We start from the raw sequence: 457,234 nt of genomic DNA, 5'->3' as shown, positions 1-457,234 counted from the left end.
CGTCGACGTCTCCGCCCTGCCCGACTCGGTCGACACGGAGCTGGCTCGGTGGGGCGTACCGCTGATGCCCGTCATCGGGCTCGCGGAGGGTGACCGGCGGCTGGTCGCGCATGGCACCGCGGCCCGGGCGTACGCGCGGCGGGCCCTGATCCGGCTGCGCGTCGCGCACGACCGGGCGGGGCCGGACGCGGACACGACAGCCGTCGAGCGGATCTGGCGGTTCACAGGCCTCGCGCCGGAGGAGTGCGACCTGCTGGTGGACGCGGGCGACGTCTGCTGCCCGGCGGACGTGCGGGTGGCCGAGCCGCGGGTACGCCGACTGCTGGACTGGGCCCGTCGCCACGCCTGGCGCTCGGCGACGGTGGCGGCCGGTGGCATGCCGCCGACGCTGTCCCGGCTGCCCACCGACGAGCCGATCCGGCTGGAGCGCTGGGACTGGCAGCTCTGGCGGCGGCTTACCGACATCGGGGTGGACTACGGCGACTACGGCGTCGGGCCGGCGCTGGCCGACTCCGGCGATCCGGGCGACCGGATGCCCACCGTGCGGTACACCGCCGACGACGGCTGGTGGGTGTACCGCTGGTCGCGCCGTGGCGGTCGGGGCGAGGACCGCTTCGCCGACCTGTGCCGCACGCTGGTGGCGGCGCCGCACTGGTCGAGCGCCGGGGCGGCCTTCTCCTGGGGCGACCACGAGTTGCTGCGCCGCGCCCGTCGGGGCGCCGGCGCCGGGTCGACCGCCATCTGGACGGCGTGGAGCACGTCGCACCACCTGGCGCACGTGCTCGCCGCGCTGGTGCCGCCCGACGACGGCACCGGGGCCGGATGGGACCCCCCGTCGGGCCCGCCGCAGCGAGGGCGATCGCTGCGGTGAGAACCGCCCGGGAAGCGCTGCGGTGAGAACCGCCCGGGAAGCGCTGCGGTGAGAACCGCGGCTACTGCTTCTCGGTGAAACCGAACTGGATGATCCCCTCGTCGTCGACCGTGGCGTCCACCGAGGCGTCGCCGAGCAGTTCGGCGGCGTCCGGGTCGAGGAAGATCCGGGCGCCCTGGTTGTCGACGACGTGGTCGCCCTGCTCCGGCTCGGGCACCAGTTCCACGGTGAGGGATCCGGCGTCGGCGTCGGCGGCGATCCGCACACCGCCGTCCTCGGCCACGTCCTGCTGGTTGGCGAGGTCACGGATGACGAGCACGGCATTGTCGGTCATGGTGAGCATGTGCGGAACTCCTCGTGGATTCTCGGCTCGCGGTCGGTTGTCACGCAGACCGGACAGATGGTCCGCGTACGAGCACGCGTGGGAGGCGACAGGAGGGACGGACGGTCATCGCCGTCGCATCGCATCGGGGCAGCTGAAGGGCCCCGTCCCTGCCCACGGTGCCCGCTGCCAGGCGATCCGTCAAATAGAGCCGGATCAGTCGAGTACGGGGTGGGTGTGTGGGTGCGAGCCACGAACGATCTCGGTTCGCCGGGCACACCCGATTCCCCCACCGTTTTGCCCGAATCATCCTTACGCTGGGGAAATGGATGACGTCCGTCGTGCCGCGGCCGAGTTCCTCGGCACCCTGCTGCTCGTCTTCTTCGGCGTGGGTGCGGCCGTCGCCGCGCGAATCCAGGGCGGCGTGGTGGTCGTCGCGCTGGCCTTCGGGTTCGTCATGCTGGCCCTCGTCTACACGATCGGCCCGCTCTCCGGCAGTCACGTCAACCCGGCGGTGACGCTCGGCGTGCTGCTGTCCGGCAAGATCTCGGTGATCGGCGCGGTGGCCTACTGGATCGCCCAGTTCGTCGGGGCGACAGTGGCCGGCTTCCTGCTCTGGGCGTTGACCCGCTGGGGTGACGTGGCGGACCAGACCGGGGCGCTGGGCTCGAACGGGTACGGCGCGCACATCAACCGGGGCGGCGCCGCCGTGCTGGAGATCGTACTGACGTTCCTCTTCGTCCTGGTCATCCTGGTCGTGACGAGCCGCAGCGAGAACCCGGGCGTCGCGGGCGTCGCCATCGGGCTGGCCCTGGCCGCGACCCAACTGGTCGGCGTGACGCTGACCGGCGCAGCGGTCAACCCGGCCCGCGCCTTCGGTCCGGCGGTCTTCGAGGGGGGCACCGCACTCCGCCAGCTCTGGGTGTTCATCGTCTTCCCGCTGCTCGGCGGCGCTCTCGCCGCGCTGGTGGCGCCACTGGTCATGGGCGCGCAGCGGCACTACTGGGGTGGGCACGACAGGTCGGTCGGCGGACCGAAGTAGACGCTGGCGGCAATAACCTTCGACCGAGGCTCTTCTCTGGCGATTACCTTCGTGACAGCATCGGCGCATGCATCGTCGTCTCTTCCCGCGCGCTGTCGCGCTGCTCGCGCTCGCCGCCACCGCGGCCACCGTCGGCGCGTCCGGCGCCACCGCCGAGTCGCCCACCGCCGCGACGACCCGACTGCGCGCCACAATCGACACGATCCTCGCCGACAGTCGGCTGGCCGGCGCCCAGACGTCGGTGGTCGTCGTCGACACCAGCACCGGGCAGACCCTCTACGACCGCAACGGCGACCGGCGGCTGGTCCCGGCCTCCAACACCAAGTTGCTGACCTCGACCGCCGCCCTGGAGCTGCTCGGCCCGGGTCACCACTTCAGCACCGACGTCCACACCACGGGCAGGCGCCGCGCCGGGCTGCTCTCCGGCAATCTGTACCTGCGGGGCGGCGGTGACCCGACCATGCTCGCGGCCGACTACGACGCCCTGGCCGCACAGGTCGCCGCCGACGGCGTCCGGGTCGTGACCGGCAACCTGGTCGCCGACGACACCCGCTACGACCGCACCCGGCTGGGCCCCGACTGGACGTGGGACGACGAGCCCTACTACTACGCGGCACAGGTCTCCGCGCTCACCGTCGCGCCGGACACCGACTACGACGCGGGCACCGTGATCGTGCACGCCGCGCCGGCCGGCCGGGCCGGCGCGAGGCCGGTGGTCAGCACCACGCCGCCCACCGGCTACGTCCACGTCGACAACCGCGCCGAGACCGTCAGCGAGGGCGAGACCTCGATCTCCATCGAGCGCGAACACGGCGGCAACACGATCGTGGTGACCGGGCAGATCGCCGTCGGCAGCGAGCCGGCAAGCGACTGGGTGACCGTCTGGGAACCCACCGGCTACGCGGCCGAGGTGTTCCGGGCGGCGCTGCGCCGGCACGGCGTACGGGTGCTCGGCCGGACGGTACTCGGCGAACCCACTCCGGAGGCGGCCCAGCCGGTGGCGCGACACGACTCGATGAGCCTGGCCGAGCTGATGACGCCGTTTCTCAAGCTCTCCAACAACGGGCACGCCGAGGTCCTGACCAAGGAGATCGGCCGGGTGCTCTCCGGCGCGGGCACCTGGTCCGCGGGCCTCACGGCGATCAGCGAGTACGTCGCCGACACCGGCATGGACACCGGAACCCTGCGCCAGCGCGACGGCTCGGGACTGTCCCGCCGCAACCTGGTGCCCGCGACGGAGTTCGTCGACCTCCTGGCCGCCGTGCGGGCCGAGCCCTGGTTCCCCACCTGGTACGCGGCGCTGCCCATCGCCGGGCAGCCGGAACGGTTCGTCGGCGGCACGCTGCGCAGCCGCATGGCCGACACCCCGGCGGCGGGCAACGTGCATGCCAAGACCGGCAGCCTCACCGGCGTCTCCGCGCTGTCCGGCTACGTCACCAGCGCCGACGGGCACCTACTGGCGTTCTCCATCCTGTTGAACAACTACCTGACGGCGTCGGTCAAGCCGCTGGAGGACCAGATCGCCGTGGCGCTGGCCGGCCACCGAGACGACGGCGCGAGCGCGGCACGGGTCGCGCCGCCCGCAGTGCCGGAGACGCCGCGTACACCGGAGGGCGTGGAGTGTTCCTGGGTCAAGCCGATCACCTGCTGACCGGGGGGTCAGGCGGGGCGGTCCGGTGTGGGGGGCACCGCCGTCGGGTCGCCGCGCTCGATGAGCGCGGCGATCTCGGCGGCCCGCAGCCCGCGCAGCGCCAGCACCCGGGTGCCCCAACGGTGCAGCCGGCACGGGTGTGGGCTGGCGTCGTTGCGGCAAACGACACCGCCGGACCAGCGCCGGGGCGCGTGCACCACCACCGCGCGCACCGCGAACTGGGCGTCCTCGCCCGTCACGTACGGCGGCAGCGGAATGTCGCGGAGCACCTCGCCGGGCAGTTCGTCGGCGCCGGAGGGAACGACGGGACGGACGCGGTGGGCGGTACTGCTGCTCATCTGCGCTTCCTCCACAAGGGAAGGTGGGACGGGGACAGCAGAAAGTTACGTCGCGCTCGACCGAGGGCGACGGACAAACTGTCCCGCCGGCTGGCCGGTTCAGCGCAGCGCGAGGGCCTGGAGGCCGACGTTGCCGCAGTGCGGGGTGAAGACCTTCTCAACTGTCCAGGTCAGCACCAGCCGGGCGTCCTTCGGCAGCTCGAACCGGATGGTGAACTGGGCGCTCTGGCTGGTGTACGGATCCTCCAGGCGTAGCGTGCTGACCGGCCCGCCGGTGGACAGCCGCACGTCCAGCCGACCTCGTGCCATCCAGATCCCGGCGTAGAGCTGGACGGTGCGCGGCGCCCCGCTGCCGGCGACCGCCAGCGTGAACCCGTTGCCCACGCCACAGGTGTAGACGCCGTTGGAGCTGCCCCGGTCCGACCGCTCGGGTGCGCCGTCGGACCAGCGGACGACCTCCTGGTTGCCGTCCCAGCCGATCCGGGCGCCCTTCCCACCCCCGTCGACGATCTCACCGGAGCCGGAGCGCTTGCGCACTGTCGAGTTGCCGCCGCGCAGCCCCCAGTGCATCCAGTCGCGGGTGCCCACGGCGGTGAGGTCGACCTCGGCGGGCACCTCGGCGCGGCTCACCGACAGCAGCGACGTCCCCGGCTTCTTCGGTGGCGGGGCGGGCGCGCTCGTCGACGGAGGCGGCTCGGGCGAGGGTGGCCGCTCCCGGGGGCGCAGACCGGGCTGCGCCGGCCCGGTATCTGTGGCGTGCCCGTCGGCGGCCGGAAGAGCCGTCGGGCGGATGGCTCCGGCGGGCACACCACCCGATCCGCCGGCCGGGCCGTCGCCCGACTCCGGGCCGGACCGCGTACCGAGATACGCGACGAGCACCACCAGGCAGACGAGTGCGCCGAGCCCTTCCAGCGCCCAGCGCCGCCGCTGTCGGGCGCGGGCGAGCCGGCGCAGCGTCCGGTGGCTCAGGCCGGCGGCGAGGGTCCGCGGCCGGTGCGACGCCTGTCGGCCGGTCGGCTCGTCCCCGGCCCGCGCATCCGAGCGCGTACGGTCCTCGTCCGCCACCGACCCCTCCAGTCCGCCGCCCGGCCACCACCGCACGCGACGGATCGACCATCCACAGTGGGTCGCTTCACGTTTGCACAGGCGTGGTCGACACGCTAAATCGGGACAGGCTGGCGTGTCCAGTCCGGATCGGGACGGTATGGGACGGCTGGCGTTCCCACGGTCGATCGACCGGGAGCGACCCCGCGTCAGCCGATCCGGAAGCCGAGCGCCTGCGCGATGACGAGCGCCTGCTCCACGTCCACGAGGGCGCCGGCCCGTTCGACAGACGTCGGATCCAGTGCGGTGAGGTCGCTGCGCCGCAGGTCGGCGCCGCCGAGACGGCAGTTGTGCAGCTGCGCGCCGGAGAGGTCCACGCCTGTCACCGTGGCGCCGGTCAGGTTGGCCCCGGTCAGGTCGGCCTCGCGCATCCGTACGCCGCTCAGCCAGACGGCACGCAGGTCCGCGCCGGGCAGCGCGACGAACGACCAGTCGCCGCCGTCGACCCGCAACGGACGAAGCTCGCACTGCACGAAGGTGCTGCCGACCAGCTTGCAGCCGGTGAACTCGGCCTCGAAGAAGTTGCAGCGCCGGAAGACGCAGCGGGTGAACGCCGAGTCGAGGTGCCGGGAAGCGTTGAACTGCACGTTGCCGAACGTGCAGCCGGTGAAGACCGCGCCGCGGGTGACCGCCTCGGTCAGGTCCACGTCGAAGAACTCGCACGCCACGAACTGGCGGTCGGTCAGCTCCTCGGCGTACCAGTCCTCGTGGCGGAACGTCGTGTCCTCGGTCAACTCCGGCATCCGGTCAGGCTAGTGCCGCCCCCCGACGCTACGGGACGGCCCGGTGGGGCGGCCCCTTCCGGTGGCGGCGTACCGGCGAGTAGGTTCGGCGACGTGAGTGTGGCGCGGAGCATGGACCCCGATCAGATCGGCTTCGACCCGGCGCGGCTGGCGCGGATCGACGACCACTTCGGCAGGTACGTCGACGACGGCCGGCTGGCCGGCTGGCAGGTGGTGGTCACCCGGGGCGGCGAGGTGGCGCACTCCTCCACGTACGGCCTGGCCGACCGCGAGTCGGGCGCCCCGGTCGAGGCCGACACGCTCTGGCGGATCTACTCGATGACCAAGCCGGTCACCTCGGTCGCCGCGATGATGCTGTGGGAGGAGGGCCGCTTCGAGCTGACCGACGAGATCAGCCGCTGGCTGCCCGAGTTCGCCGACCTGCGGGTCTACTCGAAGGGCTCGGCGCTCAAGCCGTACACAGTGCCGGCGACCGAGCCGATCCGGGTCTGGCACCTGCTCACCCACACCGCCGGCCTGACGTACGGCTTCATGCAGACCTCGGTGGTCGACGGGCTGTACCGGGCGGCCGGCTACGACCTGTACCCACCGGCGGACGTCGACCTGGCAGGCGCGTGCGCGGCCTTCGGCGAGCTGCCCCTGCTCTTCCAGCCCGGCACGGCCTGGGGCTACTCGGTCGCCACAGACGTCCTGGGCCGGCTGGTCGAGGTGGTCTCCGGGCAGAGCCTGGACGCCTTCTTCGCCGACCGGATCTTCGGCCCGCTCGGCATGACTGACACCCGCTGGTGGGTCGAGGGCGACGAGGCCGAGCGGCTGGCCGCGCTCTACGTACCGGATCCGAGCAGCGGGCGGGCGGTCCGCTACGACCTGCTCGGCGCGCTCGCACACCACAAGCCCGGCCTGCTCTCCGGTGGCGGTGGCCTGATCTCCAGCGCCGCCGACTACCACCGGTTCACGTCCATGCTGCTGCGCGGCGGCGAGCTGGACGGCGTACGGCTGCTCGGGCCGCGCACGGTGCGTTTCATGACCCGCAACCACCTGCCCGGCGGGCAGGATCTGGGCACCCTGTCCACCGGCGGCTTCGCCGAGACCACCCTCGACGGGATCGGCTTCGGTCTCGGCTTCGCGGTGGTCGAGGACCCGATCCCGAGCCGGGTGCCGAGCAGCGTCGGCGAGTACTACTGGGGTGGGATCGCCAGCACGGCGTTCTGGGTGGACCCGGCGGAGGAGATCACCGCGCTGCTGTTCACGCAGCTCAAGCCGTCGAGCACCTATCCGCTGCGTTCCCAGCTGCGCCAGCTCGTCTACGCAGCCCTCGTCGAGTGACCGGGATCGCCGTTCCGGCGACGGGCGGGCGGACCGGTCCCTAGCCTGGGCTGGTGAGCACCATCGTCGTGTTTGGGGCGGGCGGCACCGCCGGGTCGAGGGTCACCGCCGAGGCGGCCGACCGTGGGCACCGCGTGATCGCCGCGGTCCGCCGCCCGGAGGCCACCTCGTACCTGCCGGACGGGGTGCGGACTGTCACCGGCGATGCCACAAGCGAGCGCAGTGTCCGGGAGCTGGCGCCGGACGCCGACGCGCTCGTGGTGGCGATCGGTGGCGGCGAGCGCGGGCTGTGGCGCGACGCCGCGGAGACCCTGGTGACCACCCTGCGGTCGATGCCGGCCGCGCCGCGGATCATCCACCTGGGTGGCGGGTCGACCCTGCTCACCCCGCGTGGCACCCGCATCCTCGACGAGCCGGACTTCCCGGAGCAGTACCGGGACGCGGCACTGGGCCAGGCCGACGCGCTCGACTACTACCGCACCGCCGCCGACGGTGTGAGCTGGACGTACGTCTCGCCGCCGCCGCTGGAGTTCCACCCCGGCGACCGCACCGGGCACTACCGCACGGGCACCGACGAGCCGGTCACCGACGACCAGGGCCGGTCGGTGCTCACCTACGAGGACCTGGCGGTCGCGATCGTGGACGAGATCGAGCAGCCCCGGTACGTCAACGCCCGCTTCACGGCCGCGTACTGAGAAGGGGCGGTCAGTCGGCGAGGCGGGCCGGGAAGCCGCCGGTGGCGATGGGGCCCCAGGCGTCGATGGTGACCCGGATCAGCGACTTGCCCTGGCGCACCATCGCCGCCCGGTAGTCGTCCCAGTCCGGGTGCTCGCCGGAGATGCTGCGGAAGTACTCGACAAACGGCTCCAGCGCCTCGGGCAGGTCCAGCACCTCGGCGGTGCCGTCGAGCTGCACCCAGGGGCCGTTCCAGTCGTCGGAGAGCACGCAGGCCGAAACTCGGGGTTCACGGCGGATGTTGGTCACCTTCGCCCGCTCGGGGTAGGTGGACACGACGAGTCGGCCCTGGCCGTCGATGCCGGCGGAGACCGGGGAGGACTGCGGGCGGCCGTCGGCCCGGGTGGTCATCAGCACGACCCGGTGCCGAGGCCTGAGGAAGTCGAGCAGGGTGTCCCGGTCGACCCGGGTGTTCTTCGCGATGCTGCGTGCCATCCCCCGTTCCTACCAGGGCCCGAGAGCTGCGGAACACCGGGGCACTACCGCCAGCTGTACCTCTTTTCCGGTGGCGTGCGGTATCGGCCAGGGCCGCCGCCGTTCTTAGCATCGGACGGCATGAGACCAAACAGGGAGCCGTCGGAACGGCGCGTCCCACCCGCGGAGACCGCCGCGGTCGGCTCCCTGCAGACCCGTGCGGCGCCGGCAGCGGTGTGCCTGGAGTCGGTGTCGAAGGAGTACGGGTCGGGGAGGAACGCGGTACGGGCCCTCGACGCGGTGACAGCCGCATTCGCGCGCGGCACCTTCACCGCCGTCATGGGCCCGTCCGGGTCGGGCAAGAGCACATTTCTGAACTGTGCGGCAGGCCTGGACCGGCCGACGTCGGGTCGGGTGATGCTTGGTGACACGGAGCTGTCCGGCCGGTCGGAGCGCGAGTTGACCGAGCTACGACGCGACCGGGTCGGGTTCGTCTTCCAGGCGTACAACCTGCTGGGGGCGCTTACCGTCGAGGAGAACGTCACGCTGCCGCTGCGGCTGGCGGACCGGAAGACCGATCAGGCGTTCCTGCGCGACGTGCTGACCGCGGTCGGCCTCGGCGAGCAGGTCAAGCGCCGGCCGAACGAGCTTTCCGGCGGTCAGCAGCAGCGGGTCGCGGTGGCCCGCGCGCTGATCACCCACCCGGATGTGGTGGTCGCGGACGAGCCGACCGGTGCGCTGGACACCCGGTCCAGCAAGCAGGTTCTAAGGTTGCTGCGACACATCGTCGACGACATGGGGCAGACGGTGCTCATGGTCACCCACGACCCGGTTGCCGCCTCCTTCGCCGACTCGGTCGTGTTCCTCGCCGACGGCAGGATCGCGGGCCAGCTGACCCGACCCACCACGGAGCAGATCGCGTCGCGTATGACGCACCTGGGCGAGTGGTGATCCGCCGCATCCGGCGGCTGGTCCGCCTCGTGGTGCCGTACCGCAGAGATCTGTCCCTGGCGTGGAGCACGATCAAGGGCCGCAAGGGCGGTATCGTCGGCTCCTTCGTCGCGATCGCCGCGGGCTCGGCGGTCATCACCGCCTGCGGGACCCTGCTGGTGTCCGGGCTCGGCACCGGCGTGGCCCCCGAGCGCTACTCCGGGACGGCTGTGGTTCTCGGCGGTCAGCAGTCGTTCCGGCTGGACGAGACCTCCGAGGTCCGCTACAGCGAGCGCGTCACGCTGCCCGCCGACACGGTGGCGGCCGTCACCGCGGTGCCAGGTGTCCGGTCGGCCATCGCAGACGTCAACGTCGAGGTCAGCGTGCTGACCCCGAACGGCGACACGGTGCCCGGCCCGGACGGCTTCCCGGTGTTCGGGCACGGCTGGTCCGCCGCGGCGCTCGCGCCGTTCCGGGTCCGCGACGGCCGGGCGCCCGCCGCGCCCGACGAAGTCGTGCTCGACACCGACCTCGCCGCGCGCGGCGGCGTGTCGCTCGACGAGACCGTGCGCCTCGTGGTCGGCTCGATCCCATCGTCCTATCGCGTGGTGGGCCTCGCCACCGCGCCGGGGGACGGGTTGGACCGGCAGTCCGCCGTGTTCGTCACCGACGACCAGGCGACCAGGCTGTCCGGCCGTCCGGACCGGGTGGACGCCGTCGGCGTGCTCGCCGCGCCCGGCGTCACGCCGGAGCAGTTGGCCGCACGCATCACGGCCGCCGTACCGGGCGTGCTGGCGCACACCGGCACGGGACGCGGCGACGTGGAGTTCCTGGACGTGGGCGCCGCCCGCAGTCTGGTGGTGGAGACGGCGGCGTCGTTCGGCGGCACCATGGTCCTGATCGTGGTGTTCGTGGTGGCGAGCACCCTCGCCCTGTCGGTGCGGCAGCGCAGACGAGAACTGGCCCTGCTCCGTGCCATCGGCGCGACACCTCAGCAGATCCACTGGATGATCGGCGCCGAGATGACACTCGTGGCGTCGGCGGGCGCCGTGGTCGGCGCAGTGCCCGGCGTGGCGCTCGCATTCGTCATGCGCGGCGTGTTCGTCCTCGCGGGCGCGATGCCCCCGGACTTCCGGATGCGTGTGGGGTTGCTGCCCGTCCTGGCCTCGCTGGTGTTGTGCATGACAAGCGCCCGGCTTGCCGGCTGGCTGGTCGCCCGCCGGGTGGCCAAGGTCAGCCCGGTCGAGGCTCTCGGCGACGCCACGGTCGAGCCCACGAAGATCGGCTGGGTCCGGTTGACCATCGGCGTCCTCCTCGTCCCGCTCGGACTGCTGCTGACCTTCGGCGATGTCGCGGCACCTGGCGACTCGGCCGCCGACACGGCCGGGAGCGCGGTCCTGTTGTTCGTCGTGGCGCTCGGATGTCTCGGACCCCAGCTGCTTCGGGGCGCCATCGTGCTGTTCGGCTCGCGCCTCAACAGGCAGTCCACGGCCAGCGGGTTCCTCGCCCAGGCCAACGCACGGACCAACTCGCAGCGGATCAGTTCGGCGACCATACCGCTGGCCATGGGCGTGACCCTGGCCGCCGTGCAGGTGTTCGGCGCCTCCACGGCGATCGCGGGGGCGCAGCACCAGCTCGAGGACGGCCTGCGGGCCGACCACGTGCTGACCGCCTCGTCCGGTGCCGGGGTGTCCCCCGGAGTCGTGGACGCCGTGCGCGGCGTGCCCGGCGTCACCGTGGCGACGCCGGTGGCCCGGATGCAGGTGCTGTTGACCTTCCCGTCCGAGGACAGCACCGCGACCAAGGTCTTCGCCGCCCAGGGCATGGAGCCCGAACGGCTCTCCGAAACCATGGATCTCGCGGTGGAGCAGGGCGACATAGCGGAACTGCGTGGCGAGGCGGTGGCGCTGAGCAGAGTCGCCGCGCGGACCGTCCGAGCGAGAGTCGGCGGAACTGTCGACCTCCGGCTCGGCGACGGCACGCTTGTCGAGCCACGGGTGGTGGCGATCTACGAGAACGGCCTGGGTTTCGGGGATGTCGCGCTGCCCAACGACCTCGTCGTCGCCCACACCACCGCGCGGGTGGACGCCGCGGTGCTGATCCGATCGGCGGACGGGACCGACCCGGAGGCGCTCGCCGGCGCGCTGCGTGCCGCCGTCGCACGCTACCCGACGGTCCAGGTCGGCGACCGGCAGACGTTCCTGGCCGCCCCGGGGCCCGGTGGCTCGGGTGACTGGGCGCTGAACCTGCTGTTCCAGACGGTACTGCTCGGCTACATCGCCATCGCCGTGGTGAACACCCTCGTGATGGCCACGACGGCGCGGGTTCGCGAGTTCGCGATGCTGCGACTCATCGGCGCCAGCCGGGACCAGCTCCGCGCGATGATGAACGGCGAGGCCAGAATCGTGGTCTTCGCGGCGCTGCTGTTCGGTTCGTTGGCAACGATCCCACCGCTTGTCGGCATCAGCCTCGGACTGACGACGTCGCCCGTTCCGAGCATCTCCCTCACCGGGCTCATCGCGATCGTGACGCTCACCATCGCGCTCTCCTGGGGTGCGATCAGAGTGGCCACCCGGTACGCGTTGCGACAGGCGCCTGTCGACGCGATCGGCGGTCGTGAGTGATCAACGACCGCTCGCCCGGCCCGCGGCGTTGAGGTAGGCAAGGACGGCGAGGACGCGGCGATGGCCGCTGTCGGTCACGGCGAGGCCGAGCTTGGCGAAGATGTTGCCGATGTGCTTGTGGACAGCGTTGTCGGTGATGACCAACTGCGTACCGATGGCGTCGTTGTCGTGGCCCTGTGCCATCAGTGCGAGTACCTCGCGTTCCCGGGGAGTGAGGGCGGCGATCGGGTCGCCCGCGCGTTGCACGAGCTGCGCGATGACCTCGGGGTCCATCGCGGTACCACCGGCGGCGACGCGGCGCAGCGCGTCGACGAACGCGTCCACCCGGCTGACCCGGTCCTTCAGGAGATAGCCGACGCCGCCGCCGGTGGTGGAGAGCAGTTCGGCGGCGTACTGCTGCTCGACGTACTGCGACAGCACCAGGACCGGCAGGCCGGGGCGCTCCCGCCGGGCCTGCAGGGCAGCGCGGATTCCTTCGTCGCGAAACGACGGCGGCAGCCGGACGTCGACGATGGTGACGTCGGGCCGGTGCTCCCGCACGGCCGCGAGGAAACCCGCCGCGTCGTCGGCGATGGCGACGATCTGGAAGCCCGCGCGCCCGAGCAGCAGTTCCAGTCCGGTGGACAGCAACACGTTGTCTTCGGCGATCACGACCCGCACGGCAGCTCCACGGTGAGGGCCGTCGGCCCGCCGGCCGGGCTGTCGACCTCGACGGTGCCGTCCAGCGCCAGCACCCGGCGACGGATGCCCGCTATGCCGGTGCCCCGTCGATCGTCGACGCCGCCGGTGCCGTTGTCGGTGACCAGCACCGACAAGCGGTCCCCCGTGCGGCTGACCCGTACGCCGGCCGCTGTGGCTCGGCTGTGTCTGGTGACGTTTGTGAGTGCCTCGGCGACGGCGAAGTAGACGACGGCCTCCACGGCCGGCGTCACCCGTTCGAGGTCGCCGATGTCCAGCCGGGTCGGCACCCCGCAGCCGGTGGTCACGGCCGTCAGGGCGCCATGCAGGCCCCGGTCGGCGAGGATCGGCGGATAGACGGACCGGATCACCTCGCGCAGTTCGGTCATCGCCTCCTCGGTTCCTTCGTGTGCGTCCCGAAGAAGTCCTTCCACGAACTGCTCGTCCCGCGGGTTGTCGGCGAACGCCTGCCGGGCCACGGCCAGCCGCATCGCGATGGCCACCAGCCGAGCCTGGGTGCCGTCGTGCAGATCGCGCTCGATCCGGCGCAACTCCGCGCCGTGCGCGTCGAGCACGTCCGCGCGGGTGCGGGTCAACACGGCAACCCTCTCGGCGAGCTGTTCGTCAGTCGAGCCGGACAGCACCACCAGGCAGATCCGTGCGTGCGCGCGGGCGATCGGCGGGAAGCCCACGTACGCGAGTGTGGTGAGCAGGAGGATCTGCAGCGGACCGAGGGTGAGAGCTGTCGCCCAGCCCGTCACCGCAACGTCGACGAACAGCCGTGGCCGACCCTCCGGCGTGAAGGCCCACCACAGCGGCGTGGCGATCACCGCGAGTACGACGTTACCCACGCACAGCAGCGCGGGCAGGCCGAACACCACTCCGGTCAGCGCGTTCACCGGTAGCCAGAGCAGCGCGCGAGAGGTGCGGCCCGTGACGGGATCGGTCCATGCCCGGCGTCCCGTCGCCTGCCGTACGGGAGGCGACGCCAACGGCGCACCGAGCAGCCCGCCGGCGCGCTCACGGTGCCAGTTCGCCCAGAGTCCGGCGAGCCGCGGGATGCACAGCAGCGGCAGCACGAGCACCGTGGCGACCCCGGAGACCAGTGAGCCCAGCAGGTAGACCCCGCTATGCCGCACCTGCGCCCACCGCCGCCCCGACGTCACCGGATCCCGTTCCCTCCATCCGCCGAGGAAGCTCGCCCTGCCGGTACGGCGTCGAGTCTGCCCGACCTCCGCGGCTCCTGCCATGAGCGGCGACCAGGTGTTCTTCGCGATGTTGCCGGTCATCACTCGTTCCTGCCGGGTAGCGACGGCCGCGGGTCAGCGGGGGCCGGCGGCGGCGCGGTGCACCGCCTGGGTGGGCACGCGGGGCCGGCCGACCGGGCGCCAGGCCCGGCCGTTGGCATAGATCACCCGAAAGCCGAGGTACGAGGCCAGCGGCGCCCAGTGCGCGGATCCCATCCGCAGTTCGGCGGCATTGTGCCGCTGCCCGTTCGCCAGCACGTCGAGCAGAACGGTTTCGAAGGCGGCCGATTCGACCCAGTCGACGTCGCGGGTGAAACCGCAGATCAGGGCGGCCCCGGTGACCTCCAGGAACTCGCGCAGCACGGCATCCGACGCGCGGAGGACGGAACAGCTGCCGAAATAGAGCCGGCGTCCCTCGCAGCGGCCGGCCATCAGCTCGGCCACCTCGTTCAGCTCCACGGACTGCCAGTCGGTGAGGCAGAGTCGGCTCGGCTCGCCGTGCATGGCGAAGAAGCCGACGCGGTGGTCGGCGTACTGCTTGAGCAGCCAGCGATCCAGGAAGTAGAACAGCTCGTCGCGGGTGGCCGCGTCCTTGTGGATGAAGCGGATCTTGCCCAGCCGCTCCAACAACTCGAGGGTGGGCAGCACGGAACCGCGTTCGTTGAGGTCACGGTGCCACTGACCCTCGACACAGAAGACGCCACCGCGTGCCACGTGCACCTCCGCCAGTCCGCCGCCCGGGGCTGACGTTACCGGCCCCCGATGGACGAGGAACATCACCCTGGGTGTGACCGATTGCGACGTTCGGTGGGGTTCTCCCACCACAGGGTCAATCGGGGGGAAATGGCTGTTTCACAAATCAGTCGATTTCACAGTCGATGCCCAGGAACAACGAATCGTGAGGACAATTCTCGTTAATTGCCGCCTAGCGCACTCATCAGTGCGAGGGTGGAAATCACGGGACGTCCCGGTCGATGTCCCGAAGCAACCCCATTCGCTCTCCTATCGGGAGGACTTCTGTGCGCGTAAACACCTTGAAGCGAGTTGCTGTCGCTTTCGCCCTGGCGCTGCCCGGAGCAGCGATCGCCTCGGTGGTCGCCGCGCCGGCAGCGTACGCGGACGGCTGCTACACCTGGAACCGTAACCTGTACCAGGGGCGCTCCGGCGACGACGTTCGTCAGCTGCAGATCCGGGTCGCCGGCTGGGCCGGCTACCGGGACATCGTGGAGAACGACGGCCGCTACGGACCGAAGACCGCCGCCGCGGTCAAGCGTTTCCAGCAGGCGTACGGGCTGCGCGCCGACGGCATCGCGGGCCCGCAGACCTACGCCAAGCTGTACCAGCTCCAGGACAACGACTGCACGCCCGCGCACTTCAGCTACAACGAGCTTGACAACGGATGCGGCGGCAGCGGGTGGAGCGGTGGCCCGGTCTCCGCGAGCGAGACGAAGCAGAACGCGCTGCGCACCATGTGGAAGCTGGAGGCGCTGCGCAAGGGCCTCGGCGACAAGCCGCTGAACGTGTCGAGCGGCTTCCGCAGCCGCGCCTGCAACAACCAGGTCGGCGGCGCGTCGGACAGTCAGCACCTGTACGGCAACGCCGCCGACGTCACCTCGCGGACGTCCTCGCTGTGCACGGTGGCCAAGAACGCCCGCAACAACGGCTTCAGCGGCATCTACGGGCCGGGCTACCCCGACCACGACGACCACGTGCACGTCGACTCGCGGCGCGAGAACAACAGCGACCACAGCTCGAACACGACGAGCTGGTCCGCGCCGGACTGCGGCATCGGCGCCGGCAACGACTGAGCGAGCCGACAGTGTGACGTCGGCCCGGCGCGGGTGGGGATCTCCGCGTCGGGCCGACGTCGTGTCGCCCCGGACAGGGCGTGGGATGGCGCCGCTCAGCTCGCCCGGGGCCAGCGCGGCGCGGTGACGGGGGGAGTCACCGGCCGGCCGGCTGGGGCCTGTCGTACCGCCGCGGGGGCGACCCGCGCGGCCTGGTGCCGCCCCGGCAGCCCCGCGCGGCCGGGGGGCGGCGCCGGGTAGCCGGCTGTCGTCGCCGGCCGGACGCCTGTGGGGCGCGCGGACGACGGCCCGGTCGCGGTGAACGGGAAGGGCACGTGCACGAAGGGGTTGCCGTGCTGGATCAACGCCTCGATCTGGCGCTCGTTGAGCCCGTGTGTCTCCAGAACCCGACGCCCCCACCTGTGCAGTCGGCACGGGTAGGAGGCGCCGTCGTTGCGGCAAAGCGGTCCGGTCGGCCACTCCTCGGCGGTGTGCACGACCACCGCCCGGACCGCGAGCCGGACATCCTCGGGGGTCAGTGGTGCCGGCACCGGCACCTCACCCAGCACCAGGTCGATGGGATCCGTCGACTGCTCACCAACACGCACGGCAGGCCTCCCGCAGTTCGGCAGCGGTACGGCGGACTCACCGCACCGACATCCTCGGGCAGTGGTACGGCCGGCATCTGACGAAAGTTCAATCCCTGACCCCCTAACCGTTCCCCTAACGGAGCGCTCAGACGAGGTCGGCGTCGTGCACCAACAGGGCCACCTGGACCCGGTTGTTGAGATCGAGCCGGGTCAGCAGCCGGGAGACGTACGCCTTCACCGTCGCCACACTCATGAACAACTCCCCCGCGATCTCCGCGTTGGTGCGGCCCCGCCCCAGCGCGACCGCCACCTGACGCTCCCGCTCGCTGAGCCCGCCGAGCAGCCGCAGCGCCCGCTCGCGACGCGGATCCGGGCCGGCCAGGGCCGGGGCGGCGGCGGTCACGTGGTCGATGAGCGTGCGGGTCACCGTCGGGGAGAGCGTCGCCTCGCCCGCGGCCACCCGGCGTACCGCGTGCACGATGTTCGCCGGAGGGGTGTCCTTGAGCAGGAAACCGGCCGCGCCGGCGCGCAGCGCCCGCAGCACCTGCTCGTCGGCGTCGAAGGTGGTCAGCACCAGCACCTCAGGCGGGTGCGGCTGGGCACGTAGCGCCTCGGTGGCGGTGAGTCCGTCCACCCGGGGCATCCGGATGTCCATCAGGACCACGTCCGGGGCGTACGCGGCGATCGCCGCCGGAACCTCGCCGCCGTCGGCCGCCTCGCCCACCACCAGCAGGTCCGGCAGGCCGCCGAGGATCATCGAGAGCCCCGCCCGGACCAGCGCGTCGTCGTCCACGATCAGCACCCGTACCGGCGGCGTGTCCGACCCGGTCCCGGCCCCGTCGGACGGGCCGGTCACGCCGGCCACGGCAGCCAGGCGGCCAGGCGGAAGTCCCCCGCGTCGTCCCGGCCGTAGGCCAGCCGACCGCCGGCCAGCGTGACGCGTTCGCTGATGCCCACCAGGCCGGTGCCGGCGCCCGGCAGCGTTCCGCCGACCGGCGTGCCGACCGGCCACCGGTTGCCGATCGCCACGGTCAGGCCGGCGCCCGGCCCGCCGGCGACGTCAACGGCGACAGCCGCGCCGGCCGCGTGCTTACGGGCGTTGGTCAGCCCCTCCTGCACGATCCGGTACGCGGCCCGGCCCAGCGCCGCCGGCACCTCCCCCGACCGGTCCACGGTGTCGCTGACATTCACCCGTACCCCGGCCGACCGCGACTCGGCGATCAGAGCCGGCAGGTCGGCGAGGGTGGGCTGCGGCGGCTCCGGGGAGGCTCCGCCGGTGTCGTCCTCGGCCCGGAGCACGCCGATGACCTCCCGCAGGTCCTGTAGGGCGGCGTGCGCGCTGCCCCGGATCACCCCGGCGGCCCGGGCGACCTCGTCGGCGGGGGCGTCGGGGCGGAACTCAAGCGCGCCGGCGTGCAGGCTGAGCAGCGAGATCCGGTGGGCCAGCACGTCGTGCATCTCCCGGGCTATTCGGGTGCGTTCGAGGTGGCGGGCCTGGGCGACCCGGAGCTGCTGCTCCTCCTCGGCACGCTCGGCCCGATCGCGCAGCGACACGATCAACTGCCGCCGGGCCCGGACGAACATCCCCCAGGCCAGCACGACGAGGCTGAACACCACACCCCACGCCGCGGTTTCCCAGTACGTCAGATTCGGGTCCGGACGCAGCCAACTGAAGCCCAGGTTGGTGATCAGGCCGGCGCCCGTGACCCCGATCGCGACGGCGGTGCGTCGGTGCACCACAACGGTGAAGTAGAAGATCAACAGCGGGACGGCGGCGGCCAACGAGAACAGGGTCAGCGGTACCGTCGCCACCACCAGCCCCAGCGGCCACCGGCGGCGCACCCAGAGCAGCCCGCAGCAGACAAGCCCGATCAGCGCGTCGACGCCGACCATCCAGTCGTGCGGGAGCGCGGTGGAGATCGTCGGGTCGGGCGACAGGGCGTCGGCCGTGGCGAACAACACCCAGATCAGGGAGACCAGGAACGCCAGGCTGTCCACGACCCAGTCGCGGGTGGTGCGGCGCGGGCGCCTCCGCCCACGGTCAGCAGGCACGACCAGCTCCCCTGGCAACAGCCAGGGGTGTTCCGGCACGGCGAGGCTGGTCACGGCACCCATGCTAGGCAGCCGACGGGCACCACGACCAGCTACCAAAGTCGAGACCCGTCGGTCGACCAAGGTCGGTACGGCATCGACAGGCGGCCGCAGCGGATAGCCGGGCGGCGCGGGCACGCTTCTCGGCATGATCACGGTAGAGAACCTCACCAAGCGATACGGGCCACACCCGGCCGTGGACGACGTCTCGTTCCAGTGCGAGCCGGGCACCGTCACCGGCTTCCTCGGCCCCAACGGCGCCGGCAAGTCCACCACCATGCGCATGATCTGCGGGCTCACCGCACCAACCGCCGGTCGCGCCACCGTCGCCGGACGCCCGTACCGGGAGCTGCCCAACCCGGGGCGGGAGGTCGGGGTGCTGCTGGACGCCTCCGCCCAGCACGCCGGGCGCACCGGCCGCGAGGCGTTGACGCTGTCCGCGTACACCATGGGTCTCGACAGGCGCGAGGTCGCCGCGAAGCTCGACCTGGTCGGGTTGAACGCGGTGGCGGCGAAGCGTCGGGTACGGGCGTACTCGTTGGGCATGCGCCAACGGCTCGGGCTGGCGCACGCGCTGCTCGGCGACCCCCGCGTGCTGATCCTCGACGAGCCGGCCAACGGCCTGGACCCGGAGGGGATCTTCTGGATGCGCGGCCTGCTGCGCGACTTCGCCGACCGGGGCGGCACGGTGCTGCTCTCCTCCCACCTGCTGCGCGAGGTGGAGGCGGTAGCGGACCGGCTGGTGGTGATCGGGGGCGGCCGGATCGTGGCCCAGGGCGACAAGAACGAGCTGCTGGCGGGCGGCGGCACCGTGGTCCGGGCCCGCGACGGCGCGGCGCTGCGCCGGGCGCTGGAACTGGCCGGGTTGAGCGCCACCGACAGCTCGGAGGGACTGCTCGTGCAATCCGACGCCGAGGCGGTCGGCCAGGCCGCCGCCGATGCCGGCGTCGCGCTTGCCGAGCTGCGCCCCGCCACCGGCGGTGGCCTCGAACAGCTCTTCCTCACCCTGACCGCCGGCGAATCCACCAAGGAGGCCGTCCGATGACCACCACCACCGCGCCCGCCGCCGGCGCCGTCGCGCCCCGGCAGCACACTCCGGTACGCCGCCCGTCGCTGCTCCGGCTCACCGTCGCGGAGCTGCGCAAGCTCGTCGACACCCGGGCCGGTCGCTGGCTGGTGATCACCATCGGGCTGATCACCGCCGCGATCGTCACCCTGCAACTGATCTACGCGAAGGACGTCGACCAGACCTTCCTCAACTTCTTCGTCCCCGCGCTGCTGCCGGTGTCGGTGCTGCTCCCGGTGCTCGGCATCCTGTCGATCACCAGCGAGTGGTCGCAACGGACGGCCCTCACCACGTACGCGCTGGTGCCCCGCCGGGAGCGGGTGGTGGCCGCGAAGCTGATCGCCGTGGCGCTGACCGCGCTCGCCTCGGTGCTGACCAGCCTCGCCGTCGCCGCCGTCGGGACGCTCGTGGCCTCCGCCACCGGCGGCGCGGGCACCTGGCAGTTCGACTGGTCGCTGCTGCTGAACGCGGCGATCATCCAGGTCACAAGCGTGCTGATGGGCGCGGCCTTCGGTCTGCTGCTGCTCAATCCGCCGCTGGCCATCGTCGGCTACCTGCTGCTGCCCACCCTGTGGGGGGTGCTCGGCGAGATGGTCAAGCCCCTGCGTGGCCCGTCCGAGTGGCTGGACACCAGCAAGACCATGGAACCGTTGTTCAGCAGCGACGCCGTCACCGGCGGGCAGTGGGGGCGGATAGCGGTGTCCCTGCTGGTCTGGATGGTTCTGCCGCTGGCCGCCGGCCTGTTCCGGACGCTGCGCCGCGAGGTGTCCTGACCATGGACGTCGCCGACTATCGGCCTCGCACCGTGGTCAGCGGCGGCCCGGTCGAGCTGGCCGTCATGTGGGGTGGCTTTCCGCTTGTCGGCGCGGGCGTCGGGTGGCTCCTCGCGGCGGCAACCGGCTGGCTCGCCCGGCTGCCCTGGGTGCCGTTCAGCGACCTGATCGAGTGGCTGGACCGGCTGCCCGAGCCGCAGGCCACCGCCGGCACCATCGCGGCGGGCGTCCTGGCCGGCCTGGTTCTCGCCGGGATGGGCACCGCCGAACGGCTGATCGTCACAGTCGACGCGGCGCAGGTCCGGCTGCGCCGCTCCGACCAGGACCGGGCCGTCGCGCGGGCCGACACCCGGGTGGTCTTCCTCGCCGACAAGCACCTGGTGCTGCTCGACACCGACGGGGCGGAACTGGTCCGGGAGTCGACGGACCTGCCGGCCGCGCGGCTCGCCGCCGCGTTCAGGGAGCACGGCTGGGCCTGGACGGACGGCGACCCGCACCGGTCGGCGTACCGGCTGTGGGTGCCCGACCTGCCCGGTCTGCCCACCGGCGCGGACGCGCTGCTGCGCGCCCGCCAGCGCGCCCTCGAGCGGGACCGTCGCGACGACGCCCGGGAGCTGCGGCGGGAGCTGGGCCGGATCGGCGTGGTGCTGCGCGACGAGAGCAAACGCCAGTACTGGCGGGCCGTCGTCCCCGGTGCGGGACGACCGACTTCGGCCGAGCGGGAGCCGGAGGGGCGGTAGCGTCTGTCCCAGGAGATCCTGGGAGCGCGCGATGACCGAGCAGCAGCCGTACCGGGTGGTGTCCCGACACCCTGGCTTCGAGCTGCGCCGATACCCGGCTCACCTGGTGGCCGAGATGCAGATCCAGGCGTCGTTCACCCGGGCGCCGATCGAGGCGTTCCGGCCGCTGGCCGCCTACATCGGGGGCGCCAACCGGGCCCGGCACCCGATCGGGTCCGCCGCGCCGGCGAGGTCGGCGGCAAGCGACTCGGAGAAGATCGCCATGACCGTGCCGGTGGTCCAGATCGAGGGCGAGTGGCCCGGCGCGTACCTGATCCAGTTCGTCATGCCCGCCACCTTCACCACTGCCACCCTGCCCGAGCCGGTGGACGCCCGGGTGCGCATCCACGAGGTCCCGGCACGCCTGGCGGCGGCGATCCGCTTCTCCGGCAGGTGGACGGAGCGGGAGTTCAGCCAACGGGCCACAATGCTCGGCCGGTCGGTGACCGCGGCCGGGCTGCAACCCACGGGCGCGATCAGGTACGCGCGCTTCGACCCGCCGTGGAAGCCGTGGTTCCTGCGGCGCAACGAGGTCGTGCTGCCGGTGGTGGAGTAGCTAGCGCGCGGGGCGGCGACGCAGTGACCGCCACGTCGGCACCGCGCTCGCCAGCATCGCGAGCAGCAGGCACAGCCCCACCACACCGGCGACCACCGACCACGGCACCACCAGGTCGACGGGAGCGCCGACCTGCTCGGCGAGGCCGGCGCGGATGCTATGCAGACCGACGAACGCGACAGCCCCACCGAGCAGCGCACCGATCATCACCACCAGGGCGGACTCGGCCGTGACCAGCCAGATGACCTGCCGCCGGGTCGCCCCGGCCAGCCGGATCAGCCGCAGGTCGGCGGCTCTACCGGCGGCGGCCAGCAGCAACGTGTTGGCCACGGCGATGGCACCGTAGCCGGCCGACACACCGATCAGCAGCAGCGTGAAGAGCCAGACGAGGCGGTCCTCGGCGGCGTCGGTCTCGGCCGCCCAGGTGACGACGTCGACGACCCTCGCGCCGACCGGAGGCTCGATCCGATCCCGGACGTACACAGTGGACGTGAGCGCCGACGGGTCGTGCGCCCGCACCACGGCCCGGGGCAGGAGCAGGTCGCCGGGCAGCGAGGTGTCGGAGACCACGGCGACGACACGCAGCGGCACCGACGTCCCGTCCGCGAAGACCACCACGTACGGCTCGGACGGCCGCAGGTTCGCCCCGGCGGTCACCACCACCGTGTCGTCGCCGCGCAGGTCGTCGAGCGTGCCTGCGACGACGGTGAGCGCCCGGTTCGCGGCGGCGAAGCCGGCCGGGTCGACACCGAGCGCGGTCAGTGGTCGGTCCACCGGCCCCGTCGCGGGGTCGGTGCGGAAGACAGTGGTCGGCAGGAGAGCGGTGCCGCCGGTCGCGGCGACGGCCTGGTCCGACAGTCCCGGCGCCCGATCGGGTACGACGATCCAGCCGGCGTTCAGGTTGTCCGCTCGACCCGCCGCGTACGCGGCGGTGGTGGTTCGCACCATCCCGGACACCAGCACCGCGAAGGCGACCGTGAGCAGCACCGGGGCGGCCGTGGACGCCGTCCGCCGGGTCGCGGTGAGCGCCGCGCCCCGGACCAGCATCCCGATCGCGCCGCCGGAGCGCCGCACCGGAGACCGCAGCAGTCGCACCACCGGCCCGACCACCGCCGGGGAGAGCACTGTGGCGCCGGCCACCAGCGCCATCACCGCGTAGAGGGCGTACTGCGCCGCGACGCGGGCCTCGCCGGCGGTCGCCGTCCCGACGCTGAGCGCGACCCCCGCCGCGACGAGCAACGCCCCGGTGACGACGCGGGGCCGTCCCATCGGCCGCTGTTCCACGGCCGCCTCGCGCAACGCCTCCAGGGGACGAACCCGCGCAGCCCGGCGCGACGCCGACCAGACGGCCAGCAGCGCGATCACCGGCCCGGCGGCGAGCGAGACCGCAACCGGCCAGGGCGCGTACCGGACCCGGAAGGTCGTCGGCTCGAACCCGACGTCGACGAGGAGCCGACCCAGCAGCGGGGCGAGCGCCGCGCCGAGCAGGAGGCCGACGAGCCCGGCCGAAGCGCCGACGACGAGCGCCTCGACGTGGACCATGCGACGAATCTGGCGTCCGGTGGCGCCGACCGCACGCAGCAGACCCAGCTCACGGCGGCGCTGGGCGATGGTGAACGCGAAGGTGGAGGCGACGACGAACACCGTGACGAAGCCGGCCAGAGCGGCAGTACCTGTGAGCACCTGCATGCCGATCCAGCGGGTGCGGGCGTCGTTGCGCGGCTCCAGTGCGCTGCGCGCGTCGCCGGTCAGCACCCGGCCGTCAGCGCCGACGACGCCGCGAGCCGCCGTGGCGACCCGCTCCGGGTCCGCACCCGCCGTGAGCACCAGCCCGATCGCCCGGACGCCGGGCGCGAGCGCGGCGGCGACCTCGTCCGTGACATGGACGCCGGGCCCGTCGACCAGACCGCTGACGATGTACGTCTGGGCGCCCGCAGCCGTCAGCAGGGTGACCCGCGCGCCGGTCCGCAGCCCGAGCGCGCGGTCGACGACCACCTCACCGGGCCGGCGGGGTGGCTCGCCGGCAGTGCGGCGCAGTCCTCCCAGCTGGGCGCTGGACCAGCCGTGCCCCTGGAGGGCGTCCTCCCGCCGGCTGTCGGCGGCCGAGGGCCGACCGTCGACGAGCGGCTGGGCGTAGAAGGTCCGGTCCGGCACGGCCGCCGCGACGCCGGGCAGGGCGGCGAGCCGGGAGACGAGTTCCGCAGTCGCCGTGGCGGACCAGGGCCGGGTCGGCGCGAACGAGTCGGCCGACGCGCCCGCCTCGGGGCTCTGCACCACGACCGCTGCCCGCGCCAACCGGTCCGGCACCTGCGGACGTCCCGAGGCGAGCAGCAGGGTGGCAGCCGACACCAGCGTGACTCCGACGGCCACGGCCACGAACGCGCTGGCCTGCCGCCGGACGCTCACCACGACGGCCTCGCGGTCGTCCGCGTCGGGACGGTTTCCCGTTCGGCGATCCGTGCGGCGACGGCGGCAGCGGTTATCCCGCTGGTCACCTCGTCCACGACGCGACCGTCGGCGAGCAGCAGGACCCGGTCGGCGTACGCGGCGGCGGCGGGATCGTGGGTCACCATCACGACGGTCTGCCCGTGGTCGTCCACGAGCGCCCGCAGCAGCCGGAGCACCTGCCGGGACGACGCGCTGTCCAACGCCCCGGTCGGCTCGTCGGCGAATACCACCACCGGACGGGTGATCAACGCGCGGGCCACGGCGACGCGCTGCTGCTCGCCGCCGGACAGCTCACTCGGCCGATGCCCGGCCCGGTCGGCCAGGCCCACCGCGTCGAGCGCGGCGGCGACGTCCCCGGCCGGTGGGCGACGGCCGGCCAGACGCAACGGCAACTCGACGTTCTGCGCGGCGGTCAACGTGGACACCAGGTTGAACGCCTGGAACACGAAGCCCACGCGGTCGCGCCGCAGCCGGGTCAGCTCGTCCTCGCCGAGGTCGTCGAGGCGGGTGCCGTCGATCGTGACGGTCCCCTCGGTCGGGCTGTCCAGACCCGCCGCGCAGTGCAGCAGGGTGGACTTTCCCGAGCCCGAGGGGCCCATCACCGCAGTGAACGTGCCGCTCGCGAAGCTGGTGGTCACGCCGTCGAGCGCCGTCACCCGCCGGGTTCCGGTGCCGTACACCGCGCGCAGCCCCGTCAGGGTCACCGTGGATGTGGTCATGACCGTTACGGTGCCGGTCGGGGCGGGTGCCGCGCGTCGTGCCTGCGCGGGCACTTTCCGGCCCACCCCCGGGCGGAGTCGAAGCCCGCAGGCGCGGTCGGATCGTCCTCGGGGATGACCGCCCACGGGTGGACGCGGCCGGATCGGCCGGCCGATACGGTCTGACGGGTGACCGCTCTCCTGCTGACCCGGCGGCTGCGTCCGGTGGACCTGTACGTCGTGGATGCCGTGCTCGCCGTGGCGGTCGGCGGCCTGCTCTGCCCGTACGCGGCGCTGGAGTCACCGCTGCGCGGAGGCGTGCACGAGCCGCTCTGGGTGTCGGTGCTCGTCGGGATGGCCATCGGGCTGCCGCTGGCCGCCCGGCGACGGTGGCCGATCCCGGTCGCCGTCGTGATCAGCGCCGTCACCACGGTCGCCCTGATCACCGGCGTGATCCCCAACTTCGCCGCCGCCGCGCCGGCCCTCGCCATCGGCCTGTCCTTCTACACGGTGGCCGTGTCGACCACCACGCGCCGGTCGCTGCTGAGCGCCGCGGGTTGTCTCGCTCTGGTGAGCGTCGCCCTGGTCCTGACCGCGGGCGACCTCTGGTCGCGCACCGGCGCGGTCGTCTACGCCGCCGTCATGATCGCGCCGGCCTGGGTGATCGGTTGGCTGCTCCGCGAGCGACGTGCCCTCGCTGCCCGGCAGGGCGAGCACCTGGTCCGGCAGGCCGCCGCCGAGGAGCGGTTACGGGTGGCGCGGGAGCTGCACGACGTGGTCGCGCACACGCTGAGCCTCATCGTGGTGAAGGCGGCCGTCGCGAACCATGTCGCCGAGGCCGATCCCCGTGAGGCGGGGGCCGCGCTGCGGGTGATCGAGGAGACCGGCCGCACCGCGCTTACCGACGTCCGGCGCGTGCTGGGCGTCCTGCGCGAGGGCACCCCGTACGCCCCGACGCCGGGCCTGGACGAGTTGCAGGTGCTCGCCCGGCAGGCGGCGATCGGCGGTGTCGTCGTCCGGCTCGACGTCCGTCGGGAGGAGCCGGTCGGCGCGGTGCCGGAGTCGGTGGGCCTCGCGGTGTACCGGATCGTGCAGGAGGCGGTGACGAACGTGGTGAAGCACGCGGCGCCGGCCGCCTGCCGGGCCACGGTGACAGTCACGCCCGACGAGGTACGGGTGGAGGTGACCGACGACGGCCAACGTCCGGTCCTCACCGCCGGGGAGGGGCACGGGCTGATCGGCATGCGGGAACGGGTGGCGTTGCACGGTGGTGAGTTCCGCGCCGGGCCGCGCTCCGACGGCGGCTTCGCGGTGACGGCCAGCCTGCCCTACCGGGTGGCCGCGTGATCCGGGTGTTGATCGCCGACGACCAGGCGCTGCTGCGCGGCAGTTTCCGGCTGCTTGTCGATCTCGCCGGGGACTGCACGACTGTTGGCGAGGCGGGCACCGGCGTCGAGGCCGTCGCGTTGGCCGGACAGCACCGGCCGGACGTGGTGCTGATGGACGTGCGGATGCCGGAGATGGACGGCATCGAGGCGACCCGGCGGATCTGCGCCGACCCGGCGACGGCCGGCACCCGGGTCATCATCCTGACCACGTTCGACCTGGACGAGTACGTCTACGGGGCGCTGCGCGCGGGTGCCAGCGGGTTCCTGCTCAAGGACACCCCACCGGCGGACCTGCTGGCCGGGATCCGGGTGGTCGCCGCCGGTGAGGGCCTGCTCGCGCCGACGGTGACCCGCCGCCTGATCGACGAGTTCGCCCGACAGCCGGAGCCGACCCGGCCGCTGCCCCGACAGCTCGACGGGGTGACCGACCGGGAACGGGAGGTGCTGGCGCTGATCGCCCGCGGCCTGTCCAACGCGGAGTTGGCCACGCACCTCAACCTCAGCCAGGCCACCGTCAAGACGCACGTCGGACGGCTGCTGACCAAGCTCGCGGTCCGCGATAGGGCGCAGTTGGTCATCGTGGCGTACGAGACGGGCCTGGTGGGGCCGGGCGGCCTACGCTGAGCCGGTCGACCGCGCATTTCAGGAGGAGCCCATGACCCGCTACGTCGCCCTGCTGCGCGGGGTCAACGTCGGCACCACCCGGCTCGCGATGGCCGACCTGCGCCGGATCGTCGCCGACCTGGGCCACGACGACGCGAAGACGTATTTGCAGAGCGGAAATGTGGCCTTCGGAAGCGCGGTGCGCGATGCGGAGAAGCTGGCCGCCGGGATCGAGCGGGCGCTCGCCGACGAGCTGGGGCTGAGGGTGCCGGTGCTGGTGCGCGGCGGCCGGGAGTTGGCGGCGGTGGCGGGTGGCAACCCGTACGCCGAGGTCGAGGACGACCCCACGCGCCTGCTGGTGGCCTTCCTGGCGACGCCTCCGAAGAAGTCCATGGTGGACGCGCTCACCGTGCCCGGCGGCGAGAACGTGTCGTTCACGGTGACCGGCCGGGAGGTGTTCCTGCACTTCCCCGACGGCGGTTACGGCCGGACGAAGTTCACAAACGCCTACCTGGAGAAGAAGCTCGGCGTGGTGGCCACCACCCGCAACTGGAAGTCGGTGCGCGCCCTGGCGGAGATGGCCGCCGGCTGACCGGGCGGGCGCGGACGCCCGCCCGGACCCGGTCAGAAGTGGTACGCGGTCTCGTACTCGGGCACCAGCACGCGGCTGCGCGGCGAGATCCGACGCACCGCCGCGATCATGTCGTCGAGCCGGGCGCGGTCGGCAGGCGCCACGGCCGGCGGGTTCTGCAACGGCGTCTCGAAGTTGTCCCAGTGCACCGGCACCACGACCTTCGGGTAGTCCAGACCGGCCAGCAGCCGGGGCAGGTAGTCGCCCGTGGCGGTGGCGCTCTGCATGGCCACCATGGCCACGTCCGGCGACAGGCCGGTGAGGTTGCGCTCGGCCACGTCGCTGGCCCCGGTGAAGTAGACCGACGGGCCGCGCTCGACGCGCAGCAGGTACCCCAGCGTGTCGCCCTCCGGGAGGTCCGCGATTGTCGCCGGCCGCGCCGGCTGGCTCACCCGCACCCCGGGGAAGGCGACTGAGTACGACGCGTTGCGGCTGTGCAGCGAGCCGACCACCTCGATGCTGTGGTCGCCGAAGTCGAGCACCTCCCCGCCCTTCACGGCGCTGAGCTGCGTCGCCGGCACCCCGTAGGCCAACCCCAGGTGGTACGCGGTGAGCGTGCCGAACACCCGCGCGCCGGTGCGCCCCGCGATGTACGGGACGTCCATGAAGTGGTCCCAGTGGGTGTGCGTGACCAGGACCGTCGTGGCCCGGTCGACGCGCGTGTCGATCACGTCGGTGCGCACGGTCAACGGGGCGTCCGTCCGGAACGCGCCGGCGAACAGCCCGGTGTCGATGCGGCTGAGGAACGGGTCGACCAGGACGGTCCGGTCGGCGATGTCGATGCGCCAGCCGGCCGTACCCCACCAGCGGAAGCTGACCGCGCCGGTCCGGCGGCCGGCGGGTGTCGGCGCGGCGACCGGCGGCGCGGCCCGGGCCGGGGTGGTGGAGGTGGCGGCGAGGCCACCGGCCGAGACCAGGGCGGTGGTGGCTGCGGCGTCGCGGAGGAAGCGACGACGGTCGAGGTGGGACATGCTGATCTGCTCCCCGTGTTCGGGTGATCGGTCGACACGAGCCAACCAGCGGCACCGCGCCCCGGTCCAAGATCGAACGCTGTCCCCTCCCATACGTTCCGGCATATCGCGCCTGCTCAGCGACTGCGCTTCGGCGCTCGAACGGGCGGAAAACTCATCCGCCGCGCAGCGCCTCGACTGCCGTGCGGGCGGCCTCCCCCATCGCCAGGTCCACGTCGATCCGGCGCGGGGTCAGCTCGTCGGCGCGGGCGAAGACGGCGATGGCGTACCGGCCGCCGTCGGGGTATTCGGCGACGCCGGCCTCCAGGTGCAGGCCGGGCAGGGTGCCGGTCTTGCCGGACACCCGGACGCCGGGCGGGAAGCCTGCCGCGAGCCGGGTCCAGAAGATCTGCCGGGCCATCCAGGCGCGGACCATCGCGCAGGCCGCCGCAGGGCCGGCCTCGTCCCGCCAGATCAGGGTGAGCAGCCGGGTGATCTCCCGGGCGGTGCTGCTGGTGGTGTGCGCGGGGTCGAAGACCCGCATCGCCCGGACCCGCTCCGGCGGCAGCGTCGGGAAGATCCGCGCGAACTCCGCCTCGGTCCGCGCGCCCACGTCGGCGAGCATCAGTTCGACCAGCTCCCGGGGGCCGCCGAGGACGCGGGTCCGGGTCAGCCCCAGCTCGGCCGCGAGCATCGGCAGCAGGTCCGGGCCGACCCGACGCAGCAGCAGGTCGGCGGCCGTGTTGTCGGTGACCGACATGGCGAAGTACGCGAGGTCGCGCAGCGACACCTCGGCGTCGTCGGCGCAGCCGGCCAGCCCCCACCCGCCGAGCCGGTCGGCGGCGGTGACCAGGACCCGTTCGGTGGGGTCGAGCTGGCCGGCGTCGACCTGCCGGGCGAACTCCAGCACCAGCAGGATCTTGAAGATCGACGCGATCACCACCTGCTCGTCGGCACGCACCCCGACCTGCCGGTCCACCCCGTCCGAGTCCACCCCGTCCGAGTCCACCGCGTCCACGTCCACGGCGTCCAGGTCGACGACGTGCAGGCTGGCAGTCACCCCGACGCCCGCGAAGATCGCCTCGATCCGCTCCCCCACATCCACCCGGGCACGGTATCCAGTGGCGGTGTCCCGCCGCTGGCGTAGGGTCCGGCCGTGGACCTGCTCCGACACCTGCGGCACTTCGTGGTGGTCGCCCACGAGCTGCACTTCGGGCGGGCGGCCGACCTGCTCGGGATGGCCCAGCCGCCGTTGAGTCAGTCGATCCAGCGGCTGGAACGGGAGCTCGCGGTCGAGCTGTTCGACAGGTCCCGCCGCCAGGTACGGCTCACCACCGCCGGCGGCCTGCTGCTCGCCGAGGCGGAGGAGCTGCTCGCCGGCGAGGGTCGGCTGCGCAACCTCATGGGGCAGGTCCGCGCGGGCGAGCTGGGCGTCCTGCGTGCCGGTGTGCCGCCGGAGACCCCGGCGGTGACGCTGCGCGCGCTGCTGGACCAGCTCACCTGCCGGGCGCCCGGCCTGGACGTGGAACTGCACGAGCTGACCACCGCCGAGCAGGTGCGGATGCTCACCGAGCGGAGGTTGGACGTGGGGCTCGTGCACCATCCCGTCGAGGCGGACGGGCTGCGCTTCGGCGCCCCGGTGGACGTACCCCTGGGGGTGTTGCTGCCGCGGACCTCGCCGCTGGCCCGCGGCCGGGAGGTGCCGCTCGCGGCGCTCGCCGGCCTGGACCTGGTGGCCGCGCCCCGGGCCACCGCGCCGGGTTGGCACGACCACCTGCTCGCGGTGTGCCGGCGGCATGGGTGGCGGCCGGCGCGGGTGCGGCCGGCGCGCAACCCGGAGTTCCTGTTCGGGCTGGTGCTTGCCGGTGGCGGGGTGGCCGTGGAGCCGGCGACGCTGGCACGGCGGGAACCCCGGATCGCGTGGCGGCCGATCGCCGACACCTCGCTCGCGAAGCGCACCTCGGCGGCCTGGCCGCAACGGTCGGCGCACCCGGCGGCCCCGATGGTCGGGCAGCTCGCCGCCGAGGTGCTGGCCGTCGCCGAGCCGTCGCCGCCCACGCCATCCACGCCGCCCTCGGTGCCGGCGGAACGACCCTGGCCGGTGTTGTTCGACACGACCGGGTGAACCAGGCCGACGTTGCGCTCGTCACCCCGCGTTGGGCGGTGGATCGTCCACCCGCCCGGGTATGGATGACGGATACCGAAGACGCGAAGGAGCCGCAATGGCGAACACGATTCCTGACATCAGCCTGAACGACGGCACCACCATCCCGCAGCTCGGCTTCGGGGTGTTCCAGATCGAGCCGAAGGACACCGTCGCGGCGGTGACCACGGCCCTCAAGACGGGCTACCGGCACATCGACACCGCCGAGATGTACGGCAACGAGGCCGAGGTCGGCGAGGCGGTCCGGGTGTCCGGCCTCGACCGGGGCGACGTCTACGTGACAAGCAAGCTGAACAACGGCTTCCACAGCCCGGACGACGCCCGCAAGGCGTTCGACTCGACGCTTGCCGCGTTGAAGATGGACCACATCGACCTGTTCCTGATCCACTGGCCGCTGCCGACGCTGTACGACGGCGACTACGTCTCGACCTGGAAGGTGCTCGAGGAGTTCCAGCGCGACGGTCGGGCCCGCTCGATCGGCGTGTCGAACTTCCAGGTGGCGCACCTGCGGCGGCTGGCCGACGAGGCGAGCGTGGTGCCGGCGGTCAACCAGATCGAGGCGCACCCGTACTTCGGCAACGACGAGGTCCGCGCCTACGGCCGCGAGCACAACATCCTCACCGAGGCGTGGTCGCCGATCGCCCAGGGCAAGGTGCTGGACGACCCGACGGTTGTCGACATCGCCGAGCAGCTCGGTCGCACCCCGGCGCAGGTGGTGCTGCGGTGGCACGTGCAGCGCGGCGACATCATCTTCCCGAAGTCGACAACGCCGAAGCGGATCGAGGAGAACACCCGGATCTTCGACTTCGAGCTCGACGACGCGGCAATGGAGCGGATCACCGGGCTGGACAAGGGTGAGGCCGGGCGGACCGGCCCGAACCCGGACACGTTCGCCTACGTACCCCGCTGACGCTCTCCTGACGGTGCTGCCGCTCAGTCCGCACGCTGGCTGAGCGGCAGCACGCTCGCCCTCGGGTTCAGGAGCCGACGCGCTCGGCCAACCGGCGGAACACCGCCTGGGTCGGCGAGCCCGGGTCGGCGACGTAGACGATCAGCCGCTGCTCGGTCTCCGGCACGAGCAGCACACGGCACTCGAACTCCAGCGGCCCCAGCTCGGGATGCGCCACCCGCTTCACGATGGGACGGCGTTCCTCGACGTCGTGCTCGGCCCACAGCCGAGCGAACCGGGGCGAGGTGCCGAGCAGTTCGGTGACCAGCTCGCGGATCGCCGGGTCCGCCGGGTAGCGGCCGTAGGCGGCGCGCAGGTCCGCAACCGTGCTGTGCACGAAACGGCGTGCGTCGGCGTCGGTCCAGTGGGCGTCGGTCATCGGCTGCCGGAACGTCCAGCGGATCATGTTGCGCTCCGCGTCCGGCACGGCCGCGAGATCCCCCACGAAGTACGTGGCCAGGCGGTTCCAGGCGAGCACGTGGTACGCGGCGTCGACGAGGTACGCCGGCGACTCGGTCATGGCGTCGAGCAGGTGCCGCAGCCCGGGGGTCACCTCGCGGCTCGGGCCGACGGTCGAGGGCGGGTGCTCCCCGGCGACCCGGAACAGGTACTCCCGCTCGTCGCGGCTCAGCAGCAGCGCCCGGGCCATCGCGGCGAGCACCTGCCGGGACGGATGTGGACCACGGCCCTGCTCCAACCGGATGTAGTAGTCGATCGACATCCCGGCGAGCTGGGCGACCTCCTGCCGACGCAGCCCTGGGGTGCGCCGACGCGTCCCGTCGGGGAGGCCGACCTCGGCGGGGCTCAGGCGGGCGCGGCGGGTGCGCAGGAACGCCGCCAGTTCGTCACGTCGCAGGCCGCTGCTCGTCATCCCACAAGCATGCCCCGGGCGAGGTCGGCCAGGGTGGTACCGCCGGTCCCAGCCTCGGCCCGTCCCTGTCCACCTGCCGCCGCCGGGGTGAGGCTCGACGCATGACGAACATGGTCGCCCTGATCACCGGGGCCAACAAGGGAATCGGCTTCGCCACCGCACGACAGCTCGGCGGCCTCGGGATGACAGTCCTGGTGGGCGCACGCGACGCCGAGCGGGGACGGGCCGCGCAGCGGGAACTGCGCGACGGCGGCGCGGACGCGGTGTTCGTGCCGCTTGACGTCACCGACGCCGGGTCGGTGGCCGCCGCCGCGAAGCTTGTGGAGGCTGAGTACGGCCGGCTGGACGTGCTTGTCAACAACGCGGGCATCGTCCTCGCCGACGGCGCGCGAGGGCTGCCCAGCGAGACGACCGTGGCCACGCTGCGCCGACTGTACGAGACGAACGTCTTCGGGGTGGTGACTGTGACAAACGCGCTGCTGCCGCTGCTGCGCCGGGCGCCGGCCGCCCGGATCGTCAACGTCTCCAGCGAGGTCGGCTCGATCGCGGTGATGACCGACCCGGACGGCGCGCTGTTCGAGTTGACCTCCGTGCCGTACCCGTCGTCGAAGGCGGCGCTGAACATGCTCACCGCCATGTACGCCAAGGAGCTGCGCGACACCCCGATCAAGGTGAACGCGGCGAACCCCGGCTACTGCGCCACCGACCTCAACGGCAACAGCGGCTTCCGCACCCCGGAACAGGGCGCCGAGGTGAGCGTGCGCCTGGCGACGCTGCCGGCCGACGGGCCGAGCGGGCTGCTCTGGGGCTTCCAGATGGACGCCGGCGGCGGATACGGCGTACTCCCCTGGTGACACGGACGGCGGCCGCCCCGCCGACCTCAGTGGTCGGTCGGCGGGGCGGTCAGGTCGAGCTGCCAGTCGTTGGCACGCATCAGGTGCCCGGGCGGGTACTCGAAATTCGTCTCTCCGAGCAGCGTGAAGCCCGCCTTGCGGCAGACCGCGTTCGAGGCGGGGTTGTCGACCGACGGGTACGCGTGCGCGTAGCGCCGGTCCCGTCGGGCGCGGGCCACGTCGAGAGCCGCGCGCACCGCGGTGCTGGCCAGCCCCTGCCCCCGGTACGCGGGCAGCACCGCCCAGCCCAGCTCGTACACCTGTTGGTCGCGCCACTCGCGGGCCCAGTAGCCGACGCTGCCCGCCCGCGCGCCGTCCGGCAGCACAAGTGTGAACATGCACCCCTGCCCGCCCTCGGCGAAGTGCACGTACCGGTCGTGCCGGGCGAGCACCTGCTCGTCGGTCTCCGGGCCGCCGGTGTGTCGGCGGGTGTCCGGTGAGTTGAGTTGCCGCAGCAGGTCGAGATCATCCTCGTGCCACGGCTCGATGCGTACCTGCGCCATTCCGTCCCCCTCGTCGACCCCAGTCAAGCCGATCTCACCGACATTCCGTCCCGAAACAGCGCCCGCTAGATCCGATCTAGCGGATGGTCGGCAGTCACCTCGCGCCTTGTGGTGGGCGGCGTCGTTGAGCTGACCAACCACGACGCTGCGCGTCTGTGCACACGTCGGACGAGAGGTACGAATAATGAACAGACGTTCCACCGGACTGGCCATCGAGGCCGAGGGGCTCACCCGCTCGTTCGGGGAGACCCGGGCTCTGGCCGGCATGGACCTGCGGGTGCCCGCCGGGACTGTCTACGGCCTGCTCGGCCCGAACGGGGCTGGCAAGACCACCGCGGTCCGGGTGCTGGCGACGCTGCTGCGCCCCGACGGCGGCACCGCGCGGGTGTTCGGGCACGACGTGGTCACCGAGGCCGACAAGGTCCGCAGCCGGGTCAGCCTCACCGGCCAGTACGCCTCCGTCGACGAGGATCTGACGGGTACGGAGAACCTGGTGCTCCTCGCCCGCCTGCTCGGCCTGCGCAAGCCGGCCGCCCGGGAACGCGCGGCGGCGCTGCTCGCCGCGTTCGGGCTGACCGACGCGAGCGACCGCCAGGTGAAGAAGTACTCGGGTGGGATGCGGCGGCGCATCGACATCGCCGCGAGCATCGTCAACACGCCTGACCTGCTCTTCCTCGACGAGCCGACGACGGGTCTCGACCCGCGCAGCCGCAACCAGGTGTGGGAGATCGTCCGGGCCGTGGTGTCGCACGGGACGACAGTGTTGCTGACCACCCAGTACCTCGACGAGGCCGACCAGCTCGCCGGGCGGATCGCTGTCGTCGACCAGGGCCGGGTGATCGCCGAGGGCACCCCGGGCGAGCTGAAGTCGTCGGTCGGCTCCGGCACCGTCCACCTGCGACTGCGGGATCCCGGTCAGCGGCCGCAGGCCGAACTGGTGCTCCGGGAGGCGCTCAACGTGCCGGTGCAGCTCGCCGCGGATCCGGTCGCGTTGACCGCCCGGGTCGGGGAGGCCGGCAGCGACCTCGACGCCAGCGCGCAGGCCGCCCGCGCGCTCGGTGACCTGGCCCGCGCCGGGATCGTCGTCGACGACTTCTCCCTCGGCCAGCCGAGCCTGGACGAGGTCTTCCTGGCCCTGACCGACCATCCGGCCGTGTCGGCCGACGAGCGTGACGACGAGCTGGAGGCAGCCCGATGAGCGACACCACCACCACTACCGAACGGGCGCCCTCGGTCTACGTACCGTCCGCCGAGGCGCTGGCGACAGTCCTCGCGCCGGGCGCGCGACCGCCCCGACCCAGCGCGCTGGGGGCGTCGCTCACCTTCGGCTGGCGGGCCCTGCTGAAGATCAAGCACGTGCCGGAGCAGCTCTTCGACGTGACCGCGTTCCCGATCATCATGGTGCTGATGTTCACGTACCTGTTCGGTGGCGCCCTCGCCGACAGCCCGCGCGACTACCTGCAGTTCTTCCTGCCCGGGATCATGGTGACAAGCGTCGTGATGATCACCATGTACACCGGCATCGGTCTCAACACCGACATCGAGAAGGGCATCTTCGACCGCTTCCGGACGCTGCCCGTCTGGCGGCCGGCCGCGCTGGTCGGCATGATCTTCGGCGACGTGCTGCGCTACATCCTCGCGGCCCTCGTCATCCTCGGCGTCGGGTTGGCGCTCGGCTTCCGACCCGCCGGCGGCGTCGCCGGGGTGGCCGCCGGGATCGGACTGCTTGTGGTCTTCTCGTTCGCGTTCTCGTGGGTGTGGACGTTCTTCGGGCTGATCCTGCGCAGCGAGAAGTCGGTGATGGGGGTCAGCATGATGGTGCTGTTCCCGCTGACGTTCCTCAGCAACGTCTTCGTCGAGCCGAGCACCATGCCCGGCTGGCTCCAGGCGTTCGTGAAGGTCAACCCGGTGACGCAGCTCGTGGCGTCGGTGCGCGCGGTGATGTCCGGCGAGTCGGACCCGTCCGCCACGATGTGGCTGCTGGCGTGGAGCGTCGGCTTCGTGCTCGTCTTCGGCACGTTGACCATGTACAAGTACAACCGCCGCTGACCGCGCCCTCGGATCGGCTCAGAGCCGCCAGGGCAGCCGGTCGGGGGGTAGGTAGCGGCAGGTGGTGCCGGTGGAGACGGAGTCGCGCAGGTGGCCTGCCAGCGCAGGGTGTCGGTCGTCGAGCTTGCGGAGCGTGTCGCGGATGCGGGCGGTCACCGTCTTGCGGGCCCGCTCGACCTCGTCGCCCAGGCGGCGGCTCCGGCCGGCCAGCCCCGCCGCGGCGCGCAGCTCGTCGAGCAGCGCGCCGCGCTCGGCGTCCAGGGCGACCGCCCTGCGCTCGTCGCCGCGTGCGGCGGCCCGGTCGATCTCGTCGTCGAGGCGTGTCAGGTGCCGCCGGAAGCGGGCCTTCGCCTCGTCGTCGAGGACCGGATCGGCCCCCATTCGGCGGGCGGCCACCAGCTCCGGCCCGGCCGCCGGGTCGAGCATCTCCACCGCCGGCACGTCGCTGCCCGGCCGGCTCAGCAGCAGGTGCAGGTCGTGCAGGCCCTTGGCGTCGGGCAGGTGCGCCACATCCCCGGCGTACGCGAGCTGCCAGACCGGGCCGTCGCGCCGAAAGGCGTACCCCTCGACCGGCGGGTCGGGCGGCCTCACCCGGCGCCGCCCGACGGCCTGGCCTGCCTCGGCGGCCCCGCCCGGAAGGGCGCCCTGGTCGGGCCCGGCGGCCCGGCCCGGAACGGCGACCCAGCCTGCCTCGGCGGCCTGGCGCGGGAGTGCGACTCGGCCTGGTCCGGCGTCTTCGGCACGGGCGGTGGCGTGGCCCGGCCCGGCGCGGGCCGTTTCCGGGCCGGCGAGCCTGAGGAGCACCTGTCGCATGCCGAGGGCTGTGGCGCCGCCGGCGGTGGTGGCGCGCAGCTCGGCAAGCGTCGCGGCGTCGCCCGGGTGGTCGCGGCCCGCCAGGGCGTCCACCAGCCCGACGGCGGCGATGAGCGACCAGGGCCGGGAGCCCATCCGGCCGGCGGCCTCGCGGGCCGCCGTGAATCCGGCGATCGCGTCGTCCCAGCGGCCCTCTGCGGCGTCCACCACGGCGAGCCAGTGGTCGACGGGTCCACTGATGTCACAGCCGAAGAGCCCCACCGTCCACTGCCCCCGGTACGGGGTCAGCGCGGCCCGCACGTCGGCGCAGCGTCGCGGGTCGCGAGAAGCGGCGGCGGCCTGCGCGCGCAGGCGCAGCCACAGCGGTGACACCGGGCGTGGGTAGTGGATGTCGGCGGCCTCGATGGCGGCGGTCAGCCGCACCGCCGTCTCGTCGTCACCACGCTCGGCCGCCGTGATCGCCGACAGCAACTCCCGGTAGGGGTAGTCGGTCGGCGCCCACTCGCGCAGCAGCGCGTCGATCTCGTCGAACCGCCCCTGTAACAGCAGCCGGGCCCAGCGCAGGTGATGGCCCATGAAGGCGAACTCGGCATGCCCCGGGTCGGACAGGTCCGTGATGACTGTGAACCGCTCGTCAGCCTCGGCGAAGTCACCCCGGAACGCGGCGATGATCCCGCCGTCCACGGCCGCCGCCATCCGGGGACGGGCCAGGTCACCCTGCCGACCCACTGTGACGAAGGCGGTGAACTCCTCGACGAAGCGCGGGTCGCCCAGTTCCAGCAACGCCACCCAGCGCAGCGAGGTGGCCCACAGCTCGGTCTCCCGGTCGCCCGAGCGGCGGGCCACGTCCCGGATCTCGGCGGTGAGCGCGGCTCTCGCCGCCGCGGTGCCCAGTCCCCAGGTGGTGTCGTGGCGGGCCCACAGGCTGAAGGTGAGCGCCTCGTCGTCGTGACCCCGACGGGCGATGGTCTCCGTCGCGGTGATCAGATCCGCCACCAGCGTGCCGACCGAGGCGGTGGCGGACGGCTCGCCGATCAACCGCTGGTACGCCTCCCGCACCAGGTCCGCGCTGTCGACCGAGCGGGTGGTGGCCGCCTGGCGGGAGCGGTGCACGGTGAGCGCGACCCGGGCCAGCAGCACCGGGTCGTCGAGTGTGCGGGCCAGCGTCGCGGCCTCGGCGAGCAGGCGTACGGCCTCGTCCCGACCGGTGTGGTGATATTGCACCTCGCCGAAGTCGACGAGCAGCCGGACCCGCTGCGCCCGGTCCTCGACGACCTCCAACGCTCGACGGAAGTGCACCCCGGCCTCGTCCGCGGCGAGCCGGGCGAACGCGTCCCGCCCGGCGGCGACAAGCAGCTCGACGACGCGGGCCCGGTCGAGCGCGGGGCCGGCCAGGTAGGCGTGGCGGGCCAGGTCGGCCGGGATCAGGCGGTGGGTCAGCGCCGTCGGCGGGTCCACCGCACGGACCACCGCGGCGTGGCGAGCCTGCCGGTCGTCGGCGGTGAGCCCGTCGTAGAGGGTCTCCCGGACCAGGTCGTGGGCGAAGGCGAACCGGCCGCCGCTCCGGGCGACCACCAGCCGGGCGGTCACCGCCTGGTCGAGCAGGCGGTCGAGCTGCGCCGGCGGAGCCGCCACGCCGGCGGCCAGGACCTCCCGGTGGAACTCGCGGCCCAGCACGGCGGCGACGGTGAGCGCCTCGACCACCGCCGCGGGCAACTGGTCGAGCCGCTGGCGCACCGCCTCCCGTACGCCGGGCGGGATGGTGCCGGTCGTGCCGTCGGCATGCCACAGCCGGGCGGTCTGTTCGACGAAGAACGGGTTTCCGCCGGTACGCCTGTGCACCTCGTCGGCCAGGTCGGCGTCGGGCTCCCGCCCGGCGGTACGCGCCATCAACGCGGCCACCTCGTCGCGGGCGAGGCCGGTGAGGGTGATCGTGGTGGCCTTGGCGACAAGCGGCATCAGCAGCGGGCGCAACGGGTGCTCGCTCGCCTCGACCTCGGCGTCGCGGTACGTGCCGATCAGCAGCAGCCGCTCGAACCAGGTGTGCTGGGCGGCGAACGCCAGCAGCCGCAGCGAGGCCGGGTCGGCCCAGTGCAGGTCGTCGAGGACGACCACCACCGGCCGGTGCTGGGAGACGGCGACCAGGGCGGCGGTCACCGCGTCGTACAGGGCGAACGCCTCCTGGTCGGCGAGGTCCCGACCGTCGTCGCGGCCGGGCCAGGTGGCGGCGTCCCTTGCGTCGGCCCGGGCGGGCCAGGCGGCGGCGAGGTTGGGCACGTCGCCGGTGCTGCTCTCGCCGAGCAGGGCGGCGAGGGCCGGCTCGGCGTCCGGCCGGGCGAGCGCCCAGTCGTCGGCGGAGCGCCGTAGGGCGCGCAGCACCTGCACCCACGGCCAGTAGCCGGGGGCGCTGTCGGAATCCCAGCAGGCCGCGCCGAGCACGAGCGCTCCGCGCCGGCGGGCCTCCCGCGCGACGGTGGTGACGAGGGTGGTCTTGCCGATGCCCGGCTCGCCGGTGACCAGGACGAGACCGCCGTGGCTGGTGGCGGCCCGGTCCAGCTCGGCGCGCAGCAGACCCGCGGGATGATCCCGCCCGATGATGGCGTCGCCCACCCGCGCGTCCATGGTTCCCAGACCGTACTGGAACCGTGCGACGCCGAGCGTCGAGATTTGACAGTGCCATGGCTAGCGGTTATCTATTAGCGATCTATTCGAGGGGCGTGCCGGAGTGCAGGACGTGGTGCTGGCCATGCTGGCCAAGGAGCCGGCGCACGGGTACGAGCTGCGCAGCCGGATGCGCGGTGCGCTCGGTCCCCTCGGCGCGGCGATGAACGCGGGGCAGGTCTACGTGACCCTGGCCCGGTTGGCGAAGGCCGGCCTGGTGACCTCCGAGCGGGCCGACGGCCTACCGGATCGACCGGATCGGCGGGTCTACGCGTTGACCCCCGCCGGGCAGCAGCGTGTCGCCGGCTGGCTGACCGAGGTGAGCTGGCCAAAACCGGACCTCGCGGAATTTCACCTGAAGCTGGTGGCCGCCGCGGCAGCCCGGTTGGCCGATCCGGTCGCCTTGGTGGACGCCCAGCGGCGCGAGGTGCTGCGCAGGCTGCGTGACGCCCAACGGGCGGCGTTGGAGCGGTCGGTGGATCCGGTCGCCGGATTGCTGGTGGAGGGCGTCGTGTTGCGGCTGCGGGCCGACCTGGAGTGGCTGGAGGCGTGCGAGCGCCTGTGGACCGAGCGCGGTCGAGCGGGACGGAGGGCGGGGGCATGAACGAGTCGATGGCCGTGCGGGCACGCGGGCTGAGCAGGTGGTACGGCTGGGACAACGCGCTGGTCCGCGCGGTCGACGACGTGGACCTGGACGTGCCCACCGGGCAGGCGGTAGCGATCATGGGTCCCAGTGGGTGCGGCAAGTCCACCCTGCTGCACCTGCTCGGCGGCCTACAGCGCCCCACCGACGGCGAGGTGTGGCTGGGCGACCGTCGGATCGACACGATGAGCGAGCGCGCGCTGGCCCGGTTGCGACGCGACACCATCGGCCTCGTCTTCCAGTCCTTCCACCTCCTGGACGAACTCACCGCCGTGGAGAACGTCGAGATGGCCGCGCTGCTGGCCGGTCGGTCACCCGGTCGGGCCCGCCGACGTGCCCTGCACCTGCTCGACCAGGTCGGGCTGGCCGATCGCGCCACGCACCTCCCCTCGGCCCTGTCCGGCGGCCAGCGTCAACGCGTGGCCATCGCCCGAGCGCTGAGCAACGAACCGCATGTCGTGTTGGCCGACGAACCCACCGGCAACCTCGACAGCGCCGCCACCCTGGAGGTGCTCCGGCTCTTCGAGGACCTGCGCAGCGCCGGGCAGACCCTCGTCGTGGTCACGCACGACGCCCGCATCGCGGCGGTCGCCGACCGGGTCATCTCCATGCGTGACGGGGCGTTCGCCGACGACAGCATGCTCGCCGGCGCCTTCGTTGACGACGGGACGCGTTGACGTGGCCGGTCGTCTGCTGCTCGTGTGTCGGCTGCTGATGCGGGACCTGCTTCGGAACCGGACCGAGACGGTACTGCTGCTGGTGGCCATCACCGCGGCGACCGCGACGTTGACACTCGGCCTCACCCTCAACGAGCTCGTCACCCGCCCGTACGAGCGGACCCGGGCCGCCACGGCGGGCCCCGACCTGGTGGTGGAGACGGGTTTCCCCGGCCCGGGGGCCCTGGACGCGCTCGCACCGCTGACCACGCTGCCCGGCGTCACCGACCACAGTGGCCCGTATCCGTTGGCCTTCCTGGCGTTGACCGCCCGTGACACGACCGTCCGGGTCATCGTCGAGGGCCGCGACGGTACGCCGGCCGCCGTCAACCGGCCGGCCGTGACCGACGGCACCTGGGTACGTCCCGACGGCGTGGTCGTCGAGCGCACGTTCGCCGACGCCCTCGGCATGCACCTCGGCGACACGGTCCGCGTCGGCGGTCACCCGCTGCACGTGATCGGATTCGCGGTGACCGCCGCCAGGCCGGTGTACCCGCAGGTCCACTGGCACCTGCCGAGCTCGAACCTGGTGGAGAAGGGCGGCCTGGTCTGGGTCGACGGTCGGGACATCGCCACCCTCGCCGGGGACCAACCGCTGTCGTACACGCTGAACCTCAGGCTGACCGACCCGGAGGCCGGCTCTCGCGCCGTGGACCCCTCGGGCAGCAATCCCCGCTTCCGCGGCTGGAGCTTCCGCTCAGCGCGGGACATCGCCAACAGCAGTGGTCGGCAGAACGGGCAGGCCGAGACGGCCCTGGTGGTCGGCAGTTGGCTGCTGACCGGCCTCGCGGTGGTCGGCGTCGCGGGTATCGTCGCGGGCCGTGTCATCGCCCGGCGCCGCCGGGTGGGACTGCTCAAGGCCGTCGGCGCGGGACCGGCCATGATCGCCGCCGTCCACCTTGCCGAGTACCTCGTGATCGCGCTGGCCGCCGCCGGAGCCGGCCTGGCAACCGGCTGGCTGGCAGCGCCCCTGCTGTTCCGCCCCAGCGCCGGATTCGTCGGCTCCGCCGGTCTGGACCCGCCGCTGCGCGTGGTGCTCACCGCCACCGCGTTCGCCCTCGCGATCGCCGTCGCGGCGACCCTGGGACCGGTGATCCGCGCCGCCGCCACCAGCACCACCCACGCGTTGGCCGACGCCCCCACCCCACCGCGCCGTCGACGCTGGGCCGTCGGGCTGTCGCGCCGGCTGCCCACCGCCCTCCTGATCGGTGTACGCGTCAACGCGCGCCGGCCGCACCGCGCCCGGCTCGTCACCGTGAACACCCTGATCACCACGGCCGCGCTGGCCGCCGTCCTCACGATCCTGGCGCAGGACGACGATCCCCTGAATCTGGGCTACTCGGAACTTCCCGACCCCCGCAACGAGCGAACCCTCCACGCCATGGTCATCGTCGCCGGAGTGGCGTGTTTCCTCGCACTGCTCAACACCATCGTGAGCACCTGGACCGCGGTCCTCGACACCCGGCACCCGCTGGCGGTCGCCCGCGCGCTCGGCGCGACCCCCGCCCAGGCCGGCGTGGGCCTTGCCGTGGCGCAGCTTCTCCCCGCCGTACCCGGCGTCGCCGCCGGGATCCCCTTCGGCATCGGCCTGTACCTGTTCTTCGACGGCGAGCAGTACCCACCCGCCGCCTGGACGCTCACCGCGGCGTTCGGAGTCCTGCTCGCGGTCGCCCTGGTCACCGCCGTACCCGCTGCCGCCGCGGCTCGCCGCCCGGTTGCGGACACCCTCCGGTCCGCGGCGACCTGACCACGGCTGATCGCCCGGTCATCACTGGCGCTGACTCCCTTTGGAGCTGATGCCGCCGACGAATCACCCCCCCCCTCATCGTTCCCTAACATTCCCTATTCGAATATGATGGGGAACGATGACGGAAGACATGTACTCGGTGGAACAGGTTGCCGACCGGCTCGGCCTGCACGTACGGACTGTGCGCGGCTACATCCGCTCCGGCCGGCTGCGCGCCGTACGGATCGGCAAGCAGTACCGGATCGCCGCCAGCGCTCTCGACGCGCTCACCGGACGGCCGCCCACCACCAGCGTGGCCGGGCACGCCGAGGTGTCGAGCATCGTGCAGATCGACGGCGTCGACCGGGCCGCCGCCGACCGGCTCGGCACGCTCGTGCTGGCCGCCGTCAACACCGGGCACGACCCCGACCACCCGCTGCGGGTGCAGACCGTGCACGACGAGGAGCGGCGCCGCATGAAGATCATCATCCTCGGCGATCCCGCAGGCACCGCCGAGGTGCTGCACCTGCTCGACGCCGTCCTCAACGCCGACAACGGCCTGCTCGACGCCGTTCCCGCCGCCGACAACGGCCTGCTCGACCGGGAGGTCAACGATGCCTGACGAGATGCAGGAGCGCGCCGGAGTGCCGGTGCTTGTGTGCGATCCGGCCGGCCCGCCTGTCGCCACCGAGCAGGACGCGCTGGACCTCATCGGCGCGGCCTTCCTCGGCGCCCAGGTGGTGGCCGTGCCGGCCAGCCGCTTCGACGAGCGCTTCTTCTCGCTGGGCACCCGCTTCGCCGGCGACGTGATGCAGAAGTTCGTCAACTACCGGATGCGGCTCGCCGTGGTCGGTGACATCTCGACGCAGCTCGCCCAGAGCTCGGCGCTGCGCGCTCTGGTGCACGAGTCGAACCGGGGCGGGCACGTCTGGTTCGTGCCCGACCTCGACGCCCTCGACGAGCGGCTGCGCGCGGCGTCCTGACGCCGTCACCGACCCTGGAAGACCGCCAACTCCACCTCGTCGGGCTCGATGCCCCTGCTCCGGGCCTGGTCGGCAGCCCAGCGCAGATAGGCCAGCCACTCCTCCGACGACCAACCGTTGCGGCGGGTGATGCCGGCCTCGGCGGGGAGGCGACCGGCCACGACGCGATCGAGAATCAGGGGCTGCACGCCGCCCGCACCGGGGCGGTAGCCGACGAAGTAGAGAACCTTCGTGAAGAAGGCCGGCCCCAACCAGGGCAGACGAGCCTGACCAGGGTCGCGGAACCGGCGGTACGCCGTGCGCAGCACCGCCTCGTCCGACGGCGACGTCGACACCTCGTCGAGGGCCGCCGCCAGGCGTTGGCCCGTCGGGTCACCGCCGAGCGACGTGGCAGCGCGCCACGGCCCGTACCCGATGGGCCCGTAACCCCAGATGAGCACGGCGGCCAGCAGTTGCCGCGCGCTCGCCGACCCGCCCCGGTACGCGTCGGCGACCGCGAACACGTCCCGTCGCCAGACATCGCCGCTGGTCGGGAAGCCGTCGGGCCAGGCGTCGGCCGGCAGCCCTGCCCGCCACCTGTCCACGTGGACGGTGATCGGGCGCTCCCCCGGTAGTGCGTGTCGCATGACCGCCTCCCTCAGGTCGCGGAGCAGCCCGTCGTGCTCGGGTGCCTCCGTCGCCTGCACGCTATGGCCGCGACCATCGGCCCGACCGCCCGAGAACGCCATATCGGGGTATCGACAGTTCCAGACCCGACGACGTGGCCGCCCCGAAACGCTCGGGGCGGCCACGCCGGACAGCGGCCGGTCAGGCGGTGGCGCAGATGGCGTACGCCGTGTCGGACCAGTTGCCGGCGAACGCGTCCTCCTCGTACGCGCCCGAGTCGACTGTCGTCGGCGCGGTCGCCGCGCTGCCGTTGGGGCGGAAGTCGTCGACGACGCCCTCACCGGTGACCCCGTTCAGCTCGTAGCCGGCGCCGGTCAGCACCTTCCCGACCGGACAACCCGCGACGACGCTGCGGAAGTCGAGCGAGTTGCTGGCACCCGCGGTGGACGTCCGGACCAGGCCCGCCAGCGGGTTGGCGCAGATGGCGTACGCGGTCGCGGACCAGTTCAGGGCTGTCGCGTCCGACTCGTAGGCACCCACGGTGACGGCGGTGGGCGCGGTGGCGACGCCGCCGTTGGGGCGGAAGTCGTCGACGGCACCCTCACCGGTGACCCCGTTGAGTTCGTACCCCGTGCCGGTGAGGACCTTGCCAACCGGGCAGGTGGCGGTGGCCGAGTGGAAGTCGGCGGAGTCGGTGACGCTTACCGCCGACACCCGCACGAGCCCGGGCACCGGGTTGGCGCAGATCGCGTACGCGGTCACCGACCAGACGCCGGCGTACGCCTCGGCCTCGTAAGCGCCCACCGTGACGGCCGTCGGCGCGGTCGCCGGGCCTCCGTTGGGGCGCAGATCGTCGAGGATGGCCTCGCCTGTCGCGCCGTTGAGCTCGTAGCCCGTACCGGTCAGGACCTTGCCGGCAGGGCAGGTGGCGGTGGTCGAGTGGAAGTCGGCGGAGTCGGCGACGCTTGTCGCGGAGACCCGCACCAGGCCGGGGACCGCGGCGGACGCCGGGCTCGCCGGGGCGAGCACCGTCGCGGCAACGACGAGACCGAGCACGAGTACGGATGCTGGGGCGCCGAACCGCCGAGTCTGGTTCTGAGCACGCATGGTGTTTCTCCCGTCTGAGACCTCGACGGCCCCGTTACAGGCCGGCATCGAGGTCGGTGGTGATGACGGAGTTGACGCTAAGTAGTCGTACGACCTGGTGTTATCTCCAAACCGACTACGTCGCGTAACGGACGGTCGGCCCCGGCCTCAGGACTAGCCGCCCGGCGACCGGGTACGCGTGCCGCATGGGTAGCCACAAGGAGAACAAACACGACAGTGGTGGCGAGTCGGCCCGAGGTCGGCGGCATCCGGGCAGCGGTGCTCGGGGTCGCCAGGGTTCGACAGTGGAGCACTCGGCCGACCAACGGCACCGCCGTACCGCGACCGGCGCCGCTGGCACTGAGCGCGACCTCGGTCGGGCCAAGGTCTCCGGTGACGGACGGGTACAACGCCAGGGCGGCTCGTGAGCTGACCAGCAAGAAGGGTGTCGCGTAACCCCTTGGGGCGGCGTCACTCGGTGCGGGCGGAAGGCGGGCGGGCCCGCAGCAGGTCGGCGAGGTTCGTCATCGCGGCCTGGAAGTCGACCCGGTCGGCGGCATGGAACCGGCGGAAGAACCAGTCGGGCACGCGGGCCTGCCCCCGCCGACTCTGGAAGATCAGATCCTGGGTCTGCCGGGCGAGGGTGAGCAGGGTCGGATCGGTGCGGGTCTCGTCGCCGTGGACGGCGGCGGCGATCCGTCGCTGCAGGATCACAAGGGCGCGGTCCCGTTCGGCGGCGACGTCGCGCTGACCCCGGTAGATCTCGACGCCCAGCAGGAGCGCGCCGAGGGACGGGACGAACCACTGGGTCAGCAGGTCGGCCACGGTCAGGTCGGCGGTCACCGCGAAGACGACGCCGACCGCCGTCCAGAGCGCCACCCCGGCGAGCACCGTGTACGCGTAGCGCCTGCGCACCCGGGCGCCCCACCCGAGGTTCTGGTGCTGGCAGGCGAGCACGTCGTACGGGCGGGGCAGTGGCGGCACCTCGTAGTAGTCGCGGAGGTATCGCTCGTCGCCCCGGTAGGCGCGGTCGAGTCGGCTCACCTCCTCCGGACCGACGGGCTCGCCCGCCGCGACCGCGTTCCAGGGCAGCTCGAAGAGGCGTACGTCGAACATCTCCTGGAGGGTGGCCGCGCGGCGGATCTGGCCGGCGGACCAGGAGCCGAGCCCGATCGCGTTGACGACTGCCCACAGCGCGCCCACGGCGGTGACGGCGAGGGCCGACACGCTTGTGAAGGCGACCACCGCCCCGGCGACGCCGATGGCGACGGAGAGCGCCATGCGGAGGTTGTCGAGCCGTTGCGCCCGGCCGTGGCAGACCGACATGGCGTGCAGCAGCGCCATCATCTCGGGTCGGCGCTGCCGCTGGAGCAGGGATTGCGTGCTTTCTGTCACCGACACCTCCCTTTCCGTGACGATCCTATATCCACCTTTCTAGATGTCACGGATTGCGCTCTTCCGAAAGCGGAAGGTAAGCATTTATTACTTTTAGGTAGATGCGGGGGCGGCTGCGAATTACTGACGCGTTCGCCCGAAAGTTTGCGGTACCTTGAGGCTCGCGCCCACCCGCGCATCCTCACTCGGACGTGCCACCCCCGCCCGTCCGCGTCCACTTTCACCACATCGTGGAAGGTCCAACGGCGGACATGGGCGACGGCCTCGTTGACGAGTTCGAACGGTACATACAGGATGCGACGGTTTCGGCCGCGCTGCGGGACTGGGCGGCCGGGCGTGACGCCACAGTCCGCCCGCCGTGCCATGGCACCCGACTGCGGGGGCACAGCGGCGCGCAGCTGATCCCGGTGATCGTGCAGCAGAGCGACGGCCAGGATCCCGAGCAGCTCTACGTCAAGGTGCTGTCGGCCACGCAGGCGCGCGAGGAGACCGCCCGGCACGCGAAGGCGGTCCGGCTCGACGCGGCCTTCACCGAGCGCCACCTGGTCCCCCAGCCGTACCCGCGATATCCGGTCGGCGACGGCCGGTTCCTGATGTTCCAGGACATCGCGCACGGGGCCGAGCAGGTCGTTCCGCTCGCCGAGGTGGGCGACGACCAGCTCAGGGACGCCCATCGCACACTGCTCGACGGGGTGTGGGGGTGGCACCCCAGGGGGCGGCGGATCACCCGGACCACCGTCGGCCGGTTCGTACGACGCGAGCTGACCGACGCCGACGCCGAGACCGAGGTGTACGCGGCCGCCACGGCGATCGGCCTCGACGACCTCGACGCGGACTGGCTGCACGACCCCGTGAGCGGCGTGGTGCTGCCGAACCCGCTGCGGTTCGCCGCGGCCGGGTCGCTCTTCCACGACCTCCAACTCGACCAGCTCTGCGGGGCATCGCACGGAGACCTGCACGGGCGCAACGCCCTCTTCCCCTGCTCCCGGCCGGGCCACGTGCAGGTCAAGAAGTTCTGCCTGGTGGACCTGGACCGGTTCGCCGTCGACGCGCCGCTCACCCGCGACCTGGGCACCCTGCTCCTGGACTTCGTCCTCCCCGAGGTGGGCGAGGCCCCGCGCACCGTCCGGGCCGACGCCCTGCGCGCCCTGCTGATCGACCCGGCCGGTAGTGCCTCGGGCCGGCTGCCGGCGTTGACGGTCAAGGTGGTCAGGGCAAGCTACGCGGTCGGGCAGGCCCTCGCCGAGAAGGGCAGCTGGGTGAGAACCTGGCGGGCGCAGTACCTGCTCTCCCTGCTGAGCCAGGCGTTGATCTGCTGCACGTACGACGATGCCGGGCCCGCCGGACGCGCCTGGTATCTCCGACTGGCCGCCCACGCGGCGCTCGCCTACCAGCGAGAGTTCCGCCCCGAGATCACCCCGCCCGCGGCGACCGGCCTGCCCACACTGCCGGGTACCGCCCCGCAGCCCGCGTTCCCGTCCAACGACCGGTCGGCCCGGTTCGACGCGGTGGGGCCGCTGCCGAGCCAGCAGAACCGCAGCGCGCCACTGGACCGGACGCCGACGGACCAGGTTCGACCGTCCGCCGACCCGGAGGCACCCCCGTGGCCCTGGGGAATGATCCCGATCCAGCAGCGACCGACGCCCGGCGGCTGGCACGGCATGTCCCGGCACCCGGCGGCGCTCCCGACCGCCCGCTCCGGCGACGAGAACGGGCCATCACAGCGCCCGGTCGCCCCGACGCCCGCCGGCAATCCGCCGGCCGGGAACGCCCCCGCCGGCAACACGCCCGCCGGGATCGCGCCGGCCGGGAATCGCCCGGGACCGGCCGCGACCGGCAACGCGCCCGCCGGCAGCCGACCGGGCGCGACGCCCACGGGGAACGTGGCCAGCGTCATCCGTGCCGGTGTGCCGGGCCGACCGACCCTGCGCGACGGCGGACGGCGCGTCAACCGGCCGGCCCCGCGGCATGCCGTCTCCGCCCGGACGAACGCGATCCCGCGACCCCGCCGTGCCACGGGCGGGGGCTCCAGGGTCGCGCCGACAGGCTCGAGCCGGATCGGCCGGGTGCCCCCGAAGCTGCGGGCAGTCCTGGCGATCCTGCTCGGCAGCGTGTCGTTGACCTCGCTTGTGGCGGTCGGCACCTCCGCGAACCGGGGGCGCGGGGAGACCCGGGTCGCCCCGACCGAGGCCCTACCGGGCGGCCTGTCGTCGGGCAGTGCCACCCCTGCGTACACCGGCAGTGCCCGTCGTCTCGCGGAGCTCGCGCTGGCGGTCGCCGGGATGACGCCGACGATCCACAACGGGTCGTACACAGTTGCCTGTCGGCGGATCTGGGCGCCGGCGGACCTCGCGCCGGGAGTCGATCGGAAGAGCTACCGGGATGAGCAACTGTGGTGGGCGCCTGCCCTGTCCGGCCGCCGGACCGTCACCCTGATCGCGGGCGGTCGCCCGTCCGGCGAGCCCACGTCTGCGTCGTACGGTCCGGGTGACCTGACCGAGATCCCGCCGGCGCCCTCGGCGGACCCGGTGGAGCTGCGCGGACAACTCGCCGCCCAGTTGGGTGAGCTGCCCGAGGAGCTGCGCACCGCCGCCGGGATGATCACCGTGCTCAGCCGCATCTTCCGCTACCACCTGCTGAGCCCGGCACAGATCTCGGCGCTGTTGTTGGAGTTGGCGGCGATGCCGGGCATCCAGGACCGGGGCGCGTACCCGGACTGGAACGACAGGACCGGGTACGCCTTCAGCGCCGACGACACAGTGGGTCGCCGGGAGACGGTGCAGTTCGACCCGCACACCGGCGAGCTGCTCAGCCACGAGACGACAACGGTGCGCGACAACCAGATCCTCGACTACGTGCTCAACCTGAGCAAGGCGCGGACCGACCGGACCGTCGGCCCCGGCTGCGCCTGACCGATCGGCGCGGGTCAGCAGCGACGCTGTACGTAGTTCGGCCAGTTCCGGAAGGGCGACGCGTCGCTGCGGACCCGGCTGGACGCGCCGATGTCGAAGAGCCGGGTGTCGTAGTAGTAGAACGACACCGTGCCGCTGCCGAGGTTGTAGTGCGCCGACTCGACCCGGAACTGCCAGTTCCAGGTGGCGAGGCTCTGCCGACCGCAGTCGGAGAGCCGACCCCGGGGGTAGCCGTAGTTGGGCCACTCGTAGAAGCAGTACCAGCCCGAGGGGCAGTCGGCGGCGACGAGCGTGCCGATCGGCCGCCGCAGGGTCACGACGAAAGCCCCACCGTCGTAGCTGATCTCGTTGTCGCTTATCGCCTTCCCACCCGGGTGGGCGGCCAGATAGGCAGCCATTTCCGGACCGTCGGTCGCCGCCGCGCGGGCGCGGCCGGGCGCCGGCACGACGATCAGGAGACAACTGAGTACGGCGGTGAGCAGCGTACGTAAAGGACGGGAAATGGCCATTCGACACCTCGCGATGTGGGCGCGCAGGGACGGACAGACGACAGCACCGGCCAGGTGTGACGACCGGTGCCAGCGCGGCGAATTTCTGCGGTACGCCGCCACGCCAGCGTATGGACAAGCCGCGATTGATCGCCAGATCGAGGCGGTGCGGCATTTTGACAATGCACTATGGAGGCAAGATTGCGGGCTTCCCATTTTGCCGAAATACGCGCCGGTGGAAGTTGCGGGCAGGGATCCGCCAGCCAGTGGGAAGCGACATTGATACTTGTCCATGGTGAATACGATTCGGGCCATGCGTGCCCGCCGTGTCACCACAGCCGTCGTCCTCGCCGCGCTGGCGAGCCTGCTTGCCACCGCCCCCGCCCGAGCCGACGACACCCCGGCGCTGACCACCCCCGGCAGCCCGATGGTGCTGGTCAACGAGCCACACCAGGTCACCCTGAGTTGGGCGCCCGCCACCTGGGCGGGCGAGCCGACCGGCGACGGCCCGATCAGCTACGAGGTGCAGGCGCCGCTGGGCCCCTACACGTACCGCCTCCTGGGCACCACCACCGCCACCACCCTCACGCTTACCGACCTCGCGCCCGGCACGACGTACCGGATCGCAATCGCCGCCCGCGCGCCCGGCGGCTACTCCGACACCTCGACCGCGACTGCCGTCCGCACCGCCGCCGGCCGCGCCACCGTCGGCTACCGCAACCTGGACTGGTCGGCCACGAACAACCAGATCCAGTACGTCCTCGAGGTCACCAACACCGGCAGCGGGCCGCTCGATTTGGCGACGGTGCGGGTGCGCTACCACCTGCGCTTCGAGGGCGGCAACACCTCGCTGGTGACCAATTGCGACTGGGCCGCGCTGGGCTGCGACCGCATCCGGCAGACCGTCGGCTTCTACGTGCCGCCGGGCACGCCGCCCGGCTATCCGGTCCCCGGCACCACGATCCCCGGCTGGGCCGAGCTGACCTTCACCGACGGGACGCTCGCGCCGGGGGCGTCGACCGGGCCGATCCAGCTACGCCACCACAGGCACAGTTGGAGCGACATCGACGAACGCGACGACCCGAGCTGGCTCGCCACCACGGGCCAGTGGACCGAGAACGACCGGATCACGCTTGACGTCGACGGGGTACGCGAATTCGGCGACACGTTCGGCTGATGCGCTCAGCCGACGCGCCAGTGCGTCAGCGGACTACCCGCTTGACTACTTCGCTCCGGTGGCGAGCCAACGCCTCCTTGTCGGGTCGGTCATTCACCGGCGGAAGTGAGAGCCGCCGGCCCTCCAGTTCGGCGTAGTGATCGAGGCCGGTCGCCATCCGCACCCGATAGGACCCGTCGATCCACAGATAGCCTCGGTCGAAGAGATTGTGCAGGTCGGCGCGAAGCAGAAGGCCGTTGGTGACTCGGTTGGTGGCGGGCCCGTCGTATGGAGAGATGTGAGCCGCCTGGAGCACAGCCTCCACGTCGCAGCCGGTGATGGCGCAACGCCCTCCGTACGCCGTGAGAAGCCGCTGACGGAAGTCCGCCTGGCCCTGCCGCGCGGTGACCTCGGCAAGCCTTCGACGCCGCCCCTCAGGCAGGCTCTCGGGCTCCGGGGCCTGTCGGTCGGCCAGGGCCTTCGCCAGGTTGTCGGATTCCCCCGGCTGAAGTGCTCGCACCCGCTGCACCCCTACCTGAAGGACGTCAGACGCAGCCACGACGCTCGACAGCAGTGTGCGGGTCAGCGGAACATCCCAGCGGATCTCAAGCGACCAGTGGACGGCGCCCTCGTCGACACGTTGGCACGGGTCCGACCAGGCGATGCCGGCGCCCACCAGGCGTTGGTGAGGTGCGGTGGCGTAGATCCATATCCGGTCGCCAGCCCTGATCTGGTGGAAGCAGGAGGACAAGCTCCACTCGGCCACATCACCCTCGCGAATACCTCGGAAGGTCTCCAGGACCCCCGGATCATCTCCCCATGCCTCACTCCGCTCGTTGGCCGGGTAGATCCATTCGGCGGGGCGAGGAGCGCGATTCAGCACGTGGTCCACAAGCGAGTAGCTATGGCCGGCACCCTGCATCGTCCGTACGGCAAGCAGCGGCGCAACCAACTCGCGCACCGCAGCGGCAAAGCGCTCATCCCCGAGGGCGGCGACCAACTCGTCGTGCCGGCCAAGCACCCGAACCTGGTCCGGCCCCGGGTCTTCGTAGTCGCACTCCTCCAAGGTCAGTCCGGGAAACGCCTTTTCGAAGGCCCGGCGTCTGGGCCAGTACCGGTCCAGGACCGACTCCCGGACGATCACGAAGCCCTCGGCCAGACCGTCGTTCGCCGGCCCCGTGGGCTCGTGCAGGACGAAGGTCTCCATTCGTTTCATGGAGACGGCCGAGAGCCGACGCGGGTTCGACGTTGTATTCGGCAGGCAGGAGAGCGTCCAATACTCGCGCTCCGTCGCCGACGCGTCCGGCACGGCCACCCTGAGGTAGGCCCGGTTCGCCGCCACCACCGCGGAGTAGTAAGGGCCGGCCATCAACCGCTCGAACTGACCCTTGCCACCGTGTGCGTCAGACATCCCGACTCCTCATCCCCACCAGCGCTGGACGGCTCGCTCTGCCACGCAACCGAGAAAGCGAGATGTTAATGAATGTCCATGCCCCACACCGCCCCTTGAGTTCCGGCTCGTCAGGATCGGTCCAATCGTCCGACAGGTGTCGGCCGCAATGGCCAATCACGACCGACCAGCAGGTCGCGCTGCCGACCGAACGCATCCAAAGACACGCATCAACCGGTGAACGGCGCGGGCGTGTGAATGCGGGTGGCGGGGATGCCGAGGGCCAGCAGCCGTGACCGGGCGCCGGCAAGCATTCCGGGCGGGCCGCACACGTAGATGTCCTGGTCGGGGCGTTGGTGGTTCAGGGCGATGGTGAGGGCTTCGCCCTGCTCGGCGGGCTCCGCGCCTGGGTCGTCGGAGAACGCCGGCACGAGCGTCAGCCAGTCGTGGGCGCACTGCAGCTTGTCGAGGGTTATCGCGTCGTACAGGTCGACGAAGGCGCGGGCACCGACGACAAGCGTCACCCGCCGGTCGGCCGGTGCGGCGGCGACCTGTTCGACCAGGGCGCGCAGCGGCGCGAGGCCGGTCCCACCGGCGACGAGCAGCAGGTCGTTCGTGCTGCGCGGGTCGCGGCTCAACCCGGTGTCAGCGGGTGGGCCGAGCCAGATCAGCTCGCCGGGGCGTACCTCCTGGACCAGGCGGTGGGAGACGGTGCCGGCGGCTACCGCGCGGACGTGCAGCTCGACGCTGCCGTCGGGGCGTGGGGCGTTGGCCGGGGAGAGCCAGCGCCAGCGGCCCGGCAGGCGTGGTGTGCACACCGGGACGGCCTGGCCTGGCCGGTAGGGCAGGCGCCGCCAGGGACGTACCGTCAGGATGGCGATGCCCGGCGACGGCCGTTCGTGGCCGATCACCTGGGCGGGCCACCAGGCCGGGCCGTCACCGACGCGGGCGGCCGCGCGGCGGACGGCGTGCGTGGCGCGGTCCACGGCCGTCTTCCACTGTGGATGCGTCCCGTGGCGGCCGACGATGGCGAGCAGCGCTTCGCCGACGGTGGTGGCGTGTGGGAGCAGGTGGTAGCGACGGTACGCGCGGCCGAGCACCAGGAGCAGCGCCGCCCGACCTGCAGGGTCGTCGTCGCCGGCCAGGAGACTGCCCAGCGTGGCGAAGAACAGCGACGCCTCGCTGTTGGGCAGCAGGCCGGGGCGGCGATCTTCGAGAGTGCACCAGAAGTCGGCGGCTGCCCGGTCGTCGATCGACGCCCAGGCGGTGGCGAGGCTCACGCGCTCACCTCGGCGGCCTGATCGTCCGGCAGGTAGTCGACGATCCGCCGATGCTGCACGTCCGACAAGCCCAGGCCGCGCCATTGGATCGCCTCGCCGTCGAGCCCGTGCGCCAGGCTCGCGGTGAGGTGCCTGACGAGCCGATCAAGGTCAACCCCGATGAGGTACGGCGACAGCTCCGCTTCCGCCAGGACCGGCCGCAGCCAACGGGCGACGTTTCCAGCCGCGGTCGTGGCACTTTCCGGGTTTTGCGGGGTGGTCATGGCGGCTCCGAGTGTGGTGACGGATCGGGGTGGCGCCGGGGCGGGCGGGTGCGGAGCTGCGCCGTTGAGGGCCGGCGCAGCTCCGGAGCCAGCACCCGCCCCGGGCCATGCATCGACCCTCACGGCTGACCAGGCACAACGGCATGTCAACGTGATCATCGAGAGCATGCACGGCAGGTATGTGGTCGACTACGCGCCGGCCAAGTCGGGCAGACTGCGGGCATGACGGAACGTCCGGTGCTGTATCTGGTCGTCTGCGCCGCTGGTCCTGCGGAACACATCGACGAGTTGGTCGACCTGCTGATCGCCGACGGATGGCGAGTGTGCATGATCGTCAGCCCGACGGCCGCAGCGTGGCTCGATCGGGCGGCGCTCCAGGACAGGACCGGCTATCTCGTACGGGTGGAGTGGCGGATGCCCGGCGACCCCGAGCCCCACCCGCCGGCCGACGTGGTGGTGGCCGCGCCGGTCACGTTCAACACGGTGACGAAGTGGGCGCTGGGCATCAATGACACGCTGGCGCTCGGCGTTCTCAACGAGTCACTGGGCGCGGGCTTGCCGATCCTCGCCTTTCCGCACGTCAAGACGGAGCTGGCCGCCCATCCGGCGTACGCGGGTCACGTGGCGGTGCTGCGCGCCGCAGGCGTGGTCGTGGCTCACGGGAAGGTGCTCAACCCGGCGCACGGGCCGAGCCGTTGGAGTGCGGTCATCGAGGCGGCGCGGTCGGCTCGACGGTCCTGACGTCCCGCAGTGCGGGCGTTATCGAGCCGCGCGATCGTCGTGGCCGACGTCGGTACGCAGACCACCGCTGGGCCGCGCCAAGCAGCGGACCGTGATGGGGTGCCGGGGCCACGAGGTGCTTGCGTTGCCACAGTCGCACCAGCCCGTCAGCGAACCCGGTTACGGACTTCCCGGGCGCGACGGCATACGCGGGGATCTGTGCCGCCCAGGCTTCGGCGGCGGCTGGCGTGTGACCGGCACGAACGAGCCGGAGCAGGAGAAGCGCGGCGTCAATCCAGTCGGCACCACGGGCGGGAGATGACCAGTCGACGAGCCGGACCTCTGCCGCTGCTCCGGGTCGCTGCCTCGCCAGGAAATTTCGTGGCGTCATGTCGGTGTGCAGGAGGGTGTCGCCGTCGACCACTTCCGGGTCGATGAGGGTTTGCCAGCGATCGGCGAAGGGTCGCAGCGCCACCGGCGGGCACGGCGTGAGCTGGCTGTTCAGCTCGGTAAGGAGCGTCGCCAGCAGCGGCAGGTCAGGTGATCCGGGTGTCAGGTCGGGATGCCGCCCCGCGACATGCTCGAAGCCGAGGAGTTCCCAGCCGTCGCGTTCGACGACCCACAACAGGCGAGGGGCCACCTCCGGCAGCCAAGGGTTGACTCGGGCCTCGTTGCGGTAAAGCCACGCAATCGGGCTGCTCGTCTCCCCACCCTTGCAGAAGAACCTCCCGCTGGCGGTGTCGAGGGTGAGCGCCACGTCGCAGGAGGCGCCGGTGGGGATCGTCTCGGCCGAACAGATCGGGCCGGTGTGCCGCGCGACATCCGCCCGTACCTGCTCGGGTAGCTCGTGCCATTGGCGACGAGTTGACATACGGCGGCCCTCCGGACGGCGAGCGGTCCCGGGCAGTGTAAGCCCGGGACCGCTGGTCAGCCGCCCTATCCGGTCGGGCTGTCGGTGCATCCGGCATGGCACTGCGTGCACTCGGCCGCGCCCACATTTGTCCAGAGCGCGGCATCCACCGTGAAGCCAGCGGCTCGGATCGCGTCGACCGTCCGCGAGATCGGGGCACCGATCGGGTGTGGGACGTCATCGTCGGGTGTGGGCTCGGGCTCGTGATGGATAAAGCGGCCGGCGATGCGGTCACAAAACTCCGCGTAGTCGTACGTGTGCAGGATGAACGTGTGCCAGCCGATGTCGACCAGAGCGCTCGGGCCGATCGGCTGGGCGGTGACGGCGCAGGTGCCGAGGAAGGCGAGCCCCTGGTCCAGGATCCTGGGCGGCAGGTCGGGGGCCAACTCGGGATGGTCGTGGGCGATACGGGCGGACAACCGAGCGAAGAGCTCGTCGGAGACGAGGGCCCTTCCGGTGCTCCTTCGGGACGTGGTCAGCAGCATGACGCTCCTTTCGGTGGCTTTTACCGACCGTGCGGCCCGGCAGCCTCCTGACGCATACCGACGCGAACATCATCGATATGCGCGCTGCGTATACCGCGACGCCACACAGCGGGTTCAATGGTTAGGCTCGATGAGGTGACATGGACGGAGCCGTCGGTGACCCACTCGAACTGCCCCCGGTGCGGCGGACGGCTGGCCCGGGACAACAACACCGGCCGGTGTACGCCGTGCCAGGCCGCCGAACGTGATCGACTGAGCGCGCCGCCGGTGGTGCCGGCGAGCTTCTGGGACCACCAGCCGATGCGCCTTGCCCTCTCAGAGCGGCATCTCGGTCGGGTGATCCGGGCGTACCGCTGCCATCCGTACCACGGGCGGGTCGCCTTGCCGCAGAGCGTCGTCGCGGGGTGGCTGGGGATAACACAGGCGCAGCTCAGCCGAGTGGAGAACGGACCCCCGCTCGTACACCTGGACAGGCTGTCGCACTGGGCACAGCTCCTTCGGGTGCCGCCGGAGAGCCTTTGGTTCCGCCTTCCTGGTCAGCCCCAATGGGCCGGGGCACGCGCCGCGAATAACGCCCATGGCGACGAGCAGCGCGGGCATGCAGTCATGGCGGTTAACGTGGGGGAGGCACCAAAGCAAGGGGGTGGCGCTACGGACCGCCGACGCTTCAACGTCTTGGCTGCACTCGCGGGGCTCGCTGCGGGCGGCCACACGTACCTGCTCGCGGGACCCGGTGAGGTGCCCGGCAACATCAGCCTGGAGCAGGTACGGCTGGCGGGTTCCCTCGTCGATGACCTTCGGCAAGCAGATGCGGCAGCGGGCGCCGACCTGCTCTGCGACGTGGCAATTCACGCGCACGCCCGGCTGTCCGCCTGGGCGGCGCGGGCGAGCTACAGCAGGGAGGTCGGTGACGCGCTCCAAAGCGCCCTGGCTGATCTCTCCATCGAGGCAGCCTGGCTCGCAATCGACGCCGATCGCCGGCCTGAGGCGAGGCCCTACCTGCACGAAGCCATCACTCGGGCACGAATCGCGGACGACCCACAGGTGGAAGTCCGTGCCCTCACTCACCTGTCCCTGCTGATCCGCGAGAGTCAGCCTGGCGAGTCGCTGCACTGCGCCGAAGCGGCCCTTCGCATCTCCGCCGGGTGGGCCACACCTCGACTCACCACGTTGCTGCACCTGCGAAGGGCACCTGCCTACGCGGTCCTTGGGGATGCCAGTGGGTTCGGTCGCGAGATGGCCAAGGCCCGCCGGGAGTTGGACCGCGGCACTCACGAGGATGACCAGGGGTTCGTTCACTTCGTGAACGAACAAGAGCTGAACGGAATCGAAGGGCTCTCGTTTCTGGCCCTCGGCAGAGCCGAACGGGCTGTTCAGTCGTTGCGCGCCATCATCGCCAACCCCTCACCAAATCACCGGCGGAACCAGGTCTACTACACTGTGCACCTGGCTGAGGCGGCGTACCAGCAGGGCGACGTCAACGAGGCGGCACGTATCGCTCTGGACGTTCTGCCCGCCGTCAGCCAGATGAACTCGAAGCGAATCAGCCAACATCTCGCGCAGGTGCGCCGACGTTTGGCGGCACCACGCCAGACAACCACCACAACCCGGCAGTTCGTCGACGCATACGACGAGGCGGTGCGTCCGTGACCGACGGCTTAATTCTTCGTCGTTACAGTGCCGACGAGGCCAAGGGGCTTCTCGATCAGCTTGTTGACCTCTACCTGGAGGTATACGTAGGTAGCGGCGAGTTTTACAGTGAAGATCGATACCGGCGCCAACTCGACCTACACATGCAGAGATCGGGGTGGGAGTTGGTTACTGCCACGATCGGCGGCGCCATAGTTGGCTACATCTATGGTTTTCCACTACCTCCAGAGACGCAGTGGTGGGAAGGCATCCACGAGCCTGTGCCGCCCGGGTTCACCGAGGAGGACGGGACACGCACCTTTGCGCTCAGCGAGCTGCTGGTTCACCGGGCCTGGCGGCGTCAGGGCATCGCCGCGGCGCTGCACAATGTGCTGGTCACCAGCCGGACCGAGGCGCGAACCACGCTCTTGGTCCACCCCGACAATGCCACCGCTCAAACCGCATATCGCTCGTGGGGCTGGCGCAAGGTCACAGAGCTGCAGCCGCAGTGGAAGGGGGCGCCAACCTTCGCCGTCTTAGTCCACATCTCTGGCGGCGACCCGCCTGGACCTCCCGGTTAGCACGCTGACCACGATCGTCGGCCTTTACCGTCTAGAAGCGCAGCGTGGCCCGTCGACATGCAGTCATTGGTTGCGGACGCGTACGTCCGAGGCGCTGCGCGGCGACGAGTCGGGGTGTTGCGCATTGGCGTTGCGGAGCCTGGGGTCGCCGAGGCCGCCAGAGCCAACACGCCCTGCAATCGAAGGTTCACTCTATGTACCCATAGCACCTCAACTTGTCGAACTCCTGCCAGACAGGGTCAAATAGCGGTTGCCGCACTGACCGGCGCGGCAACCGCCCCGGTGCTCTCGCGTGAAGCAGGATCTACCTGCAGCCGTCCTCAAAGCACGCTGCGATCACGGCCCAAAGGAGGTCCCGTGGCCAAGCCGCTGGAACTGCCATTGTTCGAACTCGAGGACTTGAACATCGATGCCCCGAGCGACTTCACCATCGGAGAACCACTTCGGGTGTTCGATCTCTTTGCGGGGGCTGGAGGGCTTTCCCAAGGGTTCCTTCAAGCCGGTTTCACAGTCGTTGGCGCATCTGACATCGATCCCGATGCGTCTGCCACTTACGCCTTGAATTTCCAAACAGCACAGGCCATTTGTGGTGACATTCGGTCCCCAGAGATACGGGAGAAGATACTTGAGGCCAGCAAGGGCGTTGATGTTGTAGTAGGTGGCCCACCATGCCAGGCATTTTCCCAGGTGCGCAACCACTCCAGGATTATCGACGACCCAAGGAACTCCCTATACCGCGAGTTCGTCAAGGCTGTCGCTGAGATCAAGCCTGCTGCGTTCTTAATGGAGAACGTTCCAGGAATGGCGCAGATGGGCGTCCTTCAGCAGGTGAGAGAGGATCTGGAGCTAGATGGCGCCTATCGAGTGATGGCACGCGTTGTAGATGCCACAGACTTCGGCGTGCCCCAGACGCGGGAGCGACTCGTTTTCGTCGGGCTTCGCGACGACCTGAAGGTACCCTTTCCGACCTTAACTGGCAAGGAAGCAACTGCGTATCTGACGTTGTCTCGACGAGGGAAAGGCAAATATGTCATTGAAGGTCGCCGGGACGAAGCCAAGGCAGCCTCTCTTCTCGGAGCCTTGGCCGATGCCGACGACCTGAGCTTAGTCTCAACCGAGCAAGCAATATCCGATCTACGCATTTTGCATGCCGGTCGGCGACAAGACGAGATCGATGTCGCGGACCTAGGGGAAGCCGAGTCGGCCTACCAGCGCTTGATGCGCAAAGAGCTGGGCGAGGTGCTTACTAACGTAAGTGTCCCTCGGATAAATCCGGACACCGTCACCCGGCTTCAAGGAATTCCGGCTGGGGGCAATCACCGCGACCTGTCCGAAGAATTGACTGCCAGGTATATAAGTGGCCAAAAATGGGGGCCGAGCACTGGCAGTGGAAGGCTCGCGCGAGCACATTTCTACGCTTACCGCCGCCTGCACCCCGGCATGTGGGCATGGACTTTGAACACAAAGGCGGACAGCGCTTACCACTACAGTTCAACAAGGGCGCTCAGTGTCCGCGAGTTCGCACGACTACAGTCCTTCCCTGATCATTTTACATTCACAACGAACCCAATGGGAGGTAAACTGCCTGGGCGCATCGATGGCGGACCGGCCCATTCTAGATACAGACAAGTGGGTAACGCAGTTCCTCCGCTTCTAGCCGAGGCGCTCGCTCGACGGGTTCGAGCCCTTGTATGGAAGGCTCGCAACGAGGCCTAGATAGCCTCGCCACAGGACCCCTGTCGCAGAAGTGTTCCTTAGTTGGGTGATAACCAATATCCTTCTATGCCCACTCATCTCGTGATTTGCCACATTCCAATCTCGGAGCTTGCTTCAGACGAAGCTGACTAACATATAGTCCTGGGCGGGTGGCCATCCCGCCCATCCGCAATGGTGCAGCCTAGATGGCTCCACTCTGGCTGGCCTAATCGGTGTCCAGCGGCAGGTCGCTGGTCACCTCGCGACCCGGCTGGCAGGCGACTTCCACCCTCGCCCATCTCGACAACGCTGATGCAGCGCATAACTTTGCCTCAGACCCTGCCGTCAGCATGCGCGACTTCCTGGCGATAAATCAATAGGGCCTCGGACTACTCGCCATGTTGGCCGAATGCCCGAGAGAACTGCTCGGCGATCATTCGGCGTGCGCCCGCGAGCGACTCCGACCGAGTCGAGGACTACACGCTGCACCTCCCCGGCAAGCGTCGGCGGCAGGGCATGCACCTTAGGCAGACTCTGGGCTCGGCTCCCCAAGCCCTCTCCCCAGGGACCACACCCATCAGTCCTACACACATCACCTACGAAGCTTGACAGGTCGAGGCCACTTCGACCCTAACAAGGGCGGAAGAATGGTTGAATGGGGGCTTCTAAAACAAACTGAATAAAAGCCACAAACCACAAAAAGATCGCATTTTTATCGATGCGATCTCATGGGTCCCACACGTGAGGCTGTCTCTAGTAGTCTCGCCTGGATGGACCGCGATCAAGTGCTCTTTCCAATGCCGCCCACCGACGGATCGGAGCAAGTTCAGACTGAGGCGCGATTCGTTTTCGGCGAGCAAAACCGGATACGGCTACTCAACGAATATTTCAGTAGCACCGGCAGGGTCGAGCCAGGATCCGCCTGGATGCACGTCTATCGGCTATTGCTTTGGATTGACCGAACTACCGGCCTAGCCCACTGCTACGAAAGCGATAAGTGCCAGCCGGGTCGGCCATGGTATTCAAGAAGTCTTGCATTCCATGTGTGGATTGCCGAGGAAATGGGGGTAGAGCCCGACGGACTCGATGAACACATTGATTACATGTTCCGGAGTGTAACCTCAGACCTCGCGAATGCGACGCTCCTGAAGCGGGCACAGATGAGGTCGGCAGCAGCTTCCCAGCGACGACCATATGGAGGCCTTCGCCTTCCAGAACCAGGTGAAGACTCGGCCTTGGAGTCGATAGTCACTCAACTGCTAGAGCCATACCTATCGCAGAGGCCATCGCGAGCAGCGTTGAGGAGCCTCACTGAAGAGATACAAGCTCATCTGCGACTTGAGAATAAGCGCAAGAACCTCTTAGGCGAGGGTTTCGAAGACACAGTTACCAAGATTCTTCGGCTGAGTCCCACAGTCGTCCATGAGTACGATATTCATGTCCGACCCAATCTGGACAGCCTTCCGGGGTTCCGACCGGCAATGAACGGGAGCAAGACCCGACAGGTCGATTTGGCACTCGTTCACCGCGCATCGGGAAGGCGGAAGATGATTTCATGCAAATGGAGCGTGCGGAGTGATCGCGAAGAACAGTTCGTCAGCGACTTCCAGGATTACAGCGAGCTTGACAGATCGAAGCACGGCTTCGATTATATTCTAGTCACAAATGAATTCGATCCGGCCCGACTTGCCGCCGCTTGTGAAGTGCAACGCCACGGAAAACCATTATTCAATACGGTCGTCCACGTCAACCCGAAAGGCCCTCAGGTTGCGCAGAACGCATTCATGCCCCAGCCCGGGAAACGCGCCGCCGGCAACCTTCGCATGAATCGACATATTGAGACAGGAAGACTCTCTAGTCTCGACGCTTGGATTGACGAGCTTTAGGCCACACATTGAAGAACCTCCCGCCGACGTCTGGGCAACCGCTCCGACGACCGCCGCGTGGCCCTGTCCGCTCAGGCGCCGTCCTCGCAATGTGTTGACGACGGTTTCCCTGGACGAGTACGTCGACGAGCCTCGACGCTAGGTCACGTGACGCTGACCGATGACACGGCGATCTACCGGTGGCTCCGCTCCCGGCCAGATGAGGCGGCGCAACAGTCGTCGGAACGCCGTCACGTCAATGGGCGGTATACCTGTGAGTCATAGATATGACTCACAGGTATACCACTCACAACGACAGGATCGCTCGGGCGCGCCGCTTCCCCCGCGCCGCACGGCTAACGCGACGCCCCCGCCTTCTCCGACTACGGCTTCGCGCCGACACCGGGTCGGGCCGACGATCTACAAACGCGGACGGAGGCGCCCGGGAGCGCTCGGCTGGTTTTCTGACCTACGGCTGGTTACGGGCTTGCGCAGGTTGGTGACGTGGCCGCTGGCGTCCCCGAGCTGAGGAAGCCGAAGGTCGTCGTGGCCCCGGCGGCCAGCGAGCCGTTGTAGGAGACGTTGCGGACCGTCGCGGTCGACCCGCTGGTGCTCAGGGTGCCGTTCCAGACCTGGCTGATGCTCTGGCCGTTGTTCGACTCCCACCTGACGGTCCACCCGTTGAGGGCGGCAGCACCGGCGGTCACGGTGACCTCACCCTGGAAGCCGCCGGACCACGAGTTGACGGTGCGGTACGTCGCGGTGCAGGTAGCGCCGGAGGGTGGCGGCGTGGTCGGCGCACTAGTGGTGGGCGGGGCGGACGTGGGCGGGGTGGTCGTGGGTGGTGACGTCGGCCCGTCCGGTGGCACCAGGGGGCAGGTGGCGTTGTACCGCGAGACGCCGGTGCTGTTCGCCAGGGGGCAGAGGAACTGGGTGTAGCGGGTGTCGTTGTCCAGGAACGTCTTGAGCCAGGGGATCAGGAGTCGCATCTCGGTGGGGTTCGACCTGGTGAACGAGAGGTGGTCGTTGCCGGCCAGCTCCGCCCAGGCATGTTCCACGCCTGCGGGGAGCGTGTTGTAGATGCCCTGCACGTAGGTGGGCGTGACAGTGCCGTCGTTCTGTCCCGACAGGAGCATGGTGGGGACCTGGGTGGTGGACATGTTCAGGTTGTTGCCGGGAGTGCCTGGTGCGAGGCCGACCGCCGTCTTCAGGGTCGGCCGACGGAGGGCGGCCAGGAGGGTTCCGGCGCCGCCCGCCGAGTGGCCCATGACGCCCAGCCGGTTGGCATCGACGCGGTCGCGGATCGGGCTGGTTCGGGTGAGGTAGTCAAGTGCGGCGAGCAGCTGGGTGGCGCGGGCGTCGGCGCCGTCGGTGCGGCTGTTGGTCTCGATGCCGATCACCACGAACCCGAAGGACGCCAGCCAGGGGCCCATCCAGGCTTCCTCGTTGGCGAACAGGGCGGAGTAGCCGGGGACGATCGCCACCGCACCCCAGGTGCCCTGGCTGGTGTCGGTCGGGTAGTAGACGTACCCGCCGTTGAAGCCGTTGCCCGCGGGCACTGTCGCCTGCGTCGTGGCGAACGGGCCGCGGGTGGCGGCGACGCTGGCCGGGGTCGGATCCGGACCCCGTTGGTACGGGCTGTCGGCGGCGGCCGCGTCGCGTGTCGTTGTCGCCATCGCCAGGCCGGCGACCACCGCGAGCGCGGTCGCCAGCCATCGTGTGGGCTGCCTCATCTGCGGCTCCACTGCTGGTTGGCCTGGCCGGTGCAGGTCCAGAGGACGAGCTTCGTGCCGTTGCCGGTGCCCTGGTTGTACGGGTCGAGGCAGAGGCCGGACTGCACTCCGGTGATGGTGCCGTTCGCGTTGACGTTCCACTGCTGGTTCGTCCCGCCGTGGCAGTCGTAGATGGTGACCTGGGTGCCCGGGGTGGTGCCGTAGCCGGCGGCGTCGAGGCACTTGTTGCCGTAGACGGTGAGCGTCTTGCTGGACGTGTAGGTCCACTGCTGGTTGGTGCCGCCGTGGCAGTCCCACAGCGCTACCTGGACGCCGTTGGTGGTGGAGTTGCCGGGGACGTCGACGCACCTGCCGGACAGGGTGCCCACGATCGTGGTGGTCTGTCCGCCGCCGCTGCCCGGGTTGCCGATGCTTCCGGGCACCGACTGCAACGCGCTGTACCAGCGGGCTGCCATCTTGTCGTAGCCGCCGGCGGTGGGGTGGACGCCGTCGATCAGGTCGGCGGTGGTGAGGGCGCTGTGCATGTCGACCACGTGCACCCGCTTGCCGGCGTTGACCTTGCTCTGCACGATGCCGGGGATCGCCGCGTTGAAGGTGCGAGCGGCAGCGTCCTGGCCGCTGTTGGAGATCGGGATGATCTGGGCTACGAACACCTCGGCGGTGGGCACGGTGGCGGTGATCTTGTCGATCAGCGTGGAGAGGCGGTTCGGGGCGGTGCTCACGTTGTAGTTCTGCAGGATGTCGTTGGTGCCGATGTGCAGCAGGACGGTCTGCGGTCGTTGGGTGTTCAGCCAGCCGACGATGTTCGCGTCGATCTGGTCGATGCGCCAGCCGGGATGCCCCTGGTGGTCGTGGTCACCAAGGCTGGCCGGCCCGTTGAACTGCGATCCGACCAAGTCCACCGTGTACCTGTTGGTGGCGAGACGCTGCCAGAGTCCGATCCGGTACCCGCCGGGCACCTGTGTGCCCTCGGTGATGGAGTCGCCGAGCGGCATCACCCGGACCCCGCCGTTGGATTCCGCGTTGGCCGGCCCGGTGGGTGTCACCACTCCGGCGATGACGACGCCGATCGCGGCGAGCGTCGCGAGCCATCGTGCCCTCGTGCGCATAGCTTTCTCCCCTGGTTGGTCGAGCTGGCCGAGGGCATGGGCCGGCCGGTGGGGCCACCACGGGCAGCCGGCGACCGTCTGGGAGCGGGGCCGGCCGGACCGAGCAGCCGCCGGCTGCCGGGGGTTTCCCCGGCGTACGCCGATCGTCACATCGGCATGGCGTTACTGCCTCAGCACTGGGACGAGTGTGAGCGCTAACAGAGAAGAGTGTAGATTCGTTGGGTTGATCTGGTCTACCTCTACGCCGGTGCCATGGCCTACGCCTCGGCCATTTCCCAGAACCTCGCCACCGGCTCCAACTCGGTGTCACGCTGCAGGAGCGCGATCGGAAGCGTCTGGAACCGCACCCGGAACTTGCGCTGACCGCCGGCCTGGATCTGCGCGAGGGTGGCGGCACCCGATCGATCGAGGAGCTTGACGAACTCCGGCCACAACCCGTACTTCCTCGTCCATGGCGCATGGCCGTCCGCGACCGTGTGATCCCGCTCCACGACGAGCGTGTCACCGCGATCCACGATCTTGCCGAGGTAGTAGGACGCCGCCTCGGCCATGACGCTTGGCTCGCCCTTCTCCGGTTGGCTCGGCAGGTCGACGCCGAGCAGCCGGAGCGCCGCGGACACCTCGCGCGGAATGTCGCTGAGCACGCCGGCCGTCACGATCTGGGCGAAGGTCGACGCCACGACATCTCGCATGCCGCTGAGGTCCGCGCTGCGGGTGCGAACCTCAAGGGTGTCCACCTCGCAGTCCTTCAGGCTGATCTCCCAGGTGGAGGCCGGTGGCATCGACAACTTCTGGAACTGACAGCCCTGGAAACGGACGAACTGACAGTTCGTCCCGACCAGATCGAGCGATTCGAACGTGGCGTCCTGGATCGTCTCGTTACCCAGCCGGCCCGACTGTTCGACGAGGGCGCTCCAGAGGGCGCCGACGTTGGCCCGGAACGCGACGCCTCGCTGCTCACTGAGCATCCCGGCCTGGCCGTTGGCGGCTCGGAGGACTTCCAACGTCGCGTCCGACGCGCGGCGGACGATCCGCTTGACTGTCGCGGTCCGCCACTCGGAGAGGCCGAGAGCGCCCACCACCTGCCGGATCTTGCCGTCGGTCATCGAGGCGAGCATGGCGTCCGCGAGGAAGTAGTCGTAGAACAGCTCGTGGGAGAAGGCGAAGCGTCGCTCGTTGCCGGCCGTGGTGACAGCCATGCCGCACAGCGCGGTCAACCGGCGCCGCAGTCCGCGCCGCTGGTCGAGGTCCTCGTTGTCGATGGCAACTGTCGCTGCCAGCTCCAGCTCGGCAACTGTCACCAACCGCTCGTGCTCGACGGCCATCAGCTCGGCGACGACCTGGAACAGGTTCCGCAGCTCGTCGACGGATATCAACGGCGGCTGGTCCGCGCCGACAGTCAGCTTCATTGCCTCACGGCTGATGTACTGGTCGAGGACGAGGTCGGGCAACTCGTCGCTGATTCGCTTGCCCGGGTGGGCGGCCGGTGCGGCCTGCGGCCGGTACGCCTCGACGTAGACCTTGGCGAAGAACGGCAGCCGCAGCAGGTCGCGGTCCTCGGCCGGTATCTCGTCCAGCGCCTGTGGATCGACGCCACACTGCTCAAGGAAATCGTGCAGTTGGTCGTCGGTCCACCTGTGCACCAACGCCACCCGGTGGGCCACCGAGAGATCGATGTTCTGGGCGTTGTTCTGCAGGTCGGAGCGGTACTGGCTGAGGTAGTAGGAGGAGCGGGCGGACACCACGATGACGCCGCGGCCGCCGAGGTCAGCGATCCAGGTGCGCAGCGAGCTGAGCGCGTCCCCGTAGCCGACGCCACCCCGCAACTCGTCGAAACCGTCGATGAACACGGCCATCAGCCCGTTACGGCACAGCGTCCGCACCGCGTCGTCGTTGACGTTTGGCACGTCGACCACTGCGGATCCGATCGCCTTCTGCAGGTCGTCGAGCCCGGTCGAGCGGACGTACAGGAACAGTGGCGCCTGATCGGTCGTGTGGAGATCGTCCGTCTCTTCCTCGACAGTTCGCGCACGGTTCAGAGTGGTCTTGAGGAGTGCCCGCGTCTTGCCGATCCCGGCCTCACCTGCGACGAAGTACACCTGGGTCTGGGGTCCCCGGATCTCCAGTCGACGGTCGATGTCGCGCATGAGGTCCGTGAACGGCATCGGGTTGCCGACGCGCTGCGACCCGCCGAGGTCGGTCATCTGGACGGTCGGCTCGATCTGCAGGTTGGTTGGCCGAGACCAGCCGAGCAGCGTCTGCTCCTCGTTGAGCATCTGCAGCTCGAGCCCCTGCAGGTACTGGCGGACGCGCCTGGCCACTATCGGCCAGTTGGTGATGTGTCGCAGGAACGACGCGTAGCGGAGCCATCTGTTGCCCTCCGCCAGCCACTGCCGTTCCTCGCCAGGACCGATCCGGAAGCTGTCGACGCGCTCCTCGGCGCCGGCCTCCCGCCTCTGCATCCAGAAGAAGGTGACCACGCCCCCTGCCTCGTAGTGATGCAGCTCGTAGTCGGGGTCCCGAAAACCGGCGAGGTCGGTCCGCAAGCCCTCCACGAACACGGCGAACTCGGCGTCCTCCGGCCGGGCCGTCCGCGCATCGTTCAGGGCAGCGACGAGATCCCCGTCCCTGCCCGGCACCCGCACGTCACTGCGCCCGGGGCGGATGTACACGGGTTGCTGGGACGTGTACTGCGCGTACAGACACCAACGGTCAAGGTCGTCGGCGCAGATGAACGGCCAGAGCGCCAACGACCGGTTGGGCCACCGGAGCGTGGGCCGACGGAACGACTGGTCGGTCGCCCCTGCCGTCAGGTCGACCGATGCGCCATCGAGAAAATCGTGGACGGCGGCGGTGATCCCGGACAGCGCTTCCTGGACCTGTTTGGCCAGCTCGTCCCTGGCCGGCCCGGCCGGTATGGGTCCCCCGTGGTTCGCGTGGTTGCGCAGCTTCTCCAGGGTGGCGAACTCGGGGCTGCCGCTGCGGTACGCGCGTACGACATTCAACGTCTGCTGGACCAACTCGATCACGTGCGCGTGCTGGGTGCCGGACGTGCTGCCGAGCATCGATCGAGCAGTCCTCAGATAGGCCAGATAACCGCCGAACCCTGGGGCCCGTCCGATGTTCACCTGCTGCGGATCCCTGTCGTACATGGCGGCGGCCGTGCACAGCATCGTGAAACGGAGCGAGAAGTCCAGCGCGGCCAGGTACTCGTAGAGCGTGATCCGGTCGTCGTCCAGGTAACTGGCGAGGAGCTCGTCGTACTGATCGGATGCACTTGTCACAGGCCCACCCCGGCGTCCGTTCGACAGCTGGACTTGCCCAGTGTGACGAGACCTCCACCGCGCGGTAATCAGCCAGACGGGCGGACGCGCCGCCACCTGGACCGAAACGGCCGACTGGACCGCCCGTCGACGCCTCCACTCCCGCCGGGCGATTGCGCGTTAAGTTACGAGGATGGAGCAGCGGATCAGCCTGATCACTCTCGGCGTCTCCGACCTGGCGCGGGCCAAAACCTTCTACGAGCAGCTCGGCTGGCGCGGCCAGGAGGTCGAGGAGACGGTCTTCCTCCAGGCCGGCGGCCTGGCCCTCGTTCTCTGGAGCCGCGACAAGCTCGCCGCCGACGCGGGCGTCCCCAACCCGGACACCGGCGGCTTCGGCGGAATCACCCTCGCCCAGAACGTCCGCTCACGCGCGGAGGTCGACGAGGTGATGGCCACCGCGGGCAAGGCCGGCGCCGAGGTGACCCAACCGGCGCGCGAGACGTTCTACGGCGGCTACGCCGGCTACTTCGCCGACCCGGACGGTCACGTCTGGGAGATCGCCTGGAACCCCGGCTTCACGCTCGGCCCGGACGGCTCCCTGACCCTCCCCGACTTCGGCGCTATGGGCTGACCTGAGGTGTGACGGTCACTGCCGGCTCGCTGGGTGACGGCGAGGGTGAGGGCGAAAGACTCGCCGTGGGCTGGTCCGTCAGGTCGGGCGTCGGCGTCGCGCTCACCGAAGGAGCCGGCGCGGTCGGCGGGACCGGCGCGGACGGGACCGGGGCAACGGACGCGACGGGATCGGCGGGGACGGCCGGACCGGCTGACCGGGCTCGCGGGGCAAGCGCTGCCGAACGGGCAGCCGGCACCCGCGCCGGGACCACCGGGTGGACGGCAGGAGCTGGGACGGGCGGCCCGACCGAGGCGTCATTCGCCGTCGCAGGCGTGCCCCGGTCCAGCATCACCAGCTCGCCGCTGAGGGTCGGGGCGCTGCTGTCCGCGCTGGGCGCGATGGTCGCCGCTTCCGCCCGTCGCACCGGGCCGACGTCCGGTGACCCCACCGCGCCGGGGCCCAGCGTCGCGAACACCACAGTCGCGACCGTGGCGACAGCGAGGGCTCGGCGGTCCGGGCGTACGGCCGTCAGGGGCGCGTCGACCGGGGCGACCGGCGACAGCGGCACCGGCGGGGTGGCCTGGTGCGCGGCAAGCAGGGCATCGACCTGCGCGGTCACGGCGGCGCGGTCCTCGGTGGCCGCGAGGGTGAGGTAGAACCGGAAGTTCACGGCCGTGCTGGCCGGGACCCGCAGTCCGCAGAGTCGAGCGCTGTCGTGCAGCAGGGTGACAGGCACGTCGGGGTGGTGGGCGGCGCCACGCAGGTCCGCGTACCGCCATTCGCGCCGGTGCTCGCGGCCGGCGAAGGCCACGCGGTGGCTGGTCACGACGGCCATGCCACTGTCGACGACACGCAGGCCCGCCGGCAGGGCCGCGTCGGCAGTCTCGGCGAGGGCACAACCGCCGGGCGTGGGCAGGCCGGCGACGTGCCGGGCCTCCGCCTCGACAAGCTCTGCGACGGGTACGACGCGAAAGACGAGTTCGTCGTCGTCGAGGTCGACGGGGAGGCCGGTGCGGGGCTGCGTACATCCGAGGAACCCGGCGGCCTCGATGCGGAGCCGGACCAGGTGGTCCTGGCGTCGACGCCAGGCTGCGGTGGCGTCGCGGTACGCGCGCCGACGCCTGTCGTTCTCGCGCTCGGCCCAGGCGAGCCGCCAGGAGGAAGGTGCCAGTGCGGTCACGGTCACGCGCGGTACAACCGCTCATGTACGTGACAGGGAACGCTGCGGGGATCGATGCTTCCCTTTGCTCCCGAAAGGAGAGAATTGACGGACGTCGGCGGCTGCTCCGGTGGAGACCGGAGCAGCCGCCGGGACAGCACTACGGCCGCAGCGAGGTGAAGAACTCCCTCAGCTCAGCGGCGAGCAGGTCCGGCTCCTCCAGGGGCATGAAGTGCCCGCCGCGATCCGGTTCGCTCCAGTGCCGGATGTCGGTGCAGGCCCGCTCGGCGATCTCCCGGGGGAAGTCGGCCTGCGAGGGTTCGCAGCTCACCGTGAACGCGGCCGGCACGGTGATCGGGGGACGTGGCGTGTTGTGGTCGAAGTCGGCGTACTGCCGGAACGACGAGCCGATCGTGCCGGTCACCCAGTAGAGCGTGATGACGGTGAGCAGGGTGTCGGTGTCGATGCTGTTGGCCAGGTCGCCGTCGTTGTCGCTCCAGTCCCGGTACTTGTCGACGAGCCAGGCGGCCAGCCCCGCCGGTGAGTCGACGAGCGCCGCCGCGAGGGTGTCCGGCCGGGTGCCCATGATGGCGCTGTAGCCACCGTCGGTCTCGTCGTACGCGGCCTCGGCGTCCAGGAACGCCTGCTCGGCGGCAGACAGCGGACGGGCGTCGAAGCTGGCCGGGAACGGTGGATGGATCATGTGGATGCCGGCGACCTGCTCCGGGTAGAGGGCGCCGAGCCAGCCCGTGACCACCCCGCCGACGTCGCCGCCGAACGCGCCGTACCGCTGGTAGCCGAGCACGTCTGTCATCAGCTCGTGCAACGTCCGGGCCAGCACCGCCCGGGTCAGCGGCCCGTCGGGCAGCTCCGACCAGCCGAAGCCGGGCAGCGAGGGCACCACCACGTCGAACGCGCCACCTGTGGGGCTGGTGAGCCGGTCGACCAGGGGCAGCATCTCGACGAAGCTGCTGGGCCAGCCGTGGCTCAGGAGCAACGGCGGCGGCGCGGGCGCGCCGGCCGGACGGGTCGCCCGGACGTGCAGGAAGTGCAGCTTCCGGCCGCCGACGAGCGCCAATTGCTGGGGGTACGCGTTGAGCGCGGCCTCGCGGGCACGCCAGTCGAACCCGTCGTGCCAGTAGGACACCAGGTCCCGCAGGTAGTCGGGATCGGTGCCGCCCTGCCACGGTCGGTCGCCGCTGCGGTCGGTGAAACGGGTACGGGCCAGTCGGGCCCGCAGGTCGTCGAGGACCGCATCGGGTACGTCGATGCGGAACGGGGAGACAGACATGGATCCTCCGATAAGGAGGGCGCACTCCCCGACGCGGAAGGTCAGCTGTGGGGGCCGGCGGAGAGGAGCGCCCAGGAATGACGATGGGTGGTCACCGGGCTCACCTCCTCTCGGGGCTGACGACGATCACCATACCCGTCGCGGGGCGGTGCGTGCACGCGCCGCCGCCCGGGGCGACCCGGACGGCGGCGCGGCGGAGGTCAGACCGGTTGACCGGGCTCGGGGGCCTCGTACACCCGGCGGATGTCCACCTCCACCTCACCGATCGTCGTGGCGAAGACGTCGACGAACCGTCGCCCCCACTCCACGGCCTCCTCGCGGGAGCGCACGTCCACGAGCGCGAACCCGGCGATCAGTTCCTTGGTCTCGGTGAACGGCCCGTCGGTGACCGTGGTCTTGCCGCCGCTGACGGTGATCCGGGTGGCGTCCGTGACGGTCGGGCAGAGCCCTTCGGCGGCGACCAGGATCCCTGCCTGCGCGACCTCCTTCATGAAACCCTCCATCCGGGCCATGAACTCCGGGCTCGGGTTGAATGCTCCCGGCAGGTTCTCGTCGAGCTTGTGCATCATCATGTAGCGCATGGGTCGGTCCTCTCCAGATCGATGAGTGATGGTCAGCGGTTGATCAGTCGAGCGCAGAGCGCGGTGAGCCAGCCGAAGGTGGGTACGCAGGCGAGCGCCATCCGGACGCTGAGGGTGTCCTGGTCGGGCCAGGCCAGGACGGCGACGACGGCGAGCGCGCAGCCGAGCGAGAACGCCGCCCACAGGCGCTCCCCGTCCCGCCACCAGGTGCGGGCGAAGACCAGGCAGGCGATGGGCAGTGAGCCGAAGGCCAGCCCCGCGCCGACGCCGTGACCGATGGCGTGCCAGCTCAGCGTGTCGGGCGTGCCCTCCGGCGCGCCTGCCGGCCAGCCCATGCTCGGGTCGGAAACCAACACCCCGGCGATGACCAGGCCGAGGCCGTGCACGGCGATCAGCGCAGGCCCCCACGTCCCGCCCGGCTCGCCGCTCAGCGTCCGGCGCAGCCCGACCGCGGCGGCGAGGGCGAGCAACCCGGTCAGCACGAAGTTGGCGGTCTGGATCCAGCCCAGGTCGCCGAGAGCGAGCAGGCTGAGCGGCTGCCGGCTCAGGTCGAACCCGTCGCGGGTGAGCACCTGGGCGGCCGCCACCACCCCGAACAGCGGCCCGGCGAGGACTCCGCCGGCCAGTAGCGCCCTGGTCGTCGTACGCCGGGGGTCGGCGCCTGCCACCGCGGACCGTGCTCTCGTCTCGTTCTCCGTCGTCGTCATGTCCCTCTCCTCGTCTGTGCCCGGCCGGTCGCCGGTCCCGCGCGCCGGTGCGAGCCGGCTTTCACTGACGCGTCGAGTGGAGGGCACGGGATACGACATGACAGTCGAAGAATTTCTCAGCGGGTCGGCGCGACGCCGCGGGCACAGTCGGCGGCACGGGCGAACAGCAGCGCCCGCTCACGTTCGTTGCCGGTGAGGTGGGCTGCCCGGTCGAACTCGACGCGCGCCTCGTCGTAGCGGCCCAGCTTCGCCAGCAGGTCCCCGAGCACGCTTGACAGCAGGTGGTAGCCGGCCAGCGCCGGCTCGTCGGCGAGCGCCCGCGCCAGGTCCAGGCCGGCGGCAGGGCCGTCGGCGAAGGAGACCGCGACGGCCCGGTTCAGCTCCACGACCGGCGACGGTACGACCCGGGCCAGCTCCGCGTAGCCGGCCGCGATCCGCGTCCAGTCCGTCTCCTGCGGGGTACGCGCCCGCGCGTGGCAGGCGGCGATCTCCGCCTGGAGGGTGTACGGACCGGCGGGGATGCCGGCTGCTCGGGCCTGGTCGAGGGCTGCCAGGCCCCGGCGGATCAGCAGGTGGTCCCACCGTCCGCGGTCCTGTTCCAGGAGCAGGATCGGCTCTCCCGCCGGGTCGACCCTCGCCGCGGTGCGGGACGCCTGGATTTCCAGCAGCGCGGCGAGCCCGTGCACCTCCGGTTCCGCGGGCATCAGCCCCTGGAGGACGCGGGCCAGGCGCAGCGCCTCCGCGCAGAGGGCCGGGCGCATCCAGTCGTCGCCGGCGGTCGCCGAGTAACCCTCGTTGAAGATCAGGTAGATCACCTCCAGCACGGAGGCGAGCCGTTCGCCGCGCTCCTCGATGCCTGGCACCTCGAACGGCACCTTCGCATCGGCGAGGGTCTTCTTGGCGCGGGTGATCCGCTGCGCGACAGTGGTCTCCGGCACCAGGAACGCGCGGGCGATCTCGTCGGTCTTCAGCCCGCCGAGCATCCGCAGGGTCAGTGCCGCCCGCGCCTGCGGCGACAGCACCGGATGGCAGGCCGTGAAGACCAGCCGCAGGAGGTCGTCGTCGATCCGTTCCTCGAAGGCGGCGTCGAAGTCGGGGAAGAACTGGTCGTCGCCGAGATCTCGCCAGAGGTCGGCGACCCGTCGTTCCAGCAGGGTCCGGCGGCGCAGCGCGTCGATCGCCCGTCGTTTGCCGACAGTGGTGAGCCAGGCACCCGGGTTGGCCGGTACCCCGTCGCGCGGCCACTGTTCCAGTGCGGCGACCAATGCGTCCTGGGCCAACTCCTCGGCCCAGCCCACGTCACGCACCACGGCGGCCAGGGCGGCGATCACCCGCCCGGCCTCGATCCGCCACACCGCCTCGACTGTGCGGTGCACCTGCTCGTCTCCCATGACCGCCCATCACAGCAGGCCCGTCCGGTGGGGACAAGGAACACCGCACCACCAGGCGTCAGCCGGCGCGCCTGTGGCGCGCGGCGGTATCAGCCGGCACGCCTGTGGCGCGGCAGTATCAGCCGGCGCGCCTGTGGCGCGGCAGTGGACCGTCCGCCGGAAAGCGCGACCGCGTTCGCGGTGGGTACGCCTCGCAGTGCCCGGCCCACTGGTCGGCGGCGGCGGCGAGGGCGTCCGCGGAGACGGTGAGGAGCAGCGGGTAGACGGCGGTGGCGGGTCGGCGAATCCACGGGGGCAGTGACTCGGCGGAGAACTCGACGGTCAGCTCCAGCCGGCGGCGGCGGATCGCCCGGGTACGCAGGACCAGGTTGGGCTCGGTGAAGCGGACCATCGCCGACGGCGGGGTCGGTCCGCTGGCCGCCGTCGCCTGGCCGTGCAGCCAACTGCCAAGCGCGCGGGCCTCCTCGACCAGCATGCTCGGGTAGTGGTGCGACCAGGTCTGGCCGTCGGCGGTGCGGGCGTCCACCTCGATGAGCAGCCAGTCCTGCCAGCCCGGCGCGGCCCGCTCGGGATCGTCGGGCGGGTCGATGCCGGGCTGGTAGCCGACCGGGCGGATCCGCACCCGGGCACCATCGTCGGACCGGATCTCCACACGATCATTCTCGCCGCCGAAGCGGACAATAACTCCCAAATGAGGTTACTGAGAGATGGTCCGCCGGACACCCCGATGGTCGGCGCACGCGCCCGCGCGGCCACCGGTCAGGCTGACCGCGCCGTCCCGACACTGCACCAGATAGCCCCGGCCCGCCCAGAACTGCGGCACGCACTCGAACCAGTCGCAGACCTCGGCGGCCGGCCGGCGGACCCGGGTTCCGCCACAGAAGTCGTACCCCAGGGGATTTTCCGGAGCGCCGCAGCGCGGCCCGGCGGTCGCGGTGGGCGACGGGCGCGGCGCGGACGTCCGCTTGGTCGCGGTGGTGCGCGCGGGCGCCGGGGCCGCCGGGCGCAGCAGCGCGGAAGGCGCGCTGGGCGTCGACGCCGGCGTGGCCGCCGCCGCGACCTCCGCGCCGCCGGTCGGGTCCGACGGGTTCGAGTCGAACAGCGCCGCCGGCACCAGCAGCGCGATGCCCGCCGCCACCGCGATGGTCCGGCGACCACCAGGAACCAGCGAGGACAGCCGGGCCTGCGCGGGCGTGGCCACCGCCGGCCGGAACGGCTTGAGCTGGTCGTGCTCCGCGATCAGCTCGTCGAGCTGGGCGAGCACCGCGGCGCGCTGCTCGATCGCGTCGGCGAAGGCAAGCGTCAGCTTGAACCGGAAGTCCGCAGCCGCGTCGGTGGGCAGCAACAACCCGGAGGCACGCCGCCGGTCCAGCACCTGGATCAGGGTCACCGGCGCCGCCGGGTCGTGGGCCAGGCCGGTCATCCGGCCGTACGCCCAGTCGCGCCGGCCACGTCCGCCGAGCAGGACCAGGCGACGGCTGGTGATGACTGCCATGCCGGCGTCGGTGACGCGTACGCCGTCGGGCCGGCGTGGGCGCAGCGGCGCGGCCGGCGCGGCGACCGTCAGGTCCGGCGCGGGCAGCACTGTCGTGTGTCGCACCTCGACCAGTTGCGCGGCGGGCAGGGCCCACAGCACGACCTCGTCGTCGACCAGCTCAAGTGGGAGGCCCGCGCCTGCCGCCACGGAGCCCTGGAAGTCGGCGGCCAGCGCGCGCAGCCGCCGTAACTCGTCGTCGCGTCGCCGCCAGGCCGTCTCGGCGCCGCGGAACGTGCTGACCCGCCGCACGTTCTGCCGCTGCGCCCAGCGGTACCGCCATGTGGAACCCGTCGAATCAGTCTTCGCCACGCCGACTCCTCCGCCGCGCAGACCACCAATCTGGGTGTCACTCGGATTAACAGTCGCGACGGTCGGCCGGGACACGCCAGGACGGGCGAACTATCCGAACGGTGGAGCAACCGGGACGATAGGTCGATACTGCTGCGTCGATTCACCTTCCGTCGTGTCGTGCGGGGCGGTCGCTGTCTCGGTAACGTCAGCCGCAGCCGGGTGGCGACGCCGCCGCACCGCCCGTACGGAGGGGGTGAGGGTCATGCCGCCAGACACCCTGCCCGGCGTGGTGGTCGGGGTCGACATCGGCACCACGAGCACCAAGGCCATGGCGTACGACACCGACGGCCGGCTGCTGGCCAGCCACTCCGCCGGCTACCCCCTCGACGACCCGCTTCCCGGGTACGCCGAGCAGGACCCGGAGCTGATCCTCACCGCCGTCGTCGAGTCGATCCGGGCCGTGGTGACCGAGCTGACCGTTCCGGTGTCCGGCCTGGCCTTCTGCTCCGCCATGCACAGCCTCATCGGGCTCGACGCGGCCGGCGACCCGCTCACGCCGTCGGTGACCTGGGCCGACTCCCGAGCCACCCGCCAGGCCGAACGGCTGCGGGCGGTGCCGTCCGGGCTGGCCCTGCACCGGCGCACCGGCACGCCCATGCACCCGATGTCGCCGCTGCCCAAGCTGCTCTGGTTCGCCGAGCAGGAGCCGAAGCTCTTCGAGCGCGTCGCGCACTGGGTAGGCATCAAGGACTGGGTGCTGCGGCGACTCTGCGAGGCGCTTGTCACCGACCACTCGATCGCCTCGGCCACCGGCCTGCTGGACATCCACACCCTCCAGTGGGACACCGAGGCGCTCACCATCGCCGGCATCACCGAGGAGCAGTTGCCCCAACTGGTCGCCACGACCGCCGTCCTGCCCGGCCTCACCCCGACGGCCGCCACCGCCCTCGGCCTGCCGCAGCGCACCCCCGTGGTGGTCGGCGCCGGTGACGGGCCGCTGGCCAACCTGGGCCTGGGCGCGGTGCACCCCGGCATGGTGGCCTGCTCGATCGGCACCAGCGGCGCCATGCGCGTCATGGTCGAACGCCCCGGTGTGGACCCGCTGGGCGGGGTGTTCTGCTACGCGCTGACCGAGGACCGGTGGGCCGTCGGTGGCGCCATCAACAACGGCGGCCTCGTCCTCAAGTGGGCGGGCGCGGCGCTCGCGCCGGAGCTGGGCGAGCACCCCGAGGAGGAGCTGGTGGCCCTCGCCGCCCGCGCGCCGGTCGGCTCGGGCGGGCTCATCATGCTGCCGTACCTGCACAGCGAACGCGCTCCACACTGGAGCGCCCTGCCCCGCGGCGCGTACGTCGGGCTGACCCACGGGCACCGCCGCGAACACCTCGTCCGGGCCGCGATGGAGGGGGTGTGCCAGCAGCTCGCGCTTGTGCTCAGCTCGGTGCGCGCCGCCGGCAACGAGGTCCGCGAGATCCGGGCCGGTGGCGGTTTCGCCCGCAGCGGCCTGTGGCGGCAGATGCTCGCCGACGTGCTCGGCACGCCGGTGAGCTTCCCGGCCGGCCGCGAGGGGTCGAGCTTCGGCGCCGCGCTGCTCGGCATGCAGGCGCTGGGCCTGATCCCCAGCATCGACGTGGCCGCCGACCTGGTCCGCATCGAGGAGGTCATCCGCCCCGACCCGGCTGCCGCCGCCACGTACGCGACGCTGCTGCCGCTCTTCGCCGAACTGTACGACGCGCTGGTGCCCACCTTCACGTCGATGCGTCGGCTGGCGCCCGGCCTGCCCGCCGAGCCCGAGACCCCCGCAGGACCACCGATGTAGGCCCTTCGGCCGGCCCCGCCCAGGGCCGACCCCCGTCCCGAAGGTCGTGATCGCCGTGCTCCCACCCCTCGCCCTCGCCGACCCGCTGACCTCCCTAGCCGACCCGCTGACCTCCCTCGCCGCGCCGGCCTCGATCTCCGCGCCGGGCTCGTTCGCGGCACCGGCCTGGCTCACCGCACCGGCTTCGTTCGCCGCGCCGGCCTGGCTCACCGCACCGGCGTCGTTCGCCGCGCCGGCCGAGCCGGTCACCACCGCTGGCGACGGCCAACTCGTCGTCGCCGCGCTGCTCGGCATCGTCGCCGTGGTGCTGCTGATCGCCTGGGCCAAGGTGCACCCGTTCCTGTCGCTGATCCTCGGCGCGGCGGTGCTCGGCGTGGTCGCCAGCGTCGCGCCCGACAAGATGATCACGTCGTTCACCGGTGGCGTCGGCACCACTGTCGGCGGCGTCGGGCTGCTGATCGCGCTGGGGGCCATGATCGGCGGTCTGCTCGCCGAGTCCGGTGGCGCGGACGGCATCGTCACCCGGGTCGTCGGCCGGGTGTCCGGCAGGGCGCTGCCCTGGGCGATGGCCGGGGTGGCGGCGCTGATCGGGTTGCCACTCTTCTTCGAGGTCGGCGTGGTGCTGCTGGTGCCGATCGTGCTGCTCGTCTCGATGCGGACCGACGTACCGCTGATGAAGCTCGGCATCCCGGCGCTGGCCGGCCTGTCGGTGCTGCACGGCCTCGTGCCACCGCACCCGGGGCCGCTGGTGGCGATCTCGTCACTCAACGCCGACCTGGGCCTGACGCTCGGGCTGGGCCTACTGGTGGCGATCCCCACGGTGATCATCTCGGGACCGGTCTTCGGCAACTTCATCGCCAGGTACGTCCCGGCGACCGCACCGGCAGCGCTGCTGCCCACCCGCCGCCAGCCCGCCGCAACGGCGGGCAGCACCCGGGCGACGGGTTCGGCCGGGACGCCCGACCGCCGCGATGTGGACGGTGACCTGCTCACCGACGACGACCTGGTCAACCCGGGCGGTGGTCGACCGGGCGAACCGGTGGACGACAGCGGCACGGAGACCGCCAGGCGTACCCCGGCGTTCTGGCCCGCGGTGATCACCGTCCTGCTGCCGGTGGTGCTGATGCTGCTGCGCGCGATCGGCGAGCTGGCGCTGGACGAGGGCACGGCGGGCCGCAAGACGCTTGACATCGTCGGCACGCCCATCGTGGCGCTGCTCGCCGGAGTGATCCTGGCGATGTTCACCCTCGGCTACCAGGCCGGGTTCAGCCGGTCCCAGGTCTCCTCGGTGCTCGGCGGTTCGCTGCCCCCGATCGCCGGCATCCTGCTGATCGTGGCGGCCGGCGGCGGGTTCAAGCAGGTGCTGGTGGACGCCGGGGTCGGCAACCTGGTCGCCGACGCCGCCAAGGACGCGAACCTGTCCCCGCTGCTGCTGGGCTGGCTGGTCGCGGTAGGCATCCGGGTGGCCACCGGCTCAGCGACGGTCGCCACCATCACGGCGGCGGGCATCGTGGCACCACTCGCCGCGACCCTGGACCGACCGGGGGTGGCCCTGCTGGCGCTGGCCATCGGCTGCGGGTCGCTGTTCTTCTCGCACGTCAACGACGCCGGGTTCTGGCTGGTCAAGGAGTACTTCGGCCTGACCGTCGGGCAGACCATCAAGAGCTGGTCGGTGATGGAGACGCTCATCTCCGTGATCGGCTTCGCCGGCGTGCTCCTGCTCGACCTGGTGGTGTAGCGGGCCCGGGTCAGGCCGCCTCGACGCCGGAGATCAGATAGCGGTGCACGTCGGCGTCGAGGATGGCCACCGTCTGGGCGTCGCTCGGCCCGGCGCCGCGGAACGCCGCCAACTGCTCCGGCGACTCCCACCGTTCGAAGATGTGGATGCGATCCGGGTCGAGCGGGTCCGCCGCGAGCAGGAAGTCGAGGCAGCCGGCCGCCGCTCGCGCCTGTTCGATTGTCTCTCGGCAGCCGGAGAGGTAGTCGTCGCGGGCGCCCGGCTCCACGCACAGACTGCCGGCAATGATCAACAAAGGTGCCTCCCCCGGGGCCGGTACCGCTGATGCGCGGGATACCACAGAGTCATAGTTATACCTCTGAGGTATGGCGCTCGCGGGGACATCGGCTCCCGGACGGGTGACGGCGGTCCCGCCAGCCCCATCCGCCTCCTCCGCTTCTTATCGTGCAAACGTGAGAAAAAGCGACAAGAAGCGCTCATCTTCCCTGTTCGCGCCGCACCCCCACGTACTCCTCAGGTGGCTGGCGGCGGCGGTCGCGCTTGCCGTGGTCGCGACGACGGGGCCGGCCACCGCCGACGGCCCCGGCCCGGCCGCCGGACCGGACCACCAGACCACCCCGGGGTACGGCGCCGAGCCTGCAGCGGGCGACGGGCCGGCAGGGAACGACGGTCCGGCAGACGACGGGCCGGTGAACGACGGGCCGGTAGACGACGGGCCCACAGACGACGGGCCGGCGGACGGGGACGGGCCGGCGGACGCGGGTGGGCGCAGCGACGAGCCGGGCGTGGAGCCCGCGCCGGAGCGGGCGCCGACAAGCGAGGTGTCCTGGCTGTCGTTTCCCGGCGGGGCGTTCGCTGTGGACTCGCTCGGGCACACGGTGCGGTACCGGGCCTGCGACGGCGACACCGGCCGGGTCGCCGACCCGGACATGCTGGTCGCCGCCGGGGTGGCCAGCGGTGAGGTGACCGTCGAGGGCAGGAGCTTCCGCTACCGGGTGCCCCTGGTCGGGCGCAGCGACGGCACGCTCGTGGTGTCCGGGCCGCGGGCCCAACCGGTGCGGCTGACCGGCGTGGTGGTCACCAGCCCGCAACCGCCCACCGATCCGGTCGAGGGCGCCCGGCTGTTCCCCCTCAGCGGGCAGCTCGCCCGGGTGGTCGCCGACGCGAGCCTCAACCCGTCGGGAGCCACCGTCCGCGACCTGTCCGGTCGGTACGGCGACCAGCAGATCTCGGTCAACGGCGCCCTGCGCCCCAAGGCCGCCAGCGTCATCAAGCTCTGGATCCTGGTGGAGCTGCTGCGCCGGGTGGACTGTGGACAGGTCTCGCTCGACGACGGCGTGCTTGTCACCCCGGCCGACGTGGTCGGCGGCACGGGTCAGCTCCAGTTCGAGACGTTCCCGCAGGTGGTCACGCTGTACCGGCTCGCCCGGTACCTGATCAGGTTCAGCGACAACGTGGCGGCCAACGTGCTGATCACCTACCTGGGCGGGTTCACCCCGGTCAACGCGCTCATCGACTCGATGAACCAGCGGTCCACCATCCTGGCCCGCCGGATGCTTGACAGCGCGGCGGCGCAGCGCGGCGAGGAGAACTACACCAGCCCGGACGACGTGGTGTCGCTGCTCGGCGCGGTCTGGGACGGCGAGATCCTCACCCCGACCTCCCGCGACCTGATGATCGGCTTCATGCGGGAACAGACCCTGAACACCAAGATCCCGGCGGCGCTGCCACCCGGCGTTCCGGTGGCCCACAAGACCGGTGACCTGCCGGACGCCTCCCACGACGTCGGCTACTACCTGATCCCCGGCACCGAGACCGCCGTCGCGTTCCTCACCGCCGGTCCGATGGCGACCGGCGACGAGACCGTGCGCCGGATGGCCCGGACCGTCTACGACTTCCTGGTCACCCCGACCGGCGGGGCGGTCGAGGAGTGAACCGGCGTCAGGCGCCGGGGATGTTCGCCGGCGGGTCCTCCCCCACCAGGTCGGCCGCCGGCGGGTCGGCCGCCACCGACAGCCCGAAATCCGAGTACGTCAGGTCGAGCTGGGCCGTCTTCGCCTGCTCCGTGGCCAACTCGATCCGGTAGCGGACCAGCCGCCCCTGCTCGTCCACACTGGCGGTGAACGGCACCTTGGCGGCCCGGTCGCCGAGCACCCCGCCGATCCCGCCGCCCAGCACGTTGGCGCTGTCGCGCAGGTCGAGCGTGCCCGCGTACTCCCGGGTGCCGGTCTGGCGCACACCTGCCGACGTGGTCAGCGTGCTGGCCAGCCGGGTGTTGTCCAGGCCCTTGTTGCTGACCGGACTGCCCGGCGCGCCGACGTGCCACCAGGTCTTGCCGTCCCAGACCGGGACCCGGCGGTCCGGGGCGCTGACCCGCACGTAGACGTGCGGACCTGTGGTCAGCCGCTCGATCCTCACCTCGCCGTTGGGGACCTTGAGCGAGGTGGTCTCCGTGCCGCGCCGCGCCTTCGGGTCCCACACCACGACCGTGGTGTCCCCCTCGGCGGTCCCGCCGCTGCCCACGGTCAGCCGGTACGGCTGCTCGTCGACCTTCGCGGCGGCGGCGACAAGCACAGCGGCCGGATCTGTCGGGGCCGGCGCCGCGCCGGTGGGGGCGGTCGACGTGGCGGCTGCCGGGCGGTCCGCGTCCGGCTCGTCAGCGGCGGCGACCACTGCCCACACGCCTGCCGCCACCGCCACGACGAGGACAGCGCCGACGGCGACCAGCTTGGGCTTCTGCACTGTCATCTCCCCTGGGCGGTGCGGTCCGGCCAGAGTAGCCGGACCGCACCGGGTCACGCGCGGCTGATCGCGTTGGCGTGGATCGCCTCGTTCAGGTACGCCGCCAGGCCGGGGGCGATGTTCTCGTAGTAGGCGGTGAACCGCTCGTCGGCCAGGTACATGTCGGCCAACCCGGTGTGCCCCTCGTACGAGCACTCGTAGAACCAGCGGCTGATGAGCAGCCGGTGCTCCTCGGCCAGGTCCATCGCCTCCGGGCTGTCCGCCGGCACGCCCGCGGCGAGCACCGCGACGATCCGCCGACCCCAGTCCTCGTTCTCCGCCCGGTGCCGCAGCCAGTCGTCCTTGGTGTAGCGGGCGACCCGCCGGTTCGACTCCCGGTACGCGTCGGTGTCACCCCACCGTCGCTCCGCCTCGGCCCGGTGCTCCTCCGGGTCGACGTCACCGAAGACCTCGAACCGCTCCTCCGGCGTGAGTTGGATGTTCATCTTGCTCGCCTCCATCGCGAACTCGATCGCCGTGACCATCTCCTGCAACCGCTTCAGCCGTACCGTCAGCAGCTCGTGCTGTCGGCGCAGGTGCGCGGCCGGGTCGGCCGCCGGGTCGTCGATGATCGCGGTGATCTCCTCAAGTGGGAAACCCAGCTCGCGGTAGTACAGGACGAGCTGCAGCCGTTGCAGGTCCTTGTCGTCGTAGCGGCGGTAGCCGGTAGGCGTCCGTCCGCTCGGCGAGAGCAGGCCGATCTCGTCGTAGTGGTGCAGCGTCCGTACCGTCACGCCGGCGGTCTTCGCCACCTGACCCACCGTGTACGCCATGGTTCCCCTCCCTTCCGGGAACCAGGCTCCCGCCTGCCGTTACGTCAGGGTCAAGCCCGATTCTGACCCACCGTGGCGGGGCTGTCCGGGCGCCCGTAGAGATAGCCCTGGCCGCGTGGGCAGCCGATCGCCGTGACCGCCTCGTGCTGGCGTTCGGTCTCCACGCCCTCGGCGATCACCGCCAGGTCGAACGCGCCGGCCAGCCGGGTGACCATCTCCACGGTCGCGTACGCCCGGTCGTCCGTGCCCAGCCGCGCCACGAACGACCTGTCGATCTTCAGCTCGGTGGCCGGGATGCGGTGCAGGTAGCTCAACGACGAGTAGCCCGTACCGAAGTCGTCGATGGCGATCTGGATGCCCAGCTCCCGCAGCTGGTGCAGCCGTTCCAGCACCGCGTCGGTCCCCTCGATCAACGCCGACTCGGTCAGCTCCAACGTCAATGCGCGCGGCGCCAGCCCGGCGCTGGCGGTGGCCGCCGTGACAGTGGCGATCAGGTCGGGCCGGCGCAGGTGCGCCGCGGCGATGTTCACCGCGACCGTCGCCTCCGGCGCGCGGGCCCGCCAGGTCGCCGCCGCCCGACACGCCTCATGGATCACCCAGCGATCGATCGGGATGATCAGCCCGGTCTCCTCGGCCAGCGGCAGGAACTTCGCCGGCGGCAGCATCCCCAGCCGCGGGTGCCGCCAGCGCACCAGCGCCTCGGCGCTGCGGACCGCTCCGCTGGCCAGGTCGACGATGGGCTGGAACTCCAGGTGCAGTTCCTCCTCGTCGACGGCCCGGCGCAGGTCGGCGATCAACTCCGCCCGGGACACGGCCGACTCACGCAGACCCGGGGTGCACGTCCGGTACGCGGACTTGCCGGCCGCCTTCGCCGCGTACATGGCGATGTCGGCGTCGCGCAGGAGGTCGCTGTGCGAGGCGTGCTGCGGCCCGTACTCGGCGATGCCGATGCTCGCCGACGGGTGCACGCCCACGTCCTCCTCGCCGTCGGAGGGCCGCAGGGCGTCCAGCAACCGTTCGGCCAGCCGCTCCGGTGACACCGGCCCGTCCCGCTCGACCAGCACCGCGAACTCGTCCCCGCCGAGCCGGGCGATGGTGCCGTCGCCGGCCACCGCCGTCCGCATCCGGGCCGCCAACCCGGTCAGCAGGGTGTCGCCCGTGGCGTGCCCGAACCGGTCGTTGACCTGCTTGAACCCGTCGAGGTCGAGCAGCAGGACCGCCACCGGACGACCGTCGCGCAGCGCCAGGCGCAGCAACCTGTTGAACAGCAGCCGATTCGGCAGTCCGGTGAGCTGGTCGCCGTACGCGAGCCGGCGCAGTCGCGCCACCAGGCGCAGGTTCTCGTTGGCGGCCAGCCCCTGGCGCACGGCGAGTGCGGCGAGCAGCGCCATCATGGTCACGAAGACCAGCTGCGGGGTCTGGCCGGTGGGTTGGCGGGCCAGCAGCACCGCGATGATCGCCCCGCCGACCGGCAGGTACGGCAGCGCCACCCGCCACCACGGCGGCATCGGCGACTCCGCGGTCTCGTCGGTGCCGTCGCAGTCCGGCGGCGGCGAGTTTCCGGAGGCCACGCCGATCAGCAGGTAACTCAGCGGCCAGCACAGGTCGATGGGGTGACCGGCAGCGTAGTCGGCGCGGGCGACAAGCGAGACGTAGACGACGTCGGCGACCACCCGGATGGTGAGGCTCACCGCGAGAACACTCATCGGCCGCCACAGTGGACGCGCCGGCCCGGCCACCGCCACCAGGATGGTGAGCTGCATGAGGTCGAACATCGGGTAGAGCAGCCCCAGCGTGCGCGCCGGGTCGGCCAGGTCGGCTGCGGCGACCCCCCGGAACACGAGCACCCAGCCGATCGGCACCAGCGCCAGCGCGACGATCACGCCGTCGAGCAGCGTCCGTGCGCGCCCCACCCCGGACCGGGGCCCCGACGGCGAGCTGAGCAGCGCGGCGGTGCCGGTGAGGATGCCTGCGGTGAAGACCACGCCCACCAGCGGGGTGTGCGGCAGGTCGTCGCCGACCAGCCGCTGCGCCGTCCAGATCGCCCGGCCCAGCGCGGCGAGCGCCATGGTCACGGCGAGCAGCGTCCAGAACCGGCGCAACGGGGCCGGATGTCGGCGGGCCACGCGAGCGCAGGCCACGGTCGCCCAGCCGGCCACCAGCAGCGCGCCCACGTCGCTGACCAGCGCGGCACCGGGCAGCGCGGCGAACAGCCAGAACGCCTCCACGACGAGGACCACGCCGACGACTAACAGCCCGACCCGACCCCACCCGGCCCAGGCCCCACCACTCGGGCAACCGACGATCGGCACCACGGCGGTCGGCTCGACGGGGTTCGGCTCCCCCGAAGCCTGCTTCACGTCCTGTCGCGACACGGTCGCTCCGGCTCTTCGTCGTTTGTGCACCCACACGCGGACCGGTCCACGGCAAACTTCGAAAGCCTAGCCAGCACCCGGTTATGCCGCCAGGCCGCCAGCGGTGGAGCGGTCCCGCCGCCGACGCTGTCGGGCCTCGCTCCCTTTGGCGGCCCACTGTGAACCGCGCCCCACTTCCGGGGCAGCTCGACAGCGACCCAGGTGAGCGTCTGAGGTCGCCGGGGAGCCGAGGCGACCGGAGAGCCGGGGGATCAACGGCCAGCGGACCGGTTCCAGGGCGAGCGGGGAAGTGTGGTGCCGGCCAGCGGCCGACGCGCGCGTCGGCGTTTCCGCCGGCCGGGGGTGCAGGGCGGGCGGCGAACGGTGTGCACCGCGGGGCCGGCGGACGGGGGCTGCCGGCCGATCAGCCAGCACAGGAAGCGGGCCATCTGCGGCTCAGCCGACCGGGAGGCGCTTGGCGTCGGACGTGGCGATCTCGTACTGCGCCCCGCAGAACGTGCACTGCTGCGCGTACCGGGTGCGGACCGGGATGAGCGGAATGAAGAAGAGGGTGAACGTGGTCGACCGGCGGGTGATGACCTGCGCGGCGTGGTTGCCGCAGTGGCGGCAGACCTGCTGCACCACACCGGACCGGTCGACCTTGGTACGCAGACCAAAGATGAAGAACATCGCCCGCCAGTACCCACTTGACCCCGAAAAGTCACCGAATCCAGCGAGCGGATCGGTAAATTCCGAGCTTCCCCGCCATGATCGTGCTCGATCCAGGATGTAGTGGCCTCGCCGCGCGAACGAGGCCACTACATCCGTGATCGAGCACGATCAAGCGAGAACGCCGAGCACGGTCATGGCGAAACCGTCAGCTTGCCGCTCCGGAGGGCTCGGGCTCCAGGCCGGGCACCTCGGTCGAGATCCAGATCGGCTGCCAGTCCGGCACCTCGTGGAATCGGCGCAGCTCGGCCAGGCCGGACACCGACCCGGTCCAGGCCGCGTACGGGGGGTTGGTCTCGTCGAAGCCGCTCTGCACGAAGGTGAGCGTGGTCCGGCCGTCGGACTCGGCCAGCTCCCAGTTCGTGACGCCGGTCGGGCCCCAGTCCACTGACATCTTCCGGCCGGGCTCCAGGTCGACGATCTTGGCCGCGAAGCCGTTCTCGAAGCCGCCCATCGCGTACCGGCCGCCGACCCACGGCTCGATCCCGATGGGGTAGCCGAACCAGGCGCTGGCCTGCTCGGAATCGGCAAGCGACTCCCACACCTTGTCGATGGGGGCGGCGATGACCAGCTCGCCGCGCAGGTCGGCGGAGGTGAAGTCGGTGCGGGGCAGCAGCGGCCGACCCTCCAGGTGTGCGGCCAGGTTGGCGATGGACAGCGCCCAGTACGTCTGCAGCACGCCACGGATGCTGGAGCCGGTCATCGCCTCGTTGAAGTCGAAGTGGCTCTGCGTCAGCGTGAGCACAGTGCTGTCGGTGCCCTCTGCGGTCAACTGCAGCTCGGTGGTGGTCTCCACCCCGTCGAGCAGCCAGCCGAAGCGCAACGTGTCGTCGTCGGCGTGCAGCAGGCGCTGGTGCGGGGCGTCACCCTCGGGCGTGTAGCGGCCCCAGAACTCGTACCGCTGGGGCAGCTCGACCTCGGCGTGCTCGGCCAGCCAGAGCCGCAGCTCGGCCGGGTCGGTCAGTGCCTCACGGACGCGCCCGACGGGCGCGGAGAGGCGGGCCTGGACCTTCAACGGGTCACTCATGTGTCGTTCCCTTTCGGATAGCAGGCGACGGCGAGCTTGAAGGCATCTCCTTCACTGCCGCCGTAACGGGCGAACAGGTCCTGAAGTGCGGTTTGCAGGTCGTGCAGGAACTGCGGGCGCTGCTCGGCGGGCACCCGGATCTCGCCGGAGACCCCGATCGAGGGCAGCTCGGGGGCGGCACGGTCCAGGGCCGCGACGTCGGCCTGGACCTCCTCCATCAGGTCGAGCAGGTAGCCCAGGCTCAGCTCGTCGCGGGCCCGGCGCAGCCCGATCCGGCCGACCAGCCGGGGGGACAGCCAGTAGGACCGGGCGGCGGCCTGGTAGATGCCTTCGGTGATGCCCCGGACCTTGCGCTCGTTTACCAGCTCGACGAGGCCGGCCGCGACGAGCTGCTTGACGTGGTAGTAGACGCGCTGCGGCGTCTGATCGAGTCGGGCCGCGACCTCGGTGCAGGTGCGCGGTTCGGCGAGTTGCCGCAGCACCTCGACACGCTGCGGCTTGAGCAGGACTTCGGCCTGCTCGATCTGCTCCAGGTACAGGACGTCTCTCATGGCAAAATCAGTTTGTACGTACAAAACTTGTTTGTCAATCGCTTCGCGAGAAGCCGCGCCGACTTTCTCGACGCGGCTTCAGGCAACGGTCAGCAGGTGGTCAGGGCAACCAGTCCGGTCGCAGCGGGTAGCCGTTCACACCGTCCGGGCCGTTGTGGGTGGCCAGTACCTGGTGCAGCTGGATGCCGTTGCGTTCGAACGCCATCCGCGACCCGGCCATGTAGAGCCCCCACACCCGGGCCGTGCCCGCGCCCACCTCCGAGACGCAGAAGTCCCAGTGCTCCACCAGGTTGCGGCACCACGCGGCAAGCGTCAGCGCGTAGTGCTGGCGCAGGTTCTCCTCGTGGTGCACCTCCAGCCCGGCGTCGTGCACCTCGCTGATCAGCCGCCCCGGGCCGGCCAGCTCGCCGTCCGGGAAGACGTACCTGTCGATGAACGCGCCCGAGCGGTGCGGCGCGCGGTTGTCCGCGCGCGTGATGGTGTGGTTGAGGAGCCGACCCCCGGTCCGCAGTCGGGACCGCAGCGCCCCGAAGTAGGCCGGATAGTTGCGCACCCCGATGTGCTCGGTCAGCCCGATCGAGGAGATGGCGTCGAACTGCTCCGCCGGCGCGTCCCGGTAGTCCAGGTGCCGCACCTCGGCCAGCTCGCTCAGCCCCTCCCGCTCGATCGCCGCCTGCGCCCACTGCGCCTGCGCCTTCGACAGGGTCACCCCGAGCGCCTTGACGCCGTACTCGCGGGCCGCGTGGCGGACCATCCCACCCCAGCCGCAGCCCACGTCGAGCAGCCGCATCCCCTTCTTCAGCGCCAGCTTGCCGGCGACCAGGTCGTACTTCGCCGCCTGGGCCTGCTCCAGCGTGTCGTCCGGAGAGCGGTAGACCGCGCAGGTGTACGTCATCGACGGGCCGAGCACCTTCTCGTAGAAGGCGTTCGAGACGTCGTAGTGGTGCGAGATCGCCGTGCTGTCGCGCACCCGCGAGTGCCGCAGCCCGTTCACCACCCGCTTCCAGCGCGGCTGGGCCTCCTGCGGCGGGGCGGGCGGCGGCATCAGCCGCTCCCAGCCCAGCCCGCGCACCAGCGCCAGCCCGTCGGCGAGCGACGGTGGGCGCAGCCGCAACTCGTCCTTGAGCACCCGCAGCGCCTCGTACGGGTCACCCGGGTGCACCCCCTGCAACGCCAGGTCACCGCTGACGTACGCCCGGGCCATGCCCAGGTCACCGGGGGCGGTGAGCAGGTACGACAGTCCCCGCTCGGAACGGATCGACAGGGTGATGCCGGCGTCGGCCGGGCCGACGGCGCTGCCGTCGTACCCGATGATCCGCACTGGCAGCGGCCCGGCGGTGACCGCGCGGACGACGTCCGCCACGGTCGGACCGGTGGGCCGGCCCCCCGCCGGCGGGGTGGCGGGGACGCTCGCCGCCCCCTGGTCTCGATCGGTCAGGCTCATGCTCGTGCTACCGCCTTTTCGTACAGTCCCGTCAGCCGGTGGTCCGGGTCGTAGCGGTCCTTCACCGCGCGCCAGGTCTCGCCGCCGTAGAGGCGATCGAAGGCGTCCCGGTCGTAGTACGCGTCCGAGTAGAGCGACTTGTGCCCGCCCGACTCCGACACCCTGCGTTCGATCGTGCGGTTGACGTCGCCGTCGGCGGCGCCGGGCGCGATCGACACGCTCCCCCAGAAACCAATGTTGACGTAGTCCTGCCCCCCGTGGAGCGGATACAGCGGCCAGGACCGCGCCGAACCGGGACCGGCCGGCTCGCGCAACCGCAACGGGCAGAGCCACACCGGGGTCATCCCCACGCTGCCCGCGAACCAGCGCAGGAAGTCGGCCGTACGGTCCAGCGGGATCTCCACGTCCTGCACGACCCGCTCGCGGGCCGGCTGGCCGCGCAGCCGGTCGAGCCGCGCCGCCACCTGGTGCCGGTGCTCGAGGCGGACCAGTCGGTGGTAGACGTCGCTGCGTCGGTAACGCGCCGGCCAGAGCCTGCGCACGACCGGGTGCTGCGCGCCGAACGCCGCCGAACACCAGAACCAGTCGGTGTCCCAGCGCCACAGATAGTCGTACGCGGTGAGCACGTCGCGGGTGCGCCGACGCAGCGACCGGTAGTAGATCGCCTGGCCGGTGTAGTCGCTGGGCGGGTCGGCCGTGTCGGTGAACGTGCCCAGGATCAGGTACGCCTCGCCGGGGCTGAACATCACGCCGTCCATCACGTCGACCGGCTCGCCGGCCCAGGACCGGGTGGCGGTCACCTCGGCGATCGCGTCGGTGAGCGCCTCCAGTTGGGTGAACCGGATGTTGCGCAACGCCACGTACCGGCCGATCGGTTGCAGCTCGATCCGCAGCCGGGTCGCGTACCCGAGGCTGCCAAGCGAGTTGGGGAACGCGGTGAACAGGTCGGCGTGCTCCCCGTCCGGCCGGGCGGTGACGATCTCGCCCGAGCCGGTGAGGATGTCCATCTCGCGTACCGACTCGTGGGGCAGGCCGTTGCGGAAGGAGGTCGACTCGATCCCCAGGCCGGTCACCGCCCCGCCGAGGGTGATGGTGCGTAGTTGCGGCACCACCAGGGGCATCAGCCCGTGCGGCAGCGTCGCGTCGACCAGGTCCTCGTACGTGCACATGCCCTGCACGTCGGCGGTGCGCGCGCTCGCGTCCACCGCGAGCACCCGGTTGAGGCCACTTACGTCGAGGCCCGGGGTCCGGGGCGCGGACCGGGGGCGGAACAGGTTGGAGGTGCGTTTGGCCAGCCGGACAGGCTCGCCCGTGGGCACCGCGGCGTACGACCGCCGCAGCGTGTCCACCGCTTCATCATGGTCAATGGGGTGATCCACACGCTCAGCGCGCATGTGATCACCTTACGCCCGGACCTCGGAAACGGTGGGATGTCAACGCCTGCCGTTTCCCGTCCGGCGCCAGGTTCGACGGTTACCGTGGCGGGCATGCCATCGCCCGCCATCACCGCCCTGGACGCCGCCGGACTGCCGTATCGGCTGGTCAGCCACGGTGCGGTCGACAGCCTCGCGGAGGCCGCGGCGGCCCGTGGCGTGGCCGTACCGGACGTGGTCAAGACGATTGTCGTCCGCCGGAGTGCCGACGATCACCTCTTCGTGCTCACCCCCGGGGACCGGGTCGTCTCCTGGCCCAAGCTGCGCGCCCTGCTCAGTGTGCAGCGCATCTCCATGCCGGACGCGGCGGGCGCCCTGGCCGCCACCGGGTACGAACGGGGCACCATCACCCCGTTCGGCGCGAGCACCGCGTGGCCGGTGATCGCCGACGAGCGACTGCGCGGCCGGGAGATCACCCTCGGCGCGGGCGAGCGTGGTCTCGCCGTCGCTGTCGACGCGGACGCCGCGATCACCGCCCTCGGCGCGACTGTGGCCGACGTCACCGACCCGCAGCCCACCCGCTGATCCCACCGGGCCGACGACCGCCGTCGGCTGGCCCCGGCCCGCAGTGGTGGGTGAGGATGGCCCGTATGCCAGTGCCCGAGGAGCGACCCGACCCCGCCGGCACCGTCTACGGCGGTCGGCGGAGAGCCCGTTCCGGGCCGCTGGCCGACCCGCTGCTGCGGTTGGCGTTGGCGGTCGGGCTGGTGGGCGTACTCCTCGGGGTGGTCTTCGCCACCGGCCTTCTCGACGGCGACGACGACGAGCCGGTGGTGCCCGCGACTGTCGCCGCGCCGCCCAGCGCGGCCGAGCCGACCACCGCGCCGGCCGAGCCGGGCCCGACCCCCTCGGTCGAGCCGTCGCCGACCCCGTCGGCCACCCCGGCCGTCCCGACCGCCGGGCCCCGCGTGCTGCGGTCGCCCTCCGGGCTCTGCCTCGGGCTCGACGGGAACGGCGAGAAGGCGCAGGCCGAGTTGGCCGCCTGCACCGGCGGCCCGGAGCAGCAGTGGGTCGTCAACCCGGCCGGCGCGGACGCGGTGACGTTGACGAACGCCGCCGACGGGCAGTGCCTCGACGTCGAGGGCGGCAGCGGTGACGACGGGGCGACGGTGCTGCAGTTTCCCTGTCACGGTGGGGCGAACCAGCAGTGGCGGCTGAGTCCGACAGGCACCGGCCCGGTGCTTGTCGTCGCGGTGCACAGCGGCAAGTGCGCGCAGGCCGACGACGACGGCGCCGAGGCCGGGGACGAGATCCGGCAGCGACCCTGCGACGGCCGGCCCGCCCAGCAGTGGACTCTGGGCTGACTCAGCCTCGGAAGCTCCACGCCCGGGGTGCGGTCGCGGCGACCAGGACTGCCTCCGGCACCGGCCGGCCCGGCCGTCGGCGCAGCAGCAACGACAGTCCGGCCGCGCCTATCGACAACGCGCCGGCCACGTACCAGGCCAGCGCGTAGTCGCCGAGCCGGTCGCGGACCAGTCCCGCGCCCGTCGCCGCGAGCGCCGCCCCGAACTGGTGGGCGGCGAACACCCAGCCGAACACGACCGCCCCGGCGCCGCCGAAGTACTCCCGGCACAGCGCCACCGTCGGCGGCACGGTGGCCACCCAGTCCAGGCCGTAGAAGACGATGAACACAAGCATGCTCGGCTTCGCGGTGCCCGCGAACAGGCTGGGCAGCACCAGCAGCGACAGCCCGCGCAGGGCGTAGTAGGCGCCGAGCAGCAGCCGGCTGTCCACCCGGTCGGTGAGCCAGCCGGAGGCGATCGTGCCGACGATGTCGAAGAGGCCCACCAGGGCGAGCAGCCCGGCCGCCGTGGTCTCGGCCATGCCGTGGTCGTGCGCGGCCGGCACGAAGTGCGTACCGACGAGGCCGTTGGTGGTGGCGCCGCAGATCGCGAACCCGCCGGCCAGCAGCCAGAACGGCCGGGTCCGGGCCGCGGCGGCAAGCGCGCCAAGCGCCCGGGTCGCCGCGCCGCCGGTCGGCGGCGGCGCCGCGACGACCTCGGTCGCGCCGTAGGCGGGCAGGTCGAGATCCGCCGGGTGTTCGCGCAGCAGCCACACCACCAGGGGTACGACCGCCAGGGCGGCTCCGGCCACGACGAGCGCCGCCGTGCGCCACCCGTGGTCGCGCACCAGCACGGCGATCAGTGGCAGGAAGATCAGTTGGCCGGCCGCCCCGCCCGCGGTCAGCACCCCGGTGACGAGGCCCCGCCGCCGGACGAACCAGCGCCCGGTGACTGTCGCCACGAACGCCAGCGCCATCGAGCCGGTGCCCAGGCCGACGAGGACGCCCCAGCACAGCAGCAACTGCCAGCTCGCGGTCATGAAGACCGTCAGGCCACTGCCCGCGGCGACCAGCAGCAGCGCCACCGACACCACCCGACGGATGCCGAAGCGGTCCATCAGCGCGGCGGCGAACGGCGCGGTGAGCCCGTAGAGGAGCAGGTTGACCGAGACGGCGGCGGAGATGGTGGCGAGCGGCCAGCCGAACTCCGCGTGCAACGGGTGCAGCAGCACCGACGGGGTGGCGCGGAAGCCGGCCGCGCCGACAAGCGCCACGAAGGCGACGGCGGCGACGAACCAGGCGGGATGCAGGCGACGGTTCTTGGTCACGTCGACAAGTCTGGGCGACGGGCGCGGCGGCGACGAGTGGCCGGAAAGCCATCATGCGCAATAATCGGGCCATGAGCACTGGCCCGCACCGGATCGCCGTCCTCGCCCTCGACCACGTCGTCGGCCTCGACCTGGGCACCCCGTCCCAGGTCTTCAGCACCGCCCGGGCCGCCGACGACACCCACTTCTACGACGTACAGGTGTGCACCCCAGGTGGGCGGCCGGTCCGCAGCACTGCCGGTTTCCAGGTGCTCCCCGACCATGGTCTGGAGCTGCTCGACACCGCCGACACGGTGATCGTCCCCGGCATCCACGACAGCGCCGTGCTGACCTCGAGCGCCATCGAGCCGGAGGTGGCCGGGGCGCTGCGGTCGGCGTACGAGCGGGGTGCCCGGATCATGTCGATCTGCACCGGGGCCTTCGTGCTGGCCGCCGCGGGCCTGCTCGACGGACGCCGGGCCACCACCCACTGGGCGTACGCCGAGCAGTTCCGCCGCCTGCACGACCGGGTGGACCTCGACCCGGACGTGCTCTTCATCGTCGACGACCGGGTGTTCACCTCGGCCGGAGTGGCCGCCGGCATCGACCTCTGCCTGCACGTCATCCGCCTCGACCACGGCAGCGAGGTCGCCAACCGGGCGGCGCGGCGCTGCGTGATGCCGCCGTGGCGCGACGGCGGTCAGGCGCAGTACATCGAGCAGCCGGTGCCGAGGGCCACCGACACCAGCACGGCGGGCGCCCGGGAGTGGGCGCGGCAGCGGCTGCACGAGCCGATCACCCTGCGCGACCTCGCCGAGCAGGTCCGGATGAGCGTCCGCACCTTCACCAGGCGCTTCCGCTCGGAGACCGGCCTGAGCCCGGCCCAGTGGCTGCTGCAACAGCGCACCGACCACGCGCGACTGCTGCTGGAGACGACCGACCTCACCGTCGACCAGATCGCCCACCGCTGCGGTTTCGGCACGACGGCCGCCCTGCGCCAGCAACTGCACCACCGCATCGGGGTGGCCCCGTCCACCTACCGCCGCACCTTCCACCCTCGCCCCGAGTTGGTCGAAAGCTGACCCACCCGCAGCGGCCCGGCGCCCGGCGCACACCCGGCCGATGCTGCCGACCACGCCGCCCTGCGAGGCGGGCACGGGCCGTGACAGTCCGGCCGGAGGTATACGGCTCAACAGACCAAGACACCGGGAAGCCGCCACGTCGGACTCGGGCAGCTCAGGTGCGGAGCAGGTGCAGTTGGGCCTGGTGTTTGGGCAGGTGTACCCGGGTGTGCAGGTCCAGGGTTCGGGACCAGGGCAGCGACTCGTCGACGATGAGGTCGAAGCCCTCGCGGAGGTGCGTCTCGACCGGGGTCTCCGCGGCCAGGCCGAGCTGGTCGACCAGCCCACACAGCCGGTCGCTGGTGCCGTGCAGCAGCGCGGTCAGGCCACGCAGACCACCCTGCTCGGCGGCGAGCGCGTCGAGCTGCGGACGGTGCATGTCCTCTTCCAACTCGTAGTAGGCGAACGGCGACCCGGCCAGCAACGCCTCGGTCGCCTGGATCATCAGCTCGTCGTTGGCGACCAGATGCGCGACGATCTGCTCGGCACTGAGCTGCCCCTCCGGAGCCGGACCGAACCCACCGGCGTCGACCTCCGCGAACAGGCCGTCGTAGGCCCGCCGCAATCCCCCGCTCTTCATCCCCCCAGTCAACCCGCCCCACCGGGCGTCAGCGGCGGGATTGGCGGGAGCGGAGGTAGTCGCTCACCACGTACTCGCCCAGGTCGTCGGTGTCCGGGGTGAACATGCGGCCCCGGCTGCGCCGGGCCACCGCGTCGACGAAGCGGCGCAGGCCCGGGTCGTCGCCGAGCATGAACAGGTTGAGCGTGGCGCCGTAGCGGCTGAGCTTGTCGACCTCGCGGACGGTCGCCTCGATCGTCTCCGGCAGCGGCGGCCAGTGGAACAGCGCCTCCCCGTCGTCCGGGTCCAGATGGGCGGTCGGCTCCCCGTCGGTGACCACCAGGACCACCGGCTCGGCGTCCGGATGCCGGCGCAGGTGCCGAGCGGCCAGCCGCAGCGCGTGCTGCAGGTTGGTGCCCTGCTCCATGTCCGGCTCCACAGCCGCCAGCTCCTGCTGGGTGAGGGTCATCGCCTCCCGACCGAAGCCCACGATCTGCAACGCGTCCTGCGGGAAACGGGTCTCCATCAGGTGCGCCAACGCCAGCGCCGTCTGCTTCATCGGCCCCCAACGACCCTGCGAGATCATCGAGTACGACAGGTCGACGCAGAGCACCACCGCCGCGGAAGCCCGCTTCTCGGTCTCCACCACCTCGAAGTCGTCAACGGCGAGTTGCAGTGGAACGGTCGGACCGGCCCGGCGGACCGCCCGGGTCAGCGTCCGGACCACGTCCAACGGCTGCTCGTCGCCGTACTCCCAGGGGCGGGAGGCGCCACTGACCTCGCCGGCGGCGCCCGCCGAGCGCAGGTCGTGCTGGCCGCGCGGCCCGGCGGTCAGCTCGGCGAACACCCGCCGCAGCGCGGTGCCGCCGAGTCGACGCAGCGCCTTCGGGCTCAGCGTGAGCCCGTCCGCGTCCCGGCTCACCCAGCCCTGGCGGCGCAGCTCCCGTTCCAACTCGCGCAGCCGGCGGACGTCGTCGGCCGCGTCCCGGCCCAGCGTCCGGGCCACCGCGTCGACGTCCACGTCGTCGAGCGTGGCCCCGGGGTGTTCCTGGTCGAGCTGGTCCAGCAGGTCGTCCAGCTCGCCGATCTCACCCAGCGCGCCGGCCGCGTCGGCGTAGTCCAGCGGCTGGTCGCCGCGGACCCGCTCGCCACGGCCCCACCGCAGATCCGGTCGCAGCGCCCGCAGGTTCGCGTCGAGCGCCGAGAGCTCCCCGGCGAGACGGTCGCCGAGTGACTGCTGCATGAGGCCGGCCAGTTCGGCGCGCTGCCGCTCGGAGAGCGAGTTCATCAGCCGCTCACCGGCCGCCGAGCGGCGGGCCAGCACGTCGATCAGCTCGTCGACCGTCTCCGGCCGCTCCGGGAAGAAGTCCCCGTGCCGGCGCATGAACTCGGCGAACGCGTCTGTGGTGTCCTCCGCGCGACCGTGCCGGGCCAGCAGGTCGTTCAGGTCCCGCATCATCTCGGCGAGCCGTTGCTGCGCCGCCGGGTCGGCGGACGCGCGCACCGCGTCGCGCAGCCCGGCGAAGCGCTGACCGAGCACGTCGTCGCGGAGCTGGTCGAGGATCTGCTGGTACGAGCGGCGGGCGTCGTCGCTGGCCCACTGGTAGCCGGACAACTCCTCGACCGCCCGGGCGGTGGAGCGGGGCAGATTGTCGAGCACCGCCTCGGCGAACCGCGCGCCGTCGTCGTCGCGGCCCCGCAGCTCGTCGCGCTCGGCGGCGAGGGCCTGGTCGAGCAGCGCCTGGGCTCGGGTCACCGCGCCGTCCAGGTCACCTCGGCGCAGCGCCTCCCGGCGCAGCCGTCGCGCCCGGGCGGCCAGGTCGTCCAGACCGCCACGCCCCTGCGGGCCCCGGCGCAGCAGGTCGCGCAGCGCCTCCCGCAGGCTGCCGCCGGCCAGCACCTCGGCGCCGACCGCGTCCACAGCCTCGCGTACGTCGTACGGGGGTGCGAGCGGGTCGGGCCCGCCGTTCCACTGCCCGTACCGGAACCGGTTGCCGGCCACGATCAGCCCCGGCCGCCGTAGACGGTGCGACCGGTGTCGGTCACGTCCTTGCCGAGCCGGCGGGTCAGGTGCAGCCCCTCCAGGACGAACTCGACGGCGGCGGCGGCCTCCTCCGGGGTGGGCGCGTCGCCCAGACCGAGCCGGTCCAGCACCTTGGCCAGGCCGGGCACCGTGCCCACCTGGCGCAGCAGCTCGGCGGAACCGACCAGCTCGCCGGTCTCGATGGCCGTCCCGTCCTCGACCAGGGCGGTGAACCCGGAGAGGTCCAGGCCGGCCAGGTGTGCCCGGAACGTCTCGGCGGTCGCGGTCCGCAGCAGGTGGGCGAGGACCTCGATCTCCCGCCCCTCCTCGCCGCTCTCGAACTCCACCTTGCCGCGCAGCGTGCTGGTCACCGACACCGCGTCGCCGACCCGGGCCACCGCGGCCTCGGGCCGACCGTCCGGGTTGGTGGAGGCGGCGAGCAGGCCGGCACGGCGCAGCGCGGCGCCCGCGACCGTCTCGGCGGCGGCGATCGCGAACCGGGCGGAGACCCCGGAGCGCGGGTCCACCGAAGGCGACTCCCGCACCGCGCGGGCGAAGCGGGCCAGCACCTCCAGCACGTGCTCCGGCACGGCGGCGACCAGGTCGGCCTCCTGGCGGATCAGCGCCAGCTCCAACTCCAGGTCGACCGGGTAGTGGGTACGGATCTCCGCACCGAACCGGTCCTTGAGCGGGGTGATGATCCGGCCCCGGTTGGTGTAGTCCTCCGGGTTGGCGCTGGCCACCAGCAACAGGTCAAGCGGCAGCCGCAGCTGGTAGCCGCGGACCTGGATGTCCCGCTCCTCCAACACGTTGAGCAGCGCCACCTGGATCCGCTCGGCCAGGTCGGGCAGCTCGTTGACGGCGAAGATGCCCCGGTTGGTGCGCGGCACCAACCCGAAGTGGATGGTCTCCGGGTCACCGAGGGTGCGGCCCTGGGCGATCCGGATCGGGTCGACGTCACCGATCAGGTCGCCGACGCTGGTGTCGGGGGTGGCGAGCTTCTCGCCGTAACGCATCGAGCGGTGCAGCCAGCCGATCGGCAGCTCGTCGCCGGCCTCGGCGACCTGGGCGACCGACGCCGGGGTGAGCGGGTGCATCGGGTGCTCGTTGAGCACCGAACCGGCGATGACGGGGGTCCACTCGTCGAGCAGCCCACCCAGCGCCCGGATCAGTCGGGTCTTGCCCTGGCCGCGCTCGCCGAGCAGCACCATGTCGTGTCCGGCGAGCAGCGCCCGCTCGACCTCGGGCAGCACGCTGTCGTCGTAGCCGACGATGCCGGGGAAACGGGTCTCGCCGGAGCGCATCCGGGCGAGGAGGTTGTCGCGGAGTTCCTGCTTGACGGTGCGGTACTGGTGACCGGCCGCCCGCAGCGCGCCGAGCGTGCCGGGCAGGTCGGCCGGTGGAACCGGGATTACCGGGTTAGGCGCAGTCACCCGACCCACGCTAGCTCACCATCGCAGGGGTGCCCCGATGATCGGGGGGCACCCCCACTGCCACCCTCAGCCCCGCCCGCAGCGCCGGCAGGCTCCCCGGCGGCGCAGGTGGTACGCGTAGCTGGCCGCGCCGAGCGCCGCACCCCACACCGGCCAGAGCAGCATCGGGGCTCCGGTGAGGCTGAACCCGCCGGTGAGCCGGTAGAACTGGGGGTTGCTGAGCAGCCCCAGGCTGGCCGCGGTCACCGCGATGGCGACCAGGGCGGCCGGCACCACGGCCAGCCGCACCGGCACCCGGCGACCGGCGAGGCCGACCATCCAACGCGGGAACCGCTCGCCCCAGCGCTGCACCAGGCCGAGGGTGAGGATCGCGCCGACGGTGGCGAACGTGGCCAGCCCGAGACCGGCCCAGACCACACCGGTGTTCTGCATCTCGGTGAGGAACTCCCGGGAGATGCCGAGCGGGATGCCGGCCGCCCAGGCGAACCGGGTCGACGCGTACGCCAGGGGAATGACCGCGGCGATGCCTGCGGCCCAGCGGCCCCAGCGCGCGGCGGCGGCCGGGGTGGTCCAGCCCCGGTCGGTGTCGCCGCGACCGCAGCCGACGCAGGCCCCGGCGGTGCGGCGCTGCCAGACGAGCACCGCCCCGGCCAGCAGCAGCCCACCGGCCAGCGCGGCGAACCGGCCGAACAGCGCCCAGTTGAGGACCTCGGAGTAGTCGATCGGCGGCCAGCCGAACGGCGCTCCGACGATCAGGATCGGCAGGTAGCCGAGCACGACGAGCACGCGCGCGTCCGGGACGACCACGGCGAGCAGGAACGCCACCGCCCAGCCGTAGCCGGCGAGCAGCGCCCGCAGCGGACCGGGTGGGCGGACCGCCGGGCGGCTCATGGCCAGCGCGGCCACGGCGGCGGTGAGCAGCACACCGGCGAAGAGCGGGGTGGCCAGGTCCACAGGCACCAGGCGCAGCAGGTTGACGTCGCCGCCGTGCGTGTCGTTCGCGCCGAACGGATAGCCGGCGCCGGTGAGCGTGCCCACCAGGGCGAGGACGCCCCACAGGCCGAGCCAACCGGCGGCCAGTGGGGCGAACCGGTCGGGCCACCGGGAGTCGGCTCGGGGTGGGGAGGAAGTGATCGTCGTCATGCTCTCAGCCTCGACCGACAGCCAGTCGAATCCCTCCCGGCCGGCGGTGAACCCGCTCCCCCGGGTGAGGGACCGCTCAGCCCGACGGGGTGACGAAGCCGGACTCGTAGGCGGCGATGACCGCCTGCGTACGGTCGCGGACGCCCAGCTTGGCAAGCACGTTGCCGACGTGCGTCTTGACCGTCTCCACGCCGACCACCAGGTGCGCGGCGATCTCCGGGTTGGATCGGCCGGTGGTCATCAGGCGCAGCACCTCGGCCTCCCGTTCGGTGAGCCGGGCGGCACGCAGCCGGTCGCCACCCGCCGGCCCGTACGCCCCGACGAGCTGGCGGATCGCGGCCGGGAAGAGCAGCGACTCCCCCGCCGCGACGACCCGGACCGCTTCGACCACCTCCGCCGGCCGGGCCCGTTTGAGCAGGAAGCCGGAGGCGCCGGCGCGCAGCGCCTCGTAGACGTACTCGTCGTTGGCGAACGTGGTGACCACAAGCACCCGGGGCGGGTCGGCGGAGGTGGCCAGCAGGTGCCGGGTGGCCTGGATGCCGTCGATGCCGGGCATCCGCACGTCCATCAGCACCACGTCCGGGCGGTGCCGGGCGACCAGGGGCGGCACCTCGGCGCCGTCGGCGGCCTCGGCGAGCACCCGCAGGTCGGGTTGGGCGTCGATGATGGCCCGCAGCCCGACCCGGATCAACTCGTCGTCGTCGACGATCAGCACACCTGTGGTCATCGGGCGTCCTCGTAGGGCAGGCGGGCGCGGATCAGCCAGCGGTCCCCGTCCGGCCCGACGGTGAGTCGACCGCCGAGCAGCAGTACGCGTTCGCGCATGCCGTCCAGGCCCCGACCGGACCGCCCCGTGTCGGCCCGGTCGGGGCGGCTCATCGTGTTGACCAGCTCCAGCTCAAGCGCGTCCGGCCGCAGGTCCAGGCGCAGTGTCACCGGGCCGTGGCCGTAGCGGGCGGCGTTTGTCAGTCCCTCCTGGACGATCCGGTAGCCCTCCCGGGAGACGATCGCGGGCAGTCGCGTCGGGTCGCCGACGCGCTGCGCGTGCACAGTCAGCCCGGCCGCGCGGGTGTCGGCGACCAGCCGGTCCAGGTCGGCGAGGGTACGCTGCGGCGCCGCGGAGGGCCTGTCGCCGCCGGTCTCGCGGAGCAGCCCGAGCACGTGGTCCAGCTCGTCCATCGCGGTGCGCCCGGCCTCCTCGATGGCGCCCAGCGCCCGCCGGACGAACTCCGGATCGGTGTCGAGCACCTCGCGGGCGGCGCCGGCCTGGAGGGTGGCCACGGTCAGCGCGTGACCGACCGAGTCGTGCAGTTCCCGGGCCAGCCGGTTGCGTTCGGCCAGCCGGGTGGCCCGCGCCTCCAACGCGGCGATCCGCTCGGCCTGGGCTGGGCCGAGCAGCACCGGCGCCATCGAGACGGCGAGCGCGCCGAGCCCGGCGACGGCGTAGCCGAGGCCGACGAGCAGCGCCACCCCGGTCAGCGTCAGCCAGCCGCTGTCCCGCCCGTCCAGCGGCCCGAACCGCTCCCCGCTGGTCAGTTCGTCGCCAACGCCGAACTGCTGGGCGATGAACGCCAGCGCCATCGGCAGGGCGCTGAACAGCGCGGCCATCACCGACGCGCCGACGATGAGGTGCGTGGCGATCCAGAGCGCGCTGCGCAGGCGGCTCTCCCGGTCGCCGCGGTGCCCCGGCGCCGGGTCGGGCAGGTCGACGCCGAGCAGCGCCCGGACGGCGGCGATCTCCAGGGCACGACTGCCGTCAAGCAGCAGCGGCACCACGGCGATCAGCGCCGCGACCACCAGGAGGGCGTACACAAGTGGGCGGGGGATCTCCGAGTCGGCGAGCATCTGCGCGAAGGTCACCGCGAGCACCCCGTACGGCAGCGCCAGCACACCGCCCAGCAGCAGGAACACGCCGCGTCGCCAGGTGCTGCCGGCGACAAGCGGGGCCAGTGCCGCGCGCAGGGTCATGCGGACATTCTGCTGCCGTCACCCGGCGGTGCGACTCCCCCGCACCGGGGAGATCTCAGCGGTGGTCGGCGACGTACCCCTGCGGGTCCTTGTCGCGGAACGGCAGGTCGCGGCCGTTCTTGTGCTCGCCGTAGAAGGTCAGCCAGCGCTGGCCCAGCTCGGCGCGCAGGTCGAAGCTGGCGTGCCGGCGGAAGTCGGGAAGCGCCTCGTCCTCCTCCTCGGCCAGGTGCTCGCTGTTCTCCCGGCGGGCCGTGCCGACGGCCTCCCACCAGGGCTTCGAGCCCACCGGGTGCAACTTGGACTCGGCGATGGCGTCCCGGATCTTGTTGTGGTCGCCGATCGCGTCGGCGGTCTCGTCCTCGCCGTCGTCACCGTGCTTGACCAGGTGCGGGTAGAGGATCGCCTCCTCCGCCTCGGCGTGGATGTCCAGGTGCAGGGCGAGCGCCTCCCAGATGGCCAGCAGCTCCTGCTCGTCGCGGGCGTCGTCGAGGCGGGCGAAGCCGCGCCGGAAGGCGGCGTGGTCGTCCAGGATCAGTGCGGTGATGTCGTCCACTGTGCTCATTTCTCCGTCGTGGCGGCGATCCGGGCGCGCAACATCCGGGCAGCGCGGCGAGCCCGGTGGTCGAGGGCGACGAACCGCATGGCCTCGAAACTACCCCGTTGTCCTGGTTTCCACGCCCGATCCCGTACACGACGGGCCGCGGCTAGGCTCATGATCGTGACTTACCTCGCCCCGGATGACCGCTACGACACCATGACCTACCGGCGCAGCGGACGCAGTGGCCTGCGACTGCCCGTCGTCTCCCTCGGGCTCTGGCACAACTTCGGCCCGGACCGCCCGTTCGACAGGCAGCGTGACATCGTCCGGCGTGCCTTCGACCTGGGGGTCACCCACTTCGACCTGGCGAACAACTACGGTCCCCCACCGGGCGCGGCGGAGGAGAACTTCGGCCGGATGCTCGCCACGGACCTCAGGCCGTACCGTGACGAGCTGGTCATCTCCAGCAAGGCCGGCTACCTGATGTGGCCCGGCCCGTACGGCGAGTGGGGCTCGCGCAAGAACCTGATCTCGTCGCTGGACCAGTCGCTGGGCCGGATGGGCCTGGACTACGTAGACATCTTCTATTCGCACCGCTTCGACCCGGACACTCCGCTCGAGGAGACGATGGGGGCGCTGGACGCGATCGTCCGCTCCGGCAAGGCGCTCTACGTGGGCATCTCGAACTACAACTCGGAGCAGACCACGCGGGCCGCCGCGATCCTGCGCGAGCTGGGCACGCCGCTGCTGATCAACCAGCCGTCGTACTCGATGTTGAACCGCTGGACCGAGTCCGACGGCCTGCTCGACACGTTGGAGCAGGTCGGGGCCGGTTGCATCGCGTACAGCCCGCTGGCTCAGGGTCTGCTCACCGACCGCTACCTGGGCGGCATCCCGGCCGACTCGCGGGTGCGCACAAGCGTCTTCCTCAACGAGAGCGACCTCAGCGACGAGAAGATGGCCACCATCCGGGGGCTCGGCGCGGTCGCCGAGCGGCGCGGCCAGTCCCTGGCCCAGCTCGCGCTGGCCTGGGCGCTGCGCGACAGGCGGATGACAAGCCTCATCATCGGTGCGAGCAGCGTCGCGCAGTTGGAGACCAACATCGCCGCCGTGGACAGCCTCGACTTCACCGCCGAGGAACTGGCCGAGATCGAGAGGCTGCTGGGCTGAGCGTCGCCGGGTCGGGCGGCGTCCCGGATCACCAGATCCGGCGCCGCCCGGCCCGGTGGTTGCGGACCTCGCACTGCCGTCCCACAGGCGCTGCCGGGCCGCGACGCCGCCGGCCCACGCCGACAAGCGCCAGGACCAGCACGACGGCGGCACCGGCCAGCACCTGCCATCGCGCGCCGAGGTCGGTCACCGACGCCACAGGCACGCCCGGGTCGGCCGCCGCCACCACCGCCGCCGGGTCGGTGGCAGCCGGCTTGCCCGCGGCGGTACGCGGAGCAGCCGGGGCCGCCTTCGTCGCGCTCTTCGTCGCGGCGCTTCGCGCCTTCGGGAACACGACATCCGAGCAGGAGTAGTAGGTGTCCGGGGTGTTCGAGTTCTGCCAGATCGTGTAGATCAGGTGCCTGCCGCTGCGGCCCACCGGCAGTCGGCCCGCCAACTGGTACGCCCCGCCGCGCACCGGCGGGTCGGTTCGGGTCAGAAACGGACGAGACTCCAGATCCGCCCAGGTCAGCCGCTTGCGGGGGTCGTAGTCGGGCTTGGTGACGTAGAGCCGGAAGGTGCCCCGGTGCTCGATCGTCGTCCGGTAGCGGAAGGTGAACGTCGCGCCCGGGGTCAACTCGGTGCTCGGCCAGTCGGTGCGGGGCAGGTCCAGACCCCGGTACGCCGACAGCCCACCGCTGCACAGTTCGCCGTCCGGGATGCGTTCCCGGTCCCGACCGTTGATGGCAGCGACGCGTACGTTGTCCCACTCCCGTACCGCCGCGCCCGCCGCCACCGCCGCCTTGCAGGCCGCACCGGCCGCGTGCCGGCCCTCGGGCCCGCAGGCCGCCGCCCGGCTGATCGGGTCGGTGGGGGCACCGTGCGCCCAGGCGGGCGCCGCGCCAAGCGGCGCGGCCGCCACGGCGACCAGCACAGCGGCGAGCACTCGACGCACGCTCATGGCTTGACCTCCCGCGCAGTGGTACGGACGCGGGACGCCAAAGGTTCGACACGCGGGCCCGGGAATCGCGCGGCGGGCGACGTTTCGATACCGGCTCACCGTCATCGAGCTTGCAGGAGTTGGTTCTTGTCCGGTTTGCCGCTGGGCGCGAGCGGGACCCGATCGATGACCGTGACGGTTCGCGGCACCGCGAGATCGTTGACCTGTGCGGCCACCAGCTTGCGCAACACGTCCGGGTCGGGCGTTCTCCCGGCCACCGGCACCACGTACGCGTGCACGGCCTCACCTGTCGTCTCGTCCGGACCCCCGACGACGTACGCCTCGGCGACCGCGGCATCGGCGGCGAGTGCCCGCTCCACCGGCCCGGCGTGGACGATCTGCGCGTTGACGATGATCACGTCCCGCACCCGCCCGCACAGCCGCAGGTATCCGTCGACGCCGAACTCCCCCAGGTCACGGGTACGCACCCAGCCGTCCACGAACACCTCGGCCGACTCGTCCGGGTCCTGCCAGTACGAGGATGCCTGCGCGGGTGTGCGGACATAGATCTCCCCGTCGCGAAGGGAGACGTCCACTGCCGGACGACCGACAGTGGCGAGTGTGGCCACGTCGGCAGTCATCTCGGCGGGGGTCACCATGGCGATCATCGACGTTTCGGTCTGCCCGTAACCGTGGAAGAGCACCGGGCCCAGCACGTCGAGCGCCTCCGCCAGGCGACCCGGCGCGAGTGGCGACCCGGAGACCATCAGCGCCCGCAGGTGAGGCAGGTCCACCGGGTTGGCGCGCTGGTCCCGGATCAGCTGGTGCAGCTTACCGACGGTGATCACGCTCGCCGTGGCCCGGTGTTCGGCCAGGGCAGCAGGGAAGACCGGCCGGGGCGCCACGACGAGGGTGCCGCCCGCCGCGAGGGCGAGGACGCCGTACTCAAGCATCACCTGACTGGCGAGCGAGCCGAAGACCAGGTAGCGCCGCAACCGGGTGGCCAGTTCGGCGACGGCCGGGGGCCACCGGTCCGGGTACGGGGCCCAGGCCGCCGACATTGCCGCGTAGGTCTGCACCGCGCCCTTCGGCGTCCCCGTGCTGCCACTGGTCCAGATGATCCGCGCGGGATCCTCGGCCCGTCCCGCTGCGACAAGTGCCAGCCCGTCGTCGGGATGCGCGGCGAGCGAGGCAAGCCGAGCCGAGTCGACCACGAGCGAGCCGGAGAGCTGTGCCGGGCTCAGGTCGGCACGCCACCCGGACACCCGCGCCCCGACGGCGAAGGCGGCCATCGTGGCGGCGAAGGCGGCGGCGGTGACCGGCAGGTCGAGCGTGACACCCACTCCGGGTCCCGCGCCCGACGAGCGCAGCCCGGCGGCGATGCGCCGGATCAGACCCGCCATCTCCGCGGCGGTCGTGACGATCGGTCCGTCCTCGAAGACCGGCCGGTCCCCGCCGGCTGCCAGGAGGTCGAGGACGGGCTGCGGCCAGACGTCAGCGGGCATCGGCGAGGACGCCCTTGACGAAGACCTCGAGGGGCTGCCGATGCACTGTCGGCAGGTCCCAGTTGTTCTCCAGGTTCTCCGCCAGGTGGTGCACGGCGACGATCTGCCCGTCGCGCAGCACCCGCACGACGGGGTGGAGGTAGCTGGCGTCGTGCGCGGCGTTCGCGTCGTTCTCGGCCGGACGCGGCACGCTGATGTCGAACGGGTCGACCTGGTCGTGGTCGGGGCCGTACTCCAGGGTGATCAGGAACGCGAACACGTCCGGCTCGGCGTCCCGCAGATGGGCGACAGGCACCTCCTCGCGGTAGCAGGCGGTTTCGCCCTCGACCGTGATGACATCGCCGAGCACCGCGAACTGCTGCCACAGCGCCGAGGTCACGGTGATCCGGGTGATGATCGAATCGGCGATCGCCTCCGGTGTCGGGGCGATCTGTCGGGACGGCCAGGGCTGCCCGTGGTGCCGCTCGCGGAGGATGTGGTGCAGGGCGCGGGTGGCATAGCGGAAGCCGTGGATGAAGCCGTTCGTGGACTTCTTGAAATCACGCTGCTGGCTGAGGGTGCCGGCGAAATAGAGACCGGGGACGTTCACCGACTCGAAGGCCGGCGTCTGTGCCGGGAACCGATCCTTGATGACCAGCTCCGGCCGGGCGGACTCGGCAAAGATGGACGCGTCGAAGCGGAATCCGGTGCAGAGGATGACCCGGTCGTACTCGAGTTCGCGCAGATTCTCGACAGTCCGGGCGTACCGGAAAAGCACCCGGAACCCGCCACCCTCCCGCTGGCTGATCTGCTCCACAGTGCCGTCCAGGACGGCGTTCTGTGACTTGAGCTGATAGGTGTCCAGGAAGTTGTTGTTCACCGCGCGCAGGTGCCCGACGTAATGGGATTGCCAGGCCAGCTTGATGGAGTGGGGCCCGGCGACGTGAATCGTGGCGGCGGTCTCGATGAGCGCGTCAGCGGTCTCGAAGGCCGAGTTGCCCTTACCGATGATCAACACGCGCTGATTGACGAAGTCGGCGGGTTCGACGCTGACTGTGTCGTACCGCTCGGCCAGGTGAGCACCCTCGATCGGCGGCACGTACAGGTCGGAGACGCCTGTGGCGACGACTACTCTCCGGGCCTCCCAACTCCTGTCGCCGGCCTGCACGGTGAACACGTCGTCGGCCTTCGACACAGAGGTCACCCGGGTGTCGTAAAGGACGTTCAGACCCCGCGCGAAGTCGGCGAGATAACGCACGAGATCGCCCGCGGCGGGGAAGTAGCGTGTGCTGTAGTTCTTGAAGAGCAGCGCCGGATCGTCGGTCAACAGCGAGTTCCAGTCCGACCGTAGATTGAATTCCGGGTCCTCCGACCCGGTCCACACCTTGTTGATCGAGATCAACTGGCGATGCCGTGGATAGGTCTCGAAGAATGTGCCAGCCCGTGGGCCGCCCTCCAGCACCACGTAGTCGTGACCGTCGCGCTTGAGCAGGGCCGCGAGCTGCAGGCCTGCCGGCCCGGCTCCGATGATCAGGCAATCGTGCGTCATGGCCGCAATTTACTGAGGCAATTTCAGAGCGCTCTGAGAAATTGCCTCTAGCATCCGCTCTCATGACGATTGAGGTGGATTTGGCAGCACCCCTGCGCCTCGCCGACCTGCGCGTCGCCGCAGGCCCGGTCACGGTCGTGGTCGGCGAGGAGGTGCGCGATCGGGTGGCCACCGGCCGCACATTTCTCGGCAAGGCGCTCGGCGACGACCGGGCGATCTACGGTGCCACCACCGGCTTCGGGGCGCTCGTCGGCTACGCGGGCCGAGCCGACCAGCGCGACCAGGCCGACAACACCCTCGCCCACCTCGGGGCGGGCCAGGGCCCGGACCTCGCCCCGGATGTCGTGCGCGCGACGCTGCTGGTCCGCGCCTGGTCCCTGGCCCGGGGCGCGTCGGGGGTCTCGCCGCACGTGATCGACGCGCTCGCGGCCATGCTTGGCACGACGTTCACGCCGGCGATGCCCAGGCTCGGCTCGGTGGGAGCCAGCGGTGACCTGATCCCGCTCGGTGCCGCCGCTCAGGCGTTGCGCGGTCGCGGGCACGCCTACCTGGACGGCGTCCGGATGCCCGCCGGGGATGCCCTGACGAAGGCCGGTCTGGAGCCGCTGCCGCTCGACGGCCGGGATGCGCTCGCGCTTGTCAACGGCACGTCGCTCACCACTGCGGCGCTGGCCCTCGCCCTGGGCCGGGTCCGCACCTCGCACCGCGTGGTGCAGACGTTGACCTGCCTGCTCGCGGACCTGCTCGGCTGCGATCCGCAGTTTCTCGATCCCGCCCTCCTCGACGCCTACGGTCACCCGGGCGCCGTCGGGGTCGGCGCCACGATGCGGGCGACCTCCGCCGGCCTGCGGAAGTCCGGCACGAGAGCGTTGCAGGAGCCCTACAGCATCCGCTGCGCGCCGCAGCTACTCGGAGCGGCCGAGGACGCCCTGCGCTATGTCGACGGCGTCGTGTCGGCGGACCTCGGCGGGGTGAGCGACAACCCCCTCTTCTTCCCCGCCGACGACAAGGTCGTGCACGGTGGCAACTTCTTCGGCCAACCCGCCGCGTTCGCCGCCGACGTCCTGTCCATGGTGATCGCCCAGGTCGGCAACCTCGCCGAGCGCCAACTCGACCTGCTCGTGGATCCGGTACGCAACGGCGGACTGCCGCCGATGCTCGCGGCGGGGCCAGGTCAGCAGCACGGGCTGCAGGGCGTACAGCTCGCGTCGACCGCGCTCATCACCGAGATCAGGCGCGACTGTGTGCCCGCAAGCCTGCAGAGCCTCCCCACCAACCTGCACAACCAGGACGTCATCCCGCTCGGCACGCAGGCTGCTCTGCGCGCCCTGGACCAGGCGGAGCTGCTGCGCCTGATCACCGGGTCGCTCGGGCTCGGGCTGCGCCAGGCGGTGCACGTGGGCGCGCGCCGGCCCACGGCGGCGGGCTGTGACCGCACCCTCCGAGCCCTGGAGGAGATCCCCCCGATCGACCCGGACCGACCTCTCGACTCCGACGTGCGAAGGGCTGCCGCGATTCTGGAAGAGCTTGAAATCTCTCTGATTTCCGGCTCGTACGGTGAGCGCCGTGACGCTTGATTACCTGATCATCGGAGCCGGTCCAGCCGGCCTTCAACTCGCCGCCCTGCTCGAGGCCGAGGGCAAGCGTGACTATGTGGTGCTGGAGGGCGCCGACGGGCCGGGGGCGTTCTTCGCCACCTATCCGCGGCACCGCCAACTCATCTCGATCAACAAGCCACACACGGGCACGGACGATCCCGAGCTGAATCTGCGGCTCGACTGGAACTCCCTGCTCACCGACGACCCGGCGCTGCTGTTCACCCAGTACACCGAGCGGTACTTCCCGGACGCCGACGTGATGGTGCGCTACCTCGCCGACTTCGCGGCGAAGACCGGCGTCAAGGTCAGTTACGACACCCGGGTGACGCGTGTGTCCAAGCACGACGACGTGTTCACGGTCGAGGCCGGCGATCGGCGCTGGGAGGCCCGCGCGGTGATCGTCGCCACCGGCGTGTCGAAGACCTACGAGCCGGACATCGCGGGGTTCGAACTGGCCGAGGGGTACGACGTGATGAGCGTCGAGCCACGGGACTACCTCGACCAGAAGGTGCTGATCATCGGCAAGGGCAACTCGGCCTTCGAGACCGCCGAGAACCTCATGGAGACCACGACACTGATCCACGTCGCGGGGCCCAGCTCGGTCCGGATGGCGTGGCGCACCCACTACGTCGGGCACCTGCGCGCGGTGAACAACAACTTCCTCGACACCTACCAGCTCAAGTCGGCAAACGCGATCCTCGACGGCACGATCAAGAGCATCGAGCGCGACGGCACGGGCTACAAGGTCGCGTTCAGCTTCTCGCGGGCGAACGAGGTCGTGAAGGAACTGCATTACGACCGGGTGCTGGCGTGTACGGGATTCCGTTTCGACGACTCGATCTTCGACTCCTCGGCGCGGCCGCAGCTCGCCATCTCAGACCGGTTCCCGGCACAGACCGAGGCATGGGAGTCGGTGAACGTCCCGGGGCTGTTCTTCGCCGGGACGATCTCCCAGCAGCGCGACTTCAAGAAGTCCACGAGCGGTTTCGTGCACGGTTTCCGCTACGCCGTGCGCGCACTGCACAGGATCCTGTCCCGCCGCTACGACGCCACGGCCTGGCCGTTCGACACGCTCGCCGTCGAGCCGGCGGCCATGACCGCGGCTGCCATCGAGCGGGTCAACCGCAGCTCGGCCCTGTGGCAGCAGTTCGGGTTCATCGCCGACGTGCTCACCGTCGCCGGACCCGAGGCCCGCTACCACGAGGAGGTACCGGTGGCCTACTTCGTGGCGACGGGCCTCCGCACCGCCGAACACGACCATGACCAGGCTTTCGTGATCACTCTCGAGTACGGGCCCGACCACGACCAGGTCGACCCGTTCGACATCACCGTGTCCCGCGTGGCCCAGGACGTCGTGGGGCAGGCGCACGACGCGGCGTACCTGCACCCGGTCGTCCGTTACCACCGCGACGGCCGGCTGATCAGCACGCACCACCTCGCCGAGAACCTGGAGAACCGGTGGGACCGGCCGGACGTCCACGTACGGCCGTTGCAGGAGTTCCTGGGTCGCTGCCTCGCCGGCGCCGAGGGCTGACATGGACCCGGTTCACCAGGACTTCTTCGAGGGTGGGGCCGGGCGGGAGCGCACCCTGGCCGCCAACGAGCGGGCCTTCGAGCGACGGTGGATCGTGCCACGGGTGCTGCGGGGGACCGGCGAGCGGGACCTGCGGGCCTCCGTGGCCGGCACGTCGCTGGCCGCGCCGGTCCTGGTCGCTCCGACGGCCTTCCATCGGCTCGCGCACCCGGACGGCGAGGCGGCCACCGCGCGGGGGGCCGCGGCGGCCGGCACCGCGCTGGTGGTCAGCATGGCCGCCACCCAGCCGGTCGAGGAGATCGCGGTGGCGGGCGGGACGCTGTGGTTCCAGCTGTACCCGCAGCCGGACCTCGACTTCACGGAGTACGTGGTCAAGCGCGCCGAGTCGGCGGGTTGCCGGGCGCTCGTGGTGACAGTGGACTCCCCGGTGTTCGGACGGCGCGAGCGTGACAGGCGCAACGGCTTCACGGACCTGCCGCCCGGCTACGCCTGCGAGAACATGCGCGACGCGACCGGCCGGGTGCGCTCGATCGCGATGGACGCGACTGTGGGCTGGGATCGGATCACGTGGCTGCGCGGTGTCACGCCACTACCGATCCTGCTCAAGGGCATCCTGCATCCCGCTGACGCCCGACTCGCCGTCGAGCACGGCGTCGCCGGTGTGATCGTGTCCAACCACGGTGGACGACAGCTCGACGGGACCATTCCCACGCTCGACGCGCTGCCCGCGGTCGTGGCGGCCGTGGGTGGGCGGATCCCGGTGCTGCTCGACGGGGGCGTGCGCTGCGGCACCGACGTGGTGATCGCGCTGGCGCTCGGGGCGGAGGCGGTGCTGGTGGGACGTCCGGTGGTGCGGGGGCTCGCGGCGGGCGGGGCGGTGGGCGTACGGGAAGCTCTTGAGCGACTCACCACCGAGCTGGATCAGGCCCTCGCCCTGGCCGGAGCGCGGCGGCCGGCCGATCTGACGCCCGACCAGGTGGCGACCCGGTGAAGGCAGTGGTCGACCTCCGGGAGTGGATCTTCCAGCGGGTCAACGGGGCCGAGGGAATTCCCGTTCCCGGGCCGCTTGTGGGGCCGGAGGACTTCCTTCGGGTCTACAGCGATCCGGCCGCTGACGGGCGCAGCCGCGGGGCCGGCCTGTCGGACCTCTTCTGGTACTGGCTCGCGCCCGGCCCGCAGATGCATCAGGAGCACCTGGAGCCCGGCGAGCGGTACAGGACTGTCGCCCGGACGACCAGGCAGGTGCTCGCCATGCCGCACCCGCGCACCGACGAGCTGGCGACGGCCGCGACCCGGCGGATCCTCGACGCGCTCCCGGCCGGCCGGATCAGCCACGTGCGGCTACGTGACCTGATGATGCCGATCTGGGCCGAGATCTCGTACAAGCTGGTGTTCGACGCACCCTGCCCGCGCGACGTCCGCGATCTCATCGTGGCGAACGCCGACGACGTGGCGACCGCCCTGAAGGGGATGAGTCTGCGGCACATGTCCCGGCGGGATCCTCTGACTCGCTACCTGCTGGACCGGATCACTGCCGGGACGTGCCCGGTCGTACTGCCGCCGCCCTTCACCGCCCTGGAGACCGCCTGGTACCTGCACGGCGCGTTCTTCACCACGGCTGTGGTGCAGATGTCGGAGGCCATGGCCCACATCCTGCTGTGCTCGCAGTCCGTCACGGACACGTCGGACGAGTCGCTCGACCGGCTGATCGACGAGACGCTCCGTGTGCATCCGCTCTTCGGCATCGCGCACCGGATCACCTCCGGACCCATCACCGTGGGCGATCACGTCCTCCCCACCGGATCGGTGCTCCTCTTCAACTACCGGGCCTATCAGCGCACCGGTCCCGCCGCTGACGACGCGTTCAACCCCGACCGCTGGCTGTCGTTACACAGGCAGCAGGCCCACTTCATCCCGTACGGCGTGAGTGCCAACCGGGCCTGCCCGGCGCGCGGCTCGGCCCCCGTCCAGCTACGCGCGGCCACCCGGGAGGTGCTGCGGCGCTTCTCGGTCAGCTCGTCGGTAGCGCACACCCGCTCGCTGCCGAGTCGCGGTCCGGCGTACCTGACGCCCCGGGGTCTCCCCGGTCCCGGCCGCAACCGGCTCACCCTCATGCGGCAGCGCGACCGAATCTTCGACGTGGGGCGCTCGGTCAAGCAGTTGGTCTGCGGTACCTGGATGGTCGTCGACGCCCGACGACAGAAGTTGTGCACCCGTTTCTTCGAGGAGGCCAGCGCGTGACCCCCAGCGAACTCGCCCCGCGGTTCTTCATCGCGGTCGCGGTCATTCTGCTCTTCTGCAAGCTGGTCGCCTGGCTCCTCGGCAGGGTGGGCCAACCTCCCGTCGTGAGCGAGATGCTCGCCGGGGTGCTGCTCGGCCCCTCGCTGCTCGGCCTGCTCTGGCCGGGCGCGCAGGCCGTGCTCTTCCCCGCGCCGCTGCTGCCGATCCTGTACGTGGTCGGCCAGGTCGGCCTGGTGCTGTTCATGTTCCAGGCCGGGTACGCCTTCACCTCCCACCGGGTGACCGGGCTCGCGGGCACGGCGGGCGCGGTGTCGCTCGCGGGTGTCACCGCTCCGCTTGCGCTGGGGACCCTGCTGGTCCTCGGCACGGCGGGCTTCGTCCCGATCCGCACGGACGGTGTGTCGCTCGGTGTGTCCGCGGCGTTCGTCGGCGTGGCGCTGGCGATCACGGCCTTCCCGATGCTCGCCCGGATCATCACCGAGCGCGGCCAGACCGGCACCCGCCACGGGTTGCTCGCCCTGGCCAGCGGCGCGATCGACGACATGGTCGCGTGGATCATGCTGGCGGCGGTGCTGGCGTTCGCCTCGGGCTCCGTCGGCCCGGCAGTGGTCTGCGCGGGTGGCGCGCTGCTGTTCGGGGTGGCGCTGTGGCTGGGTGGGCGGCGGGTGACCGGCTACGTCATCAGGCTCAAGGGCGATCGCGCGCGGCTGCTCGGCACTGTGGCGCTGCTCTTCCTGGTCGCCTGGTACACCGACGAGATCGGGCTCTACGCGGTCTTCGGCGCCTTCGCGATCGGCGTGGTGATGCCACGCTCCGCGCAGACCGACAAGGTGGTCGACACGCTGACACCGATCGCCGCGACGGTGTTCCTGCCGCTGTTCTTCACGTACTCCGGGCTGCGCACCGAGTTCGCGCTGCTGGGCAACCTGGCCGTGCTCGGCTTCGCCGCCGCGTGCGTGGCAGTGGCGATCGCCGGCAAGTTCGGCGCCTGCTGGGCCGCGGCCCGGATGCGCGGCGAGCCGAACAGGGTCGCGCTGCGCGTCGGCGCCCTCATGAACGCCCGGGGCCTGATGCAGCTGATCGCCCTGAACGTGGGACTGGAGGCGGGCATCGTGAACCCGTCGCTCTTCACGGTGCTGGTGGTGGTCGCGCTCGTCACGACACTCATGACGACGCCGCTGCTCACCTGGATCGAGCGACGCGAGGCACGCGTTCCCGCTCCTGCACGGTCGCTCGTGCCCGCCGGAACCCCATAAAATTATTGTTTGCGGAGACAACTTCTACAGACGGCGATGGTTATCTATGTAACCATCACGGTATGACTCGACTCCTGCTCGTCGAGGACGACTCGGAGCTGCGCGGGATGGTGGCCGAGACGCTCACCGGCGAGGGATACGTCGTCGACCAGGCCCCCGACGGCCAGCGCGGCCTGCACCTGGGGCTCACCCGGCCGTACGACGTGATGGTGATCGACAGGCGCCTACCCGCCCTCGACGGGCTGGACCTGGTCGTCCGGCTGCGTTCCCGTGCGGTGGCCGCCCGGGCACTGCTGCTGACCGCGCTCGGCACCGTCGAGGACCGGATCGCCGGCCTCGACGCGGGCGCCGACGACTACCTGACGAAGCCCTTCGACCTGGACGAGTTGAGCGCCCGCATCCGAGCCCTCTGCCGCCGGACCAGCGAGTCCACCGAGGTGCTGCGGCTCGGGTCGGGCCAGCTCGACCTCTCCGTACGCGACGCCGTCCTCCCCGACGGCACCCGGATCGCCCTGTCCGCGCGCGAGTTCGAGCTGCTGCGGGTCCTCGCGGCCCGGCCGCACACAGTCCACTCCCGCTCCGAGCTACGCAGCCGGGTCTTCGACGAGGCGGCCGCGGCGTCCCTTGTCGACACGTACGTCTACTACCTGCGCCGCAAGCTCGGCCGCTCAGTGATCAGGACCGTGCACGGCCTCGGCTACCGGCTGGGCACCCTGTGAGCTTCGAGGACACCATCCTGCGCCGGGCCAGGGCCCGGGTCAGTCTGCTCGTCGGACTCGCCATGACGGCGCTGCTCGCCCTGGGCGCCGCCATCTCCTATGCCGCCCTGCTGCGCAACCAGCACGAGCAGATCGATCGAGAGCTCAACTACGGCGCGGTCCACGGCACCATCGCCGGGCCGCCGGGCTGCAGCTGGATCATCCTGTACGACGACGGCCGCATCGACTCGGGCCGGAACCCGCCCCCTGCGGGCTTCCCGCTGCGGTCCGCCATCGACGCGGTGGCCCTCGACCATCAGGTCCGCAGCGACAAGGTCGAGCGCAACGGCACGACCTACTACGTCCGTACCCAGCCCCGTGGGACCGGCGTCGTGCAAGCGGTGTTCGACGCCCGTTTCCAGCTCTCCGACAGACGTCACCTGCTCGCCGCCTTCCTCCTCGCCGCGATGGTCGGCCTCGCCGCGGCAGTGCTCACTGGCATCACCGTGGGCCGCCGAGCCGTGGCGCCGCTCGCCGAGGCGCTCGCCCGGCAACGCCGCTTCGTCGCCGACGCCAGCCACGAGTTGCGCACCCCCATCGCCCAGGTCCACACCCGCGCCCAGATCCTGGCCCGCCGCGCCGGTGCCGACCACGCCGACTACGACCGCCTGATCGAGACCACCCGCCGGCTCGGTGAGATCGTCGACGAACTCCTGCTCTCCGCCCGCCTCGCCGCCACCCCGGCCGACCGGCACCCCTCCGAGCCCGTCAACCTGGCCCTCCTCGCCGCCCAGGCCGTCGACTGTGAGGCCGACCGCGCCGCGGAGCAGGGCGTCCAGCTACACCTGACCGTCCCGGACACTCCGGTCCTCGTCCCCGGCATCGCCTCGGCCCTGCGCCGCATGGTCGGCGAACTGCTCGCCAACGCCCTCACCCACACTCCGACCGGCGGCCGTATCGACGTCGCCCTGCGTACCTCCCGCCGTGGCGCGGACCTGGTGGTCACGGACAGCGGAGCCGGCTTCGACCCGGCCGACGCGGCACACCTCTTCGACCGTTTCCATCGTGGCGCCGGGGCCAAGGAACGGCGCTTCGGTCTGGGCCTGGCTCTTCTGCGCGAGGTGGTGACCAGCCACGGAGGGACGATCTCCACCGACAGCCGGCCTGGCGCCGGGGCGACCTTCACGGTCCGTCTACCGACGATCCCGTCACGAGCCCCTGCGGCGGGTGCGACCCCCGTCGGATGACTCCCGCGACGGGCCGGCGCTCCCGCCCGCAAGCGTCGCCCGATCCGCGCGACCGCCGCGGCCCCTTGCCGCGGGAATCCCCGGGGTCGGTACGGCGTTTCGATACTCGGAACCGCTGATACCGAGGAGGCAGACATGAAGGTACGTAGCTCGTTGCGTGCGCTGAAGCAGAAGCCGGGTTCGGTGGTGGTCCGCCGTCGTGGCCGGGTGGTCGTGGTGAACCGCGCGAACCCGCAGTGGAAGAGCCGCCAGGGCTGATCAGCCCCTCCCGGACATAACTTGACAAACGCCCCGATCGGAGTGATCCGGTCGGGGCGTTTTCGCGTGGCAAGGTTGCGCTGTTTCCTCGGCCTGACCGGCGAGCGGTGCGGCCTGGTCGATGGCATCATGCCCTGGACTGAGCATGTTCATCGATCCAGGGGGCGGCGGTGCGCGGAGAAGACAGGTCAGCGGTGGGACGGCGTACGCGGAGGTTCGTGGCCGGCACGATCGGCGCGTTGGCGGTGCTGGCCACCGTTCCGACGCCCGCCCGGGCCGCCACGTGGACGCCCGAGCAGGTGGTCTCCGAGGCCGGCTGGAGCGGGCAGGACCAACCCTTCGTCGCGGTCGACCGCGACGGTGACTCGCTGCTCGCCTGGGCAGGTTGCGACAGCAGCGCGAGCGGCTGCTACGACCAGGTCAAGACGCAGACGGTCTCCGCCGACGGCGTGTGGGGCCCGATCCAGACCCTCTCACCGCTCGGCGCCTCGGCGTCCTGGCCCAAGGTCGCCTCCGACGACGACGGCGACTCCGCAGTCGTCTGGAGGCAGGACAGCCTCGTGGTGGGCCGCCGGGTGTCCGCCACGGGCGAGCTGGGCCCGCTCCAGACGATCGCCACCTGGACCGGGATCAGTCCGGCTGTCGCGGTGGACCCCACGGGTCAGGCGCTTGTCACCTGGACGGAGATCCGCGACGACAGGTTCACCACCAAGGCCCGCTACTTCGGCGCGGACAGCTCGCTCGGCCCGGAGCTGACCCTCGGCGTCGGCGAGGATCCCGTCCTGGCGGTCGACCGCAACGGAACCGCCCTCGTCGTCTGGTCGGAGGACTACCAGCGGGTCGTCGCGCGGCGGGTCCGCCCGGACCAGGTCTCGCCCCTGCGCACCATCGCCGGGGCCGCCACCGACGTCAGGTACGGCGGCGCGTCGGTCGCCCTCGACCGGGACGGGGACGCGGTGATCAGCTACCGGTGGTCGAAGGCGGGGGCACCGTCTCGCCTGCGGGTGCGGCAGTACAGCCACACCGACACGCTGGGCAGCGTCATCGCCGTGTCGCCGGCCGCCCACGAGCTGACCCTGTTCGACGAACTCGCCGGTGACCTCGACGGCGACGCGGTGCTGACCTGGGGCCGCTGGACCCCGGAGGGCACCCAGGTGTTCGGTCGTACGCTCTCCAGCGCCGGCACCCTCGGCACTGTCACCAGGCTCGGCGTCGGCGACTGGCCGAAGGTCACCCTCGACGACGACGGCGACGGTCTGGTCACGTGGAACAATCCCAGCCCGGACTTCTCGACCACCCGGGTACAGGCCAGGACGATCGGGCCGGACGGCGCGTTCGGGGCGGCCGAGATCCTCTCCCCGGACGGGCGCTACGCGCAGCCCGCGTCCAGCCCGACGGGCCGCTTCGCGGTGATCTGGCAGAAGACCTCCTACCCGTCCGACATCCGGGTGCGCTTCGGCCAGTAGGGGCGACGAAAAGGCGAACGCCCTGGCCGGATGATCCCGGCCAGGGCGTTCGTCGCAAGGTGGAGCCGAGGGGACTCGAACCCCTGACCCCCACACTGCCAGTGTGGTGCGCTACCAGCTGCGCCACGGCCCCTTGCTGTCGTCCCGGTCGCCCGGGCACTGGGAAACTATACACAGACCGGCCGGCATGGTCATCTCGCGGGGGTCACCGCCCAGCCGGGTCAGTTGAGGGCCACGTCCGGCGGGAAGTGGGCGACGGCGGCCATCATGCCGCCCTGCCGGCGCAGCACCATCGGCCACAGGTCGTCCGGGCGGTCGACGAAGGCGTCGCCGGGCAGGGCGTCCAGCAGGAACCAGGAACCGTCGGCGATCTCCTGCTCCAACTGCCCGCTACCCCAGCCGGAGTAGCCGGCGAAGACCCGGATCCCGCCGACGCTCTCCCGCAGCTTCTCCGGGTCGACGGAGAGGTCGATCGTGCCTACCGCGCCGGAGACCTGGTGGAAGCCCTTGAAACGGCGCATCGGTTGCCGCATCCGCGCCAGGCAGATCGCCGAGTCGGGCTGCACCGGGCCGCCCTCGAAGAGCACCGCCGGGTGGCGGGCCAGGTCACTCCAGTCACCGAGCACCTCGGCGACAGGCACCTCGGTCGCGCGGTTCAGGACCACGCCGAGCGCGCCACCCGGCTCGTGGGCGACAAGCAGCACCACCGTACGGTCGAAGTTCGGGTCCTTGAGCGCCGGAGTCGCGACCAGCAGCCGCCCGGTCATCGACTCCATCGCTCGTCCGCCGATCGCCTGGCCCTCTCCCTGCATCCCACCTACCCGTCAACCGTGAGCCCGCACCGGGGATCCGTCAAACGCCCGATCCGAACGGTGCATCGGGATCAGCCGCGCTGTCAACGCCATGCCTGGCACCATAGCCTGCGTCCCCGGCGCTGGCTAAGGTCTGACCGGCGGGTGATCGGACAGTTGCGACGGAGGGCTCCATGACACCGACTGCGGACCTCGCGGTGATCGGCGGGTCGGGCCTGTACGCCCTCCTCGATGGCACCCCTCATGAGCTGGGCACCCCTTACGGTCCACCGTCGGACGCGGTGACCATCGCGGAGGTGGCCGGACGGCGTGTCGCGTTCCTGCCCCGGCACGGTTCCGACCATCGGTACCCGCCGCACCGGATCCCGTACCGGGCCAACATGTGGGCACTGCGGTCCCTCGGCGTACGCCAGGTGCTGGCCCCGTGTGCGGTCGGTGGGCTGCGCCCGGAGCTGGGGCCGGGCACGTTCGTGGTGCCGGATCAGCTCGTCGACCGCACCAGCGGGCGGACGCAGACCTACTACGACGAGGGCGCGGTGCACGTGCCGTTCGCCGACCCGTACTGCCCGCGGGGCCGGCGGGCCCTGCTCGCCGCGGCGGCCTCCCGGGACGTCGCGGCGGTGGACGGCGGGACGGTGGTGGTGGTCGAGGGCCCGCGGTTCTCCACCCGTGCGGAATCGCGCTGGTTCGCGTCGATCGGCGGAACTGTCGTGAACATGACCGGCCACCCGGAGGCGGTGCTCGCCCGGGAGATGGCGCTCTGCTACTCGTCGATCGCGTTGATCACGGACCTGGACGCGGGGGTGCAGGCCGGCGAGTCGGTGACCCAGGACGAGGTGTTCCGGGTCTTCGCGGCCAACACCGAGCGCCTGCGCGACGTGCTGCTGGACGCGGTGGCCGCGCTGCCCGTCGAGCAGGACTGTGCGTGCGGCCGGGCTTTGGACGGAATAACGCTGCCCTTCACACTGCCCTGACCTGGGCCACGAGCGACCCGGTGGGTGGGTCGGCGCCTCGACGGCCGGGAAACGCCCGAAAGGTCTGTCACATCCCGATAGATTCGGCTGATCGGGAGGGCGACCACTGTCGCCGCTGCGCGCGACACGGAGGCAGGTGGCGATGGCAACGGTCCGGGACGCGACGTACGACGTGCTTCGCACCCTCGGCATGACCACCGTCTTCGGCAACCCGGGTTCCACCGAGGAACCGTTCCTGCGGGACTTTCCGACCGACTTCCACTACGTCCACGCGCTGCACGAGGCCACGGCGGTGGCGATGGCCGACGGATACGCCCAGGCGGCCGGCAGGCCCGCGCACGTCAACCTGCACACCGCCCCGGGAATGGGCAACGGCATGGGCAACCTGGTCACCGCCTGGCACAACAAGACCCCCCTGATCGTCACCGCCGGTCAGCAGACCCGGGAGATGCTGCTGCTGGAGCCCCGGCTGACCAGCCGCCGAGCCGTCGAGCTGCCCGAGCCGTACGTCAAGTGGAGCTACGAGCCGGTCCGCGCGCAGGACATTCCGGCGGCGCTGCTGCGGGCGTACGCGACAGCCGTGCAGCCGCCCGTCGGGCCGGTGTTCCTCTCCCTGCCGATGGACGACTGGGCCCAGCCCGCCGAGGCGCCGCCAGCGCCGCGCTCGGTGGCGACCCGCTTCGGGCCGGATCCGCAGCGGTTGGAGATGTTCGCCCGGGTGCTGGCCGACAGTCGCAATCCGGTGCTGGTGTTCGGCCCGGGCGTCGACCGCTCGGGCAGTTGGCAGGCGGCCGTCGCGCTTGCCGAGCGGCTGGCCGCACCTGTCTGGTCGGCCCCGGCGCCGGAACGGGCCGTGTTCCCCGAGGACCACCCGCAGTTCCGCGGGGTCCTGCCGTTCGCCATCGGGCCGCTGGCCGAGGCGCTGCGGGGCCACGACACAGTTCTGGTCGTCGGCGCCCCGGTGTTCCGCTACTACCCGCACGTGCCGGGCGACCACCTGCCCGAGGGCGCCCGCCTGCTGCACGTCACGGACGATCCGGACGAGGCCGCCCGAGCCCCGGTCGGGGACAGCCTGCTCGGGGACCCCGGGCTGACGCTCGCCGCGCTTCTCGACCTGGTTCCGACCGCCGACCGACAGCCGCCAGCGCCCCGGGCCGTTCCGGCGCCGCCGGAGGTCACCGTGCCGCTGAGCGCCGACGCGATGTTCGCCGCCCTGGCCGCGCACTGGCCGGCCGACGGCGTACTGGTCCAGGAGTCACCGTCCAACCTGTCCGCGCTGCGCCGCCACCTGCGCATCACCCGGCCGGCGTCGTACTTCACGATGGCCAGCGGCGGCCTCGGCTACGGCCTGCCGGCCGCGGTCGGGGTGGCGCTTGCCGAGCGGGACACCGGACGTGGCCGGCCGGTGGTGGCGGTGATCGGCGACGGCTCGTTCCACTACTCCGTGCAGGCGCTGTGGACGGCCGCGCGCCTGGCGCTGCCCGTGGTGGTCGTCGTCCCGGTCAATCAGCAGTACGCGATCCTCAAGGCGTTCGCCGAGCTGAAGGACACTCCGGGGGTGCCGGGGCTGGATCTGCCGGGGCTGGACATCACGGCTATCGCGGCCGGCTACGGCTGCGCCACCGAGGTGGTGCAGACCCCCGACCAACTCGGCGCAGCCCTCGCCACCGGCCTGCGCGCCGAGGGGCCCACAGTCCTGCCGGTGCCGATCAGCACCGACGTGCCCAGGATCCTCTGAAGTCGCGGGCCTGGTCGGGGGGTCAGCGCGGGGCGATCGTCAGCGGGGCGCCGGTGAAGACGTCCAACACCGGCCGCGCCCCAAGCGGTGTGGCCAGGGTGACGGTGACCGGCTCCAGCTTGAGCTGGTCGGTACACACCCCGGTCGATCGGGTGACCTGCCCGCCGACCACCACCACGTCGGGCAGTTCCCGCACCACCGGGGTGATCCCGGTGTCGCAGGCGCCGACGCCGAGCCGGAGGGTCAGCCGTGCGCCGTCCACCGCCACGATGTCCTGGGCGGCCACCAGACCCTCAGGCAGTGGCTGGGTCGGCGTGGGTGCCGACGGGACCGGCGTGACTGCCGACGGCGCGACGGCGAGCTGGGCCACCGGGGTGGCCAGCTCCTCCACCGTGAACAACCAGGCCGGGACCTGCGCCTCACCTCGACTCGTACGGACCGGCACGGCTCCGAGGGTCACCCCGGTGACGGTCAGCGGGAGGCAGGCCGCCTCCGTCGTGCTGGTGGCCCAACCGTCCGGCCCTGGTTCGACGCTGGGACCGCCGGGAGTCGGCCGCCCGAGCCGCTTCGGCCGCCCCGGACAGGGCAGCGGGTCGCCCCGGTCGAGCTGCCGGTACGCCTCGGCCGCGCTGACCAGCGGCAGGGTCAACCGGCCGTCCGGGAACCGGATCTCGGCGCCGACGCGGGTGGGCGGGATGGCGACCTGGGCCCGGTACCAGCCGGACCGGAAGGCCGTCTCGGTGTCGGGCGTGAAGCGCGGGTCGCCGGTGAGCACAGTAGGCCCCTGCAACGGGACGTACCCGTCACGCCAGCCGGGACCGGGCTGCCACGCCGCGGCGACGGCGGCGGCCCGCCCGTCGAACGCGCGATGCGCCGTCGCGGTGGGCGGGGCGGCGGGCTCTCCGCTGGTCGCGGCACAGCCCACAATGGACAGCAGCGGCAGTACGAGCAACAGAACTCCTCGACGCATGCCAGGTTCGACGATGCCGTCGACGGGCGGGTTCCCGCCCCGGCTCAGGTCTCGCCGCCGAGATCCGTCTGGTACGCCTGCCAGAGCAGGTTGGCGCCACGCCGCCGATGCCGGGCCAGCACCCGCAGCAGATGCCCCGCCCTGCGCCGCAGCTCGTCGGGGCTGGCCTCGGACCGCTCGGCGACCCGCTGGGCAGCCAGGATCGCGGCGACGATCGCGGCGTGCTCCCGGGTGAGCAGCCGGATCCCGTGGTCGAGGCGGGGCGAGTGGGTGAGCAGCTCCCGATAGAGGCCGGCCGGCCCCTCGGTGAGCCGGACGTGCTCGGCGAATCCCTGGCCGACCGGACGTAGGCGGAGCAGCACGATCTCGCGCCAGCGCGGCTCGGTCGTCGCGACCGCGACGGCACGGGCCAGGGCGTGCAGGTCGCCGGCGAGCCCGGCGGCCCTCGGCTCACCGGGGAGCCCGGCCGGGTACGTGCGGGCGGCGGACGGCCGGTCGGTGACTGACGGCTGCTGGACTCCACCGGTGACCATGGCACCTCCCGCGCGCGGGCTGCTATCCCATACCGTGATGGTGAACCCGCCGGTTCCTCCTGTCCAGAGGCGTTTTCTGCTCATCCCTCCCAGTGGTAACAGCCGTTGACTCCGGCCCCACCGGCACGGCGGATGACGGCCGCCGACGGGCGGTTCAGGCGTCCGCCAGGCGTCGCAGATCGGCGGCGAGCGTGCGGGCATCGTCGCTGGGCTCCCCGCCGGGTCGACCCGCCGCGAACGCGTCGGCGAGCGCGCGCAGCTCCGACGGCGGCAGGACGGGCAGACCCATCCCCCGCAGCGGGATGGTGACCCGGTGCCCGCTGGCCCGGTCGGTGACGACGACGGCCGGCGACCGACCCGCAGCAGCCGACGGGTCGACGCCCATCTCACGGTGGGGCCGGGAGTCGATGGATGCGATGGCGAGATCGACAGTTCGACTGCGGATGGCGCCCCGCACCCGCACCCGGCTGCCGTCCAGCCACGCGGCAGTACGGAGCACCCGCAGCACCAGGTAGACACCGAGCAGGACGAACGGCAGCCCGCACAGCCCGAGGAGCGGTCCAGGCCCTCCCGAGGCGCTTCCGGAGTCCCTCAGCGCGGGCGGCAGCATTCCCGGCGGCAGGTCGCGGGCCTCCTCGTAGGAGGCGAACCCGTCTCCCGGGCCGGTGAGGCGGCGCAAAAGCCCGCCGGCGAGCAGGGGCGCCAGCACGAACGCCGCACCGACAGCGGCGACGAGGACCCCCGTCACCACCGCGACCGTGCGCTGGCCGGCCGACGCGCCGACCGACAGGCGCAGCTGCTGGTTCGTCACAGCGGCAGCGTAGGCGTCGGCGACCCACCCGCGCCCCCGGGCGTCGGTGGCGGTCCATGTCTCCCGCTGATCCGCCCTGGCTTCCTCGGTCGCCGGTCGGATACGACGAAGCGCCCCGGCCGCTGGCCGGGGCGCTTCGCTTCGAGGTGGTGGAGGTGCCGGGAATCGAACCCGGGTCCTTCGCCGGTTTGTCAGGGCTTCTCCGAGCGCAGCTCGCTGTGCCTCTACTCGGCCCCACCGCTCACGCGAGCAAGTTGGTGTGACGGGCCCAGTCGCTGATTGATCTCGCCGCACGGACCCCGCGACCGGGTCCGGTTGGCCAGCCTTCTAGCTGATGCCGGCTATTGGGACGAAGGCGTTCCCAGGCCGACAGACTTAGCTACTCGCCTCAGGCGGCGAGAGCGAAGTCAGCGCGTTGGTTCTTGGCGCTTATAAGTTTCCGACGACCGATTCTCGAGACGACGTCGGCTTCCTCGGCTCGCTTCCCCTGTCGCTGCGTACGAAGTCGAAACCAGTCACCCCCTCGACAGGCCACCGATGTGGTGGCACTGACAAGACTAACGCCTGCCGCAACGGCTTTCATCCCGAGCCCCGGGCCGACGCACCGACCCGGACAAAAGAGACGGATTAGTCGTCCATACCCTTGCCGCGTCGACCGGACACCCGGGCGATCTCCCGGTCCGCGTCGCGCTTGGCGAGGTCCTGACGCTTGTCGTACGACTTCTTGCCCTTGGCCAGGGCGATCTCGACCTTGGCCCAGCCGTCGGAGAAGTAGACCTGCAACGGGACGATTGTCAGACCGCCCTCGCGGGTCTTGCCGAGAAGCTTGTCCAGCTCACCCCGGTTGAGCAGCAGCTTGCGCGTACGCCGGGGCTCGTGGTTGGTCCAGGTGCCCTGCGTGTACTCGGGGATGTGCATGGAGTGCAGGAACAACTCGTTGTCGCGCTCCTGGGCGAACGCGTCGACGAGCGACGCCCGCCCGGCCCGCAGCGACTTGACCTCGGTGCCGGTCAACGCCATGCCCGCCTCGTACGTGTCGAGGATCGCGTAGTCGTGGCGTGCCTTCTTATTGGAGGCGACCACCTTGCGCCCCTTCTCCCGTGGCATCGGCGCCACCCCCTCTCCCAGAAGACGTCCGTCGCCGGGCTCACCCCGGCCGGACAACCGATCATGCTACCCGAATGAGGCTTATTCGGGCTCTCGCCGCCGGGCCGGCCGGGCCATCGTCAGGGCCGCCCGAATGAGCCTCATTGACAAGGACCCTCCCGCGCCGTTTATTCCGGCCGCGGGAGGGTCCCGAAGTGTCGACGGGACGACCCGTACGCTGCCTAGACCCGCAGGTAGAAGCGCAGGGTGATCCAGGCGGTGCCGGCGCTGACCAGGCCACCGACGCCGGCCATCAGCGGGAAGATGAACAGGATGTCACCCCAGCTGATCGGCGACAGCAGGCCCTGCAACGCCTTGAGCGATCCGTCGAAGAGCAGATACTTCGCCGCGACCAGGGCCACCAGGCCGAGCAGTGAACCGATCAGGCCGGCCACCACGGCCTCCAGCACGAACGGCGCCTGGATGAACCAGTTGGACGCGCCCACCAGCTTCATGACCGCCACCTCACGCCGCTTGCTGTACGCGGCGACCTGGATGGTGTTGGCCACCAGGAGCAGTGCGGCGATGGCCATCACGATCGCGGCGGCCAGGGCGATGTTCTGGATCGCGGTGAGGACGTCGAAGATCTTGTCCAGCAGTCGACTCTGGTCGACGATCTCGTCGACACCCTCGGTGTCCTTGTACTGGTCGTAGATGTTCTTGTACTGCTCCGGGTTGTTCAGCTTGAGCCGGAACGACTCGGGCAGCTGGTCCGGCTTGACGGCGTTGACCAGGTCCGGCGCGTCCTGGTACATCTCCTGGAACTTCTTGTACGCCTCGTCCTTGTTGACGTAGATGACTTCCTTGACCAGGGGGTTGGTCTTCAGCTTGGCGTCCAGGTCGGTGCGCTGCTGCTCGCTCACCTCCTGGCTCAGGAAGATCGAGACCTCGATGTTCTTGTAGTAGAGGTCCTTCATGTCGTCAACCTGGCGGTACATGAGACCGCTGGCGCCGAGCATGGTCAGCGAGACCGCCATCGTGATGATCATCGCGATGGTCATGGTCACGTTGCGCCACAGTCCGACCAGTACCTCGGACAGGACGTATTTCACGCGCATCGGGATTTCCTCCGGGTCTCCGGCATGAAGTGTTCGTCGTCAGGCTGCGCAGGGGTGGAGCGCCGGCTCACCCGTAGACACCGCGGGCCTGGTCACGCACGATGCGACCGCTCTCGATCTCGATGACGCGGCGGCGCATCTGGTTCACGATGTTGGAGTCGTGGGTGACCATCACGACGGTCGTGCCGGTGCGGTTGATCCGGTCCAGCAGGCGCATGATCTCGATCGAGGTATCCGGGTCCAGGTTTCCGGTGGGCTCGTCCGCCAGCAGGATCAGCGGACGGTTCACGAACGCCCGGGCGACGGCGACCCGCTGCTGCTCACCACCGGAGAGCTCGTGCGGGTAGCGGTGCTCCTTGCCACCGAGACCGACCAGCTCCAGAACCTCGGGCACGACCCGGCGGGCAACCGCCTTGGTCTTGCCGATCACCTCGAGGGCGAACGCCACGTTCTCGTACGCGGTGCGGTTCGGCAGCAGCCGGAAGTCCTGGAAGACGCAGCCGATCGAACGCCGGAAGTGGGGTCGCTTCCAGGAGCGCATCGACGTGACGTCCTTGCTGTTGACGATGACCCGCCCCTTGTTGGGGGTGACCTCGTGCAGCAGCATCTTGATGATTGTGGACTTGCCGGAGCCGGATGGACCGATGAAGAAGACGAACTCGCCCTTCTCGATCGAGACGGACACGTTGTCGAGCGAAGGCCGGGACGCCTTCGGGTACGTCTTCGTCACTTGCTCAAGCTGAATCACGGGTCGTGAGTCTACGCGGTGTAACAACTGAGCCAAGCCCCACGCCCCGCAGATGCGGCGCGCGTCGTCGAATCAGGCCCTCACCTGGAGATCGACGACGCGCTCCGCCCGCGAGCCGTCACGCACCGTTGCCGGCGAGCTGCCGCTGCTTACGCCAACGGATACCAGCCTCGATGAAACCGTCCAACTCGCCGTCGAAGACCGCGCTCGGATTGCCGGTCTCCTGCTCGGTTCGGAGATCCTTCACCATCTGATACGGGTGCAGGACGTAGGAGCGCATCTGGTCGCCCCACGAACCTGCCGCGTTCTCCTTGAGGCCCTCCAGCTTGGCCTGCTCCTCCTGGCGCTTGCGCTCCAGCAGCCGGGCCTGGAGCACCCGCAGCGCGGAGGCCTTGTTCTGCAGTTGGGACTTCTCGTTCTGGCAGGTCACCACGATGCCGGTCGGGATGTGGGTCAGCCGGACCGCCGAGTCGGTGGTGTTGACGCTCTGCCCACCCGGCCCGGAGGAGCGGTACACGTCGACGCGTACCTCGTTCTCCGGGATGTCGATGTGGTCGGTCTGCTCGGTCACCGGCAGCACCTCCACGCCCGCGAAGCTGGTCTGCCGGCGGCCCTGATTGTCGAACGGGCTGATCCGGACCAGCCGGTGGGTGCCCGACTCGACGCTGAGCGTGCCGTACGCGTAGGGCACCTTCACCGCGAAGGTGGCCGACTTCAGGCCCGCCTCCTCGGCGTACGAGGTCTCGTAGACCTCGGTCGGGTAGCCGTGCCGCTCGGCCCAGCGCAGGTACATCCGCAGCAGCATCTCGGCGAAGTCCGCCGCGTCCACGCCACCGGCGCCGGCCCGGATGGCGACAAGCGCCTCCCGGGAGTCGTACTCGCCGGAGAGCAGGGTGCGGACCTCCATCTCCTGGATGGACTTGGTCAGGCTGGTGATCTCCGCCTCGACCTCGGTCAGCACGCCCGGGTCGGCCTCGGCCTCGGCCAACTCCAGCAGCACCCGCGCGTCGTCGAGCTGGGCGCGCAGACTGCCCAGCTTGCTGATCTCGCCGTTGACGTACGACAGCTGCGAGGTCACCTGCTGCGCCTTGGCCTGGTCGTCCCACAGGTCGGGGGCGGACGCCTCCTGCTCCAGGCGGGCCTTGTCCTCGTGCAGCCGGTCCAGATTGAGGACGGCCTCGATGTTGCGCAGGGTCGCGTCGAGTTCCTTGAGCTGTTCGGCGTAATCGGCAGCGGTCACGACAGACAAGCGTACTGTGCCGGGAGCAGCACAGCTCGTTCCGTGTCGGCGAACCTGCCGGAGATCACCCGGCGGGGGCGGATTTCAGCCACGACAGGGCCGCCCGGTGGTAGGCGACGGCGAACTCCAGCGCGCTGGCGTCGTACGTCTCGCCGTCCCGTTTGGCGTTCTTGACCTGTTCGCGTACCTGAGCGAGGGCCTCGGTGTGGTACTCGTTCGCCGAGGCGTACAGGCTCTTGAGCTGGCTGGACGAGTGCAGGTTGCCGAAGGCCATCCGCAGCGCGATCGGGTTACGGATGGTGTCCCGCCCCGGGTTCTCCGCCAGCCAGCGGGAAAATGTCCGTTTCCCGCTCGCGGTGAGCGCGTAGGGCTGACTCATGCGGGGGCCCGGCTTGCCGAGCCGCACGTAACCCCGCTCGGCCAGCACCGGCAACTCGCGGTAGACCTGACTGCGGGTCATCGACCAGTACGGCGCCAGACGGCGCTCAGCGGCGGCCATCAACTGACCGCCTGTCATCGGGCCCTCGTGGAGGAGCCCGAGAAGGGCCGCCGCCGTAGGGTTGACTCCGGATTCCGCCATGCCCGTTACGCTGCCACTTTGCGCTCCCGGCGTCCAGGATTTGGCAGTTTGCCACCCGACAGGACTTCCTATGTGCACTGTCGGCGGCAGACTGTCCGTTGAGGACTATCGATGGATCGCGTCCCTCGGCCGGCCGCCGGCGGCGCGGTACACGCCGCCGGCGGGTCGCCGCAGGTCAGCCCATGTGGGGGTACGTGTGGTCGGTCGGCGGCACGAAGGTCTCCTTGATCGTCCGCGGCGACACCCAGCGGACCAGGTTGAGCCAGGAGCCCGCCTTGTCGTTGGTGCCGCTGGCCCGGGCACCGCCGAACGGCTGCTGCCCGACCACCGCGCCGGTCGGCTTGTCGTTGATGTAGAAGTTGCCGGCCGCGTACCGCATGCGCTCGCCGACCGCGTCGATCACCCGGCGGTCGGTGGCGAACACCGACCCCGTCAGCGCGTACGGGGCGATCGACTCGGCCTGCGCCACCACCTCGTCGAAGCGCGCGTCGTCGAACACGTGCACGCCCAGGATCGGCCCGAAGTACTCGGTGGTGAACGTCTCGTGGGCGGCGTCTCCGCACTCGAAGAGCGTCGGCCGGACGAAGTATCCGACCGAGTCGTCGGCCGTCCCGCCGGCGAGGACCCGGCAGCTGTCGTCACCGGCGATCAGCTCCAGCGCCGCGGTGTGCCGGGCGAACGCCTTGTCGTCGATCACCGCGCCACCGAAGTTGCCGAAGTCGGCCACGTCGCCGTAGGTGAGCGAGTCCGCGGTGGCGGCCAGACGGTCGCGCAGGCCACCCTCCCAGAGCGAGCGCGGCACGTACGCCCGCGAGGCCGCCGAGCACTTCTGGCCCTGGTACTCGTACGCGCCCCGGATCAGCGCGGTGTGCAGGGCGTCCACGTCGGCGCTTGTGTGCGCGACCACGAAGTCCTTGCCGCCGGTCTCGCCGACCAGACGCGGGTAGCCCCGGTAGCGGGCGATGTTGTCGCCGACGGTCCGCCACAACTGCTGGAAGACCTTTGTCGAGCCGGTGAAGTGGATGCCGGCCAGGTCCGGGTCGGCGAGCACCACGTCGGAGACCTCCTCGCCCCGACCGGTGACCATGTTGATCACGCCGGGCGGCAGGCCGGCCGCCTCGAAGAGCCGCATGGTGAAGTGCGCGGAGAACTGCTGGGTCGGGCCCGGCTTCCAGATCACCGTGTTGCCGAGCAGCGCCGGCGCCGACGGCAGGTTGCCGGCGATGGCAGTGAAGTTGAACGGGGTGACCGCGTAGACGAAGCCCTCCAGCGGGCGGTGGTCGAAGCGGTTCCAGACGCCCGGCGAGGACGCGGGCTGCTCTTCCAACAGGCGGCGGGCGAAGTGCACGTTGAACCGCAGGAAGTCGATGAACTCACAGGCGGCGTCGATCTCCGCCTGGATCGCGGTCTTCGACTGGCCGAGCATCGTGGCGGCGTTGAGAGTGTCCCGCCAGGGGCCGGCGAGCAGCTCGGCGGCACGCAGGAAGATCGCGGCGCGCTCCTCGAACGGCAGCGCCCGCCACATCGGAGCGGCGTCCTTGGCTGCCTTGATCGCGGCGCGGGCGTCGTCGTGGGTGGCGTGCGCGGTCACGCCGAGCACGTGGGCGTGCTTGTGCGGCTGCACCACGTTGATCGGGTCGCCGCCCGCCATCCGCTGCTCGCCGCCGATGGTCATCGGCAGGTCGATGCGCTCGGCGGCCAGCTCGGTCAGCCGCCGCTGGAGCCGCTCCCGGTCTCCGCTGCCCGGCTCGTAGTTGCGAACCGGCTCGTTGCGCGGCTCGGGAACGGAGAACACGGCATCCATCAAGGCTCCTGGCGATCTCGACAGCAGTGGCGAAACCGGACCCGCGGGCACCGACCGGACGGCCGGACACCGGACGCCGCGCGGGGGGCCGAGCAGCGGCGGGACCTCCCACGATTCTTTCATGCGGGGGTGCTCGGCTCACCTGCGCCACCACCCGGTTGCTCAGGACCGGCTGCCCTTTCTCTCCTTACCGCTCGCCGGGGTGGGGCTGGGGCGAGCGTCCCCGGCCCCGGGACATGGTTGCGGTGGTGGGGCTGGGGCGACCGTGCCCCGGCTCCGGGCGGTCAGGCTTGATCCCTCCGCCGGGGACGCTCGCCCCAGCCCCTGACGTCGGTCGCCGTCCGTGGGCCCGTTGCGACCCCCTTGACGTACGCCGGCGGAGGCGCGTACTACGCGGGGTGTGGCTCGTTCGGTGGGGGTCGCGGCGGTCCGCGTACCCTGAATGGTCGGTGACCTGGCGCCTCGAAGGGGAGACGATGACCAAGCAGCCCGGCCGCGTCCCAGCCGCGGAGTCGGACCAGCCGGCGGTCGACGCGGCCACCCCCAGCGGGGGGCCGGCGCCCGCGCCCGGCGCGGCCGTGCTCGCGCTGCTGGCGCTCGGCTGGCTGGCCGCCATGCTCTGGTCGACCCGGGAGGCCATCACCTCGGCGGCGGCCGGCATCACCGCGATCAGTCTCTCCGCGTTCGCCCTGCCCGGCGTGATCTCGGCCGCGCTGGTGGCCGGGGCCGCCACCGCCCTGGCCGGCGGCAACCTGCTGACCCGGCGGTACGGCGACAGGTCGACCCTGCGCTTCGTCGGCGCGATCGGCGCGGGGATGGTGGTCGGGCTGGCCGCCGCGCTGGCGATCAACCTCACCTACTTCGACACCTCGACCACAAACGTGATCGCCGGCACCGCGGCGGCCGCCGCGATCATCGGCGGAGCAATCGCCGGCGCGCGAACGGCCCCCGCGGTCGGCGCGGTGGTGACCGCCGCGCTGGGCGCACTGATCTTCGTGGTGGCGTTCAGCCGTGCCCGGGACCCGCTGTTCGACCTCTTCGGCGCGGGCGACAGCCAGCAGTCGCTCGTCGACGCGGCCAAGTGGGTGTCGCGCACCGAGTCGCTCATCGCCGGGCTGCTCGCCGGGCTGCTCGCCTTCGGCTACCTCACCTGGGCGCGGCGGCGAGCCCTGCGGCGCGATCCGCAGACGCCCGCGCTGCGCTGGCCGGCCTACCTGCTCGCCGGCGCCGGGCCGGGCCTGCTCCTGCTGCTCGCCGAGGTGATCATCCGGATCGGCGGCCGGTCACTGCTGGACCTGGCCAGCGCGCTCAGCGAGGCGGACGCCGTGGCGCAGACCTCGCTGGGCACCTCGCGGGTGGACAACGGCATCTGGATGCTCTTCGTGGGGGCGCTGACCGCGCTCATCGCGTTCGGCCGCACGCTCGGACCGGCGCGCACCGACGACGACCCCGCCGTGACCGAGGATCCCGGCGCCGCACCGCCGGCAGCCGGTGCCGGCGAGGACGAAGCGGACACGACCGCTCACGACGCCGCCGATGTCGACCCGGCTCGGGCCGATCCGGCTCGCTGACCGCGGCAACCTTGCCCGGCCACTGGCGGCTACCCGGCCACTACCGGCTCGCCTGGCCGGTGTGGGCCTCTTGACGGGTGCCGGCTCGCCTGGCCGGTGACGGCCTGCGGGCCGTCAGCGACTCAGTCGGTGGCGCGCAGCAGCAGGTCCAGCTCCGTCACGTCGTACCACTCCAGCTCGTGATCCTCGGCGCCGTCGACTGTGAACTGCGCATCCGGGTCACCGGCGGCGGCCTCTGCCACCACGTCGGCGGCGGCGGCGACCTCCTCGACGGCGTCCGCGCCGTCCACGTGGATCGCCGCGACGGCGCTTACCGGGACGGTGTCGGCCAACGTCACAGTGCTGGAACCCAGCTCACCGTCGCCACGGCCGAGCGCGGCGGGCGGCAGGTCGACCGAGACGACCACGCGGCGGCGGGGCGCCGACGGGTCGGCCCTGAGCAGGTGCAGCGCGTCCTGGGCGGCCCGGGTGAACGCGACGTACTCCAGCTCCTCCTCGTCGCCCTCGGCGTACCACTCGCGCAACGCGGGCGTCACCGCGTGCGCCCGGTCGGCGGTCAGCCCCTGCTCGCGCAGGCGGGCCAGCATGGGCACGGTCGCCGGCACGTACACCCGGACAAGCTCGTCGGTCACCTGTCGTCTCCCCGCTCGGTCCTGTGTCGGCGGCAGCCGGCACGGGCGCAGATCATGCCGCACGCCGTGACCGTCATACACCCCGGCTCCGGCCGGTGGAAGTTTCCCGCCGGTGTGTCCGGCCACTGCTTGGCCCGCCGTCGCGCCGGGTGGGTGCTGGGCGGTGAGCCCCGTCGATGGCAAACTGAGGCAAACGACGTCAACCCCTGGAGTTTCCCGTGGAGCCGAGGTTCCTGCTGCTCTCCGACGTGGCCACCGAGCTGAACGTGTCGGACTCGCAGGTCTACCACATGGTCCGCAGCGGGGAACTGCCCGCGATCAAGATCGGCGGGCGCGGTCAGTGGCGTGTCGAGCGCGCCCGGCTGGAGGAGTACATCGCGCAGAAGTACGCCGAGACCGCCGACTGGGTACGTGACAACCCCCTCGTCGACCGCGACCCGGAGTAGGCCCCGGCCGGCCCGCCCAACGGGTGTGCCGGCCGGGGCGATCCACTCCGGATCGCCGAAGTGGGGCTGTCCGGCCTAGCGGGATACCGCGATGTCGGCGAACCGGAGTGGATCTTTCCTGAGGGTGGCGCGCTCGTCACCGAAGGCATTGACCGAGGCCACTTTGCCGCGCACAATCGAAGCAGTCGGAGGCAAACGAAAGCAAACGCAAGATCAAAGGGAGCAGCGATGAGCGAGCGGCGACCCGGTCCCTTCCGGCCACCTGTGCGGCTGCGTCCCGTCCCGCCCATCGATCCGCCGTATCCGGACGAGACGTACTGGCCGGGGCCTACCCACGGCCAGCTCGCCCTCGACCTGTTCGCCTCGACACGACCGGATCCGGTCCGGCCGGCGGAGCGCCGCACCGCCCCACGCCGAACGCCCACGCGACCCGCCAGCCACCCGGGTGCGCCGCTGCCACCGGCGACCGCCCCCGAGGCGACCCGAGCCGCGCACCGCTTCGTCGGCACCTGCCTGGAGGTGGTCAACGGCTACCGCTCGCCGGCCCAGGTGCGCCCACTGCTCGACCCGGGCCGGGCCGTCGAACTGCTCACCGAGTTGGCCCGGGCGACCGGGCGGGCCGGGCCGGCTCGCCGTCGAGCAGCACGGCCGGCTCTGCGGCTGCTCCGGCTGCGGGTGTGCGAGCCTCGGGAAGCCGCGGTGGAAGCGGCCGCCGTGATCAGCGGCGCCGGCGGTCGGAGCTGGGCCATGGCGCTACGTCTGGAACACCGGCGAGGCCGCTGGCTGTGCACGGCCCTGCACGTCCTCTGACCACCCGCCCGAGGGCCCGCCCGCACGGCCACCGTCCCGCCGCCGGGCGCCGCGCTGCCCGGCGTTGATCGACTCGACTTTCAAGAAAGCGCGGCATCAACCTCGCGCTGACACCCCGACTTCCCGCAAACCGGGATGATCTTCACCCGACCACGGGCGGCCCGGACCACGGGCGACCCGGACCACGGGCGACCCGGACCACGGGCGACCCGGACCACGGGCGACCCGGACCACGGGCAACCCGGACCACGGGCGACCCGGACCACGGGCGGCCCGGACCACGGGCGACCCGGACCACGGGCAGTCCGGCGCCGGCCGCCCGAGCGCCGGGCGTGGCCGGGGATGCGGGGGTGGAGACGCCGATGGGCCCCGGCCTCGTCGGCCAGGGCCCATCGGGACGTGCGATCGGTCAGTTGCCGCCGTTGGGGGCACCGTGGCAGCGCTTGTACTTGCGGCCCGAGCCACACGGGCACGGCGCGTTGCGGGACGGGCCGTTGCCGGCGTCGGCCTGGTTGGGAACCGGACGTCGGGACCCGGCGCTCGGGAGCGTCGGGCCACGCAGCCCGGAGGCCGGCCGCTGTGGGGCCGACGGCGCGCTCCGGCCGGGTGCTGCCGGCGTGCCCTGGGGCGGCCGGCCCACACCGAGCGCCGGCGCCTGCTGCTGCTCCTGCTCGATGCTGACGGCACCGGGGCTGGCTTCACCGTCGATCGTCGGCGCCGAATACTGCAGGCCCTGCCGCTGCGGCGAGCGGTTGAGACCCTTGGCACGGATCTCCACCGGCTTGTCGAGCAGCGTGACCTCCTCCGAGTCGGCGGCCGGCTCCGGCTCGGTGACCTGGACGTCCACGTTGTAGAGGAAGCCGACGGTCTCCTCCTTGATGCCTTCCATCATCGTGGCGAACATGTCGAAGCCCTCGCGCTGGTACTCGACCACCGGGTCGCGCTGGGCGTACGCCCGGAGGTTGATGCCCTCCTGGAGGTAGTCCATCTCGTAGAGGTGCTCGCGCCACTTGCGGTCGATGACCTGGAGCAGCACCATCCGCTCGAGCTGGCGTACGCCCTCCTCGCCGAGCTGCTCCTCGCGCTTGTCGTACGCGGCGTTCGCGTCCTCCTTGAGGCGGGCGACCAGGAAGTCCGCGTCCATGCCGGCCCGGGAACCGCCGGCCTCCTCCTCCAGCTCCTCGATCGTCACGCCGACCGGGTAGAGCTGCTTGAGGCTGGACCAGAGCTGCTCCAGGTCCCAGTCCTCGCCGTAGCCGTCGGAGGTGGCACCCCGCACGTACGCCTCGACGGTGTCGTCGATCATGTTGCGGACCTGGTCCGACAGGTCCTCACCGTTGAGCACCCGCAGCCGCTCGGCGTAGACGACCTGGCGCTGCTTGTTGAGCACCTCGTCGTACTTCAGAACGTTCTTGCGGATCTCGGCGTTCTGGCCCTCGATCTGGGCCTGGGCGCTCTTGATCTGGCGGGTGACCATCTTCGACTCGATGGGCACGTCCTCGGGGATGTTGAAGCGCTCCATCACCGCCTCGACCGCGCCGGCCCGGAAGCGCCGCATCAGCTCGTCCTGCAGGGACAGGTAGAAGCGGGACTCGCCCGGGTCGCCCTGCCGGCCGGCACGACCGCGCAGCTGGTTGTCGATCCGCCGGGACTCGTGCCGCTCGGTGCCCAGCACGTACAGGCCACCGGCGCCGGAGACCTCGTCCGCCTCGGCGTCGCAGGCCTGCTTCCAGGTGGGCAGGACCTCCTCCATCGCCTTGGCGTACTCCTCCTCGTTCTCCAGCGGGTCGAGACCGCGCTGGCGCAGCTCGTTGGCCGCGAGGAACTCGGGGTTGCCGCCGAGCAGGATGTCCGTGCCGCGGCCGGCCATGTTGGTGGCCACGGTGACCGCGCCCTTACGCCCGGCCTGGGCGACGATCTCGGCCTCCCGGGCGTGGAACTTGGCGTTCAGCACGTTGTGCGGGATGCCACGGCGACGCAGCAACTGGGAGAGGATCTCCGAGTTCTCCACCGAGACGGTGCCGACCAGCACCGGCTGGCCCAGCTGGTGCCGCTCGGCGATGTCCTCGATGACGGCGTTGAACTTGGCCTTCTCGGTCTTGTAGATGACGTCCGGCCGGTCCTCGCGGACCATCGGGCGGTGCGTCGGGATGCTCACGACGCCGACCTTGTAGACCTTGTTGAACTCGCTCGCCTCGGTCTGCGCCGTACCGGTCATCCCGGACAGCTTGTTGTAGAGGCGGAAGTAGTTCTGGAGGGTGATGGTGGCCAGGGTCTGGTTCTCCTGCTTGATCTCCACCCCCTCCTTGGCCTCGATCGCCTGGTGCATGCCCTCGTTGTAGCGACGGCCGTGCAGGATGCGACCGGTGAACTCGTCGACGATCAGGACCTCACCGTCGCTGACGATGTAGTCCTTGTCGCGCTTGTAGAGCTCCTTGGCCTTGATGGCGTTGTTGAGGTAGCCGACCAGCGGGGTGTTCACCGACTCGTACAGGTTGTCGATGCCGAGCCGGTCCTCGACCTTGGCGACGCCGCGCTCGGTGACCGCGATGGTGCGCTTGGAGTGGTCGACCTCGTAGTCGCCCTCGCCGTCGGTGCCGGGCTGCAGCCGGGCCACGACGCCTGCGAACTCGCCGTACCAGCGGGCCGAGTGCTCGGCCGGGCCGGAGATGATCAGCGGGGTGCGTGCCTCGTCGATCAGGATGGAGTCGACCTCGTCGACCACCGCGAAGTTGTGCCCGCGCTGCACCAGCTCGTCCTTCGACCAGGCCATGTTGTCGCGCAGGTAGTCGAAGCCGAACTCGTTGTTGGTGCCGTAGGTGATGTCGCACTCGTAGGCGGCCTTGTGCTCGGTGGCCGGCCGGTTGGGCAGCACCACGCCGACGGTCAGCCCGAGGAACTCGTGCACGCGACCCATCCAGGCAGCGTCGCGCTGGGCGAGGTAGTCGTTGACGGTGACCACGTGCACGCCGTCGCCGGAGAGCGCGTTGAGGTAGACGGCCATGACCGAGGTCAGCGTCTTGCCCTCACCGGTCTTCATCTCGGCGATGTTGCCGAAGTGCAGCGCGGCGCCGCCCATCACCTGGACGTCGTACGGCCGCTGGCCGAGCACCCGGGCGGCCGCCTCGCGGGCCACCGCGAACGCCTCCGGCAGCAGGTCGTCGAGGGTCTCGCCGTCGGCGAGCCGCTCCCGGAACTGCTCGGTCATGCCGCGCAGCTCCTCGTCGGTGAGGTTGACGTAGTCGTCCTCGATCGAGCTGACGGCGGCGGCGATGGCCTTGAGCCGGCGCACCATGCGGCCCTCGCCCGCATTAAGGACCTTTTCCAGAATCGACACGGATCAACGCTCCCCTAGACAGTCTCGAACCATCGTAGGCGCAACATCGGCGCGATGGTCACTGGTGGCGGCGGTCCACCTCGCCGAACCCGACATAACTCGCGCACGGGATGCGCCCGGGACGTTATCCGGTTACGCCCTCGGCGAACGTTCCGGCACGATGCACGGGTGGAGCCTGCGGAGATCATCGAGGACGGCGTGCTGCTGCGACCCTGGCGGGAGGCCGACGCCGACGGCGTACACCGTGCCTGCCAGGATCGGGACATTCAGCGTTGGACCACCGTACCGCGCCCATACCTTCGCGAACACGCCCACGGTTTCGTCACCGAGGTGAGCGCGCGGGCCTGGGCGGACGGCACCGGGGCGCCGTTCGCGGTCTGCGACGCGGCCACCGGCGACCTCCTCGGCTCGTGCGGGCTGGTCTCCATCGAGCGTTCCGGCACCGGTGAGATCGGCTACTGGACGGCCCCCTGGGCGCGCGGGCGGGGCGTGACCGTCCGGGCCGCCCGGGCGGTCGCCCGCTGGTCCTTCGAGAAGCTGGCGCTGCGCCGACTGATCTGGCAGGCCGAGGTGGGTAATCACGCCTCCCGGCTGGTCGCGCTCCGGGCCGGGTTCCGGATCGACGGCCGGGTCCGGTCGGCCGAGGTGGAGCCGCACAACGGGGCGGACACCTGGATCGGCTCGCTGCTGCCCGGCGAGGTGCCCGAACCCGGATCGACCGGGCCGGCCGGCCCCGGCACCCTGGCCGCCCGCCGGGCCGCCGTCTTCGGCCGCCCACAGCCGACCCTGTTCGCCACCTCGGCGACCGGTGAGCTGCTGCTGCGGCCGATGGAGGAGCGGGATCTGGATGCCGTGGTGCAGACCTGTCGGGACCCGGAATCGATCCGGTGGACCACAGTTCCAGATCCGTACGACCGCTCCGACGCACAGGGGTACCGGGCCTTCGGCCAGGACGCCTGGGCCCGGGGGGACGCCGCCTGCTTCGTGGTCGCCGACCCGGACGACAGGTACGTCGCCTCGCTTGACCTGCGGCTCTCCCCCGCCGACCCGCTGCTCGCGGACGTGGGCTTCATGACCGCCCCGGCGGCCCGCGGCCGGGGATACCTGCCGGCCGCCCTGATCGCGGTGAGCGCCTGGGGTTTCACCACGCTGGGCCTGGCCCGGATCGAGTGGAAGGCGAACGTGGGCAACACCGCCTCCCGGCGGGCCGCCGAGAAGGCGGGCTTCACGTTCGAGGGGACCGCCCGGGGTGGGGTTCAGCACCGGGGTGAGCGGGTCGACGCCTGGGTGGCCGCGCTGCTCGCCGGGGACCTGGCATGAGCCCGCAGCAGGTCGTCGAGGCGCACGGGGTGCGGCTGCGGCCGTTTCAGGCCGGCGACATCGCGGACCTGGTCGAGGGCTGCGCGGACCCGCTCAGCCAGCGGTTCGTGTCCAGCATGCCGGCCCCGTACACCGAGGTCGACGCCCACTGGTGGGTCGAGGCCGGCGCACCTGCGGTCTGGGCCGGCGGCGGCGCCGCGTACGCCATCGCGGACCCGGCCACCGACCGACTGCTCGGCGGGGCCGGGTTGAGCAACCCGGTGCCCGGCCGGAGCCAGGCGGAGATCGGCTACTGGCTGCGGCCGGCGGCGCGGGGACGCGGGGTGGCCACGGCCGCGACCCGCGCGTTGAGCGAGCACGCCTTCGGCGCCGGGACACTCCGGCTGGAGCTGCTCACCGAGGGAGAGAACGCGGCGAGTCAGCGGGTCGCGCTTGCCGCCGGCTTCCGGCACGAGGGCCTGCGTCGGTCGGCCGGGCAGCGCCGGGACGGCGGCCGGCACGATCTGCTGACCTGGGTACGCCTCGCCGACGATCCACCCGGCCCGACTCCCCGGCTGCTGCCCGACCTGCCCGACGGGGTGCTCACCGATCAGGTGGTGGCGCTGCGGCGCCTCGGGCCGGACGACGCGGAGATGATGTACGGGCTGCACAGCCGGCCGGAGGTGGTCGCCAACCAGGCCCCGCCGGTGCCACCGACGCGGGAGTCGATCGAGCGGCGCTGCCGGCTGGCGGAGAGCGCGTGGCTGACCGGCGACATCGCCCGGCTACTGATCGTCGACGTGGCCACCGGCGAGCCGGCGGGCAGTTGCGGCCTCTCGTACACGGAGGTGAGCAGCGGTGAGGGCTCGATCGGCTACGCGCTGCTGCCCGACTGGCGTGGGCGCGGGTACGCCACACGCGCGGTGCGGCTGCTCGCCGACTGGGCGTTCGGCCCGGCCGGTTTCGCCCGGCTGACCGCAGGCACCGTGCCGGAGAACACCGCCTCGCACCGCGTGCTGGAGCGGGTCGGCTTCCAGCGTGAGGCCCTGCAACGCGGTCGCCTGCCCGGCCTGGCGGGCGCTCGCCTCGACGACCTGACGTTCGCCCTGCTGCCGGCCGAGCGGCGCTGACGAGGCACGGGGTTGCGGCGGTCGCCCGCCACAACCCCGTGCTCGACGCGGTCAGGGACCTGTCACGTGTCGAGGGAGATGATGCCGTAGTCGTAGGCGTGGCGTCGGTAGACGACGCTCGGGCGGCCGGTTTCCTTGTCCTGGAACAGGTAGAAGTCGTGGCCGACCAGCTCCATCTGGAACAGGGCGTCGTCGATCGTCATGGGCTCCGCCGGGTGCACCTTCTCCCGGGCGATGTGCCACGGCTGGTCGTGCTCCTCCTCGACCCGCTCCGCGACGGCGGTGCCGGCGCGTGCGCCGGCACCCGACGCGGACAGCGGGGCGGCCACCAGGTCCGTGACCGGCAGGTCGGCGGTGGCGGCGGCGACGGAGATCGGCGCGTGCCGACCACGGTGTACGCGGCGGCGGTCCGCCGCGCGGCGCAGCCGGGTGTCGAGCTTCGCGATTGCGGCGTCGAGCGCGCTGTAGAAATCGTTCGTGCAGGCCTCGGCCCTAATCACGGGACCTCGGGAAACGCAGGTGATCTCCACCCGCTGGCAGTGGTCGGCCTGGCGCGGATTGCGCTCGTGAAACAGCTCGACATCGATGCGGATAATCTTGTGGTCGTAACGTTCGACCTTTGCGAGTTTCTCGGCTACGTGTACCCGGTAATGGTCCGGCACTTCGACGTTGCGGCCCTTGACCACGATGTCCACGTGACCTCCTTTGTTCGGACGTCTTCGATCCGGTTTTCCCGGTCGCGCGCCGTGGGGAGACCCGCTGGCGTCGACCGGTCAGTACGGCTACGCCTCCTCTCACCGCCGGGGGCGGGATGGAAAGACCTCCTACCCCTGACAGCGAAACGCTAACTCCTGTTCGCCCGGCAGTCACCCCATGTCGCCAAGACCGCCCGGGATTTTTCGCACCTCATACACCAACGGGTGAAACGGAAACACGGTCTGTTACAAGTGGTGTCTTTTCTCGGTCGCGGCGAGCACCGCGGCGACACCGGGTGGCCATCCGCTCGCGGTCAGCACCCGGGTTGCCGCGGCCAGGGTCACGCCTGTGGTGACGATGTCGTCAAGCAGCACCACGAATGGTGCGTCGCCTGTTCGGCGAGGCCCACCCGATGCGCTCGACCGGTGTCGGAACGCCGCCTCGGCCGCCGCGGCGCGGCCCGCGCTGTCAAGCGTCACCGAGTCCGGTCGGGGCAGCGCGCGCAGCGGACGACGCACCCGTGCCGGCCAGCCGCCCCGGCGCAGCCGGCCCGCGCAGTGCCGGGCCAACCGGTCCAGGTGGTCGCCGTAGCGGGCTCGGGCCGCCGCGGCGGTGTCGGGCACGGGCACCAGGTCCACCGGGCGGACCTCGCCGACCGCCGCCACGACCACCTCGGCCAGCAGCGCGCCCAGCGGGCGGGCCAGACCGTGCCGGCCGTGCTCCTTGTACGCCAGCAGGGCCTCACGCAGCGGGCCGGCGTACGGGCCGAGGGCGACGCAGGGCGGGAGCCCCGGTGGGGCGGGCGTGGGACGGACCGCCCGGGGACGCAGCACGCCAAGCGCCGTCACGCAGGCGGGGCAGAACCCGTGCCGCAGGACCGCGTGACGCTCCCGGCAGCCGGCGCAGTCCGCGGGGAGGACCAGGTCGGCGAGGTCCGCCCAGAGCCCGCGCACGGCGTCAGTAGAGGAAGAACGGGGCCGACGGATTGCTCGGCCGGACCCCGGCCGGCGGCGCGGGGACGTCGCGCACACTCCCCGGCTCGATCCGTTCGAACGGGCTGCTGCGGTACGCCACCTTGTTCGCCTCGTACATGTAGGCCCCGCTGGGCACCCGCACGCTGCGGTTGGTGGGGTACGCCGTCAGGTGGTTGACCTTGGCGCCCACGTCGGTGCGCAGCGGGGTCTCCAGAGCGGCGTCCACGCTGATCTCGTAGATCGCCGGCTGGCCCGCAGACCCGGCCACCACCAGCCGATCCTCCCCGATCCAGTCCACCGCGGTCAGACTGGTCAACGAGGTGACCAGGGCCCGGGGCGGGCCGACTGACATCCCGCTCCCGGTGCCGTCCAGGTTGATCGCCGCGACGTAGAGCCGCCCGCCGGCGATCAACGCGACCCGCTGACCGTCAAGCGCGGCGGCCACCGCGGTGACCTGCGGCGAGGGCAGGTTCAGCGGCACCTCCGACATGCGGCCGGCCTCGTCGAAGCGGTAGAGGCGGCCGTCGGCCACCACCAGCCCCTGCGCCGGGCGCGAGTCGACGGTACGCAGCCACACCGGGCGGCTGATCGAGGCGTACTCCGTGCCGCTGCGGTTGAGCACGGCCACCGTGTCCGCGCCGGTGCCCACCGCGAGTCGCTGCCGGTCCCTGCCGCTGGTCACCACCATCGCGGCGAGGACCCGCCTGGCGCCCCGCGCGAAGCCGGCCGACACGATGTTGCGGTTGACCTCGGCCGTCAGGGGCACCACGCCGCTGGGCTCGCCGACGAAGTCGAGCGGGCGGATCGCGCCCTCGTAGACGCCGAACCGCTGCGGGCTCTCCCGGACCGGGTAGAGCGGCTGGGCCAGCCGGCGCTCGTCGAGATCCTGGACGGGCTGCGAGTTGTTGCGGATCTTCAGCTCCAGCTCGCCCGGCAGGTCGCCCAGCGACCAGGCGAGCTGCGTGATCACCTGGTCGACCCGGTTCTGGTCGTCGCCGGACATGTCCAGGTTGACCTCCCACCGGTTGTTCGCGCCGGTGGCGTTGTTGATCAGCTCGGTGCCGTCGGGCAGGCCGACGACGCCCGGCCGCAGCCAGTCGGACGGGCCACCGACCAGCCAGCGCACGACCTCGTTGACGCGGCGCTCGTCAGGCACGGCGGACGGCAGGTACCGCTGGTCGGGCACCAGCCGTGTCCGGTCGGAGCTCCAGAAGTAGATCGACTCGTCCTGGTAGTACTGCTGAAGGGCGACGTCACTGAGCAGCAGCACGTTCGGCGGGTCGAGCACGAACTGGCCGGCGCGCTCGTCGTTGGCGGTGCCGCCGAGCGAGGCGCTGCGCAGCCGGAACTCGTACTCCGTCTCGGTCGCCACCGGCGGCGCCAGGGTGCCGTTGGTCCGCAGCACGCCGATCTGCTGCACCGAGATCTTGACGGTGGTCGTCGAGTCGCTGTTGAAGGTGAAGACAGTCTCCCGCAGCCGGACCACTGTCAGCGCGACCTCGCTGCCCTTCTTGTCCTGTAGGCGGGGCTTGTGCTCCGGGGCGATGAACGCCTTCACCCGCTCGTACGCCCGGTCCGGCTCACCGGCGGCGGCGGACAGGAAGTTACGCACGAACGCTTCGTTGTCGCTGCCGCTGGCCGTCCGCGACGGTGGTTCGCTGCGGCGACCGTTGTCCGACCCGGCCTCGGTCGCCGTGCCGGCCTTGCCGTCCACCCGCACGTCGGACGATGCCGGGATGCCGCAGCCGGCGCTGAGGAGCAGTGCCGTGCCGACGGCGCACAACAGTGGTCGAGCCCTCATGAGCGCACCTCCGCCCGCTCGCCGTCCCCGGCCGGCGCGGGGCCGATCGCCAGCGCTCCGCCGGTGCCCGGACCGATGGCCAGTGGGCCGCCGTCGCGGGGGCCGCCGAACGGCAGCGCCGCGTCGGCGGGCACCAGCCGCAGCGGCGACGTGGTGAGCCGGTCACCGGCGCGAGCCGGCAGGGTGAGCCGGAACTGGGCGCCCTGGCCGGGCGCTCCCCAGGCTTCCAGCCAGCCACCGTGCAGGCGGGCGTCCTCCAGGCTGATCGACAGTCCGAGCCCGGTGCCGCCGGTCTGCCGGGCCCGGGACGGGTCCGCCCGCCAGAACCGGTTGAACACCAGCTTCTCCTCGCCCACCTTCAGCCCCACCCCGTGGTCGCGGACGGTGATCGCCACGGCGGTGTCGTCGATGCCGAGGGTGATCAGCACCGGCCGGGCCTCGCCGTGCTCGACCGCGTTGCCGACCAGGTTGCGCAGCACCCGCTCGACGCGGCGGGGGTCGACCTCGGCGATCACAGGAGTGCTCGGCAGGTCCAACTCGATCGGAACTCCCACCCGCTCGGCCAGGCCGGCCAACCGGTCGACGACCCGGTGCACCACAGGCACCAGGTCGGTCGGCTCGGCGTCGAGCATGGCGAAGCCCGCGTCGAACCGGCTGATCTCCAACAGGTCGGTGAGCAGCTCCTCGAAACGGTCCAGCTCGGCCTGGAGCAGCTCGGCGCTGCGGGCCACCGCCGGGTCGAACTCGTCGCGCTCGGCGAAGATCAGGTCGGCGGCCATCCGGACCGTGGTCAACGGGGTCCGCAGCTCGTGCGACACGTCGGAGGTGAACCGGCGCTGCAACCGGGACATCTCCTCCAGGCGCAGGATCTGCCGTTGCAGGTTGGTCGCCATCTGGTTGAACGAGGCTGCCAGCAGCGCGAGGTCGTCCTCGCCGTTGACCACCATGCGCTGGTCGAGAAGGCCGGCGGAGAGCCGCTGGGCGGTCCGCGCGGCGACCCGTACCGGTTTGACCACCAGCCGGGTGACCAGGGCGGCGAGCAGCCCCAGCAGGACCACCAGGGCGATGCCGGTGGCGACGACCGTGGCACGGGCGTCCGCGGCGGTGGCGTCCTGCCGGGTCAGCGGCACCAGATAGTAGAGCTCGATCTGCCCGAAGCGGGTCGGCACCGGCGAGCCGTAGACCAGGTATTTCGTCGGCTCGCCGGTGAGCCGACCGGTCTGGATCTGGCTGGCCACCTTGCCGCTGGCGACCGCGGCCCGCAGCTCCTTGCTGATCAGGGGCTGGACGTTGGCCGCCGGCGCGGTGCGGGTCTGGATCATGGTCGGGTAGTCGGCGGCGGTGATGGCCACCACCACGCCACTTGTCTGCTGGGGGTCGCCGCCGGCCAGGTAGTTGACAGTGCCCTCGATGGTCTCCTGGAGCTGCGCCTCCTGCGGCTGGCCGTAGAGGGAGACCTGCTTGGCCGCATACCCCGCGCCGCCCTTGACCCGCAACTGGACGTCGGTGCGGGCGTTGTCGAGCAGGATCGTCGTGATCTTGTCAGCGATCAGGTACGCGAAGCCGCCCACCAGCAGGCTGGAGGCGACGAGCGTGATGGTGACCACCCGGACCTGGAGCGAGCGGCGCCAGGTCTGGTGCGCCCGGGCCACCAGCCGCGCGGCCCGACCACTCAGCGCGCGCCACAGGTCCCGGCCGGCGTTGAGCCGGCGGGCTGCAGTGGTCCGGGGGTGCGGGGGCGGCGAGGTCGACACAGTGTGACCAGGCTATCCGGTGCCCGCCTTGTAGCCCACGCCCCGCACGGTGAGGATGATTTCCGGCCGCTCCGGATCTGGCTCGATCTTGGCGCGCAGCCGCTGCACGTGCACGTTGACCAGGCGGGTGTCGGCCGCGTGCCGGTAGCCCCAGACCTGCTCCAGCAGCACCTCGCGGGTGAAGACCTGACGCGGCTTGCGGGCGAGCGCGACAAGCAGGTCGAACTCCAACGGCGTCAGCTTCACCTCCTCGTCGTTGCGGCTCACGGTGTGGGCCGGCACGTCGATGGTGATCTGGTTACCGGGCGGGCCGATGGTCAGCATCTCCGGCGCCACGTCCTCGCCACGGCGCAACCGGGCCCGCATCCGGGCCACCAGCTCCTTGGGCTTGAACGGCTTGACCACGTAGTCGTCGGCGCCGGACTCCAGGCCGAGGACGACGTCCACGGTGTCGCTCTTGGCGGTCAGCATGACGATGGGCACGCCGGACTCGGCACGGATCGACCGCGCCACGTCGATACCACTCATTCCGGGCAACATGAGGTCGAGCAGGACGATGTCCGGTCGACTGTCACGAAACGCGGCCAACGCCCGCTCACCATCGGCCACGAACGAGGGCAGGAAGCCCTCACTACGCAGCACGATGCCGAGCATCTCGGCGAGTGCGGGGTCGTCGTCGACCACCAGTACCCGGGCTCTCATGGGATTAATATTGCATCCCCGTTCAGTTCGGTGGGACCGGCGTCACCCGGCACGGATAGCGCCGCCGGCAAAACCAGTCACCGCGACCCGCGGCGGCGGCGCCACACGGTGCGAGCGCCGGCACAGGGATCGGCCGGCTGCCACCATGATCCCCCCTCGGCGCCGTCCTGCGCCACCGCAGCCCCGACCGGCCACGCTGTCGCGATCCGGACGACGGTCCCCCGCCACGACCGTGGGGCGACGGGCTGCCCGCCGCGGTCCGGCGGCCGGTCAGCCGAAGAGCGCCCGACCCCAGTGGTCTCCACCGTCGCGAACGCCGGGAGGGCAGGCGAACAGACCGCTGGAGACATGCCGTAGATATTCGTTCATCACGTCGTGGCGGGCCAACTGGGTCTGGATCGGCACGAACTGCCGGCGCGGATCCCGCTGGTAGGCGATGAAGAACAGGCCGGCGTCCAGCCGACCCAGACCGTCCGAGCCGTCGACGAAGTTGTAGCCCCGCCGCAGCAGGTGCGCGCCGTTGTTCCTGCTCGGGTGGGCCAGGGCGACGTGGGCGTGCTCGGGGATCAGCGGCTTGCCGTCGTCACCGCGCGCCGCGAAGTCCGGCTCGTCGAACTCCTTGCTGCGACCGAGCGGGGCGCCGCTGCCCTTGGTCCGGCCGACGATCTCCTCCTGCTCGGCCAGCGAGGTCCGGTCCCAGGTCTCCACGAGCATCCGGATCTTGCGGGTGACCAGGTACGACCCGCCGGTCATCCAGTCCGGCCCGTCGCCCGGCTGCACCCACAACTGGTCGCGGAGCCTGTCGGTCTCCTCGGCCTTGAGGTTGGCCGTGCCGTCCTTGAAGCCGAACAGGTTGCGGGCGGTCGCCTGGTCCCGGGACGTCGACGACGTACGGCCGAAGCCGAGCTGCGACCAGCGGACGCTGACCACCCCCATGCCGATCCGCGCCAGGTTGCGGATCGCGTGCACCGCCACCTGGGGGTCGTTGGCGCACGCCTGCACGCACAGGTCGCCGCCGGAGATCGGGGCCTGCAACGCGTCGCCGGGGAACTTGGGCAGCTCGGCAAGGGCGGCCGGGCGGCGGTCGGCGATGCCGAACCGGTCCCGTCCGTCGGCGTCGCGGAACAGCGTCGGGCCGAAGCCGACGGTCAGGGTGAGCTGCGACGGCGGAAGGCCGAGCGCCTCACCTGTGTCGTCCGGCGGGGCCTCCGGCATGCCACCGACCGCGCCGAGCACCCCGGCGTCGCGGCCTGCCGTCATGCGGGCGGCGGCGGCCGACCACTCCTCGAGCATCTCGACCAGGCGGGCCCGGTCCTTGGTGATCACGTCGAAGGCGACGAAGTGCAGCCGGTCCTGCGCCGGGGTGACGATTCCGGCCTGGTGCTCGCCGAAGAACGGCACCGCGCCCGCCGGATGGTCACTGGCGGCCGCCGGGCCACGGGAGTCGCCGACAAGCGCGCCCGCGCCGGCGGCCACACCGGCGACTCCGGCCACCCCCGCACCGGCGAGCGTGATGGCCCGCCGGCGCGTCAACCTGCTTGCGCTCATCGACTCGACTCCCCCTGCGTCCCGGTCACTTGGCGACGACTGCGGCGACCTTGCTGATCGGCTCGGCCAGCGCGTTGATGCCGTCGGAGAGCTCCTTGAGCTCGGCCTTGCTCAACGCGGTGTGCAGCTTCCACCCGTCGCCGTCGCGGTGCTTGCCGAGCTGCGCCTCGACGTTCGCGAACTCGGTGACGAGCTGCTTGACCAGCTCCGGCGAGCGCTGCTCGAGCGCGGGCCGCAGAGCGGACAGCGCCGCCTTGGAACCTTCCAGGTTCGCGGCGAAGTCCCACAGGTCGGTGTGCGAGTAGCGATCCTCCTCGCCGGTGATCTTGCCGCTGGCGACCTCGTCGAGCAGCTCCTTCGCGCCGTTGGCGAGCTGGAGCGGAGAGAGCTTCTCGGCGTTGGCCTTCGCCACGATCTCCTTGACGTCGACAAGCAGCCGGTCCGCGATCGGACCGTCCTTGCTGACGTCGCCGGACTGCCAGAGGTCCTTCTCGATGCGGTGGAAGCCGGTGAACTCCATCCCCTCCTCGATGACCTCCTCGCGGCCGTCGATCTTGGGGTCGAGGTCGCCGAAGATCTCGGCCACCGGCTCGATCCGCTCCCAGTAGGTGCGCGCGACCGGGTAGAGCGTCTTGGCCTTCGCCACGTCGCCGGCCTTCACGGCGCCGACGAACTCCTCGGTCTTCTCCAGCAGCGCGTCGGTCTGGCTCTTGACGTAGCGCTGGTAGTTGTCGGTCGCCCCGGCCAGGGCGGCGTCGGCGGTCAGCGGCTGCGCCGACCCGCTGACCTTGAGCGCGCCCCGGATGCCCTTGCCGCTCATCCCCGGCTTGCAGGCGGTCTCGTACGTGCCCGCCGGCAGCTCGACGTGCAGCTCACGGCTCAGCCCGGGGGCGATGTTCTCCACCTCGCCCATCACCCGGTCGCCGGAGGCGTACACGTAGAACTCGGTGACCTTCGCGCCCGAGTTGGTGATCTTGAAGTTGGCGGTTCCGGCGCCGAGGTCGGTCGTGCCGACCTCGCAGGCGGTGTCGGTGGCCTTGACCACGATCGGGCCCCCGGCCGCGCCCGCCTCATCCTTCGTGGAATCGGAGCACGCGGTGACGCCGGCCGTCGCCAGCACGCCGGCAGCGGCCAGCGCGAAGAATCGGGTGGTACGCATCTGAGCTGTCTCTCCTCGTGGGGTCAGGCACGCTGCGGCGCGGATGCCGCCTCGGCCTCGGCCTCGGCGCCGGTGTCGGCCCCGCGCTCGGTGACGGTGGTGGTGGTCGTGGAGTCCGGCGACGTCGACCCGGCCGGTGCCGCCGTGACGGCGGGCGCCGGGGCCGCGGTCGGTGCCGGCGCGGGGGGCGCGACCGGCGCCGCGGTGGCTGCGGCAGGCGCGGGGGTACGCCGGGCCGGGCGCAGGAAGAGCAGGAGAACCGGCACGGCGTACCCGATCCAGGCGATCGTCTCGAGCACTGTGGGCGCGGGGGTCACGTTGAACATCCCGGCCAGCAGCGCCGCGTACCAGGTGGTCGGGTCGAGCGCGCCGGTGATGTCGAAGGCCAGGTCGTTGAGGCCGGGCAGGACACCGGACTCCTGGAAGTCGTGCACGCCGTACTTGAGGATGCCGGCGGCGACCAGGATCAGCAGGGCGCCGGTCCAGGTGAAGAACTTGCCGAGGTTGATCCGCAGGGCGCTGGCGTACAGCAGCACGCCGAGCACCACGGCGGTCACGATGCCGCCGACGAGCGCGAGCAGCGGTCCGCTGTCGCCTGCCGCGCCCTGTGCGGCGGAGTAGAAGATCAGGGCGGTCTCCAGGCCCTCCCGGACCACCGCGAGGAAGGCCATCCCGGCCACGGCGAGCGACCCGACGGCCAGCGCCTCGGTGAGTCTTCCGCGCAGCTCGCCCGCGATGGTCCGGGCCGCCTTGCGCATCCAGAAGATCATCCAGGTGACGAACACCACTGCCGCGACGGAGGTGACGGCCTCGAACAGCTCGCGGTCCTCGGAACGGGACAGCAGCGAGGTCGAGGTGTACTCGATGAGCCAGCCGAAGAGCACGGAGAGCACCACGGCAAGGCCGACGCCCGCCCACACCTGCGGCAACCGGTCCCGGCGCTGCGACTTCACCAGGAAGGCGACCAGGATGCTGACCACCAGGGTCGCTTCCAGGCCCTCCCGCAGGCCGATCAGGTAGGTGGCGAACATCAGGGCTCCGTGTTCATTAGGCACGCCTCAGCTAACTTAGGGCAGCCATACCTTCCTCCAGTTCAGGGGCCTCGTCAAGTCGTTCATGACAAGCTCACTCTTGCTGTGACCTGGCCTTCGACGGCCGCCACGAGCCGGTCACCGGCCGAGCGTGGGAGGATCCCTGCCGTGAAGGCTTTCCTGCCGTGGCTGGCGGTGCTCGCCGTGGTGATGCTGCTCAGCGTGCTGCGCCTGCGGGCACTGGCCACAGTCGTGTCCCTGGGTTGGCTGGCCTGGTGCGCGTGGACGTGGTTCCGCCCCAGCCGCCGCGGCTCCCGCTCCGGCTGACCCGGCCCCGTCCCGCCACTGCGGGAACGACGAACCGGGCCGGCTGCGAGCAGCCGACCCGGTTCGCAGGGACGTCGATCAGTAGCGGTAGTGGTCCGGCTTGAACGGCCCCTCCGGGGAGACGCCCAGGTACGAGGCCTGCTCCTTGGTGAGCGTGCTCAGCTTGGCGCCGAGCGCGCCCAGGTGCAGGCGGGCCACCTTCTCGTCCAGGTGCTTGGGCAGCACGTAGACACCGACCGGGTACTCCTCGGTCTTGGTGAACAGCTCGATCTGGGCGATCGTCTGGTTGGCGAACGAGTTCGACATCACGAAGCTCGGGTGCCCGGTCGCGTTGCCCAGGTTCAGCAGGCGGCCCTCGGACAGCACGATGATCGCGTGCCCGTCGGCGAAGCGCCACAGGTCGACCTGCGGCTTGATGTTGATCCGCTCGACGTCGGAGCGCTTGGCCAGGCCGGCCATGTCGATCTCGTTGTCGAAGTGGCCGATGTTGCCCACGATGGCCTGGTGCTTCATCCGGGCCATGTGCTCGTTGGTGATGACGTCGAAGCAGCCGGTGGCGGTGATGAAGATGTCCGCCTGCTCGACGACGTCGTCCAGGGTCGCGACCTGGTAGCCGTCCATCGCGGCCTGCAACGCGCAGATCGGGTCGACCTCGGTCACCACGACGCGGGCGCCCTGGCCGCGCAGCGACTCGGCGCAGCCCTTGCCCACGTCGCCGTAGCCCATCACGACCGCCATCTTGCCGCCGATCAGCACGTCGGTGGCCCGGTTGATGCCGTCGATCAGGGAGTGGCGGCAGCCGTACTTGTTGTCGAACTTGCTCTTCGTCACCGAGTCGTTGACGTTGATCGCCGGGAAGAGCAGGGTGCCGGCGCGGTGCATCTCGTAGAGACGGTGCACGCCTGTGGTGGTCTCCTCGGTGACGCCCTTGATGCCTGCGGAGATCCGGGTCCAGCGCTGACCGTCCTCGGCGAGCGAGCGGTGCAGCAGTTCGAGGATGACCCCGTACTCCTCGGAGTCGGCGGACTCGACAGGCGGCACGACGCCTGCCTTCTCGAACTCGGCGCCCCTGTGGACCAGCAGTGTGGCGTCGCCGCCGTCGTCGAGGATCATGTTCGGGCCCTGCCCGTCAGGCCAGGCGAGCACCTGCTCGGTGCACCACCAGTACTCCGGCAGCGTCTCGCCCTTCCAGGCGTACACGGGGACGCCGGCGGGGGCGTCGGGGGTGCCGTTCGGGCCGACGACGATCGCGGCGGCGGCGTGGTCCTGGGTGGAGAAGATGTTGCAGGACGCCCAGCGGACCTGCGCGCCGAGGGCCACAAGCGTCTCGATCAGGACGGCGGTCTGGATGGTCATGTGCAGCGAGCCGGTGACCCGCGCGCCGGCGAGCGGCTGCGATGCGGCGAACTCCCGCCGGATCGCCATCAGGCCGGGCATCTCGTGCTCGGCGAGCTGGATCTCCTTGCGCCCGAACTCGGCGAGCGACAGATCCGCCACCTTGAAGTCGCCTTCGGCGAGCGTGCTCGGCCGGGCCTCGGACGGCGTGCCGCTGGCGGCCGCCGGGAGGGTGCTGGTCATGAAAGCTCCTGTCGAACGATGTCTGCGCCGATCCTCCACCTTACGCGCGCGGGCCACCGGCGGCGGGGGACGGGCCACGGACAGCGCACGGGGCGGTCGGTGGTGGACAGACCCGCTGCCCACTTCCGCCCGCCCCGTGCATCCCCCCGGTTTGGTTCCCCGCACGTTGCCGGACCGTCGTCGCGATAACGCTGCGTACTCACAGAGTCACACTCAGCCAGGGTCGCGTCAAGCCATTCCGGGAAAGTCGGACTTGTGGCGGCTCAGCGCAGCCCCGACGTCGCCACGTACGCCTCACCGTCGCCGCCGACCCGCAGCGGCTCGCCTGCCGCCGTGCCGATCGCCGCCTGGCCGGACGCCAGCGTCAACGCGCCCGCACCGTCGTCGACGGTGACCGAGCCCGCACCGCAGAGCACCACCCGGGGGCCGGGCAGCGGCAGGGTGACCTCCGGCACGGCGGCGCCGACCCGCACCCGGTGCAGCGCGAAGTCGTCCACCGGCACCGGCCAGCAGTCCACCCCGGGGCCGACCGGCTGCGCGGCACGAATCGGATCGTCGAGCACCTCGAAACGCAGGACCCGCAGCAGCTCGTCCACGTCCACCCGCTTCGGGGTCAGACCCCCGCGCAGCACGTTGTCGCTGGCCGCCATGATCTCCACGCCGCACCCGCTCAGATAGGCGTGCAGGTTGCCCGCGGGCATCCAGATCGCCTCTCCCGGGGCCAGCCGCAGGTGGTGCAGCAGCAGCGCCACCAGCACCCCCGGGTCGCCCGGATAGAACGCCGCCAGCCGGTGGGCCAGGTCCGCGTCCGAGCCGTCGGCAGTCGACGCCAGGACGGCACGCAGCAGCCCGTCGCGCTCGGCGACCGGCCAGCCGAGCAGTGTCCGCACCGCCGTGGCCAACCCCGTCGGCCCCGCCCGCAGCGCGTCGACCACAGGCGCCAACGCCGGTACGCCGAACGCGGCGAGCGCCTCGGCCGACTCCGCCGGGTCCCGAAAGCCGCACAGCGCCTCGAACGGGGTGAGCGCGACAAGCAACTCCGGCTTGTGGTGCGGATCGGAGTAGTTGCGCTCCCCCACGGGGCGACCCGCCTCCGCCGCGAAACCCACCCGGGCCTGCTCGGCGTCCGGGTGCGCCTGCAGGCTCAGCGGCGCGTCCGCGGCGAGGACCTTGAGCAGGAACGGCAGCCGAGTGCCGAACCGGTCGGCCACCCGCTGGCCCAGCCATTGCCCCGGCTCGTCGCGCACCAGGTCACAGAGGCTCACCCGCAGGCCGGCGCGCTCCACGCTGGCCGGGGCGCCCGGGTGGGCGCCCAGCCACAGCTCCGCCTCCGGACCGGTGCTCGGCACCTGTCGACCCTGCAACGTGGCGATGGCTGAACGGGACCCCCACGCGTAGTCCCGGATCGGTCCGTACAGCGGTTCCACAGGTCAGCCCCTGGGCCGCCCGACCGCCTCGCCCGACGCGTCCTCGGGCTGCGGTACGGCGGTGTCGGCGGCGGCGCCGGTGCCAGCCGCCGCGGCGGCGGCGCTGTAGATGTCCGGCTCCAGGTAGATCACCCGGGCGATCGGCACGGCGGTGCGGATCCGCGCCTCCACGGCGTTGATGCCACGGGCCAGCTCGTGGGCGCTCTCGCAGGCCGGCACGCCGATCTTCGCGGCCACCATCAGCTCTTCCGGGCCCAGGTAGAGCGTCTTCATGTGGATGATCCGCTCCACCTCGGGGCCCTCGGTGATGGCCCGCTCGATGGCGTCCAGGTCCTGCTGCTCGGCACCCTCACCGAGCAGCAGGCTCTTGGTCTCGATGGCCAGCACGATGGCGATGACCACAAGCAGGACGCCGATCATCGCGGTGCCGGCCGCGTCCCACCTGCCGTTGCCGGTGATCAGCGTCATGCCGACGCCGAACAGCGCGAAGACCAGACCGACGAGCGCGCCGAAGTCCTCCAGGAGCACCACCGGCAGCTCCGGCGCCTTGGCCCGCCTGATGAAGCGCACCCAGGACTGCGTGCCCCGGGTGTGGTTGGACTCCTTGATGGCCGTCCGGAAGGAGAACGACTCCATGGCGATCGCCGCCACCAGCACCGCCACCGGAAGCCACTGCCACTCGGTGATTCCGTGCGGATCCGACCACTTGTGGTACGCCTCGTAGAGGGCGAACAGTCCGCCGATGCTGAACAGCACGATCGACACGATGAACGCGTAGATGTAGCGCTCCCGGCCGTACCCGAACGGGTGTTCCGGGGTGGCCGCGCGCTTCGCCCGCTTGCCGCCGAGCAGCAGCAGACCCTGGTTGCCGGAGTCGGCGACCGAGTGGACCGCCTCGGCCAGCATCGACGAGGACCCGGAGAGCAGGAACGCGATGAACTTGGTGACGGCGATGCCGACGTTGGCCAGCAGGGCGGCGACGATCGCCTTCGTCCCGCCGTTCGCGCTCACGCTGCCACTCCGCTTCGCGTCGTGGTGACGTCCGTGACGCGCCGCCCCCTGCGTTCGTTCACTGGTTCGACAGCTCCTTCATCTCGGTGATGGCCGGGACGGCCATCGGGTCCAAACCGTGTGCCAGAGCAAGGTAGATCGAGGCGAAGTCCGGTACGGCGATCAGTGAGGCCAGCCGCTCCAGAGCCGACCCACCCTCGGCGGTCACCACGTCGCAGCGCACACCACGGCGCTCGGCGAGGGTCTGCACCGCGTCCGCGCGGCGCTCCTCGACCGCGAGCGGCTCGTCCGTGTCGTCCTCGGCGTTGAGCCCACCGTCGCGCAGCAGGACCAGCCGCAGCCGGGTGCCCTCGCCGTCGTCCTCCTCCGCCGGGTCGGCGAAGATGTCCCGCTCTCCCTCGGCCAGGCCACCGAAGACGCCGTCGAGCAGCCCGACCCGGCCCCGCCCGGCCTCGCCCAGCGCCCCGGTGACCACCGGGTAGCGGGCGTTTGCGGAGAGGGTGTCGCCGAACCGGCGAGCCGCCACGGTGGCCAGTGGGGACGAGCCCCACACGATCGGGATCGAGCCGGCCAGGCCCAGCGCCAGCGACTTGGCGGGGTTGACGAACGACTCGGCTGCGGAGCGGCAGCGGTCGGCGTCCGCGTCGAGTCGGGCCGCCGTCTCCGCCAGATCCGCCTCGTTGACCTTCACCAGCCCGAGCGAGCGCGCGGCAAGCAGGACCGGCACCGTGAGCGCCCACAGGCTGGCCCGGGCCGGCGCGCGTCGCGGCACCGGGATGAACGGCGCGCGGGCCCGCTCGGCGACCGACTGCAACTGCGAGTCCGGGGCGCCCACCGCGACCAGCCGGGCACCGCGACGGTGCGCAGCCTCGGCGGCGCCCAACGCCTCCGGGCTCCGACCTGACGCGCTCACCGCGATCACCACGTCGGCGGCCCCCACCCAACCGGGCACGCCCGCGCTGCGGTGCCCGATGATCGGGACCGGGCAGCGGGGCCCGGCGACAGTGGCCAGCACGTCACCGGTACGCCCGGCGGTGCCGATGCCGGCGATCACCACAGCCCGGGGACGCCCGTCGTCAGCGAGCACCGCCAGGTTCGCCTCGGCGGCCAACGCCGCGCTCTCGCGCACCTGGGCGCCGCCCGAGGCGGTGTGCCGCAGCATGCCGCCCGGGTCGTGCTCGGCAAGCGCGTCCGGGTTGTCGAGGAGGGCCTCGTCGGCGTCGCGACGCCCACTGACCCCGGCCGTACCGTCGATCATGACTGCTGTCCGGGGCCGCCACGCGCCTCGTCGAGCAGCAGCACCGGCACGTCGTCGCGGACCTCGAAGATCCGACCGCACTCCGTGCAGGTCAACGTCTGCGCCTCCGCGTCGTAGGTGAGCGGGGCGTGGTGCGTGTCCGGGCAGGCAAGGATCTCGAGCAACTGCGGATCCAGGGCCATGGCGCGGCTCCTTCCACGAGTGCGGGGTCACCGGCGGCGGTGCCGTCCGGCGCAGGCGATCTTATCGGCGAACGCGGTCGAGCACCTCGTCACGCAGCGAGACCATCCGCTCGCGGGTGGGCGCCTCGACGTTGAGCCGCAGCAACGGCTCTGTGTTGGAGGCGCGCAGGTTGAACCAGGCGCCGTCGGAGAAGCGCAGCGTGAGCCCGTCCATCTCGTCGGCCGTCGCGTCCGGGTACGCGGCACGCACCTCGGCCACCGCCGCGGCCTGGTCGGCGACCGTCGAGTTGATCTCGCCGGAGGCGATGTAGCGCTCGTACTCGCCGGCCAGCACGGACAGCGGCAGCGACTGTTCGCCCAGGGCGGCGAGGGTGTGCATCGCGGCGAGCATCCCGGTGTCGGCGAACCAGAAGTCCCGGAAGTAGTAGTGCGCGGAGTGCTCGCCACCGAAGACGGCGTTGGTACGGGCCATCTCGGCCTTGATGAAGGAGTGCCCGACGCGGGCGACCACCGGTTTCCCACCGTGCTCACGGATGATCTCCGCGACCGCGTTGGAGGTGATCAGACCGTGGATCACCGTGGAGCCCGGGTGCTTGGCCAGCTCACGCGCCGCGACCAGCGCGGTGATCGCCGACGGCGAGACCGGCTCGCCACGCTCGTCCACCACGAAGCACCTGTCGGCGTCCCCGTCGAAGGCCAACCCGATGTCGGCCCCGTGCTCGACCACGGCACGCTGGAGGTCGACCAGGTTCGCCGGGTCCAGCGGGTTCGCCTCGTGGTTGGGGAAGGTGCCGTCCAGCTCGAAGTAGAGCGGCACGATCTCCAGCGGCAGTGCCGACAGGGCGGCGTCGCCGAGCACTGTGGGGACGGTGAAGCCACCCATCCCGTTGCCGGCGTCGACCACCACCTTCAACGGCCGGATGCCGGAGAGGTCAACAAGCTTGCGCAGGTACGCGGCGTAGTCGGGAAGCAGGTCCCGCCGCTCGGCCGGCCGGGTCGGCTCGCCCGCCGGGCGGGACGCCCCCGAGTCCAGCAGGGCCTGCGCCCGCTCCCGGATCTCCGCCAGCCCGCTGTCCTGGCCGATCGGCCGGGCGCCGGAGCGGCACATCTTGATGCCGTTGTACTGAGCCGGATTGTGACTCGCCGTGAACATCGCGCCGGGCAGGTCGAGCGAACCGGAGGCGAAGTAGAGCAGGTCGGTGGAGGCGAGCCCGATCTCGATCACCGAGCGACCCTCGGCCCGCACCCCGGCGGCGAAGGCGGCGGCCAGGCCGGGTGAGGTGGCCCGCATGTCGTACCCGACGACCACCGCGTCACCGGGCTCGTCGGTGGTGTTGAGCAGCTGGGTGAATGCGGCCCCGAGCGCCTCGGCGACCCGCTCGTCCCACTGGTCCGGCACCGTCCCTCGGACGTCGTACGCCTTGACGATCTGGGACAGATCAGACACTAGTTCCGCTCCTTGGCCGCAGGTTGACAACAAACCTGAGCGTATCGGAGCGTCCCGGCCCGGCCCCGCTCAGCCGGGGAGCCGGGGCATGAACACGGTGTGATCGCCGCCGTCGGGCGGCTGGGGCGGGTCACCGGGCAGCGGTCGGGCACCCGGACCAGCCGGCGCACCCGGCATCGGTTGCGTGGCGTCCGGGCTCGGCGTCACGGGTCGCGCCCCGTAGACGCCACCGGCGGCGGGGCGGGGCGGGGGCACCTGGCCGGCGGTCGGGGGCTGCTGGCCGTACACCGGGCCGGGTTGACCGGGCACGGCCGGCGACCCACCGCCGGAGCGGTAGGTGGTGCCACCGGGGTTGCCCGGCAGCGGGCCGGGCGCGTCGGCAGGCGTGCGGTCCTGCCGGGAGCGGCGCACCAGCAGCACGATGAGCAGCAGGCCGACCGCCACCATCGCGATGCCGAAGAACATGATCGTCCCACCACCGCCGCCGGACTCGGCGGCCACCGCTGTCGCGCTGGGCGCGGCGGACGTCGGGTCTGCCGCAGCCGGGTTCACCACCTCGCTGGCCGCCGCGACCTCGGTCGGACTGGGGGTCGGGGTCGGCTTCTTCGACGGCGTCGGGGTGGGCGACGGGGAGAGCCGCGCGGTGACCTTCGCCGTGTCGGAGCCATGCCCCAACTGCTGGCCGGTAGCGGTGACACCCACACCGGTCACGGAGAGCCGGCCGCCCGGCGCGTCGGCCGCGAACGCCACCCGGTACCGCACGGTGATGCCCTTGCCCTTGCACAGGGTCGGCTTCGCCGGCGAGGTCTGCCCGGTCTGCACCGTGCCACCACCGCCGCCGACGGCCACCGGGAACCAGCGCCCGCCCGCGTTCACCTGCACCGCCACCTGGCTCGGCTGGAGACCCTCGAGGCGCAGACCCAGGGCGGTACGCAGCAGGACGCAGCCGCCGGAGCGCTTGCGCACCGCGACGTTCACCGCCTGGGCCGAACCTCCGGCGGCGAAGCTGCTGGCAGCCCCGACACGGACCGAGTCGTCGTCGGCAAGCGCGGGTGACGCACCGAGCAGCACCATGCCGACCAGCAGGCCGCAGACCGTCGCGAGCCGTGCCGCGCGTCGACGCACCGTCATGATCACCTCGCCGTTCCTCCCCGGGTGGGGTCCGCGGGCCAGGCTACTACCGGGCCACCCCCACCACTTGTCATAGAGCGGCCCGCATGTGTGCGGCGTTACGGTTTGGCGTGGGTCTTGATCCACTCGGTATCGGTGATGTCGGGGTGTCCGTTGGCCTCGGACACCACGATTTCGCCGAAGTCGAGTCGATCACGCGCGACGAGGTTCGCCGGATGCCTCATCCGATCCGTCCCGGTCGGACGGTGCCGCCCGGGCGAGGGCGTCCCGGCAGAGACGGTCGGCCGTCCGGGTCGTCTCGGGAAGTCGGTAGCGCGGGGTCAGCGCCAGCACCTGCGCTGTCGCGTTGTCCAGGCTCATCCGGTGCCCGACGCTCACGAAGACCGGCTTCACCCCGGCCTGGGTGCGCACCACCCGGCCCACGACCTCGTCCCCGTCCCGCAGCGCCGACCAGGCACCCCGGTCGGCAGGCGGCGGCGCCCATGCGCCGACAAGCGGCGTCTTGCCCACTCCGATCGTGGGCAGTCCGGTGACCACCCCCAGGTGACAGGCGAGCCCGAACCGACGCGGGTGCGCCACGCCGTGCCCGTCGCAGACAAGCAGGTCCGGGATGGCCGTCAGCGTGTTCAGCGCGGCGAGCAGGGCAGGCAGCTCACGGAACGCGAACAGCCCCGGCACGTAGCCGAACGCGGGCCGGCCCACGCTGACTGCGGAATCGACAACCGCCAACGTCCGGGCGTCCAGCACGGTCACGGCCGCCGCGAGAAGGTCGCCGCTCTCGGCGTACGCGACGTCCAGGCCGGCCACCGTCGCGGGCGCGGTCGGACCCGGCCCGACCAGGTCGACGAGCGGCCGCAACTCCTCCTGTACGGCCACCGCCTCCGCCACGCTACGTGGCACGTACCCCGGGTCCGATGGTGCTCCACCGGTCATGAGCGCCCACCTTGATCCACTCGACTTCGGCGATGTCGCGGTATCCCATGGCCTCGGACACCCCGATGTCGGCGATGTCGAGTCGATCACGCTCGGCGACGCCATTGCGCGGCCGCTCGACCGTGATCAGGCGAGTTTCAGCTCGTCGCGAGCCTCTTCGACCCACCGGGCGACGCCGTGCGCGCCGCTGCCGGTGGCCAGGGAGGCAGCCTCGTCGAGCAGACCACGGGCGGCGTCCCGGTCACCGTCGGTCGCCGCCAGGTCAGCCAGACCGATCAGGTTCGCCGCGACTCCCGGGGTGAAGGACAGCTCCCGGCGCAACCGCGTCGACTCCTCCAGCAGCTCCCGCGCCGCCTCGACCCGACCGGCGGCCTGCTCACCGAAGCAGAGGTGCCGCAGCACGTACGACAGGGTCAGGTCGTCCCCCGCCTCGGTCGCCAGCTCACGGGCCCGCGCGAAGGCCGGATCGGCCGCCGCCTGGTCCTGACGGATCACCTGGTGGACCGTGCCCACCCAGAACAGCGACTCCCCCTCGCCACGAGCGTCACCCAGCTCGCGGTAGAGCTGCGCCGCCCGCTCGAAGAGCCGCAGCTCGGCCGCGTCCTCCGCACCGGCCTCCAGGAAGCGGGCGTGCAGAAGCCGACCGCGGGCCAGAGCCGCGTCCGCCTCCAACGCCACGAGATCCCGCTCCGCCTCGTCCAACGACTTCGCGTCGCCACCGAAGACCGCCTGCTCGTAGCGCTCCTGCGCCCGCGTCAACCGGACGTCGAACCCTTCGGCCATCACTGACCCACCCTTCCGTCGATACGCTCGCGTAGGAGATCGGCGTGGCCATTGTGCCGCGCGTACTCCTCGATCATGTGCACCAGCAGCCTGCGCAGCACGATGACGTTGCCGTCCCGCTGCAGCCCCCGCACTCCCAGATCCGCCGCCTCGGAGACGAACCGCTCGGAGAACTCCACCTCCGTACGCCAGGCCCGGTACGCCTCGTCCACCACCGCCGGATCGGCCACCGCCCCGTCGAAGTCGCCGTCGGGATCGTCGTCCGAGCAGTACAGCTTGGGCGCCACCTGGCCGGCCATCGTCCTACGGAACCAGCCACGCTCCACTTCGGCCAGGTGTCGGATCAACCCGAGCAGCGACATCGTCGACGGCGGCACCGCCCGGCGTGCCAACTGCTCGGCGTCCAGACCGTCACACTTGAGTTCGAACGTGAGGCGCTGGTCGCGCAGGTACTCGACGAGGACGCTCCGCTCGTCGGCGAAGTTGCCATCCGAGCGCGGGTCGTCGTCCGGATGCACGAACAGGTACGACCAACCGAAGGCCCGCGTGGGCTCGGGGTCCGTCGCCTCGGTGTACGAGTAAGCCATACGGCGACTCTCGTCGATGCCCACCCACCTCGGCAACCGGCCGCGCGCCTCGGCCACGGGAAGTTGCGAGAGGTCCAGCCCGCGCCTCGGTGCCGGCCTGGTCACCCCTCGTGGCCCGCCGCCACCTCGGGATCGGCACCCGGGTCGCCGGCCGCCCGCAACTGTTCCTCGAACATCACGAAGGTCCGCTGGCGGATCCCCCGGATGAGAGCCTGCTCCTTCGGCGACAAGGGTCGCCCCTGAGCTTCTGCCGCGTCCCTGAGCGCCTGCACGGTCTCGTAGAGGGCGAAGATGGGCCCTTCACCGACCAGGTAGTGAGCACGGAAACGCTCAACCTCCTGCACGAAGTCCTCGGGACTCTGTCGGAAGACGTCTCCTCCGATGTCGAAGACGATCTCTGTGAAGAGGTCGTTCTCTTCCTGCCACCCGCCGGTATCGATGGATACCCGCCACACCTGGGCTCCACCGTCGGACGTCTCCACGATCTTCACCGGGGATGAGTAATAGAGGTAGTAGGACGGGAGCACCAGACCGGGCATCTGCACCATCAGGCGTTCCCCTCGTAGGTCGACTGCAGCGCCTCCCAGAACAACTGTTGCTCACGCCGGAGAATGCCGTCGGTAATCGCGCTCTCGCGACTGTTCATTGCTCGACCCTCGGCTCGGGCCACGGCATCCACGTCACGGCGCACCTCATACAGCGCATGCTCCCAGACCGCCACGGTGTCGAGCGCCGCCAGGTGTAGGCGAAACTCGGCGAGATGCCCGTTCCCGGTCCGCAGTACGAGTTGTACGTCCCGGTAGCCGCTGTCCTCGGGAGATATGAACCGGTCCTGACAACGGATGATCATCACGTCGGGACGGTCGCGCATCCGCTGGAGCGTGTCGTAGAGGTCGTCGAGACGTCGAAATTCGATCTTGGCGGCGGCAAGATCGAGCAACTTCGAGGGGTCACCGCCGTACTTGTTGACCTTGTCTTCGGCTCGGCGGCGGTTCTTGGGCTCAGTGCGCCAGCCAGGCTCACCGACACGACGATCACCAACCTGTGCAAGAGAAGTAGCCAACTGATTCAGCTGCAGCTGAGCGAGAGCAGCCGCGGAGTAGAGGTCGTCAAGGTAGCGCTTGCGATAAGACAGATTGCCGCGTTGACGACTGTCGAAGCCTGGCTGGGTCGGCGGATCATCCGGCACCTGGATGCTCGCGCTGATCCGGCGCTGCTCGTCGGTGAGCGGTGTCGGCTGCGGCTGAGACGCCCGCCGGTCGGTCGCCCCCGGCCCTGCCGTCTCCTGCTGGGTGATGTCGTCGAGCACGTCAGCGAGGGCGTCGATCGCCTGTTGATGGCTTGCCAGGTGATGCAGCGTCAGTGGGCGGGCCGTCAGTGACGCCGCCAGTTCGGGGGTGCCGAGGATGATCCGCGCCAGGTCGGGCGCCTGTGCCAGTTGCAGGGCCAGGTGTACGGCCAGATTCGGCTCGTTCGGGGGTGGCTCCCGCAGGGCGGTGTCCAGCATGTCGCGGACACGGGCGTCGGCGAAGAGTCGCGACACGTCCCGTGCGTCGGCGTCGTCGAGGTTGGGAACCAGCCGCCGGAGGGTCGGTGGGTCCGCGGCTCTCGCGAACTCGCTCGGGCTCACCCCTGCCGAGAAGACCTCGTCCAGGCCGTTGGCCAGCGCGAGCACCCGGGCCGGGTCGCGGTGTCCCGTCGGTTCCTCGCCAACCGGGCCGGATGAACTCCCGCCGGGGTCGTCCACCGAGCCCGGGCCGTCGAGCAGGAGGTACATGCGGTTGATGTACGGGTCGCCGTGGCCGCCGTCGTCCTGCGCGGGAGGGTGATAGGGCAGGTCGGGACGTTCGCTGAACCGACCCCGGGGCAGCCCACCGAGCGGCATGGGCCGGCCGTCCCCGCCCAGCACGAGTGCGTCGATGCCGACCACGTCGGGATAGAGCGGCCGGTCCCGGACGAGGCCGGTCTGCGGGTCGACGTAGAGCACCGTGCCGTTCTGGTTGAGCGCCACCCAGGCGTGCGAGCCACCGCCCGCCCACTCGGTGATCAGGAACGCGTAGCTGCCGTGGCCGCCCAGCAGAAGTTGGTCGTGCAGGTTGGCGTACCCCCGGTCGGCGGCCTGCCGCGCCTGCGCCGGGTGTGACTGTTGGATCGCTGGCGGGGTGAGGACGCGCTGGAAACGTCCGCCGGTCACATCTTCCACCCGGCCCGGACCACCGGCCTCACCGCGGATCGGGCGTCGGGTGTCGCCGTCCAGGTAGCCGTCGAAGGTGCGCGGCGCGGACACCCGCGGCCGGCCGTGCACCCAGGTCTCGAACAGCGACAGCGTGCAGTCCAGGCAGTTGATGCCCCGGGTGGCGTCCGCCTGGGGTCCGCCGTCGTTCAACAGGCGGAACCAGCCGCCCCGGCGGGGATCGGCGGTACGCAGGACAGCGCCGTCGCGTTCGCGGGGCATCTGCCGTTCGACATCGACCTGGTGCAGGGCGAGCGGTGGGCGCAGCCCACCCGGCTGCCCGTACGGCCTGGAGTCATCGATCGGCGGGGGCACGTCGTCGCCGGTGAGCCGGGACGGGCCGGTGGTCTCCACCGCGCCGAGGGCGAGCGCGCCCACATCGCTGTTCGCGTGCGCGAAGGCGCCGTCCGCGATGTCCACGACCGCCGGCGCCGTGATGCCCGCCAGTACGCAGTCGGCCAGGTCACGCCACTGGGCGTACGCGCGTGTCTCGTCGTTCGCCGCCCGCTGCCAGCCGTCGGCCCACTGCCGGTGTCCCGTCTGGTGCAACTGTCGGGCGTAGTCGGCGTACTCGACAGCCCTGCGGTCGTGCTCCGCGGCGCGGGCCCGCAGGCGAGCGGCCTCGGCCTGTCGGCGATTGCTCTCGAACCCGGACCGTTGCGACTCGTAGTGGCCCTGGTAGCGCCGCCGCTCGGCGGCCTCCGCCTCGGCCACCCACCGGGCGGCGTACCTGTCGCGCTCGCTCATGGACACCGACGGATCGCCGAACGCCACCACGTCGACGGGAACGGGGGCTCGGCCGCGGGCGGCCCGTTGACGGGGTACACGAGCCGGCGCGAGCGCCTCCCCGGTGGAGAACCGCTCGGGTGCGGAGTGCCGCCCCGTCGGCGCTCCGGTGACCACGCCGCGGCTCGTCTCGGTCATGACCCCACCGGGCCTGCCGACGGCGTCGGATGGCGTGCCGGCCACCGGGCCGAAGGGTGTGGACGGGGATGCCGACGACGGGCCGGTCGACGGGGACCAACCGGCAGCCGACGAGAAGGTGGGAGTTGGCCCTGTCGACGGGGACCCGGCGAGCGAGCCGTTCGCGCCTGGGGCGACCGCACCCGAGGCGACCCCCTGCGACGCGCCGACCGCCGGCCCGGTGCCGGCCGGCCCGGCGTTCGGGTCGACGGCGACGGCCACGGGCGCGGTGACCGCCGAGAGCGTGGGATCCGCCGCGACGGCAGGGAGCCCCGGAACGGCCGAGAGCGTGGGATCCGCCGCGACGGCAGGGAGCCCCGGGGCCGTGACCGCCGAGAGCGTGGGATCCGCCGCGACGGCAGGGAGCTGTGCGGGGCCTGCGGCGGCCGAGAGCGTGGGATCCCCGCCGACCGTCGGACCCGTGCCGTGCCCGACGCCCGACGATGTTGCGTCGGGTGCTCCCGGTGGCGGCGAGCCGACACGGTCCACCCCCGCCTGCTGCGCAACCTCCGCCACCGGAGACCCCGCGTGTGGCGACGCCGCAGACGGAGACTCCGGCGCTGAGGACGCTGCAAGGGGAGGCGCTGGAGAGAGAGCCGCAGGCGACGACGCCGCGGCGTCCGGGGTCGGGACATCCACCGCAGGCGCGGTGGGGTTCGGCAGCGACGGACCGGTGAAGGACGCCCCGGCGAGGGCGTTGGCCTGCGCGTGCAGCCGGGCCTGCAGGGCGTGGTCGGTCTGCCCGGTCGCCGATCCGGTGGCGCCGGAGGCGGCGGCGCGTACGACATCCTCCGCCGACGTCAGGCCCTGCCCGGTGGCGATGCTGGCGGCGCTCTCGGCGAACATCTCGCCGGTCATCTCCCGACCCAGGTGCTCGCCGATGCGCGCGGCGCGGCCGGTCGCGCGGCGGCCCAGGCCGGCCAGCGGCGCGACAGCTCCCCCGGCGAGCCCGCCGACCGCTGACGCGCCCAGGTCGGTCAGGTCCATGCCGTGCGCCCGGCCCGTCGAGTTCTGGTACGCCTGGGTGGCCAGGCTGACCCCGGACTCCTCGGCGGCCTCCTCCAGCCCTTCGCGGGTGGCGCGCTTGGCGAGGCCGCGCACGCCACCCTTGGCGATCTCCTTGGCCGCGCGTTCGCCTGCCTCCTTGAGGCCGCGCCGGAGAGCCTTGGAGGCCAGTTGTCCCATCAGGCGCTTGAAGATCTGCTGGATCACCAGCCGGGTGGCGGTGATCGCCGCGCCGGCCGCCGGGGAGGCCGCACCGGCGGTGAGCACCGCCGCCACCGCCACCGAGAGCAGCTCGACGACCAGGATGCCCAGCTCGATCCAGACTTCGAGCTTGGCGCCCTCGATGTCGCAGCCGCACTCCTCGACCAGGCGACCCAGGTCGGCGGTGACCGCGAGGAGCACCGGCAGGGGTGCGTCGTCGCCCTCGGCGATCCCTCGCCAGGCCGCCTCGAACGCGGTGTCGACAGCGCCGACGCCGCCGTATCCGCTGCGGACCTCGGTGGCGGCCGCGGCGGCGTCGGCGTGCGGGCCGGCGAGGACGGCGGCGACCGCGTACCACCTGTCGGCGAGGTCCCAGACGGCCCGCTCGTTCCCCTCGGGCCACTGCACGCCGACCGCCCAGTCGAGGGCCTCGTAGATCCACCCGGGAACGTCCCAGGGCGCGTAGTCGAGTGGGTGCGGGATCGGGCTGGGCAGCACGCTCATCCGGATCGCCCGCCGTCAGCGCTTGTCGGCGACCCGGTCGAGCCGGGCGGCGCTGCTCTGGTCGGTCTGCACGCTCGCGTCGACCGCGGTGACCACGTCGGCGCCCAGCTCGGTGAGCCGCTGCCCGACACCCGCCCAGGCGCGCAGCACGGTCTGCTCGATGCCGCGGTAGCTCCGCTCGAAGGCGGCGCCGATGTCGTCGCGCCCCCAGGGGCGGACGCCGCTGGCGGCCTCGATCTCGCCGCCCTCCGCTGCCCGGCGGGCCGTCACCGCCTCGCCGGACAGGGCCAGGTCGGCGCCGCCGTGCCGGGCCCGGGAGGCGTCGAGCCAGAGCTGCTCGTCGGTCATGCCGGCCCCTCGCCGCGGCCGAGCACGGCGTCGGCACGGCCGAGCAGAGAGCCGAAATCGCCGGTACGCAGGAACTCCGCCGAGCCGGCGCCGGCCGGCATGGTCTCGGCGACCAGGTCCTGGGTGGCCTGGGTGGCAGCGGCCACGGCGGCGTGGACCGTCTCGGTGACCTTCCGGCTCAGCGCCTCGGTGTCGCGGTCCTGGTAGATCGCCGGGGCCAGGTCGACCGCGATCAGCTTGCCCTGCGCGCCGACGGTCGCCGTGACGTGGCCGTCCGGCGAGCGTCGGGTCACCCGCAGTTGGGCGAGCCGCGCTTGCAGATTGTCCAAACCGGACCTGAGCTGCTGGTATTGGCCGTACACGTCGTCGAATCGGGCCCGTAGCTCGCGATTGGCGTCCCGGTCCACGCGTTCGCTCACCGCCGCTCCTCCCGTCACCGTCGGTAGGGAAGACCATACCGGCCGCCATCGATCCGTGTAGTCCGGTAGTTTCGATGTGTGATCGACCGTCAGCAGGCCGAGCAGCTCGCGTCCGCCTGGGCGCGGCGCGATTCGCAGCGTCTCGGCCACGAGTGCACCCCGGTGGTCGACGAGTTCGATCTCGGCTTCGTCGTCACCTCGATCGTTTCCAGCGGAGTGCGGGCGATCCCGGGCGATCTGCCGACGACAGTCATCGACAGGCGGACCGGAAAGGTCACCACCTGGCCCCGGGTGCCGAGCGAGGTGGTGGCGGACCTGTACCGGCGGAGTCAGCCCAGTGGGCCGACAGCGCCCCGCACCGTCGACGCGTCGAGCCTGCTGATCCGGGAGATCAGTCGGGCGCCGACGCCGAACACGGTGGCGCATTTGACCCTGGACGGTCGCATCTGGACGGCCCAGGGCACGAAGGGCGCCGTCGCACTGAACCACCACCCGCTCGTCCGCAACTACCTGGACGAGCGACCTCCGGGTGAGCTGGTCCGCGGCGCCGAGTGCCACGCCGAGTTGATCGTGGTCTCCGACGTGCTGCACGAGTACGACCATCGCCGGGCCGCCGAGGGCATCGAGCCGATGGGTCGGGCCGAGGCGGGAGCACTGCTGGAGGCGGCGCGCTTCGAGATCTTCCGGATCCGCGAGCCGGGTGACCCGGCCGGTGGGGCCGCGGATCGGCCCTGCGACTCGTGCATCGACTTTCTGGTACGCGCAAGCGTTCTGCCGGAGTCGGCGCGGGCGTACTCCGAGACGTGGCTCGCGCCGGCGGAGCCCGACCCGGATCCGGGTCGTTTTCCGCCCGAGGTGGCCAACGCGCTGGTGGCGGCGGGCTGGCGGCCGCACATCGGTGACCAGATCATGGCCGCCGCCGGCGTACGGGATGTCAGTGCCGTGCCGGGGCGAACCCACCGGCACGAGGTCTTTCCCGCCGCCGTGGAGGCGCTGACCGCGTTCCCCAGCCTGGTCGGCGCTCGGCGGGGCCCGGGCGCCCAGGTGTGGATCTCCCGCTTCGACATCCGCCCGCACACCATCGCGCACACCGCCGACACGCTCGCCGACTTCGGCGCGGTGCTCGGCGTGCGGCTCTTCCCGATCGGCACCGAGCAGCAGGACAGCATCCTCGCCGTCGACGAGCGCGGCCGGGTGTTCGCTCTCGACCAGGCCGGCGAGTGGTTCCTCGGCGACACCATCGACGCCGCGCTCACCACGTTGCTGCTCGGCCGCGCCCCCGCCCGGGTCGGCGACGACGGCACCTGGCAGGCCGACTAGCGCGGCGCGCGGGCGGCGGCGAAGGCCGGCGGTGGTGGTGGTGTTCGACCACGCCCACCCCCGGCCGGCCTCCGACTGTCAGCGCAGCACCTCGACGACGTTGCGGCGGACGAGGTTCTTGCCCGGCTCGCGGATCTGGTCCATCGCAGCGGTGTTGAGCAGCACGCAACTGCCCGACGGGCCGGTCACCGTCACAGTGGTGGCCCGGTTGTTGTCCAGGTTGGTCACCCGCAGCCGCGTGCCGACCGGGAACTGCCCGCTCGTCGCCGCCGGCCCGGCCGCCTCTTCGAAGAACGTGATCGCGCCGGAGCAGGCCGAGCGGGGCGCCGGGCCCTGGGCACCGGGCGACGCGGCACCGGGACGTACCGTGCCTGGGTCGACGGGCTGCGCGGCGCCGCCGTCCAGCCGTTCCACCACGTTGCGGCGGATCACGTTCTTGCCCGGCTCGCGGACCAACTCCATGGCGGCGGAGTTGAGCAGCACGCAACTGCCCGACGGGCCGGTCACCGTCACCGTGGCCGTACGGTTGTTGTCCAGGTTCGTCACCCGCAGGCGCGTGCCCACCGGGAACCGGTCGCTTGTCGCTGCCGGCGCTCCGGCCTCCGCCGAGAACGTGACCGAGCCGGAGCAGACGGAGTGCCGTGCCGGGGCGGTGTCGGCGAACCCGAACCCGGTCCCGACCGCCACGCCCGCCGCGGCGAGCACCGCCACGGTCGCCGCCAGCACGTGCCTGCGCTGCACCCTCATCGCCGTCACTCCCGTCCTCGGTGGTGTCCTTCACCGCCTGGTACGGATGACAGCGCCCGACCGTTCAGCTTGCACGGGCACCTGTCGTTCCGGAGCCACGTGACGCCGACTGACCGCACGCGCCGCGCCCGGTCAGTCGCAGCCGTAGCCGTCGTTGTCGCGGTCCAGGTCGTAGATGTCGTCGCCGATGACCGTGACCACTCCGCTGACGTAAGCCGGGCCGTTGCCGGAGCCGCCCGCGCAGTCCACGTCACTGGCGATCGGGACGCAGGGGCTGTAGTTCGGGTCGCAGTTCGACTTCTTCTTGGTGCCGACGGCCACGACCTCGGTCACCGGCTGCTTCGTCACCGTGGACGTGACCAGCTTCTTACCGGTCTGCACGCCGTCGGTGGTGGTCACCCGGTAGGTGAGCGTCCGCACGCCGTCGATGCCCCTGGTGCGGACCACCCGCTTGCCCTCGGCCAGGGACGCGTCCTTGACAGTGCGCTCACCGTGCCGGATCGCGGCGCGCTCCGTCACCGTCGACACCCGCACCACAGGCGAGGGTGCGGCACTTGAAGGGGTCGGCGCCGAGGTTGCGGTGGGCGGGGCCTCCGGCGACTGCGCCTGAGCAGGCGCCTCCTGGGTCGGCTCGGCGGGGGCCGCCACGATGGGTTGCTGCGCCTGTTCGGCCGCAGTGCCCGTGCGCTTGGGTTCCGGCTCGCCGGTCAGCGCGCCGACGATGGCGGTGCCGGCGCAGCAGAGCAGCAGCACGGAGAGCGCCACCGAGCCGAGGATCACGGCTACGCGGCGGCCTGGGCTGGCGCGGCGGAACCAGTTCGGGGCGGCGGCTGGCTGAGGTCCGGGGCCGTACGGCTGTGGATGCGCAGGCCCGGGCGGTGGTTGCATCGTCACGGCGATGAGTGTCGTCGCAAACACTGCCGGCAATATCCACCGTCATGTCGGTCACCTGAGCCGTTCGCTCCGCAGGGGATGATCGAGGGGGCCCGATCGACACCGCCGACCGGGCAGGGAGCGTGACGAGCCGGCGGATCGGATGACCTCTCGGGCGGGGAGGTCAGAGCCGATCGTGCGGCCCCCTATGCGGACAGACCGCCGCATTGGACAAATATCGCACCGGGACCCGCAGGCGCGCCAAACGATGAACTGCGTTCCGCCCCCGACGTGTCGGGAAGCCGTCAGCGCAGCGAAGCGCGGCGAGCACGTGCCCCACTCAGCGAGCCGAGGCCGACCAGCAGCAGCGCGACGGCGAACATCGCGGTGCCGATGACGTTCACCTGCGGAGGGATGCCCCGCTGGGCGGCGCCCCAGACGTACATCGGGAACGTGACTGTCGTGCCTGCGTTGAAGTTCGTGACGATGAAGTCGTCGAAGCTCAACGAGAACGCCAGCAGCGCGGCGGCGACGATGCCGGGCAGCACCAGCGGCAGGGTGATCCGCCGGAAGGTCTGCCACTCGTTGGCGTAGAGGTCCATGGCGGCCTCCTCCAGCCGCCGGTCCATCCCGGCGAGCCGCGCCTTGACGGTGACCACCACGAACGACAGGCAGAACATCACGTGCGCGACGACGATGGTCCAGAAGCCCTGCGGCACCCCGGCCGAGACGAACAGGGCCAGCAGCGACGTGCCCATCACCAGCTCCGGGGTGGCCATCGGCAGGAAGACCAGCACGTGGACGCCGGAGCGGCCAGGGAAGCGGTGCCGGACCAGCGCGAACGCCATCAGGGTGCCGAGCACTGTGGCGACCACCGTGGCGATAAAGCCGATCTGCGCGCTGCGCACGACGGCGTCGCACATGTCGGAGGTGGCGCAGGGCTGACGCCAGTTGTCGAGTGTGAACTCGTTGAAGTCGTACGACAGGCGGCTCGACGGACGGTTGAACGACAACCCGGCCACCACCAGGATCGGCAGCGCCAGGTACCCGAGCACCAGCAGCGCCACGATCATCACCAAGCGGTCGGCCAGCCAACGGGACAGTCTCATGAGAGGACGTCCTCCGTGCCGGCCCGCCGCAGATAGCCGAAGACCACCGCGAGGATCGCCGCCATCAGCAGGAACGACAGCGCGGCGCCCCGCGGATAGTCCAGCCGGACCAGGAACGCCGAGTCGATGACGTTGCCGATCATGTATTCGTTCGGGGTGCCGAGCAGTTCGGCGTTGACGTAGTCGCCGCTGGCCGGGATGAAGAACAGCAGCGTGCCGGCGACCAGGCCGGGCATCGACAGCGGCAGGGTCACCCGGCGGAACGCCTGGGCTCCGCCGGCGTACAGGTCGCTGGCCGCCTCCAGCAGCCGGGGGTCCAGCCGCTCCAGGCTCGCGTACAGCGGCAGCACCAGAAACGGCAGGAAGTTGTACGTCAGCCCGAGCACCACAGCGAACGGGGTGGCCAGCAGCCGACCGTCCGGTGCGAGCAGGTGCACGTCGCGCAGCAGGCCCACGAGCACGCCGTTGTCGGACAGGACGGTCTTCCAGGCGAGGGTGCGCACCAGGAAGCTTGTGAACATCGGCGCGACCACGCACACCAGCAGCAGGTTCCTCCACCGGCCGGCCTTCTGCGCGATGACGTACGCCAGTGGGTAGCCCAGCAGCAGCGCCAGCACCAGTGCCAGTCCGGCGTAACCGAACGAACGCAGGAGCTGCGGCCAGTACGCCTGCACGACGTCCGGGTAGTTACCGACCGCCCACGTCATCGCGTACCCGGTGGAGAGCGAGCCGCTGGGGTCGTAGAGGCTCGCGGCGGCGAGTTGCAGCAGCGGCACGCCGAAGAACACCAGCAGCCAGGCCACGCCGGGCAGCAGCAGAAGGTACGGCAGCAGCCGGTACCGCCCGGACCGGGCTGCCGGTGGCGCGGACGGCGGCTGCCCCGCTCCGGTGGGCGTCGGGAGGGTCACGACGACGCAGCCACCGGCTCGTCGAGCGCCGGGGCGGGCCGGTCGGTGTCGGCGTCGCGGGGCAGCACGAAGGCGTGCCGCGGATCCCAGTACGCCACGGCCGCACTGCCGACCTGCACAGGCGTGGACGTCCCGCTGTTGGCGGCGAAGACCGACAGCTCGGCGCCCCAGCCGGTGCGCAGCAGGTACTGGGTGCTGACCCCCACGTAGGAGGCGTCGGTGACCATCCCGGTGACGTGTTGGTGTCCTTGGGGGACCTGGTCGGCGGAGCCGACCAGTTGCAGCTTCTCCGGGCGTACTCCCAGGTGGACCGCACCCCGGTCGGCCCGCGACCGGCCGGCGGGCACCGAGAAGCGCGCGCCGTGCGCCGTCACCGCGACCTCGCCGCCGCTCGTGCCGGCGGCCTCGCCGGCGAGCAGGTTGGACTGGCCCAGGAAGTTCGCGACGAACGCGGTGGCCGGGAACTCGTAGAGGTCGGCAGGGGCGCCCTGCTGCTCGATGCGGCCGGCGTTCAGCACCGCGACGGTGTCGGCCATGCTCATGGCCTCCTCCTGGTCGTGGGTGACGTGCACGAAGGTGATGCCTACCTCGGTCTGGATGCGCTTCAGCTCGATCTGCATCTGCCGGCGCAGCTTCAGGTCGAGCGCGCCGAGCGGCTCGTCGAGCAGCAGCACCTGCGGCTCGTTGATGAGCGCGCGGGCCAGCGCGACCCGCTGCTGCTGACCTCCGGAGAGCTGGGCCGGGCGGCGAGGGCCGAACCCGTCGAGCCGCACAAGCGACAGCATCCGGCGGACCCGGTCGTCGACCGCGCGGATGCCACGCCGCCGCAGCCCGAAGGCCACGTTCTCGAAGATGGTGAGGTGCGGAAAGAGCGCGTAGCTCTGGAAGACGGTGTTGACAGGTCGCCGGTACGGTCGCAGCCGGGTGATGTCGGTGTCGCCGAGCAGCACCCGGCCGCCTGTCGGCGCCTCCAGCCCGGCGATCATCCGCAGGGTGGTGGTCTTGCCGCAGCCGGACGCGCCGAGCAGCGCGAAGAACGATCCCTGGCCGATCGTCAGGCTGAGGTCGTCGACGGCCGTGAAGCTGCCGAACCGCTTGGTGAGGTCGACAAGGCGCAGATCGCCTGCGGGTGTGTCGCGCGCCATCCCCGTCACGCCCCGATGACCTGCTGGAACTTGCCCTCGTACTCCCGCTCCTGCTTCTCGTCCAGGGCCATGAAGACCGTGGACTTCGCCAGCAGCGCGTCGTCGGGGAAGATCAGCGGGTTGTCGGCCAGCTCCGGGTCGATCTTCTCCATCTCGGCCTGGGCGCCCTTGACCGGGCAGATGTAGTTGACGTACGCGGCGAGCTTCGCGGCGACCGCCGGCTCGTAGTAGTAGTTGATCAGCGCCTCGGCGTTGCCCCTGTGCGTGGCCTTGTTCGGGACCACCATGTCGTCGCTGTAGAGCATCGCGCCGGAGTCCGGCGCGACGAACCGCACCTTGTCGTTCTCACTGGAGAGCTGGATGACGTCCCCGGACCAGCCGATGCACGCGGCGATGTCGCCCTTGGCCAGGTCGGGCGCGTAGTCGTTGCCGGTGAACGTGCGGATCTGCCCGGAGTCGACTGCCTTCTTGAGCCTGTGGAGCGCGTCGTCGAACTGGGCGGCGGTGAAGTTCGACGGGTCGTGGCCGTTCGCGCCGAGCAGCAGACCCATGGTGTCGCGCATCTCGCTGAGCGCCGTCACCCTGCCCTTGAGGTCGGGGCGGGTCAGCAGCTCGTCGACTGTCCGCAGTTCCCTGGTGACGCTGCCGTTGTACGCCAATCCGGCCAGGCCGGACTGCCACGGGATCGAGATGCGGTTCTCGGCGTCGAACGAGCGGTTGACAAGCGATGGCAACAGGTTCGCCTGGACGTTCGGAATCTTCGTGGGGTCGAGCTTCTGGATCCAGCCGAGCCGGATCATCCGCGCCGCCATCCAGTCGCTCAGCACGATGATGTCCCGGTCGGTGCTCTGGCAGCCGGCCAACTGGTTCTGCACCTTGCCGAAGAACTCGTTGTTGTCGTTGATGTCCTCGGTGTAGGTGACCTGGATGCCGCTCTTCGCGACGAACTCGTCCAGGCTCGGTCGCTTGGACTCGTCCTTCTCGTCGACGTCCAGGTACTGCGGCCAGTTGGAGAAGGCGAGCTTCTTCTCGGTGCCGGACAGGTCTTCGCTGACACAGCCGGCCTCGGTCTGCTGGGCGCCCTTGGTGCCGCAGCCGGCGAGGCTGCCGCCCGCTGCGAGCAGGGCGGCCGATCCGAGAGTGCCGGTGAGCAGTCCACGCCGGGAGAGGGGCCGGAGGGGAGTACGCATGACGACTCCTAGAGGGGTCATCGTCGGCGGGCGAGAGGGTGTGGACGCGCGCCGGCGGGAATGTCGGGAGGATCAGGTGCCAGGGACGACTGATCTTGACATTGGCGAGCGCGCGATGAGGAACCGGCAGGACGAAGTCGACCACCCGGCCTGGCCCTCGCTTGATCGACTCGACGTCGCCGATGTCGGGGTATCAACCCCGCCCTGATACCGCGACATCGGCGAAATGGACCGCACTTCAGACGCTCGCTAGTTTCGTCGCATCCAGCCCGTCATGCCCCGCCGCTGATCGCCGAGCAGCGGCACTCCGACGAGATCGAGCAGATTCTGCGCACGGTGCTGACCGAGACGTGGTCGCGGCTCTGACTCAGTGGTTCGGGGGGATCACCCGGAGGTGGCCTCGGCGACCGGTCTGGTGCGGGTTGTCGTGGTGGCCCTGGTCGGGCTCCGGCGGGCGGGGGGCCGGGCGGGCGGCCTCGCGGACCGCCTCGGCCAGCGCCACCAGGTCGTCGGTGGTGGGCGGGGGCGGCTCGAACTCGCCCTCGTGCCGCACCACGTCCCAGCCGCGCGGCGCGGTGAGGCTGCGGGCGTGCTGCTCACAGAGATCGTACGTGTGTGGCTCGGCGAACGCCGCCAGCGGGCCCACCACGGCTGTCGACTCGTTGTAGACATAGGTCAATGTGGCGACCGCTTGCCGGGGGCAGCCGTTACGGGAGCAGCGCCGTGGTGACCTCACGTGCGGCAGGGTATCTCCATTACCGGGTCCGGCGCATCGCTTCGCGTTGCGACACGCCCGTCGCGGTGATCACAATTCGCGGTTCTGGTCGCGCCGCGCCACGGGAGCGCCGGTGCCGCTGGCCGGCCCGGCGCGGGGGCTACCCTTTGCCTCATGACGAGCCCGGAACACCGCCGCCCCGGCCCGGGCCGGCGTGCGCACCGCGACAGGCACGGGCGTGGCCTGCGCGGGCGTCTGGTGCCGGCTACCGTGCCGCTGGCGCGGACGAAGGCCGAGGTCTTCGACGACCTCGTGCTGGACACCGTCGAGACGCTGGAGCGACGGTTCGCCAAGGAGTTGGCAGGTGTCGAGTTCGCCGTCGAGGACGTCCCACCGGATTTGAACGTCTACGACTCCGACGTGCTGGAGGACGGCGAGGTGCCGCTGGCCCGGCTGCTGCCCGGCCGCCCCGGCCGCCAGGAGGTGCCGCCGCGCATCGTGTTGTACCGGCGACCGCTGGAGTTCCGCGCCATGGACCGCGAAGATCTCGCCGACCTCGTCCACGACGTGATCATCGAACAGGTGGCGAACCTGCTCGGGGTCGACCCCGACGAGTTGGCGTGAGCCGCACGCGCCTGTCGCGCCCGTACGACGGCTGAGTCGGGCGGCCCCCACCGCCCCGACCCTGCACCGCTCAGGCGGCCCGCCGCTTCAACTTGCGCCGCTCCCGCTCGGAGAGCCCACCCCAGATGCCGAACCGCTCGTCGTGGCCGAGAGCGTATTCGAGGCATTCGGTCTTGACCTCGCAACGCGAGCAGATTCGCTTCGCCTCGCGGGTCGAGCCGCCCTTCTCGGGAAAGAACGCCTCGGGGTCGGTCTGCGAGCACAAGGCCCGCTCCTGCCACTCCGGCGCGTTTCCGAGCAGGTCGGCCACCTCAAGCTGGCCGTCCATCAAATGCCTCCTTGTCGCGCACCGGCGTCATCGCCGCTGCAACCCCCCACGCGAAAGGCGTGCTTGTCCGTCCGGTCCCTTTTTGTTGCGTTCCGTGCGAACAACCCCATTCAAATTACACGCGTGTAATGCGTGCGCCGTCAAGCCAAACTTGATAATGGAGTCGCTCTCCCGACACCCCTGGTCGGCCACCAGGACCGTCCCAGCCTCGCAACCTGCCCTATCGATTCAGACCCCGGCCGAGTAACGCCCTCTCCGGCGAGTTGCCCGACTTTTCTGCCGTGGCGCTCCCCCCGACGGGCCACCACCCGGGAAGCGCCGACCCCCTCTCACAAAGCTGATCTTGGTGGGGGACAGGTTAACGCGGCGCGGCGCAGACCGCCCACCGAGGCGCGGACAGCACTCGCACCCCGTCCACAATGTGGACGGGGTGCGCGTGAAAGGTGGCGCGTCGGGTCAGCCGGCGGACCCGAAACCGCTGCTGGGCCACGCGAACTCGGCTATCCCTCCACCATGGACAGAAACCGTGCCGGCAGACGTGTTCTCGTCCCACCAGACGGTATAAAGCCCGGCGGCCAGATCGGGATAGACCGCACTGTGGAACGACCCGTCCCGCACCCGCCGCTCCCGTACCGCCGAGTGGACCCGCCGATCATCGCCGCGGCTGATCTCGATCTCCCGGCCGTGCAGATCCCCGCCGGTATAGACGATCAGGGCGCCGGTGTCACCACCCAGTTCGAGGACGACGCTCCCCGTCTCCGACGGCCCGTACGTGTGCTCGTGCATCCGCTGCTCCCCGCCGAAGCTCAGGACGACGCCGGCGGGTTGTTGAACCCGTCGTACGGCGTACCGAGGTAGGGGAAGTTCGCGAGGAACGGGGCGGTCACGTCGGCGGCGCTCAACCCCGGCGTGACCGCGCCGGCCGCCGCGTCCGGACGGAACGTCTTGTCCACAAGCGGGACGGTCACCCCGGCGATCGCCCGCAGCGCGATGCTCACCACGTCGTCGCCGACCCGCCGCCCGTTGGGGAAGCCGGCCAGGTCGCCGCCGAGCACCCCGAACCGGTCCGGCCGTTTGGTGGGCGCGATGGCCGTGTTCAGCCGCAGCATGTCGGCCTGCACGTCGCCCGTGGCGTTGGTGAAGCCGTCGATCAGCCCGGCCGGTACCCCGGTGAGCAGGATCGCCACCAGGTCGGCGCGGGCCTTCTTCGACTTGTTGAGCTTGTCCAGGTTGGGAAAGACGTCCGGGTAGAGCGCCGGTAGCAGCGCCGCCAACTCGGGCCGCTCGACGAACTGCGCGAACCGCTTGTCCTCCGACGGCGGCAGCGAGTTCCACAGGTCCTTCTTGGACATCGGCACGATGACCTCGTTGAACAGCGGATTGCCCAGCCGGGAGACCTGGGTGAACGGGCCGGTGGAGGTGTCCTTCGCGACCCGGTCGCCGAGCACCCGGACCTGCCGGCGCGACGCCGACGTCCACACCCCCAGCACCGACGCCGCGTCGGCAGCGCCGTACCGGCTGGCGCGACGGCGCACCTGCTTCAGCGGCACCTGCACGGCGAGGCTGTGCACGTTCATCCGGTCGGTGGCGTTGACCGGCTCCCCCTCGGCCTTGAAGATCTTCTTGCCGGCCACGTGCAGTTGCTGGAACGGCCGCAACGTGCCGAGGTCGAAGATCGCCCCGAGGTCGACGAAGAAGCCGTCCGCACGCTGCCCGGCGAAGACCCGCTCCCCCGTCGACAGGGTGTAGGTGGCCTGCCGGACGAGGTCGGCGTACTTCGGGGTGGACAGCGGGCCGACGTTGCACGGCGGGCAGGGCAGCTTGTGCGCGAGCCGGTGCTCCCGGCCGTCGGTGACCCGGGTCAGGCTGTAGAACTGCCTGCGGTTCCAGTTCTTGCTGTCGAGCGAGTCGATGGGCCCGGTGTTGTAGAGGAAGCTGTTCGGGTTGGTGATCTCCGTGGTGAACTCGAACCGGTAGGTGACGTCGGGCTGGCCGTCACCGTCGTTGTCGATGTGGATCTCGTAGCGCACGTCGTCGCCGAACTCGAAGAAGTTCGGCCCCCCGGACGGAAGCTGCAACGGCACGTAGTTGGCGATCAACGTGACCGTGTCGGGCTTGTCGGGGCTGACGAACGCGTAGAGATCGGAGCTGTCGGCGACCGGATCCTTGGCTATCTCCGGAGCCTCGCGGTGGGAAGACATGGCGGACCAACCTCACTGGGCGGGGACTGATGGCGGGGCGGAGCGTGCGGGTCAGCGCCGGGCTGCGCGCCGCAGCCGGTCCGCCAGGCCGCGGTCGCGTACCTCGATCCGGGATTCACCGACGAAGACGTCAATCGTTCCGGACGCGGCGTCGCGCAGGTGCACGATGATCGGTTCGTCGTCCCGGCCGGCCGTGCCCGGCGCGTTCTGCGCGGCCGACAGACCCGGCACGGTGAGCGCTGCGGCGCCGAGGGTGGCGCTGGCCGCGGCGGTCAACGTCTGCCGGCGGGTCAGTCGCGGCCAATGCCGCTTCCGCTGATCACTGGTCATGGGCAACCTTTCCGGCGGCGGCGCGGTGCGCGCCCGCGGTGACGGACGGGTCCGGTGCCGTCGACCGACGCCGGGCCCCTGAGGGGACACCGGCGGCGGTCCTCGCCGCGACCGCCGCCGGCACCGCTTGGTACGGCCGGCGGCGGGAAAAGGTTCGACCTCAGCGCGGAGCGTGACCGTACGCAGTGGAACGCTTGCGCGCCGGACGTCCCGCGGAGGTCGCGATGGCCCGCAACTGCTCCTCGGTACGCGCCGACCCGTTGTCCGAGCCAGCCATCCGGGAGATGGTCTCCTCCATCAGCGTGCCGCCCAGGTCGTTGCAGCCACCCTGGAGCATCGCCACCGTGCCCTCGTCGCCGAGCTTCACCCAGGAGCACTGGATGTTGTCGATCCGGCCGTGCAGCAGCAGCCGGGACATGGCGTGCACCACCCGGTTCTCCCGCCACGTCGGCCCCGGACGGGCGATGCCGGCCAGGTAGATCGGGGCGTTCGTGTGCACGAACGGCAGCGCCACGAACTCGGTGAACCCGCCGGTGCGGTCCTGCACGCCGGCCAGCACCCGGAAGTGCGCCAGCCACTGCCCCGGATGGTCGACATGGCCGTACATCATCGTGGAGCTGGACCGGATGCCCAGCTCGTGGGCCGTGCTGACCACGTCGACCCAGGCGGCGGCCGGCAGTTTGCCCTTGGTGAGCACCCACCGCACGTCGTCGTCGAGGATCTCGGCGGCGGTGCCCGGAATGGTGTCCAACCCGGCCTCGCGCAGTTGCACAAGCCAGTCGCGCACCGGCACGCCGGCCTTCGCGGCGGCGGTGACGATCTCCATCGGTGAGAACGCGTGCACGTGCATCTCCGGCACCCGGGCCTTGATCGCGCGCACGATGTCGGCGTACCCGGTGACAGGCATCTTCGGGTCGATGCCGCCCTGGAGGCACACCTCGCTCGCGCCCGCCGCCCACGCCTGCTCGGCCCGGTCGGCGACCTGGTCGACCGAGAGCCGGTACGCGTCCGCGTCCCGCTCACGCTGCGCGAACGCGCAGAACCGGCAACCCACGTAGCAGACGTTGCTGAAGTTGATGTTGCGGTTGACCACGTAGGTGACGTCGTCGCCGACCGTGTCGCGGCGCACGTCGTCGGCGAGGCGGCACACCTCGTCGAGCGCCGGCCCGTCCGCGCCGAACAGCGCCAGCGCCGCGTCTGTGTGCCGGGGATCGAGCAGCGCCGCCGGGTCGTCGGCGGCCAGCCGCAGCCCGGCCGCCAGGTCACGGTCCGCGCCGCTCCCGGCCGACGCCAGGGGTACGCCCGCACGCCGCGCCGTCGCCTCCGGGGTGACCTTGCCGGCCACCTCGGACCAGTCGCCGTAGACGCTGTCGAAGTCACCTCGCCGATCGTCGGTCCGACCGGTGGTGTCGATTGTGGCGTGCAGGTCGGTACGCCCGCCGAACATCTCCTCCGGCTCCTGCCACGGTCGTCCCTGCGGCATCGCCGACTCGACAGCCATCCCCGTCAACGGATCGGCCAGGGCGCTCACGTGCGGCAACAGCCGCGGGTCGAGCCACGGGTCACCGGCGCGCACGTACTCCGGGTAGATCGTCAGCCGCTCCCGCAGCGTGAACCCGGCCAGTTCGGTGTGCCGGGCAAGCTCCTCGATCTGCGGCCACGGGCGCTCCGGGTTGACGTGGTCGGGGGTGAGCGGGGAGACGCCGCCCCAGTCGTCGATGCCGGCGCGCAGCAGCAGGTCGTACTCGCCGGCGATGAGGTTCGGCGGGGCCTGGATGCGGGCCTTCGGGCCGAGCAGCAGGCGGGCCACCGCCACCGTGGCGGCCAGGTCGTGCAGTTCCGCGTCGGGCATGCCGCGCATCGCCGTGTCCGGCTTCGCGCGGAAGTTCTGCACGATCACCTCCTGGAGGTGCCCGTACTCCCGGTGGGCGCGGCGGATCGCGAAGAGCGCGTCGACCCGCTCGGCCGGGGTCTCCCCGATGCCGATGAGGATGCCTGTGGTGAACGGCACCCCGACCCGACCGGCGTCGTCGAGCACCCGCAGTCGGACCGCCGGCTCCTTGTCCGGCGAGCCGTAGTGCGGGCCGCCCGGCTCGGACCACAGGCGGGTCGCTGTGGTCTCCAGCATCATGCCCATGCTCGGGGCGACCGGCTTGAGCCGTTGCAGCTCCGACCAGGACAGCACGCCCGGGTTGAGGTGCGGCAGCAGGCCCGTCTCCTCCAGCACGGCCACCGCGCAGGCCCGCAGATAGTCCAGTGTGGAGTCGTAGCCGCGCTCGTCGAGCCAGCTCCGGGCCGCCGGCCAGCGATCCTCCGGCCGGTCACCGAGCGTGAACAGGGCCTCCTTGCAGCCCTGCGCGGCCCCCGCACGGGCGATGGCCAGCACCTCGTCCCGGTCGAGGAACGGCGCCGGCAGCCGGTGGGGCACGGTGGCGAACGTGCAGTAGTGGCAGCGGTCCCGGCAGAGCCGGGTCAGCGGAATGAAGACCTTCTTCGAGTACGTGACCACTCCCGGCCGCCCGGCGTCCCGCAGCCCGGCGTCGCGGACCCCACCTGCGGTCCGGAGCAGCTCGTCGAGCGCGTCGCCACGGGCGGCGAGTAGCGCGGTCGCCTCGTCGACGTCAAGCGCGCGCCCGGTCGCGGCCCGACCCAGTGCCCGCCGCACGCTCGCCTCGCTCGGACCGGAGTGGGTGCGATCAACCATCCGCTCAGCCTATGCGCAGCGCGAGCCCGTCCCACCAGTCCCAGCCCGCACCGTGGGAAACGGCACCCCACCCCCGTCCCCGCCCACCCCCGCCCGTGGAGCGGCGGTGGGGGGTGGGGTGGGATGGGGGTGGGGTGCTGGCGGGTCAGCGGGGCTGGTCGGGGTGCTCGCCCGGGTTGATGTGCTGGGTGCGATCGGTGTCCGCGTCCGCGGGGCGGCGGATCACTTCGGTCGGGTCGGCGGAAGCCGGGGCGGCGGACTGGCGCGGGATCGCCTGGGTCGGGTCGGCCGACGGCGGCTGCCCGAACGGCGGTGCGGGCGGCGCAGACTGGGGCGCGGGGGTGGCCGGCGGCGCGGACTGCGGGAACGGCGGCGCGGACTGCGGGGCGGCCTGGAACGGCGGCGCGGACTGCGGGGCGGCCTGGAACGGCGGCGCGGACTGCGGGTGCGGCGGCGCCGACTGCGGGGCGGCCTGGAACGGCGGCGACGGCTGGCCGTACTGGCCGGGGAACTGCGCCTGCGGGTAGCCGCCCGGCTGACCTGCCTGCGGGTAGCCGCCCGGCTGACCGGGAGCGGGCCAACCGCCCTGCGGCTGACCGCCGGGCTGACCCGGGACCGGCCAACCACCCTGCTGCTGCGGCCAGCCCGGCTGCGGCTGACCGTAGACGCCCGGCTGCGGCTTCGGCTTGGGCACGTAGTAGAACGCCCGCCAGATCGTGAAGACCACCCAGGCGGCCACCGCGAAGATCACCAGCCAGGCGAACCGGGTGAGGATGCCGAGCAACGCGTCGAGGATCTCGGCCTCGGCGAGCCGGCCCACAGTCCAGACGAGCATGGTGAGGGTGCCGAGCACCGCGCTGACGGCGTACTCGCCGAGCGCCACCTGCGTGATCAGTTTCGCCTTCGGCAGCACCGGCGCGACGTGGGTGGCCAGCAGGACGGCCAGCAGCGGCAGCGCCACCGCCTCCACCCCGATGAACGAGAAGAACTGGTCACCCGCTCGGTCGGTGAAACCGCGGTAGTCGTTCGGGCTGACCAACCGGAGCAGCCCCACGAAGAGGAACACGGCGTTGGCGCCGAGCAGGGCGAGCGCACCCAGTTCGCGCAGTGGCTTGGTCAGCTGGCGGGCCTGCGTCGCGTCGGCGGACGCGGGCTCGGCGGGGCTGGTCACGAGCTCCCCCTCGGGGCATGGACGGACAGGGCGCACGTGAGCCTAGTCTCTAAGGCCACCGACGGATCGGAGGCGTCACGTACGCGAGGATGGTCGACATGCGCATCGTGGTTCTGGCCGGCGGCATCGGCGGCGCCCGGTTCCTGCTCGGCGTCCGGGCGTACGCCCGCGAGGTCGGCGCCGAGGTGACCGCCGTCGTCAACGTCGGCGACGACCTGTGGTTGCACGGGTTGAAGATCTGTCCCGACCTGGACAGCGTCATGTACACCCTCGGCGGCGGCGCCGACCCCGAGCGGGGCTGGGGCCGGGTCGGCGAGAGCTGGACGGTCAAGGAGGAGCTGGCCGCGTACGGGGCGGAGCCGACCTGGTTCGGCCTCGGCGACAAGGACATCGCCACCCACCTCGTGCGCAGCACCATGCTCAACGGCGGCTACCCGCTGAGCGCGGTCACCGAGGCGCTGTCGACGCGGTGGCAGCCCGGCGTACGCCTGCTGCCGGCGACGGACGACCGGCTGGAGACGCACGCGGTGGTCGAGGACGACCAGGGCCAACGCGCGATCCACTTCCAGGAGTGGTGGGTGCGGTACCGGGCCGACATCCCCACCCACCGCTTCGTCTTCGTCGGCGCGGAGACGGCGAAGCCGGCGCCCGGGGTGCGGGAGGCGATCGGCGCGGCCGACCTGGTGTTGATCGCGCCGAGCAACCCGGTGGTGAGCATCGCGCCGGTGCTTGCCGTACCGGGGATGCGCGAGGCAGTGATCGACGGCCCGGCGCCGGTGGTGGGTGTCTCGCCGATCATCGGCGGCGCCCCGGTCCGGGGAATGGCCGACCGCTGTCTCGCGGTGCTCGGGGTCGAGTGCAGCGCGGCCGGGGTGGGTCGCCTCTACGGCGGTCGGGCGGCGGGTGGGCTGCTGGACGGCTGGCTGGTGGCCGAGGAGGACGCCGACACGCTGGTGCCGGAGGTGACGGTCCGCGCGATGCCGCTGCGGATGACCGACGAGGCGGCGACGGCGGCGATGGTCCGCGCCGCGGTGGAGTTGACGTGAGGCTGGAGATCCTGCCGGTGCTGGGCATCGGCCACGTGACCGAGGGTGACGACCTGGCGGCGGTGATCGCCACCGCCGCGCCCTGGCTGCGCGACGGCGACGTGCTGGTGGTGACCAGCAAGATCGTGTCCAAGGCGGAGGGGCGGCTTGTCGACGTCCCGGCGGACGGGCCGGAGCGGCTGGCCGCCCGCGACGAGGTGCTGGCCGACGAGACCGCCCGGGTGGTGGCCAGTCGGGGGCCGACCCGGATCGTGCAGACCCACCACGGCTTCGTGATGGCCTCCGCCGGGATCGACGCGTCGAACGTGGACAAGACCCGGCTGGTGCTGTTGCCGGTGGACCCGGACGCGTCGGCCCGGGAGCTGCGCGGCGCGCTGCGGGAACGGTACGACCTGGACGTCGCCGTCATCATCAGCGACACCATGGGCCGGCCCTGGCGCAACGGGCTGACCGACGTCGCGCTCGGGGTGGCCGGCATGCCTGCCATCCGCGACCATCGGGGCGAGGTGGACCCGTACGGCAACGAGCTGCAACTGACCCAGATGGCAGTGGTGGACGAGCTGGCCGGCGCCGGCGAACTGATCAAGGGCAAGTGTGACCAGGTGCCCGTGGCAGTGGTGCGCGGCTACCTCGCGGCCACCCGCCCGGACGACTCCGACGGCGCGCGGACGCTGATCCGCGATGCCGCGCAGGACCTGTTCTCGCTGGGCACCGCCGAGGCCCGGGCGGCCGGGCTGGCCGATGCCGCGACCCTCGCCGAGGCGGTCGGCCCCGAGCCGGCCGACCCGGCCGCTGTGCGACGGGCGCTCGACGCGGTCGCCGGGGTGGTCACCCCCGGCACTGTCTTCACCCTTGTCGACGAGGCGGAGGTACGCGCCGGCCTGGTCGCCGAGGTGCCGGGCTGGCCGGCCGACGCCAGCGCGCTGGTGCTCGGCACTGCGCCGGCGCCGCTCGACCCGATGGACCTGGTCCGCTTCGGCGCCGACCTGCACCGCCTGCGCGTCGCCCTGGCCGCCGAGGGTGTCCGGTCGACGCTGCTGCCCCCGCCTGCCGGAAGCCCGGCCAGCGCCGCCCTCGCCCTGTAACCATCCCCAACCCCGCCCGCCCTCCCGACCCGGCGTAGCCGCTCTCCGCGTCGATCATGAAGTTGTTGCCCTGACACGCCGAGGTGCCGGGCAACAACAACATGATCGACGGGCGGAGAGGGGGTCACGCGTCCAGTACGGCCCGGCCCAGCGGGGTCAGCGTGTGCAGCACGGTGTTGCGGTCGCGGTGACTGACGAGCAGGCCGGCGTTGCGCAGCACTGTGGCGTGCTGGCTGGCCGCCGCCGGTGAGATGTTGAGCCGGCGGGCCACCTCGCCGGTCGTGCAGCCGTCGTCGCTGGCCTCCAGCACCGCCGCCCTGGTCCGGCCGAGCAGCGCGGCCAGCGACTCGCGGCCCGCGCTCGACTCGGCCAGCGCCTCGCCGTCGGTCGTGGCGAGCCCGCCCAGCCGATCCACCGGGTAGACCAGCACCGGCGGCAGCGCCGGATCGAGCAGGGCGACAGGGGTGCCCGCGCAGAAGAACGACGGCACCAGGAGCAGCCCTCGGCCGTCCAGGTGCAGCTCCCGGCTGTGCGGATAGTCGCGCACCTCAAGCACCCCGCTGTCCCAGCGCAACCGTGGGCGGAGGCTCGCCAACAGCCCCTCGACGCCGCCGTCGAGCAGGGCCCGCGCGCGGCGGGTGCGGTCCGCCGCCACCGCCGACTGGATCCGGCTCCAGTACGGGCCGATCGCCAGCGACCGGTACTGCTCCATCGAATCGGCGAGGTGACGCAGCGTCGCCACGTCACCTCGGGCCAGCGCGGAGGCCGAGGCCGGCAGTTGGTTGTCGGCCGCCACCAGGGTCAGGTCCCGCTGGAGCAGCTCGATCGGCGTGCTGCGAACCGCCTCCAGCCCCGCCTCGAAACCGTCGACACTTGCGTACGGGGTGAGGAAGTCGGGGAAGTAGCCGCGCGGCGGGTTCAGGGCGAAGAGTAGTCGGAGCTGCTCGGAGGACACGTCCTGGCGCAGCCCGCGGGTCACGGTGCGCCGCCAGGTCGAGGTCAGCGGATCGCGGTTGCGGCCCTGCAACACGTGCAGGCTGAGGACCAGCTCCCAGACCGGGTCGGCCGCCGGCGCCACCCGGGTCCGGAGAATGTCCTCGCCGGAAAAGTGGATCTTCAGCATGGAGCGCTCCCGTGTCGCCGGCAGAGGGATGCCGGGCGACCGTTCGACTCTACCCGGCCGGCAGTTATCTCCATCTTTAAGCCTGGACTGAAAAACCTCGACGCCCCCGGGCCCAGTTAGGCATGCTTCCAGTGCCCGAGCACGGCACCCGACACGTCATGGACGCGTCCGGTGCCGGGGCACCGGGGACCGGGGAGGGACCGGTGATCGGGCGGCACCACGAGGGTCTGCGGCCCTTGCTCCGCAGAGGTGCCGTCCGGTCACCCCATCGCCATGGTGCGCCTACCCGCTCAGCCGACCCAGAGCGCGACCCGGTGGTCCTCGTCCGTGACGTAGAACGGCCGCCCGTCCAGCTCGGCCAGGCCCTCGACGTGGTGGAACGGCGCCAGGTCGGCCGCCAGCTCACCCTTCAGTCGGCACGAGTCGTCCGTCCGCCCCTCCGGGAGCCGGAACCGCACGTGCCGGGACGTGACCGCACCCCCTCCCGGATGGTCGTCGAGCAGCACCGACCCCTTGCCCAGCGCGTCGATCGAGCCGATCACGGCCGCGTACCCGCCGTCTGGCGTCGGCACCATCGCCCGGAAGCCGGTCAGCTCTCCCGGCGGGGTCACCCCGGTCACCGCGTACGCCCCCAGCGCCCGGGGCCACACCGGATCCGCGGCGAACATGCCCGGCACCCCGGACACCTCCACCAGGATCGGCTCGCCCGCCTCGGTGACCGGGAACCGCAACCCGAGCAGCACCGTGCCCTCCGGGGTGAAGGCCGCGGCCTCCACGTTCAACGGCAGGTCGTCCGGGGCCAGGCGACTCACCCAACTCTTCGCCCGGCTGGTCCCCCGGGCCAGGGTCTCCACGATGAACCGGTCGCGCACCCGCTCCCCCGCCGGCAGCAGGGTCAACGGCGACGCGGCGAGGGCGTCGTTCACCGCCCGGTGCAGCCGGAACCGGTTGCGCACCACGTGCACCGGCAGCGGGCCGGCCGCCGCGTCGTCCTCGCGGAAGCGGGCCACGAACGCCCGACGGGGGCGCAGCGGGCCGGCCTTCGAGCCGAAGTGGGAGCCGAAGACGTACACCCAGCCGTCGTGGTGGGCGAGCGCCTCACCGTCCTCGGTCCGGCCGTTCTCGGCCCCGGCGTCCGCCGTGACGTGCCGGGCCGTCCACGAACCGTCGTCCAACTCCAGCAGCAGGGCCAGGCAGCGCTCCACCGGGCCCTCGTCCAGCACCGTCCAGAAACCCCGCCGAGCACCGTACGACCGCAGCAGGGCCGACGACCGCACCGGCAGCAGATCGCTGGCCTCGTTGCCGGCCACCACGAATTCGACGAGTCGCAGGTTCACCGCGCCAGAGTACGGAGGGCGCGCTCGTACAGTGACGGGGTGCCTGACACCGCGCTCACCGGACCCGCCGTCGACCCCACCGATCCCGCGTCGTACGCGACGCTGCACGCCGACGCCGTCGCGCTGCTCGAAGGCTGGCAGCCGACCAGCCCCGCGGCGGCCGACACGCGGGACCAGACCCTCGCGCTGCTCGCCGCCGGGCCGGTCGCGATGACCCGGCAGCACCGCCCCGGCCACGTCACCGCCAGCACGCTGGTGCTGGACCCGACCGGCTCCCGGGTGCTGCTCTGCCTGCACGCCAAGTTCGGCCTCTGGGTGCAGCTCGGCGGGCACTGTGAGCCCGTCGACCAGACCCTGGTCGGGGCCGCGCTGCGCGAGGCCACCGAGGAGTCCGGCATCGCCGGCCTGCGCATCGACCCGGTGCCGATCGACATCGACGTGCACGAGGTGCTCTGCCAGGGCGGGTCACGCCACTACGACGTCCGGTTCGCCGTGGTAGCCCCGCCCGGCGCGGTGGAGCAGGTCAGCGACGAGGCCGAGGCGTTGGGGTGGTTCCCACCGGAGCGGCTGCCGGAACCGCTTGCCGGCGGGACGGCACAACTGGTCACGCCCGCCCTCGCGGCCCTCAGACGTAGCCCTCTTCGCCCCGCTCCTTCAGCTCGTCGACCAGGAGCTTGACGTCCTGGGCCCGGTCGCGCGGGCAGACCAGCACCGCATCGGGAGTGTCCACCACGATCAGGTCGCGCACACCGAGGACGGCCACCAAACGACCCGACTGCGGCACCACCACCAGGTTGGCGGTGTCCCGCAGGAGCACGCCCGGCTTGGCGTCGGTGCCGAGCACCACGTTGCCCGCGTCGTCGGCCGGCAGCACGTCACCCAGGGTGTGGAAGTCACCGACGTCGTTCCAGCCGAAGTCGCCCGGCACGGTGGCGACCCGACCCGCTGTGGCCGCGCCCTCCATCACCGCGTAGTCGACGGAGATCTTCGGCAGCGTCGGCCAGACCGTGCCGAGCACGTCGTCCTGCTCCGGGGTGCCCCAGGCGGCGGCGATCGCCGTGACGCCCGCGTGCAGCGCCGGCTGCTGGCGGGCCAACTCGGCGAGGAACACGTCCACCCGCCACACGAACATGCTCGCGTTCCACAGGTGCCGGCCCGAACGGACGTACGCCTCGGCGACCTCTGCGGCCGGCTTCTCCTTGAACTCGGCCACCGTGCGCCACGGCGTGCCCTCGGTCTCGTCGCCGGTCTCCAGGTAGCCGTAGCCGGTCTCCGGCCTGGTCGGGGTGATGCCGACAGTCATCAGCATGCCGTGCTCGGCCCCCCGGACCGCCTCCTGCACCGTGCGCACCCAGCTGTCGGGGTCGCGGATCAGGTGGTCGGCCGCGAAGCTGCCCATCACCGCGTCCGGGTCACGCTGCGCGATCACCGCCGCGGCCAGCGCGATCGCCGCACAGGAATCCCGAGGGGACGGCTCGACCAGGATGTTCTCCTCCGGCAGCCCGGTCAGCTGCCGGGCGACCGCCGCGACGTGCGCGGCGCCGGTGACCACAAGGGTCCGATCCGGCGTGGTGAGCGGCGCGAGCCGTTCCACGGTCGCCTGGAGCAGCGAGGCGCTGGTGCCGGTCAGCGGGTGGAGGAACTTGGGGTGGCCGGCGCGGGACAACGGCCACAACCTTGTGCCGCTGCCACCTGCCGGGATGACCGCATAAAGCATCCGCACATCATGCCCGACGCATCCCCGCGCAGTGGCACGGGTCACCACGAGAGGGCCCGAACGGTCACGATCGGGCGCGACTCCACGCGGCGATGTGCACCTCGGCGCTGGACTCCCAGGTGAACTCCTTGGCCCGGTCGAAGCCGGCCTTGGCCAGCGACAACCGACGCTGCTCGTCGTCGAGCAGGGCCGCCAGGTCGGTGCCGATCTGCTCGGCGTCCTCCGACGTGTACGCCACCGCGTCGCCGCCCACCTCCGGCAGCGACAGCCGGGGGGTGGTCAGCACCGGAGCGGCGCACGCCATCGCCTCCAGGATCGGCAGCCCGAAACCCTCGCCGTAGGAGGGATAGGCAGCCACCAGAGCGCCGCCGAGGAAGCCGGGCAGGTCGGCGTAGCGCAGGTAGCCGGGGCGCAGCAGCCGCAGGTGGGACGGGACCTCGGCCACCGCCCGGTCGATGTCGTCGTCGTGCCCCTGCCCACCGGCGATCACCAGGGCCGGCGGATCGACCCGGTCGGCCACCGCACGGGCCCAGCCGCGGATCAGGTTGGGCACGTTCTTGCGCGGCTCCTTGGCGCCCAGGAAGGCGACGTAGGTGCTGTTGCCCAGCCCCAGCCGGGCGCGCACGCGGGCCTTCTCCTCCTCGCTGGGCGCGTGGAAGGCGTCGTGGTCGACACCGTGGTAGGCCACGTCGATGCGGGTCGGGTCGGCGTCGAGCAGCCGGATCAGCTCGTCCCGGGTGGCCTTGCTGGGCACGATCACCCGGTTGGCGCGACGCATTGAGGTCTTGATGGCGCTACGGAAGAACGTGCGACGGGACTTGTCGTAGTGCTCCGGCTCGGTGAAGAACGTCGCGTCGTGCACGGTGACCGTGACCGGGCACCCGGCCCGCAGTGGGCAGGTGTAGAAGGGCGAGTGCAGCACGTGCGCGCCGACCTGCTGAGCGAGCAACGGCAGGCCGGTCTGCTCCCAGGCGAGCCGGGCCGGGCGGTGCGCCACTGCGGCCGGGGCGGGGATGACCTCCGCACCGGGCAGCATCCGGGTGTAGCGCTCCAGGTCGGTGCGCAGACTCACCACTGCCAATTCCACCCCCGACCCGCACACCTTGCCGAGGGCACCGAGCAGACCGTCGACGTATCGACCGACGCCACCACGGTCGGCGGGGACACTCGTGGCGTCGATGAGCACGCGGGGCGGGCGACCGGCGGTCACGGGGCGACTCCTTGAAGGTGGGTCTGTGGGGAACAACACTCCGGGGTAAAGCCTACGCCGGAGTGCGGGGCCGACGCTGACTGCGACCCGACGGTACGCCGACTTGTCATCGTCATCGAGTACGGGCGGCGGAGGCGTATCGTTCGCGCCGATGGCCGACAACATTGCCCGGGTGTTCGCCGACGCGATCGCGTCCGACCCGACCCGACCGCTGCTGACCTGGTACGACGACTCCACCGGCGACCGCACCGAACTCTCCGGCGCCACAGTCGCGAACTGGGTGTCGAAGACCGCCAACCTCCTCGTCGACGAGGTCGGCCTCGCGCCGGGCACACCGGCAGGCGTGCTGCTCCCTCCGCACTGGCAGACCGCCGCCGTGCTGCTTGGATGCTGGTCGGCCAAGGTGACAGTCGTCGACACACCGGGCGCGGTGGACGTTCTCTTCGCCGCCGCCGACCGGCTCGACGAGGCACAGTCCTGGTCCGCCGACGAGCGGTACGCCCTGGGCCTCGCCCCGCTCGCCGCCCCGCTGCGACAGGTGCCGCCCGGCTTCGCCGACTACGTGGTCGAGGTGCGCGGGCACGGCGACCACTTCACCCCGCAGTCAGGTCCCGGCCCCGCCGACGCGCAACTGCTGGCCCGCGCCGAGACCCGCGCCACGGAGCTGGGCATCGAACCCGGCGCACGGGTGCTCGTCGACGCCGCCCGCTATCCCGACCCGGTCGACTGGCTGCTGGCTCCCCTGACCCGGGCTGCCACCGTTGTCCTCTGCGCCAACCTCGACCCAGCCCGCCTGGCGGGCCGCCGGACCACGGAGAAGGTCACCCACACCCTCCCGTGAGCTGCCCCGCCGGAACCTTCAGGCGGGCCGCCGGACTGCGGTTCGGCGTTCGGCGAAGGTGGCGAAGGACGCCAGGGACTCGGGGTTCACCAGCGCGCCCCTCGCGGCGGCCTGGTCGACCGGGGTGCCGGTGAGGATCTTCTTGACCGGCACCTCAAGCTTCTTCGCCGAGAGGGTCCGGGGCACGGCGCGTACCTGGTGGATCTCGTCGGGCACGTGCCGGGGTGAGAGAGCGGTACGCAGCTCGCGGCAGATCTTCTTCCGCAGCGCGTCGTCAAGTGTCAGCCCGTCGGCAAGCACCACGAAGAGCAGCAGCTCGCCGGCACCGCCCTCGTCGTCCTCCAGGTGCACCACCACCGAGTCGACGACCTCGTCGAGGCCCTCGACCACCGAATAGAACTCGGCGGTGCCGAGACGCACCCCGCCGCGGTTGAGGGTGGCGTCGGAGCGCCCGGTGATCACGCAGCCGCCCCGGGAGTTGATGGTGATCCAGTCGCCGTGCCGCCAGACGCCCGGGTAGACGGAGAAGTACGCCTCGGCGTAGCGGCTGCCGTCCAGGTCGTTCCAGAAGCCCACCGGCATGCTCGGCATCGGCTCGGTGATCACCAGCTCGCCCAGCTCGCCGATCACCGGGGTGCCGTCGGCCGAGCGGGCCTCCACCTTGGCGCCCAACGCGCGGCAGGCGATCTCACCGGCGTACACCGGCAGCAGCGGCACCCCGCCGACGAAGCCCGTGCACACGTCGGTGCCGCCCGACAGCGACTGGAGCTGCACCTGGTCGCCGACGGTGTCGTACACCCAGTGAAAGCCCTCGGCGGGCAGCGGCGCGCCTGTGGAGCCGACGCCGCGCAGCGCGGACAGGTCGGCGACCTCGCGGGGCACCAGGCCGGCCTTGCGGCAGGCCAGCAGGAAGGGGGCCGAGGTGCCGAAGTACGTGGTGCCGCTCTCCGCCGCCAGCCGCCACAGCGCGCCCAGGTCGGGCTCCGCCGGCCGGCCGGGCTCCGCCCGGACCCCCGGGTTGCCGTCGAAGAGCACGATGGCCGCGCCCACCGCCGGCCCGGAGACCAGGAAGTTCCACATCATCCAGCCGGTGGTGGTGAACCAGAAGAACCTGTCGGCCGGGCCGAGGTCGTGGTGCAGGGCGAGCATCTTCAGGTGTTCCAGCAGGATGCCGCCGTGCCCGTGCACGATCGGCTTCGGCAGGCCTGTGGTGCCCGAGGAGTAGAGCACGTACAGCGGGTGGTCGAACGGCACCGGCGTGAACGTCAACTGCTCGTCGGTGGGCGCGGCCAGCTCGGCCCAGCCCAGCGCGCCCTCAGGCGCGGTACCCGTCGGGTCGAGGTAGCCGATGCTCACTGTGTGACGCAGTGACGGCAGGGCGGCCCGGATCGCGGCGACCTCGGCGCGGCGGTCCACAGGCTTGTCGCCGTAGCGGTAGCCGTCCACGGCGACAAGCACCGTCGGCTCGATCTGCTGCCAGCGGTCGGTGACGCTGCGGGTGCCGAACTCCGGCGCGCAGGACGAGAAGATTGCGCCCAGGCTCGCAGTGGCCAGCAGCAGGACGTACGTCTCGGGAATGTTGGGGGCGTACGCCGCCACGCGGTCACCGGCGGTGACGCCGAGCCGGCGCAGACCTGCCGACACCCGGCGGACCTGCTCGCGCAGCTCTGCGGCGGTGAGGGTGACCGGCGGCCGGGTCTGGCCGTGCGCGATGACCACGGGATCGTCGTCGGCGCGGCCCGGCATCCGCAGCACGTTCTCGGCGTAGTTGAGGGTGGCGCCGGGGAACCAGCAGGCCCCGGGCATTCCCCGCTCGGCCAGCGTGGCGGTCGGCGGGGTGTGCGCGATCACCTCGAAGTGATCCCAGATCGAGCGCCAGAACGCGTCCAGGTCGGTGACCGACCACCGCCACAGCTCGTCGTAGTCGGCGAAGTCCAGCCCACGGTGCTCCCGCAGCCAGCGCAGGTAGTCGCCGATCCGGGACCGCTCGAGCACGTCCGCCGGCGGCGTCCACAGCACGTCACCCACTGCTCCACCCTCCCCTGGCCCCGCACGACACTGTGAATGGGCCGTGGCGCCATCTTGCCCTACCTCGAAGCGCCATTCTGCGCACCGGGTACGCCTATCGACGCGTGCCCGACCCACACTCCGGCCCACCCACCCATGTGGTTCAGCCCGCCCGGTGGGCCTGGATGGCGCGGCGGCGGGCGAGGCGGTGCTCTCGCCGGATCTCGGCCTCCCGATACCGGCGCTCGTCCTCCGGCGTCTCCGGCAGCACCGGACGGACGGTGCGCGGCGCGCCGCCGACGTCCACCCCGACGAAGACCAGGTACGCCGTGGCCACCCGCACCGGCGCGTCCTCGGCCGAGTCCCACCGCTCGGCTACCACCCGCACGCCCACCTCCATCGACGTCTGCCCGGTCCAGTTCACCTGGGCGTGCGCGTGCACCAGGTCACCGACCCGGACGGCCTCGGAGAAGACGATCTCGTCGATCGCCGCGGTGACAGCCGTTCCGCCGCTGTGCCGGGCCGCGGCGGCGCCCGCCACGTCGTCGACGAACTTCATCAGGACCCCGCCGTGGACGGTCCCGTAGAGGTTCACGTCCACCGCGGTCATGATCTTGCTGAGGGTGACGCGGGAGTACGACGTCGGCTTGCCGGTCGGAGCGGCGGAGAGGTGCTCGGTCATGCCGGAAACGGTACGGTGCGCGGATGCGACATCTCTGGAGCTTCCTCGCCGGGTTGGTGGTGGCACCCATCACGTGGGTGCTTGTCACACTCGGGCAGGACGGGTCGAGCCGGACGGTCGACCGCTGGGTGGAGATCGGCACCTTCAACACCGCCAACCTGATCGAGCCGGCGGTCTATGTCGGTGTCGGCGGTGTCCTGCTCGGGCTGCTCGGCACACTGCGCTTCTCGCCGGCGGGCCCGCTGGTGGCAGGGCTGCTGCTGGTCACCCCCTATGTCGGGATGTTCGTGGCGCCCTTCGAGGTGCGCGACGCGATCCCGCAGGGGTGGAAGGTGCTCGGTGACCCGCTGCCGCTGCGGCTGCCGGTGGAGAACGGCACGCTCTTCCTGCTCGGCCTGCTGCTGCTGATGGCGACGTTCAGCGGTCAACGCTGGCGGCAGTGGCCGCAGGTCGCGACCGCGCCGGCCCTGACGCCGGCGCCTGCGGACGGCCCGCGCGGCGACGACTTCACCCTCACCGACTGGCCGTCGCCCGAGCCCGCGGAGCGCGACAGCGCCCCGCTGACCCTTGGTTACCCGGCCGATCCGACCCCCACCGAACCGCTGCCCCGCCGGGTGGGCGGCGAATCGCCGTGGTCCGCCCCGCCGCGCGGCCAGTCGCGCCCGGAGGACACCACCGAGATCCGCTGATCGTCGGGCGGGCCGGGAGAACCGGCCCGCCCCCTCTACCAACGCATGGCGACGGTCAGGTCCGGGCTCTCCACTGCACGGCGACGGTCAGGTCCGGGGCTCTTTAATGCACCGCGACGGCCAGGTCCGGGTCGACCGCGCCGAGGGTGGCGCGGGGCACGACCAGGACCATGACCGCCAGCGCCGCGGCCATGCCGCCCGCGATGACGATCGCCATCGGTACGCTTCCCGTGCCGAACAGGCCAGCCAGGGGCGCCGACAACGCGCCGACGCCGAACTGCACGGCCCCGAGCAGCGCGGCAGCCGTGCCGGCGGCCTCGCTGTGCCGGCTCATGGCAAGCGCCGGAGCATTCGGCAGGGCCAGCCCCGCCGCGGCCAGCACGAGCCACAGCGACGCGAGCAGGGTGCCGAGGCCACCGAAGCCGGTGGCGGCGAACACGACCAGCAGCAGCCCGGCGGCCGTTCCGGCAACCAGGGCGCTGACCAGGATCTGCTGCGGGGTGTAGCGCCGCAGCAGCCGGACGTTGAACTGGGTGCCCCCGATCAGGCCGACTGCGCCGGCACCGAAGGCCAAGCCGAACTGCTGCTCGTCGAGGCCGTACTGGTCCTGCAGGACGAAGGACGACCCGGACACGTACGCGAACAGCGACGCCATCGCCAGCCCGGCGACAAGCACCAGACCGACGAACGCGCGGTCGTTGAGCAGCCCCCGGTAGTCACGCAGGGTCGCGGCCACCCCGCCGTGTCGACGGCGTGCCACCGCAAGGGTCTCCGGGAGTTGCAACGCCGCGACGACTATCAGCAACGCGCCGAGCACGGCCAGCGCCGCGAAGACACCCCGCCACTCGGTCCAGCGCAGCAGCCCGCTGCCCAGCGTCGGCGCGAGGATCGGCGCCAGACCCATGACCAGCATCAGGCGCGAGAAGATCCGCGCGAACGAGGCGCCGCTGAACAGGTCGCGGACGACGGCGGTGGCGACCACTGTGGCGGCCGCCACGCCGAGGCCCTGCAGGACGCGCAGCGCGCCGAGCACGGCGATGTTGGGCGCGAAGACGCACAGCACGGAGGCCACGATGTGCGCGGCCAGCCCGGCGAGCAGCGGCAGGCGCCGCCCGACCACGTCGGAGAGCGGTCCGACAAGCAACTGGCCCAGCGCGAGGCCGACAAGCGTGCCGGTAAGCGTCAACTGCACGGCCGTCTCGGTGGTCTGCAGACCCGCCGTGATGGCCGGCAGCGCCGGCAGGTACATGTCGATGGTCAGGGGACCGATCGCGATCAACGCGCCGAGCACGAGCACGAGCCGCGCCCGCTGACGGTTCGTCATCAGGTCGCCGGGCAGCACCTCCGGTTCGGAGGCGGCACGGGTCTTTTCCACCAGCTGCTTCATCGTCTCGATCTCTCTGCGGAGGGTCGTGCGTCGTGGGGCGAGCGGTGGGGGATCGTCTTCGGTGATTCTCACCTGGCGACAACGTCGCAGACCCCTGTGACATCCCCACTGTGTGGGGGCTCACGCGCACAGGACGACAGCCCCACCGCCGGCGGCGGAGGGGCTGTCGGGGTCGATCAGGCGGCGGTCAGACGACGCCGGCCAGCAACTGCCGGGCCATGACGATGCGCTGCACCTGGTTCGTGCCCTCGTAGATCTGGGTGATCTTGGCGTCCCGCATCATCCGCTCGACCGGGTAGTCACGGGTGTAGCCGTAGCCGCCGAGCAACTGCACCGCGTCGGTGGTGATCTCCATGGCGGCGTCCGAGGCGAAGCACTTGGCCGCCGCGCCGAAGTAGGTCAGGTCGGCGTCGCCCCGCTCGGACTTGCCGGCGGCGGCGTACGTGAGCTGCCTCGCCGCCTCCAGCTTCATGCCCATGTCGGCGAGCATGAACTGGATGCCCTGGAACTCGGCGACCGCCTTGCCGAACTGGCGACGCTCGGCCACATACCCCTTGGCGTAGTCGAGCGCGCCCTGGGCGATCCCGACGGCCTGCGCGGCGATGGTGACCCGGGTGTGGTCGAGGGTCTTCATGGCGGTGGCGAAGCCGGTGCCCTCGGCGCCGATCATCCGGTCGGCGGGGATGCGCACGTTGTCCAGGTAGACCTCGCGGGTCGGCGAGCCCTTGATGCCGAGTTTCTTCTCCGGCGCGCCGAAGCTCACGCCGACATCGGACTTCTCGACGACGAAGGCCGAGATGCCCCGGGAGCGGGCGGCGGGGTCGGTGACGGCGAAGACCGTGTAGAACTCGGAGACGCCCGCGTTGGTGATCCAGCGCTTCACGCCGTTGAGCACCCAGTGATCCCCGTCACGCACCGCCCGGGTCGTCATCGACGCCGCGTCGCTGCCCGCCTCCGGCTCGGAGAGGCAGTACGAGAACATGGCGTCGCCCGCCGCGACAGGGGTCAGGTAGCGGCGCTTGATCTCCGCGGAACCGGACAGCAGCAGCGGCATCGTGCCGAGCTTGTTCACCGCCGGGATCAGCGACGAGGACGCGCAGGCGCGCGCCACCTCCTCGATCACGATGGCGGTGGCCAGCGCGTCCGCGCCCGCGCCGCCGTACTCCTCGGGGATGTGCGGCGCGTGGAAGTCGGCGGCCCGCAGCGCGTCGTAGGACGCCTTCGGGAACTCACCGGTCTCGTCGGCCTCGGCGGCGTGCGGCGCCACCTTGGCGGCACAGACCTCACGGACCGCTTCCCGGATCGCCTCGTGCTCCTCGGGCAACCGGTAGACGTCGAACGACTCCCCTGCGGCCATGTCGGCCCCTCCCCTTCACCGCTATCATGCGCAGTCTGTGGCCTCCCCTGACCGCCGACCGCGCAGACTGAAGGATAGCGACTGCAGTTCAGGTGATGTTACCGGCGCGTAGGTATGGGCATGACGGAGCACCCGCGCCGCTGGGTGATGATGGAAGGCAGACAGTGAGCCACCCCTCCGGTGCCCCGCCAGGCGCCGCAGCAGAATGCGACGCGACGACGCGCCGCCAGTGCGAGCGGAGAAGACAGGCGTGACGATCCCCTACCCCACCATCCAGCCGACCCCCGCCATCGCCGCGGTGACGCCGCCCTCGGGCGCGGCCCGGCCGCGGGTGACGTTCCTGGGGACCGGCTACCTCGGTGCGACGTACGCCATCTGCTACGCGGAACTCGGGTACGAGGTGCTCGGGTTCGACGTCGACGCGGACAAGATCGCGATGCTGAACGCCGGCGAGGTGCCGATCCACGAGCCCGGCCTGGACGAGTTGCTCAAGCGCAACCTGGCCGCCGGTCGACTGCGGTTCTCGACCGACATCGCCGAGACCGCCGAGTTCGGTGACGTGCACTTCATCTGCGTCGGCACCCCGCAGCGGGCCGACGGGATGGGCGCCGACCTGTCGTACGTCGAGGCGTCGGTGACCAGCCTCGCGCAGCACCTGACCCGCAAGGCGCTTATCGTCGGCAAGTCCACCGTGCCGGTGGGCACCGCCGAGTGGGTCGAGCAGCTCGTCGGCAAGCACACCCCGGGCGACCTGGGCGTCGAGGTGGCGTGGAGCCCCGAGTTCCTCCAGGAGGGCTTCGCCGTCGACGACGTGCTTCGCCCCAACCGGATCGTGGTCGGCGTGAAGAGCGAATGGGCCAACGGCATGCTCTACGCCGCGCACAAGGGCGTCTTCGACCTGGCCGCCACCGAGGACCGCGAGGTGCCCCTGGTGGTCAGCGACTTCGCGACTGCCGAGCTGGTCAAGGTCGCGGCGAACGCGTTCCTGGCCACCAAGATCTCCTTCATCAACGCCATGGCCGAGGTCTGCGAGGCCAGTGGCGGCGACGTCACCCAGCTGGCCCGCGCGATCGGGTACGACCCCCGGATCGGCAACCGGTTCCTCCAGGCCGGCCTCGGCTTCGGTGGCGCCTGCCTGCCCAAGGACATCCGCGCCTTCCAGGCCCGCGCGCAGGAGCTGGGCGCCGGTGAGGCGCTGCGCTTCCTGCACGAGGTCGACCTGATCAACCTGCGCCGCCGGACCCGCGTGCTCCAGCTCGCGGCGGACCTGCTGGGTCGCCGCTCCGGGCCGGCCGGGCCGGACTTCTCCGGCACCCGGATCGCCGTGCTGGGCGCGACCTTCAAGCCCAACACCGACGACGTCCGCGACGCCCCGGCGCTCGCCGTCGCCGCGCTGCTGCAGAAGGCCGGCGCCGACGTGCACGTGTACGACCCGCAGGGCACCGAGAACGCCCGTCGCGCGGTGCCCGAGCTGACCTACGAGGCCGGCATCAACGAGGCGGTTGCCGGCGCCGACCTGGTCTGCGTCCTCACCGAGTGGGCGGACTTCCGCAACGCCGACCCGGTCGCCCTCGGCGAGCTGGTGGGTGGCCGCAAGGTCGTCGACGGGCGCAACTGCCTCGACTCGGCACTGTGGACCCAGGCCGGCTGGGAGTACCGGGGCATGGGCCGCCCCTGACGTTTCGCACTCACCGGCCGGTCGCGAAGCACCCCTTCGCGGCCGGCCGGTGATGTTGTTTTCCCCGGACCCGCCGACAAGTGTCGAAATCCGCGCCAGCTTTGGGCATGCTGCGACAGTGGGAGTCCACAGTGCGGGTGGAGGGGTGTCGTGGCGACCTTTCAATGCTCCTCGTGCGGCCGGGAGATCAAGCCGGCCGTGCGCTGCCCGCACTGCGGGGCCGATCAACCGCAGTGGCGCGATCACCTGGCGGACATCGAGCGCTCGATCGCGGAGATGAAGGCGCGCGACGCCGCCATCGCCCGCGAACAGCGGCAGATCGCCGCCAAGATGCAGGCCGCGCTCTTCCAACGGGACATCCTCGCCCACGCCGGTGAGGAGCGGATCAAGCAGGCCACCAGGCCCCGCCGGGTGCTGCGCCGCCGCCCCGGTCGCCGCCCACCGACGGCCACCGCCGGCGCACCGCCCCGGGTCCCCCGCCAGGGCACCCCGCCCACGCCTGAGGATCCGCCGCCGCCCCCGCCCCGGGCGTCCTGGCTGGACGCCGACAACCCCGAGCACCCCCCGGAGGCGTCCTCCCGGGAGGTGCAGAACATCCCTCTCGGGTTGGGCGCGCTGCTGCTCGCCGTGGCCGCGGTGGTCTTCGCCGCGGTGGCGACCAGCTCGATGGACGCGCTGGCCCGCCTCGGAGTCCTGCTTGTCGCGACCGTGTTGATGCTGCTCGCGCCGCCGGCGCTGGCCCGGCGCGGGCTCACCTCCACCGCGGAGACGATCTCCGCGGTGGGTCTGCTGCTCGTGCCGCTGGCCGGGTACGCGCTGTGGGCGGTGGACCCGATCGGCGGTGGGGGCACCTCCGGAGCCGTCTTCGCCGGGTTGATCTTCACGGCCACCGCCGCCGTGTCCGTCGGGTACGCCGCCTGGACCGGGCTGCGCGCGCCCCGCTTCGCGACGGTGGTCGCCGCGCAGCCGGTGCTGCCGCTGCTCGCGTACGACCGGATCACCGGGCCGGGCGGCTGGGCGCTGGTGCTGACCCTGGTGGCCCTCCTCGACCTCTGGCTGGCCCGCTCCCCGCTCGTGGTGGAGCGCCCGGTCCGGCAGGACCTGTCGCGCCCGGCCACCCCGTCTGCGACGCCCCGGCAGCGCGACGCCGAGGCCCGGCCGGAGGCCGACCCGGAGGAGGCCGGCGAGTTGATCGACGCCGGCCCGGGCACCGCCGACGCCCGGCCCGCCCGTCCGGTGCCCGGCCTGCGCGAGCTGACCTGGTCGCTGCACGCGGTGGCCGTCGCGGTCGGCCTGGCGTACGCGGTCACCGCCCTGCTGCGGGCGCAGACCGTGCCGACGGCGACAGGCGCCGGGCTGGTGCTCGTGCTGGCCGCCGTCGCCGGGTTGGCCGGCGCGCTGGTGCTGCGCCGCCCACCGCTGCCGGACGTGGCGGCCGGCATCGTCACCCTGGCCGTGATCGGCGCGTTCGGCCGGATCGCCTCCGTGGCCCTGCCCGGCCAGGCGTTGCTGCTGATCGCGGCGGTGATCACGGTGACCGGGCTTGCGGTACGCGCGATCCCCGAGACCGCCCGACGCGGCCCGCAGGTCGCCTCGGCGGTCGCTCTCACCGTCAGCGGACTGGTGGTCGCCGGCGGTGCTCTCCGCGCCGGGGTCGCCCCGGTCCGGGCGGCACTGCCCGCGTGGAGCGCCGACCTCGACGGGTACGCCGCCGAGCTGGCCACCGCCGTCGGCCCGACCACGTGGCAACTCGCCGCCGCCGCGTTCCTGCTCACCATCGCCGCGGTGCTGGCCCTGCCACCGGAGATCCGCCGCGAGTTCGCGGTCGCCGGGGCAGCGCTGACCGCGCTCGCCGTACCGGCGTCGTTCGGCCTCGACTGGGCGGCGGCGCCCTGGCCGATGGTGGTCACCGCGATCGGCATCGGAGTCATCGGCCTCTCCGCGCGTACCACCCGGGCCGCGCTGGCCCACGCCGTCGGCGCGGCCGTGGTGGGCCTTTTCGGCGCGGGCGCGGGCCTGTCCCGTCCCGCGCTCACGGCCGCGGTCCTGCTCACCCTCTGCGCGGCCGGCGCGCTGGTCGCGCTGGCCCCCCGGGTCCGGATCGCGTCGGCCGCCGCCGACACGGTCACCGACTGGGCCGCCGGAGGCGCGGCCTTCGCGCTGCCCGGAGCGGTGGCCGCGTTCGTGGCAGCCACCATGCCCGTCGACGAGACCCCCACCCCGGCCAGCCTCCGCGAGGCGACGGTCCCGGTGCTGGCGGCGAGCTTCCTGGCCGTCTGTGTGACCCTCGGGTACGCCGCGATGGTGCAGGTCTCCCAGCGGCGCATCCCGGCGCCCCTGTCGGTCGGCACCGGGCTGGGCGCGCTCGTCGTCACCGCCGCCGCCTTCGGCGCACCCGGTGCGACGGTGGCCGACGCCTGGGTCGGGGCGCTGCTGCTGGTCGCCGCGGTGCTGCTCTTCCTGGCCCCGTCGATCGACGCCGGCCGCCGCTCCGACCTCACCCTGGACGGCTCGGACCTGGCCGCCGCGGCGGTGACGACCGCCCTGATCGCCACGATGGTGCGGATCGCCGCGGTCCTCGCCCCGGGTGGGCAACTGGCGGTGGCCGCCGGCCTGGTCCTGGTGGTCGCTGTGGCCGCCCGCGCCATGCCCGAGGAGTGGCGACGCGGCCCGATCCTCGGCATCGCCGTCGGCGGCCTGCTCATCGGGGTGCTCGCCGGCTGGACGGCGCTGCGCGGCGGAGTGGGTGTGCTGGCCACCCCCGGGCCGATCTGGGACGGCGACCTGAGCGGCTGGCCGGCCGCGCCGACCGGCGGCGCGACCTGGCAGGCGCCGATCGCGCTGGCCCTGTTGGCCGTCGCCGCCGGCGTCCTGCTCCCGCCGCCCTGGCGGTGGGACGTGTCCGGCGTGGCCGTGGTGCTCGCCACGATCGGCGCGCCGGCCGCGTTCGACCTGCCCTGGTGGTCGCCGGTGCTCGTCGGGTCCATGGTCGCCACCGTCTACGGGATGGCGGCGGTGGCCAGCGAGGAGGCCCGGGCCGGGCTGTCCCGGGCCACCGTGGCCGGGGTTGTCGCGCTGCACGGGGCCGGCGCCGGCCTGGTCCGCCCGTGGACCACCGCGCTGGCGCTGGGCAGCATCGCGCTGATCGGCATCGTGGTGGCCACGCTGGCGCGCGTGCTGGCCGGGCCGCAGGTGGCCGACCTGGAGACCGAGGGCATGCCGCCGCACCTGGCGCAGATCGGCGGCGCGGCGGCCGGCGCCGCGCTGCTCGCGCTGCCCGGCGCGGTGGCGGCGCTGGCCGTCGAGTTCCAGCATTCCGCACAGGTGGTGCTGACCGCCGCGCTTGCCGCGTCCAGCCTCGGTCTGGCCGGTGTGGCCGCCGTGCGCCGGCACGTTCCGCAGTACCTGCCCTGGGTCAGCGTGGCCGTGGTGGGCGGCGCCAGCATCAGCGCGCTCGCCGCCGTCCCCACCGGCCTTCCCGCCGGGGTGTACGCGGCCGCGGCCGCACTGCTCGGCGTCCTCGCCGAGCTGATCCGCGCGGCGACAGTGCCGCCCACCGGTTCCGCCCAGCCGGTCCGCCGCTGGACGGTGCTCCTCGACGGCGCGCTGCGGCGACTGCCGGATGACCCGGACCGGCGGCGGTGGCGGGTCAGCCCCTCCGCCGGCGCGCTAGCGGCCGCCGCGCTGCCGACCGCCCTGGCCCTCGCCTCGATCGCGCCCGCCCTGTTCACAGCCCTCGTCGAGCCGCACCGCACGTTGAGCCGGATCTGGCAGGGGCCGCCTCCGGAGCTGCTCACCCCACCCCCGGACGTGGTCAACCCGACCCACGTGCTGACCGCGCTGCTGCTCACCGCCACGGCGGCGCTTGCCGCCACCGGGTTCAGTGGCGGACGGCGGTCCCGAGCCGTACCTGTGGTGCTGCCCGGCGCCGCCGTCACGCTGCTGATCGCGCCCATCGCGCTGGGCAGTGGGTGGCCGGCGACAAGCCTCGCCGCGCTCTCCGTCTTCACCATCTCGATGCTCGGCCTCGCGCTGACCCCGCCGCCGCCGCTCGTCGAGCCGGCCCGTTCACTGCGGCTGGCGCGCGTGCTGGTGTTCGCCATCGGGCTGGCCGCCGGCAGCGCCGGGCTGGCCGGCAGCCTCGCCGACCGGCAGCTGACCCTGTTCACCCTCGGCGGCGCGGTCGGCGTGGGCGCGGTGGCGGCACTGTTCGGCACCACCCAGCGTGCGCGCATCCTCGGCTGGCTCTTCGCCTCGCTGATGGCGCAGCTCTTCGTGCTCACCGCCGGCCTGGTCGCCGGACTGGCGGCGGTGTGGTCCGCGTTCGGGGTGCTCGCCGTCGGTGCGGTCCTCCAGGTGCTCGCCGCGACCCTGCCCCAGCTGCGCCGCCCGGAGGCGCAGCGCGAGGCCGCCACCGTGCAGTGGAGCGGCTATGCGGCGGCCCTGATCGCGCTGGCCCTCGCCTTCGACTCGCCCCGGCACATCGCCGCCCTGCTGGCCGCGTGGGGCGCGGTCCTGGGCGTGGCGGCCACTCGACCCGGGCGCCGGCCGGTGGAGCGCCGGATCCTGTTCTGGTCGGTGGTCTTCTGCGAGATCACCGCCTGGTGGATCCTGATGCGCGTCGCCGACGTGGCGCTGCCCGAGGCGTACACGCTGCCGTTCGCCGCGCTGGCTCTGCTGGTAGGCGTTCTGGAGCTGCGCCACCGACCGGATCTGAGCAGCTGGGTGGCGTACGGGCCGGCGCTTGTCGCCGCGTTCCTGCCGACCCTGGCGATCGTGCTGGCCACCGACTCCAGCACGGTGCGGCAGATGCTGCTGCTGCTCGGCGCGGTGGCGGTGCTGATCTTCGGCTCGTCGAGCCGGCAGCAGGCACCGGTGATCGTCGGCGCATCGGTGACCGCGATCGCCGCGATCCACGCGCTGTTCAGCCTCGGCCCGTGGCTGGCGCTGATCCCCGTGGGGCTCCTGCTGCTCGTCCTCGGGGCCAGCAACGAACGCCGCCGCCGCGCCCAGGAACGCCTCCAGACCGCGCTACGCGGCATGAGATGAAGCGGAGGGTCACGGCAGGCTGCGTGAGTGGGGACGGTGAGTGGGGCGGGTTCGCGGGCCGGTCACCGGTGAGTGGGGCGGGTTCGCGGGCCGGTCACCGGTGAGTGGTCCGGGTCCGGGTCAGGGAAGGGTGGCCTGGAGGGCCGCGTCCTTGGCCTTGATGAGCTGCTCCAGATCCTGCTGGTACGTTGCCATCCGGGCGCGCAGGGTCTCGTCGGAGGCGCCGAGGATGCGGACGGCAAGCAGGCCGGCGTTGCGGGCGTTGCCGATCGACACGGTGGCCACCGGGATCCCCGCTGGCATCTGCACGATGGACAGCAGCGAGTCCATGCCGTCGAGGTGCTTCAGTGGCACCGGCACGCCGATCACCGGCAGCGGGGTCACCGAGGCGACCATGCCGGGCAGCGCTGCCGCACCACCGGCGCCGGCGATGATCACCTTGAGCCCACGGTCGACGGCGTCGCGACCGTAGTCGATCATCGCGACCGGGGTCCGGTGCGCCGAGATGACCCGCACCTCGTAGGACACCTCGAAGTCGTCAAGCACCTCCGCGGCGGCCCGCATGGTGGGCCAGTCCGAGTCGCTGCCCATGATCAGCCCGACCGTGCTCACTGCGGTCCTCCCTGGTTCCCAGCCGCCCGGGTCACTCGTGCCCCGCGCGCAACCAGCGTGCCGCTCGCGCGGCCCGCGCCCGTACGTCGTCCAGGTCGTCGCCGAGCACCGTGACGTGCCCGATCTTGCGGCCGGGGCGTACCTGCTTGCCGTAGAGGTGCACCTTGGCGCCCGGCTCGGCGGCGAAGAGGTGGTGCAGCCGCTCGTCGATCGACATGCCGCCCGGCTCCCCGCCGAGGACGTTCGCCATCACGACCACCGGCGCGGTCAGCGCGGTGTCACCCATCGGGTAGTCCAGCACCGCGCGCAGGTGCTGCTCGAACTGGGAGGTCCGAGCGCCCTCGATGGTCCAGTGCCCCGAGTTGTGCGGGCGCATGGCCAGCTCGTTGACCACGATCGCCGGCCGACCCGCGTCGTCGCGCACCTCGAACAGCTCCACGGCCAGCAGGCCGATCACACCGAGCGCGGTGGCCAGGTCGATGGCGAGTTGCTGGGCCGCGACGGCCAGCTCCTCGTCCAGGTCGGGTGCCGGGGCCAGCACCTCGACGTTGATGCCGTCGCGCTGGACCGTCTCGACGACCGGGTACGCGGCCACCTGCCCGAACGGCGAGCGGGCCACCTGCACGGCGAGTTCGCGACGCAGCGGCACCCGCTCCTCGACGATCAGCCGGGTGCCACCGGCGAGCAGTGTGGTCGCCAGCTCGGCAGCCTGGGTGGCGTCGTCCACCATCCAGACGCCCCGACCGTCGTAGCCGCCCCGGGCGGCCTTGAGCACCACCGGCCAGCCGACCTGTTCGCCGAAGCCGACCAGGTCGGCGGGCTCACCGACCGGCCGCCACGCCGGGTTGGGCGCGCCCAGCTCGGTGAGGCGTTCCCGCATCACCTGCTTGTCCTGCGCGTGCAGCAGCGCGTCCGCCGGCGGGTACAGGGTCACCCCTTCGGCCGCCAGGGTGCGGATGTGCTCGGACGGCACGTGCTCGTGGTCGAAGGTGACCACGTCACAGCCCTTGGCGAAGGTGCGCAGGGCGGCCAGGTCGGTGTGGTCGCCGTACTGGACGTCGGCGGCGACCAGCGCCGCGCCGTCGTCGGGGGCGCTCGCGAGCACACGCAGTGACTGGCCGAGGGCGATCGCGGCCTGGTGGGTCATCCGGGCCAACTGGCCGCCACCCACCATGCCGACAACTGGCAGACCGGTACGGGAATCCATAGCGCGGCCAGCCTATCCGGGCGGCCGGCGTGCCGATCCGGAGGGCCGGTGAACCACCTCGGAAGCGCCGGACGGACCGTCCGGCGCGCGGTGCCGGCAACTACCGGGCGCTACGGCCTAACCCAGCTCGGCGACCAGATCCTCGACCGAGGTGACGGGTCGCCGGCAGACGAAACCCCTGCAGACGTACGCGGCGGAGCGTCCGTCGACAAGCGGCCGGTCGGCGAGCAGCGGCACTCCGGGCTGGTCCGGGCGGCCGGCGACCACCACCGCTCCGGGCGGGGCGTGCCGCCGGGCCGCGGCCACCAGCGGGTCGCCGGCCGGGTCGTCGGTCGCCACAGCGATCTCGTACGGCCCGGAGAGCAGCGCCTCACCGACCATGGCCGCGTACCCGGCGAACCGGGCGTGCCGCCCGACGATAGGCGCCACGGTGGCCAGCGCGCTCTCGGCGGCCTCCCGATAACGCGTCTCCCCGGTCAACGCGGCGTACGACACGAGGCCGGCGACGAGCGCGGACCGCCCCGAGGGCGTGGCGTTGTCGGTCGGGTCGGCCGGGCGGGCCACCAACTGCTCGGCGTCGTCGGCCGTGTCGTAGTAGGCGCCCCCGGGTGCGGCGAAGTGCTCAAGCGCGGCGTCCAGCAGCTGACCGGCAACTGTGAGCCAGCGGCCCTCGCCGGTGAGCTGGTGCAGCGCGCAGAACGCCTCGGCCACGCAGCCGTAGTCCTCAAGCACCCCGGCCGGCTCGCCGACCCTGCCGTCACGCGAGACCCGCCGCAGCCGGCCGTCGACCAGGTGCACGGTGGCCAGGAGCTCTGCGGCGTCGCGCATCGCGCCCTCGGCGACGATGGTGACGCCCTCCATCAGGTTGGCGTCCTCGTCCTTCGGCGACGCGTACAGCGCGGCGACCTGGAGGAACTCGGCGATCGCGGTGATCGCCAGCCCGTTCCAGGCGGCCACGACCTTGTCGTCGCGGGCCGGCTGGGGACGGGTGTCGCGGGCCGCGAGCAACTGCCCCACCACGTGCTGCCAGCGGGCCCGGACCTCGGGCGCGACGTCGTCGACGTCCCGGGCGAGCCTGAGCACGCTCGTGCCGTGTTCAAAGGTGCCCTCGTCGGTGACTGTGAACAGGTCGGCGGCGAAGGAGCCGTCGTCCTCGCCGAGCGCCTCGACGAGCTGGGCCGGCGTCCAGGCGTAGGTGAGCCCCTCGACGCCCTCGGTGTCGGCGTCAAGCGCGGACGCGAACCCCTCCCCCGGCCGATGCAGCTCGTCGGCGAGGAACCGGGCCGTGTCCCGGGCGACCCGACGGGCCAGCGGGTCGCCGGTCAGCCGCCAGAGCTGGGTGTAGACGCGCAGCAGCAGCGCGTTGTCGTAGAGCATCTTCTCGAAGTGCGGCACCGTCCAGTACGCGTCCACCGAGTAGCGGGCGAAGCCGCCGGCGAGCTGGTCGTAGATGCCGCCCCGGGCCATCGCCTCGGCGGTGTGCCGGACGATCTCCAGGCTGCGCGGGTCACCGGTGCGCTGGTGGTGGCGCAGCAGGAAGAGCAGGTTCATGTGCGGCGGGAACTTCGGGGCGCCCCCGAAACCGCCGTTGGTCGCGTCGTACCCCTCGGCGAGGTTGCCGGCCGCGGCATCGAGCAACGGGCCGTCCAGCGGCGCGGTGGGGCCGCCCACGGCCTGTGCGCCGCCGATCGCCTCGACCACTGCGGCACCCTGGCGCAGCACCTCGTCCCGCTGGTCCGTCCAGGCGGTGGTGACCGACTGGAGCAGCCGGACGAAGTTGGCGCGCGGGAAGTAGGTGCCGCAGAAGAACGGGGTGCCGTCCGGGGTAGCGAAGACCGTCATGGGCCAGCCGCCCTGACCGGTCATCGCCTGGGTGGCGGTCATGTAGACGGCGTCGACGTCGGGGCGTTCCTCACGGTCCACCTTGATCGACACGAAGTTGTCGTTGAGCAGGGCGGCGACCTGCTCGTTCTCGAACGACTCGTGCGCCATGACGTGGCACCAGTGGCAGGCCGCGTAGCCCACCGAGATGAGCACCGGGACGTCACGCCGCTTCGCCTCGGCGAACGCCTCGTCGCACCACGGCCACCAGTCGACCGGGTTGTCGGCGTGCTGGAGCAGGTACGGGCTGGTGGCGTCGGCGAGTCGGTTCACCCGACGACCATAACCACCGCCGCCGGGCCGCGCCGGGCGGTCACCCGCCCCGGGCCATGTGGGACGTGCCCTGCTGGCGGGGTCGCTCAGGAGGCGCCGTCGGCGCGCAGGCGGAAGACGTTCGACTCGGCCGAGTCGCGCAGCGACCCGAGCACCGCACCGATCTTGTCCGCCGGCATCGGCTTGAAGAAGTGGTAGCCCTGCGCGGACGTGCAGCCCAGCTCGGCCAGGGCCAGCCGCTGCTCGGCCGTCTCGACCCCCTCGGCGACCACCCGCAGCCCCAGCTCGTGGGCGAGCCCGACGGTGGTCCGGACGATCGCCGCGGCCTCCGGAGAGTCGGCCATCCGGATGACGAACGAACGGTCCACCTTCAACTCGTCCACGGCGATCCGGGTGAGGAAGGTCAACGAGGAGAAGCCGGTGCCGAAGTCGTCCACCGCGAGCTGCACACCCATCGACCGGAGCGTGGCGAGCACCTCGTCGATGATCTCCAGCTCGCTCATCACCACCGTCTCGGTGATCTCCAGGACCAGCCGGTGCGGCGGCACCTGGTGTCGGCGCAGCGCGTCGGCGATCTCCGCCGGCAGGCGCGGGTCGAGCAGGCTGCGCGCGGAGAGGTTGACCGAGATCGGGACGTCAAGCCCCTCGCGGGCCCAGCCGGCGGCCACGCCGAGCGCCTTGTCCAGCACGTAGCGGGTGAACGTGCCGAGTTGCTCGCTGTTCTCCACCGGGCGGATGAAGTCGGCCGGGCTCAGCCAACCGCGCCGAGGATGCTGCCACCGGATCAACGCCTCCACCCCGGTGGGTGCGCCGGTGGCCAGGTCGACCGCCGGCTGCAACGCCAGCACCAACTGGTCGTCGACCTTCAGCGCCTCGCGCAGCTCGGCCAGCAGGGCCAACTGGTCGGTGCTGGCCGCGTCCCGGCTGCTGTCGTACGCGGCGACGCTGCCGCCGCCCTCCTTGGCCTGGTACATCGCGATGTCTGCGCGGCGCAGCAGCTCGGTCAGGTCGGCGGTGCCGGCGTCGGCGACCACCACCCCGACGGAGACCTCGATGGACATCCGCACGCCGGCCACCTCTGTCGGTGCGGCCAGCCGCTCGGCGATCTCGCGAGCCTGCCGCAGCGCGTGCGCCATCGGTGCGGCCCGGTCGCCGAGCACGGGGACCGAGGTGAGCAGCAGCGCGAACTCGTCGCCGCCGAGCCGGCCGAGCAGGTCGCCGGGGCGGGCCAGCGCGCTGAGCCGGTTGGCGGTCAGCCGCAGCAACTGGTCGCCGGCCGCGTGCCCGAGGGTGTCGTTGACTTCCTTGAACTGGTTGATGTCCAGCAGCAGCAGCGCCACCGGGTGGTCGTGGGCGAGTTGCCGCAGCGACTGGTCGCCCTTGCCGAGCATCGCCGTGCGGTTCGCCAGCCCGGTGAGCGGGTCGTGCACCGCCTCGTACGACGATCGGGCGGTGACCAGCCGCAGCTCGCGATGGGTCGCGGCGTCGTGCAGGGCGGCGGCGAGCGCGTCGCCGAAGGCCGCCACCGCGTCCCTCTCCCGGGTCGCGGGTGGGGCGGAGCGCGGGAACCGGACCCGTAGCTGGCCGACCAGCGCGGCGCCCACCGACAGGGAACGGACCAGCTCGTACTCGTCGGGCTCCGACCGGTCCGGAGGCCCCACCTCCCGGTCGAGCAGCTGGCCGCCGGCGTCTCCCCGGTAACGACGCCACCTGCCGTCGGCCCGGGCCACGTCCACGTCGACAAGCTCGGCGTTGAACAGCGCCAACGCGCCGGTCACCGCCGCGCTGGCCACGCCCCGCTCGTCGAGTTGGTTGAGGGCCGCGGTCGCCTCGGCGAAGGCACGCCACGTGCGGCGTTCCTGGTCCGCGCGCAGCCGGTAGCGGTAGGTCTGTTGCAGCAGCCAGAGCAACGGCGGAAGCAGCAGCAACCAGCGCGGGTCCAGCTCCAGCAGCGCGATCACGACAAGGCCGACCGCCACGTTGCCCACGAACATCAGCAGCTTGCTGCGCAACGCGGCGAGCAGCGGCGGCCCGATGGGCAGCCCGTGCCGCAGACCCAGCGTCACCCCACCGAGCCAGGCGGTCACCAGGAGGTAGGTCACCGACCCGGCGATCACGGCCAGCGCCAGCATCGGCGTCGGCGCGGTGAGCAGCGGGTGTCCGAGGGCTGTGGTCACGGACACGGCCAGCGCCGACGCGGCAGTCAGCGACGCGGCGATCCGGACGATCTCCAGCGGCGGACGGCGGTCACTGTGCAGCGACAGCGCCGTCCAGGCCAGCCCGGTGCCGAGCAGGGTGGCCGACGGCAGCCAGCCGGCCGGCGCGAGATAGAGGCAGACGATCAGGGCCGCCTCGCCCCAGGTGATGCTGACCATGCCGGCGGAGCTGCGGAAGCGGAGCCGGGCGAGTTGGGCCACGGCGAGGACGGCGACGGCGATGCCGAAGCGGGCCGGACCACCGAGAGGATCGTCGGACGGCAGCCTGGCCGGGAGGGTCAGACCGACCACGGCGGCGACCAGAGCCGTCACCGTCACCGCAGCCGTCAACACGAGCAGTCGGGCAGGCATGCCGTGCACCCCGAGCCGGTCGAACGGGTCGCCGGCCGGGCCGCCGGTGGTCATCGACCTCCCCCGTCAGCCGACCGACCGACGGTACGGCGGGCGGCCGGTGCTGTGACGGTCATCGGCGCCCCCTTCCGCGCACGGCTCGGGGACTTTTGGTCCCCCCGGCGGAAGGCTAAGCCAAACCGGGTGGTCGCAACAGGGGTCCACCACCCGGTTCGGCGTGAATCATGCCCGGACTACCCGTTCCGCTGCTGCTGGTGCCCATTGGGAGCGGGCGTGGATGAATCATGCGCGCTGGTCCCGTCTGTCGGATCGACGACTGAAGCGTCGGTCCTGGTCGCATCGACCGACCGCCCCGGCTGGGGGAAACGGTCGGGCAGACGCCGCAGTCGGGCGTTCATGTTGCGGATCAGCAGGATGGTCGCGGCGGCCAGCAGCAGGATGAGGAAGAGGCCCATCGGCCCGGCCAGGCCACCCGTGCGGGTGTCCCCGAAGTTGTTCTCCGCGAGCACCTGGGCAGCGGTCAGCATGGCGTTCCTCCGATGTGCGATTGCCTACCACAGTAGCCCCGGCCGGGTATCAGCCCGCGTGCGCCGTCTCCCGCACCCCGGCGAAGAGGTCGGACTCGGGCAGTGGGCTGTCCACCACTGTGCGCGCCAGCTCGAAATCCTCCGTCGGCCAGGCACGCTGCTGCATCTCCATGGGCACGTGGAACCAGAAGCCGTCCGGGTCGACCTGGGTGGCGTGGGCGCGCAGCGCGTCGTCGCGGACGGGGAAGTATTCGGCGCAGTCCACCCGGGTGGTGATGCGGGGGCCCTTGTCCGGACGATCGTCCCAGCGCTTGAGCCACTCCTCGTAGGGCGACTCGGCGCCCGTGGCGAGCATGGCCTCGTGCAGGGCCATGATCTTGGCCTTGGAGAAGCCGATGTCGTAGTAGAGCTTCAGCGGCTGCCAGGGGGCGCCCAGCTCCGGGTAGCGCTCGGGGTCGCCGGCGGCCTCGAAAGCGGCCACGCTCACCTTGTGGCACATGATGTGGTCGGGGTGCGGGTAGCCACCCTCCTCGTCGTACGTGGTCACCACGTGCGGACGGAACTCACGCATCAGGCGCACCAGCGGGCCGGCGGCCACCTCGACGTCCTGGAGGGCGAAGCAGCCCTCGGGCAGCGGGGGCAGCGGGTCGCCCTCGGGCAGACCGGAGTCGACGAACCCGAGCCAGGCCTGGTCGACGCCGAGGATCGCCCGCGCGGCGTCCATCTCGGCGCGACGGATGTCCGCGATGTTGGCCCAGACGTCGGGCCGATCGAGCTTGGGGTTGAGCACGCTGCCGCGCTCACCGCCGGTGCACGTCACCACCAGCACGTCCACCCCCTGGGCGACGTACTTCGCCATCGTCGCCGCACCCTTGCTCGACTCGTCGTCCGGGTGCGCGTGGACGGCCATGAGACGCAGCTGCTCTGCCAACTTTCGGCGCTCCTCGTCTGTGCCGGCCGGTGGACCCGACCGGGCTCGACCGGCTGACCTGCCGGGACCCTCCCCACCCCGCCGCCGGTCGGCACCGCGGGGCCCGACCTGCCATTCCTGCCGTTTGGCCGGGCTGGGAGGATGGACTTCTGCCATTCTTGCCGATGCCGCCGACAACAACGCCAGGAGATACCCGCCGGTGACCGAGACGCACGCCACAATTTCACCGGGCGCGCCGGTTTTCCCCGCCGGCCGCTACGGCCGCCGCCGGGCGCCCGGCGACGGCCGCCGTCGTACGCTGCTGGCCGCGCTGGTGCTCCTGGTGCTGGTGGCGGTGCTGAGCCTGATCTCGCTGCGGCTCTACCGGCAGTACGGCGACCCGGTCTACGACGCCCAGGTGATCACGTACACCGACATCACGGACAGCCAGGTGGTTGTCGACTTCCGGGTCACCGTGCCGGCGGGCGGATCGGCGGTCTGCGTGCTGCGCGCCCGGGACCGCGCCGGCGTCGAGGTGGCCCGTGCGGAAGTCACGGTGAGCGCCGCACCCGGCGACCGGCACGTCAGCACCCGGCACCGTCTGAGCACCTCCGCCCGACCGTTCATCGGCGAGGTTCTGCGCTGCCGACCTCCTGCCTGAGCTGCGGATACGTCTCCTCGCATCGACTGCGGGCAACCCGTCGCGATGGGTCTACGGCGCGTGCCGGATCCGGACACCGGCGGTGATCGCCGACACGCTGTGTCGTACCGCACTGGTAGTTTGGTAGTTCACCTGTCAGCCAGCCACGCACAACTGAGGAGAACGCCTGTGTCCACTGGCAACGAGGCGCCCGCCACCTGGCTGTCCCAGGACGCGTACGACCGCCTCCAGGCCGAGCTCGACGAGCACATCGCCAACCGTCCGGCGATCGCAGCCGAGATCAACGCTCGGCGCGAGGAGGGCGACCTGCGCGAGAACGGCGGCTATCACGCCGCCCGCGAGGAGCAGGGCAAGGCCGAGGGTCGCATCCGCTACCTGCAGGAGCTGCTGCGCACCGCCAAGGTCGGCGAGGCCCCGACGGCCGACGCGGTGTCGCCCGGCATGGTCGTGACTATCTACTTCGACGACGACGCCGACGACACCGAGACCTTCCTGCTCGGCTCGCGGGAGATCGCCGCCACCACCGACCTCACCGTCTACAGCCCCGAGTCGGCGCTCGGCAAGGCGATCCTGGGTGGCCGCGCCGGGCAGACCTGCACCTACACGGCACCGAGCGGCGCCGACATCAAGGTGACTGTGGTCAGCTTCGAGCCGTTCTCCGGCTGAGCGTCACCAGGCTCCGCGCCACCGACGCCGAGCCGACCGGGCGACAGCGCGCCCGAGGCGTACCGCCGTCGAGGTGTGACACCCCACGTGTCACGCCTCGGCGGCGAAGACCACCTGGTAACCGCTGGCGCGCAGCGCGCTGATCAACGTGTCGGAGTGCTCCACGCCACGGGTCTCCACCGACAGGGCCACCTCCACCTCGCCGAGGCTCAGGTGCGGGTTGGCCCGCTGGTGTTCCACGTCCACCACGTTGGCCCGGTGCTCCGCAATCTGGCTGAGCAGCGAGGCGAGCTGCCCGGGCCGGTCGGAGCACCGCACCGTCACCCGCAGGTAGCGTCCGGCGGCCGCCAGACCATGCTCGATCACCCGCAGCATCAGCAGGGGGTCGATGTTGCCGCCGGAGAGCACCGCGACCACTGGCGTCTCCACCTCGACCACCCCGGCCAGGAGCGCGGCCACGCCTACCGCTCCGGCCGGCTCGACGACCTGCTTGCCCCGCTCCAACAGCATCAGCAGGGCCCGGGAGATGTCCTCCTCGGTGACCGTGACGATCTCGTCGACGAGCTTGCGGACATGGTTGAAGGTGATCTCCCCCGGCCGCCCGACCGCGATGCCGTCCGCGATGGTGGCGAACGCGGGCAGCCGGACCGGTTCCCCGGCCAGCAGGGAGGGCGGGAAGGCCGCCGCGCCGGCCGCCTGCACGCCGATGATGCGTACGTCCGGCCGCAGTGCCTTGGCGGCCACCGCCATGCCGGAGATCAGGCCGCCGCCGCCCACTCCGGTGATGATGGTGCGCACCTCCGGGCACTGTTCGAGGATCTCCAACGCCACAGTGCCCTGCCCGGCGATCACGTCCGCGTGGTCGAACGGGTGGATGAGCACCGCACCGGTCCGCTCGGCGTACGTCTGCGCCGCCACCAGCGACTCGTCGACCGTGTTGCCGGCCAGCTCGACCTGCGCGCCGTACCCCTTCGTGGCGGCGACCTTCGGCAGCGGCGCGTTGACAGGCATGAAGACAGTCGCGTGCGTGCCGACCAGCCCGGCGGCGAGCGCAACGCCCTGGGCGTGGTTACCGGCGCTCGCCGCCACCACGCCGCGTTCGCGCTCGGCCGCCGACAGTCGGGAGATCCGCACGTACGCGCCGCGCACCTTGTACGAGCCGGCGCGCTGCACGTTCTCGCACTTGAGCCAGGTCGGTCCGCCCAGTGCCGCGCTCAGTGGCCGGGAGGGCTCCAGCGGGGTGGTCCGGACGACGTCGGCGAGGAGTTTCCGTGCAGCCCGTACGTCGTCGAGGCCGACCAGTTGCGTCATGCCCCGATCGTGCCACCCGACCTCGGCGCCCCCTGCGGCGACACCGGCTTGATCCACTCGACATCCCCGACATCGCGGCATCAACCACACCCGGACACCGCGACATCGGCGACCCGGAGTGGATCACACAGTGGGCGCGGCCCCCGGCGCCCCCTCCGAAGCAGGCTGCGCAGCCGGGACCGACTGGGCGTCCGAGGCCGACTGAGTCGCCGGGACCGCCGGGCCCGCAGGACCCGACGGGACCGGCTGGGCTGCCGGCCCCGACTGGGCCACCGGGACCGGCTGGGCCGGCCAGACCGGGGCGGCCGGCCATCCTGCGGCGGTCGGCCAGACCGGGGCGGCCTGGGCGATCCGGGCCTCCTGCGCGGCGGAGATCCGGTGGATCAGCAGGATCAGGGTCACCGCGGCGACCGCACAGGCCACCGCGGGCAGGGCGTTGCGGAGCAGGGAGTCGCCGTAGTAGTCGACGTACGCCTGGTAGCCGGCGTCGGTGAACGGGGTCTCCGGCAACTTGTCGTACGCCTTCTCGTCGGCGCGACTGGTCAGCCGCCCGCCGACGCTGAACACCAGCCAGGCGCACCACCAGACGACCACGAGGGTCGGCGTGAACCGACGCCAGAGGCTGTCCCTCGCCACGCCAGCCACCACACGTGCCGGCACCACGAAGTTCGCGAAGGGCACCAGCCAGCCGGCGATCGCCCAGCCGGCCCCGAGCGTCGGCAGCGCGCCCGGGAAGGCGTCGGTGTTCTTCCGCGCCCGCCACGTCCAAATGATCACCAGCACGGCGGCGGTGAGGTGCGCCACCACCATGGGCAGCGCCAACAGCCCTCCGACGACGGCCGCGCCGAGCAGCAGGTCCGTGTCGTCGTTGGCCATTGCCCGCCGGGCCAGCACGATGCCGATCAGCGGGGACAGCGACACCACCAGGTAGAACACGGCTGTCGCGCCGACGGCGATGGTGGCGGCCAGGCCGATCCCACGTACGCGGTAGGTCGGCAGCCCCGGCGTGACGGCGGGCTGCCCCAGTGGGGTGTGGCAGCGCTGGCAGTCGTTGTGCTCGGGGGAGGTGGCGTCCCCGCAGGTCAGGCAGCGCATTCGTGTCCTTCGGGTCCGCGCGACGGTGCGCGCACACGTTAGACGATCATGCGGCGGCCGGCGACCCCGTTCCGACGAGGGGGTAGCCGGGGGCGTGACGCGACCACGGGGCGGCCATCTCGAACTGACCGGCCACGCCGAGCAGCAGCAGTTCCGAGCCGGGCGGGCCGACGATCTGCACCGCGACAGGCAGGCCGTCCGGTCGGCGGCCCACCGGGACCACGATCGCCGGCAGGCCGGCGATGTTCCACGGTGCGGCGTACGGGGCGTACCGGATGTTTGCCGACATGTTCGCCCGCCAGGATCGCTCGGACCAGCGTGCGGCCTCCGGTGGCGCGCTGGCCAGCGCGGGGGTGAGCAGCAGGTCGACCGAGTGGTCGGTGAAGAAGTCGACCGAGCGCTGCCGCCAGGCGGCCCGGTCGGCCTCGCGGACGTAACCGCGGCGCTGCGCCCACTCGCCAAGCGCGACGTGCCGCCGGGTACGGCGTTGCAGGCCGCGTCGGTCCAGCCCGGCGGCCCGGACGTCGGTGGCGGCAGCGGCGAACCAGGTGGCGATGCCCTGCAGGCCCAGGGCCGTGGGGTAGACCGGATCGGCCGGCACGGTGTCGTGCCCGGCGGCGGCGAGCAGCCGCCCGGCGGTGGCCACCGCGTCCCGGTTGGGTGCGTCCGGGGAGATGCCGCGCACCGGCGAGCGCAGCGAGACGCCCACCCGCAGCCGCTGCGGCGGAACCAGCTTCTCCGCCCGCCGGCCGGCGAGCACCGAGAAACCGACCGCCGCGTCCGCGACGGTGCTGGTGAGCATGCCGTGCTCGGTGAGGCCGAACCAGTCGTCCGCGCCGAGTTGGCAGGGCACCACGCCCCGGCCGGGCTTGAGACCGACCAGGCCGCAGCAGGCCGCCGGGATGCGGATCGAGCCGAGCCCGTCGTTGGCGTGCGCGATGGGCACCAGACCGGCGGCGACCGCGGCGGCGGCGCCGCCCGAGGACCCCCCGGGGGTACGCGTGTTGTCCCACGGGTTGCGGGTCACCGCGCTCTCGTCGTCGGTGAGCGCCCACAGCCCCAGCTCCGGCATCCGGGTGACCCCGAGGATCACCGCACCGGCGCCACGCAGCCGGCGGACCACCTCGTGGTCGGCCTCCGCGATGTCGGTGCGTACGGCTGCCGACCCGTTCCAGGTGGGGAGGCCGGCGACCGGGGTGTTCTCCTTGACCGCCACCGGCACCCCGGCCAGGGGAAGGTTGGCCAGGTCCTCCTGCTCGTCGACCTTCTCGGCCTCGGTGATCGCCTCGCCGCCGCGAACGGCGCGGAACGCGGCCAGTTCGCGGTCGGCCGAGGCGATGTACTCCAGGTGGTCGGCGACGACCTGGGTGGCCGAGACGTCACCCCGGCGTACGCCCCGGGCGATCTGCTTGGCGGTCGCCCCGACCCAGGTCGCCACGATGTCCTGCACGGCCATCCTCCCCAGCGGTCAGCCCAGCGCCTGCTCCAGATCGGCGAGCAGGTCGTCGACCGTCTCGATGCCGACAGACAGTCGCACGAGATCACCGGGAACTTCAAGCGGCGAGCCGGCAGCACTTGCGTGTGTCATGCGACCGGGGTGTTCGATCAGGGACTCCACGCCGCCGAGCGACTCGGCGAGCACGAAGAGCTTCGCCCGGTTGCAGATCTCCACGGCGTGGTCCTCGCCGCCGGAGGCCCGGAACGAGATCATGCCGCCGAACCGGCGCATCTGCTTGGCGGCCACCTCGTGTCCGGGGTGCGAGGGCAGCCCGGGGTAGATCACCTGGGCCACCTTGGCGTGCCCGTCGAGGTACGCGGCGAGCCGCTCGGCGTTGTCGCAGTGCCGATCCATCCGTACGCCGAGGGTCTTGATGCCGCGCAGCGTGAGCCAGGCGTCGAACGGGCCGTTGATCGCGCCCATCGCGTTCTGGTGGTAGCGCAGCTCCTCGCCGAGCGCGGCGTCGGCGACGACGAGCGCGCCACCCACCACGTCGGAGTGTCCGCCGATGTACTTGGTGGTGGAGTGCACCACCACGTCGGCGCCGTACGCGATCGGCTGTTGCAGGTACGGCGAGGCGAAGGTGTTGTCGACAACCAGCAGCGCGCCGGCGTCGTGCGCCAGGGAGGCCAGGGCGGCGATGTCGGCGATGCCGAGCAGCGGGTTCGTCGGCGTCTCCACCCAGACGATCTTCGTCCGGCCGGGCTGCACGGCGGCCCGGACGGCGTCCACGTCGGAGACCTTTGCCGGCGTGAACTCCAGACCCCAGCGCTGGGCCACCCGGGCGAAGAGGCGGTAGGTGCCGCCGTACGCGTCGTCCGGGATGATCACGTGGTCGCCCGGCTGGCAGACGGCCCGCAGCAGGGTGTCCTCCGCGGCCAGGCCGCTGGCGAAGGCGAGGCCCACCGGCCCACCCTCCAGCGCGGCCAGGCACTCCTGGAGGGCGTCGCGGGTCGGGTTGCCGGAGCGGCTGTACTCGTAGCCGAGCCGGGGGGCGCCGACGGCGTCCTGGGCGTACGTGCTGGTCTGGTAGATCGGCGGGATCACCGCGCCGGTGCGGGCCTCAGGGTCCTGACCGGCGTGAATGGCGAGCGTCTCGAAGCCGTGACTCATGCTGGTGAGGCTAGTGCCCCCGTCCCGAGGGCTGGAACGGAACCCGCGCTCCCGGTGGGGGCCGGACCGTCCGGCCCGGCCCCCGCGCGCCGACCAGGGGTCGGCGGGCCGGTCAGCCGGCCGGGATCGGCAGGACGTGCAGGGTGGCCTGGTCGACCCCGGTCCAGTCCCAGGCGACCGCGTAGAGGCGGGCGCCGTTCGGCGCCCAGGCCAGCGCGCCGTCGCTGAGCTCGTCGCCGAGCTCGAAGCGGGCCAGCTCGGTGCCGTCCGGGGTGAAGACGAACACGTCCGGGTCGTAGCTGGCGTCGGCGCCGGCGGCGATCCGGGCGCCGTCGCGGGAGACCTCGACGGCGTTCGGGTACGCCCCGGTGGGGTAGATCGCCGACGGGGTGGAGATGTCGGCGAACGGGAACGCCTGCACCTCGTACGGCGCTCCGGCGGCGGTGTAGAGGGTGGTGCCGGTCGCGTCGAGCGCGATGTCCCGCAGGTTGCTGCCGAGCACCGACCAGGCGTTCGTCCGCAGGGTGGTAAGTGCTCCGCCGGCGCCGATGCCGTACGCGTACACCGACGACGGGCTCAGCGACGGCTGCCCGGCCAGCAGCACCGACCGGTTCTGGCCGGCAGCGGTGAGCAGCGGGTAATCGTGGTAGTCCTGGCTGACCACGCGTGTGGTCAAGCGGGCCGGCTGCCGGCCGAGGTCGATCCGGCCGATGTTGCCGCCCCACTGGTCACAGCCGTAGCCGAACCACAGGTAGCGCCCGGTCAACGCCAGCGACGACGGGCACTCGCCCTCGCCGGTGTCGTAGCGCGCCGACTCGACGAGCGAGCCGGTGTCGAAGGCGGCGATGGCGTTGGCGCTTGGCAGCGCCACGTAGAGCGTCCGCCGATCGGCGCTGAGCAGCAGGTCGGTGGGGCCGGGCAGACCGGACAGGGTGCCGACCACCGCGCCCGTCGCGCTGGCCACCACGACGTCGGTCGAGGAATGGCCACCGCTGACGAAGACCCGGTCACCTGCCGACACCACGTCGGCCACCGTCTTCAACGGCAGCGGGGTCGCGGTCGGCGCGGCGGCCGCCTGGGCCTGGCCCGGGATCGCGCCGGTGAGCAGCCCGGCGGTCAGTGCCGCCAACGCCAGGGTCGTGCCTCTTCTGATGCGCAAGGTGCGTCCTTCCCCCCGTGTACTGATTCAGACCCGTAAATGACTACCACAGTCGATGGATGCGCGGGGGGCGCGTCAGGCGGGACCGACCGCATAGCCTGGGGCGATGAGCGGGTGCGTGTTCTGCGGGATCGTGACGGGTGAGGTGCCGGCGTTCCGGGTCGCGGACGAACCGGACGGGGTGGCCTTCCTGGACACCCGCCCGGTGTTCAAGGGACACGTGCTGGTGGTGCCCCGGGTGCACCTGGTGACCCTCGCCGAGCTTCCGACCGATCTGCTGCCCGGCTACTTCGCGCTGGTCCAGCGGCTCGCGGTGGCGGTGGAGGCCGCTCTGGGGGCGGGTGGGACGTTCGTGGCGATGAACAACAAGGTGTCGCAGTCCGTCCCGCATCTGCACACCCACGTGGTGCCGCGCACCAAGGGCGACGGGCTGCGGGGCTTCTTCTGGCCGCGCACCCGGTACACGGACGACACCGAGGCACAGACGTACGCCGACCGGATCGCCGCCGCCCACGGCGGCGGGGCCTGAGTCACAGTGACGCGGGTAAGGAAGGAAGACCTACCGGTGTTACACGCTGGGAGAGGTACGAGAGGAGTCCCACCGTGTTCCTGCGCCGTATGAACGCCGAGATGATTTCGCCCGACCAGGCCCTGCCGGGCCGGCAGATCGCCATGCCTGTCGCCGACCGCCACGAGGTGCTGGGCACCCCGTTGAAGGGCCCGTTCCCCGAGGGCCTCCAGGTCGCCGTCTTCGGCATGGGCTGTTTCTGGGGTGCCGAGCGCCTGTTCTGGACGCTTCCCGGCGTCTACACCACCTCCGCCGGCTACGCGGGCGGCATCACGAAGAACCCGACGTACGAGGAGACGTGCTCCGGCCGGACCGGGCACGCCGAGGTCGTCCAGGTGGTGTACGACCCCAGCAAGATCACGTATGAGGACCTGCTGAAGGTCTTCTGGGAGAACCACGACCCGACCCAGGGCATGCGCCAGGGCAACGACGTGGGCACCCAGTACCGGTCGGGGATCTACACGACCACCGACGAGCAGCGGGCCATCGCGGAGTCGTCCCGGGACGCCTTCCAGCCGATCGTGACCCGGGCCGGCAAGGGTGAGATCACCACCGAGATCGCTCCGCTCGGCAGCTACTACTTTGCCGAGGACTACCACCAGCAGTACCTGGCCCCGACGAAGAACCCGAACGGGTACTGCAACCACGGCCCGAACGGGCTGAGCTGCCCGGTCGGCGTGGCCCGTACCGCCGGCTGACCACAGCCACTGCAGAAGCGTGATGCCCGGCCGCCGAGGAGGCGGCCGGGCATTCCCGTTCGGCCCTGTGATCGAAATCCGTTGCCGAGCCCCGCGAGAACTCGATAACGTGGCCGTACACGTGAAAGGAGGTGGTCCAGACTTGTATAGCAATCGGACTCGTGAGGTGGCTGTCAGCTAGCCGCTGTCCTCGACAGTGATCCGTCCGCCGCGAGGCGGGCAACCAGTACGACCGTCGAGACCGTGTGGCAGCGGTGCGGCGAATCCACGACAGCCACCCGACCCCCGGGGTGCCGGCCAAGTCCAGCCGGCCCGCGCACATGCGCGGAGCGCCCCGGGGGTCGCTCCATATCCGGAGGACCGGGGATGTCCATGCGCGAGCTGGTGGTGCTCGGGACGGCCAGTCAGGCCCCCACCCGGCAGCGCAACCACAACGGGTACGTGCTGCGCTGGGACGACGAGGTGATCCTCTTCGACCCCGGCGAGGGCAGCCAGCGGCAGCTCTTGCACACCACTGTCACCGCCACCGACCTGACCCGGATCTGCGTCACGCACTTCCACGGCGACCACTGCCTCGGCCTGCCGGGCACCATCCAGCGCCTCTCGCTGGACCGGGTGCCGCATCCGGTCGCCGTGCACTTCCCGGCGGGCGGCGCTGAATACTTCGCCCGTCTGCGGCACGCCACCTCCTTCTACGAGACGGCCGAGCTGGCTGTCACCCCGATCGAGACCGACGGCCAGCGGATCGCCCTGAGCTGCGGCACGCTGGAGGCCCGCCGGCTGCGGCACCCGATCGAGACGTACGGCTATCGGTTGGTCGAGCCGGACGGCTGCCGGATGCTGCCGGAGAAGCTGGCCGCGTACGGCATCGGTGGTCCGGCCGTCGGCGAGCTGATCCGCGTCGGGCACCTGGACCTCGACGGGCGTCGCGTCACCCGCGACGAGGTGAGCGTGCCCCGGGCGGGGCAGCGGTTCGCCTTCGTGATGGACACCGGCCTCTGCGACGGGGTGTACGCCCTGGCCGAGCACGCCGACCTGCTTGTCATCGAGTCGACGTTCCTGGAGTCGGAGGCCGCGCTCGCCGCCGAGGTCGGCCACCTGACCGCGGCGCAGGCCGCGCGGGTGGCGACCGAATCGGGGGTACGCACGCTTGTGCTCACGCACTTCTCGCAGCGCTACCCCGATCCGCGCCGGTTCTTCGACGAGGCTCGCGCGCACTTCGACGGCGACCTGGTCATCGCCGAGGATCTGACCACCGTGCAGGTCCCGCCGCGCCGGGTAGCCTCGGCCGGATGACCATCACGCTCCGCCCCGCGACCGGTGACGACCTGATGGCGGTGGGCGCTATGCACCAGCGCTCCCGGGTCGCCGCGTACTCGCCGTTCCTGTCCGCCGAGGCGTTGGCCGAGCCGACCCAGGAGGCGATGGGGCGGTACTGGGCCGAACGGTGGCAGTGGGAGCGGGACACCCACCGGCTGACCGTCGCCGAGCGCCCGGGAGCGCTCGTCGGGTTCAGTTACGTGGGCCCGGACGACGAGGACGACCCCGCGACCGGGCTGCTCAACGCGATCCACCTGGAACCGGCGGAGCAGGGTCGGGGCACCGGCCGCCTGTTGATGGTGGACGCCCTGGACGCCATGCGCGCCCTCGGTTGGCGTCGTGCGGTGCTCTGGGTGCTGCGGGACAACATCCACGCTCGTGCCTTCTACGAGCGCGGCGGCTGGAGCCCGACGGGTGATGAACGGGACGAGACGATCGGATCAGCGCCGACCCGCCAGTTGCGCTACACCCGCAACCTCTGAGCGGCGCCTCCGCCCGCCGGGGCCCACCCCTGCCGCCTGCGAGCGGCAGCCAGGGTGGGCCGGGACGGGACTAGTGGGCGCCCAGGTGGGCCAGGAGGTCCTGGCGGGTGAGGACGCCCTTGGGCTTGCCGTCGACCAGGACCAGCGCGGCGTCGGACTTCTCCAGCAGGCCGACGGCCTCGCTCACCGGCTGCCCGCCACCGATCATCGGCAGCGGGTCGCCCATGTGCCGCTCGATGGTGTCGTGCAGGTGGGCCTGACCGGTGAACAGCGCGTCGAGCAGGTCCCGCTCGGCGATCGAGCCGGCGACCTCACCTGTCACCACAGGCGGCTCGGCCTTGAGCACCGGCAGCTGCGAGACGCCGTACTCGCGCATGTAGTCGATCGCGTCCCGGACCGTCTCGGTCGGGTGCACGTGCACCAGCTCGGGCAGGCCGCCTGGCTTGCTGGCCAGCGCGTCGGCCACCGTCGGCTCGTGACCGGAGTTGTCCAGGAAGCCGTACCGGGCCATCCACGAGTCGTTGAAGATCTTGGACAGGTAGCCCCGGCCGCCGTCCGGCAGCAGCACCACCACGACGTCGTCCGGGCCGGCCCTGCGGGCCACCTCCAGCGCGGCGACCACAGCCATCCCGCAGGAGCCGCCGACCAGCAGGCCCTCCTCGCGGGCCAGCCGCCGGGTCATCTCGAAGGACGCCTTGTCGGAGACCTCGACGATCTCGTCGGCCACACCCCTGTCGTACGTCTGGGGCCAGAAGTCCTCACCGACGCCCTCGACCAGGTACGGCCGGCCGGTGCCGCCGGAGTAGACCGAGCCCTCCGGGTCGGCGCCGATGACCCGCACCCGACCCTCCGACGCCTCCTTCAGGTACCGCCCGATGCCGGAGATCGTTCCGCCGGTGCCGACGCCTGTCACGAAGTGCGTGAGCCCGCCCTCGGTCTGCTTCCACAGCTCCGGGCCTGTCGTCTCGTAGTGCGAACGCGGGTTCGCCGGGTTGCTGTACTGGTCGGGCTTCCACGCGCCGGGAATCTCGCGGGTCAGCCGGTCCGAGACGTTGTAGTACGAACGCGGGTCCTCCGGCGCGACAGCTGTCGGGCAGACCACCACCTCGGCGCCGTACGCCCGCAGCACGTCCTGCTTGTCCTGGCTCACCTTGTCGGGGCAGACGAAGACACACTTGTAGCCCTTGAGCTGGGCCACCAGGGCCAGCCCGACGCCCGTGTTGCCGCTGGTCGGCTCGACGATGGTGCCGCCGGGCCTGAGCAGGCCGGCGGCCTCGGCGTCCTCGACCATCCGCAGCGCGATCCGGTCCTTCACCGAGCCGCCCGGGTTCAGGTATTCGACCTTGGCGAGCACGGTGGCCTGGATGCCCTCGGTGACGTTGCGCAGGCGGACCAGCGGCGTGTTGCCGATCATGTCGACGACGTTGTCGTAGTACTGCACGGTGTGCCCTTCGTTGCGGCGCCGGCGACCGCGGCCGGGCAGACGTATCCTCGCCGACCAGCGTACGTGCCGTCAGGGCACCAGCCCCCCGGGGATGACCGAGCTGCGTCGGGCCTCCCACTCGAGGAAACGGTCGGTCTCGGCGAGAACGCTGCCGGCCAACCAGGTGACCATCACCGCGTCGTCGGCCAGCCCGAAGATCGCCAGCGGGATCTCCGGCAGCAGGTCGATGGGCGAGACGATGTACGCCGTGGCCGCCGTCATCAGTGCCAGCCGCAGGCCACCGTCGTACTCCCCCCGGGTCGTGGCGCGGATCATCCGGGGCAGCGCCGCCAGTCGGGTGCCCAGCGAGGGCCCGCCCCGCGCCCCCGCCATCAGTGCCCGCGCCAGGGCCGTGAACGCCGCGCTGCGCTTCAGTGTCTTCCCCATCGTCGCGCTCCTCTCCGCCGGTTCAGCGTGGCGGGTCGGCGCAAGTCGGCCGGCCTCCACCTGGGAAGTACCCCGTCGCGTCGGTTTCCAGGCACTCCCGAGCCGGGACGACGACAGCGGTGTGTCGGGCCGGCGCGATAATGTCGGCATATGGGGGTGGCTGGTTCTGTCGTACCCGTTGGTCCGCGCTGGCGGTACGCCTGGCGGATCGCCCGGCTGGCGGCCATCGGGACGGGCGCCACCGCGGCGGCCGCGATGGCGACCGGCGGGGTGCTGCTCGGCCAGGCCCGCCAGGCCCGGCGCACCATCCCGATGGCCGAGGCCCCGCCGCCACGCTGCGACGGGATGTACGGCGCGAAGTTCCCCGGCCCCCCGCTCACCATGGTCGTGCTCGGTGACTCGTCGGCCGCCGGCTACGGGGTGCACCGCCGCCGGGAGACACCCGGAGCGCTGCTCGCCACCGGGCTGTCCCGTCGGCTGCACCGGCCGGTCCTGGTGCGCCGCTTCGCGGTGGTCGGCGCCATCTCCGCGGCGCTCCGGCACCAGGTGGAGGCGGCGTTGGAGTGCGCACCGGACATCGCGGTGATCCTGATCGGCGGCAACGACATCACCAACCGCACGCCGCGCGGCCTGGCGGTGCGCTACCTGGTCGAGGCGGTCCACGCGCTTCGCGACGCCGACTGCGAGGTGGTCGTCGGCACCTGCCCCGACCTCGGCGCGATCCGGCCGATCCAACCACCGCTGCGCTGGCTGGCGCACCGGTGGAGTCGCCAACTCGCCGCCGCCCAGACGGTGGCGGTGGTCGAGGCGGGCGGCTGGACGGTGTCCCTCGGCGACCTGCTCGGCCCACGGTTCGCCGCCGAACCGCACCGAATGTTCGCCTGGGACCGGTTCCACCCGTCCGCCGAGGGGTACGCGATGGCAGCCGCGGCTCTGCTGCCGACGATGCTGTCGGCGCTCGGCTCGGGGCAGGAACGACGGGCCACACCGGCGCGGGGCGAGGGCGTACGGTCGCTGCCAAAGGCCGCTCAGGAGGCGGCCCGGCACGCCGGCACCGAGGTCAGCGGCACCCAGGTCCGGGGCCGCGATCGAGGGCCGGCCGGCCGGTGGGCGCAACTGCGTCGCCGGGCGTTCTTCGGTGTCAACACGGTGCCGCAGCCCGGCTCCGCGACGGACACCTCGACAGTGGAGGGACTGGCATGAACGAGCGCAGCGAGCGGGGCGTGACCGCCGGTCTTCCCGGCCGCCTGGGTCGGGCGGCGGCGCTCTCGCTGCTCGCCGGCACGGTGGGTGGCGCCGCGGTCCTGGCCGGTGAGGCGTTCGTCGCCCGGCACCGGCGCTACGCCGAGCCGGAGCTGGGGCTGGCGCTGCGGGCCACGATCGGTCGGGCCGACGCCGCGCCGCTGCGGCTGGTCCTGCTCGGTGACTCGTCGGCGTTGGGCGTGGGCGTGGACCGTCTCGAGGACACCATCGGCGGGCAGTTGGCAAACCTGCTCGCCGAGGGCCCGACCGGCCGGCGGGTGCACCTGTCCAGCGTCGGCGTCTCCGGGTCCCGCTCGACGGACCTGGCCACCCAGGTCGCCCGGGCCCTGCTCGGCGAGCGGCCCGACGTGGCGCTGATCCTGATCGGCGCGAACGACGCCACCGGGCTGCGCCGGCCCGCCGACGCGTCCGCCTACCTCGCGGCGGCGGTGCACCGGCTGCGGGAGGCACGCGTCGAGGTGGTGGTGGGCACCTGTCCCGACCTTGGCGCCGTACGCGCCATCGCGCCGCCACTGCGTCAGCTGGTCGGCTGGTCCGGGCGACGGATGGCCCGCGCGCAGACCACTGCGGTGCTGGAGGCGGGCGGCGCGGTGGTCGACCTGGCCACCGAGACCGGGCCGGTCTTCCGGGCCGACGCGGGGACGCTCTGCCGCGACGGTTTCCACCCCTCCGCCGACGGCTACCGGGTGTGGGCGCACGCCCTGCTGCCGGCCGTCGCGACCGCCGCGGCGGTCGCCTCCCGACGCTAGAGCACGCCCGGCCGGGGTGACATTTCCCGCGGCGTCTGCTTCTTCCGCGCCATGTTACCGGCGGGTTAACGTTGGCTCATGCCGATTGAGTCGTCCCGCGACGCCGTCATCGTCGCTACCGCCCGCTCCCCCATCGGCCGGGCGCACAAGGGATCCCTGCGCGATGTCCGCTCCGACGACCTCGCCGCGACAATCGTCCAGACCGCCCTGGACAAGATCCCCCAGCTCGACCCGACCACCATCGACGACATCTACCTCGGGTGCGGCCTGCCCGGCGGTGAGCAGGGCTTCAACATGGCCCGCGTGGTGGCCACCCTGCTCGGGCTGGACACCGTCCCCGGCGCCACGCTTACCCGCTACTGCGCATCCTCGTTGCAGACCACCCGGATGGCCCTGCACGCCATCCGCGCCGGGGAGGGCGACGTGTTCGTCTCCGCAGGCGTCGAGATGGTCTCCCGCTACGCCCGCGGCAGCTCCGACGGTCTGCCACCGGAGGCTCAGGCGCTTGTCGGCGGCAGGTGGGAGAACCCGCGCTTCGCGGCGGCCGCCGAGCGCTCGAAGCGCCGCGCGCAGGGTGGCGCCGAGGCGTGGACCGACCCGCGCGAGGCCGGCGACCTGCCGGACATCTACCTGACCATGGGGCAGACCGCGGAGAACCTGGCCCAGGTCTACGACGTCAACCGCGCCGACATGGACGAGTTCGGCGTCCGCAGTCAGAACCTCGCCGAGAAGGCCATCGCCGACGGCTTCTGGGCCCGGGAGATCACCCCGGTCACCACGCCGGACGGCACGGTGGTGAGCACCGACGACGGCCCCCGCGCGGGCGTCACCCTGGACGCGGTCGCCGGCCTGAAGCCGGTTTTCCGCCCGGACGGCCGGATCACCGCCGGCAACTGCTGCCCCCTGAACGACGGCGCAGCCGCGGTGGTCGTGATGAGCGCCAGGCGGGCCGAGGAGCTGGGCCTGACCCCGCTGGCCCGGATCGTCTCCACAGGCGTGACCGCGTTGTCGCCGGAGATCATGGGCCTCGGGCCGGTCGAGGCGTCACGGCAGGCGCTGCGCCGCGCCGGCATGACCATCGACGACGTCGACCTCGTCGAGATCAACGAGGCGTTCGCCGCCCAGGTCATCCCCTCCTACCGGCAGTTGGGCATCCCGGAGGAGAAGCTGAACGTCATGGGTGGCGCGATAGCGGTCGGCCATCCGTTCGGCATGACCGGCGCCCGGATCACCGGCACCCTGCTCAACGCGCTGGAGTGGCACGACAAGACCATCGGTCTGGAGACCATGTGCGTCGGCGGCGGCCAGGGCATGGCCATGGTGCTCGAACGCCTGAGCTGAGCTGACGCCGGCCTGACCCGCGGCTCGCGGAGTGGGCCTCAGAGCGCGCCGCGGGTCGCCGTCACCTCGGCGGCGGCCCGCGCCAGCACCTCCGCGTCGGCCCCGGCGGCCAGCAGGTCGGCCGTCACCACCCGCACCTGGTCGGGCAGGGCCAGGTCGTTGACCAGCCGAGGCACGGTCCGGCGCGGCTGCCCCTCGGCGTCGGCGGCCAGATTGGCGATCTCCTGCACCAACCTGTGCACCAGGTCGGCGCGGGGCACGTTGCCGGTGGTCGCGGCCGCCGCCCAGCGTGGCTGCTCCCAGTGCCCGACCTGGCGGACCAGCAACTGCACGGCCCGCTCCAACTCCGCTGCGCTCATCGCCGCCGAGTCTACGGCCGGACCGTGCGCCGGCCGAGGCGACCGCGACACCCCGGGCCGGTCAGCGGCGCAGGTAGCTGAGCAGCCGTAGCAGCTGCCAGTAGAGGAAGACCAGGCCGGTGAGCAGGCCGAACGCGCTCAGCCACGCGTACCGGCGGGGTCGACCGTCGCGCACCGAACGCTCGACGAGGTCGAAGTCGAGGATGAAGCTGAACGCGCCGGCGATGATCGCCACCACCGAGAAGGCGTACGGCAGCCAGCCGACCTCCCCGCTGACGCTGTAGACCTCCAACCCGGGCCGCCCGGAGATCAGGTACGACACCAGGTTGACCACGCTGAGCACGGCGATGCCGAGCAGCGTGCCGATCACCAGTCGGGCCAGCCGGGGCGTCGCACGGATCACCCGCGCCCGGTACAGCGCCGCCATGCCGAGGAAGACGCCGAAGGTGCCGGCCACCGCCTGCACCACGATGCCCGGGTAGACCTGCTCGAAGGCCCGACTGGCCACCCCCAGCAGCAGCCCCTGGAGCAGGGCGTAACCGACGATCGGCACCGGGTTGGTGATCGCCCGCAGCGAGATGACCAGGACCAGCGCGATCGAGGCCAGGGCGCAGCCGGCGAGCGCGGCCCCGAGCCACACCGCGTCGGGCACCACCGCCCAGGAGACCGCGGCGGCCACGCCGGTGAGCAGGAGCAACCCGACGGTACGCAGCACCACGTCGTCGACGGTCATCGGCTCGACGTCGCGGGAGCTGACCACCCGGGACTCCAACCGGCCGGTCTCGTCCAGCCGGTTGAGCACCGGGTTGTTGCTGCGCACCGTCGCCTCCTCCGCCCGCGTACCCCCCGCAGTCACTCTGCCCCGCCGGGCCCGGCGGCGGCGGCGAAACGGCGCGGACGACGGCGCCCGCCCCCACCGGAGCGGGGACGGGCGCCGTCGGCAGAGCGGACGACTGTCAGTCGTCGCCCTGGAAGTAGCTCAGCAGGCGCAGGATCTCGATGTAGAGCCAGACCAGGCTGACCAGGATGCCGAACGCGGCCACCCAGGAGTAGCGCTGGGGCAGGCCCATCCGGACGCCGTCCTCGATCTCCTTGAAGCTGAGCACGAAGCTCAGCGACGCGACCACGATGCAGACCAGGCTGAAGCCGATGGCCAGCGGGCTGCCGTCACGCAGGCCCGTGTTGATGCCGAACAGCGCCAGCACCAGGTTGATCAGCATGACGGCCGCCAGGCCGACGATCGCCGAACTCACGACCTTGACGAACATCGGGGTGGCCCGGATGATCTTCGCCTTGTAGATCATCGTCATCACGAAGAAGATGCCGAAGCTCGCCACGGCGGCCTGGAGCACGATGCCGTCGTACGCCGACTCGAACGCCTTGCTGACCAGGCCGACGAAGACGCCCTCGACCACCGCGTACGCGATGACAAGCGCGGGGTTGGCCATCCGGGAGAACGAGATGATCAAGCCCAGGACCAGGCCGACCACTGCCGCGCCGATCCAGGCGGTGCTGACCAGCGCATCGGGCACGAGCACCCAGGCGGCCGCGGCGGTGATGCCGAGGATGCCGAGCAGCGCGACGGTCTTGACCACCACGTCGTCGACGGTCATGGGCGCCACGGCGGGCGGCGCGGCCGGGTAACCGGCCTGGGACGGGTACTGCTGGGGAATGCCGGGCTGTCCGTACGGCCCGGTCGGTGCGTACCCGGCGGAGCGCTCCCGCTCGGCCGCCTGGCCGAGCCGGGCGAGCACCGGGTTCGAGGTCTTCACTTTCTGGCCTCCCTCAGGGGGTCGTTTGCACGTGAACGTGCCCTCCAAGAGTAAACTGCCCAGCCCACTCCTGGTGATCACGAATGGGAACGCGCGGAGGCCGTGGCGGCTGGTGCCCGGGGCGGGGGTCGAACCCGCACGCCTTTCGGCAGCCGCTTTTAAGGCGGCCGTGTCTGCCTTTCCACCACCCGGGCGGGTGGCACCCGCGCGCCGACACGCACGGTGCAGTGTCACCGTAGCGGGTCGGCGGCGACCCGACGTACCCCGCCGGGCTGGCCACATTAGGGTCGATGCCGTGAGCAGCGCAGCCCCAACGGCCCCCGACGCCGCCCCTGACCAGGTCTTCCGCCTCGACGATCAGGTCATCCGCCGACCCCGGGCCGTTCGGCTGCTGGCCGCCGTCCGCAGTCACCGTACGGACCTGCTGATCGTGGTGGTCTGGGTGGCGCTGGCCGGCTGGCTGACCCACGGGCTGTGGCCCGACCCGGCTGGGCGGACGCTGGCGCTCAACCCCGAGGACCAGGCGCTCTACGAGTGGTTCCTGGCGGTCGACGCGCGAGCGTTGCTCGGCGACTTCCACCTGCTCACCGACCGGCTCAACGCCCCGGACGGTGTCAACCTGATGGCCAACACCACTGTCATCGCGCTCGGTGTCGTCTGCGCCCCGGTCACCCTCCTGCTCGGCGCGCCCACCACCTTCGCGCTGCTCGCCGCCGCCAACCTGGCCGGTACCGCCCTCGCCTGGTACCTGCTGTTCCACCGGACGCTTCGTGCCCACCGCCTCGCCGCCGCGCTCGGCGGCGGGTTGTGCGGCTTCGGACCGGGCATGATCTCGCAGTCCAACAGCCACCTGCACATGACGGCGCAGTGGCTGGTGCCGTTGATCGTCTGGCTGGTGGTCCGGCTGCTCCGCGCGTCCGACCCCGGCCCGACGACACCAGACGAGACCGGCCGCGCCCGGTCCGTCGGCCCGGACCGACGGCGGATGATCAGCTCCGCTGTCGGGCTGGCCGCGGCCGTCACCGCGCAGGTCTTCATCGGCGAGGAGGTCCTCTTCCTCTCCGCCCTCACACTGCTGGTGATGGCGATCAGCTACGCCGTCGCGGACCGCGACCTCGCCCGGCGGGCACTGCCCGGATTCGTCGGCGGGCTGGCGATCGCCGCCGGCCTGGCGCTGCTGGTGCTCGGCTACCCGCTGTGGTTCCAGTTCGCCGGCCCGCAGGGCGTCGCCGACGGGATGTTCAGCCCGGCCTACTTCTCGGCCGACCTCGGTAGCTGGTGGGCGGTCTCCCCGCTGTCGATCGCCGGCAGCGACGAGGCATCCCGGCTGACCACCGGCCCCGCCGAGTACAACACCTTCCTCGGCTGGCCGCTGCTGCTTGTCACCGCCGCCTGCGCGGTCTGGGCCGGCCGGCGGCGGCTGGTGCTCGCCTGCGTGGTGGCCGCGCTGGTCATGGGCGCACTCTCCCTCGGCCCGGAGGTGGTGCTCGGCGGCACCCGCACCGCGCTGCCCGGCCCGTACGCCCTGCTGGCCGGGTTGCCTGTGGTGGACGGCGCGCTGCCGATGCGGTTCGGCCTGGCGCTGCTTCCGATCGTGGCGACGCTGCTGGTCCTCGCCGTCGACCGGGCTCTGCGCGGCACCGGCCGGGCACGGCGGCTGGTGCCGCTGGCCGTCGTCGCAGCCCTGCTGCCGATCTTCCCGACCCCGCTGCCGACCGCCGAGCGGCCCGCCGTGCCGGAGTTCATCACCGGCGGGCACTGGCGGCAGTGCGTCCGCCCGGGCGGCGTGCTCGTCCCGGTGCCGCTGCCCACCCCCAAGGAACCGTGGCCGATGCGCTGGGCGGCCGCCGCCGACGCCGGGTTCGGCCTGCCCGAGGGGTTCTTCATCGGCCCGTACGGACGTCGCGGCACCGCCGCCATGGGCACCTTCAAGCAGCCCACCTCCGCCCTGCTGGCCGACGTCGCCCGCCGCGGCGACCAGCCGGCCATCGGCGACGAGCAGCGCCGGCAGGCCGCCCGGGACGTCGACTTCTGGGGCGCGTCCTGCGTGGCGCTCGCCGACGACGCGCCACACGCCGACAGCCTGCGGGCGACCCTGGAGCAGCTCTACGGTCCGGCCACCCGCATCGCCGACGCGTGGATCTGGCGGGTCTGACACCACCCGACACCACAGAGCACGAAAAGGCCCCTCCCGATCGGGAGGGGCCCTTTCCGTCAAGTTTGCTCAGACGCGCGGAGCGCCCACCGGCTGGGACGCCTCGACGAACTCCTCGCGCGGGTCGTGCAACTGACCCAGGGCGACGACCTCACGCTTGAGGAAGAACGCCAGCGACCAGTCCACCACCACGCGGACCTTGCGGTTGAACGACGGGATCCGGCTCATGTGGTACGTCCGGTGCATGAACCAGGCCGGCCAGCCGGTCATCTTGATGCCGTACACCTGGGCGACGCCCTTGTGCAGGCCCAGGCTGGCCACGCTGCCGACGTGCTTGTGCTTGTAGTTGACCGGTTCGCGACCCCGGATCACCGCAGCGATGTTGTCGGCCATCCGCGCCGCCTGACGCACCGCGTGCTGCGCGCTCGGCGAGCAGAAGTTGCCCGGCTCCTTGGTCAGGTCCGGTACGGCGGCGCAGTCACCGGCGCTCCACGCGCCCTCGATCACCTGGTCACCGTCGACCACCTGGAGCGTGGGGATGCAGGTGACCCGGCGGCGCTCGTCACGCGGGAAGTCCGTCGCGTCCAGCATCGGCGACGGCTTCACGCCTGCCGTCCAGACGATCGTGTCCGACCGGAAGCTGTCGCCGTCGGAGAGCTTGACCACCCCGTCGACGCAGGACTCCAGGCGGGTGTCCAGTCGGATGTCCATGTTGCGCTTGAGCAGCTGCTGCACCGTGTAGGCGCCCATGTCCCGGTCGACCTCGGGCAGGACCCGGTTGGTGGCCTCCACAAGCACCCAGCGCATGTCCTCCGGCTCGAGCTCCGGGTAGTAGCGCAGCGCGTCGCGGGCCATGTCCTCCATCTCGGCGAGCGCCTCGATGCCCGCGTAACCGCCACCGACGAACGTGAAGGTCAGCGCCGATCGGCGAACCTCCGGGTCCGGGGTCACGGCCGCGACGTCCAGCCGGTCCAGCACGTGGTTACGGAGGTAGATCGCCTCACCGATGGTCTTGAACCCGATGCCCTGCTCGTGCAGGCCCGGAATCGGCAGCGTCCGGGACACCGAACCCGGCGCGACGATCACGTGGTCGTACGCGATCTCCCGGGCCGGGCCGACGATCGGCTGCACGGTGGCCACCTTGCGGTCGTGCTCGACGCGCGTGACCGTCCCCGCCACCACCTTGCACCGGCGCAGCTCCCGCCGCAGCGGCACCACGGAATGCCGGGGGGAGATGTTTCCCGCCGCGGCCTCGGGCAGGAACGGCTGGTAGGTCATGTGGGGCTGGGGGTCCACGACGATGACCTCAGCCTCACGGGAGCTGAGCTTCTTTGACAGGCGCAGGGCCGCGTAGAGACCAACGTGCCCGGCACCCACCACAAGGATCCGCTTCGGATTCACGTCATCTATCTTTCCCCGCCCGGCTCAGGTAATCCCGCTCGCGCCCCCCATCTGTGACGGAACACAACCCCTGTGACCTGCGTAACCCTGCCGCCTCAGGGGTTCACCTACGCCGCAGCAGCCAACCCAGCAACGCGACGACACCCACCGCCACCAGCAGCCCCACCACGGTGACCCACTGATACCCGGCCTCCCCGCCCAGACCCGCCGCCTGCAACAGCAGCACCGCCAGCACGGCCGTGCCCAACAGCACCGCCCCCACCCGCAGCAGCCACCTGGTGACCAGCTCCGGATCCACCATCGCGTCGTAGGGCAGCAGTGCCGCCAGCGCGCACAGGGAGTGCCCCAGGTACAGCAGCGCGGCGACGGCGAGCAGCCGCCACAACGCCACAGGCCGGCCGTACCCGTCGGTGGCGAGCAACCAGCCACCGACCATGACCAGCGCCACGAAGGTCGGCCACAGCCGCCGCGGACCCATCGCGGGCAGCAGCGCGGCCACCGCCAGGAACAGCAGCGGCCGGCCGGTCAACACCTCGGCGGGAAACGCCAGCGCCAACCCGGCCAGCGCGGTGACGAAGATCGCGACCCGGACCATCAGCGGAACGGCGCTGATCCGGGCCACCGCCTCCTGGGCAGCCCGAACCCGCCCGGTGACCGCGTCGATCATCTCAGCTCACTCCTCGCGCTCACCGGGAACCGACCCTGGGGGCCGTGGCCAGCCGCGCCACGTCCCGCAGCACCTGGTCCAGGCTGCCCGCGCCGGCCCAGCGCACCACTGGCACGCCGTGCTCCCGGAGCTGCCCGATCATGGTTTCCCGATCCAGCCGCCACAGGCGGTACGCCACCTCGGCCCACCCCCGATCCTTCGGCGGCCTCAGGTTGGTCGGCAGCGTGTCGACAGCCACCACGAACCGGCCGGAGCGGGCCAGTCGCGCCAACATCTGCGCCGACCGCTCGTCCAGCAGCGGGGTGAGGACCACCACCAACGCGTCCGAGGAGAGCTGCTGCGGGCCGAAGACCTGGTCGTACGGCTCGTGCTGGGAGGCTTCGGCGCGCACGTCGAGCAGCCACTCCAGGACTGTGAGGTACTGCCGCCGACCGGTGGCCGCGCGCAACCGGCGGGCTCCCGGCCCGTACTCCACAAGTGACACCCGGTCGCCCCGGTGCAGGTAGTGCTCGGCGATCGCCGCCGTGGCCCGCACGGTGGTGTCCAGCACCGAGGCGGAGCCGTCCACCCCGCCGGAGCGCCCGGCCTCGGCGAGCACGTCGAGCAGCACCACCACCTCGGCGTCCCGGTCGGAGAGGGTGGCCGCCACGTGCAACTGCCGGGCGCGCAGCGACACCCGCCAGTCGACGCGGCGGAGCCGGTCGCCGGGGGCGAAGATCCGTACGCCGGCCAGTTCGCCGCCCTCACCGGGCCGGCGGGAGTGGTGCGCGCCGACCAGGCCGGCGGCGCGGGGCATCGCCTCCACCGCCTCGAAGGGTTCGGTACGCGGGTAGACCCGCACCCCGACCGGCTCGGTGAGCACCGCTCGGGAGACCAGCAGGCCACCCGCCGTGGCGACCCGCGCGCCGGCCGGGCCGACCGGGTGCCGACCCCACCGCAGAGCCCGGCCGGCCAGCTCCAGGTCCACCGCCGCGGCGGCGGGCACCGAGGTCACGAAAGGCCGATCGGCTGGCGAACGGCGGCCGCCGGCGGGCGTGCCGGCAGCGGGCGGGGCGTCGGCGGGCGGGGCGTCGGCGGGCGGGGCATCGTCGGCAGGGTCGGCGCCGGCGAAGCCGGCGCGCGTGATCCGCAGCCAGGGCGAGACCCGGGACCGCACCACCACGAGGTCGTAGTCGACCGCGTCCGGGTTGCCGACACTTACCGCGGCGGACACCTCGCCACCCTCGACGAGCGGCGCGTCGTCCCCGGCGGTGATCCAGACCTGCGGCAGCGTCGTGGGCCGGCGGCGCAACGCGTACGCGGTGCCCAGCGCGAACGGGGCCGCCAGCACGACGAGATCGACCCGCCCCAGCAGGACCCCCGCCACCAGCAACAGGCCGGCGAGCAGCACCGCGCGACCGAGCGCCGGGGTGGGCGCCCAGCCGGCTGTCGACTCCGGCTCGGTCGATGGCGGCACGGGCGCGGTCGGGCCGGTCATCAGCGCCGGAGCCCGCCGGCGGCGTAGCTGGGCAGCGCGCCACTGGCCGGGGCGGGCGTCGCCTCCAACACCTCACCCACCACGAAGGCCGGGTCGACGCGGCGCAGCCACATCTCCGGGCGCAGGGTGATCCGGTGGGCCAGGGCGGGCGCCGCCACCTCCTTGACGTCCTCCGGCACCACGTAGTCCCGGCCGCCGAACACCGCGCGCACCCGGGCCAGCAGCAGCAGCGCCAACGAGCCACGCGGCGAGGCGCCGACCAGCACCGACGGATGTTCCCGGGTGGCCGAGGTGAGGGACACGATGTACCGGCCGATGGAATCCTCCACCACCACGTCCTCCAGGGCGGCCTGCATCGCCCGCAGGGTGGCGGCGTCGACCACCGGTTTGATGTCCGCCTCCTCGCGGCGACGACCCATCCGCCGGCGCAGCACCTCCCACTCCTCCTCGTGCTCCGGATAGCCGAAGGAGACCCGCAGCAGGAACCGGTCCAGCTGCGCCTCGGGCAGCGGATAGGTGCCCTCGTACTCGATGGGGTTGGCGGTGGCCAGCACGTGGAACGGCTCGTCGAGCTTGTACGTCACGCCCTCCACCGAGACCTGCTTCTCCTGCATGGCCTCCAGCAGCGCGGACTGGGTCTTCGGCGGCGTCCGGTTGATCTCGTCGGCGAGGAGCAGGTTGGTGAAGACCGGCCCCGCCCGGAAGGTGAAGTCGCCGTTGCGCTGGTCGTAGAGGAAGGAGCCGGTGACGTCGGCGGGCAGCAGGTCCGGAGTGAACTGGAGCCGACGGAAATCCAACCCGAGCGCCTGGGCGAAGGAGCGCGCGGTGAGCGTCTTGCCCAGGCCGGGCAGGTCCTCCAGGAGCACGTGCCCGCCGGCCAGGATCCCGGCGAGGACCAGCTCCAACGCGTCCCGCTTGCCGACCACGACGGTGCCGACCGCGTCCAGGACGGCCCGGGCCAGGCGACCGACCTCGGCGGCGGACATGCTCCGGTCCACGTCGTTCATGAGATCTTCTCCAGTTCGGCGACGATCACCGCGAGATCGCGCGGCGACGGGGGGCGGCGGGGCGGGGATTCCAGGAACGTCCACAGCCGGTCACCCAGCAGGGCACGGGCGCGGGCCGGGTCCGACTCGCGGGTCACGCCGTGCTTCAGGCGCATCCGCTCGTCGGCCAGTTCCGCGAGCCGGGGCAGGATGACCCCGGTGAAGCGTTCGGGTCGCGTCGTCGACCAGTCCAGCGGGAGTTCCCAGCCGTTGATGGCGGCGCGCAGCGCGTCCCGGGCACCCCAGTTCCAGGTGCCCTCGTCGTACCGGGTGGTGGAGGACGGGCGGGACGTTGCCGGCGGCGGCGCCGCCAGGGCGGCGGCGATGCGGCGCACCGCGGACACCGCGAACACCCCGGCGACGAGGATCACCAGCGACACCTGCAGACCAACCGCCCGGAGGCCGACGACAAGCACGGCGACCAGGGCGGCGTTGCCGGCCAGGGCCCGGAGGACGCGCCCGGCCCGGCCAGGCTGGTGACGGTCGTCCTGCTTCGGCCGCTCCTCCTCGAAGGTGAGCAGGTCGTCGATGCTGGCGCTGCCGCTCACCGTTCCACCGTCCCCGGCCCGTTCATGACGGCACCTCGGGGGCACCCGTCGTCACGATTGTGAGTTCACCGCGGAGCCGCCGCAGCGCGGCGCGGGCCTGGTCACGGGTGCCCTCGTCGACCTCGCGCGTGGCGTACCGGGCCTCGCGGTAGACGTGCGCGAACTCGGCCAGCACGTCGGCGCTGACGATCGCCGGGACCCCTGTCGACGGGTCACCCCGCAGCAGCCGGGTGACCAGGTCGGTCGGGGTGTCGCCGAGCTGCCGGGGAACGCCGGCCACGGCGGCGGCCTCCTCCAGGCGTACCCAGCAGGCGATCACCGCGACGCGGGGGTCGGTGGCCTGGTCGTCCAGCTCGACCAGGCCGGCGTCCAGGGCGGCGACCACCTCGCGGGCGGTGCCCTCGGCCGTACGCCGGGCCCGCTGCGCCGGCAGCGCCCGTGAGGTGCGGCGCAGCGCGCCACGGAGCAGAATCCAGCTCAGGTAACCCAGCACCGCGAGGATGGCCAGCCCGAGCAGCACCATCGCCACGGTGGCGATCCACTGCGGGATGTGCGCCTGGGTGGCCTCGCCGGCGTCCCTCGGCTCGACGGGGATGGACGGCGGCGGCGACGGTGTGTCCGTCGGATACTCGGGAACCCAGGGCACGTTGTCCGCGGCGGGCGGGATCTGACTGGCGCCGATCGACGAGTGCGCCGAGGCCAGTGCGGCGGCCGCGAGCAGCGCCGTCACCGCACCCACCGGCCACCAGCGGCGCAGCAGGCCGAGCACCGGGCGGACCACACCCGACCCGGCGACCGGGGACGGCGTGGGCGGGCGTGTTCCGTTCGTCATCGCCACCACCCCACGCGTTCTCAGTCCACTTCGGCCAGCTGCTTGGCCCGGCCGAAGACATCGTCCAACATCCCCGGTGTCAGCCGCCCGGTGAAGGTGTTCTGCTGGCTGACGTGGTAGCAGCCGAGCAGCTCCGGCACGGCCGCGCCGGACCAGTGTGCCCCATGACCGAACGCCGGTCGCGGGCTGGGCGGGCGCTGCCCGTACACCTCGCGCAGCACCGGCCACCACGCGGCCCAGGCGAACGCGCCCAGCGCGACCACGACGCGCAGGGTGGGTCGGATCAGCGTGACCTCGCGGTGCAGCCAGGGCGCGCAGGTGTCCCGCTCGGCAGGCGTGGGCTTGTTGTCCGGCGGGGCGCAGCGGACGGCCGAGAAGATCCGCAGGTCCCGCAGTGTGAGCCCGTCGTCGGCGGCGACGCTTGTCGGCTGGTTCGCCAGCCCGGCCCGGTGCAGGGCCGCGAAGAGCACGTCGCCCGAGCGGTCGCCGGTGAAGATCCGGCCGGTGCGGTTGCCCCCGTGCGCGGCGGGCGCGAGCCCGAGGATGGCGATCCGCGCGTCGGCGGGGCCGAAGCCCGGCACCGGTCGACCCCAGTACTCCTGGTCGCGGAAGGAGGCCCGCCTGGTGCGGGCCACCTCCTCCCGCCAGCGGACCAGCCGGGGGCAGGCGAAACAGTCGCTGACGGCCGCGTCGAGGTCGGCCAGGTCGGTCGCCCGCGCGGCGCGGGCGACGACCTGGTCGGGGGTACGCGGCTCAGCCAAGTTTGGCCCGGAAGAGCTCAAGGGTGCGGGCCCAGGCGCTGGCGGCGGAACGCTGGTCGAACGCCTCCGGCCGGTCGTCGTTGAAGAACGCGTGCGAGGTGCCCGGGTAGTCGTAGAGCTGGCAGGTGCCGCCGGCCTCCTCGATGGCCCGGCGTGCGGTCTGCACACCCTCGGCGGTCGAGGTGCCGTCCTCTTCGGAGCAGTGGATGACTGCCGTCTTGCCGGCGTAGTCGACCCACTCGGAACGCATCGACTCCCACGGCAGCACCGGGTAGAAGCCTGCCGTGGCGACGATCCGCTCGGAGAGGGTCGCCGACCAGAGGGCCAGGCTGCCGCCGGCGCGGAACCCGACCGCGCCTACCTTGCCGGTGACCTCCGGCCGCCCCGCGAGGTAGTCGGCGGCGCCGGCGATGTCCTTCGCCGCCTCGTCCATCCGCATCGCCAGCAGCAGACGCTGCGCCTCGTCCGGCTCGCTCGTGGTCTCACCGTGGTGAAAGTCCGGGGCGAGGGCCACGAAGCCGGCCTCGGCGAACCGGTCCGCGACGGACCGGATGTGCGGGACGAGACCCCACCACTCCTGGATGACGATGACGGCGGGGCTGGTCGTGCCGCTGGCGGGTATCGCGAGATACCCCTCGCTCGTACCCCCGTTGCTGCGGTAGCTCACCATGTCGCCCATCGGCCGTCCTCCTAGCGGTCAGTCATCGTTGGCTGGTCGCCCAGTGGTCCTACGTGCCGGTAGCCTGCCATGCCGCGCCTCCCGTCGGGAAGACGCCGGAACAGTGGCATTTACCTCCTGTTCGCCGGGCGGTGACCGGGGGTATGCCGACGGCGGCGGGGAACGCTCCCCCGCCGCCGTCACCGGTGTCGCAGCCCGGTCAGACCTGTTCGGTCGAACCTTCGCTCAGGCCTTCTTGGTCAGGCAGAGCACGTAGCCCTTCTTGCCCGACTCGATGCTGTAGAAGACGTACCCCTCCTGGTCTTCCTTGAAGAACTCGTTGCAGGTGGTTTCGGCCTTGGCCTGGGCCTCGGTCTGCCCGTCGATCCGACCGACCACGCTGTACGCGGCGTCGGTGGAGGTGCACTCGACGACCTTTGCGCCGTCGACCTCCTCCTCCTTGTCACCCTTGATCTCGGGCAGCTCGGCGATGCAGTCGCCGGCCTTGGCGTCGGCCGTCTCGTCCTTGTTCAGGAAGTTGCCGATCGCCGCGCCGAGACCGAACTTCAGGCCGGCGACGACGAGGAACACGACGATCGCGCCGATGATGCCGAGCGCCTTCTTCCCGCCGGAGCTCTTCGCCTCCGGCTCGGCCGGGGGCGGCGTCTCGACGGCCGGCTGGGCGGGCGTCTCGACGGCCGGCTGCTGCGGCGCGGCGTCGGACGCGGGGGGCGGTGCGACCTGCTCTGACACGGGGGTTCCTTCCGAGGGGTGGATGAGCAGACGACACCGTAACGATCATTGATTTCCGGTGTCGTCCCGCTCGCCTCGTCCGTTCAGCTATTTCCCAGCATCGTGTGCATGATCTGGTTCACATCGCCCGTCAGCTCGTCGCGGTCGGGGTCGGGTCGCCACTCGGCGTGCCGCTCGGTGTCGCGCTCGGACTCGCCGGGGTCGACGTGGGTGTCGGGACCGCCCGGGTCTCGGCCGGCGCCGACGTGTCGGTCGGCTGCGGGCCGGTCGGCGCCGACGTCTCGGTCGGCTGCGGCCCGCTCGTCGGCCGGGCGGGCATGCCCGGGCCGCGCGGCCCGAAGGGCGCCCGATCCGGGCAGTACGGGTAAGCCCGCAGCACCGGATTGGCGTATGCCTCGGCGAGGTCGGCGCAGTCCGGATAGCCGAGTCGGATCGGATTGCCGTTCTCGTCGAAGAGCCGGGCGTTCTCCACCAGCCGGCCCTCGCTGTCGTAGACGAAGACGTCCCTGATCCGGTCGTACGGGTTGTCCACAGACGTGGGGTCGTAGCCGTAGTCGCCGTAGCGCATCCGGTCCTCGGCCTGCATCAGGGCGGACAGCGCGAACACCACAAGCACCGCGCTGCCGACCTGCAACGCCGACCGCGGCCAACGACTCAACTGACCGGATCGGCGACCCAGCCAGATCGAGGCGAGCACGAAACCGACAAGCATGATCAGACCGGCCAGCAGCTCACCACCGAACCGGGGCAGCAGACCGAAGCTGCCACCCGTGGTGATCACGGTGACCAGCATCGCCGCCAGGTAACCCCGCAGCACCCACCAACCCGGACGCAGCAGACGGAGGAAGTCGCTCGCCGTCGCGTACCCCAGGGGTGGGCCGAGCCGGGTGTCGATGGCCCGCAGCCGGCTGCGGGCCCGGACCATCGCGGTGGCGACCCGCTGGTCGAGGTTGCGGCCACCGCCCACGCCGACGCCGGCCGCGGCGCGCAGCTCGGCGGCGTACGTCTCCGGCTCGCCCAGCCGCTCGACGAGGGTGCCCTCGCCCTCGGCGGCGACCTCGGTGAGATGGTCGGCGAGATCCTCGGTCAGCTCGTCGCGCCGGTCGGGCGACAGGTCGGCCAGAGCGGCCCGGACCCGCGCCACGTAGTCGGTGATCTCCTGCTCCGTGACGGTCATGCCGCCAGCCCCCGATCGTCGAGCAGAGTGTCCATTGTGGTGGCGAACGAGCGCCAGAGCTTGCCGGAGCGGGTCAACTGGTCACGCCCGGCGGCGTTGAGTGAGTAGTACTTGCGGTGCGGGCCGGTCTCGCTCGGCACGACGTAGGTGGTGAGCAGGCCGGCGGCGAAGAGACGGCGCAGCGTGCCGTAGACCGAGGCGTCGCCGATCTCCTCCAGGCCGGCCTCGCGGAGCCGGCGCAGGATGTCGTAACCGTAGCCGTCCTCCTCCCGGAGGACGGCGAGGACGGCCAGATCGAGCACGCCCTTCAACAACTGTGTGGTGTCCACGCATTGCACACTAGTGCGCAATGCGAAGTAGCGTCAACGGTTCGCCCCCGAAACGCCTGGCGGGGGTCGGGCGGCTTGATCCACACGAGGTCGTCGATATCGGGGTGTCCGGGTGGCCCGGATACCGCGATATCGGCGATGTCGTGTCGATCAGGGGCCGGGGTGGCCTACTGGAGGCTCCAGGCGATGCCGTCGAGGATGTCGTGCTCCGAGGCGACCACCGAGGGCATCCCGGCCCGCTCCATGATCACGCGAAGCACGAGCGCGCCCGCCCCGATCACGTCGGCCCGGCCCGGGTGCATCACCGGAATCGCCAACCGCTGCGCGCCTGTCCGACCCAGCAGGTCCGCGGTCACCCGCGCCACCGCCTCGTACGACACCCGGGCGTGGTGGATGCGCTCCGGGTCGTACTCCTGGAGGTTCTGGGCGATGGCGACGACTGTGGTGACCGAGCCGGCGAGGCCGACCAGGGTGGCGGCCTCGCGGCCGGGCACCGCCGCGAGCGCCCGGTCCACGACGGCGGCGATGTCGGCCTGCGCGGCGGCGATCTGCGCGGCCGTCGGCGGGTCGTCCGACAGGTGCCGCTCGGTCATCCGGACGCAACCGATGTCCACGGAGATCGCCGACCGCACGCCTGCCGCCCGGTCACCGACCACGAACTCGGTGGAGCCGCCCCCGATGTCGACGACCAGGAACGGCTCTGACGCGTCGGCGGGCAGCCCGCGCACCGCGCCGGTGAACGACAGGCGGGCCTCCTCGTCGCCGCTGACCACCTCGGGCGCGACACCGAGGGTGCCCCGCACCATCTCGGTGAAGTCGTCGGCGTTGGCGGCGTCCCGGGAGGCCGAGGTGGCGCACATGCGGACCCGCTGCGCGCCCAACTTCTCGATGTCGGCGGCGTACGACGCCAGCGCCACACGCGTCCGCTCGATCGCCTCCGGCGCCAACCGCCCCGTCCGGTCGACGCCCTGCCCGAGCCGGACGATCTCCATCCGTCGGGTCACGTCGGTAAGCGGGGCCTGTGGCCCGGCCGACTCCTCGGGCAGGTCGGCGACCAGCAGTCGGATCGAGTTGGTCCCGCAGTCGATGGCCGCCACACGCGTCGTCACGCCGCAACCCTACGACAGCCCACCGTCGACACCCGGACGCACGCCCGCGCCTGTCGGCAGGCCGGCACCCAGCAGACCCGCGCCGAGTGGTGTCACGTGATGCCGGACCGTGCCGCCCTCCCGGTCGCTGACGACCAGACCGGCCTCCCGCAGCGCGGTGGCGTGCTCGGAGGCCGACGAGAGACTGACCCCGACCGACCGGGACAGCGCCGTTGTCGTCAGCCCGCCCTCGTCCGCGAGGCGCCGCAGCACGACCGCGCGCGTGGCACCGAGCAGTCGGCCGAGTGGGTCGCCCACCGGGGCGTCGGCGCGGATCGGCACCGGCGCCGGATAGACGAGGAGGATCGGCCGGCCCGGCTGGACAAGCACCCGGGGTCGGGGCCCGGCGAACGGGGATGGCAGCAGGATGATGCCGTGACCGCTTCCGATCACCTCCCCGTCCCACCAGGTCCGCACCTCAAGCACCGGCTCCCGCCACCTGATCGCCGGGTGCAGTCCCGCGAAGAGCCCGGCGACGCCGTGCTGGGCGAGCCGCTGACTGGCGAATGTCACCTGTTGGCGGTGCGTCGACACCAGATCGGGCCAGAGCGGCGCGAGCACCGTGTCGAACCAGGTACCCACGGCACCACGGAACAGGTCAAGCACCTCCGGGTCGGCCGCCGCGAACCGCCGCCGCAGCGGGGTGGCGACGACTCCGTCGTACGCCGCAGTGGTCTCGGCGCGGACCTGGCGTGCCGGGGTGGCCCGGATCGCCTCCAGACCTGCCGCAAGTGATTCCAGACCGTCGAAGGGCGTGACGAAGTCCGGCAGGCGCCCCCGCTCCGGCAGCAGGTGCCGCAGGACGGCGGTGGCGGTCTGGGCCGCACCCGTCCTCTCGACAGCCGTCGCCCGCTCGGCGAGCGCCGGCGCCATCGCCGCGACAGTCGGGTCGCGCAGCCACTGACCGGCAAGCAGCGCCGTCCCGACCGGATGCAGCCGTTCGCCGAACCGCACCCGGCAGAGGTCTGCCGGCCCGAGCTGGAGGCGAAGCATGGGAGACAGCCTGCCCGCCTTCGGCCAGGACCGAAAGGGTTGATGCGCGGGCCAGGCCCATCCAGTGTGGACGGCGGGGTCGACGGGGGGGTGGCCGGCGTGCGGCGAATGGTGGCGGTGTTGACGGGGCTCTGCCTCCTTGTCATGGCGGCGGGTTGTGAGCGGGGGCAGCCCTCGTCGGCCCCCTCCGCGCCGGGCGAACGCCCGGCGCCGGGCGACCACCAGCTCACCCTGAAGCACAACGGGCTCGACCGCGCCTACCTGCTGCACGCCCCGCCCGGCTACGACCCGAGCCGACCGTCCGCGCTGATCATCGGGCTGCACTTCTACCCCGGGTCGGGATACCTGGTGCGGGACCTGGCGGGCCTGGAAGCCAGGGCCGACAAGGACAACGTCCTGGTCGCCTACCCGGACGGGCTGGACGGTGGTTACAACGCGCTGTCCTGCTGCGGCAACGCGGACGACGTCGGCTTCCTCAGCGCCCTCACCGACCACCTGGTGCAGACCTGGCGGGCGGACCCCAACCGGGTCTTTCTCACAGGCATCTCCAACGGCGGCGACATGAGCTTCCGGGCCGCTGTGGAGGCGACCGGCAGGTACGCCGCGATCGGAGTGGTCAGCGGCGGCTTCAGCGGGTCACTGACCACGAACGAGAGCTACGTGCCGAAGTCGCCCGTCTCCGTGATCACCTTCATCGGCGGTCAGGACGAGGCCGCTCCGAGATTCCAGACAGGCATCAAGACCTGGCAGCAACGGCTGCGGTGCACACCGGCGTCGAAGGCGTCCGGGGTGCCGAGGGTGACGCGGACCGAGGCGCGGTGCGCGGACGGCAGCGAGGTAAGCGTCTACACCATCGCCGACATGGGCCACAGCTGGCCGGGGGCGACCTCCGGTCAGCTCGCCGCGCCCGCCGCGGGTGTTTCGGCCACCGACCTGATCCTGGACTTCTTCACCAGCCATCCCCGCCGCACGTGAGCTACAGGCGCAGCAGCATCCGGGTGTTGCCAAGCGTGTTCGGCTTGACCCGTTCCAGGTCCAGGAACTGCGCGACACCCTCGTCGTACGAACGCAGCAACTGCTCGTAGACCGGCTGCGGCACCGGAGCGCCGTCGATCTCGCGGAAGCCGAACGAGCCGAAGAACCGGGTCTCGAAGGTGAGCGCGAAGATCCGCGCCACACCCAGCTCCCGGGCCGCGTCGATCAGCTCACCCACCAGCCGGCGCCCGATCCGCTGGCCATGACAGGACGGGTCGACGGCGACCGTGCGGATCTCGGCCAGGTCCTCCCACATCACGTGCAACGCCCCGCAGCCCACCACGACGCCGTCGTCGGGCCGGACCGCCACCCGGAACTCCTGCACGTCCTCGTAGAGGGTGACGGTGGCCTTGCTCAGCAACCGTCGGTCGTCGGTGTACGTGTCGACCAACCGGCGGATGCCCCGCACATCCTCGGTGCGGGCCCGCCGCACCAGGATCCGCCCCTCGGCCTGCGTGGTCATTCCGTGGGGGACACGTCGACGCACGGGCCGCTCGCCCACCAGGGCTCGACAAGCGCCAACGTCTCGTCACCGAACGGGTTCACGCCGGGGCCGGCGCCCAGGGCGTGGCCGAGGTGCACGTGCAGGCACTTCACCCGGCCCGGCATCCCACCGGCGGAGATGCCCGCGATCTCCGGCACCTCACCGACCGCCTCCCGGCGGGCCAGGTAGTCCTCGTGCGCTGCCCGGTAGTGGGCGGCCAGCTCCGGATCCGTCGACAGCCGGTCGGCCATCTCCTTCATCAGCCCGGCCGACTCCAGCCGGCTGCACGCTGCGGTGGCCCGGGGGCAGGTCAGGTAGTACAGCGTCGGGAACGGGGTGCCGTCGGCGAGGCGGGGTGTCGTCTCCACCACGTCGGGCAGGCCGCACGGGCAGCGGTGGGCCACCGCCCGGGTGCCCCGGGGCGTCCGGCCGAGCTGCGCCGCCACCACGGCCAGGTCGGCCTCGGTGGCCGGCTCCCGCTGCGGCAGGGGTACGGAATCCGCCGCCGACTCCGGCGGTGGTGCGACAGTCACGGTGCTCGTCTCTCCTGGTGTGCTGGTCGGTGGCTCACTTGCCCGGTTGCTGGCTGTCCGCTGCCCGCACACTCGACCAGAGCGTGTCGTACCAGGTCGTCGGACCGGCCGGGGCGGCCGAGCCGGGCGATTTCCCGGCGTCGCGGGCGGCGCCCTCCGGGTCGTTCAGCACCACCATCATCTTCTCGCCCGGCCGGCCCATGAAGAACCGCTCCCGAACCTGCGTGGTGATGTACTCGTCGTCCTGCCACTTGGCCGCTTCCGCGGCCAGCTTGGCGATCTCCTCCTCCTGCGCCGCCTGGGCGGCCTCCATCCGCTCGATGTCGGCCTGCTGGTCCAGGTAGACGCGCACCGGGTAGGTGTACGCAAGGGCGAGCGCGATAAGCACCGCGCAGAGCACCGTGGCCCGGCCGGTGAAGCGACGGGGATGGGGTGCGGCGAGGCGCTTCACGGCGCCGCCCGAGGCCGTACGCCGGGCAGCCGCCGGACGGTTCGCGGAACGTACGCCCTCGGCGCCCCGGACCGCGCCCGGCGCCCGACCGGCGGCGCCGCGCGGTTCGGCGCGTACGCCGGCGTCCCGGAGCGCACCGCGGGTGGTCCGGCCAGCACCCGGCCGGCCGGCCTGACCAGGTCGGCGGGCGGGACGTTGACCACCCGGTGTGCGGCGCTGCATCGTCACACCCCTCCCCCGAGGCTACGAGTGTTGCCGAGTTCGTCGGGAAGCCCCAGGGCCGCTGCGGGGCTTCCCGACAATCTCTCAGGCCGAACGGTAACGCGGGAACGCGCCCGCGCCCGCGTAGCGCGCCGCGTCGGCCAGCTCCTCCTCGATCCGGAGCAGCTGGTTGTACTTCGCGACGCGGTCCGAGCGGGCCGGCGCGCCGGTCTTGATCTGGCCGCAGCCGGTGGCCACCGCCAGGTCGGCGATTGTGGTGTCCTCGGTCTCGCCGGAGCGGTGGCTCATCATGCACTTGAAGCCGGCCCGGTGGGCCAGGTCCACCGCGTCCAGGGTCTCGGTGAGCGAACCGATCTGGTTGACCTTGACCAGGACCGCGTTTGCCGCCTTCTCCGCGATGCCGCGGGCGATGCGCTGCGGGTTGGTCACGAACAGGTCGTCGCCGACGATCTGCACCCGGTCGCCGATCGACGCGGTGAGCGTCTGCCAGCCGGTCCAGTCGTCCTCCGCCAGCGGGTCCTCGATCGACACGATCGGGTAGTCACCGGCCAGCTTGGTGTAGTAGTTGCTCATCTCCTCGGCGGACTTCGCGGCGCCCTCGAAGGTGTAGGTGCCGTTGTCGAAGAACTCCGTGGCCGCCACGTCGAGGGCGAACACGATGTCGGTGCCGAGCCGGTAACCGGCCTTCTCGACCGCCTCGGAGATCAGGTCCAGGGCAGCCGCGTTTGTCGGCAGGTTCGGGGCGAAGCCACCCTCGTCGCCGAGCCCGGTCGACAGGCCCTTCTTCTTCAGCACCGACTTCAGCGCGTGGTAGACCTCCGCGCCCGAGCGCAGCGCCTCGCGGAAGGTGGGCGCACCGATCGGCGCGACCATGAACTCCTGGATGTCGACGTTGGAGTCGGCGTGCGCCCCACCGTTGAGGATGTTCATCATCGGCACCGGCAGCAGGTGCGCGTTCGGGCCGCCAAGGTAGCGGAAGAGGCTCAGCTCGGCACTGCCGGCAGCCGCCTTCGCCACCGCCAGGGAGACCCCGAGGATGGCGTTCGCGCCCAGCTCCGACTTGCTGTCGGTGCCGTCGATGTCGAGCATCTTCTGGTCGATGAGCCGCTGCTCGCTGGCCTCGTACCCGATGATCTGGTCGACGATCTTGTCTTCGACGTTGGAGACCGCCTTCTCCACGCCCTTGCCCTGGTAGCGGTCGGCGTCACCGTCGCGCAGCTCGATCGCTTCGAACGCGCCGGTGGAGGCGCCGGAGGGCACTGCGGCGCGGGCCACCGTGCCGTCGTCCAGGCCGACCTCGACCTCGACCGTCGGGTTGCCCCGCGAGTCGAGAATCTCCCGGGCGACGATTCCCTCGATGGTTGCCACTGAGTCGCTCCTCGTTGTTGTGATCCGGTCCGTGGGTGGGCCGCGACGGTGCGGCTGAGGCAGGTGTTGAACGCAGCGTATCGGGCGGCGGGATCGGGCACGGCGTCGCCCGCGCACCCGAGTCGCCCCGCGTTGACGGACATTCCCGGATTTCCGGGCGTCAACCGGCAACGGGTTTGCGCTGCGCCGACTTGATCCACCAGGCTGGTCGGCATGCCCGCCGCCTCGACCACCCTCCGCATGCTCGCCGTGTCGGTCATCGCGTCGCTCACGGTCACCGGCTGTCAGACTTTCGAGGACGCCGGAAGCGCCATGGGTCGCTCGGATCTCGTCAACGACCTCGCCGCGCGCCTCGACCGGGCGTTGGAGTTGACCTACTCGGCCGACTACCAACTGCCCGGCGGCCAGACCGCAGCGATCGTGCAGGCGCAGGATCCGGCCCGCTCCGCCTACACCTACCCGGGTGGGCGGCTCACCGTCACCCCGGACGCCGTCACCCGCTGCACGACCACCAACGGTCGGACGGCGTGCACACTCGTCGCGCCACCCACCCCCGGCAGCAAGCCCACCGTGGCGCTGTTCACCGAGGCCAACCAGCAGGGGCTCGTCACCCCACCGGTGGTGGTCGGGCTGCTGACCGCCGCCGCGCTCGACCCACAGGCGGTGATCAAGCAGAGCGACACCACAGTCGCGGGGCACCACGCCGCCTGCGTCGAGGTGCAGCGCTCGGACGGCGACTTCAGCGCCTGCGTGACCACCGAGGGCGTGCTCGGCAGCTTCCTCGGCTCGGTCGACGGCAAACCGATGGAGCTGGCGTTGAGCAGCTACTCCGAGACGGTGGAGAAGAACGCGTTCGACCCGCCCGCCGGGGCCGGCGTGGTGGACCGCCGACCGGGCGGCTCCTGACGCCTGCTCAGATGCCCAGCAGCGTGCGCAGGTGGCGCGGTGGTGGGCAGTCCTGGGCGAGCATCGCGTCGTGCCAGTCACGCACCGACACCCCGTCCGGGCGGGCCCCGGCGATCTCGGCCACCTCGCTGTACCCCACGAAGTAGGTGGAGAGCTGCGTCGAGGTGAGCAGCGACCGGCGCCACTTGCCGGCGGCCTCGCCCTCCTCCTGGAAGCCCCGCCCGGTCATCAACGCCATCGCCTCGGCCTCGGGCAGCTCCTCGGCGTGCACCAACTGGTCGAGCAGCGCGTTGATTGTCATGCGGAGCTGCATCTTGAGCTGCTGCAACCGCACCGGCAGGCCACCGAAGCCGAGCCCGGCCATCAACTCCTCGGCGTACACCGCCCAGCCCTCGACGAACGGGCCGGACCGGGCCAGTGCCCGCGCCCGCGTACCGCCGACGTGCCGCCGGGCGTGGGCGAGCTGGAGGAAGTGGCCGGGCATCGCCTCGTGCACTGTCAGGTTGCGGACCATGTGATCGTTGTATTCGCGATAGAAGGAGTCCACGCGCCGCGCCGACCAGTCCGCCGGGGTGGGCGCGATGCAGTAGAAGGTCGGCACCGGGGCGGTCTCCAGCGGGCCGGGCGAGTCGCAGTACGCCACCGCCACGCCCCGCGCGAACTCCGGCATCTCCTGGATCACGCACCTGTCGTCGACAAGAGTGACCAGGTCGTGGGTGCGGACGAAGTCGGTCGCCTCGTCCAGGGTCACCCCGGCCAGCTCGACGATCGTCGAGTTGTCCGGGTGCTCGGCGGCCAGCACGTCAAGCGCCCGGCGTACCGTCGCGTCGTCGGCCGGCCCACCGACCAGCTCGACGGCCGCCGCACGGATCTCGGCGGTCACCCGGTCCAGGTTGGCCCAGGCGCGGCGCTGGATCTCGGCGGCCCCCAGCTCGGTGTCGAGGGTGTGCCAGAGCCGCGCCTCCCAGCGGCGACGGCCCAGTCGCGGGTCGCGGCCGGGGCCCGCGTCGGCGGCCAGGCCGGCACGCAGCCAGGCGACGAACTCGTCAAGCGCGGCGATCGCGGCGGTGGCCGCCGGCTCGACCTCGTCGAGGCCGCCCGGCGCCTGGGCGATCAGCCCCGGCAGCTCGTCGCGGATCAGCGCGGCCGTGCCGGTGAACTGCCCGACCGCCGTCTCGGCGTGGATCCGCGGCATGTCCCGCAGCGTCGCGCGGGCGGTGGCGAGGGCATCCGGTACGGCGGCGAGCCGGCCGGCCAACTGCGTCAACCGCACCTCGGCCGGGGCGTACGGGCGGGCCAGCAACGGGTGCAGCAGCGGGCCGGGGTTGTGGTGCAGCGGGTCCCACTCGTGCGACCGGATCTCGGTCAGCTCGAACAGCTCCCGGTCCACGAATGAGGTGAGCAGCGCGTGATCGACCTGTTCGTCGACGTCGAGCGAGTCGGGGTCCAGTTCGGACAAAGCGTTCGCCGCGTCGGAGAGCATCACCCGGTCGGCGGCAACCGCGTCGACGGAGAAATCCGGAAGCCGAGAGTCGAACCGATGATCCCCGGCAGCGGTGGCGACCCCAGGCCGCGACTCCAGCAGTGCCTCGACAACCCGCTCCGCAAGTACCCCGAACTCCTCCACCAACCCACCCTACCGATCCCTCCGCGCCCACCTCGGTGATCAAGAGCTTTGCGTCACTCCCGGGCCGGATTCTGACCCAAACCTCTTGATCACCGCGGGTCGGCGGGGGTCGGTGGGGGTTGGTGGGGGTCAGCGGGGGTCGGTGGGTGGCTTTTCGGCGGCCCGGATTGCTTCGGCGTGGGCCAGGGTTGTTCGGCGGAGGGCCGATTCCGGGTCGATGCCCTCTTTGCGGGCGGCGACCACGGTGGCCAGCAGGCTTGCGCCCAGTTTCGCTTCGGGATCCGTCTGCGTTTCGGGCGGCGGAGGGGGGACCTCGATGCCGTTGCGGGCTGCGCGGTCCAGGATCTGCGCGGCCAGGGCCAGGGCGGGTTGGCTGAACGCCACACCGTCCAGGACGGAATCGCGCGCCTTCTCGGCCCGCTTGATCCGCTCCCAGTTGGCGGTGATCTCGTCCAGCGTGCCCGCCTGGGCGCCGGCGAAGACGTGCGGATTGCGCCGGATCATCTTGTCGACCAGGCCACCCGCCACGTCGTCGATGGTCCACCGCTCGCCCTCGGGCAGCTCCTCCGCGAGCCGGGCATGCAGGACCACCTGCAACAGCACGTCGCCCAACTCCTCACGCAGCGAGTCGGTGTCGTCCGCGATCATCGCGTCGTACGCCTCGTAGCTCTCCTCCAGCAGGTAGCCCGCGAGGCTGCGGTGCGTCTGCGCCCGCTTCCACGGGTCGCCACCCGGCGAGGCCAGCCGGTCCAGCACGGCCACCGCGTCGAGCAGCCGGGCCCCCGGCGGGTCCCACGAGCCGTACATCAGCTCCAACTCGGCCAGCCCCGGCTCCCGGGCCAGCCGCAGACCGAGCCTCCGGGCCAGCGACTCGTCACCGGCCGGGCCGGCCAACCAGACCGCCGCGCCGTGCGCCGCCACCGTGTCGAGCAGCGGCTGTGTCGCCGGGCCGTCCACGACTGTCACCTCGGCGCCCGCCTGACGCACGGCCGTCGTCAACTCGCTCTCCGCGCCCGTCAGGACCGGATGCTGGCGTACGACGTCCCAGGCGGCCGAGGTCAGCAGGCCGGCCGGCAAGCGGGGTGAGGTGACAAGCAGGACGATCCGTGCCGTCATGCTCAGCTGGCCGTGCCCTCGGCGTCCGGGCTCCCGCTCGACGGCGTCGCGTCCGGGGTGGAGACGTCGGTGACCGTGCCGGAACCCGCCTCGCCCAGCGGAACGCTGACCGCGGGAGCGTTGCCCTCGAAGGTCAGCACCGGGAACTCAAGCGGCCGGTACCGGGGGTTGACCGTCACGTCGTAGCTCTTGACCGCCTCGACAAGCGACCTGCGCGTCGCGAGCGCGGCGCGCAACTGATCGCGCGACTGCTCGCCGTCGAGCTGACTGGCGGCGTCCTCGTCGCTCACGTTGGCCGGAATCTTGGCCGCCTTGCGACCCGCCGCGATCACGTCGGCCAACTCCTCGTCGGTCGGGGCGACCGCCTCGCCGGCCGGCACCCCGGACAGGCAGGTGTAGAGCTCGGCGACCGAGCGCACGTACCGGGTGCCCGGCGCGAGCCCGAACTGCTGGGCCGCCTGCTCGGGCGACACCTGGGCGCGCGGCTGGTAGTTCTTCTCCTTCGACACCCGCGCGCACACCTCGCCCAGCACCAGCACGCTGGCCACCTGGGCCGGGCCGGGCAGGGGCGGCTGCGCGGCGGCGGACGGGTCCTCCGCCGGGGGCGTCGGGTTGTTAGCCCGCAGGTCGTCCAGCACGGCGGTGACCGCATCCTCGGTGATGCGGTGGTCCCCGACGTAGGCGGCGACACCGGGCTCGGCACGGCAACCGGAGAGGGCGACGATGCCGACCGCCACGGTGGCGACGGCGACAAGACGGCGAGCACGCATGACCGTCACTCTCTCACGCCAGTACCCCGGGGCTGTGACGCCCCCCACCTCCACCCGCCGCGCGCCGGCCCGGCGCTCCGCCGCACCGGCGCCCTGCCGGTACGACGGAGGCGCCGTGCTCAGCCGGCTGCGGCGACAAGCGGGGCGGGGGCGCCCAGCACGTCGGAGAGCAGTTGCCCGCACCACTCGAGAAGCGCCTGGTCACGCAGCGGTTCGCCGCCGATCCGACGGGTGGTCGGTCGGGGCACGCTCACCTGGTCGGTGGCCTGCTTGTAGACGGCGTCCGGGTGGTAGCGCTTGAGCCGCAACTGCTTCGAGTCGGGCAGCGGCAGCGGCCCGAACCGGATGTGCTTGCCCTGCATGGTCACGTCGGACAGGCCGTACCGGCGTGCCAGCAGCCGGAACCGGGCCACCGCCACCAGGTTCTGCACCGGGGCCGGCGGCTCGCCGTACCTGTCGGTCATCTCGGCGACGACCTCCCGCAGACGCTCCTCGTCGCGTGCCTCGGCGAGCTTGCGGTACATCTCCAGGCGCAGCCGCTCCACGCTCACGTAGTCGTGCGGCAGGTGCGCGTCGATCGGCAGGTCGATCTTGACGTCGGTCTCCTCCTCCGGCCGCTCACCCTTGAACGCGGAGACGGCCTCGCCGACCATGCGCACGTACAGGTCGAAGCCGACGCCCTCGATGTGGCCGGACTGCTCGCCGCCGAGCAGGTTGCCGGCGCCCCGGATCTCCAGGTCCTTCATCGCCACGTACATGCCGGCGCCCAGCTCGGTGTGCTGCGCGATGGTGGCAAGCCGCTCGTGGGCGTGCTCGGTGAGCGGCTTCTCCGGCGGGTAGAGGAAGTACGCGTACGCCCGCTCCCGACCCCGGCCGACGCGACCGCGGATCTGGTGCAGCTGGGCCAGACCGAGCAGGTCGGCCCGCTCCACGATCAGGGTGTTGGCGTTCGGGATGTCGATGCCCGACTCGACGATCGTGGTGCAGACCAGGACGTCGAACTCCTTCTCCCAGAAGCCGACCATGACCTTCTCCAGGGCGTCCTCACCCATCTGGCCGTGCGCCACCGCGACCCGCGCCTCGGGGACCAGCTCCCGCAACCGTCGTGCCGCCCGGTCGATCGACTCGACCCGGTTGTGCAGGTAGAAGACCTGACCGTCGCGCAGCAACTCGCGGTGGATGGACGCGGCCACCTGCCTGTCGTCCTGCGCGCCGACGAAGGTGAGCACCGGGTGCCGCTCCTCCGGCGGGGTGGCGATCGTGGACATCTCCCGGATGCCGGTGATCGCCATCTCCAGGGTGCGTGGGATCGGGGTCGCCGACATGCTCAGCACGTCCACCGAGGCCCGCAGCGTCTTCAGGTGCTCCTTGTGCTCGACGCCGAAGCGCTGCTCCTCGTCGACGACCACCAGACCGAGCTGCTTGAACCGGGTGGCGGTCTGCAACAGCCGGTGGGTGCCGATGACGATGTCGACTGTGCCGTCGGCCACCATCTCCAGCGTCCGCTCGGTCTCCTTCGGGGTCTGGAACCGCGACAGCTGCCGGATCTGCACCGGGAACTGACTCATCCGCTCGGCGAAGGTGTTGTAGTGCTGCTGCACCAGCAGCGTGGTCGGCACCAGCACCGCCACCTGCTTGCCGTCCTGCACGGCCTTGAACGCCGCCCGGACCGCGATCTCGGTCTTGCCGTAGCCGACGTCGCCGCAGATCAGCCGGTCCATCGGGACGGTCTGCTCCATGTCCCGCTTGACCTCGTCGATAGCGGCGAGCTGGTCCGGCGTCTCCTGCCACGGGAACGCGTCCTCAAGCTCGCGCTGCCACGGGGTGTCCGGGCCGAACGAGTGGCCCTTGGACGCCTTTCGCGCGGCGTAGAGCTGGATGAGCTGCGCGGCGATCTCCCGGACCGCCTTGCGGGCCCGCGCCTTGGACTTCTGCCAGTCCGAGCCGCCCATCTTGTGCAGCGTCGGCTGCTCGCCACCCACGTAGCGGGAGAGCTGGTCGAGCTGGTCGGTCGGCACGAAGAGCCGGTCGCCGGGCTGGCCGCGCTTGCTTGCCGCGTACTCGATGACCAGGTATTCCCGGCTGGCGCCGTTGACGGTGCGCTGCACCAGCTCGACGTACCTGCCGATGCCGTGCTGCTCGTGCACCACGAAGTCGCCGGCCTTGAGCTCGAGCGGGTCGATGGTGTTGCGCCGCCGGCTCGGCATCTTGCGCATGTCCCGCGTCGAGGTGCCCCGACCGCCTGTCACGTCGTTGCCGGTGAGCAGCACGAAGCGGGACGCCTCGTCGACGAACCCGCTGCTCAGCGCGCCGCAGGTGACGACCAGCTCGCCGGGGGCGGGCGCGGTCGGCACCTCCTCGGTCAGCCGGGCGCCCAGCCCGGCGTCGCGCAGCACCTCCACCGCCCGCTGGGCGGGGCCGTGCCCCTCGAAGACAAGCGCGATCGACCAGCCCTCGCCGGCCCACCGCTTGAGGTCCTCGACCACCCGCGACGTCTCACCGTGGTAGAGCGGCGCCGGCTGTGCGGACAGGGTGACAGCGATGGCGTCGTCAGGGGTGACCGCGGCCTGCTCGGGCGCGTCCTCCCAGGGCTGCCGCGTCTCGGCGGTCTCCGCCTCTCCCAACCCGAACGGGGACAGCGTCCACCACGGCTGGCCGAGCGTGCCGGCGGTGGCGCGCACCTCACCGAGGGTGCGGAAGGCGGCGGCGCCGACGTCCACCGGGGCCTGGCCGCCGACAGCGGCGGCGGCCCAGCTGGCCTGCAAGAACTCCTCCGACGTACGCACCAGGTCGTGCGCCCTCGTGCGGATGCGCTCCGGGTCGCACAGCAGGACGTGGGTGCCGGCCGGCATGGCGTCGAGCAGCAGCTCCAGCGAGTCGGGGCCGACAAGCACCGGAGCGAGGGACTCCATCCCCTCCACCGGGATGCCCTCGGCCAGCTTGTCCAGGATCTCGGCCAGCTCGGGGTGCTGCTCGGCGAGGGCGGCGGCCCGGCCGCGCACCTCCGGGGTGAGCAGCAGCTCACGGCAGGGCGGCGCCCAGAGCAGCGGAACCTGCTCGATGGTCCGCTGGTCGGCGACGGCGAAGGTGCGGATCTCCTCCACCTCGTCGCCCCAGAACTCGACCCGGGACGGGTGCTCGTCGGTGGGGGGGAACACGTCCAGGATGCCGCCGCGCACCGCGAACTCGCCGCGCTTGGTGACCAGGTCGACCCGGGCGTACGCCATGTCGACCAGGCGGTGGGCGACCTCCTCCAGGTCCGCCTCCTCGCCGGCGGCGAGCTGCACCGGCTCCAGGTCGCCGAGGCCCTTGAGCTGCGGTTGCAGCAGCGACCGGACGGGCGCCACGACCACCCGCAGCGGCCCGGTGCCGCCGTGCGCGTCTGTCGACTCGGGGTGCGCGAGGCGGCGCAGCACGGCCAGCCGGCGGCCCACCGTGTCCGAGCGGGGGGAGAGCCGCTCGTGCGGCAGCGTCTCCCAGGAGGGGAAGACCACCACCTGCTCCGGCGGCAGCAGCCCAGCCAGAGCGGCGGCCAGGTCGTCGGCCTCGCGGGTGGTGGCGGTCACCGCGAGCACGGGTCGCCCGGCCCCCTGGTTGTCCGCGGCGACCGCCGCGACGGCGAACGGGCGCAGGGCGGCGGGGGCGGTGATGTCGAGGCCGTCGACCTGGGCGGCACCCGAGCGCGCCAGGTCACGCGCCCGGGCCAGCCCGGGGTCGGCCAGGGCGGCGGAGAACAGACCGGTGAGCAAGGGAAACCTTTCGGGGAAGTCGACGCACACGACTGCGGCCCCTCGTCCAGCCGGACGGGGGGTGCACGCCAACAAGCCTATCTCCGTCCACCGACAGTCACCCCCTTCCGCCCAGGTCCGCGTCACTCCCGGCGCGTCGCCCCACGCGTCACCCCGTCCGCCCCGCGCCCCGCCCGCCCCGCGCCCCGCCCGCCCCAACCCCCGCCAGGCCCCAAGATCCGCGCAACTTCCCCGAAGTTGCTGCTTCCGGCGCGCGGGAGGCAGCACTTTCCCTGATGTTGTGCGGATCTTGTCGGTGGGGAGCGCCGGATCTTGTCGGTGGGGAGCGCCGTCGACCGCGCCGAGGCTTGCGGGCAGGTGACCGTGCGGGACGACCCGTCGCGCTGCCGGCGACCGCGCAAGATCGTGCTCGATAGGAAGAAGTGGTCTCGTAGCCGGCGGACCCCCACTCTTTCCTGGATCGAGCACGATCTTGGGGGACGCGGACCACAGACCGCCGCGGCCGAGACGGCCGACACCCGCAGCCCGGGCGGTGCGGAACGGTACGTAGATCTTGACCGGTGGGCGGCCGGCATGGTCGGGTTTCGGCATGGGTGGGCAGTGGCGGGCACAGTTCGACGCGGAGGTGAGCTTCGCCAACGGCGGCGGGCTGCGTACCGAGGGGTTCCGGCTGGACATCCCCGGTCGGGAGATCACCGACAGCGATCTGGCGGCGTTGTTCGTCAGGCATCTGGGGCTGCTGATGGTGGCCGAGGTCCGGATCAGCGCGAAGACGATCATCGATGAGCCGCACAAGGGCGGCCGGGGCGTCGCCGTCGACGGGTCCGGCGCCGACCGTCGGCTGGTCGAGCTGAGCCACGTGATCAGCGACGGGATGACCACTCTGCCCGGCTGGCCGGCGCCGCGGATCACCGACTGGTTGACCTTCGCGGCGTCCCGGGCGAACTACGCGCCGGGCACCGAGTTCCAGGTGGCCCGAATCGACCTGATCGCCAACACCGGCACGTACGTGGACACTCCCGCCCACCGCTGGGCCGGCCGCGCAGACCTGACCGGGGTGCCGCTGGACCGCCTCGCCGACCTGCCCGGGGTGGTGATCCGGGTGCCGGCCGGCAGCCGCGCCGTGGACCGGCTGATGCTGGCCCCGTACGAGGTGGCCGGGCGGGCGGTGCTGCTGCACACCGGGTGGGATGCGCACTTCGGCACCGAGCGGTACGGCGCGCCGGACGCTCCGTACCTGACCGGGGACGCCGCCCAGGCGCTTGCCGACGCCGGCGCGGCCCTGGTCGGCATCGACTCGATCAACATCGACGACATGAGCCCCGCGGCCGGAGGCGAACGCCCCGCGCACAGCACCCTGCTCGCCGCCGGCATCCCGATCGTAGAGCACCTGACCGGCCTGGACGCGCTGCCACCCAGCGGGTTCCGCTTCACCGCGGCCCCACCGATGGTGGCCGGCATGGGCACCTTCCCGGTCCGCGCCTTCGCCGTCGTCGGCCCCTGAAGCCGTCGACCGTCGGCCCCATGGGCAGCCGACCGACGCCCACGGCAGCAGCGGCCGATCCACTGTTCCGGGCGGCGGGGTGGACGGAGGGGATGGTGAGTCGGCACGATCTCTGCGGAGAGTGGACGGTCGCCGCGCAGGGGGGTAGCGATGCCCGCTGAGGGAGTCGGCAGTGATCCGCGTCGCCGCACCACGTTGGCGCGGTGGCGGGTGCTGGGGCACCCGGACGGGATGTTGATCTACCAGGTGCACTGCATCGTGGAGGACCACGGTTGGACGGAGACTGTCGCAGAGGATCGACACAAGATCGTGTTGGGTCGTTCCGGGGCGTACCGGCACCGGCTCAACGGGAGGGTGGGGCTCTCCGACGCCACCTCGGTGATGCTCACCCGCCCCGGCGACGAGATGGCGGTGGCACACCCGTTCGGCTGCGGTGACTCGTACACGTGCCTGGAGATCGATCCGGCGGTGCTGGCGGAGCGGCCGGACGCTGAGCGTTGGCTGGACCGGGGCGGCTGGGCCGGCACCTCGGACGCCACGCTGGACCTGGCGCACCGCCTGCTGGCGGCCGAGTTCCGGCGCGGGCTGGACGGGTTCGAGATGGCCGAACGGCTCCAGCGGTTCCTGACCCGCCTGCTGCACCACAGTGCCCTGGACTCCGACGACCCGGGCGCTGAGGTGGAGCGGGCCGTCCGCCGACGGCCGGCGACGCTGGCCGCGCACCGGCGGCTCGCCGACCAGGCCCGGGAGGTGCTCGCCAACTCCGGGTTCACGTTGGGTCTGGGCGAGGTGGCCCGGCAGGTGGGCAGTTCGCCGCACCATCTCAGCCGGGTGTTCCAACGAATGACCGGCAGCAGCCTGACCGCCTACCGCAACCGGCTGCGGGTACGGGCGGTGCTGAACACGCTCGCCGAGCCCGATGGCCGGCCGCTCGGCGCGCTCGCCAGCGAGTACGGCTTCGCCGATCAGGCACACCTGACCCGGGTGGTCCGCGAGCAGGTGGGTCACCCACCGGCCCGACTGCGCCGCCTGCTCACCACGACCGACGAAGACCCGACCAGAACGGCCTGACCGAAGGCGGGCGGAGGTGCCACACGGGGGGCGTGCGGCACCTCCTCAGGCACGCGCGAACGCGGCCCGCCCAGGGCCGGGCCGGGGCGTCGGACCTCCCCGAAAAGATCCGCGTGCCCCGAGCCGGCCAACCCTGTGGTGAGGCGGCTTCCGGACCGACGTGAACCATCCTCCCGGTGTGTGGAGCCATGGTCTTGAAGAAAATTGCTCGCATTGGCCGGCCGCGCAGACCTGACCGGGGTGCCGCTGGACCGCCTCGCCGACGCCGGCACGGCCCTGATCGGCATCGACTCGATCAACATCGACGACATGAGCCGCGGACGCGACGGCGGACAGCGACAGCGACGCGTCAGGTGCCGGACTGGAGGTATCGCAACACCGCGAGCACCCGACGGTGGTCGGTCTCGGTGGGCGGCAGACCGAGCTTGCCGAAGATGCTGGTGATGTGCTTCTCCACCGCCCCCACGCTGAGGAACAGCGCGGAGGCGATCGCCACGTTCGCGCGTCCCTCGGCCATCAGGGCCAGCACGGCCCGTTCCCGCTCGGAGAGGCCGGCCAGGTGCCCGGGGCCCCGGGCCGTGCCGAGGAGCTGCGTCACCACCTCCGGATCGAGCACTGTCGCGCCCCCGGCCACGCGGGTGAGGGCGTCGACGAACTCGCCTACCTCGGCCACCCGGTCCTTGAGCAGGTAACCGACACCTTCGGCACCGCCAGCGAGGAGCTGCGCCGCGTACCGGGTCTCCACGTACTGGGAGAAGAGCAGCACCGGTGTACCGGGGTGGGCGGCACGTACGGCGAGCGCGGCCCGCAGTCCTTCATCGGTGTACGTCGGCGGCATCCGGATGTCGATCACGGCGACGTCGGGGCGGTGTTCGTCCACGGCGGCCCGCAGCGCCTCCGGGTCGGCCACGGCGGCGAGCACCAGGTGCCCTCGGTCGGCGAGCAGATAGCTGAGCCCGTCGCGGAGGATCCCGGAGTCCTCGGCGATGACGACGCGCAGCCGGGTCATCGCCGCACCGGGAGTTCCAGTGTGACAAGCGTCGGCCCGCCCGGCGGGCTGTCGATCCGCATCGTGCCGTCCACGGTGCGGGCCCGGTCGCGCAGGCCGGCCAGCCCGCCGCCGGGCAGCGCGTGGGTCGTTTTCCCGATCATGGCGCCGCCGCCGCCGTCGTCGGCGACCTGCACCCGCAGCAGGCCGTCGAGTTGCCGCACCTCGACGGTCGCCCGCTGGGCCGCCGCGTGCTTGGCGACGTTGGTGAGCAGCTCGGCGACGCAGTAGTAGACGGTCGTCTCGACGGCAGGTGACGGTCGGTCGCGCACCTCGACCCGCAACCGCACGGGTACGGCGCCCCGCGCCACCAGGGTGTCCAGCGCCGCCTCCAGACCGTTGTCGAGCATCGGTGGATGGATGCCCCGGGCCAGGTCACGAAGGTCGGTGATGGCGATCTTCGCGTCCCGGTGCGCAGTCTCCACCAGCGCCCTGGCCTCGGGCGCGGCGTCACCGGCGAGCTTCTCCTTCGCCAGGCCGAGTTTCATGGCCAGGGCGACCAGTTGTGCCTGCGTACCGTCGTGCAGGTCACGCTCGATGCGGCGCAGCAGCGCGGCGGCGTCGTCGACGGCCAGCGCGCGGGCCTCTTCGAGGTCGTCGACCCGTTCGTCGAGGCTGGTCGGGCCGAGCAGGCCACGGATCAGCAGCCCGTCCAGGAGCAGGAGCAGGCGTAGCAGCCAGGTGCCGGCGAGGAGCATCCCGGCGCCGATCCCGGCAAGCAGGAACGACCGGGGCCAGGTGTCGAAGGAGAAGTCCCCGAGTTCCAGGGCGGGGCGGTGCGACCACCAGAGGGGATGGCTGAGCAGGAACACCGGGTAGCAGAGGAAGGCCGCGATCACCGCCGTCGCCACCAGGGTCACCGGCAGCTTCACGATCAGGTACGCCAGCGCCCGCCACCCCGTGCCATCGCCGAGGCCGCTCCGGACGTACCCCAGCAGCCCGGGCCGTCGTCGGACCGGTCGCGGGCCCACCACCCGCAATCCCAGCGTCGCCCGGGCCAGCGCGCGGTGCAGCCATCCCCAACCGCGCGCGCCGAGGACGCCGGAGGACAGCAGCGGCAGGCCGAGCAGCGTCAACGCGAGCACTCCGCCGACGACCACCGTGACGACCGCGTACGCGAAGCCGACCACCGCCAGCGGCAGGCTGGTCAGCACGTACCCGACCTGGTTGCGGAGTTGCCGGAGACGCGTCATCTGATCCTCCCGACCGTGCCGGACGACACCGTCCCGGACGAGCCGGCAGCGAGTGTTCCGGATCAGCATGCCCGGATGTGGGCCGTCGGCCCAGCCGGGCAACCCGTCGGGTTAACCCCACCCGATCGGCGGGAGAGCCGCATGTCGCTGCGGTCCACACGCCGGCAGGGTCGACGGCAACACACCTTTCGTCGATGGGAGCAGGTCATGATGCGTTCGGTCTGGACAGTTGTGGTGTCGGTCGGCACGATGGTCACCGCCCTCGCCGTTCCACCTCGACCGGTCCTCGCCGACCACGGGGCGCCGGAACGCCGGGCGTTGGCCGCCGCGCTCGACCAACTGGTCGCGGACGGCTTCCCCGCCGCGGTGGCCTACGGGCGTGTGGACGGCCGACGGTGGCAGTTGGCGGCGGGGGTGGCCGACCGGGCCACCGGGGCGCGGGCCCGGCCGGAGGATCGCTTCCGGATCGCCAGCAACACGAAGGCGTTCGTCTCCACGGTGCTGCTGCAACTGGTGGGCGAGGGTCGACTGACCCTCGACGACCCGGTCGAGCGCTGGCTCCCGGGGGTCGTCCGCGGTAACGGCAACGACGGTTCGACGATCACCGTCCGGCAGGTGCTCAACCACACGAGCGGCATCTGGGACCCCACCGAGGAACGGAGCTTCTGGGCCCCGTACCTGGACGAGCACGACTGGGCCCGGGTCATCCCACCCCGTACGGTGATCGCCCTGGCGGTGGCGCACCGGCCGGACTTCGCCCCCGGCGCCTCGTGGCGCTACTCGAACACCAACTACCTGTTGGCCGGCCTGATCATCGAGGCGGTCACCGGCCGGGACGCGGCGACCGAGGTGCGGCGGCGGATCATCGGGCCGCTCGGCCTGAGTCAGACCTCGTTCCCGATCACCGACCCGGAGATCCACGGCCGGCATCTGCACGGCTACGACCTGACCGGCGGGGATGTGACAGTGTTCAGCCCGTCGTACGACTGGACCGCCGGGGCGATGATCTCGACGGCGGCCGACCTGGCGCGGTTCCACCGGGCGTTGTTCGGCGGACTACTGCTCGCGCCGGCACAGCAGCGAGAGTTGGAGACCGTGGTGCCGATGGGCGACTCGCCGAACGAGTACGGCCTGGGGGTGCAGCGGGTGACGCTGCCGTGCGCGTCGGGCGCGATCGGAGCGTGGACGACCGACGGGGGCGGGCCGGGCTTCACCAGCATCGCGGTGTCCAGCCTCGACAACTCCCGCCAGCTCGTCCTGGCCGCCAACGTCTTCGACATCGACCGGAACGTCCGGGGGCAGCTTGCGGTGCCGTCGAGCGCGGGTTACCTGGCCGCCCTGCGCTCGGTCCTCTGTGCGAACGACTGACCAAGACCGTGCACCGCTCGCCGAAGCGGGCGGTGCACGGTTCTCAGTAGCGCACCGCGATGCGGCGGTCTATCGCGTCGACGCGGATCTGCCCGCCGTACGGGATGATCACCTGCGGGTCGGTGTGGCCGAGGTCGACGTCGAACACCACCACCGCGTCCGGGTTGTAGGGGGCCAGGGCGCGGGTGATGGCGTCCCGCTGGGCCTCGCCCCAGGCCCGCCGCTCGGGCACCGTCAGCGGCTTGTCGAAGTCCCAGGCCTTCGGCCTGCCGACGACTACCGCGGGAAATGCGGCGAGCAGCCCCCGCTCCCCGAGGTTCCGGACGATCCGGAAGACCTCCTTGGCGCTCGGCATCTCCTGCGAGGTCTCGACGACCAGCACCGACCCGTCCAACTCGGCGGCGGTCGGCACCCGGTCGGTGGCCAGCAGCCAGTGCACGATCTCCAGGCAGCCACCCCAGGTCCGCCCCCGTACGACCCGCGCCGGCCCCTGCCAGCGCCAGCCCTCGCCCGGCAGCATCTCCGGCTCGTGCGCCAACGTCTCCGGCTCGGTCCACGGGTTGGGCCTGTCGCCCCACTCGCGGGCCGGTGACAGCTCGTACCAGTCGCTTGTGAACAGGGCGGCGCGCAGCGAGTCGAAGGTCAGCGGGTGTGGCCGGCCCGGCCGGCCGAGGTGCACCAGCACCGAGCCCCCGTGGTACGCGACGATCCCCAACCGGTAGAGGTGGTTGAGCACGTTTGTGTTGTCGGAGTAGCCGAAGTAGGGCTTCGGATTGGCCCGCAGCACGTCGTCGTCGAGGTGTGGGGTGACAGTGATCAGGTCGTCCCCGCCGACGGTGGCGAGCACCGCGGTGATCGTCGGGTCGGCGAACGCGGCGGTCAGGTCGCGGGCCCGGTCGCGCGGGTCGGCCCCCAGCTCGCGGGTCGTCGGGTACTCCACGGGTTCCAGCCCGAACTCTGTGCGCAGCCGGCGCAGCCCCAACTCGTACACGTGGGGGAAGACCGCCGGCAGGCCGGCGGAGGGGGAGACGACCGCGACCCGGTCGCCCGGCTTCGGTTTGGCGGGGTAGCTCGGCGACACCATGATCAGACGTTAACGCCCGGCACCAGCGATTTTTCCGCTCGAAGAAACGCCACAAGCCGGGCAAATACCCCCTTAGGCTGACCTGGTGGACGAGGCGTCGGAGGTCCGGGTACGCGATTGGCTCCCCCGTACCGCCGGCCTGCTGCTCGGCACCCTCGTGCTGGCCACCGCCTTCATCGCCGCGTACGTCGGCGCCCTGCACCAGCCCCACCCCCGCGACGTGCCTGTCGGCGTGGCGGCCGGCGACCAGCCCGCGCGCACGGTCCTGGCCGCAATCCGTGACCGGACCAACAAGATCAAAGCCATCGAGTACGCCGACCCGGGCGCCGCCGACGACGGCCTGACCAGCCGAGAGGTGTACGCGGTACTCGGCGCCGCCCCCGACGGCGGGCTCGTCCTGACCACTGCCAGCGCCGGCGCGCCGTCCGCCACCGACCTGGTCATCCAGGTGCTCACAAGCGCCGCCCAGCAGGCCCGGGTGCCGCTGCGGGTGACCGACGAGGTGCCGGTGGCCGGCAGCGACCCCCGCGGCCTGGTCCCCTTCTACCTGGCCATCGGGTACGTCCTCGGCGGATATCTGGCCTCGACAGTGCTCGGCATCTCCGCCGGGACCGCCCCGCGCACCCTGCGCCGCGCCGGTCTGCGCATCGGGGCGCTCGCCGTCTACAGCGTGGTGCTCGGCATCGCCGGGGCGGTGATCGTCGGTCCGGTGCTGGACGTCTGGCACCATGACCTGCCGGCAGTCGCCGGCACGGGGATGCTTGCCGCGTTCGCCGCCGCGATGGTCGCCGCCGCGGTCCAGGGCTGGCTGGGCATCCTCGGCACCGGGCTGGTCATCCTGTTGCTGGTGGTGCTCGGCAACCCGGGCTCCGGTGGCATCTACGCCCCCGAGTTCCTGCCCACCTGGCTGCGCGGCATGCACCTGTGGAACGTGCCCGGCCTGGCCACCGACCTGATCAAGTCGGCCGTGTACTTCGACAGGCGCTCGATCGGCTGGCCGCTGACCGGCCTGGCGCTCTGGGCGGTACTCGCGCTGGCCGCCCTGCTCGGCGCGACCCGGGTCCGGGGACGTCGGGCGACAGCTGGCGCAAGACCCTGAAGTGATCTCCGAGGTGTTCCGTGTCACGGCGCGGTATGTGGAGAGCCCCTCCTGCCAGCCGGCCCGGCGCGGATACCATCCAGGGAGTCGGACAGCGCTGTCCTTCGTACTCACGTAAGGAGCGCATCGTGACCGACCAGCATGACCACGACGGCCCGGACGCCGCGCTGCGCGCCGACATCCGCCGACTCGGCACCCTGCTCGGCCAGACGCTGGCCCGCCAGGAGGGCCGTCCCCTGCTCGACCTCGTCGAGGAGATCCGCGCCCAGGTCCGCTCCGACGTCCCGGCCGCCGCCCAGCGGCTCGGCGGGCTCGACGTGACCACCGGCACCAAGCTGGCCCGCGCCTTCTCCACCTACTTCCACCTGGCCAACATCACCGAACAGGTGCACCGCGCGCGGGACCTGCGTCGCCGCCGCGCCGTGCAGGGCGGCTGGCTGGACCAGGCGGCCAAGATGATCGCCGAGCGGGGGGTGCCGGCCGAGGAGATCGCCGCCGCGGCCCGCCGCCTGGCGGTCCGGCCGGTCTTCACCGCCCACCCGACCGAGGCGGCCCGCCGCTCGATCCTGTCCAAGCTGCGGGCCATCGCCGACGAGCTGGACACCGAGACCGCAAACGCGATCCTCTACGGCGCCAGCGACGAGGGCCCGGCCAACCGTCGGCTGGCCGAACTGCTGGACCTGATGTGGCAGACCGACGAGCTGCGCCTCGACCGGCCCGACCCGACCGACGAGGCCCGCAACGCCATCTACTACCTGCGCGACCTGTACGCCGAGGCCGCCCCGCAGGTGCTCGACGACCTGGCCGACACGCTGCGCACCCTCGGCGTGGAGACGTCGCCGACGGCCCGCCCGCTGAGCTTCGGCACCTGGATCGGCGGCGACCGCGACGGCAACCCGTTCGTCACCCCGGCGGTCACCCGCGAGGTGCTGACCATCCAGCACGAGCACGGCATCGCGGCCACCGAGAAGGCCATGGACCACCTGATCAACGAGGTCTCGGTGTCCCGCCGACTGCGCGGGGTGTCGCTGGACCTCTCCGCCAGCCTCGCCGCCGACCTCGACGCGCTGCCCGAGGTGGCCCAGCGGTTCCGTCGGGTCAACGCGGAGGAGCCGTACCGGCTCAAGGCGCGCTGCGTGAAGGCCAAGCTGGCCAACACCCGGCAGCGGCTGCGCCAGGGCACCGCGCACGTCCCGGGCCGCGACTACCGCGGCTCCGCCGAGCTGATCGCCGACCTGGACCTGCTGCGCGCCTCGCTGGCCCGCAACTCCGGCCAGCTCACCGCAGTCGGCCGGCTGGCCTCCACCATACGGACGGTCTCCGCGTTCGGCCTGCACCTCGCGACTATGGACGTCCGGGAGCACGCCGAGAAGCACCACGAGGTGCTCACCCAGCTCTACGCGGCCGTCGGCGAGGTGTCCGACTACCCGTCGTTGAGCCGGTTGGAGCGCACCAAGCTGCTCGCCGACGAGCTGACCGGCCGTCGACCGCTGTCCACCCTGGACACCCCGCTGACCGAGCCGGCCCGCAAGACGTTCGACGTGTTCAGCACGATCCGCGAGGCGCAGGACCGGTTCGGCAACGAGGTGATCGAGTCGTACATCATCTCGATGACCATGGGGGTCGACGACGTGCTCGCCGCCGTGGTGCTCGCCCGCGAGGCCGGGCTGGTAGACGTGCACAGCGGGCGGGCCCGGATCGGTTTCGTGCCGCTGCTGGAGACCCCGGCCGAGCTGAACGCCGGTGGCGAACTCCTCGACGAGCTGCTGTCGCTGCCCGCGTACCGGGCGCTCGTCGCGGCCCGCGGCGACGTGCAGGAGGTCATGCTGGGCTACTCCGACTCCAACAAGGAGGCCGGGATCACCACCAGCCAGTGGTCGATCCACCGGGCCCAGCGCGCGCTGCGCGACGTGGCCGCCCGGCACGGCGTACGCCTGCGGCTGTTCCACGGCCGCGGCGGCACGGTCGGGCGCGGCGGCGGCCCGACGCACGAGGCGATCCTGGCGCAGCCGTACGGCACGCTTGACGGCGCGATCAAGGTGACCGAGCAGGGCGAGGTCATCTCCGACAAGTACACCCTGCCCTCGCTGGCCCGGGAGAACCTGGAGCTGACCCTCGCCGCGGTGCTCCAGGCGACGCTGCTGCACACCGCGCCCCGGCAGCCGGCCGAGATGCTTGAACGCTGGGACGCGACGATGGACGTGGTCTCCGAGTCCGCGTTCCGGTCGTACCGCACCCTCGTCGAGGACCCGGACCTGCCGGCGTACTTCTGGGCGTCCACCCCCACCGAGCTGCTCGGCGCGCTGAACATCGGCTCCCGACCGGCGAAGCGCCCCAACACCGGCGCCGGGCTTTCCGGTCTGCGGGCCATCCCGTGGGTGTTCGGCTGGACGCAGACCCGGCAGATCGTGCCGGGCTGGTTCGGCGTCGGCTCCGGGCTGGCCGCCGCCCGGGAGGCCGGGTTGGCGGACGTCCTCGCCGAGATGCACCGCAACTGGCACTTCTTCCGCACGTTCCTGTCGAACGTCGAGATGATGCTGACCAAGACCGACCTCAGCATCGCCCGCCGGTACGTCGAGACCCTCGTGCCGAAGAAGCTGCACCCGATCTTCGAGCAGATCGAGCGGGAGTACGAGCTGACCAAGCGCGAGGTGCTGGCGGTGACCGCCTCCCCCGCCCTGCTGGAGAACTCGCCGGTGCTCCAGCGCACCCTGGCCGTGCGCGACACCTACCTTGAGCCGCTGCACCACCTCCAGGTGGCGCTGCTGCGGCAGTACCGGGAGTCCGGCGCGGCAGGCCGTGCGGTGGCCACCGCCCCGGGTGGCCGGCGCGCACCCAGCGACGGCACCGCCCTGGAGCGCGCGCTGCTCACCACTGTGAACGGCATCGCCGCCGGCATGCGCAACACCGGCTGATCAGGCAGCACAGCGAACGGGCCCCGGTCGTCACGACCGGGGCCCGTTGCACGTGTCAGCCGGCGATCTTCGCGAGTCGACGGCCCCTGGGCTCGCCGCCGCCCTCAGTCAGCGGCCCTCGGCGTTCAGCGTCGCGGCCCTCAGTCAGCGGCCCTCGGCGTTCACCAGTCGCCGCCGCCGCCGAAGTCACCGCCACCGAAGTCGCCGCCGCCGAAGTCACCGCCACCGAAACCCCCGCCGCCGAAGTCGCCGCCGGCATAGTCGCCGCCGCCGAAGTCGCCCGCCTGGTCGCCGCCCCCGAAGTCGCCGCCCTGGTCCCCGGCGTCGCCGCCCTGGTCACCGCCATCGGCGCCCTGGTCGTCGGCGGAGTCGGCGCCGTCACCGAAGCCCTCCTGGTAGCCCTGGTCGTAGCCGTACCCCGGGTCGGCGAAGGCCGGCGAGAACAGCGCGTCGGCGATCAGCATGCCGCCGAGCACACCGGCCCCCGCGCCCAACGCGGTCTTCCACCACGGAGTCGAATACCAGCCGGCCGGCACCGGCCGGCCCTGGTACCTGCCACCCGGGTAGTAGTAGGGCGTCTGCCGACCTGGCTGCGGGCCGGCCCGGAAGGTCTGCCCCTGCACGTCGACCTCGCGCTCCTTGGTGAGCTGTCCGACGCCCCGCGCGGCTGCCAGCGCCGGCACCTCGGGGCCGGGATCGATCCCCAGCGCGGTCCGCGCCGCCCGGATGTACGCCAGTCCCTCCAACGCGGTCTCCCGGGCGAGCGCGAACTGGTTCGGCGTACGCGCCTGCTCCAACTGCGAACCCGCCGCGTTGTACCGCTCACCGGCGTCGGCAAGCGCCTGGCGGACCGCCGGCTCGTCGCCCTGAAGGGTCAACAGCTGGCCGCCGAGGCGCTCGTACCAACGGTGCGCCTCCGCCCGGGCGTCGCCCAGCTCGGTGCGCCGACGGGCGGTGGACTGGGCGCGGATGAGCGCGACGGCGCCCAGCGCCCCGATCACCACGATGGCGAGGCACAGCACAAGTTCCATGTCATCGAACGTACCCCCGGCTGTCTCGTCCTAGCCGTCTGGCAAGCTCCGGTGATGGACGTCTCGACGTTGCTGGTGGTGATCGTGTGCCTTGGCGCCGGCGGGGCGGTGGGCTGGCTCGCGGCCCGGTCCCGGTCGGCGGCCGACATCGCCAGGCTGGATGCCACCCTGACGGCGACCCGGGAGGGCGAGGGGCGGCTGGAGCAGTCCATGCGGGCGCTGAGCTACGAGGCCACCGCGCAGTCGCAGGAGGCGGTGGCCCGTGCCGTGGCGCCGCTGCACGACAGCCTGCGTCGCTACGAGCAGCGGGTCGCCGAGCTGGAGCACGACCGGGTCGACGCGTACGCCGAGCTGCGCGAGCAGGTCCGCTCGATGAACGCGGTCTCCGGGGAGTTGCGCACCGAGACCAAGCAGTTGGTCGCTGCGCTGCGCGCTCCGCAGGTGCGGGGCCGCTGGGGCGAGCACCAACTGCGCCGGATCGTCGAGGCGGCCGGCATGCTGGAGCACTGCGACTTCTCCGAGCAGGTCACCGCCGCCACCGACGACCAGGTCGTCCGCCCGGATCTGGTGGTCCGCCTGCACGGCGGCCGGTCCGTGGTGGTGGACGCGAAGGCGCCGTTCGACGCGTACCTCACCGCGATGGAGGCTCGCGACGAGCGCGGCCGGGACACCCACCTCGATGCGCACGCCCGGCACCTGCGGGGGCACGTCGACGCTCTGGCCGCCAAGTCGTACTGGACCGCGTTCGACAGCTCGCCCGAGTTCGTCGTCCTGTTCGTGCCCGCCGACCCGTTCCTCGACGTCGCGCTCCAACGCGACCCGACGCTGCTGGAGCACGCGTTCACCCGCAACGTGGTGCTGGCCACGCCGGCCACCCTTGTCGCCCTGCTCCGCACTGTGGCCTACTCGTGGCGGCAGGAGGCGCTGGCCCGCAACGCGCTGGCCGTGCACACCCTCGCCCGGGAGCTGTACGGCCGCCTCTCCACCCTCGGTGACCACGTGGGCAAGCTCGGCTCGTCGCTGGCAGGCGCGGTGACCGCGTACAACAGGGCTGTCGGCTCGCTGGAGGCTCGGGTGCTGGTCAGCGCCCGCAAGCTCGCCGAGTTGGGCGTCTCGGACGACGAGCTGGCGGCCCCCGCCCAGGTCGAGCTGACCCCGCGCCAGCCGCAGGCGCCGGAGCTGCTGGACGACGCCGACCGCTGACCGGGCGCCGAGGCCGTCACCTGCGGTTGGCGGCCTCCACGACGAACGGCGTGCCCTGCTGGCAGGTGGTCATCGTGCCCTTCTCCACCCGGCCGGTGACGGTGACCCGGGCGCCGGGGACCAGCACGTCCCGCGGGCCGCCCACCAGCAGGTACCCGTCGAGCAGCAGGCAGTTCGGCTCCACCCCGGCGGTGATCGTGCCGGTGAGTTCGGTGGCGCCGACAGGTGGCGGGACGGTGGGGCCGCCCGGCGACTTGAGCGGCGGGGAGGGTGTGGTCGCCGGGGCGGGAGTGTTCGGCGCGGACGAGGTGGGCTGCCCGCTCGTTGTCGACGACGGGCCGGGGGTGGCGGGGCCGTCCGTCCCACCGCAGGCGCTCAGCGCCGCGCAGACGACCAGGGCGGGGACGACGAGCCGAAATGTCCTCATGCCGCCTTCGACGCACCGGGACGGCGCGGCGTTCCCACAGCGATCCACCACTCGGGGCCGGGGCGTGCTCCCCCGGCCTGCGTGCAGGCGTCGCGGCGTGCTCGCCTCCGCCCGAAGGTGCTCAGCCGCGGGCCGCAGCGGCCTTCATGTCCCGCTTCAGCTCCTGCGGAAGCGAGAAGGTCAGCCGCTCGTTGGCGGTGGTGATCTCCTCGACGTCTGCGAAACCGCGTGCGGCCAGGTGCGCCAGCACGTCGTGGACCAGGTCCTCCGGGACGCTCGCGCCGGAGGACACCCCGACCGTACGGGCGTCGGCCAGCCAGGCGTCCTCGATCTCGTGGGCGAAGTCGACCAGGTGACCGGCGCGGGCACCGGCGTCCAGGGCGACCTCGACCAGCCGGACCGAGTTGGAGGAGTTCGTCGAGCCGACGACGATCACCACGTCGCACTCGGGGGCGATCTCCTTGACGACGTGCTGCCGGTTGGACGTGGCGTAGCAGATGTCGTCGCTGGGCGGGGACTGGAGCAGCGGCAGGCGGGTCTTGAGCCGGGCGACGGTCTCCAGCGTCTCGTCCACCGAGAGCGTGGTCTGGGAGAGCCAGACGACCTTCTCCGGGTCGCGTACGGTGATCTTGTCGACGCCGTCCGGACCGTCCACGAGCTGGATGTGCGCGGGGGCCTCACCGGCGGTGCCGATGACCTCCTCGTGCCCCTCGTGGCCGATCAGCAGGATGTCGTAGTCCTCGGCGGCGAAGCGCTTCGCCTCCTGGTGCACCTTGGTGACGAGCGGGCAGGTCGCGTCGATGGCCTTCAACGAGCGTTCGCGGGCCTGCTCGTAGACCTCCGGCGCCACGCCGTGCGCGGAGAAGATGACTGTGGCGCCCTCGGGCACCTCCTCGTTCTCCTCCACGAAGATCGCGCCCTGGGCCTCGAGCGTCTGCACGACGTGCTTGTTGTGCACGATCTGCTTGCGCACGTAGATCGGGGCGCCGTAGAGCTTCAGCGCCTCCTCGACTGTCTGCACGGCGCGATCCACACCCGCGCAGTAGCCGCGGGGCTTGGCCAGGAGCACGCGCTTGCCGGTCCGGAGATCAGTCACCCCCCCATCGTACGTGCCCACCCGAACCCCGGCCCGAACCCCGGTGATCAAGAGGTTTGCGTCAGAAACGCGCGCGAAACTGACGCAAACTTCTTGATCACCGCGGGGGTCCGTAGGGTGGGGCGGGTGAGTGTGGGTGCGGGTAGTGGGGGCGGCAGCAGCGCTGAGGAGCCTTGGCCGGTTCGGGTTGTCTCGCAGAAGGTCGGGGCTTGGATCGCCAAGCTGGGCTGGGTGTGGGTGGACGGTCAGGTGGCGCAGATCAGCCGCCGTCCCGGGGCCACCACTGTCTTCCTGACCCTGCGTGACCCGTCCGCCGACCTGAGCCTGACCGTCACCACCAACCGCGACGTGCTGGACGCCGGTGCTCCGGAGCTGCGCGAAGGCGCTCGCGTGGTGCTGCACGCCAAGCCGGAGTTCTACGCCGCGCGGGGCACGCTGAGTCTGCGGGCCGACGAGATCCGGCAGGTGGGGCTCGGTGAGCTGCTGGCCCGGCTGGAGAAGCTCAAGAAGCTGCTCGCCGCCGAGGGGTTGTTCGACCGCGCCCGCAAGCGCCGGCTGCCGTTCCTGCCCGGCCGGATCGGGCTGATCACCGGCCGCGCGTCGGCCGCCGAGCGGGACGTGCTGACAAATGCCCGGCGGCGCTGGCCCGCCGTGGAGTTCCGGACGGTGAACGTGGCCGTGCAGGGCCCGTCCGCCGTGCCGCAGATCATCGACGCGCTCAAGGTGTTGGACGCGGACCCGAGCATCGACGTGATCATCATCGCTCGGGGCGGTGGGGGCATCGAGGATCTCCTGCCGTTCTCCGACGAGGCGCTCTGCCGGGCCGTTTTCGGCTGTCGTACCCCGGTGGTCAGCGCGATCGGCCACGAGACGGACGCGCCGCTTGTCGACTACGTCGCCGACCTGCGCGCCTCCACCCCGACCGACGCGGCCAAGCGCGTGGTCCCCGACCTCACCGAGGAGGTACGCCTCATCGGCCAGGCCCGGCACCGCCTCCAGCGGGCGGTCCGCAACCTGGTCGACCGGGAGTCCCACCGCCTCGACAGCCTGCGGTCCCGGCCGGTGCTGGCCCGCCCCCAGGTGATGGTGGAGCACCGCGCGACCGAGCTTGCCGCGCTGCGTCAGCGCTCCGGCCGCTGCCTGGACCACCGGCTCGCCGGCGCCGACGACGACCTGCGGCACACCCTGGCCCGGCTGCGCGCCCTCTCCCCCGCCGCCACCCTGGACCGGGGGTACGCGATCGTGCAACGCGCCGACGGGCACGTCGTGCGGGCGGCGACCGAGGTCGGCAAGGGCGACCCGCTGCGGGTACGCCTCGCCGACGGCGAGTTGGCCGCGACCGTCGACGGTGCCGTGGCGACGCGGTGACCCGGACAGGGGTGTGCTGAGATGGACGCGATGACTGACGACACGAAGGCCGGGCCGGACGAGCGGCTCAGCTACGAGCAGGCCCGCGCCGAACTGGCCTCGGTGGTCGAGCGGCTGGAGGCAGGCGGCACGTCCCTGGAGGAGTCGTTGGCGCTCTGGGAGCGCGGCGAGGCGCTGGCGGTGATCTGCCAGCGCTGGCTGGACGGCGCCCGGGCACGCATCGACGCCGCCCGCCAGGACCCCGCGTCCTGATCGCCGACGCCCCGCCCGGAGCTGCCGGTGGGGCGGCCGGAGCCGCCCCACCGACGTACGGCTGTCAGTTGAACAGGCTGTAGAGCTCGGCCGGCGCCTCGACGACCTGGTCCGCCGGCGGCTTCTGCGCGGCGGTGGCGGAACCGTAGTCGGAGTACGTCATCCGGATCTCCTGGGCGGTGGTCTGCCCGCTCGCCGGGAGTTGCAGCACCAGCTCGCTGAGCCGGCCCTGCGGGTCGACCTTCGCGGTGAACGGGACAGTCTTCGCCTGGGTGCCCAGCGCGGCGATCGTGGCGGCGTTCAGCGAGCCGGCCTCGGCGGCCTTGGTGACGTCGATGGTGCCGGCGTACGTGCCGGTGCCGGTGCTGCGGACCTCGGTGATGCCCTGGGTCAGCACCGCGCTGCCGGCCGGGTCGACCTTCTCGAAGTCGAAGCCGAGGTTCTTGTTGCCCTTGATGCGGGCCTGGTCGAGGTGCTGGTACTTGCCGAGGTTGAGCTGCTTGATGGCGGGCAGGCTGTCGGCGGTGGGGCCGGTCAGCTCCAGCTTCACCCAGCTGTCCGGCTTGGCGTGGATCACGTCGAGCTTCATCGCCAGGTCGGACGAGGGGCCGCCGATGGAGAACTTCATCGCGGCGCTCTGACTCGGCTGGTGCACCTGCCCCTCGGCAGTCGAACCGGCGCCGGAGAGCGTGAACCGGAAGTTGCCGTTGCTGATCTCCTTGGTGGAGTCGAGCAGCGCCTGCTTGGCGTCGCCCGACACCGGCGCGCCGCCGGACGCGCTGGGCGCGCCGGACGCGCTCACCGTCGGGGACGCGGTCGATCCGGCGGTGCCTGTCGTACCGCCGGCGCAGGCGGCCAGGGCGGGCGTGAACAGGGCGGCGGCTACCAGGCCGGCACCGAGTCGTCGAACAGTCATACGTGTCTCCCAAGGGGGTCACCCGACGACCTGGTCGGCGCCGGAAACCGGGCGGCGCGGCAGCACCGTTGGCCACGCCGCGCGATCCGGGCCGAGCAGCGCGCCCGGGTCGCAGCCTCCTTGTTCCCTGTCGACGCGTCGAGCAATCACCCTTCTGTCCGGTTGCTTGCGCCGAATCGATGGCGGACTGTCAGCGCAGAGCGCCGGCGAGGTCGCGCAGCTCGTTGTCCCGGGCGTCACCGACGACGAGCACCGTGCGGGTCGGCTCCAGCAGGACCAGCGCCTGCTGGTTCCCCCGGGCGGTGTAGCGCTGCCAGGTGCGCCCGGCCAGCTCCGTCGGGCCCTGTGGCTGGCTCTGGTCGGTCAGCTCGGCCGGGAGCAGTTGCTCCACCGGCACGTTGCTCTGCAACAGTTGGACGCCTCGCCCCTCGGGCGTGAGGTAGCCGATCCGCAGGTTCGCGCCACCCTCGACGGTCTGGTAGCGGGCGCTGACCGTACGCCAGCCGGAGCCGAGCCCCTGCGGCTCGCTCACCGGGAAGGTGTTCGCCGACCGCGCCTGCTCGATCGCCGGGGCCGGATCGACGGTGGTGGCCTGGTCGCCGCCGAGGAAACCCCTGTAGAACGCGAGCAGCAGCGCGATCGGGATCAGCAGCACCAGCAGCGAGATCGCCATGTCCTTGGGCGACCGCTCGGCCTTGGTCGCGGCCGCCGCCACCCGTGGCGGCGGCGCGGGCCGCTCACCGGTCCCCGCGGCGTCGTCGGGCCGGCCGGCATCGTCGCCCGGCACCGTCGGGCCGGTCGGGGTGGGCTCGGCGCCGACGGGGTGGTCGACCGGCGGGTGGCCGTCGGGCGGCGTGCGGTCGGCGGGTACGCGGTCGGCTGGCTGTGCGGGTTCCACCCTGCCATCTTCGCAGCCGCCCGACCGGCGGTATCCGGCCCATCACCGCCCCGCGCCGACGCCCGGTCGGCCATCGTGTGAGGATCAGCGACAAAGCCGGCAGCGGGACCGCTCCGCCGCCGGCTGTCCCCGCACCGTCGCGAGGAGGAGCAGCCGTCATGACGAACACCAGGACGCGGATCCCACAGGATCTCGACCGTAACCTGGCCCTCGACCTGGTCCGGGTCACCGAGGCCGCGGCGATGGCCGCCGGCCGGTGGGTCGGCCGGGGCGACAAGGAGGGCGGCGACGGAGCCGCCGTCGACGCCATGCGCAAGCTGATCAACTCCATTCAGATGCGGGGCGTCGTGGTGATCGGCGAGGGCGAGAAGGACAACGCCCCGATGCTCTTCAACGGCGAACACGTCGGCGACGGCACCGGCCCGGAGGTGGACGTCGCTGTCGACCCGGTCGACGGCACCACCCTGATGAGCAAGGGCATGCCGAACGCGGTGGCGGTGCTCGCCGTCAGTGAGCGGGGCGCCATGTTCGACCCGAGCGCGGTCTTCTACATGGAGAAGCTCGCCGTCGGCCCCGCGTACGCCGACGTGATCGACATCAACGCCGGGGTGGCCGAGAACCTGCGCCGGATCGCCAAGGTCAAGGGCACCGACGTGTCCGAGGTGACGGTCTGCGTGCTGGACCGCAGCCGCCACGACGACCTGGTCGCCCAGATTCGCCGGACCGGGGCGGGCATCCGGTTCATCTCCGACGGCGACATCGCCGGCACCATCGCGGCGGCCCGGGGCGAGTCAGACGTCGACGTGCTGATGGGCATCGGCGGCACGCCCGAGGGCATCATCTCGGCCTGCGCGCTGAAGTGCATGGGCGGGGCGATGCAGGCCAAGCTCTGGCCGCAGGACGACCAGGAGCGGGAGAAGGCGCTCGCCGCCGGGCACGACCTGGACCGGGTGCTCGACACCGACGACCTGGTCACCGGGGACAACTGCTTCTTCGTGGCGACCGGGGTCACCTCCGGGGACCTGCTGCGCGGTGTGCGATACCGGGCCGGCGGCGCGTACACCCAGTCGATCGTGATGCGCTCGAAGAGCGGCACCATCCGGGTGATCGACTCGTACCACCGGTTGGAGAAGCTGGCCCTCTACTCCGCTGTCGACTTCGACGGTCGTCCGCTGGCCGAGCAGGAGTGACAGCCGCCGACACGGCGACCCCGCAGACCCTGTCGGCCGCCCGCCGCATCCTCGGCGTCGCGCTGGCGTCGGTCGCCGGGGTCGCGGTGGCGGTGCAGTCGCGGATCAACGGCGAGCTGGGCGTACGCCTGGCCGACGGGTTCGCCGCCGCGGTGGTCTCGTTCGGCATCGGCCTGGTGGTGCTGCTGGTGCTGGTGCCCGCCACCCCCGGCGGGCGACGGGGGCTGACCGCGCTACGTCGCGCCCTCGCGGCGGGCACGCTCCGGCCCTGGCAGTGCCTGGGCGGGATGTGCGGCGCGTTCCTGGTGGCCTCCCAGGGCCTCACCATCGGCACGTTGGGCGTAGCGGTCTTCACCGTGGCCGTGGTCGCCGGCCAGTCCGGCAGCAGCCTCGCCGTGGACCGGGCCGGCATCGGTCCGACCGGCCGGCAGCCGGTGACCCGGCAACGGCTGGCCGGCGCGGTCCTCACCGTGCTCGCGGTCGGCCTGGCGGTCGGTGACCGGCTCGGCGCTCCGGGCGCGCTGGCGCTGGCCCTCCTGCCGCTGGTCGCCGGGGTGGGCACGGCCTGGCAACAGGCGGTCAATGGGCGGGTCCGGGCGGCGGCCGACAGCGCGTTGACCGCCACGCTCGTCAACTTCGCCGTCGGCACGGTCACCCTGCTCGTGGCGTTCGCCATCGACCTCGCGGTACGCGGTTGGCCGACCGGCCACCTGCCGAACGAGCCGTGGCTCTACCTGGGCGGGCCCATCGGCATCGTGTTCATCGCGATCGCCGCCGCGATCGTGCGGTTCACCGGAGTGCTGCTGCTCGGCCTGGCCACCATCGCCGGGCAGATCGTGGGGGCGGTCCTGCTGGACCTGGTGCTGCCGACCGCTGCCTCGCACCCCGGCGTGAACACCCTGCTCGGGGCCGCGCTGACAATGGTGGCCGTGCTGATCGCCGCGCTCGCGCCACCCGCCCGCCGCTGACCCGGCGATGCCCCGGCACCCATGCCGGGTGACCGGGGCTCTTGCTGTCGTAGGGGCTCAGTCCTGGCTGGGGCGGTGTTCAGCGATCCAGCGGGCGACATCCCGCCGACGCCACACCTTGCCCATCGCGAGCACGGCAACCGGGTCGGGGAAACCCTTGCTGTTCGCGATGATGCTGACCCGCTGCCGGCTGATCCCGCCGAGCATCTCTCGGATCTCCGCAACGCCGACCAGATCCATGTCCTTGACGGTAGGCAACAACGTGTGATAGCCGAGCATCAACGCTGGACGTTGTTGGTGTTGATTGTTGACGCAGGTAACCGCCTGCGACCACCATGGGGGCATGTCGTCGCCCAGTGCAACCCCTGCTCATCGCCCTCCGATCCCCGTCGGACACGCGCCCGTCCGCCCGATCTGGGTCTGCCGGCGCGGCTGTGGCACCTGGCCGTGCCCGTCCGCCCGACTGACACTGCGCGCGGTCTACGACGACGACCTGGTCGGGCTGGCCGTCGAGATGGCGGGATACCTGTTCGACGCGACCGGGGACCTGGTGCGGCTCAACCCCGACGACATGCCCGGACCCGAGGCGCTGTTCACGCGGTTCGTCGGCTGGACCAGGCGCACACCGTTCACCTAGATGATCTCTTCGAAGGGCCCCGACCGCCGACCGCCCGTCAATCGGGGACGTGTCGCTCCACCCGCCATCGCTGGCAATCTTGGAACAGATCGTCGCGCGCCCGCCGACGCCGGGCCGACGTCAGCGCGGCGGCACGGGTTGCTGCGGATAGGACTGGTAAGGGGGGTAGGGCGGGCGGGGCGGACCTCCCGGGCCCCACGCTGGCGCCGGATGAACCAGCTTCGCGAGCCGGACGGCCAGCACCAGGCCCGGCACGGTGGCCAGCAGGGCCAGCGCGACCGCGATCCGGGTCTGTTCAGGGTTGCCGTTCAACCAGCCGGCCAACGGCAGCCCGGCCAGGATCGCGGTGAGCAGGAGGTCACCAACAGTCCACCCGACCCAACTGCCCGGGGCGCTGCCGAGCCACGGGACGAGGAGCAGCACCAGCACCGCCAGCCCGCCCAACGGCGCGACGCCGACCAGCACCCCCAACACGGTGCTCATGTCGTCGTGGCGGGACCAGACGGCCTCCAGCAGCAGCCCGGCCAGCAGCACCGTCACGCCACCGGCAATCCCCCACCAGGGCCGGCCACCGCCACGGCGGATCGCCAGGTGACCGGCGACCACGGCGACCGCGCAGCCCAGCAGCAACGCGAGCGCGATGGCGAGCAACAGATCCGTCTCGCGTTGCACAGGCCCGCCATCGTCAAGTGCGGGCAGCTTGTCCGCGCCGACCATGTCGCCCTGCTCACCGAGGAAGCCGTCGCGCCGCCACCCGCCGTCCGACAGTCGGCGCACGAAGCCGTCCCGACCGTTGGCGACGAGCACCTCGTGGCCACCGCCGGCGTGCGGGTAGACGACCAGTTCGCGGGAGGAGAAGTGCCGGGGAATGTCGCCCGGGCTCGGGTACCGGCGGGCCAGCTCCTCGCGCCGCCCGTCCGACACCTCCCAGGCAACCTGCCAGGTCGCGCCGGCGTCGTCGCTCTGCTCCACCCGTAGGTGCCGGGGAACCACTCGGTAGCAGCGTCGGGGCTCGTCCGGTGCGCACGCCTGCCGGCGCGGGGAGTCCTGGTCGTCCAGTCTTGAGCTCTCGCTGGCGGTGGCGGGCCGCCACGTGGTCGCGCCGTCGTCGCTCACCGCCCATTGGCCGTCCGCCGGCCCGGCCGGCCAGTTCGGCTCGAAGCCGGAGCCGACCGAGATCGCCGGTTGGCCGTCGAGCGTCGTGGTGCCGAGCGCGTAGGGGTAGCGGATCGCGCTTGTGGCGGCCACCGCCAGCACGGCCGGCGGGAGCACCACCAGCAGCCGGACCAGCCGAGCCGTCCGGTGCCGCACCGGCCGGCTCCGGGCGCGGGTCCAGCTCCACCAGGCCAGGCCGAGGGCCGGCAGCGTGAGCAGGTCGGTCCAATCGGCCCGTACCAGCGACGGCCCCGCCAACACGGTCCAGGCCGAGGAGGCCAGCTCGGCGGCGTACCCACTGGATTTCACGACCGCGAACCCGGCGCCCACCGCGACCAGGCCGGCAAGCGCGGCCACCCGGGCCGGCAGCCGCGGCGCCAGCAGCGTCAGCAGCACCGCGACAAGCGGTGGTGCGAGCACCAGGCCGGCGACGTCACTCAGCTTGCCCGTCACCAGGCCCGGAAACGCCGCCTTCAGCACGTGGTCGTTGGCCACCAACACCACCAGGGCCAGCAGCGTGGCCGGATGGCAGAGCCACGACAGCGTCGTCGGTGCGCCGTCACGTGTCTTCTCGGGCCCCGTCATCCCCCCAGGATCGACCCGACGCGTCTCGGTCTGGACACGCGCTGGTGTGTGTCCGATACCGACGGTCAGCCGGCGTCGGACGAGTGCCCGGGGAACAGATGGGCGTCCGGGTCGATGGCCACCGCCGCGTTGTTGACCGCAGTCGCGGCCTCGCCGAAGCCGGTGGCGATGAGCCGCACCTTGCCCGGGTACTCGGTGATGTCGCCGGCCGCGAAGACCCGGGGCAGGTTCGTCGCCATGGCGCTGTCCACAAGGATGTGCCGGCGGTCCAGCCGGAGACCCCACTCGGCGAGCGGGCCCAGGTCGGCGGTGAAGCCGAGGGCGGCGACGACGGTGTCCACCGGCAGGGTCTCGGCCGCGCCGCCGCGCACGGTCACCTCGGCGGCGGTCACCGTGGCGTCGCCGAGCAGGCGGGTGACCTCGGCGTTGACCACCACCCGCACCGGTAGCGACAGCACCCGGGCGACAGTCGAGGCGTGCGCCCGGAACTTCTCCCGCCGGTGCACCAGGGTCACCGAGCGGGCCAGCGGTTGCAGGGCCAACGCCCAGTCGAAGGCGGAGTCGCCGCCACCGACGATGAGCACGTCCCGGTCGGTCAGCTCGGTCGGGTCGGTGACGAAGTAGACGATGCCGGCGCCGGGAGCGCCGTCGGCGCAGGGCAGTGGGCGTGGGCTGAAGCTGCCGAGCCCGCCGGTGACCACTACCGCGCCGCAGCCGAGCTGCTCGCCGCCGGCCAGGCCGAGCACCGGCCGATCATCGGCGTACGACAGCTTCTCGGCCCGCGTGCCGAGCAGGTACTGCGGGCCGAAGGGCGCGGCCTGGGCGACCAGGTTGGCGACCAGGTCACGGCCCTTCACGGCGGGAAAGCCGGCCACGTCGAGGATCAGCTTCTCCGGGTACATGGCGGTGACCTGGCCGCCCGGCTCCGGAAGCGCGTCGATCACCGCGACGGACAACCCTCGGAACCCGGCGTAGTACGCGGCGAAGAGGCCGGCTGGACCAGCCCCGATCACGGCGACATCGACCTCGCGCATGACGTACCGTCGCTTTCCGCTCACGGATCAACGCTTGCTGATCTCGACGGTAGGCGGGGTGCGGCGGTCGGGCAAGCATGTCCCAGAGGCGCGCCGAGGAGCAGGTCAGGGCAGGCTGAGGGTGGAACCCGAGTAGTCCGGACCCTCCACCGTGGGCCGGCGACGGCGGAACAGGATCGCCGCCACCACGCCACCGAGCAGCCCGAACAGGTGGCCCTGCCAGGAGATCCGCTCGTCGGTGGGGAGGATTCCGACCAACTGCCAGCCGTAGAGCAGACCGACGAGCAGGAAGACCGCGAAGTTCCACCAACTGCGCTCGACGATGCCGCGGGTGAGCAGGATGCCCAGGTAACCGAAGATCACCCCGCTGGCGCCGACCACCACCGAGTTGGGCGAGCCGGTGAACCAGACCCCGAGCCCGCTGACCAGGATGATGATCAGGGTCGACCAGAGGAACCGGCGGGCACCGGCGGCCAGCACGAAGGTGCCCAGCAGGATCAGCGGGATGCTGTTGCTGTAGAGGTGGTCGAAGCCGTGGTGCAGGAACGGCGAGAAGAAGACGCCGTCCAGGCCGTCGATGCGGTGCGGGATGATGCCGGCGGTCGCGTCCAGGCCGAACGCGAGCCCCTGGTCGACGGCCTCGATGAGGAAGAGGAACGGGACCACCGCGCACATGGCGACGAAGGCCCGGCCGAGCGCGGCGTAGAACGCCTCGGTGCCGAACCGGTAGGGGTCGCCGCTTGGCGGCTGCAGGCTCACCCCCCAACTGCTATCAGCAAAAGGGGCCTACCGCCACTCACGTCCCGCCCGGTTGCCCGGAATACGCGCGACGGCGGGGCGGGTGGATGACCACCCGCCCCGCCGTCGACAGCGTCAGTAGTTGCCGTTGTTCTGGAAGTTGGTCCAGGCACCACAGGGCGTCTTGTACTTGCCCTTGATGTAGCCCAGCCCCCACTTGATCTGGGTGGCCGGGTTCGTCCGCCAGTCGTCCGCGACCGAGCCCATCTTGCTGCCGGGCAACGACTGCGGGATGCCGTACGCGCCGGAGGAGGAGTTGCTGGCCTTGTGGTTCCAGCCGCTCTCCTTGTTCCAGAGCTTGTCCAGGCAGGGGAACTCGGCGATGCCGAAGCCCGCCTCGAGCATCAGCGCACAGCCGATCTTGCGGTTGCCGCTGTACTCCGCGCAGGACGCCGGGATCGGCCCCTCGTACGGCTTGGCGACGTCCTTGGCGGCGGCCTCGCGCTCGCGCTTGCGCGACGCCGCGGCGGCCTCGGCCCTGCGCGCCCGCTCGGCTGCCTCCTTGGCGGCCTGCGCCGCCCGCAGCTTCGCCTGGTATTCCGCGGCCCGCTGCCGCGCGAACGCGACCTGGTGGCTGGCCTGGCGCTCACGCTGGTAGGCGAGGTCGATCCGGTCGACCTCGACGCCTACCTGCGCGGTCAGGCCCTGTTGCTGGGTTTCCCGATCTTCGCCCAGGTAGAAGCCACCGGCGACGCCCACGGAGAGCAGCGCGACAGCGGCCGTACGGGCGCCCAACCGGCTCCACAGCCGACTCACGAAGTGTCCCTTCGTCGGGGGCATGGACATGGCGCGGCGCAGGCCACGTGGGCCCTCAGCCGTGCCATGAGCGCCCCGACCGGTGAGCCGGTCGCGCCGACGCACCTACCGTCACCGATGCCGCCCAGCTTGGACGAACGATCACCAACGATGCGTGTGGTGCGTGGGCGCTCGTGGGACACCATCGCGCACAGTGAGGCTGATGGGAAACCAACCGGCACCTTTGTGACCTGGGCCACACCTAGAATGTGGACGTAAGCCTACAAAAGACCCATCACAGCGGGATGTCCTCCAGAAGATCGGTCACCATCGCGGCGATCGGCGACCGCTCCGACCGGCTGAGCGTGACGTGGGCGAAGAGAGGGTGGCCCTTCAACGCCTCGATCACCGCAGTCACGCCGTCGTGTCGGCCGACCCGCAGATTGTCCCGCTGGGCGACGTCGTGGGTGAGCACCACCCGGGAGCCCTGCCCGATCCGGGACAGCACGGTCAGCAGTACGCCGCGCTCCAGCGACTGTGCCTCGTCCACGATCACGAAGGCGTCGTGCAGGCTGCGCCCCCGGATGTGGGTGAGCGGCAGCACCTCGAGGATGCCGCGCGAGGTGACCTCCTCCAGCACGTTCTCGTGCACCACCGCGCCGAGCGTGTCGAAGACCGCCTGCGCCCACGGCGACATCTTCTCCGACTCGGACCCGGGCAGATAGCCCAGCTCCTGACCGCCGACGGCGTACAGCGGGCGGAAGACGATCACCTTCTTGTGCCGGCGACGCTCCATCACCGCCTCCAGCCCGGCGCAGAGCGCCAACGCCGACTTGCCGGTGCCGGCCCGCCCACCAAGCGAGACGATCCCGATCGTCTCGTCGAGCAGCAGGTCGAGGGCGACGCGCTGCTCGGCCGAGCGGCCGTGCAGGCCGAACGCCTCGCGGTCGCCCCGGACCAGCCGGACGGACTTGTCCGGCAGGACCCGGCCCAGCGCGGAGCCACGCGACGAGTGCAGCACCAGGCCGGTGTGGCAGGACAGCCCGGCCGCCTCGTCGAGGTCGAGCGTCTCGCCGGCGTACAGCGCGGAGATCTGCTCCTCGCTCAGATCCAGCTCGGACATGCCCGTCCAGGTGGGGTCGCCGGCCTGGCCGTGCCGGTACTCGTCGGCGCGCAGGCCCACCGAGGCGGCCTTGACCCGCAGCGGCATGTCCTTGCTGACAAGCGTGACGTCCCGGCCCTCGGCGGCGAGGTTGAGCGCCACGGAGAGGATCCGGGCGTCGTTGCTCTCGGTGCGGAACCCGGGAGGCAGCACGCCGTCGTCGGTGTGGTTCAGCTCCACCCGCAGCGTGCCGCCCACGTCGTTGGCGGGCACCGGCGTGTCCAGCCGGCCGTACTGGATCCGCAGCTCGTCGAGCATCCGCAGCGACTGCCGGGCGAACCAGCCCAGCTCCGGGTGGTGCCGCTTGCCCTCCAACTCGGTGATGACCACCAGCGGCAGCACCACCTCGTGCTCGGCGAAGCGGTGGAACGCCGCCGGGTCGGACAGCAGCACGGACGTGTCCAGAACGAACGCCTGGCCCGCTGGTCGCGGCTCCTTGGGGTCGGCCGGCGCGGTTGCCGCCGTACGGCGGCTCCGGGGGGCACGGCGGGTCGTGGCAGTCGCGGCCGGGGTCTGGTCGGCACCGGCGGTGGTACGGCGAGTCGTCACAGGCCTGCTCCGACGGATGGGCACCCGGCCACCCGTGTTCCGCCTCGTCCGGTGCCCGGTGACACGGGGTCGGATGCGGAACCCCGTGCGCGAGGTCGCAGATCCGGGCGGACCGGCTGGCTCGGGAGAACCCCGTGCCATGCCTAGACGCTAGCGGCGGCGGACCGTCCCGGCTAGGGGCGATCGTGGATCACCGGGAACGGCCGCGTGAACACCGCCCGGTCGGATGACCCGGCAGGTCGTCGCCACGGTCGATCCGGCGCCCGGACGGGACGACGACACCGGCGACCGGAGCGCACGCCGGAGGGCGGCGAGCCGGCCGGGATGCATGCCCCCTGCGCGCATCCCGGCCGGCGGGGCCACGGTCACCGGTCTGACGTGGCCCCGACGGTGCGTGTCCGCCGCGGACGACGCACCGCGTCTTCTCCGCGCCGGTCGGCGGTACCGCTCGCGGCGGCCCGCCGGCCGGCTCAGCCGGTTCGTCGAACGAGCGTGCCGGTCGGGTGCCGCCCGGTGATCGGGGCGGCCGGCGCGGTGAACGACGAGCCGGTGTACGTGGTGCCGGGGCGGGCCACCGTGCCGGCCGAGCGGACGGCACCCGCCGAGGAGACCGACAGGGCTGAGGCGATCGCCGCCTGGGCGTCGCGTCGACGCCTGTTCCAGGCGCCCCGGTCGCCGTCGAAGTAGCCCTGCCGGTAGCCGAAGCGGTAGCCGATGCGGTAGCTGAGCTGCCCGTGCAGGCGACCGGCGGCATAGCTGGTGGCACCGAGCACCAGGACGAGGAAGACCACGAGGAACGGGCTCATCGGGCGGCCCCGGCCCGGCCCGGACGCCGGCTCATCGTTCCTCCGGCTCGACAGTGGTGGGGTCGGCGGTGGGATCCGCGACAAGCAGCCGGTCCAGGTCGTCGGTGCTGACCTCCTCGACCAGCTCGACGCTGATCCGGCAGCCGTCAAGCACGACCTCGGCCACGGAGGACCGTCGGATCTCCCCGCCGGCGTCGTAGACCCGGACGCTCAACTCGGGGCAGCCGAGATGGGTACGCCAGGCGTTCCACTCGGTGCGGTCGCCCACGCTCAGCGACAGGTATCGGCAGCCTCGGGCGAGGTAGAGACGCCAGGGGGCGCTCAGCCCCGCGGCCACTCCCTCGGCGATCAGCCCGAAGGCCTGGGCTCGGGTGGCGAGCTCGGTCACCACACCCCCTCGGCACCGGGGGCGTGACGCATGTGAGCACCAATCGTCTCATGCACGTGACACACCGTAGATTGTCCCATGAGCGTGACAGTATCAGCTTTTCGTCCGCTTACATTCGCCACTACGGGCATCTATTCTGCCCGGGTGACACCCCTCCACAGCGGCGCTGGATCGTTTACCGCGAATCCGAGAGTGCCGTCACGTCCGCGTGACAGCAGCGTGCCTGGGCGCACACCCGCGCCCGGCTGGCCGTACCGTCACGGGGTGACCGAGACGGCCAATGCGCGAAAGATCGCCTTTGCCACCTTCGTCCGGCGTGCCCTCGACGAGGCGCGGGCGACGCGGGCCTGGAGCGGCACCGAGGTGTCCCGACGTACCGGCGTCTCTCGACAGACGATCAACCGGTGGGTCCGCGGGGACTGGGCCAGCGACCCCGAGGCCGAACGCGTCGTCGCCTTCTGCGAGGGCCTGGGCCTGAACCCCGCCGCCGCCTTCGCGGCGCTCGGCTGGGACCGCACCGCCAGCGGCCCCCGCGCCGGCCAGCCGGCCCCACCGATGGACCCGGACGTGGAGGCTCTCCTGCGCCGCCTCGTCGACCCGAACGTGTCGGACGCGGAGAAGTTCCACATCCGCGAAACCATTAGATACCTCGCATACCGCCCAACGTTGCCGGTCGATGTCCGAAATAGAGGCAATCAGGCAGGCTAGTTCCTCAGATGGCGAAAGAACGCCTGGTCAGGTTCATTCGTTTCGCTCCGGGGCCACAACGGGCACGCTAGCGTCCGTACTCGTACTGCTTGGGCTCGTCATCGGCGGGGGGACGGGACAAGGCCGAACCCAGCCCTGCGGGACATAAGGAGGGGTCTGTCCATGACCCTGAAGTGGTGGGGAGTCGTGGTCGCCACGGTGTCGATGACACTGTGGGCGACCGGCAACGTGGTGACCCTCGCGGTCAACGGTGGGCAGCTGCCGCTGCTCGTCAACCTTCTCGCTCTCACCAGCGCCGGCACGGCGGTCATCCTGGCCGTCGTCGCGGAGCTGCACGAGCGTCTCAACGACCGGATCAGCGCGCTCACCGAGTTCCTGGTGGCACGGCTCAACGACATCGAGGCCCACACCGGGGACCGCAACACAGGCTTCGTGGAGGGCTACCTGCTCAACCACGGGCAGGACGCGGCGGTGGTGCCGTTCGGACGCCGCGGACGAGGAGCCGCCGAACGCTGACCGCGCGCCGCCGAGCGGTGGTGCTCGGCCAGGAATGAGCCCTCAACGCCGGGGTACGCTGACGCGCGTGCCGCCGTTGAATCTGGGCAACCACCAGCCGAGGACCCCGTTGAACGCCGATCAGGCATGGCAGGTCACTGCCGGCCGGGCGGCGGGGACCGTGCTCTTCTTCGACTTCGACGGCACGCTCGCGCCCGTCGACGACGACCCGACGGCGGTCCGCCCCGCGCCCAACGCCCTGGCCGCGATCGAGGCGCTGGCCCCGGTGGTGCAGCGGATCGCGATCGTCTCCGCGCGGCCCGTCGACTTCCTCCGGGACCGCCTCGGCGAGCTGAGCGGCGTCGACCTCTACGGTCTCTACGGGCTGGAGCACAGCCACTCCGGTGGCGAGACAGTCACCGAGCCCACCGCCCTGCCGTGGGTGCCGACCATGGCCGAGCTGGCCGACCTGGCCCGCGCGGAGTTGCCACCCGGCACGCTCGTCGAGTTCAAGCGGCTCTCGGTCGCGCTGCATTGGCGTACCGCGCCGCAGCTCGGCGGGACCGTGCAGCAGTGGGGGCAGGCGCAGGCCGACCGGCTGGGGCTGCGGGTGCAGGCCGGGCGGATGGTGCTGGAGCTCAAACCGCCCGTCGACCGGGACAAGGGCATGGTGATCGGCGAGGTGGTCCAGGGTGCCACCGGCGCGTGGTACTTCGGCGACGACGTCTCGGACATCAAGGCGTTCGCGGCGCTGCGCGCCCGCGCCGAGGCGGACCCGGACTTCTTCGGCGTCTGCGTGGCCGTCGCCAACCCGGAGACCGGTCAGGAGGTGGCCAACGCCGCCGACCTGACCATCGAGTCCCCGGCCGCGCTTGGTGACTTCCTCACCCGGGCCCTGGCCCGACTGCCCTGACCCGCTGCCCTGGCTCCGCCCGCGGCGGGGCTCAGGCGCCGTACCGGCGCTGGCGGGTGGCGTACGAGCGCAGCGCGCGCAGGAAGTCGATGTGCCGGAAATCCGGCCAGTTGAGTTCGCAGAAGTAGAACTCCGAGTGCGCGGACTGCCAGAGCATGAAGCCGGACAGCCGCTGCTCCCCGCTGGTCCGGATGACCAGGTCGGGGTCGGGCTGGCCGCGGGTGTAGAGGTGCTCGGCGATGTGCTCCACGTCCAGCACCTCGGCCAGCTCCTCGATGGTGCCGCCGGAGGCGGCGTGCTCCAGCAGCAGCGAACGGACCGCGTCGGTGATCTCCCGCCGGCCGCCGTAGCCGACCGCGATGTTGACCTCCGCGCCCCCGCTGCGGTCCCGGGTACGCTCCTCGGCGCCCTTGAGCGCCGCCGCCGTCTGCGCGGGCAGCAGGTCGAGCGCGCCGACGATGCGCAGCCGCCAGGGGTTGCCCTCCTCGGACAGCTCCACCACCAGGTCCTCGATGATCTGCAACAGCGGGTCCAGCTCGCTGGCCGGGCGGCGCAGATTGTCGGTGGCCAGCAGGTAGAGGGTCACATGACCGACGCCGGCCTGGTCACACCAGCCGAGGACATGCTTGATCTTGGCCGCGCCGACCCGGTGCCCGTCGTTGGGGTCGACGAAGCCCATCTCCCTCGCCCACCGGCGGTTTCCGTCGCACATCACCCCGACGTGTCGGGGCACCGGCTTGCCCGCGAGCTTCGCCGTGAGCCGGCGCTCGTACACGGAGTAGATAAGGTTCCGCAGCGTCATCACCTAGCAGCGTAGCGACCCGCCGGCAGGATCACCCCTTCGGAGGGCGATCCCCGCCGGACAGTTCGATGCCGATCATGCCCAGCGTGCGGGCCGTGAGCCGTCCGTCGCCGAGCCCCAGCTCGACCACGTCGTCGAAGACGCGGTCGTCCCGGCGGGCCGCGCGGACCGCCGCGTCGACCACCCGCCGCCGTCGCGCCAACCACGCGGCCACCGAGCTGTGCCGCAGGTGGGTGCCGAGGCGACGACGCAGACCCACGGCGTAGCGACGTGCCGCCGCCTCGGGCGCACGGGCCGCCGCGGCACCAGCCAGCGCACCGGAGAGCAGCGCGTAGAAGATGCCCTCCCCGGTGAACGGGTTGATCAACGACAGGGCGTCGCCGGCCAGCAGGGTGCGGTCCCGTCCCGGCGTCGGCCGGTGCGTGGACAGCGGCAGGTGGTGGGCGCGCAGCGCGGTCACCGTCGACAGGTCGGTGCCGGGCAGCAGCGCGACCAGCCGATCCAGCAGGTACGCCCGGCTCAACGGCTCGCCGCGCAACACCTCCCCGTACCCGACGTTCGCCCGCCCGTCGCCGATCGGGAACGACCAGGCGTACGCCGGCCAGCGCGCCTTTGAGGTGACGATGAGCTGCTCGGGTGGGCCGGCCAGCGCCGGCGCGTACCCCCGGATGGCGAGCGCCAGGTGCCGGTCGGGGTTCACCGGGTGCCCGAGGGCCCGGCGCACCACCGACCCGGCGCCGTCCGCTCCCACCACCACCCGGCCGGACAGCTCCCCGTCGAGCACCACCCGGTCGGCACGCGGCTGGACCCGGCGGACGCTGTGCCGCCGCAACTGCGCTCCGGCGGCCACCGCGGCCGCCACCAGCCGCGCGTCGAAGACCTCCCGAGGCACCGTGTACGCGGGCCGGGGCAGCGCCCGAGCGACCGCCTGACCACCAGGGGAGACCATCCGCAGCGCGGGCAGCGGGGCGTACCCGGCCACCGCCTCGGTCACGCCCAACTCGGCGAGCACGTCCACCGAGTGCGCGGCGATCCCGTCGCCGCAGGCCTTGTCCCGGGGGAAGTCGGCCCGGTCCAGCAGCAACACGCTGGCGCCCGCCCGGCGGGCCGTCAGCGCGGCGGCAGCTCCCGCCGGCCCTGCTCCCACCACCACCACGTCGAACTCGTCGCTCACCGCGCGCCTCCCTCCGGCCGACGCGACTGCTCCCGCACCGCCCCGACGATCCACCTGCGCCGCCCGCGCCGATCGTTGTGACCGTCGCCACCCGCCATCCTGCCCCCTGCCCGCCCGCGCAGACCGCACCGCGCGGCGCGAGACGGCCGACCGGTCGGGTGTGGTTCGTGCCGCTGTCAGGCTGGCACGGCGTCGTGGGCGTCGGGGGCGCGGGCCGCGCGGCGCAGGCCGTACAGGGCCAGTGCGGCGGCGGCCACCAGCGGGGCGCCGTCGCGGACCAGGCCGTCAACGCCCAGCAGCCACCAGCACAGCGGCAGGTCCACGGCGAGTACGGCCACCGTGACGACGACCAGCAGGCCCCGCGCCCAGTCCTTGCCACGCATTAGGAACGCGGTGCAGAACAACACCGCGTAGCTGGCCGCGATGCCCGCGCCGAACCAGAACAGCACGGCAGGTACGGCGGACAGACGATCGTCCAGGATGGCGCCTGTCGCCACCAGCGCCGGCACCAGCATCAGCGGACTGTAGGTGAACGCCGCCACTCGACTGGTCAGCAGCCAACCGCTGGCCTGCGGCCGGCGCGGCGGAGTCTCCCGCCAGGAGATGCCGGCCTTGTCGATGACCAGTCGGGGCCGGTGCCGGACGAGATGCCCGGCGAGCGCCGACGAGCGGTAGAGCAGCCAGACCACTGCCACACAGAGCGCGGACAGGACGGCGAAGCCGAGCAGCCCGGGCAGCGGCGGCACCCCCTGCCGGGGCACGATCAGCCGGCCGACGGCGAAGATCGTGGTGACCGCCAGGATCAGCCCGAACGGGCGGGCCACCGTGCGGCCGCGGCGGACGTGCCCGATCAGCAGCAGGAAACCGAACGAGCGCAGCATCGCCCAGCCGGTGCGCACGGCCAGGCCGAAGCCCTGCTCCGGGGCGTACCACCAGTTGAGCAGCTCGACCACGACGGTGGCCGCCGCCGTCGTCGCGAGCAGGAAGGTGAGCACCCGGACGGCGGACGGCCGCCGGACCTCGGTCTCGGCGGCCGTCCTCATGGAATCCGTTGTTGCCCGCGGCGGGCGCTCTTCACACCTACCGCTGCGGCTGTGCGGCGTCCAGGCGGGCGCGCAGCGCGTCCAACTCGGCCCAGAGCACTCCGGGCAGCTTGTCACCGAACTTCTCGAACCACTCGGTGATCATCGGTAGCTCGTCGCGCCACTCGTCGGGGTCGACCTTCAGCGCGATCCGGACGTCCTCCGGGGTCATGTCCAGGCCCTCGACGTCAAGCGAGTCGGGCGTCGGCACCATGCCCACCGGGGTCTCCACCGCGTCGGCCGTGCCCTCGATCCGCTCGACGACCCACTTGAGCACCCGGGAGTTCTCCCCGAAGCCCGGCCACAGGAAGGAGCCGTCCGGGTCCTTGCGGAACCAGTTGACGTAGTAGATCTTCGGCAGCTTCGCCTCGTCGCCGTCGGTGCCCTTGCCCATCTCGATCCAGTGCCGGAAGTAGTCGCCGGCGTGGTAACCGATGAACGGCAGCATCGCCATCGGGTCGCGACGGACCACGCCCACCGCGCCGGACGCGGCGGCGGTCGTCTCCGAGGAGAGCGTCGCGCCCATGTAGACGCCGTGCACCCAGTCGCGGGCCTCGGTCACCAGCGGGATGGTGTCCTTGCGGCGACCGCCGAAGAGGATCGCGTCGATCGGCACGCCGTTCGGGTCGAAGTACTCGTCGGCGAGGATCGGGCACTGGGTGATCGGGGTGCAGAACCGGCTGTTCGCGTGCGAGGAGAGGGCGTCGCTCTCCGGCGTCCAGTCGTTGCCCTTCCAGTCGATCAGGTGCGCCGGCGGCTCACCCATGCCCTCCCACCAGACGTCACCGTCGTCGGTGAGGCCGACGTTCGTGAAGACGGAGTTGCCCCGGTCAAGCGTCCGCATGGCGTTGGCGTTCGTCTTCCAGTCGGTGCCGGGCGCGACGCCGAAGAGGCCGTACTCCGGGTTGACCGCGTAGAGCCGGCCGTCCGGGCCGAACCGCATCCAGGCGATGTCGTCGCCGATCGTCTCGACCTTCCACCCCGGGATGGTCGGCTCCACCATGGCCAGGTTCGTCTTGCCACACGCGGAGGGGAAGGCGCCGGCGATGTGGTGGACCTTGCCCTCCGGCGAGGTGATCTTGAGGATGAGCATGTGCTCGGCGAGCCAGCCCTCGTCCCGGCCCATCACGCTGGCGATCCGCAGCGAGTAGCACTTCTTTCCCAGCAGCGAGTTGCCGCCGTATCCGGACCCGTACGACCAGATCTCCCGGGTCTCCGGGAAGTGCGAGATGTACTTGGTCTCGTTGCACGGCCACGCCACGTCCTGCTGGCCCGGGGCGAGCGGGGCGCCGATCGAGTGCAGCGCGTGCACGAAGTCGGCGTCGTCACCCATCGCCTCAAGGACCGTCGCGCCCATCCGCGTCATGATGCGCATCGAGGCGACCACGTACGGGCTGTCGGTGATCTCCACACCGAACATGGGGCTCGCGGCCTCGACCGGACCCATCACGAAGGGGATGACGTACATGGTGCGACCGCGCATCGACCCGCGGTACAGGTCGGTCATCGTCCGCTTCATCTCGGCCGGCGCCATCCAGTTGTTGGTGGGGCCGGCGTCCGCCTCGTCGACGGAGCAGATGTAGGTGCGCTCCTCGACCCGGGCGACGTCCGTCGGGTCGGTGCGCGCGTAGAACGAGTTCGGCTTCTTCTCCGGGTTCAGCCGGATGAGGGTGCCGGCCTCGACCAGCTCATCGGTGAGGCGACGCCACTCCTCGTCCGACCCGTCCACCCACACGACCCGGTCGGGGGTGGTCAGTTCCGCGACCTCACGGACCCAGGCAAGCAGTTTCGGATGGGAAGTCGGGGCCTGATCGATACCCCGCACTACAGCCGGAGCAACCATGACACATCTCCTTGTGGTCGACGCTGACCGATCTATGGGATGCACGAGTCTCAGCGACGCCGCGCGCCGCCTTCGTGGAAACCTGGGATTGGCCTCAGCGTAAACCGGGCAGCCTTCCTAGACAGTGGGACGGGTTGTGAAGAACTGCACAAGATACGGCCACGCTGCGGCATCACGATCTGATACCCGCTTTCCTGCGCAGTTTCACGCAAATCTTGTTGTGCACCCCGGTCGACGCGCTTTGCGGTCGGGCCGCCAACCGCCCGGCCGACCGGTGCGGGGATTCCCGTTCCGAGGCGCGTCAGTCCTCCCCTGTGGTTACGCTGCGTTCACCTGCGGCGTACCGGGTGAAAGGGCCGGCACGAGCGACGATGTCCGGTCGCCGTTGCTACCCCGCCGAGTGGCCGACAGCCGGTAGGCTCGCCCCGTGGCCGCCACGATGACCGGGGAGCAACCGGGTCCCCGGCAGACCCGACCGGGTCTGGTCCGCGGGCTGCTCGACCGTTTCGGTCACCTCGTACGCGAGCTGAGCAAGTTCGCCACCGTGGGCGGGATCGCCTTCCTCATCGACTTCGCACTCTTCAACTACCTGACGACCGTGCGGGGCATGGAGCAGGTGACCGCGAAGACGATCTCGACAGTGATCGCGGCGACCTTCGCCTTCGTCGGCAACCGGTTCTGGACCTGGCGGCACCGCCAGCGCAGCAACCCCGCGCGGGAGTACGCGCTGTTCTTCTTCTTCAACGCCGTCGGCCTCGGCATCGCGGTGGCCTGCCTCGCGATCAGCCGGTACGGGCTCGGCAGCATCTGGCCGGCCGTGTTCCAGACGCAGCTTGCCGACAACATCGCCAGCTTCGTCGTCGGCACGGGCCTCGGGACGCTGTTCCGATTCTGGTCCTACCGGCGGTTCGTCTTCGTCGAAGCGGGAACTCCGATCGTTCCGCAGGTGGAGCACGACCGGGACCACGGGGCGTGACCTGCCGCCCACCTCGTCCGGCCGGTGATCGCCGGCTTCACCGACTGCCCTAAGGTGTTTCGCATGCGTCTTGTCCGTCTGCTGCCTGAGCGCTGGCAGAAGTTCATCCACGAGGCGTTCAAGTTCGGCATCGTCGGCGGCGTCAACACCGTCATCAATTACGCGGTGTTCAATGCCCTTGCACTTACCGTTTTCGTCAACGGTCAATTGAAGGCGAACGTGATCGCGACCCTCGTCGCCACGATCACGTCGTATCTGATGAATCGGCACTGGACGTACCGGGATCGCCCGAAATCGGCTCTTCGTCGGGAGTACGTCCTTTTCTTCCTGTTCAACGGGGTCGGCCTGCTCATCGAGCTGGGCGCGGTGGCGGCTGCCAAGTACGGCCTCGGCGTCCACGGTCTGCTCGCACTGAACGTGGCGAAGACCGCAGGCGTCCTGCTGGGCACGCTCTTCCGGTTCTGGTCGTACCGGACCTTCGTCTTCCAGCCCGTGGTGCCGGCCGACGGCGAGACGAAGACCGAGCCCACCTGGCACGACATCCCACGCGACGAGTGGGACACCCTGGCGGAGATGGACCCGGTCGCCGAACTGGCCGAATCCGTCTCCGAGCTGGAAGAGGCGCAGTCCAGTGACCGCCCCGACGCGACGCCCGGCCCGACCGGCGCCGCTCCCACCCAGCAACGGCCCACACCGCTGACCGCCGGCCTGCACGCCGACCTGGACGCGGAACTCGCCGCGGAGCTGCACGCCGGCACCCGTCGCTCGCCCCGCCGGTGACGCCTCCCGCCACCCGCTCCGGCACCGGAGCGCCCGCCGAGCTGTTCTTCGAGGATCTCGTCCCGGGGCTCACCGTCGACCTCGGGACGGTGACCGTGGACGGCGACGAGATGCTTGCCTTCGCCCGCCGCTTCGACCCGCAGTGGTATCACGTCGACCCGCAACTGGCCGAGGCCAGTCGGCACGGCGGCGTGATCGCCAGCGGCTTCTACACGGTCAGCCTCTTCATGCGGGCGTACGTCGACCACCTGCTGTCCCGCGCGGCGGCGGACGCCTCCCCCGGCCTGGAGGAGTTGCGGTGGCTCGCCCCGGTACGCGCCGGGGACCGCCTCGCCGTCCGGGTCGACGTGATGGGCGCCCGCCCGTCGGCCGCCCGGCCCGGGCTCGGCACCGTCATCCTCACCGGCACCATGCTCCGCCTCGGCCCGGACAACCGGCCCGAGCAGGAGGTGCTGCGAACGCGCTTCCGTGGCTGGTTCGCGCTACGCGCGGTCGAGGCGAACCCCGACGCCACACCAGCCGAGGGCGGCCCGTCGGAGGCCGGCCCGTCGGAGGCCGGCCCGTCGGAGGCCGGACCAGCGGAGACCGGCTCGTCGCAGAACGGCCCGTCGCAGAACGGGCCCGCCGAGAGCGGGCCGGCCGAGGCGCAGGCCGGGCCATCGACGGCTGCGGGGCCGCCCGGGGTCGAACAGCGGGCCTGACCGCCCCTGCGCTCGGGCCGGGACGGTCAGGGCCGATCGCGATCAGCTCGTCGTGTCGCGCAGCGGCTTGCCCTCGCGCATGTCGGCGAGGATGTCGCGCATCTCCCCGTCGCCAAGCGAGTGCTTGTCGTGCTGCGCCTCGACCAGCTCGTAGAGGGTGGTCTGCACCCGGCTGACACCCGGCACGTCGGCGAGCACCGACTGGCCGCGCTCGCCTGCGGACTCGATCGTGAGGGTGCCGCAGCCGAGCAGCCGCTCGAAGAAGTGCTGGTTCATCGAGTGGTCGTTGATCCGGGTGAGCGGGAGATCCCGCCGGTCCCGGGAGAAGACACCCTGCTGCAACAGCACGCGCTCGTTGGTGAACAGGTAGTGGGTGGTACGCCAGACCAGGAACGGCCACAGACCGAGCCAGAGGACCGCGACCAGGCCGATCACGCCGATCACGGCCAGCGCGATCGAACCACCGCTGCTCTCGGGCAGCAGGAGCACGCCGACCACCACCGCGGCGATGGCAAGCACCAACACCGCGATCGGCCGGATCAGCGCCTTCCAGTGCGGGTGCAGGTGCAGCACGACGTGCTCGTCCTTCGTGAGCACGTCTTCGGGAAACGCCACGACAACCTCCAACGCCATTTACTCGACGCGCAGACCGTAAACCCCCCAAGCCCCACCACGACATCCGCCACGCGGCCCCACCCGCTGTCCGTGATCTTGCACTTGTGGGGGTCAGCGCAGGTGCAGGACGTCGCCTGCGGCAAGTGCGCGTTCGCCAGTCGCGGTGGTGACCAGGAGTTGGCCGTCGGGGTCCACGCCGGTGGCGGTGCCGATCAGGGACTCGCCGTCGGGAAGCAGGACGCGCACCTCGCGCCCGACCGTCGCGCAGGCCGCCAGGTAGGCGGCACGCAGGCCGCTGGCCACCGCGTCCCCGCCGGCGGAACGCCAGCGGTCGTACCACTCGGCCAGGGCCCGCAGCAGCGCCCGCAGCAGCGGATCCCGGTCGGTGGCCGCCGCACCGGCCAGTTGCAGCGAGGTGGCCGGCAGCCCGGTCGGGTTCACCGGCAACTCGTCGGCGCGCAGGGTCACGTTGAGGCCGATACCGAGGACGATTGCCGGCGGTTGGGCCGGGGAGCGGCCGGGCACCGCCTCGGCCAGCACGCCGGCGCACTTGGCATCGCCGAGAAGCAGGTCGTTGGGCCACTTGAGGGCGGCCTCCAACTCGGCCAACCGGGCCACCGCCTCGACGAGCGCGACGCCGGCGAGCAGCGGCAGCCACCCGTACCCCGTGGGTGGCGCCGCCGGCCAGTCGCGGTCCGGCACGGCCTCGCCGGGCCGCAGCAGCACGCTTGTGGTGATTCCCGCCCGCGGCGGTGACTGCCAGACCCGACCGCGCCGGCCACGGCCTGCGGTCTGCCGCTCGGCGACCACGACCAGGCCCTCCGGCTCACCCGCCGCGGCGGCCTCCGCCACGTCCGCGTTCGTGGAGCCGGTCTCGGCGTACAGCTCCAGGCGGGCCCACGGCCCGTTCGGCGCGACAAGCGCACGCCGCAGCCGGGCCGCCGACAGCGGCGGTCGGTCCAGATTCGTGTACGGGGAGCCCGGCATCCCGTCAGCGTACGGCGGTGACCGCGGGAGGTACTGAGGCGTACTGCACAACAGCGCCGACCTGAACCATCGTTATATTCCCTGGGTGACTACCGAGACCGGGACCAACATCCACAGCACCGAGGGCAAGCTGGCGGACCTGGAGCGCCGGGTCGACGAGGCGGTGCACGCCGGGTCGGCGCGTGCGGTCGAGAAGCAGCACGCGCGGGGCAAGAAGACCGCCCGCGAGCGGATCGAGATGCTTCTCGACGAGGGCTCCTTCGTCGAGCTGGACGAGCTGGCCCGGCACCGGTCCACGGCCTTCGGGCTGGAGCGCAACCGCCCGTACGGCGACGGTGTGGTGACCGGGTACGGCACTGTCGACGGCCGGCAGGTGTGCGTGTTCGCCCAGGACTTCACTGTCTTCGGTGGCTCGCTCGGCGAGGTCTTCGGCGAGAAGATCGTCAAGGTGATGGACCTCGCCATGAAGATCGGCTGCCCGGTGGTCGGCATCAACGACTCCGGCGGCGCCCGCATCCAGGAGGGCGTGGTGTCGCTCGGCCTGTACGGGGAGATCTTCTTCCGCAACGTCCGGGCATCCGGGGTCATCCCGCAGATCTCGCTGGTGATGGGACCCTGCGCCGGCGGCGCGGTCTACTCCCCGGCGGTCACCGACTTCACGGTGATGGTCGACCAGACCTCGCACATGTTCATCACCGGCCCCGACGTGATCAAGACGGTGACCGGCGAGGACGTCGGCATGGAGGAGCTGGGCGGGGCCCGCACGCACAACACGCGCAGCGGCAACGCGCACTACCTCGCCAGCGACGAGGACGACGCGGTCGACTACGTCAAGGCCCTGCTGTCGTACCTGCCGTCGAACAACCTCGACGAGCCTGTCGTCTTCGAGGCCCCCGCCGACCTGGCGATCACCGACGAGGACCGCGAGCTGGACACGCTCGTCCCGGACTCGGCGAACCAGCCGTACGACATCCACACAGTCGTCGAGCACGTCCTCGACGACGGGGAGTTCCTTGAGGTCCAGCCGCTCTACGCGCAGAACATCGTGGTGGGCTACGGCCGGGTGGAGGGTCGACCGGTCGGTGTGGTGGCCAACCAGCCCATGCACTTCGCCGGCACGCTTGACATCGCCGCCTCCGAGAAGGCCGCCCGGTTCGTGCGCACCTGCGACGCGTTCAACATCCCGGTGCTGACCTTCGTGGACGTGCCCGGCTTCCTGCCCGGCACCGGTCAGGAGTGGGACGGCATCATCCGCCGGGGCGCGAAGCTCATCTACGCGTACGCCGAGGCGACAGTCCCGAAGGTCACCGTGATCACCCGCAAGGCGTACGGCGGGGCGTACGACGTGATGGGTTCCAAGCACCTCGGCGCGGACCTGAACTTCGCCTGGCCGACCGCGCAGATCGCGGTGATGGGCGCGCAGGGCGCGGTGAACATCCTCTACCGTTCCGAGCTGGCCGGTGCCGAGGACCCGGCCGCGGTCCGGGCCGAGAAGATCGCCGAGTACGAGGACACACTTGCCAACCCGTACGTGGCGGCCGAGCGCGGGTACGTCGATTCGGTGATCCCGCCGCACGAGACGCGCACCCAGATCGTCCGGGCGCTGCGCGTCCTGCGCACGAAGCGCGAGACCCTGCCGCCGAAGAAGCACGGCAACATCCCACTCTGAACGCGCTCGCGGTCCCCCGATCCGCGCAACGTGGGGGAAAGTGCTGCCTCGCGGCGCTGGGAGGCAGCACTTTCCGTGAAGTCGCGCGGATCAAGGACGGTCAGCAGGCCGGGTTGGCCGCTGGGCACAGTCGTTGGGCGGCTGTGCGGCCCAGCGTCTCCAGGTCTGGCTCGCGCAGGTCCAGGTCCGGGTTGGGCACCAGCACCGTGACCAGGTCGCCGACCCGGACCACGACTGTCATCCCGACCGGTTTCGAGGGCTGGAGCGTCCGGTCTGCGGCAGGGCCGCGCGGGGCGTACGGCACATCTCGGACCAGCACCGACTCATCGCCGGCGAAGTTCGTCGCCGCCGCCTGCCAGGCGTGCTTGCTGTCGTTCGGCGTCGCCTCACCCGCGGCGACGACGTTCTCGACGACATGCCGCTCGGGGCAGGCGTCGAGCAACATCCGCAGCTCGGTGAACAACTGCGCGCCCACCGCCGGGGCGAGTCGGTAGACGTCCTGGCTGAGCTGCACGCGTACCGCCGTGGCACCCTCCTTCGTCGGCGACAACAGCGTCTGCGAGCGCGAGTAGCGGGAGTACACGCGGGCCGCCGGCACACCCCGCTCGTCACCGCACCGCTGCAACGCGGGGTCCAGCCGGACGGCCTCACCCAGGCCGGCGTCGCCGAGCTGCACGCCGGTGGGCGCCGGCACCTCGGCGGGCGTCAGCAGGGCCTCCTGCGGGATGTCAGCGGCGGTTGTGGCGTCGACCGGCACCCGGGTGGCCGCCGTGGGCGGCGCTTCCGGCCGCTCCTTCAGGGCATACGCCGGGCCGGTGACCGCCGCGAGCACCGCGACCGCCGCGAACGCGGCCGTGCGACGCCTACGCCTGCGGGCCGTCGCCCGGATCTCCTCCGGCTCCGGCCACCTGACGTCACGCAGGTCCCGGTGGACCCGTTCGACGAATGCCAGGTCGTCGTCACGCATCGGTGGCCTCCTCCAGGTCAGAGACGGCGAGCAGGCCGGCGAGCGCCGTCCGCCCACGGGAGAGCCGGGCCTTGACCGTGCCCACCGGTGCGGCGGTCTCCCGCGCCACCTCGGCGACGGGCATGCCCATCAGGTAGTACAGGGCGATGGCGGTGCGCTGCTCCTCGGGCAGTCGACGCAGCGCGGCGACCACCTCGACCGTGTCGGTGCCCGGCCCGGGAACGGTCTCGGTCGCCCCGTGCCGCAGGTACGCGCGGGCGCGACTGCGCAGGCTGCGCCAGCGGCTGACCGCGATGCGGCTCGCCACCACACGCACCCACGCCTCCGGGTCGTCGTACCCGCTGATCGTCGACCAGCGCTGCCAGGCCCTGATGTACGCCTCCTGCACCGCGTCCTGGGCCTCGACGCGATCACCGGTGAGGGCGTAGACGAACCCGAGCAGCCGTTGTCGGCTCCCCCGGTAGAACTCGTCGAACCCGTCGACGTCCGGCACCCGCTACCTCCCCGTGTCGGTCGCAGGGAACACGCGCCGGGCGGGGCCGTCGGTTGCCCCGGTCAGGCGATCATCTTCTCCAGCTCGGCGAGCGGGAACGCGCCGGCCGCGATCCGTTCCCGGACCGCCAGGCGTACCGCCCGCTGCACGGCCACGTTGGCAGGTGTCGGCACGCCGTGCAGCCGGCCGAGCAGCGCGACCTCGCCGTTGAGCTGGTCGACCTCGGTCGAGCCGGCGCCCCGGGCGAGGCTCTGCCAGGTGGAGCCGCCGGACCGGTCCGCGCCGTCGACCGGACGCAACTGGACCAGGTCGCCGCGTTCGGCCCTCTCCTCGTCCGGCGAGGTGTGTGGGATGCGCGCGGCGGCGAGCGCGGCGACGCCCTCGGCGCGTACCCGCTCGGCCAACGCGTCCGGGATGTCCTGCCCGAGCAGCGCCTGGAGGCCGTTGCCGAGGTTGCTGAGCAGCTTGCCGTACTTCCAGCGCAGCACGTCCTCCCGTACCGGCGCGACGAAGCCGGCGGCGGTCAGGTCGGCCGCGACAGCCCGGTCGGTATCGTCGGCGCCGCCCGGGTAGCGGCCGAGGTGGAGCATCCCGGGGTGCGGGTGCCCGTTGGCCACCACCACGCCCGGGTCCAGATGGGTGGCGGGCAGCCAGACGCAGACCGCGTGCACGTCGGCGAAGAGCCGCAGGGCGGCCCGCTCGTTCGCCACCCCGTTCTGCGCGGTGAGCAGCGGAAGCCGTTCGCCGGCCGTGCCACCACCGGCGACCGGCGCGTCCACCCACGCCGCCAACGCGGCCTCGGTGTCCTGCGACTTGACGGTGAGCACCAGCACCGTGTCGGCCGGCAGCGGCCGGTCGCCCGGACCGTCCACGGCGGCGAGCCGGGCGGTCACGTCACCGTCGGGCTGCCGCAGCGTCAGGCCGCGCTCCCGGATCGCGTCCAGGTGCGCGCCGCGCGCCACAACTGTCACGTCCCGGTCGGCCTGCGCCAGCCGTACGCCGATGGTCCCGCCGACCGCGCCCGCTCCGATGATCACGTATCGCATGGCCTCATTCTGCCTGCCCGCGCGGCCGGTGCCCGGGGCGGCGGCCGGTGGGCGGCCTTGGCCGTGCCCGGTCCGGTGCTGCCCGGACCGGCGCTGCCCGGACCGGCGCGGCCCGGTCCGGCGCTGCCCGGTCCGGCGCGGCCCGGTCCGGCGGTCAGAGCGTCAGGCCGGCGTCGGTGAGGATCGAGCCGGTGAGGAGAAGCGCGCCGGCGACCAGGGCGACCAGGTTGACCAGGGCGAAGAGGACCACCCAGAAGAACGCCGGGAACGGGGTCAGCCCGGCGAGCTGATCGGCGTCGGAGGCGGGCATCCGGCCACGCGAGCGCAACCGTTGCAGCTCCACCACCGGTCGCACCCCGCCCAGCAGCAGGAACCACACCCCGGTGTACGCGAACGCGGCCTGCACCTGCGGCGTGGCGTACCACGAGACGGCGAGCACCACCGCTCCGGTGACCAGCAGCGACACCACGCCGAAGGCGTTGCGGATCATGACCAGCATGGCGAGCAGCAGGACCACCGCGACCCAGAGCAGCAGCGTGATCCGGTTGCCGCCGAGCAGCCAGGCACCGCCCAACCCGACCAGCGGCGGGGCGACGTAACCGGCGAGCAGCGTGAGGATCATGCCCGGCCCGGTGGGCCGACCGGCGGAGAGCGTCAAGCCGGAGGTGTCCGAGTGCAGCCGGATGCCGCGCAGCTTGCGGCCGGTGAGCAGGGCGACAAGCGCGTGCCCGCCCTCGTGCGCGATGGTGATGGCGTTGCGGGCGATCCGCCACGGCAGCCGGGTGGACACCACCACAAGCGCGACCGCGGCGGTTATCAGCACCAGCAGCGGGGGCGGGTCCGGCTGCGCGCCGAACAGCGTGTCCCACAGGTCGCCCAGCCCGTCGATCGACATCATGGGGCGCGAGCCTACCGGCGGCGTTCCGTGTCGCCTCCGAGGCACCGGCTCATAACCTGGGAGACTGATCGGGTGGCGAGTGAAGCGGGAGGTGAGCGCCGGTGCGTGCCGAACCCCTGGGACACCACGTCGGGCTCTGGACCGAGGCCGACTACTTCGCCCTGGGTGAGACCCCGGACCGGATCGAGCTGCTCGACGGGAGCCTGATCGTGAGGCCTGCGCCGAGCAAGCGGCATCAGTTGGTGTCGTGGGAACTTGTCCACAGCCTGCGCCGCGCGGTGCGAGCACAGGATCTTCTCGTCTTCGAGGCGGTCAACGTACGACTCGGGGTTGACCGGATCGCTATCCCGGACGTGGTCGTCGCGGACACCGACGATGTAGGCACGATCGTGGAACCCTCCGAGGTCCTCCTGGTGTGCGAGATCGTCTCGCCCGGCAACGCCGCCGCCGACCGGCTGGTGAAGATGCAGCTCTACGCCATCGCGCGAATCCCGTGGTATCTGCTGGTCGAGCAGGACGGTGACGGTCACTCGCTGCGGCTCTATCGGCTGGACGGCGAGCACTACGTCGAGGACCAGGTGGCCAAGGCCGGCGAGACCCTGAGCATCGTGGAGCCGTTGGGCTGGCAGCTCGACCGGGCCACCCTGCGCTGACCGGTCCGACTCCGGTCACCGGGAGGACTGACGCCCGTCGATGAAACTTTCTTCAACAACTCTTGCGATCTAGGGCAGTTACCTCCAAAGATGGTCATCAATAGACCGCGTCCCTGGAGGCACCTCATGGCCCGTACCCGATCATCGCTGCGCCGCGCGCTCGCGGCCGGCCTCACAGTCCTCGCCACCGCGGCGGCGACAGTGGTCGCGACCGCCGGCCCGGCGGCGGCGGCCACCACGCCCGGCGTCGACGTCTCCCACTACCAGGGCACCATCAACTGGACGAGCGTCCGCAACGCGGGCATCCAGTTCGCCTTCATCAAGGCGACCGAGGGCACAAGCGTCAAGGACTCCGCCTTCAACACGAACTACGTCAACTCGTACAACGCCGGGGTGATCCGCGGCGCGTACCACTTCGCCCGGCCCAACATCTCCGCCGGCTCGACCCAGGCCAACTACCTGGCGTCCAACGGCGGCGCCTGGTCGGCCGACAGCCGCACCCTGCCCGCCGCGCTGGACATCGAGGCCAACCCGTACAGCGGGGGCTACTGCTACGGCTTGAGCACCACCGCGATGCGCAGCTGGGTGCAGGACTTCCTGAACACCTACCGCTCCCGCACCGGCCGGTACGCGGTCATCTACACCACCACGAGCTGGTGGAACCAGTGCACCGGCAGCTGGACCGGCCCGTGGGCCAACCACCCGCTCTGGCTGGCCCGCTGGTCGAGCACGCCGGGCGCCCTGCCGGCCGGCGCGTCGGTGTACAGCTTCTGGCAGTACACGAGCAGCGGCGCCGTCTCCGGGATCAGCGGCAACGTGGACCGCAACTACTGGAACGGTGACCGGACCCGGCTGATCGCACTGGCCAACAACACCTGATCGGACCGTTGGCGGCAGCGGGATCGACGGTCACCTCACGGTCGACAATCGGTCCGGCTGCCGCCACACACCGCGTACGAGTCAGGCCCGCCGTCGGCTCATCGCCGGCACCATCACCGGAGCATCCTCGCGGACGACCGAGTCCCGCCGGCTGAGCCGCCGGACGCCCACCGCACCAACGGTGATGGCAACGACGCCCAACAGCGCGACGAGTACCGGAAGTCCAACGCTGATCAGCAGCAGTGCCACATCGCCGAGTGCGACGAGCATCCACAGTGCCAGCCGGGGCCGGGCGTTCCTGTATCGATAACCCATGTCGCACCTCCCTCCGTCGTTGGAGATCAGATACCCCGAACGACGCAAGAACATGCGAGAGAGATTCGCGCAGGTGAGGAACGCGGGTCAGTTGACCCGGTCGGGCTTGAAGCCCTTGACGATCTGGTCGAAGTTGGCGAGGTTGGCCTGCCAGTCCTTCTCCGCGATCTCCCACCGGATGGCGTAACCCCGGTTGCTTGCGGTGACGAAGCCCCGGTTGCGAACATGGATGCGGGTGTTGTCCCGGGTCTCCAACCACTCCCAGTCGGCGCAGGTCCGGTACCAGTCGCAGGCCTTGATGCTGCCCACCAGCTGGTAGTTGCTGACCAGATTCCGACGGTACGGTTCCTTCTCCTTCCAGTCGGCGACCGCGTCCTTCAGCGGGCTGGGGGTCCACTGGACCAGCATCTTGCCGGGCCCGCCGGACTGGTTGAAGACGGCCGTGTCCGAGCCGGTCTGACGGCCGCTCCAGCCGGGTGGGAGCGGGATGGAGAAGGTCGGCCCCTTGTGCAGCGTCCAGCCCGCCGGCAGCGCGTTCGGGTCTGCCGACGGCGTCGCGCTCGGTGCGCCAGTGGTGGGCGGCGGCGCCGCCGGAGCGGAGGACTGCGCCGGGGCCGACGACGCGGCCGCACCTGTCGTCGGGTCGGCCTGCCGGTTCTCGTCGTCGTCGCCCTTGGTCAGCATCGGCACGATCACCACGAGGCCGACAAGCAACAGGGCCACAAGCGCCCCGATCAGCACGTTGCGGCGGGTGTTGTTCGGCTTCGTACCGTCGAAGGCCGGCACCGCCGCGCGCCCGGCCGGGCCCACCGGCGGCATCACCGACGTCGGCGTCGTGGGTTTGCGCTGCTCCGGTGCCACCGGCGGCCCGTCGACTGCCGTCGGCTCGTCGTCGGTCTCCGTCGTACCGTCATCGGGTTTGCCGGCCGGCACCGTCGCGGTCGGCTCGGCCTCCGGCGTGGCCGGGCTGTCGATCGTCGCGGTCGGCTCGGCCGGCACCGCCGCCGTCGGGTCGGCGTCGGCCGGCACGACCTCCGTCGGCGAGGCGTCGACAGCTGCCGGCCCGGCCGCGGCCGCGGCGACCGGCGGCGGGGTACGCGGCGCGGGCGGCAACACCGGACGGGCGGCGCTCTCCTCGGCGGGACGCGGCGCCGGCACGAGCGGCGGGCGCGGCTCCCGCGGACCGTTCGGCCCCGGCCGACGTACGCCGTCGAGCAGCGAGATCCCCCGCGCCCGCTTGCCCCCGGCGCGGCGCAGCAACCGCTCGGCGACCTCGGCGGTGATCCGCTCGTTCGGGTCCTTCTGGAGCAGCCCGGTGAGCACCTGCTTGAGCGGGCCAGCGTTCTTCGGCGGCGGCATCGGCTCGGTCGCCAACGCGGCAAGCGTGGCGATCGCGGACGGCCGCGCGTACGGCGACTTGCCCTCGACCGCCGCGTAGAGCGTCGCGCCCAGCGACCACAGGTCGGCCTCCGGGCCGGCGGTGCCCTCCCGGGCCCGCTCCGGGGAGATGTACGCGGGCGAACCGAGCACCATGCCGGTGCGTGTGACATTCGGGTCACCCGGGATCGTGGCGAGACCGAAATCGGTCAACACCACCCGGCCGTCGTCGCCCAGCAGCACGTTGCCCGGCTTGACGTCGCGGTGCATGACGCCCGCCTTGTGGGCCGCGTTCAACGCGCCCAGCACGCCGAGGCCGATCTCGATGGTCTGGGCCACCGACACCGGCCCGTCCTCGGCGAGGGTGTCCTGCAACGACTTCGACGCCACGTACTCCATGACGATCCACGGATCGCCGTCGGTACGCAGCACGTCGAAGATGCGGACCACGTTGACGTGGTTGAGCCGGGCGATGGCCCGCGCCTCGCGCAGCGAACGCTCCCGCATCTCGCGGCGTTCCTCGTCGGTGAGGCCGGGCGGCGGCACCAACTCCTTGATGGCGACGTCGCGGTGCAACACCTCGTCGCGCGCCTTCCACACCCGACCCATGCCACCCTGGCCGAGCGGCGACAGAAGCCGGTATCGGTCAGCGACGAGTTGGGGAAGCGCGTTCGACATCGCTGAGACGGTACCCGGACCCGCCGACGCTCACACCGCCGGCACGCCACTGTGCGCTTCGGATGACGTCGGGCCGCGTACCCTGGCGGCATGTCTGCCGAAGAGCCGCTGTTCCGGGTCGTTCGCGGCGTGCCCACCGCCGAGGAATTGGCCGCTCTCGTCGGTGCGGTCATCATGCGGTCCCGCCCGCCCGCCGCCCCCACGCCCGCGACACCGTCCGAGTGGGCCCGCAGCGGCCGCCCCGCCGGCCGCACCACCTGGCGTGCCTCCGGCCTCCCCCGCTGACCGAACCGCCACGCGGGGGCTGCCAGAGTGGCGTCCAGCCGTTAATCTCACTCAGGGAAACGGTGCCGTGACGGATAGGGAGGATCGATGATCCCCGAAGAGGACCAGCCGGCGCCCTGGCTGCACAGCTACGGCGGCATCGAGGCCGACATCCGTCAGCTCCGCGAGTTCGCCGACCGGCTCGCCGCCGAGGTCGAACGCAACTACGCGCCCCACCTGTCGTACATCGCCGACGACATGTCCGCGCAGGTGCCCAACCCCTGCGACGCGTTCGTCGAGCTGGTCACCTTCCTGCACGCCCATCACGAGACGCAGCAGGCCACCACCGACATGGTGTACGCCGTCCGGGGCGCAACCGGCCACCTCGCCGCCGTCGCCGACCGGGTCGCCACCCAGTACTCCGACAGCGACGCCTTCTCCGCCGCCCGCGCCGTGGACGTCCAACGGGCCCTCGCCGACCCCGGGACCGTCCTGCCCGGCGGCCGCACGCCGACGCTCACCGATCCCACCGGCCCCGAGAGCCAGAGGCCGGTGGTCCTGCCATGATCGAACGGGGCAACGGCCGCACCGCCGGCCAGACCGCCTGGCATTTGATGGACGTCAACAGCATGTGGGCGTGCCTCCAGGACCACGACACCACCAACCATTGGAAACAGGTCGCCGGTTGGCGCAAGGTCTGCGACCTGGCCCAGATTCACCTCGGCCGGCTCCAGGAGTACCGGCGCGGACTCGCCGAAGCGTGGCCCCCGGAGACCAGCGCGGCCTCCGGCACGTACCTCGCCCAACTCGACGACCTGATCACCAAGGTTCGGCACACCCACGACGCCGCCGCCGCCAACTACACCGCGCTGTCCGCCGCCACCCAGGCCATCGGCACCACCCGCGCCGAGCTTCGCAAGATCCACGAGGAGTACGCGGCCAAGCTCCACCAGAAGCAGGCGTACGACGCCACAGCCGCCGACCCGAAAGCGATCATGGGCAACCGGGTCGTCGACCCACCGGTGAGCGACGGCGACCTGGAACGGCTGAATGTTCAGGCGCGGGGAATGATGTTCAACCTCAGCGGCGAACTCCAACAAGCCCAAGCCACCCTCCAAAAACCCCCACCGCCGCCTCGACGAGCCGGCCACCAGCCGAACGACCCGGACACTTACGGCTCCAGCACTCAAGGTCCCGTCATACCGCCCATCGTCGCTATACCGATGACACCGGCCACCGTTCCAAGCAAGGCGGGAAACGTACCCCCCTCTGGGCTTGCGCCTGTTCAGGCCGCGTCAGGGGTGGGGCCGGTGCTCGGCGGAACAAGTTCGACTCTGATGCCGGGCTCGACGAGCCTCAACTTGCCCGGGCCGGGAACTCCTCCGCTGGCACCACCCACGGCATCCACGGGCCTGACGCCCGGCATCCCGTTCGGGCCTGCCGGCGACCTGACTTTACGGCGCCCTTCAGGTGCCAACCCCCAGCTCGGAACCGAGAATCTTGCTCAGCGCCCGGCAACCCCGACCGCCGGTCGGCCCATGCCACCAGGAGGCCTCATTGGAGGCATACCAGGCATAGGCGCAGGTCAACCTGGTTCAACCCAAAACTCGCCTCGCCGGGTCAACCCAGTCGGCGGTGTCATTGGCGGCGGCGGAGCGGGCACAGCGCCGAGCGGGGGCGCGGGTTCTCGACCTGGATCAGGCCGCGGCTCCCCAGCAACGTTTGGCATCTCACCAGTGGGCGGGGCGCCGGGGATGACGGCCTCCTCCGGAGCTCAGCCAGCCTCTCTCCGACCGAACGACCGAAGGCAGGCAGACGACAACAGCACCTCCCTTTGGGATCCCGATCATCCATGGGAGACCGAAAAGGGTGTAGCGCCGGTGGTCCGTCCGCCAAACGATGACGGGCCTATTGACCCAGGGCCAGCCATCGGGCTCAGTCGATAATGTCAGTTCTTGTCAAGATCACAGCCAGTGCGCTGATTTTGCTAATTGGACTTACGTCGCAACAATTTTCGTGCTCCGTGTACACCCCTCCAGCACGTGCCGACGTCGAGCCAATCCGAAGTGATCAATGGCACCTCATGTTCTTGAAGGTTGCCGAGGCGCAGATGATCAGCAAGGGTGACGGGATCGTTGTGGCGGTGCCCGACACTGGCGTTGACCCTCACCCCGACCTTAGTGAAAACCTGCTTACAGGGATCGACACTGTCGCTGGGGGTTCAGGAGATGGCCGCAAAGACTCGAACAGTCACGGCACGAGCATGGCAGGACTAATCGCAGCACACGGCAGGGCTAGCGACACAGGCGCACTCGGCATCGCCCCTCGATCCAAGATCCTCCCAATAATGGCCTCCACCTCCGACAATTTCGGGGAAGCAGACGATCTCGCTGCAGCTATCGAATACGCCATATCTGAAAGCGCTCAGGTTATAAGCATCTCCAGTGGAGGAGCGTCGACACCTCGACTCGTCCGGGCAGTAGAGACCGCAATCGCAGCGAATATCGTAATCGTGGCCGCCGCCGGGAATGTTCCAAATCAGCCTATCTCCTACCCGGCCAGCGAGGAGGACGTAATTGCCGTGGGTGGCGTTGATCGTCTTGGGCGACACGCTGCGTTTTCCGCCACCGGACCGGAAGTCGACGTGGTGGCACCTGCGGTAGATATTTACAGCACCAGCTACGGCGGAAAATATTCGAAGGGCACGGGCACTTCGAGCGCTACAGCGATCGTGGCTGGGGCCGCGGCGTTGATCAGGTCCAAGTACCCCTACCTGCCGGCGCAGGAGGTGGCGCATCGACTCACGGCCACCGCCATCGACAAGGGCCCACCTGGTCGGGACGACGAGTACGGGTACGGCGTGATCGATCTCGTGGCAGCGCTGACTGCGGACGTACCTCCGTTGGGATTTGAGTCCGTCAGCGCTCCGGCCGACGCTGGCCCGACCGCGACGGCCGACGCTCGGTCTGGCGGGGGTGATGATGGCGCGCAAGTTCGCGGCCTGATCACTCTCGCTGTGATCGCGGCCGTTGGTGTCGGATGGGCGCTGGTGGCGCGTCGTCGGCGGCGCGGCGACGATCCGCCACCCCGGATCAGTCGCTGACCGGCTGGCAGGCGTTGATCAACTCGGGTTGCTTGATATCGCGGTGTCCGAGCAAGCGGGATACCGCGATTTCCATGAAGTGGAGTCGATCCTGGTAGGCCGGCGGGTTGATCGACTTCATGTCGGTGATGTGGGGGTTTCGATGCTGCTTGATACGCCGATATCGGCGATGTGGAGTGGATCAAGGGCGCGGGACCGCGCGAGGATCACGGGCGCCGGACCGCGCGACGCCGGACCACGCGAGGATCACGGGCGCGGGACCGCGCGAGGATCACGGGCGCCGGACCGCGCGGGATCACGGGCGTGGGCCGGGTGGACAGGTGTGGTGCGTGGTGAGCCGGTAACGTCGGGCTGGTGTCTGATTCTCTGCCGCTCCGCCTCGTGCTCGCCTCGGCCAGCCCTGCTCGTCGCAAGTCTCTTCAGGCCGCCGGCATCGAGCCAGAAGTGCTGGTCAGCGGGGTGGACGAATCCGTTGTGGTGACCGATCGGGCCGAGGACCTGTGCCTGGAACTGGCTCGACTCAAGGCCCAGGCGGTGTTGGCCCGACTGAGTCCGGCCGCCGGCGCTAGCGAGGACACCGGGACCGGAAATGCGGCCGACCCCGGGACCGGTCAGCAGACCCTGATCATCGGCTGCGACTCGGTGCTCGCGTTCGACGGGGAGATTCTCGGCAAGCCGGTGGATCCGGCGGACGCCACCCGGCGCTGGTTGCGGATGCGGGGGCGCAGCGGGGTGCTGCACAGCGGGCACTGTCTGATCGACGCTGCCAGCGGGCGGCGTGCGGAGGCGGTCGCCTCGACTACCGTCCACTTTGCGGACATCAGCGACGACGAGATCGCCGCGTACGTCGCCACCGGTGAGCCGCTGGCGGTGGCAGGCGCGTTCACGATCGACGGGTTGGGTGGGCCGTTCGTGGAGCGGATCGAGGGCGACCCGGGGACCGTGGTCGGGCTTTCGATGCCGCTGCTGCGTCGGCTCCTCGCCGAACTGGGGCTGCAGATCACGGACCTGTGGACAAGTGTCGCGCCGGGCGGCCAATCGGTCGAGCCGCTCGGTAACGTCCGCTCATGACCACGAAGTCGATCCCGCTGACCGATGAGTTGCACGCCTACCTGGTCGCGCACGGCGCACCACCGGACGAGATCATCCGGGATCTGGCCGAGGAGACCCGGTCGGTGCTGCCGGAGCACGCCACCATGCAGGTGGCGCCGGAGCAGGCTGCGTTCCTGACGTTCCTGACCCGGCTGCTGGACGTACGGCAGGCCGTCGAGGTCGGCACGTTCACCGGCCTGTCGGCGCTGGCCATCGCCCGGGGGTTGCCCGACGGCGGGCGGTTGACCTGCTTCGACATCTCGGAGGAGTTCACAGGCATAGCGCGGCGGTACTGGGCCCGTGCGGGCGTGCAGGACAGGATCGACCTGCGGATCGGCCCGGCCGGCGAGACGCTGCGGGAGTTGCCGCAGGAACGTCACCTGGACTTCGCGTTCATCGACGCCGACAAGACCGGATACCCGGTCTACTGGGCCGAGCTGGTGCCCCGGATGCGGCCGGGCGGGGTGATCGCCGTCGACAACGTGCTGCGCGGCGGGCGGGTGATCGCCCCGCGAGATGCGAACGACCGGGCGATCGCCGCCTTCAACGACGAGGTGCTCGCCGACGTGCGGGTCGACCCGGTGATGCTGCCGATCGCCGACGGCCTCACCCTCGCCCGGGTGCGCTGACCGCCGCCGCGACCGTCGCGCATCCACCACCGAACGCCTGCACCCAAGCGAGCGCCGCGACCGTCGCGCATCCACCACCGAGCGCCTGCACCCAAGCGAGCGCCGCGACCGTCGCGCATCCACCACCGAACGCCTGCACCCAAGCGAGCGCCGCGACCGCCGCGCGTCCACCACCACGGAGCGCCGACACCCAAGCGCCAAGCGCGGCCACGAGCGCGAAGATCGGGGTGCCCGCGCACTGCGGGCACCCCGATCGTCAGAACGTCAGCGGACGCTGCGGGCGAACTGGCGGGCGGCCCAGAAGACGCCCAGCGCGGCGAGGACCGCGGTGATGGTGAGGCCCTGCCAGACCTTGTCGCTGCCCAGGTCGCCGGCGAAGAGCGCGCGGGTGCCGTCGACCGCCCAGGAGAACGGGTTCCAGTCGGCGATGCCCTGCAACCAACCCGGTGCGAAGGTCAGCGGGAGCAGGATGCCGGAGAGCAGCAGCACCGGCTGCGCCACGGTGTTCATCAGCGGGGCCAGCGCGTCCTCGCTCTTGACCTTGAGTGCGACGCCGTACGAGACGGCCGAGGTCATGAGCGCGATGAGGGCGAGCATGAGGTACGCGAGCAGCAGGTCACCGATGAACACCCGCAGGTCGAACAGGAGCGCCAGCAGGGTGATGATGACGGCCTGCACGATGAGCGAGACCACGTCGCGCAGTGAGCGGCCGAGCAGTAGGGCGAGCCGGCTGATCGGGGTGACCCGGGACCGTTCGATGACGCCTGCGCGCAGCTCGGCGATCAGGCCGAAGCCCTGGAACAGGCCGCCGAAGATGGCAAGCAGCACCAGCAGACCCGGCACGAAGATCTTGTAGGCGGCGGCCTGGGTGGGCGCGTTCAGGGCCGGCTTGAGCAGCGGGGCGAAGAGCAGCAGGTACATCACCGGCTGGAACACGCCGACGAAGACCCAGATCGGGTTGCGCAGCAGAAGCTGGATCTGCCGCTGGAAGATCAGCCACGTGTCACGGGCGAATTTCATGAGTCGTCTCTCCGGTGGTCAGGACTCGCGCAGCGAGCGGCCGGTCTTGGTGAGGAAGACGTCGTCCAGGCTGGGCCGGTGCAGCTCGATCGAGCGCAGCTCCAGCCCGGCGTGGTCGAGTCGGCGCAGCACCTGGGGAATGGCTGTGGCGCCCTCGTCGACGTAGAGGCGCAGGCCGCCCTCGTCGGCAGTCTCCAGCTTGTTGACGTACGGCTCGCCGTCGAGCAACTGGGCGGCCTGCGGGGTGGCGGCCAGGTCGAGACCGACAAGCACCACGTCGCCGGAGATCTCCCGCTTGAGGTCGGTTGGCGTGCCCTCGGCGACGACCTCGCCGTTGTCCATGATCGCGATCCGGTCGCAGAGCGCGTCGGCCTCGTCCAGGTAGTGCGTGGTGATGAAGACTGTCATTCCGTCGTTGCGCAGTCGCCGGATCTCGTCCCACATGTGGGCGCGGCTCTGCGGGTCGAGGCCGGTGGTCGGCTCGTCCAGGAAGACGATCTTCGGCTCGTGGATGATGCCGAGCGCGATCTCGACGCGCCGACGCTGGCCGCCGGAGTAGGTCTTGCACTTGCGGTCGGCGTACTCGGTGAGCTGGAAGGCATCCAGCGCGCGGGTGGCGCGCTGCTGCGCGTCGGCCTTGCCGATGCCGTACATCCGGGCGTGCAGCACCAGTTCCTCGCGGGCGGTGGACTCGTCCCAGGTGCTGCCGCCCTGTGGGACGTACCCGATGCGACGCCGCACCTCCGCCGGGTCCTTGCGCAGGTCGGCGCCGGCGATGGTGGCCTCGCCGCCGTCGGGCTCGATGAGCGTGGCGAGCATCCGCAGCGTGGTGGTCTTGCCGGCGCCGTTGGGACCGAGGAAGCCGAAGATCTCACCCTCGGCGACCTTGAGGTTGACGCCGCGCACGGCGTCCACCGTCTTCGTCTCTCGACCCGCGCGGGAGCGGAACGACTTCCGCAGCCCCCTGGTCTCGATCATTTCTGCTCCTGGTCGGTCGGGCCGGTCGAGCCGGCCGTCGAGTGGGACGACGCCGGACGGCGCACTCCCCCGCTGTGCCGCCAGCAGGCTAACGCGATATAGCTTTTCTAGTCAACGTTGATTATTCAGCAGTGGTCGGCCGACCAACCTCGCGGCCGTCCTTCCACCCCGACCAACCCTCGACGTCTTCCAGCTCAGCAGGCAGGTACGACACTCCCGAGTCGATCCGCTCCGCGATCCGCTCGCACCAGCCCATCTCCGCCTCCGCCCGCGCCGCCCACAGCTCGAACATCCAACCCACGTGCACCGGCTTGCGATTACGCACCCAGTCCGATTCCAGGGACGCGCGCATCGACTCGACGCCGGCGCGCAGCAGGTTGGCCCGGTTGCGCAGGGCCGCGGCGGCCTCGGCGCGGGGCATGGCGGGCAGGAAGGAGAAGGCCACCGCGAAGGGGTCGGACGGCTCGCTGAGGTTCCACCAGAAGTTGCGCAGCAGCGTCTCGAACTCGTCCTCGCCCTTGATGGTCACCTCGTAGGTGGTCCGGGCCGGACGGGCACCGACCTGCTCGGTGGCGACGGCACGGAGCAGCCCCTCCTCGGTGAGCTTGCGCAGCGCGTGGTAGATCGAGCCGGGCTGCACGTTCGCCCACTTGTCGGCGCTCCAGCTCAACAGCTCGCGGCGCACGTCGTAGCCGTGCACGGGCTGCATCCACCGCACCAGGCCGAGAATCATCATCCGAGTCGCAGACACCCCGCAAGCGTAATAGCCAAGTTTGACTAACTTCAGTGCCGCACCCCACACTGAGCGATCGTTAGGGTCAGCAGGGGTGGCCGATACACTCCCGGTCAGTAACCTGCCGGGAGGAGCCACGAGGTGCGCAAGGTACTCATCGCCAACCGCGGCGAGATCGCCGTCCGGGTCATCCGCGCCTGCCGTGACGCCGGCCTGGGCAGCGTCGCCGTGTACGCGGACTCCGACCGGGACGCCCTGCACGCGACGCTCGCGGACGAGGCGTACGCGCTCGGCGGGGACAGCGCGACCGAGACGTACCTGCGCATCGACAAGCTGCTCGACGTCGCCGCCCGCGCCGGCGCCGACGCCGTGCACCCCGGCTACGGCTTCCTCTCCGAGAACGCCGACTTCGCCCAGGCTGTCATCGACGCCGGGCTGACCTGGATCGGCCCCACCCCGCAGGCGATCCGCGACTTGGGCGACAAGGTGACCGCCCGGCACATCGCCCAGCGCGCCGGCGCCCCGCTGGTCCCCGGCACGCCGGACCCGGTGGGCAGCCCGGACGAGGTGATGGCGTTCGCCGTCGACCACGGGCTGCCGGTCGCCATCAAGGCCGCGTTCGGCGGTGGCGGGCGCGGCCTCAAGGTCGCCCGGACCATGGAGGAGATCCCCCAGCTCTTCGAGTCGGCCACCCGCGAGGCGGTCGCGGCGTTCGGTCGGGGTGAGTGCTTCGTCGAGCGCTACCTGGACCAGCCCCGGCACGTCGAGGCGCAGGTCCTCGCCGACCAGCACGGCAACGTGATCGTGGTGGGCACCCGGGACTGCTCCCTGCAGCGCCGGCACCAGAAGCTCGTGGAGGAGGCGCCCGCGCCGTTCCTCACCGACGCCCAGCGTGCCCAGATCCACGACAGTGCCAAGGCGATCTGCCGGGAGGCCGGCTACCACGGCGCCGGCACGGTGGAGTACCTGGTCGGCACGGACGGCACGATCTCCTTCCTGGAGGTCAACACCCGGCTCCAGGTCGAGCACCCGGTCACCGAGGAGACCGCAGGCATCGACCTCGTCCGCGAGCAGTTCCGGATCGCCGACGGCGAGAAGCTGCGGATCACCGCGGACCCGACGCCGCGCGGGCACGCCATCGAGTTCCGTATCAACGGCGAGGACCCGGGCCGCAACTTCCTGCCCGCGCCGGGCACCGTCACCACGTTGCGCCTGCCCAGCGGCCCGGGCGTCCGGGTGGACACCGGCATCTCGGCCGGCGACGTGATCGGTGGCAACTTCGACTCGCTACTGGCCAAGGTGATCATCGTCGGCGAGACGCGGACCGAGGCGTTGGAGCGCGCCCGCCGCGCGCTCGACGAGATGGTCGTCGACGGGATGGCCACCGCGCTGCCGTTCCACAGGCTGGTCGTGCGGGACGAGGCGTTCACCGCCGAACCGTTCACCGTGCACACCCGGTGGATCGAGACCGAGTTCCACAACACCGTGCCGCCGTTCGCCGCCGCCGGCGGCGGCGTCGAGGCGCCGGCCGAACGCGACACCGTCGTGGTCGAGGTGGGCGGCAAGCGCATCGAGGTCAGCCTCCCCGCCGGCTTCGGCGGGAGTACGACCACCGCGGCACCCACCTCCCGCAAGCCGACCCGACGCGGGGGCGGGGCCACGGCGGGCGCCCCGGTCAGCGGCGACGCGCTCACGTCTCCCATGCAGGGCACCATCGTCAAGATCGCGGTCGCCGAGGGTGACACGGTGGCGGAGGGCGACCTGGTGGTGGTGCTGGAGGCGATGAAGATGGAGCAGCCGTTGCACGCCCACAAGGCGGGTACGGTCAGCGGGCTCACCGCCGAGGTCGGTGCCGTGATCACCGCCGGGGCACCCATCTGCACCATCTCCTGACGTGCTTTGACCCGGGTCCTGCCACTTCGTCCTGCCGACGGGAGTGCGGCGGGGGTGGTTTGCGGCACCGAGGCGGGCGCGGACGGCCGTGGCCGGGAATGATGGCCGGGTGCGGTTCCTTCACGGCGCGGCCCCCGCGCACGACCTGACCTATACCGACGTCTTCATGGCGCCGGCCCGCTCCGACCTCGGCTCCCGGCTGGACGTGGACCTGTCCACAGGTGACGGCACCGGCACGACCATCCCGCTTGTGGTGTCGAACATGACTGCGGTCGCCGGGCGGCGGATGGCCGAGACGGTGGCCCGGCGGGGCGCTGTCGCCGTGATCCCGCAGGACATCCCGATCGAGGTCGTCGCGAACGTCGTCGCCTGGGTCAAGCAGCGGCACCTGGTCTACGACACGCCCATCACCCTGGGCCCCACCGAGACCGTCGGCGACGCCATCCACCTGCTGCCGAAGCGGTCGCACGGCGCGGTCATCGTGGTCGACGAGGCCGGTCGGCCGGTGGGAGTGGTCACCGAGGCGGACACCCTGGGCGTGGACCGGTTCGCCCAACTGCGGCACGTGATGTCCACCGAGCTGCACACCGTTCCGGCGGACGCGGACCCGCGTACCGGCTTCGACCTGCTCTCCGCCGGCCGGCGCCGGCTCGCCCCGGTGGTGGACGCCGACGGTCGGCTGGTCGGGGTGCTCACCCGACAGGGCGCGCTGCGGGCCACCCTCTACACGCCTGCCGTGGACGACCGGGGTCGGCTGCGCGTCGCGGCGGCGGTCGGGATCAACGGCGACGTCACAGGCAAGGCCGCCGCGCTGCTGGAGGCAGGTGTGGACACGCTTGTCGTGGACACCGCGCACGGCCACCAGGAGCGGATGATCTCGGCGTTGCGGGCGGTGCGCAAGCTGGACCCGGGCGTACCGGTGGCGGCCGGCAACGTGGTCACCGCCGAGGGCGTCCGCGATCTGGTCGAGGCGGGTGCCGACATCATCAAGGTGGGTGTCGGTCCGGGCGCGATGTGCACGACCCGGATGATGACCGGGGTGGGTCGGCCGCAGTTCTCCGCCGTGCTCGACTGCTCGACGGCGGCCCGGGAGTTGGGCCGGCACGTCTGGGCCGACGGCGGCGTTCGGCACCCCCGCGACGTGGCGCTCGCGCTCGCCGCCGGCGCGTCGAACGTGATGATCGGCTCCTGGTTCGCCGGCACCTACGAGTCTCCCGGCGACCTCTACACCGAGCCGGACGGTAGGCGGTACAAGGAGAGCTTCGGGATGGCCTCGGCGCGCGCTGTCAGCGCCCGTACCGCCGACGACAGCCCGTACGACCGGGCCCGCAAGGCGGTGTTCGAGGAGGGCATCTCCTCGGCCCGGATGTATCTGGACCCCACCCGGCCCGGCGTCGAGGACCTGATCGACGAGATCATCGCCGGCGTACGCAGCGCGTTCACCTACGCGGGAGCACGGGACCTCACGCAGTTCCACGAGCGGGCGATCGTCGGCGTGCAGAGCGCCGCCGGTTTCACCGAGGGAATGCCCCTGCCCACGAGCTGGTAACCCCCACCTCGGTTCGGTCGATCATGAAGGTGCTGCCCACGACACGCCGATGCGGACGGCAGTAACTTCATGATCAGCGAGGGCTGGGCACTGGCGGTGGCCTTGCTGTCAGCGGGTTGCGACGTTGTGTGCGATCGGCCAGGCGGCGAGTGACCAGGGTTGCGATTATTTCGTTTGGCCCCTGACTATCAGGGGGCTAACCTAACCCCGTGGAACTCGTCACCCTTCAGGATGTGCCGCTCGGTCGGCTGTTGGTGGTGGCCGGACACCTCGTCGGGCAGCGGTGGAACCGCTACCTCGCCGAGGAGCACGGCCTCACCCAGGCCGGCATGATCACCCTGATAACGCTCGCCCGGCACGGCGAGCTGCCGCACCGCCAGGTCGCCGAGAAGGGGTTCGTCCGCCCGGCGACCCTGACCGGCATCGTGGACACGCTTGAGCGCGACGGGCTTGTCGAGCGGCAGCGCGACGACAACGACAGGCGCAGCATCCGACTCGCCATCACCCCCGCCGGGCGGGAGCGGGTGGCCGCACTCAACGCCCTCATGCACTCCGGACGTCCGCTCACCTCGGTCGACGCCGACCCGGCGAAGGCCCAGGTGATCCGGGAGTTCCTGCTCGAGGTCATCGGCAGCGGGGACGACCCGCGGATGACCGGACGACCCACCGACGCGAAGGAACCGTCGTGCTGATCCGACTGTTGCGCGGCCAACTGCGCACCTACCAACGACCGCTGCTGGCGGTGGTGCTGCTCCAGTTCGTGGGCACCATGGCCTCGCTCTACCTGCCCAGCCTCAACGCGGACATCATCGACAAGGGCGTGGCCCGGGGCGACACCGGCTACATCGTCCAGACCGGCGGCTGGATGCTGCTGGTCAGCCTGGTCCAGATCATCTGCTCGATCGCCGCCGTCTACCTCGGCGCCCGGACCGCGATGGGCTTCGGCCGGGACGTCCGCGCCCGGCTGTTCGCACACGTCAACCGCTTCTCCGCCCGCGAGGTGGCCCGGTTCGGGGCGCCGTCGCTGATCACCCGCAACACCAACGACGTGCAACAGGTGCAGATGCTCGTGCTGATGAGCTGCACCATGCTTGTCGCCGCACCGATCATGAGCGTCGGCGGCGTGTTCATGGCGCTGCGCGAGGACATCGGGCTCTCCTGGCTGATGCTGGTAAGCGTGCCGGTGCTGGCGGTCGCGCTGAGCGCGATCATCCGGCGGATGGTGCCGGGCTTCCGGCTGATGCAGACCCGGATCGACACGGTCAACCGGGTGCTGCGCGAGCAGATCACAGGCATCCGGGTGGTCCGCGCCTTCGTCCGCGAGCCGTACGAGACGGAGCGCTTCGGTGTCGCCAACGCCGACCTGACCGCCACCGCCCTGCGTACCGGACGGTTGTTGGCGTTGATCTTCCCGGTGGTCATGCTGGTGCTGAACGTGTCAAGCGTGGCGGTGCTCTGGTTCGGCGCGCAGCGGGTCGACTCGGGCGCGATCGAGATCGGCGCGCTCACCGCGTTCCTGCAGTACCTGATGCAGATCCTGATGGCCGTGATGATGGCCACCTTCATGCTGATGATGGTGCCCCGGGCCGCGGTCTGCGCCGAGCGGATCGTCGAGGTGCTGGACACCGACTCCTCTGTGGTTCCGGCCGCCACCCCGGTCAGCGACCTGCCCACCCGGGCCGAGCTGGAGCTGCGAGCGGTGCGCTTCCAGTACCCGGGCGCGGTCGAGCCGGTGCTGCGCGACATCTCCTTCACCGCTACCCCGGGCACCACCACAGCGATCATCGGCAGCACCGGCGCGGGCAAGACGACACTGCTGTCACTCATCCCCCGCCTGGTGGACGTCACAGGCGGCGCGGTGCTCGTCGACGGGGTGGACGTCCGCGAGTTGGAACCGGACGAGCTGTGGCGACGCATCGGCCTGGTGCCGCAGCGGCCGTACCTGTTCACCGGCACTGTCGCCAGCAACCTGCGCTACGGCAACCCGGACGCGACCGACGAGGAGCTGTGGGAGGCGCTGGAGATCGCCCAGGCCCGCGACTTCGTGGCGCAGATGCCCGGCGGCCTGGACGCGCCGATCGCCCAGGGCGGCAGCACCGTCTCCGGTGGCCAGCGGCAACGCCTGGCCATCGCCCGGGCCCTGGTCCGGCAGCCGGAGATCTACCTCTTCGACGACTCGTTCTCCGCGCTGGACCTCGGTACCGACGCGCGGCTGCGGGCGGCGCTGCGTCCGGTCACCGCGCAGTCGGCAGTGGTGATCGTGGCCCAGCGGGTGTCCACGATCGTCGACGCCGACCAGATCATCGTGCTCGAGAACGGAGGGGTCGTCGGAGTGGGACGACATGCGGAGTTGTTGGAGACCTGCCCGACGTACGCCGAGATCGTGGCTTCCCAGCAGACGGCGGAGGTGCCGGCATGAGCGAGCCCGACGAGTCGCGGACCGCGACCGTACCCAGTCAGAAGCCGGGCGGCGACGCGCCGCAACCCGGCGGCGGCGCGCCGACGCCGAAGCGGCTGCCCGCCGGCCGCCCGGGCGGCGGCCCGCCCTGGATGAGCGCCGGGATGCCCGCCGAGAAGTCGATGAACTTCGGGCCGTCGGCCCGCCGGTTGCTCGGTCGGCTGCGCCCGCACCGGCTGCACCTGACCGCGATCATCACCCTGGCCGTGGTGAGCGTCGGGTTCAGCGTGGCCGGTCCGAAGATCCTCGGCCATGCCACCGACCTGATCTTCAGTGGGGTCATCGGTCGACGACTGGACCCGGGCACCACCACCGCGCAGGCCGTCGCGGCGCAGCGGGCCAGCGGCAACGACGGCTTCGCCGACATGCTGGCCCGGATGGACGTGGTGCCCGGTGTGGGCATCGACTTCGACGCGCTGCGTCGGGTGCTGCTGCTGGCGCTCGGGCTCTACCTGGCGGCGAGCGTGCTGTCGTGGTGGCAGGGCTGGCTGCTCAACGGGGTGGTCCAGCGCACCGTGCTGCGGCTGCGCGCCGAGGTGGAGGAGAAGCTCAACCGACTGCCGCTGCCCTACTTCGACAGGCAGCCACGCGGTGAACTGCTGAGCCGGGTCACCAACGACATCGACAACATCTCGACAAGCCTCCAGCAGACCCTGAGCCAGCTGCTCACCTCGCTGCTGACAGTTGTCGGCGTGCTTGTCGTGATGTTCTGGATCTCACCGCTGCTGGCCCTGGTGGCCCTTGTCGCCGTCCCGCTGTCGGTGCTTGTCACCCAACGCATCGCCAAGCGCTCCCAGCAGCAGTTCATCGCCCAGTGGAAGCACACAGGCGAGCTGAACGGCCAGATCGAGGAGGCGTACACCGGTCACGAGCTGGTCAAGGTGTTCGGCCGGCAGCGCGAGGTGGAGGCCGAGTTCCACGCGAAGAACGAGGAGCTGTTCCGGGCCAGCTTCGGCGCCCAGTTCGTCTCCGGGATCATCATGCCGTCGATGATGTTCATCGGAAACCTGAGCTACGTGGCGATCGCCGTGGTCGGCGGGCTCCGGGTGGCCTCCGGCACGATGAGCCTCGGCGACGTGCAGGCGTTCATCCAGTACTCCCGCCAGTTCACCCAGCCGCTGACCCAGCTCGCCTCGATGGCCAACCTGCTCCAGTCCGGGGTGGCGTCGGCCGAGCGCGTCTTCGCGGTGCTCGACGCCGACGAGCAGAGCCCCGATCCGGTCGAACCGGCGCGGGTCGTCGACCCGCACGGCCGGGTCGAGTTCGAGCACGTCTCCTTCCGGTACACGCCGGACAAGCCGCTTATCGACGACCTGTCGCTGGTCGCCGAGCCGGGGCACACGGTGGCAATCGTCGGCCCGACCGGCGCCGGCAAGACCACCCTGGTCAACCTGGTCATGCGGTTCTACGAGCTGGACGCCGGTCGGATCACGCTCGACGGCGTGGACATCACCACGATGCGCCGCGACGACCTGCGCGGCCGGATCGGCATGGTGCTCCAGGACACCTGGCTGTTCGGCGGCACCATCCGCGACAACATCGCGTACGGCCGGCCGGACGCGACCGAGGAGGAGATCGTCGCCGCGGCTCGGGCCACCTTCGTGGACCGCTTCGTGCGCAGCCTCCCGGACGGCTACGACACGGTCATCGACGAGGAGGGCAGCAATGTCAGCGCCGGCGAGAAGCAGCTCATCACCATCGCCCGGGCGTTCCTGGCCGAACCGTCCCTGCTGATCCTGGACGAGGCGACCAGCTCGGTGGACACCCGTACCGAAGTGCTGCTCCAGCGGGCGATGGCCGCGCTGCGCTCGGACCGGACCAGCTTCGTCATCGCGCACCGGCTCTCCACCATCCGCGACGCCGACCTGATCCTGATGATGGAGGACGGCCGGATCGTCGAGCAGGGCACCCACGAGCAGTTGCTCGCCGCCCAGGGCGCGTACCACAGGCTCTACCGCTCGCAGTTCACAGGCGCCGCGGTCGACGAGGAACCAGCCGCGCCCGCCGGGGCCCAGCCGGCGTCGGTCTGAGGGCGGACCGCCGTGCGCGCCACACGATCGACGACGGTCCGCCCCGGGCCGGTGGGCGGGTCAGTCCGCCGGGAGCAGGTCGGCCGCGCGGGCGGCGACCTGCCCGCCGATCAGGGCGAGCGCGGCGGCGGCGGGCATCGGGTCCAGGGCGCGGCCACCACGCAGGCGCAGCGCGAGGCGTCCGTCGGCCACCTCCCGGGCACCCAGCACCCCGAGGTACGGGACACGGCGGCGAGCCGCGTCCCGGACCCGGGCGCCCAGCGAGCCGGCGGCGTCGACCTCCACCCGCAGGCCGGCGTCGACGGCCCGCCGGGCCAGCTCGGCCGCCGCGTCGGCCTGTCCGTCGTCCACCGGCAGCAACACCAACTGCACTGGCGCGAACCAGGCCGGGAACGCGCCCTCGTGCACCTCGATGAGGTACGCGAACAGCCGCTCCATGCTGCCGACCAGGCTGCGGTGCAGCATGACGGGCCGACGCCTGCTGCCGTCGGAATCGGTGTACGACAGGTCGAACCGCTCGGGTTTGTCGAAGTCCACCTGAATGGTGGAGATGGTCGACTCCCGGCCGGCCGCGTCCACGATCTGAATGTCGATCTTCGGACCGTAGAAGGCGGCCTCCCCGGGCGCCTCGACGTAGTCCACCCCGTCCAGCGCTCCCCGGAGCAGGTCCTCCGCGCGGGCCCACTGCGCGTCGTCGCCGACGTACTTCTCGCCCGGCCCGCGCAGCGACAGTCGGAGCCCGGCCGGACGGACGCCGAGCGCGGCGTGCGCTTCGCGGATCAGCCGGAGGACCTCCGCGACCTCCGCGCCCACCTGCTCGGGAGCGCAGAAGGTGTGCGCGTCGTTGAGCGAGATCGCGCGTACCCGGGACAGCCCACCGAGCACCCCGGAGCGCTCCGAGCGGTACATCCCGCCCAGCTCCGCGATCCGCAGCGGCAACTCCCGGTAGGAGCGGCCCCGAGCACGGAACACCAACGCGTGGTGCGGGCAGAGCGCCGGGCGGAGCACGAACTCGTCGTCGGCGCTGAGCCGCATCGGCGGGAACATGTCGTCGGCGAAGTAGCCGAGGTGACCGGAGAGTTCGAACAGTTCGCGCTTGCCCAACGGCGGCGAGTAGACGTGCTGGTGGCCGGAGCGGCGCTCCAGATCCCGCACGTACTCCTCGACGGCGTGCCGGGCGGCGGCGCCTGCCGGCAGCCAGATCGGCAGGCCGGCGCCGGCCAGCGGATCGGAGACGAAGAGGTCCAGCTCACGGCCGAGCCTACGGTGGTCGATCATGTCGGGCTCCTGGATCGGGGACGACCCGGAGGCGACCTGGACACCGAACGCCGCGCGGCCCTCGGGGCGGATCACCCCGGGGCCTGGTCGACTGTGGTTACGTCAGAGCGGCGCGCCGGGGACACCCGGCGTCGTGGTCACCACTACCGCGCTGCGCATACGGCGACGCTACCCGTCGGGCGGTCGAGGACGCACCCGGATTTGCGGCGGTGGGAGAGGGGTTGGGCCGCCGGCGCGGGACCCGCCGGCGGCCCTGGGCGACCCGAATCGTCAGGAACGGGGGACCCGACGGGCTGGGCCGCGCCGACAACGGTACGCCGACGGACGCCGATCCGCCGACCGCCTCGGGCCGCTGTGGGACGGTCGCCGACCCGTCACCTGAGGGGTGTTCGCCTCGTTGGACCGGGGTGGCCCTGTGGTGTCGGCGGTCACGACGGGACGGGGCCGTCCACGGTGACGCCGGCCACGCCGTCAGGCTCAAGACACCCAATCGGCCGCATCCGGCGAGGTGGCAGGCGTGCCCGAACTACTGACTGACGTCGCGTCGCCGACGTGGGCGTACCTGGTGCTGCTCGGCCTCCTGATCGCGGACGCCTTCGTACCGGTGATACCCACCCAGATCGTCATGATCACCAGCGGCGCGCTCACCGTGTACGGCGGCCTCAGCCTGCCGATCACCATCGCCGTCGGCGCGCTCGGCGTGTTCGCCGGTGACCTCGCCTGCTACCTGCTCGGCCGCGGCGCACCGGACCGGCGGGCGCCCCGGCACGCCGAGCCCAGCCGGGCCCGCCGGATGGCGAGCCGGGTCACGCAGGGACTGCGCCAACCCGGGCCGCTTGTCATCCTGCTCTGCCGCTTCGTGCCCGGCGGGCGCATGGCGGCCTGCTTCTCGGCCGGCCGCAGCCGCTATCCGTACCGACTGTTCGCGCTCTACGAGGCGATTGCCGCCCTCGGCTGGGCCACGTACGGCGCGCTGGTCGGGCACCTGGGCGGCACCGCGCTTACCGAGTCCGCCTGGCGGCTGGCAATCATCGCCACCGCCGCGGCGGCCGGCTTCGCCGCAGCCGGGTGGGCCATGACGCTGATCAGCGCCCGCCACGCCCGCACCGCCGCCGGAACCGACATCCCCATCGACTGAGTGTCGCCAGCACTGCGGGTATAAGCCTCGGTTCCAGGAGCACCTCACCAGCCTGGAGACCCTCCGCGCCTACGTCACCGGCCTCGGCGGCCATCTCGACGTCGTCGCTCGCATCGGGAACATTCAACTGAACGTCGCGTGATCTGACTGTGAGAGGTCATCCCGAGACGGCTTCAGCGGCCGAAGCCGGTCATCGAACTACATCTAGGGGTGGTCCCTCGGGGCGATGTCGGTGGGCTTCCCCGATCCGTTTGGGGTGTCCTCGGCAGCAGGCTGAGGCATGTCTCGAACCTGGAACACCGGTGTGGTGGCCCTCGGCGGAATCGCCCTGGCGGCGGTGCTCACCGTAATCGGTCACCTCGAGGTCAACGACGACCTCAATCCGTGGGCGCTGACCATCAGCGACTTCGCGGTCTCCGACCGTGGTGGCGTCATCGACGTCGCCATGGTGGTGCTGGCGCTCGCCAGCGTCGCCCTGCTGTACGGGCTGCGCCGCGCAGGCCCACCCCGGCCCCGCTCCGGTCGAACGGCCGAGCTGCTGCTCGGGGCCTGGGCGGCGGGGCTGCTGCTGGCCGCCGTCGTGCCGACCAATGAGCCGGGCACCGCCATGACCACCGCCTCCTACCTGCACCGGTACACGTCGGTGATCGCCTTCCTGGCGCTGCCGGTCGGCGGCTGGCTGCTCGCCCGCCGGCCCGACCTGGACGCGGCCGCCCGGACGCTGCGCACCCTGGCCCTACTCAGCCTGACCTTGGCGGCGGCGATGGTCTGGTCCGCCTACCCCGGTGACCGCGTGCTGATCGGCCTGGCCGAACGCCTGCTCATCCTCACCGAGGTGGCCGTTCTCGCCACCGTCGCCGTGATGCAGACCCGGCGGCTCACTCCAGCTCGTGGAGCATCAGCTGGCGGGCGGCCTCGGTGATGGAGCCGGACAGGCTCGGGTAGATCGTGATCGTCTGGGCCAACTCGTTGACCGTCAGGTTGTTCTCCACGGCCATGGTGATCGGCAGGATCAGCTCGCTGGCCTTCGGGGCGACGACCACGCCGCCGATCACCTGGCCGCTCGCCGGCCGGCAGAACAGCTTCACGAAGCCGTCGGAGAGGTCGTCCATCTTGGCGCGGGCGTTGCCGGACAGCGGCAGCATCACCTGCCGGGCCGGGGTCTTGCCCGCGTCCACCTCGTCCTGCGAGACGCCCACGGTGGCCAACTCCGGGTCGGTGAAGACGTTCGCCGCGACGGTCCGCAGCCGTAGTGGACGGACCGCCTCGCCGAGGGCGTGCCACATCGCGATCCGGCCCTGCATGGCGGCCACGCTCGCCAGCAGCAGCACGCCCGTGCAGTCACCGGCGGCGTAGATGCCTGGCACGTTCGTCCGGGAGACCCGGTCGACAGTGACGTAGCCGCCCCGGCCCAACTCCACGCCGTACTCGGCCAGGCCCAGGTTCGCGGTGTTGGGGATCGAGCCGACCGCGATCAGCGCGTGCGAGCCGGTGACCCTACGGCCGTCGGACAGCTCCACCTCCACCCCGTCGGCGGTACGCCGGACCGCGTCGGCGCGGGAGTTGTTGAGGATGTTCATGCCCCGATTGCGGAACACCCGCTCGATGGCCGACGCCGCGTCGGCGTCCTCGTGCGGCATCACCCGGTCCCGGCTGGAGACCAGGGTGACCTCGACGCCCATCGCCAGGTACGCGCTGGCGAACTCGGCGCCGGTCACGCCCGAGCCGACAACGATCAGGTGCTCGGGCAGCTCCGGCAGGTCGTACACCTGACGCCAGGTCAGGATGCGCTCCCCGTCGGGTACGGCGGTGGGCAACTGGCGCGGTGTCGAGCCGGTGGCCACCAGCACGGTGGACGCGGCGATCGAGTACTCCTCGCCGCCGTCGGCGGGGGTGACGATGACCCGGTGGGTGTGCCCGAGGGCGTCCTCGCCCATGCGGGCGGTGCCGGCCACGAATGTGACCCCGGCCTTGAGCAGTTTGGCGTGGATGTCGGCGGACTGCGCCAGCGCCAGCCGCTTGACCCGCTCGTGCACGGCCTGCGCGTCGACGGTGACGGCCTCCAGGCCGTCCGAGTGCACCCCGAACTCCTCGGTGTCCCGGTAACCGGTGACCACCTGCGAGCTGGCGATGAACGTCTTCGACGGCACGCAGTCGGAGAGCACGCAGGCCCCGCCCGCGCCGTCGGCCTCGATCACCGTGACATCGGCGTCCAGTTGGGCGGCGACCAACGCCGCCTCGTACCCGGCCGGCCCACCGCCGATGATCACGATCCGGCTCACAGCGTTCGCCCTTCGTCGATGCTCATGGTGACTTTCTTCTCCCGAACGCGTCCGACACGCACAGTCGTATTCTCCCCCACCCGCCCGCCGGGCTATCGTCATCGCCGTGCGTCATCACGCCGCCTACGGCTCAAACCTCGACCCGGCCCGGATGCGGGCCTACTGCCCGCACTCGCCCATGGTGGGCACCGGCTGGCTGGAGGGGTGGCGGCTGACCTTCGCCGGCGCCGACGTGATCGGCTGGGAGGGCGCGGTGAGCACCGTCGTCGAGTCTCCCGGCGACCGGGTCTTCGTGGCGATCTACGACATCCACCCGTACGACGCGGCCCAGCTCGACGAGATCGAGGGGGTGACCGCCGGCACGTACCGCAAGCTGCACGTCCGGATCTCGACCCTCGACGGCGACGTGACCGCGTGGGTCTACGTGTTCGACGGGTACGAGGGTGGCCTGCCGACCTCGTGGTACCTGTCCGAGATCGCGAACGCCGCCGAGAAGGCTGGTGCGCCGGACGACTACGTCACCGAGCTGCGGTCCCGTCCCACCGGCACCGCATCCCCGTAGCGCGTATCCCACGTTCCCAGTCTGCAACCGTCGCGGCCCGGGTGGCCCGTCGGGCCCGGTCAGGGTCGTCAATCACACACCGGAGGCCGGGACGACCCGCTCGTACATGTCGGTCCACAGGGTCTCCCGCAGGCCCACCGACTCGTACAGCGACAGCGGCGCCGTCGGGTTGGTGAGGTCCACCCCCAGACCGGCCGACTCCCGCCCCTTCTGCGCGTAGCGGGCGAACGCCCGGCGCAGCAGCGCCGCACCCACACCCCGCCGACGGTACGCGGGCAGCACCGACAGACTCTTCACCCAGCCCTGCTGCTGATCGAGCGCCTGGTCGGAGGACTGCAACGCGCCGGCGAGCACCCCGTCGACCTCGGCGACGAACCACTCGTCCCAGGCCGTCACGTCACCGATACGGGCCCGCCACCGCTCGTACGACAGCGGCTCGTGATCCGGGGTGTCGCCGAACGCGACGTCGTGGATCCGGTGGAACTCCCGCAGCTCGGCCTCGTCGTCCGGGCGGACCGGCCGCACGGTGACCCCGGGCGGCGGCGACGGCTCTGCCGGCAGGTCGGCAAGCGAACGGCGCATCCGCACGTACCGCTTGGCCACGGTGAAACCGGCGGCGCGCAGGTCCCGGGCCCAGTCGCGTTCCGGGGCGCAGACCGCGCACCGGACGGTGAGCGCCGGCAGCCGCCGTTCGGCGGCGCGCTCGGCCACCCGGTCGAGCTGACGGGCCAGCAGTGGCGCGCGGAGGGTGCCGGCCCGCTCCGGGTCGACGTAGACCTCCACGAACTCCCGGCCGACCCCTGTCGGGTTGTCCACCGTCGCCCAGGCGACAACCGTGCCGTCCGGATCGAGCGCCAGCCAGGAGTCCCGGGTCGGGTCGACGTAGGGGGCGGTCAGCGACGCCTCGACGTCCTCGGCGTCGAAGTCGGGATGGCCGATGGCGAAGGTGTCGGCCGCGTGCACCACCGCGAGGATCTCCGGTACGTCGTCGAGGGTGGGGCGGCGCGTGGTCCAGCCGGCGGGAAGCGTCACGGCAGAAGATCCTGGCAGCCGCCGGCCGACGGCGCCGCCCATTTTTCCGCCCCGAGCCGATCAGCCGGCGAGGCCGGCAGGCCGATCAGCCGGCGAGGTCGGCGCGGGTGCGGTGCAGAAGCTCCACCAGCTCGGCGCCGTCGGCGGGGCCGAGCGCCGCGAACGCCGGCGCGGCCAACCGGTTTGTCACCGCCTCCGCCCAGAGCCGCCGACGCACCAGCGGCCCGACCGGAGGGTACGGCGGCAGCCAACCGCACGCCACCGCGCCGGCCTCCCCCTCCGGCCCGGCCAGCACCGCCTCGAGCGGGGTCATGCCGGAGGCGCGCACGGCCAGCAGGTAGGCGCCTGTGAAGTGTTCACGCAGCAGCCGCAGCCCGGCGGCGCTTCGGGCGCCCGCGGACAGATCCGGCAGCGGCATGGCCCGCCACGCGGCGAAGAGCGGCATGCCGCTGGCGTCCGCGGCGACCACCGCCCGCTCGACGAGGCCGGCCAGGCGCTCGGCCCACGGCAGCACCGCCAACTGCTGCGTCCCCCACCGGCAGCACTCGACGAGACTCGCGGCGGCCACCTCGGCCGGCCGCAGGACCCGGGCGGCGGCGTCCCAGCCGTCGGCGACGGCGTCCGGTGCGACGAAGCCGATGGCCGCGGCGGCCGTCTCCGCCCGTACGTCACCGAGGGCGCCGGCCCGACCGGTGATGTAGAAGGCCCAGCCGGAGATGCCGAGCTGTCGGGCCCGTTGCAGCGTGCTCGGGCACCTGCTGAACCCGTCGCCGAGATCGAGGATGACGGGCTTGCTGGCGGCGGCGATCTGCTCCGGCGTCATCGAGGCGCCACCCACGGGCGTCGCGGCACGGCGGCGGCGCTCCGCTCGGGGGCGGCTGGCCCCGGACGGCCCGCCCGCTCGTCGTCGTCCATCGATGGTCAGTCTGCCGCGCCACCGCCGGGGTCCGCATCCCCCTCTTCGGCCGCCAGTGCCTCGACGGCTGCCTCGACCTCGCCCGCCCGCCGCCGGGCCACCGTGACCGCCCGCTCGGCGGCCCGCCGCGCCAACTTGGCCCGGCTGAGGTCCTGCTCGGCGACCGCCCGCCGTCGTTCCAGCTCGGCCAGCTCGGTCTCGATCCCGTCGAGGACGGCGGCGCCGTCGCGCTCCTGCCCGGTCGCCTCGGTCAACTCGTCCTCGGCCCGCTGCTGGTCGGCCCGGACGCGGTCCCACTCGCGGTCCAGTGCCCGGCGGCGGCGGGCTCGCTCGGCCCGAGCCGCCCGCTGTGCCGCACGTTCGGCCTGCGCGGCACGCTCCCCGGCCCGGTCCGGGGCCGCCTCGCGGCCCGCACGCTGGGCACCGGGCCGACGGGTGGGGCGCGTGACCTCCGGCTCCTCCTCCTCGTCGGCGGTGACCAGCCGCAACTGCGGTCGGGGCACCTCACCGAAGCCTGCGTAGCTGGCCGAGCGGAGCAGCCGCCCGGTCCGGACCTGCTCGGCGACCTCGGCGTCGGAGAGCGCCGCGTTCAGGGTCGCCTCCACCTCGGCGAGTGGCAGCCGGCCGGCCGGCGGGGCCTCCGGCTCCGCCGCGGCGAGCTTGCGGACCTCGGCGACCAGGGCACCGACCACGGCCCGGCGCTGGGCGGACAGCTCCCGCAGTCGGGGCCCGCGCAGCTCCCGCTGGGCGGCTCGTAGGGCGTCGGCGAGTTGGACCAGGTCGGCGACCAGCTCGGGACGTCGGATCGCGAGCAGGTTCACCAGCCAGGCGGCGACCGTGGGGCGACGCAGCCGGGCCAGCTCCCGGGCGGTGGTCGGGTCGCCGGCTCGGCGGGCGTCGGCCACAGCGGCGTCCCGGGCGGCCACGAACCGGTCCGGTGGAGTGCGGTAGAGCTGCTGCACCAGCTCCGCGGAGGGGCCCGGCATCGCGTCAGACGTCCACCCGGCTGCCGGGCTCCAGCCGCTGGTAGTCGGTGCCGGACAGGGCGGCGTACTGCCTGTCGAGCACTGCCAGCCCGTTGTCGTTGAGCAACGCGTCGTGCAGGGCGTACGCGCGCCGGGGCGCGACCGCGCGGATGAAGTCGACCACCTCGGAGAACTTCGACCAGGGGGCGTGGATCGGCGCGAACAGCGTGTCGACGGGTGTCTCGTCGGGCACCACCAGGGAGTCTCCCGGGTGGTAGACCACGTCGTTGATCAGGTAACCGAGGTTGTCCACCACCGGGATGTCGGGGTGGATCACCGCATGCCGCCCGCCGTACGCGCGGACGGCGACCCCGGCGGCGGTGAACGACTCACCGGCGTCGACCGGGCGCAGCGCCTCGGCCGCGTCGCCAAGGGCCTCGGCGAGGGAGGCGGGCCCGAAGATCGGGAACGGCTGCCGGTCCAGTTGCAGCCGCACCGCCGCCAGGTCGAGGTGGTCGGGATGTTGATGGGTGATCAGCACCGCGTCCGCGCCGTCCAACGCCGTCGCGGGGTCGCTGAACATCCCGGGGTCGATGACGAGCACTCCCCCGTCGTGTTCCACCCGCAGACAGGAGTGGGCGTACTTGGTGAGCCGCATCGTGACTCCTCGGCTGTCGAATCGTGATGTCCTCAGCGCAGTCTGCCGGAACCAGCCGGCGGGCGCGTCGCGTCCGAGCTAACGCCACTCCGGCAGACGACGATGGGAGCGGGGATGGACGGACGGAAAGGACGGCGCCGCAGCGCACTACTGGCGGCAGGGACACTCGCGGCGGCGCTGGCCCTCGCGGGTTGCAGCGCCGGCGACAGCGGATCGTCGGATTCGGCGGATTCGGCGGCGAAGGCGCCGGTCGTGGGCGAGGCGGCCGACAAGGGCCGCGACGCCGACGCGGCGGGGGCCGGGGCAGGCGCTCCGGACCTGCGGGTCGACCAGCGGGCGATCATCTACACCGGAACGATGCGGGTGCAGGTGGCCAACGTGGACGATGCTGCCCGCGAGGTGAACGCGGCGGTCACCCGGGCCGGTGGTTTCATCGGCGGCGACCAGCGGCGCAGCGCCGAGGCCGACGCCGTGGCGGAGTTGCAGTTGCGGGTGCCGGCGGCGAAGTTCGCCGGGGTCGTGGAGGAGGTCGCGAAGCTCGGCCGGCAGCAGAGCCGGGAGATCAACACTCAGGACGTCACCGAGGAGACCGTCGACCTGGAGGCCCGGATCATCACTCAGCGGGCGCGCGTGGACAGCGCACGCCGGTTGCTCTCCCGCGCCAGCTCGATCGCCGACCTGGTCTCGTTGGAGAACGAGTTGGGTCGCCGGGAGGCGGACCTGGCCTCGCTGGAGGCCAAGAAGCGTCGACTGGCCGATCTGACCGCGCTGTCCACGATCACGGTGTCCCTGGCCGGGCCGGCGGCGAAGACGAGCGAGGAGAAGGCCGAGACCGGCTTCCTGGTCGGGCTCAAGGGGGGCTGGTCGGCGTTCGTCACCTCGATGACGATCCTGCTCACCGTCCTGGGCGCGCTGCTGCCGTGGCTGGTGGCGTTCGGCGTACCGCTTGCGGTTCTGCTTGTGGTGTTGCGCCGGCGACGGAAGTCGCCGGCGCTTGTCGCCACCGGAGTCAGCGCGCCGCAGCCAGTGCCCGCAGCGCGGTCTGCACCATGACGCGTACGCCGGCCGCGATGGCCCGCTCGTCGACGTCGAAGGACGCGCGGTGCAGGTCGACGTTGGGGCCGGCACGGCCCACGCCGAGGCGGGCGAGGGCGCCGGGGACGTACTCCAGATACCAGCTGAAGTCCTCGCCGCCCATGCTCTGCGGTGTCTCGGCGATCCCCTCCGGGCCGAGCGCGGCGCCGGTGGCGGCGGTGAGCACCTGGATCGCCCGGGAGTCGTTGCACACCGGCGGCCGGCCGCGCAGGTACTCCAGGTCGACTGTGGCGCCGGTCGGGGCGATCACGTCCCGCACCACCTGAGCCACGATCTTGGGAGCCTGCTCCCAGGTGTCGCGGTCCATCACGCGCAGGGTGCCCGAGGCGGACGCCTCGGAGGGAATGACGTTGTAACGGGTGCCGGCCGAGGCGTGGCCGAACACCAGCAGCAACCCGCTGTTGGCCGGCACCCGGCGGCTGACCAGGGCCGGCACCTCGGTGATCAGCCGGCCGAGGGCGTCGACCAGGTCGACGGTCAGGTGCGGGCGGGCGGTGTGCCCACCCGGCCCGGAGAGCCGGACGGTGACGTTGTCGGCGGCCGCCGTGATCGGGCCGACCCGCAGGCCGACCTGGCCCACCGGCAGGTTCGGGTCGCAGTGCAGGGCGAAGATCTGCACGACGTCGTCCAGACCGCCGGCCTCGATGACCTCCAGCGAACCGCAGGGCAGGATCTCCTCGGCGGGCTGGAAGATGAGCCGGACCCGGCCGTCCAGCTCGCCGAGGTCGGCGAGCTGGGCCAGCAGCATGCCGACGCCCAGCAGGATCGACGTGTGCACGTCGTGGCCGCAGGCGTGGCAGACGCCCTCGACGGTGGAGCGGTACGGCACGTCCTTGGGGTCGTCCAGCGGCAGGGCGTCGATGTCGGCGCGCAGCGCGATGATCGGGCCGTCGGGGCGGCCGTCGACGTCGCAGATCACGCCGTTGCCCTTGGGCAGCAGCCGAGGGTGCAGGCCGGCCAGGGACAGCTCCCGGGCGATGAGGGCCGCCGTCTCGAACTCCGTACCTGACAACTCGGGGTGGGAGTGGAGGTGACGGCGCGTGGCGATGAGCCCCGGTACCCGAAGGGCGAGGAGGTGGTCCAGGTCGCGGGGCAGGGGCTGGGACCCGGGCGGAGTCTCCGGCCAGGACGACGCCAGCTGGCCACCGGTGGGCAGCGTCAACGCACTCGTCACGTCGAATTCTCGATCACTAGAGATGGATGGATCATCGGGGACAGCAGACAGCCTAGACCTCCGGCGGTGACGCTGCGCAACCTCGTTACGGTGATGATCGGACCGCGTAGCGTCACGTATGCCCTGCTGAGGGCGCTCGTCAAGGTGCGGGACCGCAGGTAGATCGCGTTCGAACGCCGTCATCTGCCCCCTCACCTCCTACAACGCGTAACCGAACCGGGCGGCCAGGAGTCGAGACGCGACCCGCGGACCTCACGCTGCGAATTGTCGCATTAGTCGGGGTGATGAAATGACACTCCGACAATAAGACGACCACTCTCCGCAACGGGCCGGACAAGGACGCTCACATACGCCCGCCCACCCCGACCGCACACCGTGTGCGTTCCGGCACGTACCCCGTCGGCGTACCCGCGAAGCCGGGTGGACACACCCGGGACGGTTCCGGTCAGAACCGGTCGGTGGGCCGGTACAGCCCCCACACCTCGCGCAGCGTCCCGCAGACCTCGCCCACCGTGGCCCGGGCGCGCAGCGCCTCCTTCATCGGGTACAGCACGTTTTCCGAGCCCTCGGCAGCGGCCCGCAGCTCGGCGAGGGCCCGCGTCACCGTGCCGGCGTCCCGCTCGGCGCGCAGCCGGGCCAACTTCTCGGCCTGCGCGGCCTCGATCGTCGGGTCGACCCGCAGCGGCTCGTACGGCTCCTCCTCGTCGATCGCGAACCGGTTGAGCCCCACCACCACCCGCTCGCCGGAGTCGATCTCCTGGGCGATCCGGTACGCGGACTGCTCGATCTCCCGCTTCTGGAACCCGGCCTCGATCGCGTCGACCGCCGAGCCGTGGTCGGCCACCCGCTCCATCAGTTCCACGGCGGCGGCCTCCAGTTCGGCGGTCATCGCCTCCACCACGTACGAGCCGGCGAACGGGTCGACGGTGGCGGTCAGGTCAGTCTCGTACGCCAGCACCTGCTGGGTGCGCAGCGCGAGCCGGGCGGCCTTCTCGGTGGGCAGCGCGATGGCCTCGTCGAAGCTGTTGGTGTGCAGCGACTGCGTGCCCCCGAGCACCGCGGCCAGGCCCTGCACCGCGACCCGGACCAGGTTCACCTCCGGCTGCTGGGCGGTGAGCTGCACGCCTGCGGTCTGGGTGTGGAAGCGCAGCATCATCGACTTCGGATCCTTGGCGCCGAAGTCGTCATGCATCAGCCGGGCCCAGATCCGCCTGGCGGCGCGGAACTTCGCCACCTCCTCCAGCAGCGTCGTCCGCGCCACGAAGAAGAACGACAGCCGGGGCGCGAAGTCGTCAACGGCGAGCCCGGCGGCCAGCGCGGCCCGGACGTACTCCACGCCGTTGGCCAGGGTGAACGCGATCTCCTGCGCGGGCGTCGCGCCGGCCTCGGCCATGTGGTAGCCGGAGATGGAGATCGTGTTCCACTTCGGCACCTCCTTGCGGCAGTACGCGAAGGTGTCGGCGACCAGGCGCAACGAGGGCTTCGGCGGGAAGATGTACGTGCCGCGGGCGATGTACTCCTTGAGGATGTCGTTCTGGATGGTGCCGTTGAGCGCCGCGCCCGGCACCCCGTTCTCCTCGGCGACGAGTTGGTAGAGCAGCAACAGCACCGAGCCCGGCGCGTTGATGGTCATCGAGGTGGACACCTTGTCCAGTGGGATGTCGGCGAAGAGCAGGCGCATGTCCTCGATGGAGTCGATGGCGACACCCACCTTGCCGACCTCGCCGTGCGCGATCGGGTCGTCGGAGTCGTACCCCATCTGCGTCGGCAGGTCGAAGGCGACCGAGAGACCCATGGTGCCGGCCCGCAACAGTTGGTGGTAGCGCGCGTTTGACTCGGTGGCGGTGCCGAAGCCGGCGTACTGGCGCATGGTCCACGGGCGGGAGGTGTACATCGTGGGATAGACCCCCCGGGTGTACGGGAACTCGCCCGGGCCGCCCAGCCGAGAGTCCAGCTCCTCCGGAAGGTCGGCCGACGTGTAGACGCCCTTGATCGGGAAACCGGACTCGCTTGACCGCCGTTCACTCATCCCCGGATGGTAGGACGCGCTGGCACACGGTCGCGTGAGGGATACCGCACAGTGCGTCCCGACACCTCGACGGGAGGTGAACTGTTGGGCACGATCTGTGGACTTCGGTAAACGTCCGCCGCGTCGGCTTTCGCATCGGGCGTCGGAACCAGCAAGATAGGGGGGTTGTGTCCCAGCCCCCCTCGATTTCCCCCGGTGGCTTTTCTGTGACTCAGATCCCGACGTGGAGCGGCGGACAGGTAAGTCCCGCCAGCGGACGAGCAGCGCCCGGCACCACCATCGGTGGCCGGTACTCGCTGCGGTCCGCGGTGGGCAACGGCGGCATGGGCACGGTGTGGCGCGCCACAGACACCCTGCTCCGCCGCGACGTGGCGGTGAAGGAGGTAGTCCTTCCCCCGGGTCTTGCGCCAAGCGACCGCGACGCCATGTACGAGCGGACGCTGCGCGAGGCCCGTGCCGCCGCCGCCATCCAGCACCCGGCCGTGGTGCAGGTGTACGACGTGGTCACCGAGGCCGGTCGGCCGTGGATCGTCATGGAGCTGCTGGACGCCCGCAGCCTCGCCGACATGGTCATCGAGGACGGTCCGGTCGCGCCCCGCGCGGTCGCCAAGATCGGCATCGCGCTGCTCGGCGCGCTGGAGGTCGCGCACGCCATCGGTGTGCTGCACCGCGACGTCAAGCCGGCGAACGTGCTGATCTGCTCCGACGGGCGCTGCGTGCTCACCGACTTCGGTGTCGCCCGGATGCCCACCGACGTGCAGCTCACCACCCCCGGCATGGTGCTCGGCTCGCCGCACTTCATCTCGCCCGAGCGGGCCATGGGCCAGGAGTTCGGCCCGCCGAGCGACCTCTTCTCGCTGGGCGTGACGCTCTACACGGCCGTCGAGGGGCGTCCACCCTTCGACAAGGGTGACCCCATCGAGACCATGCACGCAGTCGTGGAGGACCCGCCGGCCCCGCCGCAGCGCAGCGGCGCCCTGACCCGGGTGCTGATGGGTCTGCTGGAGAAGGACCCGGCCCGCCGGCTGGACGTGCACACCTCCCGGGGAATGCTGCGGGAGCTGCTCGCCGGCCCGCTGGGCAGCACCGCCACCGCAGTGCACTCGGTCACCGACCCGTACGCAGTGGTGCCCGTGCAGCAGCGCCCGGCCCCCGTCCACCCGCCGGCCCAGCCGGAGGCGAAGCCGGAGGACCAGATCGGCGGCCGGGCCATGCTTGCCCCGGGTGAGTCGCTGACCGACCGGCTCGCCTCGCTGCGCCGGGGCGAACGCCCCCAACCGGCCGGCGCAGCCGCTGCCGCCGCGCTTGACGAGACCAGCGCCGACGCGCTCGCCGGTCCGCTGCACACGCCCACCGGCGCGATGCCCACCCCGGGCCGTCCCGCCGCCGGGCGCACCTACGGCGCCAGCGCGGACGCGACCCAGCGGGTGGACGCCGGCGCGCACCCCGACGCCACCCAGCGGGTCACCTACGGCAGCCGACCCGACGCCACGCAGCCGGTCGGTTACGGCGCGCCCGAGGCCACCCAGCGCATCGGCGGCAGCACCTACGGCGGCGGCAACCAGTGGTCGGTGCCGGGCACCGGCCAGCCCTGGACGACACCGACCACCGCGGCGGGCGGCGGCGCCCTGGGCAAGGTCCGCGCCACCGGAGGCCAGCTCGTCAGCACCGTGAAGGGCTGGCCGCGCAAGATGCAGCTCGCCGCGGCCGGCGGCCTGGCCGTGGTGCTGCTGATCAGCATCGTGGCGCTCTCCAGCGGCGACGACCCCGCCCCGAGCACCCCGCAGGCGCAGCCCACCCCGTCCGCGCCGGCAGCCTCCGGCGTCGAGATGCAGGAGCACGCGGCCCGCGGCATCCAGGTCATGGTCCCGAAGGGCTGGAAGAAGGCCACCGGCGGCTCGTACACCGACTACATCGACCCGGCGGACAGCGGCCGCAAGGTGCGCATCATCACCGAGAAGTGGTCCAGCAGCTCCACCCGGTGGGCCGAGACGGCCGAGAACGGCCTGAAGACCAAGACCACCTGCGTGAAGCCGTACGCGCAGATCGCCTCGACCGAGACCAAGCTGGCCGACAAGCCGGCCGCCGAATTCGAGTACACCTGCGGCACGGGCGACACCATGCGGCACGGCATCTGGCGCGGCGTGGCGCAGGACGGCAAGGCGTACTCGTTCTACCTCACCGCGAACGACGCCAAGTTCGCCGAGAGCAAGCCGATCTTCGACGAGATGGTGCGCACATTCCAGCTCACCGGCGACGGCTGAGCCGAGGGAACCGACAGCGGTGATCCGCCGCCGTGCTATCAAGGGGCATGGCGGCGGACACCACTGACATCGACGACATTCGCGAGCAAGCCCGACGGTGGCTTGCCGACGACCCCGACCCCGCCAGCCGGGCCGAGCTGACAGCGGTGCTCGACCGGCTGCCGGCGAGCGCCTCTGAGCTGGCCGACCGGTTCGCAGGCCCGCTGACCTTCGGGACCGCGGGACTACGCGGCCCGCTGCGCGCCGGCCCGAACGGCATGAACCTCGCCGTGGTCACCCAGGCCGCCGCCGGGCTGGTCGGCTGGCTCGCCGCCCAGGGCGGCACCGGCCCCCTGGTGATCGGGTACGACGCCCGGCACGGCTCCCGCCAGTTCGCCGAGCGCACCGCCCAGGTGGCCACCGGCGCCGGCCGGCCGGCGCTGCTGCTGCCCCGCCCGCTGCCCACCCCGGTGCTCGCGTACGCGGTGCGCAAGCTCGGCGCGGTGGCCGGCGTCATGGTCACGGCCAGCCACAACCCGCCACAGGACAACGGCTACAAGGTCTACCTCGGCGCGGAGCTGGGCGGTGAGCTGGGCGCCGGGGCGCAGATCGTCCCGCCGGCCGACGCCGGCATCGAGGCCGCGATCCGGGCGGTCGGCCCGCTGACCCAGGTGCCGCTGGGCCGGCCCGGCGAGGTGCTCGGCGACGACCTCGTCGCCGCGTACGTCGAGCGGGCCACAGCGGTCATCGCGCCGGACGGGCCGCGGGACCTGTCGGTGGCGTACACCCCTCTGCACGGCGTGGGTGCGGCGGTGCTCACGGCGGCGTTCGCCCGGGCCGGTTTCCCGGTCCCCGGCGTGGTGCCCGAGCAGGCCGAGCCGGACCCGGCGTTCCCCACCGTCTCGTTCCCCAACCCGGAGGAGCCGGGGGCTGTGGACCGACTGATCGCGCTTGCCGACGCCACCGGCGCGGACCTCGCCATCGCCAACGACCCGGACGCGGACCGGTGCGCAGTGGTCGTCCGGACCGGCGGGGGCGACGACGGGCGTGGCTGGCGGATGCTGCGCGGCGACGAGGTGGGCGTGCTGCTCGCCGACCACCTGATGCGGCGCGGGGTGACCGGGCTCTACGCCACCACAATCGTCTCGTCGTCGCTGCTGCGGGCGATGTGCGCGGCCCGGGGCCTGCCCTACGACGAGACGCTCACCGGGTTCAAGTGGATCGTCCGGGCCGGCGGCGGAAGCGCGCCGCTGGTCTTCGGCTACGAGGAGGCGCTCGGCTACTGCGTCGCGCCGGAGCACGTCCGGGACAAGGACGGCATCACCGCCGCCCTGACCGTGGCCGAGCTGGCCGCCGGCCTCAAGGCGCAGGGTCGCACGGTGACCGACCGGCTGGACGAGCTGGCCGCCGAGTTCGGCGTGCACCACACCGACCAGCTCTCCGTCCGGGTCGACGACCTGCGGGAGATCGCCGACGCGATGGCCCGGATCCGGGCGGCCACCCCGACCACGCTGCTCGGGCAGCCGGTCGACAGCGCCCGGGACCTGCTGCCCGAGGCGGACGTGGTGATCCTGCGTACCGCGACGGCCCGGGTGGTGATCCGCCCCTCCGGGACCGAGCCGAAGCTCAAGGCGTACCTCGAGGTGGTGGAACCGGTCGTGGACGGTGACGTCCCGACGGCCCGCCGCCGGGCGGCGCAGGCGGTGGCCGCCCTGCGCGGCGAGATCGCCACAGCTCTGGGGGTCTGACCGACGGGCCGCGCCGGGGCCGCCGCCTGGTCGTAGCTCGGGAGACCTCCGCGCGCTGGGTCAGCGGCGCGGACCGAGGGCCTGGTCGACGGCGATGCCCAGCGCGGCGACGACCAGGCCCACCGACGGGCGGACCACCGAATCCTCGGTGCTCACCTCGCCGGAGAACCCCGCGCCGGTGGCGATCTCCTGGAGGCGACGGCGGGCGTTGGCGGCTTCCGCGCCGCTCATGCCCAGCGCGGACTCCATCCGCAGCACCACGACCAGGGTGGCAAGCGCGGCGGTCCGCTCGTCCGGGGCCGCCGCGCCGGTCAGCGCCTCGGTCAGCCGCTGCCGAGTGTCCGCCTCGACGGAGGCGTCCACCACCGGGTACCGGTGCACGTGGATGAAGCCCATCTCGGTCTCGTCGACGTCCTGCACGACACCCTGGCTGCACAGGTCGCCGAGGATCCGGTCGCGCAGGCCGTGCCGCAGGCGCTGCACCCAGGAGGCCGGCGTGTGCGGAGTGTCGGCGGCGATCCGGCCCAGGACCTCGTCGGCGACCGGTTCGCCTGTCGGCGTCGGGTCGACGACGGCCAGGTTCCCGTTGTCGTACGCGATCCGGCCGGCCAGTGCCAGCTCGACCAGCACCGCGGCCGCCATGCCCAGGTCCAGGCTGATCCGCGGCATGGTCGCCTTGCCGGTCGTGTCGTCGTAGGCGAGGAGGAGCAACTCCTCGGCGAGCGCAACACCAGTCATGGCCGGAGACGGTAGCGGGTCCGCGCACGTCGCGCACGGACCCGCCGGACCCGACACCGACCGGGTATCGCCTCAGAAGCGGGGCATGCCGCCGAACTGGCGGTCGCCGGCGTCGCCGAGCCCGGGAACGATGAACATCGAGTCGTTGAGCCCCTCGTCGATCGAGGCCGTGACCAGGCGCAGCGGCAGGCCCGAGCGCTCCAGCCGCTCGATGCCGACAGGCGCGGCGAGCACGCAGAGCACAGTGATGTCGGTGCAGCCACGGTCGGCAAGCAACCGGCAGGAGTGCTCCAGGGAACCCCCGGTGGCCAGCATCGGGTCGAGCACCAGCACCGGCAGGCCGGCCAGGTCGCGCGGCAGCGACTCCATGTACGCCCGCGGCTCGTAGGTCTCCTCGTCGCGAGCCAGGCCGACGAAGCCCATCGAGGACTCGGGCAGCAGGCCCAGCGCGGCGTCCGCCATGCCCAGCCCGGCCCGCAGCACGGGCACCAGCAGCGGCGGGTTGGCCAGCCGGGTGCCCTCGGCGCTGGTGACGGGCGTCTGCACCTCGTACCGCTCGACGGGGAAGGAGCGCGCCGCCTCGTACACAAGCATGGTGGTCAGTTCGTGCAGCGCCGCCCGAAACGTCGAGGAATCGGTGCGCGCGTCCCGCATGGCGGTCAACCGGGACTGGGCCAGCGGGTGGTCAATGACGTGTACGTCCACGATCGCTCAACCTACCGGTCCGTTCGGCGTGCCGGTGCGGGTGCGGTCGGACCGGCGACGTCGCTCACGCCGAGGCTCCCGTGACCAAGATCACTCAGCCGTCCGGTGCGTAGACTTCTCGCCATGACGGCGACAACGACGTCGGCCCGGTCGGACCTCTCCGAGCTGGGACGATCCGAGACCGCTCTGCGGACCTTCCTGCACGGCCTGCCCGGCGTGGACCAGGTCGGCGCGGAGCAGCGGGCGGCACAGCTCGGCACCCGCTCCATCAAGACCACCGCCAAGGCGCAGGCCATCGACCTGGCCATCCGGATGGTCGACCTGACCACCCTGGAGGGGGCGGACACACCCGGCAAGGTGCGCGCGCTGGCCGCGAAGGCGCTGCGCCCGGACCCGGCCGACCCGTCCTGCCCGCACGTCGGCGCCGTCTGCGTCTACCCCGCGATGGTCCCGTACGTGGCCGAGGTGCTGCGTGGATCCGCTGCCGGGTCCGGGCGGCCGTCCGACGAGCCGGGACATGCGGGCGGCGCCGCGCCGGCCGGACGTGGCATTGTGCACCTGGCCAGCGTGGCGACCGCGTTCCCGTCGGGTCAGGCGCCGCTGGAGATCAAGCTCGCCGACACCCGGGCCGCAGTCGCTGCCGGCGCCGACGAGATCGACATGGTGATCAACCGGGGCGCGTTCCTGGCCGGGCGCTACTCCGAGGTCTACGACGAGATCGTGGCCACCAAGGAAGCCTGCGGGGACGCCCACCTCAAGGTCATCCTGGAGACCGGCGAGCTGGCCACGTACGACAACGTGCGCCGCGCCTCCTGGCTGGCCATGCTGGCCGGCGGCGACTTCATCAAGACCTCCACCGGCAAGGTGCCGGTCGCGGCGACGCTGCCGGTGACCCTGGTCATGCTGGAGGCGGTTCGCGACTTCCGTGCGGCGACCGGGCGGCAGGTGGGCGTGAAGCCGGCCGGTGGCATCAAGACCACCAAGGACGCCATCAAGTACCTGGTGATGGTCAACGAGACCGTCGGCGCGGACTGGCTCGACCCGGACTGGTTCCGCTTCGGCGCGTCCAGCCTGCTCAACGACCTGCTCATGCAGCGCACCAAGCTGACGACCGGCGTCTACTCCGGTCCCGACTACTTCACCCTGGACTGATAGCCGATGTTCGAATACGCCCCCGCCCCCGAGTCCCGCTCGGTGGTGGACCTCAAGCCCTCGTACGGGCTGTTCATCGACGGTACGTTCGTCGACCCGACCGACGGCGGCAGCTTCAAGTCGATCAACCCCGCCTCCGAGGAGGTGCTCGCCGAGATCGCCGAGGCCGGCGCCCAGGACGTGGAGCGGGCGGTCCGCGCCGCCCGGAAGGCGTACGACAAGGTCTGGGGTCCGATGCCGGGCCGCGACCGGGCGAAGTACCTGTACCGGATCGCGCGGCTCATCCAGGAGCGCTCCCGCGAGCTGGCCGTCCTGGAGTCGCTTGACAACGGCAAGCCGATCCGGGAGTCCCGCGACGTCGACCTGCCGCTCGTCGCCGCGCACTTCTTCTACTACGCGGGGTGGGCCGACAAGCTGGAGCACGCGGGCTTCGGACCGAACCCGCAGCCGATCGGCGTGGCCGCGCAGGTCATCCCGTGGAACTTCCCGCTGCTCATGCTGGCGTGGAAGATCGCCCCGGCGCTGGCGGCGGGCAACACGGTGGTGCTCAAGCCCGCCGAGACCACCCCGCTGACCGCGCTGCTGTTCGCCGAGATCTGCCAGCAGGCCGACCTGCCGGCCGGTGTGGTCAACATCGTCACCGGCGCCGGCGACACGGGCCGCGCGCTTGTCGAGCACCCCGGCGTGGACAAGGTCGCGTTCACCGGCTCCACCGAGGTCGGCCGGGCCATCGCCCGGTCCGTCGCCGGCACCCGCAAGAAGCTGACCCTGGAGCTGGGTGGCAAGGCCGCCAACGTCGTCTTCGACGACGCGCCCATCGACCAGGCTGTCGAGGGCATCGTCAACGGCATCTTCTTCAACCAGGGGCACGTCTGCTGCGCCGGCTCCCGCCTGCTCGTTCAGGAGAACGTGGCCGACCGCGTGCTGGAGTCGCTGAAGCGGCGGATGGCCCACCTGCGTGTCGGCGACCCACTGGACAAGAACACCGACGTCGGCGCGATCAACTCCGCCGCCCAGTTGGAGCGGATCCGCGAGCTGTCCGACGCCGGCGCCGCCGAGGGCGCCGAGCGCTGGTCGCCGCCGTGCGAGCTGCCCGACCGTGGCTTCTGGTTCGCGCCGACCATCTTCACGGGCGTCACCCAGGCACACCGCATCGCCCGCGAGGAGATCTTCGGCCCGGTGCTGTCGGTGCTCACCTTCCGCACCCCGGCCGAGGCCGTCGAGAAGGCCAACAACACGCCGTACGGGCTGTCGGCCGGCATCTGGACCGACAAGGGCTCCCGCATCCTGTGGATGGCCGACCGGCTGCGCGCCGGCGTCGTCTGGGCCAACACGTTCAACAAGTTCGACCCCACCTCGCCGTTCGGTGGCTACAAGGAGTCGGGCTACGGTCGCGAGGGCGGCCGGCACGGGCTGGAGGGGTACCTCAATGTCTGAGCGGGTCGCCGTACGCAAGACGTACAAGCTCTTCATCGGCGGGAAGTTCCCGCGCAGCGAGTCGGGACGGTCGTATCTCGTGCAGTCCTCGAATGTGTCACTGGCCTCCCGCAAGGACGCCCGGGACGCGGTGGTCGCCGCCCGCGCCGCCGTCAAGAGCTGGGCCGGCGCGACCGCGTACAACAGGGGTCAGATCCTCTACCGGGCCGCCGAGATGCTGGAGGGCCGCCGCGAGCAGTTCGTCGCCCTGGGCATCCCCGGCGACGAGGTGGACGCGGCTGTCGACCGCTGGGTCTGGTACGCCGGTTGGGCCGACAAGCTCGCCCAGGTGTACGGCGGCGCCAACCCGGTCGCCGGCCCGTACTTCAACATCTCCGCTCCGGAACCGACGGGCGTGGTCGCCGTGGTCGCTCCGGAACGCCCGGCGCTGCTCGGCCTGGTCAGCGTGATCGCCCCGGCGATCGTCACCGGCAACACGGTGGTGGTGGCGGCCTCGCCGTCCGAGCCGCTGGCGGCGGTGACGCTGGCCGAGGTGCTGGCCACCTCCGACCTGCCCGGCGGGGTGGTCAACATCCTCACCGGCGCGATCACCGAGACCGCGCCGGCGCTGGCGGCGCACATGGACGTCAACGCGATCGACCTGACCGGGGTGACCGACGCCTCGCTCGCCAGCGAGCTGGAGGTCAAGGCCGCGGAGAACCTCAAGCGGGTCCTCCGACCGGCCCCGGCCGACCACGACTGGACGGTTGACCCGGGTCTGGCTCGGATGACCGCGCTGTTGGAGACGAAGACGGTGTGGCACCCCAAGGGGGTGTGATCGTCCCTGCTCGGCCTTTGGTTTTCCGGGGGGAGCCCGCCCACGGCGTCTCGCTCGGCCGCGCCAATCTGCGCAACTTCGGCGATGTTGCTGCTTCCGGGGCGCTGGAGGCAGCAACATCCCCGGACTTGTGTGGATCTTGTGCCAATCCGCCGGTGGGGGGGTCTACTACCGGGGGTAGGATTGGGTCCGTGACTCGGTTGGGCGATCTTGAGCGTGCGGTGATGGACGTGCTGTGGGACGTGGTCCCGGGCACGTCGGACGGTGTGACCGTGCGCGAGGTGGCCGACGCGCTCGAGGGCCGCGAGCTGGCGTACACGACTGTGATGACAGTCCTCGACCGGCTCGCCGGCAAGGGCATGGTGCAGCGGGAGCGGGAGGGCCGCGCCTGGCGGTACCGGCCGGCGGCCAGCCGCGAGGCGCACATCGCCCAACTCATGCTCGACGCTCTCGACCTGGGCGGCAGCCGAGACGCCGCGCTTGTGCGCTTCGCCCGCTCGGTGACCGGCACCGAGGCCGAGGTGCTGCGGGCGGCCCTGGGCAGCGAGGCGGAGGCCGGGATCGCCGGACCGAGGTCCGCCGACACCGCCACGGGTACTGCCGACGACGCCCTGACCGACCGGGTCGATCGGCCGGTGGGCCGGCGGCCTGCCGGCGAGGCAGCGGAGCGGTAGGGCACGCGCCATGGCCTACGCCGTGCACTTCGCCGCCACCATGCTGGCCTGCTATCTGACCGCGCAGGTGCTGGCCCGCTCCACCTGGACGTGGCGCAGCCCACGAGTGGCGATCGTCTGCTGGCAGGCCGTCGGGCTGGCGTTGGGGCTCTCCGCGATGGGCCTGCCGATGGCCCTGGGGCTGACCGCGTACGACCTGCCGACCGGCAGCGCACTGCTCGCCCTGACCACCGACCTCATCCACGGCAGCCTGCCGATCGGAGTGAGCGCCCTCCACCTCGCCGGCGTCGGGGTGGGCTTCGGCATCGGAGCCGTGCTCGTCACCACGACCGCCCGCAGCATCCACGGGACCATCCGCGCCCAGCGCCGGCACCGGGACCTGCTCACACTTGTGGCCCGGGACGACCCGGCCGCGCCGGGGGCGCTCGTCCTGGACCATCCGAGCGCCGCCGCGTACTGCCTGCCGGGCGTCAAGCCGCAGGTGGTGGTCAGCGCGGGCACGCTGAGCCTGCTGGACCGCGCCGAGCTTGCCGCCGTGCTCTCCCACGAGCGCGCGCACGCCCACGAACGACACGATCTGGTGCTGCTGCCGTTCACCGCGCTGTGCCGGGCACTGCCGTGGTTCGGTTGGGTCCGCGACGCGCACGAGCGGGTCGCCCTGCTTGTCGAGATGCGCGCCGACGACAAGGCACGGGAACTGCACGCCGAGGCCCCGCTGGCGGGCGCGCTACGCCGCTTCGCCGCCGCCGGGCACCGGGTCACTCCGGCCGGCGCGCTGGGCCTGGGCGACCGCGACCTGGACGTACGCGTCCAGCGCCTGCTCGTGGCCGACCGGCCGCCCCGGGCCCTCGGCGCCGCCGCCCTCGCGGTGGCCGCCACCCTTGTCGCCCTCCCGGTCACCCTCTTCCTGAGCTGACCCGCCAACCCGCCCCACCTCCACCCACACCCCACTGCCCGGGGTGACGGCGTGCTGTCGCCGGCGGGGTGGGCAGGTGGTCGAGTCCCCCCACGCACATCTACTACGCCTCGTCGTAACATTAACTACGACGGGCCGTAGTAGTAGTTACATGTAGGCAAGCTACGTGTAGGGTTGCTACGACAAGGGAGCCAACAGCTAGGGAGAGCCGGCCATGGACACGCTGCTCCTCGCCCGCCTGCAGTTCGCCACCACGACGTCGATCCACTTCCTGTTCGTGGTCGTCACGCTCGGGCTGGTCACGCTGCTGGTCGGGATGCAGACCGCCTGGGTGCTCACCGGCAACCCGAAGTGGGAGAGGCTGACCCGGTTCTGGGGCCAGCTCTACGTGATCAACTACGTGCTCGGCATCGCCACGGGCATCGTCATGGAGTTCCAGTTCGGGCTGAACTGGAGCGGCCTGTCGCGCTACGTCGGAAACGTCTTCGGCGCGCCGCTGGCGATCGAGACGCTCGTGGCGTTCTTCCTGGAGTCCACGTTCCTCGGGATGTGGATCTTCGGATGGCACCGGCTCCGCAAGGGTGTCCACCTCGCGCTGCTGTGGGGCGTGGCGCTCACCGCGTACGCCTCGGCCTTCTGGATCATGGTGGCCAACTCCTGGCTGCAACACCCGGTCGGGTACGAGGTCCGCGACGGTATCGCCCACCTCACCGACTTCGGCGCGCTGCTCACCAACCCCAGCCTCGGGATGGCGTTCGGGCACGTGGTCTCCGCCGGGCTGCTGGTCGGCGGGATGCTGATGGCGGCCGTCAGCGCCTGGCACCTGATCCGGCGTACGCCCGACTTCGCGCTCTTCCGCACCTCACTGCGGATCGGCCTGGTCACGGCGGCCTTGGCGATCACGGTGGTGCAGGGCTTCGGCTTCGCCCAGTTCGGCCCGGTCGGCGAGGTACAGCCGACCAAGTTCGGCGGGGACAGCCCGGAGGCGCGGGCGCTGATCGCCGAGTGGACCACCCGGTTCGGCCCCGGCGACTACACCCCGCCGGTGCTGTCCAGCGTCGGGCTGGGCTTCATGATCCTGATCGGCTTCACCCTCGGCTGCGTCTGGCTGCTGCTGCCCCTGCTCTTCCGGGACTGGATCATCAGGCTGCGCTTCCCGCTCTGGCTCGTCCTGCTCGCCGTGCCGTTGCCGTTCGTCGCGGTGATCCTCGGCTGGATCGCCCGGGAGGTCGGCCGCCAGCCCTGGGTGGCGTACGGGCTGCTCCCCACCGACCAGGCGGTCTCCCCCGTCGGCGCGCCGGTGATGCTCACCTCGCTCATCGGCTTCAGCCTGCTGCTGGGCACCCTCGCCGTCACCAACTGGGTGCTGCTCGCCCGGCACGCGGGACGCGGCGCCGCCGACCCGGCTCTCGGCCGCCCACCCGCAGCGCCCGGCGAGCCGGCCCACCCCGAACCCGCCCTCGCCTGAGCGACTGAGGAGACTCACCCGTGGACCTCGCCTGGTACGCCCTGCTCGGCCTCTTCTTCGCCAGTTACCTCGTGCTCGCCGGCTACGACTACGGCGTCGGGTTGCTGCTCGCCCGGGGCGGCGCCCCGGCCGCGCGGCGGGCCACGCTCACCGCCCTCGGCCCGTTCTTCCTCGGCAACGAGGTCTGGCTGGTCGCCGCCGTGGGCATCCTGTTCGGCGCCTTCCCGCTGCTGGAGGGCGAACTACTCGCCGGCTGCTATCCGGCGGTCGCCGGCGCGCTGGTCGGCGTCGTCCTGGTCACCGCCGGGGTGCAACTACGCAGCCGACCGACCGACGAGCGGGTCCGCGCCCGCTGGGACCGGGTCATCGTGGTCGGCAGCGCGCTCGCCGCGCTCGGCTGGGGCGTGGTGCTGGCCGCGCTGTTGCAGGGCGTACCCCGCCAGGCCGACGGGCACGTCGCCGGGGTGTCGCACCTGGCCACCCCGTTCGCGGCGATCGTCGGGCTGACAATGGTCGCCCTGGTCGCTGTGCACGGTGCGACTTTCCTCACGCTGCGACTGCCGGCCGACGCCGCCGCCGAGGCCGGCCGCACGGCCCGCCGGCTGGTGCCCGTGGCGCTCTGCGCTGTCGCCGCGGCCACAGTCGTGGGCCTGCTCTCCTCCCGGGTACGCGACGCCGTCCAGCGACCGGCGGTGGCCGTACTCCTGCCGGTGTTGCTGGTGGCGGCGCTGCTGGCGGCCCGGGCGGCGCTTGCGCGGCGGCGGCCGGGGTGGGCCCTGACCGCCACCGGCGTGGCCCTGGCGCTGCCGGTGGCGCTTGTCGGCGCGGCCCTCTGGCCCTACGTGCTGGTGTCCACGACCGATCCGGGCGCCTCGCTGACGGTGGCCGACGCCGCCGCCAGCGCGCCGACGCTGCGGCTGCTCGGCTGGGTGGCGCTGCCGCTGCTGCCGGCCCTACTAGGCTTCCAGGCGATGTGCTTGTGGGTTTTCCGGGGACGGACCGACGGCAGGGCACCGGTGTACTGGTGAACCGCCGTCCCTTCGACCCGCGTCTGCTGCGTCGGGTCCCCGCGGCCCGGCGCGATCTTGCCGTGCTCGCGCTCCTCGGCGTGCTCGCCGCCGCGTTGATCGTCGCGCAGGCCACCGCGCTGGCGGCGGTGCTGGCCACCGCCTTCGACGGGCGGCTGAACCGGGTGGCGCTGGCGGGTCTCGTGGTCGCGGTCGCCGCCCGGTCGGCGCTCGTCTGGGCACAGGGCACGGTCTCCGCGCGGGTCGCCGCCACGGTCAAGGCCACGCTGCGGGCCGACCTGCTCGGCGCGGTGGGGCGGCACGGGCCGGGCTGGGTGGCGGGGCAGCGGGCCGGCGAGCTGGCCACGCTCGCCGGGCGCGGCCTGGACGCGCTGGACGCCTACTTCACCGGGTACCTGCCGCAGTTGGTGCTCAGCGTGACGGTGCCGGTGGCCGTGCTGGCCCGCATCGTCGTCGCCGACTGGGGCTCGGCGCTGATCATCGCGTTGACGCTGCCGCTGATCCCGGTCTTCGGGGCGTTGCTCGGCTGGCAGGCGCAGGCCGCCACCGAACGGCAGTGGCGTCGGCTGGCCCTGCTGGGCGGGCACTTCCTGGACATGGTCGCCGGGCTGCCCACCCTGCGGGCGTTCGGCCGGGCCCGGGCGCAGACCGAGGTGGTCCGCCGGATGGCCGACGGGCACCGGGTCGCCACCATGAAGACGTTGCGGATCGCGTTCCTGTCCGCGCTTGTGCTGGAGCTGGTCGCCACCCTCTCGGTGGCACTCGTCGCGGTTCCTGTCGGCATCCGGCTGCTCGGCGGCGGGCTGGCCCTGCACACCGCGCTGCTGGTGCTGCTGCTCACCCCCGAGGCGTACCTGCCACTGCGGGCCGCCGGCAGCCGCTTCCACGCCAGCATGGAGGGGCTCACCGCATTGGACGAGGCGCTCACCGTCTCGGCCGCGCCGGCCACCCCGCGCACCGCCGAGGGCGCGACGACCCCGGACGGTCGCGGCGAGATCCGGTTCGAGGCCGTGACAGTGGCGTACGAGCGGACCACCGCACTGCGCGACGTGACAGTGACCGTCCGACCCGGCGAGCGGATCGCCATCATCGGGCCCAGCGGCGCCGGCAAGAGCACCCTGCTCGGCCTGCTGCTCGGCTTCGTGACCCCGACCAGCGGCCGGATCACAGTCGACGGCGTCGACCTCGCCACCGCCGACCCGGACGCCTGGCGTCGGCAGCTCGCCTGGGTGCCGCAGCGCGCCCACCTCTTCGCCGCCTCGCTCGCCGACAACATCCGGCTCGGCGCACCGGACACCCCGCCCGAGGCGCTCGCCGCCGCCGTGCGCGACGCCGCTCTCGACGACGTGGTGGCCGGCCTGCCCGACGGACTGGACACGCTGCTCGGCGAGCGCGGGCACGGCCTGTCCAGCGGCCAACGGCAGCGCGTCGCACTGGCCCGGGCGTTCCTGCGCGACGCCCCTGTGGTGCTGCTCGACGAGCCCACGGCGCGGCTGGACACGGCCGCCGAGGCGGTGGTGCTCGACGCCACCCGCCGGCTGGTCGCCGGACGGACGGCGCTGCTGGTGGCACACCGGCCGGCGCTGCTGGCCGACGCCGACCGGATTCTGCGCATCGAGGACGGCCGGGTCACCGAGCTGACGCCCGAACCGACCGGGAGGGCTGCCCGATGAGCGCGGAACACGGGCCGGAGGCGGTGGCCGGCGTGACATCGGCCGGGCGGGTCGCCGCCGAGCGCGCGGTGCTGCGGCTGGCCCGCCCGTACCTGGGTCGGCTGGCCGGCGCCGGGCTGCTCGCCGCCGCCACCGAGTTCGCCGGGCTCGCCCTCATGGCCACCGCGACGTGGCTGCTGATGAGCGCCGCCGGGCGGCCTCCGCTGGACCGGCTCACCGTGGCGATCGTCGCGGTCCGGGCGCTGGCGATCAGCCGGGGAGTGTTCCGCTACACCGAACGACTCGCCGGGCACGACGCGGTCCTCCGCATGATCACCGACGTGCGGGCCCGGGTCTTCGCCACCCTCACGGCCCGCCGCGACGCGCAACACCGCTCGGGGGACGTCCTGAGCCGGCTGGTCTCCGACGTCGAGGCGGTCCAGGATCTGCTGCTGCGAGTGCTGGTGCCCGGCTCGGCGGCGGCGCTGGTCGGGGTGCTGGCGGTGGCCGGGGCGGCGCTGATCTCGCCACCGGCCGCAGGTGTGCTCGCGCTCGGGCTGGTGGTCGCCGCCGTGGCGCTGCCCGCGCTGGCCACCGTGGTCACCCGGCGCAGCGCGGCCGAGGTGGCCCCGCTGCGCGGCGCCCTGGCCACCGACGCCGTCGACCTCACCCACGGCGCCGCCGACCTCGCCGCGTTCGGGGCGACCGACGCCGCGCTGCGCACCGCCGCGCAGCGGGCCGGCCGGCTGGCCCGACTGGAACGCCGGCTGGCCGCCACCGGCTTCGCGGTGGACGCCGCAGGCGTGTTCGTCGCCGGGCTGACAGCCGCCGTGGTGGTGCTTGTCGCGCTGGCCTCCGACGTGCCGGGCGTCCTGGTCGGGGTGCTTGCCGTCGGCACCCTGGCCGCCGTGGAGGTGGCGCTGGCAGTGGTCTCGGCCGCCCGACAGTGGACCCAGCTGCGGCCCGGCCTGGCCCGGGTGGCCGCCCTCCTCGACAGCGACACGCCCACTCCCACTCCCACTCCCGCTCCTCCGGCGACCGACCTGACCGACCCGCACGACCTGCGCTTCGTCGAGGTGAGCGTGCGGTACCGGACCGGCGCCGCGCCCGCGCTGGACCGGGTGAGCCTGGACCTGCCCGCCGGCCGGCGCATCGCCGTCGTCGGGCCGAGCGGCGCCGGCAAGAGCACCCTGGCCGCCGTGCTGACCGGGGCGGTCCGACAGACCTCCGGCCACGTCACGCTGGCCGACCGCGACCTCGGGACGTACGCGGAGGAGGAGCTGCCGCGCCGCGTCGGCGGGCTGCTCGCCGAGGCGTACGTCTTCCATGCCACGGTCCGGGAGAACCTGCTGCTCGGGCGGGCCGGGGCCGGCGAGGACGAGTTGACCGCCGCTATGACGGCAGCCGGCCTGCTGGACTGGGTACGCGCCCAGCCGGCCGGCTGGGACACCCTGGTCGGCGAGGAGGGCGGCCAGCTCTCCGGCGGCCAGCGGCAACGACTCGCGCTGGCCCGTGCCCTGCTCGCCGCGCCGCCGGTGCTGGTCCTCGACGAGCCCACCGAGGGGCTGGACCCGGCCGCCGCCGACGCGGTGCTCGCCTCCGCCCTCGCGGCCACCCCCACCGGGCACTCGGTCCTGCTGATCAGTCACCGGCTCAGCGGGCTGGCCGACCTGGACGAGATCGTCGTCCTCGACGGCGGCCGGGTGATCCAGCGCGGCAGGCACGCCGAGTTGGTCGCGGCCCCCGGCTGGTACCGGGACCAGTGGCTTCTGCAGGTGGCGGCCGAGCGCGGGTACCTGGCCCTCGCTCCCTGACCCGCTTCGGGGACGGACCAGGGTTCTCCCCGACGTGGGTGCCCTCGCGTCCGTGGCAGTCTGGTGTCATGCGGCATGCTGAGGGCTTCCTGGTCGAGGAGCACCTGCGGGAGCTGGAGTCCCGGTTGCAGGGGCCGGCGCGGCTGAAGTCCGACCTGCTCACCGAGGCGCGGCACGATCTGCTGGACGCCGTCGACGCGTACCGCGAGAGCGGCGTGCCGCCCACGGAGGCGCAGCGCCGGGCGGTGGCCGAGTTCGGCTCACCGGCGCAACTGCTGCCCTCCTGGCAGGCGGAGCTGGCGGTGGCCGCCCTGCGCGGCCTGTCCCTGCGGATGCTTGCCGTGGCCGGGGTCCTGGTGGCGGCCGGCGACCTGACCTGGCGCGGGTCGAGCTGGAGCGCCGGTCCGCAGCCTCCGGCGCTCTACCGGCTGCTGTCCGCCTCGGTCGACTGGATCTGGTTCGGCGAGCTGCTGCTGGCCGTGACCGGCCTGCTTGTCGTGTGGGCGAGCGCTCGATCATCGCGACCGGGCCTGGCGGCGGCGCAGCGTGCGGTGGGCGCCGCCCTGACCGGCACACTGGCCCTCGGCATCGTTGCCGGCGGGGCTCTCTTCACCTGGTCGGTCGACATGTGGGACGCGGCGCTGACGTGGCCACCGATGATCGTCGGCATGGTGGTGGTGGGTGGGGCGTACTTCTCGCTTACCCGCGCCGCACGGGTCTGGCTACGGGCCACCGCCCGCTGAGCCGGTCCCCACCGCGCGGGCCCGGCCGCTGCCGGCTCAGGCGGGGGTGACGGGTGGGCTGCCGGGGTCGAGGAACCGGCCGACGGTCACGCGGAACTCCTGCCATCCGGCGCGCTCGCCGGCCAGCGCGCGGCGGCCGGAGTCGGTGAGCTGGTACGTCCGCCGTTCCCGACCGTTGACAGTGCTCCAGGTGCTCGCCACGTGACCGGCGCGCTCCAGCCTGCGCAGCGCCGGATAGATCGTGCCGGTGGGCAGATCGAGACTGCCGTCACTGCGGGCACGGAGGGACTCGATGATGGCGTAGCCGTGCAGCGCGCCCTGTTCGAGGACGGCGAGCAGAAGGGCGTCGAGGTGGCCGTGCAGCGCCTGGGCCTTCATGTGTAGCTACGCTACTTGTCGAACGCCCGGATCGCCACCGTCACGCACGCGCAGGCCGGACACGTCGCTCGGCGGGCCACCGGGGTGCGGGCTCCGGGCTTCCCGAGCCGCCGACTAGGGTATGTGCCCAGAGTCACTCGTCGGTCGGAGACGCCGGCGGGTGGGCAACCCGAAGCACACGGAGGTCAGCGTGGCCCGCCAGTCGCCCCAACGGCCCGACGCCGACGAGCCCGAGCTCGACGACACCACCGGCCCGGCCGAGCCAGACGAGGCCGACGAGGCCGACACCACCCGCGCGTCGGCCGACCGGTCGCTCTGGGACGAGCTGCGGATCGACCCGGTGGAGATCGCCCTGCCCGCCGGCACCGGTTTCACGCTGCGGGCGTACCGGCCGGCCGGCTCGTTGACCCCGACCGACGTGACCGAGCGCGACCAGGACGACCCGTTCCTCGCCCGCCGGCAGGTGATCGAGGAGGAGGACGACGACGAGACGGTCGTCATCCTCGACGAGGAGCTGGCCGAGGAGTTCGCCGACAGCGACGAGGACGAGTCGTCACGCCGCCGCCGCGACAGCGCCACGGACGCCGACGCGACAGCTGACGATGACGACGAGGCCGAGGCCGAGGACGTCACCGACGAGGCGGACGACGAGGAGGTGCCGGTCTTCCTCAGCCACCGGGGCAAGCTGCTGCTGTTCAAGACCCCCGAGTCGCTCGTCAGTTTCATCCGTTCCGGGGCGCCCAACGATCTGTCCCAACTGGACAGCTGGAATGAATTGTCCGAACGGGTGGAGCCGGCCGACATCGCTCCGCTCGATGAGGACACCTACGAACTCGACCTCGTCGTGGAGAACCTGCGCGGCGGTCACGACAGCTGGGATTCGACCCTCCTGATCGAGGCCGGCGAGGCCGCCCGCGACCTGTCGTACGCGTTGCGCCTGCCTGCGGTTCTGGACATGCTCTCCGCCGGCTCCAGCCTCGACGACCTGGACGAGGCGCTGCGGGCCACGGCCAACGGCGGGATCAGCGCCTTCATGGGTCGGCGACGGCTGAAGAAGATCGGGGCACAGACCGCGAGTTTGGGTTGGCGCACCATTGTCGGCAAGATCTCTGCGGTGGTGGACTGGCGCGACTGACCCGTACCGGGGAGCATCAGTTGCTGGCAGTAGGAAGACCTGTCCCGGGAGGAGGACGACGCCGTGGCGCTCGTGCGCGTTTACTGCGGTCTGGCCTCGGCGGATCCGGCTGACCGACCGGCCTCGGCCGGTTCGACGCTGACGTCCGCTGTGGTCGACGACGCAGGCCGTCTGCTGCATGTCTGCGAGATCGGCGACGACGCCGCTGGCTACGCCCAGCTCGTCGCGCTGCTCGTGGAGCGGTCGGGCGGGCCGAGCGGTGCGGCCATCGCCGCCGACAGCGACGACCACACGGTCACCTCGCTGTTGAGCGCGGCGGGTCGGCCCCTGGCGATCGCCGACGACGACTCGGTGGACGACTTCGCCGAACGGTTCGCCGACGACGACTCGCTGGAGGAGATGCAGTCACCCCCGGCCGAGCGTCGGGCCGTCGGTCTGGCCCGCGCGTTGCAGGCCGGTGCGCTCTCCGCCGTCACGCTGCCGGCTCCCCGGGACCTCGCCGGCTACAAGCAGGTGCTCTCCGCGCACGCAGCCCTGGCCAGCGGCCGACACTCCGCTGCCGTGGCGCTGCGCGAGGTGCTGCGGGAGCTCTACCCGGCGGCGCTACGCGCATATCCGGATCCGGCCGAGCCGGTGTCGCTTGCCGTGCTGGACGCGCTGCCCGAGCCGGGCATGCTCGGCGGCACCATCGCCCGGGGCCGCGAGGTGTCCGTCGCCGCGGACGCCATCGCCGCGCATCTCGCGGCGGACGGGGTCGCCGACGCCGAAGAGATCAACGAGGCGGTCACCGCGCTGCGGGTGGCCATCTCGGAGACGCCGCGCCGCGCCGCCGTCAACCGGGCGCTCACCTCCGCCGTGGCCGAGACCGTCCGGCAGGCCGTCGCCTCCGTCCGGGCCTGCGACGCCGGCTGCGAGGCCCTGGTCAGCGCGCTCAGCGCCCGGGTCAGCACGCCCGCTCCGGCCCCCGGTCGCCGGGCCGCCGCCCGTCGTGGCGAGTCGGTCGGCGAGCTGACCGGCCTCGCCGGCACCAGCGCCGGTCTGCGCTCCGTCCGACCGACCCCGGTCACCGCCGAGCCGACACCCGTCACCGGCCGACGCAGCCGACCCGAGCCGGCGCCGGGCAGCCCTCCGCTGGCGTCGCCACGCCCGCTCGGGCCGCCGCCTGTCGCCCCCGCCCCGGTCACCCCGCCACCCGTCGCCCCCGCGCCGATCGCACCGGCCGCTGTCGCCGGCCCGCCGGTGTCCGCGCCTCCCGGGCGCGCCGAGCCCATTCCGAGCCGGATCGACGGCCCGACCAACAGGCCGGTCTCGTCACCGCCGCCCCCGCCGCCGGGGATCACCCCCATCGCGCCGGCCCAGCGCGGCGTGGTGCCGCCCGCCGAGGCGGGCGAGCCGTTCCGGCCGACGCTCACCACCGCCGCCATCAACCACGCGCGGGCAGAGCGGCAGCGTACGGTCATTCCGCCCCGCCCGAAGACCAACGGCGAGCGGCAGAGTCACGCGCAGCGGCCGGTCGAGGAGCCGCCCACCGGCGGGTTCAGCGCCACCGACCTCAGCATTCCGGTGCCCGCTCCCCGGCCTGGTCAGGAGTCGGCGCCCCCGGGTTCCCGGGCGAACTGGCCCCTGGTCAACAACCCGGAGGACCCGGCCGACAGCTCGCCGAACAACCCGGTCGCCTACCCGTACGGCGGCGGCCGCATCGACGCCCCGACCGACCCGGGCCGGGCCGACGGACGAGTCACGCCGCCCTGGCTGGCCGACGACCTGCCCCAGGAGCCGCCCATGCTGCGGCTTGTCGAGCCGCCGCCGCTTGCGGACCGGGCACTGCGGGAGGGGCTCAACCCGCCCCCCGGTGACCCCCGCCTGGAGACGCCTCCGCTGCGGCTCGTCGACCGGGAGCAGGCCGCCCGCAACAACCGCCAGGCGCCCCGCGTCGAGCGGGCCCCCGAGCACCGGCCGCCGCCCCCGATGGAGCACCGACCGCCGCCGATGGAGCACCGGCCGCCGCCGGTGGCCGACGAGGGCGACGGTGACCTGCTGATCTTCGCGCAGGCCAAGTCGGCGTGGTTCGTCGGGCACACCGAGGAAGAGTCCGACCTGGACTGGTCGACCACCGCCGACACCGGGTGGCAGGCCGCCGAGCAGGCAGCCCGTCCCGCGGTGGGCGCCGAGACCAACGCCGGGCTGCCGAAGCGCGTCCCACAGGCCAACCTGGTCCCGGGTTCCCCGCTGCGCGAGGAGCGCCCGCTGCGCATAGTGCGCGACGCGGCGAGCCTCGCGGAGAACACCACTGGCTACTTCCGCGGCTGGCGTCGCGGGCAGGAGATCGGCGGGTTCGCGGTGGGTGGCAGGCCGGGCCGGGAGGCCGCCGGTGGCTGGGACTTCAGCCGCGACCACGGGGACCGCGACGACGACCGGGAGTACGAGTACCGCTCCGCCGGCTACCAGTCCTGAGCGCCCCTCTCACGTACGCGTTCCTTCCGCCCTCAGCCGAACACCGGCTGGGGGCGGAAGTGCGTTCAGGGGCCAACCAGGCCGGCCCGACACACGCGCGGGTACGGCGGTCGACCCACGGGGGCGCACACGCAAGAGATCTTGGCAGGAAGATGCCCCCGCAGGGGCGGAGACCTGCCAAGATCTCTGAATCGGTGCGGCGGGCAGCAGTCAGCGCCCGGTGGCGGCCAGGGCCACCACCGGGCGCGAGCGCGTCCCGGTCAGGCCGGTGCGACGGCGCGCGTACGGCGCATGGTGAGCACGTACTCGACAAGCGAGATCAGCACGTGCTTCGTCGACTCCCGGTTACGGGCGTCGCAGGCCACCACCGGCACGTCGCTCGAGATCGCCAAGGCGTCCCGGACGTCCTGCGGGTCGTGGTACTGCATCCCGTCGAAGCAGTTGATGGCCACCAGGTACGGCAGCCGCCGGTGCTCGAAGAAGTCGATCGCCGCGAAGCAGTCGGCCAGCCGGCGGGTGTCCACCAGCACGACCGCGCCGATGGCGCCCCGCACCAGTTCGTCCCACATGAACCAGAATCGGGTCTGACCCGGCGTACCGAACAGGTACAGGATCAGGTCACGGTCGATCGAGATCCGGCCGAAGTCCATGGCCACCGTGGTCGTCGTCTTGCCCGGCACCTGCCGGGTGTCGTCGACGCCCACGCCAGCGGAGGTCATGATGGCCTCGGTGGTCAGCGGCGTGATCTCCGAGACCGAGCCGACCAGCGTCGTCTTACCGACGCCGAATCCACCGGCGATAACGATCTTCGCCGACGTCACGCGCCCACTCGGGTTCGGTGGGCGGTGCGACATGTCAGAGCCTGCGAAGTCCACTCAGCACCCTCTCCAGCAGTTCAGTGCCCACCGCGTCGTCGGAGTCGTCCAGGATGGTCGGCTCGTGGACCGCGACCAGGCCGTCCGTCGCCATGTCGGCGATGAGCACCCGGGCCACACCGAGCGGGAGCTGCATCCGCGCCGCGATCTCGGCGAGCGATTGCACGCGTCCGTCACACAGCGCGGCGATGTACTGGTGTTCGCGGCCCTGGCCACCGTTGCCATTGGCAGTGGCCCGGCCGCGCACCGTCGTCTCGACGAGCGCCTCCAGCGCGATGTCGAGCCGGGGACGGGTTCGACCACGGGTCACGGCGTATGGACGGACCAACGCTCCGGTCGGTTCGTCACGATCGGCCATGTCGCCGCTCACCTCCTTCGCACCCCGTACCGGCTCCCACCGGTGGAACTCGTCGTTCTTGTCGTTTCAGTTGCGCCGACCGCACGATCGGCGGGACGTCAGCCCAGCATGCCCGCGGCCGCACGCGGCTGCGGGGTCAGGGCGTCGCCCACCCGGTCGACCAGGAGCGCCATCTCGTAACCGACCTGCCCGACGTCGGAGCTGCGGGCCGCCAGCACGGCGAAGGACGAACCATCCGAGATGGACATCAGGAACAGGAAGCCATTGTCCATCTCCACGACGGTCTGGAGCACCGCGCCTCCCTCGAAGCAGCGGGCCGCCCCCTGGGTCAGGCTGACCAGACCGGACGCGATCGCGGCGAGCTGGTCGGCCCGATCCCGCGGCAGATCCCGTGACGACGCGAGAAGCAGGCCGTCCGCCGAGACGGCGACCGCATGTGCGACACCGGGCACCCGGTCGGCGAAGTTGGCAAGCAGCCAACCAAGATCCTGCGTAGTTGTCATCCTTCTTGCTCCTTCTGCCCGCTCCCGGCCGCTGGGCCTGAGCCAGACTGCGAGGATTGCTGCCCTCCCGGAGTCGCCTCCGGGCTGGTCGGGTTGTCCGAGGTGCTACGCCCTCGCTGCACGCCCCGGTGGTAGGCGGAGAGCAGGCCACGGACCGCCTCCGGGGAACGTCGCTGGACCGAGGTGGTGGGCTTCTCCACCGCGCCCGGCACCAGCTGCGCCATCGGCTTGCGCTTCGGCAGACCGGTCGTGGTGGTCTCGTTCACCGGCACCGCGGTGGCCGCTGCCGAGGCGGCACGCCAGCCGTCGTCGGCGGCGGTCTGCCAGCCGTTGGTCGGCGATTGGGGCCGGCGGTTCGGAAGGCTCTCGGCGAGGCCGGGGCGTGTGCCCCCGTTCGCTGTCGACCCGTTGTCCCGCGGCGCTCCTCCGGCCGTCGGAGTGTCTGCCATCGGTGTGTTACCTGTCGTCCCGGGTGATGTCTTGTGGACTGCCCGACCGGTGGCCTCGACCGTCGCGAACTGCTGGGTCGCGTCACCGCCACCGCCGTTCGCCGCCGGCTTGTCGGCTGCCGCGGCCTCTTCCGATCCCGGACGGCGGGTACGGAACCAGGCGGACTCGAGCTCCCGGAAGATCGGCAGCTCCATGGTCTCGTCCGCGTACCGCTGGCGGTTCTGGGCCTGCGGCTGCTGCGGTGTCGGGCGGGTCTGCGGCGGCGACGCCTGGGCCTGCCGAGCCTGGGCCTGCCGAGCCTGGGCCTGCCGAGCCTGGGCCTGCGGGGCCGGAGCCTGCGGGGCCGGAGCCTGCGGGGCCGGAGCCTGCGGGGCCTGGGCCGCCCGAGCCGGCGGCTGGGCCGCGGTGCTCGGCTGGTCGCCGGGGCGCGGTATCCGGGGCAGCTCCGTCGTCATGTCCAGGGCGGCGGCGAGCCGCTCGGGAACCGGCGGAGTCTGCGTGTCCCGCTCGCCGCCGGGCACCGGCGGCCAGGCTGGCGGCGCCGGGGTGTTGGGCGCCGGGGCGGGCGGGGCGGACCGGGGCGTGAAGCCGCTGAACGACTGGCCGGAGGCCGGCGGCGCCGAGTACGGCTGACCGGACGCCGGGGTGGCCGAGACCGGCGACGCCGACACCGGCGGACCCGCGTACGGCTGACCGGAGGCGGGAACGGCGGACACCGGCGGGCTGCCGTACGGCGCACCCGAGTAGGGCTGACCCGAGTAGGGCTGGCCGGATGCCGGCGAGGACGAGACCGGCGCACCGGAGTAGGGCTGCGCGGAGACCGGCGGCGCGGAGTACGGGTACGCCTCCGGGCTGCTGGGCAACTGCCGGGGGATGGTCGGCTGCTGACCGGTGGTCGTCGGCTCGTCGCCGGCCCGCCGCTGCGGCAGCGGGTCGATGGACTGGCCGTTGGCAGTCCGGGGCGTGAAGCCGTCGCCGCCGTTGACCCCGTTCGTGGCGCTCGCGCCGGTCAGGTCCGACCAGGCGGGCATCGAACGATACGCACCGGTGTTGGCGGGCGTGCCGGCGCCGTTGCGCGTTGCCGGGTCGAACGGCCGGCCGCCCAGGGTGACCTGGTTGCCGGACTCGCCGGGGCGAGGCCCGTTGCCCAGCGCGGGCAGCGCGCCGAGGACCGGGGCGGGCCCACCGTGCTGCGGGCCTGCGGCGGGCAGGGCCGGCGGCTGCTGCACCCGGCCGGAGAGCGCCCGGGGCACCAGCACCGAGGTGGGCAGGGTCACGTCGGCGACGGTCCCGCGGTCCGTGCCGGGGCGCAGCTCGACGCGGACGCCGTGCCGGGACGCCAGGCGGGCGACCACGACCAGGCCCATCATCCGGGAGACGGCCACGTCCACCTGCGGCGGCGTCGCGAGCTTGTCGTTGAGCTCGTGCAGCTGCTCGCGGCTGATGCCGATGCCGCGGTCCTCCACATAGAGCGAGGCGCGGTCACCGACCCGGCGGGCCTCCACCATGACCTGCGAGTCCGGAGGAGAGAAGGCGGTGGCGTTGTCGAACAGCTCGGCGACGAGGTGCACCAGGTCGTTGACCGCGTGCGCGGCGACCTCGATGTCACGGTCGATGACCCCGAACTCGATCCGGGTGTAGTGCTCGACCTCGGACTGCGCCGCGCGCAGCACGTCGATGAGCGCGGCCGGCTCGCGCTGCACGCGGGTGGAGTCGGCGCCCGCGAGGACGAGCAGGTTCTCGTCGTTGCGGCGCATCCGGGTGGCCAGGTGGTCGAGCTGGAACAGCTCGGCCAGTCGGTCCGGATCCTCCTCGCCGCGCTCCAGCCGGTCGAGGTGCCCGATGAGGCGGTCGACCAGGATCTGCGAACGACGGGCCAGGTTGACGAACATGGTCGCGACGGAGGCACGCAGGGCGGCCTGCTCGGCGGCCGTCCGGACGGCTTCCAGGTGGACGGCGTTGAACGCCTCGGTCACCTGACCGAACTCGTCCTTGCTGCGGACCGGCAGCGGCTCGGCGATCTGGTTGGCCAGCTGCACCGGGGAGAGCTGCCCGACGACCTGCGGGTCACGGAGTCGGGCCACCGCCTGCGGCAGCCCGTACTGGGCGACGGACAGGGCGCCCTGGCGCAGCTCACGCAGCGAGCGGGCCATCGAGCGGGCGACCAGGTACGCGAAGAGGATGGACAGCAGCAGCATGCTGAGCAGCAGGCCGGTCTCCAGGAACACCTGGCGCTGAACGTCCGAGCGCAGGTTGTCGGCCTCGGCGACCACGTCACCGTCGAGCTTCGTCTCGACCGCGCGGATCAGCTTGGCGTTGGCCGTCATGGCCGCGTCCCACTGGTCGGGGCCGAACGGGGCGCCGCGCATGTCGCCTGTGGTGTTGCCGTCGATCCAGCCGGTGTAGTTCTGCGCCTCACGACGGTCACCGCCGGCGACCGTCTGATCGTGGAACTTCGCCTCGTCGGGGCTCGCGACCGCCTTGAAGCTCTGCAGAGCCTGCTGCTGGCCGGTGCCGCTGGCGATGTAGTCGGTGCGCAGCGCCGGCGTCAGACGCTGGCCGCCCTGCACGCCCAGCGCACGGTGCACGACGACGCGGCGGACGGCGAGGAACTCCTTCTCGCGGGCTACCGCGGCGGCGGCGCGCATCCGGTCGCTCAGGTCGTTGTTGCCGGCGAGCTGGGTTGCCGAGTCACGGATGGCGAGCAGGTCGTTGATCAGACCCTCGTACGCCTGGATGGCCTCGGCGAGCTTGAGCTTGCCGTTGAACACCTGACTGCGGACGCCCGGCAGCTCCTGCAGGTTCTGGTCGATGCCGTCGAGCAGACCTTCGAGGCTGCCCGGCAGGTCCTCGACGTCGCCCCGCTGCTGCCGGTACGGGCTCGTCGCCTGGTCGACCCGGGAATTGACCCGGTTGTAGGCCTCCTGGTACTGCGCCTTCGGCTGCGTCCCCGTGGCCTGCAGCAGCAGCACGGCGGTGGTCCGCTCGTCCTGAAGCGTGTCGACCAGGTCACCCGAATAGCTCGACAGGTTGGCCAGGTCGCCGGCTCGGTTGGCATTGTTGAGCGTCTCCAGGTGGTCGACGAGACCACTGGTGCCCACCACGACCGTGGCGATGGTCGGCACGATCATGATGAGACCGAGCTTGGACCAGATCGGCATGTCCCGGAGCCGGCTGGCCGGCCGGCGCAGCCGCGACAGGAAGGAGCCCGCCGTCTTTGGCCGTTTGCTCACGTCACCGCCCTCGCGATTACAGCTTGAACGCGTTGCCCCGGGCAACGCCCAGCGACCGACCCGGCGGGTCGGACCCCCGAGATTCCATCACGCCGGTCGACAAGAAGAAAGCCCAGGTTGTCACCGGCCGAAGGTGTGATGAGATGTTGATGCGATTTGATAGCAGTCCGTCTGGCCGGAGTAACTGAAGGTAATGGAACATCCCCACCGCGTTGTCCTGCTCGCCGGCCCCTCAGGCTCCGGAAAGTCGTACATAGCGCAGCAAACCGGGTTGCCGGTGCTGTGTTTGGACGACTTCTACAAGGAGGGCGATGACCCTACGTTGCCGCGACGAAACGGCCAGGTCGATTGGGAATCACCGCAGTCCTGGGACGCCCTGACCGCCGTCGAAACGATTGCCCGACTTGCCCGCGACGGCCGTGCCGATGTGCCGGTTTATGCGATCGGCGCGGATCGACGGGTGGCCACCCGGCCATTTGATGTCGACGGATCGCCACTTTTCGTAGCCGAAGGGATTTTCGCCGCCGAGATCGTCGAGGAGTGCCGCCGCCGCGGACTGCTCGCCGGGGCGTACGCGCTGCGCCGCCCGCGCGGGGCGACCTTCCTGCGCCGACTGGCCCGCGACCTGTCCGAGCAGCGCAAAGCCCCCCGGGTGCTGGTCCGGCGCGGCGTGGCCCTGCTGCGGGCGGAGCCCGCGGTGCTGCACCGGCAGATGGTGCTGGGCGCCGAGGCCGCCCGCGCCCGGGAGGTGCTGCGCCGGGTGGCCGGCCTGCTCGCCGGCCACCCGCACGGCTGAGGCGGCCACCCGCCGCACGGTCAGGGCAGCAGCTTGGCGTACGCCGGCTTGATCACCTCGTCGATGATCCGCAGTCGCTCGTCGAACGGGATGAAGGCGCTCTTCATCGCGTTGATGGTGAACCACTGCAACTCACGCCAGCCGTAGCCGAACGTCTCCACCAGCAGCGACATCTCCCGCGACATGGAGGTGCCGCTCATCAGCCGGTTGTCGGTGTTGACCGTGGCCCGGAACCGCAGGTCCCGCAGGAGCCCGATCGGATGGTCGGCGATCGAGGCCACCGCGCCGGTCTGCACGTTCGACGAGGGGCACAGCTCCAACGGGATCCGCTTGTCCCGCACGTACGCGGCCAGCCGACCGAGCGCGCCGTCGGGGGCGATGTCGTCCACGATCCGTACGCCGTGGCCGAGCCGGTCCGCGCCGCACCACTGGATCGCCTGCCAGATGGACGGCAGCCCGAACGCCTCGCCGGCGTGGATGGTGAAGTGGAAGTTCTCCCGCTGCAGGTACTCGAAGGCGTCCAGGTGTCGGGTGGGCGGGAAACCCGCCTCGGCGCCGGCGATGTCGAAGCCGACCACCCCGGCGTCGCGGTGCCGCACGGCCAACTCGGCGATCTCCTGCGAGCGCGCCGCGTGCCGCATGGCGGTGAGCAGGGTGCCCACCCGGATGGTCAGGCCGGCCTCGGCGGCCTGGGCGGCGCCCTCGGCGAACCCGGCCAGCACGGCCTCGACCACCTCGTCCAGGCTGAGGTCCCGTTCCAGGTGCTGCTCGGGAGCGAAGCGCACCTCGGCGTAGACGACCCCGTCGGCCGCCAGGTCCAGCGCGCACTCCCGCGCCACCCGACGCAGCGCCGGCCCGGTCTGCATGACCGCCACGGTGTGCGCGAACGTCTCCAGGTATCGCTCCAGCGACCCGGAGTCGGCGGCGTCGACGAACCAGCGCCCGAGCGCCTCCGGGTCGGTGGTGGGCAGCTCGTGCCCCACCTCCGCGGCCAGCTCGACGATCGTCGCCGGCCGCAGCCCGCCGTCGAGGTGGTCGTGCAGCAGAGCCTTCGGGACCTTGACGATGTCCTCGTACCGGATAGTTGCGACCATGCTCAGACCCTAGCCAGCGAGGGATATGACCGGATGTACCGGCCCGAACTAGGCTGGGCGGCATGGGAGCACCACGGTGAGGGTCCGCCCGCGACGCGGCCCGGTGGCCTGACGTGGACCCCCGCATCCTCGACAGGTTGCGCTGCCCGGTCTGCGGCGACCCACTGGGGCAGGCCACCGACACGAGGGCGCTGCGCTGCCCGCGCCGGCACAGCTTCGACATCGCCCGCCAGGGCTACGTCAACCTGCTCACCGGCCGGGCCCCGCACGCCGGTGACACCGCCGAGATGGTCGCGGCTCGTGCGGATTTCCAGGCCGCCGGACACTACGACGTCATCTCGGCCGCCCTCGCCGCTGCCGCGACGGAGGCCGTCGCCCGGCTCCGCGCGTCGGCCGCGACGCCCACGGACCCTGCCCCGTCCGTCCTTTGCCCTGCTTCAACCGACGCAACGGTTTCCGGACCGAACAAGTGCGTGGAGGTGAGCAGAGCAAAGGACACAACCGCAGGGGTACGGGCCGGGCCGCCGGATGCCGACGTCGGGGCGTACCCCCTCGTGGTGGATGCCGGCGCGGGCACGGGCCGCTACCTCGGCGCGGTGCTGGCGGCGCTGCCGGACGCCGTGGGTCTGGCCCTGGACGTCTCCAAGCCGGCGCTGCGGCGCGCGGCCCGGTCGCATCCTCGGGCGGCCGCGGCGCTCGCCGACACCTGGCAGCGACTGCCCCTCGCCGACGGCGCGACGGCCGTACTGCTGAACGTGTTCGCTCCGCGTAACGGCGCGGAGTTCCACCGGGTGCTCGACCCGGCGGGCACGCTGCTCGTGGTGACGCCCGTCGGCGACCATCTCACCGAGCTTGTGGACGCGCTCGACCTGCTGCGGGTGGACCCGGACAAGCCCGACCGGGTGACCGCCAGCCTGGACGGACGCTTCGCGGCTGTCAGCTCGGCGGTGCACCGCGCGGAGCTGGCCCTGACCCGGCCGGAGGTCGCCACCCTGGTCGGGATGGGCCCGAGCGCCTGGCACACCGACCCGACCGCCCTCGCGGCACGGCTGGCCGCGCTGCCCGAGCCGGTCCAGGTGACCGTGGCGGTCCGACTCGACGTCCTGCGACCTCGCTGACCTCAGGTGGAGAGGTCGACCTCTTCCCAGCCCGGCGGCTCGTCGTGGTACGGCCCGCGCAGGATCACCGCCCACTCCAGCGCCCAGCGTCGCTGCCCGATCGCGTTGGCGTCGACAAGCCCCGGCGCCCGCAGGCCGCCGCGCTCGGTCTCCAGGTAGGCCCAGTCCAGGCAGTAGTGCAGATCGAGCAGGGCCGCCGCGTCGGCCGGGTGCTGCGGCGCGGCAAGGATCCGCGACTGCCAGCGCGAGAAGGTCTCCCCCTCGGCGATGTGCGGCAACCGCTCGACCAGCCGCTCGTCCACGGCCAGTGTGGGATCGAGCTGTTTGCTCAGCCCCAGCACCCAGGCCAGCGCGAAGAGCGCGTCGTGGTGCAGCACGAACGACCGGTGGTCGCCCTTGCCGCCCATCACGAACTGCCACTCCGGCGGGGTGACCATCTCGACCAGGTGCGAGCCGAGCAGCCAGCTCATCGCCGCCTGCGGGGGCATCCCGAAGCAGCGGGCCAGGATGAGGTGCAGCACGGCGATCCGCGCCTCGATCTCCGCACGGGGGCGCAGCTCGATCGCGTCACCCGGCTCCCACACGAGCGGGAACTGGGCCGGCGGCAGCGGCAGCCCGAGCCGGGACAGCTCGTCCAGGCTCGCCTCGCGCACCTCGCGCGGGTCGGGGGCAGGTACGGTCACGGGGCAACTTCCTGTCTGCTCGCGACGGCTCAAGGCCGGCTGTCCCCCCTTGGCCTGCGAGAATAGCGCTCCCAGGTGACGAGCACCACGCCGCCCCGGTCAGCCGATCCGCTCGATGACAAGCGGCGTCGCGGCAGGCGCGTTCGGTGCAATGTGCACCGCGCGACTTGCCTCCGCCAGGGCCGCCGGAATCCGGGACGGGTCCTCGGCGCGCAGCTCGTAGAGGGCGTCCCCGGCCCGCACCGGGTCGCCCGGCCGCTTGTGCAGCACCACACCGGACGGCACGCTTACCGGGTCCTCCTTGCGGGCCCGCCCCGCGCCGAGCCGCCAGGCCGCAACACCCATGGCGTACGCGTCGACGGCCGCGACGTGCCCGTCCTCCTCGGCGCGGACCACCTCGACCTCCGGCGCGGTAGGCATCGGCGCGTCCGGGTCGCCGCCCTGCGCGCGGATCATCGCCCGCCAGGAGTCCATGGCCCGCCCGTCGCGCAGCGCCGCCTCGGGGTCGGCGTCCGGCAGTCCGGCGGCGTCGAGCATCTCCCGGGCCAGGGCGAGGGTCAGCTCCACCACGTCGGCCGGGCCGCCTCCGGCAAGCACCTCGACCGACTCGGTCACCTCGACCGCGTTGCCGATGGCCAGGCCGAGCGGGGTGGACATGTCGGTGAGCAGGGCGACCGTCCGCACGCCGTGCGCACCGCCCAGCTCGACCATCGTGCGGGCCAGCTCGCGGGCCTGGTCGACGGACTTCATGAACGCGCCCGAGCCGACCTTGACGTCGAGGACCAGCGCGCCGGTGCCCTCGGCGATCTTCTTGCTCATGATCGAGCTGGCGATCAGCGGGATCGCCTCCACGGTGCCTGTCACGTCGCGCAACGCGTACAGCTTGCGGTCGGCGGGGGCGAGCCCGGCGCCGGCCGCGCAGATCACCGCGCCGACGTCACCGAGCTGGGCGATGAACTCGTCGTTGCGCAGCGCGGCCCGCCAGCCCGGGATGGACTCCAGCTTGTCCAGTGTGCCGCCGGTGTGCCCGAGGCCGCGCCCGCTGAGCTGCGGAACGGCGGCGCCGCAGGCGGCCACCAGCGGGGTGAGCGGCAGGGTGATCTTGTCACCCACGCCGCCTGTCGAGTGCTTGTCGACGGTCGGGCGGCGTACCGCCGAGAGGTCCAGCCGCTCACCGCTGGCGATCATCGCGGCGGTCCACCTGGCGATCTCCGGCCCGGTCATGCCGTTGAGCAGGATCGCCATGGCCAGCGCCGACATCTGCTCGTCGGCGACCACCCCCCGGGTGTACGCGTCCATCACCCAGTCGATCTGCGCGTCCGACAGCACACCCCCGTCCCGCTTCACCCGAATAACGTCAACAGCAGCAAACCCGCTCATTCTGTGGTTCCTTCTCACGTCGGTGTGAATCCGTCCGGTGCCGGGCCAGCCGCTCGGCGCGCCCCTGGTACGGCGCGGCCTCTCGCCCAGCCGCTCGGCGGGCGGCCTCGCGGTCGCTCGCGGTCAAGCGGTGCGGTCGCCGGCGGTTTCGAGGTCAGCCGGCGGACCAGCGGACCGGGATCTCCAGCGGCGGCTCACCCTCGCCGGCCCAGAAGATGGTGCCGGTCGCGTCGACGACCACCACACGCGGTGTCCGGGCCAGGCCCCAGGTGATCGCCTCGGCCGGATCGTCCCAGGTCGGGGCCTCCTCCAGCACACCGGTCTCGGCGCCCGCGTCGTCCCCGGCCGACCGCTCCCAGTACGCCGTCCAGACCTGCCGCCCCGCCGACATGTCCGGATGCACGAAGACGGTGCCCCGGCCACGCCACGCGGCCAGCCGTTCCGGGACCACAGGCAACGGCGTCTCGCCCGTCACCGCCTCCAGGTCCTCCACACCGAAGGCGTGCGGCAGCAGCTCCGCCATGCGCAGCGGGCGGGTCTTCGTCTCGATCAGGCACTCCGGGCCGCCGTTCTCCCAGAGCAACTGCCGGCACCGGCCGCACGGCATCAGCGGCTCACCCGTGGCGTCGACGCAGGAGAGCGCGACGAGGCGACCGCCACCGGTGGCGTGCAGGCTGGACACCACTCCGCACTCGGCGCACAGCGTCACCCCGTACGCGGCGTTCTCCACGTTGCAGCCGACCACCACGCGCCCGTCGTCGACAAGCGCGGCCGCACCTACCGGGAACGTCGAGTACGGCGCGTACGCGTTCCGCATCGCCTCGGTGGCGGCGGCGCGCAGCCGCGCCCAGTCAATGTCGGTCATGCCGCCATTCTGCCGAAGTAGCCCAGGTCAGAAGCGCGCAGGGCCGTCCCCCCGACCGCGGCTCCCCACGGTCCGGAGGGGTGCACGGTGATCACATGATGAAAAGTAGGTCAGGAACACTCCGAGAACCTCTCTTCCATCACCTGAGCAAGGGTCGTCGACCTGGCCAGGCGGAGCAGCACCTGCGCCCATGCACGCCTTCGGCCGTACCCCGGCGAGGGTGTTGGTTGGGCTCGGACGGCGACGGCCGCGCCATGCCCGGCGATGAGTTCCGCCGGGCATGGCGGCAAGGTCAGCCCTTGATGTACGGCTTGCCGTCGGCGGCCGGCGCGCGAACCCGGCCGACGAGGCCGGCGACCGCCAGGATGGTCGCCAGGTAGGGCAGCATGGCCAGGAACTGGCTGGGGATGGAGCTGTTGATCGCGCTCAGGTAGGTGGCGAGCTGGTCGGCGAAGCCGAAGAAGAGCGCGGCGAGCAGCGCTCCGGTCGGGTTCCACCTGCCGAAGATCAGCGCGGCCAGCGCGATGAAGCCCTTGCCGCCGATCATGTTCTTGGTGAACGAGTAGAGCGCCAGCGTGTAGGAGGCGCCGCCGATGCCCGCGACCACGCCGGCCAGCAGCACGTTGCGGTAGCGCACCCGCAGCACCTTGACGCCCAGCGTGTCGGCGGCGATCGGGTGTTCACCGACCGACCGGGTACGCAGCCCCCACCGGGTGCGGAACAGCCCGATGTGGATCACCAGCACCAGGAGCAGGCCGACGTAGAGGAAGATGTTGCCGCGGAACAGCGCCGGCCCGAGCACCGGGATGTCCTTGAGCAGCGGGATCTCCCAGTTGCTGAAGCGCGGCGCGCTGTTGTACTTCGCCGCGTCGGTCTGCATCAGCCGCTCGTAGAGGAAGCCGGTGACGCCGACCGCGAGCAGGTTCAGCACGATGCCCATGACGACCTGGTCGACCAGGTAGCGGATGGCGAAGACGGCGAGCAGCAGCGAGATGAACGCGCCACCGATGGCGGCGGCCACCAGACCCACCCAGACGTTGCCGGAGATGCTGCCGAACAGGGCGCCGCTGAACGCGCCCATCAGCAACTGCCCCTCGATGGCCACGTTGACCACGCCGGACCGCTCGCAGAGCACCCCGGCCAGCGCGCCGAAGATCAGCGGCAGGGCCAGGATGAACGTGCCCCGGATGATGTTGACCAGCGGCATGAAGTTCTGCCCGGTCGGCGCGGCGGAGACCTGCCAGCAGAGGAAGGAGAGCACGAAGCCGACCAGCCCGACGCCGAGCGCGGGGACGAACCAGCGCTTCGGCACCCCGGCGAGCAGCGCCGCGCCGGCGGCGATCGCGATGATCCCGAACAGGATCGCGCCGATCGTGCCGTTGATCTCCAGCGCCGCGCCGGCCGCGTCGTCGCTGAGCGTGAAACGTGCCTGCTGGTCGGTGGCGAGGGCGCCGAAGAGCACCGCCGAGAGCAGGCCGAGGGCCAGCAGCGTGAGGCCGACCTTGCGGGTCCGGGTCCAGAAGCCCTGGTCGACCTGGGCGACGGCGACGTCGGGGACAGCCATGGTGGACATGCGTTACCAGCCCTTCGCCAGGCTCGTCTGCAACCGGGCAGCCCGTGCGGCCCGGAGCTGGAAGATCGCCTTCACCAGGGCGGGTGCGGCGATGAAGATGACGATCAGCGCCTGGAGCACTGTCACCAGCTCCAGCGAGATGCCCGAGTACGACTGCATCCGGTTGCCTCCGGCCTGCAGCGCACCGAACAGCAGCGCGGCGAGCAGCACCCCCCAGGGCTTCACCCGGCCGAGCAGCGCCACCAGGATGCCGTCGAAGCCGATCTGCGCGACCACCAGCGGGGTCAACGCGCTGGCGGTCGAGCCGAGCACCATGTTCGACCCGCCCAGGCCGGCCAGGATCCCGGAGAAGACCATGATCAGGATGTACGTCCGGGTGACGCTGATGCCCGCGGTCCGCGCGGCGTCCGGGTTGGCGCCGACAGCCCGCAGCTCGAAGCCGAGCGTGGACCGGTTGAGCAGCCAGGCGACCGCCCAGGTGGCCAGCACGGCGAGCAGGATGCCGGCGTGCACCCGCAGGTTGTCGCCGAGCAGGCGGGGCAGCTGCGCGGAGGTGTCCACGGCCTTGCTGATCGCGTCGGTCCGCTTGGGGTCCTGCACGCCGTTCTGCACGATGAGCCAGGTCAGGAAGTACGTGGCGACGTAGTTGAGCATGATCGTGTTGATCACCTCGTGTGCGCCGGCGCGGGCCTTGAGGATGCCCGGGATGAAGCCCCAGAGCGCTCCGCCAAGCGCGCCGGCCAACACCGCCACCAGCAGGTGCAGGCCGGGCGGCAGCGGCAGCAGGAAGCCGGCCAGCGCGGCCAGGATCACGCCGATGGTGGCCTGGCCCTGCGCGCCGATGTTGAACAGGCCGCCGCGGAAGGCCAGCGCCACCGCCAGGCCGGTGAAGACCAGCGGCGCGGCGTACGTCAGCGTCTCGGAGATCGGCGCGAGCACCGCCTGCCAGCCGTTGCTGCCGTTCACCCAGCCGGAGAACGCCTCCGGGTCGAAGATCGAGCCCTTGAACAGGTTCGCGTACGCCTCGCTCACCAACGTCCAGCTCGCGCTGAACGCGTCCGACGGACGGGCGGTGATGTAGGAGTAGGTGTGCAGCACGTCCGGATCAGAAATGATCATCAGTACCGCGCCGACGACGACGGCCAGCACCAGCGACAGCAGGGTCACCGTGAAGGTGTTGGCCGCCCAGAGGTTGTCCAGGAAGAGCCGGCCCAGGGACGGCTTCGGCTGCGGCTCGGGGGCCTTCGGCACTGTGGTCGTGCCGGCCCGCTCGGTGTTGCCGAGCGCGTTCTGCGCCGCCTGCGCCTCGCTCGCCGGCTCCTTGTCCGGGGAACCCGACTGCGGATTGCTGTCGCTCATGCCTCGTCCTCGCTCGCGGAGCCCGCGTCGCTCGCCCGGCTCCCGTCGTCCACGCCGGGCTCACCGGCAGCGGGTGTCGCGCCGGCCCCGGCCTCCGCGCCGGGTGCACCGGCGGGGGTCCCGCCGGGCCCGGCCTCCACGCCGGGTGCACCGGCGGCGGGGGTCGCGCCGGCCGCGGCGGCCGTGTCCGGGTGGATGCCGGCCATCAGCAGGCCGATCTCCTCGCGCGGGGTGTCCGGGCCGACGATGCCGATGATCCGTCCGCGGTACATCACCGCGATCCGGTCGGCCAGCCCGACCACCTCGTCGAGCTCGCTGGAGACCACCATGACCGCGGTGCCGATGTCCCGCTCGTGAATGATCTGGCTGTGGATGAACTCGATCGACCCGACGTCCACACCACGGGTGGGTTGGGCGGCGATGAAGAGCTTCAGCGGCCGGGACAGCTCCCGGGCCACGATCACCTTCTGCTGGTTGCCGCCGGAGAGGGTGCCCACCGCCGCGTCCGCCGATGAGGTGCGGACGTCGAACTGCTCGATCCGCTCGCGCGCCGAGGACGCGATCGCGTCCGGCTTGAGGGCGAGCCCGGCGCCGAACGGCGGCCTGTCGTAGATGTCCAGCACGAGGTTCTCGGCGACGCTGAACTCCTTGACGAGGCCGTCCACGCTGCGGTCCTCGGGGACGTACCCGACGCCGGCGCGGAGCACCTTCTTGGTCGTCCAGCCGTCGATCCGGTCGCCGCCCAGGCTGACCGTGCCGGCGAGCACCGGGCGCAGGCCCATGATCGCCTCGATCAGCTCCGTCTGGCCGTTGCCCTGCACACCAGCCACGCCGAGCACCTCGCCCGCGCGCACGGTCAGGTCCACCCCGTCGACGGCGCGGATCTGCCGGTCGTCGTCGACGACCAGCCCGGCAACCTCCAGCACCGGCTCGCCCGGCGTGGCCGGCGACTTGTCGACGGTGAGCCGCACGCTACGGCCGACCATGAGCGCGGCCAGCTCGTCCCGGCTGGTCTCCGGCGAGGCCGTGCCGACGGTCTTGCCGCGCCGGATCACCGTGATCCGGTCGGCGATCGCCTTGACCTCGCCGAGCTTGTGGGTGATGAAGACGATCGACTTGCCGGCCGCCTTCAGCGACCGCATGACAGTCAACAGCTCCTCGGTCTCCTGGGGGGTGAGCACCGCGGTCGGCTCGTCCAGGATGAGCAGGTCGACGTCGCGGGTGAGCGCCTTGACGATCTCGACGCGCTGCTGGATGCCGACCGGCAGGTCCTCGATCACCGCGTCCGGGTCGACCCGCAGGTTGTAGCGCTCGGACACCTCGGTGACCTCGCGCCGGGCACGCCGCCGGTCCAGGAAACCGGCGATGCCGCCCCGGACCTGCTCGGCGCCGAGCATGATGTTCTCGGCCACGGTGAAGACCGGCACCAGCATGAAGTGCTGGTGCACCATGCCGATCCCGGCCCCGATGGCATCGGAGGGACCCTTCAGCTTCAGCGGCGTGCCGTCGACCAGGATCTCGCCCTCGTCGGGCTGGTAGAGCCCGTAGAGCACGTTCATCAGTGTCGACTTGCCCGCGCCGTTCTCGCCGAGCAGGGCGTGAATCTCTCCAGGCTCCACCGTCAGATCGATGTGGTCGTTGGCGACCAGATCACCGAACCGCTTGGTGATGCCGCGCAGTTCGAGTCTCAGCGCAACCTCCTGGAGTGCGAGCGATGGTGCAGCGTAGCTGCCGGTCGACCGGGCCGGACCAGGCCGGTCACCGTGGCGCGCGATCGGCCGCTCCGGCCCCACGGGTGGTCACCCGCGGCGCCGGAGCGGCCGGATCGGTCGTACCTGTCCCCGCCGCCCCTGCGATGATCTCACCGGAGGAGCCGGCCGGGTGTCACTTGGTCGGCTGGGCCTTCGAGGTGACGGTGATGGTGCCGGCGGCGATGTCCGCCTTGATCTTGTCGACCTCGGTCTTCAGCTCGGCCGGAACCTTGCTGTCGAAGTCGTGGAACGGGGCGATCGAGACACCGCTGTTGGCCAGGGTCCCGACGAAGCCCGGCTTGGCCTGCAGCTTCTCGCCACCGGCCGCCTTGAGCACGGCCTCCTTGACGGCCTCCGGGATGTTCTTGACCACGGTGGTGATGATCGCGGCGCAGTCCGGGGTGCTCTCGCAGCCGTCGACGTCCACCCAGATGGTGTTGTACTTGCCACCCGACGCCTTGGCCGCGGAGGTGGTGCCGAGGCCGGAGCCGCCGGCGACCGGCATGATGATGTCCGCGCCCTGGGCGACCAGCGCGTCGGAGACCTTCTTGCCCTCGTCCTGCTTGGCGAAGTCGTTGGTGAAGGAGCCCTTCTGGGTCTCCTTGTTCCAGCCGAGCGCCTGGACGTTCTTCTTCTTGGTGGTGTTGTAGTACGCCACGCCGTCGACGAAGCCGTCCATGAAGATCGTCACCGGCGGGATCGGCAGACCACCGTAGGTGCCCACCTTGCCGCTCTTGCTCATCCCGGCGGCCAGGTAGCCGGCCTGGAACGCGGCCTGGGCGGTGTCGAACTGCATCGGGTAGACGTTGGCGTCACCCGGGTTGGCGTCGACGATGCCGAACTGCTGGTTCGGGTTCGCCTTGGCGATCTTCGAAGTCGCGTTGGCCATCAGGCCACCGACGGCCAGGATGAAGTCGCACTTCTGGTTGACGAACTGCGTCAGGTTCGGCTCGTAGTCGGCCTCGGCCTTCGACGCGACGAACTTGATGTCGATGTTGTCGTTGGCGGCCTTGGCCTCCTGCAGGCCCTTCCAGGCGGAGGTGTTGAACGACTTGTCGTCGATGCCGCCGACGTCGGTCACCATGCAGGCGCTGTACTTCTTGGCGCCGCTGCCGGCGTTCTTGTCATCATCGGGGGCCTCGCCACAAGCGGCGGCGGCGCTCAGCACGAGCCCACCCACCGCGAAGATCGAGGCGATCCGCATCCCACGCACCGAGCGCAAGACGTCTCCTTCCCATTGCACACCGCGCCTAGTGCGGTGGCAGCCCATCAGCCGACCTGCGGTGTGCCGCCGGCTGTCCCACGTTACGGACGGGAGCGTACGCCCGCGCCCACCCACCGGCCGACAATCGTGCACGACTGTTGAGCGCCTGTTACCCGGGTGTAACCCTTGCGTGGGGCACGTCACTCTTTGTGCTGCTAACCGAGCGCCCAGGCGTCGCTAACGTCCGGTTTCCGGGGGTCGACCCCCTCCTCGGACGCTACCGCCAAAAGACCGCCACCGCCGCGTTGACCAGGGTCAGGCCGACGATTGCGAGGAAGTGGCCGCGGTTGACCACGTCCCGCTTCCGGGAGAAGAAGACCATTACGAAGATCAGCAGCGCGATCACCAACTTCGTCACAAGTTTGGCGGGCGCCGGCTCGTCGTCACCACCGCCCCGCAGCGGGGCGGAGAGACCGAGCCCGGTGAGCAACTGGATCACGGCGCCCCAGAGCATGGCGGCGTTGATCCGCAGCTTGCCGCTCGCGTACTGGGCGATCGAGCCGCCGAGCAGCAGGGCGAAGCCGATCAGATGGACATAGAGGAGGATGAGTCGCAGTGCTTCCACGCCGCCCATCCTCCCCCATCAACGACAGTTCGTAGTAGGGGGTCGACCGGTCGGCGCGTTGAGCCCGGTCGGCACCCGGCGCGGCTGCGGCGTGGTCATCCCTTGACCGCTCCGGCGGTCAGGCCGGAGACGATGTAGCGCTGCAGGAGCTGGAAGACCAGCACCGTCGGGATCGCGGTGAGCAGGGTGCCGGCCGCGAAGATGCCGAAGTTGTTGTTGCGCTCGTTGCCCTGCAACAGGCCGTACATGCCGACCGCGAGGGTCTTCGAGTCGCTGCTGGTGAGGAACACGTTCGCCATCAGGAACTCGTTGATGGTGCCGATGAACGCCAGCAGCCCGGCCACCGCCAGGATCGGCGCCACCAGCGGCAGCATGATCCGGAAGAAGACCTGGGCGTGCGACGCGCCGTCCATGGTGGCCGACTCGTCGAGTTCCCGGGGCAGGGTGTCGAAGAAGCCCTTCATCAGCCAGGTGTTCACGCCGAGCGCCCCACCCAGATAGAGCAGTAACAGCCCCCACGGGGTGTTGAAGCCTATCGACGGCCACAGGTCGGTGATCGTGCCGAAGATCAGGTAGATCGCCACGATCGCCAGGAACTGCGGGAACATCTGGATCAGCAGCAGTGACAACAGCCCCACCCGCCGCCCCCGGAAGCGCATCCGGGAGAACGCGTACGCGGCCAGGGCCGAGAGGAACACCGACGCGAACGAGGCCACCCCGGCGATCAACAGCGAGTTGAGGAACCACCGCTCGAAGGCGGTCCGCTCGAACAGCCCGCTGAAGTTGCCGAGCGACACCCCACCGGTGGGCACCAGCTCGCTTGTGGAGAGCGTGCCGAGGGGGTTGAGCGCGGCGGAGAGCACGAACACGATCGGGAAGAGGCTGAACAGCACGGCGAGCACGGCGACCAGGTGCCGCCAGCCGACCCGGGCGAACCAGCGGTTCCGCCGCCGACCACCGATGGTCCGGCTCGCGGCCGGGCGACCGGCCGTGTCGCGGGCACGCGCGGCGAGGGTGCTCACGAGTACACCTCCTCCTGCTTGCGGGTCCGCCGGAAGCTGACCGCCGAGACGACGGCGACGATGGCGAAGATGAACAGCGAGATCGCGGCGGCGAAGCCGAACTGCGCGCCCTGCCCGCCGAAGGCCAGCCGATAGGTGTACGTGATGAGCAGGTCGGTGGCGCCGTTGGTCGGGTTGTCTGCCGGGAAGGGCGCTCCCTCGGTGGTCAGGTAGATCGCGTTGAAGTTGTTGAAGTTGAACGCGAACGACGAGATCAGCAGCGGAGACAGCGCGATCAACAGCAGTGGCAGGGTGACCGCGCGGAAGGACTGCCAGGGCGATGCGCCGTCGACAGAGGTGGCCTCGGTCAGCTCACGGGGGATGGCCTGCAACGCGCCGGTGGCCACCAGGAACATGTACGGGTAGCCGAGCCAGAGCTGGATGAGGATGACCGCGAAGCGGGCCGTCCACGGCTGACCGAACCAGTCCACGTGCAACCCGAACAGGTTGTTGATCAGCCCGAAGTCGGCGTTGAACATGTCCCGCCAGGCCAGCAGCATCGCGAACGACGGCATGGCGTACGGCAGGACCAGCAGCACCCGGTAGATGTTTGTGCCCCGCATCCGGGGCGAGTGCAGCACGAGCGCGATGAGCATGCCGAGCAGGAACGTGCCGCCGGTGGAGCCGATGGCGAACGCGAAGTTCCAGATCAGGGCGCCCAGGAACGGGCCGGAGATGTTCCCGTCGGTGAGCACACGCGTGAAGTTGCGCAGCCCCACGTTGATCTTCCAGCCCTGGGCCAGCCGCTCCCCGTCGGCGGCGACGAAGGCGCCCACCTCCTCGTCGGCGGTCCAGGTCCGCCCGGTCGCGGCGTCCCGGACGCAGTCACAGCCGGAGTCGTACGCCCGCACCGCCTTGCCCTCGTACGCCCGGGACAGGCCGCTTGACCGCAGCGCGCCACCTGCCGTCGGGACGACAAGGTCGGTGACCTCCCTGCTGCGGGCGCTGGCCTGGCCGACGTTCAGCACCGTGTAGCCGTCGGCGGCGGTGACCCTGCCGCCCGCGGTGACTGTGACGTCGGCGGCGTCGAGGCGGCGCAGCCCGCCCGCGTCACCTGCGGAGACCGCCCCGGTGGCGGGGTCGGTGACCAGGAAGACAAGTGGGGCGGTGGCCGGGTCACCCGTGGTGGCGATCGACAGGGCGTACTGGGCGGAGCCGGGCACCTGCGTGACCGACGAGGTCTGGATCGCGACGATCGCCTCGTCCTTGCTGCCCCGGTGCCCGTCACCGAAGTTGGTGAAGGCGGTGCTCGCCATGTAGAGCACCGGGAGGACCTGGAAGGCGATGAGGAACAGGGTTCCCGGCACCAGGTACTTGGCCGGGATGTGCCGGCGGGTGAGGTAGAGATAGAACAGCCCGGCGGTGGTCGCCGCCAGCAGGGCCAGGCCGGCCCACTGCTCCCCGTCGACGAGTGGGAATGCCGCCCAGAGGGCGATTCCGGCGGTGAGGCCGAGCAGGAGCACCTTGCCGGCGAGGCCGGTCACTGTGATCGGCGCGTGGTCACGCGAGCGCGGGGGTCGGGAGCCGACGGGCCCCCGGCCCGGGGCCTGCGTGGCAGACCCCGGGCCGGACAGCGGCGTACTCATTACTTGATCTGGCCGGAGATGGTCTTGCCGGCGGCGGTGACGGTGCTGGTCGGGTCGGCCCCGCCGATGACCGCGGCCTCGGCCTTGCCGAACGGGTCCCAGATGGCGGCCATCGCCGGGATCGCCGGGAGCACCTGGCCGTTCCTGCCGGCCTCCTGGAACTTCGCCAGGTCCGGGTCGCTGCCCTTGACCTGGTCGAGGGCGGCGGTCAGCGCCGGCGGCCGGGCCTCGGCGTTGTAGAGCGCGACGGCCAGGTCCGGGGTGGTCGTGTAGTTGGCGACGAACTCCTGGGCCAGCGCCTTGTTCTTGCCCTTGGCAGCGACGTAGAACGCCTGCACACCCACGAACGGCTGGGCCTCCTTGCCGCCGGCGAAGCCGGGGATCGCGGAGATGTCGTACGTGATGTTGGCCTTCTTGACGTCGGCGATCGCCCACGGCCCGGAGATCAGGTACGCGCACTTCTTGCCGGTGAAGGTGGCGATCGAGTTGGTGTCCGCGATGGAGCGCTTGAGCACGCCCGCGCCCTTCTCGCCAAGCGCGCCGATCTTCTTGAACGCCTCGATCGACGCGGGCTTGCCCACGCCCAGGTCCTTCGGGTCGTAGTCACCGTTGGCCCCGGCGCCGAAGAGGTAACCGCCGGCCGAGCTGTAGAGCGGGTAGATGTGGTACGCGTCGCCGTTCTGGCCGACCTGGAGGCAGAGCGTCTCGGTGACCTTCTTCGACGCCTTGAGCTGCTTACCCGTGGCGACCAGGTCCTCGATGGTCTTCGGCGCCTCGGGGGCCAGCTCGGTGTTGCGGATCAGTGCCAGGTTCTCCTGCGCGTACGGCACCCCGTAGAGCTGACCGTTGAAGGTGACCGCCTTGATTGCTGTGGCGTTGAACGCGCTCTTCTGCTCGGCGGCGAGCTGGACGGGGTCGATGGCGCCGTTCTGCACCAGGTTGCCGATCCAGTCGTGCGCGCCGACCACCACGTCGGGGCCGCTGCCCTGCTGCGAGGCAGTGACGAAGTTGGTCTGCAGGTCCTTGCTGACGGCTTGGACCTCGACGGTGACGCCGTTCTCCTGGCCGAACTTCTCGGCGAACGGCTTGAGGGTTTCCGTGCGCTTGTCGTCGGCCCAGATCACCAGCTTGCCGCCGGCGGCCTTGGGGGATTCCTTCGCGGCCGGCTCGTCGCTGTCGCCACCACAGCCGGAGGCGGCGAGCGCCAGGGCGAAGAGGGCGACCACACCCGCGGTACGGATGCGCATCGGTACTCCTGTCGTCATGGCGGATCCGCCGGGGGAAGGACGGTCCGCAAGTGGGGAAGCTGAAAGTTTTTGCCAACCGACGCAGCGATACTGCGCTGCTGCTCGTCAATGTTGCGGGGACGTTAGCAAGACGTTGCAGATAATGGAAGGGCTTGCAGAGCACCCCGCAAGAACTTGCCGGTGGGCTAAAGTGCCGCCATGCGCGCTCGACTGTCCGACATCGCCCAGCAGGCCGAAGTCAGCGAGGCCACGGTGTCGCGGGTGCTCAACGACCGCCCCGGCGTGGCCCCGGAGACCCGACAGGCCGTCCTCACCGCCCTCGACGTCCTCGGCTACGAGCGACCGGCCCGACTGCGCAAGCGCAGCGCCGGCCTGGTCGGTCTGGTGGTGCCCGAGTTGGACAACCCGATCTTCCCCGCGTTCGCGCAGGTCATCGAGTCGACGCTGGCGCAGAGCGGGTTCACGCCGGTGCTCTGCACCCAGACCGCCGGCGGCGTGACCGAGGACGAATACGTGGAGATGCTGCTGGACCGGCAGGTCTCCGGGATCGTCTTCGTCTCCGGCCTGCACGCCGACACCGCCGCCAACCACGACCGCTACCGGGCGCTGATCGCCCGGCCGCTGCCGGTCGTGATGATCAACGGGTACGTTCCCGGCATCGGCGCCCCCTTCGTCTCCTGCGACGACCGAGAGGCCGCCGACCTCGCAGTGGCCCACCTCGTCGCGCTCGGGCACCGCCGGATCGGCCTGATCACCGGCCCGGACCGGTTCGTGCCGGTGCAGCGCAGGGTGGCCGGCTGGCGGGCGGCGATGACCCGACTGGCCGGTGTCGCCGAGGCCGACCTCGGCCCGCTGGCCGAGCTGACACTGTTCGGTGTGGAGGGTGGCGAGGCGGCTGCCGGCCGGCTGCTCGACCGGGGAGTCACCGGCCTGGTCTGCGGCTCCGACCTGATGGCGCTCGGCGCGGTGCGGGCGGCCCGGCACCGCGGTCTGACCGTCCCGGGTGACCTGTCAGTGGTGGGCTACGACGACTCACCGCTGATGGCCTTCACCGACCCGCCGCTGACCACTGTGCGACAGCCGGTCACCGCCATGGCGGTTGCGGCGGTCCGCGCCCTGGTCGACGAGATCAACGGGCACGGCGCCCCGCACTCGGAGTACCTGTTCCGCCCCGAGCTGGTCGCGCGGGGCTCGACAGCGGTCGCCCCGGCCGCCGTGCGGTTTCCTTACGCAAGATCTGCTTGACTCTTGCAGGGTCGGGCGGCATATTGCTCAGGCAGCCGCGCCCGAGCACGAGACAGACGGGGAAACATCACCAATGACCGTCAGCGCCACCACCCCGCCCCGCACCGACGACGACTGGTGGCGCTCCGCGGTCGTCTACCAGGTCTACGTGCGCAGCTTCGCCGACAGCAACGGTGACGGCGTCGGCGACCTCGCGGGCATCCGGGAGCGGTTGCCGTACCTGCGGGACCTCGGAGTGGACGCGCTCTGGCTGACCCCCTTCTACACCTCCCCGATGGTCGACGGCGGGTACGACGTCGCCGACTACCGCGACGTCGACCCCCTGTTCGGCACCCTCACCGACTTCGACGCGATGATCAGCGACGCGCACGCTCTCGGCCTGCGGATCATCGTCGACCTGGTGCCCAACCACACCTCCAGCGCGCACCGCTGGTTCACCGACGCCCTCGCCGCCGGCACCGGCTCGCCCGAACGCTCCCGCTACCTCTTCGCCGAGGGCCGGGGCGCGCACGGCGAGCTGCCCCCCAACGACTGGGAGAGCATCTTCGGCGGCCCGGCCTGGACCCAGGTCGACGACGGCCAGTGGTACCTGCACCTGTTCGACCCGGCCCAGCCGGACCTGAACTGGCGCCACCCGCAGGTCCGCGCCGAGTTCGAGGACGTCCTGCGGTTCTGGCTGGACCGGGGCGTGGACGGCTTCCGCGTCGACGTGGCCCACGGCATGATCAAGGCAGAGGGGCTGCCGGACGTCGGCTTCAGCACGATGACGACCGGGCAACGCCAGGTCGACCTGCTCGGCAAGGCCCGCCTGCCCTACTTCGACCAGGACGAGGTGCACGAGATCTACCGCGCGTGGCGGCCCATATTGGACAGCTACCCGGGCGGCCGGATGGCGGTCGCCGAGGCGTGGGCCGAGACCCCGCAGCGGCTGGCCCGCTACATCGGCCCGGACGAGCTGCACCAGGCTTTCAGCTTCGACTTCCTCGACGCCACCTGGTCGGCCGACTCGTTCCGCAAGGTGATCGACACCGCGCTGGCCGAGGCGACAGTCGTCGGCGCCCCCACCACCTGGGTGCTGTCCAACCACGACAAGCAGCGGCACGTGACCCGCTACGGCGACGGCGCCGAAGGGCTGCGCCGCGCCCGCGCCGCCAGCCTGCTCATGCTCGCCCTCCCCGGCTGCGCCTACCTCTACCAGGGCGAGGAGCTGGGCCTGCCCGAGGTTCTCGACCTTCCCGACGAGCTGCGCCAGGACCCGGCGTTCCTGCGGACCGGCGAGAGCCGCGACGGCTGCCGGGTGCCCATCCCGTGGAGCGATGAGCTGGCACCGTACGGCTTCGGGCCGGCCGGCAGCGAGCTGAGCTGGCTGCCCGCCCCGGCGACCTGGCGTGCCCTGTCGGTCGCCGCGCAGGCCGGTACGCCCGGCTCGACGCTGGAGCTGTACCGGGCCGCCCTGCGCATCCGCCACGAACACCCGGCGCTGGCTCTCGGCGCCGGCCCGGTCACCTGGCTGGAGAGTGGACCGGGAATGCTGGCCTTCTCCCGCACCGCCGGCGAAACCGTGCTGACCTGCGTGGTCAACCTCAGCGGAGCACAGGTGCTGATCGACGGGTACGGCGAGCCGATCGTCGCCAGCGCGCCGCTCACCGGGCAGGGCGCCGGCCATCTGCTGCCCGTAGACGCGGCAGCCTGGTTGGAACGGCGCTGAGCGGGTAAGCCCTTCTCGACCTGGTCGTCCGCCGTGCCCCGCGCCAGCGGGCGACTGGGCTACCGGCCCCTTGTGGTGGGGGGTGAGGTGCACCGGCGTCACGCGGAGTCCGCTCCGCGCGGCGCCGGTGTCCGTGTGTGTCGTTGGTGTGCCTCGTCGCCCGCGCGGGAAACCGCCGCGTCACTTCCCCGCGCTGACCCGCCGCGTCACTTGGCGGTCAGCAGCGCCGCGATCCTGGTGAAGCCGGCGCGGACCTCGGCCTCGTCCGGCGGCTCGACGGGCTCACCGTGGCCCGCCTCGTCCGCCGCGGCGTCCAACTCCTCGTCGATCACGTCCTCGAAGTCGCCGTACAGGTCGGCCCCCTCGACCTGACGGGCCTCGTCCTCGGCGGCTACCTGCGCGGCGGCGATCTCGCTGCGGATCTCGTCCGCCGACAGCGCCGGCAGCAGCGGCTCGACAACTGCCATCAACTGCTCCTCGGCCACCACCGCCTCGGCCAACGCCAACGCGTGCGGCCGCTCGTACGGCCCGCAGACCACCGGCTCCCACTCGTCGAGGTCGCCGAGCGGCCCGAAGGTGATGATCCACGGCAGGCCGAGCATCGGCGAGTCGGCCGGCAGGTCAAGTGTCATGAGTGCGCCCACGCGCTCATCATGGTCCGCGAACGCGAGCGTCGGTGCGGTTCTGTTCAGTTACCGCCCGTCCGGCGCCCGATCGGCATCCGTTCAGGGGCCCGGCGGTGTACCGCCGGGAATCAGCGTGCGTTCAGGATGAGCGCGAAGTTTTCGTCGGAGTTGTGGTTGGCGAGGAGTTCGTACCCGGAGGTCCGCCGAAATTCATAAGTCGGAGCGGAGAAATCCACGCCGTTCAGCCAGTTGAGGACCGCCTTGCGCTCCCCCGCCCCGAGGACCGGGCCGATGCAACCATCGACCAGGGCTCGCAGCAGGGACCGCTGCACGGCCCCGTGGAGTTTGACCATGCAGAAGACGTGGCCCACCTCGTTCCGGCGCTCCTTCGAGGGCTGACCCACTGCTGCCGCCAGGTGGTCCTGCGTGCCAGGCAGGGTCACCTCAATGGTGTGCAAGGCACCCTTCGCCGTCACCCGGACGGGCCAACGCTCGACCCAGGCATCGGTGACCTTGCTCGGTGTCAGACCGGCGAACACCGGCAGCGGTCCAGAGGGAGTGACGGGTGGTGGGCTGGTCATCCACTCCCTGGGCTCCCCGGGGTTGCCTCTGGTGCCCGGCGGGGCGGGGGGAAGCGCCCTCCCATTCTGGTCGCGCGACACCACGACGCCCACGAGCGCCGCCAGCATCAGCACCACGGCAGGCACCGCCAGCAGGAGCCATCGTCTCGACGTCGTCCCGCGGCCCACCGCAACCGATTCGGCTTCCCGTTCGGTCTCGTTCACATTGCGCTCCCCGTGTCACAGCTCAAGCGGCAGCGACGTCGCAACCCGTCACAGACCGCCTTGGAGGCTAACCAGAGGTACGGCGAATGTCAATATTGTGTCTCGTCGATTTCCCTGCCAGCGTTCTGATGCGGTGACACACCGCAATCAACACGGGGAGGACCACTTGAAAAGGTTGCGAACAGCGGCAATGGCCGTGCTGGCCTGCGCGAGCCTCATCGGGGTCTTGACGCCGACGGCTGCGGCCGCGGCTCCGGGCTGCACCCGAACCGGGTGCAACGGAAAAGTCGCATCCGCCAATGGCTGCACGAGCGACGCCTATGCTGTTTCCAGCTTCAGCCGGGTGGACGGCAACGACCCGGAACAGACGGTAGCCCACGGCGACCTCTACTACTCGCCGGCCTGCGGGGCGATGTGGGGTGACTACACCGCCACATTCTTCGGCGATACCTCCACCCTGGAGCTCGACTGGCAACCCACGTATGGCGGCCTGAACCAGAAGGCCCAATCGATTCTGATAAGCGGTGTCGGAAACTACGTCACCACAATGGTCAGCTGGGAGTATTCCGTGCAACTGTGCGCCTCGTCGCCCACGGGCAATCCCGACGGCAATGCCACCTGCACCGTATGGCGATGAAAACGCATCTCGCATGGCAAGGTCCTGGCGCCGACAAGCGCTTTCTGTGAACGGGGGCACGTTGAAAAGAATCAGCACGAAAGCATGCGTGGCGATAGCCGCGCTCGTCACACTCACCGGCACCGTCGACGCGGTACCGGCGGCGGCGTCGAAGCCTCGACCGGCGGGCGTCACAGATCCGTCAGCGGTCCGGGAGCCGGACACCGCACTGGGCAAGGACTGGCCCGACTCCTCAGACGTGCTGGTCACCGGAGTGGGCGACAGCAACGGCTTCCACCTGTACGTGGCGCGGGAACGGGACGCGTTCGCCTGGTCGACGCTCGCCACCCTGTCCGCATCGTCGCTTGACATGGGCCCCTGGATGGGCGAGACCTGCGTGACCGGCTCCGGCCGGTACGCGGTGGTCGTTTTCGCTCCGAAGATGGCGGCCAACAAACCCGCTCTGGTGCGCGGTGGAGGAATCGCCGCGGTGGTCGACATCGCCAGCGGCAAGGCGACCAGAGTAGCGACGGGCCTGCAACTGGCGTACTTCAATCCCGCGTGTGGACCGGACGACCGGGCGCTGCTCACCCGGGCCGTCGGCGAAGACATGGAGCAAACGGAACTGCTCACTGTCGACGCCGCCGCGCACCGGATCACCCAGACCCGCCGGATCGCGGCTCAACTCACCACCCCGACCGCTACCGCTGACGGCGACTACGGCATCGCCCGGGGACGGCTGGTGAAGGTCGGCCCCAGCGGCGGCCTCACCGAGGTCGCCCGACCGGCCGGACCGGTATCCACGCTGCGCGGCACCGCGCACAACGGCATCGACTTGGTCGCCATCAAGGGTGAGCAGGCCGTGGCGCAACGGTTCCAGGCCGGTCGGCTCCAGACCGTCGTCGTCGGCCAGAAGGGCCACCTGCAACTGTTGGGCCAGGCCGGAGGCCGGAACGCGCTAGTCGGCACCGCACCGGCCCTCAACGGGAGCTGGCCGGAGCTGGCGACGATCCAGTCGGGCAGGTCGGTCCGGGCCGTCTCCGCGCAGGGTCATCTGCTGGCCGAGGAGATCGGCACCGCGCAGGGCGAGAAGGCGGTACGCGCGCCGTTGTCGCCCGCGGACCGGGCCGACGCCGGTCAGGTCCGGGTGTCGGTGCAGGCGACCGCCAGTGGTCGCCGCTCCACAGTCACCTTCGAGACGGCGCGGACCGCGCCCCGACTGGACGCGCTGCCGACCAGCGCGCCGGCCGGGCCGACAATGGGCACCCAGGCGGTCGATCCGAAAATCTCGAACCCGAAGTGCGCGGTACGGCGCAACGACCCGAAGGTACAGGCGCAGCAGCCGAGCGCCAACTTGGTCGAGTGGGCGGTGGACCGGGCGGTGCACGGCACCCTCACCACCTCCCGGCCGGCCAACTACCTGAAGTCGGGCCTGCCCTCGTACAGCCCGCAGGGGCTCTTCCCGAGGCGGACGGTGGCCGGTGGCGGTGGCGCTGGGGTGCCGGCGCAGCTGATGCTGGGAATCCTGGCGCAGGAGACGAACCTTTCGCAGGCTTCCTGGCACGCCGTCCCCGGCGACCTCGGTAACCCGCTGATCGCGGACTACTACGGCAACGCCGGGGGCAGCGTCGACGTCATCGACTACTCGAAGTCCGACTGCGGCTACGGCGTCGGTCAGGTGACCACGGGAATGAGCGTCGGCGACTCGGTCTACAGCCGCAATCAGCAGGTCGCGATCTCGATCGACTACGCGGCCAACATCGCGGCCGGGCTCAACATCCTGATCGACAAGTGGAACCAGATCTACAACGAGCCGCTCGGCAGGAGCACCATCAACAACAACGACCCGGCCTGGATCGAGAACTGGTTCCTGGCCGTTTGGGCGTACAACAGCGGCTACCACCCGAGCAGCGAGGCCGGGCAGAACAACGGCCGGTGGGGCATCGGCTGGCTGAACAACCCGGCCAACCCGTCCTACGACCCGGCTCGCCCGGGCTTCCTACGGGACACCTACGCCGACGCGGAGACGCCGAATGAGTGGTCGTACCCGGAGCGGATCATGGGGTGGGTGGAGACGCCTCAACTGAAGGGCTTCCCCATTGCGACGGAGGCGTACTCCCAGCCGACGTACAGCAGCAACTCCCCGGACTACCCGAGTCGCTTCACCAAGGTGCTGTCCCTGCCGGGCGTCTACACGTTCTGTTCACCGAGCATCAACAGTTGCACTCCGAACATCGAGAACCCGTGCCCGGCCGACAGTGAGGCCTGCTGGTGGCACGGCAGCGCGACCTTCGCCAACTGCCCCGGGGGTGAGTGCGCCAAGGAGAAGCTGACCTACGGTTCGTCCTCCGCCGAGCCGGGGGTGCAACGGATCTACGACCGGGACTGCTCGGTCTTCACCGGCAACTCCGACCCGGACAAGGACGCCACCCGCAGGTCAAGCATCGTCTACACGACGATCGACTCCTCGCAGTACGCACTGGGCTGCTCCAGCGACCCCAACGACGGCAAGTTCACCCTGCGGGCCGGTTATCCCACCGGGAGCACCGACGCGCTCTACGCCGACATCGACCTGCACCAGGTGGGCGCCGGCTACCAGGGGCACATGTGGTTCAGCCACGTCTACCCGACGGTGAACGACAGTGCCAACCCGAAGCATCACCTGGTGGGCGCCTGGACCCCCAACCTGGACCTGAATCCCGGGGAGCGGATGAACTTCGACGTCGTCGTGCACCTGCCGAGCCACGGCGGCGAATACGACAAGGCGGAGTACGTCATCCGCGGCGGCAACGACGGCAGCGAGTACACCTGCGAGTTGGACCAAAGCACCGGGCGGCTCGGACTCAACGGCCACGACAAGTGGGTGTACCTGGGCGCCTACAACCTGGGCCGGGGATCGCAGGTGCTTTTGAACAACATGGGCGACAAATATGCCACCGGCAACATCGACATCGCCTGGGACGCCATGGCGTTCGTCCCGATCGGCAACCGTGGCGGACACGACTGCAAAGAAGACTACTAGCGGCGCTCGGGCCTCTGGCCTACACGAAGCGCCCCCTGTCACCCGCGCTATGCGGTGGCGGGGGGCGCTTCCCCGTCTCGGCTCAGTCGTGCCGGGTGGCGTCGACGGCAGCGCGGACGAGAGCGACAGCACGGTCCGGCGGGACGCCCAGCCGCCGGGCCTCGGCGGCGTACTCGACGGCAACCCGGTGCAGCCTGTCGACGGCGTCGTCGCGGCCGGGCGCGACGAATGTGCCGTTGCGCCCCCGGGTCTCCAGCAGCCCCGCCACCTCCAGCTCCCGGTACGCCCGCGCCACCGTGTTCGCGGCCAGCCGCAGGTCGGCGGCGAGCTGCCGCACGGTGGGCAGGCGGCTGCCCACAGGCAGGCGGCCGTCGCCGACCAGCTCGGCGAGCTGCACCCGCACCTGCTCGTACGGGGGCACCGACGAGTCCGCATCGACCGTGATCATCATGTCCGGCACCTCCGCCATCAGCCCGCACCGCCCGGTGCGCCAGGATCGGTGTCCTCGTCGAGGTCCACCGGCGGGGCGCCCTCCGCCAGATCCACCACCCGCCCGCTCGTGCTGGTCGCGAGCAGCGCCGCCCCGAACAGCACCAGTTGGTTGAGCAGGTAGAGGTAGAGCAGCAGACCGACCGCGCCGGCCACCACCGTGTACGCCGGGTTGCGCTCGGTACGCACCACGTAGTACCGCCCGACGGTGTTGAGCAGCGTGATGCCAACCGCGACCAGCAGCACCACCGGGCGCAGCCGGGACCTGCTCATCCGCAGCCGGGGCACCGCGAGCAGCAGCGCGGTGGCGAGCACCGCGTTGACCAGGACGCTGAGCACCGCGCTGACAGTGGTCAGCCCGACCGACCCGGTGCTGCGCAGCAGGAAGCGCAGCAGCGACTCCAACGCGTCCACCGCCGCCACCGACAGGCCGAGCAGCACGAAGACGCCGATCATCACCCCCAGGTCGACCAGCCGCCGGACGACGAGGTTGCCGGGCTGCTGGTTGAGCGCGTACATGAGGCGTTGGGAGGAGCGGATCGCCTCCACCCAGCCGATCCCGGTGAAGACCAGGATGACCAGGCCGACCACGCCGACGGTGCCGCTTGAGTTGGCGATCTGCTGCGCGTCGAGGAACGGCAGGTTCTCCTTCAGGAAACCGGCCGCCGCAGCGGAGACCTCGTCGTTGTCCTCCAGGATCGCGCCGAAGATGGAGTACGCGACCAGAGCCAGCGCGAAGACGGCGAAGAAGCCGTAGTAGGCGATCGCCGCGGCGAGCCGCCCGGCCAGCACCTCGGCGTAGAGCGCCCCGGCACGCCACACGTGGTCGAACAGGTTCGACCGGCCGCGCGCGGCACCCACCCAGCGGTCGATGCCCGCCTCGATACGGCCGATCACGTTCACGCGATCATCCTCGCCGATCTTTCACCGCCGCCGTGGCAACCGGCGCAAGAGTGCTCGCCGCCCGGCGGGTCGCCGACCGTCAGTCGCCGAGGCGGAAGTCCCGGCGGGGCTGCCACCGGGTCTGCCCGCTGTGCGAGAAGAGGGTGAACCCGTCGACCTCGAACATCGCGGAGAAGTCGGCCAGATCCTCGTATACCCTGTCCAACGCCTCCGGAGCGACGTCCTGCGCCACGGTGACGTGCGGATGGTACGGGAAGCGGGTCTCGCGGTGCAGGCCCGGCGCGGCCGCGATGGCGGCGGCCAGCAGTTCACATTCGCTGATCCCGGCGGCCACCGCGACGAACACCACCTGCGTCACCGGCCGGAACGTCCCGGTGCCCCGCAGGTGCAGCGTGAACGGCAGATGCGCGGCGGCCACGGCCGCGAGGTGCCGCTCGATGCCCGGCAGGACTGCTGTCGGGATCTCGGTCGGACCGAGCAGCGTCACGTGCGCCGGCACCGCGAGCGGATCGCCCGCCTCGACCCGTCGCCGGGTGAGCTGGGCCCCCCACGGCTCCGGGATGTCCACAGCTATGCCGATCTGGACGGTGTCGCCGGACGGCGGCACCCCGCCACTGCGATCCACGCTGCGCGCCGCCACGTCGGCCACCGACCCGCCCACCCTGTCCCGCAGCGCTATTCGCCGCGTACCGGCGGGAAGAAACCCACCCGCTCGTACGCGGACCGCAGGGTCGCGCCGGCCACCGACCGGGCCTTCTCCGCGCCGGCGGCGAGCAGCTTGTCCAGCTGGGCCGGGTCGTCGAGGTAGGTGCGTGTGCGTTCCTGGATGGGGCGGACGAACTCCGCCACCACCTCGGCCAGCTCCTTCTTGAGGTCGCCGTAGCCGCGGCCGGCGAAGGCTGCCACCAGGTCGTCGATGCCCCGCCCGCTGAGCGCCGAGTAGATGGTCAGCAGGTTGGACACGCCCGGCTTGGTCTCGGCGTCGAAGACGATCTCCCGACCGGTGTCGGTCACCGCGGAGCGGATCTTCTTCGCCGAGCGGGCCGGATCGTCCAGCAGGTCGATGATGCCGGCCGGCGAGGACGACGACTTGGACATCTTCGCCGTCGGGTCCTGCAGGTCGGTGATCTTCGCGGTGTCCTTGACGATGTGCGGCGCGGGCACCGTGAACGTCGCGCCGAACAGCGAGTTGAACCGCTGGGCCAGGTCGCGGGAGAGCTCCAGGTGCTGACGCTGGTCCTCGCCGACCGGCACCGCGTTGGCCTGGTAGAGCAGGATGTCGGCGGCCTGCAGGACCGGATAGGTGAACAGCCCGACGCTGGCCCGCTCGTTGCCCTGCTTCTGCGACTTGTCCTTGAACTGGGTCATCCGGCTGGCCTCGCCGAAGCCGGTGATGCAGCCGAGCACCCAGGCCAGCTGCGGGTGCTCGGGCACCTGCGACTGCACGAACAGGGTGCTGCGCTCCGGGTCGAGACCGACCGCGAAGAGCTGGGCGGCCGCCACCCTGGTCCGCTGGCGCAGCAGCGCCGGATCGTGACCTGCGGTGATGGCGTGCAGGTCCACCACGCAGTAGAACGCGTCGTGGGTGTCCTGCAGGGCCACCCAGTGCCGCACGGCTCCCAGGTAGTTGCCGAGGTGGAACGAGTCGGCCGTCGGCTGGATGCCGGAGAAGACGCGGGGTCGCTCGGAAACGTCGGGCATGACGATAATTCTGTCAGCAAGCAGGCGGGGCCGTCATGACGGGCCGGCGCGTCGGCCACGGCCGGCCGGTGTCGGGGCGTTGACCTCGCGTGGCACGCCCGCGCGTCGCTGCTCCGGCACGCGCAGCGCCGACACCGCGAGCCGGGCGACCCGACGTCCGTCCAGGGCGAGCACGCGCAGCAGCCAACCGTCCGCCGGGTCCGCCGGATCGGGGCCACCGTCGTCGGGCGGCTCGGCCGGCACCGGCACCTCGTCCCCGGGCAGTGGCAGCCGGCCCAGGACTGCCATCACGTACCCGCCGACCGTCTCGTACGGCCCGGCGGGCAGCGCCACGCCGGTCCGCTCGGCGAAGTCGGCGAGGTTGAGCCGGCCGTCGACCACCGCCGGCAGGCCGGCGTGGGCCGGGTCGGGAGTCGTGTCGTACCCGTCGTGGATCTCCCCGACGAGTTCCTCGATCAGATCCTCAAGGGTGACGATCCCGGCGGTCCCGCCGTACTCGTCGATCACCACCGCCAGGTGGTGCCCCTCGCGGCGCATCTCGGTGAGCGCGGCGAGGACAGGCTTGCTGCCGGGCACCTGCTTGACCTCACGGGTCAGCTCACCGACGGTGACGCACGGGTCGGCGTCCGGGCGCAGCAGCACGTCCCGCAGGTGCACGAACCCGACCACGTCGTCCTGGGTGCCGTCGGTCACCGGGTAGCGGCTGTGCGTCTCGGCGCGCACCAGCCGGGCGGCCTCGGCGATGGTCATCCGGGCCGGCAGGAACACCACCTCGGTGCGGGGCATCATCACCTCGCGGACGAGACTCGCGCCGGCTACCAGCACCTCGTCGATGATCCGCCGCTCGTCCGGGTCGAGCACCGTGTTCACCGCCAGCAGGTCCCGTAGCTCGGCCTCGGAGATGCGTTCCCGGCCGGCCGCCGGACCGGCCCCGAGCAGCTCGGTGACGAGGCGTGTGGCACCGTCGGCGGCGCGGACCAGGACCCGGGCGACGGCTCGGGCGAGCGGGCCGGGGTCGCGGCGGGGCTTCCTCCGCACGCGTCGCCGGAGCCCGGAACGGGCCGCTTCCCGCATGACAGAGATGGTAGACACCGGGTGCCCGCCGCACCGGGGATCGCGCCGAGACGCGGATGTGCGGCTCTGTTTAAACGTGAGAGATTATGATGGAATGGGTTGGCGGCGTGGTCGACTCCGGTCCCGTCAGCCGCCGTAGGGTGATCACCAAGGGCCACGTCCCGGCGGGCCAGGCAGGAGGAAACGACGTGAAACTGCTCGTCACCGGCGGCGCCGGGTTCATCGGCAGCGTGGTGACCCGGATGCTGCTCGACGCGGGCCACGAGGTCGTCGTCCTGGACGACCTGCGCACCGGTCACCGCGAGGCGCTCGCTCCGGACGCGACCCACGTCGAGGCGTCCATTCACGACGCCGCGCAGGTCCTCACCCCCGACTCCGGCTTCAACGGGGTGCTGCACTTCGCCGCCCTCATCGCCGCCGGCGAGTCGATGGTGAAGCCCGAGCGGTACTGGCAGACGAACACCGTCGGCTCGCTCGCCCTGATCAACGCCGTGCGCGCCGCCGGGGTGCCCCGGATGGTCTTCTCGTCCACCGCCGCCGTCTACGGCAACCCCACCGAGCTGCCGATCACGGAGACCGCGGTCAAGGCCCCCACCAACACGTACGGCGCCACCAAGCTCGCCGTCGACATGGCGCTCACCTCCGAGGCCGTCGCGCACGGATTGGCCGCCGTCTCGCTGCGCTACTTCAACGTCGCCGGCGCGCACCTCGCCGACGACGTCGCGCTCGGCGAGCGGCACGACCCGGAGACACACCTCATCCCGATCGCCCTGGAGGTCGCCGCCGGCCGGCGGGAGAAGCTCCAGCTCTTCGGCGACGACTACCCCACCGTGGACGGCACCTGCGTCCGCGACTACATCCACGTCGCCGACCTGGCCCGCGCCCACCTGCTGGCGCTGGACGCCGCCACCGGGGGCCAGCACCGCATCTACAACCTCGGCAACGGCAACGGCTTCACCAACCGGCAGGTGGTCGACGTGGTCCGCGAGGTCACCGGGCACCAGCTGCCGGTCGAGGTGGCGCCGCGTCGCGAGGGTGACCCGGCCGAACTGGTCGCCTCCTCCGCGCTGGCGCGCGACGAGCTGGGCTGGGTGCCGCAGAAGCCCACCCTGCACGACATGGTCGGCGACGCCTGGGCCTTCTACCGCACGCACGTCCTGGAGCAGTCGTGAGCGCGAGGAGTGAGCCGGGTTTGCGAGCCCCGCAGTCGCGAACAAAGGAGACACCATGAGCGCGCCGAGCGGTGACGTCGTCGAGCGGGCCACCGCCGGTTTTACGGACCAGTACGGCGGTCAGGCCACCGGCCGCTGGGCCGCACCCGGTCGGGTCAATCTGATCGGTGAGCACACCGACTACAACGACGGGTTCGTGCTGCCCTTCGCGCTGCCGATGCGTACGGTCGTCGCCGCCGACCGGCAGGACGACGAGCGCTGGACGGTCTGGTCCGAGCTCTCCGACGAGACGATCACCTTCGGCGCGGACGACGTGGCCGAGCCCGGCCGGGTGACCGGCTGGGGCGCGTACGTGGCCGGGGTGGTCTGGGCGCTGCGCGACGCCGGCCACGCGGTGCCCGGCGCCCGGCTGGCGATCGCCTCCGACGTGCCGCTGGGCTCCGGGCTCTCCTCGTCGGCAGCGCTGGAGTCGGCAGTGCTCGCCGCGCTGCTCGACCTCGGTGGGCTGAACCTGTCCCCCGAGCGGCAGCCGCGGCTGGCGCAGCGGGCGGAGAACGTCTATGTCGGTGCGCCGACCGGCATCATGGACCAGTCCGCGGTGATCCGCTGCCGCGCTGGGCACGCCCTCTTCCTCGACTGCCGCGACGAGTCCGTCGAGCACATCCCGTTCGACCTGGACGCCGCCGGGCTGGCCGTGCTTGTCATCGACAGCCGCGCGCCACACCGGCACGCCGACGGGGAGTACGCCGCTCGCCGCCGGTCCTGCGAGGCGGGCGCCAAGGCGCTCGGCGTCGCCGCGCTGCGCGACGTCACAGTGGACCAGCTCGACAGCGCGCTTGCCCGCCTCGACGACGAGGAGACCCGACGGCGGGTCCGGCACGTGGTCACCGAGGACCAGCGTGTGCTGGACACGGTGGCCCTGCTGCGCGCCGGCCGGGTCCGGGACATCGGCCCGCTGCTCACCGCCTCGCACGTCTCGATGCGCGACGACTTCGAGATCACCGTGCCGGAGATCGACACGGCAGTCGAGGCGGCGCTGTCGGCCGGCGCGCTGGGTGCTCGGATGACCGGCGGCGGGTTCGGCGGCTGCGTCCTGGCCCTGGTCGAGACCGGTCGCGTCGAGGCGGTGGCGGCAGCCGTCACGGCCGCGTACGCCGAACGCGACTTCACCGCCCCCACCACCGTCCCGGTCCTCCCAGCCCCCGGCGCAACCCGCCTCCCCTAACCCTCCTGGGCGGTGATCAAGAGGTTTGCGTCAGAATCCGGGCTCGGACTGACGCAAACCTCTTGATCACCGCTGGCCTGCCGGCGGAGGAACTGGCGCGCCGGGGGCCACGAAGACGATCTTTCCGTTGATCGGGGCGGTGGCGACTTCGGCGTGCACCTGCGCCAGTTCGGCAAGCGGCACCCGCCGGGTCACGCCGAGGTGCAGCTTGCCGGCGTCAAGCAGGGTCACCAGTTCGGCGAGCTGTTCGCCGTCGGGACGGAAGAAGAGATTGACACCCCGTACGCCGCGAGCCTCGTCGGACGCGGCGGGCATCCACACGGTGGTGTTGACAAGCACGCCGCCGTCGCGGATCACGGCGGCCAGGGCGGCCATCTGCTCCGGGGCGATCGGGGCGAAGTTGAGCACGACGTCGACCGGCTCGGACAGCTCCGGGATCCCGGGGCCGTGGATCTCGTCGGCGCCTGCCGTCCTGGCCTGCTCGGAGCTGCGCGGGCCGGTCGTGGCTATCACGTACGCGCCGGCGTTCTTGGCCAACTGCACCGCGTAGCCGCCGACGACGCCGCCCGCGCCGTTGATCAGCACCCGCTGGCCGGTGGTCAGCTTCGCATGGTCGAACAGCGCCTGCCACGCGGTGAGCCCGACCACCGGTAGCCCGGCGACGTCCACGAGCGGGATGCTCGTGGGGGCTGCCGCCAGAATCCGGGCCGGGACGATGACGTACTCGGCGGCGGCGCCGGTGCTGGTCAGCGGCAGGGCGCCGATCACCAGGTCACCGATGTCGAAGCCGGCCACGTCGTCGCCGAGGGCGTCGACCGTGCCCGCGACGTCGATGCCGGGGGTGTGCGGCAACCGGATCGGGATGGGGCCCTGCATGACGCCGGCGCGGATGGTGCCCTCGACCGGGTTGAACGACGTCGCCGCCACCCGGATCCGGACCTCGCCGACGCCGGGGACCGGCTGCTCCACGTCTTCGTAGCGCAGGACCTCGGGGGTGCCGTACTCGTGGAAACGCACTGCCTTCATGACGAGCCTCGTCCTTCTGAAATCCGTAGTGCTTCGATTTCGAAGCACACGGGAACACTAGCACGCTTCGAATTCGAAGCAAGTGTGGTGCGACGGGTGACAGCCGTCTCAGTTCAGGGTTGCCGCCGGTCGGCAGGATTCGTCACTGCCGGCGGCCAGAGCACGGAGCGTCGCGCGAACCGGGGCAGTCCACTGCCGTCCCGGTTCGACCAAACGAGCCTGCCTCAGTCGGTCTGGTTGCGCCGGGTGCGAGGCTTGGCGGAGCGGGGCGGAGCGGCGCGCATGTGGTCGCGGGCCCGGCCCAGGACGGAGTTGAGGGCGGCGACGTCCTCGCTGGTCAGGGGTTCGAACAACAGGTCCCGGACGCGGTCGACATGCCCGGGGAGCACCTGGGCGATCAGGTCGCGGCCGACGTCGGTGACGGTCACCATGACACTGCGCTCGTCGTCCGGCGACGGCGAGCGGGTGATCAGGCCACGCTTCTCCAGCAAGCCCGCCTGATAGGTCAGCCCGCTGCGGCTGTACACGACACCGTCGGCCAGGTCGGTCATCCGCAGCTTGCCCCCGGGCGCGTCGACGAGCCGGGCGAGGAGCTGGAACTGCACATAGCTGAGGTCGCCGTCGACGCGCAAATGCTCGTCCACCGAGTACTGAAGAAGGCTGCTGACCTCCACCAGAGCGAAGTACGCGCCGAGTTGCTCCGCGCTCAGGCCTGGCGCCGCTTCACTCATCCCGCGATCGTACCTGCTTTGAATTCGAAGCTATCCACAGGCGGACCATGCGGAGTGGATCGTCGCGTCAGGCGGCTTCGACGATCATGGCGGCGCCCACCGTGCGGTTGGTGGTCTCGTCGATGATGACGAAGCCGCCCGTGGTGCGGTTGCGGCGGTACTCGTCGGCCAGCAGCGGCACAGTCGTACGCAGCCGTACCCGGCCGATCTCGTTGAGCCGCAACTCGTCGGCCGACTCGTCGCGGTGCAGCGAGTTGATGTCCAGCCGGTAGTGCAACCCGCGCACTATCGCCCGCGCCGAGCGGGTGGTGTGCTTGATCGCGTACCGGGCGCCGACCCGCAGCGGCTGGGTCTCGTCCATCCAGCAGACCATCGCCTCGATGTCCTGGGCGACCGCCGGCGCGTTGTTCGGCCGGCAGATCAGGTCGCCCCGGGAGATGTCGATCTCGTCGGCCAGCCGTACCGTCACCGACATCGGCGGGAACGCCTCCGCGACCGGCCCGTCGGCGGTCTCCACGGCGGCGATCCGGCTGGTGAAGCCGGACGGCAGCACCATCACCTCGTCGCCGGGCTTGAGCACACCGGAGGCGACCTGGCCGGCGTAGCCGCGGTAGTCGGTGACAGTCGTGGACTGCGGGCGGATCACGTACTGCACCGGGAACCGGACGTCGACCAGGTTGCGGTCGCTGGCGATGTGCACACGCTCCAGGTGGTGCAGCAGCGACGGACCCTCGTACCACGGCATGTGCTCCGACCGCGAGACGATGTTGTCACCGCGCAGCGCGGAGATCGGCACCACTGTCAGGTCAGGTACGTCGAGCTTCGCGGCGAACGCGGTGAACTCGTCGGCGATCCGCTCGTAGACCTCCTGCGACCAGTCGACCAGGTCCATCTTGTTGACGCAGAGGACCAGGTGCGGCACCCGCAGCAACGAGCAGAGGAACGCGTGCCGGCGGGACTGCTCGACCAGGCCCTTGCGCGCGTCCACGAGGATCAGCGCCAGGTCGGCGGTGGAGGCGCCGGTGACCATGTTGCGGGTGTACTGGATGTGCCCGGGGGTGTCCGCGATGATGAACTTGCGCCGGGGCGTGGCGAAGTACCGGTACGCCACGTCGATGGTGATGCCCTGCTCCCGCTCGGCGCGCAGGCCGTCGGTGAGCAGCGCCAGGTTGGTGTACTCGTCGCCGCGGGCCGCGCTAACCGCCTCCACAGCCGCCAACTGGTCGGTGAAGAGCGACTTGGTGTCGTAGAGCAGCCGGCCGATCAGGGTCGACTTGCCGTCGTCCACGCTGCCTGCGGTGGCGAACCGCAGCAGGTCCATGGGCCGCGCCTCACCGGTGGCCTCGGTGTCGGCGGCGGCCGGGGCCACGATCTCGGTGGTCATCAGAAGTATCCCTCCCGCTTGCGGTCCTCCATGGCGGCCTCGCTGACCCGGTCGTCACCACGGGTCGCGCCCCGCTCGGTGATCCGCGTGGCCGCCACCTCCTCGATGACCTTCTCCACGGTGTCCGCGTCCGAGCGGACCGCCGCGGTGCAGGAGGCGTCGCCGACGGTGCGGTAGCGCACCTGGGCCTTGAACCGTTCCTCACCCGCGCGGGGACGGAAGAACTCGTTTACCGCGTAGACCATCCCGTCCCGCTCGATCACCTCGCGCTCGTGCGCGTAGTAGATCGACGGCAGTGGGATGCGCTCCCGGGCGATGTAGTGCCACACGTCCAGCTCGGTCCAGTTGGACAGCGGGAAGACCCGGATCGACTCGCCCGGGTGGTGCCGGCCGTTGTAGAGCGACCACAGCTCCGGGCGCTGGTTCTTCGGATCCCACTGGCCGAACTCGTCGCGGAAGCTGAACACCCGCTCCTTGGCCCGCGCCTTCTCCTCGTCGCGGCGGGCGCCACCGAACAGCGCGTCGAAGCGGTGCTTCTCGACCGCGTCCAGCAGCACCGGCGTCTGGATCCGGTTGCGCATCCCGTCACCGGACTCGCGGACCAGCCCACTCGTCAGGGCCTCCTGCACGCTCGCCACCACGAGTTGCAACCCCAGCTCGGCGACCCGCTGGTCGCGGTATTCGAGCACCTCGGGGAAGTTGTGCCCGGTGTCGACGTGCATCACGGGAAAGGGGATGTTGGCCGGAGCGAACGCCTTCTGCGCCAACCGCAGCATGACGATCGAGTCCTTGCCGCCGGAGAAGAGCAGCACCGGGCGTTCCATCTCGGCGACAACCTCGCGCATCACGAAGATGCTCTCCGCTTCGAGAGCGTCCAGGTGGGAGACCCGGTAGGCCGCGGGGGACGTCATGACACTCGCTCGCTCATCCGATTTCCAGACCTTTCCGGTCGGACATGTCAAGAAGTGCGCTCAGGCTACCCGGAATGCCTCTGCAGCGCTGCAAGCAACCGGTTGGCGAGATCCTTGCGACAGACCAGCAGGTCCGGCAGGCGCGGATCCGCCTCGTTGTATCGAAGCGCAGAACCGTCGATACGGGAAGCGTGTAGTCCGGTGGCCGTCGCCACAGCCACCGGCGCCGCCGAGTCCCACTCGTACTGCCCACCCGCATGGATGTACGCGTCCACCTCGCCAGTCACCACCGCGGCGATCTTCGCGCCGGCCGAACCCATCGGCACCAGGTGCGCGCCGACGTCCTCGGCCAGGTCGGTGAGGAACACCGGCGGTCGGCTCCGGCTCGCCGCCAGACGGATCTTCCGCTCGCCGGCCGTCGCCGCCTCCACGGTCATCGGCGGGTACGCCGGCGGATAGTCGGTGCCCAGCACCCGGTGCTGCGCCGGCAACCCCACCGCCCCGGCGACCAGCCCGTGCGGGCTCGGCGCGTTCCGCGCCCAGAGCGCGATGTGCACCGCCCAGTCCGAGCGGCCCTCCTCGGCGAACTCCCGGGTGCCGTCCAACGGATCGATGATCCACACGCGGTCCGCGGTCAACCGGGACACCGCACCGGCGTTCACCTCGGCCGCCCAGGCCAACCGGGAGCCCTCGTCCTCCTCGGAGAGCACCGCGTCCCCCGGCCGCCACCGCGCCAACTCCGTGCGGATCAGGTCGTGCGACACCTTGTCGCCGGCCGACTTCAGCGCGCCCGTGTCCGCGAAGCCCAGCTCCGCTCGCAGGTCCAGCAGCGCCTGACCGGCCCGCGAGGCCAACCATCGGGCGAACGCCCCGTCGATCATCGGAGGACTGCCCATCTGCCCGCTCCCGTCGCCTCGCCGCGGCCCGCGCCCGCACGCACCGATCGGCCGCGACCCGCGTCGCCGGTTGCGGCACGCCGAAAGGCGCAGACTACCGGCCAACCGTTTCCGATCCGGTACGCCCCGCCCTAGCCGCCGTGGTACAGGTTCTGGGTCGGCTCCACGCCCTTCACGATCACCGACTCCACCACGTCGGCGGCCCGGTCCACCAGGAAATCCAGCTCCTTGCGCTCCGCCGCGCCGAAATCCGACAGCACGTAGTCCGCCGGATCCTGCCGACCCGGCGGCCGACCCACGCCGAACCGCACCCGGACATAGTCCTTGGTGCCCAACGACTTGGACATCGAACGCAGGCCGTTGTGCCCGCCCTCACCGCCGCCGCACTTGATCCGCACCTGGCCGAACCCGATGTCCAGCTCGTCGTGCACCGCGATCACCTGCGCCGGAGGCACCTTGTAGAACTGGGACAGCGCCGCGACCGGCCCACCGGACAGGTTCATGTACGTCAGTGGCTTGACCAGCACCAGCTTCGGACCGCCGAACCCCAGCCGCCCCTCCGCGACCTCGGCCACCGCCCGCTTGTGCCTACCGAACCGCGCGCCCAACCGCCCCGCCAACAGCTCCGCCACCATGAACCCGACGTTGTGCCGGTTGCCGGCGTACTCCCGGCCCGGATTGCCCAGGCCGACCACCAGCCACGGCCCCGCCTCGTCCGTCACGACCCGTCCCTTCCGCCGTCTTCACCGACTCCCGATACGCCGGCAGGCGCCCCCGAAACTCGGGGACGCCTGCCGCACGATACGAACCGATCAGGCCTCGGTACGCGCCTCGGTGTTCTCCGCGCCCTCGGCGGCCGGGGCGTCCGCACCCTCGGAGCCCTCGGTGACCTCGCCGGTCTCGGCGTCGGCCTCCTCGGTGGCCTCCTCGACCTCGGGCAGCGTCGCCTCGAGCTGCTCGGCGGTCGGCGCGGCGGTCACGGCGGCGACCGGCAGCGTCGGGTCGACGGCCAGCTCGACACCACTCGGCAGCTCGACGTCGCCGGCGGTGACCGAGGAGCCCGCCTCCAGGCCCTCGATCGACGCCTCGAGGTGGTCCGGAACCTTCGTGGCGTCGGCGGTCACCGAGAGGGTGTCGTGGTCGTGCACGATCAGGGTGTCCCGCGCGGCCTCGCCGGTCAGCTGGACCGGCACCTCGACGGTGACCTTCTCGCCCCGGCGCACCAGGATGAGGTCGACGTGCTCGAAGGTGTCCCGGATCGGGTCACGCTGGATCGCCTTCGGCAGCGCCAGCACCTGGGTGCCGTCGGTGATGTCGATCGCGAAGAGCTGGTTGGCACCGCCCTTGCGGATCGCGGCGGCGAACTCCCGCGACGGCAGCGCGATGTGCTTGGGCTTCTCGCCGTGGCCGTACAGCACGGCGGGCACCTTGCCGGCCCGGCGGGTACGACGGGCACCACCCTTGCCGAACTCGGTGCGGGGCTCGGCGCTGATCTTTACCTCGGACACGGGGAAACTCCTGATGCTTTCGCTACGGCGGCTTGTCGTCTTGCGGTGCTGGGCGAGGGGCTCGCTGGGGCTCATGCGTCATGAACGACTGCCCGGAGCACCGCGTCGATGACGGTGCCTCCGTGCGGCGCTCTTCAGCGGCCCGCCGGGCACCCTCGCCGTGGCAACCGCACCAGTCTACCCGAGCTGTTTCCCGGGTTTCCGGCAGTCCCCGGTCACAGCTCCAGACCGGCACGCCGATGGCGTTCCCATCGGCGTGCCAGCCCCGTTTCCCACCAGACTGCCAGTTTTTTCCCCACCGGCGCGTCGAATGACGAAACGGGGCGCGCCCTCAGCTCAGGCCACCGAAGAGGGTGGTCACCGAGCCGTCGTCGAAGACCTCCCGGATCGCCCGCGCCAGAAGCGGCGCGATCGACAGCACCGTCAGCTTGTCCAGCTGCTTCTCCGGCGGCAACGGAAGCGTGTTGGTCACCACGACCTCGCTGATCGGGCTGTTCTTCAACCGCTCGGTCGCCGGGTCCGACAGGAGCGCGTGGGTGGACGCCACCACGATCTCCGCCGCGCCCGACTCCTTGAGGATGTCCGCCGCCTTGGCGATCGTGCCACCGGTGTCGATCATGTCGTCGACGATCAGGCAGACGCGACCCTCCACCTCGCCGACCACCCGGTTCGCCACCACCTGGTTCGGCTTCATCGGGTCGCGGGTCTTGTGGATGAACGCCAGCGGGCAGCCGCCCAGCCGGTCGGTCCACCGCTCGGCCACCCGCACCCGGCCCGAGTCCGGCGCCACCACTGTCATCGGCCGGCCGGCGTACCTGTGCTCCACGTACTCCGCCAGGATGTCCATCGCGAAGAGGTGGTCCACCGGCCCGTCGAAGAAGCCCTGGATCTGCGCGGTGTGCAGGTCGACAGTGAGGATCCGGTTCGCGCCGGCGGTCTTCAGCAGGTCCGCCACGAGCCGGGCCGAGATCGGCTCCCGGCCGCGGTGCTTCTTGTCCTGCCGCGCGTACGGGTAGAACGGCAGCACCACGGTGATCCGCTTCGCCGACCCCCGCTTCAACGCGTCCACCATGATCAGGGTCTCCATGACCCAGGTGTTCACTCCGTGCGTCACGGACTGCACCACGAAGGCGTCCGAACCACGCACCGAGTCCTTGAACCGTACGAAGATCTCGCCGTTGGCGAACTCGTACGCGTCGGCCGGCGTCGGTGCCACACCGAGCACCTCGCCGATCTCCTTGGCCAGCTCCGGGAAACCCCGGCCGGAGAAGAGCATCAGGCTCTTGCGGTTTTCGGCGACGATGCTGCCCATGGGCCCGTCTGCTCCCGTTTGTCGGCGGTACCCGACCCGGTGGTGGTGGGTCGGGGACTATTCGGTTGCAGTATCTCCCGCGCCGGACGCACCGCCCACCGTCTCGGCCCGCCCGTGCATTGCCTCACTGTCGCTTGCGGTGCCGGCCACGTCCGACGCACCCTCCGCGTCGCCGATTCGCTGCGCACCCTCCGCGTCGCCGGCACGCTGCGCGGCCTCGGCCGCCGCCGTACCGGCCCGCCGCTTCACCACCCAACCCTCGATGTTGCGCTGCCGCGCCCGGGCGACACCCATCGCGCCCGGCGGCACGTCGTCCACGATCACCGAGCCGGCCGCCGTGTACGCGCCGTCGCCCACCTCGACAGGCGCGACGAACATGTTGTCCGCACCGGTCCGGGCGTGGCTGCCGATCACCGTGCGGTGCTTGTTGACCCCGTCGTAGTTGACGAAGACCGACGCGGCGCCGATGTTTGTCTGCTCGCCGATCGTCGCGTCACCCACGTACGTCAGGTGCGGCACCTTCGAGCCGGCGCCGATCTCGGAGTTCTTGACCTCGACGAACGTGCCGACCTTCGCCCTGTCGGCGAGCCGCGCGGCCGGCCGCAGGTACGCGTACGGGCCCACGCTGGCGCCCGCGCCCACCTCGGCGCCCACCGCGTGGCTGCGCACCACAGACGCGGCCGGGCCGACGATCGTGTCGACAAGCGTGACGTCCGGCCCGACCTGGGCGCCCGCGCCGACCACCGTGGCCCCGCGCAACTGGGTGTTCTGGTCGACCACCGCGTCGCGGTCCAGCGCCACAGTCACGTCGATCCAGGTGGTCACCGGGTCGAGCAGGCTCACCCCGGTACGCATCCACGCCTCGTTGACCCGGTCGCGCAGCAGCCGCCGCAGCGACGCCAACTCCACCCGGTCGTTGCAGCCCAGCGTCTCGACGTGGTCGACGGCCACGTGCACCGCGACCGGCTCGCCTGTGGAGCGGAGCAGGCCGAACACGTCGGTCAGGTACTCCTCGCCCTGGTCGTTGTCGGTGGAGAGCTTGCCCAGCGCGTCGCGCAGCCGCACCGCGTCGAACGCGTAGATGCCGGCGTTGATCTCCCGGATGGCGCGCTGCGTGGCGTCGGCGTCGCGCTCCTCGACGATCTGCTCCAGCCGGCCGTCGGCATCCCGGACGATCCGCCCGAGCCCGGTCGGGTCGGGCACCTCGGCGGCGAGCACTGTGGCCGCGGCGGCGGTCTCCTCGTGCGCGGTCACCAACGCGCCCACCGTCTCCGGACGCAGCAACGGCACGTCTCCGTTGATCACCACGACCGTGCCGGCGCCCTCCGGCACGGCGTCCAGCGCGATCCGGACTGCGTGCCCGGTGCCGAGCTGCTCGGCCTGGAGCACGGGCGTGGCGTCGGGGGCGATCTCGGTCAGGTGCGCCCGGACCTGGTCGGCGCCGTGCCCCACCACGATGACTGTGCGGTCGGCGCCCAGCGGCGCGGCGGCGCTCAGCACGTGACCGAGCAGGGTACGGCCGAGCAGGGGGTGCAACACCTTGGGCAGTGTCGACTTCATCCGCTTGCCCTCACCGGCGGCGAGTACGACGACGGTACGAAGGTGGGGCTGGGGCACGACGTGGCTCCCGTCGGGACGGCGGACACTCTCGCGGCCATGCTAACCACGGGGCCCGGCACCGTTCCCTCTTACCCCCAGGAGAACCTAAAACGGACTTAGAGGGATAGCTCGGCCGCCAGGGTTCGAACCTGAAATACGGGTACCAAAGACCCGGGTGTTGCCAATTACACCACGGCCGATCGCAACGTCAGGACGCCGTCGCTCCCCGACGAGCATCCTGCCGCTACACCTTAACGCCCGACCGGGGCGGCGCCAGCACTCATGCCCTTCATGATCCTTCCGATTCTCCCGCGTCGGCCACGACCGCGCCGGCGGCGGCACCCTCGCCGGAGGCCGCGACGAACCTCGGATCCGACGGAAGCAGAGCCGTTGCCCAGCGCGGCGACGGTGCACCTCAGCTACCGGACAAGCGGCCATGAGCAGGGCTTTAGCACCTGCGTACGACCGCGTTTCCAAACTTCCCCGTGCGCTCTACCGAGCCGTAAGTTACGGTGACGTAGGCGTAGGTTTGTGATCGTTTCCGTCCCCTCTGCGAGGTGCCATGTCCACCACCATGCTCGAACCCCACACCGCCGGTCCCGGCCCGAAACCGCTCACCGACGGCAGCCAGTCCTCCGGGATCCTGGCCGCCCTGTGGGCCTTCGTCGTGATCCCTTTCGTGGCTCTGCTGGTCGCCGTGCCGCTCGCCTGGGGCGGCTGGCTGGGCTGGAGCGACGTGATCATCGGCCTGGTCTGGTACGTGGTCAGCGGGCTCGGCATCACTGTGGGCTTCCACCGCTACTTCACGCACGGCTCGTTCAAGGCCAAGCGGTGGCTGCGGGTGACCCTGGCGGTCGCGGGTTCGCTTGCGGTGCAGGGCGAGATCATCCAGTGGGTGGCCGATCACCGTCGGCACCACGCGTTCTCCGACCTGGAGGGTGACCCGCACTCGCCGTGGCGTTTCGGCACCAGCTTCTGGGCACTGACCCGGGGCCTGTTCCACGCACACGTGGGCTGGCTGTTCCGTCGCGAACTGTCCAACCGGGAGCGGTTCGCACCGGATCTGATCGCCGACCGTGACATCAGCCGGGTGGACCGACTGTTCCCCGTGCTGGTGGCCGTCTCGCTGCTCGGCCCGGCGCTGATCGGGGGCCTGGTGACCTGGTCGTGGCAGGGCGCGCTCACCGCGTTCTTCTGGGCCGGGCTGGTCCGGATCGGCCTCCTGCACCACGTCACCTGGGCGATCAATTCGGTCTGCCACGTGTACGGCGAGCGCCCGTTCGCGATGCGCCAGGGCGACCGCGCGTCCAACTTCTGGCCGCTGGCGATCCTGTCGTTCGGCGAGAGCTGGCACAACCTGCACCACGCCGACCCGACCAGCGCGCGGCACGGTGTGCTGCGTGGTCAGGTGGACATCTCCGCCCGGGTGATCTGGCTGTTCGAGAAGACGGGCGCGGCGTCGCAGGTGCGCTGGCCGAAGCCCGAGCGCCTCGCCGCCAAGCTCGTGAAGCCTGTCGCACGCCGATAAACCGGGCGGTGCCGCGCGGTGCCACCTGGCAGGATGGCCGGGTGACCGAGCGCAGCGGGGTAACCGGACGGCTCGGCGGACGGGGTGCCGGGCCCGATCCGGGTACGGTCGGACGGCGCGGCAGGGCGGCCAGGCCGCCCGCCAGTGAGGCGACGACGTGAACGGGCACAGCGGAGGCACCATCCCACGGCAGGGCGTGACCGAGCGCCAGCGAGGCGGCGACATGCCCGAGGTCAGCGACGACGCCGGCAGCCGGCGCACAGTGCCGGCTGCGGCGGCGAAACCCAAGCCCCCCTCACGGGTACGCATGTCGGCAGCCCAGCGCCGGGAGCAGTTGATCGCGATCGGCCGGCAACTGTTCGCCGAGCGCGGTTTCGACGCCACCTCGATCGAGGAGGTGGCGGCCCGCGCCAAGGTCTCCAAGCCTGTGGTGTACGAGCACTTCGGCGGCAAGGAGGGGTTGTACGCGGTAGTGGTCGACCGGGAGGTCCGGGCCCTGCTGGACCGGATCACCACGGCGCTGACCGCCGGGCATCCGCGCGAGTTGCTGGAGCAGGCGGCGATGGCCCTGCTGGGCTACATCGAGGAGGAGACCAGCGGGTTCCGGGTGCTGGTCCGCGAGTCGCCGCTGATGTCCGGGACGGCCACCTTCAGCAGCGTCATGAACGATGTGGCCCACCAGGTCGAGCACATCCTGGGCGCGGAGTTCAAGAGCCGCGGGTACGACCCGAAGCTGGCCGAGCTCTACTCGCAGGCGCTCGTGGGCATGGTCGCGTTGACCGGCCGCTGGTGGCTGGAGGTGCGCAAGCCGCGCAAGGAGACGGTGGCGGCGCACCTGGTCAACCTGGCCTGGAACGGGTTGTCGCACCTGGAGGCGAAGCCGACGTTGATCACCAGCCGTCGCCACTGACCTCGGTCAGCTCCGGTGCGCGTCGGCCACCGGATGTTTGCGGCGTTCCAACTCCGCCTCGGCGTGCTCCGACGGGCCGACCTTGTCGTAAAGGCCGGTGCCGAGCAGGATCAGGCCGAACAGCATCGACACGATCACTGTCGACATCGAGAAGTTGAGGAAGTTCGCGTCGGTCTGCAGCACGGACATCATGAGGATGCTTGTCACCAGGAACACCACCCCGGCGGTGAGGTTCATGTAGTGGCCGAGGTTGCTGCGCCGGGACGCTCCGAAGATCAGGACGACTCCGAAGACCACCGAGGCGAGTGAGAAGGCCAGGTTGGTGCGGAGCCCGAGGGCCCAGTGGCTGCCCCGGTCGAAGAGCGGGTCGCCGATCGTCTCGGCGACACCCCAGACGCCGAAGACCAGGATGTACACGCCGATCAGGCCGGAGAGGACCCGGTAGAGCGGCCGTGCCGGATGGTTCACCGGAAAGTGCGGCATACCCAGACCCCCTGATTGACCGTTTCAGGGGAATTGTCGCCCAGGCAAGAGCCAACTGTCCGAAGAACCCCAAAGCCGAAGGGGTCCGCCGGACGGCTGGACCAGGTCAGGTTTTCGCCGGAGCCCGAGCTGCGCAGGGATCACGCCTGACCGCCCGGAGCAGCTCGGGCTCCGGCGAAAACCCACGGCCGCAACCGCAGAAGAAGATCAGAGAACCAGCCGAGCCTTCTGGAAAGCCTCAGCCTCGTCCTCCGTGCCGACCTTGCCGTACATGCCGGCCATGAGCAGCACCAGGGCGGCAGTCATCACGACGATCACGGTGAAGATGCTGAAGTTGAAGTAGTTGGCGTCGGTCCGGATGAAGGCCAGACCGGCCAGGCTGATCACCATCAGGGCGTACGCCAGCCACTGGTTGATCGCCACGTCGATGTTGCGGCCGAGCGCGGTGCCGACAAGCACGACGAGCCCGAGCAGCACGCACAGCAGCGAGAAGCCGAGGTTGGTGCCCTGGCCGAGGACGCGGGTGTCGTCCTGGGCGAGGATCTCGTTGCCGGCGCCCGCGATGATGCCGAGCACGCCGAAGACCACCAGGTACAGACCGGTCAGCCCGCCGATCGCCCGGTAGATCGGCCGCGCGGGGTGGTTGATGGGGGTGTGGGCCATGTCTGGGTCTCCAAGGGTGAGGTGTCGCCGACGATTGTCCCGCATGTGTCGGTGTGACGCCGCACACGGCCCCCGCGCCGGCGTGCCCGGCCCGCTCAGCTCTCGGGCAGGTCCTCGGCGAGGGTCATCCAGGTCTCCTCGATCCGTTCCCGCTCGGCGCGCAGATCCTTGAGCTGGGTGTCCAGCTCGGCGACGCGGGCGTAGTCGGTGGCGTCGGCGGCGAGCTGGTCGAGCAGGGTGACCTCGCGCTGGTCGAGCTTGCCGAGCTGCCGTTCCAGCCGGGTCAGCTCCTTGCGGGCCTGGCGCACCTCGGCGGCGGACATGCCACCCGCGGTGGGCCCGGCCGACGTGACCGACGGGGTGCCGCCGGCCCGGGGGGAGCCCGCTCGCTCGGCGGTCCGGGCGAGGTACTCGTCGACACCACCGGGCAGGTGCACGAGCCGACCGTCGCCGAACATCCCGTACGCCGTGTCGGTCACGCGTTCGATGAGGTAACGGTCGTGACTGGCCACGATGATCGTGCCGGGCCACGAGTCGAGCAGGTCCTCAAGCGACGCGAGGGTGTCGGTGTCCAGGTCGTTTGTGGGCTCGTCGAAGAGCAGCACGTTGGGTTCGCCGGCGAGCAGCCGCAGCATCTGCAACCGGCGACGCTCACCACCGGAGAGGTCGCCGACCGGGGTCCAGAGTCGGCGATCGTCGAAGCCGAACACCTCGGCGAGCTGCGCTGCGGAGACCTCCCGGTCGCCGAGCTGGACCCGGCGGGCGACCTCCTCGACGGCCTCCAGCACCCGCAGGTGCCCGGGCAACTCGGCGAGCTCCTGGGAGAGGAAGGCCGGTCGCACCGTGGAGCCGGTGCCGAGGCGGCCGCCGTCGGGGCGGGTGATGCCGGCGAGCATCCGCAGCAGAGTGGTCTTGCCGGCGCCGTTGGCGCCGAGGATGGCGATCCGGTCACCGGGACCGACAAGCCAGGTGGCGTCGCGCAGGATCTCCTTCGGGCCGGCATGCAGCTCGACGTTCTCCAGCTCGTACACCTGCTTGCCCAGGCGCGACACCGCCATGCGCTGCAACGACATGGTGTCGCGGGCCGGCGGCACGTCGGCGATCAGCGCGTTCGCGGCGTCGATGCGGAACTGGGGCTTGGAGGTGCGGGCGGGCGGGCCGCGCCGCAGCCAGGCGATCTCCTTGCGGAGCAGGTTCTGCCGGCGGGCCTCGGTGGCGGCGGCGACGCGTTCGCGTTCGGCGCGGGCGAGGGTCCAGGCGGCGAAGCCCCCCTCGTACGCGCGGACGGTCTGGTCGGCGACCTCCCAGGTGGTGGTGCAGACCGCGTCCAGGAACCACCGGTCGTGGGTGACCACCACCAGGGAGCCCTTGCGGCCGACGAGGTGCCGGGCGAGCCAGTCGACACCGCCGACGTCGAGATGGTTGGTGGGCTCGTCGAGGATCAGCAGGTCCGAGTCGCGGACGAGCAGCGCGGCGAGCGCCACCCGCCGCCGTTCGCCACCGGACATCGGGCCGACCGGCTGGTCGAGGCCGAGGTGCGGCATGCCGAGGCCGTCGAGGATGTTGCGGACGCCTGCGTCGCCTGCCCACTCGTGCTCGGCGCCCATGCCCTCACCGAGCCAGGCGGTGCCGAGCACGACGTCCCGGACCGTGGCGTCCGGGGCGAGGGTGAGCTGCTGCGGTAGCCAGAGCACGCGCAGGTCGCGGCGGTGGGTGACCCGGCCGTCGTCGGGCTCCTCCTGCTTGGTGAGCAGGCGCAGCAGGGTGGACTTGCCGGCGCCGTTGAGGCCGACCACACCGATCCGGTCGGCGTCGTCCAGGCCGAGCGAGACGTCCGTGAGCAGCCGCCCGGCGGCGCCGTACCCCTTGGACACCCGGTCCAGATTGACGATGTTGGCCACGTTCCACCCTTCAAGATCAAGGCGTCCGGGTGCCGGCGGGCACCTCGGGACGCCTGACTCAAGGGTACGCGGACACCCGGGACGCCCACGCCGCGCGCCCGCGGGCGGGTGGGACGGGCCGGTCAGCCGATGCGGGCGCCGGCGACCGGGCCGTGCGCGACCCGCGCCTCCCGGCACACGCCGGCGCTTGTCAGCTCGGCGGCGATCCGCCCGGCGTCGGCGGCGTCGGCGGCGAGGAAGACGCAGGTCGGGCCGGAGCCGGAGACGATGCCGGTGAGCGCGCCGGCCGCCTCGCCGGCCTTCAGGGTGTCGGCAAGCGCGGGCCGCATGGCAAGCGCGGCGTCCTGTAGGTCGTTGCCGAGGGTACCGGCGAGGACCCGCGGGTCACGCTGACGCAGCGCGCCCAGCAGCGCGTCGGTGCTGCCCAGCGGGGCGCCGGCGGCGCCGGAGTCGCGCAGCCGGTCCAGCTCGCGGTACGCGGCAGGGGTGGACAGGCCGCTGTCGGCGATCGCCACGACCCAGTGCCAGGAGGTGGCCCGGGCCAGCACGGGGCTGACCGCCTCACCCCGGCCGGTGCCCAGCGCGGTGCCGCCGTAGATCAGGAACGGCACGTCGGAGCCCAGGTCGGCGGCGATTCCGGCCAGCTCGTCACGGGACAGCCCGGTGCCCCAGAGGGCGTCGCAGGCCACCAGGGCCGCGGCCGCGTCGGCGCTCCCGCCAGCCAGTCCGCCGGCGAGCGGGATCTGCTTGCGCAGGTGCAGCCGGGCGTGCGGCAGCACGCCCGCGTACCCGGCGAGGGCGTGCGCGGCGCGGATCACCAGGTTGGTGTCGTCGAGCGCCAACTCGCCGGTGCCCTCGCCCTCCATGGTCAGGGCGAGGGTGTCGCCCCGGCGGGCGGTCAGCTCGTCGTAGATCGAGATGGCGTGGTAGACGGTGTTCAGCTCGTGGTAGCCGTCCCTGCGCAGCGGGCCCACCCCGAGGTGCAGGTTGACCTTCGCGGGCACCCGGACCTTCACCGGACCGAGAGCCCCGCGTCGCTCGTCCTCGTCGTCCGGTCGCCAGGCCTCGGTCACGGGGTGATGTCCCGCACGCGCAGGCGGATGTCGAACGGCTTGGCCACGATCAGCTCCTCGGCAGAGTCGGCGGCCAGCTCGTAGCGGCCGTCGACCAGGTCGTACGCGTACACGTGCACCGGATTCTGCTCGATGCGCCAGTAGTGCGGGACCCCGGCGTCGGCGAAGTCGGCAGGCTTCTCCAGCCGGTCCCGACGTCGGGTGCCGGGCGAGACGACCTCGACGGCGAGCACGACCTGCTCAGCCTCGAAGTAGTGATGGTCGGCCGCCACCGGACGCTTCAGCAGGACGACGTCCGGCTCGAGGGAGTTCCGGTAGTTGATCGCCACCCCGACGGCGGTGGCCGGAGTCAGCTCGACCGGCGCGAACTGCCGCAACCACATCCACAACAGGTTGCCGATGTTCTGATGACCAAAGGTCGGGGAGGGGACCACGACGAGGACTCCGTCACGTAGCTCGACGCGGGGGGCGTCGTCGGGCAGGGCCAGCACGTCCTCGATGGTGTGGTTGGCCAGCCGCTGCCGCACGGGATCCGGGGTCCACATCCCGTGGGCGGCGGGCTCGATCGGCTGCGCGGTCACTCGTACACCTCCTCGGCGGGCACGGCGTCAGCCTACGTCGCGGCCCGCGTACCGGCCGGGGCCGACGCGGCGATGGCGGCGAACTGGTCGACGGTGAGTGACTCCCCCCGGGCGCCGGGGTCGACGCCGGCGGCGGTGAGCGCGGCGGCGGCCCGGTCCGGACCACCGGCCCAGCCGGCCAACGCGGCGCGCAGGGTCTTGCGACGCTGCGCGAACGCCGCGTCCACGACGGCGAAGACCCGCTCCCGGGGTACGTCGGCGCGGGGCGGTTCGTGGCAGGTGAAGGCGACCAGACCGGAGTCGACGTTGGGCACCGGCCAGAACACGTTCGGTGGCACCTTGCCGGCGCTCCGGGCGTGGGCGTACCAGGCGAGCTTGACCGACGGGATGCCGTACACCTTGGAGCCGGGACCGGCGACGAGCCGGTCGGCGACCTCCTTCTGCACCATCACCAGGCCGTGCCGCAGGCTGGGCAGCTCGGCGAGGAGGTGCAGCACCACCGGCACCGCCACGTTGTAGGGCAGGTTCGCGACGAGCGCGGTCGGCGGCGGGTCGTCCAGCTCGGCGGCGCGGACGCGCAGCGCGTCGGCGCGGTGCACGGTGAGGCGGGCGGCGTCCGGTCCGGCGTGCCGGGCGGCGGTCTCCGGCAACGCGCCGGCGAGCGTCGGATCGATCTCCACGGCGTGCACGTGCCCGGCGACCGGCAGCAGCCCCAGGGTCAGTGATCCGAGCCCCGGGCCGACCTCCAGGGCCACGTCGTCGGGGGTCAGGCCGGCTGCGGTGACGATCCGGCGCACGGTGTTCGGGTCGTGCACGAAGTTCTGGCCGAGCTTCTTGGTGGGTGCGACGCCCAACCGGGCGGCCAGCTCCCGGATCTCCGCCGGGCCGAGGAGACCGGTCATGGCTGGCAGCGTAGCGGCGTCGCCGGGACCGGCCGCCGGGCCGGGCTCACCACGGCCCGAAGGCCCGATCGCCGGTGGCGGAGATGGCCGCGCACAGCTCGTCGAGGTCGCTGCCGGTGGTCGCGGCGAGGAGACGGACGGTGAGGGGGATGAGGTACGAGGCGTTCGGCCGCCCCCGGTACGGGACCGGAGTGAGGTAGGGAGCGTCGGTCTCCACGAGGATCTGGTCCAGCGGGGTGAGCGCGGCGGCCTCGCGTAGAGCGGTGGCGCTGCCGAAGGTGACCGTGCCGGCGAAGCTGAGCAGGTAGCCCCGGCGCACGCACTCGCGAGCGAACTCGGCGTCACCGGAGAAGCAGTGCAGCACCACCGTGTCCGGTGCGCCCTCGTCGTCCAGGATCCGCAGCACGTCGGCGTGCGCGTCCCGGTCGTGGATGACGAGCGTCCTGCCGTACCGCTTGGCGATGGCGATGTGCGCCCGGAAGCTCGTCTCCTGCGCGGCGCGTCCCTCGTCGCCGGTGCGGAAGAAGTCCATGCCGGTCTCGCCGATCCCCCGGACCCGGTCGCGGGCGGCGAGGGACTCGATCTCCCGCAGGGCCTCGTCGAGGTCAGCCAGCCGGGGCGCCTCGTTGGGGTGCAGCGCCACGGTGGCCAGCACGGCGGGACAGCGGTCGGCGATGTCCGCGCCCCACCGCGAGGAGGTCACGTCCACGCCCACCTGGACCAGCCGGTCCACGCCGACAGTGGCGGCCACCGTGATCGCCGTGGCGACCGGGTCGTCGGACGGCCCGCCGCCGGGCACGCCGGCCTCGCTCACGGTGATGTCCAGGTGGGTGTGGCTGTCCAGCACCGGCCGGGGCAACGGCTCGGGGGCGGGCGGGAACTCTCCGGCCCGCCGGGCGGCACGCTCGCGGCGGGTTTCAGTCGGCTCGCTCATCAGCGACAGCATCACACACCGGGGCCGTCCATCCGCCCGCCACCCGGCGTTCACCTCGACTACGCCGTGCGACTCTACCGTCGCCGGGTGAGTGAGCGCAGCGAGCGAACCATGGGGCACAGCAGCGTGGCGCCTCGCGCCGCGGCCGAGCGCAGCGAGGCGGTGGCGTGAGCGAGCGCAGCGAGCGAACCATGGGGCACAGCAGCGTGGCGCCTCGCGCCGCGGCCGAGCGCAGCGAGGCCGTGGCGTGAGCGTCACACCCCACGCGAGCGATGCCGCCGGCGAACGGACCGGGCTGCGCGTGGCATTCGGCGGCGGCGTCTACCCGGCCGAGGAGATCGCCCGGGGCGCCGCGTACGAGCTGTTCAGCGCCGAGGAGGTGGCCGGCTTCGAGCGGGCGCCGCGTCCGGGCACCGCCCTGCCGTGGCGTCGGTTCGTGCACGTCACCGAGGTGAGCGCGGTGCACGGGGCCGCCGAGCCGGCCGAGGAGCCGGAGACACCGCTGATGATGCCTGCGCACCGGGAGCACGGCTGGTCGCACGTACACCAGCTCAGCCAGCAGCCGTCCGCGGCGGGTGACCCGGTGGTCGCCGCGGTGCGTGCCTCGGCGGTGGTCCGGCGCGGCACCCGGATGGTGAAGGTGCTCTCCGCCCGGCAGCTCGCCGGGTACGTGCGGGGCTGGCTGCCGCACGGCTTCTGCTACCGGGAGCACGACGTGGCGCACCTGCGTACGCCGTCGGCGACCACTGTCCTGCGCACGGACGGCGACGTGGGGCGGGACGGCTCGGACGTGGCGTACGCGCTGCGTTGGCGGGCCGCCGACCCGGGCGACTACGACGTGCCGGTGGGCGAGGCGCACCGGGGCCTGACGATGCTGGCGTCCCGCGACCGGCTGGGCCCTCCGGTGCTGGGCACGGGTTTCGTGCCGAGCAACGGCCAACTCGTGCCCGAGTTCATCACCCGGGACTTCGCCGACCTGCCGATGCCGGCGAACGCGACCCTGCTCGCGTACCCGAGCGAGGGGGTGGAGGTGGTGCTCTACAGCTACCAGGCCGAGCAGCGCGCGTGGCTGCGGATGGTGGGCCCGCAGTGGCGGCATCTGCTGGCCGCGGTGCCGGGCCTCTCCCCCGACCAGGAGTACGTGCCGACCGGCGACGCCCCGCGCTCCACCCAGTTGGTAGGTCTCTACGGCGACACGGAGTACGAGGCGGTGGCCGATCTGCCAGGTGGTTTCCGGGTGCTGGCGATGACCCGGGCGGCCCGCTATCCGGTGGACGCGGTGGCTCGGCGGGTTCGGTTCGCGCAGTGGCGGGGCGTGTCGTGCCTGGTGCTGCGGGAGGAGGCCGGCTGGCTGCGCCTGCGGCTGCGCCACCCGGACCCGGACGCGGTGGTCACCACCGGGGCGCAGTGCCACGACCGGGGCATCTACGAGACGTGGGCGCCGGGCGCCGAGGTGAGCAACGACCAGGTCATGGACACCCGGTACGCGATGTGACGTCCCCCGGCGGCCGGATGCCCTGCCGCCGGGGGGCGTCGTACGCTCAGCCGGCCAGTCGGGCCAGCTCCTCCTCGACGATCGACGGGTCGAGCTTGCGGAACACCGGCTTCGGCGTGGCCAGCGGCGTGCCGGCCTCCAGCGGTACCGACTCCCAGCGCGCGCCCACCGTGTAGTCCCCGGTCAACACCGGGTACGACGGACCGCCGTCCAGGTCGTCGACCTGCTCGATGACAGGCATCGGCGCGTGCACGCCGGTGCGGCCCAGCAGCTCGTGCACCTGCTGCGCGGAGTGCGGCAGGAACGGGGTGAGCAGCGTGTTGGCGTCGCTGATCACCTGGAGGGCGACGTGCAGGATGGTGCCCATCCGGGGCTTGTCTGCCTCGTCCTTGAGCTTCCACGGCGCCTGCTCGGACAGGTATTTGTTGGCCTCGGCGACCACCTTCATGGCCTCGCCGATGGCCTGCTTCTGCCGGTGCCGGCCGATCAGGTCGCCGACCGTGTCGAACCCGGCGCGGGACACCGCGAGCAGCGCCTCGTCGGCCTCGGTGAGGCCGGCCGGGTCGATCGAGGGGATCGCCCCGAAGTTCTTCGCGGCCATCGAGACGCACCTGTTGACCAGGTTGCCCCAGCCGGCGACCAGCTCGTCGTTGTTGCGGCGCAGGAACTCGGCCCAGGTGAAGTCGGTGTCGTTGCTCTCCGGCCCGGCGGCGGCGATGAAGTAGCGCAGCGCGTCGGCGTCGTAGCGCTCCAGGAACTCGCGGACGTAGATGACCACCTTGCGGGACGAGGAGAACTTGCGCCCCTCCATGGTCAGGTATTCGCTGGAAACCACCTCGGTGGGCAGGTTGAGCTGGCCCAGCTCGCCCGGCTCGCCGTCGCGGGAGCCCTCGCCGGAGTATCCGGAGAGCAGCGCCGGCCAGATCACCGAGTGGAAGACGATGTTGTCCTTGCCCATGAAGTAGTAGGACCGGGCGTCCTTGCCCTCCCCGTCGGCGGACCACCACCTGCGCCACGCCTCCGGGTCGCCGGAGCGGCGGGCCCACTCGATCGAGGCGGACAGGTAGCCGATCACCGCGTCGAACCAGACGTAGATCCGCTTGTCGGTGCGGTCCCGCCAGCCGTCCAGCGGGATCGGCACGCCCCACTCCAGGTCGCGCGTGATCGCCCGGGGCTGGAGGTCGTCGAGCAGGTTGCGGGAGAACCGCAGCACGTTGGGCCGCCACCCCTCCCGGGTGTCCAGCCACTGGCGGAGCACGTCGGCCAGGGCGGGCAGGTCCAGGAAGAAGTGCTCGGTCTCGACGAACTTCGGGGTCTCCCCGTTGATCCGCGACTTCGGGTCGATCAGGTCGATCGGGTCGAGCTGGTTGCCGCAGTTGTCGCACTGGTCGCCGCGGGCGCTGTCGTACCCGCAGATCGGGCAGGTGCCCTCGATGTACCGGTCGGGCAGGGTGCGCCCGGTGGACGGCGAGATCGCGCCCATGGTGGTCTTCGGCACGATGTAGCCGTTGCGGTACATCCCCTCGAACAGCTCCTGCACCACCGCGTAGTGGTTGCGGGTGGTGGTGCGGGTGAACAGGTCGTAGGAGAGTCCGAGGCCGTGCAGGTCCTCGACGATCACCCTGTTGTACCTGTCGGCCAGCTCGCGCGGGGTCACCCCGTCGGCGTCGGCCTGCACCTGGATGGGGGTGCCGTGCTCGTCGGTGCCGGAGACCATGAGCACGTCGTGGCCGGCCATCCGCATGTACCGGGCGAAGACGTCGGAGGGAACGCCGAAACCGGAGACGTGGCCGATGTGGCGGGGGCCGTTGGCGTACGGCCAGGCCACTGCCGCGAGAACGTGACTCATGAGCAGCAAGCCTAGTGACCCGCCCGGGGCATCCGCGAACCAATGGGGGTGCCGGGCCGCCGGACCGGACCGACCACCCCGCCCATTGGTCCGATTTGTCGTCGACACGCGGTCCAGCTGCCCGATCAGCCGGCGCCGCCGGTGTGCAATGAACGTCGTGACTGGCAGAGGAGCGGCCCGGGACCACGACGAGCGTCCCACCGGGCCCACGGGCGGCGACGAGCCCGGCCCGGCGTCCGGCGCGCCCCGGGGCGCCGGGGTCGCGCCGCAACCCCGGCTGGTCCCCACCGCCGCACCCGACCGGCCCGGCGACCGGCGGCCCACGCCCTCCGGGCGGGCGGCCGTACCGCGACGGGACGGGACGCCGGAGGTCACCGCCACGCCGGCCCGGCCCACGCCGGCCGCGCCGGCCCCCACCCCGGCGCGGCCCAGCCCGACGGCGCCCGTGCCCAGCCCGGCCCGCCCGAACCCGCCGGGCCCGACGGCCGCCAGGGCCCCCGTCGAGGTGGAGCCGACCACCGGGGCACCTGTGGACGCGGTGCCACGTCGGGTGCCGGTACGCCAGCAGAGCCGTCAGCGGGAGGTCCACCGGGCCGACGGGGACCGGCCACCGGACGACGAGGTCGCGTTCTGGGCGCCGATCGAGGAGGTGCACTGGGACGGCACACCCGTCCGGGAGGACATCGCCCCCCGGCGCCGCGCCCCGGCCAGGGCTCGCCGTTCCACGTCGCGGACGACCGCGTTGCCGGACCCGCTGCCCGGACTGACCGCGCTGGTGGTGCTGAGCCTGGTCGCGGCCTTCTTCGCCTGGGTCAGCGCCGGCCCGTTCTGGCTCGCGGTCGGGCACGCGCGCGACGGCACCGTGGTGATCGACGACTGCACCGGCGGCGGTCTCACCCAGCGGTGCCGAGGCATCTTCACGGCCGACGACGGGCGGTTCCTGGCGCACGGGGTACGCGTCAGCGGCGTACCCGCCGGAGGCAGCGCCCCCGGGACGGCGCTGCCGGCTCGGATGACCGGCCCGGACGGCGGCACCGCATACGCCGACACCGGAGCGGGCCGACACCTGCGGTGGCTGCCCGGGCTGCTGGGGGTGCTCGGCTGCACCGCAGGCATCGTCAGGTGGACGGGGTCCGCCCGACTGCCCGGCCGTCGGCACCGCCGCCTGGCGGTGGCCGCGGCTCTCGCCGGCCCGGCCCTGATCACCCTCGGCTTCCTCGCCGCCGCCTGGTAACTGCCGAGCGGGTCAGCTGTGCACGATCGTGTAGACCTCGCGGCGGCGCAGCGCGAATTCGGTGGCGACGTCGGTGATGGCGTCCCGGCGGGACCGGCCGGCGGCCTCCCGCTCGGCGACTGCCGCGCGCAGGGCGTCGTCGTCGGGGCGTTCCGGGGCGGTCGCCGGTGAGCCGGCCACCACCAGTGTGATCTCCCCGCGCGGATCGCCCTCGGCAGCCCACCGGGCCAGCTCGCCGAGGGGGCGGCGGAGCACCTCCTCGTAGGTCTTGGTGAGTTCCCGGCAGAGCGCGGCCGGCCGGTCCGCACCGAACGTCTCGGCCAGGTCGGCGAGCGCCGCGCCGATCCGGTGCGGCGCCTCGAAGAAGACGAGGGTGCGCTCCTCGGCGGCGAGGGCGCGCAGCCGGGACCGGCGGGCGCTCCCGCTGCGGGGCAGGAACCCCTCGAAGCAGAACCTGTCACAGGGCAGCCCGGAGACGGCGAGGGCGGTGGTCACCGCACTGGGCCCGGGCGCGACGGTGACCGGCGCCCCGACGTCCAGCGCGGCCCGGACCAGCCGGTAACCCGGGTCGGAGACGCTCGGCATGCCGCCGTCGGTCACCAGCGCCACCGCGTACCCGCCGAGGATGACCTCGACCAGTTCGGGCGTACGCCGCTCCTCGTTGCCCTCGAAGTAGGAGACGATCCGGCCTCCGACTGTGATGTCGAGGTCGCGGGCCAGCCGGGTGAGGCGGCGGGTGTCCTCGGCGGCCACCACGTCGGCGCTGGCCAGCACCTCTCGGAACCGGGCCGAGGCGTCGGCGGGGTTGCCGAGCGGGGCACCGAGCAGGATCAGGCGCCCAGCTTCGGACATTTCACCCACGACATCGTCTCCTTCATCGACAGCGAATACCGGTATCAGGGACGACGGGCGCCACAGGACACCCTGGCAGCCTACGATCGCCGGGTGACGAGTGCGTCGACAGCGCAGAGCCCGAGCGCCGACCCGGCTGACACGGTCGAGGTGACAGGCGAGCCCAGTCCTGGCCAGGACCCGACGGCACCGCGTGCCGACGGCGGGGGGGTGTCCGCCGTGGTCCGTCGCCGGTTCGCCACCGTCGACGCCCGGATGGACCCGTTCTCGTGGCTCGCCACCGCCGTGGTGGTGGCGATCGCCGCGATCCTGCGCTTCGTGGGCCTGTCCAGCCCCAAGGGCAAGATCTTCGACGAGACGTACTACGCCAAGGACGCGTACGGGCTGATCAGCCGGGGCGTCGAGTGGAACTACAAGGACAACGTCCCGTCGTACGTGGTGCACCCTCCGCTGGGCAAGTGGCTGATCGGCGTGGGTGAGTGGGCCTTCGGCTATCAGGACGCGGACTCGAAGGTCTCCGTCGGCGGGCACCTGTTCACCACCGCCCCCGAGTTCGGCTGGCGGTTCTCGGCGGCCCTGATCGGCACGCTGTCCGTGCTGCTGCTGGTCCGCATCGGCCGGCGGCTGTTCCGCTCGACGGTGCTCGGCTGCGCGGCCGGCCTGCTGCTCGCGCTCGACGGCTTCCACCTGGTGCTGTCGCGCGCGGCGCTGCTCGACATCTTCCTGCTGTTCTTCGTGCTGGCCGCCTTCGGCGCTCTGGTGCTCGACCGGGACTCCCGACGCCGACGCTGGGCGCGCGCCCTGGACGACGGGCTCGACCCGAGCCTGCCGGGCCGTGCCGGCCGCCCGCCGACCGGCTGGCGCACCTGGCCGTGGTGGCGGCTCGCCGCCGGGGTGCTGATCGGCTGCGCCTGCGCGGTCAAGTGGAGCGGCCTGTACTTCGTGCCGGCCTTCGCGCTGCTCGTGGTTCTCTGGGAGGTCGGCGTCCGCCGCTCGGCTGGCGTCCGCCGGCCCTGGCGCGACACCCTCCTCGACGAGGTGCCCTGGCTGGTGCTGGCCGGCGTGCTGATGGTCGGCACCTACCTCGCCACCTGGTCGGGGTGGCTGCTCAGCGACGACGGCTACTACCGGCTGGCGTCGGCCTACCCGAGCGCCCCGCTCAGCGACACCCCGGTGATCGGTCCGCTGATCAACCTCTTCGAGTACCACCGCGCGGCGTACGGCTTCCACGCGCAGCTCGACGATCCGCACAAGTACCAGTCGTGGCCGTGGCAGTGGCTGCTGCTCGGGCGGCCGGTCGCGTTCCACTGGTCCGGCGACGGCGCCTGCGGCGCACCGACCTGCGCCTCGGAGATCCTTCTGCTCGGCACCCCGCTGCTCTGGTGGTCGTTCCTGCCCGCCCTGGTGGCGCTGGTCTGGCTGGGCGTGGCGCGGCGGGACTGGCGGGCCGGCGCGATCCTGCTCACCGTGGCCGCCGGGCTGCTGCCCTGGTTCTGGTTCGCCCTCGACGGTCGGACGATGTTCTCGTTCTACGTCGCGCCGGCGCTGCCGTTCCTGGTGCTGGCAGTGGTGTACGTGCTCGGTGCGCTCATCGCCCCGGCCGGGGGTGACGTGGGTGAGATGGCGGCCCTGGTGCCCGGCGACGCCGGCTACGAACGCCGGCTGGTGGGCAGCGTCGCGGCCGGGGCGTACGTGCTGCTGGTGGCGCTGTGCTTCGCGTACTTCTACCCGATCTTCGTGGGCCGGCTGATCCCGTACTCGGACTGGCTGTCGCGAATGTGGCTCGACGGCCGCTGGATATAAGCACCGGCAGGCGACGCGCCGCACAGCGCGACGGAAATCGGGCCCGCACGCGTCTCGCGTGCGGGCCCGACCTCTTACACATAGACGCGCGCCCCGATCGCCTGCCACGGGGGAAGCGGGCGATTGGGGCGCGCATCAAGAGCTTAACCACCGCGCACCACCGGCACAACGGGTCGACTTGGGTCAGATTTCCGACGGATACCGGCCGGGCCGATACTTGCCATTCAGCAGTTGACCGAGGGTGACCCGGCGTGGACCCAGCGCCCCGAACGGGCCGTCTCGCCATCGACGAGGGCTGCCGGCCACACGGCCCGACGCACTAGGCTCGCCGTGGTGGGCGTCGCGACCGTGACGGGAGGCGGGGTGCTGTGGAGCTGCTGGAACGGGTCCGGACGATCTGCCTCGCGCTGCCCGAGGTGACCGAGCGCCCCAGCCACGGGTCACCTACCTGGTTCGTGCGGGACAAGAGCGTGTTCGTCACCCTGCACGCCGACGGGCACCACCAGAACGACTTCCCCCACCTGTGGTGCGCCGCGCCGACCGGCGCCCAGGCGGAGTTGACCGCCGCCGACCCGGCCCGCTTCTTCCGCCCGCCCTACGTCGGCGGCCGGGGGTGGCTCGGCGTCCGGCTCGACAGCGACGTCGACTGGACCGAGATCGACGAGTTGTGCCGGGACGCGTATCGGGAGATCGCGCCGAAGCGGCTTGTCGCGCTGCTCGACCCGCCCGCCTGACCCGGCCGGGTCCGCGCGTTCCCGGCCATCCGGGACGACAGGCCACCCCAACGATCATCCAAAGTGGATTTCACTACACTGCCGGCCGTGATCAACTTCAGACGATCGGCGGCCGTCCTCCTCGGACTGCTGGCGACCACCGCGCTGACCGGGCCGGTCCCGGCGGCGGCCGACGAGGAGCAGGCGGCCGAGCCGCCCCGGGTCGAGCTGGTGCTCGACGTCAGCGGCTCGATGCGGGCCGCGGACATCGACGGCCGCAGCCGGATCTCGGTGGCCCAGCAGGCGTTCAACGACGTGGTGGACGCGCTGCCGGAGGAGACCCAGCTCGGCATCCGGGTGCTCGGCGCGACCTACAAGGGCAAGGACAAGAAGGTCGGCTGCCAGGACACCCAGCAGATCGTGCCGGTCGGTCCGGTCGACCGGACCCGGGCCAAGGCGGCGGTCGCGACGCTCCGACCGACCGGGTTCACCCCGGTCGGTCTCGCACTACGCTCCGCCGCGCAGGACCTGGGCGCCGGCGCCACCACCCGGAGGATCGTGCTGATCACCGACGGGGAGGACACCTGCGCGCCGCCGGACCCGTGCCAGGTAGCCCGGGAACTGGCCGCGCAGGGCACCAGCCTGGTCGTCGACACGCTCGGTCTCGCGCCCGACGAGAAGGTACGCCGCCAGTTGCTCTGCATCGCCGCGGCGACCGGGGGCACCTACACCGCGGCGCAGAGCGCCGACGAGCTGACCGGCCGGATCAAACAGCTCGTCGAGCGGGCCGGTGACACCCACACCCGTGCTCCGACAGTGGTCGGCGGCGCGGACGCCTGTGACTCCGCGCCGCTGCTCGCCCCCGGCGTGTACGCCGACCGGGAGGCGTTCTCCGAGCACCGCTACTACCGGGTGCCCGTACGCCCCGGGCAGGAGCTGCGCGCGTCGGTGAGCATGGCGCTGGACCGGCCGGTGAACCGGGACTACGGGGTGCTGCTGCGGGCCACCGCCGCGGACGGCCGGGAACTGGTCCGTGGCGCGGACGCCGGCAGCGGCCGGGCCGACGTGCTCTCCGCCGGTCTGCGCTGGTCGGCCACCGCCGACGACGAGGACGCCGCCGACGACGAGAACGCGACCGCCGAGACCTCCACGCCAGTCGTCGAGCCCACCACCGTCTGCCTGGTGGTGAGCAACTCGTTCGCCGCACGCCCGGGCACCGCGGCGACGCCAGGCATGCCTGTGGAGCTGACCATCGACGTGGTCGCCGCCGCGGGGGCCCCGGACGGACCCGACCTCGGCCGGGGCTGGGTGCTGCTCGCCCTGCTCACCGTGGCCGGCCTGCTCACCGGCCTGATCGCCGGCCTGCTCACCCGCTGGTGGGTCGCCACCTGGAGGGAGAACTGATGCGAACCGCACTGTTCCGGTCACTGGCGGCGCTGCTCGCCGCCGGTGGGGCCGCGCTGCTGCCCGCTGCGGCCGTGGCCGCCCCCACCCCGTCTCCGGGCGCCACGCCGGTGACCCGGGCCGGCACCTCGTTCCTCACCGCCACCCCGATCACGGCCGGCCAGCCGGTGCGGGTGGACGCCTCGGTCGGCGACCACCTCTACTGGTCGTTCTCGGCGACCGCCGGTCAGGTGCACGAGATCAGCGCCACAGTCACCTTCCCGAAGGCACGCAGCGGCGCCTCCACCTGGACCGTGGACGTGTTCGACGGGCTGCGCCGACGGCAGGCGTGCACCGCCGGGGCGCAGACCCCGACTGTGGACGGCAAGGCGTCGAGCGTGGCGCTGGGCTGCACCCTGCGCGAGGTGCGCCCGTGGGCGGAGCCGTGGTCGGCCGACCCGCTGCCCGGCACGTACGTCGTCCGACTCTCCGTCGTCGACCTGCCCGAGCCGGATCTGGGCGCGCCCGTCGACGTGGACCTGCTGGTCGGCGTGGTCGCGGACCGGGGCGCCTCGGCCGACGACGGTGAGCTGGCCGCGCCACTGGTGCCGAACACCACGGCGGGGACCGTGCTCAACGCCGTACCGACGCCCGACCCGGAGGCCGCCGACGAGGGCGACTCGCCGGCGGACTGGTTGCCGGATCTCGGCTCGCGGTGGATCTGGACCGGCATCGGCGGCGTGCTCGCCGCGGTGGCCGGGGTGGTCGGCTTCGCGCTGACCCGGCGGCCCCGCCGGGCCTGAACCCGCCCGGTCAACCGGTGGCCCCGCCCACGTCGGGCGGGGCCACCGGTGGGCTCAGCGTCGTCGCGCGCCGCGTGGTAGCCAGCCGATGAACCGGTCCTGGAGCGACATCACAGGTGCCGCTCGCAGGTCCTCGGCGGCGGCGGCGAGACACGAGCCCAGGTAGACGCTGAGCATCGCCCGGTCACCCCCGTACTCCGCCAGCAGCCTGGTGCGCTTCGTCGCGCACGGCCACTCGTCGCCGCAGGAGCCGCAGCTCCAGCCCGGGGTCGACGGTGCGTGGTCGTCGGCCCGACCCCTCGGCCGTTCGGCGCCATCGCTCATCGCAGGTCCTCTCCAGATGTCCACGGGACTGGCCAGCTATTGATGGTGGTCCCCCCGGAGCCATCCTGAAGGGCGCGACGCGTCCCTCCGGTGTTACATCTTTGCGGTACCTTCTCCCGTCGTGGGAGTCGGAAATCTGACGGTCGACCGGATGCCCCTGCGCTACCCGACGGTAGGTGGCGGCAGTGCGTGACCTCCTGCCTTCGACGGTCGCCGTGGCTGTCGCCGCGCCCGACGACTGGACCGGCGAGCTCCTCACCGCCGAAGAGGCGTGCCTCGGTGAGCGGGCGGTACAGGCCCGTCGGCGGGACTTCACCGCCGGCCGGGTGTGCGCCCGCCGGGCGATGACCGACCTCGGCCTGCCGGCGGTGGCCGTGCCGGCCGCCGCCAACCGCGCGCCGATCTGGCCCGCCGGGGTGGTCGGGGCCATCACCCACACCACCGGCTACTGCGCCGCCGCCGCGGCGCGCGTCACCGACCTGCGCTCGGTCGGCATGGACGCCGAACTGCACCGCGAGGTCAATGCGGGGGTACGCCGACTCGTGCTGCTGCCCGAGGAGGAGGACAGCCTTGCGCGGCTACCCTCCGACATCTTCTGGCCCGTCGTGCTGTTCAGCGCCAAGGAGACCATCTACAAGGTCTGGCACCCCGTCGTCGGAAGCTGGCTGGACTTCCACGACGCCCACCTCACGCTGGATCCGGACGCCGGCACGTTCACGGCCCGGATCGCACCGGCGCGTGTGGACGCGGCGGAGGTCGACGATCCGCCGAGCACGATCACCGGCCGTTTCGTGGTCGCCGACGGCCTGGTCCGCACCGCCGCCGTCCTCACGCTCCGCTGACACCCCGCATCGTCCATCGTGGCCGGTGCGCCGCCACCGCACGGGCGATGGGACACGAGGCGGCGCGGCGACCGGCCGGTCGGCGACGCACGGTAGCGTCGGCGGGTTCCCGAACCGCACGTACGAGGCGCCAAGGAGTACGGTGACCCACCCCCAGCCCCCCGCCGGGCCGCAGGACCCTCAGCAGCCGAGCCCGGAGCCGCCGACGCAGCCGTTCGCGGCGACACCGCAGCCGCAGCAGTCCGCCGCCGACCCGACGGTCCCGCAGGCGCCGGCGCCGCCGAACCCGTGGTCGGCAGCGGCCAACCCGCCGCAGCCGCCGTTCTCGGGCGGCGCGTACCCGCAGTCCGGCGGCGCGTACCCGCAGGTCGCCGCGGGCGCCTACCCGCCGCCCGGTGGGCCGGGCTACCCGCACCTGATGCCGCCGCCCGTGCCGACGAAGAACTCCAACAGGACCGTGGTGGCCATCGCGGTGACCGCGGCCGTGCTCACCCTGCTGTGCTGCGCGGGCGGCATCGTGGCGGTGGTCATCGGCGCGAACCGCGCCGCCGACGAGGTGACCGACGCGCTGCCCACCCCGGCGGTGACCCGTGGTGTCGGGCAGTCGCCGGCCACCACCGCGCCGTCACCCCGGGCGTCCGGCGGCGGCGGCACCCGGAACATGTCGGCCGGGGACACCCTGGTCATCGACGACAACGGCGGCACCGTCGAGATCACCGTGACGAAGTTCAGCACCGCCACCAAGCCCTGCACGTCGTACGGCCTCAAGCCCGACGAGGGCATGTACGTGATCGCCGACGTGACGGTGGCGGTCACCAAGGGCACCGGCTCGGCGAACCCGCTCTACTTCCAGTGGGTCGCCGCCGACGGCACGGAGACCAACGCGATCGCCGGGGCGTTCTCCGGCTGCGGCAAGCCGATGCCGGCCGCCAACGACCTGACCGCGGGCGCCAGGAGCACCGGCAGCGTCGTGTTCGACGTCCACGACACCTCGGGTGTGCTGGAGTACCAGCACAAGTTCGCGACCGCCGGCTCCTGGAAGCCGTGACGTGCGATGGGGCCGGCCCACGGCGGGCCGGCCCCACGCATGTGCGAGGTGGAGTGTCAGCAGCCGGTCCAGAGGACCGGGGTCACCCGGTCGGCGTTGCGGAAGCCGACGATGGCGCCGGTGTCGGAGATGGACCGGGCACCGATGTTGATCCGCACCCCGCCGCCCGGCAGGACCTGCGAGGTGGACCCGCGCCCGACCCGGTCACCGCCCACCACGACACCCTTGGTGTTGACGTCGTCCAGCCCCAACTCCGAGTCGAGCGTCGTGTACGAGCCGTCGCGAAGGTCCCAACGCACCTTGGCCGGGCTGGTGCCACCCAGCCAGACCTGCCCGATCGCCCAATGGCCCGCGGCGGCGCTGACAGTGGTCGCCCCGCCACCCGGAACCGCGAGCGGCTTGATCCGGCCGTTCGGCCGGCGGAGCCAGCCGGTCTCGTCGCCGAAGAGCCCGGCGTAACCGACGATGGTCCCGTTCGCCGTGATCCCGGTCGGCAGGGCATTGGCCGGGGCGTTGACCACCTCGACCGTGCCCGGCCGGGCGGCCGGCCAGAGCAGCGCGACGTACTCCCCGGCCGCGATGTCGTAGCCGTAGCCGACGATGTCACCGGCCTTGTTGATGGCCGAGACGAAGGTGCCTGCGGACGTCAGCACCGGCAGCAGCTCGAACTGGCCGTTGCGGTACGCCCACGGGCGGCCGACGCCGTTCTCGGCCCAGCCGTTGCCGATCACGACGCCGCTCTCGTTGACGTCGACGGGGTCGAGCCCGTTCGCGGTCTCGATCGCGGTGACCTGCTGCCCGTCCCAGACCAGCAGCAGGTACTGGTTGTCGGTCTCTCCGACCCGCAGGGCCGCGCCGGCGACGAAGCGGCCGGACGGGTCGATGGCGTTCGCCTCGGCGCGGTAGGTGTCCGCCGGGTACGGCAGCGTGCTGATCGTGCAGGCGCTGATGGCGGCGGGCCTGGGCGCGGCGGTCGCCGTCGAGGACACGGCGACGCCGAGCGAGGCGGCCAGCAGGCCGGCGGCCGTGCCGGCGAGCATCCGGTGTCGAGCGGTGCGAGTCATTCGTTCTCCCCGTGTTGGGCCCGGGTGCTCCCGGGCGCCGATTGATGTTTGTTGCACGTCTGGACCCGCTGGGTGGTTGCGATGTGTCGGGGAGGAGACAAACGCGGACCGGACGACGGAGGATGTCACCGATGAACGCCCACCCCCTGGACTACTACCTGGTCCTGCGCCCCCGGCACGGCGACCGTGAACGGACCGCCGACGTGGAGGCGATAGTTGTCGAGGAGTTCGCCCGCCACAACGACTTCTCCACCACGGGCCTGGACAGCGCGCGCTGGACGCCGTCGGGCGTCGGCTGGTGGAGTTCCGCCGCGCTCAGCCGCGCGATGCGTCTCGATCCGGACCTGCTCGCACGGGTGGTTCCCGCTCCTCGCAGCGGCGCCGAGAGCGCCTACCGCAGCCTCGGTGGTGGGCAGCTACCCACCGAAGCCGTGCTGCGTACGTACTTTCACGACCACCAACCGTTTGCGACCGCCGCGCCGCTGCGGCTCGGTCCTGCCCACCCACCGGCAGGCTTCCACGAACGGCGCGTCTACCGCGTCCTCTTCGCCAAGGATCTCCGCGCGGACCAGGTGGCGGAACTCAGAGCGAGCTGGCGGACGCCGCTCGGTGACACCACCGGATCGGCCGCCACCGGTCACCTGGACAAGGACGGCGACCGGATCACCTGGGACCTGCGACGGGTTGGTCACACACTCGCCTGGTGTCTCGACGTGACAGTCCTGCTGAGGACCGGTGCGGCCGAGGTGGTAGGCCCGACCGTGTCCGGCCTGACGAACGTCCTGCGACAGCACGGCCTGGTCCCCGTGGCGACCGAACGCTTCTCCTAGCGCGCACGCATACCGCCCCGCCTGATTACCGTACGTGGTAGAAACGATTGCCGAGCGAGCAGACGAGGCGGCAATCCGGTGGCAAAGAGCAGCCCTGCACGGCTCCTGCGCAAACGGGAGTCATCGCGCCAGGCGTCGGCCCTCGAACTCTTCTTCGACCTGACGTTCATCTTCGCGCTGACGCGGCTGTCGGGCCGGCTCCTGCACGACCTCAGCTGGCTCAACGTCGTACAGACGATGGTCCTGCTCGGCGCCGTCTGGTGGGTCTGGGTCGCGACGGCCTGGTCCACCGACTGGTTCAACCCCAACGAAGCGCTGATCCAGCGGCTCGTGGTGGGGGTGATGCTCGTCGGGCTGGTGATGGCGGCCTCGGTGACGCTGGCATTCGGCGCGCACGGCATCTTCTTCGCGGGCGCGTACGTCCTCGTCCACCTCGGCCGGGCGGCGACCCTGCTGCCGGCCCTCCGCGGGCACCCCGCCCAGCGGCGCACCCTGGTCGTCGCGGTCTGGTTCGGGGTGTCCGCCGCCCCCTGGCTGGTCGGGGCGTTCCTGCCGGGCGGCCCCCGCCTGGCGCTCTGGATCGTGGCGCTGGGCATCGACTTCACCATCGCCTACGTCGGGTGGCCCGTGCCGAAGGTCGGGCAGGTCCCCAGCGAGCAACTCCGGGTCGTCGGCGAACACCTGGCCGAACGCTTCGGCCAGATCAGCATCGTCGCGCTGGGTGAACTCATCCTGGTCAGCGGCACCACCTACGCCAGCGGCCCGTTCGAACTGCCGCAGAGCGCCGCGGCCGTGCTGGCCTTCGCCAACGCGGTGGCGCTGTGGCGGCTCTACTTCCTTCCGGAACACCGCGCCCTCAGCAACTCCCTGGAGAACCACGGGGCCCAGATCGCCGTCATCGCGGCCTATCGACACCTGTCCTTCGTTGCCGGCATCGTCTGCATCGCCGTCGGGGACGAGATCACCATCGGGCTGTCCACCGAGGGCACCGAACGTCGCTGGGGTGCCGGCCTGATCGCCGTCGGGGCGGTGCTCGTCCTCTGCGGCCGGATCGCGTTCAAGGCCACCAGCGGGATCTGGTCACTGGGCTCACTGCTCGGGGTCGTCGTCCTCCTCGCACTGACACCGCTGCTGCTGCGGCTGCCACCGATGGTGGCTCTGGCAACCACGACCCTCGTGCTGGGCGCGGTCGCCTTCGCACCCAGCACGATCGGCCCAGGGGCAGCCAAGGCCGGCGGGATCGGCCTCGACCACACCTGAGGACCAGTTCGCCGGGGACGACCGCGAGAGAGCGAAAAAGGCCGTCTCCGACGAGCGGAAACGGCCTTTGACCTGGGGTGGAGCTGAGGGGATTTGAACCCCTTACACCTTCGGCCTCAATAGATCATCTGCTATCGGACCGATCGTCGGGCTGGCCTGCGTAACCGTCGCCAACACCTTTCGACGTTTGACACGGCTTGTTGGTCCCGGTTGTGCCGGATCTGTGCCCGATGATCTCCGCCCCCAGGACGGCTGCTTGACCCCAGAGATCGGCAACGTGGTCCGTTCGGCGTTCAACGGTCCACGACCGCAGCCGTTGGCGTTCAGGCCCAGGAGCTGTCGCACCAACGGGATACGGTGTGTGGCGTGGCAAAGCCTGTCCGCCGTGGCCGTGGCCGAGGTCGTCCTCGGCGAGTTCAGCGCAGGGTTACCCGGAAGGTTCTTGTCGATCCAGCCCCCATGGATCAGCCCGGAGAGCCGCAGGCTGACCCGGCGATGGCCAACTTCGACGTCACGCCGTTCGCCGGCATCCAGGCCGCGATGGCCAAGAGCTTCATCGACGTCACGCCGCTGGCCGGCATCCAGGCCGCGATGGCCAAGAGCTTCATCGACGTCACGCCGCTGGCCGGCATCCAGGCCGCGATGGCCAAGAGCTTCATCGACGTCACGCCGCTGGCCGGCATCCAGGCCGCGATGGCCAAGAGCTTCATCGACGTCACGCCGCTGGCCGGCATCCAGGCCGCGATGGCCAAGAGCTTCATCGACGTCACGCCGCTGGCCGGCATCCAGGCCGCGATGGCCAAGAGCTTCATCGACGTCACGCCGCTGGCCGGCATCCAGGCCGCGATGGCCAAGAGCTTCATCGACGTCACGCCGCTGGCCGGCATCCAGGCCGCGATGGCCAAGAGCTTCATCGACGTCACGCCGTTCGCCGGCATCCAGGCCGCGATGGCCAACTTCGACGTCACACCGTTCGCCGGCATCCAGGCCGCGATGGCCAACTTCGACGTCACACCGCTGGCCGGCATCCAGGCCGCGATGGCCAAGAGCTTCATCGACGTCACGCCGCTGGCCGGCATCCAGGCCGCGATGGCCAACTTCGACGTCACACCGTTCGCCGGCATCCAGGCCGCGATGGCCAAGAGCTTCATCGACGTCACGACGCTAGCTGACTTGCTGAATGGACTACTGGACTCCGGTTCGGCCTCGCCGGAAGTCCAGCCGATCCTGTGGACTCCGGAACGAGAGCGGCGCCGCCCACAGCTGCGCGGATTGACGCCCGAACAGCGTGTCTGGCTTCTGGTGATACTTCTCCACCTGGTAGTCGCGTCGGTCCAGCATGTCTCCAGCCTTGTTAACGCCGACAACCCTCACTTCGATATTGAGAAGTTCGTCGCGCACCATGTGCAGGCCCTTGGCGTCTCCCTCGGCTACTACAGCTTGAAGAAGACAATGAAGAAGTAAGTAGGGCTGTCGCGCAACGTTGCCGCTGGGTCACTTGACCCCCAGAGATTGGCAACCGGGTCTCGTTCGGCGCGTTCCGCTGGTCGGTGGGCCGGTCCCGCTCCTAGCGGCTCGGCTCAGTCCGGTCGGTTGCTGTACTTCGCTGCTGTACCGCCTGGTCTACCGGCGGCCCATCTTCCGTGGGCACCGGTGTGTTGGCAGCGCTCGGACTTCACCAATCTAGCGACGCTAGGCGACCAAGGCGTCAAAGCGCTCTCTAATCAGCTTGTACATGGACTTGTTGCGATAGGATTCGTTCTCCACCTTCTTGCGCTCCTCGACAAGCACTTCGAAATCCGCGTCATCGAGAGGAAGCACGAAGCCGTTCCCGTCCAGGGCCGTATCCCTGCACCGCTGGATGAATAACGCCTTGTCGTATAGTTTGCGGCATGTAATTATGCCGACTCGCCCTCGATGAGTCGAAAATCGGCCCACTATCTGATCCAGCTCCGGGTTCCTGGGATCCTTCCGATAGTTCTTGCATTCGACCGGGATTTCCGCCGCCCTGTGTTGAGTAAGCCAGAAGAATGTGCCCATGTTGCTCAGATTGTCGTAGCAGATGTCGATTCGCTTCCGTCCTTCATGTATCTCCCGCTCCTTACGTACGTTGCCAAGATGGGGATAGAAGAGTGCGGTCATCAACTCTTCGACGGCGGAGTGATAGATATGCGCTGCCGCCTTGCCCGCCGGTATCCCCTTCATTCGAGCGAGCAGACGATCGTAGTTCGGAGTGGGCACATCGAGGCGCTGCGCAAGCTGTTCGTGGGTGAGGACTGGACTGGACAGGTGAGAGATGGATGTCTTGTAGTGGTCGAGAGCTTCTGGGAACTGCTGCGTATATTCGACGATGGCAGACTTGTTTACAGGGTACTTCTCACGCAGCTTCTCTCTATTGACCCGGGGAGTTCCATTCTTCAAGATGGAAACGAGGTTGCTCCTGGCGTCAATCTCCGCAGCTTCATGTAGTGGTGCTAGAAAGCCGTTGTAGTACTTATTTTGGTCCAATGTCAGCTCGAACCGCACGATCGATTTTGGAATCAGAAGTAATGGCTCTTCATCAACGCGGGGCAAGTCGACATAGTCGAACTCCCACTCACAAGTGTCCGGATTCCAAATCGCGCCGCTGTACTGCCGCTCAAGCGGGATGTGGTAGTAGTCGGCCGCCTTCTGTGTATAGCCAATTAGCGCAGCGCGTAAAATATGCGTAGCGATGTCGGACACGATGTCGTTCTTGATGCCGTCGATGAAGAGAGCCGTGTCTTCGAGGTCGGCCAGCACTCCGGATTTTGCTGCTTTGCTGCCCCGGATCATCGAGGCCACACGCTCGGCGCCCACGCCACCGAGACCACGCCCGCGCGACCGGCCTTTTGAATATCCTAGGTGAGTCTCGTTCGGCTCGGTCAACTGGCCAAGAAGGTTGTACACCCGCGAGTCGTCGTTCTGAAAGATGGCCATCAATAGCTCATGGAAAAACGATACTAAGAGCAGCTTGCAGTTTTCCGCAAAGTCGGAGTTTTGGATACGAATGGCGCGCGGGTCGATGAAGACGCGCGAGTCGGTGGCGGTGTCGACATCAACGAAATCCAGCGCTGGCTGAGTGCGTCCCAATTCGAAGTATTCCGAAACTCTCATTACGCTCCAGACTTTGCTCAGCCCTGATAGCGGAAGGTTATGCTACGCGCACCATCTGTCAACATCAACGTGTGGACCGAAGATGCACGCGTTCGGCGGCTCCGCCTAAACCATCCCGTCGGCCTTCGTCCGCACACCGTGGAGCAGGTGGGGCCTGCCTGGTCAAGGTGGAGCACCCCACCGTCTGAACGACCTTGACCGGGCAGGCCCCACCTGCTCGGCTCCGCCCGGACGGAGGTTGTCGGGATGGGCGCCACCATCCCAGAGCGCCCGAGCGCCCCGCCGGAGGCACTGCTTGTGTCTCGAACAGCCCTGAAGCCCGGAACTGCCATCGATCATGGCGGCCCGGGGCTTCTTCGTATGTCGCGCCGACGGCGGGCTGTCACCGTCGCGCTGGCGGCCGAAGGCCAGAGGCGCGGCGGCGGGCCATCGGCCCGGCCCAGGTTCGGCGGCGCGAGCGGCCTGCGAAGCGGGCCGCCTTGATCTCGTACAGAAAGTTCTCACACAGGGCACTACTTGCCCAGAGGCCCCAACACTCGCGGCTACCACCCGAGGTGAATCCGTAATAGAATACGGGTGGCCGCACATGAGTACGGCTAGAGTTGCGTACACGAGTCGTAACTCTCAGCTCCAAACAGGGGGTTGGTTGCATGTTCGCACTAGTGGTGCGATTCGACCTGAAAGACGACGAGAGCGCACAGGCGTTTGACGCTCTTGTAGCTGAAACCGGGGCCGGAATCCGTGCCCACGAGCCGGGGACTCTGATCTACGCCACGCACTCCGTCGAGGGGGCACCGCTCGCTCGGGTCTTCTATGAGTGCTATGCGGACCGAGAGGCGTTCGATGCGCACGAGCGGCAGCCTCACGTGATTCGATTCCTCAAAGAACGCGAGCTGTACACGCAGGACGTGCGGGTTGAGTTCTTGAAAGTTGGACCCAGCAAGGGCGTCGAGTCAAGTTGATGGCTGACCGCAGCAATGAGCAGGGTCGACTCATAGCCACACGTCGGCAGAAGCGCGGGCTTTCTCAACGTGAGTTCGCCGAGATGATTGGGCGATCCGAGGCTTGGCTGTCACAGGTCGAGCGCGGGGTCCGCTCAATCGACCGCGTCTCCATCCTGGAGCGGATCGCGGGTGCCCTCGGCATCCCGATGGTCGAACTGTCACCTGGCACTACCGATGCGCAGAGCGTCGAGGTTCCCTCGGCGGCAGCCGAGCTACGTTCGGTGCTGAGCACCAGTTACGTCATGGCCGCGATCCTGGGCAAGGATCGAGAGCTTCCCCTCCCGGACACAACCGATCGGGCCCGTCGCTGCTGGACGCTGGCTCACGCAGCCCAATACGAAGAGCTGGCCGAACTGCTGCGGGGTCTCCTGCCAGACCTGGAGAGAGCAACACGATCCACGAAGGGCGGGGCACGAAAGACGTACCTCGCCGAGCTGGCCTCGGTGTATCACGCTCTTTCCGCAGCACTGTCGAAGCTTGGCCAGCACGAAGCGGCCTGGGTCGCAACCGATCGCGCACTGCTCGTATCCGAACAGGTCGGCGACCCGCTACTGGTTGCCGCCGGGACATTCCGCCTTGCCCTGGTCTTCCAGGGCGGTCGGCAATTCGATCAGGTCATCAGTGCCGCGTCGTCGTCTGCCGCAGCACTTGAACCCGAGGTGTCGGCAAGCAACCCGGCCGCAGCCTCCTTGTTCGGCGCGCTGAACCTTCAACTGGCTGTGGCGTCGGCTCGGATGGGTGACGACCAGGGGGCTCACCGCTATCTGGGAGTAGCCCGTGAGGCTGCCCAGCTCCTAGGGGCTAACCGCAACGACTACGAAACCGAGTTCGGCCCCACGAACGTTCAGCTGCATGAGGTTGCGGTGGCAGTCGAACTCGGCGATGCGGGTTCCGCGCTTCGCGCTGCGGAGCGGATCGATCCGTCCGGCCTATCGGTTGAGCGGCAAGCTCGGCTTCTCATCGACGTGGCGCGCGCCTGGACTCAGCGCCGAAGGGTGCTCGAGGCGGTTGATGCGCTTGAGCAGGCCGAAGCGCTCACTCCGGAGCAGGTCAAGGGACACCCGATAGTCGAGACAACGGTTTCTGACCTAGTCCGGATGGACCCCACCCCCTCTGACCGGCTGACTGCCCTGGCCCGCCGTGTCGGAGTGGCCTAGCCTGCCGCACTGCTAGCCGTACTGCCACGAAGGGCGCCCCACAGCGGGGCGCCCTTCTTCGTCGCTCCACAACAGAAGACGATCAGTATCCAAGTACTAGACACGTACTTTTGTACGGGCTACGCTGATCCCATCGAACACGGGCAATCGCTCAAGGTGAGCGAGCCCTAGTTGAAGGGAGTCAGTCATGGGACGTCTGCTGCTGGACACCTCGAAGGTGTCGTACGAGGTCGCGGTGAACCCGGTTCCGAAGCTGGACCAGTCGGGTCAGCAGAAGTTCGACCGCGAGACGAAGGCCCCGATGTGGGCGGTGCAGCTCTACGCCCTCGCGGACGGTAGCGCCGAGGTCATCAACGTGACCGTGGTCAGCCCGGTGATGCCGGCCGTCGCGGTTCGTCAGCCGGTCGTGCCGGTGAACCTGGAGGCGCTGCCCTGGGTCAACGACCGGGACGGGAAGGTCCGCTCGGGTGTCGCGTTCCGGGCCTCGGCCCTGACCGCACTGGACGCCGCCGCGTAGCGGCGTTCGTTCCTGAATCGGCTCCACAGAAGCGAGATGAGGACACGGGGTCGCCGTTGATTGGCGTCGTCTGCGACCCCGCGTCCTGTCCAACAAGGTCCCTACCTAGGGAGGACTTGTCGTGTCCAAGTCTAGCCAGAGGTCCCCGTTCGGCTGGTCGAACCGTGGGGGTCAAGTCACTGTCATCGAAGCGCCGGTTGCCCGCTCGCATCGTCGTCGGGCCATCATCGCCTTCTGGGTCACCCTCGGTGTGGTCGGCCTCCTGGCCGCCACGGTGGCCTCTGAGTACATGCACCCGATCGTGGGTGCGCTGCTCGGCGTCGTCCTCGGCGCGCTGCTCGGAGCGGTGCTGTTCGCACTGATCGTGGCGTGGCCGGTCCTGCGCGTGTTCTGGCACTGGCTGCCGGAGATCCTGCTCGGCCTGGCCGTCGTCTACGGCTGGACCACGCTGATGCAGTCGACCCCGCTGTGGGGCTCGCTGCTCATCGTCGCCCTGGTCGTCGGCGTCCCCGCCGCCATCAAGCCGATCCGTTCGCGGGTCATGGCCTGGGTGTGGTGCCTGATCGTGCGGCACCGGCTGCGGTTGTGCTTCGCGGCGTTCATCGCCACCAACCGGCACGGCTCACTGCCCCTGATCCTGCCCGCCAAGCCGACCCCGGCCGGCGAACGGGTCTGGGTGTGGCTGCGCCCCGGGCTGTCGCTGCGCGATCTGGAGCAGGACGGCCAGGTACAAAAGCTCGCCGTGGCGTGCTGGGCCAACGAGGTCCGCGTCATGCGCGCCGGCCGCAAGTACGCCGCGTTCATCCGGCTGGACATCACCCGCCGCGAACCCCTGGCACACACCGTCGTGTCGCCACTGCCGGACTACGTCCCCACCGACGTGCCGTCGAACGCCCCCACCTCACCGGGAATGCCGCCTGTCGGCCTCGACCTGCCCGACGTGCCGGATCAGCCGGTCACCGCATCCGCCGATGCGCCCCGCCAGCGCAAGCCGCGCAACAACTCCACCAACACCGCGAGCCCGAACGGGTTCGACCCCTCCGACTACGCCTAACCACCGGGACGGCGCGGACCACGCACCCCTAACGGGTCAAGCGTCCGCGCCCCACCCAATCCCCCCACCCGCCCTGACACGTACGTGTCAACCAACCCTCGGGAGTCGTCGTCATGGACCTCACCGACACCATCGAACTACCCACCCCGGCCACTCCGGCGGACACGGTTCCGGTCGCCGGTGGCCTGTCCATCTTCGACCCGGTATTCCTCGGCATCGACGAGTTCGGCCACCCGGCCTACCTGCCGATGATCTACCGCAACATCCTCATCGGCGGTGAACCCGGCGCGGGCAAGTCCAGCCTTTTGAACACCATCGTCGGGCACGCGGCGCTGTGCCCGGATGTGCGGCTGTGCCTGCTCGATGGCAAGCAGGTCGAACTCGGGCTGTGGAAGGACGCCGCCGACGTCTTCGTCGGCCCGGACATCGACCACGCGATCCGCACTCTGCGCCGTGTGCAGACGGTGATGGACAACCGGTACTCGTTCCTGCTGGCCCGGCGCCGCCGGAAGATCGGCCCCAACGACCTGTTCGGTCAGATCCTCGTGGCCTGCGACGAGATCGCCTACTTCTCCGCCACCGCCGGAGACAAGAAGGACCAGGACCTGTTCGCCGCGCTGCTGCGCGACATCGTCGCCCGGGGCCGAGCCGTCGGCATCATCGTCGCCGCCGCCACTCAGCGCCCGTCTTCGGACATCATCCCGCCGTCGCTGCGGGACCTGTTCGCGTGGCGTTTCGCCGGCCGTTGCACCAACGACGTGTCGTCGGACATCGTGCTCGGGCACGGCTGGTACGCCCGCGGCTTCTCGTCCAACAGCATCGATCCGAACAACCAGGGCGAGGGCTACCTCATCGCCGAAGGCGGCACCCCCAACCGCGTGAAGGCCGCCTACATGACCGACGCCGACATCATCCGCGTCGCGGATTACGCCACGTGGACCCGCCGCCGCAGCGGCCTCGTCACCCCCGCCGCGAAGGTCGCGGCGTGAAGGCCCGGACCGCTGTCCCGACTCGCGTCCTGGACCTCGTGCTCATCGGCGACAGCGAAGACATCGCCGCACTGACCGCCATCGCCCGTCACGCGGGCGCCCTCGTCTTCCGCACCGCACCCACTGCTGTCAGCGACGGCCGGCAACGGGTGTTCCTCCGGCTCCACCTGCACCACCGATAGAAGCGGCCGACAGACCGGCCAAGGCCCTGAGAAAGCTGCCCGGTCTGCCGACCCAACCACCGCCCACGAAAGGACGTGGCCGCCATGAACCCTACCCAAAAACAGCCCACCACCCCCGGCGCGCTGGCCGACCTGAGCCCGGCCGACACCCTGCGCTGCGCCGCCCGCTACCTGGAGATCCGAGGCTGGACCCAGGGCAGCTACTACGACTGCACCACCGAAACCGCCTTCCCGCCGGCCTGCGTGACCGGCGCTATCGGCATGGCTGTCTACGGCGACCGCATGGCCGTCCTGCTCGGCGAAAGCCCCGATTGCGACAGCACCTTCCGGCACCTGGCCGACTACCTGTGGCGCGACGGCCGCACCCCGGAGCACAACTACTACGGCGCGTTGTGCTCCTCCGACCGGGAGATCGTCGCCGACTTCAACGACCACGCCGGCCACACCCTCGCCGATGTCCTCGACGTCCTGCGCGACGCCGCCGATGACTACGACTGGACCCACGCCACCGAAGACGACCTCGAAACCTACGCCGACCACGAGTACAGCCAGGAACGGCTGCCGACCCGCGCCGGGTTCCTCGTCTGGCGGGCCGCCCGATGAGCACCGTCGCCGCTCTGCCGACCGGCAACGTTCACGCCGTCCTCGACCGCGCCGCCCTCTACCTGGGCCGCTACGGCTGGACCCCCACCGGCCTCTACGACGCCCACGACGCCTGCCCCGCCAAGTGCGCCTGTCACCGCACCGGCACCTACCCGGCGTCGATCCTCGGCGCGATCCGCGCCGCCGTGTTCAGCCAGCCCCGCTGGTACCTGACCGGCATCACCGACGCCGACCAGCGCTCCTACAGCGCCGCCGTCGAGTGGTTCAACACCTACCTCATCGCGGTCGGCCACGCCGGCCTGCACGCCCCGGTCTTCGACTGGGAGACCCTGCCCGGCCGCACCCCGGCCGACGTCATCGAGGCGCTGTGCGCCGCCGCCATCGCCTACCGCCGACACACCATCCGGAGGGCCGCATGAGCACCGCCGCCCACACCCCCGACCTGACACGTACGTGTCAAAACGACATCTCCACCGCCGCACTCGTCGCCGCGCTGGAAGCCGCCTGGGCCGCGATCCGCGACCAGCACACCGAAGTCCCGGCCGCCGTCCTCGTGGTCGGCTCCGGCTCCCCCACCAAAGCGAACCAGGGCATGAAGTGGGGTCACTTCGCCGCCCTGCGCTGGCAAGCCGGCGACACCCAGCTCCCCGAAATCCTCATCTCCGGTGAAGGGCTCTCCCGCGAACCGGAAGCCGTGTTCACCACGCTCCTGCACGAAGCAACCCACGCCCTCGCCGACGTGCGAGGCATCCAAGACACCTCCCGGCAGGGCCGCTGGCACAACAAGAAGTTCGCCACCCTCGCCGCTGAACTCGGCCTGTCCACCACCAAGGACGACAAGCTCGGCTACTCGCCCTGCACCCTGACCGACCTCACCCGCGCCCGCTACAAGGCCACCATCACCGGCCTCACTGAGGCGCTGCGCTTCTACCGCCACCCCGAACCCATGGGCGAGGGCAAGACCCGCACGAACAACAACAACGGCGTCTCGTGCGAATGCGAGTGCCCCCGCAAGCTGCGCATCTCCAAAGCCGCCTTCGACGAAGGCCCCATTGTCTGCGCCCTGTGCTCGGCGGCGTTCCTGCCCGAGGACATCGACCGCGACACCTACGAACACCCCACCTTCACCACCGGCAGCACCCCTGCCGGCGACGACCACGACCAGGACCACGACGACGCCGACGACTCGGAGGACCCGATGGTGTTCTACGACCCGACCGGCGAGCGCTACGGCCTGCCGACCTACCCCTTCAAATTCGCCCCCGACGGGCTACTCACCCGCCGGCAACTGCGCACCCGCAACCTGCGCCCCGGCGGCCAAGACCCCGCCGCACAAATCATGTGGCGTCGCGGAAAGCGCGTCGCCTACCTGTTCCGCCTCGACCTCGCGATGCCCAAGCGCACCGCCACCGCCGCCCAACTCGCGGCCATCGACAAGGCGCTCACCGCCCGGCGCACCTGCCCCGACTGCGGCCAGGTCAAGCCCTACTACATCCCCCGCCGTACCGGCTCCTGCCTCGACTGCACCCCGGAGGTAACCCGATGAACCCCGCACTCGTCTTCGCGGTCATCACCGCCGTCCTGATCCCGGCGCACCAACTCGCCGACCACATCGTGCAAACCGACGCTGACGCGTCCCACAAAGCCGAGCCCGGCTGGGCCGGCTGGCGTCACCTGCTGACGCACGTCGCCACCTACCACCTCACGGTCGCGGCCATGCTCGCCGTCACCGTCGCCCTGCTCGACCTGCCGGTGTCCGCCCTCGGACTCACCGCCGGCCTGGCCTTCTCGGCCATCACCCACGCACTCCTGGACCGCCGCTGGACGGTCCGCCTGATCCTGCACGCCACCGGCTCCGCCGCCTTCGCCGACCGACAGACCCCGGTCTGCGGCATGTACCTCGCCGACCAATCCCTTCATTACGCCTGCCTCTGGGTCTCCGCCCTCCTCATCGCCTGCCTCTGACCGGAAGGACACCGTCATGCACCGCTACATGATCTCGTTCACCTACACGGCCCCTCAGGGCATCGGCTTCATGTCCGTCGAATGGCCCTGCAAGCGGCACATCCGCTCCATGGCCGACATCATCAAAATCACGAACGACCTGCGTAGCAACGGCTACATCGAGGCAGTCGTCCTCAGCTTCTCCCTTTTCGCCGACCCAGCCCCCGCCAACAAGGCGGCGTCATGACGACGCCTACGCCTACGCCCAAGTCCCCGTTCATCGCACGTCTCCAGGACGGCGTCCTGGTCCTCATCGTGCTGCTCGTCGGTGCCATGGCCGGTGCCGCCTCGTTCAACCACGTCCATGACTGGACCATCAGCAACAGCCCGACCGGCACCGCTGACTGGTTCGGGTGGGCCAACGCGGTCATCACCGAACTCATCCCGATCGCCGCAATGATCGTCATCATCCGCCGCCGCAAGACCAGCGGCCCGATCGGCTACCCGATGTTCCTGCTCATCGCCGCCGTCGGACTGTCCCTGACCGCACAGTTGGCCGTCGCCAAGCCGACCGTCTTCGGATGGATGGTCTCCGCGCTGCCCGCGCTGGCCTTCTTCGCCCTGTCCAAGCTCGTCTTCACCGCAACCCGGCCCACCAACCATGTCCCGGCACCCGAGCCGGCCACCTCCGCCCCGGCGTCGTCACCCGACACCACCGCCGACGCGAAGGTCCGCCCGGCAGCCGCGACCACCACGGCCACCGCACCCACCGAAGAGATCACAACTGACGAGCCCGCAACTGAGGCGCAGAAGACCACCCCCGCGATCGCAGCACCACAGACCACCCCGACCGAGGACACCCCGGCTCCGGCGACCCCGCCGGCTGCACCGATCCCAGCGGTCAAGCCCGCTGCGGCGCTGCTGTCAGGTGCCCGGATCGTCGTCGACGCCCACGCGAAAGCCCATGGTGAGCCGATCACCCCGGGTCAGCTCGCTGTGCGACTGCGCGTCCCCACCCACACGGCCGCCGACATCCTGACGGCCCTGACTACCAACCGGACCACGATCAACGACAAGACCCACAACGGCACCGCTGTTGGAGCCTCTGCGTGACCTCCTCGACGCTGCCTCTCGCGCCCGAAACCACCACGGTTTCGGGCACGGGAGCCTCCGCTGTAGCAGGAAACGACTACTGGCCCTGGGCTACGCCCACCCGCACCACCCGCAACCGCGCCGCTGACGGGTGGGTGCGCGGCCACGATCCCCGCACCGTCGCCTCCGGCCGTGCCCGCGCCCAAGACCCCGACTACCCCGAATGGCTCGGCCACGTCCGCGCCGCCTCGGCGTGCAAGCACCCGATCCGCCTGGCCGGGCAGATCCACGTCAACGACGCCGACGGCAACCGCATGGCCACCGTCGACACCGAGGACATGCCCGACGGCGCGATCTACACCCCCTGCGGCAACCGCCGCGCCGCCGTCTGCCCGTCCTGCGCCGAGCTGTACCGCCGCGACACCTACCACCTCATCAAAGCCGGCCTGCAAGGCGACCGATGGGGACTACCCCCGCTCAACGAGCACATCGCTATCTTCCTCACCGCCACCGCCCCGTCGTTCGGACCGGTGCACCACCGAGTCGTGAAGGTCCACGCCGCCGACTGCCGGAAGAAGGACGGCTGCACCTGCCGGCCCTCGGTCTGCCACCCCTTCGGCCGGACCTGCCCCCACGGCCAGGAGCTGCGCTGCGGGCAACGCCACAAGGCCGCAGACACCCACCTCGGGCAGCCGCTGTGCCTGGACTGCTACGACCACGTCGGCCAAGTCGTCTGGAACCACGAGGCACCCGAGCTGTGGCGCCGCACCATCCAACAAGCCGACCGGGAACTACGCCGCCTCGGCCGCACCCACGGCGTCGACCTGCGCCGCCGCTACATCAAGGTCTACGAGTTCCAGGTACGCGGCGTCATCCACTACCACGCACTCATCCGCCTCGACGGCTACAACCCCGACTGCCCTGAGGCGATCGTCCCGCCGCCGGCGGCCATCACCCGGCAGATGTTCGCCGACGCCGTGGAAGCCGCCTTCCTCAAGACGGCCTACACCTCCGCGTCGCACCCCGCCAACGGTGGGCAGGGCTGGCACATCGCCTGGGGCGACAAGGGCCTGGACCTCAAGCACGTCAACGCCCCCGGCCACGAAGTCAACCTCGCCCAGATCACCGGCTACATCGCCAAGTACGTCACCAAGAGCACCGAGGTAACCGGCCTGAGCCTGCGCCGCGTCGACGACCTCTCCGTCGAGATTCACGGCGACCCGGGCACCCACCTCGGCCGGCTCATCCGCGCATGCTGGGACATCGGCGAGCACCCCGACTACGCGAGGCTTCGCCGCTGGGCACACCAGTTCGGCTACGGCGGACACATCGCCACCAAGAGCCGCGCCTTCTCCGTCACCCTCGGTTTCCTCCGGTTGCAGCGGACCATCTGGCGCCGCACCGAGGGCCACCCGCACACCTGGGACGACGAGCAGACCGAGCGCGTCATCTACGAACTCGGCTACCAAGCCACTGGCTGGATCACCACTGGTGACGCGCTGCTCGCCAACACCGCCGCCGCCATGGCCCGCGCACAACACCTGGCCGGCATCGACGCCCTGGCCGACGAACTCACCGCCGCTCGTGCGGTCCGACCCCTGGCTGCTTGACACGTACGTGTCAACGCCTGTGAAGCCGTTCCTTGACAACTCCACAGCGCACGCAACACGCGACCCACCCGACCTGGAAGGAGCGCCATGCCCACACGTCCCCGCCCCCTGGTCGCGGTCCGACTCATCGGCCCGACCGGCACGGTCACCGCTCACGCCGCGACCATCGCCGCCCAGCTCACCGCCTACTACGGCCGCGAACGGGTCACCTGCCGCACCAGCATCCGACCCGCCGGCTACAGCGGCGAAAGCCGCACCTACATCACCATCACCCGGAAGGAGCCACGATGACCGGACCCACCCCAATCCCGCTGCCGGACCTCTGGTCCATCAGCGACACAGCCGCCTTCCTGCGCATCCCCGTCGGCACCCTCTACCAATGGCGGCACCGCCGCACCGGGCCCCGCGCTTTTAAGGTCGGCCGACACCTGCGCTACGACCCCGCCGATGTCCGGGCCTGGCTGGAAGACCAGGCGGCCTGACATGGCAATCGATGACCTCTGGTACCTGACCAAACGCGGCCCCAACAAGGAGCGCTTGAAGTCCAAGCGTTACGGGCGCGGCAAACGGTGGCGCTGCCGGTACGTGGACCGCAACGGCGAAACCCGGGAACGACTCTTCGACCGCAAGGCCGACGCGGAAGACTGGGACGCCAAGGCGCGTGCCGGCATCGCCGAGGAAACCCGGATCGACCAGGGAGAGCGCCGGCTGACATTCCAGGACTACGGCGAACGATGGCGCCTGTCCCGCCAGATCAGTCAGGCCCTCGACTACCAGCGGCACACCGAATCCCGGCTACGCCACCACCACTACCCGCACTTCGGCGACCGGGCCATCCGTGCGATCACCGTCACGGACGTCCTGGAGTGGGTCGCCACGCTGCTGCGGAACAACGTCGCCCAATCATCGGTGAAGACGTACTTCGACCTGCTGAACAACATCATGAACTCCGCCGTCGCGGACAAGGTGATCCCCGACAACCCCTGCAAGTCCATCCGGCTGTTCGCGATCCTGCGGGGCTTCTCCCGCGCACCCAAGTGGGTACCGACCGATGACGACGTGCTCGCCCTGGTCGACGTGGTGCCTGACGAGTATCAGGCGGCCATCTGGGCCGGCGCTGGTGAGGGACTGCGACTCGGGGAGGTCCTCGGCCTGGAGGACAGCACCCGGTGCGTCGACCCGGAGCGTCAGGAACTGCACGTCGTTCAGCAACTGCGGTTTCACAAGGTCGCCTACGGCGGCTTCTACCTCGCCCCACCGAAGGCAGGCTCAGTCGGCGATGTCGACCTGGACGACCACGTAGCCGCCGTCTTCGCCCAGCACGTCCGTGCGTACCCACCCGCTCTGGTCGAGCTGCCCGACATCACTGCCGGCACCCCGGACCCGGGTAGGGAGCCCAAGCGTCGGATGGTGCCGCTGTTGTTCACCGATGACCAGGGGCGGCCGATCCATGACCAACGGTGGTCGCAGATGTGGCGGACCTGGCGCAACGCGGCCGGCTGGCCCGATGAGGGCACCTTCCACTCCCTGCGGCATTACTTCGCCACCCGCTTGATCACCTCGGGTGCCGATCCCACCGACGTGCAGAACGCGCTACGGCACTCCAGCCTGCGGATCACGCTGGAAACCTACGTCCACTGGTGGCCCAAGAAAGATCGCCGCCGCAACATCATCAGCGGCGCGCTCCGCGACGCGAGCGCCAAACGAAAACGGGGCCCGAAGGCCCCGGAATCTCGCTGATCTGTGCCGGATCTGTGCCCGCCGATCTTGGTCGGCGGGTTTCCCCAGGTAAACCGTCGTGCTGGTGGAGCTGAGGGGATTTGAACCCCTGACCCCCTCGATGCGAACGAGGTGCGCTACCAGTCTGCGCCACAGCCCCCCACCGGCGAACCGGCTTCGGTCCCACCCGGCTTACACCGGGCGGGCCGGCAGCAAGGCTAACAGGTCGCCGGCCCTCACCGCGAATCCGCCCCCGGTGCAGCGTTGACACCACACGGTGATCCACTCCGTTCCGCCGATCTGGCGGCATCCGCCGGAGCGGATACCCCCACATCGGCGACGTGGAGTGGATCACGCACCCCGGCCAGGCGGGGTGGGGGCAGTCAGGCGCCGCGTCCGGCCTCGTAGGGGCGGCCGCGCAACCCTCCGGAGCGACGGTACGAGACCGAGCCGCCGTTGACGGCCGCCGGCAGGTCTCCGGGCCGGTCGAGGCCCATGGCCGCTCGGCGTACCCCCTCGCGCTGGGCCGCAAGGCGGCGCTGCGCCTCCCGGCGGGCCGCCGCACGGCGGGCCTGTTCCCGGCGAACCTCGGCCTGGCGGGCGGCCAGCCACGCCGCCTCCCGGGCACGCGCGCGGCGTCGACGGCGGCCGACGAGGGCCCGCCCGCGCAGGTGTACGACGTACAGGGCCAGCAGCAGGAAGGTGACCGAGAAGCCGATCCAGAAGCCGGGGCTGACGAACAGCACGCCGATCAGCTCGACGACGTTGAGCAGCAGCAGCGCGGCCAGCACCCGCCGTCGCCGGTACACGGCAGGGGTGTGCTGCCGGCGCGGCGGACGACGGCGGGAACGCTTCGGGGCCTGTGGTACGGCGCGCAGGCGGCCGGAGCGGCGTGCCGCCGGGGGCGCGGAGACCGGCGCGGCCAACTTTCCCGTAGTCGCATCTTCACTGAGAGTAACGACGAGGGAGCGTGGCGGGTGAACTGGCTGCCGTCCCGGGACAGTACGGCGCCGTCGACGGCGGTGGAGCACCCGCGCCGTCGACTGCGCCCGCTCCGCCACCAGCCGCTCGGTGGCGTCGTACCGGCGAACCAGTGCCGGGGCCAGGGCGAGCAGGCCGGCGGCGGCGAGGACGGCGAGGAGCACCGAGGTCGGCACCCTCACCCCTCCCGTCACCGAATTCGGAGCAAACGCTCCCCGACCGCAGGATCTTCCACCGATCGTGCCTGGGTGCGTAGATCGTCCGGGCGATGAGCGCTTGCCGCAGCTTGCAGTTACTTCAGGTTACGGCGCGCCGACCGTCATGCCGCCGCGCCGCGCCGATCCCGTCCGTGGGACGGCTCACCGGCTGGTGGCGCGCACCCGGTGCCAGCGGGCCAGCAGACCACCCTCGGCGGCGACCTCTTCGCTCGTCATCGCGTATCCGATGTGGTCCCGCCAGGCGCCGTCGATGTGCATGTAGCGCACGTGGTACGACTCCTCGCGGAAGCCCAGTTTCTCCACCACCCGCCGCGACGGTCGGTTCTCCGGCCGGATGTTGACCTCCACCCGGTGCAGCCCACCCGGGCCGAACGCGTGGTCCACGGCGAGCGCGAGCGCCGTCGGGATCACGCCCTGCCCGGCGACCCGGGCGTCGACCCAGTAGCCGACGTAGCCGGAGCAGTAGGCGCGGCGCACGATGCTGCCGACGTTGAGGTGCCCGACCAGCCGGTCCCGGTCGACTTCCCGCAGGCAGACCGCGAACGGCATCCCCTCGCCCTCGCGGGCCGAACGCCGCTGGTCACGGTGCACCCAGCGGAAGGCGGCCGGCGAGTTCAGCTCGTCCCAGCTGCCCGGCAGCGACGACTCCCACGGCGCCAGCCAGGCCCGGTTGGCCCGGCGTACCTCCGACCACGCCGCCGCGTCGGAGCGCCGGTACGGCCGCAGCAGCACCGGGCCGTCGACAAGCACCGCCGGCCAGCCGGGCGCCCGCTCGGGTCCGAAGAGGCTCACCGGCACAGTCTCCCGCGCGGGACCGGCTCCTGCGCAAGTGGACCCTGCACGCACGGCGCCGACGAGCAGACGGGCACACTCACCGACGCCTGTCGAGCAGCAGGACGTCCACGGTGGAGCCGGCGGCCGCGGTGGTGACGCGCTCGCCGAGCACCAGCAGCCCGTTCGCCTCGGCCAGGCCGGAGAGGGTGAACGGGCCGCCGCGCAGCGGCTGCACCGTGTAACCGCCGCCGCGCCGCTCCGCCACGTGGGCCGGTCGGAACTCGCGCAGCCCGCCGGGGGACGACACGGTCTCCAGCAGGTGCGCGCGGACGCTTGGTCGGAACACCGGCTCGGCGCCGGCGAGCAGTTGGATGGCGGGGCGAGCCAGCACCTCGAAGCCGATCAACGCGGCGCCCGGGTCGCCGGGCAGGCAGACCACCGGCACCTCCTCGGCGCCGACGGTGCCGAACCCGAGCGCGGTGCCGGGATAGAGCGCCACGTCGGTGAAGGTGACCGGCCCGGCCCGGCCACCCTCACGGCGGGACAGGATCCGACGCACCATGTCGCCGGGGCCGGTGCCGGTCCCCCCGGTGGTGATGATCAGGTCAGCGCGCAGGGTCTGGTCCTCAAGCAGCCCGCGCAGCCCCTCCGGGTCGTCGTCGCAGATCCCCACCCGGTACGCCAGCGCGCCCACCTCGGCCGCGGCGGCCGTCAGCGCGTGCGAGTTGGCGTCCACCACCTGGCCGGGCTGGCTGCCCCGACCCACGTCGACAAGTTCGTCACCGGTGGCCACGATGACCACGCGAGGGCTGGGCCGGACCACCACGTGGCCGATTCCGGTGGCGGCGAAGACCGCGACGAGCGCCGGGGAGACGTACGTGCCGGCGCGGGCGAGCAACGTGCCGGCGGGCAGCTCCTCGCCGGCGCGGCGTACCCCGTACCCCCGCTTGGGGGTGCGGAAGATCTCGACGGCGGCCATGCCCTGGTCGGTCCACTCCACCGGGACCACGACGTCCGCGGCGACGGGCAGCGGCGCCCCGGCGGCCACCGAGAAGCACGAGCCCGGGGTGAGGCGCACCGGCCGCCAGCTCGCCGCGCCGAGGTCGCCGACCACGTTGAGCCGGATGGTCCGGCCGCCGGGCGTGCCGGAGGGGGCCGGGACGTAGCTCGGGCCCCGGCCCCCTCCGGAAATGTCCTCCCAGCGGGCCGCGTAGCCGTCCACGGCCGCCTGGTCGAAGGCCGGGAAGGAGTGCGGCGCGACGACGTCCTCGGCGAGGACGTTGCCGTGCGCCTGGGTGAGGTCGAGGTCGAGTGGCGGCAGCGCTCGTAACCTGCGCAGCACGCTGCCCAGGTAGTCGGCGAGCGGCGTCAACTCGTTCGCGGCCGCCTCGGCGTCGGCCGTCGCGGTCATGTACCAGATCCGCCTGCCGCGTCGGCCTTGACGAAGTCGGCCAGCCAGGACCGGAACTCGGCGCCGAGGTCCTCGCGCTCGGCGGCGATCTGCACCACCGTCTGGAGGTAGCCCAGCGGCATGCCTGTGTCGTATCGGGTGCCCCGATAGACGATCGCGTGCACCGGGACGCCCTCGGTACGCAGCAACTCCATCGCGTCGGTCAGCTGGATCTCGCCACCGCTGCCCGGCTTGGTCCGGCGGATCGCGTCGAAGATCCTCCCCGGCAGCACGTACCGGCCGAGCACCGCGAGGTTGCTCGGCGCGTCCTCCGGCTGCGGCTTCTCCACCATCCCGGTGACCTTGACGACCTCACCGATGTCGGTCAGCTCCGCCTCGGCCGGCTCGACGGAGGCGATCCCGTACCGCTTGGTCTCGGCCGGGTCGACCTCGAAGAACGCCAGCACCACACCGCCGGTGCGGGCCTGCAACTCAAGCATCGCCGGCAGCAGCGGCTCGGACGGCTTGACGAACTCGTCGCCGAGCAGCACCGCGAAGGGCTGGTCGCCGACGTGTGACTCGGCGTACCCGATGGCGTGGCCCAGCCCGAGCTGCTCCGGCTGCCGGACGGTGTAGATCTCGGCCAGCTCGCTGGGCCGGCGCACGGCGGCCAGCCGCTCGGCGTCGCCCTTCTCCTCCAGCCTGGTCTCCAGGTCGGGGCGTCGATCGAAGTGGTCCACCATCGACGTCTTACCCCGACCGGTGATCAGCAACACGTCGCCGATGCCGGCCTGGGTGGCCTCCTCGACGATGTACTGCAACACCGGCCGGTCGACCACAGGCAGCAGTTCCTTCGGCACCGCCTTGGTGGCCGGCAGGAAGCGGGTGGCCAGTCCGGCGGCCGGGATGACGGCCTTGACCGCCAGGGGACGGCCGGTTGCGGCGACCGTCGATGAGGGGTTCGCTGAGTGCTCCGACATGCCGCGAGACTATCGGCCACGGCTCTGCCGCGGCGGGTGTGGCCCGGAAGACGCGCCGCCGCCAGGCCCCGGCCAGTCGACGTCGGGGCCGGCCCGCGCGGCCTCCGCGGCGGTGGCCGCCGGCTCGTCCGCCGGATCCGGCCGGGCGTGCGCGGGCCCCGACAGGTTCGATTCCGGTACGCCCGCGGCGGACTCCGACCGGGCGTGGCCGCCCGGCTCCCGCGGAACCTGCACGGGCCGGCCGGCACGCGGCAGCCCGTCGGGTGGGCTGACCGCGCCGAAGGGCACCGGTATCTCCCGCGTCGGCACGTCGGGGCGGGCCTCGGCCACGCGGTAGGTGTCCCGGCCGGCCGCCTTGGCCGCGTAGAGGGCGTCGTCGGCTGCTTCCAGCACCTCCCGTCCGGTGCTCCCGTGGTCCGGGTAGACGGCGATGCCCACCGACACGGTCACCACGATCGGCCCCGCGTACGCCTCGACGGCGATCGGTGTCTCGCGCACCGCCGCGCCCAGCCGCTCGGCGACGATGGCCGCGCCCCGGGCGTCGGTCTCCGGTAGGAGCAGCACGAACTCCTCACCGCCCTGCCGGAAGGCCAGGTCGACCTCGCGGATCTCACCGCGTACCCGCCGGGCGAACTCGGCGAGCACGGTGTCCCCCGCCGCGTGCCCGTACGTGTCGTTGACGTCCTTGAAGCGGTCCAGGTCGAGGGCGAGGACGCTGAGCATCCGGCCGAACCGGCTGGCCCGCTCCACCTCCCGCCGGATCGACTCGCGCAGGTAGCGGTAGTTCCACAGTCCGGTGAGCGGGTCGGTGAGGGAGAGCCGCTGCGCCTCCTCGTGCACCCGGACGTTCTCCACCGCCACTGCCGCGTGCCCGGCGAAGGTGCGCAGGGTGACCAGGTCGTCGTCGTCGAACTCGTCCGCGCCCACCCGGTCGTAGAGGGCCAGCACGCCGAGCGCCGCCGCCGGAGCGCCGGCCTCGTCGAGACTCGTCCCGCCGCCCGGGGTGGTCCCGCCGCCCGTGACGGTCCCGCCGCCCGGGGTGGTCCCGCCGCCCGGGGTGGCGAAGGGGACGGCGACGTAGGTACGGCAGCGCGGCTCGCCGATCGGGACGTCGGCCGGTTCCATCCGACCCCGCTGCGGCTCCCCGGTCGCGGCCACCGCGCCGACCACACCGACGCCCACGGGCACCCGCAGGCCCTGCGACCCGTCCGGGTCCCCGGCCGGCCAGCGCCCGTCCAGCCCCTCGCTGCACTGCGCGACGAGTATGCCGCCGGCCTCCACCAGCAGCACCGCGCCGGCCCGCGCCCCGGTGGCGGCGATGGCGCTGTGCAGGATCACCCGCAGAATGCGTTGCAGGTCGTGGGTGCTGGCCAGGGTGTCGCCGAGCACCGCGAGGTGCCCGCGGAGCTGGTCGCGGCTGCTGGTCAGCGCCGCGACGTACGACCCCGTCTCGCGGGTCATCCGGTTGAAGGCGGCCGCCAGCCGTCCCAGCTCGTCGCTGCTACGCACCGGCACCCGGGCGGTCAGGTCGCCGTGCGCCACCCGGTCCACCGCACCGGCCAGCTCTGCCAGGGGTCGGGTGGTCACCCGGGCCAGACGCCAGGCGGTGAACACGGCGAGCAGCCCGGCCAGCACGACCACGCCTGCCAGCGTGACGTGCAGCCCGGGCGGCCGTTCACTCGGCACCGACAACACGAGCGGCAGCGGCTGGCCCGTGGACGGCCCGATCCGGCGCACGTACCGGCCCTTCGCGCTCTCGGTGACCCGCTCGCCGCTTGCCGCCCCGGCGGCGGCCAGCACCGCGTCGCGTCCCTCACGGGACTCGGTGGTGTGGGTGAACCGGGCGGCGCTCGCGCCGCCGTCGAGCAGGGTGACCGCGACCCCGGTCACCGCCGCCAGCCGGGCCACGAAGGCCGGGTCGACCAGGTGCGCCGCGGCCACGGTGCCCAACAGCGCGCCGGCTGGGTCGCGGCGGTCGACTCGAGCGGCCAGCGCGCGGACCGGGCCCGACGACGCAGTGGCCGGTTCGGAGCAGTCCCGCCAGGGGGTCGGCGGCGCGTCGGGCGAGGCGTACGTGACGCGTCCGTTCACGTCGGTGACCTGCACCGCCGCGGCCAGGCCACGGCTGACGAGCTGGCCGGCGGCGACGGCCGGGTCACCGGTGAGGGCGACCGCGTCGGCGGCGGCGCGCAGCTGCTGGCAGAGCGCGTCGACCGAGGTACGGACCGTGGACGCCGCCACGGCGAGGCGCTCGGTGGACCGGCTGCGGTCGACGGCAGTGACGGTGGAGGCGACGAAGAACGCCCCGAGCAGGACCGGGCCGAGCACCACCACGAGGAAGGCTGCAGTCAACCGCCCGCGTAGCGTCACTCGGTCCCCCCGGAAGTTCCGCCTCCGTTGCTTGCGATGCTGACACAGAGCAACCGTGGGAGTGGCGTTGCGTCAGGAGTGTTGCGTGCCGGAATTTTCTGATGAAGCGGAAGTGACCCGAGTGACGAAGCGGGACACGCGCGTCGACCTGCTCGCCCGCCGCCGGACCCGGACCGCCGTGGCGCGGGCCGAGGCCGCCGGGCGCGTCCAGGCCGAGCTTGTCGCCCTGGTACGCCGGCTGCGCCCGCGCCTGATGACGGCGTACGTCCCGGTCGGCTCCGAGCCGGGCGGGGCCGGACTGCCGGAGGCGCTGCGATCGGCGCTGCCGCCCGACGCCGAGTTGCTGCTCCCGGTGCTCCGCCCCGATCTGGACCTGGACTGGGCGGCGTACTCCGGTCCCGACGCTCTGGTGGCGGCCGGCCGGGGCATCCGGGAGCCGATCGGCCCCCGCCTCGGCGTGGCAGCGGTCACCGACGCGGAGCTGCTGGTCGTGCCGGCACTCGCCGTGGACCTTCGCGGCCGACGGCTGGGCCGCGGCGGCGGCTCGTACGACAGGGCGTTGGCGCGCGTGCCCGGGACGGCCCTGACCGTGGTGCCGCTGCACGACGGCGAGCTGGTCGAGGCGCTGCCGGCGGAGCCGCACGACCGTCCGGTCCGCGCGGTCGTCACTCCCACCGACGGGATGCGTACGCTTGACGACGGCCCGGGTACGGCGCACGGTGTCGCGCCCCACACGTCCGCTGGACGAACCCGGGGCGAATGACGCACCATTGGCACTCGAATACGTCGAGTGCCAACTGGCCGAGCCCAGATACCGGAGGAGAACGTGCCCACGTACCAGTACGCCTGCACCGCGTGCGGTCACCAGCTCGAGGCGGTGCAGTCCTTCTCGGACGAGCCGCTGACCGAGTGCCCGGCGTGTCAGGGGCGGCTGCGCAAGGTCTTCAACTCGGTAGGCATCGTCTTCAAGGGCTCGGGCTTCTACCGCACCGACTCCCGCGCGTCCGGTTCCGAGACGACCGCTGGCGGCAAGCCGGCCAAGTCCGAGTCGTCGTCCTCGTCCTCGGGTGGGGATTCCGGGTCGTCGTCGTCCTCGTCGTCGGGTTCGTCCGGGTCGTCCTCGTCCGGTGGGTCGTCCTCGTCCGGCGGATCGTCGTCCGGTGGGTCGGGCGGCGGCAAGGCACCGGCGGCCAGCTCCGCGTCCTGACCGCAGCCCTCCCGGGTCCGCATCCAGCAGCGCCGCCCGAGCGGGCGGCGCTGCCCAGGCGTTGCGTCGGAGTCAGTCCCAGTGTGGGGGGCGCTGGGCGAGGAGCCAGTCGTCGTTGCCGCTGCTCCGCTCGCCCCAACCGTGGTCGGTGTCGTCCGAGGTCTGCTCGGGCAGCACCACGAAGTCGTCGCTCAGGTCGACGGTGCGGTCGTCATCGCCGCGCACGCCCTTCGTGCCAGGGTCCTCGGTGCTCACGACCGGCAAGACTAGCGCAGGCGACAGCGGCGGGCCGCTCGCCGCCGGATGGCACACCGACGCAGAAACGACCGGGCCGCCGACTCCGTTGGTAGCGTCGGACGGCGTGACGACCCCCAGCGGTGGCAGCACCCCGGACGACGACTACTGGCGCCGGCCCGGGACCGGCGACGGCGGGATGGCGGACCAACCCCCGCCCGCCACCGCACCCACGAGCGGGTACGCGGGGCCACCCCCGAGCGTCCCGCCCCCGGCCGGCTGGCGTCCCCCCGTGCACCTGGAGCCGGCGCCGCCCCGACACCTCCCGCCGCAGGACGCGGCCGTCCTGGATGCGGCCGAGCAGCGTTCCCAACGGGTCACCTACGGCTTCGGCGCCGCAGCCGCCGTGGTGCTTGTCGCTCTCGTCTGCCTGCTCTGCTCGCGCCTCGTCTTCTGAGGCGGCGTCGAAGGCGCCTGCCCGAGCCGGCGGGTCAGAGGGTGGTGCCCCAGACGGCCTCGGCGCCGGAGTGACCGGTCAGGTAGACGTAGATGAGGGCGGCGATTGCCAACGCGACGACCGCCACCGCGAGCACCGGTGTCACGAGTGCTGGCAGTCGCGGCACCCGCGGGTGTCCGCTGGTCGCCACGAGCAGCGCGATGGCCACGATCCCGAGAGGCACCACGATCCGGAACAGGATGTCGCCGTAGCGGGAGTGCTCGAAGATCTGGTCGAGTATCTGGCCCTGGTAACCGCGGGCGACCAGGGCGTCGGTGAATGCCTCACCGGATTCGACGGCCACGAACGCGGTCACCGGCGCGACCACGGCGAGGATGCCCAGCGCCCAGTCCAGTCGGTGCCGCCAGCGCGGCAGCGCCACGTATCCGATGGCCAGCACCGCCAGCAGTGGGACGAAGACGACCACCGCGTGGACCACGAGGACGTGTACCGGTAGACCCAGGATCTCCTCGAACATCGACACCTCCAGGTGGATCACGGTGAGGGGATGATCAGCGTACGGACCGCCTGTCGTCCCCGAGCTCTCTCCCGGAGACACGCGCGCGGCAGCGATCAGGTTCAGCACGGGGCGACCCACGGGGCCGGTCCGGCGGGCTGTGTCGGTAGCCACCCCGGGCGGGCGACGGTTGTCGCTGCTTGTCGTACGTGCTGTCATTGGCCTGTGTCCGGTGGCGAGGAGCTGTTGCGGTCGAGGGGCCTGCGCGTCACCCGACCGCGCCTCGCGGTGCTCGACGTTCTCGCCGAGGGCGGTCACCTGGAGGTCGACGAGATCACCCGGCGGGTCCGCGAACGCCTCGACTCGGTCTCCACGCAGGCGGTCTACGACGTGCTGGGGGCGTTGAGCCGGGCCGGGTTGTCCCGCCGGATCGAGCCGGCAGGCAGTCCCGCCCGGTACGAGGCGCGCGCCGGCGACAACCACCACCACGTGGTCTGCCGGGGTTGCGGCGAGATCGCCGACGTCGACTGCGCGGTCGGCGGCGCTCCGTGCCTGGAGCCGGGCGTCGCGCACGGCTTCGAGGTGGACGAGGCAGAGGTGACCTTCTGGGGTCTCTGCCCGAACTGCCAGTCACGCCGCGCCGTCGACAGCTGACCCCCGACCCGCACCACGGGCACGGACGGGCGGGCCGTGGCACGCTTGGTCGGTGGACTCCGATGACCTCGGCCTCTTCGGTCCGGGTTCGGTCACGTGGAAGGTGCACGAGGAGCCGATCCTGATCGTCGCCGGCCTGCGCTCGCTCTACCTCCAGGCGTTGCACCCCCGGGCCATGGCCGGGGTCGCGCAGAACAGCAACTACCGCACCGACGCGTGGGGACGACTGGTCCGCACCGCCACCTACGTGGCGACCACCGTCTACGGCACCACTGCCGAGGCGGAGCAGGCCGGGGCGCGACTGCGTCGCCTGCACGCCCGGCTGCGGGCCACCGACCCCGGCACCGGCGAGCAGTTCCGGATCGACGACCCGGACCTGCTGCGCTGGGTGCACGTCTCCGAGGTCGAATCGTTCCTCAGCACGGCACGGCGGGCGGGTCTGCCGCTCACCGACGACGAGGTGGACGGGCTACTACACCGAGCAGCGTCGGTCGGCCGCCCTGGTCGGGCTGGACCCGGCCACGGTCCCGGGCACCGCTGCCGAGGTGGAGGCGTACTACCGCGCCGTGCGGCCGGAGCTGCGGATGACCCGGGAGGCCGCCGAGACGGCGCTCTTCCTCACCGCCCCACCGCTGCCGTGGAAGCTCAGCCTGCCGGCCCGGCTGGGCCTCACCCTCGGCCCGCCGCGCTGGGCGTACCTGGGGATCGCCGGCACCGCGCTCGCGCTGCTGCCTCCGTGGGCCCGGCGGATGTACGGCGGATTGGGGCTGCCCACCACCGAGTTGTCGGCGGACCTCACCCTGCGCGCCCTGCGCCTGGCGCTCGGGGCGGTGCCGCGCCGCTACTTCGAGGGGCCGTTGGTGCAGGCCGCCAGGGAGCGGGCCGAACGGCACACCGCGACCCCACTGGCCGGCTGACCGACCACGCCCTCCCCCCGGGATCAGCTGCGGGCCGACCGAAGGGCACAGGTGCGGCCAGGCCCGCCGCGAGGGCCGGTGCGGGCCGCCCGCCGCGAGGGCCGGTGCGGGCCGCCCGCCGCGAGGGCCGATGCGGGCCGGCCCGCCGCGAGGGCCGGTGCGGGCCGCCCGCCGCGAGGGCCGGTGCGGGCCGGCCGCGTCAGCCCTCGACGGAGCGGTCCACGGCCGCCCACGGCTCCTTGCCCGGCGTCTGCGCCCCGGTCGGGCAGTGCCGCCGGTAGTCGCACCAACCGCAGCGCGGGCCGGGGGCCACCGGGAACGCCTCGTCGGCGTCGCCGCCGTCGGCGACCGCCCGCTCGGCGGCCATGATGTCGCGGGCCGTGTCCTCGGCCCGGGTCAACTGGCGGGTCAACGACTCGGCTGTGTGGTCGTGGCCGGCGACCGTGCCTGTCGGCAGGTGGTGCAGCTCCACCCGGCGACACGGCCGGCGGAACACCCGCTCGGCCGCGTACGCGTAGAGCGCCAGAGCCTGCGAGCCCCGGGCGTCGTCGGTGTCCAACCCGGTGCGGCCCGTCTTGTAGTCGACGATGACCAGCTCCGGCCCCTCCGGCCCGGGGCGCGAGTCGATGCGGTCCGCGCGGCCGTTGAAGGCAAGCACTGCCGTCTTGACCGCCACCACCCGCTCGACACCGAGCGGGTCGGCCTCCGGGTCCAACGTCTCGACGTACGCCTCCAGCCAGCCCAGCGCCCGCCGGTAGGCGGCCCGCTCCTGCTCGTCGTCGCGGTAACCCTCGCGCACCCAGGTGCCCTTGAGCAGGGTGGCGAGTGCCTCGGGGCGGCGTCGGTCGGCGGGCAGCGCGTACCAGTTCTTCAGGGCTGTGTGCACGCTGGCGCCGAGCGAGTTGTGCGCCCACGGCGGGCCCTTCTGCGGTGCGGGCCGGTCGACGTACGAGTAGCGGTAGCGGCGGGGGCAGTCCGCGTACGCGCCGAGCTTGCTCGGGGTGCAGACGAACAGTCGTTCCGGCATCCCCTCGAAGCCGAGCTGCTCGGCACCACCGGGGCGCTGCTGAGGGGCCCGACCGCCCGCGGCGGGTCGTCCGGCTGAAGAGGCTCGTCGCACGCCTGCGATCCTGCCACCCACCGCCGACATTCCGGGTGCGCCGGTCAGGCCATGTTCACGTACTGCGTCACGAACGCCGCCACCGCGTCGGCGATGAGCTGTACGGCGATCGCGGCCAGGAGCAGGCCGGCGATCCGGGTCAACACCTCGATGCCGCCGGGGCGCAGGATCTTCACGATGCCGCCGGAGAAGCGCAGCACGATCCAGACCGCGACCATGACGGCGAGGATGGCGACGGCGATGGCGGTGAAGTCCCCCAGCCCGTCGGCCTGCTGGACGAAGAGCATTGTCGCCACGATGGCGCCCGGACCGGCCAGCAACGGGGTGCCCAGCGGCACGAGCGCGATGTTCGAGGTGACCTGCTGGCTGGGGTCGTCGGCCTTGCCGGTCAGCAGCTCCAGGGCGACCAGGACGAGCAGCAGCCCACCGGCGGCCTGCAACGCGGGCAGGTCCACGTGCAGGTAGTCGAGCAGGGTCTGTCCGGCCACCGCGAAGATCACGATCACGCCGAGGGCCAGCGCGACTGCCTGCCAGGCCGCCCGGTTGCGGTCCCGTGCGGGCAGCGGCCCGGTCAGCGCCAGGAAGATCGGCATCATGCCCGGCGGGTCGGTGATCACCAGCAGGGTCACGAAAACCTCGCCGAACAGCTTCAGATCCACGTGATCAACCTAGCCGTGGCGTGGTGGGCGAAATACGCGGATCAGCCCGAAGCGACCTCGGTCACCCCCGCGGCGACGATCCGCTCGTACGCCTCGACACCTGTGCTGAACGCGCCGAGCTGGACACTCTTGTGGGTGCCGTGGAAGTCGGAGGAGCCGGTGACCAGCAGGCCCAGCTCGGCGGCGAGCGCGCGTACGTGCGCCTGCTCGACCGGGCTGTGGTCCTCGTGGTCGGCCTCCAGGCCGGCCAGCCCGGCGGCGGCCAGCTCGGCGATCAGCTCGTCGGGCACCACCCGGCCGCGTCGGGTGGCGCGGGGATGGGCGAAGACAGGTACGCCCCCGGCGGCCCGGACCAGCCGGACCGCGCGGAAGACGTCGATGTCCTCCTTCGGCAGCCGGTACCGTTCGCCCAGCCAGTCCGGGGCGAACGCCTCCCGGGTGCTGGCAACCAGACCGGCGCGGATCAGCGCCTGCGCGATGTGCGGGCGACCCACAGTGCCGCCGCCCGCCCCGGAGAGGATGTCCGGCCAGCTCACGTCGATGCCGTCGGCGCGCAGCAGCGCCACGATCCGCTCGCCGCGCTCCTCGCGGGCGGCCCGCACCCGGGCCAGCTCGGCGACCAGCTCCGGGTGTTCCGGGTCGAAGAGGTACGCCAGCAGGTGCAGTGGCACCGGCGGGTGCGCGCCGGACCAGTGGCAGGACAGCTCGGCGCCTCGGATCAGCCGCAGACCGGACGGCAGCGCCCGCACGGCCGGGGCCCAACCGGCGGTGGTGTCGTGGTCGGTGATGGCCAGCACGTCCAGACCCGCGTCGGCACCGGCGCGGACCAGTTCGGCGGGGCTCAGCGTGCCGTCGCTGGCGGTCGAGTGGGCGTGCAGGTCGATCCGCGGCGCGGGGCCGGTACGCGAGGTCACCTCCCGACGCTATCGGGCAGACCCGAGTCCGGCTCGCGTAGGCGCCGGCCGGCAGTACGGCCCGACTCCTCAGCGCGCGCCTACCAGCACGCCGGACCGGTCACCCGCAGCGCGGGCACGCCGCGAATAGCCGAGAGAGCCTCAGAAGCCGGTGACCAGGACCGGCCGGTCGCCGGGCTCAAGGCCGGCCACGGGCACCGGCTCGGCCGGCTGGCCGGCGCGCACCCGTTCGACGTCGACCTGGACCAGCTTGCCGGTGCTGTCGACGTAGGCGACGTCCGTCCCGGTCGTCCAGGCGACAGCGCCACTGAGCGCCGGGCCGGCCGGCACGGCGTCCAGCGTCGTCCCGAGCTGCCGCAGGTCGACCAGGAGGGCCCGGTCGGTCGCGTCGACCTTCCCGTTCACCAGAAGCCACCGCCCGTCGTCGGACACGCCGCCCGCGCCGTCCAGGCTCAACTGTGTGCCGCAGGCGGTGCGTACCGGCTTCAGGGCCCGCTTCGGGTCGAGCGCCGCCAGGCAGGTCCCACCCGGCCCGCTCGCGGACACCTGACCGATCAGCCGCCCGTCCGGCAGCGCACCGTAGACGTTCAGGGTGCCCCGCTCGGGGACCTCGGTCAGCTCCCCCGCGCCGGGCCGCCACAGGGCGTGGGCCGGCCCGTTGCGGTCGAGCCGGACCAGCACGCTGTTTCCCACGAACCGGACGGGTTCCGCGTCGTCCGGGACCGGAGTGCGCACCGTGCCGATGAGCTGGTTCCCGACCACTCCCGCCACGAGCAGGTCCCTGCCGTCCCGCCAGGCGACCTGACTGGCGTCGGGCGCGAGAACGATCTGGCCCGCGCCGGCCAGCAGCACCTGCACCAGGCCGTCGTCCTGGGCGACCCAGAGGGAACGGCCGGCGGTGGTCGGGGCACCGACCACCAGCAGGCCGGCGCCGCTGGGCAGGCTGTGTGCACGCTCGGCGGGGCCGACGCTGGGCAGCGCCAGCCGCGTGCCGTCGGCGTTGATCAAGGTGCCGTCGAGGAGCAGGCCAGCGGGCGTTCCGGGCGACGGCGCGGGTGGGGCGACGGTGGCCGAGAGGAGCGGCCGGACGGACAGATCCGGATCGCCGATCACGACTGTGGGCGGCCCTTCCCGGCCGGTCTCGTCGGCGAGCTGCGTCATACCGGCGCCGATCAGCACGGTGGTCACCATTCCGAGCGCCACACCGACCCCGGCACGCCGCCGCCGGATCCGGTTGGCCCGGCGGATGGCCTGACCCGCCGGGTCGGCGGTCAGCGGACGGGTGACGGCAACCTGCTGCGAGAGAGTCTCCCGCACCGCACCTTCCAGCTGGTCACGTCGCACCTGGTTAGGACGCTGCGGACCGCCCGTCAGGTTGTCGGGCCGCCGCGGCAAAGCGCTCACTGCTGATCTCCGGCGCCGGTGCCGACGGGCACGGCCGCCGGAGCGGTGGGCAGCTCGACCGCCGGCGCGATCGGGCGGGGCACGGACGGACGGGGTGCGACAGCTCCCGGCTCGGTCCGACCGGCCGCCGGACGCGGTGTCGCCGCGGCACGGCCCCCCGAGTCCCTCCCGGCCTGGCCAGGTCGGGCAGCGTCGGCACCTCGGCCAGCTCGCGTGGCGTCGCCCCGGCCAGAGAGAGCAGCGCCACGGTCCCGGCCCGAGACAGCGGAGTCACGGTCCCGGCCCGACAGAGCAGCGTCGCGGCCCCGACCGGGCGGGCCGACGTCGCGGCCCCTGCCGGAGAGAGCGGTGTCGACGCTCCGGCCGGCACCGGGGACGTCCACCAGGTCCGGGGTGGCGGCGCCCATCCGTCGTCGAAGCGTAGCCAGCGCCCGGGAGGACTGGCTCTTCACGGTGCCCGGCGAGATGTCCAGCAGCGCGGCCGTCTGTGCTTCCGACATGTCCTCGTAGTAGCGCAGGACGAGCACCGCCCGCTGCCGGCTGGGCAGCTCCCGGAGGTGCCGCCAGAGCAGGTCGCGGTCGAGCTGCTGCTCGATCTCGTCGACACCGGGGCGTTCGGGCAGCACCTCGGTGGGGCGCTCACCGTGCCAGCGCCGCCGCCACCAGCTCGTCGAGGTGTTGACCATCACACGGCGGGCGTACGGCTCGACCGCCTCGATCCCGCCGAGGCGCTTCCAGGCGAGGTAGGTCTTGGTCAGTGCCGTCTGGAGCAGATCCTCGGCTGTCGCCCAGTCGCCGGCGAGCAGGTAGGCGGTACGGAGCAGCGCGGCGGAGCGAGCCGCGACGAACTCGCGAAACTCCTCCTCCAACGGGTCCCTGCTCGCCACCGCACACCTCCGCACCCATACCGTCCTGGCAGAGTGCCACGTCAGAGGCGTTCCGGTCCATGACGAAAGGTGCGCACTTACTCCGATGTTCGGACGAAAACTTTCACGCGCCGTCGTCGGCCTTGGCCTCGTCGGCCTCCTTGCCCAACCGCGCCTCGACCGCCTGCGGCTCGTACATCTCTTCCACGACTCGCAGGTACAGCTCGTTCGGGTTGGGCAGATTCTTGACCTCGCGCAGCGCCTGCTCCTGGCCGGCGGACTCCAGGACGAAGGTGCCGTAGTTGAGCGCGCGGCCGGTCGGCGTCTGCTCGTACTTCATGTCGGTGACCCGGACCAGCGGCATCATTGCCACCTTGCGGGTGACGATGCCGTTGACCACCATGACCCGTTTGTTGGTCAGGATGAACCGGTCATACCACCAGTCGGCGACCTTCCAGGCCACCCAGCCCATGACGGCGAACCAGAGCAGCACCGCGATGGTCGTCAGCGCGCCCACGTTGTTACCGGCGAGGAAACCGGACAGGTAGCCGAGCACGAACGTCGCCCCGATCCCGATCAGGAGCGGGTTGGTGAGGTGGATCCAGTGCCGCTTCCACTCGCCCCGGTAGCGCTCGGTGGGGAAGAGGTAGCGGGCGACAAGTGAGCTGGGCTCGTCCTCCAGCGGAAGCACCCGCCGGGGGGTCGACCCCGTCGCGTCGGCACGCAGCCCCGCCAGCTCGTCCTCGGAGATCTGCGGTGGCTGGTAGGCGGCCTCGGGATCACGGATCCAGGCCCGCCCGGACCGCCCTTCGCCGGCATAGCCGGGCCCGTCGCCGTAACCGACGTCGTCCGAAAGGGACGGCCCGTCGGACAGGCCGGGGCCAGCTCCGTAGCCCGGGCCGTCATCCGGCCCGATCCGCGGGATCGGCTCGGTGTCGCGCTCGCGACGTTCCCGGTCGGGGTCGTCCGGGTCGAAGGGTGGTCCGGAGGGGCTGCCCATCGACGGTTAGGCGACGAGGCTTGTGAAGAAGTCGCCGAACCCCTGGGCGATGTCCATGATCCCGCCGCCCAGCGACTTGAACACATCAGCCGCAGAGTTTGGCCTATAGGCGACGAAGAAGATCAAGAATGCGATTCCGGCCCAGGTGAGGACCTTCTTGACCATGGCGGGCCATCCTCTCGCGCGGCGCCGGGTCCCATTACCGCAGCGGCACCCAGAGTATCAGTGTGGTGTCGTACAGTGAAGATCTGCGTCCGTTCTCCGTCAAACCGGGAGTGTTGTCAAGCCCTCCCGGACAGGTACGGGGACGGTGCGCCGTACACGAGCTCGGGCGGAGTCCACTCGGTCAGGTCGTGCAACACGACCTCTTCCGCGAGGAGATGACCCGCACTCGCCGGCCAGGCTATCGCATGCAGCCACATTCCCCGAGCCTCGCCGGCGTACGCGCTTCGATCCGTCGGAGAATTAACCAACCACAGTGGAGTCGGGTGCCCGCCGACCCGGATCCTGGCCTGCCCCACGTGCTCGGGGTGCCCCGGGCCGGGGTCGGTCAGCGCGTCGACGAGTTCCGGTCCGGGATCCGGGCCGACCAGGCCGGCGAGTCGGGTGCCCAGGCCGACGCCCGGCTCCTCGGCCACGAACACCAGATCCGCCGGACCGTCGTCGAGCGGCGCCGGCCCCGCGCAGGCCACCGCCGTCGCCCGCACCCCCGTGCGGTCGTCACCGGCGTACGCCACGCCGGTGAGGGTCCAACCGGGCGGCAGCGGCCACGGGCACCACAGCGGCGTCCCGGGTGGACCGGCGGTCGCGGTGATTCGCTCCACCACGCTCGCGACGATCTCCGCTCCGATGTGTTCGGGCACGTGCAGCGGCGGCACGGGACCGCAGCGCAGGCACCTCGACTCGGTGTGCATCAGATCCGGCGCCCGTACCGGGCCCCCGCATCTCGGACAACTCACCGCGACACTCACAACTCCACCGTCACCCCGCAGCGCCGGCACGTCAAGCCGGAACGTCCGATTCGGTCACCGCGGCGACTGTCGGTCCGGCGGCGGGCCGGCGTACGTACGGATCCACGCGTGCATGGCGATGCCGCTGGCCACACCCGCGTTGATGGACCGTGTCGAGCCGTACTGGGCGATTGAGTAGAGCTGGGCGCAGGCGGCACGGGCGGGCTCGGACAGGCCGGGCCCCTCCTGGCCGAAGAGCAGCACGCAGTCCCGGGGCAGGGTGCCGGTCTCCAGCGGGCGGGAGCCGGGCAGGTTGTCGATGCCGAGCACGGGCAGTCGCCGCCCCGCCGCCCATTCGACGAACTCCTCGATCGTCTCGTGGTGACGGACGTGCTGGTAGCGGTCGGTCACCATCGCGCCCCGCCGGTTCCACCGCCGGCGTCCGACGATGTGCACCTCGGCGGCGTTGAAGGCGTTGGCGTTGCGGACCACCGTGCCGATGTTGAAGTCGTGCTGCCAGTTCTCGATGGCGACGTGGAAGCCGTGCCGGCGCCGGTCCAGGTCGGCGACGATCGCCTCGTGCCGCCAGTAGCGATAGCTGTCGACGACGTTGCGCCGATCCCCCTCGGCGAGCAACTGCGGGTCGTAGCGCGGGTCCTCGGGCGGGTCCCCCGGCCAGGGGCCCACGCCCACCTCAAGCTGGTCGTCGGTCACGGTCATCAGAGGGTACGGGGCCGCCTCGGCGCCCGCCGCGACGGCCCGCCGACCTCAGCCCAGGCCGAGCGCGTCACCCAGCCGGTCCAGGAAGCGTCGATCGGCGGGGCTGGCCAGACGCCCGCCGGGGCCGGGCACCGCCCGGCAGACGCGGGCCGCGACCGACTGCACCCACTGGCGGTACGCGGCCGAGTCGGCGGGATCAGCGCGTTGCCGCAGGACCCGAACCGCCGCCCTGCAGGCGACCAGCAGGTCCACCAGGTCGGTGAGCCGCTCGGCGGGCGCGGGGCCACCGTCGTGACGGGCGTAGATCGCGGCGACGACGGCACGCACCAGATCGCTGTCGAACCCACGGCCGGCGGCCACCGCGTCCAGGCCGGCAAGGCCCGCCAGCACACCCCGGTGCGGGCGGCCTGCGCCGGGCGCGGCGGCGGCCACGAGCACCCGAGCGGGCAGGCTGGTGAGCAGGTCCCACTCGGCGGCGGAGTAGACGGCGGTGGTCAAGGGTGCGGCGCGACCGCCGGCAGAGGGCGGCTCTCCGGCGACGGAGTGGCTCATCGGAACCTCCGGCGCCAGCATAAGCCCCGAAAGGGTGACCAACCCCCTCCCCCGCAGAACCTGCCGCGCGAGAGGGGGAGCCCTGCGCCGGGGCGGCGGGGTGCCTGGTCGGCGAGGTCGGATGGCTCGGCGCGGGCCGACAGCCTCAGCGCGGGTCGGGGAAGCTGGGCCGCTCCGGGTCCACTCCCTCGGCGACGGCGCTTGCCGCGTACTCCCGCTTGGGGACCATGACCTTGCGGCGGAAGACGCAGACCATGGTGCCGTCCTGGTTGTAGCCCCGGGTCTCGACCGACACCACGCCCCGATCGGGCTTGGAGCCGGACTCCCGCTTGTCCAGCACCGTCGTCTCGCCGTAGATGGTGTCGCCGTGGAAGGTCGGCGCCACGTGCCGCAGCGACTCGACCTCCAGGTTGGCGATGGCCTTGCCGCTCACGTCCGGCACCGACATCCCGAGCAGCAGCGAGTAGATGTAGTTGCCGACCACGACGTTGCGCTTGAACTGGCTGGCCGTCGCGGCGTAGTGCGCGTCCATGTGCAGCGGGTGGTGGTTCATGGTGAGCAGGCAGAAGAGGTGGTCGTCGTACTCGGTGACGGTCTTGCCCGGCCAGTGCCGGTAGACCGCGCCGACCTCGAACTCCTCGTAGTAGCGGCCGAACTGCATCCTGGTCCCCTTCGACGGGCGGCGATGGAGTTCGGCACAGCATGCCTTACCGATGGTTAAGGCGATGGCCGGGGCGCGACCCCGGCGGAAATGTCACACCGGTCACTCACCCGAGGGGAGACGCAATGAGCGGCGGGGCCCTCCCCGGCACCCGCCGCCCACGCTCTGATGTGAGGAATTCTGCCCTACGGCGGCGTAGGTTCAACAGAGATCGAGGTCACATTTATCTTTTTGTAACAATACTCTCCGTGACGGAGGCCGGGTTGATCAGCGATCTCCGCAGGCCGGATACCTCCTCGTCAGGGCTCAAGTTACCGATTCGTAGCGCTCGATCGGGTGGATCTCCCTGGAACCGCTCCCATCACCGCAGGTCACGCAAGTGCGTCATGCACTTGCGTTCCGCAGGACGGGATGAACTGACACAGTTCGATGGCCGCCAACGACCCCGCGCAGCCCGGTGCACGTTTCGTGCGGGACGGCCCGGGAATTCGATACGGTCAGCCCTGGTTCTACGGGACGCAGACAAACCGCGGTGATCGGAGAGTGCAATGGCAACCGTTGAGCTGACCTCGACGAACTTCGACGAGGTGACCGGCAACGACGGCATCGTCCTGGTTGACTTCTGGGCCGACTGGTGTGGTCCGTGCAAGCGGTTCGCCCCGGTCTACGAGCGCTCCTCGGAGAAGCACCAGAACATCGTCTTCGGCAAGGTCGACACCGAGGCTCAGCAGGAGCTGGGCGCGAAGTTCGACATCCGGTCGATCCCGACG

422 protein-coding genes, 4 tRNA genes, 1 other RNA gene and 2 pseudogenes (2 of these 429 only partly in view) are annotated in these 457,234 nt (G+C 71.7%); 170 read left to right on the top strand and 259 right to left on the bottom strand.

Annotation, left to right across the window (positions count from 1 at the left end):
* Positions 1-871, top strand: the 3' portion of a protein-coding gene (locus OOJ91_RS27030; RefSeq protein WP_266249328.1) for a beta family protein. 200 nt of this gene lie to the left of the window's left edge; only the last 871 of its 1,071 coding nucleotides appear in the window; the start codon falls outside the window, past its left edge; its stop codon occupies positions 869-871.
* 61 nt (positions 872-932) lie between these two features.
* Here the strand turns inward: OOJ91_RS27030 and OOJ91_RS27025 are convergent, their stop codons facing one another.
* A complete protein-coding gene (locus tag OOJ91_RS27025; protein ID WP_266249326.1) occupies positions 933-1,214 on the bottom strand; it encodes an adhesin in 282 nt (93 codons plus the stop codon).
* A 304-nt stretch (positions 1,215-1,518) separates the two neighbouring features.
* On the opposite strand from OOJ91_RS27025, the gene OOJ91_RS27020 reads away from it, so the two are divergent.
* Both OOJ91_RS27020 and dacB read left to right on the top strand, forming a co-directional pair.
* A complete protein-coding gene (locus OOJ91_RS27020; protein WP_266249325.1) occupies positions 1,519-2,235 on the top strand; it encodes an MIP/aquaporin family protein in 717 nt (238 codons plus the stop codon).
* Positions 2,236-2,302: 67 nt separating this feature from the next.
* On the top strand, positions 2,303-3,886 hold the full coding sequence (dacB, locus tag OOJ91_RS27015; protein WP_266249323.1) for a D-alanyl-D-alanine carboxypeptidase/D-alanyl-D-alanine endopeptidase: 1,584 nt from the start codon (positions 2,303-2,305) through the stop codon (positions 3,884-3,886).
* A gap of 8 nt (positions 3,887-3,894) precedes the next feature.
* Here dacB and OOJ91_RS27010 read toward each other — a convergent pair whose 3' ends face one another.
* From OOJ91_RS27010 to OOJ91_RS27000, 3 genes are all read right to left on the bottom strand, one after another.
* Entirely contained in the window at positions 3,895-4,224 is a 330-nt protein-coding gene (locus OOJ91_RS27010; RefSeq protein ID WP_266249322.1) for a hypothetical protein, read from the bottom strand.
* A 99-nt stretch (positions 4,225-4,323) separates the two neighbouring features.
* Positions 4,324-5,289 (bottom strand): hypothetical protein, encoded by a 966-nt coding sequence (locus OOJ91_RS27005; RefSeq protein WP_266249320.1) that lies wholly within the window; start codon positions 5,287-5,289, stop codon positions 4,324-4,326.
* Between the two features lie 188 nt (positions 5,290-5,477).
* The gene (locus tag OOJ91_RS27000) at positions 5,478-6,071 is read right to left on the bottom strand and encodes a pentapeptide repeat-containing protein (RefSeq protein WP_266249318.1); all 594 of its coding nucleotides are present in this window, start codon (positions 6,069-6,071) and stop codon (positions 5,478-5,480) included.
* A gap of 93 nt (positions 6,072-6,164) precedes the next feature.
* Between OOJ91_RS27000 and OOJ91_RS26995 the strand changes: the two genes are divergently transcribed.
* Together OOJ91_RS26995 and OOJ91_RS26990 are read left to right on the top strand one after the other, a co-directional pair.
* Entirely contained in the window at positions 6,165-7,397 is a 1,233-nt protein-coding gene (locus OOJ91_RS26995; RefSeq protein WP_266249316.1) for a serine hydrolase domain-containing protein, read from the top strand.
* Positions 7,398-7,450: 53 nt separating this feature from the next.
* Positions 7,451-8,092: an NAD(P)-dependent oxidoreductase gene (locus OOJ91_RS26990; RefSeq protein WP_266249314.1), complete on the top strand. Its 642-nt coding sequence runs from the start codon at positions 7,451-7,453 to the stop codon at positions 8,090-8,092.
* Between the two features lie 10 nt (positions 8,093-8,102).
* On the opposite strand, the gene OOJ91_RS26985 is transcribed toward OOJ91_RS26990, so the two are convergent.
* A complete protein-coding gene (locus OOJ91_RS26985) occupies positions 8,103-8,567 on the bottom strand; it encodes a PPOX class F420-dependent oxidoreductase (protein WP_266249313.1) in 465 nt (154 codons plus the stop codon).
* Positions 8,568-8,687: 120 nt separating this feature from the next.
* Here OOJ91_RS26985 and OOJ91_RS26980 point away from each other — a divergent pair, with 120 nt between their 5' ends.
* Entirely contained in the window at positions 8,688-9,497 is an 810-nt protein-coding gene (locus OOJ91_RS26980) for an ABC transporter ATP-binding protein (RefSeq protein WP_266249311.1), read from the top strand.
* On the top strand, positions 9,491-12,100 hold the full coding sequence (locus OOJ91_RS26975; protein WP_266249309.1) for an ABC transporter permease: 2,610 nt from the start codon (positions 9,491-9,493) through the stop codon (positions 12,098-12,100). Before OOJ91_RS26980 ends, OOJ91_RS26975 begins: the two co-directional genes overlap by 7 nt.
* Here OOJ91_RS26975 and OOJ91_RS26970 read toward each other — a convergent pair whose 3' ends face one another.
* From OOJ91_RS26970 to OOJ91_RS26960, 3 genes are read right to left on the bottom strand one after another with little or no spacing between them, the layout of a single operon-like run.
* Positions 12,101-12,760: a response regulator gene (locus tag OOJ91_RS26970; protein WP_266249305.1), complete on the bottom strand. Its 660-nt coding sequence runs from the start codon at positions 12,758-12,760 to the stop codon at positions 12,101-12,103.
* The gene (locus OOJ91_RS26965) at positions 12,748-14,067 is read right to left on the bottom strand and encodes a sensor histidine kinase (RefSeq protein WP_266249303.1); all 1,320 of its coding nucleotides are present in this window, start codon (positions 14,065-14,067) and stop codon (positions 12,748-12,750) included. Before OOJ91_RS26965 ends, OOJ91_RS26970 begins: the two co-directional genes overlap by 13 nt.
* Positions 14,068-14,100: 33 nt before the next feature.
* Positions 14,101-14,739 (bottom strand): DUF6642 family protein, encoded by a 639-nt coding sequence (locus OOJ91_RS26960; RefSeq protein WP_266249300.1) that lies wholly within the window; start codon positions 14,737-14,739, stop codon positions 14,101-14,103.
* A gap of 305 nt (positions 14,740-15,044) precedes the next feature.
* Here OOJ91_RS26960 and OOJ91_RS26955 point away from each other — a divergent pair, with 305 nt between their 5' ends.
* Complete coding sequence (locus OOJ91_RS26955; RefSeq protein ID WP_266249296.1) at positions 15,045-15,833, top strand: D-Ala-D-Ala carboxypeptidase family metallohydrolase; 789 nt, start codon at positions 15,045-15,047, stop codon at positions 15,831-15,833.
* Between the two features lie 95 nt (positions 15,834-15,928).
* Here the strand turns inward: OOJ91_RS26955 and OOJ91_RS26950 are convergent, their stop codons facing one another.
* From OOJ91_RS26950 to OOJ91_RS26940, 3 genes are all read right to left on the bottom strand, one after another.
* Positions 15,929-16,420, bottom strand: coding sequence for a hypothetical protein (locus tag OOJ91_RS26950; RefSeq protein ID WP_266249294.1), 492 nt, complete (start codon positions 16,418-16,420; stop codon positions 15,929-15,931).
* A 127-nt stretch (positions 16,421-16,547) separates the two neighbouring features.
* Positions 16,548-17,276 (bottom strand): response regulator transcription factor, encoded by a 729-nt coding sequence (locus OOJ91_RS26945; RefSeq protein WP_439117130.1) that lies wholly within the window; start codon positions 17,274-17,276, stop codon positions 16,548-16,550.
* Positions 17,255-18,508: a sensor histidine kinase gene (locus OOJ91_RS26940; protein ID WP_266249289.1), complete on the bottom strand. Its 1,254-nt coding sequence runs from the start codon at positions 18,506-18,508 to the stop codon at positions 17,255-17,257. The genes OOJ91_RS26945 and OOJ91_RS26940 overlap by 22 nt, the downstream gene beginning before the upstream one ends.
* 133 nt (positions 18,509-18,641) lie before the next feature.
* On the opposite strand from OOJ91_RS26940, the gene OOJ91_RS26935 reads away from it, so the two are divergent.
* The 4 genes from OOJ91_RS26935 to OOJ91_RS26920 are packed head-to-tail and all read left to right on the top strand — an operon-like array spanning position 18,642 to position 21,667.
* Positions 18,642-19,538 (top strand): ABC transporter ATP-binding protein, encoded by an 897-nt coding sequence (locus tag OOJ91_RS26935; protein WP_266249288.1) that lies wholly within the window; start codon positions 18,642-18,644, stop codon positions 19,536-19,538.
* Positions 19,535-20,332: an ABC transporter permease gene (locus OOJ91_RS26930; RefSeq protein WP_266249287.1), complete on the top strand. Its 798-nt coding sequence runs from the start codon at positions 19,535-19,537 to the stop codon at positions 20,330-20,332. Before OOJ91_RS26935 ends, OOJ91_RS26930 begins: the two co-directional genes overlap by 4 nt.
* Positions 20,333-20,334: 2 nt before the next feature.
* The gene (locus OOJ91_RS26925; protein ID WP_266249286.1) at positions 20,335-21,072 is read left to right on the top strand and encodes a YqeB family protein; all 738 of its coding nucleotides are present in this window, start codon (positions 20,335-20,337) and stop codon (positions 21,070-21,072) included.
* 31 nt (positions 21,073-21,103) lie between these two features.
* Positions 21,104-21,667: an SOUL family heme-binding protein gene (locus OOJ91_RS26920; RefSeq protein ID WP_266249283.1), complete on the top strand. Its 564-nt coding sequence runs from the start codon at positions 21,104-21,106 to the stop codon at positions 21,665-21,667.
* Here the strand turns inward: OOJ91_RS26920 and OOJ91_RS26915 are convergent, their stop codons facing one another.
* The gene (locus OOJ91_RS26915; protein WP_266249281.1) at positions 21,668-24,076 is read right to left on the bottom strand and encodes an FtsX-like permease family protein; all 2,409 of its coding nucleotides are present in this window, start codon (positions 24,074-24,076) and stop codon (positions 21,668-21,670) included.
* Positions 24,070-24,834 (bottom strand): ABC transporter ATP-binding protein, encoded by a 765-nt coding sequence (locus tag OOJ91_RS26910; protein WP_266249280.1) that lies wholly within the window; start codon positions 24,832-24,834, stop codon positions 24,070-24,072. Before OOJ91_RS26910 ends, OOJ91_RS26915 begins: the two co-directional genes overlap by 7 nt.
* 168 nt (positions 24,835-25,002) lie before the next feature.
* Between OOJ91_RS26910 and OOJ91_RS26905 the strand changes: the two genes are divergently transcribed.
* Genes OOJ91_RS26905 through OOJ91_RS26895 form a run of 3 tightly spaced genes read left to right on the top strand, consistent with a single transcriptional unit; the run spans position 25,003 to position 27,396 of the window.
* A complete protein-coding gene (locus OOJ91_RS26905; protein ID WP_266249278.1) occupies positions 25,003-26,160 on the top strand; it encodes a sensor histidine kinase in 1,158 nt (385 codons plus the stop codon).
* Positions 26,157-26,825: a response regulator gene (locus tag OOJ91_RS26900; RefSeq protein ID WP_266249276.1), complete on the top strand. Its 669-nt coding sequence runs from the start codon at positions 26,157-26,159 to the stop codon at positions 26,823-26,825. The genes OOJ91_RS26905 and OOJ91_RS26900 overlap by 4 nt, the downstream gene beginning before the upstream one ends.
* A gap of 31 nt (positions 26,826-26,856) precedes the next feature.
* Complete coding sequence (locus OOJ91_RS26895) at positions 26,857-27,396, top strand: DUF1697 domain-containing protein (RefSeq protein WP_266249273.1); 540 nt, start codon at positions 26,857-26,859, stop codon at positions 27,394-27,396.
* A 32-nt stretch (positions 27,397-27,428) separates the two neighbouring features.
* On the opposite strand, the gene OOJ91_RS26890 is transcribed toward OOJ91_RS26895, so the two are convergent.
* Both OOJ91_RS26890 and OOJ91_RS26885 read right to left on the bottom strand, forming a co-directional pair.
* The gene (locus OOJ91_RS26890; RefSeq protein WP_266249271.1) at positions 27,429-28,406 is read right to left on the bottom strand and encodes an MBL fold metallo-hydrolase; all 978 of its coding nucleotides are present in this window, start codon (positions 28,404-28,406) and stop codon (positions 27,429-27,431) included.
* A gap of 154 nt (positions 28,407-28,560) precedes the next feature.
* Positions 28,561-29,490, bottom strand: a complete 930-nt coding sequence (locus tag OOJ91_RS26885; protein WP_266249268.1) for a serine hydrolase — start codon at positions 29,488-29,490, stop codon at positions 28,561-28,563.
* A 51-nt stretch (positions 29,491-29,541) separates the two neighbouring features.
* On the opposite strand from OOJ91_RS26885, the gene OOJ91_RS26880 reads away from it, so the two are divergent.
* Both OOJ91_RS26880 and OOJ91_RS26875 read left to right on the top strand, forming a co-directional pair.
* Positions 29,542-30,510, top strand: coding sequence for a LysR family transcriptional regulator (locus tag OOJ91_RS26880; protein WP_266249266.1), 969 nt, complete (start codon positions 29,542-29,544; stop codon positions 30,508-30,510).
* A gap of 97 nt (positions 30,511-30,607) precedes the next feature.
* Positions 30,608-31,459, top strand: coding sequence for an aldo/keto reductase (locus tag OOJ91_RS26875; protein WP_266249264.1), 852 nt, complete (start codon positions 30,608-30,610; stop codon positions 31,457-31,459).
* 67 nt (positions 31,460-31,526) lie between these two features.
* Here OOJ91_RS26875 and OOJ91_RS26870 read toward each other — a convergent pair whose 3' ends face one another.
* Positions 31,527-32,369 carry a helix-turn-helix transcriptional regulator gene (locus tag OOJ91_RS26870; RefSeq protein WP_266249263.1) on the bottom strand — a complete coding sequence of 281 codons (843 nt, stop codon included), beginning with the start codon at positions 32,367-32,369 and terminating at the stop codon, positions 31,527-31,529.
* A gap of 101 nt (positions 32,370-32,470) precedes the next feature.
* Here OOJ91_RS26870 and OOJ91_RS26865 point away from each other — a divergent pair, with 101 nt between their 5' ends.
* A complete protein-coding gene (locus OOJ91_RS26865) occupies positions 32,471-33,223 on the top strand; it encodes an SDR family oxidoreductase (protein ID WP_266249261.1) in 753 nt (250 codons plus the stop codon).
* 26 nt (positions 33,224-33,249) lie between these two features.
* On the opposite strand, the gene OOJ91_RS26860 is transcribed toward OOJ91_RS26865, so the two are convergent.
* Positions 33,250-33,765: a GNAT family N-acetyltransferase gene (locus tag OOJ91_RS26860; RefSeq protein ID WP_266249259.1), complete on the bottom strand. Its 516-nt coding sequence runs from the start codon at positions 33,763-33,765 to the stop codon at positions 33,250-33,252.
* A 184-nt stretch (positions 33,766-33,949) separates the two neighbouring features.
* Here OOJ91_RS26860 and OOJ91_RS26855 point away from each other — a divergent pair, with 184 nt between their 5' ends.
* Both OOJ91_RS26855 and OOJ91_RS26850 read left to right on the top strand, forming a co-directional pair.
* Entirely contained in the window at positions 33,950-34,963 is a 1,014-nt protein-coding gene (locus OOJ91_RS26855) for an ATP-binding cassette domain-containing protein (protein WP_266249257.1), read from the top strand.
* Positions 34,960-35,814, top strand: a complete 855-nt coding sequence (locus OOJ91_RS26850; protein ID WP_266249255.1) for an ABC transporter permease — start codon at positions 34,960-34,962, stop codon at positions 35,812-35,814. The genes OOJ91_RS26855 and OOJ91_RS26850 overlap by 4 nt, the downstream gene beginning before the upstream one ends.
* 18 nt (positions 35,815-35,832) lie before the next feature.
* On the opposite strand, the gene OOJ91_RS26845 is transcribed toward OOJ91_RS26850, so the two are convergent.
* Positions 35,833-39,249, bottom strand: coding sequence for an ATP-binding protein (locus tag OOJ91_RS26845; protein WP_266249253.1), 3,417 nt, complete (start codon positions 39,247-39,249; stop codon positions 35,833-35,835).
* 103 nt (positions 39,250-39,352) lie between these two features.
* Between OOJ91_RS26845 and OOJ91_RS26840 the strand changes: the two genes are divergently transcribed.
* The 5 genes from OOJ91_RS26840 to OOJ91_RS26820 all read left to right on the top strand — a co-directional run bounded on the left by OOJ91_RS26840 (position 39,353) and on the right by OOJ91_RS26820 (position 43,356).
* On the top strand, positions 39,353-39,892 hold the full coding sequence (locus OOJ91_RS26840) for a PadR family transcriptional regulator (protein ID WP_266249251.1): 540 nt from the start codon (positions 39,353-39,355) through the stop codon (positions 39,890-39,892).
* Positions 39,889-40,608, top strand: a complete 720-nt coding sequence (locus tag OOJ91_RS26835; protein ID WP_266249249.1) for an ABC transporter ATP-binding protein — start codon at positions 39,889-39,891, stop codon at positions 40,606-40,608. Before OOJ91_RS26840 ends, OOJ91_RS26835 begins: the two co-directional genes overlap by 4 nt.
* 1 nt (position 40,609) lies before the next feature.
* Positions 40,610-42,394, top strand: a complete 1,785-nt coding sequence (locus tag OOJ91_RS26830; RefSeq protein WP_266249247.1) for an ABC transporter permease — start codon at positions 40,610-40,612, stop codon at positions 42,392-42,394.
* Between the two features lie 118 nt (positions 42,395-42,512).
* Positions 42,513-42,995, top strand: a complete 483-nt coding sequence (locus tag OOJ91_RS26825) for a helix-turn-helix domain-containing protein (RefSeq protein WP_266249245.1) — start codon at positions 42,513-42,515, stop codon at positions 42,993-42,995.
* Positions 42,988-43,356, top strand: coding sequence for a DUF4180 domain-containing protein (locus tag OOJ91_RS26820; RefSeq protein WP_266249244.1), 369 nt, complete (start codon positions 42,988-42,990; stop codon positions 43,354-43,356). The genes OOJ91_RS26825 and OOJ91_RS26820 overlap by 8 nt, the downstream gene beginning before the upstream one ends.
* Positions 43,357-43,361: 5 nt before the next feature.
* On the opposite strand, the gene OOJ91_RS26815 is transcribed toward OOJ91_RS26820, so the two are convergent.
* The 3 genes from OOJ91_RS26815 to OOJ91_RS26805 form a co-directional block, all read right to left on the bottom strand.
* A complete protein-coding gene (locus OOJ91_RS26815) occupies positions 43,362-43,982 on the bottom strand; it encodes an 8-oxoguanine DNA glycosylase OGG fold protein (RefSeq protein WP_266249242.1) in 621 nt (206 codons plus the stop codon).
* 181 nt (positions 43,983-44,163) lie between these two features.
* On the bottom strand, positions 44,164-45,069 hold the full coding sequence (locus OOJ91_RS26810; RefSeq protein ID WP_266249240.1) for a hypothetical protein: 906 nt from the start codon (positions 45,067-45,069) through the stop codon (positions 44,164-44,166).
* Between the two features lie 450 nt (positions 45,070-45,519).
* Positions 45,520-46,443, bottom strand: coding sequence for an S-4TM family putative pore-forming effector (locus tag OOJ91_RS26805; RefSeq protein ID WP_266249238.1), 924 nt, complete (start codon positions 46,441-46,443; stop codon positions 45,520-45,522).
* 251 nt (positions 46,444-46,694) lie between these two features.
* On the opposite strand from OOJ91_RS26805, the gene OOJ91_RS26800 reads away from it, so the two are divergent.
* Positions 46,695-49,355 carry a hypothetical protein gene (locus OOJ91_RS26800; RefSeq protein WP_266249236.1) on the top strand — a complete coding sequence of 887 codons (2,661 nt, stop codon included), beginning with the start codon at positions 46,695-46,697 and terminating at the stop codon, positions 49,353-49,355.
* A gap of 14 nt (positions 49,356-49,369) precedes the next feature.
* On the opposite strand, the gene OOJ91_RS26795 is transcribed toward OOJ91_RS26800, so the two are convergent.
* On the bottom strand, positions 49,370-49,864 hold the full coding sequence (locus OOJ91_RS26795) for a peptidase inhibitor family I36 protein (RefSeq protein WP_266249235.1): 495 nt from the start codon (positions 49,862-49,864) through the stop codon (positions 49,370-49,372).
* A 292-nt stretch (positions 49,865-50,156) separates the two neighbouring features.
* Between OOJ91_RS26795 and OOJ91_RS26790 the strand changes: the two genes are divergently transcribed.
* Complete coding sequence (locus OOJ91_RS26790) at positions 50,157-51,020, top strand: cellulose binding domain-containing protein (protein ID WP_266249234.1); 864 nt, start codon at positions 50,157-50,159, stop codon at positions 51,018-51,020.
* 25 nt (positions 51,021-51,045) lie between these two features.
* Here OOJ91_RS26790 and OOJ91_RS26785 read toward each other — a convergent pair whose 3' ends face one another.
* The 3 genes from OOJ91_RS26785 to OOJ91_RS26775 form a co-directional block, all read right to left on the bottom strand.
* Entirely contained in the window at positions 51,046-52,410 is a 1,365-nt protein-coding gene (locus tag OOJ91_RS26785) for an HNH endonuclease (protein ID WP_266249233.1), read from the bottom strand.
* 209 nt (positions 52,411-52,619) lie between these two features.
* Positions 52,620-53,669, bottom strand: a complete 1,050-nt coding sequence (locus OOJ91_RS26780) for an FAD-binding oxidoreductase (protein WP_266249231.1) — start codon at positions 53,667-53,669, stop codon at positions 52,620-52,622.
* Positions 53,666-53,932 (bottom strand): hypothetical protein, encoded by a 267-nt coding sequence (locus OOJ91_RS26775; RefSeq protein WP_266249229.1) that lies wholly within the window; start codon positions 53,930-53,932, stop codon positions 53,666-53,668. Before OOJ91_RS26775 ends, OOJ91_RS26780 begins: the two co-directional genes overlap by 4 nt.
* Positions 53,933-54,154: 222 nt before the next feature.
* Here OOJ91_RS26775 and OOJ91_RS26770 point away from each other — a divergent pair, with 222 nt between their 5' ends.
* Positions 54,155-54,673 (top strand): flavoprotein, encoded by a 519-nt coding sequence (locus tag OOJ91_RS26770; RefSeq protein WP_266249227.1) that lies wholly within the window; start codon positions 54,155-54,157, stop codon positions 54,671-54,673.
* Here OOJ91_RS26770 and OOJ91_RS26765 read toward each other — a convergent pair.
* Together OOJ91_RS26765 and OOJ91_RS26760 are read right to left on the bottom strand one after the other, a co-directional pair.
* Positions 54,639-55,409 (bottom strand): hypothetical protein, encoded by a 771-nt coding sequence (locus OOJ91_RS26765; RefSeq protein ID WP_266249226.1) that lies wholly within the window; start codon positions 55,407-55,409, stop codon positions 54,639-54,641. The two genes, OOJ91_RS26770 and OOJ91_RS26765, sit on opposite strands and share 35 nt — an antisense overlap.
* A gap of 179 nt (positions 55,410-55,588) precedes the next feature.
* Positions 55,589-55,948, bottom strand: a complete 360-nt coding sequence (locus OOJ91_RS26760) for a glycine-rich domain-containing protein (protein WP_266249224.1) — start codon at positions 55,946-55,948, stop codon at positions 55,589-55,591.
* A 255-nt stretch (positions 55,949-56,203) separates the two neighbouring features.
* Between OOJ91_RS26760 and OOJ91_RS26755 the strand changes: the two genes are divergently transcribed.
* From OOJ91_RS26755 to OOJ91_RS26740, 4 genes are all read left to right on the top strand, one after another.
* A complete protein-coding gene (locus OOJ91_RS26755) occupies positions 56,204-57,697 on the top strand; it encodes a helix-turn-helix domain-containing protein (RefSeq protein WP_266249223.1) in 1,494 nt (497 codons plus the stop codon).
* On the top strand, positions 57,694-58,257 hold the full coding sequence (locus OOJ91_RS26750) for a GNAT family N-acetyltransferase (RefSeq protein WP_266249221.1): 564 nt from the start codon (positions 57,694-57,696) through the stop codon (positions 58,255-58,257). The genes OOJ91_RS26755 and OOJ91_RS26750 overlap by 4 nt, the downstream gene beginning before the upstream one ends.
* Before the next feature lie 357 nt (positions 58,258-58,614).
* A complete protein-coding gene (locus tag OOJ91_RS26745; protein ID WP_266249219.1) occupies positions 58,615-59,973 on the top strand; it encodes a DNA cytosine methyltransferase in 1,359 nt (452 codons plus the stop codon).
* 1,460 nt (positions 59,974-61,433) lie between these two features.
* On the top strand, positions 61,434-61,838 hold the full coding sequence (locus tag OOJ91_RS26740; RefSeq protein WP_266249217.1) for a hypothetical protein: 405 nt from the start codon (positions 61,434-61,436) through the stop codon (positions 61,836-61,838).
* A 458-nt stretch (positions 61,839-62,296) separates the two neighbouring features.
* Here OOJ91_RS26740 and OOJ91_RS26735 read toward each other — a convergent pair whose 3' ends face one another.
* From OOJ91_RS26735 to OOJ91_RS26725, 3 genes are all read right to left on the bottom strand, one after another.
* Positions 62,297-63,550: a poly(ethylene terephthalate) hydrolase family protein gene (locus OOJ91_RS26735; protein WP_266249215.1), complete on the bottom strand. Its 1,254-nt coding sequence runs from the start codon at positions 63,548-63,550 to the stop codon at positions 62,297-62,299.
* The gene (locus tag OOJ91_RS26730) at positions 63,547-64,659 is read right to left on the bottom strand and encodes a ricin-type beta-trefoil lectin domain protein (protein WP_266249213.1); all 1,113 of its coding nucleotides are present in this window, start codon (positions 64,657-64,659) and stop codon (positions 63,547-63,549) included. Before OOJ91_RS26730 ends, OOJ91_RS26735 begins: the two co-directional genes overlap by 4 nt.
* Positions 64,660-64,916: 257 nt before the next feature.
* A complete protein-coding gene (locus tag OOJ91_RS26725) occupies positions 64,917-67,943 on the bottom strand; it encodes a hypothetical protein (RefSeq protein ID WP_266249211.1) in 3,027 nt (1,008 codons plus the stop codon).
* A 172-nt stretch (positions 67,944-68,115) separates the two neighbouring features.
* On the opposite strand from OOJ91_RS26725, the gene OOJ91_RS26720 reads away from it, so the two are divergent.
* Entirely contained in the window at positions 68,116-68,553 is a 438-nt protein-coding gene (locus OOJ91_RS26720; RefSeq protein WP_266249210.1) for a VOC family protein, read from the top strand.
* Here the strand turns inward: OOJ91_RS26720 and OOJ91_RS26715 are convergent.
* The 7 genes from OOJ91_RS26715 to OOJ91_RS26685 form a co-directional block, all read right to left on the bottom strand.
* Positions 68,543-69,715 (bottom strand): hypothetical protein, encoded by a 1,173-nt coding sequence (locus tag OOJ91_RS26715; protein ID WP_266249208.1) that lies wholly within the window; start codon positions 69,713-69,715, stop codon positions 68,543-68,545. The two genes, OOJ91_RS26720 and OOJ91_RS26715, sit on opposite strands and share 11 nt — an antisense overlap.
* 139 nt (positions 69,716-69,854) lie before the next feature.
* Positions 69,855-70,985, bottom strand: a complete 1,131-nt coding sequence (locus OOJ91_RS26710; RefSeq protein WP_266249207.1) for an epoxide hydrolase family protein — start codon at positions 70,983-70,985, stop codon at positions 69,855-69,857.
* Between the two features lie 200 nt (positions 70,986-71,185).
* On the bottom strand, positions 71,186-71,566 hold the full coding sequence (locus OOJ91_RS26705; protein WP_266249206.1) for a YciI family protein: 381 nt from the start codon (positions 71,564-71,566) through the stop codon (positions 71,186-71,188).
* 32 nt (positions 71,567-71,598) lie between these two features.
* A complete protein-coding gene (locus OOJ91_RS26700; RefSeq protein ID WP_266249205.1) occupies positions 71,599-72,273 on the bottom strand; it encodes a DUF998 domain-containing protein in 675 nt (224 codons plus the stop codon).
* A gap of 116 nt (positions 72,274-72,389) precedes the next feature.
* Complete coding sequence (locus OOJ91_RS26695) at positions 72,390-73,664, bottom strand: RNA polymerase sigma factor (protein WP_266249204.1); 1,275 nt, start codon at positions 73,662-73,664, stop codon at positions 72,390-72,392.
* Between the two features lie 118 nt (positions 73,665-73,782).
* Complete coding sequence (locus OOJ91_RS26690) at positions 73,783-74,316, bottom strand: WapI family immunity protein (protein WP_266249203.1); 534 nt, start codon at positions 74,314-74,316, stop codon at positions 73,783-73,785.
* A gap of 45 nt (positions 74,317-74,361) precedes the next feature.
* Complete coding sequence (locus tag OOJ91_RS26685) at positions 74,362-75,510, bottom strand: hypothetical protein (protein WP_266249202.1); 1,149 nt, start codon at positions 75,508-75,510, stop codon at positions 74,362-74,364.
* A gap of 244 nt (positions 75,511-75,754) precedes the next feature.
* Between OOJ91_RS26685 and OOJ91_RS26680 the strand changes: the two genes are divergently transcribed.
* Both OOJ91_RS26680 and OOJ91_RS26675 read left to right on the top strand, forming a co-directional pair.
* A complete protein-coding gene (locus OOJ91_RS26680; protein WP_266249201.1) occupies positions 75,755-77,308 on the top strand; it encodes a gluconokinase in 1,554 nt (517 codons plus the stop codon).
* A gap of 283 nt (positions 77,309-77,591) precedes the next feature.
* A complete protein-coding gene (locus OOJ91_RS26675; RefSeq protein ID WP_266249870.1) occupies positions 77,592-79,046 on the top strand; it encodes a GntT/GntP/DsdX family permease in 1,455 nt (484 codons plus the stop codon).
* 10 nt (positions 79,047-79,056) lie between these two features.
* Here the strand turns inward: OOJ91_RS26675 and OOJ91_RS26670 are convergent, their stop codons facing one another.
* Positions 79,057-79,341 (bottom strand): putative quinol monooxygenase, encoded by a 285-nt coding sequence (locus OOJ91_RS26670; RefSeq protein ID WP_266249200.1) that lies wholly within the window; start codon positions 79,339-79,341, stop codon positions 79,057-79,059.
* Positions 79,342-79,498: 157 nt separating this feature from the next.
* Between OOJ91_RS26670 and OOJ91_RS26665 the strand changes: the two genes are divergently transcribed.
* Complete coding sequence (locus tag OOJ91_RS26665; protein ID WP_266249199.1) at positions 79,499-80,980, top strand: serine hydrolase; 1,482 nt, start codon at positions 79,499-79,501, stop codon at positions 80,978-80,980.
* Positions 80,981-80,987: 7 nt separating this feature from the next.
* Here the strand turns inward: OOJ91_RS26665 and OOJ91_RS26660 are convergent, their stop codons facing one another.
* From OOJ91_RS26660 to OOJ91_RS26625, 8 genes are all read right to left on the bottom strand, one after another.
* Positions 80,988-81,788: a hypothetical protein gene (locus OOJ91_RS26660; RefSeq protein ID WP_266249197.1), complete on the bottom strand. Its 801-nt coding sequence runs from the start codon at positions 81,786-81,788 to the stop codon at positions 80,988-80,990.
* Positions 81,789-81,841: 53 nt separating this feature from the next.
* Complete coding sequence (locus OOJ91_RS26655; protein WP_266249195.1) at positions 81,842-82,600, bottom strand: MerR family transcriptional regulator; 759 nt, start codon at positions 82,598-82,600, stop codon at positions 81,842-81,844.
* 50 nt (positions 82,601-82,650) lie between these two features.
* On the bottom strand, positions 82,651-84,975 hold the full coding sequence (locus OOJ91_RS26650; RefSeq protein ID WP_266249193.1) for a putative bifunctional diguanylate cyclase/phosphodiesterase: 2,325 nt from the start codon (positions 84,973-84,975) through the stop codon (positions 82,651-82,653).
* Positions 84,976-85,410: 435 nt separating this feature from the next.
* A complete protein-coding gene (locus OOJ91_RS26645; RefSeq protein ID WP_266249191.1) occupies positions 85,411-85,644 on the bottom strand; it encodes a zinc-ribbon domain-containing protein in 234 nt (77 codons plus the stop codon).
* Between the two features lie 187 nt (positions 85,645-85,831).
* On the bottom strand, positions 85,832-86,710 hold the full coding sequence (locus OOJ91_RS26640; protein WP_266249189.1) for an SRPBCC family protein: 879 nt from the start codon (positions 86,708-86,710) through the stop codon (positions 85,832-85,834).
* The gene (locus OOJ91_RS26635) at positions 86,707-87,261 is read right to left on the bottom strand and encodes a winged helix-turn-helix domain-containing protein (protein WP_266249187.1); all 555 of its coding nucleotides are present in this window, start codon (positions 87,259-87,261) and stop codon (positions 86,707-86,709) included. The genes OOJ91_RS26640 and OOJ91_RS26635 overlap by 4 nt, the downstream gene beginning before the upstream one ends.
* Positions 87,262-87,361: 100 nt before the next feature.
* On the bottom strand, positions 87,362-88,705 hold the full coding sequence (locus tag OOJ91_RS26630; protein WP_266249184.1) for a class I SAM-dependent methyltransferase: 1,344 nt from the start codon (positions 88,703-88,705) through the stop codon (positions 87,362-87,364).
* Positions 88,702-90,099: an FAD-binding oxidoreductase gene (locus OOJ91_RS26625; RefSeq protein WP_266249182.1), complete on the bottom strand. Its 1,398-nt coding sequence runs from the start codon at positions 90,097-90,099 to the stop codon at positions 88,702-88,704. Before OOJ91_RS26625 ends, OOJ91_RS26630 begins: the two co-directional genes overlap by 4 nt.
* Positions 90,100-90,192: 93 nt before the next feature.
* On the opposite strand from OOJ91_RS26625, the gene OOJ91_RS26620 reads away from it, so the two are divergent.
* On the top strand, positions 90,193-90,663 hold the full coding sequence (locus tag OOJ91_RS26620; protein ID WP_266249180.1) for an aminoacyl-tRNA deacylase: 471 nt from the start codon (positions 90,193-90,195) through the stop codon (positions 90,661-90,663).
* A 65-nt stretch (positions 90,664-90,728) separates the two neighbouring features.
* Positions 90,729-91,442, top strand: coding sequence for an RICIN domain-containing protein (locus tag OOJ91_RS26615; protein WP_266249178.1), 714 nt, complete (start codon positions 90,729-90,731; stop codon positions 91,440-91,442).
* A 1-nt stretch (position 91,443) separates the two neighbouring features.
* Here the strand turns inward: OOJ91_RS26615 and OOJ91_RS26610 are convergent, their stop codons facing one another.
* Positions 91,444-92,748: an MFS transporter gene (locus OOJ91_RS26610; protein WP_266249177.1), complete on the bottom strand. Its 1,305-nt coding sequence runs from the start codon at positions 92,746-92,748 to the stop codon at positions 91,444-91,446.
* 53 nt (positions 92,749-92,801) lie between these two features.
* On the opposite strand from OOJ91_RS26610, the gene OOJ91_RS26605 reads away from it, so the two are divergent.
* On the top strand, positions 92,802-93,809 hold the full coding sequence (locus OOJ91_RS26605; protein WP_266249176.1) for a GlxA family transcriptional regulator: 1,008 nt from the start codon (positions 92,802-92,804) through the stop codon (positions 93,807-93,809).
* A 154-nt stretch (positions 93,810-93,963) separates the two neighbouring features.
* Here the strand turns inward: OOJ91_RS26605 and OOJ91_RS26600 are convergent, their stop codons facing one another.
* The 7 genes from OOJ91_RS26600 to OOJ91_RS26570 all read right to left on the bottom strand — a co-directional run bounded on the left by OOJ91_RS26600 (position 93,964) and on the right by OOJ91_RS26570 (position 101,536).
* Entirely contained in the window at positions 93,964-94,428 is a 465-nt protein-coding gene (locus OOJ91_RS26600) for a hypothetical protein (RefSeq protein WP_266249173.1), read from the bottom strand.
* A 28-nt stretch (positions 94,429-94,456) separates the two neighbouring features.
* Complete coding sequence (locus OOJ91_RS26595) at positions 94,457-96,412, bottom strand: vWA domain-containing protein (RefSeq protein WP_266249869.1); 1,956 nt, start codon at positions 96,410-96,412, stop codon at positions 94,457-94,459.
* Positions 96,412-97,872, bottom strand: coding sequence for a sigma 54-interacting transcriptional regulator (locus OOJ91_RS26590; protein WP_266249170.1), 1,461 nt, complete (start codon positions 97,870-97,872; stop codon positions 96,412-96,414). Before OOJ91_RS26590 ends, OOJ91_RS26595 begins: the two co-directional genes overlap by 1 nt.
* Positions 97,873-97,929: 57 nt before the next feature.
* A complete protein-coding gene (locus OOJ91_RS26585; RefSeq protein WP_266249168.1) occupies positions 97,930-99,006 on the bottom strand; it encodes a hypothetical protein in 1,077 nt (358 codons plus the stop codon).
* A gap of 76 nt (positions 99,007-99,082) precedes the next feature.
* Positions 99,083-99,733, bottom strand: coding sequence for a response regulator transcription factor (locus tag OOJ91_RS26580; RefSeq protein WP_266249167.1), 651 nt, complete (start codon positions 99,731-99,733; stop codon positions 99,083-99,085).
* Positions 99,730-100,974 (bottom strand): histidine kinase, encoded by a 1,245-nt coding sequence (locus OOJ91_RS26575; RefSeq protein ID WP_266249164.1) that lies wholly within the window; start codon positions 100,972-100,974, stop codon positions 99,730-99,732. The genes OOJ91_RS26580 and OOJ91_RS26575 overlap by 4 nt, the downstream gene beginning before the upstream one ends.
* A gap of 55 nt (positions 100,975-101,029) precedes the next feature.
* Positions 101,030-101,536: a hemerythrin domain-containing protein gene (locus tag OOJ91_RS26570; RefSeq protein ID WP_266249161.1), complete on the bottom strand. Its 507-nt coding sequence runs from the start codon at positions 101,534-101,536 to the stop codon at positions 101,030-101,032.
* A gap of 150 nt (positions 101,537-101,686) precedes the next feature.
* Here OOJ91_RS26570 and mgrA point away from each other — a divergent pair, with 150 nt between their 5' ends.
* Complete coding sequence (gene mgrA, locus OOJ91_RS26565) at positions 101,687-102,682, top strand: L-glyceraldehyde 3-phosphate reductase (RefSeq protein WP_266249159.1); 996 nt, start codon at positions 101,687-101,689, stop codon at positions 102,680-102,682.
* A 28-nt stretch (positions 102,683-102,710) separates the two neighbouring features.
* Here mgrA and OOJ91_RS26560 read toward each other — a convergent pair whose 3' ends face one another.
* The 3 genes from OOJ91_RS26560 to OOJ91_RS26550 form a co-directional block, all read right to left on the bottom strand.
* Complete coding sequence (locus OOJ91_RS26560) at positions 102,711-103,622, bottom strand: lytic polysaccharide monooxygenase auxiliary activity family 9 protein (RefSeq protein ID WP_266249156.1); 912 nt, start codon at positions 103,620-103,622, stop codon at positions 102,711-102,713.
* A gap of 101 nt (positions 103,623-103,723) precedes the next feature.
* Positions 103,724-105,106: a class I adenylate-forming enzyme family protein gene (locus OOJ91_RS26555; protein ID WP_266249152.1), complete on the bottom strand. Its 1,383-nt coding sequence runs from the start codon at positions 105,104-105,106 to the stop codon at positions 103,724-103,726.
* On the bottom strand, positions 105,096-106,634 hold the full coding sequence (locus OOJ91_RS26550) for an NAD(P)-binding domain-containing protein (RefSeq protein WP_266249150.1): 1,539 nt from the start codon (positions 106,632-106,634) through the stop codon (positions 105,096-105,098). The genes OOJ91_RS26555 and OOJ91_RS26550 overlap by 11 nt, the downstream gene beginning before the upstream one ends.
* 62 nt (positions 106,635-106,696) lie before the next feature.
* Here OOJ91_RS26550 and OOJ91_RS26545 point away from each other — a divergent pair, with 62 nt between their 5' ends.
* The 9 genes from OOJ91_RS26545 to OOJ91_RS26505 all read left to right on the top strand — a co-directional run bounded on the left by OOJ91_RS26545 (position 106,697) and on the right by OOJ91_RS26505 (position 116,932).
* A complete protein-coding gene (locus OOJ91_RS26545; protein ID WP_266249148.1) occupies positions 106,697-108,211 on the top strand; it encodes an aromatic amino acid ammonia-lyase in 1,515 nt (504 codons plus the stop codon).
* The gene (locus OOJ91_RS26540; RefSeq protein WP_266249146.1) at positions 108,201-109,766 is read left to right on the top strand and encodes an NAD(P)-binding domain-containing protein; all 1,566 of its coding nucleotides are present in this window, start codon (positions 108,201-108,203) and stop codon (positions 109,764-109,766) included. Before OOJ91_RS26545 ends, OOJ91_RS26540 begins: the two co-directional genes overlap by 11 nt.
* Before the next feature lies 1 nt (position 109,767).
* Complete coding sequence (locus OOJ91_RS26535) at positions 109,768-110,757, top strand: alpha-hydroxy acid oxidase (RefSeq protein WP_266249144.1); 990 nt, start codon at positions 109,768-109,770, stop codon at positions 110,755-110,757.
* Positions 110,754-112,007, top strand: coding sequence for a cytochrome P450 (locus OOJ91_RS26530; protein ID WP_266249142.1), 1,254 nt, complete (start codon positions 110,754-110,756; stop codon positions 112,005-112,007). Before OOJ91_RS26535 ends, OOJ91_RS26530 begins: the two co-directional genes overlap by 4 nt.
* Positions 112,004-113,263, top strand: coding sequence for a cation:proton antiporter (locus OOJ91_RS26525; RefSeq protein ID WP_266249140.1), 1,260 nt, complete (start codon positions 112,004-112,006; stop codon positions 113,261-113,263). Before OOJ91_RS26530 ends, OOJ91_RS26525 begins: the two co-directional genes overlap by 4 nt.
* A gap of 62 nt (positions 113,264-113,325) precedes the next feature.
* Entirely contained in the window at positions 113,326-113,982 is a 657-nt protein-coding gene (locus tag OOJ91_RS26520; RefSeq protein ID WP_266249139.1) for a response regulator transcription factor, read from the top strand.
* On the top strand, positions 113,979-115,208 hold the full coding sequence (locus tag OOJ91_RS26515; RefSeq protein WP_266249137.1) for a sensor histidine kinase: 1,230 nt from the start codon (positions 113,979-113,981) through the stop codon (positions 115,206-115,208). Before OOJ91_RS26520 ends, OOJ91_RS26515 begins: the two co-directional genes overlap by 4 nt.
* 135 nt (positions 115,209-115,343) lie before the next feature.
* Complete coding sequence (locus OOJ91_RS26510; protein ID WP_030490864.1) at positions 115,344-115,466, top strand: 50S ribosomal protein L36; 123 nt, start codon at positions 115,344-115,346, stop codon at positions 115,464-115,466.
* Between the two features lie 218 nt (positions 115,467-115,684).
* On the top strand, positions 115,685-116,932 hold the full coding sequence (locus OOJ91_RS26505; protein ID WP_266249130.1) for a hypothetical protein: 1,248 nt from the start codon (positions 115,685-115,687) through the stop codon (positions 116,930-116,932).
* 60 nt (positions 116,933-116,992) lie between these two features.
* Here OOJ91_RS26505 and OOJ91_RS26500 read toward each other — a convergent pair.
* Both OOJ91_RS26500 and OOJ91_RS26495 read right to left on the bottom strand, forming a co-directional pair.
* Positions 116,993-117,065 (bottom strand) — tRNA-Ala (locus tag OOJ91_RS26500).
* An 88-nt stretch (positions 117,066-117,153) separates the two neighbouring features.
* A complete protein-coding gene (locus OOJ91_RS26495) occupies positions 117,154-117,744 on the bottom strand; it encodes a YqgE/AlgH family protein (protein ID WP_007455878.1) in 591 nt (196 codons plus the stop codon).
* A gap of 173 nt (positions 117,745-117,917) precedes the next feature.
* Between OOJ91_RS26495 and OOJ91_RS26490 the strand changes: the two genes are divergently transcribed.
* Positions 117,918-118,718 (top strand): S-methyl-5'-thioadenosine phosphorylase, encoded by an 801-nt coding sequence (locus tag OOJ91_RS26490; protein ID WP_266249128.1) that lies wholly within the window; start codon positions 117,918-117,920, stop codon positions 118,716-118,718.
* Positions 118,719-118,860: 142 nt separating this feature from the next.
* Entirely contained in the window at positions 118,861-120,456 is a 1,596-nt protein-coding gene (gene mdlC / locus OOJ91_RS26485; RefSeq protein ID WP_266249127.1) for a benzoylformate decarboxylase, read from the top strand.
* Between the two features lie 22 nt (positions 120,457-120,478).
* Here mdlC and OOJ91_RS26480 read toward each other — a convergent pair whose 3' ends face one another.
* From OOJ91_RS26480 to pruA, 10 genes are all read right to left on the bottom strand, one after another.
* The gene (locus tag OOJ91_RS26480) at positions 120,479-121,426 is read right to left on the bottom strand and encodes a hypothetical protein (protein ID WP_266249126.1); all 948 of its coding nucleotides are present in this window, start codon (positions 121,424-121,426) and stop codon (positions 120,479-120,481) included.
* Between the two features lie 44 nt (positions 121,427-121,470).
* Positions 121,471-121,959 carry a hypothetical protein gene (locus tag OOJ91_RS26475; protein ID WP_266249124.1) on the bottom strand — a complete coding sequence of 163 codons (489 nt, stop codon included), beginning with the start codon at positions 121,957-121,959 and terminating at the stop codon, positions 121,471-121,473.
* A gap of 154 nt (positions 121,960-122,113) precedes the next feature.
* Positions 122,114-122,770, bottom strand: a complete 657-nt coding sequence (locus tag OOJ91_RS26470; protein ID WP_266249122.1) for a hypothetical protein — start codon at positions 122,768-122,770, stop codon at positions 122,114-122,116.
* A gap of 147 nt (positions 122,771-122,917) precedes the next feature.
* Positions 122,918-123,293, bottom strand: a transfer-messenger RNA (tmRNA) gene (gene ssrA / locus OOJ91_RS26465).
* 104 nt (positions 123,294-123,397) lie between these two features.
* A complete protein-coding gene (smpB, locus tag OOJ91_RS26460) occupies positions 123,398-123,877 on the bottom strand; it encodes an SsrA-binding protein SmpB (RefSeq protein ID WP_007455863.1) in 480 nt (159 codons plus the stop codon).
* A 221-nt stretch (positions 123,878-124,098) separates the two neighbouring features.
* The gene (gene ftsX, locus OOJ91_RS26455; protein WP_266249120.1) at positions 124,099-124,974 is read right to left on the bottom strand and encodes a permease-like cell division protein FtsX; all 876 of its coding nucleotides are present in this window, start codon (positions 124,972-124,974) and stop codon (positions 124,099-124,101) included.
* Between the two features lie 67 nt (positions 124,975-125,041).
* Positions 125,042-125,722, bottom strand: a complete 681-nt coding sequence (gene ftsE, locus OOJ91_RS26450; protein WP_007455859.1) for a cell division ATP-binding protein FtsE — start codon at positions 125,720-125,722, stop codon at positions 125,042-125,044.
* A 118-nt stretch (positions 125,723-125,840) separates the two neighbouring features.
* Entirely contained in the window at positions 125,841-126,962 is a 1,122-nt protein-coding gene (gene prfB, locus OOJ91_RS26445; protein ID WP_266249117.1) for a peptide chain release factor 2, read from the bottom strand.
* Positions 126,963-127,026: 64 nt separating this feature from the next.
* Positions 127,027-127,542 (bottom strand): PadR family transcriptional regulator, encoded by a 516-nt coding sequence (locus OOJ91_RS26440; RefSeq protein ID WP_266249116.1) that lies wholly within the window; start codon positions 127,540-127,542, stop codon positions 127,027-127,029.
* Between the two features lie 175 nt (positions 127,543-127,717).
* On the bottom strand, positions 127,718-129,346 hold the full coding sequence (gene pruA / locus OOJ91_RS26435; RefSeq protein ID WP_266249115.1) for an L-glutamate gamma-semialdehyde dehydrogenase: 1,629 nt from the start codon (positions 129,344-129,346) through the stop codon (positions 127,718-127,720).
* 476 nt (positions 129,347-129,822) lie between these two features.
* Here pruA and OOJ91_RS26430 point away from each other — a divergent pair, with 476 nt between their 5' ends.
* On the top strand, positions 129,823-130,917 hold the full coding sequence (locus OOJ91_RS26430; RefSeq protein WP_266249113.1) for a hypothetical protein: 1,095 nt from the start codon (positions 129,823-129,825) through the stop codon (positions 130,915-130,917).
* Between the two features lie 122 nt (positions 130,918-131,039).
* On the opposite strand, the gene OOJ91_RS26425 is transcribed toward OOJ91_RS26430, so the two are convergent.
* On the bottom strand, positions 131,040-131,549 hold the full coding sequence (locus tag OOJ91_RS26425; protein WP_266249111.1) for a DUF6912 family protein: 510 nt from the start codon (positions 131,547-131,549) through the stop codon (positions 131,040-131,042).
* Positions 131,550-131,767: 218 nt separating this feature from the next.
* Here OOJ91_RS26425 and OOJ91_RS26420 point away from each other — a divergent pair, with 218 nt between their 5' ends.
* Both OOJ91_RS26420 and OOJ91_RS26415 read left to right on the top strand, forming a co-directional pair.
* Complete coding sequence (locus OOJ91_RS26420; RefSeq protein ID WP_266249109.1) at positions 131,768-131,995, top strand: helix-turn-helix transcriptional regulator; 228 nt, start codon at positions 131,768-131,770, stop codon at positions 131,993-131,995.
* A gap of 228 nt (positions 131,996-132,223) precedes the next feature.
* On the top strand, positions 132,224-132,805 hold the full coding sequence (locus OOJ91_RS26415; RefSeq protein ID WP_266249108.1) for an Rv3235 family protein: 582 nt from the start codon (positions 132,224-132,226) through the stop codon (positions 132,803-132,805).
* A 409-nt stretch (positions 132,806-133,214) separates the two neighbouring features.
* Here the strand turns inward: OOJ91_RS26415 and secA are convergent, their stop codons facing one another.
* Positions 133,215-136,142, bottom strand: a complete 2,928-nt coding sequence (gene secA, locus OOJ91_RS26410) for a preprotein translocase subunit SecA (RefSeq protein ID WP_266249107.1) — start codon at positions 136,140-136,142, stop codon at positions 133,215-133,217.
* A 168-nt stretch (positions 136,143-136,310) separates the two neighbouring features.
* Between secA and OOJ91_RS26405 the strand changes: the two genes are divergently transcribed.
* Positions 136,311-137,462, top strand: coding sequence for a GNAT family N-acetyltransferase (locus tag OOJ91_RS26405; RefSeq protein WP_266249106.1), 1,152 nt, complete (start codon positions 136,311-136,313; stop codon positions 137,460-137,462).
* Positions 137,459-138,571, top strand: coding sequence for a GNAT family N-acetyltransferase (locus tag OOJ91_RS26400; protein ID WP_266249104.1), 1,113 nt, complete (start codon positions 137,459-137,461; stop codon positions 138,569-138,571). The genes OOJ91_RS26405 and OOJ91_RS26400 overlap by 4 nt, the downstream gene beginning before the upstream one ends.
* A gap of 62 nt (positions 138,572-138,633) precedes the next feature.
* On the opposite strand, the gene hpf is transcribed toward OOJ91_RS26400, so the two are convergent.
* The 8 genes from hpf to efeU all read right to left on the bottom strand — a co-directional run bounded on the left by hpf (position 138,634) and on the right by efeU (position 148,236).
* A complete protein-coding gene (gene hpf, locus OOJ91_RS26395) occupies positions 138,634-139,266 on the bottom strand; it encodes a ribosome hibernation-promoting factor, HPF/YfiA family (RefSeq protein ID WP_266249102.1) in 633 nt (210 codons plus the stop codon).
* 246 nt (positions 139,267-139,512) lie between these two features.
* On the bottom strand, positions 139,513-140,220 hold the full coding sequence (locus tag OOJ91_RS26390) for a ComF family protein (protein ID WP_266249101.1): 708 nt from the start codon (positions 140,218-140,220) through the stop codon (positions 139,513-139,515).
* A gap of 4 nt (positions 140,221-140,224) precedes the next feature.
* Positions 140,225-142,042 (bottom strand): LpqB family beta-propeller domain-containing protein, encoded by a 1,818-nt coding sequence (locus OOJ91_RS26385; protein WP_266249099.1) that lies wholly within the window; start codon positions 142,040-142,042, stop codon positions 140,225-140,227.
* Positions 142,039-143,796, bottom strand: coding sequence for an MtrAB system histidine kinase MtrB (gene mtrB / locus OOJ91_RS26380; RefSeq protein ID WP_266249098.1), 1,758 nt, complete (start codon positions 143,794-143,796; stop codon positions 142,039-142,041). Before mtrB ends, OOJ91_RS26385 begins: the two co-directional genes overlap by 4 nt.
* Positions 143,797-143,808: 12 nt before the next feature.
* The gene (gene mtrA / locus OOJ91_RS26375) at positions 143,809-144,498 is read right to left on the bottom strand and encodes an MtrAB system response regulator MtrA (RefSeq protein ID WP_007455837.1); all 690 of its coding nucleotides are present in this window, start codon (positions 144,496-144,498) and stop codon (positions 143,809-143,811) included.
* Between the two features lie 270 nt (positions 144,499-144,768).
* Positions 144,769-146,046: an iron uptake transporter deferrochelatase/peroxidase subunit gene (gene efeB, locus OOJ91_RS26370; RefSeq protein ID WP_266249092.1), complete on the bottom strand. Its 1,278-nt coding sequence runs from the start codon at positions 146,044-146,046 to the stop codon at positions 144,769-144,771.
* 25 nt (positions 146,047-146,071) lie between these two features.
* Positions 146,072-147,205 (bottom strand): iron uptake system protein EfeO, encoded by a 1,134-nt coding sequence (efeO, locus tag OOJ91_RS26365; RefSeq protein ID WP_266249091.1) that lies wholly within the window; start codon positions 147,203-147,205, stop codon positions 146,072-146,074.
* A gap of 23 nt (positions 147,206-147,228) precedes the next feature.
* Positions 147,229-148,236 (bottom strand): iron uptake transporter permease EfeU, encoded by a 1,008-nt coding sequence (gene efeU, locus OOJ91_RS26360; protein WP_266249090.1) that lies wholly within the window; start codon positions 148,234-148,236, stop codon positions 147,229-147,231.
* Between the two features lie 168 nt (positions 148,237-148,404).
* Here efeU and OOJ91_RS26355 point away from each other — a divergent pair, with 168 nt between their 5' ends.
* The gene (locus tag OOJ91_RS26355; RefSeq protein WP_266249089.1) at positions 148,405-148,563 is read left to right on the top strand and encodes a hypothetical protein; all 159 of its coding nucleotides are present in this window, start codon (positions 148,405-148,407) and stop codon (positions 148,561-148,563) included.
* Positions 148,564-148,641: 78 nt separating this feature from the next.
* On the opposite strand, the gene ahcY is transcribed toward OOJ91_RS26355, so the two are convergent.
* The 14 genes from ahcY to OOJ91_RS26285 all read right to left on the bottom strand — a co-directional run bounded on the left by ahcY (position 148,642) and on the right by OOJ91_RS26285 (position 164,573).
* Positions 148,642-150,141, bottom strand: a complete 1,500-nt coding sequence (gene ahcY / locus OOJ91_RS26350) for an adenosylhomocysteinase (RefSeq protein ID WP_266249088.1) — start codon at positions 150,139-150,141, stop codon at positions 148,642-148,644.
* A gap of 263 nt (positions 150,142-150,404) precedes the next feature.
* A complete protein-coding gene (gene manA, locus OOJ91_RS26345) occupies positions 150,405-151,568 on the bottom strand; it encodes a mannose-6-phosphate isomerase, class I (RefSeq protein ID WP_266249087.1) in 1,164 nt (387 codons plus the stop codon).
* 3 nt (positions 151,569-151,571) lie between these two features.
* The gene (locus tag OOJ91_RS26340; RefSeq protein ID WP_266249086.1) at positions 151,572-152,579 is read right to left on the bottom strand and encodes a cation diffusion facilitator family transporter; all 1,008 of its coding nucleotides are present in this window, start codon (positions 152,577-152,579) and stop codon (positions 151,572-151,574) included.
* A 58-nt stretch (positions 152,580-152,637) separates the two neighbouring features.
* A complete protein-coding gene (locus tag OOJ91_RS26335; RefSeq protein ID WP_007455825.1) occupies positions 152,638-153,837 on the bottom strand; it encodes an SIS domain-containing protein in 1,200 nt (399 codons plus the stop codon).
* Positions 153,834-154,019 (bottom strand): Trm112 family protein, encoded by a 186-nt coding sequence (locus OOJ91_RS26330; protein ID WP_007455824.1) that lies wholly within the window; start codon positions 154,017-154,019, stop codon positions 153,834-153,836. The genes OOJ91_RS26335 and OOJ91_RS26330 overlap by 4 nt, the downstream gene beginning before the upstream one ends.
* A 61-nt stretch (positions 154,020-154,080) precedes the next feature.
* Complete coding sequence (locus OOJ91_RS26325; RefSeq protein ID WP_266249085.1) at positions 154,081-155,466, bottom strand: phosphomannomutase/phosphoglucomutase; 1,386 nt, start codon at positions 155,464-155,466, stop codon at positions 154,081-154,083.
* A gap of 69 nt (positions 155,467-155,535) precedes the next feature.
* Positions 155,536-156,597 (bottom strand): hypothetical protein, encoded by a 1,062-nt coding sequence (locus tag OOJ91_RS26320; protein ID WP_266249083.1) that lies wholly within the window; start codon positions 156,595-156,597, stop codon positions 155,536-155,538.
* Between the two features lie 192 nt (positions 156,598-156,789).
* A complete protein-coding gene (gene nfi, locus OOJ91_RS26315; protein ID WP_266249081.1) occupies positions 156,790-157,530 on the bottom strand; it encodes a deoxyribonuclease V in 741 nt (246 codons plus the stop codon).
* Positions 157,531-157,656: 126 nt separating this feature from the next.
* Entirely contained in the window at positions 157,657-158,313 is a 657-nt protein-coding gene (locus OOJ91_RS26310; RefSeq protein ID WP_266249079.1) for a tetratricopeptide repeat protein, read from the bottom strand.
* Positions 158,313-158,900, bottom strand: a complete 588-nt coding sequence (locus tag OOJ91_RS26305) for a DinB family protein (RefSeq protein WP_266249077.1) — start codon at positions 158,898-158,900, stop codon at positions 158,313-158,315. Before OOJ91_RS26305 ends, OOJ91_RS26310 begins: the two co-directional genes overlap by 1 nt.
* Positions 158,901-159,001: 101 nt before the next feature.
* The gene (locus OOJ91_RS26300; protein ID WP_266249075.1) at positions 159,002-159,448 is read right to left on the bottom strand and encodes a hypothetical protein; all 447 of its coding nucleotides are present in this window, start codon (positions 159,446-159,448) and stop codon (positions 159,002-159,004) included.
* Entirely contained in the window at positions 159,448-163,806 is a 4,359-nt protein-coding gene (locus OOJ91_RS26295; RefSeq protein ID WP_266249074.1) for a toxin glutamine deamidase domain-containing protein, read from the bottom strand. Before OOJ91_RS26295 ends, OOJ91_RS26300 begins: the two co-directional genes overlap by 1 nt.
* A gap of 15 nt (positions 163,807-163,821) precedes the next feature.
* Complete coding sequence (locus OOJ91_RS26290; RefSeq protein ID WP_266249072.1) at positions 163,822-164,154, bottom strand: hypothetical protein; 333 nt, start codon at positions 164,152-164,154, stop codon at positions 163,822-163,824.
* Positions 164,151-164,573: a YbaB/EbfC family nucleoid-associated protein gene (locus OOJ91_RS26285; protein WP_266249071.1), complete on the bottom strand. Its 423-nt coding sequence runs from the start codon at positions 164,571-164,573 to the stop codon at positions 164,151-164,153. The genes OOJ91_RS26290 and OOJ91_RS26285 overlap by 4 nt, the downstream gene beginning before the upstream one ends.
* 78 nt (positions 164,574-164,651) lie before the next feature.
* Between OOJ91_RS26285 and OOJ91_RS26280 the strand changes: the two genes are divergently transcribed.
* Entirely contained in the window at positions 164,652-165,893 is a 1,242-nt protein-coding gene (locus tag OOJ91_RS26280) for an SUKH-3 domain-containing protein (RefSeq protein ID WP_266249069.1), read from the top strand.
* A gap of 78 nt (positions 165,894-165,971) precedes the next feature.
* Here OOJ91_RS26280 and OOJ91_RS26275 read toward each other — a convergent pair whose 3' ends face one another.
* From OOJ91_RS26275 to OOJ91_RS26245, 7 genes are all read right to left on the bottom strand, one after another.
* Positions 165,972-166,640 carry a hypothetical protein gene (locus tag OOJ91_RS26275; RefSeq protein WP_266249068.1) on the bottom strand — a complete coding sequence of 223 codons (669 nt, stop codon included), beginning with the start codon at positions 166,638-166,640 and terminating at the stop codon, positions 165,972-165,974.
* A 132-nt stretch (positions 166,641-166,772) separates the two neighbouring features.
* Positions 166,773-167,405 (bottom strand): G5 domain-containing protein, encoded by a 633-nt coding sequence (locus tag OOJ91_RS26270; protein ID WP_266249066.1) that lies wholly within the window; start codon positions 167,403-167,405, stop codon positions 166,773-166,775.
* Positions 167,406-167,818: 413 nt separating this feature from the next.
* The gene (locus tag OOJ91_RS26265) at positions 167,819-168,622 is read right to left on the bottom strand and encodes an ABC transporter permease (RefSeq protein WP_266249064.1); all 804 of its coding nucleotides are present in this window, start codon (positions 168,620-168,622) and stop codon (positions 167,819-167,821) included.
* The gene (locus OOJ91_RS26260) at positions 168,619-169,530 is read right to left on the bottom strand and encodes an ABC transporter permease (RefSeq protein WP_266249062.1); all 912 of its coding nucleotides are present in this window, start codon (positions 169,528-169,530) and stop codon (positions 168,619-168,621) included. Before OOJ91_RS26260 ends, OOJ91_RS26265 begins: the two co-directional genes overlap by 4 nt.
* On the bottom strand, positions 169,527-170,675 hold the full coding sequence (locus tag OOJ91_RS26255) for an ABC transporter ATP-binding protein (protein ID WP_266249061.1): 1,149 nt from the start codon (positions 170,673-170,675) through the stop codon (positions 169,527-169,529). Before OOJ91_RS26255 ends, OOJ91_RS26260 begins: the two co-directional genes overlap by 4 nt.
* A 5-nt stretch (positions 170,676-170,680) precedes the next feature.
* The gene (locus tag OOJ91_RS26250) at positions 170,681-171,865 is read right to left on the bottom strand and encodes a polyamine ABC transporter substrate-binding protein (RefSeq protein ID WP_266249059.1); all 1,185 of its coding nucleotides are present in this window, start codon (positions 171,863-171,865) and stop codon (positions 170,681-170,683) included.
* A 367-nt stretch (positions 171,866-172,232) separates the two neighbouring features.
* On the bottom strand, positions 172,233-172,601 hold the full coding sequence (locus OOJ91_RS26245) for a DUF3499 domain-containing protein (RefSeq protein ID WP_266249057.1): 369 nt from the start codon (positions 172,599-172,601) through the stop codon (positions 172,233-172,235).
* A 153-nt stretch (positions 172,602-172,754) separates the two neighbouring features.
* Between OOJ91_RS26245 and OOJ91_RS26240 the strand changes: the two genes are divergently transcribed.
* On the top strand, positions 172,755-173,204 hold the full coding sequence (locus tag OOJ91_RS26240) for a metallopeptidase family protein (RefSeq protein ID WP_007455785.1): 450 nt from the start codon (positions 172,755-172,757) through the stop codon (positions 173,202-173,204).
* A gap of 70 nt (positions 173,205-173,274) precedes the next feature.
* On the opposite strand, the gene OOJ91_RS26235 is transcribed toward OOJ91_RS26240, so the two are convergent.
* The 6 genes from OOJ91_RS26235 to OOJ91_RS26210 all read right to left on the bottom strand — a co-directional run bounded on the left by OOJ91_RS26235 (position 173,275) and on the right by OOJ91_RS26210 (position 179,938).
* A complete protein-coding gene (locus OOJ91_RS26235; RefSeq protein WP_007455784.1) occupies positions 173,275-173,532 on the bottom strand; it encodes a WhiB family transcriptional regulator in 258 nt (85 codons plus the stop codon).
* 456 nt (positions 173,533-173,988) lie between these two features.
* Positions 173,989-174,318, bottom strand: coding sequence for a phospholipase (locus tag OOJ91_RS26230; RefSeq protein ID WP_266249038.1), 330 nt, complete (start codon positions 174,316-174,318; stop codon positions 173,989-173,991).
* A 20-nt stretch (positions 174,319-174,338) separates the two neighbouring features.
* Positions 174,339-175,733 carry a DUF4331 domain-containing protein gene (locus OOJ91_RS26225; RefSeq protein WP_266249036.1) on the bottom strand — a complete coding sequence of 465 codons (1,395 nt, stop codon included), beginning with the start codon at positions 175,731-175,733 and terminating at the stop codon, positions 174,339-174,341.
* Positions 175,734-175,784: 51 nt separating this feature from the next.
* Entirely contained in the window at positions 175,785-176,063 is a 279-nt protein-coding gene (locus OOJ91_RS26220; protein ID WP_266249034.1) for a hypothetical protein, read from the bottom strand.
* A 160-nt stretch (positions 176,064-176,223) separates the two neighbouring features.
* A complete protein-coding gene (locus tag OOJ91_RS26215; protein ID WP_266249033.1) occupies positions 176,224-178,767 on the bottom strand; it encodes a bifunctional FO biosynthesis protein CofGH in 2,544 nt (847 codons plus the stop codon).
* Positions 178,768-178,912: 145 nt separating this feature from the next.
* A complete protein-coding gene (locus OOJ91_RS26210; RefSeq protein WP_266249031.1) occupies positions 178,913-179,938 on the bottom strand; it encodes a hypothetical protein in 1,026 nt (341 codons plus the stop codon).
* Positions 179,939-180,036: 98 nt separating this feature from the next.
* On the opposite strand from OOJ91_RS26210, the gene cofD reads away from it, so the two are divergent.
* Together cofD and OOJ91_RS26200 are read left to right on the top strand one after the other, a co-directional pair.
* A complete protein-coding gene (gene cofD / locus OOJ91_RS26205; protein ID WP_266249029.1) occupies positions 180,037-180,984 on the top strand; it encodes a 2-phospho-L-lactate transferase in 948 nt (315 codons plus the stop codon).
* Complete coding sequence (locus OOJ91_RS26200; RefSeq protein WP_266249027.1) at positions 180,981-182,069, top strand: coenzyme F420-0:L-glutamate ligase; 1,089 nt, start codon at positions 180,981-180,983, stop codon at positions 182,067-182,069. Before cofD ends, OOJ91_RS26200 begins: the two co-directional genes overlap by 4 nt.
* 124 nt (positions 182,070-182,193) lie before the next feature.
* Here OOJ91_RS26200 and OOJ91_RS26195 read toward each other — a convergent pair whose 3' ends face one another.
* Both OOJ91_RS26195 and OOJ91_RS26190 read right to left on the bottom strand, forming a co-directional pair.
* Positions 182,194-183,192, bottom strand: coding sequence for a winged helix-turn-helix domain-containing protein (locus OOJ91_RS26195; protein WP_266249025.1), 999 nt, complete (start codon positions 183,190-183,192; stop codon positions 182,194-182,196).
* Positions 183,193-183,482: 290 nt separating this feature from the next.
* On the bottom strand, positions 183,483-184,529 hold the full coding sequence (locus OOJ91_RS26190) for a hypothetical protein (protein WP_266249023.1): 1,047 nt from the start codon (positions 184,527-184,529) through the stop codon (positions 183,483-183,485).
* Between the two features lie 102 nt (positions 184,530-184,631).
* On the opposite strand from OOJ91_RS26190, the gene OOJ91_RS26185 reads away from it, so the two are divergent.
* Positions 184,632-185,207 carry an NUDIX hydrolase gene (locus OOJ91_RS26185; RefSeq protein ID WP_266249868.1) on the top strand — a complete coding sequence of 192 codons (576 nt, stop codon included), beginning with the start codon at positions 184,632-184,634 and terminating at the stop codon, positions 185,205-185,207.
* Here OOJ91_RS26185 and OOJ91_RS26180 read toward each other — a convergent pair.
* Positions 185,155-186,246 carry a mannose-1-phosphate guanylyltransferase gene (locus OOJ91_RS26180; protein WP_266249021.1) on the bottom strand — a complete coding sequence of 364 codons (1,092 nt, stop codon included), beginning with the start codon at positions 186,244-186,246 and terminating at the stop codon, positions 185,155-185,157. The two genes, OOJ91_RS26185 and OOJ91_RS26180, sit on opposite strands and share 53 nt — an antisense overlap.
* A 64-nt stretch (positions 186,247-186,310) precedes the next feature.
* Positions 186,311-187,456 (bottom strand): glycosyltransferase family 4 protein, encoded by a 1,146-nt coding sequence (locus OOJ91_RS26175; RefSeq protein ID WP_266249019.1) that lies wholly within the window; start codon positions 187,454-187,456, stop codon positions 186,311-186,313.
* Between the two features lie 151 nt (positions 187,457-187,607).
* On the opposite strand from OOJ91_RS26175, the gene OOJ91_RS26170 reads away from it, so the two are divergent.
* Positions 187,608-188,297: a TIGR03089 family protein gene (locus OOJ91_RS26170; RefSeq protein ID WP_266249017.1), complete on the top strand. Its 690-nt coding sequence runs from the start codon at positions 187,608-187,610 to the stop codon at positions 188,295-188,297.
* Between the two features lie 18 nt (positions 188,298-188,315).
* On the opposite strand, the gene OOJ91_RS26165 is transcribed toward OOJ91_RS26170, so the two are convergent.
* Complete coding sequence (locus tag OOJ91_RS26165; RefSeq protein WP_266249016.1) at positions 188,316-190,325, bottom strand: acetoacetate--CoA ligase; 2,010 nt, start codon at positions 190,323-190,325, stop codon at positions 188,316-188,318.
* 142 nt (positions 190,326-190,467) lie between these two features.
* Positions 190,468-190,986 carry an acyl-CoA thioesterase gene (locus OOJ91_RS26160; protein WP_007455764.1) on the bottom strand — a complete coding sequence of 173 codons (519 nt, stop codon included), beginning with the start codon at positions 190,984-190,986 and terminating at the stop codon, positions 190,468-190,470.
* A 23-nt stretch (positions 190,987-191,009) separates the two neighbouring features.
* On the opposite strand from OOJ91_RS26160, the gene OOJ91_RS26155 reads away from it, so the two are divergent.
* Complete coding sequence (locus OOJ91_RS26155) at positions 191,010-191,675, top strand: hypothetical protein (RefSeq protein ID WP_266249013.1); 666 nt, start codon at positions 191,010-191,012, stop codon at positions 191,673-191,675.
* 103 nt (positions 191,676-191,778) lie between these two features.
* Here the strand turns inward: OOJ91_RS26155 and OOJ91_RS26150 are convergent, their stop codons facing one another.
* Entirely contained in the window at positions 191,779-192,999 is a 1,221-nt protein-coding gene (locus OOJ91_RS26150; RefSeq protein ID WP_435818641.1) for a multidrug effflux MFS transporter, read from the bottom strand.
* A 250-nt stretch (positions 193,000-193,249) separates the two neighbouring features.
* Positions 193,250-194,419 (bottom strand): acyl-CoA dehydrogenase family protein, encoded by a 1,170-nt coding sequence (locus OOJ91_RS26145; RefSeq protein WP_266249008.1) that lies wholly within the window; start codon positions 194,417-194,419, stop codon positions 193,250-193,252.
* Between the two features lie 250 nt (positions 194,420-194,669).
* Between OOJ91_RS26145 and OOJ91_RS26140 the strand changes: the two genes are divergently transcribed.
* Entirely contained in the window at positions 194,670-196,097 is a 1,428-nt protein-coding gene (locus tag OOJ91_RS26140) for a UDP-glucose dehydrogenase family protein (protein WP_266249006.1), read from the top strand.
* 150 nt (positions 196,098-196,247) lie between these two features.
* Complete coding sequence (locus OOJ91_RS26135) at positions 196,248-201,146, top strand: SCO7613 C-terminal domain-containing membrane protein (protein ID WP_266249004.1); 4,899 nt, start codon at positions 196,248-196,250, stop codon at positions 201,144-201,146.
* A gap of 120 nt (positions 201,147-201,266) precedes the next feature.
* Here OOJ91_RS26135 and purE read toward each other — a convergent pair whose 3' ends face one another.
* The 6 genes from purE to mca form a co-directional block, all read right to left on the bottom strand.
* On the bottom strand, positions 201,267-201,758 hold the full coding sequence (gene purE / locus OOJ91_RS26130) for a 5-(carboxyamino)imidazole ribonucleotide mutase (protein WP_266249003.1): 492 nt from the start codon (positions 201,756-201,758) through the stop codon (positions 201,267-201,269).
* Between the two features lie 31 nt (positions 201,759-201,789).
* On the bottom strand, positions 201,790-202,965 hold the full coding sequence (locus tag OOJ91_RS26125) for a 5-(carboxyamino)imidazole ribonucleotide synthase (protein WP_266249002.1): 1,176 nt from the start codon (positions 202,963-202,965) through the stop codon (positions 201,790-201,792).
* Between the two features lie 117 nt (positions 202,966-203,082).
* A complete protein-coding gene (locus tag OOJ91_RS26120) occupies positions 203,083-205,119 on the bottom strand; it encodes a thioredoxin domain-containing protein (protein WP_266249000.1) in 2,037 nt (678 codons plus the stop codon).
* Positions 205,120-205,205: 86 nt separating this feature from the next.
* Complete coding sequence (locus tag OOJ91_RS26115; RefSeq protein ID WP_266249867.1) at positions 205,206-207,686, bottom strand: putative bifunctional diguanylate cyclase/phosphodiesterase; 2,481 nt, start codon at positions 207,684-207,686, stop codon at positions 205,206-205,208.
* Between the two features lie 233 nt (positions 207,687-207,919).
* Positions 207,920-208,213 carry a hypothetical protein gene (locus OOJ91_RS26110; protein WP_266248998.1) on the bottom strand — a complete coding sequence of 98 codons (294 nt, stop codon included), beginning with the start codon at positions 208,211-208,213 and terminating at the stop codon, positions 207,920-207,922.
* A gap of 49 nt (positions 208,214-208,262) precedes the next feature.
* A complete protein-coding gene (gene mca, locus OOJ91_RS26105) occupies positions 208,263-209,144 on the bottom strand; it encodes a mycothiol conjugate amidase Mca (protein WP_266248997.1) in 882 nt (293 codons plus the stop codon).
* Between the two features lie 199 nt (positions 209,145-209,343).
* On the opposite strand from mca, the gene OOJ91_RS26100 reads away from it, so the two are divergent.
* Both OOJ91_RS26100 and greA read left to right on the top strand, forming a co-directional pair.
* Entirely contained in the window at positions 209,344-209,784 is a 441-nt protein-coding gene (locus OOJ91_RS26100; protein WP_266248995.1) for a DUF4307 domain-containing protein, read from the top strand.
* Between the two features lie 168 nt (positions 209,785-209,952).
* Positions 209,953-210,450, top strand: a complete 498-nt coding sequence (greA, locus tag OOJ91_RS26095; RefSeq protein WP_266248993.1) for a transcription elongation factor GreA — start codon at positions 209,953-209,955, stop codon at positions 210,448-210,450.
* A 90-nt stretch (positions 210,451-210,540) separates the two neighbouring features.
* On the opposite strand, the gene ilvA is transcribed toward greA, so the two are convergent.
* The 5 genes from ilvA to OOJ91_RS26070 form a co-directional block, all read right to left on the bottom strand.
* On the bottom strand, positions 210,541-211,761 hold the full coding sequence (gene ilvA, locus OOJ91_RS26090; protein ID WP_266248991.1) for a threonine ammonia-lyase: 1,221 nt from the start codon (positions 211,759-211,761) through the stop codon (positions 210,541-210,543).
* Positions 211,762-211,884: 123 nt separating this feature from the next.
* Positions 211,885-212,856 carry a DUF4328 domain-containing protein gene (locus tag OOJ91_RS26085; protein WP_266248989.1) on the bottom strand — a complete coding sequence of 324 codons (972 nt, stop codon included), beginning with the start codon at positions 212,854-212,856 and terminating at the stop codon, positions 211,885-211,887.
* Between the two features lie 46 nt (positions 212,857-212,902).
* Positions 212,903-214,312: an amidase gene (locus OOJ91_RS26080; protein WP_266248987.1), complete on the bottom strand. Its 1,410-nt coding sequence runs from the start codon at positions 214,310-214,312 to the stop codon at positions 212,903-212,905.
* Between the two features lie 12 nt (positions 214,313-214,324).
* Entirely contained in the window at positions 214,325-215,467 is a 1,143-nt protein-coding gene (locus tag OOJ91_RS26075) for a cystathionine gamma-synthase (RefSeq protein WP_266248985.1), read from the bottom strand.
* A 112-nt stretch (positions 215,468-215,579) separates the two neighbouring features.
* Positions 215,580-216,626, bottom strand: a complete 1,047-nt coding sequence (locus tag OOJ91_RS26070; RefSeq protein WP_266248984.1) for a hypothetical protein — start codon at positions 216,624-216,626, stop codon at positions 215,580-215,582.
* A 106-nt stretch (positions 216,627-216,732) separates the two neighbouring features.
* On the opposite strand from OOJ91_RS26070, the gene OOJ91_RS26065 reads away from it, so the two are divergent.
* The 4 genes from OOJ91_RS26065 (at position 216,733) to OOJ91_RS26050 (ending at position 219,694) form a co-directional block, all read left to right on the top strand.
* Positions 216,733-217,155, top strand: coding sequence for an HIT family protein (locus OOJ91_RS26065; protein WP_266248982.1), 423 nt, complete (start codon positions 216,733-216,735; stop codon positions 217,153-217,155).
* 74 nt (positions 217,156-217,229) lie between these two features.
* Entirely contained in the window at positions 217,230-217,892 is a 663-nt protein-coding gene (gene msrA, locus OOJ91_RS26060) for a peptide-methionine (S)-S-oxide reductase MsrA (RefSeq protein ID WP_266248981.1), read from the top strand.
* Positions 217,893-218,258: 366 nt separating this feature from the next.
* On the top strand, positions 218,259-219,188 hold the full coding sequence (locus OOJ91_RS26055; protein ID WP_266248980.1) for a ribonuclease Z: 930 nt from the start codon (positions 218,259-218,261) through the stop codon (positions 219,186-219,188).
* The gene (locus OOJ91_RS26050) at positions 219,185-219,694 is read left to right on the top strand and encodes a GNAT family N-acetyltransferase (protein ID WP_266248978.1); all 510 of its coding nucleotides are present in this window, start codon (positions 219,185-219,187) and stop codon (positions 219,692-219,694) included. Before OOJ91_RS26055 ends, OOJ91_RS26050 begins: the two co-directional genes overlap by 4 nt.
* A gap of 70 nt (positions 219,695-219,764) precedes the next feature.
* On the opposite strand, the gene OOJ91_RS26045 is transcribed toward OOJ91_RS26050, so the two are convergent.
* A complete protein-coding gene (locus OOJ91_RS26045; protein WP_266248976.1) occupies positions 219,765-221,135 on the bottom strand; it encodes a cystathionine beta-synthase in 1,371 nt (456 codons plus the stop codon).
* 72 nt (positions 221,136-221,207) lie between these two features.
* The gene (locus tag OOJ91_RS26040) at positions 221,208-221,564 is read right to left on the bottom strand and encodes a YkvA family protein (protein ID WP_007455716.1); all 357 of its coding nucleotides are present in this window, start codon (positions 221,562-221,564) and stop codon (positions 221,208-221,210) included.
* A 150-nt stretch (positions 221,565-221,714) separates the two neighbouring features.
* On the opposite strand from OOJ91_RS26040, the pseudogene OOJ91_RS26035 reads away from it, so the two are divergent.
* The 3 genes and pseudogenes from OOJ91_RS26035 to OOJ91_RS26025 form a co-directional block, all read left to right on the top strand.
* Positions 221,715-222,781, top strand: a pseudogene (locus OOJ91_RS26035) (SGNH/GDSL hydrolase family protein); the annotation flags it as partial.
* On the top strand, positions 222,764-223,576 hold the full coding sequence (locus tag OOJ91_RS26030) for an SGNH/GDSL hydrolase family protein (RefSeq protein WP_266248972.1): 813 nt from the start codon (positions 222,764-222,766) through the stop codon (positions 223,574-223,576). The pseudogene OOJ91_RS26035 and the gene OOJ91_RS26030, both read left to right, overlap by 18 nt.
* A gap of 78 nt (positions 223,577-223,654) precedes the next feature.
* On the top strand, positions 223,655-224,917 hold the full coding sequence (locus tag OOJ91_RS26025; protein WP_266248970.1) for an acetyl-CoA C-acetyltransferase: 1,263 nt from the start codon (positions 223,655-223,657) through the stop codon (positions 224,915-224,917).
* A gap of 38 nt (positions 224,918-224,955) precedes the next feature.
* Here the strand turns inward: OOJ91_RS26025 and OOJ91_RS26020 are convergent, their stop codons facing one another.
* The 4 genes from OOJ91_RS26020 to OOJ91_RS26005 all read right to left on the bottom strand — a co-directional run bounded on the left by OOJ91_RS26020 (position 224,956) and on the right by OOJ91_RS26005 (position 227,242).
* Positions 224,956-225,276 carry a hypothetical protein gene (locus tag OOJ91_RS26020; protein ID WP_266248968.1) on the bottom strand — a complete coding sequence of 107 codons (321 nt, stop codon included), beginning with the start codon at positions 225,274-225,276 and terminating at the stop codon, positions 224,956-224,958.
* A 61-nt stretch (positions 225,277-225,337) separates the two neighbouring features.
* A complete protein-coding gene (locus OOJ91_RS26015; RefSeq protein WP_266248967.1) occupies positions 225,338-226,096 on the bottom strand; it encodes a Bax inhibitor-1/YccA family protein in 759 nt (252 codons plus the stop codon).
* A gap of 136 nt (positions 226,097-226,232) precedes the next feature.
* Positions 226,233-227,048, bottom strand: a complete 816-nt coding sequence (locus OOJ91_RS26010) for a Bax inhibitor-1/YccA family protein (protein ID WP_266248965.1) — start codon at positions 227,046-227,048, stop codon at positions 226,233-226,235.
* Positions 227,049-227,158: 110 nt separating this feature from the next.
* Positions 227,159-227,242: transfer RNA gene (locus tag OOJ91_RS26005), tRNA-Leu, on the bottom strand.
* A gap of 101 nt (positions 227,243-227,343) precedes the next feature.
* Between OOJ91_RS26005 and OOJ91_RS26000 the strand changes: the two genes are divergently transcribed.
* Positions 227,344-229,203: a hypothetical protein gene (locus OOJ91_RS26000; RefSeq protein ID WP_266248963.1), complete on the top strand. Its 1,860-nt coding sequence runs from the start codon at positions 227,344-227,346 to the stop codon at positions 229,201-229,203.
* Between the two features lie 69 nt (positions 229,204-229,272).
* On the opposite strand, the gene OOJ91_RS25995 is transcribed toward OOJ91_RS26000, so the two are convergent.
* The 13 genes from OOJ91_RS25995 to OOJ91_RS25935 form a co-directional block, all read right to left on the bottom strand.
* Positions 229,273-230,604 carry an NAD(P)/FAD-dependent oxidoreductase gene (locus tag OOJ91_RS25995; RefSeq protein WP_266248962.1) on the bottom strand — a complete coding sequence of 444 codons (1,332 nt, stop codon included), beginning with the start codon at positions 230,602-230,604 and terminating at the stop codon, positions 229,273-229,275.
* 103 nt (positions 230,605-230,707) lie between these two features.
* Entirely contained in the window at positions 230,708-231,268 is a 561-nt protein-coding gene (locus OOJ91_RS25990) for a hypothetical protein (protein ID WP_439117129.1), read from the bottom strand.
* A 22-nt stretch (positions 231,269-231,290) separates the two neighbouring features.
* Entirely contained in the window at positions 231,291-232,748 is a 1,458-nt protein-coding gene (locus tag OOJ91_RS25985) for a DUF58 domain-containing protein (protein WP_266248960.1), read from the bottom strand.
* Positions 232,748-233,755 (bottom strand): AAA family ATPase, encoded by a 1,008-nt coding sequence (locus OOJ91_RS25980; protein ID WP_266248958.1) that lies wholly within the window; start codon positions 233,753-233,755, stop codon positions 232,748-232,750. Before OOJ91_RS25980 ends, OOJ91_RS25985 begins: the two co-directional genes overlap by 1 nt.
* Positions 233,752-234,342 (bottom strand): hypothetical protein, encoded by a 591-nt coding sequence (locus OOJ91_RS25975; RefSeq protein ID WP_266248957.1) that lies wholly within the window; start codon positions 234,340-234,342, stop codon positions 233,752-233,754. The genes OOJ91_RS25980 and OOJ91_RS25975 overlap by 4 nt, the downstream gene beginning before the upstream one ends.
* A gap of 22 nt (positions 234,343-234,364) precedes the next feature.
* On the bottom strand, positions 234,365-235,174 hold the full coding sequence (locus OOJ91_RS25970) for a DUF4129 domain-containing protein (RefSeq protein WP_439117108.1): 810 nt from the start codon (positions 235,172-235,174) through the stop codon (positions 234,365-234,367).
* Positions 235,175-235,194: 20 nt separating this feature from the next.
* Entirely contained in the window at positions 235,195-235,935 is a 741-nt protein-coding gene (locus OOJ91_RS25965) for a uracil-DNA glycosylase (RefSeq protein ID WP_323178571.1), read from the bottom strand.
* Positions 235,928-236,614 (bottom strand): dienelactone hydrolase family protein, encoded by a 687-nt coding sequence (locus OOJ91_RS25960; RefSeq protein ID WP_266248956.1) that lies wholly within the window; start codon positions 236,612-236,614, stop codon positions 235,928-235,930. Before OOJ91_RS25960 ends, OOJ91_RS25965 begins: the two co-directional genes overlap by 8 nt.
* 225 nt (positions 236,615-236,839) lie before the next feature.
* Complete coding sequence (locus OOJ91_RS25955) at positions 236,840-237,346, bottom strand: LppU/SCO3897 family protein (protein WP_266248955.1); 507 nt, start codon at positions 237,344-237,346, stop codon at positions 236,840-236,842.
* A 130-nt stretch (positions 237,347-237,476) separates the two neighbouring features.
* A complete protein-coding gene (locus OOJ91_RS25950) occupies positions 237,477-238,523 on the bottom strand; it encodes an HAAS signaling domain-containing protein (protein WP_266248953.1) in 1,047 nt (348 codons plus the stop codon).
* The gene (locus tag OOJ91_RS25945; RefSeq protein WP_007455685.1) at positions 238,520-238,852 is read right to left on the bottom strand and encodes a PadR family transcriptional regulator; all 333 of its coding nucleotides are present in this window, start codon (positions 238,850-238,852) and stop codon (positions 238,520-238,522) included. The genes OOJ91_RS25950 and OOJ91_RS25945 overlap by 4 nt, the downstream gene beginning before the upstream one ends.
* Positions 238,853-239,019: 167 nt before the next feature.
* On the bottom strand, positions 239,020-239,949 hold the full coding sequence (locus tag OOJ91_RS25940) for a Ppx/GppA phosphatase family protein (protein ID WP_266249864.1): 930 nt from the start codon (positions 239,947-239,949) through the stop codon (positions 239,020-239,022).
* Positions 239,950-239,970: 21 nt separating this feature from the next.
* A complete protein-coding gene (locus OOJ91_RS25935; protein WP_266248950.1) occupies positions 239,971-240,993 on the bottom strand; it encodes an ArsR/SmtB family transcription factor in 1,023 nt (340 codons plus the stop codon).
* A 108-nt stretch (positions 240,994-241,101) separates the two neighbouring features.
* Between OOJ91_RS25935 and OOJ91_RS25930 the strand changes: the two genes are divergently transcribed.
* Positions 241,102-241,968, top strand: coding sequence for an alpha/beta hydrolase family esterase (locus OOJ91_RS25930; RefSeq protein WP_266249863.1), 867 nt, complete (start codon positions 241,102-241,104; stop codon positions 241,966-241,968).
* Position 241,969: 1 nt separating this feature from the next.
* Here the strand turns inward: OOJ91_RS25930 and OOJ91_RS25925 are convergent, their stop codons facing one another.
* From OOJ91_RS25925 to eno, 4 genes are all read right to left on the bottom strand, one after another.
* The gene (locus tag OOJ91_RS25925; protein ID WP_266248948.1) at positions 241,970-242,491 is read right to left on the bottom strand and encodes an amino-acid N-acetyltransferase; all 522 of its coding nucleotides are present in this window, start codon (positions 242,489-242,491) and stop codon (positions 241,970-241,972) included.
* On the bottom strand, positions 242,488-243,045 hold the full coding sequence (locus tag OOJ91_RS25920) for a DUF501 domain-containing protein (RefSeq protein WP_266248946.1): 558 nt from the start codon (positions 243,043-243,045) through the stop codon (positions 242,488-242,490). Before OOJ91_RS25920 ends, OOJ91_RS25925 begins: the two co-directional genes overlap by 4 nt.
* 34 nt (positions 243,046-243,079) lie before the next feature.
* Positions 243,080-243,718 (bottom strand): FtsB family cell division protein, encoded by a 639-nt coding sequence (locus tag OOJ91_RS25915; RefSeq protein WP_266248945.1) that lies wholly within the window; start codon positions 243,716-243,718, stop codon positions 243,080-243,082.
* Between the two features lie 84 nt (positions 243,719-243,802).
* Positions 243,803-245,086 (bottom strand): phosphopyruvate hydratase, encoded by a 1,284-nt coding sequence (gene eno / locus OOJ91_RS25910; protein ID WP_007455677.1) that lies wholly within the window; start codon positions 245,084-245,086, stop codon positions 243,803-243,805.
* A 213-nt stretch (positions 245,087-245,299) separates the two neighbouring features.
* Here eno and OOJ91_RS25905 point away from each other — a divergent pair, with 213 nt between their 5' ends.
* Positions 245,300-245,992 (top strand): hypothetical protein, encoded by a 693-nt coding sequence (locus OOJ91_RS25905; protein WP_266248944.1) that lies wholly within the window; start codon positions 245,300-245,302, stop codon positions 245,990-245,992.
* A 7-nt stretch (positions 245,993-245,999) separates the two neighbouring features.
* Here OOJ91_RS25905 and OOJ91_RS25900 read toward each other — a convergent pair whose 3' ends face one another.
* From OOJ91_RS25900 to mfd, 4 genes are all read right to left on the bottom strand, one after another.
* Positions 246,000-247,619: a DUF885 domain-containing protein gene (locus OOJ91_RS25900; RefSeq protein ID WP_266248942.1), complete on the bottom strand. Its 1,620-nt coding sequence runs from the start codon at positions 247,617-247,619 to the stop codon at positions 246,000-246,002.
* Between the two features lie 129 nt (positions 247,620-247,748).
* On the bottom strand, positions 247,749-248,735 hold the full coding sequence (locus OOJ91_RS25895) for a nucleoside triphosphate pyrophosphohydrolase (protein WP_266248940.1): 987 nt from the start codon (positions 248,733-248,735) through the stop codon (positions 247,749-247,751).
* 2 nt (positions 248,736-248,737) lie between these two features.
* A complete protein-coding gene (locus OOJ91_RS25890) occupies positions 248,738-249,505 on the bottom strand; it encodes a hypothetical protein (RefSeq protein ID WP_266248939.1) in 768 nt (255 codons plus the stop codon).
* A gap of 119 nt (positions 249,506-249,624) precedes the next feature.
* Positions 249,625-253,254 (bottom strand): transcription-repair coupling factor, encoded by a 3,630-nt coding sequence (gene mfd / locus OOJ91_RS25885; protein WP_266248936.1) that lies wholly within the window; start codon positions 253,252-253,254, stop codon positions 249,625-249,627.
* Between the two features lie 589 nt (positions 253,255-253,843).
* On the opposite strand from mfd, the gene OOJ91_RS25880 reads away from it, so the two are divergent.
* Complete coding sequence (locus tag OOJ91_RS25880) at positions 253,844-254,758, top strand: cyclase family protein (protein WP_266248934.1); 915 nt, start codon at positions 253,844-253,846, stop codon at positions 254,756-254,758.
* A gap of 150 nt (positions 254,759-254,908) precedes the next feature.
* Positions 254,909-255,829 carry a helix-turn-helix domain-containing protein gene (locus OOJ91_RS25875; RefSeq protein ID WP_266248931.1) on the top strand — a complete coding sequence of 307 codons (921 nt, stop codon included), beginning with the start codon at positions 254,909-254,911 and terminating at the stop codon, positions 255,827-255,829.
* A gap of 349 nt (positions 255,830-256,178) precedes the next feature.
* On the opposite strand, the gene OOJ91_RS25870 is transcribed toward OOJ91_RS25875, so the two are convergent.
* Together OOJ91_RS25870 and OOJ91_RS25865 are read right to left on the bottom strand one after the other, a co-directional pair.
* On the bottom strand, positions 256,179-256,829 hold the full coding sequence (locus OOJ91_RS25870) for a response regulator transcription factor (protein WP_266249862.1): 651 nt from the start codon (positions 256,827-256,829) through the stop codon (positions 256,179-256,181).
* Positions 256,830-256,834: 5 nt separating this feature from the next.
* Entirely contained in the window at positions 256,835-258,070 is a 1,236-nt protein-coding gene (locus OOJ91_RS25865) for a sensor histidine kinase (RefSeq protein ID WP_266248929.1), read from the bottom strand.
* Between the two features lie 207 nt (positions 258,071-258,277).
* Here OOJ91_RS25865 and OOJ91_RS25860 point away from each other — a divergent pair, with 207 nt between their 5' ends.
* Positions 258,278-259,438, top strand: coding sequence for a serine hydrolase domain-containing protein (locus OOJ91_RS25860; RefSeq protein ID WP_266248927.1), 1,161 nt, complete (start codon positions 258,278-258,280; stop codon positions 259,436-259,438).
* A gap of 43 nt (positions 259,439-259,481) precedes the next feature.
* Here the strand turns inward: OOJ91_RS25860 and OOJ91_RS25855 are convergent, their stop codons facing one another.
* Positions 259,482-260,522, bottom strand: a complete 1,041-nt coding sequence (locus OOJ91_RS25855; RefSeq protein ID WP_266248925.1) for a S66 family peptidase — start codon at positions 260,520-260,522, stop codon at positions 259,482-259,484.
* An 85-nt stretch (positions 260,523-260,607) separates the two neighbouring features.
* Here OOJ91_RS25855 and OOJ91_RS25850 point away from each other — a divergent pair, with 85 nt between their 5' ends.
* On the top strand, positions 260,608-261,621 hold the full coding sequence (locus OOJ91_RS25850) for a hypothetical protein (RefSeq protein ID WP_266248923.1): 1,014 nt from the start codon (positions 260,608-260,610) through the stop codon (positions 261,619-261,621).
* A gap of 128 nt (positions 261,622-261,749) precedes the next feature.
* Positions 261,750-264,536, top strand: a complete 2,787-nt coding sequence (ppc, locus tag OOJ91_RS25845; protein ID WP_266248921.1) for a phosphoenolpyruvate carboxylase — start codon at positions 261,750-261,752, stop codon at positions 264,534-264,536.
* Positions 264,537-264,697: 161 nt separating this feature from the next.
* On the opposite strand, the gene OOJ91_RS25840 is transcribed toward ppc, so the two are convergent.
* The gene (locus OOJ91_RS25840) at positions 264,698-265,567 is read right to left on the bottom strand and encodes a hypothetical protein (RefSeq protein ID WP_266248918.1); all 870 of its coding nucleotides are present in this window, start codon (positions 265,565-265,567) and stop codon (positions 264,698-264,700) included.
* Positions 265,568-265,621: 54 nt separating this feature from the next.
* Here OOJ91_RS25840 and OOJ91_RS25835 point away from each other — a divergent pair, with 54 nt between their 5' ends.
* Positions 265,622-266,770 carry a DNA recombination protein RmuC gene (locus tag OOJ91_RS25835; protein ID WP_266248916.1) on the top strand — a complete coding sequence of 383 codons (1,149 nt, stop codon included), beginning with the start codon at positions 265,622-265,624 and terminating at the stop codon, positions 266,768-266,770.
* 16 nt (positions 266,771-266,786) lie between these two features.
* Here OOJ91_RS25835 and OOJ91_RS25830 read toward each other — a convergent pair whose 3' ends face one another.
* Together OOJ91_RS25830 and OOJ91_RS25825 are read right to left on the bottom strand one after the other, a co-directional pair.
* A complete protein-coding gene (locus OOJ91_RS25830) occupies positions 266,787-267,197 on the bottom strand; it encodes a hypothetical protein (RefSeq protein ID WP_266248913.1) in 411 nt (136 codons plus the stop codon).
* A 121-nt stretch (positions 267,198-267,318) separates the two neighbouring features.
* On the bottom strand, positions 267,319-268,314 hold the full coding sequence (locus OOJ91_RS25825; RefSeq protein ID WP_266248911.1) for a 4-hydroxy-3-methylbut-2-enyl diphosphate reductase: 996 nt from the start codon (positions 268,312-268,314) through the stop codon (positions 267,319-267,321).
* Positions 268,315-268,410: 96 nt separating this feature from the next.
* On the opposite strand from OOJ91_RS25825, the gene xseA reads away from it, so the two are divergent.
* Both xseA and OOJ91_RS25815 read left to right on the top strand, forming a co-directional pair.
* The gene (xseA, locus tag OOJ91_RS25820; RefSeq protein WP_439117107.1) at positions 268,411-269,661 is read left to right on the top strand and encodes an exodeoxyribonuclease VII large subunit; all 1,251 of its coding nucleotides are present in this window, start codon (positions 268,411-268,413) and stop codon (positions 269,659-269,661) included.
* A gap of 30 nt (positions 269,662-269,691) precedes the next feature.
* Positions 269,692-269,913: an exodeoxyribonuclease VII small subunit gene (locus OOJ91_RS25815; protein WP_234584122.1), complete on the top strand. Its 222-nt coding sequence runs from the start codon at positions 269,692-269,694 to the stop codon at positions 269,911-269,913.
* 64 nt (positions 269,914-269,977) lie between these two features.
* Here OOJ91_RS25815 and OOJ91_RS25810 read toward each other — a convergent pair whose 3' ends face one another.
* Together OOJ91_RS25810 and OOJ91_RS25805 are read right to left on the bottom strand one after the other, a co-directional pair.
* Positions 269,978-270,829: a hypothetical protein gene (locus tag OOJ91_RS25810; RefSeq protein WP_266248906.1), complete on the bottom strand. Its 852-nt coding sequence runs from the start codon at positions 270,827-270,829 to the stop codon at positions 269,978-269,980.
* Positions 270,830-271,019: 190 nt separating this feature from the next.
* The gene (locus tag OOJ91_RS25805) at positions 271,020-271,727 is read right to left on the bottom strand and encodes a DUF4245 domain-containing protein (RefSeq protein ID WP_266248904.1); all 708 of its coding nucleotides are present in this window, start codon (positions 271,725-271,727) and stop codon (positions 271,020-271,022) included.
* Positions 271,728-271,885: 158 nt separating this feature from the next.
* Between OOJ91_RS25805 and glpX the strand changes: the two genes are divergently transcribed.
* Positions 271,886-272,917, top strand: a complete 1,032-nt coding sequence (glpX, locus tag OOJ91_RS25800; RefSeq protein WP_266248903.1) for a class II fructose-bisphosphatase — start codon at positions 271,886-271,888, stop codon at positions 272,915-272,917.
* Positions 272,914-273,885 carry a DMT family transporter gene (locus OOJ91_RS25795; RefSeq protein WP_266248902.1) on the top strand — a complete coding sequence of 324 codons (972 nt, stop codon included), beginning with the start codon at positions 272,914-272,916 and terminating at the stop codon, positions 273,883-273,885. The genes glpX and OOJ91_RS25795 overlap by 4 nt, the downstream gene beginning before the upstream one ends.
* A gap of 57 nt (positions 273,886-273,942) precedes the next feature.
* Here OOJ91_RS25795 and OOJ91_RS25790 read toward each other — a convergent pair whose 3' ends face one another.
* Positions 273,943-274,125: a hypothetical protein gene (locus OOJ91_RS25790; protein WP_039907349.1), complete on the bottom strand. Its 183-nt coding sequence runs from the start codon at positions 274,123-274,125 to the stop codon at positions 273,943-273,945.
* Between the two features lie 103 nt (positions 274,126-274,228).
* Here OOJ91_RS25790 and OOJ91_RS25785 point away from each other — a divergent pair, with 103 nt between their 5' ends.
* Entirely contained in the window at positions 274,229-274,522 is a 294-nt protein-coding gene (locus OOJ91_RS25785) for a hypothetical protein (RefSeq protein WP_266248900.1), read from the top strand.
* A 120-nt stretch (positions 274,523-274,642) separates the two neighbouring features.
* Here OOJ91_RS25785 and OOJ91_RS25780 read toward each other — a convergent pair whose 3' ends face one another.
* The 7 genes from OOJ91_RS25780 to OOJ91_RS25750 form a co-directional block, all read right to left on the bottom strand.
* Positions 274,643-276,262: a hypothetical protein gene (locus OOJ91_RS25780; RefSeq protein ID WP_266248898.1), complete on the bottom strand. Its 1,620-nt coding sequence runs from the start codon at positions 276,260-276,262 to the stop codon at positions 274,643-274,645.
* 65 nt (positions 276,263-276,327) lie between these two features.
* Entirely contained in the window at positions 276,328-277,296 is a 969-nt protein-coding gene (locus OOJ91_RS25775; protein WP_266249859.1) for an NAD(P)/FAD-dependent oxidoreductase, read from the bottom strand.
* 105 nt (positions 277,297-277,401) lie between these two features.
* Positions 277,402-278,055, bottom strand: coding sequence for a rhomboid family intramembrane serine protease (locus OOJ91_RS25770; protein WP_266248896.1), 654 nt, complete (start codon positions 278,053-278,055; stop codon positions 277,402-277,404).
* A 114-nt stretch (positions 278,056-278,169) separates the two neighbouring features.
* On the bottom strand, positions 278,170-278,850 hold the full coding sequence (locus OOJ91_RS25765; protein ID WP_266248894.1) for a lytic transglycosylase domain-containing protein: 681 nt from the start codon (positions 278,848-278,850) through the stop codon (positions 278,170-278,172).
* Between the two features lie 274 nt (positions 278,851-279,124).
* A complete protein-coding gene (locus tag OOJ91_RS25760) occupies positions 279,125-280,540 on the bottom strand; it encodes a PhoH family protein (protein WP_266248893.1) in 1,416 nt (471 codons plus the stop codon).
* A 470-nt stretch (positions 280,541-281,010) separates the two neighbouring features.
* Positions 281,011-281,346 carry a hypothetical protein gene (locus tag OOJ91_RS25755; RefSeq protein ID WP_007455629.1) on the bottom strand — a complete coding sequence of 112 codons (336 nt, stop codon included), beginning with the start codon at positions 281,344-281,346 and terminating at the stop codon, positions 281,011-281,013.
* Between the two features lie 31 nt (positions 281,347-281,377).
* Positions 281,378-281,734 (bottom strand): hypothetical protein, encoded by a 357-nt coding sequence (locus tag OOJ91_RS25750; protein ID WP_039907344.1) that lies wholly within the window; start codon positions 281,732-281,734, stop codon positions 281,378-281,380.
* Between the two features lie 264 nt (positions 281,735-281,998).
* Here OOJ91_RS25750 and OOJ91_RS25745 point away from each other — a divergent pair, with 264 nt between their 5' ends.
* The 3 genes from OOJ91_RS25745 to otsB all read left to right on the top strand — a co-directional run bounded on the left by OOJ91_RS25745 (position 281,999) and on the right by otsB (position 283,850).
* Positions 281,999-282,442, top strand: a complete 444-nt coding sequence (locus OOJ91_RS25745; protein WP_266248891.1) for an XRE family transcriptional regulator — start codon at positions 281,999-282,001, stop codon at positions 282,440-282,442.
* Between the two features lie 162 nt (positions 282,443-282,604).
* Positions 282,605-282,958, top strand: a complete 354-nt coding sequence (locus OOJ91_RS25740) for a hypothetical protein (protein ID WP_266248889.1) — start codon at positions 282,605-282,607, stop codon at positions 282,956-282,958.
* Positions 282,959-283,025: 67 nt separating this feature from the next.
* Positions 283,026-283,850 (top strand): trehalose-phosphatase, encoded by an 825-nt coding sequence (gene otsB / locus OOJ91_RS25735; protein WP_266248887.1) that lies wholly within the window; start codon positions 283,026-283,028, stop codon positions 283,848-283,850.
* Positions 283,851-283,881: 31 nt separating this feature from the next.
* Here otsB and OOJ91_RS25730 read toward each other — a convergent pair whose 3' ends face one another.
* From OOJ91_RS25730 to OOJ91_RS25715, 4 genes are all read right to left on the bottom strand, one after another.
* Positions 283,882-284,652, bottom strand: coding sequence for an isoprenyl transferase (locus OOJ91_RS25730; RefSeq protein WP_266248885.1), 771 nt, complete (start codon positions 284,650-284,652; stop codon positions 283,882-283,884).
* Between the two features lie 31 nt (positions 284,653-284,683).
* Entirely contained in the window at positions 284,684-285,880 is a 1,197-nt protein-coding gene (locus tag OOJ91_RS25725) for an NAD(P)/FAD-dependent oxidoreductase (RefSeq protein WP_439117106.1), read from the bottom strand.
* 122 nt (positions 285,881-286,002) lie between these two features.
* Positions 286,003-286,869: a hypothetical protein gene (locus OOJ91_RS25720; RefSeq protein ID WP_266248882.1), complete on the bottom strand. Its 867-nt coding sequence runs from the start codon at positions 286,867-286,869 to the stop codon at positions 286,003-286,005.
* Between the two features lie 37 nt (positions 286,870-286,906).
* Positions 286,907-288,751 (bottom strand): phosphoenolpyruvate carboxykinase (GTP), encoded by a 1,845-nt coding sequence (locus tag OOJ91_RS25715; protein ID WP_266248880.1) that lies wholly within the window; start codon positions 288,749-288,751, stop codon positions 286,907-286,909.
* Positions 288,752-289,190: 439 nt separating this feature from the next.
* On the opposite strand from OOJ91_RS25715, the gene OOJ91_RS34630 reads away from it, so the two are divergent.
* From OOJ91_RS34630 to OOJ91_RS25700, 3 genes are all read left to right on the top strand, one after another.
* Positions 289,191-289,727, top strand: a complete 537-nt coding sequence (locus OOJ91_RS34630) for a GtrA family protein (RefSeq protein ID WP_439117128.1) — start codon at positions 289,191-289,193, stop codon at positions 289,725-289,727.
* A gap of 63 nt (positions 289,728-289,790) precedes the next feature.
* A complete protein-coding gene (locus OOJ91_RS25705; protein ID WP_266248876.1) occupies positions 289,791-290,507 on the top strand; it encodes a GtrA family protein in 717 nt (238 codons plus the stop codon).
* Positions 290,504-291,208 carry a MaoC/PaaZ C-terminal domain-containing protein gene (locus tag OOJ91_RS25700; protein ID WP_266248875.1) on the top strand — a complete coding sequence of 235 codons (705 nt, stop codon included), beginning with the start codon at positions 290,504-290,506 and terminating at the stop codon, positions 291,206-291,208. Before OOJ91_RS25705 ends, OOJ91_RS25700 begins: the two co-directional genes overlap by 4 nt.
* 42 nt (positions 291,209-291,250) lie before the next feature.
* Here the strand turns inward: OOJ91_RS25700 and OOJ91_RS25695 are convergent, their stop codons facing one another.
* Both OOJ91_RS25695 and OOJ91_RS25690 read right to left on the bottom strand, forming a co-directional pair.
* Complete coding sequence (locus OOJ91_RS25695; protein ID WP_007455608.1) at positions 291,251-291,823, bottom strand: PH domain-containing protein; 573 nt, start codon at positions 291,821-291,823, stop codon at positions 291,251-291,253.
* A 111-nt stretch (positions 291,824-291,934) separates the two neighbouring features.
* Complete coding sequence (locus tag OOJ91_RS25690; RefSeq protein ID WP_266248873.1) at positions 291,935-292,810, bottom strand: biotin--[acetyl-CoA-carboxylase] ligase; 876 nt, start codon at positions 292,808-292,810, stop codon at positions 291,935-291,937.
* 85 nt (positions 292,811-292,895) lie between these two features.
* Between OOJ91_RS25690 and OOJ91_RS25685 the strand changes: the two genes are divergently transcribed.
* A complete protein-coding gene (locus tag OOJ91_RS25685) occupies positions 292,896-294,479 on the top strand; it encodes an acyl-CoA carboxylase subunit beta (protein WP_266248872.1) in 1,584 nt (527 codons plus the stop codon).
* Between the two features lie 100 nt (positions 294,480-294,579).
* Here the strand turns inward: OOJ91_RS25685 and OOJ91_RS25680 are convergent, their stop codons facing one another.
* The 4 genes from OOJ91_RS25680 to OOJ91_RS25665 form a co-directional block, all read right to left on the bottom strand.
* The gene (locus OOJ91_RS25680; RefSeq protein WP_266248871.1) at positions 294,580-295,446 is read right to left on the bottom strand and encodes a hypothetical protein; all 867 of its coding nucleotides are present in this window, start codon (positions 295,444-295,446) and stop codon (positions 294,580-294,582) included.
* Entirely contained in the window at positions 295,439-295,939 is a 501-nt protein-coding gene (locus OOJ91_RS25675; RefSeq protein ID WP_266248870.1) for a SigE family RNA polymerase sigma factor, read from the bottom strand. The genes OOJ91_RS25680 and OOJ91_RS25675 overlap by 8 nt, the downstream gene beginning before the upstream one ends.
* A 62-nt stretch (positions 295,940-296,001) precedes the next feature.
* A complete protein-coding gene (locus OOJ91_RS25670; protein WP_266248869.1) occupies positions 296,002-296,985 on the bottom strand; it encodes a ketopantoate reductase family protein in 984 nt (327 codons plus the stop codon).
* 154 nt (positions 296,986-297,139) lie between these two features.
* The gene (locus OOJ91_RS25665) at positions 297,140-297,883 is read right to left on the bottom strand and encodes a M50 family metallopeptidase (protein ID WP_007455587.1); all 744 of its coding nucleotides are present in this window, start codon (positions 297,881-297,883) and stop codon (positions 297,140-297,142) included.
* A 101-nt stretch (positions 297,884-297,984) separates the two neighbouring features.
* Between OOJ91_RS25665 and OOJ91_RS25660 the strand changes: the two genes are divergently transcribed.
* Positions 297,985-298,536 carry a Uma2 family endonuclease gene (locus tag OOJ91_RS25660; protein WP_266248867.1) on the top strand — a complete coding sequence of 184 codons (552 nt, stop codon included), beginning with the start codon at positions 297,985-297,987 and terminating at the stop codon, positions 298,534-298,536.
* Between the two features lie 126 nt (positions 298,537-298,662).
* The gene (locus tag OOJ91_RS25655; protein ID WP_266248866.1) at positions 298,663-299,415 is read left to right on the top strand and encodes a GH25 family lysozyme; all 753 of its coding nucleotides are present in this window, start codon (positions 298,663-298,665) and stop codon (positions 299,413-299,415) included.
* 81 nt (positions 299,416-299,496) lie between these two features.
* On the opposite strand, the gene OOJ91_RS25650 is transcribed toward OOJ91_RS25655, so the two are convergent.
* Together OOJ91_RS25650 and OOJ91_RS25645 are read right to left on the bottom strand one after the other, a co-directional pair.
* Entirely contained in the window at positions 299,497-299,730 is a 234-nt protein-coding gene (locus tag OOJ91_RS25650; protein WP_266248865.1) for a hypothetical protein, read from the bottom strand.
* A gap of 87 nt (positions 299,731-299,817) precedes the next feature.
* Positions 299,818-301,785 (bottom strand): serine/threonine-protein kinase, encoded by a 1,968-nt coding sequence (locus OOJ91_RS25645; RefSeq protein WP_266248864.1) that lies wholly within the window; start codon positions 301,783-301,785, stop codon positions 299,818-299,820.
* A gap of 90 nt (positions 301,786-301,875) precedes the next feature.
* On the opposite strand from OOJ91_RS25645, the gene OOJ91_RS25640 reads away from it, so the two are divergent.
* The 4 genes from OOJ91_RS25640 to OOJ91_RS25625 all read left to right on the top strand — a co-directional run bounded on the left by OOJ91_RS25640 (position 301,876) and on the right by OOJ91_RS25625 (position 305,152).
* Positions 301,876-302,070 carry an acyl-CoA carboxylase subunit epsilon gene (locus OOJ91_RS25640; RefSeq protein ID WP_266248863.1) on the top strand — a complete coding sequence of 65 codons (195 nt, stop codon included), beginning with the start codon at positions 301,876-301,878 and terminating at the stop codon, positions 302,068-302,070.
* Positions 302,071-302,157: 87 nt separating this feature from the next.
* Positions 302,158-302,616, top strand: coding sequence for a hypothetical protein (locus OOJ91_RS25635; RefSeq protein WP_266248862.1), 459 nt, complete (start codon positions 302,158-302,160; stop codon positions 302,614-302,616).
* On the top strand, positions 302,613-303,995 hold the full coding sequence (locus tag OOJ91_RS25630) for a hypothetical protein (RefSeq protein WP_266248860.1): 1,383 nt from the start codon (positions 302,613-302,615) through the stop codon (positions 303,993-303,995). Before OOJ91_RS25635 ends, OOJ91_RS25630 begins: the two co-directional genes overlap by 4 nt.
* Complete coding sequence (locus OOJ91_RS25625; protein ID WP_323178570.1) at positions 303,995-305,152, top strand: S8 family serine peptidase; 1,158 nt, start codon at positions 303,995-303,997, stop codon at positions 305,150-305,152. Before OOJ91_RS25630 ends, OOJ91_RS25625 begins: the two co-directional genes overlap by 1 nt.
* On the opposite strand, the gene OOJ91_RS25620 is transcribed toward OOJ91_RS25625, so the two are convergent.
* Positions 305,142-305,273: a hypothetical protein gene (locus tag OOJ91_RS25620; RefSeq protein WP_266248858.1), complete on the bottom strand. Its 132-nt coding sequence runs from the start codon at positions 305,271-305,273 to the stop codon at positions 305,142-305,144. The genes OOJ91_RS25625 and OOJ91_RS25620 overlap by 11 nt on opposite strands.
* Positions 305,274-305,506: 233 nt before the next feature.
* Between OOJ91_RS25620 and OOJ91_RS25615 the strand changes: the two genes are divergently transcribed.
* Positions 305,507-306,223 carry a Maf family protein gene (locus tag OOJ91_RS25615; RefSeq protein ID WP_266248856.1) on the top strand — a complete coding sequence of 239 codons (717 nt, stop codon included), beginning with the start codon at positions 305,507-305,509 and terminating at the stop codon, positions 306,221-306,223.
* Complete coding sequence (locus OOJ91_RS25610) at positions 306,220-306,873, top strand: O-methyltransferase (RefSeq protein ID WP_266248854.1); 654 nt, start codon at positions 306,220-306,222, stop codon at positions 306,871-306,873. Before OOJ91_RS25615 ends, OOJ91_RS25610 begins: the two co-directional genes overlap by 4 nt.
* 264 nt (positions 306,874-307,137) lie before the next feature.
* Here the strand turns inward: OOJ91_RS25610 and OOJ91_RS25605 are convergent, their stop codons facing one another.
* The 3 genes from OOJ91_RS25605 to OOJ91_RS25595 all read right to left on the bottom strand — a co-directional run bounded on the left by OOJ91_RS25605 (position 307,138) and on the right by OOJ91_RS25595 (position 309,607).
* Positions 307,138-307,893, bottom strand: coding sequence for an ABC transporter permease (locus OOJ91_RS25605; protein WP_266248852.1), 756 nt, complete (start codon positions 307,891-307,893; stop codon positions 307,138-307,140).
* An 18-nt stretch (positions 307,894-307,911) separates the two neighbouring features.
* Positions 307,912-308,871, bottom strand: coding sequence for an ATP-binding cassette domain-containing protein (locus OOJ91_RS25600; RefSeq protein WP_266248850.1), 960 nt, complete (start codon positions 308,869-308,871; stop codon positions 307,912-307,914).
* Positions 308,872-308,992: 121 nt separating this feature from the next.
* Positions 308,993-309,607, bottom strand: a complete 615-nt coding sequence (locus OOJ91_RS25595) for a PadR family transcriptional regulator (RefSeq protein WP_266249855.1) — start codon at positions 309,605-309,607, stop codon at positions 308,993-308,995.
* Between the two features lie 138 nt (positions 309,608-309,745).
* Here OOJ91_RS25595 and OOJ91_RS25590 point away from each other — a divergent pair, with 138 nt between their 5' ends.
* The 5 genes from OOJ91_RS25590 (at position 309,746) to OOJ91_RS25570 (ending at position 317,534) form a co-directional block, all read left to right on the top strand.
* Positions 309,746-311,497, top strand: a complete 1,752-nt coding sequence (locus OOJ91_RS25590; RefSeq protein ID WP_266248848.1) for an acetyl/propionyl/methylcrotonyl-CoA carboxylase subunit alpha — start codon at positions 309,746-309,748, stop codon at positions 311,495-311,497.
* 109 nt (positions 311,498-311,606) lie between these two features.
* The gene (locus tag OOJ91_RS25585) at positions 311,607-313,046 is read left to right on the top strand and encodes a GuaB1 family IMP dehydrogenase-related protein (RefSeq protein WP_266248846.1); all 1,440 of its coding nucleotides are present in this window, start codon (positions 311,607-311,609) and stop codon (positions 313,044-313,046) included.
* A 209-nt stretch (positions 313,047-313,255) separates the two neighbouring features.
* Complete coding sequence (locus OOJ91_RS25580; RefSeq protein WP_266248845.1) at positions 313,256-313,738, top strand: MarR family winged helix-turn-helix transcriptional regulator; 483 nt, start codon at positions 313,256-313,258, stop codon at positions 313,736-313,738.
* Entirely contained in the window at positions 313,732-315,465 is a 1,734-nt protein-coding gene (locus tag OOJ91_RS25575) for an ABC transporter ATP-binding protein (protein WP_266248844.1), read from the top strand. Before OOJ91_RS25580 ends, OOJ91_RS25575 begins: the two co-directional genes overlap by 7 nt.
* Entirely contained in the window at positions 315,462-317,534 is a 2,073-nt protein-coding gene (locus OOJ91_RS25570) for an ABC transporter ATP-binding protein (RefSeq protein WP_439117105.1), read from the top strand. The genes OOJ91_RS25575 and OOJ91_RS25570 overlap by 4 nt, the downstream gene beginning before the upstream one ends.
* A 60-nt stretch (positions 317,535-317,594) precedes the next feature.
* On the opposite strand, the gene thrS is transcribed toward OOJ91_RS25570, so the two are convergent.
* Positions 317,595-318,812 carry a threonine--tRNA ligase gene (thrS, locus tag OOJ91_RS25565; RefSeq protein ID WP_266248841.1) on the bottom strand — a complete coding sequence of 406 codons (1,218 nt, stop codon included), beginning with the start codon at positions 318,810-318,812 and terminating at the stop codon, positions 317,595-317,597.
* Between the two features lie 517 nt (positions 318,813-319,329).
* Here thrS and OOJ91_RS25560 point away from each other — a divergent pair.
* A complete protein-coding gene (locus OOJ91_RS25560) occupies positions 319,330-319,950 on the top strand; it encodes a DedA family protein (protein WP_266248839.1) in 621 nt (206 codons plus the stop codon).
* Between the two features lie 280 nt (positions 319,951-320,230).
* Positions 320,231-320,872, top strand: coding sequence for a DUF998 domain-containing protein (locus OOJ91_RS25555; protein WP_266248838.1), 642 nt, complete (start codon positions 320,231-320,233; stop codon positions 320,870-320,872).
* Here OOJ91_RS25555 and OOJ91_RS25550 read toward each other — a convergent pair.
* Positions 320,829-322,232, bottom strand: a complete 1,404-nt coding sequence (locus tag OOJ91_RS25550; RefSeq protein WP_266248836.1) for an NAD(P)H-quinone dehydrogenase — start codon at positions 322,230-322,232, stop codon at positions 320,829-320,831. The two genes, OOJ91_RS25555 and OOJ91_RS25550, sit on opposite strands and share 44 nt — an antisense overlap.
* 106 nt (positions 322,233-322,338) lie before the next feature.
* Here OOJ91_RS25550 and OOJ91_RS25545 point away from each other — a divergent pair, with 106 nt between their 5' ends.
* Complete coding sequence (locus OOJ91_RS25545; protein WP_266248834.1) at positions 322,339-322,794, top strand: gamma-glutamylcyclotransferase; 456 nt, start codon at positions 322,339-322,341, stop codon at positions 322,792-322,794.
* Positions 322,795-322,866: 72 nt separating this feature from the next.
* On the opposite strand, the gene OOJ91_RS25540 is transcribed toward OOJ91_RS25545, so the two are convergent.
* From OOJ91_RS25540 to OOJ91_RS25525, 4 genes are all read right to left on the bottom strand, one after another.
* Positions 322,867-323,826, bottom strand: coding sequence for a GNAT family N-acetyltransferase (locus OOJ91_RS25540; protein ID WP_266248832.1), 960 nt, complete (start codon positions 323,824-323,826; stop codon positions 322,867-322,869).
* A gap of 85 nt (positions 323,827-323,911) precedes the next feature.
* Positions 323,912-324,649, bottom strand: coding sequence for an SCO6745 family protein (locus tag OOJ91_RS25535; protein WP_266248830.1), 738 nt, complete (start codon positions 324,647-324,649; stop codon positions 323,912-323,914).
* 98 nt (positions 324,650-324,747) lie between these two features.
* Entirely contained in the window at positions 324,748-325,728 is a 981-nt protein-coding gene (locus OOJ91_RS25530) for a hypothetical protein (protein ID WP_266248827.1), read from the bottom strand.
* A gap of 4 nt (positions 325,729-325,732) precedes the next feature.
* Positions 325,733-326,365 (bottom strand): MBL fold metallo-hydrolase, encoded by a 633-nt coding sequence (locus OOJ91_RS25525; protein WP_266248826.1) that lies wholly within the window; start codon positions 326,363-326,365, stop codon positions 325,733-325,735.
* Positions 326,366-326,479: 114 nt separating this feature from the next.
* Between OOJ91_RS25525 and OOJ91_RS25520 the strand changes: the two genes are divergently transcribed.
* Positions 326,480-327,418 carry a DUF4349 domain-containing protein gene (locus tag OOJ91_RS25520; RefSeq protein ID WP_266248824.1) on the top strand — a complete coding sequence of 313 codons (939 nt, stop codon included), beginning with the start codon at positions 326,480-326,482 and terminating at the stop codon, positions 327,416-327,418.
* Here the strand turns inward: OOJ91_RS25520 and OOJ91_RS25515 are convergent.
* Together OOJ91_RS25515 and OOJ91_RS25510 are read right to left on the bottom strand one after the other, a co-directional pair.
* Positions 327,375-328,634, bottom strand: coding sequence for an amidohydrolase (locus OOJ91_RS25515; protein WP_266248822.1), 1,260 nt, complete (start codon positions 328,632-328,634; stop codon positions 327,375-327,377). The two genes, OOJ91_RS25520 and OOJ91_RS25515, sit on opposite strands and share 44 nt — an antisense overlap.
* Before the next feature lie 445 nt (positions 328,635-329,079).
* The gene (locus OOJ91_RS25510) at positions 329,080-330,663 is read right to left on the bottom strand and encodes an acyl-CoA mutase large subunit family protein (protein ID WP_266248820.1); all 1,584 of its coding nucleotides are present in this window, start codon (positions 330,661-330,663) and stop codon (positions 329,080-329,082) included.
* A gap of 206 nt (positions 330,664-330,869) precedes the next feature.
* On the opposite strand from OOJ91_RS25510, the gene OOJ91_RS25505 reads away from it, so the two are divergent.
* Both OOJ91_RS25505 and OOJ91_RS25500 read left to right on the top strand, forming a co-directional pair.
* A complete protein-coding gene (locus OOJ91_RS25505; protein ID WP_266248817.1) occupies positions 330,870-332,927 on the top strand; it encodes a serine/threonine-protein kinase in 2,058 nt (685 codons plus the stop codon).
* A gap of 47 nt (positions 332,928-332,974) precedes the next feature.
* A complete protein-coding gene (locus OOJ91_RS25500) occupies positions 332,975-334,654 on the top strand; it encodes a phospho-sugar mutase (RefSeq protein WP_266248814.1) in 1,680 nt (559 codons plus the stop codon).
* 60 nt (positions 334,655-334,714) lie between these two features.
* Here OOJ91_RS25500 and OOJ91_RS25495 read toward each other — a convergent pair whose 3' ends face one another.
* Positions 334,715-335,392: a GOLPH3/VPS74 family protein gene (locus OOJ91_RS25495; RefSeq protein ID WP_266248812.1), complete on the bottom strand. Its 678-nt coding sequence runs from the start codon at positions 335,390-335,392 to the stop codon at positions 334,715-334,717.
* Between the two features lie 72 nt (positions 335,393-335,464).
* Positions 335,465-336,097 (bottom strand): uracil phosphoribosyltransferase, encoded by a 633-nt coding sequence (upp, locus tag OOJ91_RS25490; RefSeq protein WP_266248811.1) that lies wholly within the window; start codon positions 336,095-336,097, stop codon positions 335,465-335,467.
* A gap of 123 nt (positions 336,098-336,220) precedes the next feature.
* Between upp and deoC the strand changes: the two genes are divergently transcribed.
* The 10 genes from deoC (at position 336,221) to OOJ91_RS25440 (ending at position 347,798) form a co-directional block, all read left to right on the top strand.
* Positions 336,221-337,249, top strand: coding sequence for a deoxyribose-phosphate aldolase (deoC, locus tag OOJ91_RS25485; RefSeq protein WP_266248810.1), 1,029 nt, complete (start codon positions 336,221-336,223; stop codon positions 337,247-337,249).
* A gap of 6 nt (positions 337,250-337,255) precedes the next feature.
* Positions 337,256-338,686, top strand: a complete 1,431-nt coding sequence (locus OOJ91_RS25480) for an aldehyde dehydrogenase family protein (RefSeq protein WP_266248808.1) — start codon at positions 337,256-337,258, stop codon at positions 338,684-338,686.
* Complete coding sequence (locus OOJ91_RS25475; RefSeq protein ID WP_266248806.1) at positions 338,679-339,503, top strand: aldehyde dehydrogenase family protein; 825 nt, start codon at positions 338,679-338,681, stop codon at positions 339,501-339,503. Before OOJ91_RS25480 ends, OOJ91_RS25475 begins: the two co-directional genes overlap by 8 nt.
* Before the next feature lie 191 nt (positions 339,504-339,694).
* The gene (locus tag OOJ91_RS25470; RefSeq protein WP_266248804.1) at positions 339,695-340,177 is read left to right on the top strand and encodes a BlaI/MecI/CopY family transcriptional regulator; all 483 of its coding nucleotides are present in this window, start codon (positions 339,695-339,697) and stop codon (positions 340,175-340,177) included.
* A 10-nt stretch (positions 340,178-340,187) separates the two neighbouring features.
* Complete coding sequence (locus OOJ91_RS25465) at positions 340,188-341,093, top strand: M56 family metallopeptidase (RefSeq protein WP_266248803.1); 906 nt, start codon at positions 340,188-340,190, stop codon at positions 341,091-341,093.
* Positions 341,094-341,307: 214 nt separating this feature from the next.
* Positions 341,308-342,561 carry a cytochrome ubiquinol oxidase subunit I gene (locus OOJ91_RS25460; RefSeq protein ID WP_266248801.1) on the top strand — a complete coding sequence of 418 codons (1,254 nt, stop codon included), beginning with the start codon at positions 341,308-341,310 and terminating at the stop codon, positions 342,559-342,561.
* 20 nt (positions 342,562-342,581) lie between these two features.
* The gene (locus tag OOJ91_RS25455; RefSeq protein WP_266248799.1) at positions 342,582-343,589 is read left to right on the top strand and encodes a cytochrome d ubiquinol oxidase subunit II; all 1,008 of its coding nucleotides are present in this window, start codon (positions 342,582-342,584) and stop codon (positions 343,587-343,589) included.
* The gene (gene cydD, locus OOJ91_RS25450) at positions 343,586-345,262 is read left to right on the top strand and encodes a thiol reductant ABC exporter subunit CydD (protein WP_266248798.1); all 1,677 of its coding nucleotides are present in this window, start codon (positions 343,586-343,588) and stop codon (positions 345,260-345,262) included. The genes OOJ91_RS25455 and cydD overlap by 4 nt, the downstream gene beginning before the upstream one ends.
* Entirely contained in the window at positions 345,259-347,055 is a 1,797-nt protein-coding gene (cydC, locus tag OOJ91_RS25445; RefSeq protein WP_266248797.1) for a thiol reductant ABC exporter subunit CydC, read from the top strand. Before cydD ends, cydC begins: the two co-directional genes overlap by 4 nt.
* Positions 347,056-347,123: 68 nt before the next feature.
* A complete protein-coding gene (locus OOJ91_RS25440; protein WP_266248795.1) occupies positions 347,124-347,798 on the top strand; it encodes a permease prefix domain 1-containing protein in 675 nt (224 codons plus the stop codon).
* Between the two features lie 36 nt (positions 347,799-347,834).
* Here OOJ91_RS25440 and OOJ91_RS25435 read toward each other — a convergent pair whose 3' ends face one another.
* Positions 347,835-348,176, bottom strand: coding sequence for a PadR family transcriptional regulator (locus tag OOJ91_RS25435; protein ID WP_007455469.1), 342 nt, complete (start codon positions 348,174-348,176; stop codon positions 347,835-347,837).
* A 160-nt stretch (positions 348,177-348,336) separates the two neighbouring features.
* Here OOJ91_RS25435 and OOJ91_RS25430 point away from each other — a divergent pair, with 160 nt between their 5' ends.
* On the top strand, positions 348,337-349,311 hold the full coding sequence (locus tag OOJ91_RS25430; protein WP_266248794.1) for a DNA primase: 975 nt from the start codon (positions 348,337-348,339) through the stop codon (positions 349,309-349,311).
* A gap of 39 nt (positions 349,312-349,350) precedes the next feature.
* The gene (locus tag OOJ91_RS25425; RefSeq protein WP_266249853.1) at positions 349,351-351,765 is read left to right on the top strand and encodes a transposase; all 2,415 of its coding nucleotides are present in this window, start codon (positions 349,351-349,353) and stop codon (positions 351,763-351,765) included.
* Between the two features lie 260 nt (positions 351,766-352,025).
* On the opposite strand, the gene OOJ91_RS25420 is transcribed toward OOJ91_RS25425, so the two are convergent.
* The 4 genes from OOJ91_RS25420 to OOJ91_RS25405 all read right to left on the bottom strand — a co-directional run bounded on the left by OOJ91_RS25420 (position 352,026) and on the right by OOJ91_RS25405 (position 357,184).
* Complete coding sequence (locus OOJ91_RS25420) at positions 352,026-352,619, bottom strand: GTP-binding protein (RefSeq protein WP_007455465.1); 594 nt, start codon at positions 352,617-352,619, stop codon at positions 352,026-352,028.
* 1 nt (position 352,620) lies between these two features.
* A complete protein-coding gene (locus OOJ91_RS25415) occupies positions 352,621-352,998 on the bottom strand; it encodes a DUF742 domain-containing protein (protein ID WP_007455464.1) in 378 nt (125 codons plus the stop codon).
* Positions 352,999-353,096: 98 nt separating this feature from the next.
* Positions 353,097-353,501: a roadblock/LC7 domain-containing protein gene (locus tag OOJ91_RS25410; RefSeq protein WP_007455462.1), complete on the bottom strand. Its 405-nt coding sequence runs from the start codon at positions 353,499-353,501 to the stop codon at positions 353,097-353,099.
* Positions 353,498-357,184 (bottom strand): nitrate- and nitrite sensing domain-containing protein, encoded by a 3,687-nt coding sequence (locus tag OOJ91_RS25405; protein ID WP_266248787.1) that lies wholly within the window; start codon positions 357,182-357,184, stop codon positions 353,498-353,500. Before OOJ91_RS25405 ends, OOJ91_RS25410 begins: the two co-directional genes overlap by 4 nt.
* Before the next feature lie 277 nt (positions 357,185-357,461).
* Between OOJ91_RS25405 and OOJ91_RS25400 the strand changes: the two genes are divergently transcribed.
* The gene (locus OOJ91_RS25400; protein WP_266249852.1) at positions 357,462-357,980 is read left to right on the top strand and encodes an ATP-binding protein; all 519 of its coding nucleotides are present in this window, start codon (positions 357,462-357,464) and stop codon (positions 357,978-357,980) included.
* 20 nt (positions 357,981-358,000) lie between these two features.
* On the opposite strand, the gene OOJ91_RS25395 is transcribed toward OOJ91_RS25400, so the two are convergent.
* On the bottom strand, positions 358,001-359,074 hold the full coding sequence (locus OOJ91_RS25395) for an adenosine deaminase (protein WP_266248785.1): 1,074 nt from the start codon (positions 359,072-359,074) through the stop codon (positions 358,001-358,003).
* Between the two features lie 113 nt (positions 359,075-359,187).
* On the opposite strand from OOJ91_RS25395, the gene OOJ91_RS25390 reads away from it, so the two are divergent.
* Entirely contained in the window at positions 359,188-360,192 is a 1,005-nt protein-coding gene (locus OOJ91_RS25390; protein ID WP_266248783.1) for a putative RNA methyltransferase, read from the top strand.
* 2 nt (positions 360,193-360,194) lie between these two features.
* Here OOJ91_RS25390 and OOJ91_RS25385 read toward each other — a convergent pair whose 3' ends face one another.
* The 11 genes from OOJ91_RS25385 to OOJ91_RS25335 form a co-directional block, all read right to left on the bottom strand.
* Positions 360,195-360,875: a DUF4272 domain-containing protein gene (locus tag OOJ91_RS25385; RefSeq protein ID WP_266248782.1), complete on the bottom strand. Its 681-nt coding sequence runs from the start codon at positions 360,873-360,875 to the stop codon at positions 360,195-360,197.
* A gap of 99 nt (positions 360,876-360,974) precedes the next feature.
* Positions 360,975-362,255 carry a thymidine phosphorylase gene (locus tag OOJ91_RS25380; RefSeq protein ID WP_266248781.1) on the bottom strand — a complete coding sequence of 427 codons (1,281 nt, stop codon included), beginning with the start codon at positions 362,253-362,255 and terminating at the stop codon, positions 360,975-360,977.
* Between the two features lie 154 nt (positions 362,256-362,409).
* A complete protein-coding gene (locus OOJ91_RS25375) occupies positions 362,410-363,120 on the bottom strand; it encodes a cytidine deaminase (protein ID WP_266248779.1) in 711 nt (236 codons plus the stop codon).
* A 292-nt stretch (positions 363,121-363,412) separates the two neighbouring features.
* Positions 363,413-364,693 carry an ABC transporter permease gene (locus OOJ91_RS25370; protein ID WP_266248777.1) on the bottom strand — a complete coding sequence of 427 codons (1,281 nt, stop codon included), beginning with the start codon at positions 364,691-364,693 and terminating at the stop codon, positions 363,413-363,415.
* 3 nt (positions 364,694-364,696) lie between these two features.
* Entirely contained in the window at positions 364,697-366,052 is a 1,356-nt protein-coding gene (locus OOJ91_RS25365; RefSeq protein ID WP_007455429.1) for an ABC transporter permease, read from the bottom strand.
* Entirely contained in the window at positions 366,049-367,683 is a 1,635-nt protein-coding gene (locus OOJ91_RS25360; protein ID WP_323178584.1) for an ABC transporter ATP-binding protein, read from the bottom strand. The genes OOJ91_RS25365 and OOJ91_RS25360 overlap by 4 nt, the downstream gene beginning before the upstream one ends.
* Positions 367,684-367,936: 253 nt before the next feature.
* Entirely contained in the window at positions 367,937-369,007 is a 1,071-nt protein-coding gene (locus tag OOJ91_RS25355) for a BMP family lipoprotein (RefSeq protein WP_266249850.1), read from the bottom strand.
* A gap of 277 nt (positions 369,008-369,284) precedes the next feature.
* On the bottom strand, positions 369,285-369,632 hold the full coding sequence (locus tag OOJ91_RS25350; protein ID WP_007455425.1) for a hypothetical protein: 348 nt from the start codon (positions 369,630-369,632) through the stop codon (positions 369,285-369,287).
* Positions 369,633-369,727: 95 nt separating this feature from the next.
* The gene (locus OOJ91_RS25345) at positions 369,728-370,594 is read right to left on the bottom strand and encodes a sugar ABC transporter permease (protein ID WP_266249849.1); all 867 of its coding nucleotides are present in this window, start codon (positions 370,592-370,594) and stop codon (positions 369,728-369,730) included.
* Positions 370,595-370,650: 56 nt separating this feature from the next.
* A complete protein-coding gene (locus OOJ91_RS25340; protein ID WP_266248774.1) occupies positions 370,651-372,279 on the bottom strand; it encodes an ABC transporter permease subunit in 1,629 nt (542 codons plus the stop codon).
* On the bottom strand, positions 372,279-373,526 hold the full coding sequence (locus OOJ91_RS25335) for a sugar ABC transporter substrate-binding protein (RefSeq protein ID WP_266248773.1): 1,248 nt from the start codon (positions 373,524-373,526) through the stop codon (positions 372,279-372,281). The genes OOJ91_RS25340 and OOJ91_RS25335 overlap by 1 nt, the downstream gene beginning before the upstream one ends.
* A 198-nt stretch (positions 373,527-373,724) precedes the next feature.
* On the opposite strand from OOJ91_RS25335, the gene OOJ91_RS25330 reads away from it, so the two are divergent.
* Both OOJ91_RS25330 and OOJ91_RS25325 read left to right on the top strand, forming a co-directional pair.
* Positions 373,725-374,771: a LacI family DNA-binding transcriptional regulator gene (locus OOJ91_RS25330; RefSeq protein ID WP_266248772.1), complete on the top strand. Its 1,047-nt coding sequence runs from the start codon at positions 373,725-373,727 to the stop codon at positions 374,769-374,771.
* Positions 374,772-374,844: 73 nt separating this feature from the next.
* On the top strand, positions 374,845-376,479 hold the full coding sequence (locus OOJ91_RS25325) for a glycoside hydrolase family 13 protein (RefSeq protein ID WP_266248771.1): 1,635 nt from the start codon (positions 374,845-374,847) through the stop codon (positions 376,477-376,479).
* Positions 376,480-376,685: 206 nt separating this feature from the next.
* Here OOJ91_RS25325 and OOJ91_RS25320 read toward each other — a convergent pair whose 3' ends face one another.
* Positions 376,686-377,123 carry a hypothetical protein gene (locus OOJ91_RS25320; RefSeq protein WP_266248769.1) on the bottom strand — a complete coding sequence of 146 codons (438 nt, stop codon included), beginning with the start codon at positions 377,121-377,123 and terminating at the stop codon, positions 376,686-376,688.
* A gap of 110 nt (positions 377,124-377,233) precedes the next feature.
* Positions 377,234-377,890, bottom strand: a complete 657-nt coding sequence (locus OOJ91_RS25315; protein WP_266248767.1) for a hypothetical protein — start codon at positions 377,888-377,890, stop codon at positions 377,234-377,236.
* A 190-nt stretch (positions 377,891-378,080) separates the two neighbouring features.
* On the opposite strand from OOJ91_RS25315, the gene OOJ91_RS25310 reads away from it, so the two are divergent.
* Positions 378,081-378,527 carry a hypothetical protein gene (locus OOJ91_RS25310; protein WP_266248765.1) on the top strand — a complete coding sequence of 149 codons (447 nt, stop codon included), beginning with the start codon at positions 378,081-378,083 and terminating at the stop codon, positions 378,525-378,527.
* A gap of 88 nt (positions 378,528-378,615) precedes the next feature.
* Positions 378,616-381,528, top strand: coding sequence for a hypothetical protein (locus tag OOJ91_RS25305; RefSeq protein ID WP_266248764.1), 2,913 nt, complete (start codon positions 378,616-378,618; stop codon positions 381,526-381,528).
* 82 nt (positions 381,529-381,610) lie between these two features.
* Here OOJ91_RS25305 and OOJ91_RS25300 read toward each other — a convergent pair whose 3' ends face one another.
* From OOJ91_RS25300 to OOJ91_RS25280, 5 genes are all read right to left on the bottom strand, one after another.
* Entirely contained in the window at positions 381,611-381,979 is a 369-nt protein-coding gene (locus OOJ91_RS25300; RefSeq protein ID WP_266248762.1) for a GntR family transcriptional regulator, read from the bottom strand.
* Positions 381,980-381,996: 17 nt separating this feature from the next.
* Positions 381,997-382,920: a YhjD/YihY/BrkB family envelope integrity protein gene (locus OOJ91_RS25295; RefSeq protein ID WP_266248760.1), complete on the bottom strand. Its 924-nt coding sequence runs from the start codon at positions 382,918-382,920 to the stop codon at positions 381,997-381,999.
* Between the two features lie 79 nt (positions 382,921-382,999).
* Entirely contained in the window at positions 383,000-383,569 is a 570-nt protein-coding gene (locus OOJ91_RS25290; RefSeq protein WP_266248758.1) for a 2'-5' RNA ligase family protein, read from the bottom strand.
* 26 nt (positions 383,570-383,595) lie between these two features.
* Complete coding sequence (gene trpS, locus OOJ91_RS25285) at positions 383,596-384,621, bottom strand: tryptophan--tRNA ligase (RefSeq protein WP_266248757.1); 1,026 nt, start codon at positions 384,619-384,621, stop codon at positions 383,596-383,598.
* A 33-nt stretch (positions 384,622-384,654) separates the two neighbouring features.
* The gene (locus OOJ91_RS25280; protein ID WP_266248756.1) at positions 384,655-385,695 is read right to left on the bottom strand and encodes a hemolysin family protein; all 1,041 of its coding nucleotides are present in this window, start codon (positions 385,693-385,695) and stop codon (positions 384,655-384,657) included.
* Between the two features lie 188 nt (positions 385,696-385,883).
* On the opposite strand from OOJ91_RS25280, the gene galE reads away from it, so the two are divergent.
* A complete protein-coding gene (gene galE / locus OOJ91_RS25275) occupies positions 385,884-386,867 on the top strand; it encodes a UDP-glucose 4-epimerase GalE (protein WP_266248755.1) in 984 nt (327 codons plus the stop codon).
* A 55-nt stretch (positions 386,868-386,922) separates the two neighbouring features.
* Positions 386,923-388,092, top strand: a complete 1,170-nt coding sequence (galK, locus tag OOJ91_RS25270) for a galactokinase (RefSeq protein WP_266248754.1) — start codon at positions 386,923-386,925, stop codon at positions 388,090-388,092.
* A 66-nt stretch (positions 388,093-388,158) separates the two neighbouring features.
* Here the strand turns inward: galK and OOJ91_RS25265 are convergent, their stop codons facing one another.
* The 10 genes from OOJ91_RS25265 to OOJ91_RS25220 form a co-directional block, all read right to left on the bottom strand.
* On the bottom strand, positions 388,159-389,118 hold the full coding sequence (locus OOJ91_RS25265; protein ID WP_266248753.1) for an NADP-dependent oxidoreductase: 960 nt from the start codon (positions 389,116-389,118) through the stop codon (positions 388,159-388,161).
* A 224-nt stretch (positions 389,119-389,342) separates the two neighbouring features.
* Complete coding sequence (locus OOJ91_RS25260; protein ID WP_266248752.1) at positions 389,343-389,849, bottom strand: MarR family winged helix-turn-helix transcriptional regulator; 507 nt, start codon at positions 389,847-389,849, stop codon at positions 389,343-389,345.
* 67 nt (positions 389,850-389,916) lie between these two features.
* Positions 389,917-391,233, bottom strand: a complete 1,317-nt coding sequence (locus tag OOJ91_RS25255; protein WP_266248750.1) for a sulfate adenylyltransferase subunit 1 — start codon at positions 391,231-391,233, stop codon at positions 389,917-389,919.
* Complete coding sequence (gene cysD / locus OOJ91_RS25250; RefSeq protein WP_266248748.1) at positions 391,233-392,144, bottom strand: sulfate adenylyltransferase subunit CysD; 912 nt, start codon at positions 392,142-392,144, stop codon at positions 391,233-391,235. The genes OOJ91_RS25255 and cysD overlap by 1 nt, the downstream gene beginning before the upstream one ends.
* A 65-nt stretch (positions 392,145-392,209) precedes the next feature.
* Positions 392,210-393,040 (bottom strand): inositol monophosphatase family protein, encoded by an 831-nt coding sequence (locus OOJ91_RS25245; RefSeq protein ID WP_266248747.1) that lies wholly within the window; start codon positions 393,038-393,040, stop codon positions 392,210-392,212.
* A 131-nt stretch (positions 393,041-393,171) separates the two neighbouring features.
* Positions 393,172-393,762, bottom strand: a complete 591-nt coding sequence (gene pth, locus OOJ91_RS25240; protein WP_234585606.1) for an aminoacyl-tRNA hydrolase — start codon at positions 393,760-393,762, stop codon at positions 393,172-393,174.
* 90 nt (positions 393,763-393,852) lie between these two features.
* A complete protein-coding gene (locus tag OOJ91_RS25235; protein WP_007455397.1) occupies positions 393,853-394,548 on the bottom strand; it encodes a 50S ribosomal protein L25/general stress protein Ctc in 696 nt (231 codons plus the stop codon).
* A gap of 331 nt (positions 394,549-394,879) precedes the next feature.
* Positions 394,880-395,860, bottom strand: a complete 981-nt coding sequence (locus OOJ91_RS25230) for a ribose-phosphate diphosphokinase (protein WP_007455396.1) — start codon at positions 395,858-395,860, stop codon at positions 394,880-394,882.
* A 57-nt stretch (positions 395,861-395,917) separates the two neighbouring features.
* Positions 395,918-397,477, bottom strand: coding sequence for a bifunctional UDP-N-acetylglucosamine diphosphorylase/glucosamine-1-phosphate N-acetyltransferase GlmU (glmU, locus tag OOJ91_RS25225; protein WP_323178569.1), 1,560 nt, complete (start codon positions 397,475-397,477; stop codon positions 395,918-395,920).
* A gap of 110 nt (positions 397,478-397,587) precedes the next feature.
* Positions 397,588-397,659 (bottom strand) — tRNA-Gln (locus OOJ91_RS25220).
* 362 nt (positions 397,660-398,021) lie between these two features.
* Between OOJ91_RS25220 and OOJ91_RS25215 the strand changes: the two genes are divergently transcribed.
* Together OOJ91_RS25215 and OOJ91_RS25210 are read left to right on the top strand one after the other, a co-directional pair.
* Positions 398,022-398,987: an acyl-CoA desaturase gene (locus tag OOJ91_RS25215; RefSeq protein ID WP_266248739.1), complete on the top strand. Its 966-nt coding sequence runs from the start codon at positions 398,022-398,024 to the stop codon at positions 398,985-398,987.
* Positions 398,988-399,210: 223 nt separating this feature from the next.
* Positions 399,211-399,897, top strand: coding sequence for a TetR/AcrR family transcriptional regulator (locus tag OOJ91_RS25210; RefSeq protein ID WP_266248738.1), 687 nt, complete (start codon positions 399,211-399,213; stop codon positions 399,895-399,897).
* Positions 399,898-399,903: 6 nt separating this feature from the next.
* Here the strand turns inward: OOJ91_RS25210 and OOJ91_RS25205 are convergent, their stop codons facing one another.
* The 7 genes from OOJ91_RS25205 to OOJ91_RS25175 all read right to left on the bottom strand — a co-directional run bounded on the left by OOJ91_RS25205 (position 399,904) and on the right by OOJ91_RS25175 (position 406,446).
* Positions 399,904-400,380 (bottom strand): DUF4383 domain-containing protein, encoded by a 477-nt coding sequence (locus OOJ91_RS25205; protein WP_266248735.1) that lies wholly within the window; start codon positions 400,378-400,380, stop codon positions 399,904-399,906.
* 207 nt (positions 400,381-400,587) lie between these two features.
* Complete coding sequence (locus OOJ91_RS25200; RefSeq protein WP_266248734.1) at positions 400,588-401,043, bottom strand: DUF4383 domain-containing protein; 456 nt, start codon at positions 401,041-401,043, stop codon at positions 400,588-400,590.
* Between the two features lie 95 nt (positions 401,044-401,138).
* Positions 401,139-402,944: an ABC-F family ATP-binding cassette domain-containing protein gene (locus tag OOJ91_RS25195; RefSeq protein ID WP_266248733.1), complete on the bottom strand. Its 1,806-nt coding sequence runs from the start codon at positions 402,942-402,944 to the stop codon at positions 401,139-401,141.
* Positions 402,945-403,066: 122 nt separating this feature from the next.
* The gene (locus OOJ91_RS25190; protein ID WP_266248732.1) at positions 403,067-404,017 is read right to left on the bottom strand and encodes a 4-(cytidine 5'-diphospho)-2-C-methyl-D-erythritol kinase; all 951 of its coding nucleotides are present in this window, start codon (positions 404,015-404,017) and stop codon (positions 403,067-403,069) included.
* Complete coding sequence (locus OOJ91_RS25185) at positions 404,014-404,598, bottom strand: Uma2 family endonuclease (protein ID WP_266248730.1); 585 nt, start codon at positions 404,596-404,598, stop codon at positions 404,014-404,016. Before OOJ91_RS25185 ends, OOJ91_RS25190 begins: the two co-directional genes overlap by 4 nt.
* 32 nt (positions 404,599-404,630) lie before the next feature.
* Positions 404,631-405,500 (bottom strand): 16S rRNA (adenine(1518)-N(6)/adenine(1519)-N(6))-dimethyltransferase RsmA, encoded by an 870-nt coding sequence (rsmA, locus tag OOJ91_RS25180; RefSeq protein WP_266248729.1) that lies wholly within the window; start codon positions 405,498-405,500, stop codon positions 404,631-404,633.
* A gap of 46 nt (positions 405,501-405,546) precedes the next feature.
* Complete coding sequence (locus tag OOJ91_RS25175; RefSeq protein WP_266248727.1) at positions 405,547-406,446, bottom strand: TatD family hydrolase; 900 nt, start codon at positions 406,444-406,446, stop codon at positions 405,547-405,549.
* A gap of 235 nt (positions 406,447-406,681) precedes the next feature.
* Between OOJ91_RS25175 and OOJ91_RS25170 the strand changes: the two genes are divergently transcribed.
* Positions 406,682-407,929 (top strand): hypothetical protein, encoded by a 1,248-nt coding sequence (locus tag OOJ91_RS25170; protein WP_266248725.1) that lies wholly within the window; start codon positions 406,682-406,684, stop codon positions 407,927-407,929.
* 46 nt (positions 407,930-407,975) lie between these two features.
* Here the strand turns inward: OOJ91_RS25170 and metG are convergent, their stop codons facing one another.
* Complete coding sequence (gene metG / locus OOJ91_RS25165) at positions 407,976-409,778, bottom strand: methionine--tRNA ligase (RefSeq protein ID WP_266248724.1); 1,803 nt, start codon at positions 409,776-409,778, stop codon at positions 407,976-407,978.
* A gap of 157 nt (positions 409,779-409,935) precedes the next feature.
* Here metG and OOJ91_RS25160 point away from each other — a divergent pair, with 157 nt between their 5' ends.
* Positions 409,936-411,012 carry a hypothetical protein gene (locus tag OOJ91_RS25160; protein ID WP_266248722.1) on the top strand — a complete coding sequence of 359 codons (1,077 nt, stop codon included), beginning with the start codon at positions 409,936-409,938 and terminating at the stop codon, positions 411,010-411,012.
* Between the two features lie 12 nt (positions 411,013-411,024).
* On the opposite strand, the gene rsmI is transcribed toward OOJ91_RS25160, so the two are convergent.
* Entirely contained in the window at positions 411,025-411,864 is an 840-nt protein-coding gene (gene rsmI, locus OOJ91_RS25155) for a 16S rRNA (cytidine(1402)-2'-O)-methyltransferase (protein ID WP_439117104.1), read from the bottom strand.
* Positions 411,865-412,119: 255 nt separating this feature from the next.
* On the opposite strand from rsmI, the gene OOJ91_RS25150 reads away from it, so the two are divergent.
* The 4 genes from OOJ91_RS25150 to OOJ91_RS25135 all read left to right on the top strand — a co-directional run bounded on the left by OOJ91_RS25150 (position 412,120) and on the right by OOJ91_RS25135 (position 416,566).
* A complete protein-coding gene (locus OOJ91_RS25150) occupies positions 412,120-413,667 on the top strand; it encodes a dolichyl-phosphate-mannose--protein mannosyltransferase (RefSeq protein ID WP_266249841.1) in 1,548 nt (515 codons plus the stop codon).
* Positions 413,668-414,035: 368 nt separating this feature from the next.
* Complete coding sequence (locus OOJ91_RS25145) at positions 414,036-414,401, top strand: MmcQ/YjbR family DNA-binding protein (protein WP_266248720.1); 366 nt, start codon at positions 414,036-414,038, stop codon at positions 414,399-414,401.
* 87 nt (positions 414,402-414,488) lie between these two features.
* On the top strand, positions 414,489-415,784 hold the full coding sequence (locus OOJ91_RS25140; protein WP_266248719.1) for a VWA domain-containing protein: 1,296 nt from the start codon (positions 414,489-414,491) through the stop codon (positions 415,782-415,784).
* Complete coding sequence (locus OOJ91_RS25135; RefSeq protein ID WP_266248718.1) at positions 415,784-416,566, top strand: peptidase; 783 nt, start codon at positions 415,784-415,786, stop codon at positions 416,564-416,566. Before OOJ91_RS25140 ends, OOJ91_RS25135 begins: the two co-directional genes overlap by 1 nt.
* A 54-nt stretch (positions 416,567-416,620) precedes the next feature.
* On the opposite strand, the gene OOJ91_RS25130 is transcribed toward OOJ91_RS25135, so the two are convergent.
* Complete coding sequence (locus tag OOJ91_RS25130) at positions 416,621-416,890, bottom strand: hypothetical protein (RefSeq protein WP_266248717.1); 270 nt, start codon at positions 416,888-416,890, stop codon at positions 416,621-416,623.
* Positions 416,891-417,075: 185 nt separating this feature from the next.
* Here OOJ91_RS25130 and OOJ91_RS25125 point away from each other — a divergent pair, with 185 nt between their 5' ends.
* Both OOJ91_RS25125 and OOJ91_RS25120 read left to right on the top strand, forming a co-directional pair.
* Positions 417,076-417,732: a 4'-phosphopantetheinyl transferase family protein gene (locus OOJ91_RS25125; protein WP_266248716.1), complete on the top strand. Its 657-nt coding sequence runs from the start codon at positions 417,076-417,078 to the stop codon at positions 417,730-417,732.
* 142 nt (positions 417,733-417,874) lie between these two features.
* On the top strand, positions 417,875-418,780 hold the full coding sequence (locus OOJ91_RS25120; protein ID WP_266248714.1) for a hypothetical protein: 906 nt from the start codon (positions 417,875-417,877) through the stop codon (positions 418,778-418,780).
* Positions 418,781-418,836: 56 nt separating this feature from the next.
* Here OOJ91_RS25120 and OOJ91_RS25115 read toward each other — a convergent pair whose 3' ends face one another.
* Complete coding sequence (locus tag OOJ91_RS25115; protein ID WP_266248712.1) at positions 418,837-419,844, bottom strand: hypothetical protein; 1,008 nt, start codon at positions 419,842-419,844, stop codon at positions 418,837-418,839.
* 131 nt (positions 419,845-419,975) lie between these two features.
* Here OOJ91_RS25115 and OOJ91_RS25110 point away from each other — a divergent pair, with 131 nt between their 5' ends.
* From OOJ91_RS25110 to OOJ91_RS25100, 3 genes are all read left to right on the top strand, one after another.
* Entirely contained in the window at positions 419,976-420,674 is a 699-nt protein-coding gene (locus OOJ91_RS25110) for a hypothetical protein (protein WP_266248710.1), read from the top strand.
* 78 nt (positions 420,675-420,752) lie between these two features.
* Positions 420,753-421,934 (top strand): low temperature requirement protein A, encoded by a 1,182-nt coding sequence (locus OOJ91_RS25105; RefSeq protein WP_266248708.1) that lies wholly within the window; start codon positions 420,753-420,755, stop codon positions 421,932-421,934.
* A gap of 495 nt (positions 421,935-422,429) precedes the next feature.
* Entirely contained in the window at positions 422,430-423,398 is a 969-nt protein-coding gene (locus tag OOJ91_RS25100; RefSeq protein WP_266248707.1) for a hypothetical protein, read from the top strand.
* A 228-nt stretch (positions 423,399-423,626) separates the two neighbouring features.
* Here OOJ91_RS25100 and OOJ91_RS25095 read toward each other — a convergent pair whose 3' ends face one another.
* Positions 423,627-425,069, bottom strand: a complete 1,443-nt coding sequence (locus OOJ91_RS25095) for a hypothetical protein (protein ID WP_266248706.1) — start codon at positions 425,067-425,069, stop codon at positions 423,627-423,629.
* 650 nt (positions 425,070-425,719) lie between these two features.
* Here OOJ91_RS25095 and OOJ91_RS25090 point away from each other — a divergent pair.
* The 16 genes from OOJ91_RS25090 (at position 425,720) to OOJ91_RS25015 (ending at position 436,961) form a co-directional block, all read left to right on the top strand.
* Positions 425,720-426,031 (top strand): putative quinol monooxygenase, encoded by a 312-nt coding sequence (locus OOJ91_RS25090; protein ID WP_266248705.1) that lies wholly within the window; start codon positions 425,720-425,722, stop codon positions 426,029-426,031.
* Positions 426,031-427,230 carry a helix-turn-helix domain-containing protein gene (locus OOJ91_RS25085; protein ID WP_266248704.1) on the top strand — a complete coding sequence of 400 codons (1,200 nt, stop codon included), beginning with the start codon at positions 426,031-426,033 and terminating at the stop codon, positions 427,228-427,230. Before OOJ91_RS25090 ends, OOJ91_RS25085 begins: the two co-directional genes overlap by 1 nt.
* A 187-nt stretch (positions 427,231-427,417) precedes the next feature.
* Complete coding sequence (locus tag OOJ91_RS25080; protein ID WP_266248702.1) at positions 427,418-427,747, top strand: hypothetical protein; 330 nt, start codon at positions 427,418-427,420, stop codon at positions 427,745-427,747.
* Between the two features lie 121 nt (positions 427,748-427,868).
* A complete protein-coding gene (locus OOJ91_RS25075; protein WP_266248701.1) occupies positions 427,869-428,801 on the top strand; it encodes a hypothetical protein in 933 nt (310 codons plus the stop codon).
* 113 nt (positions 428,802-428,914) lie between these two features.
* Positions 428,915-429,790, top strand: a complete 876-nt coding sequence (locus OOJ91_RS25070; protein WP_266248700.1) for an FtsK/SpoIIIE domain-containing protein — start codon at positions 428,915-428,917, stop codon at positions 429,788-429,790.
* Positions 429,787-429,972: a hypothetical protein gene (locus OOJ91_RS25065; protein ID WP_266248698.1), complete on the top strand. Its 186-nt coding sequence runs from the start codon at positions 429,787-429,789 to the stop codon at positions 429,970-429,972. Before OOJ91_RS25070 ends, OOJ91_RS25065 begins: the two co-directional genes overlap by 4 nt.
* A gap of 84 nt (positions 429,973-430,056) precedes the next feature.
* Positions 430,057-430,575 (top strand): DUF6197 family protein, encoded by a 519-nt coding sequence (locus OOJ91_RS25060; protein WP_266248696.1) that lies wholly within the window; start codon positions 430,057-430,059, stop codon positions 430,573-430,575.
* Positions 430,572-430,994: a DUF6197 family protein gene (locus OOJ91_RS25055; protein ID WP_266248694.1), complete on the top strand. Its 423-nt coding sequence runs from the start codon at positions 430,572-430,574 to the stop codon at positions 430,992-430,994. The genes OOJ91_RS25060 and OOJ91_RS25055 overlap by 4 nt, the downstream gene beginning before the upstream one ends.
* A gap of 779 nt (positions 430,995-431,773) precedes the next feature.
* Positions 431,774-432,121 carry an RRQRL motif-containing zinc-binding protein gene (locus OOJ91_RS25050; protein WP_266249840.1) on the top strand — a complete coding sequence of 116 codons (348 nt, stop codon included), beginning with the start codon at positions 431,774-431,776 and terminating at the stop codon, positions 432,119-432,121.
* Positions 432,118-432,540, top strand: a complete 423-nt coding sequence (locus OOJ91_RS25045) for a DUF3307 domain-containing protein (protein WP_266248692.1) — start codon at positions 432,118-432,120, stop codon at positions 432,538-432,540. The genes OOJ91_RS25050 and OOJ91_RS25045 overlap by 4 nt, the downstream gene beginning before the upstream one ends.
* Positions 432,541-432,556: 16 nt before the next feature.
* Positions 432,557-432,766 (top strand): hypothetical protein, encoded by a 210-nt coding sequence (locus OOJ91_RS25040; protein ID WP_266248690.1) that lies wholly within the window; start codon positions 432,557-432,559, stop codon positions 432,764-432,766.
* Entirely contained in the window at positions 432,763-433,632 is an 870-nt protein-coding gene (locus OOJ91_RS25035; protein WP_266248688.1) for a hypothetical protein, read from the top strand. Before OOJ91_RS25040 ends, OOJ91_RS25035 begins: the two co-directional genes overlap by 4 nt.
* A 134-nt stretch (positions 433,633-433,766) precedes the next feature.
* A complete protein-coding gene (locus tag OOJ91_RS25030; RefSeq protein ID WP_266248687.1) occupies positions 433,767-435,221 on the top strand; it encodes a replication initiator in 1,455 nt (484 codons plus the stop codon).
* An 87-nt stretch (positions 435,222-435,308) separates the two neighbouring features.
* Positions 435,309-435,512 (top strand): hypothetical protein, encoded by a 204-nt coding sequence (locus OOJ91_RS25025; RefSeq protein WP_266248685.1) that lies wholly within the window; start codon positions 435,309-435,311, stop codon positions 435,510-435,512.
* Positions 435,509-435,703, top strand: coding sequence for a helix-turn-helix domain-containing protein (locus OOJ91_RS25020; protein WP_266248684.1), 195 nt, complete (start codon positions 435,509-435,511; stop codon positions 435,701-435,703). The genes OOJ91_RS25025 and OOJ91_RS25020 overlap by 4 nt, the downstream gene beginning before the upstream one ends.
* A gap of 1 nt (position 435,704) precedes the next feature.
* Positions 435,705-436,961, top strand: coding sequence for a tyrosine-type recombinase/integrase (locus tag OOJ91_RS25015; RefSeq protein ID WP_266248682.1), 1,257 nt, complete (start codon positions 435,705-435,707; stop codon positions 436,959-436,961).
* A gap of 62 nt (positions 436,962-437,023) precedes the next feature.
* Here the strand turns inward: OOJ91_RS25015 and OOJ91_RS25010 are convergent.
* The 6 genes from OOJ91_RS25010 to OOJ91_RS24985 form a co-directional block, all read right to left on the bottom strand.
* A tRNA-Ala gene (locus OOJ91_RS25010) sits at positions 437,024-437,100 on the bottom strand.
* A 223-nt stretch (positions 437,101-437,323) separates the two neighbouring features.
* Positions 437,324-438,103, bottom strand: coding sequence for a divisome protein SepX/GlpR (gene sepX, locus OOJ91_RS25005; RefSeq protein ID WP_266248680.1), 780 nt, complete (start codon positions 438,101-438,103; stop codon positions 437,324-437,326).
* A gap of 177 nt (positions 438,104-438,280) precedes the next feature.
* Positions 438,281-438,931 (bottom strand): GNAT family N-acetyltransferase, encoded by a 651-nt coding sequence (locus OOJ91_RS25000; RefSeq protein ID WP_266248678.1) that lies wholly within the window; start codon positions 438,929-438,931, stop codon positions 438,281-438,283.
* 79 nt (positions 438,932-439,010) lie between these two features.
* Positions 439,011-440,324, bottom strand: coding sequence for a molybdopterin molybdotransferase MoeA (locus tag OOJ91_RS24995; protein WP_266248677.1), 1,314 nt, complete (start codon positions 440,322-440,324; stop codon positions 439,011-439,013).
* Entirely contained in the window at positions 440,321-441,283 is a 963-nt protein-coding gene (locus OOJ91_RS24990; RefSeq protein ID WP_266248676.1) for a UTP--glucose-1-phosphate uridylyltransferase, read from the bottom strand. The genes OOJ91_RS24995 and OOJ91_RS24990 overlap by 4 nt, the downstream gene beginning before the upstream one ends.
* A gap of 9 nt (positions 441,284-441,292) precedes the next feature.
* Positions 441,293-443,653: a diguanylate cyclase gene (locus OOJ91_RS24985; protein WP_266248674.1), complete on the bottom strand. Its 2,361-nt coding sequence runs from the start codon at positions 443,651-443,653 to the stop codon at positions 441,293-441,295.
* An 85-nt stretch (positions 443,654-443,738) separates the two neighbouring features.
* On the opposite strand from OOJ91_RS24985, the gene OOJ91_RS24980 reads away from it, so the two are divergent.
* Together OOJ91_RS24980 and OOJ91_RS24975 are read left to right on the top strand one after the other, a co-directional pair.
* Positions 443,739-444,416: a 5-formyltetrahydrofolate cyclo-ligase gene (locus tag OOJ91_RS24980; RefSeq protein WP_266248672.1), complete on the top strand. Its 678-nt coding sequence runs from the start codon at positions 443,739-443,741 to the stop codon at positions 444,414-444,416.
* Between the two features lie 27 nt (positions 444,417-444,443).
* Complete coding sequence (locus OOJ91_RS24975; protein ID WP_266248670.1) at positions 444,444-444,860, top strand: FmdB family zinc ribbon protein; 417 nt, start codon at positions 444,444-444,446, stop codon at positions 444,858-444,860.
* A gap of 72 nt (positions 444,861-444,932) precedes the next feature.
* Here OOJ91_RS24975 and OOJ91_RS24970 read toward each other — a convergent pair whose 3' ends face one another.
* A complete protein-coding gene (locus OOJ91_RS24970) occupies positions 444,933-445,115 on the bottom strand; it encodes a hypothetical protein (RefSeq protein ID WP_266248669.1) in 183 nt (60 codons plus the stop codon).
* Positions 445,116-445,221: 106 nt separating this feature from the next.
* Between OOJ91_RS24970 and OOJ91_RS24965 the strand changes: the two genes are divergently transcribed.
* The gene (locus tag OOJ91_RS24965; RefSeq protein ID WP_266248668.1) at positions 445,222-445,551 is read left to right on the top strand and encodes a hypothetical protein; all 330 of its coding nucleotides are present in this window, start codon (positions 445,222-445,224) and stop codon (positions 445,549-445,551) included.
* A 34-nt stretch (positions 445,552-445,585) separates the two neighbouring features.
* On the opposite strand, the gene OOJ91_RS24960 is transcribed toward OOJ91_RS24965, so the two are convergent.
* Entirely contained in the window at positions 445,586-446,068 is a 483-nt protein-coding gene (locus tag OOJ91_RS24960) for a DUF2231 domain-containing protein (RefSeq protein WP_266249837.1), read from the bottom strand.
* 204 nt (positions 446,069-446,272) lie between these two features.
* On the opposite strand from OOJ91_RS24960, the gene OOJ91_RS24955 reads away from it, so the two are divergent.
* Both OOJ91_RS24955 and OOJ91_RS24950 read left to right on the top strand, forming a co-directional pair.
* Complete coding sequence (locus tag OOJ91_RS24955; protein ID WP_266248666.1) at positions 446,273-446,701, top strand: Fur family transcriptional regulator; 429 nt, start codon at positions 446,273-446,275, stop codon at positions 446,699-446,701.
* A gap of 52 nt (positions 446,702-446,753) precedes the next feature.
* Positions 446,754-447,618, top strand: a pseudogene (locus tag OOJ91_RS24950) (oxygenase MpaB family protein).
* Between the two features lie 199 nt (positions 447,619-447,817).
* Here the strand turns inward: OOJ91_RS24950 and OOJ91_RS24945 are convergent.
* From OOJ91_RS24945 to OOJ91_RS24895, 11 genes are all read right to left on the bottom strand, one after another.
* Positions 447,818-448,768, bottom strand: coding sequence for a RecB family exonuclease (locus OOJ91_RS24945; protein WP_439117103.1), 951 nt, complete (start codon positions 448,766-448,768; stop codon positions 447,818-447,820).
* 14 nt (positions 448,769-448,782) lie between these two features.
* On the bottom strand, positions 448,783-449,397 hold the full coding sequence (locus OOJ91_RS24940; RefSeq protein ID WP_266248663.1) for a MarC family protein: 615 nt from the start codon (positions 449,395-449,397) through the stop codon (positions 448,783-448,785).
* A 41-nt stretch (positions 449,398-449,438) separates the two neighbouring features.
* The gene (locus OOJ91_RS24935; protein ID WP_266248662.1) at positions 449,439-450,311 is read right to left on the bottom strand and encodes a PHP domain-containing protein; all 873 of its coding nucleotides are present in this window, start codon (positions 450,309-450,311) and stop codon (positions 449,439-449,441) included.
* A 141-nt stretch (positions 450,312-450,452) separates the two neighbouring features.
* Positions 450,453-451,655, bottom strand: coding sequence for a hypothetical protein (locus OOJ91_RS24930; RefSeq protein ID WP_266248660.1), 1,203 nt, complete (start codon positions 451,653-451,655; stop codon positions 450,453-450,455).
* Between the two features lie 56 nt (positions 451,656-451,711).
* Positions 451,712-452,602, bottom strand: coding sequence for a SigE family RNA polymerase sigma factor (locus tag OOJ91_RS24925; protein WP_266248659.1), 891 nt, complete (start codon positions 452,600-452,602; stop codon positions 451,712-451,714).
* A gap of 103 nt (positions 452,603-452,705) precedes the next feature.
* Positions 452,706-453,581 (bottom strand): PH domain-containing protein, encoded by an 876-nt coding sequence (locus OOJ91_RS24920; protein ID WP_266248658.1) that lies wholly within the window; start codon positions 453,579-453,581, stop codon positions 452,706-452,708.
* Between the two features lie 6 nt (positions 453,582-453,587).
* A complete protein-coding gene (locus OOJ91_RS24915; RefSeq protein ID WP_007455302.1) occupies positions 453,588-453,746 on the bottom strand; it encodes a hypothetical protein in 159 nt (52 codons plus the stop codon).
* 116 nt (positions 453,747-453,862) lie between these two features.
* Entirely contained in the window at positions 453,863-454,540 is a 678-nt protein-coding gene (locus OOJ91_RS24910; RefSeq protein ID WP_323178568.1) for a DUF6758 family protein, read from the bottom strand.
* A gap of 66 nt (positions 454,541-454,606) precedes the next feature.
* Positions 454,607-455,245, bottom strand: a complete 639-nt coding sequence (locus OOJ91_RS24905) for a TrmH family RNA methyltransferase (RefSeq protein ID WP_266249836.1) — start codon at positions 455,243-455,245, stop codon at positions 454,607-454,609.
* A gap of 54 nt (positions 455,246-455,299) precedes the next feature.
* A complete protein-coding gene (locus tag OOJ91_RS24900) occupies positions 455,300-455,824 on the bottom strand; it encodes a hypothetical protein (RefSeq protein WP_266248649.1) in 525 nt (174 codons plus the stop codon).
* A 124-nt stretch (positions 455,825-455,948) separates the two neighbouring features.
* A complete protein-coding gene (locus tag OOJ91_RS24895; RefSeq protein WP_007455293.1) occupies positions 455,949-456,464 on the bottom strand; it encodes a MaoC family dehydratase in 516 nt (171 codons plus the stop codon).
* Positions 456,465-457,012: 548 nt separating this feature from the next.
* Here OOJ91_RS24895 and trxA point away from each other — a divergent pair.
* Positions 457,013-457,234, top strand: the 5' portion of a protein-coding gene (gene trxA, locus OOJ91_RS24890; RefSeq protein WP_007455291.1) for a thioredoxin. 141 nt of this gene lie beyond the right edge of the window; the window shows 222 of its 363 coding nt (coding positions 1-222); the start codon lies at positions 457,013-457,015; its stop codon lies beyond the right edge, outside the window.

The organism is Micromonospora lupini (assembly GCF_026342015.1).
Lineage (GTDB): Bacteria > Actinomycetota > Actinomycetes > Mycobacteriales > Micromonosporaceae > Micromonospora > Micromonospora lupini_B.
This window is presented reverse-complemented; position numbering and strand designations above follow the sequence as displayed.

What these genes read in the sequence shown, in the direction of transcription:
- OOJ91_RS26555 (WP_266249152.1), bottom strand. Translation starts at nt 105,106, where the DNA reads ATGCCCGCTGACGTCTGGCCGCAGCCCGTCCTCGACCTCCTGGCAGCC.
- OOJ91_RS25245 (WP_266248747.1), bottom strand. Translation starts at nt 393,040, where the DNA reads ATGGGCAGTCCTCCGATGATCGACGGGGCGTTCGCCCGATGGTTGGCC.
- OOJ91_RS26850 (WP_266249255.1), top strand. Translation starts at nt 34,960, where the DNA reads ATGAGCGACACCACCACCACTACCGAACGGGCGCCCTCGGTCTACGTA.
- OOJ91_RS26735 (WP_266249215.1), bottom strand. Translation starts at nt 63,550, where the DNA reads ATGAGGCAGCCCACACGATGGCTGGCGACCGCGCTCGCGGTGGTCGCC.
- OOJ91_RS26250 (WP_266249059.1), bottom strand. Translation starts at nt 171,865, where the DNA reads ATGCGTACTCCCCTCCGGCCCCTCTCCCGGCGTGGACTGCTCACCGGC.
- OOJ91_RS26640 (WP_266249189.1), bottom strand. Translation starts at nt 86,710, where the DNA reads ATGAGTGACCCGTTGAAGGTCCAGGCCCGCCTCTCCGCGCCCGTCGGG.
- cydC (WP_266248797.1), top strand. Translation starts at nt 345,259, where the DNA reads ATGAGCGCGGAACACGGGCCGGAGGCGGTGGCCGGCGTGACATCGGCC.
- OOJ91_RS25530 (WP_266248827.1), bottom strand. Translation starts at nt 325,728, where the DNA reads ATGCCGGGCCCCTCCGCGGAGCTGGTGCAGCAGCTCTACCGCACTCCA.
- OOJ91_RS24990 (WP_266248676.1), bottom strand. Translation starts at nt 441,283, where the DNA reads ATGTCGGAGCACTCAGCGAACCCCTCATCGACGGTCGCCGCAACCGGC.
- OOJ91_RS26835 (WP_266249249.1), top strand. Translation starts at nt 39,889, where the DNA reads ATGAACGAGTCGATGGCCGTGCGGGCACGCGGGCTGAGCAGGTGGTAC.
- OOJ91_RS25480 (WP_266248808.1), top strand. Translation starts at nt 337,256, where the DNA reads ATGTTCGAATACGCCCCCGCCCCCGAGTCCCGCTCGGTGGTGGACCTC.
- OOJ91_RS26655 (WP_266249195.1), bottom strand. Translation starts at nt 82,600, where the DNA reads ATGGCGTACACGGTGGGTCAGGTGGCGAAGACCGCCGGCGTGACGGTA.
- OOJ91_RS25875 (WP_266248931.1), top strand. Translation starts at nt 254,909, where the DNA reads ATGCCCGCTGAGGGAGTCGGCAGTGATCCGCGTCGCCGCACCACGTTG.
- OOJ91_RS26545 (WP_266249148.1), top strand. Translation starts at nt 106,697, where the DNA reads ATGACGATTGAGGTGGATTTGGCAGCACCCCTGCGCCTCGCCGACCTG.
- OOJ91_RS25200 (WP_266248734.1), bottom strand. Translation starts at nt 401,043, where the DNA reads ATGGCCCACACCCCCATCAACCACCCCGCGCGGCCGATCTACCGGGCG.
- OOJ91_RS26055 (WP_266248980.1), top strand. Translation starts at nt 218,259, where the DNA reads ATGTCCATGCGCGAGCTGGTGGTGCTCGGGACGGCCAGTCAGGCCCCC.
- OOJ91_RS25925 (WP_266248948.1), bottom strand. Translation starts at nt 242,491, where the DNA reads ATGACCACGCAGGCCGAGGGGCGGATCCTGGTGCGGCGGGCCCGCACC.
- OOJ91_RS26680 (WP_266249201.1), top strand. Translation starts at nt 75,755, where the DNA reads ATGCCGCCAGACACCCTGCCCGGCGTGGTGGTCGGGGTCGACATCGGC.
- OOJ91_RS26300 (WP_266249075.1), bottom strand. Translation starts at nt 159,448, where the DNA reads ATGGTGCAGATGCCCGGTCTGGTGCTCCCGTCCTACTACCTCTATTAC.
- OOJ91_RS26145 (WP_266249008.1), bottom strand. Translation starts at nt 194,419, where the DNA reads ATGGCCGCAGGGGAGTCGTTCGACGTCTACCGGTTGCCCGAGGAGCAC.
- OOJ91_RS25045 (WP_266248692.1), top strand. Translation starts at nt 432,118, where the DNA reads ATGAACCCCGCACTCGTCTTCGCGGTCATCACCGCCGTCCTGATCCCG.
- OOJ91_RS25570 (WP_439117105.1), top strand. Translation starts at nt 315,462, where the DNA reads ATGAGCGAGCCCGACGAGTCGCGGACCGCGACCGTACCCAGTCAGAAG.
- OOJ91_RS26510 (WP_030490864.1), top strand. Translation starts at nt 115,344, where the DNA reads ATGAAGGTACGTAGCTCGTTGCGTGCGCTGAAGCAGAAGCCGGGTTCG.
- OOJ91_RS25935 (WP_266248950.1), bottom strand. Translation starts at nt 240,993, where the DNA reads ATGCTTCGCCTCCAGCTCGGGCCGGCAGACCTCTGCCGGGTGCGGTTC.
- OOJ91_RS27020 (WP_266249325.1), top strand. Translation starts at nt 1,519, where the DNA reads ATGGATGACGTCCGTCGTGCCGCGGCCGAGTTCCTCGGCACCCTGCTG.
- OOJ91_RS26795 (WP_266249235.1), bottom strand. Translation starts at nt 49,864, where the DNA reads ATGGCCATTTCCCGTCCTTTACGTACGCTGCTCACCGCCGTACTCAGT.
- OOJ91_RS25055 (WP_266248694.1), top strand. Translation starts at nt 430,572, where the DNA reads ATGAGCACCGTCGCCGCTCTGCCGACCGGCAACGTTCACGCCGTCCTC.
- pruA (WP_266249115.1), bottom strand. Translation starts at nt 129,346, where the DNA reads ATGGATGCCGTGTTCTCCGTTCCCGAGCCGCGCAACGAGCCGGTTCGC.
- OOJ91_RS25040 (WP_266248690.1), top strand. Translation starts at nt 432,557, where the DNA reads ATGCACCGCTACATGATCTCGTTCACCTACACGGCCCCTCAGGGCATC.
- OOJ91_RS25645 (WP_266248864.1), bottom strand. Translation starts at nt 301,785, where the DNA reads ATGTCGAACGCGCTTCCCCAACTCGTCGCTGACCGATACCGGCTTCTG.
- OOJ91_RS34630 (WP_439117128.1), top strand. Translation starts at nt 289,191, where the DNA reads ATGACCGGGGAGCAACCGGGTCCCCGGCAGACCCGACCGGGTCTGGTC.
- OOJ91_RS27010 (WP_266249322.1), bottom strand. Translation starts at nt 4,224, where the DNA reads ATGAGCAGCAGTACCGCCCACCGCGTCCGTCCCGTCGTTCCCTCCGGC.
- OOJ91_RS24915 (WP_007455302.1), bottom strand. Translation starts at nt 453,746, where the DNA reads ATGGTCAAGAAGGTCCTCACCTGGGCCGGAATCGCATTCTTGATCTTC.
- OOJ91_RS25665 (WP_007455587.1), bottom strand. Translation starts at nt 297,883, where the DNA reads ATGATGTCGATCGACGGGCTGGGCGACCTGTGGGACACGCTGTTCGGC.
- cofD (WP_266249029.1), top strand. Translation starts at nt 180,037, where the DNA reads ATGCGCATCGTGGTTCTGGCCGGCGGCATCGGCGGCGCCCGGTTCCTG.
- OOJ91_RS26870 (WP_266249263.1), bottom strand. Translation starts at nt 32,369, where the DNA reads ATGACGAGCAGCGGCCTGCGACGTGACGAACTGGCGGCGTTCCTGCGC.
- OOJ91_RS26295 (WP_266249074.1), bottom strand. Translation starts at nt 163,806, where the DNA reads ATGAGCGTGCTGCCCAGCCCGATCCCGCACCCACTCGACTACGCGCCC.
- OOJ91_RS26910 (WP_266249280.1), bottom strand. Translation starts at nt 24,834, where the DNA reads ATGACCACATCCACGGTGACCCTGACGGGGCTGCGCGCGGTGTACGGC.
- OOJ91_RS26220 (WP_266249034.1), bottom strand. Translation starts at nt 176,063, where the DNA reads ATGACCAGTGATCAGCGGAAGCGGCATTGGCCGCGACTGACCCGCCGG.
- dacB (WP_266249323.1), top strand. Translation starts at nt 2,303, where the DNA reads ATGCATCGTCGTCTCTTCCCGCGCGCTGTCGCGCTGCTCGCGCTCGCC.
- OOJ91_RS26400 (WP_266249104.1), top strand. Translation starts at nt 137,459, where the DNA reads ATGAGCCCGCAGCAGGTCGTCGAGGCGCACGGGGTGCGGCTGCGGCCG.
- OOJ91_RS26155 (WP_266249013.1), top strand. Translation starts at nt 191,010, where the DNA reads ATGCGACATCTCTGGAGCTTCCTCGCCGGGTTGGTGGTGGCACCCATC.
- OOJ91_RS26630 (WP_266249184.1), bottom strand. Translation starts at nt 88,705, where the DNA reads ATGAGCCTGACCGATCGAGACCAGGGGGCGGCGAGCGTCCCCGCCACC.
- OOJ91_RS27000 (WP_266249318.1), bottom strand. Translation starts at nt 6,071, where the DNA reads ATGCCGGAGTTGACCGAGGACACGACGTTCCGCCACGAGGACTGGTAC.
- OOJ91_RS25495 (WP_266248812.1), bottom strand. Translation starts at nt 335,392, where the DNA reads ATGACTGGTGTTGCGCTCGCCGAGGAGTTGCTCCTCCTCGCCTACGAC.
- OOJ91_RS26520 (WP_266249139.1), top strand. Translation starts at nt 113,326, where the DNA reads ATGACTCGACTCCTGCTCGTCGAGGACGACTCGGAGCTGCGCGGGATG.
- OOJ91_RS25720 (WP_266248882.1), bottom strand. Translation starts at nt 286,869, where the DNA reads ATGAGGACGGCCGCCGAGACCGAGGTCCGGCGGCCGTCCGCCGTCCGG.
- OOJ91_RS26985 (WP_266249313.1), bottom strand. Translation starts at nt 8,567, where the DNA reads ATGGCACGCAGCATCGCGAAGAACACCCGGGTCGACCGGGACACCCTG.
- trpS (WP_266248757.1), bottom strand. Translation starts at nt 384,621, where the DNA reads ATGCCCGACGTTTCCGAGCGACCCCGCGTCTTCTCCGGCATCCAGCCG.
- OOJ91_RS26215 (WP_266249033.1), bottom strand. Translation starts at nt 178,767, where the DNA reads ATGGTTGATCGCACCCACTCCGGTCCGAGCGAGGCGAGCGTGCGGCGG.
- OOJ91_RS26695 (WP_266249204.1), bottom strand. Translation starts at nt 73,664, where the DNA reads ATGGGAGACGAGCAGGTGCACCGCACAGTCGAGGCGGTGTGGCGGATC.
- OOJ91_RS26740 (WP_266249217.1), top strand. Translation starts at nt 61,434, where the DNA reads ATGAACGGGAGCAAGACCCGACAGGTCGATTTGGCACTCGTTCACCGC.
- galK (WP_266248754.1), top strand. Translation starts at nt 386,923, where the DNA reads ATGAGCGCGCCGAGCGGTGACGTCGTCGAGCGGGCCACCGCCGGTTTT.
- OOJ91_RS25080 (WP_266248702.1), top strand. Translation starts at nt 427,418, where the DNA reads ATGGGACGTCTGCTGCTGGACACCTCGAAGGTGTCGTACGAGGTCGCG.
- OOJ91_RS25860 (WP_266248927.1), top strand. Translation starts at nt 258,278, where the DNA reads ATGATGCGTTCGGTCTGGACAGTTGTGGTGTCGGTCGGCACGATGGTC.
- OOJ91_RS26550 (WP_266249150.1), bottom strand. Translation starts at nt 106,634, where the DNA reads ATGACGCACGATTGCCTGATCATCGGAGCCGGGCCGGCAGGCCTGCAG.
- OOJ91_RS25525 (WP_266248826.1), bottom strand. Translation starts at nt 326,365, where the DNA reads ATGCGGCTCACCAAGTACGCCCACTCCTGTCTGCGGGTGGAACACGAC.
- OOJ91_RS25035 (WP_266248688.1), top strand. Translation starts at nt 432,763, where the DNA reads ATGACGACGCCTACGCCTACGCCCAAGTCCCCGTTCATCGCACGTCTC.
- OOJ91_RS26025 (WP_266248970.1), top strand. Translation starts at nt 223,655, where the DNA reads ATGCCGATTGAGTCGTCCCGCGACGCCGTCATCGTCGCTACCGCCCGC.
- OOJ91_RS25370 (WP_266248777.1), bottom strand. Translation starts at nt 364,693, where the DNA reads ATGTCCACCATGGCTGTCCCCGACGTCGCCGTCGCCCAGGTCGACCAG.
- OOJ91_RS26580 (WP_266249167.1), bottom strand. Translation starts at nt 99,733, where the DNA reads ATGACCACAGGTGTGCTGATCGTCGACGACGACGAGTTGATCCGGGTC.
- OOJ91_RS25650 (WP_266248865.1), bottom strand. Translation starts at nt 299,730, where the DNA reads ATGGGTTATCGATACAGGAACGCCCGGCCCCGGCTGGCACTGTGGATG.
- OOJ91_RS26930 (WP_266249287.1), top strand. Translation starts at nt 19,535, where the DNA reads ATGACCACCACCACCGCGCCCGCCGCCGGCGCCGTCGCGCCCCGGCAG.
- OOJ91_RS25300 (WP_266248762.1), bottom strand. Translation starts at nt 381,979, where the DNA reads ATGATGATCACGGTCGATGCGGACTCGTCGGTGCCCCCGTACGAGCAG.
- OOJ91_RS26230 (WP_266249038.1), bottom strand. Translation starts at nt 174,318, where the DNA reads ATGCACGAGCACACGTACGGGCCGTCGGAGACGGGGAGCGTCGTCCTC.
- cysD (WP_266248748.1), bottom strand. Translation starts at nt 392,144, where the DNA reads ATGACGTCCCCCGCGGCCTACCGGGTCTCCCACCTGGACGCTCTCGAA.
- OOJ91_RS25690 (WP_266248873.1), bottom strand. Translation starts at nt 292,810, where the DNA reads ATGCCGGGCTCCCCGTACACGAATCTGGACCGACCGCCGCTGTCGGCG.
- OOJ91_RS26160 (WP_007455764.1), bottom strand. Translation starts at nt 190,986, where the DNA reads ATGACCGAGCACCTCTCCGCCGCTCCGACCGGCAAGCCGACGTCGTAC.
- OOJ91_RS25465 (WP_266248803.1), top strand. Translation starts at nt 340,188, where the DNA reads ATGGCCTACGCCGTGCACTTCGCCGCCACCATGCTGGCCTGCTATCTG.
- ilvA (WP_266248991.1), bottom strand. Translation starts at nt 211,761, where the DNA reads ATGACGCAACTGGTCGGCCTCGACGACGTACGGGCTGCACGGAAACTC.
- efeB (WP_266249092.1), bottom strand. Translation starts at nt 146,046, where the DNA reads ATGAGCGCAAGCAGGTTGACGCGCCGGCGGGCCATCACGCTCGCCGGT.
- OOJ91_RS24945 (WP_439117103.1), bottom strand. Translation starts at nt 448,768, where the DNA reads ATGTCGGCGGTGGGTGGCAGGATCGCAGGCGTGCGACGAGCCTCTTCA.
- OOJ91_RS25620 (WP_266248858.1), bottom strand. Translation starts at nt 305,273, where the DNA reads ATGAAGTCGATCAACCCGCCGGCCTACCAGGATCGACTCCACTTCATG.
- OOJ91_RS25215 (WP_266248739.1), top strand. Translation starts at nt 398,022, where the DNA reads ATGTCCACCACCATGCTCGAACCCCACACCGCCGGTCCCGGCCCGAAA.
- OOJ91_RS26495 (WP_007455878.1), bottom strand. Translation starts at nt 117,744, where the DNA reads ATGCAGGGAGAGGGCCAGGCGATCGGCGGACGAGCGATGGAGTCGATG.
- OOJ91_RS26560 (WP_266249156.1), bottom strand. Translation starts at nt 103,622, where the DNA reads ATGAGCGTGCGTCGAGTGCTCGCCGCTGTGCTGGTCGCCGTGGCGGCC.
- OOJ91_RS24960 (WP_266249837.1), bottom strand. Translation starts at nt 446,068, where the DNA reads ATGTTCGAGGAGATCCTGGGTCTACCGGTACACGTCCTCGTGGTCCAC.
- OOJ91_RS24900 (WP_266248649.1), bottom strand. Translation starts at nt 455,824, where the DNA reads ATGCTGGCGCCGGAGGTTCCGATGAGCCACTCCGTCGCCGGAGAGCCG.
- OOJ91_RS25785 (WP_266248900.1), top strand. Translation starts at nt 274,229, where the DNA reads ATGTCGTCGCCCAGTGCAACCCCTGCTCATCGCCCTCCGATCCCCGTC.
- OOJ91_RS25060 (WP_266248696.1), top strand. Translation starts at nt 430,057, where the DNA reads ATGAACCCTACCCAAAAACAGCCCACCACCCCCGGCGCGCTGGCCGAC.
- OOJ91_RS25680 (WP_266248871.1), bottom strand. Translation starts at nt 295,446, where the DNA reads ATGCGTGACGACGACCTGGCATTCGTCGAACGGGTCCACCGGGACCTG.
- OOJ91_RS26575 (WP_266249164.1), bottom strand. Translation starts at nt 100,974, where the DNA reads ATGACCCTGCGCGCGGCACTGGCCCCGCTTGTCGCCGGCAGCACCTGG.
- OOJ91_RS26980 (WP_266249311.1), top strand. Translation starts at nt 8,688, where the DNA reads ATGAGACCAAACAGGGAGCCGTCGGAACGGCGCGTCCCACCCGCGGAG.
- OOJ91_RS25705 (WP_266248876.1), top strand. Translation starts at nt 289,791, where the DNA reads ATGCGTCTTGTCCGTCTGCTGCCTGAGCGCTGGCAGAAGTTCATCCAC.
- nfi (WP_266249081.1), bottom strand. Translation starts at nt 157,530, where the DNA reads ATGACCGGTGGAGCACCATCGGACCCGGGGTACGTGCCACGTAGCGTG.
- OOJ91_RS25715 (WP_266248880.1), bottom strand. Translation starts at nt 288,751, where the DNA reads ATGGTTGCTCCGGCTGTAGTGCGGGGTATCGATCAGGCCCCGACTTCC.
- OOJ91_RS26815 (WP_266249242.1), bottom strand. Translation starts at nt 43,982, where the DNA reads ATGCGACACGCACTACCGGGGGAGCGCCCGATCACCGTCCACGTGGAC.
- OOJ91_RS25600 (WP_266248850.1), bottom strand. Translation starts at nt 308,871, where the DNA reads ATGATCGAGACCAGGGGGCTGCGGAAGTCGTTCCGCTCCCGCGCGGGT.
- OOJ91_RS25330 (WP_266248772.1), top strand. Translation starts at nt 373,725, where the DNA reads ATGCGCGCTCGACTGTCCGACATCGCCCAGCAGGCCGAAGTCAGCGAG.
- OOJ91_RS25255 (WP_266248750.1), bottom strand. Translation starts at nt 391,233, where the DNA reads ATGACCACCGAGATCGTGGCCCCGGCCGCCGCCGACACCGAGGCCACC.
- OOJ91_RS26125 (WP_266249002.1), bottom strand. Translation starts at nt 202,965, where the DNA reads ATGGATTCCCGTACCGGTCTGCCAGTTGTCGGCATGGTGGGTGGCGGC.
- OOJ91_RS26535 (WP_266249144.1), top strand. Translation starts at nt 109,768, where the DNA reads ATGGACCCGGTTCACCAGGACTTCTTCGAGGGTGGGGCCGGGCGGGAG.
- OOJ91_RS25915 (WP_266248945.1), bottom strand. Translation starts at nt 243,718, where the DNA reads ATGCAGCGCCGCACACCGGGTGGTCAACGTCCCGCCCGCCGACCTGGT.
- OOJ91_RS26310 (WP_266249079.1), bottom strand. Translation starts at nt 158,313, where the DNA reads ATGGCCGAAGGGTTCGACGTCCGGTTGACGCGGGCGCAGGAGCGCTAC.
- smpB (WP_007455863.1), bottom strand. Translation starts at nt 123,877, where the DNA reads ATGCCACGGGAGAAGGGGCGCAAGGTGGTCGCCTCCAATAAGAAGGCA.
- OOJ91_RS25790 (WP_039907349.1), bottom strand. Translation starts at nt 274,125, where the DNA reads ATGGATCTGGTCGGCGTTGCGGAGATCCGAGAGATGCTCGGCGGGATC.
- OOJ91_RS25015 (WP_266248682.1), top strand. Translation starts at nt 435,705, where the DNA reads ATGGCAATCGATGACCTCTGGTACCTGACCAAACGCGGCCCCAACAAG.
- OOJ91_RS26235 (WP_007455784.1), bottom strand. Translation starts at nt 173,532, where the DNA reads ATGGACGGCCAGCTTGAGGTGGCCGACCTGCTCGGAAACGCGCCGGAG.
- OOJ91_RS25210 (WP_266248738.1), top strand. Translation starts at nt 399,211, where the DNA reads ATGCCCGAGGTCAGCGACGACGCCGGCAGCCGGCGCACAGTGCCGGCT.
- OOJ91_RS26770 (WP_266249227.1), top strand. Translation starts at nt 54,155, where the DNA reads ATGACGGAACGTCCGGTGCTGTATCTGGTCGTCTGCGCCGCTGGTCCT.
- OOJ91_RS25260 (WP_266248752.1), bottom strand. Translation starts at nt 389,849, where the DNA reads ATGAGTGAAGCGGCGCCAGGCCTGAGCGCGGAGCAACTCGGCGCGTAC.
- OOJ91_RS26825 (WP_266249245.1), top strand. Translation starts at nt 42,513, where the DNA reads ATGACGGAAGACATGTACTCGGTGGAACAGGTTGCCGACCGGCTCGGC.
- OOJ91_RS25440 (WP_266248795.1), top strand. Translation starts at nt 347,124, where the DNA reads ATGCGGCATGCTGAGGGCTTCCTGGTCGAGGAGCACCTGCGGGAGCTG.
- OOJ91_RS25740 (WP_266248889.1), top strand. Translation starts at nt 282,605, where the DNA reads ATGACCCTGAAGTGGTGGGGAGTCGTGGTCGCCACGGTGTCGATGACA.
- OOJ91_RS25865 (WP_266248929.1), bottom strand. Translation starts at nt 258,070, where the DNA reads ATGACGCGTCTCCGGCAACTCCGCAACCAGGTCGGGTACGTGCTGACC.
- OOJ91_RS25905 (WP_266248944.1), top strand. Translation starts at nt 245,300, where the DNA reads ATGCCCGCCGCCTCGACCACCCTCCGCATGCTCGCCGTGTCGGTCATC.
- deoC (WP_266248810.1), top strand. Translation starts at nt 336,221, where the DNA reads ATGACGGCGACAACGACGTCGGCCCGGTCGGACCTCTCCGAGCTGGGA.
- OOJ91_RS26440 (WP_266249116.1), bottom strand. Translation starts at nt 127,542, where the DNA reads ATGGCGGAATCCGGAGTCAACCCTACGGCGGCGGCCCTTCTCGGGCTC.
- OOJ91_RS26255 (WP_266249061.1), bottom strand. Translation starts at nt 170,675, where the DNA reads ATGGCGCGCGACACACCCGCAGGCGATCTGCGCCTTGTCGACCTCACC.
- OOJ91_RS26150 (WP_435818641.1), bottom strand. Translation starts at nt 192,999, where the DNA reads ATGACGAACCGTCAGCGGGCGCGGCTCGTGCTCGTGCTCGGCGCGTTG.
- OOJ91_RS26865 (WP_266249261.1), top strand. Translation starts at nt 32,471, where the DNA reads ATGACGAACATGGTCGCCCTGATCACCGGGGCCAACAAGGGAATCGGC.
- mgrA (WP_266249159.1), top strand. Translation starts at nt 101,687, where the DNA reads ATGATCGTGACTTACCTCGCCCCGGATGACCGCTACGACACCATGACC.
- OOJ91_RS25755 (WP_007455629.1), bottom strand. Translation starts at nt 281,346, where the DNA reads ATGAGCCCGTTCCTCGTGGTCTTCCTCGTCCTGGTGCTCGGTGCCACC.
- OOJ91_RS26775 (WP_266249229.1), bottom strand. Translation starts at nt 53,932, where the DNA reads ATGACCACCCCGCAAAACCCGGAAAGTGCCACGACCGCGGCTGGAAAC.
- OOJ91_RS26800 (WP_266249236.1), top strand. Translation starts at nt 46,695, where the DNA reads ATGGGCGACGGCCTCGTTGACGAGTTCGAACGGTACATACAGGATGCG.
- OOJ91_RS25810 (WP_266248906.1), bottom strand. Translation starts at nt 270,829, where the DNA reads ATGACTGTTCGACGACTCGGTGCCGGCCTGGTAGCCGCCGCCCTGTTC.
- OOJ91_RS25980 (WP_266248958.1), bottom strand. Translation starts at nt 233,755, where the DNA reads ATGAACGACGTGGACCGGAGCATGTCCGCCGCCGAGGTCGGTCGCCTG.
- OOJ91_RS25325 (WP_266248771.1), top strand. Translation starts at nt 374,845, where the DNA reads ATGACCGTCAGCGCCACCACCCCGCCCCGCACCGACGACGACTGGTGG.
- OOJ91_RS26240 (WP_007455785.1), top strand. Translation starts at nt 172,755, where the DNA reads ATGACGAGCCCGGAACACCGCCGCCCCGGCCCGGGCCGGCGTGCGCAC.
- OOJ91_RS25855 (WP_266248925.1), bottom strand. Translation starts at nt 260,522, where the DNA reads ATGGTGTCGCCGAGCTACCCCGCCAAACCGAAGCCGGGCGACCGGGTC.
- OOJ91_RS25025 (WP_266248685.1), top strand. Translation starts at nt 435,309, where the DNA reads ATGCCCACACGTCCCCGCCCCCTGGTCGCGGTCCGACTCATCGGCCCG.
- OOJ91_RS26785 (WP_266249233.1), bottom strand. Translation starts at nt 52,410, where the DNA reads ATGTCTGACGCACACGGTGGCAAGGGTCAGTTCGAGCGGTTGATGGCC.
- OOJ91_RS26085 (WP_266248989.1), bottom strand. Translation starts at nt 212,856, where the DNA reads ATGCGCTGCCTGACCTGCGGGGACGCCACCTCCCCCGAGCACAACGAC.
- OOJ91_RS25970 (WP_439117108.1), bottom strand. Translation starts at nt 235,174, where the DNA reads ATGACGAACGGAACACGCCCGCCCACGCCGTCCCCGGTCGCCGGGTCG.
- mdlC (WP_266249127.1), top strand. Translation starts at nt 118,861, where the DNA reads ATGGCAACGGTCCGGGACGCGACGTACGACGTGCTTCGCACCCTCGGC.
- OOJ91_RS26385 (WP_266249099.1), bottom strand. Translation starts at nt 142,042, where the DNA reads ATGAGGGCTCGACCACTGTTGTGCGCCGTCGGCACGGCACTGCTCCTC.
- OOJ91_RS25605 (WP_266248852.1), bottom strand. Translation starts at nt 307,893, where the DNA reads ATGAAATTCGCCCGTGACACGTGGCTGATCTTCCAGCGGCAGATCCAG.
- OOJ91_RS25815 (WP_234584122.1), top strand. Translation starts at nt 269,692, where the DNA reads ATGACTGACGACACGAAGGCCGGGCCGGACGAGCGGCTCAGCTACGAG.
- OOJ91_RS25500 (WP_266248814.1), top strand. Translation starts at nt 332,975, where the DNA reads ATGGCGGCGGACACCACTGACATCGACGACATTCGCGAGCAAGCCCGA.
- OOJ91_RS25730 (WP_266248885.1), bottom strand. Translation starts at nt 284,652, where the DNA reads ATGACGCTGCGGAACCTTATCTACTCCGTGTACGAGCGCCGGCTCACG.
- OOJ91_RS25335 (WP_266248773.1), bottom strand. Translation starts at nt 373,526, where the DNA reads ATGCGCATCCGTACCGCGGGTGTGGTCGCCCTCTTCGCCCTGGCGCTC.
- OOJ91_RS25085 (WP_266248704.1), top strand. Translation starts at nt 426,031, where the DNA reads ATGGCTGACCGCAGCAATGAGCAGGGTCGACTCATAGCCACACGTCGG.
- OOJ91_RS25595 (WP_266249855.1), bottom strand. Translation starts at nt 309,607, where the DNA reads ATGATGATTCTCGGCCTGGTGCGGTGGATGCAGCCCGTGCACGGCTAC.
- OOJ91_RS25150 (WP_266249841.1), top strand. Translation starts at nt 412,120, where the DNA reads ATGGACCCGTTCTCGTGGCTCGCCACCGCCGTGGTGGTGGCGATCGCC.
- OOJ91_RS26890 (WP_266249271.1), bottom strand. Translation starts at nt 28,406, where the DNA reads ATGTCCCACCTCGACCGTCGTCGCTTCCTCCGCGACGCCGCAGCCACC.
- OOJ91_RS25670 (WP_266248869.1), bottom strand. Translation starts at nt 296,985, where the DNA reads ATGCGATACGTGATCATCGGAGCGGGCGCGGTCGGCGGGACCATCGGC.
- OOJ91_RS25630 (WP_266248860.1), top strand. Translation starts at nt 302,613, where the DNA reads ATGATCGAACGGGGCAACGGCCGCACCGCCGGCCAGACCGCCTGGCAT.
- OOJ91_RS25780 (WP_266248898.1), bottom strand. Translation starts at nt 276,262, where the DNA reads ATGACGGGGCCCGAGAAGACACGTGACGGCGCACCGACGACGCTGTCG.
- OOJ91_RS25375 (WP_266248779.1), bottom strand. Translation starts at nt 363,120, where the DNA reads ATGACCGACATTGACTGGGCGCGGCTGCGCGCCGCCGCCACCGAGGCG.
- OOJ91_RS25020 (WP_266248684.1), top strand. Translation starts at nt 435,509, where the DNA reads ATGACCGGACCCACCCCAATCCCGCTGCCGGACCTCTGGTCCATCAGC.
- OOJ91_RS26030 (WP_266248972.1), top strand. Translation starts at nt 222,764, where the DNA reads ATGAACGAGCGCAGCGAGCGGGGCGTGACCGCCGGTCTTCCCGGCCGC.
- OOJ91_RS25655 (WP_266248866.1), top strand. Translation starts at nt 298,663, where the DNA reads ATGGCCCGTACCCGATCATCGCTGCGCCGCGCGCTCGCGGCCGGCCTC.
- OOJ91_RS26600 (WP_266249173.1), bottom strand. Translation starts at nt 94,428, where the DNA reads ATGAAGAGCGGGGGATTGCGGCGGGCCTACGACGGCCTGTTCGCGGAG.
- OOJ91_RS25355 (WP_266249850.1), bottom strand. Translation starts at nt 369,007, where the DNA reads ATGCGGATCGCCTCGATCTTCGCGGTGGGTGGGCTCGTGCTGAGCGCC.
- OOJ91_RS25840 (WP_266248918.1), bottom strand. Translation starts at nt 265,567, where the DNA reads ATGGAACTTGTGCTGTGCCTCGCCATCGTGGTGATCGGGGCGCTGGGC.
- OOJ91_RS25775 (WP_266249859.1), bottom strand. Translation starts at nt 277,296, where the DNA reads ATGCGCGAGGTCGATGTCGCCGTGATCGGGGCTGGTCCAGCCGGCCTC.
- OOJ91_RS26965 (WP_266249303.1), bottom strand. Translation starts at nt 14,067, where the DNA reads ATGACCGGCAACATCGCGAAGAACACCTGGTCGCCGCTCATGGCAGGA.
- OOJ91_RS25175 (WP_266248727.1), bottom strand. Translation starts at nt 406,446, where the DNA reads ATGCTGTCGCTGATGAGCGAGCCGACTGAAACCCGCCGCGAGCGTGCC.
- OOJ91_RS25830 (WP_266248913.1), bottom strand. Translation starts at nt 267,197, where the DNA reads ATGAGGACATTTCGGCTCGTCGTCCCCGCCCTGGTCGTCTGCGCGGCG.
- OOJ91_RS26705 (WP_266249206.1), bottom strand. Translation starts at nt 71,566, where the DNA reads ATGCGCTACATGATGATGCACAAGCTCGACGAGAACCTGCCGGGAGCA.
- OOJ91_RS26180 (WP_266249021.1), bottom strand. Translation starts at nt 186,246, where the DNA reads ATGCTTTATGCGGTCATCCCGGCAGGTGGCAGCGGCACAAGGTTGTGG.
- OOJ91_RS26480 (WP_266249126.1), bottom strand. Translation starts at nt 121,426, where the DNA reads ATGCGTCGAGGAGTTCTGTTGCTCGTACTGCCGCTGCTGTCCATTGTG.
- ftsX (WP_266249120.1), bottom strand. Translation starts at nt 124,974, where the DNA reads ATGCGCGTGAAATACGTCCTGTCCGAGGTACTGGTCGGACTGTGGCGC.
- OOJ91_RS26810 (WP_266249240.1), bottom strand. Translation starts at nt 45,069, where the DNA reads ATGCGTGCTCAGAACCAGACTCGGCGGTTCGGCGCCCCAGCATCCGTA.
- OOJ91_RS24920 (WP_266248658.1), bottom strand. Translation starts at nt 453,581, where the DNA reads ATGGGCAGCCCCTCCGGACCACCCTTCGACCCGGACGACCCCGACCGG.
- OOJ91_RS25050 (WP_266249840.1), top strand. Translation starts at nt 431,774, where the DNA reads ATGGTGTTCTACGACCCGACCGGCGAGCGCTACGGCCTGCCGACCTAC.
- OOJ91_RS26080 (WP_266248987.1), bottom strand. Translation starts at nt 214,312, where the DNA reads ATGGCCGTGCAGGACATCGTGGCGACCTGGGTCGGGGCGACCGCCAAG.
- OOJ91_RS25950 (WP_266248953.1), bottom strand. Translation starts at nt 238,523, where the DNA reads ATGACCGTCACGGAGCAGGAGATCACCGACTACGTGGCGCGGGTCCGG.
- metG (WP_266248724.1), bottom strand. Translation starts at nt 409,778, where the DNA reads ATGAGTCACGTTCTCGCGGCAGTGGCCTGGCCGTACGCCAACGGCCCC.
- OOJ91_RS25510 (WP_266248820.1), bottom strand. Translation starts at nt 330,663, where the DNA reads ATGAGTGAACGGCGGTCAAGCGAGTCCGGTTTCCCGATCAAGGGCGTC.
- OOJ91_RS26075 (WP_266248985.1), bottom strand. Translation starts at nt 215,467, where the DNA reads ATGAGTCACGGCTTCGAGACGCTCGCCATTCACGCCGGTCAGGACCCT.
- OOJ91_RS26860 (WP_266249259.1), bottom strand. Translation starts at nt 33,765, where the DNA reads ATGGCGCAGGTACGCATCGAGCCGTGGCACGAGGATGATCTCGACCTG.
- OOJ91_RS26110 (WP_266248998.1), bottom strand. Translation starts at nt 208,213, where the DNA reads ATGCTGACCGCTGCCCAGGTGCTCGCGGAGAACAACTTCGGGGACACC.
- OOJ91_RS25095 (WP_266248706.1), bottom strand. Translation starts at nt 425,069, where the DNA reads ATGAGAGTTTCGGAATACTTCGAATTGGGACGCACTCAGCCAGCGCTG.
- OOJ91_RS26605 (WP_266249176.1), top strand. Translation starts at nt 92,802, where the DNA reads ATGCGCAATAATCGGGCCATGAGCACTGGCCCGCACCGGATCGCCGTC.
- ahcY (WP_266249088.1), bottom strand. Translation starts at nt 150,141, where the DNA reads ATGACCAGCACCCTCCCGGCGGCCGCCAGCGGCACGCCGTCCGAGGCC.
- OOJ91_RS25625 (WP_323178570.1), top strand. Translation starts at nt 303,995, where the DNA reads ATGTCAGTTCTTGTCAAGATCACAGCCAGTGCGCTGATTTTGCTAATT.
- OOJ91_RS26620 (WP_266249180.1), top strand. Translation starts at nt 90,193, where the DNA reads ATGCCATCGCCCGCCATCACCGCCCTGGACGCCGCCGGACTGCCGTAT.
- OOJ91_RS26615 (WP_266249178.1), top strand. Translation starts at nt 90,729, where the DNA reads ATGCCAGTGCCCGAGGAGCGACCCGACCCCGCCGGCACCGTCTACGGC.
- OOJ91_RS25380 (WP_266248781.1), bottom strand. Translation starts at nt 362,255, where the DNA reads ATGAGCGGGTTTGCTGCTGTTGACGTTATTCGGGTGAAGCGGGACGGG.
- OOJ91_RS26570 (WP_266249161.1), bottom strand. Translation starts at nt 101,536, where the DNA reads ATGAGCACAGTGGACGACATCACCGCACTGATCCTGGACGACCACGCC.
- OOJ91_RS25880 (WP_266248934.1), top strand. Translation starts at nt 253,844, where the DNA reads ATGGGTGGGCAGTGGCGGGCACAGTTCGACGCGGAGGTGAGCTTCGCC.
- OOJ91_RS25895 (WP_266248940.1), bottom strand. Translation starts at nt 248,735, where the DNA reads ATGACGGCACGGATCGTCCTGCTTGTCACCTCACCCCGCTTGCCGGCC.
- OOJ91_RS25635 (WP_266248862.1), top strand. Translation starts at nt 302,158, where the DNA reads ATGATCCCCGAAGAGGACCAGCCGGCGCCCTGGCTGCACAGCTACGGC.
- OOJ91_RS26170 (WP_266249017.1), top strand. Translation starts at nt 187,608, where the DNA reads ATGGCCGACAACATTGCCCGGGTGTTCGCCGACGCGATCGCGTCCGAC.
- thrS (WP_266248841.1), bottom strand. Translation starts at nt 318,812, where the DNA reads ATGATCGACCACCGTAGGCTCGGCCGTGAGCTGGACCTCTTCGTCTCC.
- OOJ91_RS26320 (WP_266249083.1), bottom strand. Translation starts at nt 156,597, where the DNA reads ATGACGGTGCGTCGACGCGCGGCACGGCTCGCGACGGTCTGCGGCCTG.
- OOJ91_RS25205 (WP_266248735.1), bottom strand. Translation starts at nt 400,380, where the DNA reads ATGCCGCACTTTCCGGTGAACCATCCGGCACGGCCGCTCTACCGGGTC.
- OOJ91_RS26790 (WP_266249234.1), top strand. Translation starts at nt 50,157, where the DNA reads ATGCGTGCCCGCCGTGTCACCACAGCCGTCGTCCTCGCCGCGCTGGCG.
- OOJ91_RS25070 (WP_266248700.1), top strand. Translation starts at nt 428,915, where the DNA reads ATGGACCTCACCGACACCATCGAACTACCCACCCCGGCCACTCCGGCG.
- OOJ91_RS26020 (WP_266248968.1), bottom strand. Translation starts at nt 225,276, where the DNA reads ATGAGCGCAGCGGAGTTGGAGCGGGCCGTGCAGTTGCTGGTCCGCCAG.
- OOJ91_RS25265 (WP_266248753.1), bottom strand. Translation starts at nt 389,118, where the DNA reads ATGAAGGCAGTGCGTTTCCACGAGTACGGCACCCCCGAGGTCCTGCGC.
- OOJ91_RS25835 (WP_266248916.1), top strand. Translation starts at nt 265,622, where the DNA reads ATGGACGTCTCGACGTTGCTGGTGGTGATCGTGTGCCTTGGCGCCGGC.
- OOJ91_RS26195 (WP_266249025.1), bottom strand. Translation starts at nt 183,192, where the DNA reads ATGCTGAAGATCCACTTTTCCGGCGAGGACATTCTCCGGACCCGGGTG.
- OOJ91_RS25435 (WP_007455469.1), bottom strand. Translation starts at nt 348,176, where the DNA reads ATGAAGGCCCAGGCGCTGCACGGCCACCTCGACGCCCTTCTGCTCGCC.
- OOJ91_RS26925 (WP_266249286.1), top strand. Translation starts at nt 20,335, where the DNA reads ATGGACGTCGCCGACTATCGGCCTCGCACCGTGGTCAGCGGCGGCCCG.
- OOJ91_RS25310 (WP_266248765.1), top strand. Translation starts at nt 378,081, where the DNA reads ATGGCCGTGCTGGCCTGCGCGAGCCTCATCGGGGTCTTGACGCCGACG.
- OOJ91_RS25475 (WP_266248806.1), top strand. Translation starts at nt 338,679, where the DNA reads ATGTCTGAGCGGGTCGCCGTACGCAAGACGTACAAGCTCTTCATCGGC.
- OOJ91_RS25640 (WP_266248863.1), top strand. Translation starts at nt 301,876, where the DNA reads ATGTCTGCCGAAGAGCCGCTGTTCCGGGTCGTTCGCGGCGTGCCCACC.
- OOJ91_RS26115 (WP_266249867.1), bottom strand. Translation starts at nt 207,686, where the DNA reads ATGCCTGCCCGACTGCTCGTGTTGACGGCTGCGGTGACGGTGACGGCT.
- OOJ91_RS24995 (WP_266248677.1), bottom strand. Translation starts at nt 440,324, where the DNA reads ATGACCGCGACGGCCGACGCCGAGGCGGCCGCGAACGAGTTGACGCCG.
- OOJ91_RS26040 (WP_007455716.1), bottom strand. Translation starts at nt 221,564, where the DNA reads ATGGGGAAGACACTGAAGCGCAGCGCGGCGTTCACGGCCCTGGCGCGG.
- OOJ91_RS25340 (WP_266248774.1), bottom strand. Translation starts at nt 372,279, where the DNA reads ATGAGTACGCCGCTGTCCGGCCCGGGGTCTGCCACGCAGGCCCCGGGC.
- OOJ91_RS26290 (WP_266249072.1), bottom strand. Translation starts at nt 164,154, where the DNA reads ATGACCGACGAGCAGCTCTGGCTCGACGCCTCCCGGGCCCGGCACGGC.
- OOJ91_RS26710 (WP_266249207.1), bottom strand. Translation starts at nt 70,985, where the DNA reads ATGTCTGTCTCCCCGTTCCGCATCGACGTACCCGATGCGGTCCTCGAC.
- efeU (WP_266249090.1), bottom strand. Translation starts at nt 148,236, where the DNA reads ATGTTCGCCACCTACCTGATCGGCCTGCGGGAGGGCCTGGAAGCGACC.
- OOJ91_RS26935 (WP_266249288.1), top strand. Translation starts at nt 18,642, where the DNA reads ATGATCACGGTAGAGAACCTCACCAAGCGATACGGGCCACACCCGGCC.
- OOJ91_RS26720 (WP_266249210.1), top strand. Translation starts at nt 68,116, where the DNA reads ATGGAGCAGCGGATCAGCCTGATCACTCTCGGCGTCTCCGACCTGGCG.
- OOJ91_RS25420 (WP_007455465.1), bottom strand. Translation starts at nt 352,619, where the DNA reads ATGTCGCACCGCCCACCGAACCCGAGTGGGCGCGTGACGTCGGCGAAG.
- OOJ91_RS26050 (WP_266248978.1), top strand. Translation starts at nt 219,185, where the DNA reads ATGACCATCACGCTCCGCCCCGCGACCGGTGACGACCTGATGGCGGTG.
- OOJ91_RS26625 (WP_266249182.1), bottom strand. Translation starts at nt 90,099, where the DNA reads ATGCGCGCTGAGCGTGTGGATCACCCCATTGACCATGATGAAGCGGTG.
- OOJ91_RS25135 (WP_266248718.1), top strand. Translation starts at nt 415,784, where the DNA reads ATGCGAACCGCACTGTTCCGGTCACTGGCGGCGCTGCTCGCCGCCGGT.
- OOJ91_RS25535 (WP_266248830.1), bottom strand. Translation starts at nt 324,649, where the DNA reads ATGACGCCGGAGCAGATCGCCGCCGCCAGCAAGCCCGTCATCCTCGAT.
- OOJ91_RS25985 (WP_266248960.1), bottom strand. Translation starts at nt 232,748, where the DNA reads ATGACCGGCCCGACCGCGCCCGTGCCGCCATCGACCGAGCCGGAGTCG.
- OOJ91_RS26415 (WP_266249108.1), top strand. Translation starts at nt 132,224, where the DNA reads ATGAGCGAGCGGCGACCCGGTCCCTTCCGGCCACCTGTGCGGCTGCGT.
- OOJ91_RS25115 (WP_266248712.1), bottom strand. Translation starts at nt 419,844, where the DNA reads ATGACTCGCACCGCTCGACACCGGATGCTCGCCGGCACGGCCGCCGGC.
- OOJ91_RS25930 (WP_266249863.1), top strand. Translation starts at nt 241,102, where the DNA reads ATGGTGGCGGTGTTGACGGGGCTCTGCCTCCTTGTCATGGCGGCGGGT.
- OOJ91_RS26875 (WP_266249264.1), top strand. Translation starts at nt 30,608, where the DNA reads ATGGCGAACACGATTCCTGACATCAGCCTGAACGACGGCACCACCATC.
- OOJ91_RS25610 (WP_266248854.1), top strand. Translation starts at nt 306,220, where the DNA reads ATGACCACGAAGTCGATCCCGCTGACCGATGAGTTGCACGCCTACCTG.
- OOJ91_RS26335 (WP_007455825.1), bottom strand. Translation starts at nt 153,837, where the DNA reads ATGATCGACGGTACGGCCGGGGTCAGTGGGCGTCGCGACGCCGACGAG.
- OOJ91_RS26635 (WP_266249187.1), bottom strand. Translation starts at nt 87,261, where the DNA reads ATGAGAGACGTCCTGTACCTGGAGCAGATCGAGCAGGCCGAAGTCCTG.
- OOJ91_RS25890 (WP_266248939.1), bottom strand. Translation starts at nt 249,505, where the DNA reads ATGCGTGCTCGCCGTCTTGTCGCCGTCGCCACCGTGGCGGTCGGCATC.
- OOJ91_RS25520 (WP_266248824.1), top strand. Translation starts at nt 326,480, where the DNA reads ATGGACGGACGGAAAGGACGGCGCCGCAGCGCACTACTGGCGGCAGGG.
- OOJ91_RS25090 (WP_266248705.1), top strand. Translation starts at nt 425,720, where the DNA reads ATGTTCGCACTAGTGGTGCGATTCGACCTGAAAGACGACGAGAGCGCA.
- OOJ91_RS25130 (WP_266248717.1), bottom strand. Translation starts at nt 416,890, where the DNA reads ATGAGCGATGGCGCCGAACGGCCGAGGGGTCGGGCCGACGACCACGCA.
- OOJ91_RS26065 (WP_266248982.1), top strand. Translation starts at nt 216,733, where the DNA reads ATGAGCGGGTGCGTGTTCTGCGGGATCGTGACGGGTGAGGTGCCGGCG.
- OOJ91_RS25555 (WP_266248838.1), top strand. Translation starts at nt 320,231, where the DNA reads ATGTCTCGAACCTGGAACACCGGTGTGGTGGCCCTCGGCGGAATCGCC.
- OOJ91_RS26700 (WP_266249205.1), bottom strand. Translation starts at nt 72,273, where the DNA reads ATGACGACGACGGAGAACGAGACGAGAGCACGGTCCGCGGTGGCAGGC.
- OOJ91_RS26225 (WP_266249036.1), bottom strand. Translation starts at nt 175,733, where the DNA reads ATGTCTTCCCACCGCGAGGCTCCGGAGATAGCCAAGGATCCGGTCGCC.
- OOJ91_RS26645 (WP_266249191.1), bottom strand. Translation starts at nt 85,644, where the DNA reads ATGTTCTTCATCTTTGGTCTGCGTACCAAGGTCGACCGGTCCGGTGTG.
- OOJ91_RS25460 (WP_266248801.1), top strand. Translation starts at nt 341,308, where the DNA reads ATGGACACGCTGCTCCTCGCCCGCCTGCAGTTCGCCACCACGACGTCG.
- mtrA (WP_007455837.1), bottom strand. Translation starts at nt 144,498, where the DNA reads ATGAGAGCCCGGGTACTGGTGGTCGACGACGACCCCGCACTCGCCGAG.
- OOJ91_RS26305 (WP_266249077.1), bottom strand. Translation starts at nt 158,900, where the DNA reads ATGGCTTACTCGTACACCGAGGCGACGGACCCCGAGCCCACGCGGGCC.
- OOJ91_RS25395 (WP_266248785.1), bottom strand. Translation starts at nt 359,074, where the DNA reads ATGGTCGCAACTATCCGGTACGAGGACATCGTCAAGGTCCCGAAGGCT.
- OOJ91_RS26265 (WP_266249064.1), bottom strand. Translation starts at nt 168,622, where the DNA reads ATGAGACTGTCCCGTTGGCTGGCCGACCGCTTGGTGATGATCGTGGCG.
- OOJ91_RS26585 (WP_266249168.1), bottom strand. Translation starts at nt 99,006, where the DNA reads ATGACGACGATCACTTCCTCCCCACCCCGAGCCGACTCCCGGTGGCCC.
- OOJ91_RS26475 (WP_266249124.1), bottom strand. Translation starts at nt 121,959, where the DNA reads ATGGTCACCGGTGGAGTCCAGCAGCCGTCAGTCACCGACCGGCCGTCC.
- OOJ91_RS26845 (WP_266249253.1), bottom strand. Translation starts at nt 39,249, where the DNA reads ATGGACGCGCGGGTGGGCGACGCCATCATCGGGCGGGATCATCCCGCG.
- OOJ91_RS25100 (WP_266248707.1), top strand. Translation starts at nt 422,430, where the DNA reads ATGGCCAACTTCGACGTCACGCCGTTCGCCGGCATCCAGGCCGCGATG.
- OOJ91_RS26855 (WP_266249257.1), top strand. Translation starts at nt 33,950, where the DNA reads ATGAACAGACGTTCCACCGGACTGGCCATCGAGGCCGAGGGGCTCACC.
- rsmI (WP_439117104.1), bottom strand. Translation starts at nt 411,864, where the DNA reads ATGTCCGAAGCTGGGCGCCTGATCCTGCTCGGTGCCCCGCTCGGCAAC.
- OOJ91_RS26820 (WP_266249244.1), top strand. Translation starts at nt 42,988, where the DNA reads ATGCCTGACGAGATGCAGGAGCGCGCCGGAGTGCCGGTGCTTGTGTGC.
- OOJ91_RS25365 (WP_007455429.1), bottom strand. Translation starts at nt 366,052, where the DNA reads ATGAGCGACAGCAATCCGCAGTCGGGTTCCCCGGACAAGGAGCCGGCG.
- OOJ91_RS26275 (WP_266249068.1), bottom strand. Translation starts at nt 166,640, where the DNA reads ATGAGGGTGCAGCGCAGGCACGTGCTGGCGGCGACCGTGGCGGTGCTC.
- OOJ91_RS25280 (WP_266248756.1), bottom strand. Translation starts at nt 385,695, where the DNA reads ATGCGGGAAGCGGCCCGTTCCGGGCTCCGGCGACGCGTGCGGAGGAAG.
- OOJ91_RS25415 (WP_007455464.1), bottom strand. Translation starts at nt 352,998, where the DNA reads ATGGCCGATCGTGACGAACCGACCGGAGCGTTGGTCCGTCCATACGCC.
- OOJ91_RS26895 (WP_266249273.1), top strand. Translation starts at nt 26,857, where the DNA reads ATGACCCGCTACGTCGCCCTGCTGCGCGGGGTCAACGTCGGCACCACC.
- OOJ91_RS26490 (WP_266249128.1), top strand. Translation starts at nt 117,918, where the DNA reads ATGACACCGACTGCGGACCTCGCGGTGATCGGCGGGTCGGGCCTGTAC.
- OOJ91_RS25960 (WP_266248956.1), bottom strand. Translation starts at nt 236,614, where the DNA reads ATGGGCGACATGGTGAGCTACCGCAGCAACGGGGGTACGAGCGAGGGG.
- glpX (WP_266248903.1), top strand. Translation starts at nt 271,886, where the DNA reads ATGACGAACACCAGGACGCGGATCCCACAGGATCTCGACCGTAACCTG.
- efeO (WP_266249091.1), bottom strand. Translation starts at nt 147,205, where the DNA reads ATGCGTACCACCCGATTCTTCGCGCTGGCCGCTGCCGGCGTGCTGGCG.
- OOJ91_RS26730 (WP_266249213.1), bottom strand. Translation starts at nt 64,659, where the DNA reads ATGCGCACGAGGGCACGATGGCTCGCGACGCTCGCCGCGATCGGCGTC.
- OOJ91_RS25110 (WP_266248710.1), top strand. Translation starts at nt 419,976, where the DNA reads ATGAACGCCCACCCCCTGGACTACTACCTGGTCCTGCGCCCCCGGCAC.
- rsmA (WP_266248729.1), bottom strand. Translation starts at nt 405,500, where the DNA reads ATGACCGGTCTCCTCGGCCCGGCGGAGATCCGGGAGCTGGCCGCCCGG.
- OOJ91_RS26920 (WP_266249283.1), top strand. Translation starts at nt 21,104, where the DNA reads ATGACCGAGCAGCAGCCGTACCGGGTGGTGTCCCGACACCCTGGCTTC.
- OOJ91_RS25410 (WP_007455462.1), bottom strand. Translation starts at nt 353,501, where the DNA reads ATGACAACTACGCAGGATCTTGGTTGGCTGCTTGCCAACTTCGCCGAC.
- OOJ91_RS27025 (WP_266249326.1), bottom strand. Translation starts at nt 1,214, where the DNA reads ATGCTCACCATGACCGACAATGCCGTGCTCGTCATCCGTGACCTCGCC.
- OOJ91_RS25230 (WP_007455396.1), bottom strand. Translation starts at nt 395,860, where the DNA reads ATGGGCAGCATCGTCGCCGAAAACCGCAAGAGCCTGATGCTCTTCTCC.
- OOJ91_RS24895 (WP_007455293.1), bottom strand. Translation starts at nt 456,464, where the DNA reads ATGCAGTTCGGCCGCTACTACGAGGAGTTCGAGGTCGGCGCGGTCTAC.
- OOJ91_RS26330 (WP_007455824.1), bottom strand. Translation starts at nt 154,019, where the DNA reads ATGGCCCTGGATCCGCAGTTGCTCGAGATCCTTGCCTGCCCGGACACG.
- OOJ91_RS26430 (WP_266249113.1), top strand. Translation starts at nt 129,823, where the DNA reads ATGACCAAGCAGCCCGGCCGCGTCCCAGCCGCGGAGTCGGACCAGCCG.